At 61.5% G+C, this 454,360-nt stretch carries 421 protein-coding genes, 17 pseudogenes and 1 riboswitch (2 of these 439 only partly in view); of the genes and pseudogenes, 240 read left to right on the top strand and 198 right to left on the bottom strand.

The window, feature by feature from the left end; all coding sequences use genetic code 11:
* Together REH34_RS30420 and REH34_RS30415 are read right to left on the bottom strand one after the other, a co-directional pair.
* Positions 1 to 396: the 5' portion of a methyl-accepting chemotaxis protein gene (locus tag REH34_RS30420; RefSeq protein WP_409373354.1), read on the bottom strand. 360 nt of this gene lie to the left of the window's left edge; 396 of the gene's 756 nt are visible here — the first part of the coding sequence; its start codon is at positions 394 to 396; the stop codon falls past the left edge of the window.
* A 102-nt stretch (positions 397 to 498) separates the two neighbouring features.
* Positions 499 to 1,266, bottom strand: a pseudogene (locus tag REH34_RS30415) (MCP four helix bundle domain-containing protein); the annotation flags it as partial.
* Positions 1,267 to 1,551: 285 nt separating this feature from the next.
* Between REH34_RS30415 and REH34_RS27180 the strand changes: the two are divergent.
* Positions 1,552 to 2,898 carry a Fic family protein gene (locus REH34_RS27180; RefSeq protein ID WP_311969876.1) on the top strand — a complete coding sequence of 449 codons (1,347 nt, stop codon included), beginning with the start codon at positions 1,552 to 1,554 and terminating at the stop codon, positions 2,896 to 2,898.
* Positions 2,899 to 2,982: 84 nt separating this feature from the next.
* Here the strand turns inward: REH34_RS27180 and REH34_RS27175 are convergent, their stop codons facing one another.
* The 3 genes from REH34_RS27175 to REH34_RS27165 form a co-directional block, all read right to left on the bottom strand.
* Complete coding sequence (locus REH34_RS27175; protein ID WP_311972173.1) at positions 2,983 to 3,801, bottom strand: aldo/keto reductase; 819 nt, start codon at positions 3,799 to 3,801, stop codon at positions 2,983 to 2,985.
* Positions 3,802 to 4,339: 538 nt separating this feature from the next.
* Complete coding sequence (locus REH34_RS27170) at positions 4,340 to 4,651, bottom strand: cupin domain-containing protein (protein WP_311969875.1); 312 nt, start codon at positions 4,649 to 4,651, stop codon at positions 4,340 to 4,342.
* 36 nt (positions 4,652 to 4,687) lie between these two features.
* Positions 4,688 to 5,851 (bottom strand): MFS transporter, encoded by a 1,164-nt coding sequence (locus REH34_RS27165; RefSeq protein WP_311969874.1) that lies wholly within the window; start codon positions 5,849 to 5,851, stop codon positions 4,688 to 4,690.
* Positions 5,852 to 5,982: 131 nt separating this feature from the next.
* Here REH34_RS27165 and REH34_RS27160 point away from each other — a divergent pair, with 131 nt between their 5' ends.
* Entirely contained in the window at positions 5,983 to 6,201 is a 219-nt protein-coding gene (locus REH34_RS27160) for a hypothetical protein (protein ID WP_311969873.1), read from the top strand.
* A gap of 3 nt (positions 6,202 to 6,204) precedes the next feature.
* Here the strand turns inward: REH34_RS27160 and REH34_RS27155 are convergent, their stop codons facing one another.
* From REH34_RS27155 to REH34_RS27145, 3 genes are all read right to left on the bottom strand, one after another.
* A complete protein-coding gene (locus REH34_RS27155; protein ID WP_311969872.1) occupies positions 6,205 to 6,717 on the bottom strand; it encodes a GNAT family N-acetyltransferase in 513 nt (170 codons plus the stop codon).
* A 24-nt stretch (positions 6,718 to 6,741) separates the two neighbouring features.
* On the bottom strand, positions 6,742 to 8,124 hold the full coding sequence (locus REH34_RS27150; protein ID WP_311969871.1) for a PepSY-associated TM helix domain-containing protein: 1,383 nt from the start codon (positions 8,122 to 8,124) through the stop codon (positions 6,742 to 6,744).
* Positions 8,125 to 8,228: 104 nt separating this feature from the next.
* Positions 8,229 to 8,639, bottom strand: a complete 411-nt coding sequence (locus tag REH34_RS27145; RefSeq protein ID WP_311969870.1) for a DUF2946 family protein — start codon at positions 8,637 to 8,639, stop codon at positions 8,229 to 8,231.
* A 630-nt stretch (positions 8,640 to 9,269) separates the two neighbouring features.
* Between REH34_RS27145 and REH34_RS27140 the strand changes: the two genes are divergently transcribed.
* Entirely contained in the window at positions 9,270 to 9,761 is a 492-nt protein-coding gene (locus REH34_RS27140) for a MarR family transcriptional regulator (RefSeq protein ID WP_311969869.1), read from the top strand.
* Positions 9,762 to 9,808: 47 nt separating this feature from the next.
* Here the strand turns inward: REH34_RS27140 and REH34_RS27135 are convergent, their stop codons facing one another.
* The 8 genes from REH34_RS27135 to REH34_RS27100 all read right to left on the bottom strand — a co-directional run bounded on the left by REH34_RS27135 (position 9,809) and on the right by REH34_RS27100 (position 14,408).
* Positions 9,809 to 9,958, bottom strand: coding sequence for a hypothetical protein (locus REH34_RS27135; protein WP_226502176.1), 150 nt, complete (start codon positions 9,956 to 9,958; stop codon positions 9,809 to 9,811).
* Between the two features lie 40 nt (positions 9,959 to 9,998).
* Positions 9,999 to 10,175: a hypothetical protein gene (locus REH34_RS27130; protein ID WP_311969868.1), complete on the bottom strand. Its 177-nt coding sequence runs from the start codon at positions 10,173 to 10,175 to the stop codon at positions 9,999 to 10,001.
* 67 nt (positions 10,176 to 10,242) lie between these two features.
* Positions 10,243 to 10,989: a DUF72 domain-containing protein gene (locus REH34_RS27125; RefSeq protein ID WP_311969867.1), complete on the bottom strand. Its 747-nt coding sequence runs from the start codon at positions 10,987 to 10,989 to the stop codon at positions 10,243 to 10,245.
* A gap of 1 nt (position 10,990) precedes the next feature.
* A complete protein-coding gene (locus REH34_RS27120) occupies positions 10,991 to 11,146 on the bottom strand; it encodes a hypothetical protein (protein WP_226502173.1) in 156 nt (51 codons plus the stop codon).
* A gap of 86 nt (positions 11,147 to 11,232) precedes the next feature.
* Positions 11,233 to 12,018, bottom strand: a complete 786-nt coding sequence (locus REH34_RS27115; protein ID WP_311969866.1) for a hypothetical protein — start codon at positions 12,016 to 12,018, stop codon at positions 11,233 to 11,235.
* Positions 12,015 to 12,554 carry an RNA polymerase sigma factor gene (locus tag REH34_RS27110; RefSeq protein WP_226502171.1) on the bottom strand — a complete coding sequence of 180 codons (540 nt, stop codon included), beginning with the start codon at positions 12,552 to 12,554 and terminating at the stop codon, positions 12,015 to 12,017. Before REH34_RS27110 ends, REH34_RS27115 begins: the two co-directional genes overlap by 4 nt.
* Positions 12,555 to 12,619: 65 nt before the next feature.
* Positions 12,620 to 13,174, bottom strand: coding sequence for a cytochrome b (locus REH34_RS27105; RefSeq protein WP_311969865.1), 555 nt, complete (start codon positions 13,172 to 13,174; stop codon positions 12,620 to 12,622).
* Positions 13,175 to 13,364: 190 nt separating this feature from the next.
* Positions 13,365 to 14,408 (bottom strand): hypothetical protein, encoded by a 1,044-nt coding sequence (locus tag REH34_RS27100; protein WP_311969864.1) that lies wholly within the window; start codon positions 14,406 to 14,408, stop codon positions 13,365 to 13,367.
* A riboswitch (yybP-ykoY riboswitch) is annotated at positions 14,397 to 14,570 on the bottom strand. (Overlaps the previous gene by 12 nt.)
* Positions 14,571 to 15,311: 741 nt before the next feature.
* On the opposite strand from REH34_RS27100, the gene mgtA reads away from it, so the two are divergent.
* Positions 15,312 to 18,074: a magnesium-translocating P-type ATPase gene (gene mgtA, locus REH34_RS27095; protein ID WP_311969863.1), complete on the top strand. Its 2,763-nt coding sequence runs from the start codon at positions 15,312 to 15,314 to the stop codon at positions 18,072 to 18,074.
* A 51-nt stretch (positions 18,075 to 18,125) separates the two neighbouring features.
* Here mgtA and REH34_RS27090 read toward each other — a convergent pair whose 3' ends face one another.
* Positions 18,126 to 18,980 carry a LysR family transcriptional regulator gene (locus tag REH34_RS27090; protein ID WP_311969862.1) on the bottom strand — a complete coding sequence of 285 codons (855 nt, stop codon included), beginning with the start codon at positions 18,978 to 18,980 and terminating at the stop codon, positions 18,126 to 18,128.
* Positions 18,981 to 19,054: 74 nt separating this feature from the next.
* Between REH34_RS27090 and REH34_RS27085 the strand changes: the two genes are divergently transcribed.
* On the top strand, positions 19,055 to 19,981 hold the full coding sequence (locus REH34_RS27085) for a DMT family transporter (protein ID WP_311969861.1): 927 nt from the start codon (positions 19,055 to 19,057) through the stop codon (positions 19,979 to 19,981).
* Positions 19,982 to 20,218: 237 nt separating this feature from the next.
* On the opposite strand, the gene REH34_RS27080 is transcribed toward REH34_RS27085, so the two are convergent.
* Positions 20,219 to 21,166, bottom strand: a complete 948-nt coding sequence (locus tag REH34_RS27080) for a LysR family transcriptional regulator (protein ID WP_311969860.1) — start codon at positions 21,164 to 21,166, stop codon at positions 20,219 to 20,221.
* Positions 21,167 to 21,342: 176 nt separating this feature from the next.
* On the opposite strand from REH34_RS27080, the gene REH34_RS27075 reads away from it, so the two are divergent.
* Together REH34_RS27075 and REH34_RS27070 are read left to right on the top strand one after the other, a co-directional pair.
* Positions 21,343 to 22,662: an MFS transporter gene (locus REH34_RS27075; protein ID WP_311972172.1), complete on the top strand. Its 1,320-nt coding sequence runs from the start codon at positions 21,343 to 21,345 to the stop codon at positions 22,660 to 22,662.
* Between the two features lie 49 nt (positions 22,663 to 22,711).
* A complete protein-coding gene (locus tag REH34_RS27070) occupies positions 22,712 to 24,268 on the top strand; it encodes a UxaA family hydrolase (RefSeq protein ID WP_226502164.1) in 1,557 nt (518 codons plus the stop codon).
* A 52-nt stretch (positions 24,269 to 24,320) separates the two neighbouring features.
* Here the strand turns inward: REH34_RS27070 and REH34_RS27065 are convergent, their stop codons facing one another.
* Together REH34_RS27065 and REH34_RS27060 are read right to left on the bottom strand one after the other, a co-directional pair.
* Positions 24,321 to 25,259: an AraC family transcriptional regulator gene (locus REH34_RS27065; protein WP_311969859.1), complete on the bottom strand. Its 939-nt coding sequence runs from the start codon at positions 25,257 to 25,259 to the stop codon at positions 24,321 to 24,323.
* A 9-nt stretch (positions 25,260 to 25,268) separates the two neighbouring features.
* Complete coding sequence (locus REH34_RS27060; RefSeq protein WP_311969858.1) at positions 25,269 to 26,114, bottom strand: oxidoreductase; 846 nt, start codon at positions 26,112 to 26,114, stop codon at positions 25,269 to 25,271.
* A gap of 337 nt (positions 26,115 to 26,451) precedes the next feature.
* Between REH34_RS27060 and ssuD the strand changes: the two genes are divergently transcribed.
* The gene (ssuD, locus tag REH34_RS27055; protein ID WP_226502161.1) at positions 26,452 to 27,576 is read left to right on the top strand and encodes an FMNH2-dependent alkanesulfonate monooxygenase; all 1,125 of its coding nucleotides are present in this window, start codon (positions 26,452 to 26,454) and stop codon (positions 27,574 to 27,576) included.
* 17 nt (positions 27,577 to 27,593) lie between these two features.
* Here ssuD and adhP read toward each other — a convergent pair whose 3' ends face one another.
* The gene (gene adhP, locus REH34_RS27050; RefSeq protein ID WP_226502160.1) at positions 27,594 to 28,622 is read right to left on the bottom strand and encodes an alcohol dehydrogenase AdhP; all 1,029 of its coding nucleotides are present in this window, start codon (positions 28,620 to 28,622) and stop codon (positions 27,594 to 27,596) included.
* 274 nt (positions 28,623 to 28,896) lie between these two features.
* Here adhP and REH34_RS27045 point away from each other — a divergent pair, with 274 nt between their 5' ends.
* Positions 28,897 to 29,667, top strand: coding sequence for an alpha/beta hydrolase (locus REH34_RS27045; RefSeq protein ID WP_311969857.1), 771 nt, complete (start codon positions 28,897 to 28,899; stop codon positions 29,665 to 29,667).
* Positions 29,668 to 29,676: 9 nt separating this feature from the next.
* On the opposite strand, the gene REH34_RS27040 is transcribed toward REH34_RS27045, so the two are convergent.
* Together REH34_RS27040 and REH34_RS27035 are read right to left on the bottom strand one after the other, a co-directional pair.
* Positions 29,677 to 29,949 carry a hypothetical protein gene (locus REH34_RS27040; RefSeq protein WP_311969856.1) on the bottom strand — a complete coding sequence of 91 codons (273 nt, stop codon included), beginning with the start codon at positions 29,947 to 29,949 and terminating at the stop codon, positions 29,677 to 29,679.
* A gap of 96 nt (positions 29,950 to 30,045) precedes the next feature.
* Positions 30,046 to 30,360, bottom strand: coding sequence for an RcnB family protein (locus tag REH34_RS27035; RefSeq protein ID WP_311969855.1), 315 nt, complete (start codon positions 30,358 to 30,360; stop codon positions 30,046 to 30,048).
* A gap of 253 nt (positions 30,361 to 30,613) precedes the next feature.
* Between REH34_RS27035 and REH34_RS27030 the strand changes: the two genes are divergently transcribed.
* Positions 30,614 to 31,000 (top strand): low affinity iron permease family protein, encoded by a 387-nt coding sequence (locus REH34_RS27030; protein WP_226502156.1) that lies wholly within the window; start codon positions 30,614 to 30,616, stop codon positions 30,998 to 31,000.
* Positions 31,001 to 31,028: 28 nt separating this feature from the next.
* On the opposite strand, the gene REH34_RS27025 is transcribed toward REH34_RS27030, so the two are convergent.
* On the bottom strand, positions 31,029 to 31,289 hold the full coding sequence (locus REH34_RS27025) for a hypothetical protein (protein WP_311969854.1): 261 nt from the start codon (positions 31,287 to 31,289) through the stop codon (positions 31,029 to 31,031).
* A gap of 266 nt (positions 31,290 to 31,555) precedes the next feature.
* Between REH34_RS27025 and REH34_RS27020 the strand changes: the two genes are divergently transcribed.
* The 4 genes from REH34_RS27020 to REH34_RS27005 all read left to right on the top strand — a co-directional run bounded on the left by REH34_RS27020 (position 31,556) and on the right by REH34_RS27005 (position 36,494).
* Positions 31,556 to 31,690: a hypothetical protein gene (locus REH34_RS27020; RefSeq protein WP_260524621.1), complete on the top strand. Its 135-nt coding sequence runs from the start codon at positions 31,556 to 31,558 to the stop codon at positions 31,688 to 31,690.
* A gap of 114 nt (positions 31,691 to 31,804) precedes the next feature.
* The gene (locus tag REH34_RS27015; RefSeq protein ID WP_311969853.1) at positions 31,805 to 32,839 is read left to right on the top strand and encodes an FUSC family protein; all 1,035 of its coding nucleotides are present in this window, start codon (positions 31,805 to 31,807) and stop codon (positions 32,837 to 32,839) included.
* Positions 32,840 to 33,507: 668 nt separating this feature from the next.
* Positions 33,508 to 33,750 (top strand): hypothetical protein, encoded by a 243-nt coding sequence (locus REH34_RS27010; protein WP_226502820.1) that lies wholly within the window; start codon positions 33,508 to 33,510, stop codon positions 33,748 to 33,750.
* Complete coding sequence (locus REH34_RS27005; protein WP_311969851.1) at positions 33,747 to 36,494, top strand: glycoside hydrolase family 3 C-terminal domain-containing protein; 2,748 nt, start codon at positions 33,747 to 33,749, stop codon at positions 36,492 to 36,494. Before REH34_RS27010 ends, REH34_RS27005 begins: the two co-directional genes overlap by 4 nt.
* Before the next feature lie 27 nt (positions 36,495 to 36,521).
* On the opposite strand, the gene REH34_RS27000 is transcribed toward REH34_RS27005, so the two are convergent.
* Positions 36,522 to 37,169, bottom strand: coding sequence for a TetR/AcrR family transcriptional regulator (locus REH34_RS27000; protein ID WP_226502152.1), 648 nt, complete (start codon positions 37,167 to 37,169; stop codon positions 36,522 to 36,524).
* 61 nt (positions 37,170 to 37,230) lie between these two features.
* Entirely contained in the window at positions 37,231 to 38,586 is a 1,356-nt protein-coding gene (locus REH34_RS26995; RefSeq protein WP_311969850.1) for an MATE family efflux transporter, read from the bottom strand.
* A gap of 394 nt (positions 38,587 to 38,980) precedes the next feature.
* On the opposite strand from REH34_RS26995, the gene REH34_RS26990 reads away from it, so the two are divergent.
* Both REH34_RS26990 and REH34_RS26985 read left to right on the top strand, forming a co-directional pair.
* A complete protein-coding gene (locus REH34_RS26990; RefSeq protein ID WP_311969849.1) occupies positions 38,981 to 42,001 on the top strand; it encodes an ATP-binding protein in 3,021 nt (1,006 codons plus the stop codon).
* A complete protein-coding gene (locus REH34_RS26985; protein ID WP_226502149.1) occupies positions 41,998 to 42,390 on the top strand; it encodes a response regulator in 393 nt (130 codons plus the stop codon). Before REH34_RS26990 ends, REH34_RS26985 begins: the two co-directional genes overlap by 4 nt.
* Positions 42,391 to 42,471: 81 nt before the next feature.
* Here REH34_RS26985 and uvsE read toward each other — a convergent pair whose 3' ends face one another.
* Positions 42,472 to 43,497 (bottom strand): UV DNA damage repair endonuclease UvsE, encoded by a 1,026-nt coding sequence (gene uvsE, locus REH34_RS26980; RefSeq protein ID WP_311969848.1) that lies wholly within the window; start codon positions 43,495 to 43,497, stop codon positions 42,472 to 42,474.
* 87 nt (positions 43,498 to 43,584) lie between these two features.
* The gene (locus REH34_RS26975; RefSeq protein ID WP_226502147.1) at positions 43,585 to 44,967 is read right to left on the bottom strand and encodes an MFS transporter; all 1,383 of its coding nucleotides are present in this window, start codon (positions 44,965 to 44,967) and stop codon (positions 43,585 to 43,587) included.
* A 140-nt stretch (positions 44,968 to 45,107) separates the two neighbouring features.
* Between REH34_RS26975 and REH34_RS26970 the strand changes: the two genes are divergently transcribed.
* From REH34_RS26970 to REH34_RS26950, 5 genes are all read left to right on the top strand, one after another.
* The gene (locus tag REH34_RS26970) at positions 45,108 to 46,034 is read left to right on the top strand and encodes a LysR family transcriptional regulator (protein WP_311969846.1); all 927 of its coding nucleotides are present in this window, start codon (positions 45,108 to 45,110) and stop codon (positions 46,032 to 46,034) included.
* 166 nt (positions 46,035 to 46,200) lie between these two features.
* The gene (locus tag REH34_RS26965) at positions 46,201 to 47,106 is read left to right on the top strand and encodes a carbohydrate kinase (protein ID WP_311969844.1); all 906 of its coding nucleotides are present in this window, start codon (positions 46,201 to 46,203) and stop codon (positions 47,104 to 47,106) included.
* A 556-nt stretch (positions 47,107 to 47,662) separates the two neighbouring features.
* Positions 47,663 to 48,403 carry a gluconate 2-dehydrogenase subunit 3 family protein gene (locus REH34_RS26960; protein WP_311969843.1) on the top strand — a complete coding sequence of 247 codons (741 nt, stop codon included), beginning with the start codon at positions 47,663 to 47,665 and terminating at the stop codon, positions 48,401 to 48,403.
* A 2-nt stretch (positions 48,404 to 48,405) separates the two neighbouring features.
* Complete coding sequence (locus REH34_RS26955; protein WP_311972171.1) at positions 48,406 to 50,190, top strand: GMC family oxidoreductase; 1,785 nt, start codon at positions 48,406 to 48,408, stop codon at positions 50,188 to 50,190.
* Between the two features lie 12 nt (positions 50,191 to 50,202).
* Entirely contained in the window at positions 50,203 to 51,504 is a 1,302-nt protein-coding gene (locus tag REH34_RS26950; protein WP_311969842.1) for a cytochrome c, read from the top strand.
* A 113-nt stretch (positions 51,505 to 51,617) separates the two neighbouring features.
* On the opposite strand, the gene REH34_RS26945 is transcribed toward REH34_RS26950, so the two are convergent.
* The 7 genes from REH34_RS26945 to hppD form a co-directional block, all read right to left on the bottom strand.
* A complete protein-coding gene (locus tag REH34_RS26945; protein WP_311969841.1) occupies positions 51,618 to 52,016 on the bottom strand; it encodes a hypothetical protein in 399 nt (132 codons plus the stop codon).
* A gap of 266 nt (positions 52,017 to 52,282) precedes the next feature.
* Positions 52,283 to 52,588, bottom strand: coding sequence for a hypothetical protein (locus tag REH34_RS26940; RefSeq protein WP_311969840.1), 306 nt, complete (start codon positions 52,586 to 52,588; stop codon positions 52,283 to 52,285).
* On the bottom strand, positions 52,588 to 52,860 hold the full coding sequence (locus tag REH34_RS26935; protein WP_311969839.1) for a hypothetical protein: 273 nt from the start codon (positions 52,858 to 52,860) through the stop codon (positions 52,588 to 52,590). Before REH34_RS26935 ends, REH34_RS26940 begins: the two co-directional genes overlap by 1 nt.
* Positions 52,861 to 52,938: 78 nt before the next feature.
* Positions 52,939 to 53,556, bottom strand: coding sequence for a DUF2589 domain-containing protein (locus REH34_RS26930; protein WP_311969838.1), 618 nt, complete (start codon positions 53,554 to 53,556; stop codon positions 52,939 to 52,941).
* 18 nt (positions 53,557 to 53,574) lie between these two features.
* Complete coding sequence (locus REH34_RS26925) at positions 53,575 to 54,096, bottom strand: DUF2589 domain-containing protein (RefSeq protein WP_311969837.1); 522 nt, start codon at positions 54,094 to 54,096, stop codon at positions 53,575 to 53,577.
* A 107-nt stretch (positions 54,097 to 54,203) separates the two neighbouring features.
* Positions 54,204 to 55,283 (bottom strand): helix-turn-helix domain-containing protein, encoded by a 1,080-nt coding sequence (locus tag REH34_RS26920; RefSeq protein ID WP_311969836.1) that lies wholly within the window; start codon positions 55,281 to 55,283, stop codon positions 54,204 to 54,206.
* A 254-nt stretch (positions 55,284 to 55,537) separates the two neighbouring features.
* Complete coding sequence (gene hppD / locus REH34_RS26915; protein WP_311969835.1) at positions 55,538 to 56,614, bottom strand: 4-hydroxyphenylpyruvate dioxygenase; 1,077 nt, start codon at positions 56,612 to 56,614, stop codon at positions 55,538 to 55,540.
* A gap of 301 nt (positions 56,615 to 56,915) precedes the next feature.
* Here hppD and REH34_RS26910 point away from each other — a divergent pair, with 301 nt between their 5' ends.
* Positions 56,916 to 57,836, top strand: coding sequence for a LysR substrate-binding domain-containing protein (locus REH34_RS26910; protein ID WP_311969834.1), 921 nt, complete (start codon positions 56,916 to 56,918; stop codon positions 57,834 to 57,836).
* On the top strand, positions 57,833 to 58,906 hold the full coding sequence (locus tag REH34_RS26905) for a nitronate monooxygenase (RefSeq protein WP_311969833.1): 1,074 nt from the start codon (positions 57,833 to 57,835) through the stop codon (positions 58,904 to 58,906). Before REH34_RS26910 ends, REH34_RS26905 begins: the two co-directional genes overlap by 4 nt.
* A gap of 40 nt (positions 58,907 to 58,946) precedes the next feature.
* Here the strand turns inward: REH34_RS26905 and REH34_RS26900 are convergent, their stop codons facing one another.
* Positions 58,947 to 60,125: a GGDEF domain-containing protein gene (locus tag REH34_RS26900; RefSeq protein ID WP_226502133.1), complete on the bottom strand. Its 1,179-nt coding sequence runs from the start codon at positions 60,123 to 60,125 to the stop codon at positions 58,947 to 58,949.
* A gap of 226 nt (positions 60,126 to 60,351) precedes the next feature.
* Here REH34_RS26900 and REH34_RS26895 point away from each other — a divergent pair, with 226 nt between their 5' ends.
* The 6 genes and pseudogenes from REH34_RS26895 (at position 60,352) to REH34_RS26875 (ending at position 66,888) form a co-directional block, all read left to right on the top strand.
* Positions 60,352 to 61,125, top strand: coding sequence for a glucose 1-dehydrogenase (locus REH34_RS26895; RefSeq protein ID WP_226502132.1), 774 nt, complete (start codon positions 60,352 to 60,354; stop codon positions 61,123 to 61,125).
* Positions 61,126 to 61,155: 30 nt separating this feature from the next.
* Complete coding sequence (locus tag REH34_RS26890) at positions 61,156 to 62,208, top strand: L-idonate 5-dehydrogenase (RefSeq protein WP_311969832.1); 1,053 nt, start codon at positions 61,156 to 61,158, stop codon at positions 62,206 to 62,208.
* A gap of 195 nt (positions 62,209 to 62,403) precedes the next feature.
* Positions 62,404 to 63,186 (top strand): annotated as a pseudogene (locus tag REH34_RS30410) (MCP four helix bundle domain-containing protein); the annotation flags it as partial.
* Complete coding sequence (locus tag REH34_RS30405) at positions 63,181 to 64,044, top strand: methyl-accepting chemotaxis protein (RefSeq protein ID WP_409373353.1); 864 nt, start codon at positions 63,181 to 63,183, stop codon at positions 64,042 to 64,044. The pseudogene REH34_RS30410 and the gene REH34_RS30405, both read left to right, overlap by 6 nt.
* A gap of 89 nt (positions 64,045 to 64,133) precedes the next feature.
* Positions 64,134 to 65,081 carry a metallophosphoesterase gene (locus REH34_RS26880; protein WP_311969831.1) on the top strand — a complete coding sequence of 316 codons (948 nt, stop codon included), beginning with the start codon at positions 64,134 to 64,136 and terminating at the stop codon, positions 65,079 to 65,081.
* 112 nt (positions 65,082 to 65,193) lie between these two features.
* Positions 65,194 to 66,888 carry a bifunctional metallophosphatase/5'-nucleotidase gene (locus REH34_RS26875; RefSeq protein WP_311969830.1) on the top strand — a complete coding sequence of 565 codons (1,695 nt, stop codon included), beginning with the start codon at positions 65,194 to 65,196 and terminating at the stop codon, positions 66,886 to 66,888.
* A 48-nt stretch (positions 66,889 to 66,936) separates the two neighbouring features.
* Here the strand turns inward: REH34_RS26875 and REH34_RS26870 are convergent, their stop codons facing one another.
* Entirely contained in the window at positions 66,937 to 67,533 is a 597-nt protein-coding gene (locus REH34_RS26870; RefSeq protein WP_311969829.1) for a histidine phosphatase family protein, read from the bottom strand.
* A gap of 187 nt (positions 67,534 to 67,720) precedes the next feature.
* Here REH34_RS26870 and REH34_RS26865 point away from each other — a divergent pair, with 187 nt between their 5' ends.
* On the top strand, positions 67,721 to 68,527 hold the full coding sequence (locus REH34_RS26865) for a CHAD domain-containing protein (RefSeq protein ID WP_226502127.1): 807 nt from the start codon (positions 67,721 to 67,723) through the stop codon (positions 68,525 to 68,527).
* A 41-nt stretch (positions 68,528 to 68,568) separates the two neighbouring features.
* On the opposite strand, the gene REH34_RS26860 is transcribed toward REH34_RS26865, so the two are convergent.
* A complete protein-coding gene (locus REH34_RS26860; RefSeq protein WP_311969828.1) occupies positions 68,569 to 69,786 on the bottom strand; it encodes a diguanylate cyclase in 1,218 nt (405 codons plus the stop codon).
* A gap of 503 nt (positions 69,787 to 70,289) precedes the next feature.
* Here REH34_RS26860 and REH34_RS26855 point away from each other — a divergent pair.
* Positions 70,290 to 71,771: an aldehyde dehydrogenase family protein gene (locus tag REH34_RS26855; RefSeq protein WP_311969827.1), complete on the top strand. Its 1,482-nt coding sequence runs from the start codon at positions 70,290 to 70,292 to the stop codon at positions 71,769 to 71,771.
* Between the two features lie 10 nt (positions 71,772 to 71,781).
* Here REH34_RS26855 and REH34_RS26850 read toward each other — a convergent pair whose 3' ends face one another.
* Positions 71,782 to 72,678, bottom strand: a complete 897-nt coding sequence (locus tag REH34_RS26850) for a LysR family transcriptional regulator (protein ID WP_311969826.1) — start codon at positions 72,676 to 72,678, stop codon at positions 71,782 to 71,784.
* A 198-nt stretch (positions 72,679 to 72,876) separates the two neighbouring features.
* Here REH34_RS26850 and REH34_RS26845 point away from each other — a divergent pair, with 198 nt between their 5' ends.
* A complete protein-coding gene (locus REH34_RS26845; RefSeq protein ID WP_311969825.1) occupies positions 72,877 to 73,293 on the top strand; it encodes a nuclear transport factor 2 family protein in 417 nt (138 codons plus the stop codon).
* A 96-nt stretch (positions 73,294 to 73,389) separates the two neighbouring features.
* On the opposite strand, the gene REH34_RS26840 is transcribed toward REH34_RS26845, so the two are convergent.
* Positions 73,390 to 74,637: a D-amino acid dehydrogenase gene (locus tag REH34_RS26840; RefSeq protein WP_311969824.1), complete on the bottom strand. Its 1,248-nt coding sequence runs from the start codon at positions 74,635 to 74,637 to the stop codon at positions 73,390 to 73,392.
* A gap of 145 nt (positions 74,638 to 74,782) precedes the next feature.
* Between REH34_RS26840 and REH34_RS26835 the strand changes: the two genes are divergently transcribed.
* A complete protein-coding gene (locus REH34_RS26835; RefSeq protein WP_311969823.1) occupies positions 74,783 to 75,139 on the top strand; it encodes a RidA family protein in 357 nt (118 codons plus the stop codon).
* Here the strand turns inward: REH34_RS26835 and REH34_RS26830 are convergent.
* From REH34_RS26830 to REH34_RS26790, 9 genes are all read right to left on the bottom strand, one after another.
* A complete protein-coding gene (locus REH34_RS26830) occupies positions 75,136 to 76,584 on the bottom strand; it encodes a D-aminoacylase (protein WP_311969822.1) in 1,449 nt (482 codons plus the stop codon). The genes REH34_RS26835 and REH34_RS26830 overlap by 4 nt on opposite strands.
* Before the next feature lie 2 nt (positions 76,585 to 76,586).
* A complete protein-coding gene (locus tag REH34_RS26825; protein WP_311969821.1) occupies positions 76,587 to 78,230 on the bottom strand; it encodes an ABC transporter ATP-binding protein in 1,644 nt (547 codons plus the stop codon).
* Positions 78,227 to 79,102: an ABC transporter permease gene (locus REH34_RS26820; RefSeq protein WP_226502118.1), complete on the bottom strand. Its 876-nt coding sequence runs from the start codon at positions 79,100 to 79,102 to the stop codon at positions 78,227 to 78,229. Before REH34_RS26820 ends, REH34_RS26825 begins: the two co-directional genes overlap by 4 nt.
* A gap of 10 nt (positions 79,103 to 79,112) precedes the next feature.
* Positions 79,113 to 80,054, bottom strand: a complete 942-nt coding sequence (locus tag REH34_RS26815; protein WP_311969820.1) for an ABC transporter permease — start codon at positions 80,052 to 80,054, stop codon at positions 79,113 to 79,115.
* A 35-nt stretch (positions 80,055 to 80,089) separates the two neighbouring features.
* Positions 80,090 to 81,688, bottom strand: coding sequence for an ABC transporter substrate-binding protein (locus tag REH34_RS26810; RefSeq protein ID WP_311969819.1), 1,599 nt, complete (start codon positions 81,686 to 81,688; stop codon positions 80,090 to 80,092).
* A 115-nt stretch (positions 81,689 to 81,803) separates the two neighbouring features.
* Positions 81,804 to 82,658, bottom strand: coding sequence for a D-amino-acid transaminase (locus tag REH34_RS26805; RefSeq protein WP_311969818.1), 855 nt, complete (start codon positions 82,656 to 82,658; stop codon positions 81,804 to 81,806).
* A gap of 17 nt (positions 82,659 to 82,675) precedes the next feature.
* Positions 82,676 to 83,599: an N-carbamoyl-D-amino-acid hydrolase gene (locus REH34_RS26800; protein ID WP_226502114.1), complete on the bottom strand. Its 924-nt coding sequence runs from the start codon at positions 83,597 to 83,599 to the stop codon at positions 82,676 to 82,678.
* Positions 83,600 to 83,790: 191 nt separating this feature from the next.
* Positions 83,791 to 84,702 carry a LysR substrate-binding domain-containing protein gene (locus REH34_RS26795; RefSeq protein WP_311969817.1) on the bottom strand — a complete coding sequence of 304 codons (912 nt, stop codon included), beginning with the start codon at positions 84,700 to 84,702 and terminating at the stop codon, positions 83,791 to 83,793.
* Positions 84,703 to 84,898: 196 nt separating this feature from the next.
* A complete protein-coding gene (locus REH34_RS26790; protein ID WP_311969816.1) occupies positions 84,899 to 85,438 on the bottom strand; it encodes a DUF3833 domain-containing protein in 540 nt (179 codons plus the stop codon).
* A 217-nt stretch (positions 85,439 to 85,655) separates the two neighbouring features.
* On the opposite strand from REH34_RS26790, the gene REH34_RS26785 reads away from it, so the two are divergent.
* Positions 85,656 to 85,919 carry a hypothetical protein gene (locus REH34_RS26785; protein ID WP_226502111.1) on the top strand — a complete coding sequence of 88 codons (264 nt, stop codon included), beginning with the start codon at positions 85,656 to 85,658 and terminating at the stop codon, positions 85,917 to 85,919.
* On the opposite strand, the gene deoA is transcribed toward REH34_RS26785, so the two are convergent.
* From deoA to REH34_RS26765, 4 genes are read right to left on the bottom strand one after another with little or no spacing between them, the layout of a single operon-like run.
* Positions 85,909 to 87,231 (bottom strand): thymidine phosphorylase, encoded by a 1,323-nt coding sequence (deoA, locus tag REH34_RS26780; protein ID WP_311969815.1) that lies wholly within the window; start codon positions 87,229 to 87,231, stop codon positions 85,909 to 85,911. The two genes, REH34_RS26785 and deoA, sit on opposite strands and share 11 nt — an antisense overlap.
* An 18-nt stretch (positions 87,232 to 87,249) precedes the next feature.
* Complete coding sequence (locus tag REH34_RS26775) at positions 87,250 to 88,515, bottom strand: NupC/NupG family nucleoside CNT transporter (RefSeq protein WP_311969814.1); 1,266 nt, start codon at positions 88,513 to 88,515, stop codon at positions 87,250 to 87,252.
* A gap of 43 nt (positions 88,516 to 88,558) precedes the next feature.
* The gene (locus REH34_RS26770; protein WP_346015205.1) at positions 88,559 to 88,966 is read right to left on the bottom strand and encodes a cytidine deaminase; all 408 of its coding nucleotides are present in this window, start codon (positions 88,964 to 88,966) and stop codon (positions 88,559 to 88,561) included.
* A gap of 41 nt (positions 88,967 to 89,007) precedes the next feature.
* Positions 89,008 to 89,907 carry a nucleoside-specific channel-forming protein Tsx gene (locus tag REH34_RS26765; protein WP_311972170.1) on the bottom strand — a complete coding sequence of 300 codons (900 nt, stop codon included), beginning with the start codon at positions 89,905 to 89,907 and terminating at the stop codon, positions 89,008 to 89,010.
* 631 nt (positions 89,908 to 90,538) lie between these two features.
* Between REH34_RS26765 and REH34_RS26760 the strand changes: the two genes are divergently transcribed.
* Complete coding sequence (locus REH34_RS26760; protein WP_226502107.1) at positions 90,539 to 91,582, top strand: purine nucleoside permease; 1,044 nt, start codon at positions 90,539 to 90,541, stop codon at positions 91,580 to 91,582.
* Between the two features lie 123 nt (positions 91,583 to 91,705).
* On the opposite strand, the gene REH34_RS26755 is transcribed toward REH34_RS26760, so the two are convergent.
* The 4 genes from REH34_RS26755 to REH34_RS26740 form a co-directional block, all read right to left on the bottom strand.
* Positions 91,706 to 92,920 carry a DUF2252 family protein gene (locus tag REH34_RS26755; RefSeq protein WP_311969812.1) on the bottom strand — a complete coding sequence of 405 codons (1,215 nt, stop codon included), beginning with the start codon at positions 92,918 to 92,920 and terminating at the stop codon, positions 91,706 to 91,708.
* A gap of 70 nt (positions 92,921 to 92,990) precedes the next feature.
* A complete protein-coding gene (locus tag REH34_RS26750) occupies positions 92,991 to 93,800 on the bottom strand; it encodes a shikimate dehydrogenase (protein ID WP_226502105.1) in 810 nt (269 codons plus the stop codon).
* A gap of 55 nt (positions 93,801 to 93,855) precedes the next feature.
* Entirely contained in the window at positions 93,856 to 94,116 is a 261-nt protein-coding gene (locus REH34_RS26745; RefSeq protein WP_226502104.1) for a DUF1652 domain-containing protein, read from the bottom strand.
* An 85-nt stretch (positions 94,117 to 94,201) separates the two neighbouring features.
* On the bottom strand, positions 94,202 to 94,633 hold the full coding sequence (locus REH34_RS26740) for a DNA methylase (RefSeq protein WP_226502103.1): 432 nt from the start codon (positions 94,631 to 94,633) through the stop codon (positions 94,202 to 94,204).
* Positions 94,634 to 94,952: 319 nt separating this feature from the next.
* Here REH34_RS26740 and REH34_RS26735 point away from each other — a divergent pair, with 319 nt between their 5' ends.
* Complete coding sequence (locus REH34_RS26735; protein WP_311969811.1) at positions 94,953 to 96,257, top strand: MFS transporter; 1,305 nt, start codon at positions 94,953 to 94,955, stop codon at positions 96,255 to 96,257.
* A 649-nt stretch (positions 96,258 to 96,906) separates the two neighbouring features.
* On the opposite strand, the gene REH34_RS26730 is transcribed toward REH34_RS26735, so the two are convergent.
* From REH34_RS26730 to REH34_RS26705, 6 genes are all read right to left on the bottom strand, one after another.
* A complete protein-coding gene (locus tag REH34_RS26730) occupies positions 96,907 to 97,776 on the bottom strand; it encodes an oxaloacetate decarboxylase (RefSeq protein ID WP_226502101.1) in 870 nt (289 codons plus the stop codon).
* 12 nt (positions 97,777 to 97,788) lie between these two features.
* Positions 97,789 to 99,183, bottom strand: coding sequence for an MFS transporter (locus tag REH34_RS26725; RefSeq protein ID WP_311969810.1), 1,395 nt, complete (start codon positions 99,181 to 99,183; stop codon positions 97,789 to 97,791).
* 111 nt (positions 99,184 to 99,294) lie between these two features.
* A complete protein-coding gene (locus tag REH34_RS26720; protein ID WP_311969809.1) occupies positions 99,295 to 99,984 on the bottom strand; it encodes a GntR family transcriptional regulator in 690 nt (229 codons plus the stop codon).
* A gap of 149 nt (positions 99,985 to 100,133) precedes the next feature.
* Entirely contained in the window at positions 100,134 to 102,668 is a 2,535-nt protein-coding gene (locus REH34_RS26715; RefSeq protein WP_311969808.1) for a glycosyl hydrolase family 28-related protein, read from the bottom strand.
* 129 nt (positions 102,669 to 102,797) lie between these two features.
* Positions 102,798 to 104,141 carry a 2-hydroxycarboxylate transporter family protein gene (locus tag REH34_RS26710; RefSeq protein ID WP_311969807.1) on the bottom strand — a complete coding sequence of 448 codons (1,344 nt, stop codon included), beginning with the start codon at positions 104,139 to 104,141 and terminating at the stop codon, positions 102,798 to 102,800.
* Between the two features lie 41 nt (positions 104,142 to 104,182).
* Positions 104,183 to 105,046: a CoA ester lyase gene (locus REH34_RS26705; RefSeq protein ID WP_311969806.1), complete on the bottom strand. Its 864-nt coding sequence runs from the start codon at positions 105,044 to 105,046 to the stop codon at positions 104,183 to 104,185.
* A 193-nt stretch (positions 105,047 to 105,239) separates the two neighbouring features.
* On the opposite strand from REH34_RS26705, the gene REH34_RS26700 reads away from it, so the two are divergent.
* The 4 genes from REH34_RS26700 to REH34_RS26685 all read left to right on the top strand — a co-directional run bounded on the left by REH34_RS26700 (position 105,240) and on the right by REH34_RS26685 (position 109,742).
* Complete coding sequence (locus REH34_RS26700; RefSeq protein WP_311969805.1) at positions 105,240 to 106,115, top strand: LysR family transcriptional regulator; 876 nt, start codon at positions 105,240 to 105,242, stop codon at positions 106,113 to 106,115.
* 127 nt (positions 106,116 to 106,242) lie between these two features.
* Positions 106,243 to 107,436 (top strand): CoA transferase, encoded by a 1,194-nt coding sequence (locus REH34_RS26695; RefSeq protein ID WP_311969804.1) that lies wholly within the window; start codon positions 106,243 to 106,245, stop codon positions 107,434 to 107,436.
* Positions 107,437 to 107,517: 81 nt separating this feature from the next.
* On the top strand, positions 107,518 to 108,897 hold the full coding sequence (locus REH34_RS26690; protein ID WP_226502093.1) for a TIGR00366 family protein: 1,380 nt from the start codon (positions 107,518 to 107,520) through the stop codon (positions 108,895 to 108,897).
* Between the two features lie 23 nt (positions 108,898 to 108,920).
* A complete protein-coding gene (locus REH34_RS26685) occupies positions 108,921 to 109,742 on the top strand; it encodes an amidohydrolase (RefSeq protein WP_226502092.1) in 822 nt (273 codons plus the stop codon).
* Between the two features lie 26 nt (positions 109,743 to 109,768).
* Here the strand turns inward: REH34_RS26685 and REH34_RS26680 are convergent, their stop codons facing one another.
* Positions 109,769 to 110,503 carry an aspartate/glutamate racemase family protein gene (locus REH34_RS26680; RefSeq protein ID WP_311969803.1) on the bottom strand — a complete coding sequence of 245 codons (735 nt, stop codon included), beginning with the start codon at positions 110,501 to 110,503 and terminating at the stop codon, positions 109,769 to 109,771.
* Between the two features lie 19 nt (positions 110,504 to 110,522).
* Positions 110,523 to 111,236 (bottom strand): GntR family transcriptional regulator, encoded by a 714-nt coding sequence (locus REH34_RS26675; RefSeq protein ID WP_311969802.1) that lies wholly within the window; start codon positions 111,234 to 111,236, stop codon positions 110,523 to 110,525.
* Positions 111,237 to 111,522: 286 nt separating this feature from the next.
* Here REH34_RS26675 and REH34_RS26670 point away from each other — a divergent pair, with 286 nt between their 5' ends.
* The 12 genes from REH34_RS26670 (at position 111,523) to REH34_RS26615 (ending at position 125,136) form a co-directional block, all read left to right on the top strand.
* Positions 111,523 to 112,962 (top strand): NCS1 family nucleobase:cation symporter-1, encoded by a 1,440-nt coding sequence (locus REH34_RS26670; RefSeq protein ID WP_311969801.1) that lies wholly within the window; start codon positions 111,523 to 111,525, stop codon positions 112,960 to 112,962.
* Positions 112,963 to 113,164: 202 nt separating this feature from the next.
* Positions 113,165 to 114,118: a fatty acid desaturase gene (locus tag REH34_RS26665; protein WP_311969800.1), complete on the top strand. Its 954-nt coding sequence runs from the start codon at positions 113,165 to 113,167 to the stop codon at positions 114,116 to 114,118.
* Positions 114,118 to 114,918 (top strand): phosphate/phosphite/phosphonate ABC transporter substrate-binding protein, encoded by an 801-nt coding sequence (locus tag REH34_RS26660; protein ID WP_226502086.1) that lies wholly within the window; start codon positions 114,118 to 114,120, stop codon positions 114,916 to 114,918. Before REH34_RS26665 ends, REH34_RS26660 begins: the two co-directional genes overlap by 1 nt.
* Before the next feature lie 382 nt (positions 114,919 to 115,300).
* On the top strand, positions 115,301 to 116,731 hold the full coding sequence (locus REH34_RS26655; protein ID WP_409373187.1) for an amidase: 1,431 nt from the start codon (positions 115,301 to 115,303) through the stop codon (positions 116,729 to 116,731).
* 268 nt (positions 116,732 to 116,999) lie between these two features.
* Positions 117,000 to 117,758 (top strand): DeoR/GlpR family DNA-binding transcription regulator, encoded by a 759-nt coding sequence (locus tag REH34_RS26650; RefSeq protein WP_226502084.1) that lies wholly within the window; start codon positions 117,000 to 117,002, stop codon positions 117,756 to 117,758.
* Positions 117,736 to 119,016 (top strand): Zn-dependent hydrolase, encoded by a 1,281-nt coding sequence (locus REH34_RS26645; protein ID WP_311969799.1) that lies wholly within the window; start codon positions 117,736 to 117,738, stop codon positions 119,014 to 119,016. Before REH34_RS26650 ends, REH34_RS26645 begins: the two co-directional genes overlap by 23 nt.
* 9 nt (positions 119,017 to 119,025) lie before the next feature.
* The gene (locus REH34_RS26640) at positions 119,026 to 119,979 is read left to right on the top strand and encodes an aminoglycoside phosphotransferase family protein (RefSeq protein WP_311969798.1); all 954 of its coding nucleotides are present in this window, start codon (positions 119,026 to 119,028) and stop codon (positions 119,977 to 119,979) included.
* Complete coding sequence (locus REH34_RS26635) at positions 119,976 to 120,911, top strand: choline kinase family protein (protein WP_226502081.1); 936 nt, start codon at positions 119,976 to 119,978, stop codon at positions 120,909 to 120,911. Before REH34_RS26640 ends, REH34_RS26635 begins: the two co-directional genes overlap by 4 nt.
* Before the next feature lie 131 nt (positions 120,912 to 121,042).
* Positions 121,043 to 121,303 carry a hypothetical protein gene (locus REH34_RS26630; protein WP_311969797.1) on the top strand — a complete coding sequence of 87 codons (261 nt, stop codon included), beginning with the start codon at positions 121,043 to 121,045 and terminating at the stop codon, positions 121,301 to 121,303.
* A complete protein-coding gene (locus tag REH34_RS26625; protein WP_311969796.1) occupies positions 121,300 to 122,844 on the top strand; it encodes a sodium:solute symporter family protein in 1,545 nt (514 codons plus the stop codon). The genes REH34_RS26630 and REH34_RS26625 overlap by 4 nt, the downstream gene beginning before the upstream one ends.
* Positions 122,845 to 122,995: 151 nt before the next feature.
* On the top strand, positions 122,996 to 123,778 hold the full coding sequence (thiM, locus tag REH34_RS26620; protein WP_311969795.1) for a hydroxyethylthiazole kinase: 783 nt from the start codon (positions 122,996 to 122,998) through the stop codon (positions 123,776 to 123,778).
* 209 nt (positions 123,779 to 123,987) lie between these two features.
* On the top strand, positions 123,988 to 125,136 hold the full coding sequence (locus REH34_RS26615) for an alpha-hydroxy acid oxidase (RefSeq protein WP_311969794.1): 1,149 nt from the start codon (positions 123,988 to 123,990) through the stop codon (positions 125,134 to 125,136).
* Between the two features lie 159 nt (positions 125,137 to 125,295).
* Here the strand turns inward: REH34_RS26615 and REH34_RS26610 are convergent, their stop codons facing one another.
* The 5 genes from REH34_RS26610 to REH34_RS26590 all read right to left on the bottom strand — a co-directional run bounded on the left by REH34_RS26610 (position 125,296) and on the right by REH34_RS26590 (position 130,760).
* Positions 125,296 to 126,027 carry a class II aldolase and adducin N-terminal domain-containing protein gene (locus REH34_RS26610; protein WP_311969793.1) on the bottom strand — a complete coding sequence of 244 codons (732 nt, stop codon included), beginning with the start codon at positions 126,025 to 126,027 and terminating at the stop codon, positions 125,296 to 125,298.
* Positions 126,028 to 126,083: 56 nt separating this feature from the next.
* Entirely contained in the window at positions 126,084 to 126,917 is an 834-nt protein-coding gene (locus REH34_RS26605; protein WP_226502075.1) for an ABC transporter substrate-binding protein, read from the bottom strand.
* A gap of 28 nt (positions 126,918 to 126,945) precedes the next feature.
* The gene (locus REH34_RS26600; protein ID WP_226502074.1) at positions 126,946 to 127,818 is read right to left on the bottom strand and encodes a phytanoyl-CoA dioxygenase family protein; all 873 of its coding nucleotides are present in this window, start codon (positions 127,816 to 127,818) and stop codon (positions 126,946 to 126,948) included.
* Between the two features lie 49 nt (positions 127,819 to 127,867).
* Positions 127,868 to 129,391, bottom strand: a complete 1,524-nt coding sequence (locus tag REH34_RS26595) for an amino acid ABC transporter permease/ATP-binding protein (protein ID WP_311969792.1) — start codon at positions 129,389 to 129,391, stop codon at positions 127,868 to 127,870.
* A 391-nt stretch (positions 129,392 to 129,782) separates the two neighbouring features.
* The gene (locus tag REH34_RS26590; RefSeq protein ID WP_311969791.1) at positions 129,783 to 130,760 is read right to left on the bottom strand and encodes a LysR family transcriptional regulator; all 978 of its coding nucleotides are present in this window, start codon (positions 130,758 to 130,760) and stop codon (positions 129,783 to 129,785) included.
* Between the two features lie 345 nt (positions 130,761 to 131,105).
* Here REH34_RS26590 and REH34_RS26585 point away from each other — a divergent pair, with 345 nt between their 5' ends.
* A complete protein-coding gene (locus REH34_RS26585; protein ID WP_226502071.1) occupies positions 131,106 to 132,356 on the top strand; it encodes an NAD(P)/FAD-dependent oxidoreductase in 1,251 nt (416 codons plus the stop codon).
* A 94-nt stretch (positions 132,357 to 132,450) separates the two neighbouring features.
* On the opposite strand, the gene REH34_RS26580 is transcribed toward REH34_RS26585, so the two are convergent.
* Both REH34_RS26580 and REH34_RS26575 read right to left on the bottom strand, forming a co-directional pair.
* Positions 132,451 to 133,410 (bottom strand): PDR/VanB family oxidoreductase, encoded by a 960-nt coding sequence (locus tag REH34_RS26580; protein ID WP_311969790.1) that lies wholly within the window; start codon positions 133,408 to 133,410, stop codon positions 132,451 to 132,453.
* Between the two features lie 22 nt (positions 133,411 to 133,432).
* Positions 133,433 to 134,455, bottom strand: a complete 1,023-nt coding sequence (locus REH34_RS26575) for an alcohol dehydrogenase catalytic domain-containing protein (RefSeq protein ID WP_311969789.1) — start codon at positions 134,453 to 134,455, stop codon at positions 133,433 to 133,435.
* Positions 134,456 to 134,689: 234 nt separating this feature from the next.
* Between REH34_RS26575 and REH34_RS26570 the strand changes: the two genes are divergently transcribed.
* The 23 genes from REH34_RS26570 (at position 134,690) to argE (ending at position 156,349) form a co-directional block, all read left to right on the top strand.
* A complete protein-coding gene (locus tag REH34_RS26570; protein WP_311969788.1) occupies positions 134,690 to 135,349 on the top strand; it encodes a GntR family transcriptional regulator in 660 nt (219 codons plus the stop codon).
* 292 nt (positions 135,350 to 135,641) lie between these two features.
* Positions 135,642 to 137,147, top strand: a complete 1,506-nt coding sequence (locus REH34_RS26565) for an aldehyde dehydrogenase family protein (RefSeq protein WP_311969787.1) — start codon at positions 135,642 to 135,644, stop codon at positions 137,145 to 137,147.
* Between the two features lie 32 nt (positions 137,148 to 137,179).
* Positions 137,180 to 137,962, top strand: coding sequence for an ABC transporter ATP-binding protein (locus REH34_RS26560; RefSeq protein ID WP_226502066.1), 783 nt, complete (start codon positions 137,180 to 137,182; stop codon positions 137,960 to 137,962).
* Positions 137,959 to 138,720, top strand: coding sequence for an ABC transporter permease (locus tag REH34_RS26555; protein WP_311969786.1), 762 nt, complete (start codon positions 137,959 to 137,961; stop codon positions 138,718 to 138,720). The genes REH34_RS26560 and REH34_RS26555 overlap by 4 nt, the downstream gene beginning before the upstream one ends.
* A 31-nt stretch (positions 138,721 to 138,751) precedes the next feature.
* Complete coding sequence (locus REH34_RS26550; RefSeq protein WP_226502064.1) at positions 138,752 to 139,690, top strand: ABC transporter substrate-binding protein; 939 nt, start codon at positions 138,752 to 138,754, stop codon at positions 139,688 to 139,690.
* Positions 139,687 to 140,532, top strand: a complete 846-nt coding sequence (locus tag REH34_RS26545) for an alpha/beta hydrolase (RefSeq protein ID WP_311969785.1) — start codon at positions 139,687 to 139,689, stop codon at positions 140,530 to 140,532. Before REH34_RS26550 ends, REH34_RS26545 begins: the two co-directional genes overlap by 4 nt.
* A gap of 7 nt (positions 140,533 to 140,539) precedes the next feature.
* Positions 140,540 to 141,901, top strand: a complete 1,362-nt coding sequence (locus REH34_RS26540) for an amidohydrolase family protein (protein ID WP_311969784.1) — start codon at positions 140,540 to 140,542, stop codon at positions 141,899 to 141,901.
* Positions 141,902 to 141,931: 30 nt separating this feature from the next.
* Positions 141,932 to 143,191 (top strand): Rieske 2Fe-2S domain-containing protein, encoded by a 1,260-nt coding sequence (locus REH34_RS26535; RefSeq protein ID WP_311969783.1) that lies wholly within the window; start codon positions 141,932 to 141,934, stop codon positions 143,189 to 143,191.
* Positions 143,178 to 143,648: an aromatic-ring-hydroxylating dioxygenase subunit beta gene (locus REH34_RS26530; RefSeq protein ID WP_311969782.1), complete on the top strand. Its 471-nt coding sequence runs from the start codon at positions 143,178 to 143,180 to the stop codon at positions 143,646 to 143,648. Before REH34_RS26535 ends, REH34_RS26530 begins: the two co-directional genes overlap by 14 nt.
* 9 nt (positions 143,649 to 143,657) lie before the next feature.
* Positions 143,658 to 144,071 (top strand): RidA family protein, encoded by a 414-nt coding sequence (locus REH34_RS26525; RefSeq protein WP_311969781.1) that lies wholly within the window; start codon positions 143,658 to 143,660, stop codon positions 144,069 to 144,071.
* A gap of 4 nt (positions 144,072 to 144,075) precedes the next feature.
* Positions 144,076 to 144,897 carry an alpha/beta fold hydrolase gene (locus REH34_RS26520; RefSeq protein ID WP_311969780.1) on the top strand — a complete coding sequence of 274 codons (822 nt, stop codon included), beginning with the start codon at positions 144,076 to 144,078 and terminating at the stop codon, positions 144,895 to 144,897.
* A gap of 229 nt (positions 144,898 to 145,126) precedes the next feature.
* Positions 145,127 to 146,425 carry an OprD family porin gene (locus tag REH34_RS26515; RefSeq protein WP_311969779.1) on the top strand — a complete coding sequence of 433 codons (1,299 nt, stop codon included), beginning with the start codon at positions 145,127 to 145,129 and terminating at the stop codon, positions 146,423 to 146,425.
* A 186-nt stretch (positions 146,426 to 146,611) separates the two neighbouring features.
* The gene (locus REH34_RS26510) at positions 146,612 to 147,037 is read left to right on the top strand and encodes a RidA family protein (protein WP_226502056.1); all 426 of its coding nucleotides are present in this window, start codon (positions 146,612 to 146,614) and stop codon (positions 147,035 to 147,037) included.
* A gap of 29 nt (positions 147,038 to 147,066) precedes the next feature.
* Positions 147,067 to 148,212 (top strand): ABC transporter ATP-binding protein, encoded by a 1,146-nt coding sequence (locus tag REH34_RS26505; RefSeq protein WP_226502055.1) that lies wholly within the window; start codon positions 147,067 to 147,069, stop codon positions 148,210 to 148,212.
* Between the two features lie 218 nt (positions 148,213 to 148,430).
* Positions 148,431 to 149,426 carry an NAD(P)H-quinone oxidoreductase gene (locus REH34_RS26500; protein WP_311969778.1) on the top strand — a complete coding sequence of 332 codons (996 nt, stop codon included), beginning with the start codon at positions 148,431 to 148,433 and terminating at the stop codon, positions 149,424 to 149,426.
* Positions 149,427 to 149,468: 42 nt separating this feature from the next.
* Entirely contained in the window at positions 149,469 to 150,083 is a 615-nt protein-coding gene (locus tag REH34_RS26495) for a glutathione S-transferase (protein WP_311969777.1), read from the top strand.
* 16 nt (positions 150,084 to 150,099) lie between these two features.
* A complete protein-coding gene (locus REH34_RS26490) occupies positions 150,100 to 150,561 on the top strand; it encodes a type II 3-dehydroquinate dehydratase (RefSeq protein ID WP_311969776.1) in 462 nt (153 codons plus the stop codon).
* Positions 150,558 to 151,490, top strand: a complete 933-nt coding sequence (locus tag REH34_RS26485; RefSeq protein ID WP_311969775.1) for a glyoxylate/hydroxypyruvate reductase A — start codon at positions 150,558 to 150,560, stop codon at positions 151,488 to 151,490. The genes REH34_RS26490 and REH34_RS26485 overlap by 4 nt, the downstream gene beginning before the upstream one ends.
* A gap of 188 nt (positions 151,491 to 151,678) precedes the next feature.
* The gene (locus tag REH34_RS26480; protein WP_311969774.1) at positions 151,679 to 152,707 is read left to right on the top strand and encodes a polyamine ABC transporter substrate-binding protein; all 1,029 of its coding nucleotides are present in this window, start codon (positions 151,679 to 151,681) and stop codon (positions 152,705 to 152,707) included.
* Between the two features lie 103 nt (positions 152,708 to 152,810).
* The gene (locus tag REH34_RS26475; RefSeq protein WP_226502049.1) at positions 152,811 to 153,665 is read left to right on the top strand and encodes an ABC transporter permease; all 855 of its coding nucleotides are present in this window, start codon (positions 152,811 to 152,813) and stop codon (positions 153,663 to 153,665) included.
* Position 153,666: 1 nt separating this feature from the next.
* Positions 153,667 to 154,485, top strand: coding sequence for an ABC transporter permease (locus tag REH34_RS26470; protein WP_311969773.1), 819 nt, complete (start codon positions 153,667 to 153,669; stop codon positions 154,483 to 154,485).
* Positions 154,486 to 154,525: 40 nt separating this feature from the next.
* Positions 154,526 to 155,200 carry a DUF1028 domain-containing protein gene (locus tag REH34_RS26465; RefSeq protein WP_311969772.1) on the top strand — a complete coding sequence of 225 codons (675 nt, stop codon included), beginning with the start codon at positions 154,526 to 154,528 and terminating at the stop codon, positions 155,198 to 155,200.
* Positions 155,201 to 156,349 carry an acetylornithine deacetylase gene (gene argE / locus REH34_RS26460; RefSeq protein ID WP_311969771.1) on the top strand — a complete coding sequence of 383 codons (1,149 nt, stop codon included), beginning with the start codon at positions 155,201 to 155,203 and terminating at the stop codon, positions 156,347 to 156,349.
* A 104-nt stretch (positions 156,350 to 156,453) separates the two neighbouring features.
* On the opposite strand, the gene REH34_RS26455 is transcribed toward argE, so the two are convergent.
* A complete protein-coding gene (locus REH34_RS26455; protein WP_311969770.1) occupies positions 156,454 to 156,855 on the bottom strand; it encodes a lysozyme inhibitor LprI family protein in 402 nt (133 codons plus the stop codon).
* A gap of 282 nt (positions 156,856 to 157,137) precedes the next feature.
* Between REH34_RS26455 and REH34_RS26450 the strand changes: the two genes are divergently transcribed.
* The 3 genes from REH34_RS26450 to REH34_RS26440 all read left to right on the top strand — a co-directional run bounded on the left by REH34_RS26450 (position 157,138) and on the right by REH34_RS26440 (position 159,492).
* Positions 157,138 to 157,599: a PA2169 family four-helix-bundle protein gene (locus tag REH34_RS26450; protein ID WP_226502817.1), complete on the top strand. Its 462-nt coding sequence runs from the start codon at positions 157,138 to 157,140 to the stop codon at positions 157,597 to 157,599.
* Positions 157,600 to 157,968: 369 nt separating this feature from the next.
* A complete protein-coding gene (locus REH34_RS26445; protein WP_311969768.1) occupies positions 157,969 to 159,192 on the top strand; it encodes a zinc-dependent alcohol dehydrogenase in 1,224 nt (407 codons plus the stop codon).
* A gap of 27 nt (positions 159,193 to 159,219) precedes the next feature.
* Positions 159,220 to 159,492, top strand: coding sequence for a hypothetical protein (locus REH34_RS26440; RefSeq protein WP_311969767.1), 273 nt, complete (start codon positions 159,220 to 159,222; stop codon positions 159,490 to 159,492).
* A gap of 173 nt (positions 159,493 to 159,665) precedes the next feature.
* Here the strand turns inward: REH34_RS26440 and REH34_RS26430 are convergent.
* The 3 genes and pseudogenes from REH34_RS26430 to REH34_RS26425 form a co-directional block, all read right to left on the bottom strand.
* Positions 159,666 to 160,784, bottom strand: a pseudogene (locus REH34_RS26430) (methyl-accepting chemotaxis protein); the annotation flags it as partial.
* An 87-nt stretch (positions 160,785 to 160,871) separates the two neighbouring features.
* Positions 160,872 to 161,249: pseudogene (locus REH34_RS30400) on the bottom strand (methyl-accepting chemotaxis protein); the annotation flags it as partial.
* Positions 161,250 to 161,427: 178 nt separating this feature from the next.
* Positions 161,428 to 161,802, bottom strand: a complete 375-nt coding sequence (locus tag REH34_RS26425) for a type 1 fimbrial protein (protein WP_226502040.1) — start codon at positions 161,800 to 161,802, stop codon at positions 161,428 to 161,430.
* Positions 161,803 to 162,028: 226 nt separating this feature from the next.
* Here REH34_RS26425 and REH34_RS26420 point away from each other — a divergent pair, with 226 nt between their 5' ends.
* The 5 genes from REH34_RS26420 (at position 162,029) to REH34_RS26400 (ending at position 167,510) form a co-directional block, all read left to right on the top strand.
* Complete coding sequence (locus REH34_RS26420; protein WP_311969764.1) at positions 162,029 to 163,423, top strand: amidase; 1,395 nt, start codon at positions 162,029 to 162,031, stop codon at positions 163,421 to 163,423.
* A gap of 68 nt (positions 163,424 to 163,491) precedes the next feature.
* Entirely contained in the window at positions 163,492 to 164,811 is a 1,320-nt protein-coding gene (locus REH34_RS26415) for a citrate-proton symporter (protein ID WP_311969763.1), read from the top strand.
* 105 nt (positions 164,812 to 164,916) lie between these two features.
* Complete coding sequence (locus REH34_RS26410; protein WP_311969762.1) at positions 164,917 to 166,275, top strand: OprD family outer membrane porin; 1,359 nt, start codon at positions 164,917 to 164,919, stop codon at positions 166,273 to 166,275.
* Between the two features lie 135 nt (positions 166,276 to 166,410).
* Positions 166,411 to 166,626: a hypothetical protein gene (locus REH34_RS26405; RefSeq protein WP_311969761.1), complete on the top strand. Its 216-nt coding sequence runs from the start codon at positions 166,411 to 166,413 to the stop codon at positions 166,624 to 166,626.
* Between the two features lie 8 nt (positions 166,627 to 166,634).
* Positions 166,635 to 167,510 carry a hypothetical protein gene (locus REH34_RS26400; protein ID WP_311969760.1) on the top strand — a complete coding sequence of 292 codons (876 nt, stop codon included), beginning with the start codon at positions 166,635 to 166,637 and terminating at the stop codon, positions 167,508 to 167,510.
* A gap of 35 nt (positions 167,511 to 167,545) precedes the next feature.
* On the opposite strand, the gene REH34_RS26395 is transcribed toward REH34_RS26400, so the two are convergent.
* The gene (locus REH34_RS26395) at positions 167,546 to 168,451 is read right to left on the bottom strand and encodes a LysR family transcriptional regulator (protein ID WP_311969759.1); all 906 of its coding nucleotides are present in this window, start codon (positions 168,449 to 168,451) and stop codon (positions 167,546 to 167,548) included.
* Positions 168,452 to 168,562: 111 nt separating this feature from the next.
* A complete protein-coding gene (locus REH34_RS26390) occupies positions 168,563 to 168,697 on the bottom strand; it encodes a DUF2256 domain-containing protein (protein WP_311969758.1) in 135 nt (44 codons plus the stop codon).
* Positions 168,698 to 169,195: 498 nt separating this feature from the next.
* On the opposite strand from REH34_RS26390, the gene REH34_RS26385 reads away from it, so the two are divergent.
* On the top strand, positions 169,196 to 169,468 hold the full coding sequence (locus REH34_RS26385) for a DUF3077 domain-containing protein (protein WP_311969757.1): 273 nt from the start codon (positions 169,196 to 169,198) through the stop codon (positions 169,466 to 169,468).
* Positions 169,469 to 169,634: 166 nt separating this feature from the next.
* On the opposite strand, the gene REH34_RS26380 is transcribed toward REH34_RS26385, so the two are convergent.
* Both REH34_RS26380 and REH34_RS26375 read right to left on the bottom strand, forming a co-directional pair.
* Positions 169,635 to 170,666, bottom strand: a complete 1,032-nt coding sequence (locus tag REH34_RS26380; RefSeq protein ID WP_311969756.1) for a histone deacetylase family protein — start codon at positions 170,664 to 170,666, stop codon at positions 169,635 to 169,637.
* Positions 170,667 to 170,684: 18 nt separating this feature from the next.
* A complete protein-coding gene (locus REH34_RS26375) occupies positions 170,685 to 172,010 on the bottom strand; it encodes an MFS transporter (RefSeq protein WP_311969755.1) in 1,326 nt (441 codons plus the stop codon).
* A gap of 161 nt (positions 172,011 to 172,171) precedes the next feature.
* Here REH34_RS26375 and REH34_RS26370 point away from each other — a divergent pair, with 161 nt between their 5' ends.
* Positions 172,172 to 173,110, top strand: coding sequence for a LysR family transcriptional regulator (locus tag REH34_RS26370; protein WP_226502030.1), 939 nt, complete (start codon positions 172,172 to 172,174; stop codon positions 173,108 to 173,110).
* 36 nt (positions 173,111 to 173,146) lie between these two features.
* On the opposite strand, the gene REH34_RS26365 is transcribed toward REH34_RS26370, so the two are convergent.
* Positions 173,147 to 174,124, bottom strand: a complete 978-nt coding sequence (locus tag REH34_RS26365; RefSeq protein ID WP_226502029.1) for a LysR family transcriptional regulator — start codon at positions 174,122 to 174,124, stop codon at positions 173,147 to 173,149.
* 152 nt (positions 174,125 to 174,276) lie between these two features.
* On the opposite strand from REH34_RS26365, the gene REH34_RS26360 reads away from it, so the two are divergent.
* From REH34_RS26360 to REH34_RS26330, 7 genes are all read left to right on the top strand, one after another.
* Entirely contained in the window at positions 174,277 to 175,572 is a 1,296-nt protein-coding gene (locus REH34_RS26360) for an MFS transporter (RefSeq protein WP_311969754.1), read from the top strand.
* A gap of 13 nt (positions 175,573 to 175,585) precedes the next feature.
* Positions 175,586 to 176,341 carry a class II aldolase/adducin family protein gene (locus tag REH34_RS26355; RefSeq protein WP_226502027.1) on the top strand — a complete coding sequence of 252 codons (756 nt, stop codon included), beginning with the start codon at positions 175,586 to 175,588 and terminating at the stop codon, positions 176,339 to 176,341.
* Complete coding sequence (locus tag REH34_RS26350) at positions 176,338 to 177,267, top strand: glyoxylate/hydroxypyruvate reductase A (protein ID WP_311969753.1); 930 nt, start codon at positions 176,338 to 176,340, stop codon at positions 177,265 to 177,267. The genes REH34_RS26355 and REH34_RS26350 overlap by 4 nt, the downstream gene beginning before the upstream one ends.
* Before the next feature lie 21 nt (positions 177,268 to 177,288).
* Complete coding sequence (locus tag REH34_RS26345) at positions 177,289 to 178,518, top strand: Zn-dependent hydrolase (RefSeq protein ID WP_311969752.1); 1,230 nt, start codon at positions 177,289 to 177,291, stop codon at positions 178,516 to 178,518.
* Between the two features lie 156 nt (positions 178,519 to 178,674).
* Positions 178,675 to 180,009, top strand: a complete 1,335-nt coding sequence (locus REH34_RS26340; protein ID WP_226502024.1) for an MFS transporter — start codon at positions 178,675 to 178,677, stop codon at positions 180,007 to 180,009.
* A gap of 55 nt (positions 180,010 to 180,064) precedes the next feature.
* Positions 180,065 to 180,457 carry a RidA family protein gene (locus REH34_RS26335; RefSeq protein ID WP_311969751.1) on the top strand — a complete coding sequence of 131 codons (393 nt, stop codon included), beginning with the start codon at positions 180,065 to 180,067 and terminating at the stop codon, positions 180,455 to 180,457.
* Positions 180,454 to 181,065, top strand: coding sequence for an RraA family protein (locus REH34_RS26330; RefSeq protein ID WP_311969750.1), 612 nt, complete (start codon positions 180,454 to 180,456; stop codon positions 181,063 to 181,065). The genes REH34_RS26335 and REH34_RS26330 overlap by 4 nt, the downstream gene beginning before the upstream one ends.
* Positions 181,066 to 181,131: 66 nt before the next feature.
* On the opposite strand, the gene REH34_RS26325 is transcribed toward REH34_RS26330, so the two are convergent.
* Entirely contained in the window at positions 181,132 to 181,986 is an 855-nt protein-coding gene (locus REH34_RS26325; RefSeq protein ID WP_226502021.1) for a LysR substrate-binding domain-containing protein, read from the bottom strand.
* 112 nt (positions 181,987 to 182,098) lie between these two features.
* Here REH34_RS26325 and REH34_RS26320 point away from each other — a divergent pair, with 112 nt between their 5' ends.
* Complete coding sequence (locus REH34_RS26320; RefSeq protein ID WP_311969749.1) at positions 182,099 to 183,568, top strand: aldehyde dehydrogenase family protein; 1,470 nt, start codon at positions 182,099 to 182,101, stop codon at positions 183,566 to 183,568.
* Positions 183,569 to 183,704: 136 nt separating this feature from the next.
* On the opposite strand, the gene REH34_RS26315 is transcribed toward REH34_RS26320, so the two are convergent.
* Entirely contained in the window at positions 183,705 to 185,135 is a 1,431-nt protein-coding gene (locus REH34_RS26315; RefSeq protein ID WP_311969748.1) for an NAD-dependent succinate-semialdehyde dehydrogenase, read from the bottom strand.
* A 222-nt stretch (positions 185,136 to 185,357) separates the two neighbouring features.
* Between REH34_RS26315 and REH34_RS26310 the strand changes: the two genes are divergently transcribed.
* On the top strand, positions 185,358 to 185,849 hold the full coding sequence (locus REH34_RS26310) for a DUF2946 domain-containing protein (RefSeq protein WP_311969747.1): 492 nt from the start codon (positions 185,358 to 185,360) through the stop codon (positions 185,847 to 185,849).
* Positions 185,850 to 186,095: 246 nt separating this feature from the next.
* Positions 186,096 to 188,085 (top strand): annotated as a pseudogene (locus REH34_RS26305) (TonB-dependent receptor).
* A gap of 107 nt (positions 188,086 to 188,192) precedes the next feature.
* Here the strand turns inward: REH34_RS26305 and REH34_RS26300 are convergent.
* On the bottom strand, positions 188,193 to 189,137 hold the full coding sequence (locus tag REH34_RS26300) for an aldo/keto reductase (protein ID WP_311969746.1): 945 nt from the start codon (positions 189,135 to 189,137) through the stop codon (positions 188,193 to 188,195).
* 191 nt (positions 189,138 to 189,328) lie between these two features.
* Entirely contained in the window at positions 189,329 to 190,225 is an 897-nt protein-coding gene (locus REH34_RS26295) for a LysR family transcriptional regulator (RefSeq protein ID WP_311969745.1), read from the bottom strand.
* 99 nt (positions 190,226 to 190,324) lie between these two features.
* Here REH34_RS26295 and REH34_RS26290 point away from each other — a divergent pair, with 99 nt between their 5' ends.
* Positions 190,325 to 190,852 (top strand): heme-binding protein, encoded by a 528-nt coding sequence (locus REH34_RS26290; protein ID WP_311969744.1) that lies wholly within the window; start codon positions 190,325 to 190,327, stop codon positions 190,850 to 190,852.
* A 119-nt stretch (positions 190,853 to 190,971) separates the two neighbouring features.
* On the opposite strand, the pseudogene REH34_RS30395 reads toward REH34_RS26290, so the two are convergent.
* From REH34_RS30395 to REH34_RS26280, 3 genes and pseudogenes are all read right to left on the bottom strand, one after another.
* Positions 190,972 to 191,559, bottom strand: a pseudogene (locus REH34_RS30395) (methyl-accepting chemotaxis protein); the annotation flags it as partial.
* Between the two features lie 270 nt (positions 191,560 to 191,829).
* A pseudogene (locus tag REH34_RS30390) lies at positions 191,830 to 192,516 on the bottom strand (cache domain-containing protein); the annotation flags it as partial.
* Positions 192,517 to 192,790: 274 nt separating this feature from the next.
* The gene (locus tag REH34_RS26280; protein WP_311969742.1) at positions 192,791 to 193,753 is read right to left on the bottom strand and encodes a LysR substrate-binding domain-containing protein; all 963 of its coding nucleotides are present in this window, start codon (positions 193,751 to 193,753) and stop codon (positions 192,791 to 192,793) included.
* A 109-nt stretch (positions 193,754 to 193,862) separates the two neighbouring features.
* Between REH34_RS26280 and REH34_RS26275 the strand changes: the two genes are divergently transcribed.
* Complete coding sequence (locus REH34_RS26275; protein WP_311969741.1) at positions 193,863 to 195,047, top strand: MFS transporter; 1,185 nt, start codon at positions 193,863 to 193,865, stop codon at positions 195,045 to 195,047.
* Positions 195,048 to 195,064: 17 nt separating this feature from the next.
* Here the strand turns inward: REH34_RS26275 and REH34_RS26270 are convergent, their stop codons facing one another.
* Together REH34_RS26270 and REH34_RS26265 are read right to left on the bottom strand one after the other, a co-directional pair.
* Positions 195,065 to 196,000 carry a DNA-3-methyladenine glycosylase gene (locus REH34_RS26270; RefSeq protein ID WP_226502010.1) on the bottom strand — a complete coding sequence of 312 codons (936 nt, stop codon included), beginning with the start codon at positions 195,998 to 196,000 and terminating at the stop codon, positions 195,065 to 195,067.
* A 9-nt stretch (positions 196,001 to 196,009) separates the two neighbouring features.
* On the bottom strand, positions 196,010 to 196,588 hold the full coding sequence (locus REH34_RS26265; RefSeq protein ID WP_311969740.1) for a methylated-DNA--[protein]-cysteine S-methyltransferase: 579 nt from the start codon (positions 196,586 to 196,588) through the stop codon (positions 196,010 to 196,012).
* Between the two features lie 383 nt (positions 196,589 to 196,971).
* Between REH34_RS26265 and REH34_RS26260 the strand changes: the two genes are divergently transcribed.
* On the top strand, positions 196,972 to 197,271 hold the full coding sequence (locus REH34_RS26260; RefSeq protein WP_311969739.1) for a hypothetical protein: 300 nt from the start codon (positions 196,972 to 196,974) through the stop codon (positions 197,269 to 197,271).
* Positions 197,272 to 197,371: 100 nt separating this feature from the next.
* The gene (locus tag REH34_RS26255) at positions 197,372 to 197,587 is read left to right on the top strand and encodes a hypothetical protein (protein WP_226502008.1); all 216 of its coding nucleotides are present in this window, start codon (positions 197,372 to 197,374) and stop codon (positions 197,585 to 197,587) included.
* Between the two features lie 145 nt (positions 197,588 to 197,732).
* Here the strand turns inward: REH34_RS26255 and REH34_RS26250 are convergent.
* A pseudogene (locus REH34_RS26250) lies at positions 197,733 to 197,867 on the bottom strand (serine hydrolase); the annotation flags it as partial.
* 156 nt (positions 197,868 to 198,023) lie between these two features.
* Here REH34_RS26250 and REH34_RS26245 point away from each other — a divergent pair.
* The 5 genes and pseudogenes from REH34_RS26245 to REH34_RS26225 all read left to right on the top strand — a co-directional run bounded on the left by REH34_RS26245 (position 198,024) and on the right by REH34_RS26225 (position 203,948).
* Complete coding sequence (locus REH34_RS26245) at positions 198,024 to 198,947, top strand: TauD/TfdA family dioxygenase (protein WP_311969737.1); 924 nt, start codon at positions 198,024 to 198,026, stop codon at positions 198,945 to 198,947.
* A gap of 157 nt (positions 198,948 to 199,104) precedes the next feature.
* Positions 199,105 to 200,793: a molecular chaperone HscC gene (locus REH34_RS26240; protein WP_311969736.1), complete on the top strand. Its 1,689-nt coding sequence runs from the start codon at positions 199,105 to 199,107 to the stop codon at positions 200,791 to 200,793.
* A gap of 6 nt (positions 200,794 to 200,799) precedes the next feature.
* Complete coding sequence (locus tag REH34_RS26235) at positions 200,800 to 202,182, top strand: hypothetical protein (protein WP_311969735.1); 1,383 nt, start codon at positions 200,800 to 200,802, stop codon at positions 202,180 to 202,182.
* Between the two features lie 257 nt (positions 202,183 to 202,439).
* Positions 202,440 to 203,180: pseudogene (locus REH34_RS26230) on the top strand (ABC transporter permease subunit); the annotation flags it as partial.
* A gap of 3 nt (positions 203,181 to 203,183) precedes the next feature.
* The gene (locus REH34_RS26225) at positions 203,184 to 203,948 is read left to right on the top strand and encodes an ABC transporter ATP-binding protein (protein ID WP_311969734.1); all 765 of its coding nucleotides are present in this window, start codon (positions 203,184 to 203,186) and stop codon (positions 203,946 to 203,948) included.
* 37 nt (positions 203,949 to 203,985) lie between these two features.
* Here the strand turns inward: REH34_RS26225 and REH34_RS26220 are convergent, their stop codons facing one another.
* On the bottom strand, positions 203,986 to 204,648 hold the full coding sequence (locus REH34_RS26220; RefSeq protein ID WP_409373185.1) for an NADPH-dependent F420 reductase: 663 nt from the start codon (positions 204,646 to 204,648) through the stop codon (positions 203,986 to 203,988).
* Positions 204,649 to 204,752: 104 nt separating this feature from the next.
* Here REH34_RS26220 and REH34_RS26215 point away from each other — a divergent pair, with 104 nt between their 5' ends.
* Positions 204,753 to 205,646, top strand: a complete 894-nt coding sequence (locus REH34_RS26215; protein WP_311969733.1) for a LysR family transcriptional regulator — start codon at positions 204,753 to 204,755, stop codon at positions 205,644 to 205,646.
* On the opposite strand, the gene REH34_RS26210 is transcribed toward REH34_RS26215, so the two are convergent.
* The 3 genes from REH34_RS26210 to REH34_RS26200 all read right to left on the bottom strand — a co-directional run bounded on the left by REH34_RS26210 (position 205,647) and on the right by REH34_RS26200 (position 207,209).
* Positions 205,647 to 205,988: a DUF86 domain-containing protein gene (locus REH34_RS26210; RefSeq protein WP_311969732.1), complete on the bottom strand. Its 342-nt coding sequence runs from the start codon at positions 205,986 to 205,988 to the stop codon at positions 205,647 to 205,649.
* Entirely contained in the window at positions 205,985 to 206,275 is a 291-nt protein-coding gene (locus tag REH34_RS26205; protein ID WP_311969731.1) for a nucleotidyltransferase family protein, read from the bottom strand. The genes REH34_RS26210 and REH34_RS26205 overlap by 4 nt, the downstream gene beginning before the upstream one ends.
* 67 nt (positions 206,276 to 206,342) lie before the next feature.
* Complete coding sequence (locus tag REH34_RS26200; RefSeq protein WP_311969729.1) at positions 206,343 to 207,209, bottom strand: aldo/keto reductase family oxidoreductase; 867 nt, start codon at positions 207,207 to 207,209, stop codon at positions 206,343 to 206,345.
* Positions 207,210 to 207,318: 109 nt separating this feature from the next.
* On the opposite strand from REH34_RS26200, the gene REH34_RS26195 reads away from it, so the two are divergent.
* Entirely contained in the window at positions 207,319 to 208,224 is a 906-nt protein-coding gene (locus REH34_RS26195) for a LysR family transcriptional regulator (protein WP_311969728.1), read from the top strand.
* A gap of 58 nt (positions 208,225 to 208,282) precedes the next feature.
* Here REH34_RS26195 and REH34_RS26190 read toward each other — a convergent pair whose 3' ends face one another.
* A complete protein-coding gene (locus REH34_RS26190) occupies positions 208,283 to 210,655 on the bottom strand; it encodes a TonB-dependent siderophore receptor (RefSeq protein WP_311969727.1) in 2,373 nt (790 codons plus the stop codon).
* Between the two features lie 252 nt (positions 210,656 to 210,907).
* The gene (locus REH34_RS26185; protein ID WP_311969726.1) at positions 210,908 to 212,500 is read right to left on the bottom strand and encodes an IclR family transcriptional regulator C-terminal domain-containing protein; all 1,593 of its coding nucleotides are present in this window, start codon (positions 212,498 to 212,500) and stop codon (positions 210,908 to 210,910) included.
* Positions 212,501 to 212,678: 178 nt separating this feature from the next.
* On the opposite strand from REH34_RS26185, the gene REH34_RS26180 reads away from it, so the two are divergent.
* The 5 genes from REH34_RS26180 to REH34_RS26160 all read left to right on the top strand — a co-directional run bounded on the left by REH34_RS26180 (position 212,679) and on the right by REH34_RS26160 (position 216,849).
* Positions 212,679 to 213,485, top strand: a complete 807-nt coding sequence (locus tag REH34_RS26180) for a ribonuclease activity regulator RraA (RefSeq protein WP_311969725.1) — start codon at positions 212,679 to 212,681, stop codon at positions 213,483 to 213,485.
* 4 nt (positions 213,486 to 213,489) lie between these two features.
* Positions 213,490 to 213,939, top strand: a complete 450-nt coding sequence (locus REH34_RS26175) for a nuclear transport factor 2 family protein (RefSeq protein WP_311969723.1) — start codon at positions 213,490 to 213,492, stop codon at positions 213,937 to 213,939.
* Positions 213,936 to 214,229, top strand: a complete 294-nt coding sequence (locus tag REH34_RS26170) for a Dabb family protein (RefSeq protein ID WP_311969722.1) — start codon at positions 213,936 to 213,938, stop codon at positions 214,227 to 214,229. The genes REH34_RS26175 and REH34_RS26170 overlap by 4 nt, the downstream gene beginning before the upstream one ends.
* A gap of 82 nt (positions 214,230 to 214,311) precedes the next feature.
* Positions 214,312 to 215,724, top strand: coding sequence for an MFS transporter (locus REH34_RS26165; RefSeq protein ID WP_311969721.1), 1,413 nt, complete (start codon positions 214,312 to 214,314; stop codon positions 215,722 to 215,724).
* 39 nt (positions 215,725 to 215,763) lie between these two features.
* The gene (locus REH34_RS26160; RefSeq protein WP_311969720.1) at positions 215,764 to 216,849 is read left to right on the top strand and encodes a mannonate dehydratase; all 1,086 of its coding nucleotides are present in this window, start codon (positions 215,764 to 215,766) and stop codon (positions 216,847 to 216,849) included.
* 46 nt (positions 216,850 to 216,895) lie between these two features.
* Here the strand turns inward: REH34_RS26160 and REH34_RS26155 are convergent, their stop codons facing one another.
* The 3 genes from REH34_RS26155 to REH34_RS26145 form a co-directional block, all read right to left on the bottom strand.
* On the bottom strand, positions 216,896 to 218,437 hold the full coding sequence (locus REH34_RS26155) for an altronate dehydratase family protein (RefSeq protein ID WP_311969719.1): 1,542 nt from the start codon (positions 218,435 to 218,437) through the stop codon (positions 216,896 to 216,898).
* 96 nt (positions 218,438 to 218,533) lie between these two features.
* A complete protein-coding gene (locus tag REH34_RS26150; protein WP_409373183.1) occupies positions 218,534 to 219,721 on the bottom strand; it encodes an L-talarate/galactarate dehydratase in 1,188 nt (395 codons plus the stop codon).
* A 19-nt stretch (positions 219,722 to 219,740) separates the two neighbouring features.
* Positions 219,741 to 221,147: an MFS transporter gene (locus REH34_RS26145; protein WP_311969718.1), complete on the bottom strand. Its 1,407-nt coding sequence runs from the start codon at positions 221,145 to 221,147 to the stop codon at positions 219,741 to 219,743.
* Positions 221,148 to 221,434: 287 nt separating this feature from the next.
* Here REH34_RS26145 and REH34_RS26140 point away from each other — a divergent pair, with 287 nt between their 5' ends.
* Positions 221,435 to 222,463 (top strand): LacI family DNA-binding transcriptional regulator, encoded by a 1,029-nt coding sequence (locus REH34_RS26140; RefSeq protein WP_311969717.1) that lies wholly within the window; start codon positions 221,435 to 221,437, stop codon positions 222,461 to 222,463.
* A 132-nt stretch (positions 222,464 to 222,595) separates the two neighbouring features.
* Here REH34_RS26140 and REH34_RS26135 read toward each other — a convergent pair whose 3' ends face one another.
* Positions 222,596 to 223,936: a chloride channel protein gene (locus REH34_RS26135; protein WP_311969716.1), complete on the bottom strand. Its 1,341-nt coding sequence runs from the start codon at positions 223,934 to 223,936 to the stop codon at positions 222,596 to 222,598.
* Between the two features lie 166 nt (positions 223,937 to 224,102).
* On the opposite strand from REH34_RS26135, the gene REH34_RS26130 reads away from it, so the two are divergent.
* On the top strand, positions 224,103 to 227,477 hold the full coding sequence (locus REH34_RS26130) for an autotransporter outer membrane beta-barrel domain-containing protein (RefSeq protein ID WP_311969715.1): 3,375 nt from the start codon (positions 224,103 to 224,105) through the stop codon (positions 227,475 to 227,477).
* Positions 227,478 to 227,512: 35 nt separating this feature from the next.
* Here the strand turns inward: REH34_RS26130 and REH34_RS26125 are convergent, their stop codons facing one another.
* Positions 227,513 to 228,661 (bottom strand): diguanylate cyclase, encoded by a 1,149-nt coding sequence (locus REH34_RS26125; RefSeq protein ID WP_311969713.1) that lies wholly within the window; start codon positions 228,659 to 228,661, stop codon positions 227,513 to 227,515.
* Positions 228,662 to 228,802: 141 nt separating this feature from the next.
* Positions 228,803 to 229,828 (bottom strand): LacI family DNA-binding transcriptional regulator, encoded by a 1,026-nt coding sequence (locus tag REH34_RS26120; protein WP_311972166.1) that lies wholly within the window; start codon positions 229,826 to 229,828, stop codon positions 228,803 to 228,805.
* Positions 229,829 to 229,959: 131 nt separating this feature from the next.
* Here REH34_RS26120 and REH34_RS26115 point away from each other — a divergent pair, with 131 nt between their 5' ends.
* The gene (locus REH34_RS26115; protein WP_311969712.1) at positions 229,960 to 230,814 is read left to right on the top strand and encodes an SDR family oxidoreductase; all 855 of its coding nucleotides are present in this window, start codon (positions 229,960 to 229,962) and stop codon (positions 230,812 to 230,814) included.
* Positions 230,811 to 231,962 (top strand): phytanoyl-CoA dioxygenase family protein, encoded by a 1,152-nt coding sequence (locus tag REH34_RS26110; protein ID WP_311969711.1) that lies wholly within the window; start codon positions 230,811 to 230,813, stop codon positions 231,960 to 231,962. The genes REH34_RS26115 and REH34_RS26110 overlap by 4 nt, the downstream gene beginning before the upstream one ends.
* A gap of 48 nt (positions 231,963 to 232,010) precedes the next feature.
* On the opposite strand, the gene map is transcribed toward REH34_RS26110, so the two are convergent.
* The 3 genes from map to ykgO all read right to left on the bottom strand — a co-directional run bounded on the left by map (position 232,011) and on the right by ykgO (position 233,283).
* Complete coding sequence (gene map, locus REH34_RS26105) at positions 232,011 to 232,802, bottom strand: type I methionyl aminopeptidase (protein WP_311969710.1); 792 nt, start codon at positions 232,800 to 232,802, stop codon at positions 232,011 to 232,013.
* The gene (locus REH34_RS26100) at positions 232,799 to 233,053 is read right to left on the bottom strand and encodes a ParD-like family protein (RefSeq protein ID WP_226501991.1); all 255 of its coding nucleotides are present in this window, start codon (positions 233,051 to 233,053) and stop codon (positions 232,799 to 232,801) included. Before REH34_RS26100 ends, map begins: the two co-directional genes overlap by 4 nt.
* Positions 233,054 to 233,133: 80 nt before the next feature.
* Entirely contained in the window at positions 233,134 to 233,283 is a 150-nt protein-coding gene (gene ykgO, locus REH34_RS26095; protein ID WP_311969709.1) for a type B 50S ribosomal protein L36, read from the bottom strand.
* 432 nt (positions 233,284 to 233,715) lie between these two features.
* Between ykgO and REH34_RS26090 the strand changes: the two genes are divergently transcribed.
* The gene (locus REH34_RS26090; RefSeq protein WP_311969708.1) at positions 233,716 to 235,044 is read left to right on the top strand and encodes a DUF3100 domain-containing protein; all 1,329 of its coding nucleotides are present in this window, start codon (positions 233,716 to 233,718) and stop codon (positions 235,042 to 235,044) included.
* Between the two features lie 171 nt (positions 235,045 to 235,215).
* A complete protein-coding gene (locus REH34_RS26085; protein WP_311969707.1) occupies positions 235,216 to 236,112 on the top strand; it encodes a DMT family transporter in 897 nt (298 codons plus the stop codon).
* Positions 236,113 to 236,144: 32 nt separating this feature from the next.
* Here REH34_RS26085 and REH34_RS26080 read toward each other — a convergent pair whose 3' ends face one another.
* Positions 236,145 to 236,699, bottom strand: a complete 555-nt coding sequence (locus REH34_RS26080; RefSeq protein ID WP_311969706.1) for a DUF1003 domain-containing protein — start codon at positions 236,697 to 236,699, stop codon at positions 236,145 to 236,147.
* A gap of 149 nt (positions 236,700 to 236,848) precedes the next feature.
* On the bottom strand, positions 236,849 to 237,844 hold the full coding sequence (locus REH34_RS26075) for an aldo/keto reductase (protein ID WP_311969705.1): 996 nt from the start codon (positions 237,842 to 237,844) through the stop codon (positions 236,849 to 236,851).
* A gap of 112 nt (positions 237,845 to 237,956) precedes the next feature.
* Here REH34_RS26075 and REH34_RS26070 point away from each other — a divergent pair, with 112 nt between their 5' ends.
* Complete coding sequence (locus tag REH34_RS26070; protein WP_311969704.1) at positions 237,957 to 238,880, top strand: LysR family transcriptional regulator; 924 nt, start codon at positions 237,957 to 237,959, stop codon at positions 238,878 to 238,880.
* 33 nt (positions 238,881 to 238,913) lie between these two features.
* Here the strand turns inward: REH34_RS26070 and REH34_RS26065 are convergent, their stop codons facing one another.
* The 7 genes from REH34_RS26065 to REH34_RS26035 form a co-directional block, all read right to left on the bottom strand.
* Entirely contained in the window at positions 238,914 to 239,891 is a 978-nt protein-coding gene (locus REH34_RS26065; RefSeq protein WP_409373181.1) for a nucleoside hydrolase, read from the bottom strand.
* Between the two features lie 90 nt (positions 239,892 to 239,981).
* Positions 239,982 to 240,386 carry a D-ribose pyranase gene (rbsD, locus tag REH34_RS26060; RefSeq protein ID WP_311969703.1) on the bottom strand — a complete coding sequence of 135 codons (405 nt, stop codon included), beginning with the start codon at positions 240,384 to 240,386 and terminating at the stop codon, positions 239,982 to 239,984.
* Positions 240,383 to 241,300, bottom strand: coding sequence for a ribokinase (gene rbsK, locus REH34_RS26055; RefSeq protein WP_226501982.1), 918 nt, complete (start codon positions 241,298 to 241,300; stop codon positions 240,383 to 240,385). The genes rbsD and rbsK (REH34_RS26055) overlap by 4 nt, the downstream gene beginning before the upstream one ends.
* Before the next feature lie 40 nt (positions 241,301 to 241,340).
* Entirely contained in the window at positions 241,341 to 242,360 is a 1,020-nt protein-coding gene (locus tag REH34_RS26050) for a LacI family DNA-binding transcriptional regulator (protein ID WP_311969702.1), read from the bottom strand.
* A gap of 1 nt (position 242,361) precedes the next feature.
* Positions 242,362 to 243,372 carry an ABC transporter permease gene (locus REH34_RS26045; protein WP_226501980.1) on the bottom strand — a complete coding sequence of 337 codons (1,011 nt, stop codon included), beginning with the start codon at positions 243,370 to 243,372 and terminating at the stop codon, positions 242,362 to 242,364.
* Positions 243,369 to 244,922 (bottom strand): sugar ABC transporter ATP-binding protein, encoded by a 1,554-nt coding sequence (locus REH34_RS26040; RefSeq protein WP_311969701.1) that lies wholly within the window; start codon positions 244,920 to 244,922, stop codon positions 243,369 to 243,371. Before REH34_RS26040 ends, REH34_RS26045 begins: the two co-directional genes overlap by 4 nt.
* A 100-nt stretch (positions 244,923 to 245,022) precedes the next feature.
* Positions 245,023 to 245,979: a sugar ABC transporter substrate-binding protein gene (locus REH34_RS26035; RefSeq protein WP_311969700.1), complete on the bottom strand. Its 957-nt coding sequence runs from the start codon at positions 245,977 to 245,979 to the stop codon at positions 245,023 to 245,025.
* 234 nt (positions 245,980 to 246,213) lie between these two features.
* On the opposite strand from REH34_RS26035, the gene REH34_RS26030 reads away from it, so the two are divergent.
* The 3 genes and pseudogenes from REH34_RS26030 (at position 246,214) to REH34_RS26020 (ending at position 247,960) form a co-directional block, all read left to right on the top strand.
* On the top strand, positions 246,214 to 246,387 hold the full coding sequence (locus tag REH34_RS26030) for a YhfG family protein (RefSeq protein ID WP_311969699.1): 174 nt from the start codon (positions 246,214 to 246,216) through the stop codon (positions 246,385 to 246,387).
* A pseudogene (locus REH34_RS26025) lies at positions 246,380 to 246,978 on the top strand (putative adenosine monophosphate-protein transferase Fic). Before REH34_RS26030 ends, REH34_RS26025 begins: the two are co-directional and overlap by 8 nt.
* 397 nt (positions 246,979 to 247,375) lie before the next feature.
* Entirely contained in the window at positions 247,376 to 247,960 is a 585-nt protein-coding gene (locus REH34_RS26020; protein WP_409373180.1) for a nucleotidyltransferase family protein, read from the top strand.
* A 343-nt stretch (positions 247,961 to 248,303) separates the two neighbouring features.
* Here REH34_RS26020 and REH34_RS26015 read toward each other — a convergent pair whose 3' ends face one another.
* Positions 248,304 to 248,483, bottom strand: coding sequence for a CsbD family protein (locus tag REH34_RS26015; RefSeq protein WP_226501975.1), 180 nt, complete (start codon positions 248,481 to 248,483; stop codon positions 248,304 to 248,306).
* 350 nt (positions 248,484 to 248,833) lie between these two features.
* Between REH34_RS26015 and REH34_RS26010 the strand changes: the two genes are divergently transcribed.
* The gene (locus REH34_RS26010) at positions 248,834 to 250,240 is read left to right on the top strand and encodes an NtaA/DmoA family FMN-dependent monooxygenase (RefSeq protein WP_311969698.1); all 1,407 of its coding nucleotides are present in this window, start codon (positions 248,834 to 248,836) and stop codon (positions 250,238 to 250,240) included.
* Positions 250,241 to 250,247: 7 nt separating this feature from the next.
* Here REH34_RS26010 and REH34_RS26005 read toward each other — a convergent pair whose 3' ends face one another.
* Positions 250,248 to 250,616, bottom strand: coding sequence for a histone-like nucleoid-structuring protein, MvaT/MvaU family (locus tag REH34_RS26005; RefSeq protein ID WP_226501973.1), 369 nt, complete (start codon positions 250,614 to 250,616; stop codon positions 250,248 to 250,250).
* A 228-nt stretch (positions 250,617 to 250,844) separates the two neighbouring features.
* Here REH34_RS26005 and REH34_RS26000 point away from each other — a divergent pair, with 228 nt between their 5' ends.
* Positions 250,845 to 251,306: an SRPBCC family protein gene (locus tag REH34_RS26000; protein WP_311969696.1), complete on the top strand. Its 462-nt coding sequence runs from the start codon at positions 250,845 to 250,847 to the stop codon at positions 251,304 to 251,306.
* Here REH34_RS26000 and REH34_RS25995 read toward each other — a convergent pair.
* A complete protein-coding gene (locus REH34_RS25995; RefSeq protein WP_311969695.1) occupies positions 251,303 to 252,424 on the bottom strand; it encodes an MFS transporter in 1,122 nt (373 codons plus the stop codon). The genes REH34_RS26000 and REH34_RS25995 overlap by 4 nt on opposite strands.
* 133 nt (positions 252,425 to 252,557) lie before the next feature.
* Between REH34_RS25995 and REH34_RS25990 the strand changes: the two genes are divergently transcribed.
* Positions 252,558 to 253,133: a CGNR zinc finger domain-containing protein gene (locus REH34_RS25990; RefSeq protein ID WP_311969694.1), complete on the top strand. Its 576-nt coding sequence runs from the start codon at positions 252,558 to 252,560 to the stop codon at positions 253,131 to 253,133.
* 57 nt (positions 253,134 to 253,190) lie between these two features.
* On the opposite strand, the gene REH34_RS25985 is transcribed toward REH34_RS25990, so the two are convergent.
* From REH34_RS25985 to REH34_RS25970, 4 genes are all read right to left on the bottom strand, one after another.
* Positions 253,191 to 253,682 (bottom strand): DUF2269 domain-containing protein, encoded by a 492-nt coding sequence (locus REH34_RS25985; protein ID WP_311969693.1) that lies wholly within the window; start codon positions 253,680 to 253,682, stop codon positions 253,191 to 253,193.
* 53 nt (positions 253,683 to 253,735) lie between these two features.
* Positions 253,736 to 254,866: a saccharopine dehydrogenase NADP-binding domain-containing protein gene (locus REH34_RS25980; RefSeq protein ID WP_311969692.1), complete on the bottom strand. Its 1,131-nt coding sequence runs from the start codon at positions 254,864 to 254,866 to the stop codon at positions 253,736 to 253,738.
* Between the two features lie 105 nt (positions 254,867 to 254,971).
* A complete protein-coding gene (gene umuC / locus REH34_RS25975) occupies positions 254,972 to 256,252 on the bottom strand; it encodes a translesion error-prone DNA polymerase V subunit UmuC (RefSeq protein WP_311969691.1) in 1,281 nt (426 codons plus the stop codon).
* Positions 256,239 to 256,670: a LexA family transcriptional regulator gene (locus REH34_RS25970; protein ID WP_226506227.1), complete on the bottom strand. Its 432-nt coding sequence runs from the start codon at positions 256,668 to 256,670 to the stop codon at positions 256,239 to 256,241. Before REH34_RS25970 ends, umuC begins: the two co-directional genes overlap by 14 nt.
* A 99-nt stretch (positions 256,671 to 256,769) precedes the next feature.
* On the opposite strand from REH34_RS25970, the gene REH34_RS25965 reads away from it, so the two are divergent.
* Positions 256,770 to 257,459 carry an SOS response-associated peptidase family protein gene (locus REH34_RS25965; protein WP_311972162.1) on the top strand — a complete coding sequence of 230 codons (690 nt, stop codon included), beginning with the start codon at positions 256,770 to 256,772 and terminating at the stop codon, positions 257,457 to 257,459.
* Between the two features lie 641 nt (positions 257,460 to 258,100).
* On the opposite strand, the gene REH34_RS25960 is transcribed toward REH34_RS25965, so the two are convergent.
* The 6 genes from REH34_RS25960 to msrB form a co-directional block, all read right to left on the bottom strand.
* Positions 258,101 to 260,293 carry an OsmC domain/YcaO domain-containing protein gene (locus REH34_RS25960; protein ID WP_311969690.1) on the bottom strand — a complete coding sequence of 731 codons (2,193 nt, stop codon included), beginning with the start codon at positions 260,291 to 260,293 and terminating at the stop codon, positions 258,101 to 258,103.
* Positions 260,294 to 260,390: 97 nt separating this feature from the next.
* Positions 260,391 to 261,716 (bottom strand): MFS transporter, encoded by a 1,326-nt coding sequence (locus REH34_RS25955; protein ID WP_311969689.1) that lies wholly within the window; start codon positions 261,714 to 261,716, stop codon positions 260,391 to 260,393.
* 245 nt (positions 261,717 to 261,961) lie between these two features.
* The gene (locus REH34_RS25950; protein WP_226506224.1) at positions 261,962 to 262,387 is read right to left on the bottom strand and encodes a VOC family protein; all 426 of its coding nucleotides are present in this window, start codon (positions 262,385 to 262,387) and stop codon (positions 261,962 to 261,964) included.
* 169 nt (positions 262,388 to 262,556) lie between these two features.
* Positions 262,557 to 263,444 carry a LysR family transcriptional regulator gene (locus REH34_RS25945; protein ID WP_226506223.1) on the bottom strand — a complete coding sequence of 296 codons (888 nt, stop codon included), beginning with the start codon at positions 263,442 to 263,444 and terminating at the stop codon, positions 262,557 to 262,559.
* A 64-nt stretch (positions 263,445 to 263,508) separates the two neighbouring features.
* Positions 263,509 to 264,777 carry an aspartate carbamoyltransferase gene (locus tag REH34_RS25940; RefSeq protein ID WP_311969687.1) on the bottom strand — a complete coding sequence of 423 codons (1,269 nt, stop codon included), beginning with the start codon at positions 264,775 to 264,777 and terminating at the stop codon, positions 263,509 to 263,511.
* A 79-nt stretch (positions 264,778 to 264,856) separates the two neighbouring features.
* Positions 264,857 to 265,387, bottom strand: a complete 531-nt coding sequence (gene msrB / locus REH34_RS25935) for a peptide-methionine (R)-S-oxide reductase MsrB (RefSeq protein ID WP_311969686.1) — start codon at positions 265,385 to 265,387, stop codon at positions 264,857 to 264,859.
* Positions 265,388 to 265,758: 371 nt separating this feature from the next.
* On the opposite strand from msrB, the gene REH34_RS25930 reads away from it, so the two are divergent.
* The 3 genes from REH34_RS25930 to REH34_RS25920 all read left to right on the top strand — a co-directional run bounded on the left by REH34_RS25930 (position 265,759) and on the right by REH34_RS25920 (position 268,288).
* A complete protein-coding gene (locus tag REH34_RS25930) occupies positions 265,759 to 265,983 on the top strand; it encodes a YgdI/YgdR family lipoprotein (protein WP_226506220.1) in 225 nt (74 codons plus the stop codon).
* Positions 265,984 to 266,262: 279 nt separating this feature from the next.
* Positions 266,263 to 267,456 carry an MFS transporter gene (locus tag REH34_RS25925; protein ID WP_311969685.1) on the top strand — a complete coding sequence of 398 codons (1,194 nt, stop codon included), beginning with the start codon at positions 266,263 to 266,265 and terminating at the stop codon, positions 267,454 to 267,456.
* 61 nt (positions 267,457 to 267,517) lie between these two features.
* Entirely contained in the window at positions 267,518 to 268,288 is a 771-nt protein-coding gene (locus tag REH34_RS25920; protein ID WP_311969684.1) for an SDR family NAD(P)-dependent oxidoreductase, read from the top strand.
* A 50-nt stretch (positions 268,289 to 268,338) separates the two neighbouring features.
* On the opposite strand, the gene REH34_RS25915 is transcribed toward REH34_RS25920, so the two are convergent.
* The 4 genes from REH34_RS25915 to REH34_RS25900 all read right to left on the bottom strand — a co-directional run bounded on the left by REH34_RS25915 (position 268,339) and on the right by REH34_RS25900 (position 270,483).
* Complete coding sequence (locus tag REH34_RS25915; RefSeq protein ID WP_226506217.1) at positions 268,339 to 268,884, bottom strand: hypothetical protein; 546 nt, start codon at positions 268,882 to 268,884, stop codon at positions 268,339 to 268,341.
* Positions 268,881 to 269,399 (bottom strand): hypothetical protein, encoded by a 519-nt coding sequence (locus REH34_RS25910; protein ID WP_311969683.1) that lies wholly within the window; start codon positions 269,397 to 269,399, stop codon positions 268,881 to 268,883. The genes REH34_RS25915 and REH34_RS25910 overlap by 4 nt, the downstream gene beginning before the upstream one ends.
* Positions 269,396 to 270,031, bottom strand: coding sequence for a hypothetical protein (locus REH34_RS25905; protein ID WP_226506215.1), 636 nt, complete (start codon positions 270,029 to 270,031; stop codon positions 269,396 to 269,398). Before REH34_RS25905 ends, REH34_RS25910 begins: the two co-directional genes overlap by 4 nt.
* A gap of 203 nt (positions 270,032 to 270,234) precedes the next feature.
* Positions 270,235 to 270,483: a hypothetical protein gene (locus REH34_RS25900; protein ID WP_311969682.1), complete on the bottom strand. Its 249-nt coding sequence runs from the start codon at positions 270,481 to 270,483 to the stop codon at positions 270,235 to 270,237.
* A gap of 197 nt (positions 270,484 to 270,680) precedes the next feature.
* Between REH34_RS25900 and REH34_RS25895 the strand changes: the two genes are divergently transcribed.
* On the top strand, positions 270,681 to 273,077 hold the full coding sequence (locus REH34_RS25895) for a DUF3772 domain-containing protein (protein WP_311969681.1): 2,397 nt from the start codon (positions 270,681 to 270,683) through the stop codon (positions 273,075 to 273,077).
* Positions 273,078 to 273,224: 147 nt separating this feature from the next.
* Here the strand turns inward: REH34_RS25895 and REH34_RS25890 are convergent, their stop codons facing one another.
* The 3 genes from REH34_RS25890 to REH34_RS25880 are packed head-to-tail and all read right to left on the bottom strand — an operon-like array spanning position 273,225 to position 276,490.
* Positions 273,225 to 274,718 (bottom strand): FGGY-family carbohydrate kinase, encoded by a 1,494-nt coding sequence (locus tag REH34_RS25890; RefSeq protein ID WP_311969680.1) that lies wholly within the window; start codon positions 274,716 to 274,718, stop codon positions 273,225 to 273,227.
* Positions 274,719 to 274,728: 10 nt separating this feature from the next.
* Positions 274,729 to 275,664, bottom strand: a complete 936-nt coding sequence (locus REH34_RS25885; protein WP_226506211.1) for a transketolase family protein — start codon at positions 275,662 to 275,664, stop codon at positions 274,729 to 274,731.
* Positions 275,657 to 276,490, bottom strand: a complete 834-nt coding sequence (locus REH34_RS25880) for a transketolase (protein WP_311969679.1) — start codon at positions 276,488 to 276,490, stop codon at positions 275,657 to 275,659. Before REH34_RS25880 ends, REH34_RS25885 begins: the two co-directional genes overlap by 8 nt.
* A gap of 346 nt (positions 276,491 to 276,836) precedes the next feature.
* On the opposite strand from REH34_RS25880, the gene REH34_RS25875 reads away from it, so the two are divergent.
* The 9 genes and pseudogenes from REH34_RS25875 to REH34_RS25835 all read left to right on the top strand — a co-directional run bounded on the left by REH34_RS25875 (position 276,837) and on the right by REH34_RS25835 (position 285,327).
* Positions 276,837 to 277,781 (top strand): ABC transporter permease, encoded by a 945-nt coding sequence (locus REH34_RS25875; protein WP_226506235.1) that lies wholly within the window; start codon positions 276,837 to 276,839, stop codon positions 277,779 to 277,781.
* Positions 277,782 to 277,830: 49 nt separating this feature from the next.
* A complete protein-coding gene (locus REH34_RS25870; RefSeq protein ID WP_226506209.1) occupies positions 277,831 to 278,760 on the top strand; it encodes a sugar ABC transporter substrate-binding protein in 930 nt (309 codons plus the stop codon).
* 14 nt (positions 278,761 to 278,774) lie between these two features.
* Positions 278,775 to 280,298 carry a sugar ABC transporter ATP-binding protein gene (locus REH34_RS25865; RefSeq protein ID WP_311969678.1) on the top strand — a complete coding sequence of 508 codons (1,524 nt, stop codon included), beginning with the start codon at positions 278,775 to 278,777 and terminating at the stop codon, positions 280,296 to 280,298.
* A gap of 38 nt (positions 280,299 to 280,336) precedes the next feature.
* Positions 280,337 to 281,101 carry an SDR family oxidoreductase gene (locus REH34_RS25860; protein WP_311969677.1) on the top strand — a complete coding sequence of 255 codons (765 nt, stop codon included), beginning with the start codon at positions 280,337 to 280,339 and terminating at the stop codon, positions 281,099 to 281,101.
* A 22-nt stretch (positions 281,102 to 281,123) separates the two neighbouring features.
* On the top strand, positions 281,124 to 281,924 hold the full coding sequence (locus tag REH34_RS25855) for an SDR family oxidoreductase (protein WP_226506206.1): 801 nt from the start codon (positions 281,124 to 281,126) through the stop codon (positions 281,922 to 281,924).
* A gap of 63 nt (positions 281,925 to 281,987) precedes the next feature.
* The gene (locus REH34_RS25850; RefSeq protein ID WP_311969676.1) at positions 281,988 to 282,944 is read left to right on the top strand and encodes a sugar-binding transcriptional regulator; all 957 of its coding nucleotides are present in this window, start codon (positions 281,988 to 281,990) and stop codon (positions 282,942 to 282,944) included.
* 145 nt (positions 282,945 to 283,089) lie between these two features.
* Positions 283,090 to 284,346: a M20/M25/M40 family metallo-hydrolase gene (locus REH34_RS25845; protein ID WP_311969675.1), complete on the top strand. Its 1,257-nt coding sequence runs from the start codon at positions 283,090 to 283,092 to the stop codon at positions 284,344 to 284,346.
* A 121-nt stretch (positions 284,347 to 284,467) separates the two neighbouring features.
* A pseudogene (locus tag REH34_RS25840) lies at positions 284,468 to 284,736 on the top strand (type II toxin-antitoxin system RelE/ParE family toxin); the annotation flags it as partial.
* A gap of 189 nt (positions 284,737 to 284,925) precedes the next feature.
* Entirely contained in the window at positions 284,926 to 285,327 is a 402-nt protein-coding gene (locus REH34_RS25835; RefSeq protein WP_311969674.1) for a GFA family protein, read from the top strand.
* Positions 285,328 to 285,460: 133 nt separating this feature from the next.
* On the opposite strand, the gene REH34_RS25830 is transcribed toward REH34_RS25835, so the two are convergent.
* The 6 genes from REH34_RS25830 to REH34_RS25805 form a co-directional block, all read right to left on the bottom strand.
* Complete coding sequence (locus REH34_RS25830) at positions 285,461 to 286,783, bottom strand: allantoin permease (RefSeq protein ID WP_311969672.1); 1,323 nt, start codon at positions 286,781 to 286,783, stop codon at positions 285,461 to 285,463.
* A gap of 111 nt (positions 286,784 to 286,894) precedes the next feature.
* Positions 286,895 to 287,869 (bottom strand): biotin-dependent carboxyltransferase family protein, encoded by a 975-nt coding sequence (locus REH34_RS25825; protein ID WP_311969670.1) that lies wholly within the window; start codon positions 287,867 to 287,869, stop codon positions 286,895 to 286,897.
* Complete coding sequence (locus REH34_RS25820; protein WP_054598040.1) at positions 287,866 to 288,738, bottom strand: allophanate hydrolase subunit 1; 873 nt, start codon at positions 288,736 to 288,738, stop codon at positions 287,866 to 287,868. The genes REH34_RS25825 and REH34_RS25820 overlap by 4 nt, the downstream gene beginning before the upstream one ends.
* Positions 288,735 to 290,108: an acetyl-CoA carboxylase biotin carboxylase subunit gene (locus REH34_RS25815; RefSeq protein ID WP_311969668.1), complete on the bottom strand. Its 1,374-nt coding sequence runs from the start codon at positions 290,106 to 290,108 to the stop codon at positions 288,735 to 288,737. Before REH34_RS25815 ends, REH34_RS25820 begins: the two co-directional genes overlap by 4 nt.
* Before the next feature lie 10 nt (positions 290,109 to 290,118).
* Positions 290,119 to 290,364, bottom strand: a complete 246-nt coding sequence (locus REH34_RS25810; RefSeq protein WP_311969666.1) for an acetyl-CoA carboxylase — start codon at positions 290,362 to 290,364, stop codon at positions 290,119 to 290,121.
* 94 nt (positions 290,365 to 290,458) lie between these two features.
* Positions 290,459 to 291,217, bottom strand: a complete 759-nt coding sequence (locus REH34_RS25805) for a 5-oxoprolinase subunit PxpA (RefSeq protein WP_150653489.1) — start codon at positions 291,215 to 291,217, stop codon at positions 290,459 to 290,461.
* A 125-nt stretch (positions 291,218 to 291,342) separates the two neighbouring features.
* Here REH34_RS25805 and REH34_RS25800 point away from each other — a divergent pair, with 125 nt between their 5' ends.
* Together REH34_RS25800 and REH34_RS25795 are read left to right on the top strand one after the other, a co-directional pair.
* Positions 291,343 to 292,260 carry a LysR family transcriptional regulator gene (locus REH34_RS25800; protein ID WP_311969665.1) on the top strand — a complete coding sequence of 306 codons (918 nt, stop codon included), beginning with the start codon at positions 291,343 to 291,345 and terminating at the stop codon, positions 292,258 to 292,260.
* A gap of 225 nt (positions 292,261 to 292,485) precedes the next feature.
* On the top strand, positions 292,486 to 293,274 hold the full coding sequence (locus tag REH34_RS25795; RefSeq protein ID WP_311969664.1) for a nucleotidyltransferase domain-containing protein: 789 nt from the start codon (positions 292,486 to 292,488) through the stop codon (positions 293,272 to 293,274).
* A gap of 192 nt (positions 293,275 to 293,466) precedes the next feature.
* Here the strand turns inward: REH34_RS25795 and REH34_RS25790 are convergent, their stop codons facing one another.
* On the bottom strand, positions 293,467 to 293,865 hold the full coding sequence (locus REH34_RS25790) for a VOC family protein (RefSeq protein ID WP_311969663.1): 399 nt from the start codon (positions 293,863 to 293,865) through the stop codon (positions 293,467 to 293,469).
* Positions 293,866 to 294,325: 460 nt separating this feature from the next.
* On the opposite strand from REH34_RS25790, the gene REH34_RS25785 reads away from it, so the two are divergent.
* Both REH34_RS25785 and REH34_RS25780 read left to right on the top strand, forming a co-directional pair.
* The gene (locus REH34_RS25785) at positions 294,326 to 294,865 is read left to right on the top strand and encodes a hypothetical protein (protein WP_311969662.1); all 540 of its coding nucleotides are present in this window, start codon (positions 294,326 to 294,328) and stop codon (positions 294,863 to 294,865) included.
* A gap of 274 nt (positions 294,866 to 295,139) precedes the next feature.
* Positions 295,140 to 295,661 (top strand): hypothetical protein, encoded by a 522-nt coding sequence (locus tag REH34_RS25780; RefSeq protein ID WP_311969661.1) that lies wholly within the window; start codon positions 295,140 to 295,142, stop codon positions 295,659 to 295,661.
* A 102-nt stretch (positions 295,662 to 295,763) separates the two neighbouring features.
* On the opposite strand, the gene REH34_RS25775 is transcribed toward REH34_RS25780, so the two are convergent.
* Positions 295,764 to 296,078, bottom strand: a complete 315-nt coding sequence (locus REH34_RS25775; protein ID WP_311969660.1) for a hypothetical protein — start codon at positions 296,076 to 296,078, stop codon at positions 295,764 to 295,766.
* Between the two features lie 82 nt (positions 296,079 to 296,160).
* Here REH34_RS25775 and REH34_RS25770 point away from each other — a divergent pair, with 82 nt between their 5' ends.
* On the top strand, positions 296,161 to 296,598 hold the full coding sequence (locus REH34_RS25770; RefSeq protein ID WP_311969659.1) for a hypothetical protein: 438 nt from the start codon (positions 296,161 to 296,163) through the stop codon (positions 296,596 to 296,598).
* 77 nt (positions 296,599 to 296,675) lie between these two features.
* Here REH34_RS25770 and REH34_RS25765 read toward each other — a convergent pair whose 3' ends face one another.
* Both REH34_RS25765 and REH34_RS25760 read right to left on the bottom strand, forming a co-directional pair.
* Complete coding sequence (locus REH34_RS25765; RefSeq protein WP_226506203.1) at positions 296,676 to 297,440, bottom strand: hypothetical protein; 765 nt, start codon at positions 297,438 to 297,440, stop codon at positions 296,676 to 296,678.
* Between the two features lie 152 nt (positions 297,441 to 297,592).
* The gene (locus tag REH34_RS25760; RefSeq protein WP_311969658.1) at positions 297,593 to 298,060 is read right to left on the bottom strand and encodes a DUF1203 domain-containing protein; all 468 of its coding nucleotides are present in this window, start codon (positions 298,058 to 298,060) and stop codon (positions 297,593 to 297,595) included.
* Positions 298,061 to 298,220: 160 nt separating this feature from the next.
* On the opposite strand from REH34_RS25760, the gene REH34_RS25755 reads away from it, so the two are divergent.
* The 8 genes from REH34_RS25755 to REH34_RS25720 all read left to right on the top strand — a co-directional run bounded on the left by REH34_RS25755 (position 298,221) and on the right by REH34_RS25720 (position 306,027).
* Entirely contained in the window at positions 298,221 to 299,153 is a 933-nt protein-coding gene (locus REH34_RS25755; RefSeq protein ID WP_311969657.1) for a LysR substrate-binding domain-containing protein, read from the top strand.
* Positions 299,154 to 299,355: 202 nt separating this feature from the next.
* Positions 299,356 to 300,129 carry an ABC transporter substrate-binding protein gene (locus REH34_RS25750; protein ID WP_226506200.1) on the top strand — a complete coding sequence of 258 codons (774 nt, stop codon included), beginning with the start codon at positions 299,356 to 299,358 and terminating at the stop codon, positions 300,127 to 300,129.
* A 37-nt stretch (positions 300,130 to 300,166) separates the two neighbouring features.
* Positions 300,167 to 301,321 (top strand): DUF2817 domain-containing protein, encoded by a 1,155-nt coding sequence (locus REH34_RS25745; protein ID WP_311969656.1) that lies wholly within the window; start codon positions 300,167 to 300,169, stop codon positions 301,319 to 301,321.
* 5 nt (positions 301,322 to 301,326) lie between these two features.
* Entirely contained in the window at positions 301,327 to 302,391 is a 1,065-nt protein-coding gene (locus REH34_RS25740; RefSeq protein ID WP_311969655.1) for an aromatic ring-hydroxylating dioxygenase subunit alpha, read from the top strand.
* Positions 302,392 to 302,510: 119 nt separating this feature from the next.
* Positions 302,511 to 302,999: a hypothetical protein gene (locus REH34_RS25735; protein WP_311969654.1), complete on the top strand. Its 489-nt coding sequence runs from the start codon at positions 302,511 to 302,513 to the stop codon at positions 302,997 to 302,999.
* A gap of 122 nt (positions 303,000 to 303,121) precedes the next feature.
* Entirely contained in the window at positions 303,122 to 304,354 is a 1,233-nt protein-coding gene (locus tag REH34_RS25730; RefSeq protein WP_311969652.1) for an MFS transporter, read from the top strand.
* 175 nt (positions 304,355 to 304,529) lie between these two features.
* Positions 304,530 to 305,657, top strand: coding sequence for a metallophosphoesterase (locus REH34_RS25725; RefSeq protein WP_311969651.1), 1,128 nt, complete (start codon positions 304,530 to 304,532; stop codon positions 305,655 to 305,657).
* A 130-nt stretch (positions 305,658 to 305,787) separates the two neighbouring features.
* Positions 305,788 to 306,027, top strand: a complete 240-nt coding sequence (locus REH34_RS25720) for a hypothetical protein (protein ID WP_311969650.1) — start codon at positions 305,788 to 305,790, stop codon at positions 306,025 to 306,027.
* Positions 306,028 to 306,077: 50 nt separating this feature from the next.
* Here REH34_RS25720 and REH34_RS25715 read toward each other — a convergent pair whose 3' ends face one another.
* Positions 306,078 to 306,512 (bottom strand): GFA family protein, encoded by a 435-nt coding sequence (locus REH34_RS25715; protein WP_311969649.1) that lies wholly within the window; start codon positions 306,510 to 306,512, stop codon positions 306,078 to 306,080.
* Positions 306,513 to 306,869: 357 nt separating this feature from the next.
* Between REH34_RS25715 and REH34_RS25710 the strand changes: the two genes are divergently transcribed.
* From REH34_RS25710 to REH34_RS25610, 22 genes and pseudogenes are all read left to right on the top strand, one after another.
* Complete coding sequence (locus tag REH34_RS25710; protein ID WP_311969648.1) at positions 306,870 to 307,868, top strand: TRAP transporter substrate-binding protein; 999 nt, start codon at positions 306,870 to 306,872, stop codon at positions 307,866 to 307,868.
* 156 nt (positions 307,869 to 308,024) lie between these two features.
* Positions 308,025 to 308,657, top strand: coding sequence for a TRAP transporter small permease (locus REH34_RS25705; protein ID WP_311969647.1), 633 nt, complete (start codon positions 308,025 to 308,027; stop codon positions 308,655 to 308,657).
* On the top strand, positions 308,657 to 309,940 hold the full coding sequence (gene dctM, locus REH34_RS25700) for a C4-dicarboxylate TRAP transporter large permease protein DctM (protein ID WP_311969646.1): 1,284 nt from the start codon (positions 308,657 to 308,659) through the stop codon (positions 309,938 to 309,940). Before REH34_RS25705 ends, dctM begins: the two co-directional genes overlap by 1 nt.
* Before the next feature lie 119 nt (positions 309,941 to 310,059).
* Positions 310,060 to 310,818 (top strand): ABC transporter substrate-binding protein, encoded by a 759-nt coding sequence (locus REH34_RS25695; protein ID WP_311969645.1) that lies wholly within the window; start codon positions 310,060 to 310,062, stop codon positions 310,816 to 310,818.
* A 130-nt stretch (positions 310,819 to 310,948) separates the two neighbouring features.
* The gene (locus REH34_RS25690) at positions 310,949 to 312,292 is read left to right on the top strand and encodes an MFS transporter (RefSeq protein ID WP_311969644.1); all 1,344 of its coding nucleotides are present in this window, start codon (positions 310,949 to 310,951) and stop codon (positions 312,290 to 312,292) included.
* Positions 312,273 to 313,202 (top strand): 2-hydroxyacid dehydrogenase, encoded by a 930-nt coding sequence (locus REH34_RS25685; protein WP_311969643.1) that lies wholly within the window; start codon positions 312,273 to 312,275, stop codon positions 313,200 to 313,202. Before REH34_RS25690 ends, REH34_RS25685 begins: the two co-directional genes overlap by 20 nt.
* A gap of 317 nt (positions 313,203 to 313,519) precedes the next feature.
* Entirely contained in the window at positions 313,520 to 314,257 is a 738-nt protein-coding gene (locus tag REH34_RS25680; protein WP_311969642.1) for an FCD domain-containing protein, read from the top strand.
* The gene (locus tag REH34_RS25675) at positions 314,254 to 315,246 is read left to right on the top strand and encodes an ABC transporter ATP-binding protein (protein WP_311969641.1); all 993 of its coding nucleotides are present in this window, start codon (positions 314,254 to 314,256) and stop codon (positions 315,244 to 315,246) included. Before REH34_RS25680 ends, REH34_RS25675 begins: the two co-directional genes overlap by 4 nt.
* Positions 315,243 to 316,361 carry an ABC transporter ATP-binding protein gene (locus REH34_RS25670; protein ID WP_226506182.1) on the top strand — a complete coding sequence of 373 codons (1,119 nt, stop codon included), beginning with the start codon at positions 315,243 to 315,245 and terminating at the stop codon, positions 316,359 to 316,361. Before REH34_RS25675 ends, REH34_RS25670 begins: the two co-directional genes overlap by 4 nt.
* On the top strand, positions 316,358 to 317,857 hold the full coding sequence (locus REH34_RS25665; protein WP_311969640.1) for an ABC transporter substrate-binding protein: 1,500 nt from the start codon (positions 316,358 to 316,360) through the stop codon (positions 317,855 to 317,857). The genes REH34_RS25670 and REH34_RS25665 overlap by 4 nt, the downstream gene beginning before the upstream one ends.
* A gap of 25 nt (positions 317,858 to 317,882) precedes the next feature.
* A complete protein-coding gene (locus tag REH34_RS25660; protein ID WP_311969639.1) occupies positions 317,883 to 318,830 on the top strand; it encodes an ABC transporter permease in 948 nt (315 codons plus the stop codon).
* Positions 318,827 to 319,711: an ABC transporter permease gene (locus REH34_RS25655; protein WP_226506179.1), complete on the top strand. Its 885-nt coding sequence runs from the start codon at positions 318,827 to 318,829 to the stop codon at positions 319,709 to 319,711. The genes REH34_RS25660 and REH34_RS25655 overlap by 4 nt, the downstream gene beginning before the upstream one ends.
* Positions 319,712 to 319,762: 51 nt before the next feature.
* Positions 319,763 to 321,358 carry a gamma-glutamyltransferase family protein gene (locus tag REH34_RS25650; protein WP_311969638.1) on the top strand — a complete coding sequence of 532 codons (1,596 nt, stop codon included), beginning with the start codon at positions 319,763 to 319,765 and terminating at the stop codon, positions 321,356 to 321,358.
* Positions 321,359 to 321,708: 350 nt separating this feature from the next.
* Positions 321,709 to 322,968 (top strand): oxalate/formate MFS antiporter, encoded by a 1,260-nt coding sequence (gene oxlT / locus REH34_RS25645; protein WP_311969637.1) that lies wholly within the window; start codon positions 321,709 to 321,711, stop codon positions 322,966 to 322,968.
* 23 nt (positions 322,969 to 322,991) lie between these two features.
* Entirely contained in the window at positions 322,992 to 324,581 is a 1,590-nt protein-coding gene (locus REH34_RS25640) for a gamma-glutamyltransferase family protein (protein ID WP_311969636.1), read from the top strand.
* A 204-nt stretch (positions 324,582 to 324,785) separates the two neighbouring features.
* Positions 324,786 to 325,514, top strand: a pseudogene (locus tag REH34_RS30385) (methyl-accepting chemotaxis protein); the annotation flags it as partial.
* Between the two features lie 165 nt (positions 325,515 to 325,679).
* The gene (locus REH34_RS30380) at positions 325,680 to 326,447 is read left to right on the top strand and encodes a methyl-accepting chemotaxis protein (RefSeq protein ID WP_409373352.1); all 768 of its coding nucleotides are present in this window, start codon (positions 325,680 to 325,682) and stop codon (positions 326,445 to 326,447) included.
* A gap of 185 nt (positions 326,448 to 326,632) precedes the next feature.
* Positions 326,633 to 327,277, top strand: a pseudogene (locus REH34_RS25630) (IS30 family transposase); the annotation flags it as partial.
* Positions 327,278 to 328,278: 1,001 nt separating this feature from the next.
* Complete coding sequence (locus REH34_RS25625; protein WP_311969634.1) at positions 328,279 to 328,518, top strand: hypothetical protein; 240 nt, start codon at positions 328,279 to 328,281, stop codon at positions 328,516 to 328,518.
* Between the two features lie 125 nt (positions 328,519 to 328,643).
* On the top strand, positions 328,644 to 329,102 hold the full coding sequence (locus REH34_RS25620; protein WP_311969633.1) for a hypothetical protein: 459 nt from the start codon (positions 328,644 to 328,646) through the stop codon (positions 329,100 to 329,102).
* Positions 329,103 to 329,173: 71 nt separating this feature from the next.
* A complete protein-coding gene (locus REH34_RS25615) occupies positions 329,174 to 329,623 on the top strand; it encodes a hypothetical protein (RefSeq protein ID WP_311969632.1) in 450 nt (149 codons plus the stop codon).
* A 232-nt stretch (positions 329,624 to 329,855) separates the two neighbouring features.
* Positions 329,856 to 330,158: pseudogene (locus REH34_RS25610) on the top strand (hypothetical protein); the annotation flags it as partial.
* 75 nt (positions 330,159 to 330,233) lie between these two features.
* Here the strand turns inward: REH34_RS25610 and REH34_RS25605 are convergent.
* Positions 330,234 to 331,127 carry a LysR family transcriptional regulator gene (locus tag REH34_RS25605; protein ID WP_311969631.1) on the bottom strand — a complete coding sequence of 298 codons (894 nt, stop codon included), beginning with the start codon at positions 331,125 to 331,127 and terminating at the stop codon, positions 330,234 to 330,236.
* A gap of 151 nt (positions 331,128 to 331,278) precedes the next feature.
* Here REH34_RS25605 and REH34_RS25600 point away from each other — a divergent pair, with 151 nt between their 5' ends.
* The 8 genes and pseudogenes from REH34_RS25600 (at position 331,279) to REH34_RS25565 (ending at position 340,349) form a co-directional block, all read left to right on the top strand.
* Positions 331,279 to 332,664 carry an MFS transporter gene (locus REH34_RS25600; RefSeq protein WP_311969630.1) on the top strand — a complete coding sequence of 462 codons (1,386 nt, stop codon included), beginning with the start codon at positions 331,279 to 331,281 and terminating at the stop codon, positions 332,662 to 332,664.
* A 37-nt stretch (positions 332,665 to 332,701) separates the two neighbouring features.
* Positions 332,702 to 333,538, top strand: a complete 837-nt coding sequence (locus REH34_RS25595; protein ID WP_311969629.1) for an oxidoreductase — start codon at positions 332,702 to 332,704, stop codon at positions 333,536 to 333,538.
* A 3-nt stretch (positions 333,539 to 333,541) separates the two neighbouring features.
* Positions 333,542 to 334,144, top strand: coding sequence for a flavodoxin (locus REH34_RS25590; protein WP_311969628.1), 603 nt, complete (start codon positions 333,542 to 333,544; stop codon positions 334,142 to 334,144).
* A gap of 53 nt (positions 334,145 to 334,197) precedes the next feature.
* Positions 334,198 to 335,190 (top strand): aldo/keto reductase, encoded by a 993-nt coding sequence (locus REH34_RS25585; RefSeq protein ID WP_311969627.1) that lies wholly within the window; start codon positions 334,198 to 334,200, stop codon positions 335,188 to 335,190.
* A 67-nt stretch (positions 335,191 to 335,257) separates the two neighbouring features.
* Entirely contained in the window at positions 335,258 to 335,737 is a 480-nt protein-coding gene (locus REH34_RS25580) for a cupin domain-containing protein (protein ID WP_311969626.1), read from the top strand.
* A gap of 59 nt (positions 335,738 to 335,796) precedes the next feature.
* Positions 335,797 to 336,585 carry a carboxymuconolactone decarboxylase family protein gene (locus tag REH34_RS25575; RefSeq protein WP_311969624.1) on the top strand — a complete coding sequence of 263 codons (789 nt, stop codon included), beginning with the start codon at positions 335,797 to 335,799 and terminating at the stop codon, positions 336,583 to 336,585.
* A pseudogene (locus tag REH34_RS25570) lies at positions 336,582 to 337,660 on the top strand (alpha/beta hydrolase). The gene REH34_RS25575 and the pseudogene REH34_RS25570 overlap by 4 nt, the downstream one beginning before the upstream one ends.
* Positions 337,661 to 338,132: 472 nt before the next feature.
* A complete protein-coding gene (locus REH34_RS25565) occupies positions 338,133 to 340,349 on the top strand; it encodes a TonB-dependent siderophore receptor (RefSeq protein WP_311969623.1) in 2,217 nt (738 codons plus the stop codon).
* A gap of 629 nt (positions 340,350 to 340,978) precedes the next feature.
* Here the strand turns inward: REH34_RS25565 and REH34_RS25560 are convergent.
* Complete coding sequence (locus tag REH34_RS25560) at positions 340,979 to 341,848, bottom strand: NAD(P)-binding domain-containing protein (RefSeq protein ID WP_311969622.1); 870 nt, start codon at positions 341,846 to 341,848, stop codon at positions 340,979 to 340,981.
* A 15-nt stretch (positions 341,849 to 341,863) separates the two neighbouring features.
* The gene (locus REH34_RS25555; RefSeq protein ID WP_311969621.1) at positions 341,864 to 342,490 is read right to left on the bottom strand and encodes an RraA family protein; all 627 of its coding nucleotides are present in this window, start codon (positions 342,488 to 342,490) and stop codon (positions 341,864 to 341,866) included.
* A gap of 99 nt (positions 342,491 to 342,589) precedes the next feature.
* On the opposite strand from REH34_RS25555, the gene REH34_RS25550 reads away from it, so the two are divergent.
* Entirely contained in the window at positions 342,590 to 343,489 is a 900-nt protein-coding gene (locus REH34_RS25550; protein ID WP_311969620.1) for a LysR family transcriptional regulator, read from the top strand.
* 51 nt (positions 343,490 to 343,540) lie between these two features.
* Here REH34_RS25550 and REH34_RS25545 read toward each other — a convergent pair whose 3' ends face one another.
* From REH34_RS25545 to REH34_RS25535, 3 genes are all read right to left on the bottom strand, one after another.
* On the bottom strand, positions 343,541 to 344,887 hold the full coding sequence (locus tag REH34_RS25545; RefSeq protein ID WP_311969618.1) for an MFS transporter: 1,347 nt from the start codon (positions 344,885 to 344,887) through the stop codon (positions 343,541 to 343,543).
* A 135-nt stretch (positions 344,888 to 345,022) separates the two neighbouring features.
* On the bottom strand, positions 345,023 to 345,865 hold the full coding sequence (locus REH34_RS25540; RefSeq protein WP_311969616.1) for an amidohydrolase family protein: 843 nt from the start codon (positions 345,863 to 345,865) through the stop codon (positions 345,023 to 345,025).
* Between the two features lie 69 nt (positions 345,866 to 345,934).
* Positions 345,935 to 346,585, bottom strand: coding sequence for a GntR family transcriptional regulator (locus tag REH34_RS25535; protein WP_311969615.1), 651 nt, complete (start codon positions 346,583 to 346,585; stop codon positions 345,935 to 345,937).
* Between the two features lie 317 nt (positions 346,586 to 346,902).
* On the opposite strand from REH34_RS25535, the gene REH34_RS25530 reads away from it, so the two are divergent.
* Both REH34_RS25530 and ycaC read left to right on the top strand, forming a co-directional pair.
* A complete protein-coding gene (locus tag REH34_RS25530; RefSeq protein ID WP_311969614.1) occupies positions 346,903 to 348,597 on the top strand; it encodes an MFS transporter in 1,695 nt (564 codons plus the stop codon).
* Between the two features lie 234 nt (positions 348,598 to 348,831).
* Positions 348,832 to 349,458: an isochorismate family cysteine hydrolase YcaC gene (gene ycaC, locus REH34_RS25525; protein WP_311969613.1), complete on the top strand. Its 627-nt coding sequence runs from the start codon at positions 348,832 to 348,834 to the stop codon at positions 349,456 to 349,458.
* 166 nt (positions 349,459 to 349,624) lie between these two features.
* Here the strand turns inward: ycaC and REH34_RS25520 are convergent, their stop codons facing one another.
* Complete coding sequence (locus tag REH34_RS25520) at positions 349,625 to 350,365, bottom strand: GntR family transcriptional regulator (protein WP_311969612.1); 741 nt, start codon at positions 350,363 to 350,365, stop codon at positions 349,625 to 349,627.
* Between the two features lie 116 nt (positions 350,366 to 350,481).
* On the opposite strand from REH34_RS25520, the gene REH34_RS25515 reads away from it, so the two are divergent.
* On the top strand, positions 350,482 to 351,837 hold the full coding sequence (locus REH34_RS25515; protein WP_311969611.1) for an adenylosuccinate lyase family protein: 1,356 nt from the start codon (positions 350,482 to 350,484) through the stop codon (positions 351,835 to 351,837).
* A 73-nt stretch (positions 351,838 to 351,910) separates the two neighbouring features.
* The gene (locus REH34_RS25510; RefSeq protein ID WP_311969610.1) at positions 351,911 to 353,212 is read left to right on the top strand and encodes a cation:dicarboxylate symporter family transporter; all 1,302 of its coding nucleotides are present in this window, start codon (positions 351,911 to 351,913) and stop codon (positions 353,210 to 353,212) included.
* Between the two features lie 227 nt (positions 353,213 to 353,439).
* On the opposite strand, the gene REH34_RS25505 is transcribed toward REH34_RS25510, so the two are convergent.
* From REH34_RS25505 to REH34_RS25495, 3 genes are all read right to left on the bottom strand, one after another.
* Positions 353,440 to 354,600, bottom strand: coding sequence for an L-talarate/galactarate dehydratase (locus tag REH34_RS25505; RefSeq protein ID WP_311969609.1), 1,161 nt, complete (start codon positions 354,598 to 354,600; stop codon positions 353,440 to 353,442).
* A gap of 37 nt (positions 354,601 to 354,637) precedes the next feature.
* On the bottom strand, positions 354,638 to 355,948 hold the full coding sequence (locus REH34_RS25500) for an MFS transporter (RefSeq protein ID WP_311972161.1): 1,311 nt from the start codon (positions 355,946 to 355,948) through the stop codon (positions 354,638 to 354,640).
* A 251-nt stretch (positions 355,949 to 356,199) separates the two neighbouring features.
* Positions 356,200 to 357,252, bottom strand: a complete 1,053-nt coding sequence (locus REH34_RS25495; protein WP_311969608.1) for a LacI family DNA-binding transcriptional regulator — start codon at positions 357,250 to 357,252, stop codon at positions 356,200 to 356,202.
* Positions 357,253 to 357,546: 294 nt separating this feature from the next.
* Here REH34_RS25495 and REH34_RS25490 point away from each other — a divergent pair, with 294 nt between their 5' ends.
* Positions 357,547 to 358,026 (top strand): hypothetical protein, encoded by a 480-nt coding sequence (locus REH34_RS25490; RefSeq protein ID WP_311969607.1) that lies wholly within the window; start codon positions 357,547 to 357,549, stop codon positions 358,024 to 358,026.
* A 226-nt stretch (positions 358,027 to 358,252) separates the two neighbouring features.
* On the opposite strand, the gene REH34_RS25485 is transcribed toward REH34_RS25490, so the two are convergent.
* Positions 358,253 to 359,194, bottom strand: a complete 942-nt coding sequence (locus REH34_RS25485) for a LysR family transcriptional regulator (protein ID WP_311969606.1) — start codon at positions 359,192 to 359,194, stop codon at positions 358,253 to 358,255.
* A 157-nt stretch (positions 359,195 to 359,351) separates the two neighbouring features.
* On the opposite strand from REH34_RS25485, the gene REH34_RS25480 reads away from it, so the two are divergent.
* Positions 359,352 to 360,362 carry an NAD(P)-dependent alcohol dehydrogenase gene (locus REH34_RS25480; protein WP_311969605.1) on the top strand — a complete coding sequence of 337 codons (1,011 nt, stop codon included), beginning with the start codon at positions 359,352 to 359,354 and terminating at the stop codon, positions 360,360 to 360,362.
* 232 nt (positions 360,363 to 360,594) lie between these two features.
* Here the strand turns inward: REH34_RS25480 and REH34_RS25475 are convergent, their stop codons facing one another.
* The 5 genes from REH34_RS25475 to REH34_RS25455 form a co-directional block, all read right to left on the bottom strand.
* Positions 360,595 to 361,323, bottom strand: a complete 729-nt coding sequence (locus REH34_RS25475) for an SDR family oxidoreductase (RefSeq protein WP_311969604.1) — start codon at positions 361,321 to 361,323, stop codon at positions 360,595 to 360,597.
* 91 nt (positions 361,324 to 361,414) lie between these two features.
* Positions 361,415 to 361,849 carry a nuclear transport factor 2 family protein gene (locus REH34_RS25470; RefSeq protein ID WP_311969603.1) on the bottom strand — a complete coding sequence of 145 codons (435 nt, stop codon included), beginning with the start codon at positions 361,847 to 361,849 and terminating at the stop codon, positions 361,415 to 361,417.
* 25 nt (positions 361,850 to 361,874) lie between these two features.
* A protein-coding gene (locus tag REH34_RS25465; RefSeq protein WP_311970423.1) for an IS3 family transposase occupies positions 361,875 to 363,427 on the bottom strand; the annotation gives its coding sequence in 2 pieces (ribosomal slippage) (positions 361,875 to 362,965 and positions 362,965 to 363,427; 1,554 coding nt in all).
* Positions 363,428 to 363,721: 294 nt separating this feature from the next.
* Positions 363,722 to 365,128, bottom strand: coding sequence for an MFS transporter (locus REH34_RS25460; protein ID WP_311969602.1), 1,407 nt, complete (start codon positions 365,126 to 365,128; stop codon positions 363,722 to 363,724).
* Positions 365,129 to 365,185: 57 nt separating this feature from the next.
* Positions 365,186 to 365,926, bottom strand: a complete 741-nt coding sequence (locus REH34_RS25455) for an SDR family oxidoreductase (RefSeq protein ID WP_311969601.1) — start codon at positions 365,924 to 365,926, stop codon at positions 365,186 to 365,188.
* Between the two features lie 176 nt (positions 365,927 to 366,102).
* Between REH34_RS25455 and REH34_RS25450 the strand changes: the two genes are divergently transcribed.
* A complete protein-coding gene (locus REH34_RS25450) occupies positions 366,103 to 366,693 on the top strand; it encodes a TetR/AcrR family transcriptional regulator (protein ID WP_311969600.1) in 591 nt (196 codons plus the stop codon).
* A gap of 353 nt (positions 366,694 to 367,046) precedes the next feature.
* Here the strand turns inward: REH34_RS25450 and REH34_RS25445 are convergent, their stop codons facing one another.
* Positions 367,047 to 367,901 (bottom strand): LysR family transcriptional regulator, encoded by an 855-nt coding sequence (locus tag REH34_RS25445; RefSeq protein WP_311969599.1) that lies wholly within the window; start codon positions 367,899 to 367,901, stop codon positions 367,047 to 367,049.
* Between the two features lie 74 nt (positions 367,902 to 367,975).
* Here REH34_RS25445 and REH34_RS25440 point away from each other — a divergent pair, with 74 nt between their 5' ends.
* Positions 367,976 to 368,986 (top strand): DMT family transporter, encoded by a 1,011-nt coding sequence (locus REH34_RS25440; protein WP_311969598.1) that lies wholly within the window; start codon positions 367,976 to 367,978, stop codon positions 368,984 to 368,986.
* 85 nt (positions 368,987 to 369,071) lie between these two features.
* On the opposite strand, the gene REH34_RS25435 is transcribed toward REH34_RS25440, so the two are convergent.
* Positions 369,072 to 369,905, bottom strand: coding sequence for a helix-turn-helix transcriptional regulator (locus tag REH34_RS25435; protein WP_311969597.1), 834 nt, complete (start codon positions 369,903 to 369,905; stop codon positions 369,072 to 369,074).
* Positions 369,906 to 370,025: 120 nt separating this feature from the next.
* Between REH34_RS25435 and REH34_RS25430 the strand changes: the two genes are divergently transcribed.
* Positions 370,026 to 370,832: a sulfite exporter TauE/SafE family protein gene (locus REH34_RS25430; protein ID WP_311969596.1), complete on the top strand. Its 807-nt coding sequence runs from the start codon at positions 370,026 to 370,028 to the stop codon at positions 370,830 to 370,832.
* Between the two features lie 157 nt (positions 370,833 to 370,989).
* Here the strand turns inward: REH34_RS25430 and REH34_RS25425 are convergent, their stop codons facing one another.
* The gene (locus tag REH34_RS25425; protein WP_311969595.1) at positions 370,990 to 371,925 is read right to left on the bottom strand and encodes an alpha/beta hydrolase; all 936 of its coding nucleotides are present in this window, start codon (positions 371,923 to 371,925) and stop codon (positions 370,990 to 370,992) included.
* A gap of 118 nt (positions 371,926 to 372,043) precedes the next feature.
* Between REH34_RS25425 and REH34_RS25420 the strand changes: the two genes are divergently transcribed.
* The 3 genes and pseudogenes from REH34_RS25420 to REH34_RS25410 all read left to right on the top strand — a co-directional run bounded on the left by REH34_RS25420 (position 372,044) and on the right by REH34_RS25410 (position 375,741).
* Positions 372,044 to 372,940, top strand: coding sequence for a LysR family transcriptional regulator (locus REH34_RS25420; RefSeq protein ID WP_311969594.1), 897 nt, complete (start codon positions 372,044 to 372,046; stop codon positions 372,938 to 372,940).
* Between the two features lie 631 nt (positions 372,941 to 373,571).
* A pseudogene (locus REH34_RS25415) lies at positions 373,572 to 375,001 on the top strand (IS1182 family transposase).
* A gap of 281 nt (positions 375,002 to 375,282) precedes the next feature.
* Positions 375,283 to 375,741 (top strand): hypothetical protein, encoded by a 459-nt coding sequence (locus tag REH34_RS25410; protein WP_311969593.1) that lies wholly within the window; start codon positions 375,283 to 375,285, stop codon positions 375,739 to 375,741.
* A 424-nt stretch (positions 375,742 to 376,165) separates the two neighbouring features.
* Here REH34_RS25410 and REH34_RS25405 read toward each other — a convergent pair whose 3' ends face one another.
* Both REH34_RS25405 and REH34_RS25400 read right to left on the bottom strand, forming a co-directional pair.
* Entirely contained in the window at positions 376,166 to 376,978 is an 813-nt protein-coding gene (locus REH34_RS25405) for a DUF1206 domain-containing protein (protein ID WP_311969592.1), read from the bottom strand.
* Positions 376,979 to 377,172: 194 nt separating this feature from the next.
* The gene (locus tag REH34_RS25400) at positions 377,173 to 377,730 is read right to left on the bottom strand and encodes a DUF4174 domain-containing protein (protein WP_311969591.1); all 558 of its coding nucleotides are present in this window, start codon (positions 377,728 to 377,730) and stop codon (positions 377,173 to 377,175) included.
* Positions 377,731 to 377,732: 2 nt separating this feature from the next.
* Between REH34_RS25400 and REH34_RS25395 the strand changes: the two genes are divergently transcribed.
* Positions 377,733 to 377,996, top strand: a complete 264-nt coding sequence (locus REH34_RS25395; protein ID WP_311969590.1) for a hypothetical protein — start codon at positions 377,733 to 377,735, stop codon at positions 377,994 to 377,996.
* A 4-nt stretch (positions 377,997 to 378,000) separates the two neighbouring features.
* On the opposite strand, the gene REH34_RS25390 is transcribed toward REH34_RS25395, so the two are convergent.
* On the bottom strand, positions 378,001 to 379,488 hold the full coding sequence (locus tag REH34_RS25390) for a calcium-binding protein (RefSeq protein WP_311969589.1): 1,488 nt from the start codon (positions 379,486 to 379,488) through the stop codon (positions 378,001 to 378,003).
* A gap of 233 nt (positions 379,489 to 379,721) precedes the next feature.
* Between REH34_RS25390 and REH34_RS25385 the strand changes: the two genes are divergently transcribed.
* A complete protein-coding gene (locus REH34_RS25385; RefSeq protein WP_226506144.1) occupies positions 379,722 to 379,976 on the top strand; it encodes a hypothetical protein in 255 nt (84 codons plus the stop codon).
* Between the two features lie 82 nt (positions 379,977 to 380,058).
* Here REH34_RS25385 and REH34_RS25380 read toward each other — a convergent pair whose 3' ends face one another.
* Positions 380,059 to 380,808: a glucose 1-dehydrogenase gene (locus REH34_RS25380; RefSeq protein ID WP_311972160.1), complete on the bottom strand. Its 750-nt coding sequence runs from the start codon at positions 380,806 to 380,808 to the stop codon at positions 380,059 to 380,061.
* Positions 380,809 to 381,010: 202 nt separating this feature from the next.
* Between REH34_RS25380 and REH34_RS25375 the strand changes: the two genes are divergently transcribed.
* Entirely contained in the window at positions 381,011 to 381,886 is an 876-nt protein-coding gene (locus REH34_RS25375; RefSeq protein ID WP_311969588.1) for an AraC family transcriptional regulator, read from the top strand.
* Between the two features lie 18 nt (positions 381,887 to 381,904).
* Here REH34_RS25375 and fecE read toward each other — a convergent pair whose 3' ends face one another.
* From fecE to REH34_RS25335, 8 genes are all read right to left on the bottom strand, one after another.
* Positions 381,905 to 382,705 carry a Fe(3+) dicitrate ABC transporter ATP-binding protein FecE gene (gene fecE, locus REH34_RS25370; RefSeq protein ID WP_311969587.1) on the bottom strand — a complete coding sequence of 267 codons (801 nt, stop codon included), beginning with the start codon at positions 382,703 to 382,705 and terminating at the stop codon, positions 381,905 to 381,907.
* Between the two features lie 4 nt (positions 382,706 to 382,709).
* A complete protein-coding gene (locus tag REH34_RS25365; RefSeq protein WP_311969586.1) occupies positions 382,710 to 383,678 on the bottom strand; it encodes an iron chelate uptake ABC transporter family permease subunit in 969 nt (322 codons plus the stop codon).
* Positions 383,675 to 384,664 (bottom strand): iron-dicitrate ABC transporter permease FecC, encoded by a 990-nt coding sequence (fecC, locus tag REH34_RS25360; RefSeq protein WP_311969585.1) that lies wholly within the window; start codon positions 384,662 to 384,664, stop codon positions 383,675 to 383,677. Before fecC ends, REH34_RS25365 begins: the two co-directional genes overlap by 4 nt.
* A 2-nt stretch (positions 384,665 to 384,666) precedes the next feature.
* Complete coding sequence (locus REH34_RS25355) at positions 384,667 to 385,587, bottom strand: Fe(3+) dicitrate ABC transporter substrate-binding protein (RefSeq protein WP_311969584.1); 921 nt, start codon at positions 385,585 to 385,587, stop codon at positions 384,667 to 384,669.
* Between the two features lie 217 nt (positions 385,588 to 385,804).
* Positions 385,805 to 386,143 carry an AprI/Inh family metalloprotease inhibitor gene (locus REH34_RS25350; RefSeq protein ID WP_311972159.1) on the bottom strand — a complete coding sequence of 113 codons (339 nt, stop codon included), beginning with the start codon at positions 386,141 to 386,143 and terminating at the stop codon, positions 385,805 to 385,807.
* A 13-nt stretch (positions 386,144 to 386,156) separates the two neighbouring features.
* On the bottom strand, positions 386,157 to 387,551 hold the full coding sequence (locus REH34_RS25345; RefSeq protein WP_311969583.1) for a serralysin family metalloprotease: 1,395 nt from the start codon (positions 387,549 to 387,551) through the stop codon (positions 386,157 to 386,159).
* A 158-nt stretch (positions 387,552 to 387,709) separates the two neighbouring features.
* Positions 387,710 to 388,762 carry a DUF1615 domain-containing protein gene (locus REH34_RS25340; protein WP_226506137.1) on the bottom strand — a complete coding sequence of 351 codons (1,053 nt, stop codon included), beginning with the start codon at positions 388,760 to 388,762 and terminating at the stop codon, positions 387,710 to 387,712.
* Positions 388,763 to 388,913: 151 nt separating this feature from the next.
* A complete protein-coding gene (locus REH34_RS25335; protein ID WP_226506136.1) occupies positions 388,914 to 389,648 on the bottom strand; it encodes an SDR family NAD(P)-dependent oxidoreductase in 735 nt (244 codons plus the stop codon).
* 113 nt (positions 389,649 to 389,761) lie between these two features.
* Here REH34_RS25335 and REH34_RS25330 point away from each other — a divergent pair, with 113 nt between their 5' ends.
* The 5 genes from REH34_RS25330 to REH34_RS25310 all read left to right on the top strand — a co-directional run bounded on the left by REH34_RS25330 (position 389,762) and on the right by REH34_RS25310 (position 395,155).
* Positions 389,762 to 390,133 (top strand): helix-turn-helix domain-containing protein, encoded by a 372-nt coding sequence (locus REH34_RS25330; protein ID WP_226506135.1) that lies wholly within the window; start codon positions 389,762 to 389,764, stop codon positions 390,131 to 390,133.
* Positions 390,134 to 390,321: 188 nt separating this feature from the next.
* The gene (locus REH34_RS25325; RefSeq protein ID WP_311969582.1) at positions 390,322 to 391,548 is read left to right on the top strand and encodes an MFS transporter; all 1,227 of its coding nucleotides are present in this window, start codon (positions 390,322 to 390,324) and stop codon (positions 391,546 to 391,548) included.
* Between the two features lie 252 nt (positions 391,549 to 391,800).
* Entirely contained in the window at positions 391,801 to 392,733 is a 933-nt protein-coding gene (rbsK, locus tag REH34_RS25320; RefSeq protein WP_311969581.1) for a ribokinase, read from the top strand.
* 26 nt (positions 392,734 to 392,759) lie between these two features.
* Positions 392,760 to 394,091 (top strand): L-fucose:H+ symporter permease, encoded by a 1,332-nt coding sequence (gene fucP, locus REH34_RS25315; RefSeq protein ID WP_226506132.1) that lies wholly within the window; start codon positions 392,760 to 392,762, stop codon positions 394,089 to 394,091.
* Positions 394,088 to 395,155: an aldose 1-epimerase family protein gene (locus tag REH34_RS25310; protein WP_311969580.1), complete on the top strand. Its 1,068-nt coding sequence runs from the start codon at positions 394,088 to 394,090 to the stop codon at positions 395,153 to 395,155. The genes fucP and REH34_RS25310 overlap by 4 nt, the downstream gene beginning before the upstream one ends.
* Before the next feature lie 5 nt (positions 395,156 to 395,160).
* On the opposite strand, the gene deoR is transcribed toward REH34_RS25310, so the two are convergent.
* Positions 395,161 to 395,931: a DNA-binding transcriptional repressor DeoR gene (deoR, locus tag REH34_RS25305; protein WP_311969579.1), complete on the bottom strand. Its 771-nt coding sequence runs from the start codon at positions 395,929 to 395,931 to the stop codon at positions 395,161 to 395,163.
* Between the two features lie 102 nt (positions 395,932 to 396,033).
* Here deoR and deoC point away from each other — a divergent pair, with 102 nt between their 5' ends.
* Entirely contained in the window at positions 396,034 to 396,714 is a 681-nt protein-coding gene (gene deoC, locus REH34_RS25300; protein ID WP_311969578.1) for a deoxyribose-phosphate aldolase, read from the top strand.
* Between the two features lie 215 nt (positions 396,715 to 396,929).
* Here deoC and REH34_RS25295 read toward each other — a convergent pair whose 3' ends face one another.
* Positions 396,930 to 398,144, bottom strand: a complete 1,215-nt coding sequence (locus REH34_RS25295; RefSeq protein ID WP_311969577.1) for an aldose 1-epimerase family protein — start codon at positions 398,142 to 398,144, stop codon at positions 396,930 to 396,932.
* A 163-nt stretch (positions 398,145 to 398,307) separates the two neighbouring features.
* Entirely contained in the window at positions 398,308 to 400,167 is a 1,860-nt protein-coding gene (locus REH34_RS25290; RefSeq protein ID WP_311969576.1) for an ABC transporter ATP-binding protein, read from the bottom strand.
* A 214-nt stretch (positions 400,168 to 400,381) separates the two neighbouring features.
* Here REH34_RS25290 and msrA point away from each other — a divergent pair, with 214 nt between their 5' ends.
* The 3 genes from msrA (at position 400,382) to REH34_RS25275 (ending at position 402,933) form a co-directional block, all read left to right on the top strand.
* Positions 400,382 to 400,888, top strand: coding sequence for a peptide-methionine (S)-S-oxide reductase MsrA (gene msrA, locus REH34_RS25285; protein WP_226506126.1), 507 nt, complete (start codon positions 400,382 to 400,384; stop codon positions 400,886 to 400,888).
* Between the two features lie 222 nt (positions 400,889 to 401,110).
* Positions 401,111 to 401,365, top strand: a complete 255-nt coding sequence (locus REH34_RS25280; protein WP_226506125.1) for a hypothetical protein — start codon at positions 401,111 to 401,113, stop codon at positions 401,363 to 401,365.
* Between the two features lie 197 nt (positions 401,366 to 401,562).
* On the top strand, positions 401,563 to 402,933 hold the full coding sequence (locus REH34_RS25275) for a gluconate:H+ symporter (protein WP_311969575.1): 1,371 nt from the start codon (positions 401,563 to 401,565) through the stop codon (positions 402,931 to 402,933).
* Positions 402,934 to 402,949: 16 nt separating this feature from the next.
* Here the strand turns inward: REH34_RS25275 and REH34_RS25270 are convergent, their stop codons facing one another.
* Positions 402,950 to 403,744 (bottom strand): exodeoxyribonuclease III, encoded by a 795-nt coding sequence (locus REH34_RS25270; protein WP_311969574.1) that lies wholly within the window; start codon positions 403,742 to 403,744, stop codon positions 402,950 to 402,952.
* Between the two features lie 181 nt (positions 403,745 to 403,925).
* Here REH34_RS25270 and REH34_RS25265 point away from each other — a divergent pair, with 181 nt between their 5' ends.
* Positions 403,926 to 404,474 (top strand): YbhB/YbcL family Raf kinase inhibitor-like protein, encoded by a 549-nt coding sequence (locus tag REH34_RS25265; RefSeq protein ID WP_409373351.1) that lies wholly within the window; start codon positions 403,926 to 403,928, stop codon positions 404,472 to 404,474.
* 263 nt (positions 404,475 to 404,737) lie between these two features.
* Positions 404,738 to 406,450: a dipeptidase gene (locus REH34_RS25260; RefSeq protein WP_311969573.1), complete on the top strand. Its 1,713-nt coding sequence runs from the start codon at positions 404,738 to 404,740 to the stop codon at positions 406,448 to 406,450.
* A 48-nt stretch (positions 406,451 to 406,498) separates the two neighbouring features.
* On the opposite strand, the gene REH34_RS25255 is transcribed toward REH34_RS25260, so the two are convergent.
* Positions 406,499 to 407,476, bottom strand: coding sequence for a saccharopine dehydrogenase NADP-binding domain-containing protein (locus REH34_RS25255; protein ID WP_311969572.1), 978 nt, complete (start codon positions 407,474 to 407,476; stop codon positions 406,499 to 406,501).
* A 189-nt stretch (positions 407,477 to 407,665) separates the two neighbouring features.
* On the opposite strand from REH34_RS25255, the gene REH34_RS25250 reads away from it, so the two are divergent.
* Positions 407,666 to 407,827: a DUF2986 domain-containing protein gene (locus REH34_RS25250; protein WP_226506119.1), complete on the top strand. Its 162-nt coding sequence runs from the start codon at positions 407,666 to 407,668 to the stop codon at positions 407,825 to 407,827.
* An 82-nt stretch (positions 407,828 to 407,909) separates the two neighbouring features.
* On the opposite strand, the gene REH34_RS25245 is transcribed toward REH34_RS25250, so the two are convergent.
* The 3 genes from REH34_RS25245 to REH34_RS30375 form a co-directional block, all read right to left on the bottom strand.
* Positions 407,910 to 409,067: a TDT family transporter gene (locus REH34_RS25245; RefSeq protein WP_409373176.1), complete on the bottom strand. Its 1,158-nt coding sequence runs from the start codon at positions 409,065 to 409,067 to the stop codon at positions 407,910 to 407,912.
* Positions 409,068 to 409,246: 179 nt separating this feature from the next.
* Positions 409,247 to 409,414 carry a hypothetical protein gene (locus REH34_RS25240; protein ID WP_311969571.1) on the bottom strand — a complete coding sequence of 56 codons (168 nt, stop codon included), beginning with the start codon at positions 409,412 to 409,414 and terminating at the stop codon, positions 409,247 to 409,249.
* Complete coding sequence (locus REH34_RS30375; protein ID WP_409373175.1) at positions 409,369 to 409,812, bottom strand: LysE family translocator; 444 nt, start codon at positions 409,810 to 409,812, stop codon at positions 409,369 to 409,371. The genes REH34_RS25240 and REH34_RS30375 overlap by 46 nt, the downstream gene beginning before the upstream one ends.
* On the opposite strand from REH34_RS30375, the gene REH34_RS25235 reads away from it, so the two are divergent.
* Positions 409,706 to 410,809 carry a LysR substrate-binding domain-containing protein gene (locus tag REH34_RS25235; protein WP_311969570.1) on the top strand — a complete coding sequence of 368 codons (1,104 nt, stop codon included), beginning with the start codon at positions 409,706 to 409,708 and terminating at the stop codon, positions 410,807 to 410,809. The two genes, REH34_RS30375 and REH34_RS25235, sit on opposite strands and share 107 nt — an antisense overlap.
* Before the next feature lie 50 nt (positions 410,810 to 410,859).
* On the opposite strand, the gene REH34_RS25230 is transcribed toward REH34_RS25235, so the two are convergent.
* Complete coding sequence (locus REH34_RS25230; protein WP_311969569.1) at positions 410,860 to 411,603, bottom strand: SDR family oxidoreductase; 744 nt, start codon at positions 411,601 to 411,603, stop codon at positions 410,860 to 410,862.
* A gap of 139 nt (positions 411,604 to 411,742) precedes the next feature.
* Here REH34_RS25230 and REH34_RS25225 point away from each other — a divergent pair, with 139 nt between their 5' ends.
* The 4 genes from REH34_RS25225 to REH34_RS25210 all read left to right on the top strand — a co-directional run bounded on the left by REH34_RS25225 (position 411,743) and on the right by REH34_RS25210 (position 417,200).
* Positions 411,743 to 412,639, top strand: a complete 897-nt coding sequence (locus REH34_RS25225) for an AraC family transcriptional regulator (RefSeq protein WP_311969568.1) — start codon at positions 411,743 to 411,745, stop codon at positions 412,637 to 412,639.
* Positions 412,640 to 412,745: 106 nt separating this feature from the next.
* A complete protein-coding gene (locus tag REH34_RS25220) occupies positions 412,746 to 413,345 on the top strand; it encodes a helix-turn-helix domain-containing protein (RefSeq protein WP_311969567.1) in 600 nt (199 codons plus the stop codon).
* A 100-nt stretch (positions 413,346 to 413,445) separates the two neighbouring features.
* Entirely contained in the window at positions 413,446 to 414,609 is a 1,164-nt protein-coding gene (locus tag REH34_RS25215) for an MFS transporter (protein ID WP_311969566.1), read from the top strand.
* A 215-nt stretch (positions 414,610 to 414,824) separates the two neighbouring features.
* A complete protein-coding gene (locus REH34_RS25210) occupies positions 414,825 to 417,200 on the top strand; it encodes a PAS domain-containing protein (protein WP_311972157.1) in 2,376 nt (791 codons plus the stop codon).
* Between the two features lie 296 nt (positions 417,201 to 417,496).
* Here the strand turns inward: REH34_RS25210 and REH34_RS25205 are convergent, their stop codons facing one another.
* A complete protein-coding gene (locus tag REH34_RS25205; RefSeq protein WP_311969565.1) occupies positions 417,497 to 417,952 on the bottom strand; it encodes a GNAT family N-acetyltransferase in 456 nt (151 codons plus the stop codon).
* A gap of 125 nt (positions 417,953 to 418,077) precedes the next feature.
* On the opposite strand from REH34_RS25205, the gene REH34_RS25200 reads away from it, so the two are divergent.
* From REH34_RS25200 to proP, 7 genes are all read left to right on the top strand, one after another.
* Complete coding sequence (locus REH34_RS25200; RefSeq protein ID WP_311969564.1) at positions 418,078 to 418,341, top strand: hypothetical protein; 264 nt, start codon at positions 418,078 to 418,080, stop codon at positions 418,339 to 418,341.
* A 67-nt stretch (positions 418,342 to 418,408) separates the two neighbouring features.
* Positions 418,409 to 419,628, top strand: a protein-coding gene (locus REH34_RS25195; RefSeq protein WP_311969563.1) for an IS3 family transposase whose coding sequence is annotated in 2 segments (ribosomal slippage) — positions 418,409 to 418,754 and positions 418,754 to 419,628 — 1,221 coding nt in all. Because the reading frame shifts where the segments join, the coding sequence is not laid out codon by codon here.
* 280 nt (positions 419,629 to 419,908) lie between these two features.
* A complete protein-coding gene (locus tag REH34_RS25190) occupies positions 419,909 to 420,859 on the top strand; it encodes an ADP-ribose pyrophosphatase (RefSeq protein WP_311969562.1) in 951 nt (316 codons plus the stop codon).
* 109 nt (positions 420,860 to 420,968) lie between these two features.
* Positions 420,969 to 421,940, top strand: coding sequence for a ribonuclease Z (locus REH34_RS25185; protein WP_311969561.1), 972 nt, complete (start codon positions 420,969 to 420,971; stop codon positions 421,938 to 421,940).
* A gap of 146 nt (positions 421,941 to 422,086) precedes the next feature.
* The gene (locus tag REH34_RS25180; protein WP_311969560.1) at positions 422,087 to 422,989 is read left to right on the top strand and encodes a transporter substrate-binding domain-containing protein; all 903 of its coding nucleotides are present in this window, start codon (positions 422,087 to 422,089) and stop codon (positions 422,987 to 422,989) included.
* The gene (locus tag REH34_RS25175) at positions 422,937 to 423,131 is read left to right on the top strand and encodes a DUF1737 domain-containing protein (RefSeq protein WP_311972156.1); all 195 of its coding nucleotides are present in this window, start codon (positions 422,937 to 422,939) and stop codon (positions 423,129 to 423,131) included. The genes REH34_RS25180 and REH34_RS25175 overlap by 53 nt, the downstream gene beginning before the upstream one ends.
* A gap of 423 nt (positions 423,132 to 423,554) precedes the next feature.
* Positions 423,555 to 425,057 (top strand): glycine betaine/L-proline transporter ProP, encoded by a 1,503-nt coding sequence (proP, locus tag REH34_RS25165; RefSeq protein ID WP_226506103.1) that lies wholly within the window; start codon positions 423,555 to 423,557, stop codon positions 425,055 to 425,057.
* A 295-nt stretch (positions 425,058 to 425,352) separates the two neighbouring features.
* On the opposite strand, the gene REH34_RS25160 is transcribed toward proP, so the two are convergent.
* Positions 425,353 to 425,682 carry a hypothetical protein gene (locus REH34_RS25160; protein WP_311969559.1) on the bottom strand — a complete coding sequence of 110 codons (330 nt, stop codon included), beginning with the start codon at positions 425,680 to 425,682 and terminating at the stop codon, positions 425,353 to 425,355.
* Between REH34_RS25160 and REH34_RS25155 the strand changes: the two genes are divergently transcribed.
* Positions 425,681 to 426,964: a sugar MFS transporter gene (locus REH34_RS25155; protein WP_311969558.1), complete on the top strand. Its 1,284-nt coding sequence runs from the start codon at positions 425,681 to 425,683 to the stop codon at positions 426,962 to 426,964. The two genes, REH34_RS25160 and REH34_RS25155, sit on opposite strands and share 2 nt — an antisense overlap.
* Positions 426,965 to 427,154: 190 nt before the next feature.
* Positions 427,155 to 428,264 carry an aldose epimerase family protein gene (locus REH34_RS25150; protein ID WP_311969557.1) on the top strand — a complete coding sequence of 370 codons (1,110 nt, stop codon included), beginning with the start codon at positions 427,155 to 427,157 and terminating at the stop codon, positions 428,262 to 428,264.
* 99 nt (positions 428,265 to 428,363) lie between these two features.
* Here the strand turns inward: REH34_RS25150 and REH34_RS25145 are convergent, their stop codons facing one another.
* The 3 genes from REH34_RS25145 to REH34_RS25135 form a co-directional block, all read right to left on the bottom strand.
* A complete protein-coding gene (locus REH34_RS25145; RefSeq protein ID WP_311969556.1) occupies positions 428,364 to 428,927 on the bottom strand; it encodes a TetR/AcrR family transcriptional regulator in 564 nt (187 codons plus the stop codon).
* Positions 428,928 to 429,123: 196 nt separating this feature from the next.
* Entirely contained in the window at positions 429,124 to 429,825 is a 702-nt protein-coding gene (locus REH34_RS25140; protein ID WP_226506097.1) for a glutathione S-transferase family protein, read from the bottom strand.
* Positions 429,826 to 429,968: 143 nt separating this feature from the next.
* A complete protein-coding gene (locus REH34_RS25135; protein WP_311969555.1) occupies positions 429,969 to 430,448 on the bottom strand; it encodes a cysteine hydrolase family protein in 480 nt (159 codons plus the stop codon).
* Between the two features lie 192 nt (positions 430,449 to 430,640).
* On the opposite strand from REH34_RS25135, the gene REH34_RS25130 reads away from it, so the two are divergent.
* The 6 genes from REH34_RS25130 (at position 430,641) to REH34_RS25105 (ending at position 436,915) form a co-directional block, all read left to right on the top strand.
* Entirely contained in the window at positions 430,641 to 431,351 is a 711-nt protein-coding gene (locus REH34_RS25130; RefSeq protein WP_311969554.1) for a tRNA (adenine(22)-N(1))-methyltransferase TrmK, read from the top strand.
* Between the two features lie 23 nt (positions 431,352 to 431,374).
* Positions 431,375 to 432,238 (top strand): AraC family transcriptional regulator, encoded by an 864-nt coding sequence (locus REH34_RS25125; protein ID WP_311969553.1) that lies wholly within the window; start codon positions 431,375 to 431,377, stop codon positions 432,236 to 432,238.
* Positions 432,239 to 432,268: 30 nt separating this feature from the next.
* Complete coding sequence (locus tag REH34_RS25120) at positions 432,269 to 432,643, top strand: cupin domain-containing protein (RefSeq protein ID WP_226506094.1); 375 nt, start codon at positions 432,269 to 432,271, stop codon at positions 432,641 to 432,643.
* A gap of 180 nt (positions 432,644 to 432,823) precedes the next feature.
* Positions 432,824 to 433,291, top strand: coding sequence for a DUF2231 domain-containing protein (locus tag REH34_RS25115; protein WP_226506093.1), 468 nt, complete (start codon positions 432,824 to 432,826; stop codon positions 433,289 to 433,291).
* A complete protein-coding gene (locus REH34_RS25110; protein ID WP_226506092.1) occupies positions 433,288 to 434,580 on the top strand; it encodes a sorbosone dehydrogenase family protein in 1,293 nt (430 codons plus the stop codon). Before REH34_RS25115 ends, REH34_RS25110 begins: the two co-directional genes overlap by 4 nt.
* Positions 434,581 to 434,812: 232 nt before the next feature.
* Positions 434,813 to 436,915, top strand: coding sequence for a TonB-dependent siderophore receptor (locus tag REH34_RS25105; RefSeq protein ID WP_311969552.1), 2,103 nt, complete (start codon positions 434,813 to 434,815; stop codon positions 436,913 to 436,915).
* A 15-nt stretch (positions 436,916 to 436,930) separates the two neighbouring features.
* Here the strand turns inward: REH34_RS25105 and REH34_RS25100 are convergent, their stop codons facing one another.
* Complete coding sequence (locus REH34_RS25100; RefSeq protein WP_311969551.1) at positions 436,931 to 438,538, bottom strand: bifunctional diguanylate cyclase/phosphodiesterase; 1,608 nt, start codon at positions 438,536 to 438,538, stop codon at positions 436,931 to 436,933.
* A 225-nt stretch (positions 438,539 to 438,763) separates the two neighbouring features.
* Here REH34_RS25100 and REH34_RS25095 point away from each other — a divergent pair, with 225 nt between their 5' ends.
* Positions 438,764 to 439,540, top strand: a complete 777-nt coding sequence (locus REH34_RS25095; protein WP_311969550.1) for a 1-acylglycerol-3-phosphate O-acyltransferase — start codon at positions 438,764 to 438,766, stop codon at positions 439,538 to 439,540.
* 70 nt (positions 439,541 to 439,610) lie between these two features.
* Positions 439,611 to 440,627, top strand: coding sequence for a transporter (locus REH34_RS25090; RefSeq protein ID WP_226506089.1), 1,017 nt, complete (start codon positions 439,611 to 439,613; stop codon positions 440,625 to 440,627).
* 6 nt (positions 440,628 to 440,633) lie between these two features.
* Here the strand turns inward: REH34_RS25090 and REH34_RS25085 are convergent, their stop codons facing one another.
* On the bottom strand, positions 440,634 to 441,401 hold the full coding sequence (locus REH34_RS25085) for an SDR family oxidoreductase (RefSeq protein ID WP_311969549.1): 768 nt from the start codon (positions 441,399 to 441,401) through the stop codon (positions 440,634 to 440,636).
* A 119-nt stretch (positions 441,402 to 441,520) separates the two neighbouring features.
* Here REH34_RS25085 and REH34_RS25080 point away from each other — a divergent pair, with 119 nt between their 5' ends.
* The gene (locus REH34_RS25080) at positions 441,521 to 441,958 is read left to right on the top strand and encodes a helix-turn-helix domain-containing protein (RefSeq protein WP_311969548.1); all 438 of its coding nucleotides are present in this window, start codon (positions 441,521 to 441,523) and stop codon (positions 441,956 to 441,958) included.
* A gap of 28 nt (positions 441,959 to 441,986) precedes the next feature.
* Here REH34_RS25080 and aroE read toward each other — a convergent pair whose 3' ends face one another.
* The 5 genes and pseudogenes from aroE to REH34_RS25055 form a co-directional block, all read right to left on the bottom strand.
* Positions 441,987 to 442,805, bottom strand: coding sequence for a shikimate dehydrogenase (aroE, locus tag REH34_RS25075; protein ID WP_311969547.1), 819 nt, complete (start codon positions 442,803 to 442,805; stop codon positions 441,987 to 441,989).
* Positions 442,805 to 444,034: a CoA transferase gene (locus REH34_RS25070; protein WP_311969546.1), complete on the bottom strand. Its 1,230-nt coding sequence runs from the start codon at positions 444,032 to 444,034 to the stop codon at positions 442,805 to 442,807. The genes aroE and REH34_RS25070 overlap by 1 nt, the downstream gene beginning before the upstream one ends.
* Positions 444,031 to 444,495, bottom strand: coding sequence for a MaoC family dehydratase (locus REH34_RS25065; protein WP_311969545.1), 465 nt, complete (start codon positions 444,493 to 444,495; stop codon positions 444,031 to 444,033). The genes REH34_RS25070 and REH34_RS25065 overlap by 4 nt, the downstream gene beginning before the upstream one ends.
* Before the next feature lie 8 nt (positions 444,496 to 444,503).
* Positions 444,504 to 444,890, bottom strand: coding sequence for a VOC family protein (locus tag REH34_RS25060; RefSeq protein ID WP_311969544.1), 387 nt, complete (start codon positions 444,888 to 444,890; stop codon positions 444,504 to 444,506).
* 68 nt (positions 444,891 to 444,958) lie between these two features.
* Positions 444,959 to 445,897: pseudogene (locus REH34_RS25055) on the bottom strand (ketopantoate reductase family protein); the annotation flags it as partial.
* 93 nt (positions 445,898 to 445,990) lie between these two features.
* On the opposite strand from REH34_RS25055, the gene REH34_RS25050 reads away from it, so the two are divergent.
* From REH34_RS25050 to REH34_RS25020, 7 genes are all read left to right on the top strand, one after another.
* Positions 445,991 to 446,899 carry a LysR family transcriptional regulator gene (locus tag REH34_RS25050; protein WP_311969543.1) on the top strand — a complete coding sequence of 303 codons (909 nt, stop codon included), beginning with the start codon at positions 445,991 to 445,993 and terminating at the stop codon, positions 446,897 to 446,899.
* A 242-nt stretch (positions 446,900 to 447,141) separates the two neighbouring features.
* A complete protein-coding gene (locus tag REH34_RS25045; RefSeq protein ID WP_311969542.1) occupies positions 447,142 to 447,567 on the top strand; it encodes a DUF1810 domain-containing protein in 426 nt (141 codons plus the stop codon).
* 486 nt (positions 447,568 to 448,053) lie between these two features.
* Positions 448,054 to 448,266 carry a hypothetical protein gene (locus REH34_RS25040; protein ID WP_311969541.1) on the top strand — a complete coding sequence of 71 codons (213 nt, stop codon included), beginning with the start codon at positions 448,054 to 448,056 and terminating at the stop codon, positions 448,264 to 448,266.
* Between the two features lie 11 nt (positions 448,267 to 448,277).
* The gene (locus tag REH34_RS25035; RefSeq protein WP_311969540.1) at positions 448,278 to 451,622 is read left to right on the top strand and encodes a peptidoglycan-binding protein LysM; all 3,345 of its coding nucleotides are present in this window, start codon (positions 448,278 to 448,280) and stop codon (positions 451,620 to 451,622) included.
* 19 nt (positions 451,623 to 451,641) lie between these two features.
* On the top strand, positions 451,642 to 452,610 hold the full coding sequence (locus REH34_RS25030; protein WP_311969539.1) for a sel1 repeat family protein: 969 nt from the start codon (positions 451,642 to 451,644) through the stop codon (positions 452,608 to 452,610).
* A gap of 732 nt (positions 452,611 to 453,342) precedes the next feature.
* Positions 453,343 to 453,552, top strand: coding sequence for a hypothetical protein (locus REH34_RS25025; protein ID WP_311969538.1), 210 nt, complete (start codon positions 453,343 to 453,345; stop codon positions 453,550 to 453,552).
* A 283-nt stretch (positions 453,553 to 453,835) separates the two neighbouring features.
* Positions 453,836 to 454,360, top strand: the 5' portion of a protein-coding gene (locus REH34_RS25020; RefSeq protein WP_311969537.1) for a sel1 repeat family protein. The gene runs 480 nt beyond the window's last position; only the first 525 of its 1,005 coding nucleotides appear in the window; its start codon is at positions 453,836 to 453,838; its stop codon lies beyond the right edge, outside the window.

The following is a 454,360-nucleotide window of genomic DNA, read 5'->3' as shown; positions in this document are numbered from 1 at the left end:
CTGCTGGGTGCGATGGGCCAAGGCGCGGACTTCATCGGCCACCACGGCAAAGCCACGGCCCTGCTCCCCTGCCCTGGCTGCCTCGATCGCGGCGTTGAGGGCGAGCAGGTTGGTCTGCTCGGCGATGGCGCGGATCACCTCGACCACCTTGTTGATGCTCTGCGCCCGCGTCGACAGCGCCTGGATCTGATCGCCGGTATTGACGACGTTGCCGCTCAGGCTCTGGATCGACTTCAAGGTCTGCGCCACATGGGCCAGGCCGGTCTGGGTGAAGCCCTGGGTACGTTGCGATTCGTCAGAGGCCGACTCGGCGTTGCGGGCGACCTCGTCGACCGCCGCGCTCATTTGCGTCACCGCCGTGGCGGCCTGGTTGACCTCGTCGTTCTGGCTGACCATGCCACGGCTCGACTCTTCGGTGACGGCGGTCATTTCTTCTGCAGCCGAGGCCAACTGAGTCGATGATTCGGAGATCTGCAGGATGGTGTTGCGCAGGTTTTCCTGCATCTGCGCCAGGGCTTTGAGCAGGCGCCCGGCTTCGTCGCCGCCACTCACCAGCACCTCACGCGACAGGTCGCTGCCGGCGATGCGCTCTGCCACCGACAGCGCATCGGTGATGGGTGCGGTGATGCTACGGGTCAGCAGCACGGCCAGGCCGATGGTCAGCACCACCACCGCGGCGATCAGGCCGATGACAAAAGTCAGGCCGTTGCTGTACAGCTTGGCGGCCTCCTTGCCCGCTGCGGTAGCGCCGTCGTTGTTGTAGGCGATCAGCTTGCCGATCACCCCTTCCAGGTCATTGGTCAGGGGCTTGATGTTGGCGTTGATGAAGGCCAGCGACTGGGTGCTGTCGCCAGTTCGGATCAACGGTTCGAGCAGGTCCAGCTGGCGCGTATATTTCTCGAGACCATCCTTGAGCGACAGATAGATAGCGCGTTCACGATCATCGCTGACCAGTGGTTCGTATTGTTTGACCGCATCCAGCAGTTTCTCTCGAAAACCGGCCATATCGGCCAAGGTCTTGTCGCGTACCTGGGCATCCGTGCTGCTGCTGGCGCGCAGGCTTTCAAGGCGCATGCGCAACAGTCCGGCGTTGATCAGGCCACCTTGGCGAACACTGGCCATCCAGTTGGTTTCGACATCATTTTCGGCGTCCCGCAGTTCACCCATCTGGGTCACCGCAACGCCACCCAGGACGAATACCAAGGCAATGATCAAGGTGAAGAACAACGCTGCACGTGGAGCGAGGTTGAGATTTCTCAAGCGCATACAAGATCCCCTATCGGCCATTTTTATACAGGCACTGCCAGGCAGGCAAAATGCCCTATCAGGCTATCGGCGTGCGGAGCGGATCTTGAACCACGACAGACAAGTGGTAATGCGCTAAAGGGCCGGCAGCTAGCGCCCAACCGCAAACCTGTCGCACTGAGGAGGTGATGATAGGGATCTGGCGCGATTTCAATAATCGCACCATGAATCGCGCCAAAAACTGGCGCGATTCTTCAAATCGCGCCAGAATCGCGCCAAACCCACCTCGAATCGCGCCAACTGACCATGTCAAATGCCGAAGAATTGCAAAAAACCATCCTGCAAGCCCCGTCCGGCCTGACGTTGGCCGAGTTGCTTGCGCAGCATCCAAACCTGGCTCGGCGCACCGCGCAGCGCCTGCTGAGCCAAATGGCGGATGAAGGCGTGATCACGACACACGGCGAAGCCCGTGCGCGCCGTTACATGGTCCTCGGCCCTCGCACCCTGAGTGAACAGACCGACAGTTTTCCCAGGGCCATACCGCTTTCTGTGGATAGTACTGACATCCTCGATTACATCGACCAGCCTCTAGAATCCCGCAAACCCGTGGGTTACCAGCGCGAATTTCTCGACGCCTACATCCCCGGCAGCACTTGGTACCTGTCTGAACCGTTAAGGCGGCAGCTGCACAACATCGGGCGCACGTCCCGCACCGAGGCGCCCGCAGGAACCTATAGCCGGGCGATACTCAATCGGCTGCTGATCGACCTGTCTTGGGCTTCCAGCAATCTGGAAGGCAATACTTATTCACGACTGGACACGGTAGAACTCATCGAGCATGGCAGGGCAGCGCGAGGCAAGCCGCTGTTGGAAACGCAGATGATCCTGAATCATAAGGCCGCAATAGAACTGCTGGTCGAGAACATCGACACGGCCGAATTCAACCGCTATACGCTAATGAACTTGCACAGCGTCCTGGCGGAAAACCTGCTGCCGAATTCCGCTGATGAAGGGCGTATCCGTCAACATGCGGTGGATATCGGTAAAAGCGTCTACCGTCCGTTGTCGTCACCACAGCCAATCGATCAGTTGCTGGATGAATTATTGGCCAAGGCCAACCAGATTACCGACCCATTCGAGCAGTCGTTTTTCGTGATGGTCCACCTGCCCTACCTCCAGCCTTTCGCCGACATCAACAAACGCACCTCGCGGCTTGCGGCCAACCTGCCACTATTTCGCGCCAACCTGTGCCCGCTGACGTTTCTCGATGTACCCGAGATCGCATACAGCCGCGCCACCCTAGGCGTATATGAGCTGACCCGCGTGGAATTGCTGCGCGATCTCTACGTATGGGCCTACGAGCGCTCAGCACAAGAGTATCTGGTCATCCGCCAGGAGCTCGCCGAACCAGACCCTGTTCGGCTTGCCTGGCGAGACCTGATCAAGCGTACTATCCGCGAGATCGTGCTGAGCCCGGACCACGACCCATTAGGCATCATCCACCAATGCGTTGCGGAGCAAGTCCCAGTGCTGGAACAGGATAACGTGGAGGCAGTCATCATCGGTGAGTTGCGACGGCTGCACGAAGGTGTACTCGCCCGCTACCGGTTACGACCTTCGGAGCTGGCGATTTGGAGAAAAAGACAGGAGTAAAGCGGTGCCCTCCCCGTCGTGAAGGGGGCTTTTTGTAATGATTGAATTCAGCGCTCCGAATCGCGCCAACCTGCCCGTTGCTCCCTACCCCACCACCCCAACCAACGCCCTGCGCTGAGCCTCATCCAGTAATGGCCCAAACCCAGCGCCGGCATTCTCCGCCATATAACGCGGGTTACCGGTGCCCGGAATCACACACGTCACCGCTGGATGGGACACCAGAAATTTCAACGCCAACTGTGACCAGCTACTGACCTGCACCTCCTGCGCCCATCCCGGTAACGGCACGGAGCGCAACCGCGCAAGCAGCCCTCCGCCGCCAAACGGCCGGTTGCAGATCACCGCGACGCCGCGCTCCTGACAAAGTGGCAGCAGGCGATTTTCCACGGCGCGATCGTCCAGCGCATAGTTGATCTGTAAAAAATCCAGCGGTTCGGACCTTAACAGCGACTCGACCTCGGTATAGGCCGACGCAGTGTAATGGCTGATGCCGATGTAGCGGATGCGGCCCTGCCGTTTCCATTCGCGCAAGGTGGGCAGATGGCTTTGCCAATCCAGCAGGTTGTGGATCTGCATCAGGTCGATTCGCTCGGTCTGTAGCAGTTGGAACGACCTTTCCATCTGCGCTATCCCTTCAGCACGACCCCGGGTCCAGACCTTGGTGGCCAGGAATGGCGATGCCCGCACGCTGCGCGCCGTCAGCAATTCACCGGTGGTCTGCTCGGCTCGGCCATACATGGGCGAACTGTCGATCACCGAGCCGCTATTGTCGAACAGCGCGTCCAGCACCGCCGGCAGGTTGCGGTAGTTGCCATCCGCGGGCGCAACGTCGAAACCGCGATAGGTGCCCAGGCCGATCACCGGCAGCGGCTCCTGGGTGGCGGGAAGGGGACGGGTGAGCATGCGGCGGGCTCCTGAAGAAGTAGAGGGGTTTGCCAACGCCGAGCCCGCGAGCATGACACCGGCCAGTTTGATCAAGGCTCGGCGGGTGAAGGCTACTGAATGATCGCTGCGGCGCATGTTCTAGCCCTGAGTGAAACAGGTTGTGCACAGCATAGACCGCGCATGGCAGTGCAGTGGCTACCTGCGACAAGTGTGTGGCCAGGGGCGCTGCGTGGGAACTGTGGAGTGGTCCTTTGCTGCGGGCCTATGCGGCTCGCCCTCCCCATTGGCTCTTCGCCTAGGCTCAGGGTACCCGCGTTCCGGCACCTGAAGAGAGGGCCCATCGGGGCGTGCCCCTCGCCAGTGCGTCGAAGCGCGGGCACCCTGAGCCAAAGCGAAGGGCCAATGGCGGGGGCCGCAACCCCAAGGCCGGCTCGAAAGCAGGACCACCCTGATCCCCTAGCCAGCGACAAACCATCCCAGCAATACGTCTATCGGACGGTGGAACAATTGCACCAGCAACCCTGACGATTCAGCCTCTACGCTCGAAACAAGCCGCTCAGACACTCCCCTCGCTTTCCACCACCAACACCCTCGCCGGACCGAGCGGATGGGCGACGTGCGCGGTACCGACCGCGGCGTAAAAAATGTCGCCAACTTGCAGCAGTGTCGACCGCTCGACTCCCTGTTCCATGAAGCGCATTTCCACCTGCCCGTCGAGCACTACAAACACCTCTTGTCCATCGTTGACATGCCATTTGTACGGCTGGTCGGTCCAGTGCAAACGCGTGGTGATGCCGTTCATGTTGGCGATATCCAGCGCCGCCCAAGGCCGCTCGCCGGTGAAGTCTTTGCTACGAATGATCTTCACAGAAGATTACCTGCTTCAAGGTAAATGACGGGCCGATTACTCGACCGCTCGAACCGGCTGCAGCTGCATGCGAATCGCCCAGGCCAGCAGCACGAACACCCCCGCCAGGTAGCCGACATACTGGATACCGATATGGTCGGTCACCAGGCCGCCACACATCGCACCGAGCATGATACCGACGTTGATCGCCGCCACGTTCACCGAATTGACGATCTTGGCATCGGCCCCCGCCCGGCGGATCACGTCCATGCCGTTCATCATGCTCGCCCCGGCATGGCAAAACCCCGCCGCCGCCACGAACAACGGCACCAGCCACAGGCTCGCGCCAAACACCGAGACGCCGATAACGGCCACGGCCAGGGTCAACAACACCCGCTTGAACATCCCATCGAGCGGATTGGGCACACGTTTGGCCAGCAGCAGATTGCCGACGATATCCGCCACGCCATACAGCGCCAGCACCAACGTCACCTGCGCAGCAGGAAAGCCGGTGTGACGGGTCAGCAGCGTGGCGAGGAAACTGAAGACGGTCATGATGCCGGCGAACATCAGCAGATAACTCAGCAATGCCAAGGCGATGTCCCTTTTCCAGATCACGCTGAGGCGCCCGAGCAAGTTCTCTTGCGCCTGCGTGCGCTCACCCTCGGGCGGGCGCACCCAGCCGATCACCAGCACCAACGCCAAGGCGCTCAAGCCCGCCATCAGGCCCATGGCGTGCTCCCAGGTCCAGGCGTCACTCACCCACTTGCCCAGCGGCACCCCGACCACCGAAGCGATCGAAATGCCGATCAACACCCGGGAAATCGCCAGGCTCTGGGTATTGGCCGTGGACAACGCCGCGGCGGCCACGGTGGCGTTGGTCCAGAAGATCGCCACGCCGACACCGCCGAGCGCGCGACCGGCCAGCAGGATGGGGAAATTGTCGGTCATCGCGCAAACGGAGTTACCCAGAAACAGCGCCACGCAGGCCCAGATCAACAAGGCACGCATGCTGACTTTATGGGTGAAAGCGGCGATTAGCGGCGCGCTGATGCCCATGCCCAAAGCGAACGCCGTGACCAGCGCGCCGGCACTGCCGACGGTGATCTGCAGACTGGCGGCAATTTGCGGCAACAGGCCGGCGACGATGAACTCCGATGAGAGCATGACGAACGAGGTGAAGGTCAACACGTAAATGCGGGGGTTGAGCGAGTGATTCATAGGAAACTTAGCGTCCGGTGCCTGATCAAGATGCAAGAGAGAACGCAAGCCTACCTGACACGAGCCATCCTTGCAGATGGAATCGCCAGTGCTAGGCTAATGGAACAACAACAAACAAAGGACGCCACACGATGTACGCCCACAAGGATCTGCAAGATTGGCAAGCCGCCTGGACCATGTTCAATGAAGAAATCACCTGTTCCCAGTGCGCCGCACGACAGCCGAGCCGGCTCTCCAACACCGACTTCATTCATTCCCCCGCCTGCTCCCGCGCGGGCAAGGGTCAGCGGCCCTGGGAAGACCTGATGACCATGCTCATCGTGCCGCTGCCGCAAGCCGTGGGTGCATGACACTCATCCCTCCATCCTCAACACCAGACTCGGCGCCTGCCCTGGCACGTCGTCAAGCTCACCGTCGCGGTGCATACCGATCTTTTCCAGCACCCGCACGGACGCCAGATGTGCCGGTCTTACCACCGCGTAGATCCGCGGCACTCGCAGCTCGACGAACGCGAAATCGAGCGCCGCCTGGCTCAACTCCGTTGCATAGCCTTGACCCCAAGCCTCAAGCGCAAAACGGTAGCCCAGGTTCAAGCGCTCGACTAGCAGATAATCTCGCGCATCAATACCGCCAAAGCCGATCACCCGCTGGGGCTCGACCCGAAGGGCGATGGCCCACTGGCCGTAGCCTTTCTCGTCCCAGTGCTTCAGCCACCTGATCAACAATGCTCGCGCCTGCTCGATGTCCGTCAGCGGCCCGGCGGGATTGAAGGTATTAGTGGCCGGATCGCCATAGATCGCGAACAGCAGCTGCAGGTCATCCTCAGTGGGCGGGCGCAACACCAGTCGTGACGTCAACCTTTGCATGACTTTCTCCGATCCGGCCACCGTTCAGGCCTGCGCTTGCGACAATACGTTGGGTGATGCGCGCACACTCAACCACACATCCGCCAGCACGAAGCACACCAGGCTGACGCCCAGCACGGGCAGACAAATGCCTAACGCCAGCGCCACGGCGATTACCCCCAGCCGCGCCGCGGGCGCCAACTGCCGCCAGGCGTCAAAGAGCGTCAACTGCGGCGCAAGGGTCGGACGGCGTCGCCACCACATCAGGTAACCGAGCACCACCATCACCGCCAAGCCACTCGCAAACGCCACCAGCAACAGCTGATTGGCCAGGCCGAACAAGGCACCCATATGCGCATCGATGCCCCAACGAGTGAGCTTGGCTGGCAGCGAATATTGCTCGAAGCGCACCTGATCGATCACCTTCAAGCTCTGCGGATCGACCGCTACGGCGTCCACATGGGTCGGCCAGCGCCGATCGATCTCGTTCACCACCCAGGCTGTATCGGCGCTCTTGGCCGGGCGGATCTCCACCTTGGCCGCATCGATCCCGGCGCTGCGGGCACTGCTCAGCACGCTGTCGAACAATGCCGCATCCAAGGCACCCGGCGCGCCATGGGCGGCCATGTGCATATGATGTTCGGCGTGCTCGTCCATGGGCATTTTCATGCTCGCGGGCATGCTCGAGGCGTGGCCCAGCGACGTCGCCACACTGGGCGTCGACCAGCCATACCAGGCCCGCAGCACACCAATGTTATCGCCTGCGTACTGCGACCAGGTCAGCCCCGTGGCCGAGAAAAACAGCAGTCCCAGCGCCAGCCACAGCCCGGCGCTGGCATGCCAGCCACGCAGGCTACGCGCGCCGGGCCTGGCTCGCGCGCGGTTGACCGCCCACAACATCAGCCCACCCAGCACCGCCACCCACAGCCACGACGCCGCCAACTCGCTGTACAAGCGGCCAACATCACCCAGCAGCAAACCGCGGTGAAACTGATCGATCCAGGTGCGCAGCGGCAACACACCGCTGGTGCCATAGACAGTCATGTCACCGCGCACCGCGCCGCTGACCGGATCGATAAACACCGCGCGATTTTCGGATTCACCTAATGTCGGCGCGCTGAACATCACCCGCGTGGTATCCCCCGCCTTTGGCGCCGGGCGCACTGCAGCCACCGTCAAACGGGCATTACCGATCTGCGCCTGCGCGATGGCGACCTGCTCGGCCAGCGTCAGGTTCGGCCCGCGACTGCCGCTGTGCAGCGCATCGGCATAAAGATGTTCTTCGATCTGCGGTGTCAGGGCATACAGCACCCCGCTCAACGCCGCGACCAACAGAAAAGGCCCGACAAACAGGCCGACGTAAAAATGCAGCCGCTTGAGCAAGGCCACGACGGCCCCCGGCGCAGGGGAAGAGATTTGAGCAGACATAAGCACCCATCCAGCATAAAAAACAGCCGGCACGGCAGCGCACTGCCAGCCAGACACCATTGGTTTATCAAGCATGTACCCGCGCATTGACAGCGCGAGGGGGGCTAAGGCGCGCGGGGGTTGAGGGCGGGAAAGAACAACCGGAAGGACGACACCGGCCAACGCTCATGAAGCGCGGCGGGTGTTTGCCGCAAGCGAATCAGCCAGCCCAGGGCAGCAAAGACCACCATGGCCATGGCCAGAATGCCGGCGAAGGTACAGGCCCCGAACATGGATTTCAGGCTGTCATGGCTACTCCTTGTGGCAGGCTCCATGGCGGGCTGCATCGGCATCGACATGTCCATTTGCATCCCGGCATGGGCATCGACCGTGGACGCCGCCTCATCGTGCGGCGTGCTTTGCTCGGGCGCAGCGTCCATCCCCATCATCAGCCCATGGCCGATGCTGCAGGCGAGGCCGTTGAACAGGACGAAGGCAAACAGCATCCAGACAAGCGGCAGGCGGTGGGCGCGCAAGGAATTCATGGGCGCGAATGTAGCATTCTGACAATACGGCGCCTAGCAACGGATTGTTTGAAGGGCTTGCGGCAAAAGCATAAGCGTTGCCCTCTACGTTGTCTGGGCGGGCCTTTTCGCGGGCAAGCCTTGCTCCCACAGGTGTACCACTCGGGATCTGTGCCCACCGTGGGAGCAAATCTTTCACAGGTGTATGACTCAGGGACTGCTGGCACCTGTGGGAGCAAAGCTTGCTCGCGAAAGCGGTGTCGATGGCAGCGCCTACTTCGGATATGCGACACGCTTGATGGCGCGCTCGGTGCTGGCCTGCGCAGTCGACCTGTCGTCAACTCCCGCGCTGATGCGCCGCCTCAGTCTATAACCCTAGTTATAAATTCTTTTAAACAAGCGACAGGGCAAAAGCGCTAAAGTGCAAACACACCCATCGCCCAAAGGGTGTATCTGCTGGAACCCACAACGACCTATCCCAACTCCCCGCAAAACTCAACCTTCTGCGCGAAACTCACCATTGCATAAAAGGGTGATGATCGCTGCCCTTGTTCAAGGGACAATCCGGATCATATCTCGCACGCTCATGACAGTGACTTCAGTCTCGACGGCGTAACCTTTTTCCTGATTCCAGGCGGCGCAATGAACACTCATCATCTTGAAGCTTTCCAGCTGCTGGAAAAGGCCAGCAATATTCTCCATTGCCGCATTGCCTCGCAGTTGTTGCAATGGGAGCTGAGCGTCGTGCAATTTCAGACCTTGGAGTTGATCGTCTCGCGCAAGACCGTGACCCCCAGTCACTGCTCCCACGCGCTGAATATCTCCACGTCAGGTGTTACTCGGATACTGGACCAGTTGGAACGCCGATCACTGCTGCGTCGCGAGAAAGTCGGCCACGACCGCCGACTGGTGTACTTGCGACTCACCCAGTCGGGGCTGAAGATGTTCCAGCAGGCCTCGCAGACGTTGAACGATGGTTGCAAGGATATCGCCATGCGGTCCCCTCTGGCAGAACTGGCGGCGTTGAATGACGCGCTAAGAAAGCTTTCGCAAGCGATGCAAGCCCCGACCCTGAAGACCGCCCCGCAGCAGGTGCCAGAGCCCCGCCCAGTCAAGGCGCTGCGCGCGGGCTGATACGTGCACACGCAGCACCCGTCCCACTGACGCATAGCCGCATCAGGTTACTTCTTGTCCTCGCTATTGCCGTTTTGCATCTGCACTGACGCCTTGCTGGTGTCGGTATTGGCCTTGGTCTTGTTGTCGTCGTTCTGGAAGCATCCATGCAGCGCCAACAGGCTGCAGAACGTTATGCATGCATAGGTCTTTTTCATGACTGTCTCCTGCCTTATCGAGTGAACGCCAACCTGCCATTCACAGTTTAATGTGCTGTCGAAACGTCTGAAACCTGCCGATTGCAAACAAGTCGAGTGTCAACGCCGCACGGAACTGCTGGCGCGAAACAAAGGCCTGTTCGTCGAAACCTTCCAGACCGTGACGAAAATCCCCCATTGCGAATTTTGCCGCCATGGGTGTTTTGCGTATGTACATGGCAGGCCTCTTTCCTGACGTGGTACTCCTATGAAAATCGCCGGCCCGCAGTTGCACAGAATATCTTTCAATTCAATGACGAATGGTCGGTCAGCTCGGCCAATTCCAGCGCGTTGCCAACCGCCGCACCGCTGGCCGTGTTGTCGAAGATGCACCACGACTGGGCTCCTGCACGTGCGGCGGCAACCAGCTCGACCGCGAGCGACTGTATCTGCGACGTGTCGTAACTGTCGTGATAGATGCGCGGCGATCCATGCAGACGCCAGTAGCGCAATCCTGACCAGCCAGCGGGAGTCGAATCGCCGCTCAAGCGCGACGGGTCGACGGCGGCGCGCGCGATACGCTGAGCTTGCAGCAGTGGCTCGGCGGCCGCCCACGAGGCATGCCGCGGCTCCAGTACCACGCCGCCAGCGAACCGCTGACGAAGTGCGGCGAAAAAAGCCTCGGCCACCGCTTCATCGAACGTCAAGGAGGGCGGCAACTGCACCAGCAGACAGCCCAGCTTGGCCCCGAGGCCAGAGCACTGGGAGATAAACAGGTCGAGGAGTTGTTCGCAGCCCTGCAGGCGCTGACCGTGGGTGATCAACTTGGGCGCCTTGACGCTGAAGCGAAAATCATCAGGCACCGACTCGGCCCAGCGTACGTAGGTCTCGCGGCGATGGGGCCGGTAGAACGAGCTGTTGATTTCAACACCGCCCAAGCGTGCGCCGTAACGCTGCAGATGCGTGCCTTGCGCCGCAAAGTGCGCGGCGTACTGACGCGACAGGCTCCAGCCGGCGCAGCCGACTACTGCACTTGGGCGCTCGGACTGCACGTTACTCGGGCTCTTCGCTGCCATCTATCCCGGCGATATCTGGGTCGTCAGGGCTCGCTTCATCGGCATCGTCATTTTGCGGATGCTTGCCTGGATCGTTCACATAGGGCAGGCCATTCGGGCCCTTCTCTTCATTGCCTTCGGTTTCAGGGGTCATGGGCTTCTCCGTGATGCATCGATTGAGGGGATGCACTGCATTGGAAGAAGCCCGCGGCCAAACGTTCAGTCGGCGCGCAGGTGACGCTACCCCAGTGCCAGACGCGCTTGCTTGCTGCGCAGATCGGCCATGGGATTACGCCCGGCGAGCATCCAGGCGTGCTCCCCATCATTCCAATACAGCACGTTAAGACCGTTGCGAACCTCTTCGGCCGGGGCGTGCGGCGCGTCGGCAGATCGCACGAAACACAGCGCCAACGGCCCGTACTGCTGATCGAGGTACACCAGTTGCGCGATCAGGTCGACGTCGTAGCGCAGCACCTGGGCGCGGCGCAGGTGCGCCCCGGGCAGGCTGATCCACGCAGGTGTCAGAGCAATCCCCAACTGCTCGCCGACCCGAGCCAGTTGCGGCGCCTGAGTAGCGGCGCTGGGGTCGAGACCTTCCAGCGTCTGCTCGGTATAGAGCGCCATGTACTGGGCCACCGAGCCGCGCCAGCTGCCGTTGGCGACCCAGTGGGTGGATTGCCAGCCGTGCCAGGTGCGGTCCGCCACTACGCCAGCGACCACGCAGGCTGCCGCACCGGCCAGCAAGCGCCGCCGCGACCACGAACTCGCCACCGGCGTGGCCGCAGCGACAGGTGGCAGGCCGCCGAGCATGGCCTGCAAGTGCGCCAGCGGTGCGGCGTCGAGCAGCGGTGCAAAGCCTTCCGGGATGCCCACGCAGCCCTGTTCAAGGAAGGTCAGGCGTTGCGCGATGGCCGGTTCGCGCTCGCGCAAGGCCTCGATGCGCGCCGCGTCGCTGGCGTCCAGTTCGCCATCCAGAAACGCCACCAGCGTCGTATCCGAAGGGAGTTCAAGGCGTGTACGTGTCATGGTTGGCCACCCGAAAGGTGCTGTGCAAGGTTCATGTGTTCCGCCAGGCGTATGCGCGCGGCGGCCAGGCGGCTCATCACCGTGCCGATGGGAATCTGCTGGATATCGGCTGTTTCCCGATAGCTGAGCCCTTCCACATAGGCCAGGAACACCGTCTCGCGCTGGGCCTCGGGCAGTGCCTGAATCTGGCGCATGACCTGGCTGGCGAGAATCTGGTTTTCGACCGCCAGGCCCTCGTCACCGGCAGCCAGGCTGTCGCTGTCAACGAAACCCTGCCCGTGACGCACGCGCTGTGAGCGAACCTCGTTGAGCCAGATGGAATGCAGGATCGAAAACAGCCAGCGATCCAGGCGTGTACCGGGCCGATAATGCCCTGCCCGTTCAAGCGCCCGCACGCAAGTGGCCTGGACCAGGTCATCGGCGACATGGCGCTCGCGCGACAGCACCCAGGCGTAGCGCCACAGCCTGGCCAAGCAAGGGGAAAGGCCCTGGCGGACGTTGTCGGTACTGTAGGGCTCGGGCGGTTCGATCGGCACAGGGTCTATTCCACGCAGGCTTCAGGCAGGGCTCGGCACAACTATCAGCGATCGGCAATCAGCGATCAGCGCCCAGGCCACATCCGCACCAGCACGCCATCCTTGAACCAATAATGATGGGCCAGTGCCATGCAGGCATGCAGCCCCGCCAGGATGATCAGCGCCCAGGCGACATTTTCATGCAGCCCTCCCAGAGTGTGGCGCCAGTCCGGGTTGGGCGCCATCAGCGATGGCACGCTGAACACGCCAAAAAACTCGAACGCCTCACCCTGGGCCCAGCGGAACATGAACCCCAGCACGATCTGCGCCAGCAACAAGATATACAACAAAGCGTGCCCGGCCTTGGCTGCGAGCCCGGCCACCCCCGGCAGGTGAGACAGGCGGCGACCTTGGGTGAGGCGCCACAGCAGCCGCCCGATGATCGCTACGGCCAGCAGAATCCCCATGGAGATATGCAACGCTTGCAGGTTATGCCGCAACGGCGTGCCTTTGGCCAGGAACGACCAGATCTGCGCACTGGCGAACAAAGCGATCACCAGTACGGCAGTGACCCAATGGAAGAACATCGTGGCGTGATCATAACGTTCACGCGGGGTGAGCAAGGGCTTGGCGACGAGCATCAGGGGCGACCTTATGGAGGGGTGACCCGTAGTGAACACCTGGGGGCGGGACTTTATTCGTTCGCCACTAAAAAACTTTCCACCGCTGGCGGGAGTCAGCGGGCAACCGAGCCGCGACCACCGAGCCCGCAGCGGTCTCCCTGACCTCCTGCGGGCTGGGCCTGCATCAACGCACGATCGACGGCACGCCTCAGTGAAAGAAATACCAGCCGACATAGGCCGCAAAAGCGACGTACAGCAGGGCAATCGCCATCAGGTTGCGCGAATCGACTTCGCCCTTACGGAACATGAACCAAGTGATCGCTACCGAGAACGCTGTTACAACACCAGAGGCGAACAACGGTGTATCGAACAACCACGGCGTATAGAACAGACCCAACGCACTGGGAATCGTCGCCTGAATCATCATGGCGCCAGAGATATTAGCCAAGGCCAAGCGCTCTTTGCCTTGTTTGATCCAGATCAGCGCGTTCATGATTTCCGGCAATTCCGTAGCCACCGGGCTCAACAACAACGCCACGATATGCGGTGAAATACCGAAGAGAACGCCGATATGTTCCAACTGTGAAACGAAGATATGCGAGGCGGCGCCAATGACACACAAGGCAATGATCGATTGCAATGCCGCCCAGCCCATCGACGCGTTACCGGGGCGTATCTTCAGCGGTTCCAACTCTTCCTCTTCAGGAGCAGTATCGGCGCTGGTAATTTCTCGCCAGACATATAAGCCATAGGAGGCCAAGAACAATATGCCCAACCAGGGTTTGATAGCGAATGCCACCAGACCAAGGCCGACCTTGAACACGAAAATGACCAGAAACGCCAGCTGATCGTTGGCCAACGCCTTGCGATCGACGCGGACCAGAGTGTCGCCACGCGCGAGCTTGCGACGGTTGAGCCAGAGCGCAAAACCGACCACGGCATAGGCGATGGTCGCCAGCACCAAAGGGCCGCCCATGGCCGAGCCAACGCCAATGTCCTTCTGTTCAGGAGTGGTGCCGAAGGCAACTGCGGTGAAGGTCACGGCACTTTCCGGCAACGCCGTGCCAAAGGCCGCCAGTACAGTGCCCACCGCTGTGGCACCCAGTTTCATATGGCGGCCGCACCATTCAATGCCATTGACGAAGAATTCGCATGACAAGTAAATAATCGCAGCAGAGGCGAAGAACAGCACTAGGGTTGAAATCATCAGACGCACAGACCGGGCAAGCAGATTACCAATGGCACACGGCATGGCTTACCCGGTCGGTAAACACGCAGTGGCCAAAGGTCTCGCCGGGCATATTCAGACTTGACTGAATGTGCTGATCACGCCATGAAGCAAGGGGCTTCAATTATGTTGACGTGAACTCTTCAACCGGGCGGTTGAAGATAGCTACTCCCCAATGACAAGGGCGCGCATTATTCCAGCGAGCAGATGATATTGCAAGCGCATTAAACATTGATCGACTTGTCATATAAACGTCATCAAATTTCATTAAATAACACTCAATCGCATTTGCACTTGAGGCCGTTTAATACCGATCAGTGCCCTGCTCCGCCAGGTCGCGGCGGCGAAAATGAATTTTTCGTTAGTGGGTTGTCTGGGCGATTGCGCTGGGTATACTCCGCGCAGATTTTCAATACGGAGACCCTCAGTGGGCACTTGTTCGAGTGACAGACGTCAGCCGGTTCGCGGAACCGGAATCAGCTCAGCGATCTAGCCCGCAGGTCTCCTGCCGTCTTTCGCCGAGCGTGAAAGGCGGTACCTTCAGCGCATTGTCAATGCGCCTGTAGTCACCCCTTCTCTTCTGACTGCGCAGTCTTGCGACTGGCGGATCATTCATGGGCGCGCGTGTTTTGCGTCGCGTCGTCATGGACTCGCCTCAAGTGTCCGCCCAAGGTCTCTTTGCCCGCCCTCTGGTTGTTCGGGGAAATACCATGCGCCAAAACCGTCAAAAAGCCTGTTTCGCCTTTCTCCTGCATCCCCTGCGTTGGATGCAGGGCCGCTCGATGAGTGGCGAGGCCGTACCCGAACGATTACCCCATTCCAGTCAGCCATAAAGGCCCTTTGAAACCATGTCCGAAGACCCGTATTTGAGCCGGCCTGCGTGACCACCCCGTGTGGTCGCGTGGGCGCCACCTGGAGTTGATCACCATGAAATACGAACTGTTGAAAGAATTCTTCCAGAGCCTGCTGCGCTCTCGCCGTCAGGCCCAGCATTTTCGCCGCGGCACCATCCTGGAGAGCATGAGCGGCACCGGCGTGAGCCGTGAAGTACCCAAGACCCTGGCGAGCTCACTGGCCGAAGCGGCGCAGGCCGTTCCCGCCGAGCTGGTCGCGCGCATGGACGCCCATCAAGACGGCCTGACCGAGGCGCAGGCCACTGCGCTGCGGGCCATCCACGGTGCCAACGAAGTCCAGCACGACAAGCCGCTGACCTGGTATCGCCACCTCTGGGACTGCTACAAAAACCCGTTCAACATGCTCCTGACCTTGCTTGCTATCGTGTCCTTCGCCACCGAAGACATGAAGGCGACCGTGGTCATTTCGAGCATGGTGCTGCTGTCGACCTTCCTGCGCTTCTGGCAGGAGATCAAGTCCAACAAGGCCGCCGACGCGCTCAAGGCCATGGTCAGCAACACGGCCACGGTCTTGCGCCGGTCCTCGCCGTCCGCCGAACCGGACGCCGCGCAGGCGCCTGCGCCCAAAGCCATGGGCAAACCAGGGCGCATCGAGCTGCCGATCAGCCAGTTGGTGCCCGGCGACATGCTGGTGCTGTCGGCCGGCGACATGATCCCGGCCGATTGCCGCGTGCTGACCGCCAAGGACCTGTTCGTCAGCCAGGCGGCCATGACCGGTGAATCGATGCCGGTAGAGAAGTTCGTGGTGCAGCCCGGCGCTGCCTCGATCAACCCGCTGGAACTGGACAACATCCTGTTCATGGGCACCAATGTGGTGTCAGGCTCGGCCATCGCGCTGGTCCTGGCGACCGGTCAGCACACCTATTTCGGCGCCCTGGCGCAGCGGGTCAGTGCGGTGGACCGCGCACCGACGACGTTCCAGGCCGGCGTCAACAAAGTCAGCTGGCTGTTGATCCGCTTCATGTTCGTGATGGCGCCCTTGGTGATGTTCATCAACGGCTTCACCAAGGGTGACTGGACCGAAGCACTGCTGTTCGCGCTGTCCATCGCCGTCGGCCTGACCCCGGAAATGCTGCCGATGATCGTCACCTCGACGCTGGCCAAGGGCGCGGTGGTGCTGTCACGCCAGAAAGTCATCGTCAAACGTCTGGACGCGATCCAGAACTTCGGCGCCATGGATGTACTGTGCACCGACAAGACCGGCACCCTGACGCAGGACAAGATCTTCCTCGCCCGCCACGTCGATGTCTGGGGTGAAGAGTCCGACGCGGTGCTGGAAATGGCCTATCTCAACAGCTACTACCAGACCGGCCTGAAGAACCTGCTCGATGTCGCCGTGCTCGAGCACGCCGAAGTGCACAGCGAACTGCAGGTCAGTACCGCCTTCACCAAGGTCGATGAAGTGCCTTTCGACTTCGTGCGCCGGCGCATGTCGGTGGTGGTCGCCGAACATGAACATCACCAGCATCTGCTGATTTGCAAAGGCGCGGTCGAAGAAGTGCTGCAAGTCTGCACGCGCGTACGCCATGGCGAGATCGACGAGCCGTTGACCGAAGCACTCTTGAGCCGGATTCGCCAGGTCACCGCTTCGATCAACGAAGAGGGCCTGCGCGTGGTCGCCGTGGCGGCGCGTCATACCTCTCAGGCGCAAAGCGTCTACGGCCTGGCCGATGAACAGGAGCTCACCCTGATCGGTTATGTAGCGTTCCTCGATCCGCCCAAGGAAAGCACCGCACCGGCCATCAAGGCGCTGGCCGAACACGGCGTGGCGGTGAAGATCCTCACCGGCGACAACGAACTGGTCACCGCCAAGATCTGCCGCGAAGTGGGACTTGCCCAGCAAGGGCTGCTCAAGGGCGGCGATATCGAGGGCATGACCGACGCCCAGCTGGCCCAGGCCGTGGAGACCACCAACGTCTTCGCCAAGCTGACCCCCGCCCACAAGGAGCGGATCGTGCGAATGCTCAAGAGCAACGGCCATGTGGTCGGCTTCATGGGTGACGGCATCAACGACGCCCCGGCCTTGCGTGCGGCAGATATCGGCATCTCGGTGGACACCGCCGTGGACATCGCCAAGGAAGCCGCCGACATCATCCTTCTGGAAAAAAGCCTGATGGTCCTTGAAGAGGGCATCCTCGAAGGGCGCCGCACCTTCGCCAACATGCTCAAGTACATCAAGATGACCGCCAGCTCGAACTTCGGCAACGTGTTCTCGGTGCTGGTCGCCTCGGCATTCATCCCGTTCCTGCCGATGCTGCCCATGCACCTGCTGGTGCAGAACCTGCTTTACGATATCTCGCAGATCGCCATTCCGTTCGACAACGTCGATGAAGAGCAACTGCAGAAACCCCAGCGCTGGCAGCCCGGCGAGATTGGCCGTTTCATGGTGTTTTTCGGGCCGATCAGCTCGGTGTTCGACATCACCACCTTCCTCATGATGTGGTACGTGTTCGGGGCAAAGACTCCCGAGCATCAAACCCTGTTCCAGTCGGGCTGGTTCATCGTCGGCCTGCTGACCCAGACCCTGGTGGTGCACATGATTCGCACCGCCAAGGTGCCGTTCATTCAAAGCCGCGCGTCGATGCCGCTGATGATCATGACCGGGGTCATCATGGCGGTCGGGATCTTCCTGCCGATGGGCCCGCTGGCCGAGTACTTCAAGCTGCAGGCGTTGCCACCGCTGTACTTCGCCTTGCTGCCGTTCATCCTGATCGGCTACGTGGCACTGACCCAGGCGATGAAAGGCATCTACAGCCGTCGGTACGGCTGGCAATAAGGCTGCGTTCGAAGCGGGTACGGATCATAAGTCCGTACCCTGTTTTTATGCCTACAGCCGAAAGTGCTGGTGGAGACTCTGCGCCAGCAGCTCGATTGCCTCATCGTCCTTGGCCGAGGCCGAGCGCACCAGCACCACCTCGTGCTCGCCGATGTCAGGCATACCTTCGAGCACCGTCATGGCCGCCGTCACCGCCTCGCGGTCCATCAAGGCGACGGCCAGGCCGGCCTCGACACAAGCGCGAACCGCCTGGGTCGACGGGCTGTCGAGCACCACTCGCCAGCGTCGACCGGCGCGCTTCAGGGATTCGAGCATGGCCTGTCGATATGGGCAGTCAGCCGCGTACAGCGCTACCGGCAGCGGATCGGGCCAGGCGCTACTGGCCGAGGCCGCCGTCACCCATACCGGCGTCGTCACCGCCAGCACATGCGCCACCGGGCTACCTTGGCCGCGGGGTTGCGACATCAGTGCCAACTGCAATTTGCCGCGCTGGACCCACTGGTTGAGGGTGTAGCTGGGCGCCGTCTTGACCTCCAGCACGACGTTGGGCCAGGCCGCAGTGAAGATCGGCAGGATGTCGCGGATGACGTGGGCGGCGTATTCATCGGGCACCCCGAGGGTGATGCGCCCGGCCAGGCGCGTGCCCTGCAACTGCGCCAGCACGCGGTCATGGGTGTGCAAGAGTTCTGCTGTGGCGGCCAGCAGGCGCTTGCCCAGCGGCGTCAGCGCCACCGACTGGTTGTCGCGATCGAGCAGGCGCCCGCCGGCCACCGCCTCAAGTCGCTGGACGTGGACGCTGACGGCCGCAGGGCTCTTGTGCAACTGCTGGGCAGCGGCGCTGAATTTGCCCAGGCGCACCACGGCGTGAAAGGTGCGCAACAGCTCGATATCGAGGATGGCGTTCATGCTTCACCTAACGTGAACAACTGGTGCAAGTAATTTTGATTTATCAGACTACACCCCTTGGGTAGCCTGTGGCTATGAACTCGACCTCAGCACTGCCCTGCCCGCGTCCCCCGGTGAAGCTCCTCTATCGCCTGCCCTTGCCGCTGCTGGAGCTCGGCCTGGTGGTGAGCTGGAGTTCCGGTTTTATCGGCGCGCGCTTTTCCATCGACTACGCCCCCGCGCTGCTGGTGGTGTTCTGGCGCTGCGTGCTGGTCACCTTGGCGCTGCTGCCCTTCGTCATTGGCACGCTGAAAAGCACGCCGCTAGTGGTGTTGTTGAAAAACGCCGGCATCGGCTTGCTGGCCATGAGTGGTTATTTGCTGGGCGTAGTCCAGGGCGTTGCCTTGGGCGTGCCGGCCGGGCTTGCGGCGCTGCTGGCCGACCTGCTGCCGGTGGGCATGGCGCTGCTGGCTGCGGGCGTATTGGGCCAGCGACTGCACTGGAGCGTGTGGGCAGGCCTGGGCATTGGGCTAGTGGGCGTGGTGGTGGTCGCTCACGACGCCCTGGCGCTGGGCAACGCGCCGCTGTGGGCCTACGGCCTACCCTTGCTGGGCATGGCGTCACTGGCCGTGGCGACGCTGTGGCAGAAGCGCTTGCAGGCTCACGAATCGCTGGGGTTGCTGGGCAATCTGTGGTTGCAGTGCGCGGTATCCGCGGTCGCTTTCGGGGCAGTGGTGGCCAGCCAGGGCAGCCTGCTGCCACTGCCGACCACAGGGTTTGCCCTGAGCGTACTGTGGACCGCGACCCTCGCCACCCTCGGCGGCTATGGGCTCTACTGGCTGTGCGTCAAACGCTCCTCACCGACACGAGTCGCCAGCGTGCTGTACCTCAGCCCGGCGGTCACCCTGCTGTGGGCCTGGGCGGTGTTCGACGAGCCGCTGTCGTGGCTGATGCTGGTGGGCACGGCGGTGTCGGCGGTAGGCGTGTGGCTGGTGGTGCGCGGTGAGGCATCGGCGCGCTGACGTAGCGCTAAATACCTCGGCAAAAGCGCAGATTGATCGATTTTCGACCAAACCCGCCGAACGCTTGATCCCTATGGCTTACAGACAGTTATCCACAGACATACTCAAGTATTTCGTGGACAACATTGCCTCATAAAACAACTGTTTGCAGTGCCGTGCTCATCTCTTGCCGTGGTCCGCAGCGCCGTCAAACCGGGGGATCGTGTTCCGCCCCAAGTGCCCATTCAGCGCCCCGCGCTAGGGAGCATAAGCGGCGGAGTCAGAACGCCTGCCGGTGAGCTCTTCGATCAACAAGACCATCGACGCCGTGTACTCCACGTTGGCCCGAGTGACGATTTCAAAGGGTTCACTAGTGGACTGAATGGTCAGGGCCAGCTTGACCAACATGCCATGATCCAGCGCCATCTGCGCGACATCGATCGGCAGGACGGCCACCAGATTCTGATCGTTGAGCAACAGCGACAACGTGGTGAAGGTCGAAGAGGTTTCGATGGCATAGAGCGGAAAACTCAAGCCCGATTGGCGAAACTCACGTTCCAGCGTCAAGCGCATGGGCATATTGACCGGGAATACCACCCAGCGGCTGTCCATCAGGTCCGCCAGCTGCAATGCCGGTGCGCTGGCTTGCCGATGGCTCGGATTGGCCACGACCACCAGCGGTTCCTGTGCGCGAAAGCGGGTTTGATATGCCGTCGGGCGCGGGCTGATGCTGGTGCGACAGATGGCGACATCCAACCGTCCCTGGTCCAACAGACTCAGTAACCGCGAACTGGTGTCCTCGACGATGGCAATCGACAGCTCCGGCTGTTTGGCGCGAAGGCGCGCCAGGCTGTCCACCAGCGTCGGCACGGCGCCCATGATGGTGCCGACGGCCAGGCGGCCACCGTGGCCTTGGAGGATGCCGACCATTTCCTCGCGAAGGTGCTCAAGGTCGGTATGAATCAAACGCGCATAACGAATCACGCAGCGGCCCAGGTCGTTGGCTTCCAGGCCTTTGCTGGTGCGCTCGAAGAGGCTGGAACCAAAGGTCGTTTCGATCTCCTGCAACGCTTTGGTGGCGCCTGGTTGCGACAACGCCATGAGCTCGGCAGCCTTGCGCACCGAGCCATGCTCTTCGAGGGCAATCAAGAGACGCAGTTGTTTGAGCCTCAGGCGAGAAACGATGGACGAGAAGGACGGCAGCATGGGTATACCTGAAAGTTATCGCTCGGGTCGTAGCTCTCATTAGGCAGCAACAGCCTGGAAATTTAAAGTGGCCTTGACGATAACGATAAGTCGAATCCCCCCAGCGTCTGATCCACACCGCTGGCAGGCCTTCACGCAGGCACGCGTTTCATAATAATCATAAGAGTGAGATGAAAATGACCATTGGCAACGTTCAGGTCGTCAGCGCTAGTGCATCGACGACCGCGACAAGTGCTCGTCCAACCACCGTGCGCTGGAGGATTTTCTTGCTCCTGCTGCTGCTCTCGGCCATCAATTACATCGATCGGGCCTCGCTGTCGGTTGCACTGCCACTGATTTCTGCTGATTTCGACATGACGCCGGCGTTGGAAGGATTGATGCTGAGTGCGTTCTTCTGGTCGTACGCACTGATGCAGATCCCGGGCGGCATGCTGCTGGACCGTTTCCAGACCCGCAACATCATTGGCATTGCCACCATTGGCTGGGGTCTCTTTCAGACCTTGGCCGGCGGCGCGCACAACTGGATCACGTTGCTCATTACACGGATCGGCCTGGGTGTTGCCGAGTCGCCGATCATGCCCGCTGGAGCCAAGCTCAACGGCGCCTGGCTGACGCCCAACGAACGCGGCCGCGGTGCAACGCTCGTCGACGGCGGCGCGCCGCTGGGTACGGCACTGGGGGCCATCCTCATTGCCGGGTTGATCACCTGGCTGGGCTCCTGGCGGATCGCTTTCGTGATCGCGGGCGTTGGCACCATGGTCGTGGGGGTGTGGGCCTGGTGGTACATCAGAAACCACCCCAGTGAACATCCTAAAGTGAATGCGGCCGAGCTGGCTTATATCACTGACGCCAATGACGCGGCCAAACGCGCCTCGGGCGGGCGCAAGGCGATCCTGAAAGAACTGCTCAAGAGCCGCTCGGTACTGGCAATGTTCGCCGGCTACGCGTGCTACAACAGCGTGTTCTACGGCCTGCTGACCTGGATGCCGAGCTACTTGCACAAAGTCCATGACCTGGACATCAAGGCCATGGGCGGCGCTACCTTTCTGATCTTCATGTGCGGGTTCATCGGTGAGCTGTGCGGTGGCTGGCTGTCCGACAAATGGAAGGCGGCCGGCGGTCGACCCAACACCGTCATGCGCAGCATGTTCGCAGGCTCCGCCGCAGTCGCCGCGCTCTGTATTCTCGCTGTGGCTTACAGCGCGAATGCAGTCGTGGTCATCACACTGCTGTGTGTCGCGCTGTTTTTCATTCGCTGGTGCGGCATGTACTGGTGCTTGCCAGCCATCCTGGGCGGCCAGTCCAAAGCCGGAGTGTTGGGCGGAAGCATGAACTTGTGCGGCAACATGGTCGGGGTAATCGTACCTATCTTGATCGGCCTGATCGTTCAATACACCGGTTCATACTTCCTGGCGTTGATCTTCTTCGTCGTCATGGCTTCAGGACTGATGCTGTTCTCCAGCCTGATTGATTATCGCGAGCGTGGATTGGCCTGACGCGTCCGGCCCGACTCCATTGCTGCACCTGAAAACCGAGGGAACCGTCATGCAACTTATAACTACAACAGGCAGTGAAACCACCGCCAATGCCGTGATCAGACTCAACGTGCTGGACGATGTATTGATCGCGCGACAACCGCTCACCACCGGGCTGGAGCTCAAAGCCGAAGGCATTCAGGTGCAGGAACCGGTGCCCTCGGGCCACAAGGTCGCTGCGCGTCATATCGATGCGGGGCAACCGGTGCGCCGCTACGGCCAGATCATCGGCTTCGCGAGCCAGCCCATCGAGGCGGGGCAACACGTGCATGTGCACAACGTGGCGATGGGCGATTTTTCTCGGGATTATGCCTTCGGTGTCGATGCCAAGGGCCGCCCTGCGCCCACCGCGGAAACGTTCATGGGCATCGTGCGCGCGGATGGTCGCGTGGCGACTCGCAACTACATCGGCATTCTGACCTCCGTCAATTGTTCGGCCACAGTGGCGCGCGCCATTGCCGACTACTTCCGCCGCGACATTCACCCTGAAGCGCTGATCGAATACCCCAACGTCGATGGCGTCGTGGCACTCACCCATGGCGTCGGCTGCGCTGTGGATCCTGGGGGCGAGGCATTGGCCATGCTGCGCAGGACGCTGGGCGGTTATGCCATCCACCCCAACTTTGCTTCGGTGCTGATGATCGGGCTGGGCTGCGAGACCAACCAGATCTCCGAATTGCTGGCCGCTCAGGGCCTGAAAAGCAGCGATTCATTGCGCACCTTTACCATTCAGGGCACGGGCGGCACCTCAAAAACCATCGCCAGTGGCATTGCTCAAGTGAAGTCGCTGCTGGCCGAAGCCAACCAGGTCAAGCGTGAACCGGTCAGTGCCAGGCACCTGATCATCGGCCTGCAATGCGGCGGTTCGGACGGCTACTCGGGCATCACCGCCAACCCGGCGCTGGGCAATGCGGTCGATCGTCTGGTGGCCGCCGGCGGCACCGCGATTCTTTCGGAAACGCCAGAGGTCTATGGCGCAGAACACTTGCTGACGCGCCGCGCCGTGAGCCAGCAAGTCGGGGAAAAGTTGATCGCGCGTATCCATTGGTGGGAAGCGTACTGCAAGCGTATGGATGCCGAACTGAACAACAATCCATCAGCGGGCAACAAGGCCGGTGGCTTGACCACGATTCTGGAAAAATCCCTCGGCGCCGTGGCCAAAGCGGGCTCCACCGACCTGGTGGATGTCTACGAGTACGCGCAGACCGTCAAGGCCCATGGCTTGGTGTTCATGGACACTCCAGGCTATGACCCGATCTCCGCGACCGGTCAGGTCGCCGGCGGGGCCAACCTGATTGCCTTCACCACCGGTCGAGGTTCGGCGTATGGGTGTGCGCCCTCGCCCTCCATCAAGCTCGCCACCAACAACCGCCTGTGGGAAACCCAGGAAGAAGACATGGACGTCAACTGCGGCGGGATCGCCGATGGCACCATGACGATCGAGGAACGCGGCGAATATATCTTTCGCATGATGCTGCGCATCGCCTCGGGTGACAAAAGCAAAAGCGAACAGCACGGCTACGGTCAGAACGAATTCGTGCCGTGGCAGATCGGGGCGATCACTTGAGTGATGGGGTGTCGGGTCGATTGAAAATAACCCCGATCGAGGCTCACCTGACTCAGTGCGACGACACGTAGATCGAGGCCGTGGTCGGTGCCGGCAAGGCGTAAGTGGCCTTCATCCACTCGATCTCCGCTAGCGGTGTGCGGCCAAAAAAGCGCTTGAATTCGCGGCTGAACTGCGACGCGCTTTCATAGCCGACGTTGAACGCCGCCGAGGACGCGCTCATGTCGTGGCGCAGCATCAGCAAGCGCGCCTGATGCAGGCGCGTCGACTTCACGTATTGCATGGGCGAGGAGTCGGTGACACTGCGAAAGTGCAGGTGAAAGTTGGGTACGCTCATGCTCGCCTCCTGGGCCAGGGATTCGACGTCCAGGTGCTGCTGATAGCAGGTGTGGATCTTGCGGATGGCGCGGGTGACCTTGCCGAAGTGCCCTTGGCGATTGAGCGCTGCGCGCATCGACCCGCCCTGCTCGCCCGTGAGGATGCGGTAATAGATTTCCCGCACCAGCGCCGGCCCGAGAATCTGCGCATCCAGCGGCTCGCTCATGGCTTGCACAAAGCGCAGCGTCGAAGCCCGCAACGAGTCATCCATCGGCGAGGCGTACATCCCCTTGGGCGGCGCTGAGCTGGCACCCAGCGCCTCGTCGACCTGCAGCAGCAACTCGCTGGCAAGCTTGAAATCCAGACGCATGTACAACGCCAGCATCGGCTCGGCGGCACTGGCGTCGGTCTCCATGGTGAAAGGCACCGGCACCGACACCACCAGATAATGCTGAGCGTCGTAGATGTACACCTCTTCGCCCAGGTAGCCACGCTTGCGGCCTTGGCAGAGGATCACGATACCGGGGTCGTACAGCACTGGCGTGCGCGTCAGCGGCCGGTTGGAACGCAAAAAGCGCACATCGTCCAGCGCGCTGAGGTTGTAGCCTTCCAGCGGCGCGAGCTGCTCGAGCAAGCGCACCAGGGTCGTCGTGTACGGGTCATGCTCATTCATGGCGTGGCCTCAGGCTGACACTTGACCATCGGTGGAACGGGTCAGCGCTTCCCATTGATCGATTTCGCTGGCGGCGCGTTTGAGTTCGTCGCGCACCAGCCCCAGCGCGTCGCTGCCCAGCAGCAGATGGGCGGGCGGTGTCGGGCTGGCGATGATCTGCAACATGGCCTGCGCGGCCTTTTGCGGATCGCCCAATTGCTTGCCGCTCTTTGCTTCGCGTGCCTGGCGGATCGGGTCGAAGCTGGCATCGTAGTCGGCGATGCTGCGCGGTGTGCGCTGCATTGAACGGCCGGCCCAATCGGTGCGAAACGATCCCGGCGCCACCGCAGTGACGAAGATGTTGAACGGCCGCAACTCTTTGCTCAGGGTATCGGAGATGCCCTCCAGGGCAAACTTGCTGCCGCAATAATAGGCGATGCCGGGCATGGTGATGGTGCCGCCCATGGACGTGATATTGAGAATATGCCCGCCGCGGCGTTGGCGAAAATACGGCACGAAGGCCTTGGTGACCGCCACGGCGCCGAACACATTGACGTCGAACTGACGGCGCATCTCCTCCAGGGATGACTCTTCGAAGATCCCTTCATGGCCATAGCCTGCATTGTTGACCAGCACATCGACCGGGCCGTGGGTGGCTTCGACGTCAGCGACCACTGTATCGATGCGGGCGAAATCGGTGACGTCGAGGATCACGCCATACGCCAGCTCCGGGGACAAGGCCTGGAACGCTTGCAAGGCGGCGTCGTTGCGCACCGTACCGATGACGCGATGGCCGGCGGCGATGGCTTCTTGCGCCAGGGCATTGCCGAACCCGCTGCTGACGCCGGTGATGAACAGGGTTTTGTGATCGCTCATGGGGAGGCTCCAATCGGATGGGGTGGCGATCAGAGTAGTCAGGATCAGGGCGGGCAGAAATGCCGGTTTATCTATGAGGCTTGCCTATTTCTATCAGCGTAGGCGCTCGAGCGGCGGTATCGATTCGAGCCCACAACTGACCGCACAGCAACACCTGATCAGCAGCACTGCTTGCACAGCAACAGCAATGCGCTCCACAGTGCGCTATCCGCTTGATTCCAAAGGGCTTACTGACCGGCATAGGAATTGCTCCATGCAAGCCTGCACGTCTGCAGATCATCACACCTCCACCGCGCCCTGCCATCTGAGCATCCTGCGACTATCCAAGGATCACACAATGAGTCTCGACATCTTCTGGTTCCTGCCCACCTCCGGCGATACCCGCTATCTGGGCAATTCCGCCAGCGGCCGGCCGGCAACCAGTGGGTACATGCGCCAGATCGCCGTGGCGGCGGATCAATTGGGCTTCGACGGTTTGCTGATTCCGACGGGCGCCAGTTGCCTGGACCCGTGGGTCACGGCCGCCAGCCTGGTGCCAGTGACGCAACGCATCAAGCTGCTGGTGGCCTTGCGTACCTCGTTGGGCAACCCCACGGCGTCGGCGCGCCAGGTCGCCACGCTGGATCAGGCCAGCGGCGGTCGGCTGTTGCTCAATGTGGTGCCGGGCGGCGATCCGGTCGAGCTGGCGGCTGATGGCGTGTTCTATAGTCATGACGAGCGCTACGAGGCGTCCGACGAATACCTGCAGATCATCCGGCGTCTACTGCAAGGCGAGCGAGTGGACTTCGAGGGCAAGCACCTGAAGGTCCAGGGCGCGCGCAATTTCTTCGAGCCGGTGCAGCGCCCGCACCCGCCGCTGTATTTCGGTGGTTCGTCACCTGCGGCCCATGAACTGGCGGCCAAGCATGTCGACACCTACCTGACCTGGGGCGAGCCGCCGGCCGCCGTCGCCGAGAAGATTGCCGACGTACGCACCCGCGCCGCCGCCCATGGCCGCACCGTGCGTTTCGGCGTGCGCCTGCACATCATCGTGCGCGAGACCGACGCCAAGGCCTGGGCCGCCGCAGACGAGCTGATCAGCCATCTCGACCCGGCCAGCATCGCCGCAGCCCAGGCCAACTACGCCGGCATGGACTCCGAAGGCCAACGGCGCATGGCGGCATTGCACGGCGGGCGCCTGGATCAACTGGAGGTGTCGCCCAATTTATGGGCGGGCGTCGGCCTGGTTCGCGGCGGCGCCGGCACCGCGCTGGTGGGCGATCCTGAGACCGTGGTTGCGCGCCTTTTGGAATACGCTGCACTGGGCGTCGACAGCTTCGTGCTGTCGGGCTATCCGCATCTGGAAGAAGCCTATCGCGTGGCCGAGCTACTGTTCCCGTTGTTGCCCGGCAAGCAGAAGGTCACGGTGGATGGCGCCATGACCGGTGGTGCGTTCGATGTGCGGGCCGGGCGCAACGATTGACGCCCGGCGCGTGTCAGTCAGCTCTGCAGATCAATCACCACACGCCCTTCGATCTGCCCTTCGCGCATGCGATCGAACACGGCGTTGACGTTCTCGAGTTTTTCTGTCGACACCGTTGCCTTGACCTTGCCTTCACCGGCAAAATCGAGCGCCTCCTGCAGGTCCTGGCGGGTACCGACGATGGAGCCGCGCACAGTGGTGCCATTGAGCACCATGTCGAAGATCGAGATCGGGAAATCACCCGGTGGCAGGCCGTTGAGGGCGATGGTGCCGCCGCGACGGGTCATGCCGATGGCCTGTTTGAAAGCGATCGGCGATACCGCGGTGACCAGCGCACCATGGGCACCACCGATCTCTTTCTTGAGATAGGCGGCCGGGTCCTGCTCGCGCGCGTTGACGACCACCTCGGCGCCCAGGCGCTTGGCCAAGTGCAGCTTGCCGTCGTCGATGTCCACGGCGGCGACGTTGAGGCCCATGGCCTTGGCGTACTGCACGGCCATGTGGCCGAGGCCGCCGATACCGGAAATCACCACCCACTGCCCAGGCTTGGCCTCGGTCATCTTCAGGCCCTTGTACACGGTGACGCCTGCGCACAGGATCGGCGCGATCTCGATAAAGCCGACATTGTCCGGCAGGCGCCCGACATAGCCGGCATCGGCCAGGGCGTATTCGGCAAAGCCGCCATTGACTGAATAGCCGGTGTTTTCCTGCTTCTCGCAAAGGGTTTCCCATCCGCCCAGGCAGTGTTCGCAATGCCCGCAGGTGGAGTACAGCCAAGGCACACCGACACGGTCGCCTTCCTTGACATGGGTCACCCCTTGGCCGACCGCAACCACATGGCCGACGCCTTCGTGGCCCGGAATGAACGGCGGATTGGGTTTGACCGGCCAGTCGCCCTCAGCGGCGTGCAGGTCGGTGTGGCAGACGCCCGAGGCGGCGATCTTGACCAGCACCTGGCCGTAGGCGGGCGTAGGGACCGGGACTTCACGGATTTCCAGCGGTTTGCCGAAGGCGTGAACGACCGCAGCTTTCATGGTCTTTTGCATGGGTGGCATCCTTTTCTTGTGGTTATGAAGGGCGTGCGCCGATGACTATAGTCGGCAAAAATTGCCCCGCCCCCCCTACCTTTGGCTAACGACCCCATGCTCCAGGCAGCCATGGCGGTCCGATGAACCCACCGAAACCGGCGCGCCATAGCGCGAGTGGCCGAGCAAAAAACCGAACCGGGGCGTACGTCCCGCAGTCGCATGAACAAGAGCGGCCAAGACGTATCAGGGCCGAAATCGCGCCCTGCGCCGGACTGTCCCACTGGAGAAGCAAATGCTCGCCCACAGCCAACAAGGTCAAGGCTCCCCCGCCTTCGTGCTTCTGCATTTCCTCGGCGGATCGCATCGCACCTGGTTCCCCACCCTGCCCTATCTCGACGAGCACCACTACTGCGTTGCCTTGAACACCCCGGGCTTCGGCGACGCCGCCGAGGTACCGGGCTACAGTGTCAGCGCCATGGCCGACCAGGTCGACGCCACGATTCGTGCGTTGGGTCTGACTCAGTGCATTGTGGTGGGGCACTCGATGACCGGCAAAGTCGCACTGGTGCTCGCCTCGCGTCGTCCCGAGTATCTGGCCGGATTGATTCTGGTCGCGCCCTCGCCGCCTACCCCGCAGCCCATGAGCGATGCCGATCGCGACAGTCAGCGCGCCTATACCAAGACACGCTTCCAGGCTGAGGATTTTGTCGACCAGGCCAGCGCTCACCCTCTGCCGGAGGCTATCCGCGAGGTGGCCATCGCCGATGCCCAGCGGGTCAATCTGGTGGCCTGGCGCGCGTGGGTCGACCGCGGCAGCCGCGAGGACTGGAGCGAGCGCCTCGGCGTACTCGACTGCCCGACGCTGCTGATCTGTGGCGCCGATGACCAGCAGGTCCCAGGTGCGGATGAGCAGCGCCGCACGACCCTGGCGCACCTGCCCAATCATCGCGTCGAGATCATCCCCGGGGCCGGGCACTTGATGCCGTTGCAGACACCCCAGGCGTTGTCACGGCTAATGCTCGACTTTGCTCAGGAGATCGTGCAGGCCGCCCATGTGGATTGATCGCCAGCCTCAGGTTTGCGCCGCACGAGATGGGCGGCCGAGCAGCACTGCGGGCTGACTATCCAGGTGAGCCTGTGACTGGCGCCATTGCACCTGGGTGAGCAGGCCTTCGGACAGCACCCGCCACTCATCGATACACCGGGTCAGATACTGCTGGCGCTCCCTGAACAGCTGACCGGATATCTTCCCTTGGGATGACATATCCAACAGCCGTTCATGGGCGTATCGGACGTTCAGCTGCGCTTCGAGGCTGGCTGAACGGTATTGCTCGAGAGTGTACATAACGGTCCTGGCAGGGGATTGCGCGCAGCGTGCGCTTTATTGCCAGCGTTTGCATACCTTCGTATCAGCGATGGAGCAGTCTGGGGGGTCCAAAGGCTACTCGTGCACCGCCGACTTGTCGATCATCTGCTTGATGGTGCCGTTGGGAATATTCACCAGCACGTATTTGTCCTTGATCTCGACCCACTGCTCGTTCTCCCCCGGCGCGGCCAGATGGCGTTTCTTCCAGTCGCCCAGCGCCAACTCCTTGCGCTTGTATTCATCCGGGGCCTTGTCGCCCTCTTTGATCTCATGAGAGCCGACCCCAGGCCGATCCAGGGTGACGCTAGTGTCGGTTGCAGCAAAAGCGGGGACGCCCAGGCTGAACAGGGCCAGCAAGGCGAAAGGCGCGAAGTATCGTTTAACGGTCATGACAGAATTCCTTTGGCATCGGGGGTACAGCCACCACTGCGGCGGCCCGGTCGATTTCACGACTCTCCAGCTATCGACCCGTGCGCCGCGCAATATTTCCATCTATTTGCGTGCAATCGCCGAATTCCATGCACCGATATCGGTTCCATCAGGCCGCCGGATGAAGAATTTGTTATACGAATCAATGCCCCTACAGAGAAATTTTCGCTTGCCGCGCCGGTCTGAATTGTATTGGTCATTCAGAGTTGAACCCATGACATTCAGTAATTTTTCACAGGCCCTGGCCATCAAGTCAGGCAGCCCTCGCACTTTTGCCACCGCCATCGTGCTGATCGTGGTCTGGGCGGCCACGGGGCCGTACTTTCACTACAACGACACCTGGCAGCTGATCATCAACACCTCGACCACCATTATCACGTTCTTGATGGTGTTCCTGATTCAGAACACGCAAAACCGCGACAACGACATCTTGCACATCAAGATCGACGAATTGCTGCGAGCCACCAAGGAAGCGCAGAACGCCGTATTGAATCTGGACGAGCTGGACGAGAAGGCCCTCAAGACCATTCGCAAGGAATACCGCAAAGTCGGGGAAAACGAAACGATCGAGGTGAGCGAGTCCGAAACCCGGCTTGAATAGCGGACTGCGCCCATCGTCGACACTCACATCAAAGCGCTGGCTCCAGCACCCCCGCCGGTTGCGTCTGCAACTGACTGATCAACGCCTGCCCCGTGGCCACCGCCTGGATCACCTGCTCGCCGATGGAATTGGATTCCCAGCTGGCGCCGCGCAGCGGGTGGCCGACCAACGTCGCCAGGGTCGACGGCAACGCCTGGGGATCGAGCACATCGGGCCGCACCGGCACCTCCTTGCGCGTCTGCACCAGCACGCCACAGCCGAGCTGTGCCTCGCTGCCGATGATGTTCAAGCGAATCGGCGCGGTGTGGACTGGATCAGGCGCAAGGCACGATCCACGGCTGATCAGAGGAGGTCCGGATCGGCAGGGTATGGGAGAGAGAGGTGAAGGCAACGTGACGAATGTGTCATTCAGCGCGTTTGCGCAAGTGGGCCGGGGTATCTGCGGACATCGTGGTCGGGCGGCGGCGAATAAATAATGAATTTTCCAAAATCGCGCTAGGTCCAGATTTAGGTACACAGTTCGTTTGACCTGTAAAAAGCGACGAGGTAAGCGCCATGACTATCGAAGCAGAAACACTCGTGCAACTGACCGACACCCTCAAGCAGCGCGGCCTGATCCGGGTGTGCGATGTGCACTTCATCCGCGCGCCCTATCGGCATGATCATCGCTGGATCTGCAGCATAGAATAGGGCGTTGACTGCGTCGGATTGCGCCGCCGCTCTGCCGCGAGGGAGATCGGCATGGGGCCGGGAACACCCGCCACCGGCCCCGGTCGGATGACAGGAGTTCTCAAGGCAGTATTCATGGCATCCCTCCCTCCGTCTCGACAATGGCCGCTGGCACTGGCGTGCATGCCCGGTTTGATAGCGATCATGGTCACCGGCCTGTTGTCCGGCCAGCACCTGTCCGTGTGTTTGCTGGCACTCAGTGGCGCTTTTACAGTCGGCTTTGGCGCGTTCAAGAAGCTCACCGACTATCCCTTGGCGCCGATGCTGAGCGTCGCCGTGGGAATGGGCGCGGCCGCGTGGTTTGGTTCGCTGCTGGGTAACCACTTCTGGCTGTTGTGCCTGGCGGCGGCACTGATGGCAGCAATCTGTGCCCTGATGTCGGCGATCGACGACGCGCTGTGGTGGATCACCCTGCAGTGGTCGATCGCCTTGCTGGTGGCCGGCGCCTTCCCTGGCAATGTGCAGGCAGCTGATCATCGGGCGATGTTCATCCTGCTCGGCGCGGCGGTTGAAATCGCCACCTTCGTGCTCTGCGCCTGGTTTTTGTCAGCGACTCAGGGGCTGCTCGCCCATCACAGCTTGCGGGCCAATCTGGCCGAGCTGCGCACCAGCGTGCTCGGGCGTTTTCGCCTACAGCGCTATGGCGCGTATTGCGCCTCCGTGGTCGTCCTGTGCCTGTTGCTGGTCCACCACATGGGCCTGCAACACGGTTATTGGGCGCCGATGACCGCGCTGGTGGTACTCAAGGCGCACCCTACCGACACACTCAAACGCGGCGTGGCGCGAATGGTCGGCACACTAGGGGGATGCCTGCTCGCCGCCGGGCTGGGGGGTTGGGGGATCAGTGGCGCGGGCATGGGTGCCGTCGGCCTGCTCTGTGCATTCATGGCCTACGGCGTGCAGGGCGGGCGCTACAGCTTGTTCACCCTGTTCGTCACCGCCACGGTGATCACCACCGCAGCACTGGGTGGCGCGCCCGAGTGGCAGGCGGCGGTGGACCGGATGACCGCGACCTGCATCGGCGGCGGCCTGGCGATCGTATTGCTAAGCCTCGAAACCTGGCTGGGAGTGCATCTGGCACGGCAGCGAAATGAGCGCCAAGCTGCCTGACACCGCGTCCAGTGCGATCAGAAGAAGCTTGCGCACACGGTTGACGCAATAGTCCTCAGGCCGTTGCTTATTACCATGCCGTCACCTATATGCGATTGCCTGGGTATTGGCATCAGGCTGTTCAATGCAATTCAAAGCTGACGCGAAGCAACCGACTCAAGGGTGAACCTTTACCCGTTCAAGCCTGGCCTCCAATCATTCTTAAATATCATCGCCGCGAGCTATCGAGTTTTTCGCTTCATTATTTAATCAACTAAGCGACTACTAACCGCAGCAAATAGTCGCGAATCATCAATGGCTAAAATCATTGCAGCGCAAGCCTACCAGAACCTTAAACCTAATAGCAACTAGGTTTATGTATAGCAATAATATTCTGAATAACCCTATTTTATCGATTAGTAATTGCTATTTTTTTTGATTTTTTAGGTATTTTTAGCCAATACAGGCGACAAACTGACATCAAACCCTCTCCGTCATAGCCATCCACCCCCCTCGCCTTCGATTTTTTTCGCTGTATTTTTTCGTTGAACAAAAATATCTTTGCGAGCAATGAACTTTAAAGTGCATCATCGGGACTTAAGCTTCGACCTACTTCGGGACAACCCCTGCCCCAGGTCGACCTATTGAAGCCTCTTCCACTGATCGAGACAGTATCGATGATCCGTCCCATGCTGCCTGTAGTGGGCGCAATATTACTTTGCGCCCAAAGTTTCTCCGTGCTCGCTGCAGATTCAACTTCTGCATCCTCGACTTCCACTTCCGGACAGAATCTCCGAGAGCAGGTAGAGGCTCAACGCGATCAACTTTCGGGCGTATCCAAGATCACCCAGACCGCCCAGAAAAGCTCTGCAACTCTGCTGGATGCACCCGTGGCCACCGACGATGCCCCGACCCAGGTGCAACAGCCATGAACCCTGCGTGCCCTGCCCTTTCGTTCGCTGCACCTAAAAGGACCTATGCCGTGTCCGCTTTCAAACAGACCTTGGGCCTGAGCCTGCTGGCCTTCAGCATTGGCCAGGCCAATCTGGCGTTGGCCGAAGTCACGCCCGCCACCGGTAACGCCGTCGAGGCCCGCGTCAGCTCGATCCTCGACAACATGAGCCAGTCGGAAAAAATCAACTTCACCCGCGTCAACGACGGGCACATGATCCCGTCGCTGCTCAAGTGGGGCATCCAGGGCACGGTCGCCTATGACTCGTCCATGGGCGTGCACGTCAACAACGCCACCTTCGGCGCCGCGTACCCGTCGCAGTCGGCACTCGCGGCGACCTGGAGCATCAACCGCGCCAAAGAGTTCGGCCTGGCCATCGCCTACGAAACCCGTATCTCCGGCGGCCAGCAGATGCTCTCACCCGGCGCCAACCTGTACCGCACCCCGTACGGCGGTCGCTCGGCCGAGTACCTGAGCGGTGAAGATCCGTTCCTCGGCGCCGTCCTCGCCCCGGCAGTGGTCAACGCCATCCAGGCCCAAGGCATCCAGGCCAGCGGCAAGCACTACCTGGCCAACGAACAGGAAGCCAACCGCCAGGCGCTCAACGTCATCGTCGACGAACGCACCCTGCGCGAGCTGTACCTGCCGGGCTTCGAATCGATGGTCAAGAACGCCAACGTCGCTTCGATCATGTGCGGATTCAACAAGATCAACGGCGACTACGCCTGCGAAAACCACCACCTGATCACCGAGGTGCTCAAAGGTGAGTGGGGCTATCAAGGCATGGTGATCAGTGACTTCAACGCCATCCATGATGCCTTCAAGGGCGCCTGGGCCGGCACCGACATCGACATGCCGTCGGGCCTGCAATTCACCGAAGCCAACCTGATGCCGTACCTGTGGAGCGGACAGCTGACCCAGAACGTCATCGACGACAAGGTCAAGCGCAACCTGCGCGGGATCGTCAGCTACGACCTGCAGGAACACCCGAACACCGCACAGACCCTGGTGCACACCGAATACGGCGCCCGCGCGGCGCTGGATACCGCGCGCGAAGCCATCGTGCTGCTGCGCAACGAAAACACCAGCACCGGCAAGCCCCTGTTGCCATTGGCCAAATCCGCCAACATCGCGGTGATCGGTGACTGGGCCGCCCAGGCGCCGGCCTCACCGTTCGGCACCGCCAACTCGCCGCCCAACAGCTACGTCACCGAGCTGAGCGGCTTGCAGCAACTGGCCTCGAGCAGCGCGAACGTCACCTACCTGTCGGACCTGAGCCTCAACCCGCAGGCGTCGGTGTGGTACCAGCCGGCCACCGGCAGCAGCGGCATCAGCAACTCGGGCGTCAAGGCCGAGTACTACGCCAACACCAGCTTCTCGGGTGATCCGGCGCTGACCCGCGTCGAACCCGGCGTGAACTTCAACTGGACGACCAGCACCAACGTCACCAACGCCGGCACCACTGCGGTGTCTGGTTTCACCCCGACCGCCGGTGCCTTCTCGGCGCGCTTCACGGCCAAGATCAAGCCGACGGTTTCCGGCGTGCAGGTGTTCAAAGTCCGCGCCGACGGCCCCTACAAGGTCTGGGTCAACGACGAACTGGTGATCGACAGCGACGGCGTGCCGCACTCCGGCGACGTGGTCAACGCCATCGTCACGTCCGGCAAGACCGCCGCGCTGGTGGCGGGCAAACAGTACACGGTCAAGCTCGAATACCGTCGCTCTGCGGCCAACTTCACCCCGGCACTGGGCGGCCTGGCGGGCGTACAGATGAGCTGGGCAGCGTTGCGTCCACCCAAGGATCTGGCCAAATATGATGCCGTGGTCGTGGCCGTCGGCACCAACTACGAAAACGAAGGCGAAGGCTCCGACCATGGCTTCGATCTGCCCGATCAACAGGCCGAGCTGATCAGCTACGTGGCCAAGGCCAACCCCAACACCGTCGTGGTCATGCACGGCGGCGGCGTGGCGAACATGCAGCCGTGGGCGAAAAAAGTCGGCGCCTCCCTGCAAGCCTGGCTACCGGGCCAGCAAGGCGGTCAGGCACTGGCCGAGATCCTCTACGGCAAGGTCAATCCGTCGGGCAAGCTGCCGGTCACCATCGACAAGAACATCGAGGACAACGCCAGCTACGCCTCTTATCCGGACCCTGCGGCGTACCGCGGCGACAGCGCCCTGACCAGCATGACCTACAGCGAAGGCCTGTACCTGGGCTACCGCGCGTATGACAAGAACCACACCAAGCCCCTGTACCCGTTCGGCTTCGGTCTGTCGTACACCACGTTCGGCTACAGCGACCTGAAACTGTCGTCCAACGTGCTGACCCCTGGGGCCACGATCAACGCCAAGTTCACCCTGACCAACACCGGCGACAAGGCCGGCTACGAAGTCGCACAGCTGTACGTGCAACCGGTCAACGCGGCGGTCGATCGCCCGGAGAAAGAGCTCAAGGGTTTCACCAAGGTGTACCTCAAGCCTGGCGAGAGCAAGACGGTGAGCATTCCGCTCGACTCGCGCTCGCTGGCCTACTACGTGGAGAACACCGACAGCTGGAACGTCGATGCCGGCAAGTTCAAGATCCGCGTAGGTACCGACTCCGACGACCTGTCGCTGAGCCAGACCTTGACCACGCTCTATCCTGAGCAGTTGACCACTCGCGACAGCAACCCGCTGCCGATCCCGCTGCGCAAGGCAGTGCAGGTCAACACCGCGCAAACCTACTAAGGGTGTCAGGGCTCACGGACGAGCCCTTCAGCCGGCCTTGAGATCCCTGGCCAGGCGCTGCAGGTAGACGTCGAAGACCGCCATGACGTCGACACGCTTGCGGCCCCTGAGCCATTGGATCTGCAAGCCATCCATCATTGAAAAGATCTCCTGGGCCAAGGCTTTCACGTCGACGCCCGGGCGTATCTCCCCTGCTTCGACCAGCGATGCCAGGTGCGCCTGCGCATGGCCGTGGACGATCTCGAACTTTTCCTGATACCAGGCAAACGCCGGATGCTTGTCCGAGAGGCTTTCGGTATTGATCATCACCGAGGCTTGGCACTCGCGCGCGTCCTCGACGCTGAAGCTCATGCTCAGCTTGAGAAACTTCACGAACCCTTCCACTGTCGGCGCGGTATCCAGATCGCCGAAGCGCTCGACCACGCGTTCGTCGCGCCGATCAAGCATGGCGCGCAGCAGGGCAACCTTGTTGGGAAAGTGGTGCAGCAAACCGACGGTAGTGATCCCGGCAATATCGGCGACGTCGCGCATGGAAGCGCCCAGGTAGCCGTCGCGGGCGAACACTTCGGTGGCCGCGTCGAGCAAGGCCATACGGCGCATTTCGCCTTTTGGCGCGCGGCGGCGCTTTGGTGCGGGGGACGCTGGAGCGTCGTTTTGAGTATCCGTCACTGGCATTGAATTCCGTTAACTGTTGGCCGTACTGACTGCTCGCTCTGGCAGCGGCCCGATCTTAGGGTCAAGGGCGGCCGAGCACGGGCTCGCGCGCCTGAAAAAACCGCCGGGCCTGAACCGCAGCCGTCAGTATCGCCAACAGCGCCACCAGCGCGTTGCCGCACCACATCGCGACAAGTGCGCCGCTGGCGCCGTACCACTGGCTGCCCGCGTACACGAACGGCACGGTGCCCAAGGTACCGCGCAACCAGCCAAACGCCGGGACCCACCAGGCGCGGGACAGGGTCAGGAACATCGATTGGGCGACGAAGTCCAGCCCGTAAAGGATCCACAGCCCCGCCCCGAATCGCGTGAACGCTAAAAACATGGCGCGCCCGTCGTCCACCAGGTGGAAGTAATCGGCGATCCAGGGCCCGAACACTATCAGCAAAAGCCATATCGACAAACCATAGCCCACCACCAGCCTGCGGATCACCCGGATGGCGGTACGCACGCGCCCATCCAGCCCGGCCCCCAGGTTTTGCGCTAGCACCGGCACCAGGGCGCTGGGCAAGGCAAAGAATGCGCAATAGCCGAACTGCAGGATCCGATCGATCACCGCCATGCCCGCCAGGGCCGAAGCGCCAAGCCCCGTGAGCACCAGCATCAGATAGGTGATGCCTACCGGCATGGCGAGGTTGGCGAGCATGGCCGGCAATGCGATGGGCCAGGTCAGGCCAACATGCAGCTTGAGGTGTTTGAAACGCACGGCAGGCGACACGCCGATATGCCGCCGTACCAACGCCAGGCCGAGGGCCAGCGCCACCACAGTGGACACCCCGTAAGAAATCGCAGCCCCCTCCAGCCCGCAGCCGAACGCAAAGATGAACAACGGGTCGGCCACCGCCAAAGTGATCGCTCCTGCCAGCGGCACCAGCAATGCCGCACGCACATGGCCTTGGGCCCTGAGCATCTGCGCGCACATTTGCATGGCCGCCGCCAGCACGCTGCAGGGCAGCACGATGGCGATAAACTGCCGGGCGCGCTGATAGGTGTCGGCACCGGCCCCCAGCCACTGGCCCAGGTGCGCAACCGCCAACCACTCGATGACCGCGACCCCGGCAGCGACACCCAGCACCATCAGCAACAAGTGCGTGACCCACTGCGCCAGCGCCCGCGACGCATGCTTGCCGATACGCGCGGACAGCACCGCACCGGCTGCGGTGACCACCCCGGAGGCGAAGGCACTGTTGATGAACATCAGCATCTTGGCCAGGCCGACGGCCGCCAAGGCGACCTGATCGTCGAGCCTGGACACATAGATCAGGGTAAAAATATCGACCAGAAATACCGCGAGCAGGCTCACTGCGCTGGTACTGGCGGTCTCGATCAGATGGCCAGCAACAGAGCCCTGGGTAAATCTGGCGCGGGCAAGCGTCATTGTCGGTACTCGAACTGAAGAGGCTGGCAAGGCATTCACGGTGGCCGTTTTCGGGCCTGCGGGCCTTGCCGAACGCCCGCGCGGTGCGAACGATACGCCAGTGCCCGAACGGCGGCCAGCGCAGATCGACCAAAGACCATACGCAAGGCCCAATGTCCTGTTATGGTGACGCGTCCTCAGGCAGGCCACGCTGTCCGTACCCTCATCAAGCCGGCTTGCCATCCCCACGTCTTCACGCCGCACCTTCGCGGTAACCTCGCAGAGCCTTGCGCGTCCATCCGGGCCTCTGACTGCCCCTGCTTCACTGTGGCCGGCTGAAAACCTCACTGCATCGATCCGCCTGCCGATTGCAGCGCCCAGCCGTACCCACCTGAAAACCCTTGGAGTTCGCGCCATGCTCGAGCACACACCGCAGGTACGCAGCGCCCCCCCAATCGACGCCGCACTCGACGCCGCGCTGGCCGCCTGCGCCGACGAGCCCATTCGTGTACCCGGTGCCATACAGCCCCACGGCCTGTTGCTCAGCCTGGCCGGCCAGCCCCTGCGGATCCAGCAGGTCAGTGCCAATTGCGCTGGCGCATCAGGGCTCGACTGTGACGCGCTGCTGGGGATGCTCCTGTCGTCGTTGATACCGGCGCATCAGGCGCAATTGATCGAGCAGGCGTATGCCCAAGGGCCGAGCGCCGATGGCGACCCCCTCCGCGTCAGTTTTGGCGAGGCCGACTACAGCGCTGCGCTGCACCGCCATGAACACTTGCTGATCATCGAACTCGAGCCCTTCGTGCAGCCGGCGCAGGAGCAATCAAGGACCATCACCCGTGTGCTGCGCAACTTGCAGGCCGCCAGCACCCTGGAGACGCTGTTCGATATCAGCGTGCACGAGATTCAAGCGTTGACCGGTTATGACCGAGTCATCATCTATCGCTTCGAACCCGAGGGCCACGGCAAGGTGGTGGCCCAAGCGCTGACCGGCAGCCTGCCCAGCTACAGCGGGCTGAATTTCCCGGCCTCGGACATCCCCGCCCAGGCGCGGGCGCTGTATCGCCTGAACTGGATCCGGGTGATCCCCGATGCCACCTACGTGCCGGTGCCGCTGGTGCCTGTGCTGCGACCGGATACCGGACAACCGCTGGACTTGAGCTTCTCGACCCTGCGCAGCGTGTCGCCGGTGCACTGCGAATACCTGAAGAACATGGGCGTGCAGTCCGCGATGAGTATCTCGCTGCTGGAGGACGGCGAACTCTGGGGGCTGATCACCTGCAGTCACCCTGCCCCGTTGCTGGTACCGCGCGAATACCGCGACGCCTGCGCCCTGATCGGCCAACTGCTGTCGGTGAAGATCTGCGCCATCTTCGCCAGTCAGATACAGCAGGGTCGCGAAGGCAAGGTTCTGATGCTCGGGCAGTTGGCCGAAGCCATGGCCAGCGCCGACCGGGAAATCCTCGCCGGGCTGGCGACACGCGCCGACTTGCTGCAATCCCTGCCCCAGGCCACTGGCGTGGCGGTGCTGATCGACGATGACCTGCAGTTGTTCGGTAGTTGCCCGACGCCCGTGCAGGTCCGCGTCTTGCACCAGTGGATCCGCGATGTCGGCCTGACCCGCAAAAAGCTCAACGAGCGCACCCAGGGGCTGCAAGGCCTGGGCCTGTTCCATAGTGCCGCGCTGCAACAGGAACACCCGCCCGCTGCGGCTTACCGAGACGTGGCCAGCGGCGTCATCGCCTTCGTGCTGCCCAAGCCCGTGGACAACGCAGTGATATGGTTCCGCCCGCAACTCACCTCCAGCATGCAGTGGAGTGGCAATCCGGCCGACCACCTGCACCCTGGGTCTGTCGGCGCGGCGAGCCAGCGCCTGCATCCACGGCAATCGTTCGACATGTGGGAAGAACAAGTCGTCGGCATCGCCCAACCGTGGTCCCGAGGCGATCTGTATGCCGCCGAGGATATTCGCCGTTCGGCGCTTGAGCACGACCTGGAACGCCAAGTGCGGCGCGAGCAAGAGGCCGTGCGCATGCGCGACGAACTGGTGGCGGTGGTCTCCCATGACCTGCGCAACCCGATGTCGATCATCATCATGCAATGCGGGATGATGCAACGCTGGGCGGTCAGCGACAGCTCACTCGAAAACCGCCACATTCGCCGCGCCCTGGGCACCATCGAAAACGCCACGACGCGCATCAACAGCCTGCTCGAAGACCTGCTCGACACCGCCAGGATCGAAGCCGGCCGCTACCAGCTGTCCCGCCAGCCGCTGAGCGTCACCGGCCTGCTGGAAGAAACCTGCGCGTTGCTGGTGACCCTGACCAACGCCAAGCAGATCGAACTCAATTGCACCGCGGCCGACGGCCTGGTGATCGATGCCGATCCGGAGCGCATTTTCCAGGTGCTGTCCAACCTGGTCGGCAATGCGATCAAGTTCACGCCGCAGGGCGGTACCATCGATATCGATGTGATTGCCGACGGCGGTGATGTGCTGTTCAAGGTGGCCGACAACGGCATTGGCATCCCGGCGCAGAACCTGCCGTATATATTCCAGCGCTATTGGTCGGCCAAGGAAGGCAATCCGCGTGGCAATGGCCTGGGGCTGTATATCTCGCAAGGCATCGTCGCGGCCCACGGCGGTCGCCTGTGGGCCCATAGCGACCCCGGTTGCGGCAGCGTCTTCACCTTCAGCGTGCCCGCTCACTCAGGGCCGGTGACCGCTAACGAACGAGTGGTACTCAAGCAGAGCGGCACGACCGCGCGCCTGGCCCAGTCGATTTCGGGCAAACTCGAGCGCCAGCAACTGGAGAATCGCGCCACCCGCGCGGGGTTGCTCAACGAGCTCAATCATCGGGTGAAAAACACCTTGGCGACAGTGCAGGCGATTGCGTCCCTGACCGCCAGCAACTCCGATTCACTGGCGACGTTTCGGCAGAGTTTCGATGCCCGCCTCCTGGCCCTGAGCCAGGCCCACGATGCCCTTGCGCGGGCAGAGTGGCTGTCCAGCGAGCTGGAGGATTTGATTGCGCAACTGCAGCGAACCGACGGGGGCACCCGTCGGATCCTGTTGCTCGGCGACCCGGTCACGCTGGAACCCAGAACCTCGCTGTCGCTGTCGATGGTGTTTCACGAGCTGATGGCCAACGCCGTGCAGCATGGGGCGCTTTCGGCGCTGCACTCATCACCGGGTGGACACATCACCCTGACGGCCACCTTGAACGCCGCCACGAGCCCCCGCACCTTGAAACTTCACTGGCTTGAAGCCGACGGGCCGCCCGTCGCCGCAACCACCTTCGAAGGTTTCGGCTTTCGACTGATCCGCCGCAGTATCGAGCGCGAGCTCAACGGCACCGCCCAGGTGCGGTTCGCCGCCACAGGGCTGAGTTGGTGCATGACCCTGCCCTGGCTAGAAAAAGCGGACGGCGATTCATGAGCCTGTCGGTCAACGAGCAACTGCTGCGCCCCAAAGTGTTTATCGTCGAGGACGAGACCATGCTCGCAATGCTCATCGAGACCATGCTCGAAGAGCTCGGCTACGCGACCGCCCGCCATGCCAGCACCCTGAGCGAAGGGGTAGAATACGCCCGCACAGGGGATTATGACCTGGCGATTCTGGACATCAATATCATCGGCGGCACTTCGTTCCCGATCGCCGCCGAGATTGCCCATCGAGGCATCCCGTTCATCTTCTGTACCGGCTATGGCCGGCTAGGCATTCCTGAGACTTGGGCGGATCGCGACTGTGTGGCCAAGCCGTTCAGCATGGGGCAGCTGAGCGATGCGTTGAATGAACTGCTGCCGCCCGGCAGTGGCCATGGCTGAGCCTTGTGCAAACGGCATGCGCAGACCGAGTTCACGCCAACCATCCGCTGATGCGCGCACAACTCAACACTGGCCACACAATCAGGGACCCACCAGATACTCCTCATAAAACGCCAACGTCGCCAGGTTCTTGTCCTTGGCCTCGAACATGATGTCGAACCGTGGCAAGAACTGTAGCGCGTACTCATTGGTCCAGCGGTTCCACATGCGGTCGCTATGGGCGTAAAGGTCGCGCTTGTTCACCGCCTCGAGCAACGCCGGCATCTCGAGCTTGTGCTCGGCTGAAAATCCCAGCGCCTGCAGGTGCTCGGGCGGCTGCGAGTAGTGCATGGTCGGGCGTACGCCGCGCCAACTGTCGATGATGCGCTCGACGCGCGGATCGTCTACCGCGATGTAGTCGTTCTCGTTGATCCAGCAGTGGTGAATGTCGAGCACCACGGGCGCCAGGTCGGCCAATTGCAGACAGTCGTCGACGCCGTAGGTCTTTTCTTCGTTCTCGAAGGTGATGCAGTTGCGCGCCACCTCGGAGAGCTGCGACCAGATGCCCCGGATGCCTTCGGCCCCCAGGCGGCCGGCGATGTGCACGTTGCATTTGAGGTCCTGGAAACGCACGCCGTAGCCCATCATGCGGATCATGTCGGCGTGGTATTCGAATTCGGCGAGGCTGTTTTCGACCACCTCGGGCCGGTCCGAACCGAGCACGCAATATTGCCCGGGGTGGAACGACAGGCGGATCTGCGCCTGGCGCGCCAGCGCGCCGATGGCGGCGAAGCCTTCGCCGAGCCAGGCTTGAATGGCCGGTTGCCGATAGAAGTCGCGAACCTTGACGTGGCTGTAGAACGGCAGCAAATCGCTGCTCAGGCGCACCATGCGCAACGGCGCGGGCAGCTCGGCGGTGTAGGCCAGCAGGCGCAGTTGCGCCGCGAGGTTGTGGGTTACCACCTCGATCAGCTTGTCCTGGGCCACCTGCGGCGTCACGCTATCCATCCAGCGCAAGGTGGTGGTGCGCGGGTTGAAGGGAGTCTCTGCCAGTTTCAATTGGCTGGCCGACAGGTTCCGCTCAGGGTGGCGGTACATGCAGGCAAAGCCGATACGGGGGTAAGTCATCGAAGGTCCTGTGGCGCGCAGAGATAAAGTTCAGGTTCAGACAACCTGCGCGCCCAGAGTACTCATTCACGCTCGACAGCCAAAGTGTCAAGTCGCGCTTGCGACCTTGGGCCCATCAGCCGCCGGGGCAATTTCCACGCGCTCGAAACGTCCCGCGAGCACCACGTAGGCAAAGATACCGATCAGACCATGGGCGGCGACGAACCAGAGTGCCGAGTTGAACGAACCGGTCGCGGCCACGAAGAAGCCGATCACCACCGGCGTGACGATCCCGGCGATATTGCCGATGCCATTGAACACCCCGCCGCTCAAGCCGACCATGCCTTTGGGCGCGGTGTCGGACAGCACCGCCCAGCCCACCGCAGCCAGGCCCTTGCCGAAGAACGCCAGAGCCATCAAGGCGATGACCATCCAGTTGGCGTCGACGTAGTTGGCCGACACCAGGCTGCTCGCCAGCGCCATGCCGAAGACGAAGGGCGTCTTGCGTGCCCGTGACGGATGCATGCCCCGGCGAATCAGGTAGTCGGACACTACGCCGCCGAGCACGCCACCGGAAAACCCGCAGATCGCCGGCAACGCCGCCACCCAGCCGGCCTCCATGATGGTCATGCCGCGGCCTTTGATCAGGTAAATGGGAAACCAGGTGATGAAAAAGTACGTCAACGCGGTGATGCAGTACTGCCCCAGATAAATCGCCCACAGGGTGCGGTTGTTGAACAGCTGCATGACTTCAGCGGCTTTGAGTTTGGGCTTGATCGCCTTGCGATTGGCCTCCAGGTCCACCAGCGCGCCGCCTTCACGCATATAGGCCAGTTCCGACTCGCGCAGGTGCGGATCGCTCAGCGGTTCGCGGTACAGCACGAACCAGAACACCGTGGCCACCAGGCCCAGCACACCCATCCACAGGAACACGTGCTCCCAGCCCAAGGTGTGGGTCAACCATGCCATCAGCGGCGCGAACACCACCACCGCCATGTACTGCGCCGAGTTGAACAACGCCGACGCGGTACCGCGCTCGCTGGTCGGGAACCAGCACGAGACGATACGGTTGTTGGCCGGGAACGCCGGCGACTCTACCAGCCCGAGCATGAAGCGCATGCCGAACAAGGTGATGGCCGCCGTGGAGCCGACCAGCCCGATCCAGCCGACGGTGCCTTGCAGCATCGTGAACACGGACCATAGTGCCAAGCTGCAGCCATACACGCGCCGGGCGCCGAATTTGTCCAGCAGCCAACCGCCAGGGATCTGCCCCAGCGCATAGGCCCAGGCAAACGCCGAAAAGATCATCCCGAGCATGATCGGATCGAGCCCCAGGTCCTTGATCACGCCGGTACCGGCGATCGACATGGTGGCGCGGTCGGCGTAGTTGAGGACGGTGACGATAAAGATCAGCGAGAGGATGACGAAGCGGCGGCGGCCCACCTTGGCCTCGGCGATCGGCACCGCCAGGGAAGCGGTCTTGGCATTCATAGGGCTCTCCGGCCCCCTGCATGGAGGGCTGTGTTGTTATGACTGCGGGCGCGTAAAGCCCGCAGATTGCAGCCAGAGTAGGAAAAGTGGTGATGCGCGTCTAACATAGACACTGAATCGATCAATACAAGAATTGAATCATGGAACTTCATCAACTGCGTTGCTTCGTGATGGTCGCCGACGAGTTGCATTTCGGTCGCGCCGCGCGCCGCCTGTTCATGACCCAACCGCCCCTCAGCCGGCAGATCCAACTGCTCGAGCGTTCGCTAGGGGTGACCTTGCTCGAGCGCAGCAATCGCAGGGTCAAGCTGACCATTGCCGGGCAGCACTTTTTGCGCGATGCCCGCCACGTACTGGCCTATACCGAGCAGGCCGCCGACAGCGCGCGGCGCCTGGAGCGCGGCGAGGTCGGCCAGTTGCTGCTGGGCTTCACCGCCGTCAGCAGCTACCGCATGATCCCCGGCTTGCTGGAGTGCGCGGATACCGCGCTGCCGGATGTGCGTGTGGACTTGCGCGAGATGGTCTCCGGGGCGCAGATCCAGGCGCTGGAGGCGAACATGCTGGACATCGGTTTTGTGCGCTGGTCCAGCTCCGCAGCGGACTTCCATTATCAACTCATCAGCCAGGAACCGCTGCTGGTGGTCATGGCCAACGAGCATCCATTGGCGGCGCATGCCACGATCGCGATTGCGGACCTCGATGAACAGCCTTTCGTGATGTATTCGCCAGACGAAGGCCGTTATTTCCATGACTGCATCGCCGGCCTGTTCGCCATGGCCGGGGTCAGCCCGCGCTACCGCTACTACCTGGGCCAGACGCACTCGATCCTGGGGCTGGTGCGCGCGGGCCTGGGGGTCGCCATCGTCCCCGCTGCGGCCCGTCATCTATACCCCGGCCAGCTGCAATTTCGCCGCCTGCGCGATGCCGACCCAATGGCGCAGATCTACATGGTCTCGCGCCAGGACAACGACAACCCGGCGGTGGCGCCGTTTATCCAGATGGCCGGGGCGTATTTCGCTGGCGCGCAACGCATGACCGGCGAGCCGCACTTCCCCGAACCGGCGTGATCAGAAAAGTATCAGCGCGACGTCAACGCGATACTAGTCACATGCGGCAGTGGCCACGTATGGTTGGCGCTGCGCCAGACAGCCCCCATAGAAGCCGTACCGCGATAGAAAAGGTGCCCTTGAGCCCTTGCTGAGCAAACGCAACTCGAACCCAGGAGAACAAGAAATGGCATTGCCCCATGTAGTCGTCTTCGGTGAAGCCTTGACCGACATCGTTCAAGGCGCCCCCGGGCAGTGGCAGGGATACCCCGGCGGGGCGCCGTGGAACGTTGCCCGAGGCCTGAGCCAGCTAGGTGTGAGCAGCGCCTTTGCCGGCGCCATCAGCGGTGATTCGCTGGGTGATGAAATCGCGCGCCTGTCCCGTACGGCGGGGTTGGATATGGACTTCATCCAGCGCGTCGACAGCGATCCGCTGGTGGCCATCGTCGCCTCCAGCCACCCTCCCCGGTATTTTTTCGCCGGCGAATCGGACCTGCATTTCGACGGCGCCAAGCTGCCACAAGGCTGGCTCGAGGCCGCGCAACTCTGCCACTTCAGCTGCATCAGCCTGGCGCGTCAGCCGCTCGGCGACAAGCTGGTCGCCATCGCCCGGCAGGCGCACCAGGCCGGCAAGCAGATCAGCTACGACCCCAACTGGCGCAACCTGATGGACAGCGCCTACCGCGAGCAGACCTTCCCGACCATGGTTGCGCTGGCCACCATCATAAAACTCTCGGACGAAGACTTGCGCCAGATCTATCCCGGCCTTACCGAGCACCAGGCGCTGGCCGAACTGCGGGCACTGAACCCCAAGGCGCAGATCCTCTTCACCCGCGGCGAAAAGGGCATGGTGCTGCATACGCTAGAGGGCGAGTATGAACAGGCAGCCATCAAGGTCGAGGTGGTCGATACCGTGGGCGCCGGGGATGCCAGCATGGCCGGCTGGCTGGCCTCGGGGTTGCTGGGGATCAGTGATTATCAAGAGCGTCTGCGTTTTTCGGCGGCCTGCGCGTCGGTTTCGTGCAGCCAAGCCGGCGCGCATGCGCCGACTACGGCTGAGGTGAGAGCGTTGCTGGGCTCAATTGCCAGGTGAGGGTTGCGTTGCTGCTGGCGGCCTCTTCGCCGCCGAACGCACAACCTTGCTCTCACGGATGTACGACGTGGGAGATTCTAGGGTGCTGGGCAAGCAGGACCGGCCCCTTCGCGAGCAAGCTTTGCTCCTACGGGTGTACGGCGTGGGGGATTCTAGGGTGCTGGGCAAGCAGGACCGGCCCCTTCGCGAGCAAGCTTTGCTCCTACGGGTGTACGACGTGGGAGATTCTAGGGTGCTGGGCAAGCAGGACCGGCCCCTTCGCGAGCAAGCTTTGCTCCTACGGGTGTACGGCGCTGATGCGGCATGCACTTGTGGGAGCAAGGCTTGCCCGCGAAGGGGCCGGCAAGGCTTGCACCACTCCCCCAATCCAACAAGACACAGGCAAATTGAAACCGGTTTCAATTTGCCTCACAAATGGTTACATTTGCGCCCGACCGATTTCGCGGCTGATTGCCGCAGCCTTGGTTCCAAGTCCTTGCGCACGCCACTCTAATAATATCCCCATAAAAACATGCCAACGTCGCCGCATCGCCTGAACCGCTGATGAGGATCCACCATGTCCGATCGAGAAGACAACCCGCGCCGGGAGTTCCTGCGCAAGACCCTGACCCTGATCCCCGTTGTCACCGTCGCCAGCACCGGGCTGGGCATGGGCGCCCAATCGCTGCTCGCCGCCCCTGCCGCACCCGAGCACAAGGTGCCAGCCACTCCCCCTAAAGACGACTACCAACCCAGTTTCTTTACTGCCGAGGAGTGGGACTTCATCCAGGCCGCCGTGTCGCGCATCATCCCTGCCGACGAGCTTGGCCCTGGCGCCCTGGAAGCCGGCGTGCCGGAATTTATCGATCGCCAGATGAACACTCCGTTTGCCACTGGCGCACTGTGGTACATGCAAGGTCCGTTCGTCACCGATGCGCCCGCCGAGATGGGCTATCAACTGCAATTGGTGCCGCAACAGATCTATCGCCTCGGCATCAAAGCTGCGGAGGCCGCTTGCAAAGCGCAACACGGCAAAACATTTTCTGCACAAGACAGCGCTACCCGAGACCAGTTTCTCAGCAAGATCGAGTCCGGAGAGCTGCATTTCGACGAAGTGCCCGCAAAGGCATTCTTCAGCCTGCTGGTGCAGAACAGCCGCGAAGGCTTCTTCAGCGACCCGGTGCACGGCGGCAACAAAGGCATGGTCGGCTGGACCCAGATCGGCTTCCCTGGCGCACGCGCCGATTTCATGGATTGGGTGGAGCGCAACGAAGCGTATCCCTTCCCGGCCGTTTCCATTCGCGGCGAGAGGGCATGAGCGTGGCGACCGTATTGAAAAAAGTAGACGCAGTGATCGTCGGGTTCGGCTGGACTGGCGCCATCATGGCCAAGGAACTTACCGAGGCAGGCCTCAACGTGGTGGCGCTGGAGCGCGGCCCGATGCAGGACACCTATCCCGACGGCAACTACCCGCAAGTCATCGACGAGCTGACCTACAGCGTGCGCAAGAAGCTCTTCGTTGACGTGTCCAAAGAGACCGTCACCGTGCGCCACACCGTCAACGACGTGGCCTTGCCCAACCGCCAACTGGGCGCCTTCCTGCCCGGCAAGGGCGTCGGCGGCGCCGGCCTGCACTGGTCCGGCGTGCACTTTCGGGTCGACCCGATCGAACTGCGCATGCGCAGCCACTACGAAGAGCGCTACGGCAAGAAATTCATCCCTGAAGGCATGACCATCCAGGACTTCGGCGTCAGCTACGAAGAACTCGAGCCGTTCTTCGATTACGCCGAAAAAGTCTTCGGCACCTCGGGCCAGGCCTGGACCGTCAAAGGCCAATTGGTGGGCGACGGCAAGGGCGGCAACCCCTATGCGCCGGATCGCTCCAATCCCTTCCCGCTGGTCTCGCAGAAAAACACCTACTCGGCGCAGCTGTTCCAGAAAGCCGCCCACGACATCGGCCTCAAGCCCTACAACCTGCCGTCGGCGAACACCTCGGGGCCGTACACCAACCCCTATGGCGCGCAAATGGGCCCGTGCAACTTCTGCGGATTCTGCAGTGGCTACGTCTGCTACATGTACTCCAAGGCGTCGCCCAACGTGAACATCCTGCCGGCGCTGCGCCCGCTGCCCAACTTCGAGCTACGCACCAACGCCCACGTGCTGCGCGTCAACCTTGACAGCACCAAGAGCAAGGCCACCGGTGTCACCTACGTCGATGCCCAGGGCCGCGAAGTCGAGCAACCCGCAGACCTGGTGATCCTCGGTGCGTTCCAGTTCAACAACGTGCGCCTGATGCTGTTGTCCGGCATCGGCAAACCCTACGATCCAGTCACCAACGAAGGGGTGGTCGGGCGTAACTTCGCCTACCAGAACATGGGCACCGTGAAGGCGTTCTTCGACAAGGACACCCACACCAACAACTTCATCGGCGCAGGCGGCAATGGCGTGGCCATCGACGACTACAACGCCGACAATTTCGACCACGGGCCGCACGGCTTCGTCGGTGGCTCGCCGATGTGGGTCAACCAGGCCGGCAGTCGGCCGATCGCCGGTACGTCCAACCCGCCAGGCACCCCGGCCTGGGGCAGCGCCTGGAAGAAAACCACCGCCGAGTACTACACCCACCAGGTGTCGATGGACGCCCACGGTGCGCACCAGTCGTACCGCGCCAACTACCTCGACCTCGACCCGACCTACCGCGATGCCTACGGTCAGCCGCTGCTGCGCATGACCTTCGACTGGCAGGAAAACGACATCAAGATGAACCAGTTCATGGTCGACAAACTCAGCAAGGTCGCCCAGGCCATGAATCCCAAGTCCATCGCGCTGCTGGGCAAGAAGGTCAAGGAGCACTTCAACACCGCGGCCTACCAGACCACTCACCTCAACGGTGGCGCGATCATGGGCACCGATCCGAAAACCAGTGCGCTTAACCGCTACCTGCAGTGCTGGGACGTGCATAACGTGTTCGTCCCCGGCGCCTCGGCGTTCCCGCAAGGCCTGGGCTACAACCCTACCGGGCTGGTGGCCGCCCTCACCTACTGGTCGGCGCGGGCGATCCGCGAGCAGTACCTGAAAAACCCCGGCCCGCTGGTGCAGGCATAAGGAACGATGACCATGAAGAACCTGTTTATCGCCTCCCTGCTGTTGAGCGCCAGCCTGCCTTTGATGGCCGCCGAGAGCAACGACCCGCTGGTCAAGCAAGGTGAATACCTGGCCCGTGCGGGCGACTGCGTAGCCTGCCACACCGCCAAGGGCGGCAAGCCGTTCGCCGGTGGCCTGGGCATGGAAACGCCAATCGGCACGGTGTACTCCACCAACATCACCCCGGACGCCACCGGCATCGGCAGCTACAGCTTCGATGACTTCGATCAGGCCGTGCGCCATGGCATCGGCAAGAGCGGCAGCACGCTCTACCCGGCCATGCCCTTCCCCTCGTATGCCAGTGTCAGCGATGACGACATGAAGGCCCTGTACGCTTACTTCATGCACGGCGTCGAGCCGGTGGCGCAGGCGAACAAGGACACCGACATTCCGTGGCCGTTGAGCATGCGCTGGCCACTGGCGATCTGGCGCCAGATGTTCGCGCCAAAGGTCCAACCAACCCCTGCACCGGCAGGCAGCGACGCGGTGGTCAGCCGCGGCGCCTACCTGGTCGAAGGCCTTGGCCACTGTGGCGCTTGCCACACGCCGCGGGCCATCACTATGCAGGAAAAAGCCCTCAACCCCGCCGACGGCAGCCAGTTCCTGGCCGGCAGCGCGCCACTCGAAGGCTGGATCGCCAAGAGCCTGCGCGGTGACCACAAGGACGGCCTGGGCAGCTGGAGCGAAGATGAGCTGGTGCAGTTCCTCAAGACCGGCCGCAGTGACCGCACCGCGGTGTTCGGCGGCATGAGCGATGTGGTCGAGCACAGCATGCAGTACATGAGCGACGCCGACCTGACCGCCATCGCCCGCTACCTCAAGACCCTGCCGGCCAGTGATCCGAACGACAAGCCGCATGTCTACGATCCGAAGGCCGGCGACGCCTTGTGGAAAGGCGACGACAGCCAGCGCGGTGCCTCGGTGTACATCGACAACTGCGCGGCCTGCCACCGTACCGACGGCCATGGCTACAACCGGGTGTTCCCGGCACTGGCGGGCAATCCGGTACTGCAGGGCAGCGACCCGACCTCGCTGATCCATGTGGTGTTGGCCGGCGGCACCTTGCAAGCGACGCACACCGCGCCATCGACCTTCACCATGCCGGCGTTCGCCTGGCGCTTGAGCGATCAGGAAGTCGCTGACGTGGTGAGCTTCATTCGCGGCAGCTGGGGCAACCAAGGCGCGCCCGTCAGCGCGGCGGACGTTGCCAAACTGCGCACCAGCGACATGAAGCACACCTCTGGCGACGATCTGGGGCAAGTCACCCAGCATTGATCGCTGTAGCGAGGGGGCTTGCCCCCTCGCTACAGGTTTGGATCGTGATATCACCTCCTCCCCGCGTGATGCCCAGCAGGTCGTCACGACGCCATGCGAATCCGCACCCGTGGCTACGAGCTGACCGGCGTGAAGGGAATACTGTAAAGCGCAGGCGCACGGTTGGCCCGGTCGAACAGGGTAACAGCCAAGCCATCGTCATCGCGCTGAGTATGCAAATAGCCTGCGGTCAATACTGCGCAGCGTCCTGCCCCGGCGCCCTTGAGAAAGTACAGGCGCTGCTGCTCAGCCACTTGCGCGAGTTCGACTTCGAGCCCGCAGGCCCACGGCCCGCCGAACCGAATGGAGCCGGCAAGCGTGCCGGGCGCTGCGTCGGCGCGCAAATTGAGGACGACCGGGACAGGACGCGCCTTGTCTTCGAGCACGCCCTGGAAGTTTTCGGCTCCTGCGGACGCCGAGAACAGTGTCGCCAATGCCATAACGCCGATCAGGGTAGAAGTAAAAAGCCTCATGCAAACGTTCCTTGTCAGTGATGTTTGAGGTTCAAGGGATGGGCGCGTTGGCCGCCCATTGGATAAAATTGGCCGCCCATTGGATAGAAAGTGACGCCACTTCACCGCCCAGCCAAACGAGCAACACGAGGGTGAACAGCCAGAAGCCGCTCCTCATGCCTCTTCGTCGTGTCCGGGGCCGACAGATCGGCGCCACGTCCGTCGAGTCGATCAGGCCGCGCAACCGGCTGCTCTGCTCAGCCGACAGCACCAGCAATATCGAGTGGTCAGTGTGTGGGAGCATGACGAGCGCTCGCGTAGTGGCCGAACATCTCGCCGTTCAGGCGCACGGTGATAGCCGCCGCGTCGCTACCGGGCACTTCGATGCGCAGCTGATGCACCCGCTGCCTGACGCCTGGTACACGCCCGACCCGCAGCGCCAGGGTGCCGCAGGCATCGATGCACTCCACGGTCGCCGCCATCTCGACCTCCATCGCCGCGATCCGAGTGCCGGGCCATGTTCGGGCACAGTTGCGCTGCGCGCGGGTCAACTCGCCACCCAAGGCATGAGCCAGATCGTCCAGGGCCAGCATCAGGACTGCCCGCCATCATCGGGCAGCCAGTACGGTTTGCGCGCAAAACCGACGTGGTAGATCTGCGCCTGCAGCACGACCTGGTGCTCGCCAATGTTGAGCAGCGAAAAATTCTTCTCGATACCGATGATGCGCCCGCGCGGGGAATCGCTCAGGCAGCGGTTGAGCAAGGCAAGCTCATCTTCTACTTGGGCTTGCGAGCTGAGCTTCTCGGGATCGGTGCTGCCGACCACGATGCGCTTCACGTATCCTACGTCCGTCAAATCGAACATTGCGTGTCTCCTCCATGGCAGATAGCTGACCGTCAGCGCGATGCCGCCCAACGCTGGCGGTCAGGTCAACGATCGTGTTTATGCCGTTATCTGGGTGATGCTCCTTGGCGCTACCGACTGGGCGATCATGCCCATTACCCGCGCCAGCCCTTCGGGCATGCCGTTGTCGGCGGCATGCACCTGCACGTGATACTTGGCCGACTGGTCAGTGGATCGGGTGTTTTCCTTGTGCGAGGAAATCGAGCCCGAAATATTCACCTTGGCGCTGAAAGGGCCCCAGCCGATCTTGGCTTCAGCCGACATTGCTCCCTGAGTATCCGTCGCCTCTCGAAATTGCGACGCGTTTTTCACCTCCATATCGAAGCTCACATCGACCTTGTTGATCGACAGATTCGGTACCTTGACCACGGCGAGCAGCGGTACTTCCAGCTCGACCGTCTCCATCGGATTTTCCCCGTCGGCAGCGGGCACGCTCTGCGAGGGTCGGTCGAAGCGGAACATCACGTTACGCACCCCGCCCACCCCACTCGGATCCGCGCCATCGGACGCCGGCGGCAGGAAGCCCACCACCTTGATGAAATCCGCCGTGGCATTGGCCAGGCGCACCTGCGCATCACAGGCGGCCGTCAGCGGAGCGCCGATCAGGTCGCCCATCGGCAGACCACGGAATTGGTCACCCATTGAAAAGTCAGTCATTTAGCATCTCCTTGCTATTCAGATTAGTTGATCCAGGTTTTGCACCAGCCGAGCCATGCCTTCGGAACACGGCTGGGTCTCGACTCTGAGGGTGACGTGCGCAAGCGGCCCGCCTTCCCCATTTCGACGAACGCCGAGATCGACGTTCAAAGGTGTGTGCGCCGCGATTGGCCAGGCCGCAGCGCTTTCGTCCGTCGCGTTCTGATCAGTAGTGCTCTTGGCCACAGGCACCGCCGGCGAAGCGGAATCATCGCCACCGTTATCTGCGCAAAGGCCCACGTCGAACGAAATCTCCATGTCTTTGACTGCCAGCAACCGCGGGCCAATCAGTGACAGCAGTGGCACACGCACCAGCCGCTCTTCCCCCGGACACGCATCGGGCGACGACGACGGCAACCTGACTTCGATGCTCACCGGGCGGTTGTCGTCGTCGAAGTACTGGCGCACGGTGGACACCTGGACGCGCTGCATCTTGTCCTGCGCTTCGGCGACCGCGCCGGCGATGCTCTGGATGAGCAGGTGAAGAGCTTGATTGGCCACGGGTGACACTCCTTGTTGTCGAGTGCGTTCAGGATAGGCACAGGCCGCGGCACGGGCTTGGACGTGCGTCCCGCAAACTTGTACAGGCGTCCCGGATTGCCAGTTTTTCAACAGCTGCTCAGCTCGCGCACCCAATGCGCGAAGGGGCAGCGGTTGCCGGGGTTGACCTGCAGACCGGAAAACACCAACGGGTCACCGCGCTGCATGGCGGTACGCGCCGCCCGTGGCGACAAGCCGAAGGCCTTGCGAAACAGGCGGCTGAAATGGGCTTCATCGGCGAACCCGTGCTCACACGCCAGGTCGACGATATGCCGCCCGCTGTTGGCGACGTCGCACAGTGCCAACAGACATCGGCGCAGCCGGCGCTGGCGCAGGTAATGACACACGCCGCCAAGCCTCTCGAAGGCCCGATAGAGCTGGCTGCGCGACACCCCCAGCTCCTTGGCCAGCGTTACCGGTGCGAGGTCTTCGCGGTGCAGGTTCTGCTCGATATAGGCCCGCACCCGGCGGCCTAGGTCGACATGCAGGGTCGAGGGCGCCGGCGCTTGGCGAGCAGCGGTCTGGCCGAAGCAGGCCGCCACCAACTCGATGATCGGCCGCGTCAGCCTGAGCGCCTCATGCATGACCAGCCGCGGCGCCGCAGCGGCCAACGACACCAACAGCACAGACAAGAACTCGCCGGCGGCCGAGTCGCGGCGCAACACCCGGCCATGCAATTGCTCGGCGTCATGCAGCAGTGGCGCCAAAGCCGTGCGCGGAATCAACAGGCTCACGCCCTCGCTGGCGGTCGTACGGAAGTCGGCCGGCTGGGCCAGATCGAGCATCACCATATCCGAAGCGCGCACCCGCAGGCCGTTGCCTGCCACCAATCCGCGCTGCAGCGGCAGGTGCAACAGATAATGATCGAGGTCACACCAGCCCAGCCGCACACTGTCGCGGTAGTAGCGGGCCCCATCGAGGCGCCCGCGGCACAGCAGGAAACGGTTGAAATGGTAAACCGTCAGGCAGGCTGAAAACCCCTCCCCCTCGGCGGCGTTCGCTTCGAACAGCGCCTCGATGGTCAGCCGCCAGGCGCGCAGGCGCTGATCGCACGGCACATCGAGCGTCGTGCTGTGAAAGCTGGGAATGGCTGCGCTGCCGTGCGCGTTGTCGTGGCTGTTGCCTTGAGGAAAGAAATCGAAGTCCATCGTACCGGCTCATCTAAGGTCGAGTCGGCGGATTGATTCATGAAGAGCGGCGATGAAACATAGGAGCGCATTTCCCTATTGCACTGCACGCTGATACGCAGGCTCAGGTTCGGCATCGGCCAACGTCGGTCCACGGGTCGATGCTGAGCAGGCCGGCATGCAGGTCGTCGATGCCCGGTATAGCGCAAGCTACAGAATAGCGCTGGCAAGCAGGGACTGGCCGGGCCTCGAGTCGATACCCGCCCAGAAGGCCCTCAGGTCGCCGCCAATACCCCGCGGCGCACCTGATCGCGTTCGATGGATTCGAACAGCGCCTTGAAATTGCCCTCGCCAAAGCCATCATCGCCCTTGCGTTGAATGAACTCGAAAAACACCGGCCCCATGAGCGCTTCGGAGAATATCTGCAACAACAAGCGCGGTCGGCCGTCCTGCGAAGTGCCATCGAGCAGGATACCGCGCGACTGCAACGCGTCCTGCGACTCGCCGTGATCAGGCAGTCGCCCCTGCAGCATCTCGTAGTAAGTGGCGGGCGGCGCGGTCATGAAGCGCATACCCAGGGCCTTGAGCGCGTCCCAGGTCTTGATCAGGTCATCAGTGATAAAGGCCACGTGCTGGATGCCCTCGCCGTTGAACTGCATGAGGAATTCCTCGATCTGCCCGGCGCCCTTGGACGACTCCTCGTTCAACGGGATGCGGATCATGCCGTCGGGGGCGGTCATGGCCTTGGAGGTCAGGCCGGTGTATTCGCCCTTGATGTCGAAGTAGCGGATCTCGCGAAAGTTGAACAGGGTTTCGTAGAAGTTCGCCCAGTAGGCCATACGGCCGCGGTAGACGTTGTGGGTCAGGTGGTCGATCAGCTTCAGCCCGGCGCCTTGCGGGTGACGGTCGACGCCTTCGATGAATTCGAAATCGATGTCGTAGATCGAGGTGCCTTCGCCGAAGCGATCGATCAGGTACAGCGGCGCGCCACCGATCCCGCGGATAGCCGGCAAGCGCAGCTCCATGGGCCCGGTGGCGATCTCGACCGGCTGGGCGCCGAGCTCCAGCGCGCGTTTGTAGGCAAAATGGGCGTTGCGCACGCGAAAGGCCATGCCACACACCGAGGGGCCGTGCTCGGCGGCGAAATACGCGGCCGGGCTGCCAGGCTCGAGGTTGACGATGATATTGATCGCGCCCTGACGGTAGAGCGTCACCTGTTTGGAGCGATGCTGGGCGACTTTGCTGAAGCCCATGATCGCCAATACAGGCTCCAGGGTGTTGGCGGTGGGCGAGGCGAATTCGATGAATTCGAAGCCCATCAGGCCCATGGGGTTTTCATAAAGATCAGTCATGGTTGATTTCCGGTAGGCACAAGAAGAGTAGAAAGCGTTCCTATCTACCGATCTTCTGGCGGCGCACAGGGAATGCCCCGCACACTGCGCGCCAAAAAGTCACCATGGATCAACTGCAAACCTAGAACCTTCATGGATTCTTTTATCCTTATGGGCGTAATGAGCTTACGTCTGGGCAATGTCCGCCGTTTGCAGCGTGCTGTCAAACGAGTAGCTGGACGCCATCGGTCAGCGTACCTTGCGCCAATCAATCTTTTATTGAGATATTATAAATCTTATCAATCTGCTTAAGAGAACGTTAATGGACCTCGCCTCCCTGGAAATCTTCCAGATCGTCGCCGCTGAAATGAGCGTCACCAAGGCGGCCGTGCGCCTGGGGCGGGCACAATCCAATGTTTCAACGCGCATTCAGCAGTTGGAAGAATCACTGGGCGCCGCGCTGTTTTCGCGCGAAGGCAAGCGTATGGCGTTGACCGAACAAGGCCGGGTGTTAATGGACTATTCAATGCGCTTGCTGGCGTTGGCCGATGAAGCCCGGCAGGCCATGCACCCGACTCAGCCGAACGGCACCCTGCGCATCGGCGCCATGGAAAGTACTGCGGCCACGCGCCTGCCAGCGGTAGTCGGCGCGTTCCATCGACAATGGCCCGGCGTGGACCTCAAGGTAAGCACCGGCCACTCCCTGGGGCTGCTGCGCGCACTGGACGACGGCCTGATCGATTGCGCCTATATCGCCCTGCCCCCACACGAGCACGGCTCGGCGCAAACGCTGCTGGCAGCGCAAAACCTCGACGGGCGGGCGGTGTTTCGCGAGCAGATCATGCTGTTGATTTCAGCCGCGCGGCCCACTCTCGTAGCGCCAGGCGATGCCCCATTACGCCTGGCCGCGTTCAAGGCTGGCTGCACCTATCGAGCACTCGGGCAGCGCTGGATTGCAGACCAGTGGCCGGACGGCGCCCAGCGTCTGCACATCGAGGATGTGACCTCCTACGACGAAATGATCGCCCGTGTCGCCGCCGGGCAATGTGCGAGCTTCGTCCCCCAGAGCGTGCTTGAGCGTAACGGTCCCATGGCCGATATCCAGGCCACTCACGCGCTGGACGTGGACACATGGCTCGTCCACCGCAACGGTTACGCCACCCCGGCGTTCGCCCAGCTCAGCGCCCTGAGCGGGCAATCGCCAACATCCATCGCCTTGCCAGAAAAGGGAACCCTGCAATGAACACCCACGCCCTTCTCCAACAGCTGCACATCGATTACCCCATCATCCAGGCACCGATGGTCGGGGTCTCCACGCCGGAGCTGGCGGCGGCGGTGTCCAACGCCGGCGGTCTGGGCTCCATTGGCCTTGGGGCCAGCACTGCCGAGCTTGGCCGGGCGCTGATCGACAAGACGCGCGCCCTGACCGGGCAGCCGTTCAACGTCAACCTGTTCTGCCATGCGCCAGCGCGTTTCGACGACGCGCGCAATGCGGCCTGGCTGGCGCATCTGCGGCCACTGTTCGAAGCGCTGGGGGGCGAACCACCGACGAACCTGAAAGAAATCTACACTTCGTTCCTTGCCGACAGCGCCATGTTGCAGATGCTGATTGAAGAACGGCCCGCGGTGGTGAGCTTCCACTTCGGTGTGCCACCAGCGGAGTGGGTCCAGCAGTTGCAGGCGGCGGGCATTTTCACTCTCGGCTGCGCGACGACGCTGCACGAGGCGCAGGTCCTCGCCGATCATGGCGTCGATGCCATCGTCGCCCAAGGCGTCGAAGCCGGCGGCCACCGGGGCGTGTTCGATGATGCACCCGGCAAGGACGCGCAGTTGGGCCTGTTCGCGCTGTTGCGGCTGATTACCACGCACCTCGACCTGCCAGTGATCGCTGCCGGCGGCATCATGGACGGCGCCGGCATCGCGGCTGCCTTGCAGCTAGGCGCCAGTGCGGTGCAGTTGGGCACCGCGTTTATCCTCAGCCCGGAATCATCCGCCACGCCCGCGCACCGGGCTGCGTTAGGCAGCGCGCGGGCCAGCGACACGCGCATCACCAGCAGCGTCTCCGGGCGCCCTGCCCGGGGCCTGGTCAACCGGCTGTATCTTGAGCACTCGGCAACCCACCCGCCCCTGCATGCCGAATACCCACTCGCCTACGACGCCGGTAAAGCGCTGCACGCGTTGGCCGCGAGCCAAGGCAGCAACGACTTCGCCGCTGAATGGGCCGGGCAAGGCGCGCCGCTGGCCAGGGCGATGCCTGCCGGTGAGTTGGTGGCGGTGTTGATGAAGGAATATGCCGCTGCGACCGCTCGCTGAAGCCAGCATGCCAGTGACGCGATAGCCTCGCCGCGTGCCGTCAATCGGCGCCGAGCGGCCCGTCTGCGGCAACGGTGCGATCGACCAGACGGATACTGTCGCGCCCGCCGCGCTTGGATTCGTACAGCGCGGCATCGCCCTGCTCGATCAAAGCCGCCAGGCTGGCAGGCGGCTGGTCGAACAGACTGACGCCGATGCTCAAGGTCACGGCGGCGGGCGTCGCGAACGCCTGCGCTGCGGCCTGATGGAATCGCGCGCGCAGCGCACCGCCCAGCTCGACGACAGCGTCAAGGGAGGCGTTACCGAGCAACAGCACGAACTCGTCACCGCCCAGTCGTGCCGCCAGCGCACGTTCGGGCAGCAACCGGCGGATCATCTCGCTCAGCTCGACCAGCAGGCGGTCGCCGGCCGTATGGCCGTAGAGGTCGTTGACCAGCTTGAAGTTATCGATGTCGATTAGCAGCAACGCACCTGGGCGGCCCGTCCCGACCTCGGCGAACACCCGCGGCGCCCTGACTTCGAGGGCGCGGCGGTTATACAGGGCCGTCAACGGATCGCGGGCGGCCAACCGGGCGATGTGCCGCTCGCGCCGGTAGCGTTCGGTGCCGGTCATCGACAGCGCGATCAGCATGATCGCCATGACCCCCTCGACCAGGGAAATACGAATGATCTGCCCACCAAAAGTCGCCAGGTCGATCAACGTGCCGGGCAGCGCCGCCGTGATGGCTTTGACCAGATAGAAAACCCCATGCAACAGCAGGACGTAACGCAGCTGCACCGCTCCCACACTCAGTGACTTGCCGTGGGGCCGCAGGAGCAGGCTGGCCCGCAGCATCAACAGCGCCACCAGCGTGGAATTGACGATCAACATGACCGTCGACCAAAGCGGCCCACCCGGCAACAGCAGCATCGCCACCCAGAGCGCGAAGATCAGATACCAGCCCCGCCCCAGACGCGCCTGGGTGAAACGCGCCACCCCCAGCAAAAACAGCCAGTGAGCCGTGACCAGCAGGCCATTGGCGAACCAGATACCGATCAGCAACAGGCCGCTGCTGCGCAGCAAGGCCAGGGTCGAGCCCACGCTGATGAGGGCGAAGCCGGCGCTCCAGAGCAGTAGCGAACGCTCGCGTACGCTGCGCCATTCCACCGCCAGGTACAGCGCGGCAGCGGCTGCCAGGGCGATGGAGAGGGTCAACATGGTGAGGGGGTCGAGCGCCATTGCTGATCAGCCTGTCAGGACTACGATGGAGAGGTTCAAGTGTAAGGGGTTTGGCGCGCCTCCAGAACACCTGCGACATCAAGGCCGCTTTATCAAGCGCGGGCCCTATCAGCAATTCTGACACCCCCATCAGGAATGCAGATTGGACCTGGGCGCCACTCTGCGCTTTAGTAATAGTCGTCATACCTCTTGCCTGACAGAACCCTCTCTATGTAAGGGCCCTTAGATGCCAAATGTTCTTGATACCTTCCGCCTCGACGGCCGCCTCGCCTTGATCACCGGCTCCAGCGCCGGCATCGGCCTGGGCATTGCCCGTGGCCTGGCCCAGGCCGGCGCCCAGGTGGTGCTCAACGGGCGCAACCAAAGCACCTTGCGCGACAGTGCCGCGCTGTTGGCCGCAGAAGGCCTGAAGGTGCACACCCAAGCCTTCGATGTGACCGACAGCAGCGCCATCCAGGCCGCCGTGGCCGACATCGAAGCGCGCCTGGGGCCGCTGGAAATCCTCGTCAACAATGCCGGCATGCAGCGCCGCGGGCCTTTGGAGGATTACAGCGAGCAGCATTGGCGCGAACTGCTCAGCACCAACCTGGACAGCGCGTTTCTGGTGGGCCAGGCGGTGGCACGGGTGATGATCCCGCGCCAGCGCGGGCGCATCATCAATATCTGCTCGGTGCAAAGCGAACTCGGCCGCCCAGGCATCGCCCCGTATGCGGCCAGCAAAGGCGCGCTGAAAATGCTCACCAAGGGCATGGCCATCGATTGGGGGCCCCACGGCCTGACCATCAACGGCATCGGCCCCGGTTACTTCAAGACCGAACTCAACGCCAAACTGGTGGCCGACCCCGAGTTCAGCGACTGGCTGGTCAAGCGCACCCCCAGCCGCCGTTGGGGTGACGTCGCCGAACTGGCCGGCGCTGCGGTGTTTTTGGCCAGCGACGCGGCCAGCTTCGTCAACGGCCATATTCTTTATGTCGATGGCGGCATCACCGCTTCGCTGTGACGCTGAACACCAAAACAATCGGAGAGCCTCATGCACGCCATTGTCTGCCACGCCTCGAAAGACCTGCGGGTCGAACCTCAACCTCAACCTCAACCCCAGCCCCTGGCCCCCCACCAGCTTCGCGTGCGTATTGCCCGGGGCGGTATCTGCGGCTCTGATCTGCACTACTACCAGCACGGTGGTTTCGGCGCCGTGCGCCTGCGCGAGCCCATGGTGCTGGGCCATGAAGTCTCTGCGGTAATCGACGCCGTGGGCAGCGACGCCGGGCCGCTGCGGGTCGGCCAGCGGATTGCGGTATCGCCATCCCGGCCTTGTGGGGGGTGCCGCTTCTGCCAGCAGGGCCTGCCCAATCACTGTCTGCACATGCGCTTTTACGGCAGCGCCATGCCGTTCCCGCATATCCAGGGCGCGTTCCAGGAGTCACTGGTGATCGACACGCATCAGGCCCACGTGCTGGCCGATCATGTCAGCCTGGCCGAGGGTGCCATGGCCGAGCCGCTGTCCGTGGGCCTGCATGCCATCCAGCGCGCCGGGGCGATCTTCGGCAAGCGCGTGCTGGTGACCGGTTGCGGCCCCATCGGCAATCTGTTGATCGGCAGTCTGCGCGCCGCAGGTGCCGGGCAGATCGTCGCCGTCGACCTGGCCGCCGGGCCCCTGGTCTGCGCCGAAAAGATGGGCGCCAACCGCACCCACAACCTGGCCATCGAGCCCGATGCGTTGCAGCGCTACACCGCCGAAAAGGGCTATTTCGACGTGATGTTCGAAGTCTCCGGCAGCGCCCAGGCCCTGCGCAACGGCCTGGAGTGCGTCGCGCCGCGCGGCGTGGTGGTCACCGTCGGTCTGGGCGGCGATGTATCTGTGCCGTTGAATTTGCTGGTCAGCCGCGAAATCGATCTGCGCGGCACCTTTCGTTTTCATCCCGAATTCGCCCAGGCCGTGGACTTGCTCAACCGCAAGATCATCGACGTGCGTCCGGTGATCTCCCACACGGTGCCCTTCCAGCAAGCGGTCGAGGCGTTCGAGCTGGCCTCGGACAAGAGCCGGGCGATGAAAGTGGTGCTGGATTTTGGCGTGGAGGACTGACTGAGCAACTGAAAAATTCGACGCGCACTGCACGGGCGTGCACTCCTGAAGAAGACGGGTTGTCAAAGGGTGTAAATAGTTTCACCTGGCATTTCGTTCAGAACCCTCTCGCTCAGTCGATAGGCTAGTAGGTGATGTCACAATAATGTCATCGCCTTGCATTTTTCACCCCGATCAAAACGAGAGAATTGAAAAATGACCTTCCTGAACGACATCAAACTGGCGACCAAGCTACTCACGGCGTTTGTGCTTTGTGCGTGCATCACGCTCGGCGTTGGTTTCGTCGGGCATCTGGGCATCAGCTCGATCAGCGCCAATCTCAAGGATATTCTCACCAACAGCCTTGTTTCGATCGAATACACGAGTAATGCGCGGGCAAACGCCATCGCTCACTATCGTGACGTGCACAAGATCCTCCTGCTGAAGTTGACCCAAGGCACGCAAGCCGACATCGACGCAGCCATTGAGTCGATGAACAACAATCAGCAAGACGTCGAAAGCCAGTTCAAACAGTACCGCCAGACGCCCCTGGAAGATGACGAGCGCGTCGCCGGCGACCAGTTCGAAAAAGACTGGCCCGCCTATATAGCCCTGGCCAACCAGATGACTCGGGATGTCCAGAGCGGCAATATGGACGCCGCGCTTCGGACGTTCCAGACGCAGATAGAGCCTGCCTACACCAGCGTCAACAATGAGTTGAAACTGATCATCGCGTCCAACAAACGGCAAGGCACTGAAGCGGGCCAGGCTGCGCAGGCGACGGACGATCATGCGAACCTGATGCTTGCCCTGGGCGTGCTGATCGCGTTCGTGCTCGCGATCACTATCGGTTTGATCATCACTCGAGCCATTACCCGCCCCATCAATGGCGCACTGATAAGTGCCCGACGCATCGCCGAAGGTGATCTGACCTTCGCTATCGAGGGTGGCGGCAAAGACGAAATCGGCCTGCTACTCGGCGCGTTCGCCACGATGCAAGGAAACTTGAAGTCGACCATCCGCGAGATTGCCAATGCCTCGGATCAACTGGCCGCGGCCGCCGAAGAGTTGAGCGCGGTCACCACCGAAAGCTCCCAGGGCCTGACTCGCCAGAATGACGAAATCCAGCAAGCCGCCACAGCGGTCAATGAACTGACAGCCGCCGTGGAAGAAGTTGCCCGCAACGCGGTCAGCACTTCGGACGCCTCCGAGCAGACCAGCAAGGACGCGTTGACCGGCGGTACTCAAGTCAGGAAAACCATCCAGTCGATCAGCGTCATGGCCACCGGCATCGGCGACTCCACTCAGAAAGTCGAGCTGCTGGCCGGTCAAATCCGGGAGATCAGCAAGGTCCTGGATGTGATTCGCGCCATTGCAGAACAAACCAACCTGCTGGCCCTCAACGCGGCGATCGAAGCGGCGCGGGCCGGGGAACAAGGCCGGGGCTTCGCGGTGGTGGCGGATGAGGTGCGCGCCTTGGCACACCGTACCCAATCCTCGACCGGTGACATCGAGACCATGATCAACGCGGTCCGCACCGGCGCGGATGCGGCGGTGGTGGCCATGAGCAAAAGCCAGGTGCTGGCCGGCGAAACCCAGACCGAAGCCGCCGAAGCGGGCTATGCACTGGAGCGCATCACCGCCGGGGTTTCGCAGATCAACGAGCGCAACATGGTGATCGCCAGCGCGTCGGAGGAGCAAGCGCAGGTTGCGCGTGAAGTGGACCGCAATCTGGTGAATATCCAGGACCTGTCGACCCAGAGCTCAAGCGGTGCGCGCCAGACCAACGAGTCGACCCTGGAGCTTTCCCGCCTGGCCGTGTCGTTCAGGACGCTGGTGAGCAAGTTCAAGATCTGACGGGGTGTCCCCAGGCGGGTGCGACAGCCCTGTCGCGCTTTTACTCTGGGAGCCCTTACACTGTGCGGCATGATGAAAAGGAGATTTTCATGCTGGATTTGATCGGCGACATCCACGGCTATGCCGAGCGCCTCGAAGCATTGCTGCGAAAGCTCGGCTACCACAAGCGCGGGTCGGCCTGGCGCCACGCCGAGCGTCAGGCGGTGTTCCTTGGCGACTATGTCGACCGCGGCCCACAGCAACTGCACACCGTCAATATCGTTCGCGCCATGGTCGACGACGGCTCGGCGCAAGCGATCATGGGCAACCATGAATACAACGCGGTAGGCTTCGCCACCCTCGATGCCGAACGGCCCGGCGACTATCTGCGGCCCAGAAGCGAGAAGAACAGCCATCAGCATCAGGCCTTCATCCGTGAGGTGACGCTCGAGTCCAGGCAGCATAAAGAGCTGATCGCGTGGTTCAAGACCTTGCCGGTCTATCTGGACACCGGCGAGATTCGCGCGGTGCACGCCTGCTGGCATCAGGGCTATCTGGATGCGCTGGCGCCATACCTGAACGCCGATCACTCGATCAAGGACAGCGCCTGGCCGATCTTGCACGACAGCGATTCACTGGCCCATCGAGCCGTCGAAACCGTCCTCAAAGGCACCGAGGTCCAGTTGCCCGACGGCGTCTTCTACACCGACAAGGACGGCGTGCAGCGGGACACCACGCGTACGCGCTGGTGGGACCGCGCCGCGCAAACCTATGCCGGCGCGGCGATCGTCGACGAGCAATTGCGTTCGCTGCTACCGCAGCTGCCACTGCCCCAGACGCTGCTGTACAACTACGACGAGCTGCGCCCGGTGTTCATCGGCCATTACTGGGCCAGCGGTACGCCGCGCATTCACACGCCGCATATTGCCGTGCTGGATTACTCCATCGGCAAGGGCACGCCGGACGGCAAGCTGTGTGCTTATCGCTGGAGCGGTGAGGCGACGCTGTCCAATGACCATTTCGTCTGGGTGGATGGGCCGCCTGACGTGCATCGATAGCGCTTGCCGGCCGACTGGCGCAATCGTCAGTCGCCCACTAACGTACTGCTTGAGACCGTCAATCAGGGCCCCCACGCGAGGGCCTTTCTTTCGCCCGACAGGATGTTTTGCCATGGCAACCTTTCTCGCCGGTGGTCGCCGCCTGGCGACCACCGCGCTGCTCGTCGCCCTCGCCGCCTGCAGCCAGGCGCCGAGCACCGCGCCTGTTCAACCGGTGCAGGTCACTGTCGTCGCGATCAACGATCTGCATGGTTATCTGCAACCCAATCCCTGGACCTACAAGGACGCCGCTGGCACCGAGTACACGCTCGACGCCGGGGGTATCGCCACCTTGGGCGGCATGCTCGACCAACTGCGCGCGCAGGATCCGCAACTGTTGTTCGTCGGTGACGGCGATCTGATCGGTGCCAGCCCGGCGATCTCGGCCATGTGGGCCGATGAGCCGACCCTTGAAGCCTTGCATGGCATGGGGCTGCTGTTGAGCAGCGTCGGCAACCACGAACTCGACAACGGCAAGGCCGAGCTACTGCGCCAGATCAACGGTGGCTGTCAGTCCTCGCGACCACAAAAAGCCTGCAAGTTGCGCCCCGACTACCCCGGCAGCGGCTTTCCCTACATCGCCGCCAACCTGATCGACACCGCCACCGGCAAGCCGCTGCTTGCGCCCTACCGCATCGAAGAAAGCCATGGCGTCAAGGTCGCCTTTGTCGGCGCCGTGCTGCGCGACGTGGCGCAGATCGTCAGCCCCAAAGCCATGCAAGGCCTGCAAGCGACCGACGAGGCAGACGCCATCAACCGGGTGATTCCCGAGCTCCTGGCCCAAGGGGTGAATGCGATCATCGCGGTGATTCACCAGGGTGGCAGCACCCCGGAGCGCTTCGATCAAAGCGATTGCAGCCAGCTCAGCGGCGCTATCATCGACGTCGCCCAGCGCCTCGATCCTGCCGTCGACGCGCTGCTCAGCGGCCATTCCCATCAGGGCTATCTGTGCAAGGTCGGCCATCTTTCGGTCACTCAAGGCAGCTCCTACGGCCACCTGTTGACCCGTCTTACGCTGCAAGTCACGCCAGGCGCGCACCATGTCACGGCGGTGACCGCCAGCAACCTGCTGGCCGATCCGCAGCATTACACCCCGGATGCCAAGATGGCCGCCTTGCAGCACGAAGTCGAAGCGCGCAGCGATGCCATCCTCCTGCAACCGGCCGGCCGTATCGCTGTGCCCTTGGTGAGTCGCCGCCTGGACCGCAACGGTGAATCAGCGCTGGGCGATCTGGTCAGCGACTCGCAACTGGCCATGACCCGCCCCTGGGGCGCGCAGATCGCCTTCATGAACGTCGGTGGCATTCGTAACGATCTCGAACAGGCGCGAGGCAAGGGGCTCACCTATGCCCAGCTCGCCAGTGTGCAGCCGTTCGACAACACCCTGGTGCTCATGGACCTTACTGGCGAACAGCTAGTGGCGCTGCTCAACCAACCGTTCAGCGCCGCGGCCTTGCATCTGTTGCAGGTGTCCCAGGGGTTCAGCTATCGCTGGGACGCCAGGCGCCCGGCCGACAGCCGTGTGGTGCCGGGCAGCGTCATGCTGGATGGCAAGCCACTGGAGATGAAACGCAGCTATCGCGTGGTGTCCAATGCGTTTCTCGCCGCAGGTGGGGACCGGTTTTCGGTGTTCAAGCAAGGGACCAGGGTGGTGGACAGCAAACTAGTCGATCTGGAGGCAATGCTGCAGTACCTGCGGATCAACGAAGCGAAGCACGTTGCCGTGGGAGCGACGCACAGTGCCGGGCGGATTGTGCGGGTCGATTGAACCTTGCGGGGCAAGACGGCCGCAACTGGCTGGAAGCCGCCGTTGTAACTACCTTGGCAGCGACGCTTTCAAGACCGCGAGATCGAGCGCTGCAACCTTGATGTCGGTCAAGGCCAGCAACGATCCGTTGCAGAGCTGCCAGTCGTAAAAGTCGGCGAAGTCCGCTTTGGCCAGGGCGCGAATGACCTTCGCGACGAAGCCATGGGCTACTAGCAACACTGAACTGTGCGGGTATCGCGCAGCCAGTTCAATCAAGCCTTGCAATACCCGTTCCGCGACCTGCGCAATGGACTCCCCAGCAGTTGGTCCGATCTCCCAATGCCGAGTGATGTTCTGCGCCCAGAGCTGGGGGTATCGGGCTTCAGCTTCGCCCTGAGTCAGGCCCTCGAATACCCCGACATTACGCTCTTGGAAGCAATCCATGATATGGCACGGCAGATTCAACTGGCCATTGAGGATGGCGGCTGTTTCTCGCGCCCGCCTCCGTGGGGAAACGATCATCGTGTCGAGCACTTCGGGTAATTGCATCGCAAGGGCTTGAGCCTGCTGTCTGCCATGCTCGGTCAGTTCAGGATCAAGCGATCCAAGATATCGCCGCTCGGCGTTGGCCCAGGTTTCGCCGTGGCGTACGACGTATAAATTCATGAAATCCCTCTCGCGAATCAAAGAGCGAGAGTCTATCAAGGCCAACATCCACCGTAACAGCCTTCTCGCAGATTGCCTTTGGAGGCTGTCGATACTGACCGTGGGGCGCTCGTTCTTGCACCCCTTCTAATCTGTCACCATTCTCTGCTAGCCTCAGCCGCCAGATCAGCATGAACAGGTGGATCGAATGGCTTTCGTGAACGAGTACGTGAAGGAAATCATCGAGCTGGAAGTGGCGTTGTTTCATGCCCGAGCGCGGCTCGAGGCCACCGCCGATGACGAGGCGCTTCACGATTTGCGCATTTGCATCCGGCGTATTCGCAGCCTGCTCAGCCCGCTGCGCTCCATCGCGGCCACCAGCTCGTTGCGCGAAGCGGCGGCACAGGTGGGCCGGCTGACCACGCCGACGCGGGATCTGGAAGTCATGGCCATCGAGTTGCAGGCACGCGGTATGCCCGCTGAGGCCGCCGCGCGAAGAGCCCGGTTGCAGGCGGACTACAAGGCCATACTTGACGATGCCGCACTCAAGCGTCTGTTCGTCGCGCTGGACAACTGGCCGTCGCTGTTCCGCGCCGAAGACGCCGGGCGCGACTCTGCCAAGCTCAAGCGCCTGATCGGCAGGGCCCTGACCAAGCAGATCGACAAACTGCATGCAGCCTTGAACGACCCGCAGTTCGACCGCCATGAATTACGAATACTGGTAAAACGCTCGCGCTACCTGACCGAAGCCTTCCCGCATTTATCGCCCTTGTCGAAAAACGCCGCCAAATCGCTCAAGGCCGTGCAAGCCGCACTGGGCTCCTGGCATGACCATTTCCAATGGTGCCTGAAGGCCAAGGAGCAAGCCGACCTGCAACCGCTGGAGCAGATATGGCTGCAGGCTTCAGTACAAGAACTGGCGCAGGCCGAAGCCGAGATAAAACGCCTGCAACGGCTGCTGCCGGACATCCGCAAAAAACACCGAGCCGCCCCCGTCAGGCAGCCCGCTCGATAGCGTCCAGCAGCTCAACGAACGGCTGGGCACCGAATGGTGACCTAAGCCCCTACCGCTTCTGGCCGGGCGAAGCGCAAACAATCACGCCCCGCATGCTTGGCGGCATACAACGCGCTGTCTGCGCTGCCGATCAAGGCGTCGGCACTGATCTGCGGCGCAGTGGCAGCGGCAATGCCAAGGCTGATGGTGACGCGCGCACCCTCACCCAATGCCGGGTGCGGCATCTGCAGGGCTGCGACTGCCGCTTGCAAGGCTTCGGCCAGGACCCTGGCCTGGCTGGCATCCGCATCCACCAACAGCAGCAGAATTTCTTCTCCGCCGAACCGAAAGGCCAGCGCGCCAGCGTCCTCGGCCGTCTGCTGGACCGCTTCGCTGAGGCGCTTGAGGCACGCGTCGCCCTGCAAGTGGCCGTAGCTGTCGTTGTAGGCCTTGAAGTGATCGATATCGAGCAGAATGGTCGCCACGGGCGTGGGTGCGGCCTGGGCCTGTTCCCAAACATGCATCAGGACCTCGCCCTGGTAGCGCCGATTGAACAGTTGGGTCAGGGAATCGGTTCGCGCCAGACTCATCAACTGTTTTTGCAACAGCCGGCCACGCAAAGAGAATAGATAACTGAAGCGCTTGCCGCGCTCCATGAAGTAAGTGGCCATCACCAGCAGCGCGGCCGTCGAGACGAACAGCAACGCGTTGGACTGCCAGATGATGAAGTCCGCGAAGTGCGCCAGGTAAGTCGTCACCAACTGAATGACCACCATACACAGCATGGCCCAGGCGGCATAACGCAACGGCATCTGCTGGATCATGGTGCAGTAGACCATGATCAACACCATGCCCAATTGAAAATGCATGCGATAGGGGCTGTCGCTGTAGATCATCACCACCAGGGGCATCAATGACGACAATACCGTGCCCGTGGCCGCGACCGTTTCAAGAGCCCAGCGTGATTTCAGGCGCTGAAGCAATACCAGCAAGCCGATGATCATCGGCGTGATCAGGCACACCCGGCCCAGCGCCACGTACGCGAACATGTCGTGCAGCGTCAGCCAATCGCTGAGCATGAATACGTTGTAGACCAACCCACCGATGATGCCGATGGTGGTCAGAAACTGCAGCCGCTGTTGATGGGTGTCGGCTTCGTAACGATGCTCCAGCTCACTGTCGAAACGCAGTCTGCGGACACCCGATGCAATGGCTTGCTCGACCTGTGCAAGGAGGCGCGGATCGTCAGCAGTGGAATGATCAGGAACGCTGAAAGGCATGGGACACCGGGCAGGAAGCTATGAATCAGGGTACGACAGCCCGAATGATATCTTAGTGCCATCATTTGACAAGAATATGTCGATTAGAGGTCAGCCCAGGTTGTATCGGCTATGGCAGGCAGGACCCTTGCCGCCACCGGTCTCTATCAAGGCCCTGGGTCGAGATCCCCCACGGGGGCCGCGTGCGCAGCATTGGCGGGTGAACATCAATGCCCACTCAGACGGAAGATGGACGACGAGCTGCGCGTTGATCAGCCGACAGGCGGTATCCCGCTGGCAACCGTTGAGCCTCTACAGACGGACGTTATTCAACACCCCCACATCCGGCTGGTTCCCAGGCCACATACATCAGCCTTGCGATATACCAGCATTCAAAATCATGAATACGAACTGATGTTCCTCCCCGATTAAGCTTCCTAGGCCTGCGATAGCGGCCAGCACCTGGCCAGTCAGGCCGCCCCACACCCATCACAACAATACATCTGCCAACGTCAGGAATTGCCATGCCCCCCGCCCCCTCGCTTACACCCGCCACTGCCGGGAGTCACCCTACGAACACTCCCCACTACATCGCGGGCCAATGGGCCGCTGGTCAAGGCGACGAAGCCATCGTGGTCCATGACCCCAGCACCACCCGGCCCTTCGCCGAACTCCAGGGCGCCAGCCTGACGCAAGTGGATCAGGCCGTCGCCGCTGCACGCGCTGCCTTGCCTGCATGGCGCGCCTTGAGTGGCGCCGAGCGCGGCGGCTATCTGCGCCGCTTCGCCGAGCAGATCGAGCAACGGCGTGGCGAGCTGCTGGCGCTGCAGATGCGCAACAACGGCAAACCGGAACACGAAGCCAGTATCGATATCGACGACGCCGTGGCCACCTTTAACTACTACGCGGTGCTGGCCGAGCAGCTTGATGCCGGCCAAGACAGCGACGTGCCGCTGGCGGTGCCGGGCTTTGTCGCACAAACGCGGCGCGAGCCAGTCGGCGTGGTGGGCTTGATCGTGCCCTGGAACTTCCCGCTGGTGACCAGCGCCTGGAAGCTCGCCCCGGCGTTGGCCGCGGGCTGCACCCTGGTGCTCAAGCCGTCCGAAGTCACCCCGCTGATCGAACAAGCCTACGGGCAGATCAGCGACGCCATCGGGCTGCCGGCGGGCGTGTTGAATATCGTCATCGGCGCCCGCCAGGTAGGCGCAGCCCTGAGCAGTCATCCTGGCCTGGACAAGGTCTCCTTCACCGGCAGCAATGCGGTGGGCAGCCAAGTGATGCACGCCGCCGCCGAGCAGTGTCGGCCGCTGACCCTGGAGCTGGGCGGCAAGTCGGCCATCGTGGTATTCGACGATTGCGACCTCGACCAGGCGGTGGAATGGATCGTTGCCGGGATCTGCTGGAACGCCGGGCAGATGTGCTCGGCCACCTCCCGATTGGTGGTGCACGAACGCATCAGTGACGCTCTGCTGCAACGCCTGGCCACGGCTTTCGAGGCGCTCAAGGTGGGCGACCCGGCTCAGGGCGAGGTCGAGATGGGCCCACTGATCAGCCAGGCGCAATGGGCGAAGGTCAACGACTACTTCGCCCTCGCCCAGACCGAAGGCTTGCGCTGTCTGGCCGGCGCCAAGGCAATGGAACAACCCGGCTGGTTCGTACGCCCGACGCTGTATACCGACGTGCCAAGCGCCAGCCGCCTGTGGAACGAAGAGATCTTCGGGCCGGTGCTCTGCACCCAGCGCTTCAGCAGCGAGCAGCAGGCCATCGACATCGCCAACGACAGCCGCTTCGGCCTCGTTGCCACGGTGATCAGCAGCGATCTGCAGCGCGCACAACGCGTAGCGGCGGCGCTGGAGGTCGGTCACGTGTGGATCAACTCGGTCCAGGCGGTGTTCGTCGAAACCTCATGGGGCGGCACCAAGGCCAGCGGCATTGGCCGTGAACTGGGCCCCTGGGGTTTGTCGGCGTATCAGTCGGTCAAGCACGTGACCCGCTGCCTCGGCTAACGGCCACGCGCTAGGCGCGATGCACCGCCAGCAGATCATCGATAAAGGCCCGCACCGCTTCGCTCTGCGGGTGCCCGACATGGGTGATCAGGCGATGCTGCACGGCATAGCGCAGCGGCGTGTCGCCCAGCTCGCGCATCTGCCCGCTGGCGATCCACGGTTGAGCATAGTGCGCGGGCAGATAGCCCAAGTGCGTGCCCGCCAACACCCCATGCACCACCGCCTCCATATGATGCGCAGTCGCCGATGCACGCCGGGGCACTATCGGCAGCACCTGGCTGGCCGACACAAAACCGTGGCGGATCCAGTCGGCGTCCTGCAGTTGCGCGGTATCGGGCTGCGGGACCGCGAACAGCGGATGCAGACGACCGCAGAACACGCCGATCTCTTCGCTGTACAGGGCCTGGTAGTCGAGCGTCGGCAACTCCCGGCTGAAATATGACACCGCCATATCCAGTTGCCCATCGATCACCGCGCGCTCGAGCTCGGTGGGCGAATTGACGTGGATGTGCAGATGGGTATCGGGCTCGCGCTGGTAGAACCGCGCGATGGCCGCGTCGATGCGCGCGGTGGGCAGGGTCGCGATGTTATCGGCCACGCCCAAGTACAGATCGCCCACCAGACGCCCCGACAGCCCCTGAGCCTCATCGCGAAACGCATCCACGGCACCGAACAGCACCGCCGCCGCGTCGAGGATCCGCTGGCCCTTCTCGGTCACCCGAAAGCCACCCTTGCCGCGCTCGCACAGACGATAGCCCAGGCGTTTTTCCAGCCCGGAGATGTGCATGCTGATGTTGGACTGGCTCATGTTGAGCTCGGCCTGGGCGGCACTGAAGCCGCCGCACTTGACCACTACGGTAAAGATCCGCAGCAGGCGCAGGTCCATATCGGCGACGTTTCTCAACACGGTGTCTGACTCATTGACGATGACCACACGGGGGAGCGAGGCATTCAATGCCAGGGCCGGCAGCGTGTCAATTGCGCGTTCCAACGCGATTAGTTGATGAATCCCTGAAGTGATTATTTGCCCCCACCGATTTGCCCCGCCCGCGGTACTCGCCAGAATCCGCGCAGACAATCACAACAGCCATTACCGAGGCCCACCGTGCAGCAATCCTCCCATACGCAAGCCGCCCATACACACGAACAGGTACTCCAGGCCGCCGCCGATCTGGTCAGTGCCTTCGCCAGCAACGACACCGCGCGCTACTTCGCCAGCTTCAGCCCTGAGGCCACCTTCGTATTCCACACCCTGCCCCAGCCGCTGTATACCCGCGCCGAATATGAAGCCGTGTGGGCGCAATGGCAGGCTGAGGGTTTCGCCGTGCTGGAGTGCCAGTCGAGCAACGGCCATGTGAGCCTGCAGGGTGAGGTGGCGATCTTCATCCACGATGTATCGACGCGCCTGCGCGTTGCGGGTGAGGAGTTGCAGTGCGAGGAGCGCGAGACCATCGTTTTTCACTGTCGGGAGGGTCGCTGGCTGGCCTGTCACGAGCACCTGTCGGTGGTCAGCGCCACTTGATCGCAGGCGTACGGCTTCCCCAGCGAGCCCCAATGGTGATCGTGATTCGACCACCAGTGCAGTGCGGACAGGGTGCGTGACTAGCCCGGCGACCTTCTAGCGCAACTGAAACGGCGCCGCATCGATCGGCAAGGCATCACCGCTCATTTGTGCGGCCAATAGCTTTGCGCTGCCCAGTGCCAAGGTGAACCCGAGCGCCCCCTGCCCGACGTTCAGCCACAGGTTGTCGAACCCCTCGGCACGGCCGATGATCGGCTTGCTGTGCGCGGTACTGGGGCGCAGACCGGCCCAGGCCTGAGCATGCTCGAGGTCCAGTTGCGGGAAGGTCTCGGCGACCTGCTGCTTGAGCAAGGTGATGCGCGCCGGGTCGACATCTGCCCCGCTCACGCCCATGTCGACCATCGCCGCAATGCGCAGGCGCCTGCCCAGCGGCGCGTAGACTACCTTGCGCGCGGCGTCGGTCACGCTCAGGCGCGGTGCCCGCAGGGACGAGTCCAGCGGCACGCTCAGGCTGTAGCCGCGCAAGCCGTACAACGGCAGCGACAGCCCCAATGGCTTGAGCAACGGCACACTGAACATCCCGGCGGCGACCACCACGGCATCGGCCGCGATGTCCCCCTCGGCGGTGCGCACGGCGACCACTCGCGGCCCTTCGCGCACCAACCCCTGCACCTCGACGCCCAGGGCCAGGCGCACGTCAGGCCTCTGCGCCAACAAACTCTGCAGCCCCTGACAGAAGCGCAGGCAGTCGCCGGTCGCCTCGCCCGGCGTGTGAATGCCTCCGGCCAACTGGCTGCCGATCGCCGCGAGCGTCGGCTCCAGCGCGACGCATCCCGGGCCGTCCAGCAGGCGTTGATCGGCGCCGAGCGAACGTTGCCAGTCGACCATCGGCGTGGCTGCGGCCAGCGCCGCCGAGTCGCGATACACCACCAGCTTGCCGGTGCGCGTCAGATCGAAATCCAGCGGATGGGCGGCCAGCAGTTCATCCAGCGCATCGCGGCTCAGGTACGACAGGCTGAGCATCTCGCCGATGGTGCGGCGCACCTGTGCCTGTGTGCAGGCACGCAGAAACGCCAGGCACCAGCGCCACTGGGCCGGGTCCAGACGCGGCCTGAAACGCAACGGCGAGTCTGCGCCGAGCAACCATTGCGGCAGCTTGCCTATCACCCCCGGTTCCGCCAGAGGCGCCACGTAGCTGTAGCTCAACTGCCCGCCATTGGCGAAGCTGGTCTCTTGGGCGACCTCGGCGTGACGATCCACCAGCGTGACCTGCAGGCCCTTCTGCGCCAGATACCAGGCACTGGCCAGCCCCACCACACCTGCTCCTACCACCACTACTTGCACAGTCTTCTCCTTTGAATCACGTCTGAAGATGGGCGGCCTTAGCAAGGGGTTATGGCCGACAGTCGATTTAGTCATGGCAATATGAAGCGAGGGTGGTTAGCGTTGTCCGTCCACACCGCATCCCCACCCCGCATCAGGAGTTGCCATGAGCATCCAGAGAATTTCCGTCAATCCACGCCTCAGCGGCGCTATCCTCCACGGTGGACTGGCCTGGTTGTCAGGCCAGGTGCCAGACGACCGCACCGCCGATTGCGCTGGCCAGACCCGCCAGGTACTGGCCAAGATCGACGCCCTGCTCGCCCAATCGGGCAGCGACAAAACCCGCTTGCTGAGCGCGCAGATCTGGCTCAAGGACATAACCGCCGATTTCGCTGCCATGAATGAAGTCTGGTGCGAGTGGCTGCCCGAAGGCGCCGCGCCGGCCCGTGCGACTATCCAGGCCGACCTGGCCTCGCCGGACGTATTGGTCGAGATCATGCTGACCGCTGCCACCGGGGTCTAATCCGCCAACGCGACAGGCTGGCGCTTGAGCAAGCGCCCCTGGCGCCCCTGCACCCGGCCGTCTTCATAGCTGACCACGCCGTTGACCACCACCAGGTCGATGCCCGGCGCCTGGCGGCATGGATCGCTGTAAGTGGCGATGTCCTCGATGCGCTGCATGTCCACCAACGTCAAGTCGGCGAAGGCACCCTCGCGCAGCACGCCACGGTCTTGCAGGCGAAAGCGTGCGGCCGACAGCCCGGTCATCTTGCGCACCGCTTCGGCCAGATCGAACAGCTTCAGGTCCCGGCAATAGTGCGCCAGCACCCGAGGGAAAGTGCCCCACAAGCGCGGGTGCGGATTAGGGTCATTGGGCAAGCCGTCGGAGCCGACCATCGACAGCGGATGAGCGAGAATCCTGCGCACATCGTCTTCGCTCATCATGTGGTAGATGGCGCCGGCCGGGCGCAGCCGCTCGGTGGCCTGCCACTGCGATACGCCCCACTGCTCGGCGATGTCCTTGAGGGTCTGGCGGGCCATCTCCGGGTGCGGTTCGGACCAGGTGATGAGAATTTCCATCTGCCCGTCGACACGCCAGGCATCCAGCGTGGTCGAGCTGGCCGCATAGGGATAACAATCGCAGTTACAGGACTGTTGGCTGGCAGCCTTCTCCAGAGCGGCCAGGGCCAAAGGCGCCCGGCCCCAATTACCGGCGCCGGCGCATTTGAGGTGAGAAATCACCAGGTCCGCGCCCGCGTTGCGCGCCGTGGTGAAGGATTCCTGTAGCGAGTCGAGCAAGCCATCGTGCTCGTTGCGCATGTGCGTGGTATAGAGCGCACCGTGCGCACCGATGATATCCACCAGCGCCTGCATCTCCGCCATGGGCGCCTGTTTGGCGTTGGTGTAGGCCAGCCCGGAACTGAGCCCGATGGCCCCGGCATCCAGTGCCGCTTCGAGCGCCAGGCACATGGCGTGCAGCTCGTTGTCATACGCGGCTCGATCCAATTGCGCCATGACGTTGGAGCGCAGCGCGGTGTGGCCGATCAAGGCGGCGACATTGACGCTCGGCACGGCCTGTTCGACCGCATCGATGTAACTCTGGAAGGTCGGATAGACGAACGCCTCCCGATTGCCCAGCAGATTCATCGGGTCAGGTGGGGCACCGCGCAAGGTCACCGGGGAGGCGCTGATGCCGCAGTTGCCGACGATCACCGTGGTTACCCCCTGAGAGATCTTGGCGAGCATCTCGGGGGTGCGAATGACGTTGGTATCATCATGGGTGTGCACGTCGATAAAGCCCGGCATCAGGCAGCGTCCGTCGCCATCGATGATCCGTTGCGCGTGATAGCCGCTCAGATCGCCAAGGGCCACGATGCGATCACCCTGAGTGGCCAGGTCGGCGACATAGGGTGCGGCGCCAGTGCCGTCGACGATCGTCACGGCGCGAAACAGTAAATCGAAAGTCATGCTCAAATCCTCTGGCCTGCTGCAAAATCCCAGCCCTTGCCGGGCACCGCGTCCATCAACTGCTGGGTATAGGGCTGCTGCGGATCGCCGAGTACAGCCGCCGCCGGGCCGTACTCGATGACCTGCCCGCGGTGCATGACCAGCACGTCGTCACACAATTGCGCGGCAACGCGCAGGTCGTGGGTGATGAACAGAATGGCCACACCCATGCGCTGTTGAATGGCTTGCAGCAACTCCAGCACTTGCGCCTGCACCGAAACATCGAGCGCCGAAACGGCCTCGTCGGCGACGATCACGTCCGGCTCCATGGCCAGGGCGCGGGCAATAGCGATGCGCTGGCGCTGGCCACCGGAAAACTGATGTGGAAAGCGCTCGATGGCGTCGGTAGGCAGCCCCACCAGCTCCAGCAGTTCCTGAGCACGCGCCCAGGCCTGCGCGAAGGAGACACCATGGTTCATCGGCCCCTCGACCAGGCTCTTGCCGATGCTCAGGCGTGGATTGAGCGAGCGATTAGGGTCCTGGAAAATCATCTGGATGCGCTTGCGATGGGGCTTGAGGCTATGCGCCGACAACTCGGAAATATCCTTGCCGGTGACGCGGATTGCGCCATGGGTCGGTGCCAGCAGGCGCATCACGCAGCGCGCCACAGTGGATTTGCCCGAGCCGCTTTCGCCGACGATACCCAGGGTGCGGCCACGCTTGAGGGTGAAGGACACCTCATGCACCGCCCGAGTCCCTTCACGGGGCTTGCCGAACCAGCGCCACGCGCCCCCTGCTGGCGGATAGACCTTGCCCAGTTCGCTGACGTCGAGCACCACTTGCTGGCTGTTGACCGCGCTGCGCGCCGCACGCGGCGCCAGGCCCGGTACCGCCGCCAGCAGGGCTTTGGTGTAGTCCTCACGGGGCTTGGAGAGTACCTCTGCCACGCTGCCGGACTCGACGATACGGCCCTGGCGCATCACGCACACGCGGTCGGCGATGTCCACCACCACGCCCATGTCATGGGTGATGAACAGCACCGCCGTACCGTGTTTTTGCTGCAGCTCGCGGATCAGCTTGAGGATCTGCTGCTGCGTAGTGACGTCCAGCGCCGTGGTCGGCTCGTCGGCGATCAGCAAGCGTGGCTCGAGGACCAGTGCCATGGCGATCATGATCCGCTGGCGCTGGCCGCCACTGAGCTGGTGCGGATAGGCCGCGTAGATGCGCTCGATGTCCGGCAGGTGCACCTGGGTCAGCGCATTCATCACCTGCACGCGACGCTCGGCGGCGCCCAGCACGGTGTGGGTCTGCAGCACTTCGTCGATCTGCCGCCCCACGCTGAGGACCGGATTGAGGGCTGTCATCGGCTCCTGAAAGATCATCGCCATGCGGCTGCCGCGCAATGCCTTGAGCCGAGCATTGCTGACCTGCAGCACGTCTTCGCCGTCCAGCAGGATCCGCCCGCTGGCGGCGCTCAGCGCGCCCTTGGGCAACAGGCCGAGGGTCGTCAGTGACGTCACCGACTTGCCCGACCCGCTCTCGCCTACCAGACACAGGGTTTCCCCGGCACGGATATGGAACGAAATATCCTGCAGGATCGGCGTGCCGTCGGCGCTGTTCACGCAGAGGTTTTCGACCTGCAGGGTGTCGCTGAACTGATCGCTCATGCCTTGCCCCTTTGCTGCATACGGGGGTCGAGCGCATCGCGTGCGGCGTCGCCCAGCAGGTTGATCGACAGGATGCACAACGACAGCGCCAGTCCGGCCCACAGCACTAGTGACGGCTTGAGCTGGAAGTACACCCGACCCTCGGCAATGATGTTGCCCCAGGTGGGGATTTCGGTGCCGATGCCGGCGCCGAGGAACGACAGGATCGATTCCGTAAGGATCGCCGATGCGCAGATGTAAGTGCCCTGCACGATCAGCGGCGCCAAGGTGTTGGGCATCAGGTGGCGGGTGAGAATCTTGAACGTCGAGGTGCCCATCAACAGGGCGGCCTCGACGTAGGGTTCTTCGCGCGTCGACAGCACCCGCGCGCGCACCAGGCGCACCACCTGGGGGATTTCGGGCACCATGATGGCGATCATCACGGTCCAGATCCCGGCACTGCTGAGGGACACGATAGCGATCGCCAGCAAGATTCCGGGGATCGCCATCAGCCCGTCCATGATCCGCATCAACAGCGCGTCCAGGCCGCGGAAATAACCGGCGATCAGCCCCAGCGGCAAGCCGATAAGGATGCTCAGCACGGTGACGCCGACGCCCACGGTGAGCGAGATGCGCGCGCCATAGACGATGCGCGAAAACAGATCGCGGCCATAGGCGTCGGTACCCAGCCAGAACTCGGCACTGGGCGGCTTGAGGCGCATGGCCGGCGCCAAGGCGATGGGGTCGTGGTTGGCGATCCAGGGCGCAAAGACCGCCATGGCGATGATCAGCACCAGCACCACCAAGGCCAGCGCAGAAGTCCACGGCATGCGCGGCAAGGTGATCAGGCGACGCCTGGGTGCTGGCAGGCTCAGGGAAACGGGTTTGCTCATGACCTTGTCCTCAGTAACGGATGCGCGGATCGCTGACCGCGTACGACAGGTCGATCAGCAGATTGATGACGACATACACACCGCTGGTCAGCAGGATCATGCCTTGAATCACGGGATAGTCGCGGGCCAGCACGGCGTCGACGATCAGCCGGCCCAAGCCTGGAATGTTGAACACGCTTTCGGTGACCACCACCCCGGAAATCATCAGCGCAAAGCCGGTGCCGATGACCGTGAGGATCGGGATCATCGCGTTGCGCAGCGCGTGGCGAAACAACACGTGCACCTCGCTCAAGCCCTTGGCGCGGGCGGTGCGGATGTAATCTTCACCGAGCACTTCGAGCATGCTCGCGCGGGTCATGCGCGCCACCAGCGCCACGTAGACCGAGGACAGCGTCAGGGCCGGCAACACGATCCGTTGCGCGAACGGCACCAGGCCATCGCCCAGGCTGCGAAAGCCTTGTACCGGCAACCACTTGAGGTCCAGGGCGAACACTGTGATCAGCCCGTAGCCGATCACGAACACCGGAATCGAAAAGCCCAGCACCGAGGTCGACATCACCAGGTTGTCGATCCAGCTGCCGTGTTTCCACGCCGCCAGCACGCCCAGCGGCACCGAAATGAGAATGGTGAACAGGATCGACACCAACGCCAGGCTCAGGGTCGGCTCCAGGCGCTGACCGATCATGTTCAGCACTGCTGTATGGGCCATCAGCGAGGTGCTGAAATCACCGTGCAGTAGCTGCCAGATCCACACGAAAAACTGCCGGTACAGCGGCTGGTCGAGGCCGAGGTTCTGGCGAATGGCTGCCAGTTGCTCGGGGCTGGCCATGTCACCGGCGATGATCGCCGCAGGATCACCGGGCGACAGGCGCAGCAGCAGGAACACGAACAGTGCGACCACCAGCATCACCGGGACTGCCGCCAGCACACGTCGCAAAAAATAACCCAGCATCGAAGCCTCCGAACGCAACAAGCGTGATGCAGCAATCAGTCGGTTTTCTCGACGTTCCAGAACACCGTGGACGGCCCCGCCACCCAGTGGCTGACGTGGTTGTTCCAGGCGGCGACATCGTTGTACTGACCCAGCGGGATATAGCTCACCTGATCCATGGCGCGCTGCTGGATTTCGACGGCGATGGCCTTCTGTTTGGCCGGGTTGGTAGCGGTCACGAAATCGACCCGCAGCTGGTTCATCTGCGCATCGGTCGGCCAGCCGAACCACGCGCCCTTCTGCCCGCCACCGTCGAGCATTGGATTGACCACCGGGTTCCAGATGGTCTCGGCGTTCCAATAGGTGAAGAACAGGTTCCAGCCACCCTGGGCGGGCGGATTCTGGTTGGCGCGACGCGAGATCAACGTCTGCCAGTCCATGGGTTGCAGATCGACCACGAAGCCAGCCTTGCGCAACGCCTGGGCCGCGACCACCGGTTGTGGCGCCTGGCTCGGCACATCGGTGGGCTGCATGATCACCACGGGAGTGCCGTCGTAGCCGGCCTTTTTCAGCAGTGCGCGGGCCGCCTCAAGGTTGCCGCCGCTGGTCAGCGATTCGCCGCCCGCCTGGGTTTCCAGCGGGGTGCCGCAACCGAACACCGACGCGCACTGGCGGTAATACTCGGGGTTGCCGACCAGCGCATCGAGGACGTCCTTCTGGTTCAGCGCCAGCAAGGCCGCGCGCCGAATATCGGGGTTGTTGAACGGTGGATACAGGAAGTTCATTCGCCCGCCGGTCATGTTGCCCAACTTGCTCAGTACGCCGGTCTTGAGGTTCGGATCGGCCTGCACCATCGGCAGCAGATCGATGGGCAGCTGCTCGATGAAATCCACATCGCCGGACGACAGCGCGTTGATCGCGGTCATGCGGTCGGGCATGTTGATCCACTCGACGCGATCGACCTTGACCACCTTGCCGCCCGCCGTACCGCTGGCCGGTTCCTTGCGCGGCACGTACTGCTCGAATTTTTCGTAGACGACGCGGTTGCCGGGGTCGAACTCCTTGGCCACGAACTTATAGGGACCCGAGCCGGTGTAGTCGGTGATGGTCTGGCCATCCGGGATGTTGGCGACGCGCTCGGGCATCATGAACGCCGCCACGGACGATGGTTTGGCGAGCAACTGCAAGACATAACCGAAGGGTTTGGCGAGGGTCAGCGTAATGGTCTTGTCGTTGGTGGCGACGATGCTTGAGGTGTACTTCATCATCAATTGACCACCGACATCGAAGTGCGCCCAGCGCTTGAGCGAGGCCACGCAATCAGTGGCGGTCACCGCTTTGCCGTCGTGCCACAGCAGGCCGTCGCGCAGTGTGAAGGTGTACGTCAGGCCATCCGCCGAAACAGTCCAGTCGGCCATCTGCGGCTGCGGGGTGAAATGCTCGTCCATGCCGATCAAGGTGTCGTAGATCATGTAGGCGTGGTTGCGGGTGATCTGCGCCGTGGTGGCGATGGGATCGAGTACGCGCAAGGAGGAGGACATCACCACGTGCAGGGTTTTTTCTGCGGCCAGGACGAACGGCGCAGTGAGGGCGGCGGCCAGGCCGAGGGGTAACAACAGCTTGGCGATCAGGGGACGGGATTGACGTGCTTGCATGCTCAACATTCCTTGCAAAGGGCTAGGGTCGGTGTCGGCAGTCTTGCTGTGTGATGCACAAATCGGTGGCAAGGCCCGGCGTCTCTGTGCACGCCTGGGCGGTGGCGAACGATGATCAGGCGATCACCGCAAGCGCATGGTCGATGTACAGCTGGCGCAGGCGTTGCGTGAGCACGCCGGGTTTGCCATCGCCCACGGCGTGACCGTCGATGGTGACCACTGGGTAGACGAATGACGTGCTCGAGGTGATGAACGCCTCGGCGGCGTTTTGCGCCTCTTCAAGGGTGTAGGCGCGCTCTTCAAGGCGCAAGTCGTGCTCCTTGACCAGCGCGATCAGCGCGCCACGGGTGATGCCGGGCAACAAGGCGCGGGACAGCTCGCGCGTCACGACCGCGCCGTCGTGAGTAATGATAAAGGCGTTGTTGGAAGTGCCCTCCGTGACGAAGCCGTCTTTCACCAACCAGGCATCATCGGCGCCCTGGGCCTTGGCCTGCTCCTTGGCCATGCAGGCGTAGAGCAACTGCGTGGTCTTGATATCGCTGCGGCCCCAGCGCAAGTCAGGCAGGCCGATGATGTTCATGCCACGTTTGGCCAGGGGGCTTTCGAGCACCACTTTGGCCTGGGTATAAAGCACCACCGTCGGCGGGCTACCGGCGGGCGGATAAAGGAAGTTGCGGTCTTCGGTGCCACGGCTGACCTGCAGGTACACCAGGCCTTCGTGCAGGGCGTTGCGTTCGATCAGCTCGCGATGGATCGCCAGCAACTGCGCATTGTCGAGCGGCAACGCCAGCGCCATCTCAGCCAGTGACCGCGCCAGGCGCGCCAGATGCAGATCGAAGTCCACCAGCTTGCCGTGCAGCACTGCGGTCACTTCATAGATCGCATCGGCGAACATGAAGCCGCGGTCGAAGACCGAAATCTTCGCTTCGTCTTCGGGGACGAACGCCCCATTCAAGTACAGGCTGCGCATAGCGGGGTTTCTCCGGTTCAGGGGCGTTGCACGCCCGTCTGACGGGTAATGATGCCGTAGTGTTCGATGCGTCGGTGGCGGGCGAAATCGAAGATCGTGGTTTTGCCGAAGTTGCACAGGTCCATGTCACAGGCATGCACGATCAGTTCATCGCCCTGCCCTTGCGCTCTGGCCACCACGAAACCATTGGGGTCGACAATCACGCTGCCACCCATCAACGGAAAACCGTCCTCGACCCCGGCCTTGGCCACGCCGACCACCCAGGTCGCATTCTGGTAAGCCCCTGCCTGCATGCACAGCTCGGAATGGAACAGCCTGTGCTCTTCACCTTCGCCACGCTTTTGCGAATTGATCGACGGCGTGTTGTAGCCCAAAGTGATCAGCTCGACGCCTTGCAGGCCCATGACCCGATAGGTCTCCGGCCAGCGGCGGTCGTTGCAGATGCACATGCCCATCACGGCGCCTTGGCTTTCCCAGGTCGGGAAGCCCAGGTCGCCGGGCAGAAAATAGCGTTTTTCCAGATGCTGAAAATCCCGCGTGGTGTCGAATTCGACATGCCCAGGCAGGTGCACCTTGCGGTATTTGCCGACGATGTTGCCTTGCCGGTCGGTGATGATGGAGGTGTTGAAGTGCTGCCCTTCGGGGGTCAGCTCGGCATAGCCGAAGGAGATGGCGATGCCATGCTCACGGGAAAAATCGAACAGCGGGCGAGTCGTGTCGCTGGGCATCTGGGCTTCGAACCAGGTGTCGACTTGCGCCTGATCAGGCATGAACCAGCGCGGGAAAAACGTCGTCAGCGCCAGCTCCGGAAACACCACCAGTTCGCAGCCTTGTTGGCGCGCCTGCTCCAGCAGCACCAGCATACGCTGGACCACTGAGGCCCTGGAATCGGCCTTCTGGATGGCGCCCAGTTGAGCGCCGCCGATGATGATTTCGCGCATGTGGTATTTCCTCCCCCAAGACCGGCGCGGTGCCGGCGAACCGTGTTGCGATACGAGGGGCCCAGTGTGGGAGGATCGGTGCACGCTGTCGTATGCCAATACGTAGGCAGTGATTAACCTGTTGTTAATCACTGTTGTTAATAGCGCAGCTTCGCCGCCGACCCCGCAAGCCCGGGAGCCTGTGCCTGGGCTCAAAAGAGTTCGAACCCGCTGTCGCTCAGGGTACCGCGCAGCTGCTCCACGAAGGTCTGGGCCAGCTGCGCGAGGGGTTCGCGACGCAGATGCACCAGGCTGACCGTCAAGCGCTCGTCGATCAAAATGGGCAGCACGGCCATGCGCTCGGTGCCCGAGGCGCGCCAGGAAATCTCGTCGACCACCGCGAAACCGGCGCCGTTCTTGACCAGTGCGCAGGCGTGATGCGGCGAGTCGACGTCGATGTCCGGTCGGTAAGCCAGGCCCACACGCTCGAACGCCGGCTTGACGAAACTGAAGAATGGCGTGTCCGATGGATAGCCGACAAAGGGCGCGGCGGCCAGGGCCTGGGGCAGTTCGTCGGCCGGCACACGCGTCAGCTCATGGCCCGCCGGACAGACCATCAGCACGCGAATATCGCTCAGCGGCACGGCGCGCAGATTCGGATGATCGATGGGGAATAACGAGATGCCCAGGTCGGCCTGCTGATCGAGCAAGCGATCGCGCAGCAGCACATGGCGCAGGCATTCGAGGCTGACGCGGATATCGGTATTGCACCGGCGGAAGGCGGCGATGGCATCCGGGACCATTTGATGCCCCAGGCTGGGGCTGCTGGCGATACGCAGTACGCCGTGGCGTTGCTGGACCAGATCATGCAGCGTGGTGTTGACCCGCTGGATGTCGCGGTACACCGATTCGACGTCAGTGAACAACCGGCGCGCCTCGGGCGATGGGTACAGCCGCCCCTTGACCCGCTCGAACAACTGAAAGCCGATGCGCGCCTCGGTGTGCGAGAGCATGCGGCTGACTGCAGGTTGCGAGACCAGCAATAATTGCGCGGCGCCGTTGATGGAACCGGTGATCATCACCGCGCGGAACACTTCGATCTGGCGCAGGTTGAGCGACTGCATTGACCTCCCTCGATGACCTGACTGGCGCCTGGGGAATGGCTGACGCTTAACAGCAGGTTATGGGGTGGTTAGCAATTAGCAGGCCAGTGGACAGATCGGCATGATTCGCGGTCTTGCTGACACTGCAGATGATCTCGCGGACGCTCGGCCTGATGGCCTGGTCGCTACGTATGCGTTGACGGTCGATGCGCCGCCGCTAGCGCGCTGGCGCTGCGGTCGCCCGCGTAAAGAACAAACTGATCTGCCCCACCTCCACCCCGAACTTCGACATATACGAACGGTTGACCAGTGTGTTGTCATCCATCAAGAACATCCAGTCATCCAGCTGCACTGGATGCCGGGTGCCGTCGACTTCCAAGTCCAAGGTGTACTTCCAATGCAGGGTATTGCCGGACACCTGCCCTTCGGCGACACCGATCACATCGCCCGCTGTGCCCTGCCAGTGGCCATTACCGGTAGGCACCAGGGTCCAGGTACGTTGCTGTCTGGTGCCGTCGCTGTAGACGAAGCGCTCGTCGAGGATCAGGTTGGGGCCTTGCATGTGGCCGTTGATATCGACCCTGAAGCGCTTGGCCACCTCGCCGGAGCGTTTCTGAAAGATCCCGCTGGCTTGCAACTGGCCGGTGAAGAAGTGCGGCAGGTCGAGGCGTGGGGTTTCGTCGCGGTAGTGCTCAACCGGGACGTTGCCGCATGCGGATAAGAGCAAAACGACGACTGACAGCAGTAATGGGCGCATGGAAGGTAGTCTCGGCATCGCGCCGCGGCGGCGCTGTTCGGGTTGGGTAGCGGGAATCGGCACAGAGTCGTGGGAGCACGGGGGTTGTACGTCGGCTTACGCAAATCGGATGACAGACGGGAGGCCCTCTCATCTGAAAGCTGATAAAAGCCCCCCGACAGTGATTCTAAAACGCTATCATCGCAACCCCACAGGACCTTCGCGAACGTACCTTTCAATGAACACATACGACCAAAAGCATTTGGAACTGCTAGAGCTGATCCATTCTGGTCAATGGCAGAACATTCCCGACAAGGACGCGAACGAACTGCAGGTCCTGGTCGCGTGCAAATACGTGATCATCAACAGCAGCGCCCCCGGGCTAGCCCAGCTCACCCTCAACCCTGAGGGCCAGCGGTACCTGGAGCGTCTGAGCGGGATCAAGGCAATGAAGTTCCAATCCTCCAGGCCGGCCGAAGCGGTAGCGCACGTCAGGGCCTGAGGGCGACGATCCGCTCGGCCACCAGCGGCGTGCTGATTTGCGCCGCCGCGCCGATACGATAGGCCGCTTGCAGCGCTAGCGTGGCCCGCTCCACGGCGTCCGCTGTTTGCCCGTGGACCCAGCCCAGCGGCTGAGTGTCATCGACCTGTTCACCGATAAAACGCAGCTCGCTGAAACCCACCGCAGGGTCGACCTGGTCCTGCGGGCGACGCCGTCCGCCGCCCAGTTCGACCACCGCCATGCCGACGGCGCGAGTGTCGACAGCGCTCACCGTGCCGCTGTGCTCGGCCCACACCGGCCTGCTGAAGGCCGCCGCTGGCAGGTAGTGCTGGGGAGAGTGGATGAAGTCTTGCGGCCCGCCCAGTGCCGCGATCATTTGCCCAAAGCGCTGCAGCGCCGCGCCGCTGCGCCACACCTCTAGCAACTGTGCCCGCGCCTGCGCTTCGGTGGCCGCCAGCCCGGCCAGCATCAATGCCTGCTCGGCCAGGCTGAGGGTCAGCTCCCACAGCCGCGGGCTGCGCACCTCCCCTTGCAGCAACGCCACCGCCTCGGCGACTTCCAGGCCGTTACCGGCACTGCGCGCCAGCGGCTGGTTCATGTCGGTCACCAGCGCCGTGGTGCGCACGCCCGCGCCATTGGCCACGTCGGCAATGCTGCGAGCCAGCTTGGCAGCGTCCTCGGCCTGGGCCATGAACGCGCCGTTGCCGGTCTTGACGTCCATCACCAGCACGTCGAGGCCGGCGGCGAGTTTTTTCGAGAGGATCGACGCAGTGATCAAGTCCAGCGACTCGACCGTGCCGGTCATGTCGCGAATGGCGTACAGGCGCTTGTCGGCCGGTGCCAGGTCGGCGGTCTGGCCGATGATCGCGCAGCCCACCTCGGCAACGATCTGGCGAAAGCGCTCCAGGCTCGGCTGGCAGTCGTAACCGGGAATGCTCTCCAGTTTGTCGAGGGTGCCGCCGGTGTGCCCAAGCCCGCGTCCGGAAATCATCGGCACAAAACAGCCGCAGGCCGCCAGCAATGGCGCGAGCGGCAAGCTGATCATGTCGCCCACGCCGCCGGTGGAATGCTTGTCCACCACCGGCCCTGGCAGGTCCCAGTGCAGCACCTGGCCGGAGTCGCGCATTGCCGCAGTCAGGGCGATGCGCTCTTCGATGTTCATGCCTTTGAGCAGTACCGCCATGGCGAACGCAGCGACCTGGCCTTCGCTGAGGCTCGAGTCGCTGATGCCGGCGACGAAACGACGGATATCGTCGGCGTCGAGCACGCCCCCATCACGTTTGCGGCGAATCACTTCCTGAGCAAGCCACATGGCTGTCGACCTCCTGTCTTACAACGAAATGAAAAAGCCGACGATGGCCGCGCTCATCAAATTCGACAAGGTACCGCCGATCATCGCCCGCAACCCCAGGCGTGCCAGCTCGTGACGGCGCTGCGGGGCGATACCACTGAGGCCGGCCAGTTGAATGGCGATCGACGACAGATTGGCGAACCCGCACAGGGCAAAGGTGACGATGACCTGGGTGTGTACCGACAACACCGATACACCGGCAGCGCTGGCCTTTTCGGGGGTGAGGTAATTGGCCAGATCCGCATAGGCGACGAATTCGTTGAGGGTCAGCTTCTCGCCGATGAATCCACCCGCCAGTACCGCTTCGTGCCAGGGCACACCGATCAGAAAAGCCACCGGCGCGAGCAGGTAGCCGAGGATCAACTGCAAGGTCAATTGCGGGTAGCCCAACCAGCCGCCGGCCCAGCCCAGCAAGCCGTTGAGCAATGCGATCAAGCCGATGAAGGCGATCAGCATCGCTCCCACCGCCATGGCCAGGCGCAAGCCGACCTGTGCCCCTTCGGCGGCGGCGTCGACGATGTTGGCCGGGCGGTTTTCCGGGTCCTTGAGCTCTTCGAGCATCATGTCGTCGTTGACCACTTCGGTCTCCGGCTCCATCAGCTTGGCCATCAGCAAGGCCCCCGGTGCGGACATGAAGCACGCAGCGATCAGGTATTTGAGTTCAACCCCCATGCCCGCATAGCCCAACAGCACGGAGCCGGCCACGGCAGCAAAACCACCGACCATCACCGCGAACAATTCGGAGCGCGTCATCCTCGCGATAAAGGGCCGTACCACCAGCGGTACTTCGGACTGGCCGACGAAAATCGCCGAGGTCACCACCATCGATTCGACGCGGCTGGTGCCCAGCAACCAGCGCAGCACGCCACCCAACAGGCGGATTACCCAGCCCATCACGCCGATGTAGTACAGCACCGAGATGAAGCTGCCGAAGAACACCAGCATCGGCAGCACGCGGATGGCAAAGACGAAACCGCCGCTGCCGAACAGCTCGAACATGTGCGGCGAACCGAGGCCGCCGAACATGAAGGCGATGCCTTTGTCGGCGTACAGCTGCAAGGACGCCACCGCGCCCGACAACGAACCGAGCGCCTCTTGCCCCCAGGGCACGTACAGGGCAAAGGCGCCGATGAGTACCTGCAAGGCCAGGGCGACAGACACCGTGCGCCACTTGATGGCGCGACGCTGGGTGGACAACAGGATGGCGACGAGCACAAGGACCGCCATGCCGACAAGACTGATCATGCAGTTATCTCCGAACCCCCGAAGGGTGATTGCGTGGCGTGGCTCAGAAGGCGTCGAATGCGCCGGGCAGCAGTTGGTCGAGCGTCCAGACGCGGGTAGCCGCCGGATCACTGCCCGCGCAGATGATCACGGCGTCAGGCGCCATCAGCTCCAGCAACACCTGACGACAGGCACCGCAAGGGCTGATCAGCGCCACGTTGGGCGCATACACCGCCATCGCCTTGAAGCTGCGCGGCGGCAAACCATGGCTGATGGCCGCGAACAGCGCCGAGCGCTCGGCGCAGTTGGTCAGCCCGTAGGAGATGTTTTCGACGTTGCAGCCATGAATGATCGCGCCCTCGGCGGTCAGCAGCGCGGCGCCCACGGGGAACTTCGAATAGGGCGAATAGGTGTGTTGCGCGGCGGCCTTGGCCTCGGCCAACAGGTCGTCATGATCACAGGTTTCAGTCATCGGATTTATCATGTGCTCGTTAATAAGGGAGTGCCGCCAGTTCAGAACTGATAGCCAACGCCGAAATAGTAACCCCAACCGTTGGAACGTGCCTCAAACGGCCCATCACCAAAATCAAGTTGGCTGCCGTCTTTCCAGTTACCCCCATTATGGAAGTAGCGGCCAACTGCCATGAAGCGCATATGGGTAAATGAATAAAGCAGAACGTTAGTGGCCACTGTTGCATTGGCGGTGCGCGGCGAACCGGGCTCGTCGTGCAGGTCCGAACCGAAATCGAAGTTGGTGAAGCCTACATAGGTGAGCGACGCGCCGTTGGAATATTTGCCCAGAGGCAATATGTATTTCAGTTGCGCCCGATAGCCATCCCAGGAGTTTTCGTTGGACGCACCGTAGTTCTCCCACTGACGACGGGCATAGAAGTTGGCCGACAGATTGACCGGGCTGTGGGTGTCGATATCGGTACCCAGGCCGGTATACAGGGTGTTTGCCCGCCCGGCCTTGTTGTGGCCCATGTCGTAGATCCAGTCGAAGGCGATGTAGAACTCCTTGAACAGGCCGAAACCGAGCTTGCGACCGACCAACTCGTCGATGGAAATACGCGGCTCGTGCTCCATGAAGATCGGCGAGCCCTTGTCCCACGCGCCGCTGTCGTTGCTGTTGCCAATGCCGAGGATCTTTGGCGCGTCGATGTAGCCGTACAGTTCGAACGGGCCCTTGCGGCCGAAATACTCGTATTCAAGGTAGATGTCATCGGACGGTCGCGGGCCGTAACTGATGTCCTTGCTGCCGATCAGGGTGAAGTTCTGGTTATACCAAGGGGCTGCTTTCTGGTTGGTATTGGCCGGCGCGACTTCATAACTCAAGTCTTCGCCCTGAGCACTGTCGACGCCCTTTGCCGGCGCTGTGGCGGCCCAGCAGGAAACGCTGCCGGTCAGGCCCAAGGCAGCGATACCGAGGGTATTCGACACTATTGTTCGCCGACGTGAAACTGCATGACGCACTGCTCTGGTATTCACTATGAAGCTCCTTGGCACGCACTTGCCCGACCGCCTGCAGCGCCCGGGCACAGTTGTACCCTGACCTGTCTGGCCCGTCGGCGGATTGATCTATCGATTGCTCATTGTTCGAAGAGCAGCAGGGAGATATTCGACGTTGCGTCGAACTAATACATTATTCGCGGCATCAATCCGATCCTTTTCAGAAACTTCCTACAGATATTCACTCATTGAATACCGGCCCATTTAGCGGATGTCTCTAAAGCAGAATGCATGCCATTCATGGCTTGCCCAGTATTTGCGGGAGCTTGAGTGATCGGTCAGGTTTTTTCTGACCATTTGATCTACTTCGGAGCACCTGGTTTGTGCGGGGTGCGCGGTTTTGGCGCAATCGCAGGCATGGCACAATGCCGCTTCTGTAACCGGGTGTTGCAGATTCGCCAGCGTGGCCAATACTTGACGGCTCGGACAACTTGTTGGCCTGCATCCTGCTACGTCCGTAAGCCCTGCTAGCGACTGCGCTTTGCCCTTGTGCAGTCAGCATGCAGGTCATCCCATCATTTGGCATGGAGCTTCTATGTTCGTTTGTTCTCGTCTCGCGGCCACTATCGGCCTCACCGTCGCCGCCCTCGGCGCCAGCACCGCCTGGGCCGCCACAGCGCCCGCTGCCCCGGTAACCCCGAAAGTCATGCTGATCACCATGTTCGCCCCCGAGGCACAGAACTGGATCGATCGCCTCAAACTCACTCAGGAGATCAAGGTGCCGGGCCTGTCGGCCGAATATCCGGCGGTGCGCTGCAACGCGCAACAGGTGTGCCTGATGGTCACCGGCATGGGTCAGACCAACGCTGCGGCCTCCACCTTGGCGCTCGGCCTGTCCAGCCAATTCGACCTGCGCAAGACCTACTTCGTGGTCGCCGGCATCGCTGGCATCAACCCGCACCACGGCACGATCGGTACTGCGGCCTGGGCGCACTATCTGGTGGAATTCGGCACGCAGTGGGAAATCGATTCACGCGATGCGCCCAAGAACTGGCCGACCGGCTATATCGGCATCAACACCAAAGGCCCCAACGAGAAACCGCCGCTGGACTACAAGACCGAAGTCTTCGAGCTCAATCCGGTCCTGCAGGCCAAGGCCCTGGCGCTGTCCAAGGACGTGGTGTTGAGCGAGAGCAAGGAATCCAGCGCCTGGCGCCAGCACTACCCCTATGCACCGGCCAATCAGGCACCCAAGGTCACTCAGTGCGACACCCTGGCGGGCAACACCTGGTTTTCAGGCACGCGGCTGAGCGAGCGGGCCGAGGTGTGGACCAAGTTGCTGACCGATAACAAGGGCACGTACTGCACCACCCAGCAGGAAGACAACTCCACCTACGAGGCCCTGCTGCGCGCCAGTAGCGCCGGCAAGGTCGACATCTCGCGCTTGGCGGTGGTGCGCGCGGGCTCGGATTTCGATCGGCCGTATCCTGGGTACAGCGAAGTAGACAACCTGCTCAAGTACGCCGATCAGGGCGGCTTCGTGCCGGCGCTCGAGAACCTGTACCGCGCGGGCAATCCGCTGGTGCAGAACATCGTCGAGCATTGGGGCGAGTGGGAGAAAGGCGTGCCGGCCAGCTGAGTGCGACGCCGCAGCTTGTGATCGAGATCAACCGCTAAACCACCGTTGATCGACTATCCGGGCCCGATCAATCAGCAGACGCCGGGAGTGAAGCGTCTGCTGTTGGAGGGCGCGCTGTAGCGGTCATTTACGGGCGGCGCGAACAGCGTTGCGCTCCTGCTCCAGCGCATATCGACGGCAATGCTCTAGATAGCCCTTCTCGTGATCACCGACCAACTGCACCACGCTGGACCACAGCCATGAGGGTGCATCGAGTGTATGCGAACGGTTGAGCTGCAGGTCTTTTATCCATGACGAACGCGTGGCCAGGTCCATTTGCCGCGCGTGTGCCAGGCCGACCACGCGGGCGAGGTAGCCGGCGGCGGACATTGCCTCGCGCTGGCTCAGTTGATCGAGTTCAAGCTTCAAGTCCTGAGGCAACAATTCGCGAATGAAAAAGCCGTGGTCGAGCATGCGCGCGGCGATCATCCGGTCACCCAGCCCCGGCGATAAAGCGCGAGCGCCCTCCACCACCCGCTGACCGTTGTCACGTGGCATTTTCGCCCTCGGCACCCGCGGCGCTGCGGCGCGTACAGCTTCCTTGATATCCACCAGGCAGTAATCCACGTCGTCGCCCTTGCCCACAGCGAGCAGCGCCGCATACCGGAGCAGCCCCAGTGAACTGCAACCTTTGACCCAATAAGCAGCGTCGAGCAACTCGACGTCGTCATCCCGCGAGCGGCCCTTGAGGGCGGTCACCAGGCTGTGCATTTCAGACGTATCGCACAGCGTAGCCACGGCACTGCGCTCGGCCTTTGACAACGACCAGAAATGCTTGCCCAACGGAATCGTGGGCCGCGTGTCCTCGATACGTTCCTGGGCCAGGTGCTTCCAGGTCCGCGCCACTGCGCTACGCATGCCGGCCTTTACCTGGGCAGGTCTGGGCGGTTCGTCATCGCTATCGCCCTCGAAAGCCTGCTCGTAGCCGCGCATCATTTCTTCGAGCATCTGCGCGGTGGCGACGCCAGGAAGGTCCGATCCGCGGGCTGCGGTGGCGAGGGACAAGGCCAAGCGCACCAGGTCGTGGGCCGGGTTGCCGATGACCGTCTGATCGAGGTCGCGAATGTGAATGTCGGTTTTGCCTTTCAAGTCGCCGGTAGGGCCGAGGTTGCCGGCATGGCAGTCGCCACAGATCCACACGGCAGGGCCGCTGGGCAGACGGCGCCCGACTTGAGTGTGCAGCCACTCGTAGAACTGCACGGTGCTGCCGCGCACGTACGCATGTGCGGAACGAGCCATTTTGAGGTTACGCAGATTGTTGAGTACATCGAGACGCGCGGCGGGACGGGGCGTTTTCATTCAGGCAGTCTTAAAAGTGTGAGCGGTTGACCCACCGCCACGCGAATGTTTCAAAACATTTCAGATATCCTCAAATATCTGAAGGCGTAACCCCCATGAACGCCCCGAGGTTGCCCATTTGCGCGCGCGCCATCTGCGGGCCGGTCTGGATCAGCGCGCCACGTGCCTGCGCCTGCTGCAAGAATGGCGTGACCGCAGGTGAGGTCACCACATCGGCCACCAGGCACCCGGGCGTCAGCGTCTCGAGCATGGCGTCTGGCAGCGGCAGTTCGTCGGTGGCCCGCATGCCGAGCGGCGAGGCATTGGCGACCAGCGCAAAGCCTGCGAGCGAGCGGTATGCCAGGCCGATACGCACCGCCGGGAAGGCATTGTGCAGCACGTCGGCAAGGCCCCTGGCACGGCCGCTGTCGAGGTCGGTGAGCACCAATTCGCTGAGGCCTGCTTCGCACAGGGAGCAAGCGATCGCGCTGCCCACCCCACCCGCGCCAAGTACCAGGGCTCGCTGACCATGGGGCTCGAAGCCCTGTTGCCGCGCGGCAGTCAAAAACCCTTCGCCATCGACGTTGTCGCCCAGCAAGGTGCCGTCCGCCTCGCGCCTGATCACATTGACCGAGCGCAGCAGCGTGGCACGGGCGCTGAGGTGATCCAGATACTGAGTCACCACCTGCTTGTACGGAACGGTGATCACGCAACCACGCATGTTTTGCCAGCCGCGCAGGCAGTCGAGGAATGCGCGGATGGCGTCGGCGCGCACATCGATGGGGATCATGGTCAGATCCAGGCCGTTATCCTGGAACCAGGTATTGAAATTGACCGGGGATTTGACCTGGGCAATGGGCGAACCGACGATCGCCACCAGCTGCGTTGCGCCACCGACCATGGGGGCCTCCGACGTTGTTATTGATGTTATCGGGGTGGAGCGCCAGCTTCGGCCATCAGCGTCGATGACGCCGACGCTCCTGGAGCTCTTGAGGAATGCGCCGGTGTTGCTCTTTCAGCTCACCGATGAGGTTAGCAATGGCGCGGCTCGATGCCAGCTTGTTCGCCGCTATTTCACCCACCGTCAGATCGATCTTGCCGTTCCTGGGGTTGATGAAATGCACGGTCATGGTGCCTTTGGAGTCTATTTCGCACCTGCATTTGCTGGGCAGAAAGGCTGATTCCAGCAGGTGTCGCAGCTGTAGATGAGAAAGCATGATGTACCCCGAACGTCATGTGATTATTGTTGTTGACCTTGGCAGCCGTCGTTGCAGCATAGCGTGGAGATAGGCACACGGTGGCTCAATAGAGCACCTTGCCAGCCTCACGCATGAAGATTTCCACCGTCTTGGGCCCAATGCCCTTGAACGCTTGCAGGCGCTGCTCGAACTCATGACGGTCGGTGCTTTGCGCGTGGAGGGTGGTGACCTTGCCGCCATACTCGTCATGGAGTTTGTTGGCGAGCAGCACCAGGCGTTCGGCGGTGGATTCGTCATAACGTGAATACCGCGCCTCACCCAGCATCGCTACCAGTTCGCGGTGGCTGCAATGGGCCAATTTGCGCGGCGTATCGCGCTGATGCTTGACTACGATCACCCGATAAGCCTCGGCGGCGATGCTGGCGCTGATGCGTTTGCCCATGAGGAAACTGGCGAGCAGCCATTTGAACAGCCCGGCTTCATCGCCATGCTCGAGGGCAATATCGAGATCATGGGCAGTGATGGTTTTGCTCAAGGTGGTGCTCTCCCTGCGACCCAGGTCTGGTCAACATATGGAGACAAGCGCGAGCCCGAACGTTCAACCGAGGATGTTCGGGCGCCTTCCCTACCCCTAGACTGCCTCACCTATCGGCTGCGGCTTGTTGCGCCGCCCAGCGCAAATCCACCACAGCAGGCAGGTCAACAGCACCGAAGCGATCGCCGGTGCTCCGTATGGCGCGCCGATGTTCAACCAGCGATAAACAAAAGCGGCCGCTCCATCAGCCTTTCGTACCGAGCCTCAACGGCAAGCCCTTTAGGATGTCCTGCAATCACAACAAAAAAGGACATCCGCTATGCGCTTGGGTTGGTACTCGGCACTCACGCCGACGGAAAAACGCACCTACTGGGCGTGCTTCGGTGGCTTCACCCTCGATTCCATGGACTCGACCATCTACGCACTGATGATGCCGGTGTTGATGACCGTGCTTGCCCTGACCAAGTCGGATGCGGGGTTACTAGGATCGGTGTCGTTGATCGGCAGTGCCTTGGGCGGTTGGGGTGCAGGTTTGCTCGCCGACCGCTATGGGCGCATCAAGGTGATGCAGGGCACGGTGCTTTGGGTGGCGGCGTTTACCTGCCTGGCGGGCCTGTGCAGCAGCTTCTGGGAATTCCTGCCGGTGCGCTTCCTGCAGGGCATCGGTTACGGCGGTGAGGCCGTGGTCGGCGCGGTGCTGATCAGCGAAGCCATCACCCCGGCGCTGCGCGGTCGTGTGGCGGCATCGGTGCAGAGTGGCTATGCCGTCGGCTACGCGATTTCGCTCACGTTGATGCCCGTGGTTTTCGCCTGGCTGCCCGAACACATCGCCTGGCGCGCGTTCTTCGCCATCGGCCTGCTACCGGCTTTCCTGATCTGGTTCATCCGTCGCCTGGTGCCAGAGTCCGCAGCCTTCACCCAAGCCGCCAGTCAGCCACGCAAGAAACTCGACATCAAGGAAATATTCGGCGCGCAACATCGGCGGGTCACGCTGATCAGTACGGTGCTGGCCAGCGGTATCTTCGGTGGCGCCTACATCATGATCACCTGGCTGCCCACCTATATGCGCATGGTGCTCAACCTTCCGGTGGCCTCGACCTCCGGTTATCTCGCGGTGAATATCATCGGCTCGCTGCTGGGGCCGTTCGTGTATGGGCGTATCAGTGACCATATCAGCCGCGGCAAGGCGTTCCTGCTGTTTCTGCTTTGCCAGGCCTGCGTGGTTTCGGTCTATACGTTTGCGCCGATCAATATGACCGTCACCCTAGGCCTGGGGCTGTTGCTCGGTGCGTTTCAAGGTGGCTTGGCATCCGGGCTGCCAGTCGCGTTCGCTGAGCTCTACCCCACCCGCATCCGCGCCAATGGAGCAGGCTTTTGCACCAGCTTCGGCCGCGGTTTCGGCTCGATCATGCCGGCGGCGGTGGGCTTCGCTTCGACCGCAATGGGTTTGCCGACGGCCATGGGAGTGTTCGCGATCAGCTCCTATGCGATCGCATTCGTTGCGGCGCTGTGCCTGCCCGATGCGACCGGTGCGGATATGACTGAAGAGCATCCGCAGGGTGTCAGGCATGGCGGTGAGTCGGCGAATAGTTCGGCGGCAGGGCATGTTGGGCAAACGCCTTAGGATCGGCTCGGGTGTTTGCCTGCCTCTGCGGCCGCTGGTGCAAATGGGGCCTGAATGGGGGGTTGGTCGGTAAGCTGCGGTTGGGCACGTGTGGGCTGGAGATTGGGAGTGGCCCTTTGCTGCGGGCCTGTGCGGCTCGCCCTGCCCATTGGCCCTTCGCCTAGGCTCAGGGTACCCGCGTTCCGGCACCTGAAGAGAGGGCGCGGCGCAATGGGCCATCCCTGGCCCAACGCGCCTGACCCGGCATCCTGCCGGGATCGCCCTCTCTTCAGGTGCCGGAACGCGGCCTGCTGGAGGGGCGGCCGCACAGGCCCGCAGCAAAGGACCAGTCGAAATTTAAGTGCCCCCCAAAAAGAGCTTTTTTTGAGTAACAACACAAATATCACTGTTCTGCTTTCGAGCCGGCCTTGGGGTCGCGGCCCCCTTCCAGCAGGCCGCGTGGAGGTACGCTTGCGCAGGGATGGCCGGCATGGATGCCGGCCAAGCCCCGTTGGGCCATGGAAGGCCCATCGGGGCGTGCCCTGCGCAAGCGTGCCGGAGCGCGGGAACCCCGAGCGTCAGCGAGGGGCCAATGGCGGGGGGCAGCGACCCCAAGGCCGGCTCGAAAGCAGAACCCCCGCAATCCAATAGCCTCAAACTGACCACCCAATCACTGCGCATGCTTGCGATCAAACTCCCAAACCGCCGGAAACCCCATCAACTCGCACATCTTCTCGAACGAATAAAGCTCATCCAGATGCCCCACCGTCCCCTTGCGCGCACGCAATTCGCCATAGACTTCATGCAGCGCCTTCGCCACCGCCAGGAACCCCGACGCCGGATAAATGGCCAGCGAGAAACCCAGACGTTGCAGCTCGGCCGGCGGCAGTTGCGGTGTACGCCCGCCTTCCACCACATTGACCAGCAACGGCACATCGAAGCGTTTACCAATGGCTTCGAGCTCTTGCTCGGACTCCGGCGACTCGAGAAACAGCACATCGGCGCCTGCCTCCAAATACGCATCGCAGCGGCGCATCGCTTCGTCCAGACCCAATGAAGTGCGCGCATCGGTACGCGCGACGATCAACATGTCCGGGTCTTGCCGCGCTTCGACCGCGACGCGAATCTTCTGCACCATATCGCTCTGGGCGATCACTCGGCGCCCCGGCGTATGGCCGCATTTTTTCGGAAATTCCTGGTCCTCGAGCTGGATGCCCGCCGCCCCTGCCCGCTCATAGCCGCGTACGGTATGAGCGACGTTCAACAGCCCGCCATAACCGGTATCGGCATCGCAGATGATCGGCGTACGGCTGGCCGCGCAGAACGCCGTCACCCGGTTGAGCATGTCGGTGTAAGTGGCGAGGCCCGCATCGGCTTCGCCCAGATAGGACGCCACCGTGCCGAAGCCGGTCATGTACAGGCAGTCGAAGCCAAGGCTGTCGGCCATGCGCACCGAAATCAGATCGAACACGCCCGGTGCGACTACCAACTCGTCGCCGGCCAGCTTGGCTTTCAATTGCTTTCTCAAGGATGAACTCATGACAGATCTCACTCAGTGATGAAGGTCTTTGGTGACGCCCAGTGCGCGCTCGACGCGAGTCCGCTCAGGCACCTGCACCGCAATGTCTTCAAGGGATCGACGATTGGTTTCAACGCCGAAGAAAAACAGCACCACGGCCATGACCAGCAAGGCGCTGATGATCACCAGCAGCACGTTTTCGATATTGCCCAGCGCATACACGGCAACCACGATCTGCGGCGCCACGATGCCAGCAATACGCCCCGCCGCGCCGGCCACACCACTGCCGCGCATCCGATTTTCGGTGGCGAACAATTCCGGAATATAGGTGGCGATGCCCAACGCAACCAGCAGATAGGTCAAGGTGAACAGCACGAAGCCCAGACTCACGGCCATGCTGATACTGGTGGACTGGCCGTAGAACCAGCCCACCACCGCAGCCGCGATGGAGATGACGATGATGCCGTTCTTGCGCCCGATGCGATCGGCCAACAGCGCTCCGACCAAGGCGCCTGCCGGCCCACCCAAAGACATCAGCGCGGTGTAGCCCAGCGAGGCCTTGAGGTCGATACCCTGGTGCAGCAGGAAGGTCGGCACCCAGACGATAAAGCCATAGATGACGATATTGATCGCCACCTGAATGCAGATGGCGATCCAGGTCCGGCGCCGCAACGCCCGCCCGAACAACTCGCTCATCCGCGTCTTGCGCACTGGCGCGACATAGTTCTCGGTGATCGGCGGCAAGGCGCGACCCTGGGCCGTCTCGGCTTCTATCTCTTCGAGGATCGCGTTGGCCTCACTCAAGCGCCCCTTGGACTCCAGCCAGCGCGGCGACTCGGGCATCTTTTTGCGCAGCACCCAGATCACCAGCGCACCGATCCCGACGATAGCGAACATCGCGCGCCAACCGAGGGTCGGGATCAGCAGGAAACCAATGAAGGTCGAAAAGAACAGCCCCGCGTTAGTGATCAGCGACAGATACGCCGACCATTTACCCCGCACCGCCGGCGGGATGAACTCGCCGATCGAGCCGTAGCCGACGACAATCTCAGCGCCCAGCCCGAGGCCCATGATGAAGCGGCACGCGATCAACCACTCCATGTTCGGCGCGAAAGCACCGGCCAGGGACGCGAGGCCGAAAATCGCCAGGTTGAACTGATAGGTGAACTTGCGCCCTTTGGCGTCGCCCAGGATACCGGCGGCGATGGCACCGATCAGCATGCCGATGAAGGTCGACGACAAAAACGCCGCGTTGAGCAGCAACGACGACCACCCGCTGCGCGCCAGCTCGCCGAGCACCCCGCCCGCCAGATACAGATCGAAAGAGTCGAGGAACATGCCCCCACCGATCAACCAGAGAATGCGCCGATGGAAGCTCGACGTGGGTAGCCGATCCAGCCGCGCACCTGCATTTACCGTGCTTGTCATGATGCAGTCTCCTGCCGTTCTTATTGTTGTTGTGTCCCACTGAGGGGCAGCCGATGCCGGTCCTTTTCGGCGCAGTACTGATAGGCGATACAACCGCGCGCCCGCACGTTTTTAGTCAGGGGTCTGATCGATCAAAGCGTGGTCGAGTCTGGCCAACAGCGAGGTCTGCGCCGCGAGAATGTGACAGCGCATCGCCGCCTCGGCCCAGGCCGGATTTCTCGCCCTCACCGCCTGCACGATCTCGATGTGCTGCCCCGCACTGCGCTCGCGGTCGGTATCGCGGTAGCTGGCATAGGTCCACTTGATCAGCGGCACCTCCTTCATCGATTGCAGCGACTGCGCCAAGCGGCTGTTGCCTGCGGCGGCGGTGAGGATGTCGTGAAAGCGCTTGTTAGTGTCGAACCAGCTGTCGGTGGGCTCGGCATCCAGGCCCCGGCTGGCGATCACGCGGGTGCGCTCGGCCAGCTCATCGAGTTCGGCGATCTGCTCCGGCGTGACACGCAATGCGGCCTGGCCGACCAGGTAGGGTTCGATCAACAGGCGGGCTTCGAAAATTTCCTCGACATCGCGGGTCGACCAACGCCGGACCCTCGCGCCGCGGTTGGGCAAGACTTCAAGCCAGCCTTCGGCTTCGAGGCGGCGGATGGCTTCGCGCACCGGGGTGCGGCTGACGCCCAAGTCTTCGGCGATGCGCGATTCACGGAGGAATTCGCCGGGCACATAACGGGCGTCGCTGATGGCTTGCTTGATCAGAGAATAGGGATCATCGCTGGGAACGAGGGTAAGGTGCGAAGCAGGCATCGTATACAACCTTCCGGTTAAATCCGGTTTTTTATTGCTTTAGACGTGAATCAAACCATAGGTTGTATGCAACTTAAGGTCAAGGCAGCGAAATCGTTTCACCGCCCTGCGGATAAAAAACAGTGAGCACCATCAATGGACATGCTCATTCACGCCACGTCACCAACCCCGTGCGTCACCCCCAACAACTGCAACGGCTCGACCTGCGCCGCCTCAGCAAAGACAAAATTATCCGCCGTCAGATGCGCCTTCAAATCTCCCGCCAACCGCACCTCGAACAAGCGCCCCTGCCCATCCGCATCCAGATCGCGCAAAAACGTCCGGCCAGAGTCCTGCACCAATTTCAACGTCTCCCCATGCCCATCCCCCAGCCCGGTATAGCCCAACGCCGAGAAATCCAGCCGGTCGTTGTAAACCGAGAAGCCGTTGATGGTGTCGGCGAACACCGAGCTGCCCTGGCGAAAGCTGTCGCTGACGTTCGTATAGGCAAAGGTATCGTTGCCCGTGTCGCCGTTCATCACATCCGCGCCGCCACCGCCGACCAACGTATCGTCGCCGACGCCGCCGCTGAGCCGGTCATTGCCATCACCGCCGCGGATCCAGTTGTCGGTCGAATCGCCAATCAGGGTATCGGCGCCGCCAGTGCCGTAAACATTGTGATCGAGCCAGCTCGGCAGCACGCTGGGGGTGTTGCCCAAGGGCTGGGCGAAGAGAATGCTGTCCTGGGACAGCTCGAACTGATGATCCCCCGCCAGCAGTATCTCGAAATGCTTCCCCTGGGCATTTTGCTCCAGCGACTTGAGCACTGTCTGCTCGCCATCGGCACTGACGCTGACCTTGAGCGTATGCCCATGACCGTCGCTCAGACCGGTGAAGCCCAGCGCTGAAACGTCGAGCTGATCGCCCAGGCTGGCGTCAAAGTCCATCACCATGTCCCGCCCCGCAGTACCGCCGGCTGCATTCGATCGCAGGCTGTCGCTCAACTCGCGATAGACAAAAGTATCGGCCCCCGCGCCACCCTCCAGGCGGTCGCCACCGCCGTCGCCAAACAACCTGTCGTCGCCGCCCAGGCCGTACAGCGTGTCGCGTGCACCGCCGCCGTAGAGGGAGTCGGCGAGTGCCGAGCCGCTCAGCGAATCGGCTGCCGCCGTGCCTTCACCGAGCTGCTGCAGATTGGCCACGGTAAAGTCGCGGTGGTCGCCGAGCAGCACCGCCTCGAAACGATTGCCCGCCGCGTCCGCATCCAGATGCTTGAGGTAGGTACGATCCAGCGCCGCGTTGTAACTCAGCAGCAGCGTGTCGCCATGGCCGTTGCCCAACGTGCTGAAACCCAAGGCGCAGAGGTCCAGGCGATCGCTGGTGGCGTCAAAGTCAGTGATGCGGTCGGCGTAGCTATGGGCCGCATCGCGGTAGCTGTCGGCCAGGGTGTCGAAGCGCACCACATCGGCGCCAGCACCGGTGGTCAGCCGATCCACGCCGCCGCCGCCATCGAGCACATCGGCGCCCGCGCTGGCATTGAGCGTATCGTTGCCATCACCGGCGACGAGTTGGTCGCGTGCCACGCTGCCGTTCATGACGTCGGCGTGATCGGTGCCATACAGGCGCACGAACGCGACATTGTTGCTTTTGACGCTGTGCTCGCCGACCACCACGATCGGCAGGACCGTCTGGCTGACGATGTTGTCGGCGACGGTGTTGTAGTCGCCCGTGTCGATCCCCACGGTGATGCCGTAATAGCTGTTGTGCCCGCCCGTCACCACATTGTGGGTGGCCGACACGTTGTTCGCCGTGGTGGCGGGGCTGCCGGTCCAGCCGCTGATGTCGATTTCGGAATACGAAAACTCGTCGTAGTCGTTGCCGAACACGTGGTTCTGAGTGATGACCCCGTCGCTGCTGGCATCGCTGAGGATGCCGTTGTAGAGGTTGCTGTGCAGGTCCATCGCGCTGATCTGAAAACCATGGACCAGCACTGCGTCGACACCGTTACCGTTGTTGCCCGCGGCGCTGCCGCCATCGATCACGATACGGCTGGTGCCGGCACTGCTGCTGTCGCCTTCGCGCAGCACGAAGCCGTCGTTGCCATTGGTGAGGGCGTCGCTGTCGAGTACCGTCAGTTCACCGCCGAGGTCGAAGCCTGCGTCCCCGTTACTCTGGGCCAGCGAATCATGGATGTAGCTATTGGCCTGGCCGTCGGCGTGGAACCCGGCAATACCATTGAACCGCGCAACGCTGTCGCTCACGCTGAATTGATGCCCCACGCTGCGCAGGTTGAAACCATCGCCACTGGCGTTGACCACTTCTACGGCGCTCAGGGTGACGTCGTCGCTGGTGCCACTGACCCAACCCTGCACCGTACCGCTGTTGCCGGCCCGATTGCCGTCGATGGTCAAGCTGCTCGCGCCAATGGAATCACCGTCACCGCGCACCACCGAGGTCGCCCCGGTCGAGCCGTCGGCCAGTTTGAGCACCGTCTGGCCGATGCCGTCGCCGGTCAGCGAGGTGAAGTCCTTGAGCTGCAAGACACTGCCTGCGGCGGTGGAACTGAGCGTGTAGGTGCCGCTGGACAGATACACCTGCCCACCACCGTCTGCCGCCGCTGCATCGATGGCCGCCTGGATGGCCGCCGTGTCGTCGGTGCTGCCGTCGCCTTTGGCGCCGTAGTCTTTTACGTTGTAGATAGCCATGCGGGTCTCCTTCCCGCACGGTGCTCTGATAGGGGTGGAGGCGAACGGTGGGCGGGTGATTCAGGCTAGTTCAGTCTTGGGGTGTGCTGGGGATGGGGGCCCGCGATGTGATAGACGGTCTGCCCGACCTCACCCCACCGGCCCCATATTCGCCAAAATCAACAACGCCCCCATCACCGTGATCGCCCCCCCGATCCGCGTCGATATCTGCGCATACGGCAGCAGCTGCATCCGGTTCGCCGCCGTCAAAATCGCGATATCCCCCGTCCCGCCCAACCCGCTGTGGCAGCCATTCACAATCGCCGTATCGATCGGATACAGGTTCAACCGTCGCGCCACCACCAACCCCGTCAGCACCAAGGTCAACACCGTGGTCGCAATGGTCAGCACATTGCCGATATGCAGTGCGGCCGTCAGCTCGCTCCAGTGCGTCACGGCAATCGAGTTGGCGAACAGCAGCGGATAGGTCACGCACGTGGTGAAGAACTGAAACAACAACCGCGCACCGGTTTCCAGCCGTGCCGGAATCACGTTGGCCAGCTTCAGCAGCACCGCCAAAAACAACATGCACACCGGCCCCGGCAGGCCGAACAGCGCATGCAGCAGCACACCGGCCAGGTAGAGGGTGATGGCACACATGCCGGCGGCGATCACTTGGTTGATGGTCTGGCCGTCGAACTGGATTTTCACCGGTTGGTCGGCAACCGCGTCATCCGAGATCTCGGCCATCTGCAAGCGGCCGTTCCCGGTCAGCGAGGGATAGCGCTTGCCCAAAAGGTCCAGCGCACCGCAGGCGAGGATCGCACACAGGTTGCCGAGCAAAATGATCGGCAGCAACTGCGCGAGAATCTTGCCCGAGTCCATGCCGAGGATTTCGCCGTAGCCGACCGATAGCGGAATCGCGCCCTCGCCGAGCCCGCCACCCATGACCGGCACGATCACGAAAAACAATACCTGGCGCAACGGCAATCCACACAACAGCCCAACCGCGACACCGGCGATCAGGGCCAGCACCGAACCCAGCAGCAACGGCACGAAAATCTTCGCGAAGCCTTTGACGATGAGGTTGCGGTCCATGGTGAAAATGCTGCCCACCACCACCGCCGAGACGAACAGGTAGATGAAGTTGCTCTGTTTGGTAAAGGACGTTACCGGCGCGATGATCTCTTGCGGCACCCAGCCCAGGCTCACGAGGTATGAGGGCAGGAACGCCGAGACGATGGCCGCGCCGCCGATCTTGCCGATAAACGGCAGGCGCTTGCCGAGCTCGCCGCAGGTGGCGCCACCCAAGCCGATGATGGCGATCATGGTCGGCAGATCGGGCTTGAGTTCATGCTCGATCAGCAGACCGACCACCAGGGCGACTAGCACCAGGTAGACCGGCACCGGAATGAAGCTGATGCGGATATTCATCAGCCGCTCGAACAGCGACGCCTGCGGTGGCGCGGCGGCCAGGGTGTCGACGTTATGCATGGGAACCTCATCTTATTGTTGTAGAAGGTGTCGGCAGCGTTTCAGTGCGTCAGCAGCCCCGCCTGTCGCGCTTGGGCCAGGAGCATCTCGGCGCGGCGCACGAACGGCGCATCGACCATCTGGCCATCGACCTGGTAGGCCCCCACCCCCGCACGCGCAGCGTCACCCGCAGCGGCAACGATGCGCTGCGCCTTGGCGATTTCATCTCGATTGGGCACGAAGGCTTCATTGGCCAGGGCGATTTGTGAAGGATGAATGCACGACTTGCCGGCAAATCCCAGGCGTCGGGCGTAAACCGCTTCGTCGCGATAGCCCTCGGGGCGGTTGATGGCTGCATAGGCTGCGTCATAGGCAGCTACCCCGGCCTCACCGGCGGCCAGACGCACGCTGAGCTGGATCTGCTGAATGACGTTGACCGCATGCCGATCGATACCCAGCGGTTCCAGCAGATCAGCAAAGCCCAGTTGCAAGCCCATGACCCGCGGATGCGCGGCAGCGATGGCGGCGGCCTGGCGCAGGCCACGGGGCGATTCGATATTGGCCAGGATAGTCAGCGGTACCCGGCGCCCGGCGCGCTGTTCAAGCTGCTGCAAGGTGTCGGCCAGGCGCAGGATCTGCTCGGGGTCTTCGGCCTTGGGCAGATTGATGATCTGCACATGAGTGGCGACCAGCGCCTTGAGGTCGGCCAGGTAGTGGATCGAGTCTTGCGCGTTGATGCGTACCAGCAGTTGCTTGCTCGCACTCGGCGGCTGGCTCAGGTAGCTGGCCAGTTGCGCCCGAGCATCGGCCTTGGCGCTTTCGGCCACGGCGTCTTCGAGATCGAAGCTGATGCCATCGGCGGCCGAGGCCATGGCCTTGGGGAACAGCTCGGGGCGTGAGCCCGGGACGAACAATTTACTGCGCATGGGGCACCTGTGTTTTCGACGGTGCGGGCTGAAGCCAGCGTGCACCGCGCCTGGCGATGGGCATTGCGCTCCCATACCCGGCATTGTTATTGGAAACCCCGGAGGTGGCTCCGGTGGCAGGGGCCATAGTGCAAAAGGTTAAAAGTTAGTTAAAGTGCTTATCTCTAGGTTCAGAATCCAGAATTTATTCACTATGGACACACGCTATCTCGACAGCTTCCTGCACGTAGCGCAGCTCGGCTCCACCGCTGCCGCCGCGCGCAAGCTAAACCTCACCCCCACCGCGGTGGCCCAGCGCGTCAAGGCGCTGGAGCACGAAGTCGGGCAGACCTTGCTCAGCCGCGCCGGACGCACCATGCAGCTCACCGCCGCCGGCGCCGCGCTGCTCGGTCCGGCCGCCGACCTGCTGCAGCGCACCCGCGACCTGCGCGCCATCGCCGCGTTGGACAGCGTGGTCGGCGAGCTGCGCATTGGCTGCATCAGTTCGGCCATGGCCTATGTGGTGCCCGGCGTGCTGGCGAATCTGATCGACAACTACGAGCACCTGCACCCGCATGTCGAGCCTGCGGTCTCGACCGAGCTGTACCGCAAGGTGCTGGCGGGCGACATCGATATCGCCCTCTTGGTGCTGCCGCAATTCGACCTGCCCAAGGAGTTCATCTGGCGGCCGCTGCGCAATGAACCGTTCGTGGTGCTGGCCCCGCAGGCACTGGCGCAACAGGCCGCCCATGAGGTGCTGCGCAGCGAGCCGTTCATTCGTTATCACCGCAGTTCCTGGGGCGGGGTGATGGCCGACCGTTACCTGTTGCAGAACGGCATCCAGCCCCGCGAACGCTTCGAGATCGACACACTGGACGCCATTGCTGCCATGGTCCGCGGGCAACTGGGCGTGTCGCTGGTGCCGCAATGGCGGCCGCTGCATGGCCAGCTCGATGGTCTGGCACAGATCGCCCTGCCCGGCACTGGCCTGCATCGCCCGATCGGGCTGGTGTGGAAACGCAATTCAGCCAAGGAGCGCTTGATCGAGGTGTTCTGCGAGGTGCTGTTCGCCGAGTCAACGACAAAATAAGTCCATTTTTTATGGACTCTCAAACCACTAAAAAACGTTTTTAATTCCCTATTGCCCCTCACAGAATGAACCGACGTAGCGCCGCGACCACCCGTTGAAGCGCGGATAACAAGATCGGAGAATCTCCATGCCTTCTGCTGTTCAACCCGCATCCGGCCCTCTGGCCGGCATCACCGTTCTTGACCTCAGCGCCTACATCGCCGGCCCCTATGGCTGCTCGCTGCTGGCCGACCAAGGCGCCCGGGTGATCAAGGTCGAGCCGCCCAGTGGCGACAATCTGCGTAAATACCCGTCGACCCTGAGCAGCGAAAGCCGTGCCTTTTTGGGCGTCAACCGCAGCAAGGACGGCGTCGCGCTGGACCTCAAGACCGCCGGCGGTCTGCAGGCGTTGCTGACCCTGGTGCGCGAAGCCGACGTGCTGGTGCACAATTTTCGCCCCGGCGTGCCCCAGCGGCTAGGCATCGGTTATGCCGAGTTGCAGACCCTCAACCCACGGCTGATCTATTGCGCGGTCACCGGCTATGGCGAAAAAGGCCCGCTCAAGGCCAAGGCCGGCTACGACCAGGTGCTGCAGACCATGACCGGCATGTGCGTGGCCCAGGCCAAGCCTGGCGGCGCGCCCGAAGTGCTGTACGGCTCGGTGGTGGATTACTATGCGGCAGCGATGGTCGCCAGCGGCGTAGCCTCGGCCTTGTACGAGCGCGAGCGCACCGGGCTGGGCCAGGAAGTCGGCGTATCGTTACTGCGCAGTGCCTTGGCGATGCAATCGGCGCGGCTGGTGTGGGCCGACGACGAACCCCGCGAGCTCGACCGAGACATGCGCTCGGGGGGCATCACCGGTATTCATCCGACCCGCGAAGGCCACCTGTACCTGTCGGCCAACACGCCGCACTTCTGGAAGGCGCTGTGCGAGAAAACCGGCCTGGCGCACCTTGCGTCCGACGAGCGCTTCGACACGGTGCGCAAGCGTGCTGAACAGCATCAGGTGATCGTCCCGCAGTTGCACGAGGCTCTGCAGCAACACAGCGCCCTGGAATGGGAGCAGGTCTTCGGCGAGGCGGTACCCTGTGCCGCCGCGCGCCGGGTCGACGACATGTTCGACGACCCACAGTGCCTGGCCGAAGAGCTGATCGGCGAGTTCGAGCATCCGGTGGTGGGCCGTTATCGAGGCTTCACCCGGGCCATCGACTTCGGTCGCACCCCTGGGCCAAAGCCGTTTGCCGCGCCGGTGTTCGGCGCCGACTCGGATCGGGTGATGGCCGAATACGGCTTCAATGCCGAACAGATCGACGTGCTGCGGGCTAACGGCGCGCTGCTCTGATTCACCCCTCGTCCGATCCAATGCTGTCACCGCCAGGGCGACCTGGCTTGCCCTCACAAACACAATAAAAGGGATAACCCTATGCACAGCACCGCCCCCTTGGGCCTCTCTGGAGGCCATCGAACCTTGCGCACACGCTTTACCGAAAGCACCATCGCGCTGTTTGAGCGGACCATCCCCGACCCCTTCGTGCTTGCCATGTTCATCACCTTCGTGGTCGCCGCCGTGGCCTGGATGGTAGCGCCTAACTTCAGCCTCGATGCCCTGCTCAGCGGCTGGTACAAGGGCTTCTTCAACATCTTCACCTTTGCCCTGCAGATCACCCTGGTGCTGGTACTGGGCAACGCCATGGCCCATGCGCCGGTGGTGCAGCGCTTCTTCACTCGGGTGATTGCGTTTGCACGCACACCAGCACAGGCAGGGGCGATGATCTTCCTCTGTGTGGCCATCACCTCGTTCTTCAACTGGGGCTTCGGTCTGGTGCTCAGCGCCCTGCTCGCCCGGGAAATCGCCAAGCGCATGCGCGTCGACTTCGCCTGGCTGGTGGCGGCCGGGTTCTCCGGCTGGGTGGTCTGGGCAGGCGGCCTGTCGAGCTCCATCGTGCTGGCGCAAACCAGCCCCGGCAACCCGATGAACGTCGTGGAGAAGGTCAGCGGCCAGGTGCTGAGCATCAACGAGATGGTATTCACCGCGTTCAACATGGTGCCGACCCTGGCGCTGCTGGTGATCATGCCCTTCGTGCTCGCCGCCCTGCGCCCGCGTGACGAAGACGCTGTGGTGCTAGACACCAGCCGCTATCCCGACCCTGTCCCTAGCGTCAAACCCCAAGGGCCGCGCAGCTTCGCGCAGTTCCTCGAATACTCGCCACTGGGCAGCCTGCTCATGGGCGCGCTGGGCATCGGCGTGATCGCCGCGTCGTGGTTCGGCCATGTGCAGCTGTCGGGCGTCAATGGCGTGATCACCGTGATGTTCACCGCTGGCGTGCTGCTGCATGGCTACCCGCTGGCCTATGCCGACGCGGTCAAGGGCGCGGCGCGGCAAAGCGGCTCGATGCTCCTGCAATACCCGCTGTACGGCGGCATCATGGGCATGATGGAAGCCACCGGGCTGCCGGGGGTGATCGCCAAAGGCTTCGTGGCGATCTCCACCGCGCACACCCTGCCGTTCTGGAGCTACGTGTGCTCGTTGCTGGTGACTTTCTTGATCCCCAGCGGTGGCGGGCACTGGGCCGTGCAAGGGCCGTTCGCGATCCCGGCGGCCATGACCCTGCACGCCTCGTTGCCAGCCACTACCATGGCCGTGGCCATGGGCGAGCAGGTGTCGAACATGATGCAGCCGTTCTGGGCCGCGCCGGTGGTCGCCATGGCCGGGGTCGGCGTGCAGCGGGTGCTGGGCTTCACCTTCGTGACTTTTCTGGTGGCGGCGTTTGCCTATGGTGCAGCGTTACTGCTGTTGGTCTAAGGCTTTCAAACGGGAACACAGTGATGACCACGATCCACTGGCCAATGCCGGCAAACGCCTGCGACGCGCATCTGCATATCAACGATCCACGCTTTGCCCCGTCACCGACGGGCAGTGGCGGCCGCACCCTGGATGACTATCGCCGGGTGCAGCAGCATCTGGGTCTGCAACGAGCGGTCATCGTGCAGTCGAAACTCTACGGCACTGATAACCGCTGCCTGCTCGATGCCCTCCATCAGTTGACCGGCCAGGGCCGGGGTATCGCGGTGGTCGCGCCTTCGATCAGTGACGATGAGCTCCAGAGCCTGCACGAAGGCGGCGTGCGCGGCCTGCGCTTCAGCCTGTGGAAGGCGGCCGACCAGGTGGTGCACGTCGAGGATATCGCCGCGCTGGCAGCGCGCGTCGCCCAATGGGGCTGGCACATACAGATCCACATGGCCGCCGAGCAAATCCTCGACCAGCAGGCGTTACTGGCGAATCTTCCGGTGCCGATCGTGTTCGATCACCTCGGCCGCCTGCCGCCGGGCAGCGCCGCCAGCCATCCGGCATTCAGATTCATCGCCGGTTTGATCGAGGCTGATCGGGCCTGGGTCAAGCTCAGTGGCGCCTACCTGAATACCGCGATCGGCGGCCCGGATTATCCCGACGCCTCGCTGATCGCCAAGGCCTTTGCGCAGTGCGCGCCCCAGCGGCTCGTATGGGGCAGCGACTGGCCGCACGTGACCGAAGCCCATGCGCCGGATGATGCGCGCTTGCTGGAATTACTCGGGGAATGGACGGGCAGTGAAGCCGCGCGCGACGCCGTGCTGGTCGACAATCCAGCGCGGCTGTATGGCTTCGACTGATTGATCCGTGGCTGCGACTGACTTCGCTACAGACCAAAGTGACCAAAGCGCCCGGCGAAGCCTTTGGCCAGCGGATACGCCAGATCGCCATGTTTGCTGGTCCGCAACCCCAACTCGACCAACATCTCGGCCAATTTGACCGCAGCGGCCACGCCATCGATCACCGGTAATCCGACGCGCTCACTCACCCGCGCCGGCAGATCGGCCATGCCGCCGCAGCCCAGCACGATCGCCCCCGCCCCTTCTTGATCCCGCACCAGCAGGGCCTGTTCGGCAATGCGCTCGACCAGTAGGTCCTCGCCCAACGCTTCGAGTTCCAGCACCGCGATATCGACACAGCGCACCGACGTGCAGTGCTCGGTCATGCCGTAATTGCGCAGCAGGTGCTCGGCGATGATCCGCGTGCGCGTCAGGGTCGTCACCACGGCAAAGCGCGTGCAGATCAGGCTGGCGACATGGAACGCTGCTTCGGCGATGCCGATCACCGGGCCGCGCGCCAGCTCTCTGGCAGCCAACAGGCCGGGGTCGCCGAAGCAGGCGATCACGTGGGCATCGATACCCGCCGCCACGCCTTTGCGCACCTCCTCCAGCACGCCGACCGCAGCGATGGCTTCGTCGAAATGCCCTTCGATGGAGGCCGGGCCGTCTTGCGGGCAGCACGCGATGATTTCAGTTTCAGGCCGCGCCACGGCCATGGCGGCGCGGCCGATACTGGTGGTCATGCTGCGGCTGGTGTTGGGGTTGATGACCTGAATTTTCATGGGCGGCCCGAGCGGTGAGTCAACGTTTGAAAAGGCTTTTGAAATCCGGCTCGGCCGGGGTTTTCGGGTCGATGTGCAAGCTGGCGCGGATGCTGGTCAGGTGCTCACCCATCCACTGCGCCGCCGCGCTGGCGTCGCCGCGCTCCAGCAACTCGACCAGTTCCAGATGATCGCCACAGTCGCACCCGACGCTGCGCCGCGAGCCGTAGACGGCGATGATCAGGGACGAACGGGTGGTCAGGCTGGCGACCTGCTCGCTGAACACCTGATTGTCGGCCAGCGCCACCAGCTGCACATGAAAACGCGCCGACAACTGGATCGCCCGGCTTTGCAGCCCTTGGCGTTGCGCCTGGTGTTCCTCATCCACCAGCGCGCGCAGTTGCTTGAGTTGCGCGGCGTCGGCATTGGCGACCACGGCGGGCATCACCGCCGGCTCGATCAGCTGGCGTGCGGCAAACACATCCTGAGCCTCCTTGGCGCTGGGCTGCGCCACTTCTGCACCGCGATGCAGGCGCAGCGTCACCATGCGCTCCAGCGCCAGGCGTTGCAGCACCTTGCGAATGCCCGTGCGGCTGACGTTGAAGGCCTCGGCAAGGGCGTCTTCCGGCAGCCGCACACCGGGCAACAGGCGATGCTCGACGATGGCGTCGAGGATCTCCTGGTAGATGTGCTCGTCGCGGCTCTGGCTGCCACGGCTGGGGGCGGGATCGATGGGAAACAGATGGGCGTTCATAGGTTCACTGAGGCGTGCTGTTGCGCTGATCGTATACAACTTCAATCCTATTTGCCATCACTAGAATCCAGTGCACCAGCGCTGCGCGTGGGCGCACTTATACGGGGCGAAACCCTAGTTTCATGGAATAGCCAAGTGATATTAACCGACGAAAAAACCGTTCTGCATCAACCCTCGCACCGGCTCGCCTACAAATGGCACGCATCCTGCGTAAAGCATCGTATACAACAAAGCCTCCGTCCGTATGCAATGCGCGGGGCGGCATCCATCCAGGAGAGTGCGTACGATGAATCCACAGCTTCCCAAGGGCTACAGCCCGCGCTTGTACAACGAAGACCTCGGCCCGGTGCAGCAGGACTGGAACTGGTACAACATCTTCGCCTTCTGGATGAGTGACGTGCACAGCGTCGGCGGTTACGTATTCGCCGCCAGCCTGTTCGCCCTCGGCCTCGCCAGCTGGCAGGTACTGATCGCCCTGATCGCCGGCATCTGCATCATCCAGGTGGTCGCCAATCTGCTGGCCAAACCCAGCCAACAGGCTGCGGTGCCGTATCCGGTGATCTGCCGCCTTACGTTCGGCGTGCTCGGCGCCAATATCCCTGCGGTGATTCGCGGGCTGATCGCCGTGGCCTGGTACGGTGTGCAAACGTACCTGGCGTCCAGCGCGCTGATCATCGTGGTGCTGCGCTTCTTCCCTTCGATGCAGCAGTACGCCGAGGTGTCCTTTGCCGGGCTGTCGTACCTGGGCTGGATGGGCTTTCTGGTGCTCTGGGTGGTGCAGGCAGCGGTGTTCTGGACTGGGATGAACTCGATCCGCCGCTTTATCGACTGGGCTGGCCCGGTGGTCTACGCGGTCATGTTTCTGCTGGCGGGCTGGATCGTCTGGAAGGCCGGCTGGAGCCACATCAGCTTCACCCTCTCGGAAAAATCCCTGGGCGGTTGGGAAGCCTTCGGCCAAGTCATCATGGCTACCGCCCTGGTGGTCTCCTACTTCTCGGGCCCGACCCTCAACTTCGGCGACTTCAGCCGCTATGCCCGCAGCATGGCCGACGTCAAGCGCGGCAACTTCTGGGGCTTACCGGTGAACTTTTTGGCGTTCTCCCTGGTGACCGTAGTGATCGTCTCGGGCACCCTGCCGGTGTTCGGCGAAATGCTCCACGACCCTATCGCCACCGTCGCCCGGATCGATAACAGCGTCGCGGTGCTGCTCGGCGCCTTTGCTTTCGTCACCGCCACCATCGGCATCAACATCGTCGCCAACTTCGTCTCCCCGGCCTTCGACTTTGCCAACTGCGCGCCGAGCAAGATCAGCTGGCGCGCCGGCGGGATGATCGCGGCGGTGGCCTCGATCTTCATCACGCCCTGGAATCTGTTCAACAACCCCGAGGTGATCCACTACACCCTGGACGTGCTGGCGGCCTTTATCGGCCCGCTGTTCGGGATTCTGCTGGTGGACTATTACGTGGTGAAAAAACAGCAGATCGATGTGGATGCGCTGTTCGATGATTCGCCGACCGGGCGGTATTGGTACACCCAAGGCTTCAACCCGACGGCGATCAAGGCGCTGATCGCGGCGACGGTGATCGGGATTGTGTTTACGTTTATTCCGTGGTTCAAGCCGGTTGCCAATTTTGCCTGGTTTACCGGGTGCTTTTTGGGTGGGGCATTTTATTGGGTGTTGGCGCGTCGAGAGGTGAAGCCGGTAGCAGCGCCGGCCATGGCCTAGCTTGAACTTGCACGCATTGCGCCCCGGCAGCAGGATCTCGATCCGGCTCCCGGAGCGCGATCAGTTGCAGCGCGACTACCCTGCGGCCAATCACGACCAGCAGCTATAACCAAATTCCGATTCAGTCTAGGCGCACAAAAACTCATAGCCTTATGATCTAAGCCAGCCTTGTCCGGTAGCCTTTCCATAACGCAGTGCCGCCATGATCAATAACCACCGCCCCGCCCATCCCTCGCGCCTGTACCCCGGTGAATGGCCGACCTGGATCGTCGTCATCGCCGTCTACAGCGGCTGGACTGGCATCCTCCTGGCCTACCGCGCGCAGCTGTTGAACCTGCCGATCACCACCGTGCTGCTGGCCGTCTGGGTGGCGTGGTTCATGTCCCTGCAGCACGAGTTGATTCACGGCCACCCGACTCGCCAGGCATGGCTGAACGCGCTGTTCGGCTACGCGCCGCTGTCGGTGTGGTATCCGTACGCGCTGTACCGCGACTCGCACCTGCTGCACCACACCGATAGCAGCCTGACCCTGCCGGATATCGATCCGGAGAGTACCTATATTTCCCAGGCTCACTGGGCCCAGGCCGGGCCGTTCAAGCGCCGCCTGCTGCGCATTCGCAAGACCTTCCTCGGCCGCCTGCTGCTCGGCCCGCCGTGGGGCGTACTGGCGCTGCTGATCAGCGAATCACAGGCCATCATCGGCGGCAACTGGCGCCGCGCGCCCATGTGGTTGGGCCACGGATTGCTCTGCGTGGCCATGCTTTATGCCATCCAACGCTTCGCCGGCATCCCGGCCTGGTACTACCTGCTGGCGGTGACCTGGCCCGCGCTGGCGCTGGCTTCGGTGCGCTCGTTCTACGAACACCGAGCCCAACCCATGGTGCCCGAGCGCACGGTGATCAACGAGGGCGGCTGGTTCACCCGCCTGCTGTTCCTCAACAATAACTTGCATGCCGTGCACCACGCCCGCCCGGACGTGCCCTGGTATTCACTGCCGGCGTTTTATCGCGCGCAACGCGACACCTTCCTCAGCGCCAACGGCAACTTCCATGTGCCGGGCGGGTATCTGCAGTTGCTGCGCCAGTACGCGGTGCGTCCGGTGGATGACCCCGCGCACCCGGCGATGGAACAGCGCCCCGTAGAAGCAGCCGCCTGATGAGCAACTGGAAAGTTTCGCTGCCCATGTACAGGATCACGACGCCTTTGCACGAGGCAAACAGCGCCTTTCTCGAAGCTTTTTCAACGACACTCCAGGGACTGGGCTGGAACGAACCCATCACCCTCATCGAGCCCGATTTCAACCACATCGATGAGCATTGGCTGGACCCGCATCTGCTGTTGTCGCAAACCTGCGGCTATCCGCTGATGACACGCTTGCAGGGCAAGGTCAGCTTGCTGGCGCTGCCTTGCTACCGGGCCGAAGGCTTCAACGATGGCGAGTACAGCAGCCGGCTGATCGTCGCCGAACACAGCCCCTTCAAGACACTGGCCGACCTGCGTGGGAGCGTCGCGGTGATCAACGGCGAGGACTCCCACAGCGGCATGAACGCCTTGCGCCACGCCGTGGCGCCTTTGGCAGAAAACGGCGATTTCTTTCGGGAAATAGTGGTCTCAGGTGGGCACGTGAACAGCGTCGAGTTCGTGCGCGACGGCCGGGCCGATATCGCCGCGATAGACCCAGTGACCTGGGCGCATCTGGCTGACGAACATCCCGAGCGGCTCACACAGATCCGCACCCTCGGCTGGACGGCGTCGGCACCGGGATTGCCACTGATCGGCTCCCTCTCCTTGAGCACCGAACAGATCGTGCTGATCCGGGCGGCGCTGGCCACGACCCTGCAGAGCTCACCGCAGTTCTCCCACGTACTTCGCATCAAGGACTTCGCCGACGCGCAATGGCCGAGCTACCAGCGGATCATTGAGATGCAACGCCACGTCACTGGCCTGAGAGGCTGAAACGGTGCGAGGCAGGCGCCCGCAGCATCGCATAGCGTGCCCGCAACGCTATCGACTGGGCTGAGGCTTGGCGGGTACGCCTTGCTCCCACAGGTTGACGACTCAAGATCGGTCAACGCTGCGGGAGCCTAGCTTGCTCGCGAAGAGGCAGGTCCCGATGGCGCAAAACACTTGCAAATACTCCGCCCCATTCGAGGGCGCGACACCCTTTTTCGACAAGAACACCTGCTGTTCCTGCACCCTTCTGGCGCCAAAAAAAACAAATAACCACAAACCAAGCAAATCCAACAAAACCCACTTGACTCTTTTTTCTCCGCTGACTTTAATGCCTCGACGCCCAAGGATTCACTCGAGCATTCACCTAGAACTTGCGGAATAGCCAATGAATACGGATCAACACCCCTCATCCATGCCCAGCGTCATCGAAGCAGCCGCGCGCATTCGTGAGGGTCGGCTGACGCCCGTGCAGTTGGTCGAATCCAGTCTTCTGGCGATAGAAACCCACAATCCCACACTTAATGCCTTTGGCGACGTGTATGCCGACGCTGCCTTGGAGCAGGCCCGGGTCATGACCGCCGAAGCCCTTGCCGGCCATTCTCGCGGCCCGCTGCATGGCGTGCCCTTCGGCATCAAGGATCTGTTTTCCACCGCCGGATTGCGCACCACCAAGGGTTCGCTGACCGGCCTCGACAATGTGCCCGTGCAGGATGCGCCGATCATCCGGCGCCTCAAGGACGCCGGCGCGATCATCCTTGGCAAAACCGCCACTACCGAATTTGGCTGGACCGGCGCAAGCACCTCGCGGGTGTTCGGCAATGGTCGCAACCCGTGGGATCCACAACTCACCAGCGGCGGTTCAAGTTCCGGTTCGGCCATTGCCGTGACGGCGCGCATGGTGCCGGCGACACTGGGTTCGGATGGCGGCGGTTCGGTACGGATTCCCGGCGCCTTCTGCGGCGCCTTTGCACTAAAAGGCTCGTTGGGGCGGATTCCGACCTGGCCTTGGTCGGCCACCGAGATGCTCAGCCACGCGGGCCCCATCACCCGCACGGTGCGGGACAGCGCCTTGCTGTTCGATATTCTGTCCGGCCCCGACCCACTGGATCACCAGGCCCTGCCAGCCCCCACCGAATCCTATCTGGCGCGCTGCGAACAACCGTTACGGCCACTGCGCATCGCCTACTGCCCGACCTTGTTCGAGACGCCGGTCGACCCAGTGATCGCCTCGGCAGTCGAAGCCGCCGTGCAACAGATAGCGCAGGCGTTGCCCGTGACCATCACCACGCGCACCCTGGACTGGCAAGACCCGCTGGCCACCTTCGAAACCCTCTGGGTGGGCGGGCGTGGCATCGCCTATGGCAAAGCGCTGGTCAACCAGATGGATCAACTCGACCCAGGCTTCGCCGAGTTGATCAGACGCTCGGCCGATTACGACCTGGCCGGCTACCTCAACGCCGTGCAACAGCGCGCCGCCTTCGCCAATCAGGTCCACGCGCTGTTCAACACGTTCGACCTGCTGTTGCTGCCGACCCTGCCGATCCTGCCGTTCGCCGCCGATGACGTGGCCCCGGCGGGCCATGCCGGCCAGGACGGCGCGGTGCCATGGGCATGCTGGACGCCCTTTACCTACCCTTTCAACATCACCGGCAACCCGGCAGCCAGCGTGCCCTGCGGCTTCAGCCCGAGCGGCTTGCCCATCGGCCTGCAAGTGGTCGGCCGCCGTTTTACCGATGCCGATGTGCTGCAATTTTGCGCCGCCTTTGAAGCCATTGCCCCCTGGGATCAGCATTTGCCTCCGGTGCTGACCCGGTAAGTTTCAAGACTCGGAGCGGACTCGAACGAAGCCCGCCCGATGGTTTACCCCTTTGCTCATGACTGCCCTTTCACCACGATTCGAGTGAGAGGTACCTGTGTCCCGGTCAAGCATGGCGTCACCTTCCAGCACGCTCCCACGCTCGGCATCGGCCGAGCTGGCAGCTACGTGGGCGACGCTCCAGCGTTTACCGCGCCAAGCACGCACCCCGAGCCACAGCCGGCGCCGGTACACTGGCGGCTTCACTTTGCAGCGGAACCTTTGCCCCATGCTCAATCAGCCTCGCCTGGACGAAATCATGCGCCTGCTGGCGCAGCACCAACGCGTCAAAGCGTCGGACCTCGCTCAATCGATGTTCGTCTCCGAAGAGACCATCCGCCGGGACTTCAAGTATCTCGAGGAAGCCGGCAAGTTGCGGCGTATTCATGGCGGCGCCATCTTGCCGCGGCCCAATGAAGAACAGCCTCTGCAAGTGCGCACCCGCATCAAGACCCAGGCCAAGGCCAAGCTGGCCACGCGCGCCGTACAACTGGTCAGCGAAGGCATGGCGATCTTCCTCGACACCGGCACCTCGACCCTGGCCCTGGCGCAACAACTGACCCGCTTCAGCCAGTTGAAAATCATCACCAACTCGCTGGATATCGCCCAACTGATCACGCAGCACAGCGATAACGCGGTGCTGGTGGCCCCCGGGGATGTGCGTCGCAACGACAACGCCCTGATCGGCGCCCACACCCTGGAATTCGCCCGTCAGTTTCACTACGACATCGCCTTCATGGGAATTGGCGCGGTGGACCTGACACTCGGCTTCATGGATTACGAAGAGCCCGAAGCACTGCTGCGTCGCACCCTGGCCAAGCACTGCCTGCGCAGTGTGGTGCTGGCTGACGACGCCAAGTTCGGGCATCGGACCTTCATCAATACGCTGCCGTTTGCAGCGATTACGACCGTGGTCACCAATCGCCCGTTGTCGGACGATTTTGCGGCCCGCCTGGAGCAAGATAATGTCGAAATCCTTTACCCCTGAACCGCTGTTGCCGAGCGCAGCCGACCTCGCAGCATTCGAGGCGCTGTTTCGGCAGAGTTCAGCCATCGGCGCTACACCCGCCGGCGGCTTGCATCGACTCTCGGCCTCGGCCGAGGACGGTCAGGTACGTGACCTGTTCTGTGCCTGGTTGACCGCGCACGGTTTTGAAGTGCGCGTCGATGCAGTGGGTAATATTTTTGGCTTGATCACCTTCGACCCGGCGGCGCCTTTTATCCTCTGCGGCTCGCACCTGGACAGCCAGCCCAGTGCCGGACGTTTCGATGGCATCTACGGGGTGCTGGGCGGTGCAGTGGCCATCGCCAGCCTGGCGCGGCAGATGCGCGAACGCGGCGAGGCACCGGCCTGCAACCTGGCGGTGGTCAACTGGACCAATGAAGAAGGCGCTCGCTTCCAGCCCAGCCTGATCGGCAGCAGTGTGTTCACCGGCGCCATGGGCCTGGAACAAGCCTGGGCCTGCCGCGATGGTGACGGCGTGACACTGCAGGACGCCCTGCGCGCCATCGGCTATCTGGGCGACAACCTGGTCGACCTGCCCGTGGCCGGTTACGTCGAGATCCATGTCGAGCAAGGCCCCGAGCTTGAAAGCCAGGGCCTGGCTATCGGTGTGGTGCGCGAAACCTGGGCGGCATTGAAGAACCGCGTGCGCTTCGACGGCGAACAGAACCACACGGGCCCGACCCCGATGGCGGCCCGTCGCGATGCCCTGCTGGCCGCCGCCCACGCCATCACTGCCGTACGCGCCGAAGCCGAGCTGCATGGCCTGGCGATGCACAGCTCGGTCGGGCGCCTGGAAATCTATCCGAATTCGCCCAATGTGGTGCCCTCGAAGGTGTCGGCGCTGATCGAGTACCGCTCGCGGGACGTCGCCCTGCTGGCCGCTGCGGGTGAACGCCTGCAGGCTTTGCTGGAAGCCATCGCGCTCAAGACCAACACCGCCTTCGAAATCGAAAGCAGCGTGCTGCGTGAACCGGCACAACTGCACCCTGGCTTCGCCGAACTGGCCTATCGCGTCGGTCAGGAACTCGGCCTGCCGATCGGCAACAGCATCACCGTTTCCGGCCACGATGCCATCAGCCTGAACCGCAAATACCCCGCTTGCCTGGTGTTCATCCCCAGCAGCAACGGCGTGTCCCATAACGAAGCGGAGTACACCCGTGACGAGGATATGCGCAACGGCCTGCGTATGCTGACGGCGCTGCTGTACCGTGCCTGCTCTGCAACCGGATCATTCAGCTGAGGAGCGATCATGACCCATCAATCGTGCGAGTCGCGGCTGCTCGATGCACTGAGCGCAGCTGACTTTCCTGCCGATATCCAGATCGTCCCCGGTACGCCTGGGGTGGCTTCACCGATACGTCTGGCCACCGAATGGGCGGGTTTTCGGGTCAGCAGCGCCAAGGGCAACCACTACGCCAAGGTGCTGCACGCCGACATGGCCGAGCTGCTCGATATCGAGCGCAGCGCCCAGGCCAGCCGATGCGCCGCCGAAAGTGGTGCAACGCCGGCGTTGATCCTCGTCGACGCGGCCAACGGCGTGTTGCTGTTCGACGCCTTGCCCGCGCCAGAGTGGCGCTGGGCACGCCTTGATGAACTGACCTCGGCGCCGCGGCTACAGGCGCTGTGGGCCCTGAAGAAACGCGTGCATGGCGGCCCGGTGCCGGACTTCGAGCGTTCGCCGATGGCCGAGTTGCAAAAACTGCGACAGTTTTGTGTGCGTGACGGCGTATCGCTGCCGCCGGACCTGACCTGGATCGACACATGCATCGACCTCGCGTGGCAGGCGCTGCAACGCCTGCCTGGGGCGCGCGTGCCGCTGCATGGCGACGGCGTGGCCTGTAACGTGATGATCGGCCCCGGTGGCGCGTTGCAGCTCGTCGACTTCGATCAGGGGGGTTGTTTCGATCCCTGGTACGACGTGGCGATCACCCTCAACGAGCTGTATCCGTTCGAAAGCCAATGGCGTACCGGGATCACCGCCTGGGCCGGCCAGTGCCTCGAGGTGGATTACGCCCGCTGCCGCCTGTATGCCTTGATCGATGATTGGTACTGGACGTTATGGGGCCTGTGGGCCGGCACGACGTCGAGCCGCGGCCTGGAGTTTTCCAAGGTCGGACAGTGGACCTTGTTGCGCTGCCGCCAAGCCATTCAGGACCCGCGCTTCGAAAGCTGGCTGCGCCACGTTCAGGGGGATCAAGCATGAAAACACTGGGTCAAGCGGCCAACGCCGCAGAGCGCCAACTGGAGGTCGCGGTGCGCAGCGTCGGCGCCTGGAGTGGTCGGCAGATCGCTTACCAGCCAGTTAGCGGCGGCATTTCCAATACCAACTGGCGCGTCGAGGTCCAAGGCGCCGACACCGCGTACTTTTTCAAGGTGCCGGGGGTCGGCACCGAGATGTTCATCGACCGCCGCACCGCCCACGACGCCAGCGTCAAGGCCGCCCAGACCGGCTACGGCGCTCCGGTGTTCGCCTTTCTGGAAGAATGCGGCGTCGAAGTCTTCGAGTTCATGGAAGGCTGGCGCGCGTCCTCCAACCACGACTTTTTGCAACGCGATGTGCGCCACAACGCGCTGCATGCGCTCAAGGCGTTCAACCAGCAACCCCTGCTGATCCAGACCAAGACCGCCTTCGACATGATCACCGAACACCAGGGCCAGGTCGCCGAACTCCACGGCTGCACGCCGCCGGACCACGCCTGGCTGTGCCGCCAGTTCGAGCGCGCCTGGCAGGCGCTGCAAGCCTCTGGCATCGACCTGGTGCCGTGCATGAACGACACCCTGGCCGGCAACTTCATGCTCAACGACGCCCGACAGATCCGCCTGGTGGACTTCGAATACGCCTCCAACAACGACCGGCACTACGAACTGGCGCTGTGGTTCGGCGAAATGTTCTTCACCGACGACATGGAGCTGGCGCTGATCGAAGACTACTTCGGCGAGGTCACGGCCCAGACGTTGGCGCGGATCAAATTGAACAAGGCGCTGGCGGACCTCAAATGGTCGACCTGGGCCATGGTTCAGCATGCGGTGTCGCAGCTCGACTTCGACTTCTACAAGTACGGCGTCTGGAAGCACATGCGTGCACGCAGCGTATTCAACGACTCGCAATGGGAAACCTGGCTCAGACAGGCTTGAGCGAGCGTCCAGGGCACTGATGCCCGCTTATTCAATAAAAAAATAGCGGCGTGTTCCGCAGTCTTTTTTCACTGCTTGAGTTTTATCCGATCGCACAGCAACCAGATCCAGAATTCAAGGAGCACAACGTTATGCAAAGCAATCCCTCTCTGGCGCCGCCAAGACGTTTTAAGGCCCTGGTCTTCGGCATCTACTTCCTCGTGTTATTGCTGATGGCGCTGTTTCCGCCGTTCTACCTGAGCATCAGCGGCAGCGCGGTCATCGTGCTCGGCATTCCGCTGCCGATCTTCTACTGGATCGCCATCGCCACTCTGACCGGGCTCGGCTTGTGGGTGCTGTACATCGTCGAATCCGCGACGGGCGAGATACCTGAAGAGGGGGAACTGCAATGATCAGCACCGCCATCGGCTCCAACCTGTTCATCACCTTCGGCCTGATCGGCCTGTTTCTGGCCGGCATGATCGCGGTGCTGTACGCGACCAACCGCAAGAGCCACAGCTTCTCCGATTATGCCGTGGGCGGTCGCTCCTACGGGCCTTGGTACATCGCCATGTGCTACACCAACTCGTGGTGGCCGGGCGCAACCTTTACTGCGTTCTTCGCGCTGTCGGTGGGCGGTGCGCTGGGCTTCTACGGCATGGTCTACGCCACCCTCGGGGTCACGGCCATGTACCTGATGGCCAACCGCGCCTGGACCTGGGGCAAGCGCTTCAACCTGACCACCCAGCCGGACCTGCTGGGCATGCGTTTCGACAGCCCGGCGGTCAAGCGCATCGCCTCGATCATCGGCATCATCTCGGTGTTCCCGTGGGTCGTCATGGGCATCCAGGCGCTCGCCACGTTGTTCCAGTTCGCCAGTTTCGGGCGCTGGGGCGTGACCACCTGCCTGATGGTCGGTGTCGGCGTGGTGCTGGTGCGTCAGTACTGGACCGTGAGCATGGGCATGCGCGGGCTGATCATGACCGACATGTATCAGGGCCTGATCGCCTACGTGCTGTGCGCGGCCTTGTGCGTGTACCTGATGTTTGGCGGCTCCAGTGTTGGCGAGGCCGCGTCGTTTTCCCATCTTTCGCAATTGCCCGCCAGCATGCTGGTGATTCCCGGTGGCAGTGGCAGCACCTATGGACCGATGTACATGTTCAGCCTTATCTTCACCGGGGTCATCGGCTCGATGTGCTGGCCGATGAGCTTCCAGCGCATCTACACCGCCAGCGGCGTACGCGCCGTGAAAAAAGGCACGCTGGTCACCATCCTGCTGGTGGCGGGCTTCTACGGCATTCTCATGCTGTTCGCCGCCGCCATCAGCCAGGACCCTGCCGTGGCAGCGCACCCGCAGAATGGCTGGTTCCTGTCGTTGTTCGACATCGGCGGCCCCTGGTTGCTGGCGCTGGCTATCGTCATCGTGCTGGCGGCCAGCATCGGCCACGTCGATGGCTGCGTGCAGGTGTGCGGCACCCAGTTTGCCAACGACCTGGCGACCTGGAACACACCCCGCACTGACCGCGAGAAAACCGTGCTGGCCAAATCCGGGATGGTGGTGTTCATTGCCGCCGCTTCGCTGCTGGCTTACCTGACGTTCGACTACGCGCGGTTGCAGTTGCTGGCGCAGATCTCCTACCAAGGGATCATTCAGCTGGCGGTGCCGTTGTTTTTCGGAATCTTCAGTCGTCGCGGCAACAAGCAAGGGGCGATCGCCGGGATGCTGGTGGGTATCGTCATCGCCATCTTCCTGACCGTCATCTACCCGGATGACATCCCCGCCCTGGGCTCTTTGACCAGCGGCATCATCGGGGTGATCTTCAATGCCTTGGTGTTCGTCGCCTTCGCCTTCGCCATCAAGCCCAGCCAGGCCGAAATCGCTCGCGTGGACGATCTGTTCGCCAGCGTGTCGGCGCAGCGTGCTCCTCTCGGTGCAACGCCGATCATGAGCTGATCCATGGCGACCGCGCCGGCCTTGGGGCTGGTGCGGCGCCAGATCAGGTACCTCATTCTCTAGCATTGAGAGCCTGCGAAAAATTATTCGATTTACGAATCACCCTTCCCGGCAAATACTCGTGGTATTCCACCTAGCGTCGAGTGATTCCATGCAAGAGCTCTCATGGGCAACCCCCAGCGTTCGCCAGTCCTTGGCGGCGCTCAAAAAGGCCCCTCCCTTCGTCTACGGCCTGACCAACTACATCGCCGCCAACCTCAGCGCCAACCTGCTGCTGGCGGTCGGTGCCGGGCCAGCCATCGGCTCGGCGATGGACTGGCCACAGCGCTTCGCCACTGGCGCCAATGCCATGTGGCTCAACACCGCCGCACTGATGAGCAGCGGCCCCGAGGCGCTGTGGACTGCGGCCGACTCCGCCGACAAGGCGGGTACGCCGTGGGTGCTGGACCCGGTGGCGATGGGTGCCGGCGCGCCGCAATATGACGCGGCGGTGCGCAAACTGTTGGATTTCCACCCTACGGTGATCCGCGGCAACGCCAGCGAACTGATCGCCTTGGCGGGGGGAAGCGGCGGCGGCAAAGGGGTCGAGACCACCGCCAGCTCAGATGACGCGCTGGCCTTTATCAAGGACCTGGCGCAGCGCACCGGGGCCATTGTGGCGGTCAGCGGGCCGGTGGACTACATCACCAACGGCACCCAGGTATACGCGGTCAAGGGCGGTGACATTCGCCTGACCCAGGTCACTGGCGCCGGTTGCAGCCTGGGGGCGTTGATCGCGGCGTTGCTGGCCAATACCGACGACGCCTTGCTGGCCACCGCCGCCGCCCACGCGCTGTACAGCGTCGCAGCCGAACGCGCATCCGCCGCAATCGGTACCGCATCGTTCGCCACAGCGTTCGTCGATCAGTTGTCGCTGCTCGACCCCGCGGAATAACGCGCCTGAGCAATCCAACAGCATGGCCAAGCCACGCATGCACCTTGCCGCCTTCATGAACCCCGGCGCGCGAGGCCCGTTATGCCAAGGCCGATGGCATAAGGTTTTGCCTAACCATTGCCTGACGCAAATGCTGGTTTCGTGAACCGCTCAGCAGTGTGAAGCTCCTCACTCCACTCATTGCGGTACGTGCCGTCAGAAGGGGTTCCATGGCCCAGATTACTTGCATCGAAGACCTGCGCCTGCTCGCGCGCAAGCGAGTGCCGCGCATGTTCTATGACTATGTCGATGGCGGGTCGTGGACCGAGTACACCTACCGCGCCAACGAAGCGGATTTTCAGCGCATCGAATTGCGCCAGCGCGTGGCCTTCGACATCACCCGGCGCAGCACCGCCACCACCATGGTCGGCGTGCCGGTGAGCATGCCGGTGGCCATCGCGCCCACCGGTTTGACCGGCATGCAGCACGCCGACGGTGAGATTCTCGCGGCCCGTGCGGCCCGCACATTCGGCATCCCTTTCACGCTCTCGACCATGAGCATCTGTTCGATCGAAGCCGTGGCCCAGGCGACTCAGCGTCATCCGTTCTGGTTTCAGGTCTACGTGACCCGGGACCGCAGTTTCGTCGAAGACCTGATCGAGCGCGCCCGCGCCGTCAACTGTTCGGCGCTGGTGGTGACTATGGATCTGCAGGTGTTCGGCCAGCGTCACAAGGACAAGCGTAACGGCCTGTCGATCCCGCCCAAACCGACCCTGCGCAATCTTGCCAACCTGGCCAGCAAACCGCGCTGGTGCCTGAACATGCTGCGCACGCGCAATCGCCAGTTCGGCAACATCGTCGGCCACGCCAAGGGCGTCGACAACATCGGCTCGCTGGTGGACTGGACCCGCGAGCAGTTCGACCCGCGCCTGTCGTGGCAGGACGTGGCGTGGATCAAGCAACGCTGGGGCGGCAAGCTGATCGTCAAGGGCATCCAGGACCCGGACGACGCGCGTCTGGCGGTAGAGCACGGCGCCGATGCGGTGATCGTTTCCAACCACGGCGGCCGCCAGCTCGATGGCGCCGGGTCCTCGATCTCGGCGTTGCCGGCGATCGTCGAGGCCATCGGCCAATACGCTGAAGTGCATCTGGATGGCGGGATTCGTTCGGGCCAGGATGTGCTCAAAGCGGTCGCCCTGGGTGCCAAGGGTACCTACATCGGCCGCGCCATGCTTTATGGGCTGGGGGCGATGGGCGAGCTGGGGGTGAGTACGGCGTTGGAGGTGATCAGGAACGAGTTGGACTTGTCGATGGCGTTCTGTGGCCGCACGGATATTCGGGATGTGGATCGCGGGATTTTGCTGCCGCGCAGGGATTGAATGCAAGGGGCCGTTGATGGCCCCTTCGCGGGCAAGCCTTGCTCCCACAGAGCACAGTGACCTTGAGTCATACACCTGTGGGAGCAAGGCTTGCCCCGCGAAAGGGCCGGCATGAAGGGCGAAGATCCATCGCCGTACCCGCCTACAGCCTGGCGAATATCAATCAAGTACAGACGGATCCGCTTCGATCATCAGCTCTTTCATCTCTTCAAAATGCCGCCGCGAAAAGTCAGTGATGCCTTCCCAGCCTTTGGCAGTCTTCTCGGCGACTTCGTCAGACAGCACCCGCAGCGGCTGGCCGGTGGACCACGCGGTCACCAGGATCTGGCAGGCGCGCTCCAGGGTCCAGATATCGTCGAACGCTTCGCCGATGTTCGGCGCGATCACCATCACTCCATGGTTGCCCATCAACAGGCGAGTCTTGCCGTCCAACAGCCCAGCCAATCGTGCGCCTTCAGCCTCGGTTTCAGCCATGCCGCCGTACATCTCGTCCACTGCGATACGGTTGAAATATCGCGCGGTGTTCTGGTCGATCGGCAGCACCTGCGGCGTGGCCATGCAGGCCACGGCGGTGGTGTAGACCGGGTGCAGGTGCAGCACCGCGCGGGCTTGCGGCAAGCGCTGGTGAATCTGCCCGTGGATGGCCCAGGCCGTTGCGTCGACGTCCGGGTGCTGGGCGTTGTCAGCGTTGTCGGCGTCGAGCAGCAACAGATCGCTCGCACGGATGCGCGAGAAGTGCTTCCACTTCGGGTTGATCAGAAATTGCTTGCCATCCGGCGAGACGGCCGCGCTGAAGTGGTTGGCCACCGCTTCGTGCATCCCCAAGTGAGCGACGATACGAAAGGTCGCCGCCAGGTCGATGCGTGCTTGTTCTTCCAGGGTCAAAGCCATGGCTCGTTCTCCATGCAACGCGGCCGGCTTGAGGACGGCCGCGTCATAGGTGGGTATCAGGGTTTAGGCATCAGCTCGGCGATGTCGGCGTCGGTCGGTGCGACGAAGCTGTATTTCTTCAGCAGTGCGGTGTATTCCGGGGTGGTGCGGTATTTGGCCAGCGCATCGACCAGGGCCTTCTTGACCTCGTCGTTGCCCTTCTTCACGCCCCAGCCGTTGAGCACCGGGTAGATCAGCGCATCGGAAGAAATCACCACGCGACCGCCCAGCTTGTCGACCACGCCATGGGCCACGGCGGCGTCGGTGATTTGCGCTTCGACCGCGTGTGCCAGCAGCGCCTGCGTGGTCTGCGGATCGGTGGCGTATTCGCTGATGGCGATCGGCGGCAAGTTGTTCTTCACGCAGTAGTCATCGGACAGCTTGTGCATCTGCGCCAGCCAGGAGGTGGCGGCCATGGAGCCGATCTTGTGGCCACAGAATTCTTCCGGCTTTTTGGGCTGAAACGCACCGCCCTTGAGCGCCAGGATCGATTCGCCGCTTTTCAGGTACGGGATCATGTCGATGACCTTGACCCGCTCGGCGGTGATGTACATCGACGAGTTGGTGACATCGAAGCGCCCGCCCTGCAGGCCGGTGATCAGGTTGGGGAAGCGCGTGTCGACGGTTTCGACCTTGCGCCCCATGACCTTGCCCAGGCCATCGAGGAACTCGATGTCGAAGCCTGCCGGCTTGTTGTTGTCCATGTACTCGTACGGGAAGAAGGTCACGTCGGAGCCGGCGACGATCTTGCCATCCTGTTGAAAGGCCGAGGCCGCCAACGAGGTCATTGCAACCGCTGCGCCAACCAGGCTCAGGGCGATAGGGCGAACAATCTTGTGCAACGCTGTCATGGTAGATCCCTAAAAGGTGTGAAGGAGGTTAGGCAGTGGCTTGGTCAAGACCGGCCTGTTGCACAAAGAAAGAGGCGCCACGGGGCTTCTGCGGCAAGCGCAACTGATTGGCCGTGGAGCGCACGAGGCCGCTTTCCTCACCGGCCACCATCTGGCCGGAATGCTGGCTGGGCAAAGGGTTTTCGCCGAATGGCAGCGCGTCTTCAGCGGCATAGACGCTGATGAACAGCGTGCGCGGCAGTTCGGTCTCGTTAGGGCTTGAAGCGTGCAGCAAACGGGTATGCATGAAACACACGGAACCGGCCGGGCCGAAGCAAGCGACCGGCGCCTGGCACTGCTCGGCCACCACCTCGTCGGCGACCGCGCCGGTGAAGCGCTGGTCGTGCCAGTGCGACCACAGCGGGCCTTTGTGGCTGGCAGGGATGACATTGAGCGGGCCGTTTTCCGGGGTCACTTCGCTGATCATCAGCAATGCGGTGACGAGGTCGTCGTTGCTGTGCGGGGTAAACGGGAAATCCTGGTGCCATTTGACCTGGGTCGCGGTGTGCGGCAGCTTGGAGTTGATCTTGCTGTGATGAAAGCGCGTGCCCGTGCCGCCGATCAACTGCGCGGAGATCTGCGCCATGCGCGACTGCATCGCCACATGCAGGTAGGCCGGCGAAATCTCGGTGGGCGAGCTCACCCGACGCAGCGAAGGATGATCGGCGCGATGGTCGCCTTCCAGGTCGAAGCGCGCGCGTCCGTCGATCGTTTCACCCCAGCCCTCAGCGTGGCTGCGGCTTTCCTCGACCCACTGGTCGAAGTCGTGCTGCAACGCCGCGACCTCGTCAGCGCTCAAAACCCCTTCCACCACCAGAAAACCATCGCGGTGGAACTGTTCGACGTGCCATTGCTCGATCATTTTTATCCTTCCTGCGGTTGAACGTAAAAGCGCTTGAACGCTAAAGGGATCACGCCAGCGAAACATCCTTGAGGAACGCTTCGACGCGTGGGTTGTGGCCGCTGCGCAGCGCCTGGGGCTTGTCGTCGCAGACGATGCGGCCCTTTTCCATGAAGACGATGCGGTCGGACATCTTGAAGGCAAAATTCATTTCGTGCGTGACGATCACCATGGTGATGCCCTCTTTGGCCAGGGCTTCGATGACCTGCAGCACCTCGTTGACTTTTTCGGGGTCCAGGGCCGACGTCGGCTCGTCGAACAACATGATCTGCGGGCGCATCATCAAGGCCCGAGCAATCGCCACGCGCTGCTGCTGCCCTCCGGACAACTGGTGCGGGTACTTCCAGGCGTGATCGAGCATGCCGACCTTGTGCAGTAAGGCGTAAGCCTGTTGCTTGAGTTCAGTGGCAGCGTCGAGGCGGTGGTAACGCGGCGCCATCAACAGGTTGTCGAGCACGGTCAGGTGCGGGAACAGGTTGAAGCTCTGGAACACCATGCCGATGTTCAGGCGGTGCTCGGCATGCTCCACGTATTGCGGTTTCTGTGCGCCTTGCTTGTCGAGGTGGATAAACGGCTGGCCATTGATCTGGATGTCACCGTTGTCGATCTGCTCCAGCCCGTTGAGCAAGCGAATCAGGGTGGTCTTGCCCGAACCGGACGGGCCGATCACCGACACCACTTCACCGGGCTGGATCTGCAAGCTCACGGCGCCGAGCACCTCGACATCGTTGAAGGCCTTGTGCAAGCGGGTGGCCTGCAGCGCGGGAGTACCGGGGGCGGCATTGACAGCGCGCTGGACCACTGCGCTTTGCTGAGTGGCCAGCGCCAGCACTTCGGCGTCAGGCACACGGGAGACGTTGCGCAGGTTGACGTCGAGGAAGCGCTCGAGGCGCTTGAGCAGGAAGTCGAACACCGTGACGATCAGCACGTAATAGAACGCCACCGCCGCCATGGTTTCCATCACCAGAAAATTCTGCGAATACAGGCGCTGGCCGACCATGAGGATTTCGGTCAGCGAGATCACTGACACCAGCGAGCTGAGCTTGACGATGGAGATGTATTCGTTGGCCAGCGACGGCAAGGCCACCCGCAGCGCCTGGGGAATGATCACCCGCCATTGGGTGCCGAGAAACTTCAACCCCAGAGCCCGCGCCGCTTCGGCCTGGCCCTTGTGAATCGACAGCAGGCCGCCGCGATGGATCTCGGCGACATAGGCGGTTTCGCACAGCACCATGGCCAGCAGGCCGGCCCAGAACGGGTCGCCCAGCACCACCGATGCGGCGGGGAACGCCTGGGGGATGTTGTAGACGAAAATCAGCAGCACCAGCAGCGGCAAGCTGCGGAACAGCCAGATGTAGGCACGCGCCGGAGCGCTCAGCAGTGGCTGTTTGGACTGCTTGGCCAAGGCCACGAAAAAGCCCAGGGCGATACTGACGACCCAGGTCACGAAACTCAGCTTGATAACGGTCCAGGTCGCTCGCCAGAACTCGGCATCGAACAGCAAGCCAAACATGTAATTCCAGTCAAATGTCATCGTCGCTGCGCTCAACAAATAAATCAGAATGTGCAACCGGGCGCCTCGTTCGAACGCGCCTCAGGGTATGCACCGATGAAACGAGATTCGTGGAGAGAGGCACGTGCGGTCAATTAGGATTAACCGGACCAGTGAGTAGGCAGATCCGATGCAGACCTTCAGCCACCCCATTGCGCCGTGGGAGTGCGCACCAAAATAAATCACGGCAGCGTGCAGGCTGGGTCTTGCCGCCCCCTATTGGTGCGCTGCATTCAGGATCATCCCGGAGCTCATCCATTGCTATACGCCTGCGGGCTGCGGCCCCTCGTATCGATTGGCGCCTGGTTTACTCCGGCGCCGGGAAAGTCCGAAGCAGCCGTCAAGCGCTCTATGGTCAAGAGTGGTGCAGCCGTCACTCGTTCGGCGCATCGAGCGCCCGCACGGCATGGGGATCGAAGAAGCTCGGCGCCGCCATGCCGGGGATGTACTGGTCGGAAACGAACATGCGGCAGCGCTCGGTGAACGCCGACACCACACGGGACAATTGCGCGTTGGTGGCCGTGGCATAGCCCAGTTGCAACGGGTGCAAGCCGCCAGCCAGGCGAATACGGATCAGGCGCTTGCCGTCCTGGGACAAGTTGCCCTTGGGGCGGGCGTTGGCGATGGTGTAGCCGACGCCGTTGCCGACCATGGCCCGTACCGTCTCCAGATTGCTGGAGCGCATGACGATGTTCGGCGTGATGCCAGCCTGGATGAACAGGCTGAGGAAGTAGTCGCGGCTCCAGGGGATATCCAGCAGCACGAAGGGATAGGCCTCCAGATCCTGAATGCTCACGGCGGGCAGGTGGGCCAAGGGGTGGTAATCGCCGACCATCACGTAAGGCGGCAGCTTGGCCAGGGGCTGGAAGTCGATGTCGGCGCTGCTGGCCAGGTCGTAGGTCAGGGCGATATCGATCTCGGCGCTGCGCAATTTTTCGAGCAACTGTTCGTGATCGCCTTCGACCTGGGTGATGCGCACACCGGGGAAGGCGCGCCCGAAGCCGAACACCAGCTCGGGGGTGATCATCGGCGCCAGCGAGTGCAGACAGCCCACGCGCAGCGGCCCACGCACGGTGTTGAGCGACTCGGAGGCGATCGTGTACAGGTTGCTCATCTGCTCGAGAATCAGCTTGGCTTCCTGCATCACCTGACGCCCGACCGCCGTCAACGATACCCCCTGGGCGTGATGACGAATGAACAGCTGAATCCCCAGCTCGGCCTCCATATGGGTGATCGCTGCCGAGATGGATGGCGATGACACGTGAATACGCTCCGAGGCGGCGCTGATACTGCCGGCCTCCCCGGAAGCGACAAAGTATTCCAGCTGGCGCTGAGTGATACGACTGAGCATTACGCCCTCCACAACTAAAACGAACGAGCGAGCTACCGCTGATCAAAACCAGCACAACCCTATGAATGGCGACGTTGCACGGTTCATGCCGAGACCCGCGCGAACTGCCGGGGGTGCGACAAGGCGCCATCATCCGCTGAGGCCCCTCATCGCGGGGTTCGGTTTTTCCTAAGCTCTACGTTCAAAAAGCAGAATTCCTATAAGACCGGCGCTTGATCACACTGGGGACGTGGATAAATGAAGTCTGCAAGGCGCCTGTGCCTTCCCGACGTGCTGGCGGTGCCTCGGCATCGACACAACCGATCAAGGTCGATTCTCTTTAGGTTCTCTTTCCAGGAAGCTCATATGTCAGTTGAAACAATCAACACCTTGGTGGTCGGCGCGGGCCAGGCGGGTGTCGCGATGAGCGAGCATCTTTCACTTATGGGTGTGCCGCACATCGTGCTGGAGCGCAGCCGTATCGCCGAGCGCTGGCGCTCCGAACGCTGGGATTCGCTGGTCGCCAACGGCCCGGCCTGGCACGATCGCTTCCCGAGCCTGAAATTCAGCAATATCTCGCCCGAGGCCTTCCCGCCCAAAGAGCGCATGGCCGACTATTTCGAAGAATACGTCGCCATGCTCAAGGCACCGGTGCGCACCGGCGTCGAAGTGCTCAAGGTCGAACGCCATGTCGGCCGTCCGGGCTTCAAGGTGACCACCTCGGACGGCATCATCGAAGCCGCCAACGTGGTCGCCGCGACCGGGCCGTTCCAGCGCCCGGCGGTACCGAATATCGTCGCCGAACACGTCAAGGTCGAGCAGCTGCACTCCTCGACCTACAAGAACCCTGGCCAACTGGCCGAAGGCGCCGTGCTGGTCGTCGGCGCTGGCGCTTCGGGTTCGCAGATCGCCGAAGAGCTGCAAAAGGCCGGCAAGAAAGTCTACCTCTCGGTGGGTGAGCACTACCGCCCTCCCCGCGCCTACCGCGGCCGCGATTACTGCTGGTGGCTGGGTGCACTGGGCCTGTGGGACGAAGTGCGCATCACCCCGAAAAAGAAGCACGTAGCCTTTGCGGTCAGCGGCTATGAAGGCGGCAAGACCGTGGACTTCCGCCGGCTCGCCCACCAAGGCATCACCCTGGTGGGCCTGACCGAGTCCTGCACCGACGGCGTCATGACGTTCCAGCCGGGCCTGGCAGACAACATCGCCGAAGGCGACCGGGCCTACTTCGACGTGCTGCGTGATGCCGACGCCTATATCGAGGCGAACGGCCTGCCATTCCCGGCAGAACCCGCAGCTTGGGAGCTATTGCCCGATCCAGAGTGCCTGAGCCAGCCGCTGCTGAGCCTGGATCTGGCAGAGGCCGGCATCACCACCATCCTGTGGGCGACCGGTTTCAAGTTCGACTTCAGCTGGCTGCAGGTCAATGCCTTCGATGACAAGGGCGAGCCCTTCCACAAGCGCGGGATCTGCGCGGAGAGCGGCATCTACTTCCTCGGGCTGCCGAATCTGGTCAACCGCGCCTCGTCGTTCATCTATGGCGTGTGGCACGACGCGAAGTACATCGCCGATCACATCACGTTGCAGAACGAGTACAAGGCGTACGAGCGGTCGTAACACCCTTTAGCGAGAGGGCTTGCCCCCGACCATCGAATTAGCGACCCTTCTTTGCCGATACTTCGAATCGGGGGCAAGCCCCCTCGCTACACCGCTACAGGTCCAGCACCAGCCGCCCACCGCAGGACCGCGACACGCACACCATCATGACTTTGTTCGACTCGCGCTGAGCCCTGCTCAATACGCTGTCATAGTGCTCGACTTCCCCTTCCAGCACCCGCGTCTCACAGGCGCCGCAGATCCCTTCGCAGCAGCTGTATTCAACCTCTACTCCGGCATCGAGCAGCGCATCCAGCAACGACCGTCCAGGGGGCACCAGCAGTGTCTGCGCCGATGCGCTCAGCACCACTTCGTAACCTTGCAGGGGCTTGGCTTCGGCAATCTCGGGGGCGGCGATCGCGGCAAACCGCTCGATGTGTACATGGCCATGCCCCAGAGCTTCAGTAGCCTGCTCGAAGGCCGTGAGCATAGGCGCCGGCCCACAGCAATAGAAATGCGCATCGGCCGGGCGACCGCGCAGCAACGCGAGCAAATCGGGCGCCGCACCCTGTTCGTCATCGAAGTGATACGTCGCCCTGAGGCCGAGTTGCGCCAAGGCATCGAGGAGCGCGGCCTCGTGACGCGAGCGTACACAGTAGATCAGCTCCACCGACTTGCCCAGTGCCAGCAGCCTCAGGCACATGCTGTACAACGGCGTGATGCCGATACCGCCGGCCACCAGCACGCTGTGGGCAGCGCTTTCGTCGAGGGGAAAGTTATTGCGCGGCACTGAAATCGACAGCGGCGCAGCCACCTTCAACTGCTCGTGCAACCAGCGCGAGCCTCCGCGGCTGTTGCGGTCGTTGAGCACTGCCACTACATAGCGGTTGCGTTCGCTTGAGCAATTCATCAGCGAATAGCTGCGCACCAGCCCGCCGGGCAAATGCAGATCAATGTGCGAGCCCGCGGTGAACGGCGCAAAGTCGGCGGCGTCAGCCGGCCACAATTCGACGCTGAGCACGCCTTCAGCTTCGTGGCGCAGGGTCTTGACGCGGGCAGATTGAGTAACGGACATGACGACTACCTTTTGACAGTGTTCAATCGAAACGGATGACGATACGGCCTTGGGCATGGCCTTCTTCCAGTGTGTGCAGGCCCTGCTCGAAATCTTCCAGCGCAATGCTGTGATCGACGAGCGAGCGGATAACACCACGACTGACCAGATCGACGATGTCGTGGGCATCCTGCAGGGTCGAGCCGACCGAGCCCATGACCTGAATCTCGCGCACGATCAGGTCAATAGGGTGAACCTGCAGCACATCGGCGCTGTAGCCGACCAGCACATAACGGCCGCGGCGGCGCAGCATCTGCAGCGAGGCACGCAGGGTCGCCTCGCGCCCGACCAGTTCGAACACCACGTCGGCGCCGCCCGTGAGGGCCATGACCGCTGCCGCCACATCGACCTGCGCAGTGGCATCGATGACATGCTCGGCACCCAGGGTCGAGGCCAGCTCCAGGCGTTTGGCGCTGCGATCGATGGCGATCACCCGCCCGCCCACGTGCCGCGCATATTGCAGCAGTGCCAGGCCGACACCGCCGGTGCCATGGATCACCACCCAATCGCCGGGCCGGATGCGGGCCATCTTGCCGGCATGCACGGCGGTGGTACCGGCGCACGCCATGGGCGCGATCTCCTCCAGGCTGACATGCGCAGGGACCACTACACAGTTGGTGGCGCGCACCACCATATAGTCGGCGTAGCCACCGTCGCTGGAAAACCCCGGCTGCGCCTTGACCGCCGGGCACAGCTGTTCGTCACCCGTGCGGCAGTATTCACAGTGGCCGCAGCCTTCGTAGTAGTAGACCAGCACCCGCTCACCCAGCCGGGCCGGATCGACACCTGCACCCAAGGCCTCGATCTCGCCCGCGATTTCATGGCCCATGGTCACGTCGCGGCAACCTAGGTCGAGCAGCCCGTCACGAAAGTGCAATTCGGTGTGGCACATGCCGCAGGCCTTGAGCTTGATACGCACCTGCCCGGCGGCGGGCTCGGGACGCGGTATCGATTGCAGGCAAAACGGCTGGCCGGGGCCCAGATATCTGACGGCGCGCATGTGCATGGTGAAGGCTTCCTAAGGGATCACGATGCGGGCTGTGCATACAAGAAGGGTGCCATCTCGATAAATGGCCTTGCCACAGCGATGTGCGAAACTCGGCAAACCCCAGCAATCATTGGAATTTAGCCAGAATACTTGAGAGATAGCGATATTTCCGTGTGTACTCAGCGCAAAGCCCTTTGCCGCGCACGCAACAGCTATTAGGCTAGCGCCATCCTCCTTTGCGGCCCTGTACAGATGAAACGACGCGTCCCTACCCTCGCCAGCAAGATCCAGAGCCTGGTGCTTGATGAAATCCGCCAAGGCCAACTGGTACCGGGTATGCACCTGGAAGAACTCGAACTCGCCGAGCGCTATCAAGTGTCACGTACGCCGGTGCGCGAGGCGCTGCGCCAGCTCGATGCCTTGGGGGTGGTCAAGATCACACCGCGCCAGGGCGCCATCGTGGTCGACCACTCCACCGCCGATCATCAACGCGAAACGCTGGAGGTGATCGCCGACCTTGAAGCGAGCGCCGCCCGCTACGCCGCCAGCCGCCGCACCCCGGCGCAACGCAGCGAATTGCTCAAGCTCTCCGAACGTGCGCGACACATCCTGGCGACCGACGACCACGCCGCGTTCGATGCCCTCAACCTGGAGCTGCACCAACTGATCCATATGGCCGCCGCCAACGCTCTGTTGACCGAGACCATTGCCAACATGCGTCTGCGCATCGTGCCGTACACCCGTGCTGAACTCATGAGCAGCCGCGACTCGCTGGAAATCTCCTATCGCGAGCATGAAATGTTCCTTAATGCCGTGCTGCGCGGCGACACCGAGCTGGCCTATCACTCGATGCGCGCCCATGTATTGCGCACAGGGGTAATGGACGAAGATTTACTCGACGAAATGGGGTGAGCCCCGCTCTATGTATACTCAAAGCAGCAAATAGGTCCTCCCATGTATTTTTTATATGTCTTCCAAAGCGCTTTTTTTGCTCACAAAAGCATCCGTCCGCACCTTTATAGATCATTCATACTTGCTTAAAACCCGCGCCTAAGCGGGCAAAACCCAAATGTTCAGGTGAAGTCGCTCCGTATCCGCCCCGCGCATGCACAGGATTGGAAAATTCGCCGAGTGGCACAGCTATTGCTAACTCCGTGTATACACAGAGACTTCCCTCTCTGTTTCTACTCCCCGGAGCCAAGCGATGATTCAGACCTTGTTGAGCAAGCCGGTTGTATCGGCCACCGTAGCCGCTTTTGCTGCCCGTGAGCAGCGGATGCTCATTGGCGGGCAATGGTGCGATGCCTTGGGCGGCGACCCCATAGCCGTGCTCGACGCTGCCACTGGCGAGGTCATCGCCCACGTCCCCAACGGCATGCAGGCTGACGTCGACGTCGCCGTGGCGGCGGCTCGCAACGCGTTTGAAAAAGGCGCCTGGGCGTTGATGGGTGGCGCCGAGCGGGCGCGCCTGATGATGAAACTCGCCGACCTGATCGACGCCCATGCTGAAGAACTCGCCGAGCTGGAAGCCTACGACACCGGCCGGCCGATCTACGAAACGCGCATGGTGGACATCCCTGGCTCATCGCTGATGCTGCGCTACATGGCCGGCTACGCCACCAAGATCACCGGCGAAACCCTGGCGACCTCCACGCCTTGGGAAATGTTCGCCTACAGCCTGCGCCAGCCCATCGGCGTCGCCGCCATTATCGTGCCCTGGAACTACCCGTTCGAACTGGCGGTATGGCGCATGGCGCCGGCCCTGGCCGCCGGCTGCACAGTGATCATCAAGCCCGCCGAGCAGACCCCGCTCAGCACCTTGCGCCTCGGCGAACTGGCCGAACTGGCCGGCTTCCCCCCGGGCGTGATCAACGTGGTCACCGGCTACGGCGAAACCGCCGGCGCTGCGCTGTGCAACCACCGGGATGTCGACAAGGTGTCGTTCACCGGTTCCACCGAGACCGGCAAACGTATCGTGCAGGCCAGCGCCGCCAGCAACCTTAAAAAACTCACCCTCGAACTGGGTGGCAAGAATCCCGCCGTGGTGTTCGCCGACGCTGATCTGGAGCAAGCCATTGCCGGTATCGCCAGCGGCATCTTCTTCAGTTCAGGCCAGGTCTGTACCGCCAGCTCGCGGGTGCTGATCCACCGCAAGGTCTACGACCAAGTGGTCGACGGCCTCGTCGAGCGTGCCCGCAACATGCGCCTGGGCCATGGCCTCAACCCCCACACCGAACTGGGCCCCTTGGTCAGCGCCGAGCAATTGCAGCGGGTGGCGGGCTACCTCAAGGCCGGCGCCGAAGCCGGTGCCGAAAACCTGGTGGGCGGCGAGGTCGTCGGCGACCGGGGTTACTTCATGACCCCCTGCGTGCTCACCCATGTCAGTGCGCAGATGAGCGTGTACCGCGAGGAAATCTTCGGGCCGGTGCTCTGTGCCATGCCCTTCGACAGCGACGACCTGGACGAAATCGCCGCACTGGCCAACGACAGCGATTTCGGCCTGGCGTCCAGCGTCTGGACCCGCGACCTCGCCACCGCCCACCGCATGGCCAAGAAGATCAAGGCCGGCAATGTCTGGATCAACATCCACAACTGCTTCGACCCGGCCCTGCCCATGGGCGGCTACAAGCAGTCGGGATGGGGCCGCGCCGCCAGCTTCGCGGCCGTCGAGGACTACACCGAACTCAAGGGCGTCGCGGCTCGCTTGTAATTCCGTCTACCGGTTTGAAGAGGAACCACCCTGTGAATGCAATCACCCAACAGCCGCTGCCGGCTGTGGCCAATCCTGCTGTCGGCACAACGCCTCCAGGCATCGTGGTCAAGGACTTGGCCCTGCGTTACGGCCAGCAGACCATTTTCGAGCATATGAACCTGGAGATCCGCAGCGGCGAGTTCATCGCCCTGCTTGGCGCCAGCGGCGTGGGCAAGAGCAGCCTGCTGAAGATCATTGCCGGCCTGGCCACGCCCAGCGCCGGCAGCGTGATGGGCAGCGATGGCCTGCCCCTGGCCGGGCGCATCGCCTACATGGGCCAGCAAGACCTGCTCTACCCCTGGCTCAATGTGCGCCAGAACGTCACCCTTGGCGCGCGTCTGCGCCGCGAAAAAACCGATGACGCCTGGGCCGACCACTTGCTTGAGCAAGTCGGCCTGGCCGGGCGCGACAAGCTGCTGCCCGCTGCGCTGTCCGGCGGCATGCGCCAACGCGCGGCCATCGCCCGCACTCTGTATGAGCGTCGGCCCATCGTGCTGATGGACGAGCCCTTCTCGGCACTCGACGCCCTCACCCGCGCCAAGGTCCAGGACCTCGCCGCCGAATTGCTGACCAACTGTACGGCCCTGCTGATCACCCACGATCCGCTCGAGGCCTGCCGCCTGGGCCGCCATTTGATCGTGCTGGCCGGTCATCCCGCCACCCTTGGCGAGCCCATCACCCTGGACGGCTTGCCGCCCCGCGCCCCCGACAACCCGCAAGTGCTGCAGAGCCAGGGTCGCCTGCTGCGAATTCTCACGGAGCTGCATCAATGAATCGCCTGCAACGCGGCGTGCGGCCGCTGATCATTTTCGTCGGCCTGTTGCTGATCTGGTATGCGGTGACCCTCACCGGTATTCCGAGCTACATGCTGCCGACCCCGTTCGCCGTCGCCAAGGCGCTGTGGAGCGGGCGCGAATCCCTCAGCCACCACTTTCTGGTGACGTTGTCGGAGATTGCCCTGGGGCTGTTGTGCGGCTTGGCGCTGGGCATGGTGCTGGCCCTGACCATGATGTTCTCGCCACGCCTGCAGCAGTGGTTGATGCCGGTGCTGATCATCAGCCAGGCGATCCCGGTGTTCGCCCTGGCGCCATTGCTGGTGCTGTGGTTGGGCTTCGGCATGGCGTCGAAGATCGTCATGGCCACGCTGATCATCTTCTTCCCGGTCACGGCTTCGTTTTTCGACGGCCTGAGGCGCACCGAGCCCGGCTGGCTGGAGCTGGCGAAAACCATGAATGCCGACGGCCTGGCCGAACTGCGCCACGTGCGCCTGATGGCCGCCCTGCCCTCGTTCGGTTCCGGCTTGCGGGTGGCCGCAGCGGTGGCCCCGATCGGCGCCATCATCGGCGAATGGGTCGGCTCGTCCAGCGGCCTGGGCTACGTGATGCTCAACGCCAACGCCCGGGTGCAGACCGAAGTGTGCTTCGCCGCGTTGTTCCTCCTCGCCCTGATGGCCGTCGTGCTGGTGCAACTGGTGGATATCAGCGTGCGCAAGCTTTTGTACTGGGTACCCGATTCCAGCAACACCCATTGATTTGCCAACCGCCTCTTTCAAGGGAAACATCATGATCAAGAAGTTCGCCTTCGCTGCACTGATGACGCTCGGCACCGCGTCGGCCCAGGCCGATGAACACATCAAGCTGCTGCTGGACTGGTTCGTCAATCCCAATCACGCCTCGATCTTCGCTGCCGAGTACAGCGGCGCGTTCAAGCGCGCCGGGCTGGACGTCGAAATCATCCCACCGGCCGACCCGAGCGTGCCGCCACGCCTGCTCGCCGCCGGCCAGGCCGATCTTGCCCTGAGCTATCAGCCGCAGCTGTACATGCTCGTCGACAAGGGCCTGCCGGTCGAACGCGTGGGCACCATCATCAACTCGCCTCTCAACACCATCGCTGCCGTCGAAGGTGGCCCGATCAAGACCATGAAAGACTTCAAGGGCCGCAAGATCGGCTACTCGGTGGGCGGCCTTGAAGACGTCACCATCCGCAACATGCTCAAGTTCAATGGCGTCGATCCCAAGGATGTCGATCTGGTCGCGGTCAATTTTCAGGTGATCCCGGCACTGCTGACCCATCAGGTCGATGGCGCGATTGCCGTGTTCCGCAACTTCGAGACCACCGAACTCAAGGAAAAGGGTGTCACCCCGATCATCTTCAAGCCTGAAGAAAACGGCGTGCCGGCCTACGACGAACTGATCGTGCTGGCCAACAAGGCGCATGCCCATGACGCCAAGATCGTGAAGTTCATGGCAGCGCTGGCCGAAGGCACTGCCTACCTCAAGGCCCACCCTGACGACACCTGGACGGCATTCGCCAAGGCCTATCCCGACCTGAACAACGACCTCAACAAGACTGCCTGGAAAGACACCTTGCCGTTCATTGCCAGCAACCCGCTGACCTTTGATCGCACCCGCTACCAGGCCTTCGCCGAGTACATGAAGAAGAATGATCTGATCGATTCGGTCAAGCCGCTTGACGACTACGGCTATGAGCCCAAGCCATGAACACCACGACGCCCGAACCCATAGGCTGGACCCGCCATATCGACTGGGTCGAGGATATCGAAGCGGTGTCCTGGAGCGCTGGCGCGGGCCGCCCGATCGTCCTGATCCATGGCATCGGCCCGGGCACCTGCGGCCTGGCCAACTTCGAGCCGGTCCTTGATGCGCTGCTGGAACACGGTCAGGTGCACCTGCTGGACCTGATCGGCTTCGGCGCCTCGGGGCGCAAACACAGCGCGCCGCTGTTTGACGTCGAGCTGTGGCAGCGGCAACTGCGCACCGTGCTGCAACGCATCGGCACGCCGGCGACCTTGATCGGTAACTCCATCGGCGGCGCCCTCGCGTTTCGCTGCGCCGCCAGTGAGCCCTCTATCGTCGCCGTGCTGTCGATCGGCGCGCCGTTGTGCGCCAGCCCGCCTACCCAGGCGCTGCGCGACTTCTGGACGGTGCCGCAGACGCCCGCGGCGCTGGCCAAGGCCATGGCACCGATGACTGCCGCCGGCATCAAGCCCTCGGCGCAACGGGTCGCCGCACGCTTCGCGCCCTTCGCCGACTCTGCCTTTGCAGCGTATTTCGCCGAGTTGCTAGGCGATCCACAGCAAGCGTTGGCGGATGTCGCTCTGGACCTCGCGACGGCCCAGCGCATCACCTGCCCCATGACCCTGGTGCATGGTTGGCAAGATCGCGCCTGTCTGCTGGAACCTACGGCGCTGGCGTTCAACCGCCTGCGACCGGATGCCGACGCGGTGCTGTTAGGCCAATGCGGGCACAACGTGACCTGGGAAAGAACGGCCGATCTGTGCCGAGTGTTGACTGCGTTCCTGCAACGCACCGAGCTGGAGTAATTGCACCATGAGCAAGACATTCATCCGCTGCGGCCTGCTGTTCACGGCCACCGACAGTCAGGCCTTGAGCGACCAGACGCTGATCATCGACAATGGCCGCATCACCCATGTCGGCCCCACCCACGGCGCACCGGCGCCTGATGCCAGCGACCGCGTCGTCGACCACAGCGAGCGCTTCGTCATGCCCGGCATGGTCGATACCCACACGCACCTGAGTTACGGCTGCGCGGCCTCTGAAGAAGAAGTCGACCTGTACGCTACCCTTGAATTTCGTACCCTGCGCGCGCTGCACGCGGCGCAAAGCATGCTGCGCGCCGGCTTCACCTCGGTGCTCGACCCCGCGTGCTCGGGGATGGTCTCGCCGGCCGTGCGCGATGCCATCGATTGCGGCCTGTATCGTGGCCCCCGCCTGACCACCGCCGGCCCCGCCCTGACCACCCATCAAGGCCTGTACGACTATTACCCCAGTTGGATCGGCTCGCCGGACGTCTCCAGCGGCATTCTGGTCAAATCCCGCGATGAAGCTATCCAACTGATTCGCAAACAGGCCAAGGACGGCGTGGACATGATCAAGATCGCCATGGACGGCACCATGGGCGACCGTGAGCGTGGCCTCTACGCGGCCTTCGATCAGGACGAGATCAGCGCCATGGTCCGTGAGGCCCATCGCCTCGGCCGCAAGGTCGGCGTGCACGCGCGGGGCACTGAAGGTGCCCTGTATTCCGCCCGCGCGGGGGTCGACGTGATCTACCACGGCTCGCGTATCTGTGAAGAAGGCATCCGCGCGGCACTGGACAACGGCACCGCCATCAGCCCGTCATTGCTGATGCTGGTCAACAATATTCAATTCGCCCAGCCCCTGGATCCCTCCTACGCCTGGTGGCCGAATATCCAGCGCAAGGAACTGGCTGCGGCCAGGCGCTGTATCGCCGCCGCATTCGAAGCCGGCGTGCCGCTGCTCAACGGCTCGGAAAGCGGCTTCGCCATCACCTTGTACGGCGATTGGGCGGCCAAGGAGCTGGAAATCACCACCGATCTGCTCGGCCTGAGCCCGGCCGAAGCGCTGCACACCGCTACCCGGGTACCGGCCAGACTCTTGCGCGACAACCGAATCGGCACCCTCGAGCCTGGCCAGGCGGCCGACTTGCTGGTACTCAGCGACAACCCGCTGAGCAACATCAAGTGCCTACAGGATCGAGGCGCCCTTCAAGAGGTGTGGATAGCCGGCGAAACCTACGACCTGACACCGCCACCGCCTGCCCGCCGGCACATGAGCGAGGACTCGCAGGGTATGTGGAATCGGCGCTATACCCGCGACGTGGTCAGTCAGTTGGTCCCCCAGTCATTGGACCTGCACCCGGCATCCTGAATTGCTTTTGTTCACCGTGAAGAGGTCAACATGAACCCGCAAGACTACCATTGGCCAAAGGCCGACTGCACCCGCATACCCTACGGCATGTATCGCGACCCCGATGTCTACACCCTGGAACAGGAAAAGATCTTCCAGGGCCCGGTGTGGAACTACCTCGCCCTGGAGGCGGAAATCCCCAATGTCGGCGACTTCCGTACCATCGAGGTCGGCGACATTCCAGTGATCGTCAACCGCGCCCGCGACGGCAAGGTACACGCCTTCGTCAACCGTTGTGCCCATCGTGGCGCCACGGTGCAGCGCCTGATCCATGGCAACGCCAAATCCCACGTGTGCTGCTATCACCACTGGGGCTACAACCTGGAAGGCAACCTGGTAGGGGTACCCTTCGCCCGTGGCGTCGAAGGCAAGGGCGGGCTGCCCGAAGACTTCGACAAGAGCGAACATTGCCTGCGCAAGCTGCGCGTCGAAACCCTCAACGGGGCGATCTTCGGCACCTTCGCCGCCGAGCTCGAGCCGCTGAAGGACTACCTCGATACCACCTTCGTCAACCAGCTGAAACGCCTGTTCAACCGTCCGATCAAGATCCTCGGCTATCAGCGCCAGCGTATCCATGGCAACTGGAAGCTCTATACCGACAACCTGCGCGACCCTAATCACGGGGGTCTGCTGCACATGTTCCAGATCACCTTCGGCATCGCCCGCCTCAACCAGACTGGCGGCGCCAAGGTAGACAAGAAGGCCCGCCACAACATGTCGTGGGCCGCCCAGGACATGGGCAAGAACAACAGCGATACCGAGTACTCGACGCCCCGCGAGAACAATAACCTGACCCTCAAGGACGGCAGTCTGCTGCAATACCGCAAGGAATTCCCGGACGACTACAACCTGACCATCGCCTCGATCTTCCCCAACTGTATCTTCCAGCAGATCGGCAACACCCTGGCGGTACGGCAGATCCGCACCAAGTCAGTGGGGGAATTCGAGATCTTCTGGACCTTCTACGGCTATCAGGACGACGACAGCTCCATGGACCAGCACCGCCTGCGCATGTCCAACCTGGTCGGCCCCGGCGGGCTGGTGTCGATGGAAGACGGCGAAGCGATCGAGATCGTCCACCGCGCCATCGCCGCTGACGAAAACCGCCACGCCTTCGTCGAGTTCGGTGGCCGCGGCCCGGTCGGCGACCAGGACAACCTGGTGACCGAGGCGCCGATGCGCGGTTTCTGGATGCACTACTGCGACCTGATGGGCATCACCCTGGGAGAAGCCGCACATGCCGACGCCTGACGATTACTTTCAACTGCAGCGGCTGCTGGACCTGTATGCACGGCTGATCGATGAAGACCGCCTGGAGGAATGGGTCGAACTGTTCAGCCCCGAGGGCCGCTACGAGATCATTTCCCGGGAGAACCTGGCTCAGGGATTCGCCCTGCCCTTGATGCTCTGCGAAAACCGCAACCAGATCGCCGACCGGGTGATGTCGTTGCGCAAGGCCAACATCTACAACATCCACACCGATCGCCACATCATTTCCCAGCTGCATGTGGAGCGCAGCGCCGAGGGCTGGTGCGTGGGCGCCAACTTCGCGTTGTTCCAGACCAACCAGGAAGGCGTCAGCAGCCTTTACAGCGTCGGCCGCTATGACGATCTGGTGCGTCCCGTGGACGGCCGCCTGATGTTCATCAGCAAGCGCGTGATCGTCGACACCGGTGCGGTGCCTTCGCTGCTTGCCACGCCTATCTGAGGACCTGACATGACCGCCACGAAACACGAAATCTTCGTCCCCGGCATGGGCCCACCGCTCAGTCATTACTGCGACGCTGTAGCGATCGGCGAGCTGCTGTTCGTCTCCGGCATCCTGCCCCTGGACGACCAGTCGCAACTGGTCGGCGGCGACGATGCCCAAGCCCAGGCCGAGCAGGTGTTCGCCCGCCTTGAACAGGTGCTGGCCGCGGTCGGTGCGCAATACGCCGACATCGTCAAGGTGACGCTGTTTCTCACCGACGTGAACGACCGCGCCGCGATCAACGGGGTGCGCAAGCGCTACTTCGCCCAGAGCCGCCCCGCCAGCACCTTGGTCGAAGTCAGCGGCCTGATCACCCCTGGCGCGCGCCTTGAGGTGGAGGCCATCGCCCGCCTGCCGCGCCCCGCACCTTATGGAGTTTGAAGCTATGCAGACTATTCAATACCCGTTGCTTGTCGAGACTACCTTGACCCGCGTAATCGAAGCCGGCAGCGGCCCCGCCGTGGTGTTCGTGCATGGCCTCGGCGCCCGTTGCGACCGCTGGAGCGGTACCGTGGCGCGCATCGCCGATGCGGGCTACCGTGCCGTCACCTTTGATTTGCCAGGCCACGGCCTGGCGACCAAAGGCGCAGCCGATGCACCCGCCGATGTGCCGGCGTTGGCGCGTTATCTGGTGACGTTACTGGATCTGCTGGGCATCGAGCAGGCAGTACTGGTGGGCACCTCACTGGGCGGTCACATCTGCGCCTACGCCGCCACGCTGATTCCCGAGCGGGTACCGGGCATCATGCTAGTCGGCGCCCTCGGCATCGCCCCGCTGAGCCGCGAAGCCGCCGAGGGCATCCAGCGCAGCGTCAAGGCGACCTCTCTGGAGGAAATCCGCGGCAAGCTCAATTATGTCATCGCCGACCCCACGCTGGTCACCGAGGGCCTGGTGCATGAAGAGTGGCGCATCAACAATTCCCCCGGCGCCAACGCCAGTTTCGTGCGCATGGGCAACTATGTGGTCGATGGCCTGGAGCGCGACTATGTCGCCAGCGAAGTCGCGGCGCTGTATCCGCCGGATAAAATCCGCCTGGTCTGGGGCGCTGCCGACAAGGCAGTGCCAGTCAGCATCGGCGAGCAATGCCGTGATTTGCTGGGCGGTGCGCCGCTGCTGCTGATCGAAGGCGCGGGCCATGCGCCCTACTTTGAAAAACCAGCGGCTTTCGATCCGCCGTTGCTGGAATTCCTCGCCGCGCTGTATTGAGGACCCCCGCGCCCTTGTGCGCGGTACCGCGACAGTCATTGCCTGATCGTTGTTTGCAACATGCTTTCCCGCCGGTGGGCCGCCATTGATTGCGTAGCCCGCCGGTGGCGAAGCCGCGCGCCCGTCATTACAACAACCTGCAACTCTTATAACAATAAGCCTCTTTGGCAATTTCAATTCTGCTGCTGCCCCTCACCTTAATACTTATAAAGTTACAGGAGCTGTTTGCATGCGTGCAATAAAGTGGATCACCTTCTCGTTGGCAACTACCGCCGCCACCACCGGGCAATGGGCCATGGCCAGCGAGCAATCTGAAGCCTCGGGTTTTCTTGAAGGTAGCAAGCTCGACTTGCTCGACCGCAACTTCTATATCAACCGCGACTTTCGCAGCGGCAACTCGCCGGTGGGCAACAAGGGGCAACGTACACCCTACGGCGAGATCTGGGCCAACGGCCTGCGCGGCTTTTTTTCCTCGGGATACACCCAAGGCACAGTCGGTTTCGGCCTGGATGCCATCGGCTTCATGGGCGTAACGCTGGACAGTGGGGCGGGTCGGATTGGCGGCGTGTATACCGTGCCGGTGCGGGATAACGGCAAACCAGTGAACGAATTTTCGTCGCTCGGCCTGGCAGGCAAGATGCGCATTTCCAACACCGTGCTCAAGGTCGGCGACCAGGTCACTACCTTGCCGGTATTCGCTACGGACGACACCCGTATCGCTCCGGAGACCGCGCGCGGCATGCTGCTGACCAGCAAGGAAATCGACGGCCTGACCCTGCACGCAGGCAAGTTCGACGCCATCAAGGGCCAACAATATGCAAGCCATGACAGCGTTGGCCTCAAGGATGCCAAATTTGCCGGCGGCACCTATAACTTCAGTTCAGCCCTGACGGGAGCCTTGTATTATTCCAACCTCGACGATGTTTTCCGCAAATACTATGGCGGCCTCGATTATACGCTGCCGATAGATGCCAATAATGCACTGTCTACCAGTTTCAATCTGTATCGGACTAAATATGATTCAAACTATACCGGCACTGGCAGTGACGAAGACAACTCCATTTGGAGCGCAGCGATCGCCTATAGCTTGGGCGCTCATAAGTTGAGCCTTTCCTATCAAAAGTCTAACGGCGGCTATATCAGCCCGACCGGGCGCCCGGTGGGTTATGTCTATGGGCCGGACGGCGGCGGTTCGATCTTCCTCGCCAACTCGATCCAATATTCGGACTTCAACAACAAGGATGAAGGCTCCTGGCAAGTAGCCTACAGCGTCAACTTCGCCACGCTGGGGGCACCGGGCCTGACGTTCGGGGCGCGTTTCGTCGACGGCCAGAACATCGACATGGGCAATGGCGCCGAGGCCGGCGAGCGGGAAACCGATCTGGACCTCAAATACGTGATCCAGAGCGGTACGGCCAAGGATCTCTCGCTGCGGATGCGCCAGGCGTTCTACCGCTCGCCGGACGTGCTCAACGGCGACGTCAACGACTTCCGTGTGATCGTCGAGTATCCGCTGAGCATCCTCTGACAGCCCGTAACGACAGGGCTTGCCCGGGCCCTGTCGCCGTGCTCCCGCCCGCACTGGCAAAGGCCATCGAGTCTGCCTCGCCCAGGCTTCGGTTTTTCCTAAGCAATGCCCAGCGCAAATGCTGGTTTCGCCAAATCAGGCACGATGTGAAGCTGGGACCATTCACCTCTCGCAGAGACACCAGACATGCCTACCCATACCCGCATCCGCATGTTCAACACCAAAGAAACCTACCCCAACCAATCCCTCGATAACGACCTGTGCCAGGCCGTGCGCGCCGGCAACACGGTGTATGTCCGGGGCCAGATCGGCACCGATTTCGACGGCAATCTGGTTGGCCTGGGCGACCCGCGGGCCCAAGCCGAGCAGGCGATGAAAAACGTCAAGCAACTGCTTGAAGAGGCCGGCTCGGATCTCTCCCACATCGTCAAGACCACCACCTACATCATCGACCCGCGCTATCGCGAACCGGTGTATCAAGTGGTCGGCAAGTGGCTCAAGGGTGTATTCCCGATCTCCACCGGCTTGGTGATTTCTGGCCTGGGCCAGCCTGAATGGTTGATGGAGATCGACGTTATCGCGGTCATCCCGGACGACTGGACCGCTGCCTGATCCACATGCCTTCAGCTAACGGAGCGGCCATGGCCACTGCATCGATCAAGCCCCTCGAACCCTGCATGGCGAGCCTCGCCGCCACGCCGGGGATCAATATCGCGGTGCAACTGGACAAGGTGCTCAAGCGCTTCGGCGACTCGATTGCGCTGCACGAGGTGTCACTGAAAATCCAGGAAGGCGAGTTCGTCACGCTGCTCGGTCCCTCGGGCTGCGGCAAGACCACGCTGCTCAACCTGATGGCCGGCTTTGCCGAGGCGGATAACGGCGAGATCTTCATCGACGGCCAACTGGTCACCGAGACCCCACCCTATCAACGGGAAATCGGCATCGTGTTCCAGAACTACGCGCTGTTCCCGCACATGAGCGTGGCCAAGAACATTGGCTACGGTTTGCGCATGCGCGGCGTCGCCAAGGTCGAGATCGCCGAGCGCGTCGAGCAAGCGCTGGCGCTGGTCAAGCTGCAGGGCTACGGCGAGCGCAAGCCGCGCGAGCTTTCCGGTGGCCAGCAGCAGCGTGTGGCGCTGGCGCGAGCGCTGGTGATCCGCCCCAAGGTGCTGCTGCTCGACGAGCCGTTCTCGGCGCTGGACAAGAACCTGCGCCTGTCGATGCAGATCGAGCTCAAGGACATCCAGCGCAAGCTCGGTGTGACCACGGTGTTCGTCACCCACGACCAGAGCGAAGCCCTGAGCATGAGCGACCGCGTGGTGGTGATGTCCGCCGGCCACGTACGGCAGATCGGTACCCCGGACGCGATCTATCGCCACCCGCAGGATCCGTTCGTGGCCAGCTTCGTCGGTGACGTCAATATCCTGCCCGGTCGCTACCTGAGCCGCGACGAGCTGGCCACCCTGGCGTTGGGCGATAGCAGCTTGCGCGTAGCGGCCGAACGGGTGCATGCCGATATCGGCGAGCGCCTGGACATCTACGTGCGCCCGGAGAACATCCGCCTGGGCGCGCTGGGTGCGGACACGCTGCTCAGCGCCACGGTGATCACCCATGTGTTTCAGGGGGACCATGTGGATATTCATCTGGACGTTCCGGCGCTGGGCCACAACCGTTTGTTCGTGCGCCAATCCGGCCTCGACGCCCTGACCCGTTGGCCGGTCGGCGCGGCGGCGGGTTTGAGCTTCGATGCCGAGGGCGTCTGCGCCTTTGCCGCGGGGGCGGTGTGAGGATGCGGCAGATGATTATTCATCAACAGTGCGGGCTTCTTCGCGAGCAAGCTTTGCTCCCACCGGTGTACGGCTCAGGTCCGCCTGCACGGCGGGCGCGAGGTGGCGCGTTCGGCGGCGAAGAGGCCAATGCATAAACCGCCGTTCTGAGCACCGTCTCACCCACTTATTGAATCAGAGCACTCCATGACCGCTAACCATTACACCGAGCAACCCGCATGAGCCTGCTGCCAGACACCATCACCGCCGTCATCGCCCACGAACCCGGCGGGCCCGAAGTGCTGCGCAGCGTTGAGCGGCCAATGCCGCTGCCTCAAGCCGACGAAGTACTGATCCGCATCGCCGCCGCGGGCGTCAACCGCCCGGACCTGATGCAGCGCAACGGCATGCCGCTCCCGCCCGGTGTCACTGACGTGCTCGGCCTTGAAGCCGCCGGTACCGTGGTGGCCGTGGGCAGCGCGGTCAGCGACTTTGTACCCGGCGACCGTGTCATGGCCCTGCTCAATGGCGGTGGTTACGCCCAGTACTGCGTCGCCTTGGCCGGGCATTGCCTGCCCGTGCCCGCCGAGCTGGCGCTGGAGGATGCCGCGGGCGTCCCGGAAGCGGCCTTTACGGTATGGCACAACCTGTTCGAACTGGGGCGCCTGAAAGCGGGTGACACGGTGCTGATCCACGGCGCTGCGAGCGGCGTCGGCAGCCTCGCCGTGCAGTGCGCCCATGCTGCGGGTGCGCGGGTCATCGCCACCGCTGGTGGTGCCGAAAAAGTCGCCCTGCTGGAGGCGCTGGGGGTGTGGCGCGCGGTGGATCGGCATACCGAGGACTTCGTTGCGGTAGTCGCCGAGTGCACCGAAGGGCGCGGCGTCGATGTAGTTCTCGACAACGTCGGCGGCCCCTACGTAGTGCGCAATCTGGAGGCCATGGCGGCTGGCGGACGCCACGTCAGCCTGTCGTTTCTGCAAGGGGCCAGGATCGAACTCGACCTGCAGCTGTTGATGCGCAAAAGCCTGAGCCTCACCTCCTCGACGCTGCGCCCGAAAAGCATCGAAGAGAAGACCCGGCTGGCCAACTACATTCGCGCCAACCTGCTGCCGTGGTTGGCGTCGGGCCAGGTCCGGCCGCTTATTCATGCGCGCCTTGCTTTGAGTCAGGCTGCCGATGCCCATCGCCTGCTGGAGAGCAACGCCAATCTGGGCAAGGTGTTGCTGATTCCCTGAGTCACCTCGCTACAGGTCCTTCACTCATCCGGACGATTGCCAATGTTCAAACTGTATTACGCCCCGACGTCCCCCTACGTGCGCAAGGTCATGATCACCGCCCATTGCCTGGGGCTTGCCGAACAGATCGAACAACTCGCCTCGGCTGCCCACCCGATCAACCGCGACGAACGCATCGCCACCTTCAATCCGTTGGCCAAGGTGCCGGCGCTACAGACCGCCGAGGGCCTGACGCTGTACGACAGCCGGGTGATCTGCGAATACCTCGACAGCTATGCCGGTGGCTCACTGTTCCCGCGCGAAGGCCTACCTCGCTGGACCAGCCTGACGCGTCAGGCCTTGGGCGATGGTCTGTTGGACGCCGCGATGCTGATGCGCTACGAAGCCGTGGCGCGCCCGGCCGACAAGCAATGGGACGCCTGGACCGACGGCCAACTGACCAAGGTCCGCGCCGCCCTGGCAGACATCGAGCGCCAGGTCGTGTCGTTCAGCACGGTGCCCGACGACATCGGCCTGATCACCCTCGGCTGCGGCCTCGGCTACCTGGATTTCCGCTTCGCCGACCTCGACTGGCGCGCCGACCACCCCGCCACCGCCGCCTGGTTCGCCGTATTCGAGCAGCACCCGGCCATGCTCGCCACCCGCCCTTTTGAATAACGCCTTGGAGTCCGCCATGCCCCATACCGTGTTTTTCCTCAACGGCCCCAACGCCAATCTCTACGGGCTGGACACCCAGGGCACCTACGGCAGCGAAAGCTTCGCCAGCATCGAGGCCCGCTGCCAGCGCCACGCTACCGCTTTGGGCCTGCAGCTGGAGTTTCGCCAGAGCAACCACGAAGGCGTGCTGGTGGACTGGATTCAGGAAGCGCGCCTGCGGGCCGACGCGGTGATCATCAATGCCGCCGGGCTGAGCTACAGCTCGGTGCCGATCCTCGATGCGCTGCTGGCGTTCGACGGGCCGATCATCGAAGCGCACATGAGCAATATCTGGAAGCGCGAGAGTTTTCGTCATCACTCCTACGTGTCCAAGGCCGCCACCGGCGTGATCGCCGGCCTCGGCGCGCTGGGCTATCGACTGGCGCTGAACGCGGTGGCGGAACTGCTGGACGACACACCAGAGGAGCCTCAGCCATGACCTCGACCCTGGTGTTCTACAGCCAGTTCGACAGTTTCGAAGAATGGCGAGACTTGCTCGCGCCGCAACTGCCCGGCGTGCACATCTGCCAGGAGCAGGACATCGACGACCCGGACAACGTCCACTATGTGCTGGGCTGGAAGCCGCCGCAGGGCTTCTTCGCGCGCTTTCGCAATCTCAAGCTGCTGGTCAACCTGGGGGCCGGGGTCGATCAACTGGTCGGCCGCGATGATTTGCCAAAAGTGCCCATCACTCGGGTTTCCGATCCCGATATGGGCCGCATGATGGCCAGCTACGTGCTGTTTGCCGTGCTGCGTTACGCCCGCGACATTCCAGCGTTCGAACGTGCCCAGCGCGAGCGGCGCTGGCACTACCTGCACCCGCGCGTGCCGGCGAGCATCCGCGTCGGTGTGCTGGGCCTGGGCGAGTTGGGCGCTTATGCAGCGCTGGAGTTGGCGCGCCAGGGCTTCGACGTGCGCGGTTGGTCACGCTCTGCCAAACAGCTGGACAACGTCACCTGTGTCAACGGCATGGACAATCTGAACGGTTTTATCGCCAGCAGTGACATCCTCGTGGTGATGCTGCCACTGACTCTGCAGACCCGCGGCCTGCTGAACGCCGAGCGCCTGGCGCTGCTGCCCGAGGGGGCTTGCTTCATCAACGTCTCTCGTGGCGCAGTGGTCGACCAGGCGGCGCTGACAGCGGCGCTGACCAGCGGGCAGATCGCAGAGGCGACCCTGGATGTGTTCGACCGCGAACCGCTGCCCCCTGTGGATCCGCTCTGGGCCTTGGACAACGTGCTGATCACCCCGCACATGGCCTCCATCGCCATTCCGGCCTCGGCAGCGCAGCAGATCGCCGACAACATTCAGCGCCTGGGCCGTGGCGAGCCGGTGTTGCACGAGATCGATCCACAGCGCGGCTATTGAGCACAGGCCTGCATCGCAAATCCTGAGGCACAGGTACAGCAAAGGTTGTTTTACCGATTTCATAGATCAACCTCATGATCGCTCAAAGCTGCCAGGGCGCAGCCCTGCCCCACAAGGTAGGCGGCGCCACCGCCTTGTGCGGGTGCTGCCCACGAATTTTTTCATCCACCGCCCAGAAGGAAAAGAACATGCTGCGTAACGCCATTGCCTTGACCCTGTTGAGCGCCAGCCTGCTGGCCGCCACGCACGCCAATGCCGCCGACAAGCTGATCGTCAGCACCTGGGGCGGCAGCTTCAAGGACCTGATCGACGAAGCCATCGGCCAGCAGTTCACCCAGCAAACCGGCGTCGAGGTCGAGTACGTGACCGGCGGCACTATCGACCGCCTCAACAAGGCCAAGCTGGCCGGCACCGCCGAGACCGACCTGACCTTCACCACCTCGCACGTGGGCTGGCTGTACACCCACGACAAGCTGTTCGAAACCCTGGACATGAGCAAGATCCCCAACGCCGCCAACCTGGTCAAGCAGGCCAGGCTGAGCCCGTCGCACATCGGCGTGTGGGGCTACGTCTACACCATCGGCTATCGTCCCGACCTGGTGCCCAAGGGCGAGACCTTCAGCAGCTGGGAAGACCTCTGGAAGCCCGAGCTCAAAGGCACCCTGGCCTTGCCCGACTGGGACCCGAGCCACATCATCGCGATCTCCGCCAAGCTCTCTGGCAGCGACGCCGAGCACTGGGAAAAGGGCCAGGACAAGCTCAAGGCGCTGATCCCTAACATCAAGGCGTTCTACACCAACGATGCCAACAGCCAGCAGTTGATTGCCACCGGCGAAACTCCGGTGCAGGTCATGCTGTCGATGAACGCCTATCACATGATGGACGAAGGCGTGAACATCAAGCTGGCCATCCCCAAGGAAGGCGCGGTGCTGGGCGTCGACGCCATGGGCATCAACACCGGCAGCAAGCACGCCGACCTGGCCTATAAGTTCATGAACATCGCCTTGTCGCCTGAGGTGCAGGCCAGGATCGCCAAGATCAACCGCGGCAGCCCGGTGGTGACCAATGCCCATGTCGACCCTGAAATCGCCAAGCTGCCCGGCATGCTGACCACCCCGGCGCAGTGGGACGCGACCTTGAACATCGATCCCGAACTGCGCGCCGAGAAGTCCGCCGAGTGGCGCAAGTGGTTTTCGGAAAACATCATGGCGCACTAAGCGTTGCTTGATCGTTTTTGCTTCAACGGCCTTGTCTGCAAGGCCGGTTGCCGAACCGCGGCGGGCATTTCAGGGCAAGCCCCATCGCTACAGGAAACACCTCATGACCCGAAAACCTGCGTTCGTGCTGTGGTTCGTACTGCCCGCAGCAGTGACCGCCATCGGCCTGACCCTCGCGCTGCTGACCGTGCTGCAATACAGCGTGCGGGCTTTTATTCCCGGCTCGCTGGAGGTCGGCGGTTTCACGCTCGGCAACTTCCACGACCTGTTCAAGAGCCTCTATGCCGAGGCGTTCCTGAACACCGTGGCGCTGAGTTTCAAGACCGCGCTGTTCGGCCTGCTGCTCAGCTATCCGCTGGCCTATGCACTAGTGCGTACCCGCGCTGGCTGGTTGAAATCGAGCATTCTGATCATCGCCATCACCCCGTTGTTTCTCGGCGAAGTGGTGCGTACCTATTCATGGATCATCGTGCTGGGCAGCAGCGGCTTTCTCAACAGCCTGCTGCTGGGCATGGGCGTGATCGACACGCCGCTGCAGTTGATGTTCACCCAGACCGGCGTGGTCCTGGCGTTGGTCCACGTGACCATGCCGATCATGGTGCTGATGCTCGCCACCGGGCTGTCGCACATCGACCCGGCCTACGAGAAGGCCGCCACCAGCCTGGGCGCCGGGCCGATCCGCGCCTTTCTTACCGTGACCCTGCCACTGTCGCTGCCCGGTATCGTCGCCAGCCTGACCACGGCCTTCGCCTGGACCTTCAGCGCCTTCGCCACGCCGCAGCTGATCGGTGGCGGCAAGGTCAGCACCATCGCCACGCTGGTGTACCAGCTGGGTTTTTCGTCGCTGAACTTCCCCTTCGCGGCAGCCCTGAGCGTCGCCGGCCTGGTGCTGACCGTGCTGCTGCTGGCCGCGCTCAAGCGCATGACCCGTTCCCTGCACAGCGTTGGAGATCACTGACATGACCCGTTCCCATCGCGACAAATGGCTGGGGTATGCCGGCCGCTTGCTGGTGACGCTGATTTTGCTGTTCGTGCTGCTGCCGACCCTTGTGGTGGTCATCTCCTCGTTCAGCAGTACCGCTGTGTTGTTCTTCCCGCCCAAAGGCTGGTCGTTGCGCTGGTTCCAGCGAGCGCTGAGCTACGATGATTTTCGTACCGGCTTTTACGCCGGGTTGATCATCACCGCCTGGGCTTCGAGCCTCGCGGTGGTGATCGGCACCACCCTGGCAATCGCCATTCACCGCTATGAGTTTCGTTGCAAGCGCGTGCTCGAAGGCGTGCTGCTGTCGCCGCTGTTCATCCCCCACTTCACCATCGGCCTCGGCTTGCTGATGCTGGTGGCGCAGTTCAATCTGGGCCGTGGCTATGCACTGGTGATTTTCTGCCACGTGATTCTGGTGTTGCCGTTCGTGCTGCGCAGCCTGTATGTGTCGCTGCACAACCTCGAGCAGCGGGTCGAGCTGGCTGCGGCGAGCCTGGGCGCTTCGCCGTTGCGCGTGGTGTGGACCATCACCGTGCCGCTGATGATCCCCGGGCTGTTCGGGGGTTGGCTGTTTGCCGCTATTCTTTCCTTCAACGAATTCACCGCGTCGCTGTTCGTCACCACCCAGGCGACGCAGACCTTGCCCGTGGCCATGTACAACTACGTGCGCGAGTTTGCCGACCCGACCCTGGCGGCGCTGTCGGTGATGTACATCGCCGCCACCGCGACCTTGCTGACCCTGGCCAATCGCTTCCTCGGCCTGGGCCGCGTGCTCAACGTCGAAGGCGCGCGCTGACGCGGCCGTTCAATCACTTAGCTGAACAGGATCTATCACCATGACCTTTTCCATCATCGGCCGCTGCGCCGAAACCGGCCAACTGGGCATCGCCGTCAGCTCGTCGAGCATCGCCGTGGGCGCCCGCTGCGCCTGGTTGCGTGCCGGCGTGGGTGCGGTGTCGACGCAGAACATCACCCTGCCCGCTATCGGCACCTACGTGCTGGATGCGCTCGAAGCCGGCGTGCTGCCCGAGCAGGCGCTGGCCTCCGTGCCGGCGTACGACCGCTACAGCCAATTCCGCCAGGTGACCAGCATTGATCACCTGGGTAACACCGCGTTTTTCAGCGGCAGCCAGACCCTCGGTATTTACCATGCCGCGGCCGGTGAGCAGTGCGTGGGCGCCGGCAACATGCTGGCCGACGTCAGCGTGATCGACGTGCTGGTGCAGACCTTCGAGACCGCCGGCGGGCAACTGGCCGATCGCTTGATCGCGGCCATGCAAGCCGCATTGGCCGCCGGTGGCGAGGCCGGCCCGGTGCACTCCGCAGCGCTTAAAGTGGTGGGCGACGTGAGTTGGCCGATCATCGACCTGCGCGTCGACTGGGCCGATCAGGATCCGGTCGGCGCGCTGGCTCGGCTGTGGGCCGATTACAGCCCGCAAATGCAGGACTACCTGACCCGCGCCCTGGACCCGACCCAGGCACCGAGCTATGGCGTACCCGGAGACGAATGAATGAACAGCAAGGCACTGTTGAGCACGCTGATCGGCTTCGACACCACCAGCCGCGAATCCAACCTGCAGTTGATCGCCTTTGTGCGTGATTACCTCAACGCGCACCAGGTGCCCTGCGAACTGATCTTCAATGAAGAACGCAGCAAGGCCAATCTGTTCGCCACGATCGGCGTCGACGATCGCCCTGGCGTGGTGTTGTCCGGCCACACCGATGTGGTGCCGGTTGATGGCCAGCCCTGGACCGTACCGCCCTTCGAGCTGACCGAGCAGCACGGCAAGCTGTACGGCCGCGGCACTGCCGACATGAAGGGCTACATTGCCTGTGTGCTCGCCGCCGTGCCGGCGCTGCTGGCCGAGCCGCTGCGCATGCCGGTGCACATTGCCCTGTCGTACGACGAAGAAGTCGGCTGCCTGGGGGTGCGCAGCCTGCTCGCCGAGCTGGAACACCGCCCGCACAAACCGGCGCTGTGCATCATCGGCGAACCTACCGAGCTCAAACCGGTGCTCGGCCACAAAGGCAAACTGGCGATGCGCTGCGATGTGCATGGCGCTGCCTGCCACTCGGCCTATGCGCCGCAGGGGGTCAACGCGATCGAGTACGCCGCTGAGTTGATCGGCGAACTGGGCCGCATCGGCTCGACACTGCGAGCCGCCCATCTGCAGGACCCGCGCTTCGACCCGCCCTTCTCCACCGTACAGACCGGCGTGATCGGCGGCGGCAAAGCGCTTAACATCGTCCCGGCCGATTGCCGCTTCGATTTCGAGATCCGCAGCTTGCCCGACCAGGACGCCCACGCCGTTGCCCAGCAGTTGCAGGCCTACGCCCGCGAGCACGTCGTGCCGAAGATGCAGGCGGTGAATGCAGGTACCGGGATTCGTTTTTCCGAGTTGTCGTCCTATCCGGGGCTGGCGACCGATGCCCACAGCGAAGCGGCGAAGCTGATTGCCGAGTGCTGTGGCTCCAGCGAATTCACCACGGTGGCCTTCGGTACCGAGGGCGGGCTGTTCGATGCCATCGGTATCCCGACCGTGGTGTGCGGGCCGGGGAGCATGGATCAGGGGCACAAGCCGGACGAATATGTCAGCGTTGCACAGCTGGCGGGGTGTGATCGGATGCTGGAGCGATTGGTTGAGACGTTGCGCGCGTAGCGTTGGCCGGTAGTTTTGGACGGGCAGCACCCTGGAATCTCCCACAGGTGTACGGCGCGGTTCGGCGGCGCAGCGCTCTGTTGCACCGCCACTCCACCACTCACCTACTGTGCCGGCACCGGACAGCCCATGTCCCCTTCCTGGCACTTGAGATATTGCTTCAGTGCCTGAGTGCGCGATGTCGTTTGCGCCGTCAGGCAATTGAGGCGGATCAGCGGATAGACGCTACCACCGCTGACCCCTGAGGCGGCGAACTCGCACTCGGCATCGCGGAAAGTCACCCAGGATCGCTGAGCACCCACCAGCAGTTTCTTAGTGTCGGCATCGGCTTTCAAGCGCTGGGTGATCTGCTGGTAAACACTGTTGAGTGCTTTATCGGCCGCCTGATATTGGCGACCCGCACAGGCATTCATGTCGCCTTGAGTGGTGGCGTTGTCACAGTCGTCGGCATAAGCCAACGGGGTGAGCAGGCATGCCGTCAACGGCAGGAGGCAGAGCAATTTCATGTTGTGTCTCATCTTCAATTCGAACAGGGCCAACACACGGAATTTCATCGGCAATGCACATTGTCGATCAACCAACCGGAAAAAACCGGGCGCGAGAATCCATGGCATTGGCGGTTCTTGATAGCGTTGCGAAGCTCGCTAGCGCATTACGTGCTAACGAATGGGTACCGAAACTTGGAACCTTCAGCCGCCCGAGGCTACCTAATCTCTGCGTGCGCATCTAGCGCATCACCATGGCTGCCTCTTGGGCCTGAGCCGGGCCGTCCAATCGGAGATGTTGAAATGACCGACGTTCATAAAGAAACCATCAAGGTACTCAATGACCTGATCGAGACCTCGAAGGATGGGGAAGCGGGCTTCAAGGATCTGGCTGAACACACCAAAAACGAACACCTGCGCAGCGTATTCACCAGCCGCGCGGCGGATACTGCGAGCGGCGCTGCCGAGCTGCAAAGCCTGGTAAGAGGCCTTGGCGGTGATCCAGAGACCACCACCAGCGTGAGTGCCGACCTGCATCGCCGCTGGGTCGATCTGAAATCGGCAATCACCGGCAAAGATGACGCCGCCCTTCTCAATGAAGCCGAACGCGGTGAAGACGTCGCCAAGAAGAGCTACAGCAAGGCGCTGGAAAATCAGGATCTGACTCCGGACATCCGCGCAGTCATTCAAAAGCAGTATGACGGCGTGCTGCGTAATCACGACCAGATCAAAGCGCTGCGTGATCAGGCCCGCGCTCAGAAATAAATGGATGGCCCGGGCAACCTCAGGTTGCCTGGGCCGCTGTCATACCCGTACGTTTTCATCACCTCCTTGACCGTGCCGCTGGCGTTGCTTGCCGCGCAGATGATCTTCGCAGACATGCTTTTCGCAATATCCGCCCTCCCCCCGCCGCTGTATGCGCTTGAACCCGCCTCGCCTCGATCCACCAGCTTAAACGCCCTTTCCAGAGCCTTCGATCGTACTTATCCGACTCAAGACCAATCTCTACGCACTGTTCTGGCTGATTAAGGCAGCGGTGAAGGCCAGCCCTGAGCGGCCACCGGGAAGTCCGCTTGAACTTCCCGCCAACCCGCCTGCTCACTAGATCACCACTCATAAAAAGGCAGACCGGTCATGAGAGCACTCACCTACCACGGCGCTCACAATGTCAAAGTAGACACCGTTCCCGATCCAGTGCTGGAGCAGCCGGATGACATCATCCTGCGGGTGACGGCCACGGCGATTTGTGGTTCGGATCTGCATCTGTACCGAGGCAAGATTCCCGCAACCGAGCATGGCGACATTTTCGGGCACGAGTTCATGGGCATCGTCGAAGAGGTCGGCGCCGGTGTCACTGCGGTGAGCCGTGGCGATCGAGTGGTCATTCCCTTTGTTATCGCGTGTGGCAGTTGTTTCTTCTGCCAGCTGGATCAGTTTGCGGCGTGCGAAACGACCAATACCGGGCGTGGCGCGATCCTCAACAAGAAAGCCATCCCGCCAGGCGCTGCTCTGTTCGGATTCAGCCATCTGTACGGCGGCATTCCGGGTGGCCAGGCTGAATACGTGCGTGTGCCTCAAGCCAACACGGGGCCATTCAAGGTCCCTGGGGCCTTGGCCGATGAGAAGGTGCTGTTTCTTTCGGACATCCTGCCCACCGCCTTCCAGGCAGTGAAGAATACCGAGATTGGCCAGGGCTCGAGCATCGCGATCTATGGCGCGGGGCCGGTGGGCCTGCTGTGTGCTGCAGTTGCCAGGATGCTCGGCGCTGAACGGATATTCATGGTCGATCACCATGCTTACCGTCTGGCGTATGCCCAGCAAACCTACGGGGTGATCCCCATCAATTTCGATGACGATGATGACCCTGCCGATACCATTATTCGCCAGACCCCGGGTAACCGAGGTGTAGACGGCGTGGTCGACGCCGTAGGCTTCGAGGCTAAAGGCAGCACCACCGAAACCATACTGGCCACGCTCAAGCTCGAAGGCAGTAGCGGCAAGGCACTGCGCCAATGCATCGCTGCGGTCAGGCGCGGTGGCGTGGTGAGCGTTCCGGGCGTCTACGCCGGCTTCATACACGGTTTTCTGTTCGGTGACGCCTTCGACAAGGGCCTGACCTTCCGGATGGGCCAGACGCACGTGCAACGCTACCTGCCTGAGCTGCTCGAGCACATTGAAGCCGGCCGCCTGGCCCCGGAAGCGATCATCACTCACCGTATGTCGCTCGAACAGGCCGCCGAGGGCTACAAGATCTTCGACAAGAAGGAAGAAGAGTGCAGAAAGGTCATTCTGACGCCTGGCAGTACGGTCAGCGACTTACCCGTAAGCGATGTCATTAGCAGTGCGCCGACGGCTTGAGTCAGGGGAGAGATGGATTTCAGGGCTATGGATTTCGTTGAATTGCTGCAATGGCCAGCCATGGCTATCACCGTGCTGGCGGCATGGTTCATGGGTTCGTTGCGCGCGAAGCGCCGGGTAGTCGCATTCTGGTGCTTCACGGCCGGCAACGTCATGTGGGTCGTCTGGGGCTTGGGTCATCACGCCTATGGCTTGATCACACTGGAAGTCATGATGGCGCTGATGAACATGAGAGGCTTGATGAAAAACCTCGGGTTAAGAAAGGCGTCAGCGCACGGATTGTCGGTGCCTCCAAGGTGAGTCAGCTGGACGATGCGATTACCGCGCTGGAGTTGTCGTTGAGCGCTGGAGAAATCAACTGCCTTGAAGCGCGTTATGTGTCGCATGCCGTGACCGGATTTGCCTGAATACCCGGGCGCCAGCTCACTGTGACAGCTGCCTGAGCCAGGCAGCTGCCGCAATGGCCCGGTATTTCAGAGCTTGAAGCTACCCACCAACCCCTGCAGATGAACACCCAGGCGCGCCAGTTCGACACTGGACGAGGCCGTCTCTTCGCTGGCTGCCGAGGTCTGCTCGGAGATGTCGCGCACGTTCAAGACGCTGCGGTTGATCTCCTCGGCGACTGCCGCCTGCTGCTCGGCTGCGGCAGCGATCTGTTGGTTCATGGACTCGATGGAAGACACCGAGCGGCTGATATTCATCAGCGAAGCGCCTGCCCGGCGGGTCAGCTCGACGCTGCTGTCGGTCAGCGTGCGGCTGTTTTCCAACGTGGTGGACACCTGCTGGGTACCTTTTTGCAGGCCGTCGATCAGGCCTTCGATCTCTTCAGTGGAGGCCTGGGTACGCTGCGCCAGGCTGCGCACTTCATCGGCGACCACGGCAAAGCCGCGGCCCGCCTCGCCTGCCCGTGCGGCTTCGATGGCGGCGTTGAGCGCCAGCAGGTTGGTCTGCTGAGCGACGGCCTTGATCACGTCCAGCACGGTGCCGATCTTGTCGCTTTCGCGCTTGAGCTCGGTCATCGCTGTGGTGGAATGCCCTACTTCGGCGGCCAGGCGCTCGATCTGGGTCATGGCCTGGGCCACCACCTCATCACTGTCTCGGGCATCGTTGCTGGCTGTCACGGCCGCCTGCGAAGCTTGTTCGGCGTTGCGTGCGACTTCCTGCACGGTGGCCGCCATCTCGTTCATGGCCGTAGCCACCTGGTCGGTTTCGACCTTCTGACTGTTGACCCCGGCGCTGGTTTGCTCGGTGACCGCCGAGAGCTCTTCGGCCGCGCTGGCGATTTGCACCACGCCATCGCGAATACCACCGATCAGGCCGCGCAAGTTCACCGTCATACTCTGCATGCTGCTTTGCAGCTGCCCCAGTTCGTCACGGCGAGTGACGATCAAGTCCTGGCCCAGATCACCACGGGCAACACGTTCTGCGGCCTCAAGGGTGACCCGCAGCGGGACGACGATCAGGCGAGTGATCAGCCAGGCGGCAAGGATGCCGAATACCAGCGCCAAGGCAGACGCAGCACCCAGCCACAGGTTGGCTTGATTGACGTCGTGGTCGCGTTTGGCAGTCTGCCCCGCCGACAACGCTTTGCTGGCTTGCAGCAAGGCGCCGATGTCGACGTTCAAGGCGTCCTGGGCCTGGCGAGACTTATCTTCGTTCTGCGTTTGCACGGCCTGGGTGAAGTCGCCGAAGTGGGTGCGGTACTGGTCCAGCGCCCGATCGGCCTGATCAACCAGGCGCAGGCTTTCGGGTGTCTCCAATTGGGTACGGATATCGTCGATCTGGCGATCCAGAGTGTCAGCAGCCTTGAGCACCGCCGCAGCGTGCTCGCTGTCGGGCTTCAGCGTGTAGGACAACCGCGCAATGCGCATGTCCCGTGCCTGCTCGTTGAGCTTGGTGATCTCGATCAGCTTGTCGCCGCGCTCACTCAGGGCTGCGAGGCCGCGCCACCCGGTCAAGGCGATCAGCACGGTCAGTACCAATACCAGCGCAAAACCCAGCGTCAGTTTTGCGCGAACGCTGATGTTTCCCAACCCTTTTGCTATCGATCCAAACATCACGCTATCTCTGCTATTGAGTGTCATTGAGCGCGGCGGTCACGCAGTCGTCTGCGGCCCTTCATGCTGGCGTGTAGTGAAACGCCAGCATCGCGATATCAAAATGACACCATGCAAATAGCGTGGTTCCTTTGACGTCAAATTTATTGGGGTCCTTCCCGCTGTGCGGCAAAGATCATCAAGGCGAAGTGACGGTCACCACGTACATGCCGGAGGTAATCGTTCTGCCCGCCTTGTCGACCAGCACATAGTTCTGGTTGTAGTACCGACTGTCGCCTCGGGACTCCTCGATCAGCCGAGCGGTGATCTGGGCATCCTCGACGTTGCCCTGCACTGGGCCGACGCTTTTTACCTGGAAGGTGCTGCCCTGACTGGCGGAGGGACAACGGCTGAGTTCGATGACCGATTGCGCCGAGACAGCTGTGTTGCAACCGACCTCGACGATGCTGCCTTCAAAATGAATGACGCCCTGAGTCGGGAGCGACGCGGCGCTGCAGGCCCCGGCCATCACGAGGCACACAACTGCGGGGAAAGACTGGCGTTTGATATTCATTGGCATGCTCCATGGGGGGTAACCATGGTGTCGCCGGTTTGCTGGAGAACTTGAGGGGTGGTTACAAAGTCATCGGCGGCCTGGGGCTGGGTTACACGGGAGGGCAGCGACATCCCCAAGTGTCACGCTTTTGTGAGCACTGCCCCGCCTTTATTGTGCTAGTCCCCCGCCGCGCAACTTCCTATAGTCAATCCATACCCCGCCGCCGCTTACAAGGATGCGTTCGATGACTGACTTGCACGATCTCTCGGCCTCGCAACTGCTGGCCCTGTACGCCAGCCGGCAGCTGTCGCCGCTCGATTATTACGATCACCTGATCAGCCACGTGCAGCGCTGGGAACCGCAGATCAACGCGCTGTTCGCCTTCGATCCGCACAGCGTGCATGCCCAGGCCCGCGCGGCCACCGAGCGTTGGCACAAGGGCGAGCCCAATGGCCCGCTGGATGGGGTGCCGGTCACCATCAAGGAGCTGATCGCCAGTCAGGGCACCTCGGTTGCGCTGGGTACCGCGGCCACCAGGCTCAAGCCTAGCCTGGTCGATGCACCGCCCGCAGCACGGATGCGCGAGGCCGGGGCGATCCTCTTTGCCAAGACCACGGTGCCGGATTTCGGCATGCTGTCCTCCGGGCTGTCGAGCCTGCACGGCGTGACCCGCAACCCTTGGAACACCGCCAACAACACCGGCGGATCAAGCTCTGGCGCGGCCGCAGCAGCCGCGGCCGGCTACGGGCCCTTGCACATCGGCACCGACATCGGCGGCTCGGTGCGCCTGCCCGCTGCGTGGTGCGGGCTGGTGGGCTTCAAGCCGACCTTGGGACGCATCCCCATCGACCCCTATTACACCGGCCGTTGCGCCGGGCCCATGACCCGCACCGTAGACGACTGCGTGCTGATGATGGAGTACCTGGCCCGCCCGGACCGCCGCGACGCCACCGGGCTGCCGCCGCTGAGCACGCCATGGCGCAACGATCCGCTAAGCGTCAAGGGCCTGAAGATCGGCCTGATGCTCGAACCCGGCGCAGGCCTGCAACCAGAGGGGTTTGTCTGCGAGGCGGTGGAACAGGCCGCGCGGCTGTTCGAAGCCCACGGCGCCAGCGTGCGGATGATCGCGCCGATCATGGACCGCGCGCAGCTCGACGGCCTCGACCGTTTCTGGCAGGCGCGCCAATGGGCCGAACTGTCGGCGCTGAGCCCGCAGCAGTTCGAGCAGGTGCTGCCGTATATCCGCGAATGGGCCGCACCCGGCGAGCAGTTGACTGCCGTGCAAGCGGTGCAAGGCTTCAACCAGACCTTCGAGATGCGTCGCCGCACGACCCAGGTGTTCGAAGACGTCGACCTGATCCTTTCGCCCACCAATCAGGTCAATGCCTTCCCCGCCGAGTGGCCGTCACCGACGCGCAATCCGCGCCAGCCGTTCGAACACATCGTCTTCACCGTGCCGTGGAACATGGGCGAGCAGCCGGCGCTGTCGATCAACTGCGGTTTCGCCGCCGATGGTATGCCCATCGGCCTGCAGATGGTCGCGCCGCGCTTCAATGACCAATGGCTGCTGCAAGTGGCCAAGACCTATGAGAGCTGGCGTGGCGCAATCCACCGCTGGCCGACACCTGCATCCCTCTGACACTGCCCAACCAGACCCGCCGCCCCGCAACGCGACGGGTACCTACGCATGACTTTCAAGGGGCACGTATGCACAGCCAGTCAACGTCTCATGGCACTGCCAGCGGCAAAAGCATCTTTGCCGTGGTGCTGGGCAATGCCGTGGAGTTTTTCGATTTCGGGGTGTACGCCACCTTCGCCGTGATGATCGGCCACACCTTCTTCCCCAGCGACAACGCCTTTCTCAGCCTGATGCTGACGGTCACCGCCTTTGGCATCGGCTTTGTGGTACGCCCGCTCGGCGCGGTGCTGATCGGTTCTTACGCCGACCGCGTCGGACGCAAACCTGCGATGCTGTTGACCCTGGTGATGATGGCCGTGGGCACCGGCAGCATCGCCATCCTGCCGGGCTACGACAGCATCGGCGTCGCCGCGCCGATTTTGCTGGTGCTGACCCGGCTGATTCAGGGCCTGGCCTGGGGCGGAGAAGCCGGCCCGGCCACCACCTATATCCTTGAGGCCGCCCCCGAGCACAAGCGCGGCACCTATGCCTGCTGGCAAGTGGTCGCCCAAGGCGTCGCGGCGATGGTCGCCGGCCTGGTGGGCTACACCCTGACCCGCGTGCTGTCCCCCGAGGACCTCAACAGCTGGGGCTGGCGCGTGCCCTTCGTGTTCGGCCTGCTGGTGCTGCCGATCGGCATCTACATCCGCCGCAACCTGGCCGAGACTTTCCACGGTCAAGGCGAGAGCGCCAGCACTGCCGCCTTGGTGCGCGAAGTCCTCGGCCAGCATCGCCGCGCCCTGGTGCTGGGTTTGCTGATCCTTTCGGGCAGCACCATCACCCAGTACTTCCTCAACTACATGACCACCTTCGCCATCACCGAACTGCACCTGCCCACCGGCATCTCGATGCTCTCCACCCTGGTGGCTGGCGCGGCCATGGCAGTGTGCGCGGTGGCGGGCGGCATGCTCTGCGACCGTTATGGCCGAAAGCGCATTCTGATGATCCCGCGCATTATCCTGCTGCTGGTGCTGTTCCCGGCCCTGCAGTTGATGACCGCGCACCCCAGCCCGAGCACCTTCCTGATCACTTTGGCAGTGCTCTCCGGCCTGCACGGTATGAGCGGCGCGGCGTTGATCGTGCTGCTGGTCGAGAGCTTCCCCAAGGCGGTGCGTTCCACCGGATTCTCGATCGTCTATGCCTTCGGCGTCGCGGCCTTCGGCGGCACCGCACAGATCATCATCACCTGGCTGATCGGCACCACCGGCGATCCGATGTCGCCGGTCTGGTACCTGCTGGTGGCCAATCTGGTGTGCCTAACCTCGGCCTGGTTCGCCCACGAAACACGTCCTACTCAGGCTGCGCAGACAGCCCTTGCGCCAAAGCTCCGAGAAGCCGGCGTACGCTGAACATCCCTCTTTAGCTAGCTGCCCCAACCACTTTTCACGACCGATCCCGGCTGCCCATACAGCAGCCGGGGCGGCCGTCTGACGTCTTCGATTTGGGGGTTCATCATGTTCCAACGGCTTCTGTTCACCGCCACCCTGGCCTGCGGCACCAGCGTGCTGACCGAGACCGCCAGCGCCGACAACGCTCAGGCCCAAGCGACGGGGTTTATCGAGGGCAGCGCGCTGGACCTCAATCTGCGCCATTACTACTCCAGCCAGCACACCAAACGCTCCACCCACCTGGTCATCCAAAAACCCGGCGGCAACCAGCCTACCCGCACTCGCGAGACCTGGGTGCAGACCAGCATGCTCAAATACAGCTCGGGCTACACCCAGGGCCTGATCGGCTTCGGCGTCGACGCCAGCCTGTTCAGCGCCGTGACCCTGGACCGCGGCCACGGCGACGTCGCCAACGGTGGCGACCGCGTGCTGGTCAACGGCAACGGTGACGCACTGCCGACCTGGAGCCGCCTCGGCGTCGGCGACATTCGCCTGCGGGTGTCCGGCACCGAACTCAAGGCCGGCCGCCTGATGACCGAAAACCCCATGCTGCGCTACAAGGACAACCGCGCCCTGCCCTCCAGCTTTCAGGGTGTAGCCCTCTACAGCAACGAATGGGACCGCCTCGCCCTGCAAGCCGGCACCTTCGAGCGCGCCATCCCACGCACCGGCACTGGCGCCGAACGCCTGACCACCACCTTCGGCAACCGCGCCTATACCGGCGAGCGCATCAGCTACATCGGCGGCACCCTCAAGCCCGGCTACGGCCTGGAAGCCAGCCTCTACGCCTCGCGCTTCGAAAATATGTGGGACCAGACTTATCTCGGCATCACCCAGCGCAGCGGCGACAAAGCCAAGGTCGCCCTCAAGACCGCCTTCAACTACTACCACACCCGCGACCAAGGCGATCAGCGCCTGGGCTACATAGACAACAACGCCTACAGCCTGGCCGTGACCGGCACCCACCTGGCCCACAGCGTGACCCTGGCCTGGCAGCAGATCTTCGGCGATGAGTACTTCGACTACGTCTGGGAATCCACCGGCAACTACATGGCCAACTCGCTGTACTCGGACTACAACGGCCCCAACGAAAAATCCTGGCAACTGCGCTACGACCTCGACCTGGCCGCCTACGGCCTCCCCGGCCTGACCGCCACCCTGTGGCACGCCAAGGGCTGGAATATCGATGGCACCCATTACGACGGCGACCGTAATGGCCGCAACACCGGCTACAACGTGCGCGGGCTGGATGGCGCCAAGCATGACGAGAACGGGTTGATGGTGGCGTACACCGTTCAGTCGGGGCGGCTGAAGAATGCGGTGTTGCGTACCATCGTTTACAACCATCGGGCCAGCGGCGGGCAGATTGATGGGAGCTATGACGAGTTTCGGTTGGTGGGGAATGTGCCGATCAATATTTTTTAGGGGGTGAGGCCGTAGCTGCGCATAGCTGCGGCTAGCAATTCCTGGCATAAGATGTGGCCCGTAGTGCGCTTGGGGGTAGCTGTGCTAAGGTGGTGCGCATATGATTTGCACTACTGGCTTAAGCAGGTAACGACCATGAGTAACGGTTTCTGGCACTCGGTTCTGTCTTCATTGACCCCGGCTCCGTCGAAGGAGCTACAAGCGGTGGCCGATCGTCTCAATCGCATGGAAGGTTCGGTTCGGGTGAGCTCCAAAGGCGCGATTCGCGTACAGACCGATGCGATTCTAGAAGATCCCGACTTCATCAAGGCCTGCGCAGAAGCACAATCCGTTATCCGCAAGTCGGCATAACGTTCCGGATGGGTTTTCTTCTCGTCCTTCCCATCTTGATCAGCGGTTTCATCTACTGCCGATATAACTTTTACGACCGCGCGCTAATTTCCAAATTTGAAGGTCAGACGTTATACCTTCACATCGCCATGCGCGGCATTATCATCGCGCTGCCAACCGTCGCGATTTCGTTTCTTGCTGAATACCTGAGCAATGGATTTTTTGGGTTCTCCGATTTCCTGGCTAAACGCGGGATCACCAAAGTCGAAGAAAAAGACCTGTTCACAACTGTTCTATGTTGCGTATGTGTATCACCGCTAGTTGCCTATCTCTCAGCTCGGCTTAGATTCCAGTTCACCAAAATTCGCTATGGCATCAAAACGAACTACCTGGCTGAACTGTTCATCCTGGAGACGATGCTGCCCCTCAATACTCATCAGGCTCTGCTGCTGAAGTCTCTCACCAGCCGTCACCTTTACATGTTCAGCATGGAAGATCGCAAAGTCTACATAGGCTGTGTTTCCGGTATCGGCAGCCAACAGGATCGGGAATCCGACTTCGACGAAGGCTTTTCAATTATTCCGGTTTCAAGTGGATACAGAGACAAAGACTCGCTGACGGTTCGTTTCACTACCCACTACGATAAAGTCCTGCACGCCATCAAAAAAGCGCGCATGCCCGCATCAGCGATCGCTGAAGGTACTGAAGACGCCCCCCTCAAGACCGAAGAGCAACTCGACGAGCTTGGTAGCGTATTTTCAATCAGCCTCCTGCAGAAGAACATCGTGTCCATGACCCGGTTCGAGCACGACGTCTGGAACCAGTTCAAGCAACATGAACTCAATAATCCGCCGTCAACGAGCCTTGAAAATGCAAAGCTGGACGCGTTGGAGTCTGCAGATTGAGCCATCACGCTGTATGACTTTCAGCCGCACGGACTCTACCGTGCAAGTCCGTAGCTGCGCATGGCTGCGGCCAGCATCTCCTGGCACTTGAGCGAGGCGCTGGACTGCGGGCGGTTGCGGTATACGCACAAGTCGATGCGCACGCGGCCCAGGTCGTCATCGGCGATCGGCACGGCTATGAGGCCATCGCTCAGGTCCCGTGCTTCGGCGTCTATCTGGGGCAGGATCAGCACCGCCGAGCCAAGGCGCGCCAGGCTTTTCTGGGTTTCCAACGAGCTGGTGGTGAACACGGGCGTGAAGCTGACGCCACGCTTTTTCGCCGCCAATTCCAGCGCCTGACGCACACCATAGGCGGCATCGGGGATCGCCAACGGTTGACCCTGCAATTCGGCCAATTCGATGCTGTCGCGGCTGGCGAAGGGGTGTTCGGCGCTGACCAACACGCGGTGCCAGAGCTCGCATTGCGCGGTGACTTCGACATCGGCGCGCTCGGGTAAATAGAAGGCCAGGCCCAGATCGGCCTCGCCGCTACACAGCGCGTCGACCGTGGCTGAAGCACTGGCGATGACGATATTGAAGGTGACCTTGGGGTGGGCGCGGGACAGCGCTGCGAGGACTGGCGCCAGCATGGTCGAGACGATGCTTTCCGAGACAAAGATGCTGATGTTGCCGGCGATCTGACTCTGGCGGCTGCTGATGACTTCGCGCACCTGCTCCATCCCCCGCAGGGTGATCGCGACTTGCTCGGCCAGGCATTGGCCGTCGGCAGTGAGGCGGATGCCGCGAGCACCACGTTCGATCAGGGTTGCACCGAAGAAGTGCTCCAGGTGCTCGATTTGTCGGCTGACGGCAGTGGGGGTGACATAGAGGCGCTCAGCGGCTTTGCGCAGGGAGGCGCAGCGGGCGACTTCGTGGAAGTAGCGTAGGGCTCGGAGTTGCATGGTGGGGTCCGCTTTTAGGGGCGCAATTGCATTTGCCTTGCAAGATGCGTCCCGAAGTTGGCGTCGGTGCCCTTGGCCAAGCAGTTCGCCACTCATTCCCGCGATAGCCCCCTAGGCAGACTTCTGACGTTTGCAGCGCTCAGAGCAATAACGAACTTCATCCCAGCAGCGCGCCCATTTCTTGCGCCACGAAAAAGGACGGCCGCAAGTAGCGCAATTCTTGGAGGGCAATTCACTTTTCTTCACGGAGACTCTTACCTCTTGACCACGATCCCACATTCCTGGATTTACACGCCTGCGTTTCCGGTCTGCATGGCGTCCCCAGGAATTGTATGCTTCGGTACGTTGCCTTGCATGACGGCCTTGATAGCAGGCCGCCAATACCTAAACCGCCTGACCTTGCGCCGACGTCCATCGCGCGGTGCAACGCGCATTTTTGTCACCCCGAGGGCAGCCCTGGCCTTGAACGCTTGTGGTCGAGCGGCGAGAGGGTTAACCTCTCGGCCGTCGCTGCACATCAGCGATCTGGGCTTGGCGGCCTGGTATACACGGCGCAAAAGCGCCCATCCCCGTAATGCAGGCGCATTTTTTTCGTCTGCATTACGGTGCTATGGCGAATTGCGCAGGGACCTCTTCGGAGGTGCCGGTTTCCGTGTACCGGTCCGCCAACCTTGTGCAATTCGCCACCCAATCCTGCTTGGCGGCAGAAGGTGGTGATCCTTTTTCTACACGGATACTTACCTAATGACTCAAGCGAATCTCCATCTCCACACCGCTGGCACCACCCCTTTCGGCCGCTCCCTTGACGGCCACAAGCTGTTCACTGTCAACCCTGACATCCCCGCCATCGACGCGCTGGAACACGCCTCCATCCTGCAGGACTGCGCCAACAAACTGATGACCGAAGCCGCGTTTGGCGATCCTACCGGGCATGCAGCCTTGTCCGCCGTTTACCTGAACGAAATGGGCAAGGCGCTGATGGATGATGTTGCTCAAGCGATGGCGGCAGCGGTCTGATCTGCTTCTCCCGCGCCAATCTGATGTACAGGCGAGACTCTGCGCGGGCCTGACCGGGCGCTGAAATTGTCCAACAGGGTGTTGGACAATTCCTCGGGGGCATATCCAGTGCTGCTTGCCAAGCTGAACGCCCCACAGCAGCACCGCGCCTGCGCTAAAACGGCCGTTAAGCCGCTGGCTGCCAGGCTTGCGGCCCCACAAAAAACGCCCGTGCATTATCCTCGAGCGATTCCAGGTGATAGCCACCCTCCTGAACAATCACGCACGCCAACCCGAGGCTGCGCACCCGCTCGCCCAAACGCGCAAAGCCCTCGGTCGTCACTGCCACCTTGCTCTGCGGATCGAGCTCGTAGATATCAAAGCCCAACGACAACACCAACACTTCGGCTCCGAACGCCCGAACCGCCTCAAGCGCCTGCTCCAGCTTGTCCATGAACACCGCTTCAGACGAACCATGAGGCATCGGCAAGTTGACGTTGCACCCTTCCCCCGCGCCGCTGCCGCGCTCGTCCTCGAAGCCCGCCACACCCGGATAGAAGTTGGTCGGATCGCCATGAATCGACACATACAACACATCATCCCGATCGTAGAAGATCTCCTGAATCCCCTGCCCGTGGTGCATGTCGCTGTCCAGCACCGCAACCTTGCCATAACGCGCCCGCAACGCCTGGGCTGCCACCGCCGCACCATTCACATAGCAAAACCCACCCGCGGCTTCGGCGCGGGCATGGTGCCCCGGCGGCCGACACAACGCATAGGCAGCGGGTTCACCATCGATCACCGCCTGCGCCGCTGCCACGGCACATTGCGCCGACCAATAGGCCGCGCGCCAAGTGTGCTCCCCTACGGGGCAGCTGCCATCCGCCAGGTAGCGGCCGGCCTGGGCGAGAATGCCGCGCAACGCATTGGGCTCACGGACGAAGATGTTAGACATGACTTCATCACCCCAATCCTCGGGCACCTCTTTCCAGCGCTGGTGGGCTTCCTCCAAAAATGTCAGATAGGCAGCACTGTGCACCGCTAGCAGCGGCGCCAATCCAAAGTCAGCCGGTTGCTCGACGACGAACCCCAACGACTCAGCCGCCTTGACCAGGTTCAACGCCCGCTCAGGCACTTCCTGAGGCGTGCGCATCTGCCCCCGCGAGTAATAACTGCGCGGATGGTGAAGCAGTTGTTCCGGATGAAAGAAACTACGCATGACATTTACCTCCAAGAATTAGTGTGCAGCGGCCATTTCAAGCCCGTGAGCCAACGCATGCCGACGCGCCAGCGCCAACACGCAAATCAGCGAAGTCCCGGCAATCAAGGTGTAGAACACCGCCATTGGCCACCACTGGCCCGGGTAGGAATGGGCCAGCCAGGTGCCGATCAACGGCGTCAAACCACCCGCCACCGCACCGCACACCTGATACGCCAGGGAGATCGCGGTGTAGCGCACGCGGGTCGCAAACATCCCACTGACGAACCCGGCGATCACCGCATAGAACGACGCCATGCACACCACCGCCAAGGCGATGCCGACAATGATCTTGCTTGGCTGACCACTGCTCACCAGCACGAACATCGGGTACGGCGAGGCCATCGCCAAGGTCGCCATCACCGCCAAAAACCGTGTGGCGCCCACCTTCTCGGCAATCCACGCAGCAGCCGGCTGAATGCAGAACTGAATGATCGAGACCACGAACAGGCATTCCAGAATCAGCGAGCGCGGCAGCCCGAGTTGCTGGGTGCTGTAGGCGATCATGAAGGTATTGGTGAAGTACACCCCAGCGATACCGAGAGTGTTGGCGCCGATGCACAACAGCAATGGCCGCCAGGCCGTTTTCAGCACCTCGACCACGGGCGCCTGCTCGGTGTGGCCAACCAGGCTGCGGGCTTGTTCAGCCTTGGCCTTGCCGTCGAGGAACTCCGGCGATTCATTGACCCCAAGGCGAATCACCAGCCCCACGATCAGCAACAACGAACTGGCCAGGAATGGCAGGCGCCAACCCCAGCTCATCAGGTCGGCTTCCGGCAAGCGGGTGATGGCGCTGAATGCCAGCAGCGAGAGAATCAAACCGGCCGGGCTGCCCAGTTGCGCGAAGGACGCGAAGAAATTGCGCCGGCCTTTGGGAGCGTGCTCGCCGGCCATCAGCACCGCGCCGCCCCACTCGCCGCCGACGGCGATGCCTTGCACCACCCGCAGCAGGATCAACAGCACGGGCGCGGCGACGCCGATCTGTGCATAGCTGGGCAGCAAGCCGACGCACACGGTGACCACGCCCATCATCAGTAAGGTGATGATCAAGGACTTTTTGCGCCCGATGCGATCACCCACATGGCCAAAGATGATGCCGCCCAGCGGCCGCGCGAAGAAGCCCACGGCGAAGGTGCCGAAGGCGGCCATTGTGCTGAACAGTGGGTCGCTGGAGGGGAAGAACAGTTGGCCGAACACCAGAGCGGCGGCCGTGGCGTAGATGTAAAAGTCGTACCACTCGATCATGGTGCCGATAAATGCGGCGGCCGCAGCTCTGCGTGGCTGCGACTGAGCAGGACGGTTCATGGAATTGACTCCCTTGGGGTTGTTTTTTTGGCAGGAGAAAGGCGAGCAACACCGGCGCTCTGATGGCGCTTGGCGGATTGATTTTTTGGCCGGGGGCTATGATTAGTCAATGTTCTATTTATTATGCATATTATAAATGTGAATTATGATCGGAAATTTCAATGGAAGATGTACGCCGCGAGTTGCCCCTGCTCAACGATCGTCTGGACTGGAACCTGCTGCGCACCTTCAGGGTGATCGGCCAGGAGCTGAGCATCAGCCGTGCAGCAGCGCGCCTGCATCTGACGCAGCCTGCGGTAAGTCAGGCCTTGAAGCGGCTGGAGGAGCAGCTCGGGTATCAATTGATCGCCCGCCGCGGGCCGCGTTTTGATCTCACCGAAGCCGGGCACAAGATCTTCGCCATGGCAGGCGAGATGTATGGCCAGGTGTCGCAGATGAGCCATACGCTGGAGCAGCCGGGGGATGACGTGGTGGGCAAGGTGCGCATCCTGATGGTCAGCCGCATCGTCAATGCGCGTTTCGATAACTACCTCGCCACGTTTCACCGCCAGCACCCGCGGGTGGATTTCGAGATCGATGTGATGCGCAGTTCGGATATCGTCAGTGCGCTGCTGGAGAAGACGGCGAGCCTGGGCATCAGCCTCAATCGGCGGCCGCAGCCGAGGCTCGAACAGCAGCTGTTTCAGCGTCAACGCTATAGTTTTTACTGCGGCCAGCAGCATCGGTTGTTTGGTCAAGCCGGGCTGACGCTGGAGCAGTTGCAGGCGGAGAATTTCGTCAGTTTTACCAGTGATCAGATCGGCGGGATGCTGTCGCCGTTGACCATTTTCCGTGATCAGCAGGGGTTCAGCGGGCGGATCGTGGCGTCATCGCCGAGCCTGGAGGAAATACGCCGCCTGGTGATCGCCGGAATGGGCTTGGGGTGTTTGCCGGAGCATGTGGTGGCCGAGGATCTACGCAATGGATTGCTGTGGCAGGTGCCGCCGTACGAAGGGGTGGCTGATGTGGATATCCATCTGCTGTGGAATCGGGATCAGCGCCGCACGCGGGCGGAAACGGTGTTTATCGAGGGAGTGGTGCGCTGCATGGCGGACGCGTGACGCCCACGCCTCTTGCAGCGCGGGGGTGTGGGGGTATCAGACTACATCAGCTGGCGAGCCTTCGATCACCTGCTGGAACGCCTCCAGAAACACCGTCTCCGCCCGGCTCATCCGTTGCTCGCGGTTCCACATCAAAAACACGTCCACATCCACCACCCCTTCCGCGGGCGGCAAGCGCCAGATCAACCCGTTGTGCAGATCGATATCCACGAGGTGCTCCGGCAGGCACCCCACGCCATACCCCGCGATGATCAACCGGCGAATCTCCTCGAAGCTCGACGATGAAGCGACGATCTTCCCGGTAAAACCCTGCTGATCGCGAAACATGGTCAGCGGCGACAGATTCCCGCCCACCTGGTCACTGGTAAAACTCACAAAATTCTCGCTCTGCAATGCTTCCAGCGGCAGCTTGCGCTGGCCAAACAACCGATGTCGCTTGCCGCAGAAAAAAGCATAGCGCTGACGCAACAGCCGCACCCGCTCCAGCTTGGTCTGCGGAAACCGGCAAAGCCCCAGCCCGACAGTGGCGGTGCGCTGGCTCAAGGCGCTCTGGATGTCGGAGCTGCGCATCACCTCGACCTCCAGTTCGACGCGCGGATGGTCACGATGAAACTGCACCAGAAAATCGTCGTACAGCGCCGACTGGACCCGGCTGATGGTGAGGATGCGCACCTTGCCGACCACGTCATCCTCGGGGTTCTTGAGGGTTGCCGACAGCCGAGCGACATTGCCGTAGATCTCCTCGGCGATGCGCAGCACTTCTTCGCCGGCCGGCGACACATCGAATCGCGGCCCACGGCGCAGGATCAATTTGCACTCCAACTGCTCCTCCAGTCGCTTCAACGACTGGCTGACCGCCGATTGAGTCAGAAACAGCCGCGCCGCCGCCCGGCTGATGCTCTTCTCCTGGCCGATGACCAGGAAGGCCCGTAGCAGATTCCAGTCCAGGCGATCGCTCAAAAACCGCCGGCTCTGCCAGTTCTTGAGGCCCGCTTCCACGTCCTGATCGCTCATCGCCCACCATCAGTAGTATGGCTAATAGTTAGATTAAGTATTAGCAAATTGATTAAAGATGCAGGGTAAGGGATAAAGACTGCAAGCGCCACAGAGCGCAACGTGATCAGCCTCGACACCCTGCCAGAACACTAAAAACCAAAGGGCCTTGCATGCAGACTTCATCGACCCAGCCCCGTCGCGCGGCGGCTGCAGCCTTCGTCGGCACCACCATCGAATTCTATGATTTCTATATCTACGCTACGGCCGCAGCGCTGATTCTCGGCCAAGTGTTTTTCCCTAGCAGCGACCCGACCGTAAATACCCTGGCGGCGTTCGGCACCTTTGCCGTCGGCTTTATCGCCCGGCCCCTGGCGGGTATGGTATTCGGCCACTTGGGCGACCGCCTCGGTCGCAAAAAGATGCTGCTGCTGACCATCGTGTTGATGGGCCTGGCGACCACCGGCATCGGCCTGTTGCCCAGCTATGCCAGCGCGGGCATCTGGGCGCCGATCGGCCTGGTGGCGCTGCGTATCATCCAGGGCATCTCGGTGGGCGGCGAATGGGGCGGCGCGGTGCTGATGGCCAGCGAGCACGCACCGGCCAGGCGCAAGACCTTCTACGCCTCGTTTGCGCAACTGGGCAGCCCGGCCGGCCTGCTGCTGGCACTGATCGCGTTTCGTCTGGTGACCTCGCTCGAACCCGCGCAATTCGCCGACTGGGGCTGGCGCCTGCCGTTTCTGGCCAGTGGCGTGCTGATGCTGATCGGCCTGGTGATTCGCTTCGGTGTCGATGAATCGCCCGAGTTCAAAGAGGTCGCCAAGCGTGGCGCAACCGCCCAGTACCCGGTCGCGCAAGTGATTCGCACCTGCTGGCGGCAGATCCTGTTCGCCGCCTGCGCGGTGACCATTGGCTCGGCGGGCTTCTTCTTCACCAACACCTTCATGATCACCTACGTCACCCAATACCAAGGCATCTCCCGAGCGACCATCCTCGACTGTCTGTTCGTGGTGACCCTTTTGCAGTTCATCTCGCAACCGTTGAGCGCGCTGCTGGCCGAGCGCATGGGTGAAGGGCGCTTCCTGATGCTCACCGCGCTGCTGTCGATGGTGATGCCCTATCCGATGTTCGTGCTGGTCGGCACCCAGAACATCGTGCTGATGACCCTCGGCATCGCGATGGCGGTAGTGACGTTGTCCGGCCTGTACGCGGTGATCGCCGGCTACATGGCCCAGGCCTTCCCGACGCATTTGCGCTACAGCGGCATCTCGCTCGCTTACCAGCTGATCTGCGCGATTGCCGGCGGCACCACACCGATCATCGGCACCCTGCTCGCTTCCCATTTTGCTGGCCAGTGGTTGCCACTGGCCCTGTTTTTCACCCTGCTGTCCGCCGTGTCGCTGTTCGGCGTGTGTGGTCTGGCGCGCCTGCGTGGCGAGCACAGCGCACTGCCGCAGCCGGCGATCTGACAAGGAGCTCCCCATGCATCAACCCGAGCACATCGACCCCGTGGAATGGCAGGCGCGCTGCGAACTCGCCGCACTGTACCGACTGGTCGCGCACTTTCGCATGACCGACCTGATCGACACGCATATCACCCTGCGTATCCCCGGCCCCGAGCATCACTTTTTGATCAACCGTTACGGGGTGATCTTCGAGCGCATGAAAGCCAGCGATCTGGTGCGCATCGACCAGCACGGCAATGTGGTCAACGGCGATCTGGCCACCAGCCGCGTCAATGCCGCAGGCTTCGTGATCCACTCGGCCATCCACATGGCACGCCCGGACCTGGCCTGCGTGATTCACACCCACACCGCCGCCGGCATGGCCGTCGCCGCGCAGGAGCAAGGCTTGTTGCCGATCAGCCAGCATGCGCTGCGCTACTACGGCAACCTGGCGTACCACACCTATGAAGGCATCGCCTTGTCGCTGAGCGAGCGCGAGCGCCTGGTGGCCGACCTCGGCCCGCACAAGGCGATGATCCTGCGCAACCACGGCCTGCTGGCCGCGGGCACCAGCGTCGGCCATGCCTTTCAGGAGATCCACTTTTTGGAGCGTGCCTGCCAGGCGCAAGTCCAGGCCTTGTCTGGCAATAGCAAGCTGGTCTATCCCAGCGAAGAAGTCTGCCGCTTGACTGCAGAACAATTTGCCCGCGATGAAGCCGATGAAATCACCCACCTCAGTTGGCTCGCCACTCTGAGCCTGATCGAAGACCAACGCGAGTCCTACTGCTCATGACCACTGTGGTGCTGCTCAGCAAAGACGAGCGCCTGCTGCAACAACTGCAGGCTGCCTTCGCCACCCACGCGCCTCATCTGCGTGCGGTACTCGCCGACGATCCGGCGGCCAACGATGCCGTTGCGGCAGCGTGCTGGTATCCGCCCGCAGGCAGCCTCGGGCGCCTGCCAAATGTGCGCCTGGTGCACTCGGTCGCAGCCGGGGTTGACCATTTGCGCACCGACCGCAGCGGCGCCGACCTCCCCATCTGTCGGGTGGTCGACCCTGATCACCGACGTGGCATGACCGAGTACGTGCGCTGGGCCGTGCTGCACTATCACCGCGATTTCGACCGGGTCATCGCCCAGCAGCGGAACAGCCAGTGGCAGCGTCATCCGCAACGCGCGGCCGGGCAGTTCAAGGTCGGGGTCATGGGCCTTGGCTCGCTGGGCGCGGCCATTGCCGGGGACCTGGCCGGTGCCGGCTACGACGTGCGCGGTTGGGCGCGCAGCGAGCGGCAACTGACCGGCGTGGCCTGCTATCACGGCGATGAGCAGTTCGCCTCCTTTCTCGATGGCCTCGACCTGCTGGTCAATCTGCTGCCCCTGACCGATGCCACGCGCGGCATTCTCAACGTCAGCACCTTCGAAAAACTCGCCCGCGGCGCAGCCATCGTCAACGGCGGTCGCGGTCAGCACCTGCTCATCGACGATCTGCAACAGGCCCTCGCCAGCGGCCAGTTGCGCGGCGCGGTGCTGGATGTGTTCGAGCACGAACCGCTGGCCGCCGATCACCCACTGTGGCAGATGCCCGGCGTGGTGGTGACGCCGCACATGGCCTCGGCCGCCGCCCACGATTGCATCGTGCGCCAGGTCGCGGAGAACACCCGGCGGCTGCTCGGCGGCGAAGCCTTGAACAACCTGGTCGACCCTTCATTGGGTTACTGAAGCAGCGGCAGGAGAGACTTTATGAACGTATTGAAATGCAACGGCGAACGCTTGTGGAGCAGCCTGATGGACATGGCCAAGCTCGGCGCCACCGACAAAGGCGGCAACTGCCGGTTGGCCCTGTCCCAGGAAGACAAACTCGGCCGCGAGCTGTTCATCGGCTGGTGCACCGAGGCCGGCATGAGCACCGCCTTCGACGCCATCGGCAACCTGTTCGCGCGCCTGCCGGGCCTCGACGACAGCTTGGCGCCGGTGGTGATGGGCAGCCACCTCGACACCCAGCCCAAGGGCGGGCGTTTTGACGGTATCTATGGCGTGCTTGCCGGGCTTGAAGTGGTGCGCAGCCTCCAGGATCAAGGCTTGCGCAACAAGCGTCCGATCGAGATTGCGGTGTGGACCAACGAAGAAGGCGCGCGCTTCACACCGGCCATGTTCGGCTCGGCGGTGTTCACCGGCAGCTTGGCGCTGGACACCGCGTTGAATGCCCAGGACAGTGCAGGCATGAGCGTGCGGGATGCTTTGAATGAAATCGGCCATGCCGGTGCCTCGCCATTGCAGCGGCCCTTCGATGCCTATTTCGAAGCGCATATCGAGCAAGGCCCGATTCTCGAAGACAACGGCCTGCCCGTGGGCGTGGTCACCGGTGGTCAGGCGATCTGCTGGCTCGACGTGCAGGTGCAGGGCCAGAGCGCCCACGCCGGCACCACGCCCATGGCGTTGCGCAAGGATGCGCTGTTCGGTGTCGCCGAGATGGCCGCGCAACTGGAAGCGCTGGCGCTGGACTTCAGCCCCAAGGGCCTCGTCACTATCGGCCAGGTCGCGATCGCCAAGTCGTCGCGCAATACCATCGCCGGCAACGTGAGCTTTACCGTGGATCTGCGCCATCACCAGGACGCGCAGATCGCGATCATGGAACAGGGCGTGTTCGAGCGCTTCCAGGCGATCGCCGACGCGCGCGGCCTGAGGTTGAACATCGAGCGCCACTGGCTGAGCCCGGCAACCCCCTTCGACAGCGATTGCGTCGACGCCGTACGCCGCGCCGTCGAGGCACTGGATTATCCCCATATGGACATCGTCAGCGGTGCCGGCCACGACGCCATCCTGCTGGCCCGCCACTGCCCCACCACCATGGTGTTCATCCCGTGCGTGGGCGGCCTGAGCCACAACGAAGCCGAGGCGATATTTCCCGAGGACGCGCGCAAGGGCTGCGACGTGCTGCTCAACGCGGTGACCGAACGGGTACAACGCTGAACTGAACCACAGCAAAGCCGCAAGGGCCCGGCGAGGCCCTGCTCCCCAATAAAAGCTTCACTGCACCAGCGCCCGGACGCGGGCGCCGCACTACTCGCACTCTGCCAATCAAAAACACTATCCGTTGAGCATCGGCTCATTTTGGAGACATAAGGCATGAACAGTTCTGCGCGCATACCCGACCAGGTGCTGACCCAGGCAGCCCCGGTCAACATGAAAAAAGTCGCGGTGGCCAGCGTCATCGGCACCACCGTCGAGTGGTACGACTTGTTCGTCTTCGCCACGGCATCCGCCCTGGTGTTCAACAAGATCTTCTTTCCGGCGTTCGATGCGCTGGTGGGCACCTTGCTGGCCTTCGGCACCTTCGCCTCGGCGTATGGCGCGCGGATCGTCGGTGCGGCGTTGTTCGGCCACTTCGGCGACAAGCTCGGGCGCAAGTCGATGCTGTTGATTTCGCTGCTGGTGATGGGTGCGGCGACCTTCGCCATCGGCCTGTTGCCCGACTACGCCGCCATCGGCGTGTGGGCGCCGATCCTGCTGCTGAGCCTGCGCATCATCCAGGGCCTGGCGCTGGGCGGGGAATGGGGCGGCGCGGTGTTGATGGCGGTGGAGCATGCGCCGGCTCACCAGCGCGGCTTGTATGGCTCGTGGGTGCAGATCGGAGTACCGGCCGGCACCATGATCGCCAACCTGGCCTTCCTCGCCATCGCCACCTCGCTGTCGCCCGAAGACCTGCTGGCCTGGGGCTGGCGCATCCCCTTCCTCGGCAGCGCCTTGCTGATCGCGGTGGGCTTGTACATCCGCCTGACCATCACCGAGACCCCCGCCTTCAACCAGGCCAAACAGACCGAACCTGCGGTCAAGGTGCCCCTGGCCGAGATCTGCCGCAAGTACTGGAAGCAGGTGCTGCTGGGCGGTATCGCGACCATGTCGACCGGCTCGTCATTCAACATCATCGTCGCCTTCGGCCTGACCTACGGCACGCAGACGTTGGGCTTCACCCGCCCGGTGATGCTCAGCGTGGTGCTGGCCTCGTGCGCGCTGTGCGTGTTCATGCTGCCGGCCTTCGGCGCGTTGTCCGATCGCTGGGGTCGCAAGCCGGTGATCATCGGTGGCATCGTCGCCGAAGCGCTGGTGGCCTTTCCGATGTTCTGGCTGATGGACACCCGCGAGCTGCCGTTGGTGTTCCTCGGTTACATGCTGCTGATGACCGCGTTTGCCGCCAACTACGGCCCGATCGCGACCTTTCTGGCCGAGCTGTTCGGCACCAAGGTGCGCTACTCCGGACTGTCGGTGGCCTACATGCTCTCCGGCCTGCTGGGCAGCGCCGCGACGCCCATGGTCACCACCGCGCTGCTGAACTGGACCGGCAAGGGCTCGTCGGTGGCCTGGTACATGATCGGCACCGCCCTGCTGTCACTGATTGCGTTGTTGCTGCTGACCGAGACCTTCAAGCGCGACCTGACCGCCACCGCTGCCAAGCCGGCCTGAACACCATAACCCGGCGGCCGCAAGGCAGCCGGGCCCTGCATTGATGAGGTATGACATGAAGCGCATTACCGCCGCCCCCGGCACCATCGGCCCGGTCGGGCCCTACTCGCAGGCCGTGATCAGCGGCCATCTGGTGTTCACCGCCGGGCAGATACCCGCCAGCGAAAGCCTGGATTCGCAACCCGAGACCTTTGAAGAACAAGTGCGCCAGACACTGCGTAATCTGGAAGCCATCCTGATCGCCGCCGGCTCCGACTTCGACCATGTGATCAAGGTCAACGGCTACCTCACCGACCCGGCGCAACTCGAACCCTTCAACCGTGTGTACACCGAGGTCCTCGGGCATGCCCCGCCGGCCCGCACCACCGTGTGCGTGTCGCTGTGGGGCGTGAGCCTGGAAATCGACTGCGTGGCCGAACTGATCAATCACCCTGGGGTGCAAGCATGAGCGTTGAACTGGAAGCAAAACTGCAGCGGGTGAGCTTCGCGACCTTGGGGCATTTTCTCGAGGACGGGTTTGTCAGCCATCTCGTTCGCTCACAACTGACCGGGGTGAAAGTGGTCGGACGTGCCCGCACGTTGCGGTTGGTCAACGCCGATGCGTTCGCGGTGAATCACGCACTGGTCAGCCTGTTGCCTGGCGAGGTGCTGGTGATCGACATGCAGGGCGACCATCACCACGCTTGCGTCGGTACGGTGACGGCCTGCGCGGCTACGGCCAAGGGCGCCCGCGCGATTGTGGTCGACGGTGTGGTCACCGATATCGTGGAACTGCGCGCCGCCGGGCTGCCGATCTTCGCGCGTGGGACCAGTTTGTTGACCACTAAACTACGCAGCGATCCTGCCAGCGCGCAGAACGTCGAGATTCAGTGTGGTGGCGTGACTGTCGTGCCTGGCGCTTGGGTCCTGGGCGACGACAACGGCCTGTTGATCACCTCGACCGAGGCGCTCGAAGCGGTGATCGATATCGCCCTGGCCAGTGATGCGGCGGAGCCGGCGTTGCTGGAGCGGATGCAGGATGGCGAGGCGATCGAGACGGTGTTGCGGATGGTTTGAATCTGACATCTGGCGTTTGCATGACGTATCACGCTCGAACGCCTCGACAACTTGCTCAGCGCCAGCTCACTGCCCCTCCAACAGGCCCAGCAAGCGCTGCGCATTGCGCGTCAAATGCCCGCTGCGCCAGATAAAATACAAGCTCGAGCGCCCCGCCTCACCCAACGAATGCACCCGCACTGCCGTACGCCCCGGCAAGGTCTCGAGCATCGCCCGCGGGATCCAGGCCGCGCCAGCGCCTGCGCTCACGCAGGCCAGCATGGTGTGGTACGACTCCATCTCGATCAGTTGCAATGCCTCGCCGCCCGAAGCCTCCAGCCAGCGATCCAGGCGCAGACGGAACGAGCAATTCTGCCTGAAGCCGTAGATTTCACGGCAGTTCAGATCAGACGCGAGCACGACCCGCGGATGGGCCTTTTCGGTGATCAGCACCAAGTCGTCGGCAAAGGCATAGCAACTGTCCAGCGCCGGGGACTGCACCGGGCCATCGGTGAGGGCGATGTCGAGATTGCCCTCGGCAACCTGGCTCATCAGCACCTCGGACACATCGCAGCGGATATCCATGCTCACCAGCGGATGGTGCTGACGAAAGCGCCCCACCAGTTGCGGCATGAACGCCACCAGGCCGACGTCCAGCGCGCCCACGGTCAGGTGCCCGCCCACTTCCTCCTCGCGGATCAACGCCTTGGCGCTGTCGCTGAGCTCGACGATTTGCCTGGCCCGCGGCAGAAAGGCGCGGCCTGCCGGCGACAGCGTCAGGCGCTGGCGTTCGCGCACGAACAGCTGGCACTCCAGATCGGCTTCAAGCTGCTGGATGCGCAAGGTCACGCCAGATGGCACCCGGTGCAGTTCCTTGGCGGCGGCGGTGACCGAGCCGGTTGTGGCGACGGCGCAAAAGGCGCGCAGTTGTGAAAGCTGCATTAGCTGTTCTCTTTTTCGAAAAACCCGGCTCAATATATTTCAATTTCCACAACAGATGTAAACGCCTAGGGTGGGCTCATCGACTTTCAACTGCCTCCAGGAGAGCTCCCCCATGTACGAAGACCTGATCCAGGCCCTGCTACCTCGTGAACCCGCCCACTACATCGGCGGCCAATGGCAGCCAAGCATCGAGGCCAGCGAAGTGCTAAACCCGGCCACCGAAGCGCGCATCGGCCAGGTCGCCGAAGGTGACGCCAAGACCGCCGAGCAAGCCGTCGCCGCCGCCGCCAAGGCGCAAAAGGGCTGGGCCCGCCTGGGCCTGGCGGCACGCGCCGACCACCTGCAACGCCTGCTCGAACAGGTGCAGGAAAACAGCGAAGCCCTGGCGCGCCTGCTGGTGACCGAACAAGGCAAGCCGATCAAGGAAGCCCGCGCCGAAGTGCAAATGGCCTTGACCATGCTGCGTTACCACGCCGGCCTGGGCTTCCGCCAGACCGGTCAGGTGATGGCGAGCGGCACACCGGGGCGCACCATCAGCATCCGCGAAGAACCCTATGGCGTGGTCGCGGCGATCATTCCGTGGAATTTCCCGCTGGCGATGTTCCTGCGCAAAGTGGCGCCGGCGATCGTCGCGGGCAACGCCATCATGGTCAAACCCAGCGAGAACACCCCGCTGTCGTCCCTGGCGATGGCCACCCTGTGCCAGCGCGCCGGCATCCCCGCCGGTGTGGTCAACGTGGTCACCGGGCCGGGCAAATCCCTCGGTGATGCGCTGGTTCGCCATGCACAAACCCACCTGGTAACCATGACCGGTTCGACCCGCGCCGGCATGCAGATCCTCCACGCCGCCGCCGACAAGATCGTCCCGGTGTCACTGGAACTGGGCGGCAAGGCGCCGTTCATCGTCATGGCCGACGCCGACATCGAACGCGCCGCCAAGGACGCCGTGGCCTCGCGCATGACCAACTGCGGCCAGGTGTGCATCGCCAACGAGCGCACCTACGTGCACAGCAGCGTGCATGATCGCTTCGTCGACGCCGTGGTCCGTGAGGTCAAGCAACTGCAATTGGGCGACCCGCAGGCCGAAGGCACCGATATCGGCCCTAAAGTCAGCGCCGCCGAGCGTGACAGCGTCAACCAGCACCTGAAACGCGCCCTCGAACAAGGCGCCCATGTCGCCTTCGGTGGCCCGCAAGCCCTGCCGGCTGGATTGAACCAGGGCTATTGGGTCGCGCCCACGGTGTTGACTGGCGTCGCCAGCGATGCGGATATCCTCGCGGCAGAAGTGTTCGGTCCGATCCTGCCGATCGTCGCGTTCGAGTCCGAGCAACAGGTGATCGACCTGGCCAATGCCAGCGAGTACGGCTTGAGCGCCTATGTGTACACCCGCGACCTGGGCACGGCCAATCGCATGGTCGACGAGTTGGAGAGCGGCGAGGTCTACGTCAACCGCATCGGCCCGGAAGAAATCAACGGCTTCCATGCTGGGTGGAAACGCTCCGGTCTGGGCGGTGATGACGGTGAACAAGGCTACCGCACCTATGTGCGTACCAAGGTCACTTATCTGGATTACAACCAGTAAGCTCACCTGAGTCCGCCAGCCCGCAGCGACGATCCTGGCACGGCTGCCCTTGGCAGCCATTGCCGTGGCCCTGAAGATCGCCAATGAAAAGCCGCCGAGGCATGCACCTCGGCGGCTTCTTCGTGACTGCAACTGCTTAGTTGAACTGCGTCACCAGCTTGGTGTTCAGATACGCCTCGATCGCTTCCGTCCCGCCTTCCGAACCATAGCCCGAATCCTTGACCCCACCGAACGGAATTTCCGGCAGGCCGATGCCCTGGTGGTTGATGGACAGCATGCCCGCTTCGATCCCGTAGCTCAGCGCGTGAGCGGTGCGGGTCGAGGTGGTGAAGGCATAGGAGGCCAGGCCGTAGGGTACGCGGTTGGACTCGGCAATGGCCTCTTCGACCGTGTCGAATGGCACCATGAGCGCTACCGGGCCGAAGGGCTCGTCGTTCATGATGGTCATGTCCGGGGTCAGGTTGGACAGCACCGTCGGCGCAAAGAAATTGCCCAGGCCTTCATCCGCCTTGCCGCCCAGTTCGACCTTGGCGCCCTGCGCTACGGCCTCGCCGACCAGCTTCGTCAAGGCCGTCACGCGCCGATCATTGGCCAGCGGGCCCATGGTCACACCATCGCTCAAGCCGCCACCGACCTTGATCTGCCCGGCCAGCGCGACGAACTTCTCGACGAACTGCGCGTACACCCCACGCTGCACCAGAAACCGCGTGGGCGACACACAGACTTGCCCGGCATTGCGGAACTTGGTGCCGACCAGCACCTTGACGGCATTGTCGATATCCGCGTCGGCGAACACGATGGCCGGCGCATGGCCGCCCAGCTCCATGGTCGCGCGCTTCATGTGCTGACCGGCCAGTGCCGCCAGTTGCTTGCCCACTGGCGTGGAGCCGGTAAAAGTGACCTTCTTGATCACCGGGTGGGCGATCAGATAGCTCGACACCTGCGCCGGATCACCGTAGACCAAACCGATGACGCCCGCGGGTACGCCGGCGTCGGCGAAGGCGCGGATCAACTCGGCCGGCGATGCCGGGGTTTCCTCGGGGGCCTTGATGATGATCGAGCAGCCCGCCGCCAGTGCCGCAGATAACTTGCGCACCACCTGGTTGATCGGGAAGTTCCACGGCGTGAATGCGGCCACCGGGCCGACCGGCTCGCGGATCACCTTTTGTTCGACGTTGGGGCTGCGCCCTGGAACGATACGCCCATAGGCACGGCGGCCTTCTTCGGCCATCCAGTCAATGATGTCCGCCGCCGAGGCGACCTCGGTCAGGGATTCAGCCAGCGGCTTGCCCTGCTCCTGAGTCATCAGGTTGGCGATGGCCGGCTGGCGCTCGCGCAGCAGCTGCGCGGCCTTGCGCATGATCTTGTAACGGTCGAAGGCACCGACCCGACGCCAGGCGGCGAAGCCTGCTTCAGCCGCGGCGAGGGCCTCGTCCAGATCGGCGATATCGGCATGGGCGACCGTGCCGATGGCCTCGTTGTTCTCGGGGTTGAGGACGCGGATGCTGCGCCCGTCCTTGCTGTCTCGCCAGGTGCCATTGATGAACAGCTGTACGTTGGGATACATCGCTACCTCGACTTGGCTCGCCATCAGCCATGGGATGAGTGTTCAAGCTGGCCCGACATAATAGGGGTATATACCCACATTATCCAGCCCCTCGAGTCGGTGGAGGGTAACGCTTGCAACGGTGCGGATAAAGCGCGCGCCTGACGAAAGATAATTACCTGGCGCGCATTAATTTGAGGCACGTTCAATCGTCTTTGCTGGATCGTCGCGCACGATTGCTGGATGATGGCGACGCGCTATTCCAGCCCCTTGATCGGCAGTACCGTGGCTCACTCCTCATTCCATCCCACTCGCAGCAGGTCCACTGGCGCCCGACACGGCGCCTGGCTCGGCCTGTTCGCGATGTGGATGATCTTTGTCGGGCCGCTGATCTCGCAGACCCTGCCAAGCATGGCAGCGCCCGCCATGACCATGTCGATGTCGATGCCTATGGGCGTGTCGATGTCCATGGGCAGCAGCCTGCAAGCGTCTGCGGATTCGTCTCACGACCATGATCATGGCCAGCAAGGGGAACTGCACGCGCTGTGGGAAAAGTGCGGTTATTGCAGCTTGCTGTTCCACTCTCCTGCGGCTGGCCACACCTCGCCGACCTCGCTGTTTACCGCACTGGCTCCGGCCACCGCTGCGGTGCCGCGCTCCCTGCGCGGCCATCGCCAGCCCCTCGCCCTGTTTATCGCCGGGCCCCGCGCCCCGCCCGCCCTGTACCTGGGTTGAATCACGGCGAGGCGCCGCCCGGTTGGGCCGTACTTGCCATCTGACTTCTACTTGAAGCGCGCTCCAGCGGCCTTGTTCATGCCGCGCGGGAGAATCACGCTCACCCGCGCCTGGCCAGTCGACCCGACCCGCCGGCGCGGCGGCGTACGCGCTTGCGTTCAGGGATATCGCACCATGTTTCAACGCTTTTCACGCCACACCCTGCGGGCCTCGGCGCTGTTCACCTTGCTGCCGCTAGAGCTTGCCATGGCCGACACCGCGCCGGCCGCCGGCTCGACACTCACCTTGGGCACCGTCAATTTGGCTACCGTCAACGTCTCCGGCAGCGCGAGCGGCCCGTTAGCGACCAGCAGCGTCTTGAGCTCCGTCGATATCCTCGGCGGCGACCTGATCGAAAAAATGCCGGTCGCCTATAGCTGGGAGCTGTTTCGCCGCACGCCTGGGGTGACCCTCACCGAGTTCAACCAGGGCACTACTTCAGGCAAGATCTCCTTTCGTGGCTTCAACGGCGAAGGCGAAGTCAACGCCGTCAAAGTCCTGATCGATGGCATCCCCAGCAACAGCAACGACGGCAATATGCCGTTCATGGACATGATCTTCCCGCTCGACATCGACCACATCGAAGTGGTCCGCGGCACCAGCGACCCGCGTTATGGGCTCAACAACATCGCTGGCAACGTCAATATCTACACGCGCCTGGGCGGCGACTACACCAAGGCGCGAGTCCGGGTGGGCAACTACAACACCCAGGAGCTGCAACTGGCCAAGGGCATCGAAACCAGCAACTGGACGCAGAATTACTTCTTCGCCTACCAGAAGAGTGACGGCTATCGCGATCACGCCGATGCCGACAAATTTTCACTCGGCGGCAAGTGGTTCTACACCCCCTGATGACGGCAGCTACCGTGTGGGCCTCATCGCTCGTCACTACGAAGCCGAGGCGCAAGAGCCGGGCTACCTCACCGAACAGAACGCCCACGACCACCCGCGCATGACCAATACCTACAACGACAGCGACCAGGGCACCCGGCGCATGAACCAGCTCAGCCTGCACCTGGATACCGATCTCACCGAGCAACTGGCCTGGGGCGCCAAGACCTACGTCAACACCTTCGACGACCGCCGCTGGACCCAATACTGGCGCACCACCGCGCAGCAGGAGCGCGACGCCTATGAAACCCAATACGGCGCCATCACCACCCTGACCTGGCGGCCTGTGGTCCGCTGGCTGAACGACTTTGCCCTGGAAGGCGGCCTGGACGTGCAGAAGCAGGACAACCAAAGCGAGCGCTACCGTACGGTCGAGCGCGTGCGTCAGGCGCAGACCCGCGATCAGCAGTTCGATTTCGACACCTATGGCGGCTACGTGCAGGCGGTGATCCAGCCCGTCGAATCGTTGAAGATCATCCCCGCCTACCGGGTTGATCGCGTCGCGGGCGACTTCACCAACCGCCTGACCGGGCAGCACTACGACATCAACGATTACGGGCTGATCAAGCAGCCGAAAATCAGCGTGGTCTACTCGCCCTGGCAACAGGCAAGCCTGTACGCCAACTGGGGGCGCACCTTTCAGGTCGCTACCGGTTCGGCGGCGTACAAGGTGCCGCCGAACAACGACGATCTGGCGCCATCGCTCAACGACGGCTGGGAAACCGGGATCAAGTTCACCTCTGCGCAGTGGATAGACGGGCGCGTCGCCTATTGGCAACAACAAGCGTCCGGCGAGTTCAGCCGCCGCCTCAACGACCCCACCGGTGCCTCCGACAACGTCGGCAAGACCCGGCGCTGGGGCTACGACGCGCAGGTCAACCTGCACCCCGATACCCGCACCGATGTGTGGCTGGCCTACTCCTGGCAGTACTCGAAAATTCTCGAGCCGGGGGGTACTTACCCCGACAGTAAAGGCCGCGAGATCGACCACGTGCCGCACCACCTGTACAGCGCCGGCGCCAACTATCAACTGAGCAAGAAGTTGCAGCTGTCGGCGTGGATGAACGGCCAAAGCAATTACTATCTGGAGAAGAACAACACCCAGGGGACCTACGGCGCATACGTGCTGATGAACCTTGGCGCGAGCTACAGGGTGAGCGACTCGGTGAGCGTGGATGTACAGCTGAAGAACGTTGCCAACCGCTACTACGAATATGTGTGGTATGACCCCGATGGCGCTGTGGCGGCGCTGCACTCGCCGGGGGATGGCCGAGCGCTTTATACCGGCGTGACGTTCGATTTTTGAGCTGATCTCAAGGGCCTCTTCGCGGGCAAGCCTCGCTCCCACAGGTGTACGACGTTGGAACAGTTCCATCAGCTGTGGGGCAAGGGTGCGCGTTCGGCGGCGGAAATTCAGGCCTCGCTCAACGCCTTCACTTGCGCAGCGCTGAGCTTCAGCGTTGCCGCCCTGGCGAAACTCTCCACCTGAGCCACGCTGGTGGCACTGGCGATGGGCGCGGTCACACCTTCGCGGGCGATCAGCCAGGCCAGGGCCACTTCCGCGGGCTTGGCGCCATGATCGGCCGCGACGCCGTCCAACACGTCGAGCAGCGCCAGGCCGCGTTGGTCCAGGTACTTGCCGACTTTCTCGCCGCGCTTGCTCTGGCTCAGGTCGGCCTTGCTGCGGTACTTGCCCGACAGAAACCCCGACGCCAGGCTGTAGTAGGTGACCACGCCGATAGTGTTGGCGATGCAGGTCTCGCGCAGCGCGCCATCGAAGCTGGCGCGGTCGTACAGGTTGTACTCCGGTTGCAGCACCTGATAGGCGGGCAAGCCCTGTTCCTTGGCCACCTTCAGCGATTCCTGCAACTGCGCGGCGTCCAGATTGGACGCGCCCACCGAGCGGATCTTGCCGGCCTTGAGCGCGGCGTCATAGGCACTCAGGGTTTCGGCATAGGGCGTCTGCGGATCGGGCCAGTGGGAGAAATACAGGTCGATATGATCGGTGCCCAAGCGTGCCAGCGAAGCGTCGAGCGCCTTGGGAATATAGGCACCGGACAGGCCCTTGTTGCCCTCGCCCATGTCGGCACCGACCTTGGTGAAGATCGCCACCTTCTCACGTGCACCAGGGCGCGCCTTGAGCCAGCGACCGATAATGGTTTCGGATTCACCCCCCTTGTTGCCGTCGGCCCAGGCCGAGTAGACATCGGCGGTATCGATGGCGTTGAAGCCATGATCGACGAAGGCATCGAGCACGGCGAAACTGGTCTTTTCATCGATGGTCCAGCCAAACACATTGCCGCCGAACACCAGCGGGACGATATCGATACCGGTATTGCCAAGTGGACGCTTGTGCATTTCGCTCTCCTTGAACGAGGGATGGAAACCAGAAGGTATGAAAGCTGACGCCATCTTGCGCCTTTGGTTCGCACTGGCTGGATGAAATCTGCTTTCAGCTTCGGCTCAGGTGACACCTGTGCGAGCAAAGCATGCTCGCGAAAGGGCCGCCAGCATCGCCGCAGACGTCACTGGCAAAATCACCACCCCATTCAACCACTGAACCCCACAAACCACTGACTCAGCGCCTCGATGAACAACCCCACCTTGCGCGACTGCGCGGAGCGCACCGGGTGTATCCCGTAAAACGACACCGGCTCCGGTTCGTACGTGTCGAGCACGGTGCACAGGCGGCCGTCGGCAACCTGGGCCGCCACTTCCCACCAGGACTTCTGGGTCAGGCCCAGGCCCTGTAACGCCCAGTCGATGGGCAGCTCGGAGTTGCTCGCCACCAGCGCGCCCTCGACCCGCAAGGTCTGCGCCTGTGCCCCCCGGCCGAAGCGCCAGTCGGCGTGAAAGTGCCCCTCGTGATTGAACAGCAGGCAACGGTGTCGATGCAGATCCGCAGGCGTCACGGGCGTACCGGCCGCGCGCAGATAAGCAGGGCTGGCCACCACCACTCGGCGTGTGTCGAACAACTGGCGACCGGTGAACTGGCTGTCGATCAGCGGGCCGCCGCGCACGGCGATATCGAAGCCCTCGCCGACGATGTCGCTGAAGCGATCGTCGAGGGTCAAGTGCACCTGAATCTGCGGATGCGCCTGGCAGAACGCGCCGACCAAGGGCGCGATATGCCGCCGACCTAGCGGGCCCGGCGCCGTCACCCGCAGCGGGCCGCGCGGCGCCACGCTGGCCTCCAGCACCAAGGACTCCAGCGCGGCGATGTCGGCGACGATGTCCCGCGCCCGCTCGAGGTAGAGCTGCCCGCTCTCGGTAAGCATCTGGCTGCGGGTGGTGCGGTGCAGCAGCTTCACACCCAGGCGGCTTTCCAGGGCCTTGACCCGATCGCTGACCACCGAGCTGGCCAGGCCCAGGCTACGCCCCGCCGCTGAGAATCCACCTTGGCGGGCCACCTCGACGAATACCGCCATATCGGAGATTTCATGCATGGCAATTGTCCGGTTTTTCGGAAAGACATTCCGAGAATATCCGGTTTCTGCCATGGGCGCTGTTGCCGATACTGGAGCTTTCCCACAGGAGATTGCCCTATGGCCCTGAATCGCCGCTTCGCTTTGCCGCTGTTGACCCTCACTGTAGTGCTGGCCGCCAACGCCGCCAACGCCGCTCCGCCTGCGTTGATCACCACGCAAAAATTGCCCTGGCAGACCGCTGAACAGCTAGCCAGCAAGGCGGTGCAGATCTGCGCGGCGCGTGGCTATTCGGTGACGGCCGCGGTGGTCGATCCATCCGGGCACGAACAGGCGGTGATCAAGGGCGATACGGTGCCGTTGCAGTCGTTGTCGGTGTCTTATCGCAAGGCCTATACGGCGTTTTCCTATGGCCAGGCGTTCGACAAGAACAGCACCAGCGAGCTGATCGCCGCGCATCTGGACGGCCCCACCAACGGCGCGCTGAATACCGTGCCTGAGGTGTTGTTCATTCCCGGTGGCGTGACCTTGCGCCGTGCCGATCATCAGGTGATCGGCGGTCTGGGGGTTTCCGGGGCGCCGGGTGGCGACAAGGATGAAGCCTGCGCCAGCGAGGCGGTGAAGGCGTTTCAGGCTTCTTTCCAGTAAGCACTGACGACCTTGAATGTAGCGAGGGTGCTCGCCCCAAGTTCAAGATCCGCTCAGAGAGCAGATGTGGGGCGAATCCCTGTCGCGGCGCCCCCTCGCTATTGTTCCAGCAGTGACGGTCACACCTTGAACTGCCTCAACAACCCATTCAACTGCTCACTCAAGCCCTTGAGCTGCAAGCTCGCCACGTTCGATTGCTCCGCCGCCAGCGCCGCCTGGCGAGACAATTGCGCGGCCTGGGTGACGTTCTGATTGATGTCCTCTACCACATGGGACTGCTGCAAGGTCGCACTGGCGATCGACGCATTCAGCCCGTTGATATTGCCTAACGCATTGCGAATCGACGTCAGGCTATTACCCGCCAGCTCCGCTTGCTCGATGGTCAACTGCGAGGCGCGACTGCTGTCGCCGATCACTTTCACGGCGGCATCGGAATGGCTCTGCAGGCGCTCGATCATGCTGTGGATTTCAGCGGTGGATTTCTGCGTACGCTGGGCCAGCAGGCGCACCTCGTCTGCCACCACCGCAAAGCCACGGCCCTGATCCCCGGCCCGCGCTGCCTCGATGGCGGCGTTGAGGGCCAGCAGGTTGGTCTGCTCGGCGATCGAGCTGATCACTTCCAGCACGCTGCCGATCTGCGTGCTCTCGCTGGCCAGGGTGCGGATCACCCCGACAGCTTGATCGATGGTGCCGGACAACGCGCCGATCTGGCGCAGGCTGCTGTCGATATTCGCTTGCCCTTGCTGCGCCTGGGATTGCGCGTCGCGCATCTCGCTGGCGGCATGCTCGGCGTTCTTGGCCACATCCTGCACGCCATAAGTGACCTCGTTGACCGCCGTTGCCACCAGCTCCATCTGCTCGGATTGCTGCTGGCTGCGCGCTTGCGCCTGATCGGCGTTGCTGCCCAGTTCCAGCGATGCCTGGCCAAGGCCAGTGGCCGATTGCTGCAGCTCGCCGACCACCCGGCGCAGCTTGGCGGTGAAGCCATTGAAGTGCCGGGCCAATTGGGTGACCTCGTCATTGCCATCGGTGGACAGGCTGCGCGTCAGGTCGCTTTCGCCGCTGGCGATATTGGCCATGGCCTGCACGGTGGTATTGAGCGGGCCGAGAATGCTGCGCGAGATCATCACCAGCAGCGCCATCATCACCACAATGATCGCCAGACTGATCGACGAGGCTTTCCAGACCTGATGCACGAACTCGGCCTGCACGTCGTCGACATACACCCCCGAGCCGATGATCCAGCCCCAGGGCGCGAACAGGCTCACGTAGGAGGTCTTGGCCACTGGCTCACTGGCGCCCGGTTTGGGCCAGCGGTAGTTGATCATCCCCGCGCCCTTGGTCTTGGCCACGGTGACCATCTCGTTGAACACCTGGAAACCGTCCGGGTCCTTGATGCCCGACAGATCCTGGCCCACCAACTTGGGGCTGGTCGGGTGCATGATCATCACGGGGCGCAAGTCGTTGATCCAGAAGTAATCGGTCTGGTTGTAGCGCAGCGCGCGAATGGCTTCGATGGCCTGTTGCTGGGCCTGTTCACGGGTCAGGGTGCCGGCCTTTTCGAGGCCCTGGAAATACTCCAGCACGCCATTGGCGGTCTGCACCACGTGCATGGTTTTCAGTGCCTTGGCGTCGTAGAGGTCATCGTGAATCTGCTTGAGCATGGCCCCGGACATCACCACTAGCATCAGCACCGCGACAACCAGAATGAGCCAAAGCCGTCGACTGATGGAAAGACTGCGCATATTCATGACCCTCGATGGAGTTATTGCTTTTGTTATAGGCATAGCAGGTCGGCGCACGAATGCGCTGTTACTTCCAAGGCTGTCGGCGTCTTTCGATTAAACATTAGCGCAGCGCCCCACTGTGCTGGATTACGGCAGAAGCGTCGTGACCCAGTGGTGGGCCGTACAGCCAGTCGATTCGGGGCAAGCCCCTTCACTGCACTGCCCGCGGTGCAAGCCCGAGCCCGGTCGCGAGAGGGTTGGCCCCCGAAGGCGTCAGGCACTCGGCAAGCATATCCAGCAGTGCCCGCACCTTGGGCTGCATCTCGCGGCTCTTGAGCCACACCAAATTCATCTGCAAGCCATCGGTGGCCAGGTGCGGCAGCACTTCCACGACACTGCCGTCCTGCAAATACCGCGACGCCAGCCAGGTGGGCAGCTGCGCGATGCCCTGCCCGGCCTGCACCGCCATCAACTGCCCCTCGCCGTCACCGACCGCGATGCGCGCGGGCATGACGCGCCGCTCCATCTCACCCGGTTGCGCGCCGGCGAAATACCAGGGATTGGCCATGCCGTTGCCATCGCCGTAGACCACGCAGCTGTGCTGTTCGAGGTCGCGTTCGTCGAGCGGCTCGCCATGGGCCTGCAGGTACTGCGGCGAAGCGCAGAATATCAAGCGCTGCGCACCCAGATAGCGATGCCCGAGGGCGGCCGGCCAGGCGTCAGGGCCGCCAATGCGCACGACGATATCGATGCCCTCTTCCACCGGCTGGACGAAGCGATCGGAGAACGAGATGTGCGGCAGCAACAGTGGGTGGTCGGCGACGAAGCGCAGAATGGCCGGCAATACATGCAGCCTGCCGTATGAGGCCGGCAGGTCGATACGCACTCGCCCACGGGGTTCGGTGTTCTCGATGTCCAGCGCCAGCTCGGCCTCTTCGAGATCGGCCAGCACCTGAGTGCAGGTGCGATAAAAGGTTGTGCCGGCATCGGTCAGCGCCAGTCGCCGGGTGGTGCGCTGGAACAGACGAGTGCCCAGGCGATTCTCGAGGCGCGCAATGCCCTTGCTGACCGCCGAGCTGCTGAGATTGAGGCGCTCGGCGGCAGCGGTAAAGCTGCCTTGGTCGGCTACGCAGACAAACACATCGATGCCCTTGAGGCGTTCTGAAGCAAACATGGCGAGCCCTATTGATGAATCTGATTCAGGCCATTCGAGCATATATAGCCAAGATCCGCGCTTAATTCTTCAATAGACTCGCGCAAATTTCTTTTCGAGTGTGATTGCGATGCCAACCTCTTCCACGGCGCAAGCCCCTGCCCTGCCGCACGCAGGCAGTGGCCTGCAGATTCTGATCATGGCCGTTGCCGCGTTCATTATCGTCACCACTGAGTTCCTGATCGTCGGCCTGCTGCCGGCGCTGGCGCGTGACATGAACATCTCCGTCGCCCTGGCCGGCCAGGTGGTCACCCTGTTCGCCTTCACCGTGATGCTGTTCGGGCCGTTCCTGACCGCGCGCCTGGCTCATCTGGATCGCAAGAAGCTGTTCATCGGCATCCTGCTGGTGTTCGCCGCGTCCAACGCGCTGGCGGCGCTGTCGACCAATATCTGGGTGCTGGCTCTGGCGCGCTTCATTCCGGCGCTGGGCTTGCCGGTGTTCTGGGGCACCGCCAGTGAGACCGCCGGGCAATTGGCCGGGCCGGGCAACGAAGGCAAAGGCGTGTCCAAGGTGTACCTGGGCATCAGCGCGGCGCTGGTGTTCGGCGTGCCGCTGGGCACCCTGGCGGCGGACACGGTGGGTTGGCGCGGCAGTTTCTGGATTCTGGTGGCGCTGTCGCTGCTGATCGCGGCGTTGTTGCAACTGTGCATGCCGACATTGCCGGCCTCGCCGGTCAAGGCAGCCGGTGAAAAGCAGACGGCGATCCTCAAGGAACCGCGTTTTCTGGCCCACGTACTGCTGTCGATTCTGGCCTTCACGGCGATGTTCACCGCCTACACCTATCTGGCCGACATCCTCGAACGCCTGGCGCACGTGCCGGCTGGCCAGGTCGGCTGGTGGCTGATGGGCTTCGGTGCGGTGGGCATGATCGGCAACCAGATCGGCGGGCGGCTGGTGGACCGTACACCGTTGGGGGCGATGGTGCTGTTTCTGTTGGTCCTCGCTGCCGGGATGCTGGCGACCGTGCCCCTGGCGGACAATCGTGTTGGCCTGGTGCTGGCGCTGATCGCCTGGGGTGTCGCTTACACGGCGCTGTTCCCGATCTGCCAGGTGCGCGTGATGCAGGCCGGGGCCAAGGCTCAGGCGCTGGCGGCAACCATGAACATCTCCGCTGCCAACGCCGGGATCGGCCTGGGCGCGATCTTCGGTGGCATCGGGATTGGACACTTCGGTTTGCAATCGCTGGGGGTGATCGCCAGCGCGATTGCGGCGGTGGGTGTGGTGCTGGCAGTGTTGATGATGCGTCGTAGATAAGCGCCGGGCGTATCGGCCTAACCGCCGCGCTGTGTACCTGCTTGATCGGCAATCTCGTTCCACAGGTGCATGGCGGCATAGGCCCGCCAGGGTCGCCATCCTTCACTGCATACTGCCTGCTGCGCGGGCTTGAGCAACGTCGGGTGTTGACGGGCAATGGCCTGCATCAGTACCAGGTCGCTGCCGGGCCAGGCGTCGGTATCGCGCCACGCGCGCATGGCCACGTACTCCACAGTCCAGGGGCCGATGCCCGGCAACCCCAGCAAGGCTTTGCGCAGCGCCGCAATGTCGCTGGCCCCGGTCGCGAGGGCAGGAGCGTCGATGGGCAAACCGTCAGCCACGGCCTGGGCAAAATTCTGCAGAGCCGCAACACGCTTGGTCGGCATGCCGATCAGGTTTAAATCCGCCGCTGCCAAGGCGGCCGGCGTCGGGAACTGCCACGCCGCACCCTCATGGCTGGGACCCTCAGCCGGTCGCCCTGCCCGCGCTACCAGGCGCCCGGTGATGGTGGTCGCGGCCTTGACGCTGACCTGCTGGCCTACAATGGTGCGCACCACCAGTTCAAAGGCCGACCATGCGCCAGGAATCCGCAGCCCCGGCGCCTGGCGGGTCAAGCGCTGCAACCAGGGATCCCGACTCAGGCCCTCGCGCACCTGGGCCGGGTCGGTGTACAGGTCGAACATGTGCATCAGCTTGCCCTCCAGCGCCGCCAGATGGCGACTGGCCGGGCCTTCGAGTCGCGCAATCAGGCACGGTCGATGTGAATCCTGGCGCACTCGCAGCAGGCCGCTGTCACCCTGCCAATCCAGGGTCCTGATATAGCAGCCATCCTCTACCGTCTCGACCCCGGCGCTGGAGCGCCCGCCGTAGAATCGCAGCATGCGTTGCCAATCGAAGGGCGCGCGCAATGGCAGTTCGATCTCGTCCACGGGCATGCCCGCTACCTGCTTCATACGCTGCCCTCAGAAATCCAGTGACTGCTGCATCTTCGCCTGCTCGGCAGTGACCCACTTGCTGCGCCTGCCCGGCGTACCGGTGCCGAGCGCTAAGGCCCCCGCACCAAACTCGATCTTCAACAGCACCTGCTTGGCCAACAAGCCACCGGCGAACCCGGTCAGTTCCCCCGATGCACCGATCACCCGATGGCAGGGCGCGACGATCGAAATGGGGTTGCGCCCGTTGGCGGCGCCCACCGCGCGCACGGCAGTGGGATGGCCGATCTGCGCGGCGATCTGCGAATAGGTGCGGGTCTGGCCGAAGGGAATGGTCAACAGCGCCTGCCAGACTTTCTGCTGGAAGGCCGTGCCGACGAAAGCCAGTGGCAGCTCGAAGCGCTGCCGCTGACCGGCGAAGTACTCATCCAGCTGCCGCGCGGTTTCATCCAGCACTACGTGGCTGTCGACCGGCATCATCTCGCCCAGGCGCACGCGATTGGGGCGCTCGACCTCCCAGAGGATGGCGGTCAGGCCGCTGTCACTGGCCACCAGAGTGAGCACGCCGACGGGGGATGGCAGGGGCTTGCAGTAGTAGGCCGTGGCCAAGGGAGATCTCCTGAGGGGCTGCAATGTTGGCGACTATAGCTCAATCGTCGAGGTACAGAACCTGCCGCGCCGGCGTTCAGGGGGCCGGCGAGTGCCCGCGCAATGACCTGGAACTTGCGCCTCCACGACCCCGCCGCGTTATCGGTAAAGTACTCACTTCAGAGAACTTGCAAACGGATAGGCGATACGCACTGCCCAATACGCGAGCAACCACGAACGCAACTACAAATCAATGTGGGTCCCACTCAAGTTGTATTTATGTGGACTCAGTCTCAATAGCCAAGGCACCTACAGAATATGTAAATGATATCTGTTTTCAACTGTTGCAGCCGTCTAGTCTTTTTGCTAGATTGCGCGCCACGAAAATTCATCAAGGACGTGGAATGTTTTTTATCGTATGGCAAGGATGGGGCTTTCTGGCAGTGGCGATCCCGGTCGTCTGCACGCTGCTCTTCCCCAAACTCCCGTTTGGCATGGGCCTTGGTTTATTGGTAGGTGCTGCCCTCAGCGCGTATATCGGCCACCGCTTGAATAATCAAGCGGGTAATTCCTACATCGACAAAGATACCGGCAACGAAGTGGTGTTTCGCAAGAAGCACACGCTGTTCTGGGTGCCGATGCAGTATATCTCCGTAGTGTGGGTGGTGATGGCTATCTATCTAATGGTGGTTAGCCCGCACTGAAGCGGTAGAAGATTGATATAAGTTCTACCATTTCAAAAACATCACCGCGACGCTCGGCCTCCACGACGGAGGTCTATATCGTTTTTTACAGGGATCCGTCATGAAAGACTTCGTTATCAGCGTCAACAACACCGTCCTCTACATTGCCTTGGGCGTGATCTGGCTCACGGCAATCGTCATGGTCTTCCACAGCTTTCTGGCGGGCGTGGGCACCTTCGTGGTCGGCACGCTCAGCTGGTGCATCGTATCGGGCTTCTGGTTCGTGCAGTCCGCGACCTATGAAGAGCTGCGCAAGCTGAACGCTAAGAGCAACTGAAACAATCAGGCCGCTGAGACCCGTGCTGGCTTTCTACGCTCGCTGGGTCAATGGCTGACGCTATTTACCTTGGCATCACGCTTGCCCTCGACCCGAACGGACAATCGCTCACCCACTCAGCCCCCCGATCCAGCGCAATCTGCGCCTACACCGCATCCCGCAACTCAGCCACAAAACGCCCCGACATCCCCTCGTACAGCGTATTGGTGAACGTCACCACGCTCAGGTCCTGCGCAGCGTCCATCCACCACGAATGCTCATAGGCCCCGCCCCAGCGCAGGCTGCGCACCGACTCGGGCACTACGTTCATTGGCCACGCTCCCGGCCGCCAATAGATACAAAACGCAGCGGCCTATAGCGCAACGTTATTTTTGCCGACACTGGCGCTCGGCATAACCTCGTGCGCTATTTCCGTCGTCTGCCGCAGGTGTCCCGCATGTCGCATCCGCTCCATATCGAACCACTGGCCTTGAACATCGGGGCACTGATCAGCGGCGTCGACTTGCGCGAGCCGTTGCCCGCCGAACAGGTCGCGGCGATTCGCCAGGCGCTGATCCAGTGGAAGGTGATTTTCTTCCGCGACCAGCCCCTCAGCCACGAGCAACACATAGGTTTTGCCCGGCAGTTCGGCGAACTCACCGTCGGCCACCCGGTATTCGGTTCGGTGGAGGGCTACCCCGAGGTGTATTCGGTGAGCAAGACGCGCTTTGGCAAGCGCTTCGAAGGCCCCAAGCTGATCCGCCCCTGGACCGGCTGGCACACCGACGTAACTGCGGCGATCAATCCCCCGGCGGCCTCGATCCTACGCGGCGTGACCATCCCGCCCTTCGGTGGCGACACCCAGTGGACCAACCTTGAAGCCGCCTACGACGCCTTGTCGCCGACCCTGCGCGGCTTCCTTGAAACCCTGCGCGGCGAGCACCGCTTCACTGCCCCCGAAGGCATGGCCGGCAAGCGCGAGTTCCATGACAAGGTGGCCGCGCGCGAACTGGTCAGCCTGCATCCGCTGGTACGCGTGCATCCCGAAAGCGGGCGCAGGAGCCTGTACGTGAGCCCGGGGTTTCTCAAGCGCATCGACGGTCTCACCCCGCGCGAAAGCGAGCAGTTGCTGGCGCTGCTGTTCGAGCACGTGATCCAGCCGGAATTCACCGTGCGCTTCAAATGGAGCGAAGGCGCCATCGCCTTCTGGGATAACCGTTCCACCGCGCATCTGGCGCCCAGGGAACTCACCGAATTGAATCACGACCGCCAGCTCTACCGCATTACCCTGGTCGGCGATATTCCTGTCGGCGTGAATGGTTTGCACTCCGAGGTGCTGGCGGGCGAACCAGTGCTGGCCTATGCCGCCGCGCAGGGCTGACGTGACCCCTTGCACACCCCTGCGTGCCCGGTAAAACGTTGCCTGGCACACACCCCGACATCCTGCTCTTTACTCAGACCGCGCGCGCCGTTCTAATAGCCGGCTTCGCGCCGGGGCCGACTCCAGAGCCCTGCGCTGCACACAAGGAAGCGTGGTCATGATTATCGGCATCGACCTGGGCACCACCAACAGCCTGGTCGCCGCCTGGGATGGCGAACAGGCGCGCCTGCTGCCCAATGCCCTGGGCAACTTGCTCACCCCCAGCGTCGTCGGCCTCGACGACCAGGGCCAACTGGTGGCCGGCGACATCGCCCGCGAACGCCTGCAGACACACCCTCATTTGACCACCGCGCTGTTCAAGCGGCACATGGGCAGCGCCCAGGAAACCCGCCTGGGTACCAAGGCCTATCGCCCCGAAGAGCTCTCGGCGATGCTGCTCGGCAGCCTCAAGGCCGACGCCGAGCGCGCCTTGGGCCAACCGGTCACCGAGGCAGTGATCAGCGTGCCGGCGTACTTCAGCGACGCCCAGCGCAAGGCCACGCGTATCGCGGGCGAGCTGGCCGGGCTGAAGGTCGAAAAGCTCATCAACGAACCCACCGCCGCCGCCCTCGCCTACGGTTTGCACCAGAAGGACGAGACCACTTTTCTGGTCTTCGACCTGGGGGGCGGCACCTTCGACGTGTCGGTGCTGGAGCTGTTCGAAGGGGTGATGGAGGTGCGTGCCAGCGCTGGCGACAACTTCCTCGGCGGTGAGGATTTCGATGATCGCCTGGTGGCCCACTTCATCGCCAAGCTCGGTACCGCCTTGCCGGATACCACTCGCCCCGGCATCAACCAACGCCTGCGCCGCGAAGCACAACGCGTGCGCCACGCTCTGGGCACCACCCAGCAGGCGCGATTTACCCTGCGCGCCGATGATCAGGAATGGCACCTGGACCTGACCCAGGATGATCTGTTCGAGATCGTCCAGCCGTTGCTCGATCGCCTGCGTGCGCCCATCGAGCGCGCCCTGCGCGATGCGCGGATCAAAGCCGCGGACCTCGACGAAGTGCTGCTGGTCGGCGGCACCACGCGCATGCCTCTGGTGCGCAAGCTGGTCGCCACCCTGTTCGGCCGCATCCCGGCGATGCAGCTCAATCCGGATGAAGTCGTGGCCCAGGGCGCGGCCATTCAGGCAGCGCTCAAGGCCCGCGACGCCTCGCTCGAAGAAGTGGTCATGACCGATGTCTGCCCTTATACCTTGGGTATCGAGACCTCGGTGCGCCAAGGTCAAGGCTATCAGGCGGGTCACTACCTGCCGATCATCGAACGCAACAGCGTGGTGCCGATCAGTCGCTCGCAAACCGTCTCCACCCTGCGCGACGAGCAGAGCGCGGTCATCGTCAGGATCTACCAAGGCGAAAGCCGGCTGGTGAAGAACAACATCTACCTCGGCGAACTGGAAATCCCCGTGCCGCCGCGCAAGGCTGGCGAGGTCGACCTCGAGGTGCGCTTTACCTACGACAACAACGGTTTGCTCGAAGCCCAGGTGCATTTGCCGATCAATGGTGAAACCCGCCTGCTGGTGATCGAGAACAACCCCGGCGTGCTCGCCAAGGAAGAGATCGCCCAACGCCTGGCCGCCCTGCAGGCGCTCAAGGTGCACCCGCGCGACCAGCAGACCAACACCCTGCTGCTGGCCCGCCTCGACCGTCTCTACCAGGAAAACCTCGGCGACCGCCGCCAGTACATGGCGCACCTGGCCGGGCAGTTTCAGCAGTTGCTGGACACTCAGGACGAACGCCAGATCCGCGAGGCGCACAGCGATATCATGGCGCGCCTCGTGCAATTCGAGCTCGAGGGGTAGGCGGCCATGGGGCACTGGCAACTCCTGCAACTGGAACCCGAAGCCGACGAGCGCAGCATCAAGCGCGCCTATGCGCGGCTGCTCAAGATCCATCGCCCGGACGAAGACGCTGCGGCCTTTCAGCGCTTGCGCGAGGCCTACGATGCAGCGCTGCAAGAGGCACGCTGGCGCGCCGACGTGTACGCGCAAGAACCGATTGAATCAGCGCCCAGCCCGGCGTTGACACCGGCGCCCGAGGTTGCGCCGCAGATGGCGCCGACGCTCGAACCGCTGGCGACCCCGGCGCCAACCGTGCCACCGCGGCAACTGTCCCCCACCCAGGTCAACCCTGCGCCTTTCGAGTTCATATCCAGCGCCAGCGCCCCGGATGTCTCCCTGGCGCAGATGCGTGAATGGCTGGCCGAGGGGCATGAACGTCCGGTGTTCGAAGCCTTGCAGCTGTGGCTCGCCAGCGATTGGCTGCTGCCGTTCGATCGTCGCCAACAGTTCGAACAGGACGTCCTCGAATGGCTCGAAGGTGCACCACGCTGGTCGCCGGCGTTTTTCGAGCGTGTGTCTCAAGCGATGGGCTGGGATGAGGAGCGCGGTGATCTGCCGTGCAACCACTGGCGCTGGGGCGCGTTGATCCGCCGCTGCGAAGCGGCCGCCTGGGCCGATACCCTGCAGCGTGAGCTGCAACAGGACCCCCCCAAGCAAGCGCGTGAGCGGGCTGCGGCGTTTCTGCTCAAGCCCATGAGTGACGCCCGCCGCCGCGCCATGGCGGACCGTTTCAAGGCCGAAGACTGGCAAGCCTGCGAAGCGCTGAGCGACGCCCTCGCCTACCAGTACCCAGAGGTAGCGCAGCACCTTGGCATGCCGTTGCTGGAAAACTGGCGGGACTGGCAAAGCGCCCCAGTCAATAACGCGATCTACTTCTATCTCTGGCTGGCTATTGCGCTGGTGATGGCCTGCGCCAACGTGCTGGCACCGACAGGTGACAAACCGGGCGATCTCGGTGCCACACTGGTGGTCGACTCGGTGGTCATGGTGCCGCTGCTGCTGTTCGCCGGTACCGCGCTGCACTGGCTCTGGCGCCAACTGGCCATAAAGATGAGCCGCCTGGATATCTGGCTGACCCGCAAGATGCTGCCGCAACACTGGTATTGCCAAGGCACGCGGCTGCTGGTGTTGCGTCATTTGTTGCCCTGCTGGGTATTGGCGGACTTCGCCGCCGACCGTACTGCGGTCGTCCCGGGGTTCTATTGGCCGACCTTCGCGCTGATATTCGCAGGGGGTGCACTGCTGACCCGCCTGTCCCAGCGCGGTCAGGTGCGCATACCCTGGGCCAGGATAGGCTTCTTCCTGGTGATGATAGTGCTGTACATCGTGGGCAAGATGCTGGGTCACTGACCAGGCATATTATAAATATTACGAATCTCATCAAGTCCCGTTATTAAAATAGATCATCTGGAAAGATCTGAGGTTATTCACAAATAAACTTTCACTGGCGTTTTTAATACCCCTAGGATGGGCCGGCCAATCGCTATTTCGGACGCCCCATGACTACTTCCCAGCGCTCTGCGTCGGCCACGCTGATCATCGATAAACCGGCCGCCGCAGTGGCGCGAGCCGCAGCACGAAAACCCCGGCTGCCTGCTTGGGTGATTCGCTGCATCAGCCCGCTGGCGATACTGCTGCTCTGGCAACTGAGCTCGCAGCTTGGCTGGCTGCCCTCGCGTGTCATCGCCGCGCCCTCGCAGATCGGCGATACGCTGTGGGCGATGATCCTCTCCGGCGAGCTGGCGAAAAACCTGCTGGTGTCGCTGCAACGGGCGGTGGCGGGGCTGGTGATCGGCGTCAGTATCGGCGTGGTTGCCGCATTGATCAGTGGCCTGTCCAAGCGCGGCGAGGTGATCCTCGATTCACCCATGCAAATGCTGCGCACCATCCCCTCCTTGGCGCTGGTGCCGCTGTTCATCCTCTGGTTCGGCATCGGCGAGTTCACCAAGGTCGCCCTGATCGTACTGGGCACCACCTTCCCGGTGTACCTGAACCTTTTTTCCGGTATTCGCAACATCGACCCCAAACTCATCGAGGCGGCCAACACCCTGGGCCTCAATCGCGCCGAGTTGATCTGGCACGTGATCCTGCCGGGCGCCCTGCCGTCGTTCTTCGTCGGCCTGCGTTACGCCTTGGGTGTGTCGTGGCTGGCATTGGTGTTCGTCGAGCAGATCAACACCACGGCCGGCATCGGTTTTCTCGCAAGCGACGCGCGGGACTTCATGCGCACCGATGTGATCGTCATCTGCTTGCTGATCTATAGCGTGCTGGGGTTGTTGATCGATGGCCTGATTCGCACCCTGGAACGTTTCGCGCTGGCCTGGCGCCCCACTTTTACAAGGACTTGACGCATGGCAATCGCTGACGCTTCCGGGAGCCAGAACGCGCCGGTGCAGTTGCACAATCTGGTGCGCCAGTTCGGCGACCAACGCGTGCTCGACGGCCTGGACCTGAACATCGCTGCGGGTGAATTCGTCGCCTTGCTGGGTGCCAGCGGCTCAGGCAAGACCACCTTGCTGCGCACTCTCGCGGGCCTGGACAGCATCGACAGCGGTCGCTTGCGCGTGCCCAAGGCGCGCGCGGCGGTGTTTCAGGAACCGCGGTTGATGCCCTGGAAGCGCGCCTGGAAAAACGTCGTGCTGGGTTTGCACGTCGACAACGCCAAGGCACGCGCCATCGAGGCACTGACCGAGGTCGGCCTGGCCCATCGCCTCAATGCCTACCCGGCGACCTTGTCCGGCGGCGAGGCGCAGCGCGTGGCCCTGGCCCGCGGCCTGGTGCGTGAACCGGAACTGCTGTTGCTCGACGAACCCTTTGCGGCGCTGGATGCACTGACGCGGATCCGCATGCACGAGTTGATCATCGAGCTGTGGCGCAAACACAACCCTGCGGTGCTGCTGGTGACCCACGACGTGGATGAAGCCATCCTGCTGGCCGACCGAGTGATCGTGCTGGCCGACGGGCGTATTGCCGAGCAGTTGCAGATCGATCTGCCGCGCGCACGCCACACCGGTCAGCACGGCTTTCAGGCGTTGCGGGCGAAGTTGCTGGGCCAGTTGGGTGTGCAGTCGCAGGCCGAGCCGGTGCCCGAGGCAGCGCGCTATGCGCACGGGTGAATCGTCGCAATTGGATGTCTAGGAAGGGCCCCTACGCTCAGTGCCGCCAAGAGCCATGGGGCAGTTCCACCTGCCGCTCTGCCGCAGCCAGCGCTTGCTTGAGGCCGGCCTGGTCAAACGGTCTGCAATAGGCCGGCTTGGCCCGTTCGAAGCGCCAGCTGTCATCCAGATTGCCGGCATCCACTGCGTCGAAACCGAGCTCATCGAGCAACTTGATGACCTGCTGCGCGGCCTGCGCATCATCCGCTGCGATGGGCAGCGCGCGGCGGTCGGCGGCGCCGCGGGGGCGGCCGTCCTGCAACAGGTCCTGGGCCAGGATCGCGTTGAACACCTTGACCACCCTCGCCCCGCACAGATGTTCGGCGAGCAGGCGGCTGGTGGTGGTTTCGAAGCGATCCAGCGCGGCGATGTGGCCGTCGCGTTCCGGGTAATAATTGTTGGCATCCAGCACCGTCTTGCCCTCCAGCCACCGGGCCGCGATGCTGCGGTAATGCTCGAAGGGGATGGCCAGCAATACCAAATCGCCAAACTGCGCCGCCTGCTCGACGGTACCCACCTGACTGCCCGGCAGATTACTCATCACACTGCTCAGACTCTTGGGCCCGCGAGAATTGCTGAGCATTACTTCATGCCCCGCCGCGAGGGCCAGCTGCGCGACACTGCGGCCAATGAAACCTGCACCGATGATTCCGATTTTCATGTGAATACTCTGCTGTTGAACAAGACAAGGTCTATGATGATTCGCCATCAGGCGTAGATAAATCGCCATTGCCGACTTAGTCTCGTTACCAGGAGTAGTGAATCATGGACCGCCTGACCAGCATGGGCGCTTTCGTCATGGCTGCGGAATTCGGCTCTTATGCCAGCGCTGCCGAGCGCTTGGGCCTGTCGGCGCAAATGGTCGCCAAACATGTCGCGGCGCTTGAACGACACTTGGGCGCGCGCCTGCTCAACCGCACCACTCGCCGGCAGAGCCTGACCGAGCTGGGCAGTGCCTATTACGAGCGCTGCAAGCACATTCTGAGCGAAGCCGAGGCCGCCGATTCGCTGGCGCAGATCATGAACGACACCCCACGCGGCAAACTCAGGATCACCGCGCCGGTAGCCTTTGGCTCCTACGTGCTGATGCCGTTCATCACGCAATTTCTACGGCAGCATCCCGAGGTCGAGATCGACCTGCACCTGACCGATCGCTTCATCGATATCGTTGAAGAGGGTTACGAAGTGGCCTTTCGCATCGGCCCGCTGAACAACTCCAGTCTGACCGCGCGGCCGCTGGCACCCTACCGACTGGCGGCCTGCGCGGCGCCGCGGTATCTGGCCGAGCGCGGCACACCACGCACCCCCGCCGACCTGCAGGCGCACGAATGCCTGAGCTACACCTACTGGGCACGCCCCGCCGAGCGCGAATGGCAATTCAGCCAAGGGGCTGAGCACTATAGCGTGCGGGTCAACAGCCGCTTGCAGGTCAACGAAAGCAAGGCCCTGCTCACCGCCGCGCTGGACGGCTTCGGCATTGTGCTGGGGCCTGTGGACTTTCTCCAACCGGCGCTGCAGAGCGGCGAACTGGTGCAACTGCTCACCGACTACGCGGCGCCGAGCCGCGAGATGCATCTGCTGTACACCGCCAATCGCCAGCGCACGGCGAAGCTGAGGCGGTTTATCGAAGCGGTGCTGGTGAGGTTTGGGCGCGGGTGACTATTCGGTCCCGGGAAGAATCACAAGCAATTCAGGAAGCGCCAATTTCAAAGTGTCCCAGACGATATCCAGGTTGATATCGAAGTAACCATGGGCAATTCGATTACGCATATTGCGCATGCTTCGCCATGGGACCTGAGGATGACCTGCAGTGAATTCAGGGTATCGATCCATGATCTTGGTCGAAGCCTCGCCCAGAATAATCAAGCTCATGATTACCGCCTGCTGGGTCCGTTTGTCGTCCAGGAAGTCGTCTTTATCGAAGCCATCGACAAAGATCAGCGCATCCTGCGCCGCCTGACGAATATGCTCTAAGTAATCACCCAGTCGCTGTTCGGTCATACCGGACGGGCCTGTTCGACTACCTGAGCCCGGAACTTGATCGGCAAATCGCCAGGAGTGAGCACGTCGACCGTCACGCCTAGAAGATCTTCCAGCTCAGCCTGCAGCCCCCCTAGGTCGAACAAGGTAGCGCCAGGGAGCGCGTCTACCAGCAGATCCAGATCGCTGCCGTCTTGATCTGTACCCGCCAATACCGAACCGAAGATCCTTGGATTGGCAGTCCGAAAACGCCCGACGACTTCACGGATCGCGGCTTCTTTGTTATGCAGGGCGGCTGAGGGGCGCATGGCTAATCCTGTTGGACATCGGCTTGCGTAGTCTATCAGAGCGCGCCCTGACGGCTAGCCACCGTCTCTAAACCCCCGCCCCACCTATCCCGTCCAGCTCGCCCAGCACCTCGCTCGGCAGCACCAGCTCGGCCGCAGCCAGATTCTCGCGCAGGTGAGCGACCGAGGAGGTGCCGGGGATCAGCAGGATGTTCGGCGCGCGTTGCAGCAGCCAGGCCAGTGCGACCTGCATCGGTGTGGCCTGCAAACGCTGTGCGACCTGATTCAGCGCCTCGGATTGCAGCGGGCTGAAGCCGCCCAGCGGGAAGAACGGCACATAGGCGACGCCCTGAGCGGCCAGCTCGTCGACCAGTGCGTCATCGCCGCGTTGCGAGAGGTTGTAGAAGTTCTGCACGCAGACCACCTTGGCGATGCCTTGCGCCTGCTTGACCTGCGCGGCCGTGACGTTGCTCACGCCCAGATGGCGGATCAGGCCTTGCTGCTGCAACTGGGCCAGCGCCGAGAACTGCGCCTCGAGTGACTCTTCCTTGGGCTCGTGCATATTGCCCCAGGCGCGGAAATTCACCACGTCCAGAGCCTCGAGGCCGAGGTTGCGCAGGTTGTCGTGCACCGCCTGCACCAGCTCGGCCGGGCTTTGCGCCGGGTTCCAGGAGCCATCGCTGCCGCGCATGGCGCCGACCTTGGTGACCAGCGTCAGGTCCTGCGGGTAAGGCGCCAGCGCTTCGCGGATCAGCTGATTGGTGATGTGCGGACCGTAGAAATCGCTGGTGTCGATGTGATTGACGCCTGCCGCAACGGCCTCGCGCAACACGGTGAGCGCCGCCTGGCGATCCTTGGGCGGACCGAACACCTGGGGGCCGGCCAGTTGCATGGCGCCGTAGCCGACGCGGTTGACCTGACGGTCGCCAAGCTGGAAGTGCAGTGCATGAGGCATATGAGTCTCCTGGGGTAAACGCTGGATATGAGCACCCAGGCACTATAGGCGTTGACCCCCTGCGTGATAATGGAGTGAAATCGGCACGGGTTGTACGGGAGAGCGAACAATGAAAACCGATCTGCAAGACCTGCTGGCCTTGCGCGCCGTGGTGCAAGCCGGGGGCTTTCGGGAAGGTGCGCGGCTCAGTGGCAAGTCCGCCTCGAGCCTCAGCGACGCCGTGCGCCGGGTCGAAGCCCACCTGGGCGTGCGCCTGCTCAACCGCAGCACCCGCAGCGTCGCCCCTACCGAAGCCGGCAGCCGCCTGCTGGAGCGGCTGGTACCGGCGCTGGACGAGGTCGAGGCAGCGCTGGATGTGGTCAATCACTTTCGCGACCGCCCCGCTGGCACCTTGCGCCTCAACGTGCCGGTCAGTGCCGCGCGCCTGGTGCTGCCGGCAATCATTACGCCGTTCCTCCAGGCCTACCCGAATATCCGCCTCGAGGTGGTCGCCGAGGAAAGCTTCGTCGACATGCTCGCCGCCGGCTTCGATGCGGGCATCCGCTACGACGAGCGCCTGGAGCAGGACATGATCGCCGTGCCCATCGGCCCCCGCGTGCAGCGCTTCGCAGCAGCCGCCGCGCCGGCTTACCTGGACCGCGCCGGCCGCCCCGCGCACCCCCGCGAGTTGCTCGATCACGCGTGCCTGCGCGGCAAGTTCCCCAGCGGCAACGTACCGGTCTGGGAGTTCGAGCGCGGCGAAGACAGCCTGCGCGTCGACCCTACCGGGCCGCTGCAGGTGAGCATCGGCGGCGCCGTCGACCTGGCGGTCGATGCCGCCGTGCGCGGCCTGGGCGTGGTGTATCTGTTCGAAGACTGGCTGCGGCCGTACCTGGACAGCGGTGCACTGGAGCCGGTACTCGAAGAGTGGTGGCCGGCGTTCAGCGGGCCGTTCCTCTACTACCCCGGACGCAAGCATCTGCCCGCGCCACTGCGGGCGTTCGTGGACTTCATCAAGGAGCGCAACGAACCCTGAGCAGAAATGATAAACCCCGCGTGTGCGGGGTTTATCGGCAGCGTTCAAGCGCGAGGGATCAGAGCGTCCACTTGAGCGAGAACATCAGGTTGCGTGGGTCGCCGTACTGGCCGGCGCCGCCGGATTTCGGGATCCCTTGCCAGTAGCGCGTATTGAAGACGTTGTTGAAGTTCACACGGCCATCCCAATGGTCGTCGAACTTGTAGCCGGTCATCAGGCCGACGATGCCATAGGCCTTCTGATCGGCAGTGCCCGTCCCGACCCGGTTGAACGTCGCACTCTGCGCGAACAGATCCGCACCCACCCGCCATTTGTTCAACTCACCCGGCAAGTTGTAGTTGGTCGCCAGTTTGAACAGGTGCTTGGGCTGTTCAGGTGCGAACAGCTTGCCTTCGTTGCTCTTGGTAGCGTCCTCGACGTACTGGCTGAGCACGTAGGTATAGGAGGCGGAGAACTGCCAATCGGGTGTGAGGGCCCCCGTCAACTCGGCATCGATACCCTGGCTGCGGACCTTGCCTGCAGCGGCGTAGCACGCCTGGGGATAGGATGGGCAATTGATCTGCGGGTCCTGAACCGCGTAGGCGCGGTCTTTCTGAACCATATCGAATAATGCCACCGAGGCGTTCAGGGTCTTGTCGAAATACTCGCCCTTGAGGCCGATCTCGTAGTTTTCACCCGACATCGGATCCAGCACGGTCTTATTGACGTCCAACTGGCTCTGCGGCTTGAAGATCTGCGTGTAGCTGGCATACAGCGAATAGGTGTCGTTGAGGTCGTAGATGACACCGGCGTACGGTGTCACCTCCTGACTCACGTTGTAGTCACCCGTCCCCGACCGGTCGTCGTAGTCGTACCAGCTGATACGGCTGCCGATGATGACGTGCAGCGGATCGATCGGATTGAAACGGGCGACCGCATAGGCGGCCTTTTCGGTGGCCGTATTTCGCAACTGCCATTTAGTCATGTCGACGCTGGGCTTGGCGATCGCGCTGTGATCCAAGTGATAGATGTCGATCGGCGTGCCGTCGGTCCAGCCACCGTATTGGTCGAACTTCTCGCGCCGATAGCTCGCCCCCACCGCCAGTTCGTGCTCGCGTCCGAACAATTGAAACGGCCCCGAGAGAGAAGCATCCAGGTTGGTCTGATCATCACTGTCGATGTACTTGCCCGAATACTGGCTCCAGCCGGTGGCGGAGCTGTAGCCCGGATAGCTGGAAAAGGTGTCCGCATCGGCCCAGATCTTGGCGGCAGCCAGTTTGCCGGTCCAACCGTTATCGAAACGGTGGGTGACATCGGTGAAGACACTGACGTTGTCCTTGTCCCAGTACGACCAGTCGTTGCTCAGAAAGGTCGAGCGCGCCAGGTGCAGGTCTTCACCGTTCGGCCCGCTGGGCAAGCCGCCCCAGTCCGAGGTGTTGTCGTCCCGCTGCTTGGAGGCGCCCAGGGTCCAGGTGGTGCTATCGCTGAGGTCGGCTTCGAGAATGCCGTAGAACGTCTGGCGCTGGTTCTCGCGCACGTCGGCGAAGCTGTGCTGGTCCTGATAGGCCGCGACCACGCGACCGCGCAGAGTGCCCGAGTCGTTGAGCTTGTTGGAGGCATCCACCTCGGTGCGATAGCGATCCCAGCTACCCGCGCTGGTAGTGACGCTGACCTGCGGCGTGGCGGTCGGACGCTTGCGCACCAGGTTGAGAGTAGCCGCCGGGCTGCCGGCGCCGGTCATCAAGCCGGTCGCCCCGCGCACCACCTCGACGCGGTCGTAGATGCTCAAGTCCGCCGACGAGATCACGTCTTGGGTGTAGGTGCTGATGCTGGTCGGCAGCCCGTCGTACATGATGTTGTCGATCTTGAAGCCGCGCGCCAGAAACTCCTGCCGATCGGAGGCGGTCTTGTGCAAGGTCACCCCTGGCGCGAACTTGACCACATCGTTCAGGTCATTCATGCCCTGATCTTCCATGCGCTGACGAGTGATCACGCTCACCGACTGCGGCGTCTCGCGAATCGACAGATTGAGCTTGGTCGCGGTGTTCATTGAACCGGTGGTGTAGGACTTCGTACCTTCGGTGGTGGCGACACCGGCGAGGCTGGTGTCTGCGTTAGCGTTGATGTTGACACCGTCCAGGGTCACCGCTCCCGACGCCTGCTGCACGACGCGTACCGAATGGCCCTCGACGCTTGAGGTCAGCCCGCTGCCCGCCAGCAACTGTTGCAACGCCTGTGCCGGCTCCAGATCGCCCCGCAGCGCTTGCGCGTGTTTGCCGGCCACGGTTTGCGGATCGAACGTCACCTGCAGGCCGCTGGCCTTGCCAAGCTGACTCAGAGAAGTCGCCAATGGCTGGGCTGGCAGATCCAGGTGAACAGGCGCTGCCGATGCAGCAGTGGACAGCCCGATCGCAATGGCTGCGGTCAGGGCGGACAGAACGGGACGGAGCATCTTGTGGTTCCTGAGCTAGGCAAAATGCACGTTGCTCCTTGGTGGAAACCGGCGCGCTAGACGTGCAGGTAGATGGCCAAGGGCTACGTGCGGGAGCGCAAATGTAACAAAATACTCAGGCTTGTAAATGGTAATTAGTCGCAAATGTTAAGATTTCTGGTTATTGATCTTGCATCCTCGATACAAAATATCGGGTCGAGCCCAGCATTGCGCAAGACAGCAAGCGAGAGGCGAGAGGCGGGAAACAAATCATCAACGCCCACCCGCAGGCTCGACGATATCCGCCGGTCGCAACGACAGCAGATAACCCGAAGCCGGCGCGTTGACCAAGGTCTCGCGGTTCAGTGATTGGCGCGAGGTGGTGATCCACAGCTGGTCACCCTCCACGCCACCCAGACACAGGTCGGTGGGACATGGCACCGGCAGGCCGATCATGCGATCGAGGCTGCCATCCTCACTGAAACGCACCAGGCTCCAGCCGTCGCTGAGGGTCGTCCAGATACCGCCCTGGCCGTCGATGGCCAGCCCCCCGAGGCTGCCCGCGCCCTTGGCCAGCGTTGCCAGGCGGCGCAAGCTCTGGGTGCCTTTTTGCACGCGATAGATGCTGCCGCTCTGCGGCGCACTGGCGTACAGCTGGGTGCCGCTGGCGTCCCAACGCAAGGCGGCGATGGGCTCGGCGACGCTCAGCGGATCGCGCAACTGGCCGCCGCTCAACTCACCCAACCTGCAACCGCCCGCCGTGGCGATACAGGCCCAGGGCGAGCCATCCGGGTGCAGCGCCAGGCACAGCAGGCCCTTGCCTGGCCAATCCTGCAACGGCCGCTCGACGCCGTCGAAATCGACCCGACTCCAGCCGTTGCCATGGCTGACCAGCAAGCCATCTGTCAATAGTTCGAGGCCGCTGATGGGCGAATCGAAGCGCACCAGCACACGCTCCTCCCCCTGCTCCAGCACGTGGATCGCCGGCGCCAGGGTGTCGGCCCAATACAGGCACTGGCGCGCTGCCGACCACCGCGGAAAGGAGCCAAAAAACGACCAGTTGCCACCCACCGTCCGGATGGTGCCATCCGCCGCCCCGGCCTGGGCCACCCGCAGTTGCGCACCCACCCGCCGCGCTGCCTCGGCCAGCTCCGGACCCAGCAGTTCGAGGCGGCTGCGCGGCAGGCGATAGGCCGGACCGGCGACGCTGAGGGCGCCCTGCACCACGCCGTTGTCATCGACGATCGGCGCCGCCACACAGCGGACGCCGAGCACAATCTCCTCGTCATCGATGGCATAGCCACGGGCACCGGTGACCTGCAGCTCGATCTGCAGCTGACGTCGGTCGGTGAGGGTTTTCGGGGTCAGTTCGATGAGCGGCAGGCCCTTGAGAATTTGCTCGCGCTCGGCCTCTTTCATGGCGCTGAGGATGGCCTTGCCCTGCCCGGTGCAATACACCGGCTTGCTGCGCCCCAACGCCGCCGCCGAACGTGTGGTGTGGGCACCGTCGCAGCGCTCCAGGGACATCACCTGATTGCCATCGAGCACCGCCAGGTAGGAGGTCTCCCCCGTCAGGTCGCGCAGCGCCCGCAGCTCGACGCTGGCTGCCGCCACCAGATCAGGCTTGAGATAAGCGTTGCGCACCAGTTCCAGATAGCGAAAACCCAGGCGGTATACCTTGCGCAACGGGTCGCGGCGGACCATGCCACGTTCCACCAGACTGCCCAATATGCGGTACAGCGTGGTACGTGGCAGCTGCACCTGTTCGGCCAACTGCAGCTGGTTCAGGCCCTGCGCCGCCGAGCCAATGGCCTCCAGTACATCCAGCGCTTTCTCCACGGCCGCCGTGCCATCTGTTGATTTCATCGCTAATCCCACCTGTTGGAACTGAGCCAACAGCGTACCCCCTTTGGCTATTTCCATCGATAACCCGGGCGCCTAGGATCGATATGAACATCAGGGTCTCCCTTCTCGCAGTCCCAGCATGCGGGAATTGTGCCCGCCGAAAGACTACCGAGCCCGCCCCGCCGACAGGAGAACAACAATGACGATTCACCAATACGCTGACCATTACGACAACAGCGCCAATCGCCAGGTAGAGGTCAGCGACGAAACCCTCGCCAAACTCGCCCGTTGCAGCAGTGGCTCGCTGACCACTCAACTGTTCAAGCGTGGCTACCGCCAGCCGGCCTTCGTCGGCCTGCGCGCCATCAGCGGCCCGAAGACCAAGGCCTTCGCCGGCCGCGCCTTCACCATGCGGTTTATCCCGGCCCGTGAAGACATCGACACCTACGGCACCATGACCACCAAGCCCAATGGCGACAATTTGCAATGGCAGGGCGTCGAGCAGATCAAGCCAGGTGACGTGCTGGTGATCGACAGCCGCAACGACCCCGCTGCCGCTTCGGCCGGCAATATCCTGGTGACCCGCCTGCTGGCCCGTGGCGCCCGCGCCATCGTCACCGATGGTGCCCTGCGCGACGGCAGCGAAATCGCCGCTTTGCCGCTGCCCGCCTATGCCCGGGAAATCACCGCGACCACGCGTATTTCTTATCACCACGTGGCGGACTTGCAGGTGCCTATCGGCTGCGCGGGCCTGGCGGTCTATCCCGGTGACGTGATCGTCGGCGACGTCGACGGCCTCACGCTGGTGCCCGCCCACCTGGCTGCGGAGCTAGCCGAAGTGTGCCTTGAACAGGACGACATCGAAGGCTACCTGGCCATGCGCATCGCGTCCGGCGAGCCGCTGTGGGGTGTCTATCCACCGAGCCCGGAATCGGTCGCGGCGTATCACGACTGGGTCGTCTCGGGCCGTCCGTCCATCGCCAGCATCGTTCACCAAAAGGATTAAGCCCATGGCCGAGCACCAACACGCCCAGACCATCCGCCGCTACTTCGCGGCCTGCAACGAAGCCGACTACGACAAGCTGGTGTCGTGCTTCACTGCGGACGCCGTGCACTACTTCCCCGACGGCCTGCCGGACATCCCGTGGCGCAGCGCCGACACCATCGCCCGCAAATGGCAGTGGTGCGTGGCAAACCTTGGCTCACAGTGGACCATCGAGAAAATTCTCATCAGCCACGACAGCGACGAGGCGGTGATCGAGTGGACCCACTGGAAAGGCAAGCTTGGCACCGCCTTGCGCGGCGACGAGTGGTACATCTTCGATGCCGACAGCGGCCTGATCAAAGAAATCCGCGCCTATTACGCTTCACCCGCCGACCAGCAGGTCGCAATCAACCAACTGGTGGATTTCGACTATAGCGGCCGTGGTTACCACCTTGAGCCAGGCGGTGCAGCATGATGCGCCATGTGGTGATGTTCCGACGGCTTCCCGACGTAGCCCATCAGCCCGCGCTCGAAGCCGAGTTGGTGCAAGGCATGGTCGACCTTGAACGGCAGATCGATTTCGTCCGTGCCTGGCGCGTGGCCGCCAACGAACTGGACCGTCCGATCTGCTGGGATTATTTGCTGGACGCCAGCTTCGATGACGCCAGCGGTGTCGAGCGCTACCTGCCCCACCCCGCCCATCAGGCGTTGGTCGCCAGACTCAAGCCTTACTTCGAATGGGTGGCGGTGGACTATACGGAGTAATACGCCGATCGACCCTATGAGCGCCTGCGGCCAACCCCGCAGGCAACCTCGCTGCACACAAGAATAATTAGCCGAGGCAACCATGAGCACTAACAAACCCTATGCACTGGCGGGGATGACGCCCCAGTCCGATCCGCAACTGGCGGCGGCCACCGGCGATGCCGTGCAGTCCAACGCCGCGACACTGCGCAAGAGCCGCTATCGCTTTGTGATACTCGCCCTGATCACCGTCGTGCTGGCCCTGAGCACCGGCGACCGCGCCGCGCTGTCGGTGGCTGGCGCCGACATGGGCAAGGAGCTAGGCATCAGCTCGGTGGAGATGGGCTACCTGTTCTCGGCCTTCAGCTGGGCCTATGTGATCTTCCTGATTCCGTCCGGCTGGCTGACTGACCGCATCGGCTCGAAACGCTCGATGATGCTCGCAGTCACGGTATGGTCGTGCTTTACGGTGATGATGGGTCTGGTGCACTTCATCGGCATGATCGTGCCGCTGCTGCTGGCCTTGCGCTTTTTGCTTGGCGCCGCCGAATCGCCGGTCGGCCCGGCCTCCGGGCGGATCATCGCCGCGTGGTTCCCATCCTCCGAACGCGGGATCGCCGGAGCGATCTTCAACAGCGCGCAGTACCTGTCGCTGGCGCTGTTCACGCCAATCATGGGCTGGCTGTGCTTTACCTATGGCTGGGAATACGTGTTCATCATCATGGGTGCCATCGGCCTGGTGATCGGTGCACTGTGGTGGAAGCTGTATTACCTGCCGATCAACCATCCGAAAATCAACGAAGCGGAGCTCGAATATATCCGCGCAGGTGATGGCCTGGTCGATCTGGAAAGCATCAAGACCAAGGCAGACAACAACGGCAAGGGCATGAAGCTGAGTGAAATCGGCCAGCTGTTTCGCAGCCGGATGCTGGTGGGCATCTTCCTGGCCCAGTACTGCATCACCTCGATTACCTGGTTCTTCATGACCTGGTTCCCGATTTACCTGGTCAAGGAGCGCGGCTTCGACATCCTCCAGGCCGGCTTCATCGCCGCCATTCCGGCGCTGTGCGGTCTGGTGGGCGGCGTCTCCAGCGGCTTCATTTCCGACCTGATACTGAAGAAAAGCGGCAACCTGAGCCTGGCGCGCAAGATCCCCATCACCGTCGGCCTGCTGCTGAGCGCCTGCATCATCTTGTGCAACTACGCCAACAGCGCGACCTGGGTGGTGGTGCTGATGAGCCTGGCCTTCTTCGGCAAAGGCTTCGGCTCGATGGGCTGGACGGTGGTGGCCGACACCGCGCCCAAGGAGCTGATCGGCACCACGGGCGGGGTGTTCAACGCCTTCGGCAACACCGCGGGGATCATCACCCCGGTGGTGATCGGCTACATCCTGCAAACCACCGGTTCGTTTGATGGCGCCCTGCTTTATGTCGGCGCTCACGGGCTGATCGCGGTGGCCTGCTACTGGTTGGTGGTCGGGCGCATCCAGCGCTTCGAGTTGAACAAACAGCATTGATGCTCCCTTACTTATAAGAAGCGAAACGAGGCACCAGACATGAAAATGATTTTTCGTTGGCACGGTCCTAAAGACCCGATCAGCCTGCAGTACATCAACCAGATCCCCGGCCTCTACGGCATCGTCTCGTCGCTGTACGACACCCCGCTGGGCGAGGTCTGGCCGGTGCAGAGCATCGCTGCCCTGCGCGATGCCGCGGCGGTGTACGGCCTGAAGATGGACGTGGTCGACAGCTTCCGGGTGCACGAAGACATCAAGCTAGGCAAGCCCAACCGCGAAGCGCTGCTGCCGCAATATATCCAGACCCTCAAGAACCTCGCCGCCAGCGGTATCAAGATCGTCTGCTACAACTTCATGCCAGTGTTCGACTGGACCCGCACGCAGATGGAATATCAACTGCCGGATGGCTCCAACACCCTGTCGTTCGAGGCCTCGCTGGTCGATCGTCTGGACGTCTCCAAGGGCGTCATTCCGCTGCCGGGGATCGGCACCAAGTACCCGCCGGCAAAGCTTCAGGCGATGCTCGAAGAGTACAAGGACGTCAGCACCGAACAGATGTGGGCCAACCTGGAGTGGTTCCTCGCCAAGCTGGTGCCAGTGGCCGAGCAACTGGGCCTGAAACTGGCACTGCATGCCGATGATCCACCCCGCTCGGTGTTCGGCCTGCCGCGCATCATCAAGAACATCGAGGACCACCGCCGGGTGCTGAGCATCATCGACTCGCCTGCTAACGGCCTGACCTTGTGCAGCGGCACCCTGGGCTCGGATCTCAACAACGATGTGCCGTCGTTCATCAACGAGTTCGCCGCCCGCCAGCGTGTGCATTACGTGCACCTGCGCAACGTCAAGGTGTTCGATAACGGTGATTTCTACGAAAGCGCTCACCCGACGCAGTGCGGCTCGCTGGACATGGCCGAGATTCTCAAGGCGCTGCATGATGCCGACTTCACCGGCTACGCGCGCCCTGACCACGGGCGGATGATCTGGGGCGAAACCGGGGTGCCGGGTTACGGGCTCTATGATCGCGCGCTGGGGATCATGTACCTGCAAGGCCTGTGGGAAGGCATCGGCAAAGAGAAATCCAGGGCCCTGGCGGTCAAGGCGGGGTTGACTGCAGTCGCTTGAATCGGCTCTGGCGCAGGCGTTTCGACACGCCTGCGCCGGAAATCGCTTACGCCAGCACGCCTATCTGCCATGGGCAGAATTCATCCTCCCCAAGGCCATTGAGCTCGCTCTTGGTCTTGTCCCCCGAAGCATGGGCCAGCAGCCTTTCGAAGATCTCCTGGCCCATGTCGCCGATGTTTTTATCGCCATCGATGATCTGCCCGCAGTTGATGTCCATGTCATCGCTCATGCGCTGGTACATGGGCGAGTTGCTGGCGAGCTTGAAGGTCGGCGCCGGCACCGAGCCGAAGCACGAACCGCGGCCGGTGGTGAAGGCGATCATGTTGGCGCCGCCGGCGATCTGGCCGGTAGCGGACACCGGGTCATAGCCGGGGGTGTCCATGAACACCAGGCCGTGGGTGGTCACCGGGTAGGCGTATTCATACACATCCATCAGCGGCGCATTGCCGCCTTTCTTCGCCCCACCGAGGGATTTTTCCAGCACGTTGGCCAGGCCCCCGGCATTGTTGCCGGGGCTGACGCGGCCGTTGATCTGCGTGTCGCGACCCTTGTTGTACTCGAGCCACCAGTCGATTCGATCGATGAGCTTGCGACCCACCGCCGGGGTCACCGCACGGGCGGTCAGGGTGTGCTCGACGCCGAAAATTTCCGAGGTTTCCGAGAGGATCGCAGTGCCGCCGTGGCGCACCAGAATGTCCACTGCAGCGCCCAGTGCCGGGTTGGCCGAGAGCCCGGAAAAACCGTCGGAGCCCCCGCACTGCATACCGATCACCAAGTGCTCGGCCGACACCGCTTCGCGCTGCACGCGGTTGGCCTCAGGCAGCATACCCTCGATCATCTTGATGCCCTGCTCGACGGCGGACTTGACCCCGCCTACCTCCTGGATCACCAGGGTCTTGAGCATCTCACCCAGTTGCAGCTGCTCCTGATCGATAAATCCGTGGATGTTGTTGCGCTCGCAGCCCAGGGCGATCAGCAGGCCGCCGGCGGTGTTGGCGTGGCGCACATGGCCGGCGATGGTGCGACGCAGCAGGTCCATGGGCTCGCCGGTCATCTCCATGCCGCAGCCGATCTCGTGCACGAAGGGCACCACGCCGTCGATGTTGGGGTAAGCGGCCAGGCGCTCGGCGTCGAAGTGGTTGGCGATCTTGCGCGCCACCGTGGCACCGCAGTTGCCCACCACGAACACGCCCAGGTAGTTGCGGGTGGCGACTCGACCATCGGTACGGACGATACCCTGGAAGGTGGCGCGCTGTTCGGCCGGCAACAGCTCGGTGGGCACGTAGTCGAGGCCGTAGCGATAGTCACGATCGGTTTCGCCGAACGCGATGTTGTGGCTGTGCATCCAGGTACCGGCCGGCAGGTCTTCGCTGGCGTAGCCGATCACGGTGTTGTACTTGAGCACGGGCTGACCTTTCTCGATCATCCGTGCGGCGATCTTGTGCCCCAGGGGCACGTCCTGCAGGGTGGTCACGCCTTCGCTGGAGACAGGCGTGCCGGCGGCGATTTCGACGCGCGCCACCACCACATTGTCGGCCTTGTCAAGGCGGATGACGGGGCTGACTTCGCGGCTGTTCGGGGTAGTCATAGGGTTCACCAGGGGTTCATCAGGTCAGGTGGAGGGGCAGGTCTTGCATGCCTGCGAGGGCGGCCCCGTTGCCGTGGCCGCCTGGGTCGGATCAGTTCAAGGTCGCTTGCCGAACTCGGCGCGATCGACCGTCCAGGCCTGCGCCTGATCGCTCAGGCTGAAACCTAGCCCTGGGCGATTGGGTACCTGCATGCGGCCGTTGCGCAGCACCAGGCGCTCGTTGAACAACGGCTCGAGCCATTCGAAGTGCTCCAGCCACGGCTCCTGCGGGAATGCCGCAGCCAGGTGCAGGTGGATCTCCATGGCAAAGTGCGGCGCCAGGTTGAGGCCCTTGAAGCTGGCCAGGTTCATGATCTGCAAAAACGGCGTGATGCCGCCGACCCGAGGGGCATCGGGCTGGACGAAATCGCAGGCGCGGGCGCTGATCAGTTGCGCGTGCTCGCCAAAGCTGGTGAGCATCTCGCCGGTGGCGATAGCGGTATCCAGCGAGGAGGCCAAGGCCGCGTGGCCTTCGGTGTCGTAGGCGTCCAGCGGCTCTTCGATCCAGGTCAGGTCGAACTGCTCCAATTGGCGGCCGAAGCGCTGGGCGGTGATGCGGTCCCATTGCTGGTTGGCATCGACCATCAACGGGAAGCCCTCGCCGAGGCGCTCGCGCACGGCCTTGACGCGTTTGAAGTCGATGCTGGTGTCGGGTTGGCCGACCTTGATCTTGATCCCGCCGATGCCGTTCTCGCGCGACTGCACGACGTTATCGAGCACCGCTTCGAGTGGCGTCGACAAATAGCCTCCGGAGGTGTTGTAGCACTGCACTGAATCGCGATGGGCGCCCAGCAGCTTGGCCAGTGGCAGCTTGGCGCGCTTGGCCTTGAGGTCCCAGAGGGCGATGTCGAACGGCGCGATGGCCTGGGTGGTAAGACCGCTGCGGCCCATGGAGGCACCGGCCCACAGCAGCTTGTTGAACAGCCGGGCGATGTCGTTAGGGTCCTCGCCCAGCAGTACCGGGGCGATCTCCTTGGCATGGGCATACAGGCCCGGGCCACCCGCGCGCTTGGAGTAGCCGAAGCCGATGCCTTCATGGCCTTCGCGGGTGCGGATCTCAGCGAACACGAAGGCGATCTCGGTCAGCGGCTTTTGCCGGCCGGTCAACACCTTGGCGTCGCTGATGGGCGCAGCAAGGGGCAGGATGGTCAGCGACAGCTTGATCCATTCGATGCGATCGGTGCTGGCCTCGCCAACCTCCATGGACGCGATCTTGGGGTCGATGTACACGTTGCTTTCGATCATGGGGTGCCTCCAGGCAGAGTTAACGTGAAAGGGGATTGACGGTCAGGTCGGACAGCTGCAAACGCTGGATGCGACCGACAATGAATAGATAGGAAAAAGCCGCCAGCAGGCCGTGGGCGCCGACATACAGCAGGGCACTGTTGAACGAGCCGCTGGAATGCAGCAGATAGCCGATCACCACCGGCGTGACGATGCCGGCGATATTGCCCATGGCGTTGAACACGCCGCCGGTCATGCCGACCATCTCCCGTGGCGCGGTGTCGGCGACCACGCTGAAGCCCAGGTTGCCGAAACCCTTGCCGAAGAACGCCAGGCTCATCACCGCGATCACCAGCACCTGGGAGTCGACGTAGTTGCACAGCATCATGCTCGAGCTCAGCAGCACGCCGGTGACGATCGGGGTCTTGCGGGCGATGCTCAGCGATTGCGTACGGCGCACCAGCCAGTCGGAAAAGAACCCCGAGGACACCGCACCGACCAGTCCGCACAGCGCCGGGATCGAGGCCACCAGCCCGGCCTGGAGAATGTCGAAACCGCGCTCCTTGACCAGGTAGATGGGGAACCAGGTCACATAGAACCAGGTGATGGCGCTCACGCAGTACTGACTGATGAACATGCCCACCAGCATGCGGCTCTTGAACAACAGGCCGACCTCAGCCAGCTGCGAGCGGCCTTTGAACGCATCGCCGGGAGCCGCCTGACGGCTTTCGAGATCGACCAGACCCTCGCCCGTGCGGATGTAGTCCAGCTCGGCGCTGTTCATGCGCGGATGCTTGACCGGCAGGTAGTAGAGCTTCCACCACACCAGCGCGATGACCAGCCCCACCAAGCCCATGACGATGAACACGTATTCCCAGCCGAAACGGAAACACAACCAGCCCATCAGCGGCGTGAAGAACGCCAGCGAGATGTACTGGGCGCTGTTGAAGATCGCCCCGGCCATGCCCCGCTCCGAAGACGGGAACCACGAGGCGATGACCCGTGTGCAGCCCGGCCCTACCGGCGACTCCGCGACCCCGAGCATAAAGCGCAGCGCCAGCAGCAGCGGTACCACCATGCCGATGAAGTGCACCAGGCCCATGGCGACGGTGAACACCGACCACAGGGCGATCGCCGCGGTGAGGGTTTTTTTCGAGCCAAAACGGTCGCTCAGCCAGCCGGCGGGAATCAGGAACACTACATAGGCCCAGCTGAACGCGGAGAACAGATAGCCCATCTCCACCGAGCTGATGCCCAGCTCCTTGCTCATGTCCGAGCCCGCCACCGAGATGGCCGCGCGATCGCCGCTGCTCAAGGCCAGGACGATGGTGATCAGGGTCAGAATCAGGTAGCGGTAGCGCGTCGCCGTGCGTGCCGCCGTCTGACTGTCGACCGAGCCGATCGGCGCGGCGGCCTCACCCGGCAGATGGATGCTGCGTTGGTTCATGGAGAGCCTCGTTATTGTTGTTGGCTTTCTGGGTGAACAGCGCGATCGGCTGCCATTGACTCCAGCCCTGTGGCGCCTCATGGGCCGCAGAAAAAGCGTCGATCGCCGAATGACAGCGCTAACAAAATGACAGCGCTGTCAGCAATTTTATGCCTGGATGCCTTGCGGCTGCAAACCGCCTCAAGGCAAAAAATCCCAGTGGATGGGAATCGCTCGTCAGTCATTCAATGCTGAGTATTTTGCCGCTACACTCGGACCTGTTCCCGCACCCTTGGCAGACCCAGCCCATGCTCGAATCCAGTCTCAAGCCCCCTGCCCTGCGCAGCGCCCCCGTCACCCTCGATGACGTCGCGCGCCTGGCGCAGGTGTCGGCGATCACCGTGTCGCGGGTCATCAACCGCCCCGGCATGGTGTCCGAGCGCACCGCCAAACGCGTCCGCAAAGCCATCGACAAGATCGGCTACGTGCCCAATCTGGCGGCCGGCAGCCTGGTCTCGCAGCGCAGCCGGCTGGTGATCGTGGTGATGCCGAGCATCGCCAACCACGTGTTCGTCGAGACCATCCGCCACCTGTCGCAGGCACTGGCCAAAGAGCGCTACCAGTTGATGCTGTGCCAGTCCGGCTACAGCGAGCAAAGCGAAATCGAGCTGGTCGACACCCTGCTGTCACGGCGCCCCGACGGCCTGGTGCTGACCACCGCGCTGAGCAACGAGAGCGCCCGGCAACGCCTGATCAACCGCGACCTGCCCGTGGTCGAGGCATGGGAACTGAAGGACCAGCCCATCGATGCGGTGGTGGGTTTCTCTCACGCCGCCGCTGGCGCAGCCATGGCCGCACACATGCTGGCCAAGGGTTATCGACGCTTCGGCCTGGTGTGGAGCAACGATGCCCGCGCCGCCTCGCGCTTGCACGCTTGCCGCGCCACCTTGCTGGCGGCCGGTGCGACGGTGCTCGAAACGGTACTGGTGGAGGTGCCGGTGAGTGTCGGTTACGGGCGCAGCGGCCTGACGCAGATTCTCGATCATCACAGTGATATCGACGCGGTGATCTGCAGCATCGACCTGCTCGCCCAAGGCGTGCTTGCCGAAGCTCAGGCCCGAGGCTTGCGCGTGCCGGAGCAACTGGGGGTGATGGGCTTTGGCGATCTGGATTTTGCCGCGCACATCCAACCGCCGCTGACCACGGTAAGGGCGGATGGCGCGCGGATCGGGCAGTTGGCGGCGCAGTTCCTGTTGCAGCGCATCGAGGGCCGGGTGGGCCGTGGGGAGCTGGTCGAGGATGTGGGGTTCGAGATTGTCGAGCGGGGGACGGCTTAGGCTCTAGATCCCGAACCGATCCCGCAGCGCGTAATACCCTGCCCCCAGCGCCGTCAAAGGCACCTGGAAGCGCCGCCCGCCCAACATCGGCATATGCGGCAAGGTTCCAGGTTCCGCTTTCGGGGCCTATTTTTATTGCGCCTTCGCCGGCTCCGTGGCGCTGACGGCGTCCGTCTGCTGGCGCTGCCTCCTGCGCCAATACCCCAACGCCAACTGCTGATACAACTCCGGTCCCAGCCGCGAGCTCACCGCCTTGGCGATCAGGGCCACGGCCATCAGGCTGATGACCATGCCGTGGCTGTCGATCATTTCCATGACGATGATCGCCGAGGTGATCGGCGATTGGGTCACCGCGGCCAGAAAGCCAGCCATGCACAGCGCAATGATCGGTTGCGCTGCCAGATCGAACAGCTGCGCGACATTGCCGCCCAGCGCTGCGCCGACGGCGAGCGACGGCGCGAAGATGCCGCCGGGGATGCCGGAGAAGTAGGTCGCGAGCGTGGCCAGGAAACGCGCCGGCGCCGAATACCAGGGGATGCTTTGGCCGTGATTGATGATGTCGTTGGTGACCCCGTAGCCGCTGCCGAACGACAGGCCGCCGGTGGCCCAGCCCAGGCTCGCCACCAGCAAGCCACAGATGCCCGCGAACCACACCGGGTGGCTGCTGCGCCAGCGCCAGACCGCATGCTGGCCATTACGCTGGGGCATCAGCAGCAAGCGACTGAACAGCCCGCCGAGCACGCCGCACAGCAGCCCCAGGCAGAGCACCGGGAGGATGATCGCGCGGCTGTCGGCAACAGCGTTGAGGCGACCGAAATAGTTGTAATCGCCCTGCACGCCGATGGCGATCATGCCCGACAGGATGATGGTGCTGAGCAGCACGCCGCTGGTGCGGGTCTCGAGTTTGCGTCCGAGTTCTTCGACGGCGAAGGCAATACCGGCCAGCGGCGTGTTGAACGCGGCGGCAATGCCCGCGGCGCCGCCGGCGAGAATCATGTCCTGCACGCGGATGACCCGGCTGTTGGGCAAAAAGCGGTGCGCAGCGTGCATCAGCGAAGCGGCAACCTGCACGGAAGGGCCTTCGCGGCCGGCGGAAAAACCACCCGTCAAGGCCAAGGTCCCTAGGCCGATCTTGCCCAGCACGATGCGCAACGACACCAGGCCACTGACCGGCTTGCCCGCTGCGCTCAGACGCGTTGCGGCGATCACCTGCGGGATACCGCTGCCCTCGCTGCCGGGAAACAAACGCCGGGTGAGGAACACCACCAGCATGCCCAGCGCCGGCGTCAGCAGTAACGCCAGCCAGCTGCAGCCGCTGGTGATCTGGGCGAACAATGCGAGGGCCAGATCGGCCAGCCGGGCGAACATCACGACACACAAGCCGGCGACGGTGGCGGCGATCCACAGCGTCAGGCGCGTACGCCAGCGCGCCGAGGTAAAACGCCGGCGCAGAGGCGCGAAGAGCTGTTTCATGCGGACGGCCTTGTACAGGGGCGGGAGGCGGCAAAGTCTGCGGCGCAGGGCTTGAGGTGTCAAATGACACTGGCATTTGGTCGCAAAGTCGCCGCGTCACTTTGACGACCCCCGATCCCGGGCCTATACCAACACCTCCCTTCGCAAGAACAACAACAGGTGGTTTATGGAAAACCTCACACCTGGTCGTTCTCTGCCTCGCAGCCGCCCTGCATTCGACTCCTGTGCATCCACGACCTTCGGCAACTGCTCGCTCTCGCCATTCACCGCGCTACTGGTTCTGTCGCTGGGCAGTCTGCTCAGCGATCAGGTGGAGGCCGCCGACAGTTGTCGGCGTGGCACCACGGTGATCAACGGGCCGGTGAGCCTCGGCTGCAGCCTGCAAGACCACGACGCACTGACGCTCACCCCGACCGGCAGCATCGACGTCGCCAGTGGTGCGGCGGTCATCATCAGCGATGCCGCGGCGCGCCAGGTGCTCAACCAGGGCCGCCTCGCCGGCACCCTCGGCATCGCCATCGATGGCAGTGACGGCGTCGGCAAGATTTCCAACAGCGGTACCATCAGTGGCAGCGTCACGGCCGTGCAGATCACCGACAGCCGGCTCAGCGGCGCCTTGATCAATTCCGGGACACTGCAATCACCCAGCGACGGCTATGGCGACACCATCGTCAAGCTCGATCGCGTGGTACTCGAACGCGGCTTCGCCAATAGCGGCACCATCGACGCGCGCGCGGCCGAGGTCGGCGTAGCCATCCTCGACAGCGCCGTCACTGGCAACGTCGACAACAGTGGCCTGGTATACGGCGGCTCCCAGGCGGTGCTCATCCAGGGCAGCCGGATCAACGGCTCGGTACGCAACACCGGGACCCTCGATACCGCGCTGGGCAACAGCCTGCAGATAGAGGGTTCGCACATCACCGGCGACGTCTTCAACAGTGGCTCGATTGCCGGCTACACCTTCCTCGCGCAAAGCACCGTCGAGGGGCGCTTCATCAACGCCGGGCAGTTGCGCGACGGTATCAATGCCTTCGATATCTACCAGTCGACGGTGAGCGGCGGCGTTTACAACAGCGGCTGGATCTACTCCGGCGAGGGCGTGCAGATACGGGACTCGGTGCTCAAGCGCTTTGAAAACACCGGGGTATTCTCAATGAGCGAGGACGACCTGAGCTTCGACCGCACGACGATCCAGGGTGATCTGGTCAACCGCGGCAGCATCGCGCCCAGCTCCGACGGGTTCGGCGGGCTGGCGGTGTACGGTGGGGATATCCAGGGCAACCTGATCAACAGCGGGACCATCGAAGGCGGTGTGTTCGGGCCCGCGTTGCGCACGGATCTGCAGGCGCGGATTGCCGGCAGCCTGATCAACAGCGGACGCTTGATCGGCGGTTACGGGGTCGACATGACCAGCAGTACGATCGGCGGCGATTTCATCAACCGCGGCAGTATCATCGGCAACTTCCAGCCGGACGAGCATCACGGCAGCGGCTTGCTGCTCAAGGACAGCAACCTCGGCGGCAGCCTGCTCAATACCGGCCTCATCAGCGGCCTGGAGCAAGGCGCGGCCTTGAGCAATGTGCAACTGGCGGGGGACTTCACTAACCGCGGGCGCATCATCGCGGCCCGGGAAGCGTTGAACCTGACCGATACCACCGTGACTGGGCGCTGGAGGAACTACGGGTATATCGGGGTCGATCCTGACGCCGATGTCGTCGACCTGTCCGCCGACGCCAACGGCATCACTGTCAGCGGCTCGACCTTGCAGGGCCGCGTTACCAACCTCGGCACCGTCCGAGGCAGTGCCATTGGCCTGAATGTGATCGACAGCCAGTTCAGCGATGGCCTGGTCAACGCCGCAATCATACGCGGCAGCAACTATTCGCTGTATGTGGACGACAGCAGTCGGCTCGACAATCTGTATATCGCAGGCAACGGTACAGCGCGATTCCAGGGCACGGTATATGCGCCCGCCACCACCGCGACGCTCTATTCCGATGCGCGCTACCGTCTTGAGGCCGGCGATGTGTGGCAGGTCAAGAGCCTGGTCAACCGCGGCACTCTCGAGCTGGCGGCCCCGGCGCTGACGGGTGGCGCTTCCGCCACGCTGGCGGGTGACTACGTGCAAAAACCCGGTGCGGTGTTGCGCACGCAGGTGCAGGATAACGCCCACTATGGAAGCCTGGCGGTCTACGGCACGGCCACCCTACCCAGCCAGGCGCGCATCGATGTCGATGTCACTCAGGCCCGACAGCCGTTCACGACCAGCAGCCTGAACTATGTGCTGACGGCCACCCAGTTGGTTTCGGACGGCACCTTCGCGGTCACCAGCAATTCGGCGCTGTTCAACTTCGGCGCGCGCAAGGTCGATAACCGGGTCGACCTGTTGCTCACGCCCAAAGCCAGCAACGGCGTGGCCAGCGCCGCACGTGAGGCGGGGATGTCGGCATCGACCCAAGGGGCGGCGCGGGTCCTTGATCGGCAGCTGGCATTGGGCAGCGCCAGCACCTTGGCGCCCTACTTCGTCAGCGCCACCAGCACCGCGCAAGTGGCAAGCAATCTGAACCAGGCACTACCGCAGGACAACGCTGCACTGCGGGCCAGTCAGGCCACCCTGGCGTCGATCGGTTATGCGGTGAAAAACCGTCTGGACGATGTCACCGGACTGAGCACGCTGGGCGTCGCGTCAGGGCAGAATCCACCGAGTAAAGCCATCAATGGCTTCTGGAGCCAGCCGTTCAGCTATAGCTCGGGCATGGGCAACAGCACGGTCGAGGGCGCCACCGGCACGGTCATCGGCTTCGACCTGCGCACCTCTGCGCAGCAACGCAGCGGCTGGGCGTTCGCCTATGCCAATGGCGGCACTGGCTCGCTGCAGCCGAACGGCCAGCAACGCTCGCGCCTGGACCTGTGGCAGTTCCTCGGTTACAGCAGCTACACCGTCGCGCCGGGGACCGAGCTGATGGTGTATGGCGGTGCCGGACGCAACAGTGTGGATGCCGATCGGCGCCTGGCCATTTCCGGGGTCAGCGGCAGTGCCAAGGCCGAGTACGACAGCTTGATGGCCACCCTGGGCACAAGCATCGGCCATGCCCTGCAGTTGAGCGACAGCACGCGGCTGATCCCCTCTGCGCGGCTGGACTACAACCATATCCGCGACGCTGCGTACAGCGAGCGCGGCAGCAGCAGCCTGGCGCCGTTGCTGCTCAATGTGGCGGCGCGCGAGACCGATCAGTTGATCGCCGGGTTCGATACCAAGCTGGAACATAACGTCACCGCCAGCACGCGGTTGCGGGTGAATATGGGGGTGGGCTACGACCTGATCAACCGCCCGGCCAGCACCACGGCAGCGTTTGCCGGCGCAGCAGATCAGCGCTTTCAGGTGACGGGCGAGGCTACCAGCCCGTGGTTGATGCGCGGCGGCCTGGGCGTGGCCACTCGCTGGCGCAACGGCGCCGAACTGTCGCTGGACTACGACGCGCAAACGCGCATGGACTTTACCGATCAGGTGGCATCGGTGCGCGCGAGTGTGCCGTTCTGAGATGCGCACCTGTAGCGAGGCGGCTCGCCCCCTCGCTACAGGAGGGCGGCGCCCAGTCCTTCGGCCACGCACACCCGATTGCGCCCCTGCGCCTTGGCGCGGTACAGCGCTTGATCAGCGCGGTGCAGCAAGCCGTGCAGGTCCAGGTCATCGCCATCGGACGCCGCCACCCCGAGGCTGGCGGTGATGCCGCGGGCGCGTTCGATCTGCAGTCCGCTCAAGGCTGATATCAGCCTCTGACTCATGGCCAGCGCATCGGCCAGCGAAGTGTCCGGCAAAAGCACGGCAAACTCCTCGCCACCGAGCCGGCCATGCACGTCGGCGGTACGAAACGACTGGATGATCACCTTGCCCGTCTGCCGCAGCACTTCGTCGCCGACCTGATGACCGTAGGTGTCGTTGATCAGCTTGAAGTGATCCATGTCGAGCATCACCGCGCACAGCGGGCGTTGCTGGGCCTGGCATTGGGTATAGAGCTGCTGGGCGCGCTCGAAGAACGCCCGGCGGTTGTTCAGGCCGGTGAGTTCGTCGATGCGCGCCGCCTGCGCCGACAGCCGGTGGGCCCATTCCATTTCGCGGGTCACACGAAAGGCCCTTTCCAGCGCATCGGCCAGGCTCATGGTGGCGTTGATCACAAAGATGGAAAACACCAGCACCGCCACGGCGATGCTCAGTTGCATTGTCGAGGGCTGCTGCAACATCCACAGCGCGCACGGCAGCAAAACCAGGCCGATGGCGGTCAAGGTCATGTAGCGATAGGGGGAATAGCACGATACCGCGCTCACCGACATGCCCACCGTGAACAGCACCACCAGGACTTGGGTCAGCAGATCGTGGGCGGGCATCAGCGCCAGCGCACCGCCCCCCCAGATGCCTGCCGACAGCACCAGCGTGACCCAGTAGGTGCACTCCCAGCGTTGCGGCGTGCGCTCGCTTTCGGGGGTTCTGAAGTACACCACGAACATGGCGATGCGCAGCAGCGCCGACGCGCCGAGCAGCCCGATCCAGAGGATCGCGACCTGATGATCGAAGCGTTCCCAGCACAACCAGCACAGCATCAACGCGGCGACAAAACTGCCAAAGACGGCCAATACCGACTGCCGGAACAACTGTTGCAGTCGATCCGTTCGCACCATTTGCGCAATGTAGCCAGCCTGCGCGTGCTTGAGTTCGAAGCAATCCATCTGATGCGCCCGGCCTTGATGGGGAGACGGGCGCTATTGTGGCACCTTGCCATTGTTGCAAACAACTGCGTATTGGAGGCGATCGCCCTGCAAAACGAAGTTATTGGCAGATATTGAGCGTTTACGGTGGGCTTGTCGGCCTCAGCGCGGCAGATTGAACGGCGTGACGATGTGCACCTCGGCGCTCGGAATCGGCCCGGCCTTCCACAACCGATGAAACTGCAGAATGTGCATCAACAGGTGCCGCGCATCGATGTCCAGGTGATGGGCGATCACCGCAGCCATCTTTTCTTCGGCCAGCAGTTGGCGGTTTTCGGCGTCCAGGTCGTGCCCGATAAACACCTCCAGCGCCCGGCCCTGAGCTGCGAAGGCGTCGACGATGGCGCGGTTGCCGCCGCCCACGCAGTACACCGCCTTGAGCTGCGGGTGCTCCTTGAGTGCCTGGCTGACGCGCGCGAAGGTCGGCTCGTACACGCCCGCACCGCCGCTGATATCGAGCACGCGCAGATGCGGCGCACGCCCGCGCAGCCAGGCGCGAAAGCCCATCTCGCGCTCTTCTTCGCCACGAAACAGCTCGCTGCCAATGACCACCGCCACGGTTTGCGGCGCCGGGTCGAGCCAGCGCGACAGCAGATAGGCGGCGGTCTGCCCGGCGGTGCGGTTGTCCATCCCGACATAAGCCAGTCGCTCGCTGCGAGGCAGATCGGTGACCAGGGTCACCACCGGTATACCGGTTGCTGTGACCTGATTGACCGCCTGGATGATCGCGGGCTCATCGGCGGCCTTGAGCACGATGCCCTGAGTGCCTTTGGCGGCGCAGCGGCGGATCAACTCGGCCATGCGTTTGCTGTCGATGTCCTCGAAAAAATGAAAGCGCGGGAAGATCCGCAGTGGCGCCAGGCCGCCCAGTTGCGAGGTAATCGCTGCCTGCACGGCGCTGCTGAAGCGCTGCGGGGTGTGCATGATCACATCCACATGCACGGTGCGGCCCACCGCCAGGCCGGTCTGCTCTTGGGCATCGAGTTCGTCGAGGGCCTGCTCGATGCGCCGCTGGGTCTGGTAGTGGACGCTGCCGCGCTGGTGCAGGACGCGGTCTACCGTAGCCTTGCTGACCCCGGCCTGGGCGGCGATCTGTTTGATGGAATGGTGCTTGGCACGTTCGAGCAAGGACATCGCAGCGCCTTCATTGAGGTTTTATTGATGTTTTTTCGGGCTTTTATGCGGCACAGGCAATGCTAGTCTCAGATTCAGTCGCAGGCTAGCCCTGGCGCCCATAACAACAACAGCAGGAGAACCTCATGTCGGCAGCGTCCCTATCCCATCCGTTCAAACAGCAATTTTTCGTGGTCACCGGCAGCACCCAGGGCCTTGGCGCCGCCGTGGCGCATACCCTGGCGCAGCGCGGTGCCGCCGGGCTGATCATTTGTGGGCGCAGCCGCAGCAAAGGCGAAGCGCAGGTCAAGCAACTGGCAGCGCTCGACTGCCAGGCGATTTTCGTCGAAGCCGACCTCGAGAACGTCGACGATTGCCGGCGCATCATCGCCGCTGCCGACCAGCATTTCGGCCGTCTGCACGGGCTGGTCAACTGCGCCGGGATGTCCGATCGCGGCACCATTCTCGATACTTCACCGCAGCTCTTCGACCAGCTGTTCGCGGTCAATGTGCGGGCGCCGTTCTTTCTCATCCAGGAAGCGTTGAAGCTGATGATCCGCGACGGCGTCGAGGGCTCGATCGTCAATATCCAGAGCGTCAGCGGCCATGGCGGGCAATCGTTCCTGTCGGCCTACTCGACCACCAAGGGTGCGTTGGCGATCCTCACCAAAAACGTCGCGTTCAGCGTGTTGCGCAACCGTATCCGGGTCAACGGCCTGAACATCGGCTGGATGGACACGCCCCACGAAGATGAAATCCAGCGTCAGTATCACGGTGCCCAGGACGGCTGGTTGCAGGCCAGCGAGCAGGCGCAGCCGTTCGGCCGCTTGCTCAAACCGCAAGAGGTGGCGCAAAGCGTGGCGTTTTTGTTGTCCGCCGAATCGGGGATGATGACCGGCACGGTGATCGACCTCGACCAAGGCGTGCAGGGCTGCGGCGACAGCAGCACGCCCCGCCCGGACGCCGCCTTGCAGTGGCCGGAGGGTGGGAGCCTGTCATGAGCGGCTTCGTCAGCCTGGCGGATGTGTCGCTGCCGGCCTTCGCCGCACTGTGCGAGCAGGACACCCGCGCCGAGGATTTCCCCCATTGCCGCGAGGTTCTCCACAAGGTGCTGATCTACCAGGCCAGCACCTTGCGGGACGCCCTGGCCAGCGACCCGCGGCCCTTGCTGAGCGAGCTGCACCGGGCCTTTCGCCAAGGCCCTGGAGTGCTGGTGGTCAAGCAGGCGTTTACCGACGGCGCGCTGGTCGACCGCCACAGCGAAGTGTTCAACCGCATCCTCGCCGACGAAGCTCAAGGTGGCAGCGGTGGGGATCATTTCGCCAAGGCCGGGGCCAACGGGCGAATCTGGAATGCCCTGCAAAAGGCCGCGATCCAGGCGCCGGAATCCTTTATCGAGTACTACAGCAATCCGCTGCTGGGTATGCTCGCCGAGGCCTGGCTGGGGCCGCATTATCAGGTCACTGCGCAGGTCAACGTGGTGCGCCCGGGCGGTCAGGCGCAGCAGCCGCACCGTGATTATCACCTGGGGTTTCAGACGGTCGAGGTGCTGGAGCAGTACCCACTGGACGTGCAGGTGATGAGTCAGTACCTGACCTTGCAGGGCGCCGTGGCTCATACCGACATGCCGCTGGACACCGGCCCGACGCAACTGCTGCCTTACTCCCAGCAATACGACCTGGGCTTCATGGCCTGGCGCGATCCGGCCTTTATCGAATATTTCCAGGCCCACGCCGTACAGTTGCCGCTGCACAAGGGCGACCTGTTGTTCTTCAACCCGGCGCTGTTCCACGCCGCGGGCACCAACCGCACCCCGGACCAGCACCGCATGGCCAATCTGCTGCAGATCTCTTCGGCGTTCGGCAAGCCCATGGAGGCGCTGGACCACGACCGCATGATGCTGGCGCTGTACCCGGTGATGCTCGACCGCGTTGAACATCAGGAGCTCGATGCGCACGGTTTGCACGCGGTGATCGCCACGGCAGCCCAAGGCTATTCATTCCCGACCAACCTGGACAGCGACCCGCCACTCAAGGGGCTGGCCCCGCAGACCGGGCAGCAGTTACTGCATCAGGCGCTGGCCGAGCGCTGGACGCTGGCGGCGTTTGCGCAAGAGGTGGAGCGGATGCGGCTGCGGCGACGGGCGTGAATCAGAGCGGGTCAGCGGCGCTTGATCGAGCCTCTTCGCGCCGCAAACTCACAGCGGCGGCGCATAGCCCTCAAGCGCATCAGGCCATAGCGTCAGCACCTCGCAGCCTTCGTCCGTTACCGCCACCATGTGTTCCCACTGTGCCGACAGCGACTGGTCCTTGGTGACCACGGTCCAGCCGTCGGCCAGGGTTTTGACGTGCCGTTTACCGGCGTTGAGCATGGGCTCGATGGTGAAGATCATTCCGGCCTTGAGCGTCATACCCTGCCCCGGATAGCCGTAATGGAGGATCTGCGGCTCGTCGTGGTAGACCTTGCCGATGCCGTGGCCGCAGTACTCGCGCACTACGCTGTAACCGGCGCCTTCGGCCACCGACTGGATGGCGTGGCCGATATCGCCCAGGGTAGCGCCTGGGCGCACGGTGCGGATGCCCGCGCACATGGCATCGTAGGTGGTGTGCATCAAGCGCAGCGCCTGCTCGTCGGGCTGCCCCACCCAGTACATGCGGCTGGTGTCACCGAACCAGCCATCCTTGACCACCGCCACGTCGATATTGACGATGTCGCCCTCCTTGAGCACCCGCCCCGATGGAATGCCGTGGCACACCACTTCGTTGACCGAGATGCAGACCGTCTTGGTGAAGCCGTGATAGCCGACGTTGCCGGGCACGGCCTTCTGCACCTGGACGATGTAGTCGTGGCAGATCTGGTCCAGGGCTTCAGTGGTCACGCCGACAACCACATGAGGGGTGATCATCGCCAGTACCTGGGCGGCCAGTTGGCCGGCGGCTTTGGACTGAGCGATTTGCGCGGCGGTGTTGATGACGACGGGCGTTCTCATTGTTGGCCACCTGCTGCCAGCAGCGCCGGGCTTTGTTCGAGGTCGCACAGCTGCGCCAGGTCGAGGCCGCCGGCCAGTTCGGCGCGCACGAGCATACGGTTCAGGGCGCGGTGATCGAGGTCGGGGAAGAATTCGGCGAGCATGCCGATGCGCATCCAGTGCTCGGCCTGCGCGTTGATGGAGCGACTCAGTGCGTTGCTGGCGATCCGCAGTTTTTCATGCAGGTCGTCGGAGATTTTAACGATGCCCATGGAGGGGATATCCAATACGAAATATATACAAAACGTATATTACGTTCACCGGACATCCCTTGGCAATACCGCCGATGGTTTCAGCCCTTGTTGGGGTTCTTCGCCCTGCCCTGGCGGGCCTTGAAGCGCGGGTTGGATTTGCAGATCACGTAGATACGCCCCCGGCGCTTGACGATCTGGCAGTCGCGGTGACGGTTCTTGGCTTCTTTGAGAGACGAAAGGACTTTCATGGCGGAGCTCCAGTTAATATGTAATAACATAACATTATCCACAAACATAGCTGTACTGCAAGCGCGGCCTCAAGCGTTGCCCGGCCTCGACCGATCACGCTGATTTTCGCGCCTTGGATACCGCTTGGGTTGCCCTTCTCAGTGTTCTGTTTTAGGCAACGATAAACATAAATTCCAGTATTGGAGTGCGCTCCAGGGCATGCGCATACTGGCCATGCACCAGATAAAACGCGGCCTCGGGCACTTGTTCAGCGACGATCCACTCATCGCCACGAACACCACCGCTGGCACGCCATAAAAAGATTCAGCCCGCACGCCGGGCTTCCATGTCCGCATGGATTTGCACACTGCCCCGGGCGCCAACACGCCCCCTGATAAACACAACAACTATTGATACGGCCGACAGGTCATTCAGCAGGCTAGGGGATCAACATGCAGCACGCACACGCCGTTACGCTGGATAACAGCCAGGCTGTTTCCGCGACCGTAAAACTGTACATCTGGGCGGCGATCATCCTGATCGTGGCCGAATCCCTTGGCGCGGTCAGCATTCCCCTCGGGCCCGGCAAGGTGGTGTTGCTACCGATGGTCTGGGCTCTGCTGCTGGGCGCCGCCGTGGGTATCGCCAGCAAGCGGCTGCCGGGCACGATCGGTATCGACAAGCGCGCCCAGTTGCGCGCTGCCTCGATCCTGCAACCGGCGCTGCTGATCTTCATCGCCAAACTCGGTCTGGTGGTCGGCGGTTCGTTGCCGGTGGTGTTCGCCTCCGGTTGGGCGTTGGTGTTCCAGGAGTTCGGCCACTTTGTCGGCACGGTGATCCTCGGCCTGCCGGTGGCCTTGCTGCTGGGCATCAAACGCGAAGCGGTCGGCGCGACCTTTTCGGTGGGCCGCGAACCCAGCCTGGCGATCATCGGCGAGCGCTATGGCATGGACTCTCCTGAAGGCCGCGGCGTACTGGCTGAATACCTCACCGGGACGCTGTTCGGCGCGCTGTTCATCGCCATTGTCGCGGGTTTCGTCACCAGCCTGGGGATCTTCCATCCCGCCTCGCTGGCCATGGGCTCGGGCATCGGCTCAGGCAGCATGATGGCTGCCGCTGCCGGGGCCATCGCCGCCCAGCAGACGCCGGAAATGGCCAAGCAGGTGATGACCCTCGCCGCCGCCTCCAACCTGATCACCACCACCTTGGGCACGTACTTCACTTTGTTTATCTCCTTGCCGCTGGCGGTCTGGGGCTACCGCGTGCTCGAGCCGCTGATCGGCCGCACCACCAAGGCCTCGGCGACCACTGACGGCCCGGACGCCAACGACGTCGCCGTTGAAATCAGCGAGCTCGGCTGGGCCGGCAAGGTCAGCGCCTGGCTGGCCGCTGCGGCCCTGGCGTTGATTGCCAACTACGTAGGCTACAAGACGCTGTCGGCCGATGCCTTCGCCGGCATGGGCGTGATGATCTTCGCGGTGTTCGTCGGCGAGCTGCTGTGCACCCTGATCCGCCGCAAGGTGCCAGCGGTGTGCACCGTTTCGATCGTCGCGATGTTCCTGACCTCGCCGCTGTGCCCTTGGGCCGCGCAGATCGCCCGGATGACCAACAGCATCAACATGCTGGCGGTGATCACGCCGATGCTGACCTTCGCTGGCCTGTCGATCGCCAAGGACATCCCGGCCTTTCGCCGCCTGGGCTGGAGGATCGTGCTGGTGTCGTTCCTGGCCAACTTCGGCACTTTTATCGGTGCGGTGATGATCGCTGAATTCTTCCACTGATCCGCGCGGTAAACAGTCGCGTGCTTTGGTGGCTGCGTTTGCCCGCAAAGAGGCCCTCGGCTTCACCACGTCAAGGAAAGTGTACGGCCCACTCTTCCCCTCGCTGTAACGCTCCTGCCCTTGGGTTTTATGGATAAATAGGCACCCGATAAAAACAACCGGCGAGCCCTTATGAACTCCCGCGACAACACCGGCATGGCCCTGGGCCTGCTCGGCGTGATCATCTTCAGCCTGACCCTGCCCATGACCCGCATCGTGGTGCAGGAAGTCGATCCCTTGCTCAACGGCCTCGGCCGCGCGCTGCTGGCAGCCATCCCCGCCGCAGCGTTGCTGCTGTGGCGCCGCGAGCGCTGGCCCAGCCGGCGTCAGTGCAAGGCACTGTGCTTCGTCATCCTGGGGGTCATCCTCGGTTTCCCGGTGCTCTCGGCCTGGGCGATGAAAACCCTGCCCTCCTCCCACGGCGCGCTGGTCAACGGCCTGCAACCGCTGGTGGTGGCGATGTACGCCGCGTGGTTGTCGCACGAACGGCCGTCCAAGGCGTTCTGGGCCTGCGCCGCGCTGGGCAGCGCGCTGGTGCTGGTGTATGCGTTGATTCAGGGCGCCGGCAGCGTCAGCAGCGGCGACCTGTTGATGCTCGCCGCCATCGCCTTGGGTGGCCTGGGCTATGCCGAAGGTGGCCGCCTGGCGCGGGAAATGGGCGGCTGGCAGGTGATCTGCTGGGCGCTGGTGCTGGCCTTCCCGCTGCTGCTGGGCCCCGTGCTGTATCTGGCGGCGCAGCATCACGGACCGATCAGCGCCCCGACCCTGTGGGCGTTTGCCTACGTCACGCTGTTCTCGCAGTTCATCGGCTTTTTTGCCTGGTACGCCGGGCTGTCCATGGGCGGCATCGCCCGTGTCGGGCAGGTACAACTGCTGCAGATCTTCTTCACCATCGCTTTTTCAGCGCTGTGGTTTGGCGAGCATATCGAACCCGTCACCTGGCTGTTCGCGGCGGGGGTAGTGGGCACGGTGATACTCGGGCGGCGCACGGCGGTGAAGGCTGCGCCGGTGCTCAAGGTGCAGCCTTAGGCTCGTGGGCAAGCTGCACTGGCCTCTTCCTCTCAATGCTTAGGCACCACCTGCCCGTGCATTTCCAGAGTAAGGCTTTCGATACGCTCGGCCAGTTGCTGGGTCAGCTCGGTCAACCGAGTGTTCTGCTCCAGCAGCATCAGCAAGCGTTCGGCGTTTTGCTCGGCCAGCACCTGGCGCTGCTCACTGGCCACGGCTAGCGCTTCGCGGTGCTGGGCATCCGCTTCGGACTGCGCCTTGTCGCGCGCCGCCTGACGGGTCTGCGCCAGCAAAATCAGGGGCGCGGCATAGGCTGACTGCAAGCTGAAGGCCAGGTTGAGCAGGATAAAGGGATAGACATCGAAGTGGCTGAAGCCCAGCGCGTTGACCGCCACCCACAGGATCACGATCAGGGTTTGTGCACCGAGGAAGGTCGGCGTGCCGAAGAAGCGCGCGAACGCCTCGGCCTTGAGGGCAAAATTATCGTTGCCAAAGACACTGGCCAGGTGGGCGTGGGGCCGATGAAAGCGCAAGGCATCGTGCCTGGGTTTCGAGCTGCTGGTATCAGGGGCATTCACTGGAGGGGAATCGTCGACGGGCTGGTTCATTGCGAGCTCTATAGACCATGTAATGCCCATCCTTGAGTGGATGCGTGGGCGCGAAGTCCCAGTATGGTCGAGTATGGCTCGCGCGTTGGTGACGATCGCGACAGGAAAGAACCGGGCATCACGCCCGGTTTTTCCGGCTATATGCCTGATCAGCCGTTGAGAAACTTCATCACGTCGCTGCTGTAGCGCTCGCCAGCCACTGCACCTTCACCTGCGAAAATGGCATCCAGCTGCTGGCGTTCAGCACCGCTCAAGCTCACCGAGGCCGCCGCGACGTTGCTCTCCAGGTACTTGCGCTGCTTGGTGCCGGGGATCGGGATGATGGTATCGCCTTGGGCCAGTACCCAGGCCAGCGCCAACTGCGACGCGCTGATCCCTTTGGCAGTCGCCAGGGCCTGGACTCGCTCGACCAGCGCCAGGTTACGGTCAAAGTTATCGCCCTGAAAACGCGGATTGAAGCGCCGGTAATCATCGGCGGCGAAATCCTCGAACGTGCGCAGCTCGCCGGTCAGAAACCCCCGGCCCAGCGGGCTGTAGGCAACAAAAGCGATGCCCAGCCGCTGGCAGGTGGCGAGCACGTCGTTATGTTCAGGATCGCGGGACCATAGTGAATATTCGCTCTGCACTGCCGCCAGCGGATGCACCTTGTGCGCGCGCTCGATGGTCGCCGCGCTGGCTTCGGAAATACCGATATGGCGGACCTTGCCGGCTTTGACCAACTCGGCCATGGCGCCAATGGTCTCTTCGATCGGCACCTGGGGGTCGATACGGTGCTGGTAATAGAGGTCCAGGTAGTCGGTGTCCAGGCGCTTGAGGCTGCCGTCGATGGAGGCGCGCACATAGTCGGGACGGCCATTGACGCCGCGGGCGTGGGGGTCGTCGCTGCGCACGATGCCGAATTTGCTGGCCAGGATAATCCCCTCGCGCTTGCCTTGCAGCGCGCGGCCAAGCAACTCTTCGTTACGGTGCGGGCCGTAGCAGTCGGCAGTGTCGAGGAAGGTGACGCCTAGCTCCAGCGCGCGATGCAGCGTGGCAATGGATTCCTGTTCGTTGGCGCCGGTGGTATAGAAGTCCGACATGCCCATGCAGCCCAGGCCGATGGCAGAAACGTGCGGGCCATTACGGCCGAGTCGACGAGTGATCACGTGTGAGTTCCTTGACGGTTGAAGACTCAGCCAGTGTCGGCCCTATGCTTTTCTGGATAAACCCTGATTTTTTGGTTTAACTATTCGTCTGATCTAAACAATCGAGGCGAAGATGGATCGTTTACAAGCCATGCAGGTATTCACCCGCATCGTCGAACTGGGCGGCTTCGGCAAGGCGGCCGACGCCCTCGGGCTGCCACGCGCCAGTGTCACCCTGGCGATCCAGCAGCTTGAGGCGCACCTCGGCGTGCAGCTGTTGCAGCGCACCACCCGGCAAGTGCGCCCGACCCTTGATGGCGACGCTTATTACCACCGCTGCCAGTTGCTGCTCGACGACCTCGATGACCTCGAAAGCTCACTCTCGGCCCAGCGCGGTAAACCTCGGGGGACCCTGCGGGTCGACATGCCGGCGGCCTTCGGGTGTATCTGGATCGTGCCGCGGCTGGCGGACTTCTATCGTCGCTACCCCGATCTGCAACTGGATATCGGCTTTCATGATCGTCAGGTGCACTTGCAGCGCGAAGGGGTCGATTGCGCCATTCGCGCCGGCACGATCAGCGACCTGTCACTGGTGGCACGCCCGCTGGTGCGCATCCCGCAGCTCACCTGTGCCAGCGCCGAATACCTGGCGACCTGGGGCACGCCCCGGCGGCTGGAAGATCTGGCGGAGCACCGGGCGATCAATTTTCCGGCGAGCAGCGGGCGGTTCTTTCCGTTCGAGCTGGAGGTGGCCGGGGAAATACGCGAGATACCGATGCCGGCGGTGCTCACCGTCAACAGTGCGGACGCCTATATCGGCGCCTGCGAGGCGGGGTTCGGGTTGATTCAGGCGCCGCGTTATCACCTGACCCGGCAATTGGCGGCGGGCAGCCTGGTGCAGGTGCTGGAGCAATACCCGGTGCCTGCGTGGCCGATTTCGGCGGTGTATCCGCCGCACCGGCAATTGTCACCGCGGGTGCGGGTGTTCGTCGATTGGGTGATGGAGCAGTTGCATGGGGTGGCGGATGTCAGTCCGCAACTGATGGTGCGCCTCTGACAACACCCCCCTCGCTACAGGGTCTGAGCAGATCTAGTCGAGGCGCGCCAACCGCTCGGTCAACAAATCAAAGAATCCCTGCGCATCGCCGTCATCGATCCAGAACACATTGCTGTCCTGCTTCAACTTTCCATACCAATCGGCGACGGTCTGCCCCAGGCCGACGCCTTCGCGGTTATCGATCGCCACATGGATCGCCTTGCCGCTGAACAGTTCGGGCTTGAGCAGCCAGGCAATCACGCTGGCGTCGTGTATCGGGCCGCCCGGCAGGCCGTAATGGAGCATGTCGGCCTTGACGTAAGCATTCAGAATCGCCCCCACCAACGTCCCGGCGTGATTGTTCAGGGCCTCGATCTGCCGCAGCCGTGCCTCGCTGGTGAGGATCTTGTGGGTCACGTCCAGCGGCACGTAGGTCAGCTTGACGCCGCTGGCGAGCACCACTTTGGCGGCGTCAGGGTCGACGTAGACATTGAACTCCGCCACCGGGGTGATATTGCCGCCATTGAAGTGCGCCCCGGCCATCACCACCACTTCCTTGATGCCCTGGACGATGTCCGGCTGCTGGATCAGCGCCAGTGCCAGGTTGGTCTGCGGCCCGAGCATGGCAATGGTGATGCTGTGCGGCTCGGCCTTGCTCAGGGTCTCGATCAGGTACTGCACCGCGCTACCGTCCGCAAGCCCTTTGCCGGGTTCATGTACCGCAACACCCGGCAGCCCTTCGTTGCCATGGATGTGCTCGGCATAGATCGGCGGGCGCACCAGCGGCTTGCCGGCACCGGCGTACACCGGCACCTCTTCGCGTCCTGCCCACTCGCGGGCCAGGCAGGCATTGCGCGAGGTCTTGTCGATGCGCACATTGCCGGCCACCGTGGTGATCGCCAGCAGGTTCAATTGCTCGGGCGACGCCATGGCCAGCAGCAAGGCCACGACGTCATCGGCGCCCGGGTCGGTGTCGATGATCAGGTTGCGTTTTTCGGCTGCCTGAGCGGCAGTGGCGGCGAGAAGGGTCAAGGCCGATAAGCTCCAGAGCGGTCGGGAAAGAGCGACAGGTTTGCACAGGCAATGGCCTATTCCAAGAATTACCTGCCGCCTGCGGTCGTGTCAGAACACCACACCTGCCACCAGGGCGATATTGCTGTAGGGCTGGCATTCGCCGGTCCGCACGATGGCTTTGGCGCTGCGGCTGAGCACTTTCAGCTCATCGTGGCTGAGCTGCCGCCGCGCCCCCAAAGCACCGCTGGCGTGCAGCGCTTCAAGGGCCGCAAGCGCCGGGGGCTGCTTGGCGAACATCTCATCGGCCAGCACGTGGCCTTCGACCTGCATTTCCGTGAGCACCGTCTCCAGCACCGTGGTGAAATCCGGCACGCCACGGGTCAGCGCCAGGTCGATCAGCTCCACGCCAGGCGGCACCGGCATGCCGGCATCGACGATCATCAGCACGTCGCCGTGGCCCAAGGAGGCCACTAGCCGGGACAGCGCGATGTTGAGCAGAGGGGTCTTTTTCATGGTGCAAATCCTTGGACGTCAACAAGTGTCGGAATGGACGGCTGCGCCCCGGCCCGGGTGACCGACAGCGCAGCGGCGATCTGCCCGAAGACGATGGCCTGCCCCTCGGTCTTGCCCTCGGCCAATGCGGCGGCAAAGCCACCGACGAAGGTATCCCCCGCCGCCGTGGTATCGACCGCCTGCACCGCTGGCGCCGGGAAATGCTGGGACTGCGCGTGGGTGGCGAACAGCGAGCCTTGCGAACCCAGGGTGACGATCACCTTGCCGGCGCCGGCCTTGATCAATGCACTGGCGGCGATATCGGCGCTGGTCACCGAATCCACCGCCAGCCCGCTGAGCACGCTGGCTTCACTCTCGTTGGGGATCAGATAGTCGATCAACGGGTACCAGTCAGCCGACAGCGGCGCAGTGGCCGGCGCCGGATTGAGGATGACGATCTTGCCCAACGCGCGTGCGCGCTTGAGCACGTGGCCGACGCTGGCCAAGGGTACTTCCAGCTGGCAGATGATCACTTCGGCGTGGTTGAGCAGCGCCTCGAAACTGTCGATCAGCGTGGTCGTCAACTGGCCGTTGGCACCCGCCACGATCACGATCGCGTTCTGGCTGTGGTCATCCACCAGGATGGTCGCCACGCCGCTGGGCTGGTCGTCGATCACCGTCACCCCTGAGCAGTCGATGCCTTCGGCCAGCAAGCCGTCGCGCAACTGCTGGCCGTAGGCATCGGCGCCGACGCAACCGATCATCGCCACGCGGGCCCCCAGGCGCGCAGCCGCCACCGCCTGGTTGGCGCCCTTGCCGCCCGGCACGGTCACGAACGACTGCCCGGCCAGCGTCTCGCCCGGGCGCGGCAGACGCGGCAGACGGGTGACCAGGTCCATATTGAGGCTGCCTACTATCACTACCTTTGCTTGCATGAGGTTTACTCTTCTAGCCGCCGTGCACTTCAAAAAAGGATCAGCGAAATTGATCAAAAGCGCGGCTCGGCGCCGCCGTGGATTCGCGTAGCACCATACTCGGAGCCACCACCCATTGCTCGACCGGCGTGCCCGGTGCAGCGATACGCCGCAGCAGCACCTGCGCCGCCCGCTCGCCGAGTTGCAGAATCGACTGGCCGACCGTGGTCAGCGCCGGGTATACGTAACGGCTCATCTGAATATCATCGAAACCGATGACCGACAACTCGCCGGGCACGCGAATATTGCGCTCGGCCGCCGCCCGCAGCACGCCGAAACCGACCATGTCGTTGGCGGCGAAAATCGCGCTCGGCCGTCCCTCGTCGAGCAATTGCACCGCCGCCGCATAGCCGCTGGGGCTGGTGAAATCGCTCTCCTTGATCCACCGCGTCGGCACCTCGATATTGGCCGCCGCCATGGCCCGTCGATAACCGGCCAGGCGCATGCGGGCCACGCTGGTCGCAGTGGGCCCGCAGATACAGGCGATGTGCCGATGGCCGAGTTCGAGCAAGTGCTCGGTCGCCAGGTAAGCGCCCAGTTCGTGGTCGATGCGGATCAAGTCAGCCGGCAGATTTTCCAGATCGCGGTCGACGATCACCATCGGCGTGCGTACTGCGGCGAGGCCCTGCACCAGGCCGTTGTCGCCGCCTACCGACGACACGATCAGGCCGTCGACGCGTTTCTCCTGCAACACCCGCAGATAGTTGCGCTGTTTGTCCGGATCGTCGTCCGAATTGCACAGAATCACGCAAAAGCCGTTGCGCTCGCAGTAGTCCTCGATGCCCCGCGCCAGCTCGGCGAAATACGGGTTGATACCGTTAGGGATCAACAAACCGATGGTCGAGGTGGCCTGGGCCTTGAGCGAGCGCGCCACGGCGCTGGGCACGTAGCCGAGCTGCACGATGGCGGCCTCGACCTTGAGCCGCACCTCATCGCTTACTGGTCGCGAGCTGTTCACCACATGGGACACTGTGGTGTAGGAAATCCCTGCCAGTGCCGCCACGTCCTTGATGGTCGCCATATCAGCCGCGCCGCTTGGCGCGGTTGCTGCGATAGGTATCGAGTACCACCGCCACCACGATCACCAGGCCAGTGATGATGCGTTTGGTCGGCTCGGTGGCGCCGATCTGCGCCAGCCCCGCCGCCAGCACCGAGATGATCAGCACGCCGAAGAAGGTGCTGATTACCGAGCCACGGCCGCCCATCAAGCTGGTGCCGCCGATCACCACCGCGGCGATGACCTGCAACTCCAGACCCGAACCGGCATTCGGATCGGCCGCTTCCAGCCGCGAGATCTGGAACAACGCCGCTACGCCCGCCAGCAGGCCCATCAGCGAGAACACCAGGATCTTGTAGGGCTTGGGGTTGATGCCGGCCAGGCGCACGGCCTCTTCGTTGGTGCCGATGCCGATCAGGTAGCGGCCGAACACGGTGCGCGTGAGCACAGCCTGAGCGACGAAGATCACCACCAGTGCGATCACGAACGACGGCGAGATGCCGAAGGCAAACGGGTTGGATAGCCAGGCGTATGAGTCACCGATGTAGGCAGTGCGCGAGTCGGTCAATTGATAGGCCACGCCACGGGCCATTTCCAGCACACCCAGGGAGACGATGAACGACGGTATGCGCCAGGCCACGGTGATCGACCCGGTGATGGTCCCGGCTACTGTCGCGCAAGCGATGCCCAGCAGTGCCGCCGGCAGCACGCCCCAGCCCCACCCGAGCATCGCCACGCTGACCGCCGACGCCGCCAGCGCCAGCACCGAGCCCACCGACAGATCGATGCCGCCGATGATCAAGATGAACGTCATGCCCACTGCCAGCACCATCAAGTCGGGGATCTGGTTGGCCAGGGTGCTGAAGGTCTCGTACGAGAGAAAATGATCGCTGAGCAGCGAGAACAGCACGATCATCGCCAGCAAGGCACCGGCCAGCCCGAGGTAGGTGCCGAGGCCGAAATAATTGCCGCTGCGCTTGCCGGGGGATGGCAGCGTGGCAGGGGTTGCTACGCCTTTGGAGAGAGAGGTTTTCATGCGTCGATCCTGGGCGCCGCGTCGGACAGCAGCGCATCACGTTTCTGGTAGCCGGCAAACGCGGCGGCGAGCAATTGATCCTGGGTCCAGCTGTCACGCTCGAAGGTGTCGATCAGGCGCCCGGCCGAGAGCACGCCGATGCGGTCACAGATCAGCATCAGCTCGCGCAGGTCGCTGGACACCACCACCAGCGCGCGGCCCTGGCGCGTCAGCTCGCCCAGCAAGGTGTAGATGTCGAACTTGGCGCCCACGTCGATGCCACGGGTCGGCTCGTCGAACAGCATCACCGGGCAATCGCGCTCCAACCAACGGCCGATCACCACTTTCTGCTGGTTGCCACCGGACAGCTCCGAGACCAGCTGCGTGGGGCTCGAACTGCGGATGCGCATGGCGTCCACCTGACGCTGGGCCAGGCTCATCTCGGCGCGGCCATCGACCACGCCGCTGCGGGAGATCGCCGCCATGTTGCCCAAGGCGATATTGGCGCTGATGGATTGCGACAACAGCAAGCCCTCACCCTTGCGATCCTCGGTGATCAGGGCGATGCCATGGCCGACGGCGTCGACCGGCGAGCGCACGCTGACGACGTGCAACGGGCTGCCGACGGCGATGCTGCCGCTGTCGGCGATGTCGGCGCCGTAGATAAGCCGCAGCAACTCGGTACGCCCGGCCCCGATCAGGCCGCTGATGCCGAAAATCTCGCCGGCGCGCACCTCGAAGGACACATCGCGAACCTTGTCCGCGCGGCTCAGCCCCTTCACCGCCAGCGCCACGTCGCCGATCTGCCGCGGGCCCAGGTCGATCTGTTCGCCCAGCTCGCGACCGACCATCAGGGTCACCAGTTGCTCGCTGTTGTAGTGGGCCATGGCATCGACGCACACCAGCTTGCCGTCGCGCAGCACGGCGATGCGCTGCGCGACCCGGGCCAGTTCCTCGAGGCGATGGGAGATGTACACGATCGACACGCCGCGCGCCTGCAGGCGGGTGATCTGCTCGAAGAGCATCTCCACTTCGCGGGCGGTCAACATGGCGGTAGGCTCGTCGAGGATCAACACGTGGCAGTCGCCGATCAGGTTGCGGGCGATCTCGACCATCTGCTGATGGCCGATACCCAGCTCGCTGATCAGCGTGTCGGGGTCGATGGCTTCCAGGCCGACCTGGGCCATGGCCTTGATCGCCTCGCTGCGCAGGCGCTTGCGATCGATCCAGCCAGCACGGCTGGGCAGGTTGTCGAGGAACAGGTTCTCGGCCACCGACAAGGTCGGCAGCAAGTTGAGTTCTTGCATGACCATGCGCACGCCGAGCTTTTCGGCCTGCGCGCGGCTGGCGGGTTGGTAGGGTTGCCCCTGGAATTCCATGGCGCCGGTGGTGGCCGTGACCAGGCCGCCGATGATCTTCGACAAGGTGCTTTTGCCCGCGCCGTTTTCGCCGGTCAGGGCCAGGACTTCGCCGCGCATGAGCGTCAGGTCGATGTCACCGAGCACCGGTTGGGCATAGGTCTTGCCGATGCCGCGCACGGACAGCACGGCGGCTTGAGCGGATACAGACATGAGGCTCCCCACGCGCCGGCTTGAATGGCAAGGCCGGCGCAGTTGGTGTTTGAGGTTCAGGGGTTTGTGTTGGCTGGGCCGGCCTCTAAACCCGACAGGCTTACGGCTTGGTCACCAACTCGACTGGCGTCTCGATCACCCCGTCCTTGATATCCAGCTTCTCGCCCTTGACCATCTTCAGCGCCGTATCAATCCCGAACACCGCCTGCTTGGCCGCAAACTGGTCCGCCGTCGCCAGCACGCGACCGTCCTTGAGCATCGGTTTGATGGCATTGATGTTGTCATAGCCCACCACCTGTACTTTCCCGACCTTGCCCGCCGCCCGCACTGCCGATACCGCGCCCAGCGCCATGCTGTCGTTACCGGCCAGCAGCGCTTTGAGGTTCGGGTATTCGTTGAGCATGGCCGCGGCCTCCGCGTTGCCCTTGTCGATTTCCCAGTTACCCGATTGCGTCGAGACGATCTTCATCTGCGCGCCATCCATCGCGTCCTTGAAACCCGCGGTGCGCTGCTGCGCGTTGGTGGTGGTCGGTACCCCTTCGATGATCCCTACTTGATCGCCCGCGCTCAGCTGCTTGGCCAGGTAATCGCCCACCAGCTTGGCGCCCTTGCGGTTATTGGGGCCTACGAACGGCACCTCCATGCCCTTGCTCTTGAGCACATCGACATCGAGCTGGTTGTCGATATTGACCACCTTGATGCCGGCATCCATGGCCTTCTTCAGCACGGCGGCCAAGGCCTTGGAATCGGCCGGCGCGATCACCAGCGCGTCGACCTTCTTGACGATCATCTGGTTGACGATATCGATCTGCGCGGCGGTGTCGGATTCGTTCTTGATGCCGTTGGAGATCAGGTCGAAGTCAGCGGAATGTTCTTTCTGATAGACCTTGGCGCCGTCTTCCATGGTCAGGAAGAACTCGTTGGCCAAGGACTTCATCACCAGCGCCACGGTGGGCTTGTGGGCGTCGGCGGCTTGGGCGGATGAGAGGGGTAATACGAAAGCCGTGGCGGTGAGCATGGCGACGGCGAGCAGGCGTGCAGCAAAGGGCAGCTTCATGGGGTGACTCCGGCGATATGATTATTTTTATTAGGCAAAGTCAGCGCCTGGGGGAAGGCGCAAACGTTTGCGTGAGGGAAATATGAGCAGGATTAGCGGATTTGTCAAACGGGAGATGGACGAATGGTGTGCGGGATGGGGCTAGCGTTCGCAGGCCTTTACGCAGTTGGGCGAGCTGGGCTGATCCAGCGGTTCAGCTATAATCACGCACTGAACGCCAGCGAGGTCCTGCTAATGTCCATCACACTTGAAACCAAGAAAGCCTATGCGGCCAAGACCCGCAAATCCAACTATGCGGCGAGCCTGCGCCTTGAAGGCTACAAGATGAACCCGGCAGACGGTGATCGCGACCTTCCTACCCATGAAGAAATTCTGAAAGCTTTCACCAAGATCGAGCGTAATGTCTGATAAGTACGGGGTCGGCCAAGACCCCTACTGTTATCCTGGCTCAGATGTCCTGCGTAACAAGCTCGATATACGTGATGATCCGACCCTTAGCGAGGCTGAATATCAGCTCTCTGCCGTTGCAGCCGAACATCTGGATTTCAGCCTCCGCCTTATGATTTGACCTATCTCCAAAATATTCATCGTGCCCTGTTTTCGGATCTGTACGACTGGGCTGGATCTTTGAGAACGGTGGGCATATCCAAGCAAACGACACGCTTTTGCCAACCGCAGTACATGGCAAAAGAGTCGGCCAAGATTTTTCAGATTATGGCAACAGCCAATTGGTTCGAGGGAATGGATCGCCGATGGCTAATTGTTGCACTCGCCGAAACATACTCCGATCTTAATGTCGTCCACCCCTTTCGGGAGGGTAATGGCCGGACGCAGCGTGTCCTGTTTGAACATCTGATCATGAACGCCGGATTTGAAATCAGCTGGTGGGGAGTTGACCCTGATCAATGGAGCCACGCGAACATCGCTGCTTTCAACTATGATCTCGGCCCCATGGAGGACGTTTTCGAGAGATGCATTGGCCGGCCGATTCAAGCTTGAACGCTTCTTGCGAGGCTGTCGAACTCATACATTCCTGCTACAAGGCGACATCACGGCACTATTGTGATGTCGACAGTCGCGTAGGCCGCACACGACGTGGCTAGCCCTGTTGGGACCCGTCAGCTATCAACCCCCTTCCTGCCCCGAAACACTACAAACACAACCACGGTCAACGCCACGATGGTCGCGAAGGCAATACTGCAAAACCCTTTCATGCTGGGGGACATCTGATCTATAAAGGGGAACCACTCAGCCAAAGTTGTCACAACGCCTCCCGGCATCTGCACGTCATAAATTGAGCGCAATCATACGCGATCGCAGCCAGGTCGTGACCTCCCGAACCATGGCGCACGATAGATGGGGGCTCGAAAAAACGCTCGGCAAGGAGCCCATCCGCATGCCCGTCGAACAATTGCTCAGTATCGCCATGACCAATCCCCTCAACGCCGAAATCACCGCCCGCCTGCCCTCTCTGGGCCTCGATCAGTGCATGCTCACCGCAGGCTGTCTGTTCCAGGCGGTGTGGAATCATCAGTCCAACCTGCCTCCCGAGTGGGGCGTGAAAGATTATGACGTTTTCTATTTCGACGAGGATGTGTCCTGGGAGGCCGAGAACGAAGTGATCAATCGAGCCCGGTCGGTGTTTCAAGACTTGGGTGTCGATATCGAATTCAAGAACCAGGCCCGCGTCCATCTCTGGTACGGCCAGCGCTTCGGTCGCCCTTACCCGCCGTTGCAGTCGGCGAAAGACGGCATCGACCGTTACCTCGTGGCCGGGACCTGTATCGGGCTGGATGTTTGCACTCGCGAAGTCTATGCCCCCTACGGCCTCGACGATCTGCAGCAGGGCTTGTTGCGTATCAACCCGGCAAATCCGGAACCGGACCTGTTCATTCAAAAGGCCAGGAGTTATCAGGCGCGCTGGCCTTGGCTGACGATTCTAGATTACGAGAGTCATGCTGATGTTTGCACTGACCGCTAGAGAGGTAGGCCAGCTGCTGCGCGAAGTGGTCTTCGAGCGTCGGATAATGCTCGTTGCACGTAGCCCGGCGGGAGATCAGCCTCAGGCGTGGCGCACTGTCGTGGAAATCGATGGATGGCTCGTCACGTTACACAACGATGGCGGTGAGCTTGATTACTGCGAGGGATGCGTTTGCCCGGACGGTCGGCACTGGACGTTCGACTCTGGGGATCGATATGGGACTGACCCGGTGGCGCTCCTGTCGACATGGGAACACCAAAAACTGAATGATCTTCTAAAAGCAGCACGCAACCCGCATTAAGGCGATGCCCGGGCATCTCGGTTGCCCGGGCCAAACTATCCGTCAGTGTTTTTTCACTGCGTCTTTGACCTTGCCAATGGCCTGCTGAGCTTCACCCTTCTTCTCCTGAATAGTGCCTTTGACTTCAAGTTCGGTGTTACCGGTGGCCTTGCCTACACTTTGCTTGACGTTGCCAATCGCTTCGTTCGCTACGCCTTTGATCTTGTCAGAAGTGCTGCTCATGATTTAACTCCGTTCGGCAGTGATGTCAAAGTTGACGCCTCTGTTGACTGCGAAAGCGCGCAAGGAGTTTCGCTTCCTATCGTAATTTTCATGAAACGATGTGCCGAACATTCCCATGGCGGACGATTTCAGCGTGCCGTGAAGCTCAGCAGCACCCCCGATGCCAAAGAACTATTTGGCAGCATGTTATGCCTTTAAATACGCACGCCACGTAGAGCACCTTGCCTATAATCCGATGCTGCTCATATATACCTGTCGTCTGGCCAGATCACTGGATGCTCCGCAAAGTCCCCGCCTCGGGTCGCGCCATACAGTGCGCCAGTGTGACCTGGCACTTTCTCGAGACTGTTATGACCACAACACCGCGAACGACCAAGACCCTGAAGTTAGGCGCCGTGCTCATTGGCGTGGGCGACTCGTCGGCCAGTGAACTATGGCGCGATGACGCCGTGCCACTGGACGCCAGTGTCAACCTGCAATGGTATGTGCAACAGGCTAAAGAGGCCGAGGCGGCTAGGTTCGACTTTCTGTTCATCGTCGATAGCCAATACATCACGAGCGCCTATCCACACCATCACTTGAACCGTTTCGAGCCGCTGACCCTGTTGTCTGCACTGGCGACCGTCACCCAGCGGATCGGCTTGATCGCGACGGTCAGCACGACCTACGGTGAGCCATTTGAAACCGCGCGGCGCCTGGCCTCGCTCGACCTGATCAGCGATGGCCGGGCCGGCTGGAACATTGTCACCAGCCAGGATGCAGGCACCGCCAGCAACTTCAGCCGCATCGAACACGGCGACTATCAAACCCGCTACCGCCGCGCCGCCGAGGCCGTCGATGTGGTCACCGGCCTGTGGAATTCCTACGAGAGCGGCGCTTTCGCGACAAGCCGGCAGGCGCCGGCATTCCTAGACAAGCACAAACTTCACGCACTGGATCACCAAGGCGAATTCTTCAGCGTCAAGGGCCCACTGAACATCGCTCGCTCGCGACAAGGGCAACCGCCCCTGGTCCAGGCGGGTACTTCACCGGAGGGCCGGGACTTGAGCGCGCGGGTCGCCGACGTTGTGTTCAGCTTCGCCAGAACCCCAGGCGAATCGCTGGAATTGGCAGCGGATGTGCGACGCCGAGCCCGTGAGTATCAGCGCAACGTGGACGAAATTCTGTTCATGCCGGCCCTGAACGTCGTCATTGCCGACACCTTGGAGGAAGCGGCCAGGATCGAAGCGTCGCGCTCTGCGGCCCTTAGCCTGGAGAAAATGCACGAGGCGCTGTCGCGGCAATTCAACGGGCGAGATTTTCGTCACTGCCCGCTGGACGAGCCTTTCCCGGTGATCGATGGCGCCGATGCGTCCTCTTCGGGACTCACTCAATTTCGCGACGAGATCGAACAAGGACGCCAGCGAGGGCAGACCCTTCGGCAAGTGCTGTATTCATTGCAGACGCCGTGGCTGCGGCTGGTGGGCACGCCCGAAAGCATCACCGACGAGATCGAACGCTGGCACGCCAGCGGCGCGGCTGATGGCTTCAACGTGTTCGTGCATCACCCGCAGGACTGGGCGCGCTTTCGCGAGCAGGTGGTACCCCTGCTGAGGCAGCGCGGCCTGGTGGACGATGATTATCAGGGCGTGACGCTGCGCGAGCATCTAGGCATCAGCGTGCCTGATCACAGACACGCTGGCCTGCACCCTGAGGCACCGGTCGAGGCTGCCGGCGCGCCTGCGGTCGAAACTGCCCGCGAAGCACTGCCGGGCTAACGGACGGCTACGACCGCTTGACCCATGACTCGACCTCTTCGTGCCCGAACTGAGCCTTCCAGGCCCCCAGCAGCTTGTTGTTGCCACCTTTGCTCTCGACAATCTCGCCAGTCAGTGGGTTACGGTACACCTTGATCTGTCGCGCCCGTCGGGTGCGCTTTTCAGGTGTGGCGCGCACCACCTGCTTCGCGGTGCCCGGCTCGATGATCGCGATCACGTCCTGCAGACCCTTCCCGTAGTGAGCCAGGAGGTCGTGCAGCTTGGTTTCAAACTCTATCTCCGTGCTCAACTCAGGATCATTCTTCAGCACTGCAAGTTGATCTCGATGGCGAGCGATCTGCTGTTCGAGTTTGCGGAATTCGGCGAGGCGGGACATGTTTTCTCCTAGGCTCTTACTCTGTCAGGTTATGACAGCAGGTCAGCGGCAAAATCCGCTCTCTGGCAACTAATTTTCATGGAGTCGGAAAATAGCGCCGGGCAGCGCGCAATTGCTCTCTGACACGCGGCTGTAATGGATCGCTACCATGAGTTTCATAATTCCAGCCGAACTTCTCGCCGATACACTTTATCGAATGAACAAGCCCAGGAAAGAAGGATGGATCCCGTGACCACAATCAATCACACCGCCCTGATCAGCGTCGACCCCGAAGCCGTTTGGCATCTGCTACGCCAGTTTGGCGTCATCGATGCCTGGCACCCTCAAATCGATTCGTGCGTCATTGAAGGGGGCAAGTACTCTGGAGACGGCGGATCGATCAGAACGTTGCACTTGCTCGGCAGCAAGGTCGTCCATGAGCGTCTGCTCGCTATTGATAACGATCGCATGACCATGACCTACGGCCTGACCGATTCAGGTATCCCCCTCGATCATTTTTGCGCAACGGTCGGCGTCAGCCCCGCAGGAGATGGCGTACAGAGCACGGTCAGCTGGACAGCCCGCTTCGAGGCCCGTGACTCAACGGTCGCTGCCGAGTATGAATCGCTTATCGGCGAGTTCATTCTCAATGGCCTCGACGGCTTGGCTGACCATCTTGGCGCGCCCATGGAACTGGAGACTTGCGTTTAGCGAACTGACGGCAACCGAACCAGGCGCTTGCCACCCAGCAGCGTGATCGACAGCAAAAATCCAGTCAGCCCGACACCGCCCAGCGCCCACCAGGTCTCAACTACGCTACGGTTCAAGATCAGCCAGCTACCGACGTAATAACCGGCCCCGCCGCCCAAGGCCCCCGCAGCGCTCAACACGCCAAAAAACGCGCCTTGGCAGCCCTGCGGCGCCAGCGACGCGGTCATGGTTTCAAACGCTGGCAACAGAATGGTTTCGATCACCGTATAAACAACGATAAACACCAGAAACCCTCCAATACCCTGCACCATCGACACGCTGGCAAACGCCACTGCCGCCGCCAGGTAAGCACCGACAACCAGCAACGCCGGGGCAGCACTCACCCACCAGCGCTTGGACAACGACAGGAAAATCAGCCCGACCAAACCGTTTACTACATAGATCGCAGAGACGGCATACGGCCCTGCCAACTTGCCCCCATGCATCGGGAACGCCACATACAACTGCGGAAAAAGAAAGAACCAGGGCAGCGATACCAGTATCAATCGCCATAACCCTGGATGCCTGACGGCAGCGTTCAAACTCTTGAGTGTAGACTGGCGCTCGAAAGCAACAGGGGCGCCCGCATCGCTACGCGCCGACACAATCCCCAAGACCGTGAATACCAAGGCGCTAAGTCCAAAAGCGATTCGCGGATCGATCAAGCCGGCCAGGCCACCGATGATCGGCCCGACTGCGGCGCCTATGTTCAACATCTGGTTGTTGGCGGCAAACACCCGTGCCAGAGAGGCCTTCGGCTGTCGACCAAACAACGCATAGAGGCCGCCCTCATAGCAGGCGACACCGGTGCCGGCCAACATCGCTGCCCCCACCCAGGCCGCCACGTCGTCGAACGCGCAAAAGCCCAAAAAGCCTACGCCTCTGAGCCACAGCCCCACCGTGATCAATCGATGCGAGCCCATGCGATCAGCGATGGCCCCGGCCGCCACCGGTAATACTTGCGCGCACAGCAGGTTTGCCGACATCACAGAGGCCAGCGCCGCCGCACCGAACTGCAGGTGAGCCGACATATACAGCGCCAACAAAGGAATCGTCATGAAATGCGAGGCGTTCATCATCCCCTGCATCCACAGCAATCGTCGTATCGTCGCAGGCCAAGCGAAGTCTTCCCTGATCATGTTGCAGCACCGTAACCAGCAATGATATTTTGATGGTTACTCACATTCAGCACTTTTGCAACCGAGGGATACGATGCCAGCCCACAATCAGACAGCGCCCGGCGAGCTTGAAGACGTGCGGCGATTCGTCAACTCCTGGTCCATCCCCAACCAGACGCGGATCGAAACGGACCAACTGCCCCAGTGGGCGAGCGATCCGCAAGCGTGGACACGCGAGCTGTCGCGCTGTCCGCTCCACCCTGAAGATCAACTCGATACATTGCTTGAACTACGGCTGGCGCTGCGAGAATCCTGCGCCAACCATGATCACGACAGCGAGGCGTTGAATACCTGGTTCGACAAGGTGCCGTTGTCAGCCTTTATCGAATCCATCGAAAGCGTGGCACGCTTGCGGTTGAAACCGCTGCAATCTACTTACCGCGGTCATATTCTTGCGCTTGTTGCGAATGCCATTGCATCGGGAGAATGGTCGCGGCTCAAGACGTGTGGCGACTGCCAGTGGGCTTTCTACGATCACACCCGCAATGGCAACAAGCGCTGGTGCGGCATGAGCAAAGGCGGGCCAGACGGCCGAGCCTGCGGGACTATCGCCAAGGTGACTGCGTTCCGGCTGCGCGCGGCGGACAAGGCTCGCAAGGCAGCGGAATAAACGGCTAGACCATCTGCCGAACACCCCCGCAGCTAAAACGTGACGGGCAAATGCCGCTCACGTGAGCAGCGCCGCCCACTGCCACACCGTCATTTTGCTGACCATCATCAGCACGATCACGAACATGCCCGCAAACCCGGCAACGCCCATCCAGAACCAGGCGCGGTAGATCGGGCGGTAGCTCTGCGGCAGTGCCCCGCCAGTGGCGACGGCTTGATCGGCCAACCGCTCCAGGCGCTTTTGCAGCACCAGCACAGGCAACCACAGCGCCCCCACGCAAACAAAGATCACCAACGAATTCAGCACCCAACCGGTCCACATCGACAAGCCGGTCAGGCGCATCAGTCCATAACCGCTGAGCACCTGGATAAAACCAGCCGGCGTAGTGATCCAGGTGTCGAAGCGCACCACCATGCGCGCTACGTGGGCGATCACCTGGGGATTGGCGCTACGGCTGGCGGCGATCAGGTACAGGTAAGAGCCCATGCCGAAGCCGAACAGAAAAACCGCGGCGATCACATGGACGTATTTCAAGGCTAGATACAGCATGATGCTCAGGCCCTCTTCGCGAGCAAACTTTGCGCCCCCACAAGCGTGCGACGCTATCCGGCCTTCCCAGCCGAAAACTGCACGTCCAGCGAGATGTTCGTCGGCTCGTCGATCGCCGCCAGATACTCAGCCACGCTGATCTCGCCCACGCAGGCCCGGGCGCCGGGCTCAGGCCGGTAGCCGAGTGCCATCTTGGCGGCCAGGGCGACTGCGGCGCAGCTGGGGATTTGCGGCCCGGTGTCGTTCAGCGCCGTCAGTAGCGCCTGCATCTGCAGCGGCTGGTCGTTGTGGTCAACGCCATTGACCTCGATATACATCGCACTCTTGCGATCACCCAAGCCTTCAAAGCGGGTGCCCAGTCGATGCAGCCGAGTGGCCCATGGCGTCGGATCCTTCACCCAACCCCGGCGCACCGTCCAGGCCAGCAGATAGTTGGCGATCACCCCCAGCTTCAACCCGGAGCCGGCCTTGAAGCGCAGCGTCCGGGCCTCATACCGCGACGCGAACACGTCGATATCCGGCGCGTCGACGTTGGCCAGCAACCGCGTGCCCATGCCGGGTATCTTGCGCAGCGTCAGGTCCATCCAGCCCGGCACTTCATGCACTTTGCCCGCCTTTAACTGCTTGATCGGCCGCCCCGCATAGGCCAGCACGCCGAGCACCGTGGACAGCCCCGGCATCTTTGCCGCAGACGAAATACCGTGCTCGATCGAGTCGATCCGCCGGAAGCGCGCGCGGTGCTCATCGATTATCGCCGCCGACAGACTCGGCACCGAACTGCAGCCACTCAACACGCTCACCCCCGCTTCCCGTGCGCTGGCGTCGAGGCTGGCGATGCCGCTGACGAAGGTGCGGCAGTCCGACAGATCGCAGTAGTTCACACCGGCGTCGATGCAATGACGCGCCACGGCATAGGATTGCTGCTGGAACGGCCCGCCGGTGTGGATCACCAACTGAACGTCCAGGGCACGCAGCGCTTCGCTCACGCCTTCTTGCATCACATCCACGCACCAGCTCTGGCATGTCTTGCCGCTCAGCGTCCGCAGCTCGGCGACCTTGCGCGCCAACTTGCCGCTGTCGCGCCCGGAAACCACCAGCTCGACGCCCTGATTCAACACCAGGTGGTTGCAGATCAGACTGCCGAAATTACCATAACCACCAATGACCACTACCCGGAATGCCATTTACCGTCCTTGATTCGATGAAGGTCGAGCGCGCCTCGGGAGGCGAGGCAGTGGGGGATTTTACCCGGATATGAGCGCAGGATTTCAAGGATCCTGCGAATTGCCCTACCGGCTATACGCCATAAACAACTGATCAAGCCGCGTCGTGTAACTCGCGCTCATCAAATCCCGGCGCATCGCCCACTCCGGCTGCGCCGGCACACTCGCCGCCCTTAATGTGCCGCGCCCCCAGCGGCCGTTAATTTCATCCAGCACGCCCATCACCTTCCCCGCCGCCGCTGGCTGCTCGGGGGCGAACAGATCGCCAGAGAACTCCCCTGACTGGCGCAGATCCATCAGCAGCACCTCGGCCTTGCTGTATTTGAAGCCGGGACGGAACAGGCGATCGATGGCTTCGGTCGCCGCTTTGGTCATCAGCCGCACGTCATTGGTAAAGTAAGGCAACTCCACCAAGGCAGCATTGGCGTATTTGGCTTCGTCCGGGTTGAACATGCCGGTGCGGATGCTGACGCGGATCTTCTTGCAAAAGGAATTTTGCGCGCGCAGCTTTTCGCCCGCGCGCTGGGTGTAGGTGGCGACGGCCTCCTTGATCGGCTCGATAGCCGTGAGGCGCGCGCCGAACATGCGGCTGCAGCAGATTTCCTGCTTGGGCGGGTCCGCTTCGCCCAATTCCAGGCAAGGAGTGCCAGCGAGCTCGCGGGCGGTCTTTTCGATCACCACGCTGAATTTCTCCCGCAATGTTCTGGGATCGGCCTGGGCCAGGTCCATGGCGGTCTTGATGCCCATGCCCGCCAGGTGCGCGGTCATGCGCCGGCCGATGCCCCAGACTTCACCAACATCCGTGTTGCGTAGCGTCCAGTCGCGCTTGAAGGGGTCGCAGATATCTACCACTCCGCCAGTCTTGGCCAGCAGGCGCTTGGCGGTATGGTTGGCCAGCTTGGCGAGGGTCTTGGTGCGCGCGATGCCGACTCCGACCGGAATGCCGGTGCGCTTGTAGATAGTGGCGCGGATGCTGCGCCCGAAGGCCGTCAAATCGCCAGGCAGGCCTGTCAAATCGGCAAAGGCCTCGTCGATGCTGTAGACCTCGACGGCCGGCACCATGGACTCGATGATGGTCATCACCCGCTCGCTCATGTCGCCGTACAGCGCATAGTTGCTGCTGAACGCCATCACGCCATGGCGGCGCAGGTCGTCCTTGATCTGAAAATACGGCGCGGCCATTTTCACGAAGGGTTTGGCATCATAACTGCGGGCGATCACACAGCCGTCGTTGTTCGACAGCACCACGATCGGCGTCTTGGCTAGGTCCGGCCTAAACACTCGCTCGCAACTGGCGTAAAAACTATTGCAGTCGATCAGGGCAAAAGTCGGTTCATGCTCTGGCATGGTCGCGCACGCTGTATTTCACTACGCCCCAGATCACCAGTTCGTCACCTTCCATCACATAACGCGGCGGATATTTGGTGTTCTCGGACTTGAGCATGACGTCGTTGCCCAACATGTGCAGGCGCTTGCACACCGGCTCGCTGTTGAGCGCGGCGATGACGATGTCGCCGTGCTCGGCGTACACACTGCGGTCGACGATGACCAGGTCGCCACAATAGATGCCCGCGCCCTGCATGCTGTCGCCCTCGATCTTGACCAGGTAGACGTGGGGGGCGCGGATGTCGAACAGTTCGTCCAGCGAGATATGCTTTTCGATGTGATCCGCCGCCGGCGAAGGGAACCCCGCAGGCACATGGAAAGAATAAAGCGGCAGCGGATCGCCGCCGGTCAGTGCGGGGCCGAGGATAGTGACACTCATGATGCATGCCTTGTGCGGATAAGCTGTATGTATATACAGTTAACGTTTTTGGCCGCGTGCGGTCAATCTCCTATGAGAAACATTTCGACGGGTGACACCATGTGCGGACGCTACTCGATCTACGAATCCATGGACCACTACCTCAAGGCCCTGGCGCCAGAGCAGTTGGTCATCAATGGCTACGACCTGTGGCCGGTCGCGCGTTACAACGTCGCGCCGACGACCCGTGTGCAAGTGATTCGCGCGGCAGAAGGCGGCTTGAACATCGACAAGGTCAAGTGGGGTTGGTGCCCCTCCTGGGCGAAGGACAAGCGACCGGCGCCCATCAATGCCCGCGTCGAGACAGCGATGACCGGCCGGTTTTTCAAGGAGCTGTGGCCTCACGGGCGGATGCTTGCACCGGCCAACGGCTGGTTCGAATGGGTGAAGGACCCGCTCGATCCGAAAAAGAAACAACCGTATTTCATCCGCCTGAAAACCGCGGAGCCGATGTTCTTCGCGGCGCTGGGCCAAGTGCGGCCAGGATTGGAGCCCCACGAGGGCGATGGCTTCGTGATCATTACCGCGGCCAGCGATAGCGGGATGGTGGATATCCACGATCGCCGGCCATTGGTGCTGGCGCCTGAGATGGCCCGGGAATGGCTGGACCCGGAGCTGCCGGCGGCCAGGGCAGCGGAAATCGCCCGAGAAGGCAGTCGGCCGACGGGGGAATTCGAGTGGTTCAAGGTCAGCAAGGATGTGGGCAATGTGCGTAACGAGGGGGCGTATCTGATCGAGTTGGCGGCTTGACAGTGTCTGGCTCTGAAATAGGGTTGCGTTGTTGGGGGGTTGGGATTGGGGTGGTTCTGCTTTCGAGCCGGCCTTGGGGTTGCGGCCCCCGCCATTGGCCCTTCGCTTTAGCTCAGGGTGCCCGCGCTTCGACGCACTGGCGAGGGGCACGCCCCGATGGGCCTTCCGTGGCCCAACGGGGCTTAGCCGGCATCCATGCCGGCTATCCCCTCGCCAGTGCGTCGAAGCGCGGCCTGCTGAAAGGGGGCCGCGACCCCAAAGCCGACTCGAAAGCAGAACAGTGACATTGGTGGTGTCTGCTCTTTCATGAAATCGCTCAAATCTCGGCTGGTCCTTTGCTGCGGGCCTGTGCGGCTCGCCCCTCCAGCAGGCCGCGTGGAGGTGCCTGAAGAGAGGGCGATCCCGGCAGGATGCCGGGTCAGGCGCGTTAGGCCATGGATGGCCTATTGCGCCGTGCCCTCTCTTCAGGTGCCGGAACGCGGGTACCCTGAGCCTAAGCGAAGGGCCAATGGACAGGGCGAGCCGCACAGGCCCGCAGCAAAGGGCCACTCGCCAATCTCCCACCCCCACATGCCAAACCACAAAGCCAAACCACAAAACCGAATCGCAGTCGCCAACTAGATGAGCGCACTACAACCCCTTCAAACCTCCCCGCCCCGCGCCGCGTGCAGTTTTTTATAACTGTCGATCAATCGCAAATGCCGATCCAGTCCTTCCAACTTCAAACTGGTGGGCGTCAAACCGTAAAACCGCACGCTGCCATCCACCGAACCCAACACCGCGTCCATCCGCGGATTACCGAACATCCGGCGGAAGTTGACCTCGTAATCGGCCAACTCCAACTCGTCGTCCATGCGTACTTCCAACACCGCATTCAGGGCCTGATAAAACAATCCGCGCTCGGCAGTGTTGTCATTGAATTGCAGGAAGGCCTCGACCAGCTCCTTGGCGTCATCGAACTTCTTCACAGCCAGATAGATCAGCAGTTTCAATTCCAGAATCGTCAACTGCCCCCACGCCGTGTTGTCGTCGAACTCGATGCCGATCAAGGTCTTGATGTCGGTGTAATCGTCCAGTTCGCTCTCCTCCAGACGCTTGGCCAGCGCCCTGAGAGCCCGGTTGTCGAGGCTGTGCAAGTTGAGGATGTCAGCGCGGAAAAACAGCGCCTTGTTGGTGTTGTCCCAGATCAGATCCTCTATCGGATAGATCTCCGAATAGTCCGGCACCAGAATGCGGCAGGCTTTTGCGCCGATATGCTCGTACACCGCCATGTACACTTCCTTGCCCATGTCTTCGAGGATGCCGAACAGCGTCGCCGCTTCCTGAGCGTTGGAGTCTTGCCCCTCACCGGAAAAATCCCACTCGACGAAGTCGACATCGGCCTTGGCACTGAAAAAGCGCCACGACACCACGCCGCTGGAATCAATGAAATGCTCGACGAAGTTGTTCGGTTCGGTCAACGCGTGGCTTTCAAAGGTCGGCTGCGGCAGATCGTTGAGGCCCTCGAAGCTGCGGCCTTGCAGCAATTCGGTCAGGCTGCGCTCCAGCGCCACCTCAAAGCTTGGGTGCGCACCGAACGAGGCAAATACACCGCCAGTACGCGGGTTCATCAACGTCACGCACATCACCGGATACTGGCCGCCAAGTGAAGCGTCCTTGACCAATACCGGGAAGCCCTGCGTCTCCAGTGCCTCGATGCCAGCGAGGATGCCGGGGTATTTCGCCAGCACGTCTTGCGGCACATCCGGCAGGGCAATTTCACCTTCGAGAATCTCCCGCTTGACCGCGCGCTCGAAGATCTCCGACAAACACTGCACCTGCGCTTCAACCAGCGTGTTGCCGGCACTCATGCCATTACTGAGGTACAGGTTTTCGATCAGGTTGGAGGGAAAGTAGACCTCCTCGCCATCCGACTGACGCACAAACGGCAGCGAGCAGATACCGCGCTCTACGTTGCCCGAGTTGGTGTCATACAAGTGCGAACCCCGCAGCTCGCCGTCGGGGTTGTAGATCTCCAGGCAATACTCGTCGAGGATCTCCTTGGGCAGCGCATCTTTAGCGCCTGGCTTGAACCAGCGCTCGTTCGGGTAATGCACGAACGCTGCGTTGGCGATGTCCTCACCCCAGAACTGATCGTTATAGAAGAAGTTGCAATTGAGCCGCTCGATAAATTCGCCCAATGCCGACGCCAAGGCGCCCTCCTTGGTCGCGCCCTTGCCGTTGGTGAAACACATCGGCGATTGCGCATCGCGGATATGCAGCGACCACACGTTGGGCACGATATTGCGCCACGAAGCGATTTCGATCTTCATGCCCAGGCCGGCCAGGATCCCGGACATATCGGCGATGGTCTGCTCCAGCGGCAGATCTTTACCGGCAATAAAGGTGCCCGCGCCGTCAGTGGAACCGGGGATCAGCAACGCCTGGGCATCGGCGTCGAGATTTTCGACTTCTTCAATGATGAAGTCAGGCCCGGTCTGCACCACCTTCTTGACCGTGCAACGCTCGATGGAACGCAAGATGCCTTGGCGATCCTTGGCGCTGATATCCGCCGGCAACTCGACCTGGATCTTGAAAATCTGCTTGTAGCGGTCCTCGGGGTCGACAATATTGTTTTGCGACAGGCGGATGTTATCGGTAGGGATATTGCGCGTGTTGCAATACAACTTGACGAAGTAAGCCGCACACAACGCCGACGAAGCCAGGAAGTAATCGAACGGACCGGGGGCCGAGCCATCGCCCTTGTAGCGAATAGGCTGATCGGCCACCACCGTGAAGTCGTCGAACTTGGCTTCAAGTCGAAGGTTGTCGAGAAAATTGACTTTGATTTCCATGCGGAATTACCAGAATGACGAGCAGATAAATGGCCGCCATTATCCGTTTTTTCCGCAGGAAGTCACTGACCGCTGGTGCCACCTCCCTCCCCCAGGCTCAATCGTGGGTGTTCGCGCGCGCATACAGGCGCGGCGCAATGCCCCAAAGAATCAGCACCACCGCCAGCACGCTCACCGCGCACAAGGCAAACAGCGCCGGGGTCGCGGTGCCGGTCAGGTCCTTGATACGCCCCACCATGAACGGCGCGATGATCCCGCCCAACTGCCCCAGCGAGTTGATCAGCGCGATACCCGCTGCCGCGGCCAGGCCGGTAAGAAAACGCGGAGGAATGGTCCAGAAGATTGGCATCCAGGCAATGATGCCGGTCATGATCATGGTCATGCCGATCATCAGCGCCAACAATTGCGCGGGAAACAACGCGCACACCAGATAGCCCGCGGCGGTGAGGCTGGCGCAGCCCGCCATGTGCCAGCGGCGTTCGCCATGGCGGTCGGAGCTGGCGCCGATCAGCAGATTGCCGATCACCGCACCCACGTAAGGAATCACCGTCAGCAGGCCGATATTGACGGTGTCCAGTACGCCCGCGCTCTTGATCAACTGCGGCATCCAGAACAGCAAGCCGGTCAGCGCCATCACCAGACATAGGTAAATGGCCGACATCACGTAAGTGGCAGGCTCCTTCCAGACGTCCTTAAGGGTCTGCGGCGTCTGCGGTTGGGCCTCCTTGGCCATGCGGTCGAGCACCACCTGTTTTTCCTGAGCGTTGAGCCAGGTGACATCCTCGATACGGTCCTTGACCCGCCACAACACCACGGCGCCCAACAACACCGACGGGATGCCCTCAAGCAGAAACAACCAGCGCCACCCGGCCAGGCCCATGGCACCGTCGAAGTGCGCGAGGATCAGCCCGGCAATCGGCCCGCCGACGATGCCACATAGGCAAATCGAACTCTTGAAATAGGAATTGACCCGTGCCCGTCGCGTATTCGGGTACCACTGAGTGAAGAAATACAGCACACCAGGGACAAACCCCGCCTCCATCACGCCGATCAGGAACCGCAGCGTGTAGAACCAGAATTCAGTCTGCACGAACATCATGCACGCCGAGGCAATGCCCCAGGACACCATGATCCGCGCGATCCAGATGCGCGCGCCGATCTTGTGCAGAAGGATGTTGCTGGGCACCTCGAACAGGAAGTAACCAACGAAGAACAGGCTGGCGCCCAGGCCATAGACCGTCTCGCTGAACCCCAGGTCGCTGGCCATCTGCAGCTTGGCGAAGCTGATATTTACGCGATCCAGATAGGCGAACAGAAAACACGCGATGAACAGCGGCACGATGCGCCAGCTGACCCGGCGGTAGATGCTGTCTTCCAGCGAATCGGCGTCGACTTGAGCGACCGGGATAGCGGTAGCGGTCATGGTGCGCACCTCGATTATTTTTATGGGGTGAGGCTGTTGCTGCTCGAGTGGCTAGCGCACAGGCGCTGCCATTCGAAGCACATAACCAACTATATAGTAATACTATTTACCCTTACAATTCATTTTATGGATCTATAAAACGACATGAAACCTATTTAGTAAGACAATATAGGAAAATTTCTGGCCCTCGTCGAAGTAACTCGCCGTCGCGCTGCTGGCGACGGCCGTTCAGAGGTTACCGGGCGTTACTTGGCAAACAACAGGCTCATGTCCTTGAACGCCTTGAATTCCAGGGCATTGCCGCACGGATCGAACAAAAACATCGTCGCCTGCTCGCCGACCTGGCCCTTGAACCGCACATAGGGTTCGATCACGAACTGGGTTTCCCGGGCCCGCAGGCGCTCGGCCAAAGCTTCCCACTGATCCCACTGCAGGATGATGCCGAAATGCGGCACCGGCACATCGTGGCCGTCGACCGCATTGGAGTGCACCGATTCCTGCGAGACGGTTTTCGGATGCTCATGGATCACCAGTTGATGACCGTAGAAATCGAAGTCGACCCACTGTTCGCTTGAGCGTCCTTCGGACAGGCCGAACACGTCGCCATAGAAGTGGCGCGCGGCGGCGAGGTCATACACGGGAATGGCGAGGTGAAAAGGAGAAAGGCTCACGGTGGGTACCCTGTCGGTGTTTTTCGTGAGCCGATTCTTGATGAGATAGCGCCGCCAGGAAAGCGGATATCTTGCGTTCTGAGCAACGATATTTTTGATCAATCAAGGGTTCAAGGCGGTTAGTTACACCCATAAAGCTCGGCAATGCGCCAGGACCGGGCGCGCCGCATTACCCACCTTTTGCCGCCTGACGCGCCATGGCGTCTACCACGCAGTTGCGAAACAACGAAAACAGCGCCCCATGGCGTTGATGGTATTTGGCCAACAGCACGATCTCGCGGTAGAACGTCAACTTGCCCAGGTCGATCACCCGCACGTCAGAGGCATGTTCCAGCCACAGCCCGGCCATCGGCACCAGTGCCACGCCAAGCCCACTGCGGACCATCTTGGCGATGGCATCCAGCTCGTCGAGCTCCAGCGCGTGCTGGACATTGAGCTTGTGCTCACGCAAGAACTGCGTCACCAACCGCCCCCCGAACGAGCCGCGGTCGTAGCGGATCAGCGGCTGCTCGCGCAGGATCTGCAGCGGGTCGCCTTTCTTCAGCGCTTTAGGGGTGATCAGCACGAAGGGCTCGCGAGCGATGACCTCGGCATGCAGATCCTTGGGCAGCGCGAAGGGAGGATTGATCAGCATGGCGAGGTCGACTTCGCCGGCATCCACCTGACTGAGCAGGTTCAGGGACACGCCCGGCACCAGTGTCGCTTCAATGAACGGCGCCTTGGCTTTAAGGGCCACCAGCACCTGCGGCAGGATGCCGGTCTGCACAGTGCCGATGGCGCCGATGCGCAGCGCGCCGCGGTAGTCGTTGGCGCTGTCCGGTGCGCCCATGCGCAGGAACGTCTGAAGGATCTCCTCGGCCAGCGGCACCGCGCGCAGGCCCGCCGAATTGAGCGTCGCCGCGCGCCCGGTGCGATCGAACAGCTTGACGCCCAAGGCTTCCTCGAGATTCCTGATCTGCGCGCTGACGGCCGACTGCGTCAGCCCGACCTCCTGCCCCGCCGCCGCGAACGTGCCGCGCCGGGCGACGCTGATGAAGGTTTTCAGCTCTCGTATCATCACTGGGCCTGATTGAATGGCGAGGGCGAAGTATGGAATAGCGTGTGGCGATTAGCGATAGCGCTTATTGATCGCTGTACGGCACTTCATCCTCCGGCGCCAGATACACCGGCACCCGCCAGCCCACTTCCCGCAACGAGTGAGGCACTTGATCCTGAACCCCCAGCAGCGTGGCAAATATGGCCATGCGTACTGCCACGCCATTGTCCGTCTGCTTGAAGATCGCCAAGCGTGAATCGCGATTCAAGTCGACGCTCAGGTCATTGGCGCCCGGCCGAGAATCCCTTGGCAGCGGGTGCATGATCAGGGTGTCAGCGCCGCAGTAACGGTTGACCACGGCCGAGTTGATCTGGAAGTCGGCGCTATAGCCTTCCAGTGTTTCTTCCTGCGCGAAGCGTTCCTTCTGGATGCGCGTGGCGTATACCACGTCCGCCCCGGCCAGTGCCTGGGCCAGGTCCTGGGTCTGCTCGATATGATGGCCCTGGCCGGCGAGTTTCTCGATCAAGGCGCTGGGCATCATCAGCGACCCGGGCGACACGAACGTCAGGCGCAGGTTGCGGTACAGCGCCAGCAGTTTGCTCAACGAGTGCACGGTGCGACCGTATTTCAGGTCGCCGACGAAGACGATCCTGGCGCCATCGATCAACTTGCTGAAACGCGAGAATTCCCGTTGGATGGTGTAGAGATCCAGCAGCGCCTGGCTGGGATGCTCGCCCGGGCCATCGCCGGCATTGATGACCGGCACATGGGTGGCCTGGGCGAACTCGGCCACGGCGCCCAGCTCGGGATGGCACACGACGATGGCATCGGCGTAACCGCTGATGACCCGACTGGTGTCCTGGATCGACTCGCCCTTGGCCATCGACGAGAACGTGAAGCCGGTGGTATCGCATACCGAGCCACCCAGGCGAGCGAAGGCCGCGCTGAAGCTCAAGCGAGTACGGGTGCTGGCCTCGAAAAACAGGTTCGCCAGCACCGCACCGTCCAGCACCCGTGTGGTTTTCTGCCGGCGGGCGATCGGCTGCATGATATCGGCGACGCGCAGCAGGTCTTCGACCGAATCGCGGGTGTAGCCGTCCACCGATAACAGGTGATGAGCCCGTTCGGAGTTGGCGGGCTGCTGCTCTACGCTCTGCGGGGCAGGTGCCAAGCCCTTCAGGAGTTCGAGGATGAAGCGCCTGGCGATGTCCGGCATCTTGCGCATTTCCGCCGAATGATCCGGCAGCATCCAGCTATCCAGGGCGCGACGCGTGACACCCAGGCGCTGTGAAAGCCCATCGCGGGTGAGATTCAAACGACGCATGGCGTCGCGGAGGATGACTTGCTGAGGCATGCTAAACCCAACCTGATATACACGCTGCGTATTCTGTTCGGGTTTACCCAACAGTTCAAGTGTATATGCAGCCGGCAAATCAGGCGGCCTTCGCCTCGAACTTCATCGCCAGGCCATTCATGCAGTAGCGCAGGCCCGTGGGCCTCGGCCCGTCGTCGAAAACGTGGCCCAAGTGGCCACCACACCGGGCGCAATGCACCTCTTGGCGCAACACGCCGAAGGACCGGTCGTCACTCACGCCCACAGCCTTGTCCAGCGGTGTCCAGAAGCTGGGCCAGCCAGTGTGACTGTCGAATTTGCTCGCCGAGGAGAACAACGCCAGCTCGCAGCCCGCGCAGGCGAAGGTGCCATCGCGGTGCTCGTCGTTCAGCGGGCTGGTGTAGGGGCGCTCGGTGTCCGCTTCGCGCAGCACCTTGTATTGCTCGGGGCTGAGGATCGCGTGCCACTGCTCGGTGGTGTGGGTCACTTCGAATACCTGCGCGGCGTCGGCCTGGCTGACCAGCCCGGCGCCGCTGGAAAATAGCCGTGGGAACCCGCCGCTCAGGGCCAGCGCCCCCAACCCGCCGCCAACCACCATGCTGCCTAGCAGAAAATTACGCCGTGAGTACATGGTCTTTTCCCCTGTGTGGATACCCGCTGAGACACATAGAGTAGGACCATGGGGATCGCCAAATCCTCCTTGAGAGTTAAACGATCTGTGATAACTCTGGCTGCCCTTGGTGAGGATTGCTGGCGAAGTTGCGCGCACTGGATCAAAGGGGTTGAGTGGCGCTGGCGAAGCTGGCCCGATGCCCATAGCCCCCTGACCTACCGTCTGTCGCATAAATAGCAATATGCCATCACCCAGGGAGAACCAAAGATCAGCCGTTGTCGTAGATAGGGTTAGCGGGCCGCGATTACACGGAAACACTCGGTCAGTACACCTAATGATTAGGAGGCACCCGCTCAGCGCTATTTCTCCCCCACATTAAGGTACGACCCATGAAAATCGCAATGTTCTGTTCGGCAGCCATCCTCTCTCTCCTCGCTGGCTGCGCCTCCAACCCCGCCGGCTCTGTCGGCGCCGTGTTCCACACCGCTTCCGGGCAGCACATCACCGCCGCTACAGCACCTGAATACAAAAATGGCCGCTACCAGTTCGTCGACGCTGCGGGCACGAAGCAATCGCTCTACCTCTCGCAGGTGACGTCCGTTTCCCATCGCTGATTGCCGGTGACGATAGCCGATGCCGACAGCTGCTCGGCACCGGCATCGGCACGGCAGCAGGCCAGAAGCGAACCTGGCAAATGACCGCCCCCGTTGCGAACGTGCCGCCTGGCACGACAGGCAGCGTCGATGTAGTGCAGACAGAGCGTAACCCCAGCCGCCTCGGCCAGGCCGCGCAGCCAGAGACGACCTGCAATTTCCTCCCCCGCTACACGGTTGCCACCTTCGCCCCGTAATGCTACAACCCGCTGGCCCTCCTCCCCTCTGCCCGGCCCCTTGATGAAACCCATACGCGATTACGCAGGCTACGTCGTTGTCATAGCGCCGCTGATCAACAGCGTATCGGGCATCGCCATCGACCTGTTCGCGCCCAGCATGCCGGCCATCGCCGCGCAGATGCAGGTCAGCGACTCGGTCATGCAGAGCAGCATCTCCATCACGCTGGTGGCCTACGCGCTGGGTCAGCTGATTTTCGGGCTGATTGCCGACAGTCACGGCCGCCTGAACGCTTTGCTGCCGGGGATGGCGATGTTCGTGCTGGCCAGCCTGCTGGCGATGGTCGCCACCGATATCCAGACCTTTTTGCTGGCCAGGGCGCTGCAAGGCTTTGCCATCGGCGGTAGCCAGGTCGCCTCGCGGGCCATGCTGGTGGACACCGTCAAGGGCGAGCGATTCATGAACGCGGTGGTGTACATGAGCCTGGCATGGGGGTTGGGGCCGGTGCTGGCGCCCTTTATCGGTGGGCTGATCGAGCAGTACGCGAGCTGGCGCTGGAACTTCGCACTGTATGCGGCCTATAGCGGGGTGCTATTGATCGCAAGCCTGCGGTTGCGTGAGTCGCTGGCCTCCGAGCACCGGCGCAGCATGAAAAAGTCCGTCGCCGGCTACGGCCTGATTCTTGGCCACCGGGGTTTCCAATGCGCGGTGCTGGCCATGGGCAGCAGCCAGGCGATGTTTCTGGTCTGGAACATCGTCGGCCCGTTTCTGGTGCAACAAGATTTGCATCGCGGGCCAGGGTTCTTCGGGCTGACGGCGCTTGCGGCGGGCCTTGCCTATTTGCTGGGCACACTGACCAATCGCTGGCTCATGCGCGCCTGCAGTGTCGGCCGGCGCATGGTCGCAGGCCTGGCGATTTCCGCGACCGGTATCCTGCTGATGGCAGTGACGCCGCTGTCGTTGAATGTGCCCTTGATATTGTCCGGCATTCTGGTGGTCAACTACGGCCAAGGGCTGCTGTATTCCAACATCGTTGCGAAAACGCTCATGCTGTTTCCGGATCGCGCCGCCACCACCTCCAGCCTCATGGGGTGCACGATGATGCTCTGCGGCGCCGCCGGGGCGATGCTGACCGGTTACCTGGATTTCGACCGTAATCTCACTGCCTTGATGCTGTTTGGTGCACTGATGGCCGTGCAGATTTTGGGGGTGATCCCGCTGCGCCAGCCAGTGCCCGTCGCTGCGCCCCACACCTGAACCTGGTGGCCTGACCTGCTGTCGTATCACCACTCCCGTCATGCTGGCGTATAGGTACTCCATGAGTCTGCTCCCCGCACTGCACGACGACGCTCACGTTATGGTATGTGGGGCCAGTCAAGGTATCGGCTTGGCCCTCTGCGCGGCGCTGCTTGCTCGCGATGACGTCGCTCAGGTATGGGCCGTATCGCGCGCAGCCACTACCTCCGGAACGCTGGCAACGCTGGCTGATCAATATGGCCATCGTCTGAAGCGAGTCGACTGCGACGCACGCAGCGAACAATCGTTGCAAGCACTCGCCAGCGAAGTTATCGAATCATGCGAACATCTGCACCTGGTGATCAGTACGCTGGGCATCCTTCATCAGGACGGCGCCACAGCAGAAAAGGGCCTGGCGCAACTGACGCTGGCAGGCCTGCAGGCGAGTTTTGCGACCAACACCTTTGCCCCCGTGCTACTGCTTAAACACCTGCTCCCGTTACTGCGCAAACAGCCTTCAACCTTCGTGGCGCTCTCCGCGAGGGTGGGTTCTATCGGCGATAACCGGTTGGGCGGCTGGTACAGCTACCGGGCCAGCAAAGCGGCGCTCAACCAACTGCTGCATACCGCCAGTATCGAATTGAAGCGCCTCAACGCTGCGTCTACCGTGCTGGCGATACACCCGGGCACCACGGACACGAACTTGTCGCTGCCCTTTCAAGCGAACGTACCAGATGGCCAGCTCTTTGAACCGGCGTTCTCGGCAGATAGGATTATCGAATTGGTGAGTGCACATGGACCGTCCGATAGCGGAAGCTTCTGGGCCTGGGATGACCAGGCCATCGTCTGGTGAAGCATTCGGTCGCCGACATCAAGCTGAGCATTGATCTGTGCTGATCATCTTCAGCGAGTGGTAAAACCTCTAGCACCTGCCGCCTGCGCAGGTGCGAAAGGCACCACCCGATCTCGCTCCATGTCCCGCAGCAAATCCCCAAGCATCTCGCGCCGATTGACTGTGACACTTGACGGAACGTACCAGGCCATCACGCTCGACCCGTCACGGACGTAGGTGTAGTGCTTGAGCAGGTGACCATCTTTACGGATGTCGCCTGAAAGGCCGTCGTGGTAGTGATACGGCAACGGCAGCGTGAACAGCGTCAAAACCCCGAGGAAAACCTCCGCTATGTTGGCCGGCACATGGCTTTCGCTGATTTCCAGGCTATAGCCGTTGGGGTTGTAGCCGCCATCCAGAAACGAGAACGCTCCTGTGCCCTTGAGCGCGCTGACCAGTTGGGCCTGGTCGTCTTCCTGAATCCGAAGATACACAGGCGGTAACACCAGGTTCATGGGCACGTACTGTTCCTGAGCCTTGTAGTCGAGTGTGCCCAGATTGGTCTCGCAGCCACCTAACATCAGCACTAGGGGCGCAACGATCAGCAGGCGCTTCATTGGGTATACCCCACGCTCGGCAGCAGGTGGTCGCGCTGCACATCGGCGGCGAATGCCTGGCTGATGCGGTCCAGGTTCTGCCCTTGCATTTCGCTACCCTGGTCCAGCAACCAGGTGTATTTGCGCGTGACATTTCGGTAATGGTATTGCTTCAAGGCCACATCGTCGTGCATCAGGGTGTAGTCGATTTGCGTGTCATACGTCTGGGGTATGGGGATCAGAAACAAGGTGGCAACGGAGAGGAAAAGCAGCGGTGTGGAAATGTCACGAGTGCTGTCAAGGCGCGCGCGCACGCTGTAGCCGCCAGGCGCCGCCGCTCCCGCTTCCACGGTTCGGAACACACCGGTTTCACGCAAGCTGTTGCGCACATTGGCCGCATCGAGGGGCGAATCGACCATGACGTGGATAGGTGCCAGGTAGTCCTGGCCGTCGGGCGCAGGGCGCTCGGGCAAGGTATTGGTCACCGCGCAGCCAGCCAACAGGGTCGATCCCAGAGCAATCAGAATGTATTTCATGGCATTACCCGCGCGGCCGGAAGAATGTAAGGTCGGGCGTTGTCGAGGTTCAACGGCAGGGCTTGCAGGCTCGGCAGGCCCGGGACCTGGAGCTGGGCAATGGCTTGATCGCGGCGACGTTGGTCACGCCACAGGTAAGTGCAACCGGACGAGGCAACGCAGTAAGAACGAAATTCGCCCAGGTAGTACGCCTTGCCAGCTGCCAGGCGCAGCGGCAGGTTGAATTTTTCACGCGGTGCCTGCGACCGCGACAGCGTGCCTACCCCGGAGACAGACTCCAGTGTCGAGAACCGTGCGTCATAGAGTTCGTAATCGCCGGGCTTGAGTGCCAGCACGAAAACACTGGCGCTGCCGCTGTCCTTGACGTCCTGGGGCGTAAACCTGTCGAGCTGCCGGTGCCAGACCGCTGCCGCTCCATATTCGGAGCCGCGCTTGCGCAATAGCAGTTGCTGATCTTGCCAGGTAGCACTGGCAGCGTTGAGCGGGCCAATGGCACCCACGAGGTAGACCACCGGCTCACCGGGCTTGGGTTGCAACGGCTCGCTGACCACCGAAGCAGGTTGCGTGATGCACCCGCTCAACGTGGCGGCCAGTACAGAAAGTGCGCAAAGCGCCAAAGGACGGAACAACATGATAATTCCTGGCAGAGGGACAACGCGGCCAGGAATCAACACCAAGGGCTCCCTGCCACGGCTTGGACGGTGCAAGCGGGAAGCAGAGTAATTGCATAGATGGCATAGCGCCACTAACTTTACGTTCAGGTTTCAGATCGGCCGTCCCATGCACGACGAACGAGGCCAAGGGTGCGAGTCACACCAGACGAGCCGCCAAGTACTCACTCCGGATCGATCGGGCCTGTCATCGCCGTGAACTGGCTCTGCTTGTGCTGAACCTTGTCGAGCACTTCAGGCGGGGTCGACTCGCGGAACACCACCATGTGGCCGACTTCCTTGCCGCCCTCGGTCACCCGGTCGATCTCGTTGATCATCCACGTTGTCAGTTCATCGGCGGTAATGCCCAACTTTTCAGCCACGCGCTGGTGGAGGCGCTCGGCGTCGCGATGGTTGGAAGGGTCGTGGTTCATTGTGCTTGCTCCTTCAGGGGTGGTTAAGTTCAGTCCACACCGGGGCTCGACAGTTCAGTTGCGGTTCAATCCGCAACCCGGCAACTTAAAGGCGATGCAGGCGCGAGATATCCGCTTTGCTGTACCCTTGCGCACCAGGGTGCCACCGGATGGTCTCTTTACCCGCCATCGCGCTCAACGCCGAAGAGAGAATCAGCATGTTCAACCGTTTATCATCCGGGCTGCTCGCCCTGATGTTGCTCTGCATTACCCTGCCAGTCTGTGCTCAAGCTGCTAGCCCGGCGCCTGCGGCCAGCAGCGCTGCCAGTGTCAGCGACTCTGCGGACCAGGCCGAGGCACCGACCCTGGACGCGCTCAGCGATCAGCTGGATCAGATTCGCCAGAAAGTCACGGTCAGCGCCAATGACGACCTGCTCTCGACCCTACGCCAAGGCGCGCTGCAGGTGCAGAAGCAAGTCGATGATCTGTCTTCCCAGCAGGCCACGGAGCTGGAGCACCTGCAAGACCAGCTGAAGATCCTCGGCCCGGTACAGCCCGATGAAACTCCAGCGTTCAGCGCTCAGCGCAGAACCTTGACGGCGCAGCAGACCGCGCTGGTCAAGGACCAAACCCAGACCACCGCCCTCGGCCAGTCAGCCCGCGACCTGGCGACCCAGATCGTCAGTCTGCGGCGCAGCCTGTTCGACTCGCAGATCAGTACCCGTTCGGCCAGCCCGTTGAGCTCGGCGTTCTGGTCCAGCCTGATCCGCCCGACCGACGACGACCTGGGCCGCATCCAAGGGCTGATGGACGATGTCCGCGGCGTGTTCGCCACGGCGCTGGCGCCCGGCAAGCGGATGTTCTTCGGCACGGTGGTGATTGCTGCGCTCGTATTGTGGGTGGCGGGCCGGCGCTTGCTCGAGCGGTTGCTCATCTGGGCCATGATCCGCTGGCTGCCCGAAGGCCGCCTGCGCCGCAGCGCGCTGGCGCTGGCCGTGGGCCTGTCGACCATCGTCACCATTGCCGCGGCCACCTCCCTGTTGCGCTGGGGCATTACCAGCAACGCGGTGCTGAGCGCCGATGTCGTCAACCTGCTCGGCCAATTGCAGACGCTGGTGATCTTCTGCGCCTTCATCGTCGGCCTGGGCCGCGCGCTGTTGATGGTCGCGTACCCGTCGTGGCGCTTGCCGCACATCCCTGATCCGATCGCCGCCGCGCTGGGCTACTTCCCCACCGTGCTGGCACTGGCGCTGGTGATCATCGGCACTCAGGAGCGGATCAACAGCGTGATCGCCAGCACCTTGGCGCTCACGGTGGCGGTCAACGGCCTGACAGCGCTGGCCATCGCGCTGGTGTATATCTTCGGCCTGCTGCGCTATCGCCGCACCCGCCGCCGCCACGAGCTGGCGCGTCCCGCTGGCGTGACCGGATTGCTGCCTTTCATCGCGGCCGTATGGGTGGGATTCAGCCTGCTGGCGCTGTTGGGCGGCTACCTGACACTGGCCTACTTTCTGGCGGTCAAGCTGCTGTGGATGAGCGCCGTGGCAGCCACGGCCTATCTGCTGATCGCCTTCTTTGGCGACCTCTGTGAAACCCTGCTGTCGCCGAAGTTGCCGGGCGGCCTGGCACTGGGTTCGGTGCTGGGCTTGTCCGAGCGCCACCAGGCCCAGGCCAGCACGCTGCTGGCAGGTATCGGGCGCACGTTGCTGCTGGCCACCGCGCTATTGCTGGCGTTCCTGCCATCGGGTTCGAGCCCTGGCGAGTTGCTCGAAGGCTTGACCCAGGTCGGCCTCAGCGACAAACCGTTGGGCAACCTCAACATCCTGCCCGGCGACATCCTGCTGGCCCTGGTACTGCTGGCCGCCGGCCTGCTGAGCCTGCGCGTGCTCAAGGAATGGCTGGGCGAAAGCCTGCTGCCAGAAACCAACCTGGACGCCGGCATGCGCGCCTCGCTGGTGACGCTGGTGGGCTACGTGGGCATGGTGTTGCTGGCGGGCGTGGTGATGTCGACCTTGCATATCAGCCTCACCAACCTGACCTGGGTGGTCAGTGCGCTGTCGGTCGGGATAGGCTTTGGCCTGCAGGCGATCGTGCAGAACTTCATCTCCGGGCTGATCCTGCTCACCGAACGGCCGGTCAAGGTGGGCGACTGGGTCAGCCTGGCCGGGGTCGAAGGCGACATTCGCCGGATCAACGTGCGCGCCACCGAAATCCAGATGTCGGACCGCTCCACGGTGATCGTGCCCAACTCGCAGTTCATCACCCAGAACGTGCGCAACGTGACCATGGGCAACGCCCTCGGGGTCGTCGGCATCACCCTGACCCTGCCGCTCGACACCGATGTCATGCAGATCCGCGAGTTGCTGCTCAGCGCCTTTACCGAGCATGAAGCGGTGCTCGACACGCCAGCGCCCTCGGTCTCCTTCAAGGACCTGACTACCACCGGGCTGATCATCAGCGTGAGCGGCTACGTCAACAGCCCCCGCTCCGTTGGCGGTACTCGTAGCGACCTGCTGTTCACCGTGCTGGGCCGCTTGCGCGATGTCGGCGTGGCCCTGTCGACCCCGCAAAGCATGGTGCTGATCAGTGATGACCCGAACAAGACGGCGGTGTGACAGGGAATGGCGGGCGCCAAGGCCTGGACTTTGGCGCCAGTCGCAGGCGCTACTGCCGGTCGAATGGCAGCCTCGCGGCTTAGGCTTCCAGGGCGTTGAAACAGACCGCTTTCGGCCAGTTCGCCTCCGGGCGGCGGCGCGTAATCGCTACACCACCAACGCCCGCCGCAACGCCTGTTGCCACGCTTCGTACTGCCCTTGCAACGCCCGATGCGGGTTAGGCTCGAAGCGTTCGCGGGGGCGGTCCAGCGCCAGCAGCGCATCCTGATCAGTCCAAAGGCCCAAGGCCTTGCCCGCGAGGTGCGCAGCGCCTAACGCCGAAACTTCCGGTGAAAGGCTGCGGATGACCGGACGACTCAGCAGGTCAGCGAGAAACTGCATCAGCCAGCGGTTGCGCGTAGCACCGCCATCGACCCAGATCTCCCTGAGCGGCTCGCCGATATCATGTTCCATGGCCTCGAACACGTCCCGTATCTGGTAGCCGATCGACTCCAGTGAAGCGCGCACGATATGGGCTCGCGAACTGGCTTCGGTCAGGCCGCAGATCACTCCACGAGCATGCGCCTGCCAATGCGGCGCACCGAGCCCGGACAGCGCCGGGACAAAGTACACACCGCCGTTGTCAGGTAACGCGGCGGCCTGCTCGGTCAGCGCGTCCAACGACTCGGCGCCGGGTGCGTCACTGGCTAGCAGCTTTGCCGCCCACTGCACGGCCGCGCCGGTGTGGACGATATTGCCCTCCAAGGCAAAGGTGGGCGTGCTGCCATCGTGCCAAGCCAGCGTGGTCGACAGGCCGTGGGCTGAGGCCAGCGGCCCCGCCATGGGCGTCATCAATGACGAGCCGGTGCCCAGCGTGGCCTTGACCCGCCCGGGGACAAAACCGCCCTGCCCATACAGCGCGGCATGGGAGTCACCGATCATCGACAGCACGGCCAGCCCGGCTGGCAGCGTGCCCAACGCCACGGTCTCGGCAAAAAAACCCGCGCTCGGTAAAATTTTCGCCAGCGCCTGACGAGGGATGCCGAACAGCGCCAGCAACTCGTCGTCCCAATCACCGGTGTGCAGGTTGTAGAGCTGCGTACGCGCCGCGTTGGACGGGTCGGTGGCAAAGACTTGGCCGCCGCTCAATTTCCACAGCAGCCAGCTGTCCACGGTGCCCAGGCAGATCTCGCCTGCGGCGGCGCGGGCATGGCCATCGGGCAACTGGTCGAGCAGCCAGCGCATTTTGCCAGCCGAAAACATCGGGTCCAGGGTCAGGCCGGTCTTGGCGAGCACACCGGCTTCGTGGCCTTGCGCATGCAACTCGGTGCACAAGGGCAGCGAGCGTCGGCATTGCCAGCTGACGCAGGGGGCCAGGGCGGCGCCTGTATGCCGGCTCCAGGCCAATACCGATTCACGCTGATTGCTGATGGCCAGGGCATCGACGGGGCACGCCACCTGGGCCAGGCATTCCTCGATGCTGGCCAGGGTGCTGGTCCAGATCTCTTCTGGGTCCTGCTCGGAAAAACCCGGCTGCGGGTGGCTGAGTCCCAGGGGCCTGGAGGCCCGCGCGACCACTTGGCCATGCAGGTTGACCAGCACCGCCTTGGCGTTGCTGGTGCCTTCATCAATAGCCAGAATCAAGGGCGTGCGATCGCTCATTTCATGGCCCTCAGCACAACCGCAACGCGGCGGCAGCAATACCGGCGGCATCGATGCAATGCAAGGCCCGGGTGGCCTCGCGCCCCCCTGCGGCGGCGTACTCGCCGTCGGCGATACCCAAGCGAATCAGCGGCACGCCCAGCCCGGCCTCGGCCAGCACTTCAGCGACCACGCTGCCGACGCCGCCATTGATGTTGTGCTCTTCTACTGTCACCACCCCGCCCTTGCCGGTGAGCGCTTCAAGCAGTGCTTCCCGGTTCAGCGGCCGAATCGAGGACAGGTTGACGACCTGCGCGGCCACGCCCTTGTCGGCGAGCAGACCGGCGGCGTCGACAGCCTCATGCACCACCGAACCAAGGGCAACGATCGTCACGTCGGCGCCTTGGCGCAGCACGTCGACCTGACCCGCAACGAATCGGTAATCGCTGCTGTGCAACGACGGCAGCGGCTTGCCATCCAGGCGGATATACACCGGGCCCACATGGCGCAACGCGTAATCGGCAATTTGCCGGCATTCCAGGGGATCGGCCGGGGCAAAAATCTGCACGTTGCCAAAGCCGCGCATCACCGAAATATCGTCGATGCTGTGGTGGGTGCTGGCCAACGGGCCGTAGCTGGCACCGGCATTCAGGCCGAACATCTTGACGTTGGCCTGGTTGTAGCACACGTCTACCTTGATCTGTTCATTCGCGCGGGAAATCAGAAAGGGCGCGGCGTTGCAGGTAGCCGCCACCTTGCCGCCCAAGGCCAGACCGGCGGCCACGCCCACCAACGTCTGTTCGGCGATACCAACGTTGATCAGGCGCTCGGGGAAACGCTTGACGAAGGGGCTGATCTTGGCCGTCGAGGTGGAATCGCTGACCACGGGCACCAGGTCGATGCCGGCGTCCACGGCGGCGATAAAGGCATCGGTCATGATGGTTGCGAAATGCTCGGCTTCAGACATGGCTCAGTTCCTCCAGCGCAGCGGCGATTTCATCGCCTTTGGGCACCCGGTGGTGCCATTCGGGACGCGCTTCGATGAACGAAACACCCTTGCCCTTGACGGTATGAGCAATCAATACCTGCGGCGCACCACTGCGCCCCTGCATGGCCTCCAAGTGCTCGATCAACTGCGCCGGATCATTGCCGTCACACTCACTGACGGTGAACCCGAACGCCGCCCATTTCACGTCCAGCGGGTCGAGCGGCATGATATCGGCGGTCAAGCCCGCGAGTTGCAGTTTGTTTTTGTCGACGATCACGAAGAGATTGTCGAGCTTGTATTTGGCCGCACACATGGCCGCTTCCCAGTTGGAGCCTTCGGCCAACTCGCCATCCCCCGTCAACACATAGATGCGCCGTTGGCTGCCGGACATCTTAGCCGCCAGCGCAAGCCCCACAGCGACCGGCAAGCCGTGGCCCAGAGCACCGGTGTTGAGCTCGATGCCAGGGGTTTTCTGGCGGACCGGGTGGCCTGGCAGGTGTGAATTGAAGTGCTGGTAGGTCGCCAGCCAGTCAAGTGGGATGTAGCCCGCCTCCGCCAGGGTGCAATACAAACCGCCGACGCCGTGGCCTTTGCTCTGGATATAGATATCGCGCTCAGGGTCCTGGGTGCGTTCAGGCGCCACGTCGAGTATCCGAAAGTACAAGGTGGCGAGGATGTCCGCTTCCGAAAGGTCAGCACCGGTGTGACCACCGGCTGGGGAGTTGGCATTGAGGTGGATGATGTGCTGCCGGATCAACCGGGCTCTTTCGCGAATCTGCGTGGCGTCGTACCGGAAACCATTCATGAACTGTCCCTCGTGAGCTGCCTCGCGGGGGCGGCAGCAGGATCGCTTTATTGAATATTTATTCAGTTGTGCAAATATATTTAGGCCCTTTTTTTTCCGACGGTCAAGAGGTGGCTCGGATAATTAAATTGCTTGACAATCATCCACCGCAGGCCGAACCTGAATTGAAATTCAGCCACGCATATTTATTCAGTGCTGACAAAGCCGCAGGTTTTACTGTGCGGCGGGCATGTCAGAACCTGTACTCCAAAAAAAATAATCAGGAGAACACCCCGTGGACGGTAACGTTTCGGTTCCTAATTCCGGCACCTCTGAATCGGCCGGCAAACGCGCCAGCCGCTCACGTCTGGTCAAACTGCTTCCCAACAACATCGGCGGGCCGCTTATTGGCCTGGCATTGCTGGTGCTGGTCTTCTCCTTCAGTTCCGACTACTTCTTCTCGGTCCGCAACGGCCTCAACATCCTCGACCAAGTCACCGTGCTGGGCATTCTCGCCCTAGGCATGACAGCGGTGATCGTGATTGGCGGCATCGACCTGTCGGTCGGTTCGGTACTGGCGTTTTCGATGATGATGCTCGGTTGGCTATATCAGGACGTCGGCGTGCCGCTAGGCCTGGCCATCGTGCTGGCAATTGGCACCGGCATGCTGGCAGGGCTGGTGTCCGGGCTGATGATTTCCTATGCCCGCCTGCCCGCCTTCATCGCCACCCTGACGATGATGTCCGTGGCGCGCGGGCTGGCCAATATCCTCACCGAGGGCCGGCAGATTGTCGGGTTTCCGGACTGGTTCACCGCGTTGGCCACGGTGCGGCATTTCGGCTTTCTGTCCGCCACTGTTGGCCTGTTTCTGCTGCTCTCTGCCGGTGCCTGGGTGTACCTGCGCTACCGCGCCGGAGGGCGCAACCTCTATGCCATCGGCGGCAGCGCCGAGGTAGCGCGTCTGTCGGGCATCAAGGTGCGCAAGATTACGCTTTGGGTCTACGCCCTGAGCGGCGCCCTGGCCGGTATCGCTGCGGTGACCATGGCCGCGCGCCTCGACTCCTCGCAGCCCAGCGCGGGCCTGACCATGGAGCTGGACGCGATTGCTGCCGTGGTCATTGGCGGCGCCAGCCTGAGCGGTGGTGTGGGTGGCATCGGCGGCACCCTGGTCGGCGTATTGATTATCGGCGTGCTGCGCAACGGTCTGAATCTGCTAGGCGTTTCGCCATTCATTCAGCAAGTCGTGATCGGTGTGGTGATCGCCCTGGCCGTCACGCTCGACACCCTGCGCCGCCGTAACGATCGTGCATAGCACTCGCCCCATACCCGTAGCACCACAATAAAAACCAGGAGTCATTGCCATGTTCAAGACCCGTAAACTGCTGCTCGCCTGCGCTCTCTGTGCTGCCACCGTTGCCGCCGGCACCGCCCAGGCCAAGGACCTGACCATTGGCCTGGCGGTCGCCAACCTGCAGGCCGACTTTTTCAACCAGATCAAACAATCGGTAGAAGCCGAAGGCAAGGCCAAGGGGGTGAAAGTCATCACGGTCGATGCCCAGGGCAACTCCGCCACCCAGGTTAGCCAGATCGAAGACCTGATCACCCGCCAGATCGACGTGCTGATCTATATTCCGGCCGGCGCCACCGCCGCCGGTGTGCCGGTGAAAGCAGCCAAGGCGGCGGGTATCCCGGTGATCGCCGTCGATCGCAACGCGCCGGACGCACCGGGCGACACCTTTATCGCCAGCGACAGCGTGGCCGGCGCCAAGGCCCTGGCCGAATACGTGGGCAAGGTCACCCAAGGCAAAGGCCGCGTAGCCATTTTGCAAGGGCAGATCGGCACCACCCCGGAAAACGACCGCGCCAAGGGTTTTGATGAAGGCCTCAAAGCCTTTCCCGACCTCAAGGTGGTTGCCCAGCAGCCGGCCGAGTGGGCTCAGGACAAAGGCTTCGCCGTGGCCCAGGACATGCTTCAACGCGACCCCAACATCACCGTGTTCTTCGGACGTGCCGATGCCATGGCATTGGGCGCCGCCCAGGCCGTCAAGGTCGGCAACCTCGACCACCCGGTGACCATTGTCGGTTTCGACGGTGACGCTGCTGCGCTCAAGGCCGTTGCCAGTGGCGTGCTGCAAGCCACCATGACCCAGCAGACCCAAGCCATGGGTCGCCTGGCGGTGAGTTCGGCCATTGACTTCAAGGCCGGCAAGCCCGTACCCAAAGAGCAATTGCTGCCCGCCGTGCTGACCACCAAGGACAACGTCGAGCCCTTCATCAAACAGCACCCTTGAGCCGGACGGTGACCATGCACGCCCTCACAGCAGACGTTACTGAATCATCGACGACCGGCGAAGCCGCCCTGTGCCTGCGCAATATCGGCAAAAACTACGCTGGCGTGCAGGTGCTGGCGGGGATCGACGCCGACATCCGCCCCGGCGAAGTCCTGGCCCTGCTGGGTGAGAACGGCGCCGGCAAGTCGACCTTGTCATCGATCATCGCCGGCGTAGTGCAGCCCGATGCGGGCGGCAGCATGACCTGGCTCGGACAGCCCTATGCCCCAGCCACTCCTGGGGCCGCACTGGATGCCGGGATCGGCCTCATTCATCAGGAGATTCGCCTGCTGCCCGAGCTATCGATCGCCGAAAATATGTTCGTTGGCCGACTGCCCATGCGCAACGGGCGGGTCGACCGCGAATACATCGAGGCGCAAGCCGACAAGCAACTGCAACGCCTTGGCCTGAATGTGCCGGCGTCGCGCAAGGTCGCCGGGCTGAGCGTCGCCGCCCAGCAACTGGTGGAGATCGCCAAGGCCCTGACTCTCAAGGCGCGCCTGCTGATTCTCGACGAACCCACCGCAGCGCTCGGTGGCGAGGAGACCGAGTTGCTGTTCAAGCAGGTCGAGCGGCTCAAGGCTGAAGGCGTTTCGTTCATCTACATCAGCCATCGCCTGGAAGAAATCGCCCGCATCGCCGACCGCGTGCTGGTGTTGCGCGACGGCCGGCAGATTTCCGTGCATGCCACGGCCCAGTTGCCAGTGCGCCAGTTGGTCGAGGAAATGGTGGGGCGCAGCCTGGAGCGGATTTTCCCGAAGATGACCGAGCCGTCCGCGCGGGTAGTGCTGCAGATCAAGGACCTGACCTGCCGTGAATTCGCCCTGCACGGTATCGAGTTCAGCGTGCGAGCCGGCGAAGTGTTCGGCATCGCCGGGGTGGTCGGCGCCGGGCGTACCGAGCTGGTACGGGCCATTGCCGGAGCAGCCCAGAACATCCAGGGCCACCTGCAGCTCGAAGGCCAGGACCGGCATTTTGCCAACCCTTATGAGGCGATCCAGGCCGGCGTGGTGCTGGTGCCCGAGGATCGTAAACAGCAAGGCGTGATCGTCAGCCACCGCATCGAAGACAACCTCGCCTATGGCAACACCGATCTGATCGAGGGCAAGGGCTGGGTGATGCCGGCCAGCCTGCGCGATTTCGCCCTCAAGGCCGTTGCCCGGCTAGGCGTCAAGGGCCAACCTGAACAGGCGGTGTCGAACCTTTCGGGCGGTAACCAGCAGAAGGTCGTCATCGCCAAGTGGCTGGCGCGCAACCCCAAGGTATTCATTCTCGATGAGCCGACCCGCGGCATCGACGTCGGCGCCCGCGCAGCCATCTACGAGGTGATCGCACAGCTGGCGGCCACCGGCATGGCGGTGATCGTGGTCAGCTCCGACCTCGACGAAGTACTCGGCCTGTCGCATCGGGTGATGGTCATGAGTCGCGGCCGGCAGATGGGCATTCTTGAGCGCGGGCAGGCCACGCCGGTGACCGTCATGGAGCTGGCCACGGCCTGAGCCCTCCCCCTACAAAACCAAAAAATAACGGAGCCTGTATGCAAATTTTTCGACTCGATGGGCAAACCGCATTCGTCACGGGTGCCGGTAGCGGCATTGGCCAGGCCATTGCCGTGGGCCTGGCCCAGGCGGGCGCCGACGTGGCGTGCTTCGACCTGCCCGGCAGTGCCGGCATTGGCCAGACCGTAGAACGTATCCAGGCGCTGGGCCGTCGTGCCTTGGCCTTGAGCGGCACCGTCACCGACAAGGCCAGTCTGGAAACCGCCGTGGCCAGCTGTGAAAGCCAACTGGGCGAGCTGAGCGTCGCGGTCAACTGCGCAGGCATCGCCAATGCCCAAGCCGCCGAAGAGCTGACGCTGCAGCGCTGGCAGAGCATGCTCGACGTCAACCTGACGGGCGTCTTCCTCAGTTGCCAAGCACAGGCGGCGGTGATGCTGCCGCGCGGCAAAGGCGCCATCGTCAACATTGCCTCGATGTCCGGCAGCATCGTCAACCGCGGGCTGCTGCAGGCCCACTACAACACGTCCAAGGCCGGGGTCATCCATCTCAGCAAAAGCCTGGCCATGGAGTGGGCCGACCAGGGCCTGCGTGTCAACTGCATCAGCCCGGGCTACACCGCTACGCCCATGAACTCGCGCCCGGAAGTCGCCGAGCAGGTAAAAATCTTCGAGCAAACCACGCCGATGGGACGCATGGCCGCCGTCGAGGAGATCGTCGGCCCGGCGATCTTTCTGGCCAGTCAGGCCGCGTCCTTCTGCACCGGCGTCGACCTGATCGTCGACGGTGGCTTCGTCTGCTGGTAAGCCCACCTCAGGAGTGCATGACATGTCGCAACGATTCACTGGCAAGACCATCGTCATCACCGGCGCCTGCCGCGGCATCGGTGCCGGCATCGCCGAGCGCTTCGCCCGGGAAGGGGCGAATCTGGTCATGGCGTCCAACGACTTGGCTCGTGTGACCGCCACGGCCGAGCAGATCGCCGGCAGGCATGGCGCACAGATTTTGGCGCTGGGCGTCGACGTCACCGATGAAGCACAGGTGGTGCAGATGTACGCTGCCGCATTCGAGCGCTTCGCCAGCATCGACGTGTCGGTGCAGAACGCGGGCATCATCACCATCGACCACTTCGACAGCATGCCCCGCAGCGACTTCGACAAGGTGCTGCAGGTCAACACCACCGCCGTCTGGCTTTGCTGCCGAGAAGCTGCCAAGTACATGGTCAAACAGGGCAGCGGCCGGCTGATCAACACCTCCTCCGGCCAGGGCCGCCAGGGCTTTGTCTACACCCCGCATTATGCGGCGAGCAAGATGGGCGTGATCGGCATCACCCAGAGCCTGTCGCTGGAACTCGCGCGCCATGGCATCACCGTCAACGCCTTCTGCCCAGGCATCATCGAAAGCGAGATGTGGGAGTACAACGACCGTGTATGGGGGCAGATCCTCAGCACCGAGCACAAGCAATACGCCAAAGGCGAGCTGATGGCTGAATGGGTCGGCAATATCCCCATGCGCCGCGCCGGCAAACCCGAAGACGTGGCAGGCTTGGTGGCGTTCCTGGCGAGCGACGACGCCGCCTACCTGACTGGCCAGGCGATCAATATCGACGGCGGCTTGATCATGTCCTGATTTGTTATGATGCAGGCGGTAGTGAACTGATTGTTACTGTACAAGCCCGTCATCGAGAGAGTCATGAGCCAGATCGAAGAACTGCGTCTGATTACCAAAATTGCCAGCCTCTATTACGAGGAAGGCTTGAAGCAGTCGCAGATCTCGGCACAGCTCGACCTCTCGCAGTCCTTCATCAGCCGCGCCTTGCAACGCGCGCTGCAGGACGGCGTGGTGAAGATTACCGTGATGCGCCCCCAGGGGCTGCATCTGGAACTTGAACGCGAACTGCAGCAACGCTACGGCGTGCGCCGGGTGATCGTGGTCGAAGCGACAGTGCCTGACGACGAAGAAAGCATCAAGCAGGCGATTGGCTCGGCCGCCGCTCATTATCTGGAAACCACCTTGAACGCCGATGACAGCATCGGTATTTCATCCTGGAGTTCCACGATTCGTGCCATGGTCGGGCACCTGCACAGCCTGCCGGGCCGCCAGGCCGCCCGCGAAGTGGTGCAACTGCTAGGCGGGGTCGGCAACAAGGGTGCCTTCGAAGCCACCCTGCTGACCCAGCGCCTGGCCACGCTGCTCAACTGCCCCGCCTACTTGCTGCCCTCGCAGAGTATCGAGCAGTCCGTGCAAAGCCGCGAACGCATCATGCAGATGGACGAAGTGCGCGAAGTCATCGAGCGCTTCGACAGCGTCACCCTGGCCATTGTCGGCGTCGGTGAACTGGAGCCGTCGCAACTGCTACGCAACAGCGGCAACTACTACACCGAGGAAATGTTGCGGGTGCTCGCCGAGCGCGGCGCGGTGGGAGACATCTGCCTGCGCTACTTCGACGCCAACGGCAAGCCCGTGCTCGGCGAAGACGAGGAGTTCGTCGTGTCAATGGCATTGCCCAAGCTGCACAGCGTGCCACGCGTGCTGGCCTTGGCGGGCGGGAGCCGCAAGGTTCAGGCAATTCGTGGCGCGCTCAAGGGCGGCTTCGTGGATGTGCTGGTGACGGATTTGAATACGGCGCAGGGGTTGCGGGAGGAGTAGGCAAACGAGCCCGCATTACTGGCGCTACACCACATTCTCAGTGGACGCAATCTTACGGTTAAAGCCGCAACTTCAAGCCACGGCGCATCTGCGTTTGGAATCGCCGAGATCTTTTGATAAATCCGTCACACTCAAGGAACGACCCATGCCGTTAATGCTTTCGCGCTCTGCCATTGCCTGTGCTTTGGCGCTTGCTGTCACTTTTGGTGGCGGCTCCCTCGCTCAGGCGGCGACGCCCGACAAACTGGTTCAGGCTGGCGCCGAGCAAGCCAAGGAGCCTGCGCTGAAGCTGTTGGAGCAATTGGTCAATATCGATTCCGGCTCCGGTTACGAGCCGGGGCTGAGCAAGGTGAGCGCCATGGTCGTCGATGAATTGAAAAAGCTCGGAGCGACCATTGAGACCTTCCCCAATACGCCCCCTGACAAAAGCAACCATGTGATCGCCACGCTCAAGGGCACGGGCAAAGCGAAGATCTTGCTCATGGCGCACATGGACACGGTGTTCAAGGAAGGCTCGGCCGCCGCCCGGCCTTTCCACATCAAGGATGGACGCGCTTATGGTCCCGGGGTGATGGACGACAAGGGCGGCATTGTCGCCGGGATTTACGCGCTGCAGATTCTGAAAAACCTGAAGTTTACCGACTACGCGCAGATCACCTTCCTGCTGGACGCCAGCGAGGAAACCGGTTCGGACGCTGCGACCGACCTGATCAAGAAAACCGCCAGGCAGCACGATGTGACGCTGAACCTGGAGCCGGGTCGCCCCGCTGACGGCCTGGTTGTCTGGCGTAAAGGCAGTGCGACAGCAGTGGTCGACGTGAAGGGCAAGGCGTCCCATGCGGGCGTTGCACCGGAGCTGGGCCGTAACGCGGCGATGGAAGCGGCACACCAGATTCTGCAACTAGGGAAACTGGGCGATGCCGAGAAGAAGACCACCATCAACTTTACTGTGATCAATGCCGGTGACCGCACCAATGTCATCCCTGATCGAGCCAGCGCCAAGGCCGATGTGCGCGTAGCCGTGCCGGAAGAGTTCGACCGGATCGAAAAGGATCTCGCGCGAGTATCGGCTGACAAACTGATCCCGGAAACCGAAGTGTCGACCCAGCTGATTCGTGGCCTGCCACCCATGCCGCAAACCGCCGAAACCGACAAGTTGGTGGCTGTCGCTCAAGGCATCTACGGCGAACTGGGCCGTACGCTGACCCTCGAAGGCAGCGGCGGCGCAGCCGATGCAAGCCTGGCCGCCAGTGTTGGCGTGCCGACGCTGGACGGTTTTGGCATCGTCGGCGGCAACATCCATACCCCCGAAGAATACGCCGAAGTCGAAAGCGTCTCGCCACGGATTTACCTGCTGACGCGCATGATCATGGAGCTTTCTAAAGGCACAGCTAAACAGTGAGTGCGCGGTGGCTGCGTCCTCTTCCAAAGTCGACGCCGCCCAAGCGTTCGCGCGACAGGCGCGCATCGGACAGGTGTGGCCACTAGGCCACTTTTGACGCATGACCGAAAACGATAAACCCATGTACGCAATCGATACCACGCCAGAATTACTGGTTGGCTGGGCGGGATCAAAAACGTCCAAGGAAAATCAGCCGTAACCGTCAGGATGTTGCAGGCACAAAACGGAAACTTTGGTGATACAGAGCCCGTCGGCAACGGTCTGAGTGAAGTGCGTGCTTTCGTGGGTCCTGGCTACCGGGTGCATCACGTCCGATCAGGCCAGACAAGCTGTCTGATGCTTTACGGTAGCAATAAGACGGATCAAAAACGGGACATCAAACACGCCAAAGGAGCCACGTTAATGATGTTGCGAGACAAATTGGGTGGCTGCATAGACTGTGGATGCCTATCCCTGGCTGCTTGCCCGCTTCGAAAAGATTGCTGATCTGATAGTCGATCGCACTCGGTCAAAGGCGGTCTTTCTGCGGATTGAGTTCGGGGCGGTTACACTAGTTGTTTTGACCGCATGGAGAAACAAATGCCAGGGGCATATCAAGGAAGCTGCCTTTGCGCAGAGGTCGGTTATGAGTTGCTCGTCCCTCCCAAAGCAGTAAGCCATTGTCATTGCAGCCAGTGCCGCAAGGCTCACGGAGCAGCGTTTGCATCGTATGGCAGCGTTCCGCGTAGCGCGCTAAGAATTCTTCGCGGCGCCAACAACCTCAAGACCTATGCATCCTCGCAGACGGTGTTGCGCGAGTTCTGTGCAGAGTGCGGTTCGACCCTGTTCTGGTCACGTTGTGAGGGTGAATTTGCCGACTGGATTTCGGTAGCGCTAGGCACGCTTGATACGCCATTCCAGCCCCACAAACAAAAGCACGTCCACGTCGATTCCGCAGCCCTCTGGGACAAGTCATCTGGCTGTCGCTCAAAATCTGACTGACCGCTTTGGGTTGTAGATTCAACCGGTGGACGCAACGCTCTAAAGGTAACCCATCAGCGAATTCGTAATGAGCCTCCATTGCCCGCTCTACCTTGTTAGAGCAGGCGGGTACGGGATGAGTGATTGCAAAACTCTAGTCTGCCAACCGTAACCGCAACCGGCTTCGATGGGATAAGCCTGCTTGCAAGGCAAATGCAACTATCACGGTAGATGGTGCGGAAAAGCTGCTCAGGCCGCCGCCGGAAAACATCAACACAAGACCCCATGCGGTGGCGCCAAACCAGGCCGTCAAGCCCACCGGGTTAAACGCGACCGCCCGTTCGAGCGCTGCCACGTCACTGCGTCCGTAGACAATCTGCGCTAACGCCACACCCACCCAGGCCACCACGAAAATCCCCTGATAGGCCAGCGCCTTGAGGATGTAGGCAAACACGTCCGCGAGCATCAAGCCGTAGACGATCACCCCCACCGCCACTGCCCACATCAGGTAAGAACCGCGAAGGCCAAATCGACCAAAGAATGCCTGCATGTTCAGGGTCGCCAAGTAGTAGTTGGCAGTATTGATCCTGGTTTGCGTTGCCCAGACAAAAAGCAAACCCCACAGGCCCATCAACTGCAAAACCGCCATCACCACCGAGACTTCGTTCAGCGCCCCTTCGTGGGGAATGCTGCTGACCAGGTAAATGCCCGCCGCGCCGTTGAGCAGAAATGTCACCGCGTAGAACGGCATGCCGAAGTTCCAGCGACCGTGATACTCGGCGTCTTCAGGTTTGCCGAAACGCGCATAGTCGAAGGTGAACAGCATCAACACCCAGACGCCCATGTAGGCGACAAAACAATCCCACCAGCCGAATGCACTGGGCGTTGCCGGGCCGAAATCCAGCCATTGCGGCTGGTAGCCGTAACGGCTGATCGATAGCCCCACCGCCACCAGCAAACCACCGAGGTACACGGGCAGCAACACGCCGTTGAGCTTGTCCAGCCAGTGCTGCACGCTGCCCAGGATCATCGGCACGCTGTAGAGCACCACCGCCAATGCCGCCAGCGGATAGACCAGTTCCGGGTACAGGTGATTGAGTGCGACGGCGATCACCGAACCTTCGAACACCGCGTAATAGATCGCGGTCGAGAAGAAAATCAACGTCGCCAGGCACGCCCCGGTGCTGCCGAACAATAGCCGTGAAAACAACGCCACCGACAAGCCGCTGCGAATCGCAAAACGGCTGAGCACGCTGTTGACCAGTCCATAACTGATCACCGACAGGACCATGCCGATCAGCGCATTGCGCGCACCGAACGACAACGCCAATGAAGCACCCACCACGATGTAAAACATCGCGCTGCACACCGCCCACCAAGCCATGGTCAGGGACAGACGGCCCATGCGCGCTTCGGTGGAGACAGGATGATGCGCCGGGTCTTCCCCGGTTTGACTCGATTGCGATAAAGCAGCCATATGCGTGAACTCCAAAGCCAGTCAAAGGTTGAAGCGCGGGCAGCCGTCACCGCGCCGAAGCGCGGCGTTGGCGTACCGTTTGGCATGGCCCGCGCTAGGCGGCGGGCAGAATCAGGAAGGAAACAGCTTGCTCAGGCAGCTGAGTTTTTTCTTATGGGAACGTCGCGCTTCCAGCGCCCCTTCGAGGGTTACCGCGACAAAGCGGGCCTTCTGGTTGGGTTGCATTTGGCCGATCAAATCGAGGTCAGCGCTGATCACCGTGCCAATCATCGCGTAGCCGCCACCGGACACCGCATCACGGTGCAGCACGATGGGTTCGAGCCCGGCGGGCACCTGGATCGAGCCGATCGGGTAGCAACTGTCGACGATGTTCGACGGATCGGAACCGGCGCCGAACGGCTGCTCCCGCGGCTGAAAGCTCAGCGCGCTGCCGCCCTTGAAGCGATAGCCGATGCGGTCGGCTTCCGAACCCACCGTCCACGGCTCGGCGAAAAAGCTCTTCGCAGCCGATTCAGTCAAGCGGTGGTAGTACAAACCGGGCACCACCCGCAGGGTGATTTCGCCACCCAATGATTGCCGTAACACCATGGGCAAACTGGCCCCGGCGCGGCTCTTGCCACTGGCGATGCCCACCGGCAATTCGTCGCCTGCAACCAGGCTTCGCCCCTTGAAACCGCCGAGCGCGCCCAGCGCATAGGTGGCGCGACTGCCGAGCACCATCGGCACATCAATACCGCCGGCCACCGCGATATAAGCGCGGGCACCAGCCTTGGGAAAGTCAAAGCGCAGCACTTGCCCGGCCTTCACAGTGAACGCGGTGTCATGGTGCATTTCCACGCCATCGACCCGTGGCGTCATGTGCGCGCCGCTGACCGCCACCAATGCATCCTGCTGAAACTCCAACTCAGGCCCGAGCAGCGTGCATTCCAGCGCCGCCAGACCTGCCGGGTTGCCGACCAATTGATTGGCCGCGCTCAAGGCGTATTGATCAAGCGCGCCGGACGGCGGAATGCCCAAGTGGTAATACCCTTCGCGGCCCAGGTCTTGTACCGAAGTGGCGAGGCCGGGTTTGAGGACCTTGATCATGCCAACACCTCCTGCAACGACTTGGGATAGCCAACGGGATCGGCGAGGAACGCGTCCAGTGAAAACTCCACCGGCCGAATCCGCAGATCAAAGCAACCGGCTTCCACTTCGGCCACCGCTCGGTCATAGGCTTCACGGTCCATCGGTTTGAACTGCACGATGTCGCCTGGACGGAAAAACACCATGTGTTCTTTCAGGTACGCGAGGTTCTGTTGCGGGTCGTAGATCGGCGCGGGCGTGACACCAAACATCTGATAACCGCCGGCGCCGCGCACTGAGTAGATGCAACCAAAGCAACCGCCGTGACCAAGGGTCAATTTCGGTGTGTCGGTGCGCGGGCGCAGGTACTTGGGCACCTGCAACTGACGCTCGCGCTCGACCATCTGGAACATGAATGGCAACCCGGCAACGAAGCCGACCATCGAGACAAACCACGGCGCACCACTGTGGGCCGCGATGAATGCATCGACGTCGGCCAGACCGTTGATTCGTGCGGCGTATTCCAGGTCCGTGGCGCTCGGGTCTTGATGGCGATCGCGAAAACGCATCAGGGTTTCGTGGGTCCAAGGGTCGTTGTAAAGCACGGGAATCTCGATGATGCGCGTGTGCAACGTGCGCTCGGCGACGGCCCCGGCCTCGGCGATTTTTACCGCTTCGAGCAAGGTGTGAGGGGCGATGCGATCCGGGTCGAAACGAATCTGGAATGACGCGTTAGCCAGGCAGATATCGAGCACGCCATCCAGCGCCAGGCGTTCCACGGCGCGGGTGACGGCCAGACCTTTGAAGAAAGCGTCCAGGGACATGCTGTCGCTGACTTCGGCAAACAAATGCTCGTCGGCGCCAAAGCTGTAGCGGATAGGAGTACTCATGCATCACCTGCGTTGCAGCGCTCGGCCAGCCAGGTTTCCAGGGTGCCGGTGTGAAAGTCGGCGCTGTGCAGCCACGGTTGTTCCAGCAGTTCACCGTGCAAGGCCAAAGTGCTGGCCATGCCGGTAAGCGTGGTCCGCCTTACCGCAACCCGAGCACGGGCCAAGGCTTCGGCGCGATCCGCGCCGTGAACAATCAGCTTCGCCAGCAGCGAGTCATAGTACGGCGGCACGCGGTAGCCTTGATACAGATGTGTGTCGACGCGGATGCCCTCGCCCTGCGGCCAGGTCAGTTCCTCGACCACGCCTGGGCTGGGGAAGAAATCCCGCGCCGGGTCTTCGGCGTTCAGGCGCATTTGCAGGGCGGCGCCGTTGAGTCGGATGTCGCTTTGCTTGAAACCCAGCGGCTCGCCGCGAGCGATGCGCAACATGGCCTGGACCAGGTCGATGCCCGTGATCAGTTCGCTGACCGGGTGCTCCACCTGAATCCGCGTGTTCATCTCGATAAAGAAGAACTCACCGGTGGCATCGTCATACAGGTATTCCAGGGTGCCGGCGCCCTTGTAGCCCAGGGATTCGGTCAGGCGAACGGCGCTGGCGCACAGCGTTTCCCGTTGCTGCCGGCTGAGGACTGGCGACGGCGCTTCTTCGAAGATTTTCTGCCGGCGCCGTTGCAGCGAACACTCGCGTTCAAACAAATGCACGGCGTGCTGACCGTCGCCCAGCACCTGCACTTCAATATGCCGGGCCCGGCTGATAAATCGCTCCAGGTACACCGCTCCATTGCCAAACGCCGCTTGGGCTTCGCGCTGGGAACGGGGGAATTCTTCGCTCAGTTGCTCGGCGTTTTCCGCCAGCCGAATACCGCGCCCGCCGCCACCGGCCGAAGCTTTGATCAACAGCGGGAAGCCAACGGATTCGGCAGCCTTGAGCGCCGATTCAACGTCGAACAGTTCACCCGGCGAACCCGGCACCACCGGCACGCCAGCGGCTTGCGCCGTGCGCCGCGCCTCGGCTTTATCGCCCATGCGCCGGATCGTCTCCGCGCTCGGGCCGACGAAAATGGCGCCGGCAGCCACTACTGCTTCGGCGAAATCGGCGTTCTCCGACAGAAAGCCGTAACCGGGATGGACTGCGTTGGCGCCCGTGGTTTTCAACGCGCCGAGCAAGGCCTCGATGTTCAGGTAACTTTTGTCGGCACGGGCCGGGCCGAGAATGTGCACCACATCGGCCATGCGCGCAGCCTGGGAATCAACGTCCGCCTCACTGCACGCAGCAACGGTGGGTATCCCCAATTCTTTGGCGGCGCGGATAATCCGTACGGCGATCTCGCCACGGTTCGCGATCAGTAATTTATGAATGGCTTGCGTCATGATCGCACCCTCACTCGTCGTCGAGGGTTGCGACGACTTGACCCGGTTCCACCGGATCACCGTCTTCTACCAGAAAGGCACTGAGGCGACCGGCCGTCCCGGCGGACAGTTCGGAGAACTGCTTCATAACCTCGATCAGACCAATCACCGTGTCGGCGCTGACCTGCGCACCAACCTCGACGAAGTTCGTCGATTCCGGGGTGGCTTTGCGATAGAAGGTTCCCGGCAACGGGGTGATAACAGTGTGTTCGGCCATGTCTGTTCCTCTTGGAATAGTTGTAGAAAGGCAGGCAAAAAATGAATCAGAGTGCAAACCCTGGCATCTGTGTGCCAAGTGTTTTCGATTGGTCTCAGCGCGGTGCTCGTACCTCTATGCCCGCGCCATCAAGTGCCTTGCGCGTGGCTTCGACCAACGCCAGGGCGCCCGGTGTGTCGCTGTGCAAGCAGATGGAATCGAACTCAATCGCCAGGTCTTCGCCCTCGACGGTGCGCACCACGCCTTGTTGGCAAGCACGCAGCACTCGCTCGGCGACGTGGGCCGGGTCGTAAGCCCGCACGTTGCGGGTGAAGACGATGGAGCCGCTGAGGTCGTATTCGCGGTCGGCGTAGAACTCGCGGATCACCGGTTGGCCGAGTTCCGTGGCAACCCGCCAGATCACAGAATCGGGCATGCAATACAGCAGCAACTCCGGTTCCAGACGTTGGAGGTTCTCCACCAGCAAGCGGGCGGCCTCTTCGTCTCGGGCCAGGTGCATGTAGAGCGCGCCGTGGGGTTTGATGTGTTGCAGGGCCACGCCTTGGACCCGGGCGAGTTCACGCAAGGCGCCCAACTGATAGAGCATATCGTCGACCAGTTCCTGGGCCGGCGCATTGATGTGCCGACGGCCAAAACCAACCAAGTCGCGAAACCCCGGATGCGCGCCGATGGCCACGCCCAGGCGCTTGGCCTGCTCGACGGTACGACGCATGGTGCTGGGGTCGCCGGCATGAAATCCGGTGGCGATGTTGGCCGAACTGATGAAGCCCATCAGCTCATTGTCGACGCCATCGCCGATGGTCCAAGGGCCAAAGCCTTCGCCCATGTCAGAGTTGAAATCTACTGCCTGCATCACGCTTGCTCCCGACGCTTGTGACTTCATGCAGGTCAAGTTAGATTCCTGTTAACCCCTTGGGAAGATCTATTATCAGATGAGATATCTTCTGAAAAACAGATACCTCGTCACCCGGAGTGCTCATGTCCCTGACCCTGCGCCAAGTCCGTTATTTCGTCGCCACCGCCGAGATCGGGCAAATCTCTCAGGCCGCGATTCATTTGAATATTTCCCAGTCGGCGGTTACCACGGCGATCAAGGAACTGGAAAGCATCCTTGGCACGCTGTTGTTCCAGCGCTCGGCCCAGGGCATGAGCCTGACCGACGCCGGGCGGCACTTTTTGAATCGGGCCTACGTGATTTTGCGCAGCGTCGATGACGCGTTGAACAGCCCGTTGCCGGACATCCGCGCCAGTGGTGTATTGCGCTTGGCAGCGAGCTATACGGTGATCGGTTACTTTCTGCCGCACCACCTGCAACGGCTTGAACACTGGCATCCGGACGTGGCCATCGAAGTCCACGAACAAGAGCGGACGGCCATCGAGCAGGGTCTGCTGGAAGGTCGATTCGACATGGCAGTGGTGCTCACCGCAAACCTCACTCACCCGGACATCGTCTCGGAGATTCTCTTCAACTCCGAGCGCCGGTTATGGCTGCCCAGCCGCCATCCCCTGTGTGAGCGTTCGGCAGTCAGCCTCGCCGACGTTGCGAAGGAACCTTACGTTCTGCTGACCGTTGACGAAGCCGAACAAAGTGCCATGCGCTACTGGGAACATGCGCGACAGCAGCCAAACGTGCGGGTGCGGACCAGTTCAGTCGAAGCGGTGCGCAGCATGGTCGCCAATGGCAGCGGCGTGGCAATCCTCTCGGACTTGGTGCACCGCCCCTGGTCACTGGAAGGAAAACGCATCGAAACCCTGACAGTCACCGACAAGGTGACGCCGATGAGTGTCGGACTGGCGTGGCATCGCGAGCGCGAATTCAGCCCGGCGATGCAGGCGTTTCGTAACTATTTCCACGATGCATTTTTGGCGCCGCAACAGCTGTCTGCGCGACGCTGAAAACAGCGAAAATCATGCCCTTCTTTTGTAAATTTACGATGAGCGCCTTGGGCCATTTCCGGTGTGTTGTGATGGGAAGATTTTGGCGGTTTTCTGCCCGTCACGAATGACCGGTTTGGGATAGCGATCGGTCGCGAACAGTTGCATCGGCCAGATGCGACCACTGGACAGTCCGCCTCCGAATGAGTAGCGTGCAATCGAATATCATCTAGTTAGAGTTAGCTCATGGTTTCTATGGCTGTTCAGGAAGAGGTTCGAAGCCGCCTACGACGCGCGGAGGACGAGCATGATGTAAAAATTCTTTTAGCGGTTGAGTCTGGCAGTCGCGCCTGGGGATTTGCATCTCCCAACAGTGACTACGACGCGCGCTTCATCTACGTAAATAAACCTGAGTGGTATCTCTCGGTCGGCCTTGAAGAGCAACGCGACGTCATCGAGTATCCGATCATTGACGACATGGACATCAATGGCTGGGATCTAAGAAAAGCGCTTAGGCTATTCTGGAAATCAAACCCAGGCTTTGTGGAGTGGGTACAGTCGACCATCATTTACGAACACTCTGGATCCCTTCATGAGCGAGCTAAAGAGTTACTACCGCACGTGTATTCGGTAGAGAGTGGCATCTACCATTATCGCAGCATGGCCAAAACCAACTATAGGGGGTATTTGCAGAGCCCTCAGGTACCGCTGAAAAAATACTTTTACGTATTGCGCCCCTTGTTATCGGTGCGTTGGCTGGAACAGTTTGATACGCCCGCCCCCATAGAGTTTGACAAGCTACGCGGTAGTATCGAAAGAGAGCCCGAGCTTCAGCAAGCTATTGATGACTTACTTGCGATTAAGCGCGCGTCTCCGGAGATGGGCCTATCGCCCCAGATCATCCCCATCCAGCAATTTATTGAGCGTGAACTGCATCGACTTGAAACCATCAAGCCGATCCGTAGCGAACGCAAAGAAGTTGAGCCATTGCTTTCCGAACTGTTTCGCTCTGTGTTGAAAGAAACTTGGGGGTGAAGGGTTGCGTCGGAACGCTCTTTAGTAGTCAGGCACATCTGGCTACCTACTCAGATGCCGATGTCAGCCTTCGTATCAAAATTATGTCCACTATGGGAGCCGTCAGTCGCGGCCACGTGCTTTCACTCAGACCGTATGAGCGCACGCTGACGCCGCTCCGTTGAATGCAACATGGCCATCATGAGCTATCTATTAAACTGATACTGCATCGTGGCAGCAGATACAAATCTTGTTGCCGTCCGGGTCTCGAAAGTAGGCGCCATAGTAGTCAGGGTGGTAGTGGGGCCTCAACCCGGGCTCTCCTTCACAGATTCCACCTGTCGCTAGAGCTGTTGAGTAGCTCTTTCTGACTGCTTCTCGATCTGGTGCAAGGAGAGCCACCATGTGACCGTTTCCCGGATCGCTCGCGTTATCGTCAAAGGGTCTGCCTATGACAAAGACTGGACGGGGCGAGTCTTTAGCGATCCAGCCTGCCCAAGGTTTACTCGCATCGCAAAACTTGAGTTTGAGGCCGAGTTCGGCCATTAGCCTGGAGTAAAAGCTATAGGCGCGATCAAAATCACCGATACCTAAAAAAATGTGAGAGATCATGTTGGTTCCTTTAGCGGATATGACCCTGAGAAATCGGCAGCAGTACATTTCGCTCGTTCATCGGCGCAGAGCGCTTGCTGGCCAATCGATTTGCAAGCTTAGATCTATTCCCGGAAATTGTGCTAGTCGATCTAGTCGGCCGCATGCTGAGCGTGGCGGTAACCGCTTTTTGCCGATTACTGCCTATCGCGACGGGCAGAAAACGACCCGAAGCAGACAGAACCTTAGATGGATAAATGACGTCCAACCACTGACAGCGTATGCACTGCGAGCCAAGAAACGCCGGCTTGGGTCGATAGCTCCCTTTTAAAGGATCTAAACTAAGTGTTTCGTTTTGCCATTTGCTTCCCTGGCTTTCCCCAGTCCCGCACCAGCGTGGGGTTCTGTAATTGACTCCAGCGAGCATGGGTGGATACCGTGAGCGTTATTACGGACCGCCCCCATTGACAGGACGCCTCAAGTGAACCGCCAATTACTTACCGCCCTCATCGCCACATCGCTGGCCTGGTCTAGCGCGCACGCTGGCTACTGGAAAGACGCAAAAGGAAATCCCACCCCCGACACTGAATCACGACGAACCGTTGATGAGTTTGGTGGGTCGCTGTTGCTCACTGCCGATCTAGATTGGGAGGAAAAGTGGAATACATCGCCTGAAACGGTGCCCCACTTCCAGGCAACAAGCGTTGTGACCCAAGGGCAAAAGCTATTCACGTTGATTTTCCTGGCCAATCCGAAGTTGAACGCAAACCAGGAAGCCAACGTAACCTGCGATTTGAAGGTGACCAAGCCGGACGGTTCGCTGGCGGTGGATCAAAAAGCAGTGGTCTGTCTTCAACAGCGGCTGCTGGGAAAGCCCAATAACCTCTATCTCGCAGCGCCAGTGATCGCGTTCAGTGGGGAGACCGACGACCCTAGAGGGGTCTGGAAGGTGGAAGTGAGCCTCAAGGATAACGTCCGGAATGTTGTGCTGCCGTTGAAGGCTGCGTTTACGCTGAAGTAGTGGCCTGCGCACGTTGAAAGTGGGGTGTTGGTGAACGCGCAGACCTGATTGCACAGCGGGGCGATGCCACCGGCATTGGCTGTATCGATGCGATGGCCGGGCTAGGGTGCAGTTGATGGCCAGCGGCGCTTGGCGGCAGCAGGTACGGTATAGGAGAGGGACTGACCACCATACGGCGAGCGCAATCTGTTGCAACTGGAAGCTCCCTGCCAAAAGCAGCCGTAACGGCGTTTATGTAGTATCTGCCACTCTTCCCACCTGTATGAGATACCCGATGTCTGGCCGCTACTCCCCGTCCCCAGCAAGGGCTGTACAAGACCTTCAAAACGCACGCTCGCTTTTGGGAAAGCGCCTGAGCAAGCTGCTGCACGACCAGTATTACTTCAACGACGAGAAAGAACTGAGAGACATAGGTGCTCTAGAGTGGCATTTTGGCGAGCGAGAAGTTTTATCAATGTATCTCTTGAGTGACGGCGAGAGAGTAGGCGCGGACTTGTTGCCGTCGGATACGCCGACAGCTTTCGAGATAGAGCCGAACGCGGCCTGCTCTTGGAAAAGGGAAAATCTGCTCGCAGGTTTATCAGCAACGCACCTTGGGAACACTAAAATTTGCGCAGTCGAGGGAATTCTTGACTCTTTCAGCGGACACGAGTCTTGGCTGGCCGGATTCAGAGTTACGTTCGAGACTGGTGACTTCTTGATTTACCTTAACCAGGGCGACGATGCCGTCGTGTTGATTAATGCGCTACCGCCAGTAAACGTGGGCCTCGAAACGCGCTTCGTTACCTCAATTTGATGAAAGCTTTGGGTTGAATCCACAACCCAAAGCGGCCTGTCAGCGGCTAGCAGCTGAAATCCGCTGATAGGAAGCTAGAGAACATCCGTCATCAAGCTGTTTTCAATATGCCTCGCCTTCGTCACCTTCAACACTGGCTCCGAGAGCTCTCGCAATTTCCTTGGCCTTTATGATTGCCGCATCACTGTAGACGAAGGAAATCATCCCCCTCCGATAATCGAAGAGATACTGTTGCTGTGTTAGTGGAGACGTCCACGCTGCTAAATTTTTCCCGCTGGAAACAATGGTTTCACCTGTAAAGGAATTTCTGCGAGCCAACTCGTTTTCTAGCTTCAGTGACGGATCACTTGCGCAAAGTAATTGCCATTCTTCAAGAGCTATTTCCATCGATCTGACAATGTGGATTTCGTAGGCCATAGGTGTGCCGTTTCCTGACTTTTGGATGTACGTGAGACACCTGAATGTCGGTGACGGCTGAGGCTAGCTACTGACGGCATAGGTGTCCAGTGACTCCTTTCGGCCGATTCTGCTGAAAAAAACGGCCATGGTTTCCGCAGCAGAACAGTACGGGGCTGAGCTTGAAATCTTTGCTGTGAGCAGAGGGTTCCCGGTTCAGATTTCGCGTACATGTGCGCAAAAAAGGCATTTTAGCACTCAGTACATACGCAGGCCTCTTGGCCTAAAGCATTACCAAATTCATCGAATAGATAATTCGCCTTGGCTAGCAGAGCTTGAGCAGAGAAACGCCATTCATCCGCAGCACGATAAACAGCGGTTTCCAGAAGATGCCATCCATTATGTCTTTACGTTTCAGGACTCTACCCTGGAATGCATCGTAATTGAGGGGCAGTTCTGGCATCCAAAAGTACAAGTCTTAACCTCGGAGCAGACAGCAAGGGATGTCTGGCGCGAACTGATAAATGCTGTGGGCACCTGATCCCAATAGTCACGAGAGGATGAGCGCTGTGGGCCAGAAGTCGCCTGTCATAGGCGGCAGCCATCAACCAGGATCACTCAACGCCTGTCCAGCACCCTCGCCAACAAAAACGTCGCCAGCACCGCCAGCATCACCGCAGCGGCAATGGCCGCGAGCCCTCCCCATTGCACCAGCCCCCCTTTCAGAACCAGATAGAACCCCAGAACGCCCACACCGCCAATGGCGTTGCCCCTGATGATCTTGCTCATTTCCTGCCTACCGCCCTGAACGTGAGCGAATACCGTCAACGGCCAGGCAATGACCGGAATCGGCGCCAGCATCCCGCTGGCGACAGGCCCGAGCCACGCGGCGCTGGCGGTGATCGCCAGCAGCAGCAATGTCGCTGTCAGCATGCGCATCGGGATCACCCAGCTTGGCACCGGCACCAACAGCGCAGCGGTCGTGCGTACCTGTCGCGAAGTGACGAGGATGATCGAGGCGATCAGGATCAGCGTCACGATGACCGGCACCATCAGGCTTTCCAAACGGCTCATCAGGGCAGCCATCGCGGCATACGTTGCCAAGGCCGCCATGCACGCGACGGGGACGCGAACACGTCGTGCCACGACGACATAGCACAGGTAGGTCGCCTGGACTGCAGTCAGCCCAGCCAATGCCCCGGGAATCGCCCTCAGCGCGAATTCGCTGCCTTGTTCGAGGGTGAGAAACAGCATGATCAGCGCTGAAGTGACGGGCAATCCAGAGAGAAGGCCCGCGAGGCGGGTTCCCCAGCGATGGCCCGCCAGCGAAATGGCGAGCATCAAAGCGGGCGTAATGAATAATTTCAGGTAGAAGGCAGTCATGGGCGAACAGGCAAATTAATGGTTCTGCAGGTGCCCTACGCGTCGTGCACGCAGGGCTTGGGGTCGCCATGCTAGTTGAACCGGACTGGCGAGAGGAAGATTTTATCTGCGCTCGACACACCCGGCGCAGATCGCAGACAAGTGATGCGCCGTCACACCCGATCTATCCGCGCCGCATAACACCCTCGCTTGGCATGATGCACATGAATATAGCTGACCTGCGGATCGGCGAACATTCGTGCAATCACGGCTTCTATGTCTGTCCCTGCGACGACATCGGCGTCGATCATCATCCCGCTGTCGGCGTAAGCACGCAGCGACAGCAGGCGGATACGCATGGCCTCAGGCACCTGTCCCACGGCGTCATAAACCTGCGTGGCGCCTTCACGCACGAAGATCGCGTGCGAGGCCCGGTATGGCGTATCGGCTGGCTGGCAAACATGGTTGAGCAACAGCACGCTTTGGCCTATCTGGGCGTCTTTCAACTCGATGCGGTCAGGAAAACCAGGGTCGCTGTCGACCTGATAGCGTTTGACGCCGAGCGCTGCCAGCGCCTGATCGGGCAGGCCAAACAACGCCTGAAAGGGTTCGGGGGAAAGTCCGGAAATACGAAAAGTCATGGGCGTCTCCTGTCATGTAGAGACGCATGAGAGCGGATGCATGACCGGCTGCGCTATCCGCTTCTTGCTCATTGCGTGCCCTCAAGAAACACGTGGCGCTTCACAGCGACCAGCATCCGTCCAATAATCCAGGCATCACCCACTTCCCCACGGACACTGCATGGATAATTTGCCGCCCCTGAGAGCCCTGCAGATCTTCAATATCGTCGGTCGCTGCGGCGGCATTGCCGAGGCGGCGCGTCGCCTCGGGATTTCGACCGGCGCGGTCAGTCAGCAGATGAAAATCCTCGAGGACAGCCTCGGGATGAGCCTCACGGTAAAGGATGGCAAGCGCATCCGCCTGACTGCCGTGGGCGAGCGTTATCACCGCAATTGCGCCGCCGCTTTCGAGAGTTTGCAGGTAGGTAGAGCCGAAGTGGAACTGGCGAAAAACACCAGCAACCTGCGCGTCAGCGGGTTGCCTTCGCTGATGTCCAAATGGCTGGTCCCGCAGGTATACACCTGGCAGGATCGATTCCCCCACGTCGATCTGTTTCTAGAGGCCCGCCACGCCGAGCCCGCCACCGATGGCTACGCGATCGACTTTCGCATCACTTACGGTGACGGGGTGCCGGACACGGGCAATGCAATCGAATTGTTCCGCGACTGCATCGTGCCGGTCTGCAGCCCGGGTCTGCTCGACAAACAAGCGCCGATCATCCATGCAGAGCAGCTCCTCGAGTACCCGCTGCTGTCGGTGGACTGGCTACCCAGCTTCGCCTCACCGCCCTCCTGGCGCGACTGGTTCGACGCCCAGCAGGTCGATTGCGCGACGTTGAACGATGGTCATCGCGTGTTTTCACTGTCATCCATGGCCATACAGGCCGCCATTGAAAACCGAGGGTTCGTTCTCGCGCAGTACGCCATGGTGTGCGCGGACCTCGAGGCCGGGCACCTGGTCATGCCACTGGCTCGCCCGCTGTTCCTGCCCTCCTCCTACTATCTGATCTGGAGCAACAGCGCCTTCGAGAAACCCTGGGGTCGGGACTTCCATCGGTGGCTGGTCGCGCGTGGCAAAGACCAACATGAGGCAAACCAACGGCTTTATGTTTAGTTTTTCTAAACCATTGACCAGTTTTACTGAGCTGTTCTCTACACTTAAAGTCGGCTATGTTGACGCCATGAGTTGCCCATAATAATTAGCCTGAACACCGTTGCTTTTCCGTTTTGCTGCCAATCACCACAGGTCGACCTTGCGCGCATTGCCGCGCTGCCTGTCGCCCTGTGCCGCATATGTCCAGTCGGAAAACGCGCACATGAAAAGACTCATCGCCACCGTTCTACTCGCCATCGCCTCGACCACTGCCTTCAGCAAAGACCTCACCACGATTCGATTCGGCGTGGACCCGACGTTCGCCCCCTTTGAATCCAAAACGGCAGATAACACACTCCAAGGCTTCGACATCGATCTGGGCAACGCCATCTGTGCGCAACTGAAAGCCAAATGCGTGTGGGTGGAAACCGGCTTCGACAGCATCATCCCGGCGCTCAAGGCGCACAAATTCGATGCGATCCTGTCGGCGATGAGCATCAACGAAACCCGCGCCAGGCAGGTGGCGTTCAGCGACAAGCTGTATCTGTCCCCGAGCCGAATGATCGCCAAAGCCGGCAGTACGCTGCAGCCTACCCCTGAGTCGCTGGCCGGCAAGACCATCGGCGTTGCCCAAGGCACCACTCAGGAGGCCTACGCAAAAGCCAAATGGGCCTCTAAAGGGGTCAACGTGGTGAGCTACGCCAACCAGGAGCTCATCTACCCCGAGCTGCTCAATGGCCGCATCGACGCCACGTTCACTGATTCGGTGGTCGGCGACATGGGCTTTTTGAAGACCGCCCAAGGCGCGGGCTATGCCTTCGCCGGCGAGCCAGTCAAAGACGTCGCCTTTCTGGGTGAAGGCGTGGGTATCGGCATCGAAAAATCCAACAAGGCGCTGATCGACGCGATCAACTCGGCGTTGCGCGCGATGCACGAAAACGGCACCTACGACGCCATCCAGAAAAAATACTTCAGCTTCGATATCTATAACGGCTGAGCACCCCCCGTGCGGCCCAGTGTTGCGAGTCATAGTCATGCCTGATGCTTTCCCGAATCACCCCAGCTATTGCGGCTTGCGCGAGCGTTTCGTGCACGCCGCCACCCAAGCCGGGGCGTCCCTGTCGCGCTACGATCACCCACTGCCGGGCCCGTTCGGCGAGTCACTGAGCACCGACGTCGCCTGGCTGGGCAACCCGAGGGCCGAACGGGTGCTGGTGACACTTAGTGGCACCCACGGCGTCGAGGGCTACTACGGCTCGGACTGCCAGAGCCAATGGCTCGAAACCTACGGCACCCGCGAACTGCCGGACGACGTCGCGATCCTGATGATCCACCTGATCAACCCCTGGGGCACCGCCTGGATGCGCCGGGTCAACGAAGACAATATCGACCTCAACCGCAACTACATCGACTTCACCCAGCCACTGCCCGACAACGCCGCGTATGCGGCAATCCACGATGTCTACACCTGCACCGATCTCGAGGGCCCGTCGCGCGCGCAGGCCGATGCGCGGTTCAACGCGCTGGTGGAGGAGCATGGCTGGGCGCAACTGATGGCGATCGTCGGTGCCGGGCAATATCAGTTTGCCGACGGTCTGTTCTTCGGTGGCCACGCCCCGAGCTGGTCCAATCAGACACTCCGGCAGATCCTCGCGACACACCTGGGCAGCGCCAAAGTGGCCATGACCTTCGACCTGCACACCGGCGCGGGTGAATACGGTCATCCGATGCTGATGACCATCGTCCAATCGGCCTACCCGGCACTGCCGGATGCGCAGTCGCTGTTCGGCCCGTGGTTGTACACCCTGATCACCGCAGCCAATACATTGAGCGATACCGGGGTGGCCGCCACGTCTACCGGCTACACCTCGCAGGCATTGCTCGACGCGCTGCCCGAGGTCCAGCTGATGCCGTTCGTGATCGAGTGCGGCACCTGGCCAGGGCCACCGATGCATGCCCAATTGCGTGCCGATCACTGGCTGCACTTGCACGGTGATCCGCTGAGCGAGCAAGGCCAGATGATCAAGCGCGGGCTGTTGGAGCAATTCTATCCTGACGACAGCGACTGGCAGGCGCTGGTCGGGCTGCGCACCCGGCAAATCTGGGAGCGCGCGCTGACCGCGCTGATCCATCAGGATTACACCCCGAAAACGCCACGCGCAGACTTGTCAACTTCGCCGCAGGAGTAACCCGAATGTACTTACGCAACGCCTGGTACGTGGCTGCCAGCGAGAATGAAATCGGTGACGGCCTGTTCCCGACTACCTTGCTGAGCGAGCCCGTGGTGCTGTTTCGCAAAGCCGATGGGCAAATCAAAGCACTCGAAGACGCCTGTCCGCACCGCAAGCTGCCGTTGTCGATGGGGCGCCTGGACGGCGACCAGGTCGAGTGTGGCTATCACGGCCTCACCTTCGACAGCGAGGGCACCTGCACCCGTGCGCCCACCAGCGCCAGAATCCCGGCCAGGGCCAAGGTTCACAGCTATCCGCTGCAGGTGCGCTACGGCCTCGTCTGGCTGTGGATGGGCGACCCGGCATTGGCAGACCCGGCCAGCCTGTGCGAGGTACCCGAATGGGGTGATCCGTTATGGGGGCTCAGCTGCGGGGCCAGCATGACCGTGCCGTGCAACTACCTGTACATGACCGACAACCTGCTCGACCCGTCCCATGTCGCGTGGGTGCATCAATCGTCCTTCGGCAATGCGGCCTGTGCGTCGGAGCCGGTCACCGTGACCGAAACAGCCAATGGTGTGATCGTCTCGCGCTGGATGCGCAACGTCGAGGTGGCGCCGTTCTACGCCCAGTTCGTGACCTTCGCCGGGCCGTGCGACCGACTGCAGCATTACGAAGTCCAGTTCCCCTGCCAGGCCATCATCAAGGCGGTGTTTACCCCCGCCGGCACCGGGCACGATGACGCGCCGATGCACGAAGAGGTGTTCTTGATGAACTCCTACAACTTCATGACGCCGGTCGACGCGCACACCACCCGCTATTACTGGTTCCAGATGCGCAACTTTGACCCCGACAACGAGGCTGTATCACGTCGATTCGATGAAGATGTCCAGCATGCCTTTGCCGAAGACCGCGCGGTGCTGGCGGCCGTACACAAAGGCATGCTCAACCCCCGCACAGCGCCGATAAACCTGCCCAGCGACGCAGGGCCGATCAAGTTTCGGCGCGAACTGGCGAGGCGCATCGCCTTGCAAAGCGCTGAAGATCGGCACGCCTCTGAAAGCTTGATCGCCAGTACAGCGACCTGAACTTCGATTGATCGCCGCCCGCATCTGCCAAATAAATCTGCCCGCCAACGCCGACGAACCCCGCAAGACTGAATACAATACGGGCCTGATTATCCTGTCCCGACCAAGGAACACGCCTCATGGCTTCCCCCGACAAACAGCAAAAACGTGCCCAGCGGGCCAAAGCCAAGGCCAAGCAAAATCGTTCGAGCAAACCTAAAGCCAACGTCGTCCATCCACTGCTGGCCAACCCGTTGATCAATGAGCCCTTCGATGACGTTGAAATCGATCTGAGCACCTTCGACTTCAAGGATATCGAAGAGAACGGCTTCGACCCGGCCCAGTTCGACGATCTTTTCCAGGCAATGAAAGTCGGCGAAGGCATCAGCCTGTTGGCGATGTGTCTGATATTCCTGCAGTACCCGGTGTTGGAGCTGGTCGTCGCCGAGGAAGCGCCGGAGCCGGCGACCGATTTCATGATGGGGCTGCTGATCGTCTATCGTCAGATCTTTTACGGCGAAGACGAAGACGCTGCGGTGACCTGGATCAGCAGCGACGCCTTTCAGCGTGACTACAACGAAGCATCGACGATCCTGCAGAAAAAGAACGCTCGCGACATTCGCGCTTGAAGGGGGCGCTCAAGGGCCTCGACAGCGACCAGGCCGCAAATCGCTGACAAGGGTTCTTTATCCGGCGCTTTTCCCCCATGATTGGCGGCCCGCTTTGCGTACATTTCAGCCCGAGCCCATCGATGACCTCCGACGTTACCGCTTTGACGCCCTTCAGCCGCTATCAAAAATTCGTCGTCGGCCTGCTGGCCACCCTGCAGTTCGCAGTCATTATCGATTTCATGCTCATGGCCCCGCTGGGTGCGATGATCATGCCGGCGCTGAGCATGTCCGCCAGCCAGTTCAGCCTGGTGGTCAGTTCGTACGCGTTCGCTGCCGGGCTGAGCGGCTTGATCACCGCAGGCTTTGCCGATCGCTTCGATCGCAAGAAACTGCTGCTGTTTTTCTACGGCGGATTCGTCCTGGGCACGCTGTGGTGTGGTCTGGCTGCCAGCTTCGAGACCTTGTTGCTGGCGCGCGTGGTCACCGGCATCTTCGCCGGGGTGATCGGCTCGATCGTGCTGGCCATCGCCGCCGACCTGTTCGCCCCGCAATCGCGGGGCCGGGTCATGGGAGTGCTGCAGACTGCATTCGCCGCCAGCCAGGTGCTCGGCCTGCCCGTGGGCCTGTACCTGGCCAACCATTGGGGCTGGCACGCGCCCTTCCTGCTGCTGGCCGCCATGGGCGCGGCCGGCGGGCTGGTGATTGGGCTGGTGATGCGGCCCGTCGCCGACCACCTCAAAGCCCCGCAGGAGCACAGCGCCTTTCGGCATCTGTTCAACACCCTGACGGCCCCGCAGCACTGGGCCGCCTTCGCCGCCACCGGGCTGCTGACCACCGGCGGCTACATGCTGATGCCATTCAGCAGCGCCTTCACCGTTAACAACCTGGGCATCGACATCACCAGCCTGCCCACCGTCTACCTGCTCACCGGGCTGTGCACCATCGTCGCGGGGCCCTTGATCGGCCGCGCCAGCGATACCGTCGGCAAGCTCCCGGTGTTCTACCTCGGCAGCGCACTGACCATCGTCATGGTCACGCTTTACACACACCTGTCCAACGTGCCGTTGCCTTGGGTCATCCTGATCAACGCGGCGCTGTTCGTGGGGATCTTCTCGCGGCTGATCCCCTTCCAGGCCATGGTCGCTGGCGTCCCTGCGCCCTCCCATCGCGGCGCGTTCAACGCCGTCAGCTCGGCTATCCAGCAGTTGTCTGGCGGCTTTGCCTCGCTGTTGGCCGGGCATATCGTCATGATCGGCGCGGACGGCAAGGTGCTGCACTTCGACGTGGTGGGCTATTGCCTGGTCGCCACCACGGTGGTTGCGGTCTATCTGGTGCGGCGGGTGCAGCGCGGGCTGCTGGTGGCTAAAGCCTGACAGTTGTCGATCCGGGCGTTACAGCAGCCCCTCCTCGCTCAACGCCTGCTGCACCGAAAAATCCCCGCTCGATATGAACGTATCGCCCTGGCAATTGATCTCAACCTCTCTGGCAAAGCCCTTTCAAAGCCTTTTCGCCATGCGCGCCGACCATCAGGGTCGCAGGAGCAACTTGATGTTTCACGTTATGTTCAGCACCCCTTGCCTGTATGTGATCGTTCGGTTCATCTGGCCCATGCCATGGCCCTTGCCCGTCAGGTTGGCCAGTGCGCTGGTGCTGCTGCTCGCTTCGCAGTACCACCTGTATGCCAGGTTCTCGTCCGGCAGCGTGTTCTCGCCGGAGTTTCCGCGCGCTGTGCTGATGTTTTTTAACTGGGCGTTCGGCGCGATATTGCTGATCGCGGTGCTGCAGATTGTCGTCGACCTGGGCACGCTGCTGACGATGCTGGTGCGCCGCCAATGGCTGACCATACCCGCCACGCTGCGCTATGCCTTGGGGACCGCGGCGCTGATACTGGCAGCCGTTGGCGTACAGCAAGCGGTGCGCGTGCCGCCGGTGAAAGATATCGAAGTGGCGATCAAAGATCTCCCCCCGCAGTTCGACGGCTACACGCTGTTGCAACTGACCGACATGCACATCACTCGGCTGTTCAACGAGCCGTGGGCGCGCGCGGTGGTGGAGCGCTCGAACGCGCTGGGGGTCAACCTGATCGTAATCACTGGCGACCTGATCGACGGCCCGCTCAGCGCGCGCACGCGGGACGTCGAGCCGCTGCGGGACCTGCACGCGGCCGATGGGGTGTATGTGATCCCCGGCAACCACGAGTACTTCTTCGACAACGAGGAGTGGATGCAGTATTTCGTCTCGCTGGGCATGAAGCGCCTGACCAACAGCCACTCGGTAATCCAACGCAACGGTGCGCAATTGGTCATCGCCGGGGTCACCGACCTGAGCGCGCCGCGCGCCGGCTTGCCGGGGCCAGACCTGCAACAGGCTCTGGCCGGAGCCCCCGCCGATGCGCCGATCATTCTGCTCGACCACCAACCGCGCAACGCCCGGCAAGCCGCCCGCCAAGGCGTGGCGCTGCAGTTGTCGGGCCATACCCACGGCGGCATGATCCGCCCACTCGACCTGATCATCGCCCGCGCCAACGAGGGCTTCGTGTCCGGGTTCTATGATGTCGATGGCATGCAGCTGTACGTCAACAACGGCACGGCCCTCTGGCCTGGTTTTGCCATACGCCTGGGCGTGCCTTCGGAGCTGACGCGCATTACCCTCAGGCGCGCGGTGGCGCCGGGCTGAAGGTGCGGCCAGGCGATGCAGCGTTGAGCGCGCTTGGCGTCACCGCTGAACAATGTCATTGAGCCCGCGACACAATCCAATAATTAGCGCACCGTGTGCGCATAACGAATCACTTTTATCTGGACGTTACATGACACCCAACGCAGAACACTACAACCCTTCCACGGAATATGCCGACAAGCTGATTTCGCGCATTGGGCAGACACCCTCATGGATCGCCAAGCGCATCGGTGTGACTGACAAGCGCATTCGCTACATCCTAGAGGGTGAACGGACCGTGAAGGGCGAAACCACGCCGATTCAGATGACGTATACCGAGCAGTTTGCGCTTGAGTGTCTGGCTGCAGAGGCTAAAGCGCTGAAGCCGTAATGTTCGCCAGCGTCGCGGAGCGGTCCGCAATACCGCTCCACCTCAGCCCCTCAACCCTCAACCCGCAAAGCCCTGATCAGCGACTCCAGCGATTCCACCGCAGCCTCAAAAACATGCCCGGACCGCACTGTATCCCACGGCATCGCATCCCCTACGCAATAATCCCCCACACATGCCATGGCGCTGCTCTGCGCTGCCAACAACCCCAATGGCACCCACACATAACGCGAGCCCCGCAAGGCATTGGGCACCGTCGAACCGCATTGTCTGCAGAAGTCGTTCCGATAGCCGCTGGATTTGACCCAGCTGTTTATTGCGCCCTCCTCTGCCTGCCACTTGAAACTGGATTCAGTGACGATCGTCGCGCAGTTATAACCCGTGCCAGTTTGTCGGCGGCACAGCGAGCAGTGGCACCGATAGAAATAAAGCGGCTCTGTGCTCAGGGAGAAAGCCACTGCCCCGCACAGGCACTGTCCTGTCAGCATTTCTGTATGTCCTTGTTCAAGGGGCTACCGCGTTTGATGGGCGCAATACTGTGGCCCGCACAGGGCAGTGAAGTCAAAGCGCGGGTATGTACCAAGAGCCGTGCGGATGACTGATACGCGATAAAACCATGACCACCCGCTCTCGTGCATTCTGGACCAGACCCTTCGGGTGGCGATGCCTGGCCTCATGACTACTCGATAGCGCCAGCGTTCGTGTGCAACGAACGCTGGGTTATCGAAAAGCTAATTCTCAACACGCAACGGATTGACCCATCTTAGGCCGATACTGATCGCTGGTTGGTTGGATAAAGAGGCCCATAGAGGCTTCTCATACAACAATAAAAAAGGAGCATTCCAATGCTGAAGTTGACCAAGGCGCTGTTCTGCGCCGCCGCGCTGTCCATGACCGCCCTCGCGCAGGCAGCCGACCCTATCGTTATCAAGTTCGCCCATGTGGTCGCGGAAAACACTCCCAAAGGTCAAGGCGCGCTGATGTTCCAGAAGCGGGTCGCCGATGATGCGCTGCTCAAGGACAGGGTCAAGATCGAGGTGTATCCAAACTCCTCGCTGTTCGGCGATGGCAAGGAAATGGAGGCACTGCTATTAGGGGATGTACAACTCCTGGCGCCGTCGCTGGCCAAGTTCGAGCAATACACCAAGCAGCTGCAGATTTACGACCTGCCCTTCCTCTTCGATGACCTGGCAGCGGTCGACCGCTTTCAGCAAGGCCCGCAAGGCAAGGCGTTGCTGACGGCAATGGACGACAAGGGCATCCACGGCCTGGCCTATTGGCACAACGGCCTCAAGCAGCTTTCGGCCAACAAGAAGGTCATCGTGCCCAAGGATGCGCGCGGCCTGAAGTTCCGCGTGCAGGCTTCAAGCGTGCTCGAAGCGCAATTCGTTGCCATTCATGCCAATCCGCGCAAAATGAGTTTCGCCGAGGTCTATCAGGGCCTGCAGACCGGCACCGTGAATGGCACCGAGAACACCTGGTCCAACTACGAGAGCCAGAAGGTCAACGAAGTGCAGCCCTTCTTCACCGAAACCAACCATGGCCTGATCGACTACATGGTCATCACCAACGCGAAGTTCTGGAACGGCCTGCCGGAAGATATCCGCACCGAACTGCAAAAGATCATGGACCAGGTGACCGTCGAGGTGAACAAGCAGGCTGAGGCCCTGAACAATACCGCCAGGCAGAAGATCATCGACGCCAAGACCAGCGAAATCGACCCGCTCACCGCCGAGCAACGCCAGCAATGGCGCGAAGCGATGCGCCCGGTGTGGGACAAGTTCTCCGATGAAATTGGCGCCGATCTGATCAAAGCTGCGGACGACTCGAACAAGGCGCCGTAAGGTCGGGCCCCTTCGCGGGCAAGCCTCGCTCCCACAGGGAACTGTTTGCACTGTGGGAGCGAGGCTTGCCCGCGATAGGGCCCTCCAGTCATGCCTTATCAGCCCCTGTTTGCGCGTCCTCACCGGCCCTGCACATGCCCTGATCGGAGAACACCGATGCAATCACTCAGACGAATCTGGGAGCGCTTCGAGGAAGGCATGATCGCCTTCCTGCTGGCCGCCATGACCCTGGTAACCTTCACCTACGTGGCGCTGAACAACCTCTACACGCTGTTCTACACCCTGAGCGACAAGGTCCCATTCGCCAGCGATGCGCTGGCCAGCGTCGGCGATCATCTGATGAGCTACGCCCAGGGGATGACCTGGAGCGTGGCCCTGACCAAGGCGTTGTTCGGCTGGCTGATCTTTTTCGGCATCAGCTACGGCGTGCGTACTGCCGGCCACCTGGGCGTCGACGTGCTGGTGAAAAAGACCAGCAAACCGGTGCAGCGTTTGCTGTCGATGCTCGCCTGTGCCTGTTGCATGGCCTACGCCGGACTATTGCTGGCGGCGAGCTACAAATGGGTGTCGGCGTTGTTGGTGGCAGGGGTCGGTGCTGAAGACCTGGACCGCTACGGGGTCAAGGTCGGCTACATCACCGCCATCGTGCCCTTCGGCTTTGCCCTGATCATTGCCCGTTATCTGGAAATCTTCTATCGCCTCTACACCGGTCGCCAGACCGGCCTGGGCCTGGCGGACGAAGCTCGCGAGGCGACGAAGCTGGCCAACCCGAGCGAGGAGCAACACTGATGACGGTGATCTGCCTGTTTTTGCTGCTCTTCGTGTTCATGTTCCTGGGCGTGCCGATCGCAATCTCGCTGGGGCTGTCGGGGGCGGTATCGATTCTGCTGTTCAGCCACGACTCCCTGAGCTCGCTGGCGATAAAGCTGTTCGAGACCTCCGACAGCTACACCTTTCTGGCCATACCGTTCTTTTTGCTGTCTGGCGCATTCATGACCACCGGTGGCGTGGCCAAGCGCCTGATCGACTTTGCCAACGCCTGCGTCGGCCATATCCGTGGCGGCCTGGCCATTGCGGCGGTGCTGGCGTGCATGCTGTTCGCAGCGCTGTCCGGCTCCTCGCCGGCCACCGTGGCGGCCGTCGGTTCGATCGCAGTCGCTGGCATGGTGCGCTCGGGCTACCCCAAGGAATTCGGCGCGGGAATCATCTGCAACGCCGGTACGCTGGGCATCCTCATTCCGCCGTCGATCGTGATGGTGGTGTATTCGGCCGCGACCGAAACCTCGGTCGGCAAGCTGTTCATGGCCGGGGTGGTACCCGGCATCCTGCTGGGCGTGGTGCTGATGGTGGTGATCTATATCGTCGCCCGCATCAAGAAGCTCCCAGCCCAACCGCGCGTGAGTATTGGCGAGTGGCTAGCCACCGCACGCCGGGCCTTCTGGGGCCTGCTGTTGCTGGTAATCATCCTCGGCGGCATCTACAGCGGCCTGTTCACGCCCACGGAAGCGGCAGCGGTGGCGGCGGTGTACTCGGCCTTTATCGCGCTGTTCGTGTACAAGGACATGCGCTTGCGCGACTGCCCCAAAGTGCTGCTCGAATCGGGCCGGCTGACCATCATGCTGTTGTTCATCATCGCCAATGCGATGCTGTTCGCCCACGTGCTGACCACCGAGCAGATTCCACAGCAGATCACCAACTGGGTGGTGTCCGAGGGACTGACGCCGATCGGTTTTCTGATCATGGTCAACATCGTCTTGCTGGTGGCCGGCAGCTTCATGGAGCCGTCGGCGATCATCCTGATCCTGGCGCCGATCTTTTTCCCGATCGCGACGAAACTGGGCATCGACCCGATCCATCTGGGCATTGTCATGGTGGTCAACATGGAGATCGGCCTGGTGCATCCGCCGGTGGGCCTGAACCTGTTCGTGACCTCGGCGGTCACGGGCCTGACGTTGGGGCAGACGATCCGCGCGGCGCTGCCGTGGCTGTCGATCCTGTTGATGTTCCTGATCCTGATCACCTATGTGCCGATCATCTCGCTGGCGCTGCCCAAGTGGCTGGGGATGCCATAAACGCTCCTGCGCAGCGGCTGTCGCGGATTTCGTGTGTCTGGCAACGTCTGTACCTATACTCACGTGGTCGCTGGATTCACATCCAGTTTGAACTCCGCACAGCCCATCAGGCAGGACACGTGAAACGGTCGATACCCATTCTAGCGCTGTTGTGCATGTTGCTCGGTATCCCTGGCTCCCCCGCCAGAGCCGATGACTACCAAATCGTTACTGAAGAATGGGCACCTTATAACTATCAGGAGAACGGCCAGCTCACTGGCATGACCACGGAGATCGTGCGAGCCATCATGGCGCTCACCGGGGATCACTTCGAGATTGCCCTGGTGCCCAGTATGCGCACTACCTACCTATTGAATTCCCGCCCGAAAACGATCCTGTACTCACTGTTCCGCACCCCTGAGCGCGAGCCGTTGTACAAATGGGTCGGGCCGATTGTGGAAGAGTCCATCTACCCCTATCAGTTGGCCGATGCGCAGCAGCCGGTCAACACCCTCGAAGAGCTGCATCAAGCCCCACAGATCACCACGCGCAAAGCCGGCCTGATACCGGATCTGCTGCAGGCGCAAGGCTTCAACAACCTCGACAGAAGCGCGAGCGTCAACCAGCAGCTGTACCGCATGCTGCTGGCCAAGCGCACCGACCTCATCGTCGGCGATACCGCAGCGGGCGTGGCGTACAACAGCCGCCAACTGAATATCCCTGCCGGTACCTTGCGTCAGATACCGGTCGAGCTCTACCACTCCTCGCTGTACATCGCCTTCAGCCGCGACGCCGATGACAAGGTGGTCAATGCCTGGTCCAGCGCGCTGGACAGGTTGCGTCACACGGGGGCCTTGGAGCGGATCATGCGAAAGTACGATCACCCGGTCAGGCCGTAGCATCTGGACCCCAACCCATAAAATCCCTAAATATGGGACCGCAAATCATATATTGAGCTATTAACCAATCTCGTCTATGGTGGGCCTACATCCCCGTTGCTTACTCTCATAACAACAATAGAGAGGCCACATGCACCAGCCATCCATGGACTCGGGCCTGCACGCCAGCACCATGAAGCGTCTCAACCTCAAGTTGATCCCCTTCCTGATGTTGCTGTACATGGTCGCCTACATCGACAAATCGAACATCTCCGTCGCCGCCCTGCAGATGAACGCGGAGCTAGGCCTGACCGCGCAGATGTACGGCTTGGGCGTCGGTCTGTTCTTCCTCACCTACATCCTCCTGGAAGTGCCCAGCAGTGTGATTCTGACCAAGGTCGGTGCACGCCGTTGGATTGCGCGCATCATGATTACCTGGGGCATCGTCGCCGCGGGCATGAGCCTGGTGCAGAGCGCCAACCAACTGTATGGCATGCGCCTGCTGCTGGGCGCCGCCGAGGCCGGGTTCACGCCGGGGATCATCTATTACCTGTCGCAGTGGTATCCGCGCAGCGATCGGGCCAAGGCCATGTCGTTCTTCTACATCGGCGCAGCGCTGGCCTCGGTGATCGGCCTGCCGCTGTCGGGCGCGTTTCTGCACCTGGATGGCTACTTCGGGGTCAGCGGCTGGCGCTGGCTGTTCCTGATGGAAGGCCTGCCGGCGGTAGTGCTGGGGATCGTGGTACTGCGCTACCTGCCCGATACCCCGCAAAGCACCCACTGGCTGCAGCCCGAGCAAAAGGACTGGCTGAGCCGCACCATTGCCAGCGAGCAGGCCAAAACACCCATTTCCCATCATGCCGCCTGGCAGACGGCCTTTCGCAGCCGCCAGGTGTGGTTGCTGAGCCTGTTCTGGTTGCTGCAGGCGTTCGGCACCATCGGCATCACGCTGTTCCTGCCCTTGATCGTCAAGTCGGTGTCGGGCCAGGAATCCTTTACCGTCAGCGTGCTGTCGGCAGTGCCCTTCCTGTTCGCTTGCGTGTTCATGTATCTCAACGGCACCCACTCGGATCGCAAGCGTGAGCGTGGCTGGCATCTGTGCGTGCCGCTGGTACTGGCCGGCGTGCTGCTGGCGCTGGCGGTGGCGACCAGTAACCCGTGGCTGGCCTATGGGTTGCTGGTGGTCGCCGTCGGTTTGAACTGGGCGGCGACGCCGGTGTTCTGGGCGACCACCACCGAGTACCTCTCCGGCGCCGCGGCGGCTGCCTCGATTGCGCTGATCAACTCCATCGCCAATATCGCCGGCCTCGGCCTGCCGCCGGTCATGGGCCTGATCAAGGACGTCACCCACAGCTACGACTATGCCCTGCTGCTGGTGGCCACGGCGCTGCTGGCAGGTGGCGTGCTGGGTCTGTATCTGGGCCGTCCACGCCGTGCGGCACCTCCTTTACCCGTCAACCCTTCGCGAGGTTTCGATGAAGCCAAGAGTCCTTAAGATCGCCAAACTGCCGCCCATGCTGGATGAAGCCCTGCACGCCACCTACGAGGTGGTCGAGGCGCACCAGGATGGTACCGGCGTGAACGCAGCGACGGCTGATATTCGCGCGCTGGTCGCCAACGGTGAATCCACGGTCACCCGGCAATTGCTGGAGCAACTGCCGGCCTTGGAGGTCATCGCCGTGCTCGGCGTGGGCTACGACGGCGTCGACGTCGTGGCGGCCCGCGAGCGTGGCATTCAGGTCTCCCACACGCCCGATGTACTGACCGACGACGTCGCCGACTTCGCCATGGCGCTGCTGCTTGGCATCGCCCGCAACACTCGAGTGGCTGACCAGTTCACGCGCTCGGGCGCCTGGGCGAACGGGCCTTTCGCGTTCAGTCGCAAAGTCAGCGGTGCACGCCTGGGCATCATCGGCCTGGGTCGCATCGGCAAGGCCATCGCGCGCCGCGCCCAGGCCTTCGACATGTCGATCGCCTACACCGGACGCCAGCCGCAAGCGGTCGATCACGCTTATTTCAGCACTGCGGTCGAACTGGCTGCGGCGGTAGATTTTCTGGTGGTGGCGGTTGGCGGCGGTGCTGCCAGCTATCACCTGGTGGATGAGCAGGTGCTGCAGGCGCTGGGGCCGCAGGGCTATTTGATCAACGTCGGGCGCGGCAGCGTGGTCGATGAGCAAGCGCTCGCACAGGCGTTGGCCGAGGGTCGGCTGGCGGGGGCGGCGCTGGATGTCTACGAAAACGAGCCGCGCCCGCACCCAGGTTTGCTTGGGCTGGAGAATGTGTTGCTGACCCCGCACATGGCCAGCGCCACCCCCGATACCCGCCGGGCGATGTCCGATCTGGTAATGGCCAATTTGCAGGCCTGGCAGAACAACACCGCACTGCCGACGCCTGTACCTCAGTAACTTCAGAACACAGCGCCTCACAGGCTGACGCCACGCACACTAACGATGCGCCCGCCTCAACATCGCCCATCCGCAACCCAGGGCAGAAAAATTGGTTCGCTTATCGGCGAACCAATTCAAGCAGTACCGCGAACCAAGCCTTGAACCAATACGGCATTGGCCCGCTCCCCTCTCGTTCTTCCGCTGAAGTCTTCCTGAACACCGTCCGCAAGCCCGAACCAATTTTCATTGGCATCGCTATTGCAACCGCCTAACTATCGTCAGCCCCGCCCTGAACGGCAGCGACCGTCCTTTTGAGCTTGTCAGGAGAAACCATCATGGAACGTTTCGACACTGACGCAGCCCACGATAACGCTTCAAAGTTGGCCCTCGACGCGCTGCGGCAGACGGTGGCCCAGCATGCGGCGTTCCCCCAGCGAGCGCTGCCTACCGAGCGAGAATTGGCGGTGCTGTTCGGCGTGAGCCGCCGGGCGATTCGGCGGGCACTGGCGGTGCTCGAAGCCGAAGGGCAGATCTGGCGCCGCCAGGGCAAAGGCACCTTTGTGGGCCCGACGCCGCCCAGCGCGTCCATGAGTTTCGCAAGATTATCGAGCCGGACCAATTTCAGTGAGGTCATGGAAGCGCGGTTGCATCTGGAGCCGGCGCTGGCGTCCCTCGCGGCGGTCCGCGCCAGCGGCGAGCAGATGGCGATACTGCGCCGCCTCACCGAACGCACCACCCGCCAGCAAGGCGCCGAGCAAGTGGACGCCGAGGGCCTGGAGTTGTGGGACAGCGCCCTGCACCGCGGCATTGCCGAGGCGGCGGGCAACCGGTTGATGCTGGATATCTTCGAAATGCTCGACGCCATCCGCCTCGATCCAGCCTGGCGCGACCTGCGCCAGCGCGCGCGCAACACTGATCGCCTGAGCACCTACAGCCACGACCACGATGACATCGTCGACGCCATCGAGCGCCGCGACCCGGTCAAGGCGGCCACGGCCATGCGCGGTCATCTGCGCGCCCTGCAACAGGCACTCGACAACGTCATTCACCAAGACCTCGAGGCGAGTTCATGAATCCGCAAGCCCCGGTATTAAGCGTCGACAACCTCAGCGTGCGTTTCAAGGGCGCGCCGGCCAATGTGGTCGATGGTGTGTCCTTTGCCGTGATGCCCGGCAAGACCCTGGCCATCGTCGGCGAGTCCGGCTGCGGCAAGAGCGTCACCTCCATGGCCCTGATGGGGCTGTTGCCCGATACCGCCACGGTCGGCGCCAACGCCTCCAGCCTGTTGGCCGAACCCTTGCTGGGCATGCCCGCCGAGCGCTTGCTCAACGTGCGCGGCAATCGCATGGCGATGATTTTCCAGGAGCCCATGACGTCGCTGAATCCGGTGTTCACCCTCGGCGACCAGATCGGCGAAAGCGTGATGCGTCATCAAGGCCTATCGCGCAAAGAAGCCCGCCAGCGGGCGCTGCAGATGCTCGAAAAAGTCCGCGTGCCTGACGCCGTGCAGCGCCTGGACGCCTATCCACACGAGTTGTCCGGCGGCATGCGCCAACGGGCGATGATTGCCATGGCGCTGGCCAACGACCCGGCGCTGATCATCGCCGACGAGCCCACCACCGCGCTGGACGTGACCATTCAGGCGCAGATCCTCGCACTGGTGGCCAACCTGCAGGCCGAAACCGGCACCTCAATGATCCTCATCACCCATGACCTGGGCGTGGTCGCCGAAGTGGCCGACGAGGTGCTGGTGATGTACGCCGGGCAGGTGGTAGAGAGCGGCTCGGTCAAGACCCTGTTCGACGACCCACAACACCCGTACACCATCGGGCTGATGGGCTCGATGCCGTCGATCGGCCCTCGCGAAGGGCGCCTGGCAACCATCAACGGCCGTGTGCCGACACCGGTAGAGATGCCCAGCGGTTGCCGCTTTGCCGGGCGTTGCCCGTTCGTTATCGGCGCCTGTCGCCAGGCCCGTCCGCCGTTGGTGGAGGTCTCGCCCGGGCACTTCGCCGCGTGCATTCGCGTGCCGCTGGAACAGCATGTGGGAGTCATTGCATGAAGCCGGAACCTGATCCAGCGTTGCGCCCCGACACTGACAAGCCGATCCTCGAAAGCGTCGCCGTCAGCAAGCACTTCAGCAGTGAAACCGGCCTGCTGCAGCGCAAAAAGCCCCCCGTGCAGGCGGTCAACGAAGTATCGCTGGCCGTGCGCAGGGGCGAGACCCTGGCGCTGGTGGGGGAATCCGGCTCCGGCAAATCGACATTGGGTCGGGTGCTGCTCAACCTGCTCAAACCCACCGCCGGCGACGTGATCTACGAAGGCCGCAACCTGGCCAATCTGGCCCCGGACAAGCTGCGCCAGGTACGTCGCGACTTGCAGATCATCTTCCAGGACCCGTTCGCCTCGCTGAACCCGCGCATGAGCGTTGAAGCCATCGTCGGCGAGCCGATCTGGCTGCACCGCGATGACAGCCGCAGCGCGCGCCAGGACAAGGTCGCCGAACTGCTGCGCACCGTCGGCCTGGCGCCTGAACACGGCAGCCGCTACCCCCATGAGTTTTCCGGCGGCCAGCGCCAGCGCATCGGTATCGCTCGCGCGCTGGCCTCCGAACCGCGGTTGATTCTCGGCGACGAGCCGGTGTCGGCGCTGGACGTTTCGGTCCAGGCGCAAGTGGTCAACCTGCTCGAAGACCTCAAGCATCAGTTCGGCCTGACCTTGGTCATCGTCGCCCACGGCCTCGCGGTGATTCGCCACATGAGCGATCGCGTGGCGGTGATGTACCTGGGCGAAATCGTCGAACTGGCACCCGTCGATGCCCTGTTCGAAACGCCACTGCACCCTTACACCCAAGCGCTGATGGCCGCAGTACCGGTCAGCCACCCCGACCTGCGTCACCCGCGCGCCGTGCTCGGCGGCGACATGCCCAGCCCCAGCAAGCCGCCGTCGGGCTGTCGTTTTCACACCCGCTGCCCGCATGTTCGACCGCTGTGCCGCGAGCTCAAACCGCTGTTCGAAAGCGTCGAGGGCGAGCGTCAGGTCGCCTGCCATTACTGGCGCGAAATCGCCAATGCAGGGGCCGGCTCCTTGATCGTCCCTACACCCAGCGCGGCCTATACCCGACGCCTGGATCTATTCAAAAGCCATCAGGCCTTATCTCTGGAGAGTCAGCAATGAAGTTCGCACAGCTCATGACCGGCACCCTGCTACTGCTCGCTGCCAACGCTGCCTTTGCCGAAACGACGCTGCGCATCGGCATTCAGGATGACCCTGACGTGCTCGACCCGCATCGCTCGCGCACCTACTCCGGCAGGCTGGTCTACACCGCCCTGTGCGACAAGCTGGTGGACATCAACCCGCAGCTCAACTACGTGCCGCAACTGGCCACCGCCTGGCACTGGAGCGAGGACGGCAAGACGCTGACCATGACCCTGCGCGACGGCGTGACCTTCCACGACGGCGAAGTGTTCGACGCGGCCGCCGTGAAGTTCAACCTGGACCGCGCTCGCACCCTGCCCGACTCGCTGCGCAAGAGCGAACTGTCGTCGGTAGAGAGCGTTGAGGTAATCGACGCAAAAACCGTCGCCATCAAGGTCAAGCAACCCGATGCCACGTTGATTTCGCAGCTCTCCGATCGCGCCGGCATGATGCTCGCGCCCAAGGCATCGGCCACCGAGGTCGGCGCCAAGCCGATCTGCTCGGGGCCCTACAAGTTCGTCCAGCGCGTGCAGCAGGATCGCATCGTGCTGGAGCGCTTCGACAACTACTGGAACAAGCAGGCCTACCACTTCGACAAGGTGATTTTCCTGCCGATCCCGGACACCTCGGTGCGCCTGGCCAACCTGCGTTCCGGCGACCTGGACATCATCGAGCGCGTGGCACCCACCGACGTGAAAACCGCCAGGGCCGACAGCAAACTGCAGGTGTTCAACACTCCGGGGCTGGGCTACATGCAGCTGATGTACAACACCAGCAATGGCGAGCGCGCGAAAACCCCGATCGGCCAGGACAAGCGCGTGCGCCAGGCCTTCGAGCTGGCCATCGACCGGGACGCGATCAATCAGGTGGTGTTTGAAGGCTTGTACGCACCCAGTGCCCAGCCTTTCCCGACCAGTAGTCCGTACTACGACAAGAGCCTGCCGATCCCGGCGCGCGACGTGGAGCAAAGCAAAAAACTGCTGGCCGAAGCCGGGGTGAAATTGCCGCTTGAAGTCGAGCTCAAAGTCGCCAACAACCCCATCGCCCAGCAGGTCGGGCAGATCGTTCAGGCCATGGCCGATGAGGCCGGCTTCAAGGTCAATCTGGTCGCCACCGAGTACGCCACGCTGCTCAGCGAGCAACAGGCGGGCAACTTCCAGATCGGCATGACGGCCTGGTCCGGGCGGCCTGATCCGGATGGCAACATCCATCAATTCGTCACCTGCAAGGGCGGGCAGAACGACGGCCATTTCTGCGATCCCAAGCTCGACGATCTGCTCAACAAGGCGCGCACCACCAACGACCAAACCCAGCGCCAGGCGCTGTACGCCGCAGCCCTGCGCTTGATGGCAGTCGATGTGCCGGGCACCTACCTGTATTTCGACCCGCGCATCATTGCCATGAGCAACAAACTGAGCGGCTTCGTGCCAAGCCCGGACGGCTTGATCCGCCTGACCGACGTCGCCTTCAAATGATCTGGGCACCTGCCGAGGAGCGCGCATGCTGACGTTCATCTTCAGACGCCTGCTCAGCGCCATTCCGACGCTGATCCTGGTGTCGCTGTTCGTCTTCACCCTGCAGAAACTGCTGCCGGGTGATCCGGTGCTGGCCATGGCCGGCGAAGAGCGCGACCCTGCGGTGATGGCGTACCTGCGCGATAAATACCGGCTCAACGATCCGGTGCCGCTGCAGTACCTGCACTGGGTCGGCAACGTGCTGCAAGGCGACTTCGGCACCTCGCTGCGCACCGAGCAGCCGGTGACCGTCCTGCTGGCGTCCAAGCTGCCGGTGACCCTGGAACTGGCAGTGCTGGCGTTGCTCATCGCGCTGCTGATCGGCATTCCCACCGGGGTGATCTCTGCGGTGCGCAAAGGCACGGCGGTGGATTACGGCGCGAATATCTTTGCCCTGTCGGGCATCTCGATTCCGCACTTCTGGCTGGGGATTGTGCTGATCATGATCTTCGCCGTGAAGCTGCAATGGCTACCCGCCTCGGGCTTCGTGCCGCTGGGTGAGGACGTTGGGCAGAACCTCAAGACCCTGATTCTGCCGGCCTTCGTGCTCGGCGCCGGGCTGTCCGGGGTGCTGATGCGCCACACCCGCAGCGCCATGCTCGAAGTGCTGCGCGCCGACTATGTGCGCACCGCAAGAGCCAAGGGCTTGTTGCCGCGCACGGTGATCCTCAAGCACGCCCTGCGCAACGCCCTGATGCCGATCGTGACCCTGACCACCCTGCTGTTCGGCGAGCTGCTGGGCGGGGCGGTGCTCACTGAGCAGGTGTTCAGCATTCCGGGGTTCGGCAAGATGATTGTGGACGCCGTGTTCAATCGCGATTACGCGGTGGTGCAAGGCGTGGTGCTGTGCGTCGCCATCGGTTTCCTGCTGCTCAACCTGCTGGCCGATGTGCTCTATCGCCTGATCAATCCACGCTTGAGGACTGCCTCATGAGCTTCGTCGCTGCGACCGATTCAGCCTCGACCGACCTCACCCTCACGCCGCGCAGCCGCTCGCCGTTCGTGCGTAAATTCCTCGCCAACAAAGGCGCGGTCATCGGCTCCGGGGTGCTGTTGCTGTTCATTCTGGCCGCGCTGCTGGCGCCGTGGATCGCGCCGTACGACCCGCTCAAAGCCAACTTCCTGCTGGTGCGCAAAGCGCCGTCGATGTTGCATTGGCTGGGCACCGACGAACTGGGCCGCGATCTGTTTTCGCGCTTGCTGTGGGGTGCGCGCAGCTCGTTGCTGGCGGGCGGTGTGTCGGTGGCGATCGCCATGCTCATCGGCGTGCCCCTGGGGCTGATCGCTGGCTACTTTGGCGGTAAGCTCGACGCGATCATCTCGCGCATCATGGAGGCGCTGCTATCGTGTCCGTTCCTGGTGCTGGCGATTGCCTTGGGAGCCTTTTTAGGCCCAAGCCTGACCAACGCGATGATCGCCATCGGGCTGTCGGCGATGCCGATTTTCTGCCGCCTGACGCGCGGTCAGGTATTAGCGATCCGCCACGAGGATTACCTCGAAGGCGCCCGCGCCATCGGCCTGCCCGACCGCTGGATCATCCTGCGCTATGTACTGCCCAACGTGCTGTCGCCACTGGTGGTGCAAGCGACGCTGACCATCGCGTCGGCTATTCTCGCCGAAGCCAGTTTGTCGTTCCTCGGGCTGGGCCAGCAACCGCCCTCGCCGTCCTGGGGTTCGATGCTCAACACCGCGAAGAATTTCATGGAACAGGCGCCGTGGATGTCGATCGCGCCGGGCGTGGCGATCTACATCACGGTGCTGTGTTTCAACCTGCTGGGCGATGGCCTGCGCGATGCCCTCGACCCGAAAAGCTGATCACGCCTCTAGTATCCATCCTTAAGCATCACTGCCAAAGAGACCGCCTTCATGCACGATGATCTGGACTACAGCCAACCCTACACCTCCGCCCGCTCGCCCGTGATGGGTAGCAACATGGTCGCTTGCTCTCAGCCGCTGGCCGCCCAGGCCGGGCTCGACATGCTGCGCAAAGGCGGCAATGCGGTGGACGCCGCCATCGCCGCCGCCATGGTGCTCACCGTGGTCGAGCCCACTGGTTGCGGCATCGGCAGCGACGCGTTCGCCATCGTCTGGGACGGTAAAAAGCTGCAAGGTCTCAATGCCTCCGGGCGCTCGCCAAAGGCCTGGACGCCGGAGTATTTCGCTGGGCAAACCGAAATGCCGCAACGCGGCTGGGGCGCCGTGACCGTGCCGGGCGCGGTGTCGGCCTGGGTGGCGTTGTCCGAGCGCTACGGCAAGCTGCCGTTCGCCACCCTCGCCGAGCCCGCCATCGGCTATGCCCAAGACGGTTATCAAGTCACGCCGATCATTGCCGAGTTGTGGCGTCGTGGCGCGCATTTGCTCAAGGACCAGCCAGGCTTCTCCGAGTGCTTCCTGCAGGGTGGCAAGGCGCCCAAGGCTGGCGAGAAAATCACCCTCAAGGATCATGCGAAAACCCTGCAGGCCATCGCTGCCAGCAAGGGCGAATCGTTCTACCGTGGCGAGCTGGCGCAGGCCATCATTGCGCATGCCAATGCCAACGGCAGTGTCATGAGCCTGGAAGACCTGGCCACCCACAGCGTCGACTGGATCGACACCCTGTCGGTACCCTATGCCGGCGCCGTGGTTCACGAACTGCCGCCCAACGGCCAGGGCATCGCGACTTTGTCGGGCTTGACCCTGCTCGAGGCTTTAGGCGTGGGCGAGCATCCGGTAGACAGCGTCGAGACCGTGCACCCGGTGCTGGAGGCGATGAAGCTGGCGCTGGCCGATCTCGACGAGCATGTCGCGGACGAAAGCCACATGCGCCTGCGCTCGGCGCAATTGCTCGACCCGGCCTACTTGATGGACCGCGCGTCGCTGGTCGGCGACCAGGCGGCCAATCCGGGCCACGGCTCGCCAAAAGCGGGCGGCACGGTGTACCTGTCGGCGGCCGACGAGAGCGGCATGATGATCTCGTTCATCCAGTCCAACTACATGGGCTTCGGCTCGGGCGTGGTGGTGCCGGGCACCGGTATCAGCCTGCAGAACCGCGGCGCGGGCTTTACCCTCGATCCCGATCACGTCAACACCGTGGCCCCCGGCAAACGGCCGTTCCACACCATCATCCCGGGCTTCGTGATGAACGCCGACGGCACGCCGCTGATGTCTTTCGGCTTGATGGGTGGGCCAATGCAGGCACAAGGGCACTTGCAGATGATGATGCGCATCCTGCGCTACAAGCAAAACCCGCAAGCCGCCGCCGACGCACCGCGCTGGCGCCTGGAGGCCGGCTTGAAAGTGGCCGTCGAGCGCTCTTTCGACCCGCAGGTCGTGGCGGCGCTCAAGGCCAAGGGGCACGACATCGAGGTCGAGGACCCCAGCGGCGTGTTCGCCTTTGGTGGCGCGCAGATCATTCAGCGCACTGCCCACGGCTATGTGGGCGGGACCGATCCACGCAAGGATGGATTGGTGGCGGCGTACTGAGGTAAGGCTGCCCCTGCTCAGGGGGCAGCCACCTGAGGCGCATGCCCGGGCACCGTCCGGGTGCACCCTGCACCATTAGTGGCACCGAGCGCACTGCGGCGAGCTGCATCGTGTCCGTTTGACGATACATAATGGGCGACTGGCGACAGACTGCGTATTGCCAAAGGCGTAGATTAATTCCCTGTTAATTATATAGTTCTATTCGTTATATTTTGCTCTAAGGCAAAAGCTTAGTGTGTGGGCGACTTTTGGATGGCCCTGATCTTTATATCTTTAAATTTAATTAAATAACGTTAATGGCACACCCCTTGCTCAGGTTGGTTACATCGATAACCGTCTGAGTCGAGCCCATGAAAAGCGCACCTGCAAGCCTCGAAACATCCGTCCCCAAAGTTCTTGGCGCGCGCTGGCAACAGTTGATCGCGGGCCTAATCTGCATGATGGCTATTTCTAGTCCGCAATATGTATGGACACTCTTCACCGGTCCCCTGAGCGCCAAACTCGGTGGCTCGCTGGCACAGATTCAGGTCACCTTTTCGCTATTGATCATCCTGCAAACGTTCTTCTCGCCCGTGCAGGGTTATCTGGTCGATCGCTTCGGCATCAAGCAGTTAATCGCCACCGGCTGCGGGCTCTCCGGGCTCAGTTGGATACTCGCCAGCCAGGCCTCGTCCCTGACCGAGCTGTATCTGAGCTACGGCGTGGTGGGCGGTCTGGGTACCGGCATCGTCTATGTCGGCATCGTCGGCCTGATGGTGCGCTGGTTCCCGGATCGCCGCGGGCTGGCCGCCGGAGCCGTGGCCGCGGGCTACGGCATGGGGGCCATGGTCACCACCTTTCCGATCAGCAACGCGCTGGCCAGTGTCGGCATGGAAACCACCCTGTTGATCTTCGGTGCCGCGCTGGGGCTGGTGGGGCTGCTGGCTTCGCAGTTTCTGCGCCAGCCGCCCGAGCAGTACGCAGCGGCACAAGTGCAGGTGGGCAAGAGCGTCGTCGACGTACCGCCCAAACAGATGCTCAAGACGCCGCTGTTCTGGCTGATGTTCATCATGTTCACGATGATGTCCACGTCAGGCCTGATGGTCACTTCACAAATGGCCAGCTTCGCCAAAGACTTCGGCATGACCCAGGTCATGGTATTCGGAATGAACGCCCTGCCGCTGGCCCTGACCATCGACCGCATCTGCAACGGCCTCACGCGGCCGCTGTTTGGCTGGATCTCGGACCACTGGGGCCGGGAGAACACCATGGCGCTGGCCTTTTGCTTCGAAGGCATCGCGATGACGCTGTGGTTGTCGACCAGCGACAACCCGGTGCTGTTCGTGCTGCTATCGGGGGTGGTATTCCTGGGCTGGGGTGAAATCTTCTCGCTGTTTCCATCGACCCTCACGGACACCTTCGGCACCCGGCACGCGACCACCATCCTGTACATGGCTCAAGGCATCGGCTCGATTTTCGGCGGCCCGGTCGCGGCACTGCTGCACCAATACACCGAGAGCTGGATCCCGGTCTTCGCCGTGGCCATCAGCTTCGACCTGATCACCGCAGCGCTGGCATTTTTCGTCCTCAAGCGCCTGCGTGCCAGTTGGCTGGCCAAGCACGCCCTTTAAACTGCCCCACGAGGATTGCAACGATGTTGAACACCACACTCGCCGCCCGCGGCATCGCTGTCGCTCCCCACAGCCTTGCGGCGCAGTCGGCATTGGCCGTCCTGCGCGACGGCGGCAACGCGATCGAAGCCATGGTCGCGGCGGCAGCGACCATCGCCGTGGTCTACCCGCACATGAACAGCCTGGGGGGCGACGGCTTCTGGCTGATCATGCCGGCCCACGGCGAGCCGGTGGCAATCGATGCGAGCGGCCCGGCCGGGAGCCTGGCGACACTTGAGCGCTATGCTGGCATGAGCCGCATCCCCACCCGCGGCGTCGATGCGGCGCTGACCGTCGCCGGCACGGTGGGCGGCTGGCAACTGGCACTGGAGCTGTCCCGCCAGTGGGGTGGGCAAACAGCGCTGCCACGGCTGCTCGAAGACGCCATTCATTACGCCAGCGCGGGGATCCCCACCACCCCTTCGCAGCACGCGGCGACCACCAGCAAACTGGCCGAGCTGCACGCTATCCCCGGCTTTGCCGAGACCTTTTTGCACGATGACCAGCCGCCGCAAGCGGGCAGCCTGTTCCAGCAACCTCGCCTGGCTGCCACTCTGCGCACCCTGGCCGAGGAAGGCCTGGACGGTTTCTACCGCGGCCGCTTGGGAGACTCCATCGCCCGTGACCTGGCCGCGCTGGGCTCGCCCGTCACCCGCGCAGACCTGGCCAACTATCGCGCTACCCAAGTGCGCCCGCTGCAACTGGCCCACAGCGCCGGCACCGTGTACAACCTCACGCCACCCAGCCAGGGGCTGGTCTCGCAGTTGATTCTGGGGATCGCTGACCACGCTGGGCTGGGCCAACACACGGCCGATTCGGCCGAGCATATCCATATTCTGGTCGAGGCCACCAAGCTCGCCTTCGCGGTGCGCGATGCGCATATCACCGACCCCACGCACATGACCATCGACCCGCAAGCCTGCTTGACCGAGGAATACCTCAAGGCCCTGGCGGCGCGTATCGACCTGCACCACGCCGAGCCCTGGGGCCAGGGCAAAGGCCCGGGCGACACCATCTGGATGGGCGTTATCGACAACGACGGCATGGCCGTGTCGTTTATCCAGAGCATCTACCACGAGTTCGGCAGCGGCGTGGTACTGCCCGCGTCCGGCCTCAACTGGCAGAACCGCGGCGCCTCGTTCAGCCTCGACCCCGAGCACGTGCTGACACTGCTGCCCGGCAAAAAACCCTTTCACACCCTCAACCCCGCCGCGGCCCGCCTGCACGATGGCCGCGCCCTGGTGTACGGGACCATGGGCGGCGATGGCCAGCCGCAAACCCAGGCAGCGGTGTTCAGCCGCTATGCGGTGTTCGGTCAGCCTTTGCAGCAGGCGGTGACTGCACCCCGCTGGCTGCTGGGGCGCACGTGGGGCGAAAGTACCGACAGCTTGAAAGTCGAATCGCGCATACCCGCCGAGGTGTTGGAGCAACTGCGCCAACTGGGCCACGATGTAGAGGTGCTGGACGCGTTTACCGAAACCATGGGCCATGCCGGCGCTGCGGTGCGCTTGGGCAATGGCACATACGAGGGGGCGTTCGATCCTCGCAGCAATGGCGCTGCTGCGGGGTATTGAGGGACCGCCTCAAGAACGCGCGAGCACAGTCATGGAGGCGCTCATTCATCGATGAGCGCCTTTTTTGTGATCGCACCAACCACCCGGCTGGGTTGATGATTGGCGCTTAAAGAATCTTCCAGCGGAGCCGACTCAAGCAGTAGCAGCCCTGTTTCTGAGCTGCGTTGTGCACAGTCAGGGATACGACGAGCAAGCACCTTTCGGATGCATTCCGAGCACCGTACGCCCCCTGATGAGAGTCCCCACATGTTCAAATCCCTGAGACTGCAGATTCTGGCACTGCTCGGCGGCAGCCTGGTACTGGTGCTGCTGATCGCGCTGGCGTGCTTCCAATTTCTGTCCAGCAACGTTCACGCCTATCGCGGGCTGCTGGACGGCCCTCTGCACGCTTCGCAACTGGTCGATCAGGCCAATTTGCAATTCAAGATTCAGGTGCAGGAATGGAAAAACGTGCTGCTGCGTGGCAAACAGCCTGCGGATCGCGACAAGTTCTGGGGCCAATTCGAAGATCAGGAGCGCCAGGTTCAGGACACCCTGGGCCGTTTGAGCGCCATGAGCGATTTGGATGCGGCGACCCGCGCCCAGGTCGACAAGTTGCGTGAAGAGCACCGCGCACTGGGGGTGGCGTATCGCAAAGGGCGCGACGCATTCGTGGCCGCCGGCGGCGATCCGGTAGCCGGCGACCAAGCAGTCAAGGGTGTCGATCGCCCTGCCAGCGATCAAATGAGCGAGCTGGTGATCAGCCTGCGCACGTTGAGCGATGAGCGATCGCAAACCATCAGCGCTGCCGCCGACAGGACCATCCTCATCGGTACGCTGGTGATGCTCGCCTCTGCCCTGCTGGTGGGGCTGCTGACGCTGTGGGTGGTCAACCGCAACATCGTCGGGCCGATCACCATGCTCATCGAATACGTCGCGCAATTGAGTCAAGGGCGCTTCAGCGATCGGGTCGCGGTCACGCGTCAGGATGAACTGGGCCGACTGGCGATTGCGGCCAACACGCTGCGCGACTTTCTGGCCGACACGTTCACCCGCCTCAAACGCAGCACCACCGACCTGGACAGCGCCGGCGGTGAGCTGAAGGCCATCGCGGCATTGATGGCCCAGGGCACCCACGAGCAGTTCGAGCGTACCGATCAGGTCGCCACTGCGATGATCGAGATGTCTGCCACCGCCCAGGAAGTGGCGCGCCATGCCGCTCAGGCAGCGCATGCCGCCGATGAAGCCGACCAGAGTTCTCAGGAAGGCGGCCGGGTCATGAGTGCCACCGTAAAGGCGATCAACCAGATGCGCGTCGAGATCAGCAATACGGCCGATGTCATTCGTCGCCTGGAAAGCGACAGCGGCCGGATCGGCAAGGTGCTGGAAGTGATTCGCAGCATCGCCGATCAGACCAACCTGCTGGCCCTCAACGCGGCGATCGAAGCTGCACGCGCTGGGGATGCGGGTCGCGGTTTTGCAGTGGTGGCCGATGAGGTCCGCACCCTGGCTCAGCGCACGGCCTCTTCGACGGCAGAAATCAACCAGATCATCAACTCGGTGCAAACCGGGGCCATCGATGCCGCACACGCCATCGAAAGTGGTCAGGCACGCAGTCAGGAAAGTGTCGATCAAGTCGCCTTGGCGGGCTCTTCGCTGGCTCGCATTACCACGGCGGTGGAAGCCATCCGTGACATGAATCGGCAGATCGCGACGGCGGCGGAAGAGCAGACTTCGGTGGCCGACGATATCTCGCGCAATCTTACGGAAATCACCGCGATTGCCACCACCAACCAAAGCAATGTGCTGCGCACCCAGAGTGCGAGCGAGAACCTGCATACGTTGTCAGTGGGGCTCAATGACGTGATCGCGCGGCTGGAGGCCTGAGACACCCCAGCCGGCCATCGATGACCCCATCGAAGGTCATCCGCTTCACTGGCAATAAACGGCATCAGGACGCGGCGGTGGATTCTTCACCGCCCGGCCAGTCCTTGACTGGAATATCCTCCAGGGTGCCGTCCTTTACACCGTCGATGCCGTAACGCTCGATCCCGTCGCCCAGCACCTGAGCGAAAACGATCTATCGAACTCTCTATATTCAGGCCCGCAGGCTCTCAAGAAGGAGCTTTTGGCGCACCTGAGGCGTTCCCGAGCTATGCGTAGATCGAGGCATCACACGCAAAAAACGAATAATCACGGCAAGATAATCGACACCGTTTCGATCAGTGAGCGTCCCGATCGCAGACCGGGCGGTGCTTGGGCATTGGGAAGGTGATCTGCTGTTTGGTAGCATGAACAGCCGGATCGCAACGCTAGTTGAACAGCAAACGCGCTACGTTATGCTGATTGAAGTCGCCAGCAAAGACACGGTCTCAGTCGTAGGCGCGATGATCGAAAATGCCCGTCTGCTCCCTCACGAACTCTATAAAACATTGACTTGGGACAGAGGGAAAGAGATGGCGGCAGATGCTCTTTTTACGCTGGCCACAGATATCCAGGTGTACATCTGCGACCCTCAAAACCCTTGGCAACGAGGGACCAATGAGAATACCAATGGCCTGCTGAGACAGTATTTTCCGAAAGGCATCGATATCTCAATCTACTCTCAGGAGCGGCTCAACGAAGTAGCCCGGATGCTGAATCAACGTCCACGAAAGACACTAAACTATGAGACGCCAGCTCAGAGATTCAGCCAATGTGTTGCGTGCACCGGTTGAATCCACAGTTGAGAGTCGCCACTAAATGCCGCCTACGATCGGCTCGTTCAGCCAACAAAATTACCAAGTCCAGCGCTAACGCCATTGATAAGATACAGCGTTCACGAGTTGCCGCCGCGCCTGCTTGGGAAACCATGGGAAATCTGACTTGAGGCGAGCGTCTGCGACTAAGCGACTAGCTTCAAGGTCGTTGCTCATCCGCCAGCTTGGTACTCGATTGCTGCAATCCATATGGTGTACAACATCTCACGCGCATCAGGATCCAGATAGGGGGATGCTGACAAGACCTCATAAAAAAGCGCCAAGGCTGTTCCCAACTCTCGAATTTTTTCATTTCCAAGACCCATGTTCGGTGCACTCCCATGGCAATAATTTTAGTTCGATTGCAACCCAAAGAGGAACGGGATAAGTGAGTTTAGATCTATACCTTGAAGCTGATAATGCGCTCACAACCTCGACGCTTGGGCAAGCCTAAAAAATGCGGGGGCGTCGGAAGTCAACATGCTGGACGGTGGTCTGGAAGCTGCTTTTATCTCGGGCCTCAAATTGACTGCCGATGGAGTAACCACAGACTCTATGATTTACGCTGAGGATACGAAGGGAATGGACTTCCGCGTCGCTACTCGCTGTTTCATTAGAATCAAAGGCCCTGAACCGGAAGGGCACTCGACCATGGACGATCTAGGCAAAATTGCCTAATCCATTGCTGAGACGTGTTTACCCCTTTTCCTGATAACCTTCCAGTTCGAGGAAACCTTGTATTGGCGGGACTTCACCGGCCTACATCGCATTTGATACGATAATCTCCACTTAAAAATTTCTGGGGGGCTGACAATCTGCTACGGGTCGTTCGCTGCCACCTTCAACCGGCAATTCTTGACCCATAACGGATCGCCGAGTCGTTCTAAAGCAGCCAAAGGGGGGCTTGGACTTGGCGTTTGCTCTACCAGGCCTATAAGCTGCAATCTTCAATCCCGATTACCCTCCCCAAGAGGCAACCTTTGTCTACAGATCCGCTATGTCTCGTTTTTATTCCGCCGCTGGTATGCCTGCTTAAAGCGGCGGAGGATCGCAAAGGCACACCACTTAGCGAGGTTGAGGTGCTTGAGATTCGAGATCATGCAACCGCGACAGCAGTGCCTTTCAGTGCCGCTTTTGCATTGGAGAAAGAACGGGGTTACAGAGACATCGTTCCGGAAGAGTGCTGGAAGGAATGGCAGCGGATACGTTCATTCCTCTGAGTAACCTTGGGCTACGCCATAGCACTGGGAGCCAAGAGACTGGCTATTGAGAGGCCTTTTTCGATGGGCAGCAATCGGCCAGAAGTCTTCGAAAATAAGGTAGTGCGGTGAAGAGAAAAATCAGAATGACAGCACTTCTGATCAGTAACGCAGCAACCCAGCTTGGGGCTGGGATGTTTGAGCCTGATCGAATGACCCGAATTGCTGATTGCCATTCGATCATCGACGTACTTAGCCACATCAAGCACAGTGGGCCGGAGTGGGCGCACCGTAGCGTCTACATATACTTTCCCACCCCATCAAATGCTTGGGTTCTGGTGTACCCGCTTCAGAATGCCAGTGCCCCATACTTTGATTTCATGTACACCCGCAAAGAGCCGCCTCAGGAAGCGCTGTCCGCACTGGTAGGGAAGTATCCACAGTGCTCCGTCATCGACTGGTCACCCGGACGATTGGCCTGCATCGAAGCTCATGAAACTGATGTTGAGACGCTCGCTGAAATTATCCGGGATCTCGCTGAAGTTGCTTGGGATGAGCACATCACGTTCGTCGATGCTTCGTACGAGGAAATGGGCAAAGCCTGATCTTCCCAAACGTGTTCGCAACGGCGTTTTACGTCACAATATCAGCCAAAATGTTAAGCGATGGAGCCACAATGCGTATAGTGCAAGATACCCGTTCAGACGAAATCCTCAGGCTTGAGCATCTCTTGTACGGATTCAATTATGCCGTCTGGATAAACACCTATGGACCTTTTGGCCTAAGCAAAACACTTGAGGCGCAGCTGTTCCATGCCGTTGGCAATGACGTAATCATTGGTAGCAAGTCTTGCGTAACGGCAAGCGAAGCTCGCAGGGAGATCACAGAGCACATGCTGCATTTGGGTGATGGTGGTTATGGTCCAATAGATCTAGCGGAGAAACGCTCAGAAATTCTCATCCTGTTAGAGACGCTATTCGCCTATGTGAACATTGACCAAGCCAGCGCCATCACTTCATTTTGGCTAACAAAAGGCCATCCTGCGTATCCAGTGTTTTGGGAATTCTCGTTCGATATTACTGCCCATGGTAAACGATGGATTCTGATGGGTAGCAGCAGCGACTAGACTAAAGGGGCCTGGCTTTTCAAACACCGTTTTAGCCAAGTTCAACCTGCTACCAATGGCTGCTATTGGTCGATTGCTGCCTATCACCACCGGCTGCAACCCGTCAGAAGCAACCAGTCGACAACCTGGCTTATTGTCTGACAGAGTAACGTCTCCCCGGACAGCATTTGCAAAGGATGCATGCGATGGAATGCCAGCCCACACTCTTCACTAGCCGCCTGATCCTCTCTTCCTCGTGGCAGGGGGAGTTGCCCTTCTCTGTTCAGTCGTGGGTGGCGCGTGCTGGAATCAGGCGAGCCGACTTCTGCCGCTGGCGCTCAGCGGGCAGGTGCTTGTGATCGAGACGCTGGCGGCGCTGGTGTTTGGTTTTCTATGGGAACAGCGGTTACCCGATACCTATGAAATGGCGCCCATCGCACTCCTGGTAACAGGGGTTGTCTGGTGTTTGAGTTGCCATCGTCGTCCACAGCACTCTCAAGCTGCTCAGCTCATGTACCGAGTCTGGACGCGAGCTTCACCGGCAGCAATCGGCTGAAGCGGACGCTGGCGTCACTTCCTTCAGGCTGTGAAATGCGGACTGCTGCTGTCGCCCTTGCCAGATCCACGAGACTCACTCGAGATAACGCAAAGTCTCAACCAGCAGAGTGAAGGCTGAGGATGCATTACGACGACTAGGGTAATAGAGGTGATAGCCCGGGAATGGCTCGCACCAATCCTCCATAACCCGAACCAGCCGCCCGGCGTCGAGATCCGCAAGCACCTGATCTTCTGGAAGATAGGCAAGACCTAATCCATCCAGGGCTGAGTTCAGACGAAGGCTGATGTTGTTGAATACGAGTTGTCCTTCAACGCGCACGTTGAATTCATGGCCATCTTTGTCGAGTGACCAAGGAGGAATGCCGCCATACGTTGGCAACCGGATCCCGATGCAATTGTGCGTCGTAAGGTCCTGGGGTGTTCGCGGGACCCCGTAACGAGAAAAGTATTCTGGGGCGCCGACAATGGCCATGCGTAGATCGGGGCCGATACGTACCGCAATCATGTCCTTGGCCACTTGGTTGCCCATTCGCACTCCCGCGTCAAAGCCCTGAGCCACGATATCGGTGAGCCCATAGTCGACGATGATCTCCACCCGAAGGTCTGGGTTATCTGGCACAAGCTTGCGTAGCGCTGGCTGAAGAACCGAAATGGCCGGGTGTTCGCCCGCATTGATGCGGATGGTCCCTGACGGCTTGTCGCGCAGCAGACTCAGGGAGGCGAGTTCCTGAGCAATCTCCTCGAAACGCGGCGCAAGGGTGTCGAACAAGCGCGTCCCCGCCTCAGTTGGCGCTACGCTTCGGGTCGTGCGGGTGAGCAGCCGCAGTCCGAGTCTCTCTTCAAGCCCCCTCACCGTCTGACTCAGTGCCGACTGCGAAACACTCAGCTTCGCCGCAGCTCGGGTAAAGCTGCGCTCTCGGGCGACCATGACGAACGCCGCCAACTCGTTGTAATTTTCGTTCGCCATTGATTAGCCTGACTTATAAGAGCATTCGGATTATGGCATCTTATCGCACTCGGGAACCGAGCTTATAGTGGTCTGAACTCCTTCACCGGACTTCGGAAATACCATGAGCTTGTACTCAAGCCCTCCCCAGGCCACTCACAGGGGCGCCATCTTGGCGATCATCCTGATCAGCTATGTGATGATCGTGCTCGACATATCCGTGGTGCTGACCGGCCTTCCCAAGATTCATCAACAGTTGGGTTTCAGCGAAGCCAATCTCGCGTGGGTACAGAGCGCTTACACCTTGACGTTCGGTGGTTTTATGCTGCTGGGCGCCCGTGCCGGGGACATTCTGGGACGCCGACGGATGTTCGTCTCTGGCCTTGCGGTGTTCGTCGTAGCTTCGCTGGCCATCGCCGCTTCCCACTCAGCTATATGGATGCTGTCATGGCGTGCAATTCAAGGCATTGGCGCAGCCGTACTTGCGCCATCGACCCTCGCGCTGTTGCAGATCCATTTCGCTGAAGGTCACGAACGTAACCGAGCGGTTTCCTACTACGCCGCAGCCGCAGGCGCGTCAGCGACCGTGGGCTTGATCGTAGGTGGCGTACTGGCGCAGTGGGTGTCCTGGCGCGCAGGTTTCTACATCAATTTTCCGGTGGGTATCGGCCTGATCGTTGCGGCCTACCGCTACATTGACGAGACGCCAAAACATACCGGCAAATTCGATCTGCTGGGCGCGATTACTTCCACCTTGGGTATAGGTGGACTGGTATTCGGTTTCATCCGCTCAGCCCAGAATGGATGGTGGGATCTGGCAACCATCGTTTCTTTGATTGGAGCAGCCATCCTGCTCGGCTTGTTCGTGATGATAGAGCGCCGGGCGGTCAAGCCGATTCTGCCGCTTCATTTGTTTTCCAGCAGGATCAGGTCAGGCGCCTACGCCACTCGCGTTCTGTACCTGGGCGCGATGGTTGGTTTTTTCTTTTTCTCCACGCTCTACCTGCAAGAGGTCAAGGGCTATGGGCCAGCGGCCAGTGGCCTTGCCTTCATACCCGCCACCATTTTGCATGTGCCGTTTGCCATTGCCGTGCCGAGCCTGCTCAGGTATGTCAGCGCCAACCGTTTGATGGTTGTCGGGATCATATTCGGCATCCTGGGCATGGCCTGGCTCAGCTTGGCGTCGAGCGGGTCGCCTTACATCACCGCTGTCGCACTTCCCATGCTTTTAATCGGTATCAGCCAAGGATTGACCCTGAGTCCGCTGACTTCGGCGGGTGTCGCAGGCGTCAAGCATGAACATGCTGGAGCCGCGTCAGGGGCAGTGAACGTGGCACACCAATTAGGCAGCTCGGTGGGCTTGAGTGTGCTGGTTGCGGTAGCGGGCACAGCGAGCGCCGGACTGTTGGGCAATGCGCTGTCGATCGCCCGCATACACGCCGCGTTCCATACGGGAACCGTGATGCTGGTAGTGGCGCTGGCAGTCGTACTCACAACCATCGCTCGCCCCGTGCCGGTACAGGCTATCAACACAGCGGACGCCACTGACGCGGCGTGAATTATGCAAAACAAACACTGAGTCGGAGGAAAGACACATGACTACCTGGCTTATCACCGGTTGTTCTTCGGGCCTTGGCCATGCCATTGCTACGGCCGTGCTCGATGCAGGCTTCAATGCAATCGTCACCGCCCGCAGTGTCGACAAGGTAAAAGCGTTCGAACTGGCCTACCCTGAACGCGCCCTTGCTGTTGCGCTCGACCTGACAGACCAGGCTTCCATTGCGCAGACCGTTGCCCTGGCTGAGGAGCACTTCGGTCCGATTGATGTGTTGATCAACAATGCGGGCTATGGCTATCGCGCTGCCGTTGAGGAAGGTGACGAACAAGATGTCGCCAACTTGTTCGCCACTCATGTGTTCGGCCCCATAGCGCTGATCAAAGCGGTACTGCCGGTCATGCGTGAACGGCGCTCGGGCACCATTGTCAATTTCTCTTCGATTGGCGCGCAGTTCTGGAATCCGGGCTCGGCTTATTACTCAGCCGCAAAGATGGCCCTCGAAGGCATCACCCTGACGCTCAAGACCGAGGTCGAGCCGCTGGGCATCCGCGTGCTGGTCATCGAGCCTGGAGCGTTTCGCACCGACTTTGCGGGGCGTTCACTGACAGGGGCCAAGATTGAGATTGCCGACTACGCCGCGACAGTAGGCCCGCGCCGCCCCGAGAACGACCGCATGCACGGCACCCAACCCGGTGATCCGACGCGGGCCGCTCGCTTGATCGTGGATACGCTGAGCAAGGATCAGTTGCCGCAACGTCTGCTGCTGGGCAGCGACGCGGTGAAGATTGTCTCGCAAGCGCTGAATCGCCAATTGGCTGAGATCGCGGCATGGGAGACCGCCAGTACCAGCACCGACTTTCGGGAAGAGATCTGATTAATGAAATCGCATCCCATCGCCCGCCGCACGGTGTTGAGCAGCGCACTCGCTGCACTGGCCAGCGCACCGCTTATGGCGCTCGGCAATACGCAAGAAGGCGCTAGCGAACGATCTGATTCGGGATCTCGCATCCTGGTGGTGTACTTCTCCCGTTCCGGCAACACCCGCGTCATCGCCGGACTTATTCAGAGGGGGCTTCAAGCGGACCTTTTTGAAATCAGCCCGTCAACGCCCTACCCCGAGGATTATCTGGAAACTGTGGAACAGGCCAGAAAGGAGCGTGATAGCGGCTTCGAGCCTGCGCTGCAAACCAGGATTGGCGATCTGGCGGATTACGACACCGTGTACCTGGGGTTCCCCATCTGGGGCGAAACCGCGCCGCCGGTGGTGCGCTCGTTTCTGAAAACACACGACCTGACGGGCAAAACCCTTATTCCTTTCATCACCCACGGCGGTTACGGGTTAGGCGATAGCCACTGCGTTCTCAAAACACATGCGCCCCGCGCAAAGCTTGCAGATGGTTTCGTGATGGAGGGAGAGCAGGAACGCAAAACCATGGAGCGCGTGACTGCCTGGCTTGGTGAAAGCCACGTTCCAAGCTGACGAGGGCAGGCTCAATCAGTGCCATAACCATTTTTCTTGAATTGGAGTCACCGATGAAAACTCGCACGCTGGGCAACGGCTTGGAAGTGTCCGCGCTGGGCCTTGGATGCATGAGCATGACCTCGGCCTACGGGCCAGCCGCTGATAAACAGAACATGATCTGGTTGATACGCAACGCCCATGAGAAAGGGGTAACCCTCTTCGACACCGCTGAAGCCTACGGCCCTTTCAGCAATGAGGAGTTGCTGGGTGAAGCCCTACAACCCATCCGCGATCAGGTCGTCATCGCAACCAAATTCGGCTTCGATATCGATCTGGTTTCCGGTCAGCGCGGCGCCGGCACCAACAGCCGCCCCGAGCATATCCGCGCCGTAGCAGAGGCTTCCCTCAAGCGCCTGCGCACTGATCGCATCGATCTGTTCTACCAGCATCGCGTCGATCCCAACGTACCCATCGAGGATGTCGCGGGTACTGTCAAAGACCTGATCGCCGAGGGCAAGGTCAAGCACTTCGGCTTGTCCGAGGCAGGCGTTCAAACCATACGTCGCGCCCATGCGATTCAACAGGTGACAGCGGTGCAGAGCGAATACTCGTTGTTCTGGCGCGGCCCCGAGCACGAGCTGTTGCCCGCGTTGAAAGAACTGGGCATTGGCTTTGTCCCCTTCAGCCCGCTTGGCGCCGGTTTTCTAACCGGCCAGATCGACGAGAACACGCAATTTGACGCCTCAGACTTCCGTAACTTCGTGCCTCGCTTCTCTCCCGAAGCGCGCAAGGCAAACATGGCGCTGGTCGAAATCGTCAAGGCCGTCGCGCAGCGCAAAAACGCAACGCCGGCGCAGGTAGCGTTGGCCTGGTTGCTGGCGCAACAGCCGTGGATTGTTCCAATACCGGGGACCACGAAGCAGCATCGTCTGGAAGAGAACCTGGGTGCTGTCGAGATGGACTTGAGCGATGCAGACCTGTGCTTGATCAATGACCAGATGTCCCTCATCCAGGTGCAGGGTGATCGGCTGCCTGAGTCTGCGATGAAGATGACCGGACTCTAACGCCCACCCCCGCCGCTCGTCGCGAGGGCAATTGCGCCCAAGCCGACAGCATGAAGGATCATCTCTGATGAAACCATTGATTGCTCCCCTTGTGGCCTTATCGCTTCTGGCCGGTGAAGCCTGCGCTGAGCCCGCCAACGAAATCCGAATCAGCAGTGCAGGCTCTCAACCTTCGGCGAGAGGGCCTGAGGAATACTTCACAGGCTCGGTTCGGGTGGATGGCCTGTTCAAGGGCGATCTCCCTGCGCGTGTCGGCGGCGGCACGGTAACCTTTGAGCCTGGCGCTCGCACAGCGTGGCATACCCATCCACTTGGGCAAACGCTCATTGTCACCGCAGGCGTCGGCTACGTGCAGCAAGAAGGCGGGCCACGTCAGGAGATTCGCCCAGGGGACGTCGTGTGGATTCCACCGCATACACGCCACTGGCATGGGGCGACTGCCACAAATGGCATGACCCATATCGCGATTGCTGAAGCCGAAAATGGCACAACCGTCACCTGGATGGACAAGGTTTCAGACGCACAGTACGGCGGGGAAACGCCTTAGAGCAACCTGTAAAAACTAGCCGGATGTGCTCGGCAATGAAGCGCAAAGGATGACCACTCATGCCAATTACTCATCACGCCATCAAAACTCGTGCGCCCGTCGCCCTGGCTTTGGCCATTATCCTGTGTCCGGGGCTTGGATTCGCACCATTGCCCCAAACAGCCTTGGCGTCACAAACACTGAGCGGAACACAACCGGCAGCGGCTGGGCTTTCAGCCAAGCAACAAGCCATTCCGTTAATAGCGGCCTTCATGGCCACGAGTGACATGCCCAGGCTAAATCTCGCGCTTAATCAAGGCCTGGATGCAGGCCTTACGATAAGCGAGGAGAAGGAAATCCTGACGCAGCTTTACGCCTACGCCGGCTTCCCGCGCAGCCTCAATGCGCTGAATGAATTGATGACGGTGGTCCAACTGCGCAAACAGCGTGGCATCCAGGACGCGCCCGGACGTGAACCCAGCCGTACCATACCCACGGGCGAGGCCTTGGTAGCCGTAGGTACGGCTAATCAGACACGGATTTCGGGCGGTCCGGTAAAGGGACCCGTGTTCGATTTCGCCCCTGTCATCAATCAGTTCCTAAAAGCCCATCTGTTCGGCGACATATTCGAGCGCGACAACCTTGATTGGCAGAGCCGCGAGCTGGCGACTGTTGGGGCTTTGGCCGCAACGTCCGGCGTGGAGTCGCAGTTGTTGTCGCATATGCGAGCGAGCCTGCGGGTGGGGCTGAGCGCAGCACAATTGCGCGAACTGACAGAAGTTTTGTCGACGCAAGCAGATGAGCACTCCGGCAAACGTGCAAGGACCGCCCTCACACAAGCACTCGCAACGTCAGAAGGTGAAGCATGAGTACTGGAAGATACCTAATGGCCGCTGCTCTGCTGAGCCTGCTTACCGCCTGCGCCAGCCATTCAAAAGAATCGAGTGCTCTCGCGCCGCTGATGATTCAGCAGCAAGGCAGCTTCACGGCTGGCGGGACGATGACGACGGCTCCAGGCATCTTCAACCCACGCAAACCCATGACGCCCGATGGCCAGACCTACCATGGCGACCATGCGTACACGTTTTACCAGATCCCCGTGAATGCGCGAAAACTGCCCATCGTCATGTGGCACGGCGCGGGCCAGTTCTCGAAAACCTGGGAAACCACGGCTGACGGCCGTGAAGGTTTCCAGACTCTCTTTCTGCGCCGTCAGTTCGGTGTGTACCTGATCGATCAACCGCGTCGAGGCAATGCTGGGCGCAGCATGGTCGAGGCGACGGTCAAGCCTACACCTGACGAGCAGCTCTGGTTCAACCAGTTCCGTATCGGCCTGTGGCCTGACTACTTCAAAGGGGTACAGGTCGCTCAGGACGCGCAAACCCGCGAGCAGTTCTTCCGCGCCATGACACCGAACACCGGACCGTTCGACATGGCCGTAGTTTCTGATGGCGTGTCAGCAATATTCGACAAGGTCGGCCCCGGCATTTTGTTCACCCACTCCCAGGGTGGTGGGCCTGGATGGCTGACCGCGATCAAGAACAACAAGGTCAAAGCGATTGTTGCTTTTGAGCCGGGAAGCAGCTTCGTCTTCCCGGAAACTGAAGTACCCACGCCGATTCCCAGTGCATTCGATACGGTTCAGGGGATGGCAGTTTCGATGGTGCTGTTCACTGCTCTAACGCGAATTCCAATCCTGGTCATCTATGGCGACAACATCCCGGAAAACGCCGTCGATCTGCCAGCCCAGGATAGCTGGCGTGCCCGACTGGAGATGGCTCGGCTATGGCGCGATACCGTCAATAAACACGGGGGAGACGTGACGTTGATTCACTTGCCGGAAATCGGAATCAAGGGCAACACCCACTTCCCTATGTCTGATTTGAACAACGTGCAGATCGCAGACTGGTATCCAGATTCTTGGCAACAAAACGTCTGGATTGAATTGAGTGGCTTACGATCTCTGTATAAAAATGACAGGTTTGGATGAAAACTGCACTGGGCATTGGTAAGTGTCATGGCTTGGGCTGACCGAAGACCAGCAGCCATCGCAGACCGATAGTCAGATCCGTGGGATCAACCGAACCCCCCTGCCACCAGCAGTTTGACTGTCTCTTGAACGCCCGGAACGTCCGCTTTGGGTTTCGGTCGGTCACGACAGGCAGAAATCGGCTAGGAGCAGACACGCGCTGCCACGAAAAAAGAGCCAAAGTGCTGGCTCCTTGTGGCCGATTTTTATCCCCCCGAACGGCCACTACGGATCGAACCTAACCTCAGGACTTCGCGTCAGCTGCTGAAGGCACCGCGGCGCACTGCATTTAAATCGTTCCTACGCATTTTCATACGTTCAATTTGATTAAAATCAATTACTATTGCGAATTATTCGTACTATCAATTGTTTTAAGGATGAACGACCATGGCGGTTTCGGTTTTCCCCTCGACCCTTTCGATTCTGGCCCAGTGCTTGCGCCGCCCCATGCAAATGGCCGGAGTCGGCATGGTACTGGCCAGTTCGCCAGCCTGGGTGATGGCGGCCGACGCCAGCACTGGTCGATCTGCCGATGCCGACCTGACCCTGGACAACATCGAAATTAAGGCGGCCCTGCAGGTTGAAACCGGCGACGGCCCGGTCAAGGGTTACGTGGCCAAGCGCACCACCACCGGCACCAAGACCGATACCCCGATCAACGAAATTCCGCAGACCATCTCGGTGATTACCCGCGACGAAATGGACCAGCGCGGCGTTCAGGACTTCAACAGCGCCGTGGCCTATACCCCCGGCATTCGCGCCATCGACTATGCCGGGGGCCAGGGCGCGCCCGACATCTTCCTGCGTGGCTTCCGCGCCTTCAACCTGTTCGGCATCTACCAGGACGGCCTGCGCACTGGCTTCAACCAGTACGACACCAATTTCGAAACTTTTGGCCTGGAGCGCATCGATGTGGTCAAAGGCCCGGCGTCGGTACTCTACGGACAGATGTCGCCCGGTGGCGTGGTCAACCTGACCAGCAAGCGGCCCCAGGACGAAGCGATCCATCACGTTGAGTACCAGGCCGGCAGCCATGGTCGCCAGCAGTTCGGCATCGACCTCAACGATCGGCTAACGGACGACGGCAGCCTCACCGGCCGCCTGGTCATGCTGCGCCGCGACAGCGGCACCCAGGTCGATCACTCGCCAGACAACCGCACCTACATCGCCCCGTCGATCACCTGGAAGCCCAATGACAGTGACACCGTGACGGTTCTGGCGGCCTACAACAAGACCGTGACCGGCGGTTCGGAACAGAGCTTTCCGTACATCGGCACGGTCCAGCGCAGCCCCAGCGGCCACATCGACTCCGACACCAACCTGGGCTGGCTGGGCAGCTACTACCACGTCGAAACCACCTCGATCGGCTCGATCTACGCGCACGATTTCGACAATGGCTGGAAATTCCAACAGAACCTGCGCTACATGCACTCGGTGGCGGGCTTCCTCTCCAGCGGCCCGGACGTGGTGCTCAACCCCGATGGCCGCACCCAGGACATCGGCCTGCAATACCGGCCGAAAAGTAGCAATACCTTCCTGATGGACAACAACATCCAGGGCAGCTTCAACACCGGAGCGATCCGCCACACGCTGATCACCGGGCTCGATTATTCCCATTACAAGGCCGAGGAAACCCGGCTCAACGGCGACCCTGAAGACGCTTTCAACAACCTCGACCTGTACAACCCGGTCTATGGCGGTGCGCCGGTATGGTTCGACTCGCTGCAACGTGACACCCGCTCGAAAATGCAGCAGGTGGGCATCTACGTGCAGGACCAGATGAAACTCGATCGATGGGCGCTGACCATCGGCGGCCGCCAGGATTACGCCCGTGACCACGAAGAGGATGCGGTCAGCCAGTCCAGTGGTACCCAGAACGACCATAAATTCACCGGCCGCATCGGCCTGGCTTACCTGTTCGACAACGGCGTGACCCCGTACGTCAGCTACAGCACCTCGTTCCAGCCGAACCCGGACACCGACATCAACAACAACTTGTTCAAACCCACCACCGGCAAGCAATTCGAAGTGGGGGTGAAGTACCAGCCCGAGGGCTACAACGCCTCGGTCACGCTGTCGGCTTTCGACCTGACCCAACGCAACGTCTCCACCGCCGACCCGGTCAACACGGGCTTTTCGGTGCAGACCGGGGAAATCGAGTCCAAGGGCCTGGAACTCGAAGGCAAGGCCAGCCTGAACGAAAATCTCAACATGATCGCGTCCTACGCCTACACCCACACCGAGATCACCAAGGACAACACCTACGAGGGCAACACCCCACGCAACATCCCGCGCCATACCGCCAGCTTGTGGCTCGACTACAGCGTTCGCAGCGGCCCGCTGGACGGCCTGGGCATAGGCGCCGGCGAGCGCTATGTCGGCTCCTCGCAGAACCAGCAGAACACCTTGCGTACCCCGCAGTACTTCCTCACCGACGCGACCCTGCGCTACGACCTGGGCAAACTCGGGCTGACCGGAACGAAAATCTCGGTGACCGCCAATAACCTGTTCGACAAGCACTACTTTGAACCGGGCTACTACGAGGATTCGGTGTTCTACGGCAACCGCCGCAATGTGATCGCAACCCTGGGTTACGATTTCTGATTTGCCGCCCCCCTGGAAAAGCCTGCGCCGGATTACCGGCCCGGGCTTTTTTACGCTGTCACGCGCTCGCTCGGAACACCGCCGCCACCGCCTCGCCGATCACCTCCCGCGCCGCATTCGCCTCCTCCACGATCAGCCCCATGCGCAGGAAGTCATGGGTCATGCCGGGACAGTCGTGCAACTGCACCGCTACTCCCACTTAGCGCAAATGCGCGACATAGGCCACCCCCAAAGTCAGTCCGCGGTCTTCACTCGCGCTGTCGTACACGACATGAATCCCCAGGCTGCCATTAGCGCGCCTCGATGGCTGCTAGGACGCACATGGGGACAGTCTTCCGACAGCTCGAAGCGAGAGGGGCGGTTTGCGCGAATCACCGTACAGGCGTTACGAGCGCGCGGTCATGACGTAGACATGCAGGATGATTTCGACGACGTATGCAGGCATGCCGGCTGTGAATAAGACCCCCGACGGAAGTCTGGAAGGCGGTTCAGCCCCACGTTCTGATAGGGCTGTTGCAGCGTTTTAGCATTCTCCCCGGAAGATCCACCCGACCGGTCAGTCGCCTGGCTTCCATTGACCGGCAGCCATCGGCTGTGGATTCAACCGGTGCTGCGCACGCCATCGCTGATCAACGGCTGATCCCATTGGCCTTGAACAGCCACTCGAATGCCTCCTTTAGACTCGGTGCGCTAGCGTCTGGCGGATTGGCGACGATTTGGTCGGTTGTCCGCTGGAACAGCGCTTTGACACCGGGCAATACGGACACCGGCATGTCGGCGGCACGGAGTTGGCGTTCGGCCTCTTCGACTTCCTTCAGGCGACGGGGCGCATGGACAACATGGGTGCGAATCAGGGCGCCGAGGAAATCGCGCAGGCTGGCCTCATCGATGTCGCTCAAAGCGTCGTGCAATTTATCAGTCACGCCCTGCTTTTCGGCGGCCATAAAGCACTCGATCGTCAGGGCTTCCATGCCTTTGGTGAAGACGCTGCGCAGGATTTTCAGCGCTGCCGCGTCACCCGCCACGCCGCCGTCCACGACCTTGAGCGGCGCCCCCACTGAGGTGAACAGGCTGATTACTCGCTCAATGCCGACCCCTGCGCCGAGCAGGTTGGTTTTCTCGTGGGTCAGGGCGATAGCGCCGAGAATGGCGACGTCGACGTAAGCCACGCCCAACTCTGCAGCGTGCGCCGCCGCGATTCTGATCTGACTTGGATCGGCGGTGGTCATGTCCACGAACAGCGTGCTCCTGTTCATGCTGCGCAGCGCCTGTTCAGCCACCGCAAGAGAGACAGTACCAAAAACGCAGGACACGACCACGTCGCATGCCGGTACGACCTCGGTAATGACGGTGGAAACGCTCAGTCCCAACTCCGCCGCGAACGCTTGGGCGCGGGGCGACGGTTTCAGATCGCACAGCACGATGTCATGCCCGGCCACCGACCACGGCCGCGCATACGTGAGGCCGACTTCACCCGCTCCGATAATTCCGATTTTCATTATTCTGGTTTCCGTTCAGTGGGATGCGTAGGCGCCTTTGTATGTGCCAGCGGCGATCTGCGCCAGCATCTCTGCTTCTTTAGCTTCGGTGGCCAGGCACTGTTGCAGCAGGCTTGCAGCTTGCGATGCAGGGAACGCCACAATACCGTCGTGGTCACCCACAACGAAATCGCCAGGAGACACAACCATGCCAGCGATGCTGACCGGTACGTTGATTTCGCCGGGGCCGTTTTTGTAAGGGCCGCGATGGAATCCTGCGCGGGCGAACATCGGGAATGCTCCTTTGCCGATGGTCGCCAGGTCACGAATCGCACCGTCCACCACAACGCCGGCCGCGCCGCGTTTTTCTGCGATTGCGGCCATGATATCGCCCATCAACGCGCGGCTGATATCGCCCCCGCCATCGACCACCAGCACCTGCCCACGCGCCAGGATTTCCAACGCCTGATGAATCGCACGGTTATCGCCATGGGGGACCTTCACGGTCAAGGCGATACCGGCCATGGTGCCTTCGATGCGGTGGAACGGCTTGAGCCGCGCCCCCGGAAGACGATCGAGGCAATCGCTAATGATGGAGGTTGAAGTGCGGGTGTACGCCGCCAACAGGGCGCTGACGTCTGACGGTGAGGCGATGGCGTTCATAGGTGTTCCTCAGATGGCTGATGTCTCTGAGAATAAAGGCGTCGTCAAATAGAAAAAGCGATATTAATCTATGTCAGTACATGCCCATAAGGAATGAAAGTGATCACACTACGACAGCTCACGGCACTGCACTGGATCGAACGCCTCGGCACATTCGAGCGCGCAGCCGAACACCTTCATACCACACAGTCAGCTATCTCCAAGCGAGTGCAGGAGTTGGAGTCGACCACCGGGCTGCAACTGTTCGACCGTTCGCAACGCGGCGCACGGCTCACCGCCGCTGGCGAAGAGCTGCTGATCATTGCGCGTGAAATGCTCAGCCTTGCCGATCAAATCACCTCATTGAAAGACGGCACTCAGGTCATTACCCGACGCTTGAGGCTGGGTGTGACAGAGCTCACCGCACTGACCTGGCTGCCGCGCCTGATTTCACGGCTGGTGAAAGACTTTCCGGGGCTGACCGTGGAGCCAGAAGTCGACATGAGCCGCAGCCTCCACGAAAAGCTCATGGACGATCTGGTAGACCTCATCATCATCCCCGACACCTTCACTGCACCCGAGGTGACCGCCGTGCCGCTGGCCATCGTGGAGAACGCCTGGATGGCCGCGCCGGGGCTGATCGGGCAGTCAGGTGTGGTGGGGCTGGCGGACCTGGCCAAATACCCGGTGCTGGTGCAGGGCAAACGCTCGGGGTCCGGTTTGTTCGTCAACAAGTGGCTGAGCGCGCTGGGCATTGAACTACCCAAGACCCTTTCCTCCGACAGCCTCACCGCGATGCTCGGCCTGACCGCCGCCGGGCTGGGCGTGACTTATCTGCCGCTGGAATGCTTTCGCCCGCTCGTGGACGAAGGGAAGCTGACGATCATCAGGACAGACCCCGAATTGCCGCCGGTGCCGTACATGGCGATGTACCGAAATGACCGGCCCTCGGCGTTCGTCACTGAAGTTGCGTCCCGGGCGGTGGAGCTGTGCGATTTCTCGCGACAACTGCAAAGCTGACAAGGCGCACGGGAAGATGCCCGTGCGCCTTGGATCAGGCAGGGAGGACATTTACCCGGCCGTCTTCTGCTCGCTGAGGTCGGCGGGTTCATGAATGGTCAGCACGAAGACCAATGCCGCAAGTGAGCAGGCCCCCAGGAACAGGAACACCGCCGTCCAGCTGTAGCTGTCCAGTAGCATGCCGGTGATCAACGGCGCCATCGCCCCGCCTGCCTGCCCTGCACTGTTCACCAGCGAGGCTGCGACCGGGTATGTGGTGCGTGTGGTGACGCCCATCGAATACACGGAAAACGATGAGTAGCCGATGTTCAGCAAAAAACCGGTGCCGAACAAAAGCAGGCTGACGGACAGCAGGTCATTGGGCGCGTAGACCAGCGCGACCATCATCAGGCACGTGGCCACGGCGCTGATCATCATGGTCGGCTTTCTGCGACGGTCCAGAACGGTGTCCGACAGCCAGCCCCCTGCGATGTTACCCAACACGCCACCGGCGAACGGCAGCGAGGCGACAAAGCCAATCTGCATCAGCTCGAAATGCTTCACTTCTCCCAGGTACTTCGGCAGCCACGCGAGCAGCACGTTGACGACGCCCGTCATCAGCAAATAGCCCAGCCCGCAGCCCCAGATGTTCCAGGACCTGAACACCGAACGCGAAGTGCTCAGCGGCATTGTGTGCTTGTACCGCAGCAGTTTATCCAGAGCGCCGAAGTTCTTATGAGCGCGCTCAGCACCGGTTTCGCGCTGGGTCTGATCCTCGATGTAGGTGGCCTCGGCCTCGTTGACCCGCTGCCCCAAGCGCGGATCATTGGGCACCAGCCACCACCAGATCAACGCCATCAACAGCCCCGGAATAGCAAAGGCGAAGAACATCGTGCGCCAACCATCGAGCATGATCAGCGCAGCGCCGATAGGCGGCGCGATCACCGCACCCATCTTCGCAGCGGACAGAAAAGCCCCCGTGGCCAGCCCCTTCTCCCGCGCCGGAAACCAGCGGTTGATGGTGCTGAGCATCGACAACGGCAGTGCCGCTTCAGCGATTCCGAGGGCTGACCGGTAGATCTTCAACAGCCCGAAGTTATGCGCCGTGCCAATGAGCACCGTGACCAGGGACGTCAGACCAATGGACACCGGCGCGACCAGACGCACGCTCACGCGGCTGAGCAAGAAACCCGCGGGAATCTGCCCGAGGGAATAGAACAGGAAGAATGCACTGACCAGCAGCCCTGCCTGGGCGTTAGTGGCGCCGAACTCCTTCTGGATATAGGGCAGCGCGATACCGATGTTGGCCCGGTCGGCGGCGGCCAGCATGTAGACGACGACGATGACCGACAGGACTACCCAGCGATACTTTGACCTTGCCGTCTGCACGGCGATTTCCGTGGTGGCGATTGCAGTCATGGCCTCTCCCCTTTTTTATGCTTATTGGAGTGGCCATCGTCGGCATTCTGCAAGGGTAGAAAAAGCGATAAATTAGAAACCCTATTAATTCCTTAAAGGAATCAACCGCCCGCTACGGCACTCTGTGTCCTATCGCTATTCATCAAAATGATAAAGCGCAGCAGGGTTGCGGCAGAAGATCGCCCGCTCCGCTGCCGAGTCTTCGGCCAGCAAACGCTGCAAGCGGTTCAGGAGCTGCGCATCGTCGGGCTTGCTGGTTTCCGTCACATGAGGCCAATCGGAACCCCACACCAACCGATCGACATGCCCGCGAACCAGTCTTTGGGTGAACTCGAATAATTGACTGAACGCCGGGTCATCTGGACGCGAGGCAAGGTATGGGGCGGAGAGTTTCAGCCAGGTATTGCCCGTGGCCATCAGGCGAATCAACGTCAGCCAGGTTTCATCGATCAGTTCGGGAGACGCGCACAGCCGGGCATAGTGGTCGAGCACTATCGGCACCTTTGCAGCGGCCAGACGCGGCGCCTGCCGTATCAACTCCGATGGCATCAAATGCAATTGAACGTGCCAGCCCAGTTCATTCACACGGGGGGCAAGCGCGTCGAACATCTCCATGGTTGTCGCACCTTGCTGCACCTGATTGAAGCGGATTCCCACCACACCCGCGCGGTCCAGCGCTGCAAGCTCGGCGTCACTCACCGCGCTGTCGACCACTGCCACGCCTCGGGCGGTCGAGGGCGTAGTCGAAAGCGTCTGCATCAGCAGACGGTTGTCAGTGCCATACGCGGAAGGTTGCACGAGCACATGACGTTGCAGGCCCAAGGTCTGCTGGACGACAGCGTAATCCGCCAGTGACGCCGGAGGTGAACCAAGCGTAGCGGTGGCCGCGATCGGATAGGCATCACTGAAAACATGCATGTGGCAGTCACATGCCAGATCGGGCAAGGCTGCGCTGTGTCCAACGGTCGAAGGGATCATCGCCATTCCTGATATGTATTGTCGTTGTGGCAACCCTACCCTAAATTGTTTTGTTTTTGTATTAAGCGCTCAACGAAGAGGGGCGTTGCTGCGATGCGCCATGAAGCGGAGATACGCCATTCGGATATGCGTTTGCATGGCCTGTTTCGCCAGTTCGCCATCTCTTAGCTCAATGGCGTACGTGATATCCAGATGCTGCTGCAGGCTGCGATCAAAATCCCCCGGCTTGTAAAGAAAGAACGAGCGCGTGATGACAGGCATGTCGATGAGCGTGGCGAGCATGGACTTCAGCCTTTGCGAGCGGGACATCTCAAGCACGTGGCCATGGAACGCCCGGTTAGCGGCCTGGACCTTCAAGGTGACATCGCTGCCCTTGTGCGCAATAGCCGATGCCATCTGACCGTTGATCTTGTGCAGTTCAACAACGTCAGCCTCGGTGGCGCGCTGCGCGGCAAGCATCGCCGCATGGGGCTCAAGCAGCTCCCGAAAACTGAACATCTCCTCGATGTCCCACTGAGTCCACCTTGCGACGAACACGCCTCGATTGGCTTCAATGACGACTAGCCCGTCATCCACCAGCTTCTTGAGAGCCGTCCGGACCGGCGTTCGACTAAGCCCGAACTCCTTGCCGAGTGGTTCTTCCTTGAGTTGAGTACCTGGTCCGTACTGACCAGCGATGATGCGATTTCGAAGAGCCTCGTAGATGAGATCGTTGGCCATTTTCCGCTTCTGCTTTCAAGAACTGCTGGGGTTCTACCTCTGATCAACGAGGCACGCAAGCACCTGCGCAGCCCCGACTTCATCTGCTTGTGCTCCCGATGAGCGGGTTGCCGCCAATCCGTCTTGTACAAAAATAGTTTGCCAAAGCCTAAATTGTACTTTAATTGTACTATCGCTTGTCTTGTGATGACCTGAAAGATCGAGCACAGGAAAAGCCAGTCTGACCCGTTCCCAACCGGCCAGACCGCCGTACGTTCACTGAAAGAAATTTCCTCAAAATAAAAAGTGACGCACCTCGTCACCCTAAAGGAAAACCAATGAACACTATCGATCAGCAGACTGCTGTGTCACCTCGCCAGCAGCGAAAAGTCGTCGCAGCCGCTTCTATGGGGACGTTGTTCGAGTGGTATGACTTCTACCTTTACGGCTCCCTGTCCACGGTCATTGCTCACCAGTTTTTTTCGGGCGTGAACCCCACCGCAGCGTACATCTTTGCCCTTCTCGCATTTGCGGCAGGCTTTGTCGTTCGCCCGTTCGGATCACTGGTGTTCGGGCGGCTCGGCGACATGGCGGGCCGCAAGTACACATTTCTGATCACCATTGTGCTCATGGGCGTTCCAACGTTCATTGTCGGCCTGCTTCCGTCCTACGAGAGTGTCGGTATTCTCGCGCCTTGTGTGCTGATTGTTCTGCGCCTGCTTCAAGGCCTAGCGGTCGGTGGCGAATATGGCGGGGCGGTCACTTACGTGGCGGAGCACTCGTCGCGCTCTAACCGAGGCTTTCATACTTCCTGGTTGCAAACCACCGGCACCTTGGGGTTGCTGTTGTCGCTATTCGTCATCCTGGGCTGTCGATCGGCGCTGGGCGACGACTGGTTCAACGACTGGGGCTGGCGCCTGCCGTTTCTGTTTTCCATCGTCCTGTTGGCGATCTCCGTCTGGATCCGGCTCAAGCTGCACGAGAGCCCTGAATTCCTGAAGATGAAAGATGAAGGCAAACAATCCAAGGCCCCCATTCGGGATACGTTTGCCAACCGCAAGTATTCGCTGCGGGTGCTCTTTGCGCTGCTTGGGTGTACGGCAGGTCTGGGGGTGGTGGCTTACACCAGCCAGTTCTACATCCAGTTCTTCCTGCTGCAAACGCTTAAAGTCGACATTTTAGTCGTGACAGAACTGCTGACCGCCGCACTGGTGATCGCCCTTCCGTTCTACATATTTTTTGGCTGGCTCGCCGACCGGATCGGGCGCAAGAAAGTGATTCTGTGCGGCTGCCTGCTCGCATCGCTTACCTACTTTCCGATCTACAAGTCGATTACGCATTACGCCAACCCGGCGCTCGAAATGGCGCTGAAAACATCACCCGTCACGCTGCACGCAAACCCGGCAGACTGCTCATTTCAATTCAACCCGACCGGCACGGCATCGTTTCTGACGGCGTGCGACACAGCCAAGGCGCTGCTCATTCGACACTCTGTTCCGTACAGCACGGTGGATGAGGCCGTCGCAGGTGCGTCCATTCACGTAGGCAGTACCGTCATCGATTCAGTCAACGGTGTAGGGCTTTCCACCGACGTGCTGGAAACACAACGCACAGCCATGGACAAACAGCTCACTGAGAAACTCGCCAGCCAGGGCTACCCGCTCAAGGCGGACCCCGCCGCGATCAACAAGCCAATGGTGGTGTTGCTGATGGTGGTTCTGGTGATTTACCTGACCATGGTGTACAGCCCGGCGGCTGCGTGGCTGGTCGAGCTGTTCCCGCCGCAGATTCGCTACACCGCGACCTCCCTCCCCTACAATATCGGCAACGGCTGGTTCGGCGGCTTCATGCCGGCCACTGCGTTCGCGATGGTCGCCTCGACCGGCGATATCTATTATGGGCTGTGGTATCCGGTGGTAGTGGCGGGCTGCACGTTTGTGATCGGCTTATTCTGCCTGCCTGAAACCCGATTCGGTCAGGACGAGACAGCCACCGAGATAAAGCCCACCCGCGTGGTTACTACCGCCAAGTAAATACGGAGAAACCACGGCCATCCCCTAATCGATGTGCCGTGGTTCAGTCGCGCTCCAGCCATACGCATTGGCCAGCACGGCAGAGCGTGCAGCTCCAAAGCAGCGAGCTGTATTGTCTCCTTTCAGTTGACAGTAAAACGCCAATCACGTGGTTTTTCGTTTTTTAGCCGATGGGTAATCTGGCCACACATTGCAGCGCAGCCCTTACCCACTCAGCCTAAAAAGGATTTCACCATGACTAAGAATACCTACAACCGCCTGAACAAAGACGATGCCATTGTCCTGCTGGTCGATCACCAGACCGGCTTGATTTCCCTGGTCCAGGACTTCTCGCCCAATGAGTTCAAGAACAACGTACTGGCGCTGGCCGACCTCGCTCGGTTCTTCAACTTGCCGACCATCCTCACCACCAGCTTCGAACAAGGCCCTAACGGCCCGTTGGTACCGGAGCTCAAAGAGATGTTCCCCGACGCGCCCTACATCGCCCGCCCTGGCCAGATAAACGCCTGGGACAACGAAGACTTCGTCAAGGCGATCAAGGCCACCGGCCGCAAACAGATCATCATCGCCGGCGTAGTGACCGACGTTTGTGTGGCCTTCCCGACGCTGTCGGCACTGGCCGAAGGCTTTGACGTGTTCGTGGTCACCGATGCCTCCGGCACCTTCAACACCACGGTCCAACAGGCCGCCTGGGCCCGCATGAGCGCCGCCGGCGCACAACTGATGAACTGGTTCTCGGTAGCCTGCGAGCTGCATCGCGACTGGCGCAACGATATCGAAGGGTTGGGTAATCTGCTGTCGCAGCGTATCCCTAACTACCGCAACCTGATGAACAGCTATTCGGCGTTGACGGCTAAGTAATTGGTGGGGATTGAGTAGACCCAGCAGGTGAGCCTGCTGGTTTTTTTTGTTGTGTGTGCTGGGGGTTGGAAGCGGTGTTGGGTGTTATCGACGGAGGTTCAGGTTGACGCTTTCGGGTCGCAAGACATCAACGTGACAGGCTGCTTACGGCCAGAAGCAGTCATTACTAAGAGGTCAGATTCTTTTCTCTGCGCATCTGGGTGACTAGCGTAAATCTATCTTGAGGATGGGTTGTTTCAGACACCACCATCACAGCCCCCTCCTCGTCACGATACTGACGGAGGATGTTCAAACCCGGAGAACCGGCTTCCGCATTGAGGCTCTTCGAAATCTCGGGTGACAGCAATACCGCGCGTACTTGCTGATCAACCACATCAATGTGTCGACCAAAATGCCGCTCGATCAAAGCGGCAATCAGTTCGTCAGGATGCTGCTCGGCCAGTGCAATGACCTCTGAGTAAATGTCGTGGGCATAAACGTCCGTCCAACATAGCGGTGCCCGCAGGTTCTCCTGATCGACCCGAATGCTCGAGACACAAAAGTAATGCTCGCCAGGCTCCAACCCTAGTCGCTTGGCCAGCGTGACGTCCGCCACAAAATGCCTCACACCCTGAATACTGCGCACTTGGGTTTCGGCCAGATGAACCAAGTCTGACACCGACGCCAGCGACTGCGAATAACCCCCCTTGGGCGTGGTGGATTCGACCCGCGTACCCACCCGCTTGCGGCGTGACACTATCCCCTGATTCTGTAGCTGGGTGATGGCAGCACGCACGGTGTGGCGGCTCACGTCATACAACTCGCACAACTCGAATTCCGTGGGCAACAACGTCCCGACCGGAAAGCGTCCGCTGGAAATCCCCTCCATCAGATCTTTTGCAACGACCGCATAGCGCGTCTGGTTCATACCTTTCATCAGTCCCGAGCGTTCAGAGAGTTGACAGTGTATCAGTGAGGACGTAAGAATTATGTACGTACATATACATTATGTCCGATCAATAACAAACATATCAGGATTACCCCATGTCCAGCACTGTCTTCGACTCCGCCCTCTTTCGCGACATGTTCGGCACCGCAGAGATGCGCGGTGTGTTCTCCGACAAAGCCCTGATCGAACGCTACATTGAAGTGGAAGTGGCCCTGGCTCGCGCTGAAGCACGCTGTGGCGTAATCCCAAGTCAGGCCGCTGAACAGATAGCCGAACTGGCGACCTATGCCTCGCTCGATTTGGCTCAGATGCAGCACGAAACCGAGATCGTCGGATACCCGATCCTGCCGTTGGTTGAACAGCTTTCAAAAACCTGTGGCGAAGCAGGTCGCTATGTTCACTGGGGCGCCACCACCCAAGACATCATGGACACCGCCGTCGTGCTGCAAGTGCGTGCAGCATTGGCATTGGTCGAGCGAGACATTCAGGCTGTTCGCGGTTTGCTGGCGGAATTGGCCCAGCGTTATCGGGATACACCAATGGCTGGCCGCACTCACCTGCAACATGCGTTGCCCATCACCTTTGGCTACAAATGCGCCGTGTGGCTGAGCATGTTCGACCGTCACGCCGAGCGACTGGTCGAGTTGCGCCCACGGGTGGAGATCGGTCAATTCGCCGGCGCGGCGGGTACCTTGGCGTCACTCGGTGATAAAGGCCTGGAGGTTCAGGAAGCCTTGATGGCAGAACTGGGTCTGGGTGTGCCGCAAGCCACATGGCACGTCGCCCGCGACGGTCTGGCCGAAACCCTGAACTTCCTCGGACTGGTGACCGGCTCTTTGGGCAAAGTCGCATTGGACGTCATGATGATGATGACCAGCGAGTTGGGTGAAGTGTACGAACCCTTCGTCAAAGGTCGTGGTGCGAGCAGCACTATGCCGCAGAAGCGCAACCCGATCTCTTGCGAGTTGATGTACGCCGCCGCCAAAGGTGTACGTCAGCATGCGGGCCTGATGCTTGATGCAATGATCCAGGACTTCGAGCGTTCGACTGGCCCATGGCAAGCCGAATGGATCGCCATCCCCGAAGCCTTTGCCTTGAGCGCCGCGTCGCTGGGCCAAGCGAAATTCATGCTCGCCGGCCTAGAGGTACGCACTGAGCGCATGCGCAAGAACCTCGACATGACTCAAGGTCTGATCGTCGCCGAAGCAGTGATGATGGGCTTGGCCCCCGCGTTGGGTCGTCAGGTGGCACATGACGTGGTCTATGCCGCCTGCCGCATGGCCAACGATGAAGGCACCAGTCTGCTCGATGCCTTGCTCGCTCAGGGCGAAGCCACAGCGCAACTGGATATCGACGAACTCAAGCGCCTGACCGACCCGTCTAACTATTTGGGCCTTGCTCCCCAAATGGTGGATATCGCGCTGTCTCGTGAGGGTTCTGTTAAGCGCTAATTTTACGGGGCTCGGCCATGACCGGGCCCCTTTCTGCACTTTGCTCGCCAATAAAAACAACGAGATCGCAGACATGACTACTATCAACAAAAAGCCGTTCTACAAAGACCTGACCTTCCAGGTCATCGCTGCCATGGTGCTGGGTATTGCCTTTGGCTTCTTGGCGCCGGAACTGGCCGCCGAATTCAAGATCCTCGGCGATATCTTTCTCAAGCTGATCAAAACCGCCGTTGCACCTCTGGTGTTCTTCACCGTCGTCCATGGCATTGCTTCGGCAGGCGATATCAAGCGGGTCGGCAAGGTCGGCTTGCGTGCACTGATCTACTTCGAAATCGTCTCGACCATTGCCCTGGCTATCGGCCTGCTGTGGGGCAATCTGCTGAACATCGGCTCGGGCATGCACGATGCCCATCCGAGCAGCGCTACAGCGGCAGCGGCTAGTGCAGCGGTTGCTAGAGGCCACGCTCCAGCCTCAACGATGGACTTTATCTACGGGATCTTCCCGGATAACTTCGTCGGCGCTTTCGCGGGTGGACAACTGTTGCAGGTGCTGGTGATCTCGGTGCTGTTCGGTTTTGCGCTGCTCGCTCTGAAACCCGAACGACGCAGTGTCATCGAAGATGGCTTGAGCCGAATCTCCGAATGCTTCTTCGAGTTCATCAACCTGATCATGAAGTTCGCACCGCTCGGCGCCTTTGGTTCGGTGGCCTACGCGGTAGGCAGCAATGGCAGTGCTGTGCTGATGTCGCTGGCAAACTTGGTGCTGATGTTCTACGTCTGCATCGCTTTCTTCATTTTCGTGGTGTTAGGCGCGGTCTGCCGTATTTCAGGCTTCAGCCTGTGGCGATTCCTGAACTACATCAAAGATGAGATATTCATTGTGCTCGGTACCGCTTCCTCGGAGAGCGCCCTCCCACGTCTGCTGCAAAAACTGGAGAGATTCGGTTGCTCCAAGCAGAGCGTAGGCCTGGTCTTGCCGACCGGTTACGCCTTCAACCTTGATGGTACATCCATCTACATGTCGCTCTGCGTACTGTTCATCGCCAATGCTTACGGCGTACCCATGAGTTGGGAACAACAGTTGGACACCGTCGCTATCATGCTGGTGACGTCCAAAGGTGCAGCCGCAGTGTCCGGTGGAAGTTTCGTGGTCTTTGCCGCCACAGTGACAGCCATTGGCGTATTGCCGGTGGAGGGTCTCGCCCTTTTGTTTGGCGTGTACCGTTTCATGTCCATGGCCATTGCCACCTGCAACACCATCGGCAATAGCGTAGCGACGGTGGTGGTGTCGAAATGGTCGGGGGAATTCACTGAACAGACTGCCCAGGCCGAATATCACCGAGTGCTCGGGCGTAATCTAAAGGCAGCGCTTTAACCGATCGAATGGCCTATCGCCAGGAAGTGAACGCTCCCTGGAATGACTGAATTTCTGTCGCTGTAAAGGGCCCTTGAGAGGCCCTTTTTTTTGCTTAAAAAATTTTGCTGGCACTGAAGACATTCTTGGGCAAAAGATGTTCGTTCTCGGCCAATTGTATTGCTTAGCGACGGGCAGCTGTCGATTGCCGCCTCCCGCCGCCCTGGTCATGTCAAATGATCGACGAACTATGGACGATGACCGACTTCAGCCACTTGTGCGGTCCAGGGCACAACGTGTTCGCTCAGAGAAAGGCCAAGGCCAGGGCGTGTCGGTACCAGCATACGGCCTTCGCGCGTTTCGAGACGTTCGTTGAACAGCGGTTCGAGCCATTCGAAATGCTCGACCCACGGCTCGGTGGGATACGCCGCCGCCAAGTGCACATGCAGTTCCATGGCGAAATGTGGGGCCAGCATCACGCCCGCCTGTTCGGCCATTGCTGCGACTTTCAGATACGGAGTAATACCACCTACACGTGGGGCATCAGGCATCAGGAAGTCAGCGCCTCGCAACCTGATGAATTCTGCATGCTCGGCGACGCTGGTCAACATCTCACCCGTAGCGATCGGGGTGTCGAACTGTTGTGCCAGAGCGGCATGGCCTTCAGCGTCGTAGCAGTCCAGCGGCTCCTCGATCCAAATCAGGTTGAATTCTTCGAACCGCCGGCACATGCGCTGGGCGGTCGGACGATCCCACTGCTGATTGGCATCGACCATCAACGGGAAGTTGTCGCCCAGGTGCCTGCGCACGGTGCTGACTCGCTCGATATCGATGGCGCAATCGGGTTGGCCAACCTTCAATTTGATGCCGCCGATGCCCTTTTCCCGGGAGATGTCAGTGTTCTTTAGAAGCTGGTCGAGCGGCGTGTGTAGAAAGCCGCCCGAGGTGTTGTAGCAGCGGACCGAATCACGCTGGGCTCCTAACAGACGAGCCAGGGAAAGATTGGCGCGCTTGGCCTTGAGGTCCCACAGCGCGACATCGAATGCACCGATGGCCTGAGTCGACAGACCACTGCGCCCGACCGAGGCGCCGGCCCAGCACAGCTTGGTCCAGAGCTTGGAAATGTCGCTGGGGTTTTCACCGATCAGCGCCGGCGCGATCTCCTTCGCATGGGCAAACTGACCCGGGCCGCCCGCCCGTTTCGAGTAGCTGAAGCCCAAGCCCTTATGGCCATCGACGGTTTCGATTTCGGCGAACAGAATGGCGATTTCCGTCATGGGCTTCTGCCGTCCAGTGAGCACTTTGGCGTCGCTGATCGGGTTGGCCAAGGGCAGAAAGACCGAGGAGACCTTGACGTAGGCGATACGGTCATCGTCGGCAGATTTTTGGCTTTGTTCTTGTCCGAGCATGGTGCTCTCCCTAGGTGGAAAGATAGGTGATGCGTTATCAGGAGCGTGGATTGGTCAGTTCGGCCTTCAGCGGCCCAGGTGCCGGCGTGGGCGAGTCGTTCAGCTCATCGATGTCCATACGCTTAAGCGGGCCCACGATGAACAGGTAGGCGAAAGCACCCAGCAGCCCCATCGCGCCCACATACATCAGCGCCGCGTCGAAAGAGCCCAATTGATTGACCAGCACGCCGATCGCAATTGGGGTGACGATGCTGGCTATGTTGCCGCAGAAGTTGAACATTGCGCCGCTGATACCCATGGCGCGCTTGGGCGAGACGTCGCCGACGATGCACCAGCCAAGGTTGCCGACGCCCTTGGCGAAAAACGCTATGGACATCACCAGGATGACCAAGGGCACGGACTGGGTGTAGTTGGCAACAACGATGCTGCTCGACAGCAGCAAACCGCAGATGATCGGTGTCTTGCGGGCGGTGGTCAGGCTGTAACCCTTCTTGAGCATCCAGTCGGACCACACACCGCCGATCATGCCGCCCAGGCAACCGGCGATCGGTGGAATGGCCGCGACCAGGCCGACCTTGAGCATGGTCATGCCTTTGGCTTCGATCAGGTAGGTGGGGAACCAGGTCAGGAAGAACCAGGTGATGGAGGTCAGGCAGAATTGGCCCAGGTAAATGCCCAGCATCATGCGATTGCCGCCGATGGCCCGAACATTCTTCCAACTGAACGGCGTCTTGGTGTCGCCGATACCTGGTAAGCCGCCACCTGCTTCGATGTAGTCAATCTCTGCCTGATTGGCGCGCTTGTCTTTGCGAGGTTCGTGGACCATTTTGAACCACAGCAGGCCGATGAGTATCCCTACCCCGCCGGTCCAGAAGAACACGTGCTGCCAGCCAAAACTATTGAGCAGTAACACCATCAGTGGGGTGAAGGCTGCCAACGCGAAGTATTGCGCTGATTGGAAAATCGCCGTAGCCAGACCACGCTCGTGGCGCGGAAACCACATGACCGTCAGCCGATTGTTGGCTGGGAACGCAGGAGACTCGGCAACGCCCATCAGAAAGCGCAGCACGAAAAGTGCCAGGAATGCGGAGCTGAACAGGTCCACGTACCCTTGCAGGAAGGTCAGTGTCGACCAGAGGATCAGACTGATGCCCAGCGTCATCCGCGAGCCGAAACGATCAAGCACGATGCCGCCCGGGATCTGCATGCTCGTATAGGCCCAGCCGAAAGCCGAAAAAGCGATACCCATGGTAATCGCATCGAACCCCAGATCAGCGCGCATCGCAGGCGCAGCAATAGACAAGGTGGCACGGTCGACGTAGTTGAACACCGTAACGATAAAAATCATCGCAAGGATGAGATAGCGGACGTTGGTCTTCGCGACCGGGTATGCGGGTGTCTTCACTTTTATTGTCCTTATTGTGTTTTAGCGCTTTGCAACCTTGGGATCAAAATTTCCGATCGAGCATATGATTGCGCAATCATATCCAACTCAAAAAAAGCCATCCCCTGCGATCCCGGGATGGCCGTCGTAGCGATCCTACACTGATTGCGCAATCATTCAAGCGTGCGTTGGTAGGTTTTTCAGCTGGAACCGGTTCAAGTGCTTTGCCGATCAACGAGAGTAAATCCGGTATCGATTCGCACGGGATCAGCGCTGACCGCCGGGTATTGGAAGCGATCCAGCAGAGCCTTGGCGATTTGGTCACCAATGCGCTTGCCGTCCACGCGCACCGTCGACAACGCGGGATAGACATGGGCCGCGCTGCTCAGGTCGCCAAAGCCCATCACCGCCAGGTCTGCAGGTACCTGTAGACCACGGCTGGCGGCTTCAGCAAGCACACCTTGGGCGATGGTGTCGGAACTGCATACAATCACCTCGGGTATCGCGCCCTGTTCGAACAGCTGGCGCAGACCCTCACGACCGACTTCCAGCGTGGCAGGCGGTGTCATGATCTGCATTGGAACGTCAACCACACCCTGATGCTGCAACTCGGCAATCATACTTTTGCAGCGGCGAAGACCGCGAGGGTCGCTGATGGTGACCACGGCAAAGCGCTTGTAGCCTTTAGCAAGCAGGTGGCGAGCTGTGGCCTCCCCTACCCCTTCATGGGAAAAGCCTACCAGCATGTCCAAAGGATCTTCGCTCAAATCCCACGCTTCAACCACCGGGATGCCCGACTGCGCCAAGCGTAGACGGCTGGACTCCGTGTGCAGGGTCCCAGTCAGGACGATGCCGTCAGGCCGGCGGCCGAGGACGGCCTCGAGAAGTTTTTCTTCCTGTTCGGCGGAGTAGCCCGTCAGGCCCAGCAAGGTTTGATAGCCGGCTTCCGTGAGACGGTCCATCAACGCTTGCACCGTGTCGGCGAAGATAGAGTTAGCGATGGTGGGCAGGAAGATCGCCACTAGCCGCGATTTGTTGCTCGCCAAGCCGCCGGCCAACATGTTGGATACGTAACCCGTAATGCGCACCGCTTCGAGCACTTTTTCCCGAGCTTCCTTGCTGACCACTTCGGGGCGATGTAGAGCACGGGAAACCGTGATAGGCGAAACGCCGGCAACCTTGGCGACATCGATCAAGGTCAAGCTTGACGTTTTCTTGAGCGGCGAAACGTCGGGGGTGCCGTGCTTTCTGCCGGGTTTCTTTGCCATTGGGTTTCCGTGTTCGAGAGGTATGACATAAGGTCGATGACGCGTGCGCTGCGGATTGACCCTATTCCCAGCGTATCGCGTTTGACTTGGCGGAGCATCCTATACGCCGGTCATGAAAGACGCTACGGCCAAGATTCCCTCGGGCCCCTTTTGAGAATAGGTATTCCAATCCGGTGATCTTCGCCGGCGAGGGACTGCTTTCGGCGAGAAGTGGTCGGTCGCTATCAGAAAGGTTTGACGTCAACAAGTCGCTCTCGCACTCTGTCTAAACCCATTCATTCATCAGGTTCCCGCATGTCATTAGCCACCGTCGTGCTGCTCGACTCCTGGCCACAGCCAAGTACGTCGCCTGAACCAGTGGTGTTCGCCACGGACACGCAGCTATGTTTACGGTATTACACAACTGGGGAAGAAATAGCTGTGGTTCATTTTCCGCTAGTAAAGAAAATCCAGTTCGGTTCGCCAAACGACGAGGCTTTGGGCGGCCATCCGCTCATTGGACTTGGCCTAAAGCGTTACCAAATTCATCGAATAGATAATTCGCCTTGGTTAGCGGAGCTTGAGCAGAGGAACGCCATTCATCCTCGACACGATAAACAGCGGTTCATGAAAGATGCTATCCACTATGTCTTTACGTTTCAGGACTCTACCTTCGAATGCATCGTAATTGAGGGGGCGTTCTGGCATCCTAAAGTGCAAGTCTTTACCTCGGAGCATGAGGCAAAGGATGGCTGGCGCACTCTGGTGAATGACGTGGGTGCAGTAACCCAATAGTCGGGAGCGAATGGCTGCTATGGGTTGTGCTGAAAAAGTCGGTCCTTCCAGACTGCGCATGCACTGACTATTGCAAAATGCTTCTTTTGCGGGCATTTATGCGAAATCTGAATCTGAAGCCCTCTGTCCAAAGCAAAGATTTCAAGCTCAGACGCGTACTTTTCTGCAGTGGAAACCATGGTCGACTTTTTCAACAGAATCGGTTGAAAGCAGCCTCTTGGCACATTCACCTCCGCGAAACCGGATTACCTGTCTGATCCTCTAGCCACCGTCCATAGAGTTGGGGGAATTGCTCGTGCACCCAATCAACGAACACCTCAACCTGCGGCGCCAGATGCGCACGGCTGGGGTATAACACGGATACCGGCCTTGGATGCGGGCGATAGGAACGCAGTACCTCAACCAACGTTCCGTCCGAAAGATAACGATCCAACGTAATTCCAGGCGCCTGAAGGATGCCGAAGCCCGCGACCCCGCACGCTACATAGGCGTTGGACTCGTTGACGGTGATGCCTTGGCGACTCACATGCGATTGCTCGCGCCCGTCATCCATAAATCGCCACGCCTGCGGGCGCTGATTGTGCCCGGATAAAAAAGTGACTCCTCGATGAGTGTTCAAATCCTCCAGGCTTGTGGGCTCGCCATGTTCCTCCAGGTATCGCGGTGCCGCGCAGGTGACCATGGTCGCCATACCGATGCGCCGGGCTACGAGGCTTGAACTCGGTAACTCACCGATACGCAGCGCGCAGTCCACTCCTTCTGCAACCAGATCTACCGTCCGATCAGTGACCCCCAATGCAAGCTCGACTGCCGGGAAGCTCGTGGTAAATGTGCGCAAACTTTCGATCAGGCCAGGTTCAGAAAAAGCGGTAGGGATATCGACTCGCAGTCGCCCGCCTACGGTTGAGCGCGGGGAGGAAAACATCGCTGTTGCATTCGCAACCTGGCCCAGAATCGACTGCACGCGCTCGTAGAACTGCTCCCCTTCCGAGGTCAGCCTCACGGATCGGGTAGTACGCTGAAACAAACGCACGCCGAGCGAAGCCTCTAACTCCTGTATCGCTCGCGTGACTTGAGGGCGACCGATCTGGATCACGTCTGCGGCGCGGGTGAAGCTGCCTAGTTCAGCCAATCGGGCAAATACCTGCATGGACTGGAGCAATTCCATTGTGTCGTCTCGCTTGTCTTTTGTTGCGCATTGAACTCATGGACTTACTCTGATTGTTATCTCAAAAAATAACAATCCTGTGTCTGGCCGGGCATTTATCGGGCAAGCATGCTTGAGGACAATGCCGACGACAGATCACTCCACAGGAGAAAGACACATGAAAGCATGGCTTCTAAACGACTTCGGTCTCGATAATCTGGTTTTCGGCGAAGCGGCTACGCCTGTACCCAAAGCCGGCGAACTGCTGGTGAAGGTAGGCGCGGTTTCGTTGAATTTTCGCGACAAGGCCATCATCGATGGTTTCTACGAACCCCACCTAGTGCCGAAGCCACTGATCCCGGTCAGCGACGCTTCAGGGACTGTCGTCGCTGTTGGCGAGGGCGTCAGCCGGTTCAGCGCGGGCGACCGGGTAAACTCGCACCTCTACTCACGCTGGATTGACGGAGAGCCAGGGCCGAACGAACCCGACTACTGCTTTGGCATGCCCTTACCCGGTGGTTTGGCCGAGTACATGATCATTCACGAAGACAGCGCTGTAGGTGCTCCCGCCAACATGTCCGACGAACAAGCCTCGACGCTTCCCATCGCAGCCCTGACAGCATGGTTCTCGCTAGTGGACTATGGCCAGATCCAGCCGGGCCAGACCGTACTGGTGCAAGGCACCGGCGGGGTATCGATTTTCGCTGTACAACTCGCAACCGCACTTGGGGCCAAGGTGATCGTCACCTCCAGCGACGACGCTAACCTCGAAGCAGCTAAAGAGCTTGGCGCAGTGGCTGGCATCAACTATCGAACCTGTCCGCGCTGGGAAGAGGAAGCCCTAAAACTCACCGATGGCAAAGGCGTGGATCTTCTGCTGGACGTGGCGGGTGGCGAAGGCTTGAACCAGTCGATTTTGGCAACCAAGGCTGCTGGCAAGATCGCTCAGATCGGTTTCCTCACCGGGCAGGCGACAACGTTGAGCCTGATGCCGCTGATCTTCCGTCAGACCACCATCCGGGGCATCGCAGTGGCACCGCGCTCGTCGTTCGAGCGCATGAATGCATTCCTGAATGAACACTCGATCCGCCCGGTGATCGATCAGACTTATGCGTTCGAAGACGCCCACAAGGCCTTTGAACATCTGGCAAAAGGCGCGTTTGGCAAAGTGGTGATCAAAGTTTCCTGATTCGTTGCGTAGAGCGACAGCGGCAACCCGCCGCTCGGTTGTTGGCTGAACTGCAACTGGGCAATGGCGGGCGGCTGCCCATAACCGTATGAGCTGTGACCGAGCTTTTCTGATGGCAAGCAGTTGTCTGATGCAGGCACATCTTCACAATCCAGAGGCAGCTGTCGGCCAGAAGCAGCCGCTGTCGGGTGCTTTCGGTGAGGTGGCGTTACCTACTTGCCGCCGTCCTCGCTCACCAAGGTTGGCGGCCATGACTTCCAAAAAAGCCGCCCGTTGGCCCTTCTGGTCCAAGCAATGCCATTTTGATCGCCGTTGCTGCGCCCTCTTCAGGCGTTAACACGCCTGAATTCCCATTGAGATCAGTACGCACATGCCCGGGTTCGACTGCGTTCACCTTGATTCCCAGCGGCTCTAGCTCTTTTGCGAAAGAAACCATAACAGCGTTCAGCGCCACCTTGGACGAGGTGTAGTCGAGAAGGTTGACGGTCGAGTAGATCGAAGTCGGATCAGTTATTAAAGTCAGTGAACCCACCCCGCTGCTCATCATCACGATCCGTGCCTGGTTGGCGGCCTTGAGCAAAGGAAGGAAGGCCTGGGTAACGCGTACTGGACCGAAGAGGTTGACCTCGAAAACCGCTTTCATATCCTTCATCTGGACTTCGCTAGGAGGCTTAGTCATATCAACGGCAATGCCAGCATTGTTGATTAGAACATCGAGCGAGGTAATTTGAGAGGTTAAGGTAGCAGTGGCGCGATGCACGCTGGCTTCGTCTGCGACGTCCAGCTCAATCAATCCCACATCGAGTCCGTGTCCACGTAAATCTGCAACGGCAAGCTCGCCACGCGCACTGTCCCGAGCGCCAATCCAGACGAAAAAGCCAGCCTCTGCGAGGCCTCTGGCTATAGCCAGACCGATGCCTTTATTGGCGCCAGTGACAAGCGCCTGTGGTTTGTTATTCATGTTTTTGTCCCGTTGGTTCGCAGGTTTCGCCACATGATCAAGTCATCAGAACTGTCTGACTCAAGCCTGACATGAAGACGGAATTTTGCTTTCAGACTGTCTGCGCCACCGCTTCGCTTTGTGCACCTTGAACGTGATGCCGAAGGTCGCCAGCAAAGCGCAATGTCACTTCACGGCGACTGAACCGCCACTCACCGTCATGACATTCAAACTGATCAAGATATTTGCCGGCGCAGATAGGCTGTAAGGGGAAGCCATCAAGTTGCTGGTGTACGGTGTAATAGCTTTCAGCACTCGCCCTATCGCCCGATGGAGCTACGTCGATCAGCACGTTGGTGATGGAATGCCAAGTGCGCGGGGTTCCATCTGAATGGACTTGAAGGCCGGCCTGAAAGAACTCCAGTAGTCCCTCCAGCGTGGACGCTTCATTCCCAAGTACATGAATCACGGCATGCTGAAGCACGTCTGCCACGCCAGGAAAATCACCGCTGTCCAAGCGATGAATGTAGGTGGCGGCGTTTTTCAAGGTAGTTGTCGCGTCCACCGTCTTGCTACGCGACCTTAACCACCACAGTCAGCTCCCTTTCAGGATTCAGATACACTGTCCCTATCGGGTTCCAGTTGCGTGTTTCGCCCGTCCATCGTTCCGGTCTTTTTTCTTTAGCCTGCTCATAGACCGCGTCGCGCCGAGCCAGGATCTCCCGGTCTTTCCCCTCGTGACGTTGGGCCGGTGTCACGAAGCGGATTTGGCTATGGCGATGCGCGGTGTTGTACCAGACCATAAAATCCCGCACCCAGATACGCGCATCATCCAGACTGCTAAATCCATCTTGCGGCCACTGCGGGCAGTATTTCAGCGTCCTGAACAGTGACTCCGAGTAAGGGTTGTCGTTACTGACACGCGGTCGGCCACGAGAGGGCGTGATACCCAGGTCGTACATCTTGGTCAGCAGCGTCACCGATTTCATCGGCGCACCGTTATCCGAGTGAAGTACCAGCGGCTGGTGCCAGCACTTCTCCTGAGTCACGCTTCGTTGCAGTAACGCAGCAGCCTTTTCACCACTTTCTGCTTCGTAAACTTCCCAACCCACAGCCTTGCGGCTGTAGATATCCTCGATCAAATAGAGGTAGTAAAACTTCCCTCGAACCGGTGACGGCAGGTAGGTGATGTCCCACGACCACACCTGATTAGCGGCTTTCGCCGCATAGGTGGTAGGTGCCTCATGACGATGCGGGCGCTTGGCGCGCGAGCGATGATGCTGCTGACCTGCGGCATGCAACACACGATAAAAAGTCGCTTCAGACGCTATGTAACGGCCCTCATCAGCCAGCTGTGGCACGATCTGGCTCGGAGGCAGATGCGCGTATGACTTACTGTTGCACAGCGCCAGGATAGCCTGACGCTCAAACTCACTAAGTGCGTTTATGGGCGTCGGCCTGACTGTCGTGGTACGTCCATCGGCAAGCATTTCTTCGGGCAAACTCCAGCGTTGTAGCGTGCGAAGCGAAATGCCAACTTCCAGACAAGCAGGCGCCCTGCGGGCGCCCGCACTGATGGCTTCATTGAGCCAACCAACGAGTAAATGCCGTTCTGGCAACAAGGTCAGGTGCCCTCGTCGTCGCTTCCCCAGTAGGCGTTGAGCTTTTTTCGCAGCACTAGCAATGCCGCTGTCTCAGCCAATGCGGCATCCTTGCGGCGCAGTTCGCGCTCAAGCTCACGGATACGATTCTTATCATCCCGTGACTGCCCGGAACTCACGTTTTTAGCAGTTGACCGCTTCGTGCTGCTGGCAATAAACGCATTGCGCCAGTCGGTGATCTGCTCAGGGTAAATGCCTTTACGTCGGCAGTATTCACCCATTTCCAGTTCCGACAGGGCGGCTGTTTCCATGATGATCGCCATCTTGGATTCAGCTGACCAACTCTCGGAGGGTTGCTTGGTGTCGGACAATTGCGTTCCTTTGGAAGCAGCTTGCTTGCGCCAATTATGGAGAGACATATCGCTGCAACCTTCGCGGCGCGCAACCTCCGACGCCGATAGGCTCAAAGGTGGCAACATCATTTTCAGCAGTGCAGCTTTGCGTTCTTCTGAGTAGAAAGGCATGACGATACTCTTGCCGCCCCCGGAATGCTTTTTTAAAAAGCAGGGGACACGACAACTACCCTGACACCGGGGGGTGGCGTGAAGTCGATGGATCGCACTCTCGGCGGCGAGGCGTATGACGATATCCAGGTTGTTGCTCATGCTTGCTCTCCTGGGCACTAGCCCGGTAGGTATGAAATCCAGGATCGGATATGAGGTTTCGTGAACGCGACAAGGGGCCTTGGTTAACATCCAAAGGCGTACCGAGAAGCAGTTTTGTCAGGTGATTCGTTCGCTATCCAATGACCACTCGGGTCATTTCGATACTCCTCGCTTGAGGATCAGAATCAGGGTTGTGCAGGCAGCGACGAAGGAGAAAACCGCTGCCACACTGAAGGCCGTTGGCAGTCCAGATGCGAAGTTGCCGGGCACCGCTGCCGCAGCGAATACCGACGTCACTGCGGCGATACCCAATGCGCCGCCAATCTGCTGGTCCATCTGCAACAGCCCAGATACGGCGCCGGAATGCTCGGCTGGGACACCGTCCATAGTCAGGACCGTGCCGGGAGTAAAGACAAAAGCGATACCAAGGCTATGAATCAGCATTGGCCCCAAAATCGCCCCTATATAATGGTCATCATTCCCTATGAAGGAGAAGCCGACGAAGCTTGCAGACACGAGAAGGCATCCGACAAATTGAAGCCGGGCTGCGCCGAATCGCGTCATCAAGCCAGGCATGAAATGCGTCACCACTAAGACCGTAGCCGTCACCGGCAAATAGGCCAGACCTGCTTCCAGAGGGCCAAAGCCTAATACCCGCTGAAAGAACTGCACCACCAAAAACAACATTGAGAAGTGCATGCCTACAATGATCGCCATCACGGCCAACGCGGTTACTCGGGTCTGATTACGCAGCAGGTCTAGATTGAGTAGTGGGGCCCGTGCCTTCCCCTCTATGAGCCAGAATGCGGCCAACAGAAAAACCGCAGCGGCGAAAGCCGGCAATGTGAACGGGTGGGTCCATCCATGCTCGGCAGCGTTGATAAAGCCAAAGACTAATGCGATTGAACCTGCCGTCGCTGCAAGTGCTCCACTGATATCAAACCCAGAGGGCTGCCGGTCTGTCTCGGCCACTACCCTGCTCACCATCATCAGGATCCACACACCCACTGGGACATTGATCAGCAACGACCACCGCCAGGAGAGGTATTGCGTCAGCGCACCTCCCAGAACCAGGCCCGCCGAGGCACCGACCGACGAAACTGTGATGAAGAGAGCAAGCCCGCGATTACGTTCTGCCTCATTGCGCGCAATATTGGTCACCAACGCCAGCACACTGGGCGCCGCAATGGCTGCGCCAATGCCTTGCAGTACTCGGGCAGCAATTAACATGAGCGGGCTCTGAGCCAGCCCGCCCAGCAAAGAAGCCAGTACGAACAAGGCAATACCAGTTTTGAATGCCCTTACCCGTCCATAGGCATCCCCCAACCGACCGCCAAGCAATAGCAGGCCGCCAAGGGCCAATGCGAAGGCATTTGGCACCCACGACAACGTTGCCGCTGAAAAGCCCAGGTCGATCTGGATCTGCGGCAATGCCACCATCACGATCAAAAAGTCCATTTGGAGCATAAGCTGCGCGCCAAGGATGATGGCCAGGGCCAGGCCTCGGCGGCAATAGCCTTGAGATGCAGTTGTAGCGAATGCTCGCGACGAATGGGGCATGGTCTTTTCCTGCACGGATGGGTGGCAACCGAAAGATGTTCGAAGAAGCTTATGGCGTCAGACCTGGGAAGCCCCTCCATCAGCGAACAGCTCAACGCCATTGATATAGCTGGAGGCATCACTGGCCAGAAAAGCTACCGCCTTACCGATTTCATGCGCCTGGCCTATGCGCCCGATGGTGCTTTTTTCGCTGAGCGACTTGATGACGGCTTCTGCGTGTTCGGCAAGCATATTGCGCAGCGAATCGGTATCGACGGGGCCGGGGCTCAGCAGATTGATCCGTACCCCGCGACCTTTGATATCGAGAACCCAGCTCCTCACCAGCGTTCGCAACGCTGCCTTGGTCGCGCCATAGACGCTCAAGCCTGGGCCGGGATCGATTGAAGCAGTGGAACCAATGATGACGATACTGCTGCCCTTGCTCATGAGCGGCATTGCGCCCTGAACGGTGAACGTCACGCCTTTCACATTGGTGTTGAACGCTCGATCAAAATGCGCCTCGGTAATGCTGCCTAGCGGAGCAAGCTCCCCCACTCCCGCGTTAGCCACGAGCACGTCGATCCGCCCATGACGTGATTCAATTTCGCCGAACAACCTACTGAGGTCGGCGCTGCTTGAAACATCCGCCACCACGGCGCTAGCGCGGCTGCCAAGGCTGGATAACGCGTCATCCAGCTGCTGCTGACGCCGCCCGGTAACAACCACATGAGCACCCTGCTCTGCTAGCTCCTTGGCGATGGCGAGCCCCAAGCCCGATGATCCGCCGGTGACTAATGCGACTTTGTCCTGGAATTGCATGGCGATGTACCCCTGTCTGCGCTGAAGATTGATCAAGATATATAGTGAACACTACATAGGCGCACAGAGAGATGCAAGATATTTAGTGACTGCTACATAAGCGACACGTGCGGTGGCAGGTATTTGATCTCGGATATAGTGGTCGCTACACTATTGATCCCATTGACGAGGTTCCCATGAACGACAAGGTCCGCCAGCGCCGTCCCGCTTTCGATAGAGAAGCGGGGGTAGCCATCGCCCAGGCACTGTTCCATGAACGTGGCTTCGATGCGGTGAGCCTTACGGATCTGGTCGAAGCCATGGATATCAAGCCTCCCAGTTTCTACGCCGCTTATGGCAGCAAGGCGGAGCTGTTTGAGCGAGCGATGCTCAGATATGCCAGCGTGAATGCCCTGCCCATGGAAAAATTACTTGCGCCTGATCGGCCTCCCGGCGAAGCGCTGGTGGCGCTGCTGGTCGCTGCGGCGAAGCAATATGGCAAGGACAGTGTCTTGCGCGGCTGCATGGTCACCGAGGGCATGCGCGCGGACGACGAAATTGCCCGCAAGATGGCAGAAAGTTTGGCCAGTGGGGGCTTGATGGCTATTCGCAGCTATCTGGATAACGTGCATCCGCATCATGCCGACACGCTCGCGGACTATATTTCGGTCACACTGCGCGGCCTGTCGGCAGCAGCGTGTAATGGCATGCCCCGCAAACGTCTGATCGAAGTAGCGCAGATCGCTGGCAGGTTTATCGCGTACGAACTGGAAAAACCGCAGACTTGAAACCACAGCCAGAGGCCGTAGCGACCAGACTCAATCAGTACACCCAGACCACCTCATAGCCAACTGTGGGCAGCGGCCTCAATCATCAGGTGCGGTAGGGTAGCGAACCTCGGGTTTGATTTAATTTCTTCAGCACATCAGGCAACTATCGGCCTAAAGCTGCCTAGCGTGATCGACTGAAATCAGCTAAAAGCCGCCGCCAAGCTTATTCTCTTCCAGCCAAAGATCATCAGCCAGAATCCTATCGCGAAAGGTTTCTTACGCGTCTGCTCTGGGGCCAAATTGGTGCCCACATGGAAGCGTAAAACCCTTGCTGACGACCAGCGGCGTCGATAGCTGATGCGCACGGCCGCCTACAATCGAAACGAGCGTTGCATTGCCCGCGCCAGCAGTTCAACAGCCTCATCGCCACGTGATGCAGCGCTGCGCACCAGCACGATGTCGTAGTCCGGAACAACCGGCATTGCTTCGAGGATCTGCATACGCTTGGTGACCTTGCCGTGGTCGATCAGGCTAACGGCCAGTCCCGCCTCCACACATGCTTTTACCGCTTGGGTGGAGTGGGTTTCGAGCACGATGCGCGAGCGCCGACCTGCCATCCTGAGGGACTCGATCATGGCCGCGCGATAACAGCATTGCACGGTGTGGACGGCCAACGGCAATGGATCATCCAACGCTACGGTCGTGCTCGTCGGACCCACCCAGACCGGCGTGGTGGACATCAGTACCTGAGTGTCCGGACCGATGTCCTCCTTGAGCTGAGTCATGACGGCCACCTGCAATGTTCCGCGTTCCATCCACTCTCGCAGTACCGGGCTCGGCGCCGTTTTGAGTTCAAGCACCACATTCGGCCAAGCGGAGGTGAAAGTCGGCAGAATTTCCCGGATGACATGGGTCACATACTCATCAGGGACCCCCAACGCAATGCGCCCGGCGAGATGAGTACCATGCAGATCAGACAACGCCTGATCGTGAGTGCGTAACAACGGCGCGGTCGACGTCAGCAGCCGCTTGCCCAGTTCAGTGAGGGAAAGTGACTGATTATCGCGATTGAGCAGGCGCCCGCCCGCCACCCCCTCGAGACGCTGAATGTGAACGCTTACCGCCGCCGGACTTTTATGCAAGTGTTCGGCTGCCGCTCTGAATTTTCCGATACGCACGACCGCATGAAAGGTACGCAGCAGGTCGATGTCTAAAATGGCGGACATAATTCAATCCTGTTGAACGAGTAATCAATGACATATTGATTTATTAGATTACGCCTCTTCAGTAGGCTTTGGGAATGAACCAGACTACTGAGCTTCACCGCAACGGCATACCGCGCCGCCCATGGCACCAGTCCCTGCCGCTGCTGTTGCTCGAAGCCGGTCTGTTGCTGACCTGGAGTTCGGGATTTATCGGCGCGCGCTTGTCCATCGATTACGCACCGGCATTGCTGGTGGCATTATGGCGTTGCGTAATGATTTGCCTTCTGCTGCTGCCCTTCGTCTGGAGACCGCTACGAGAAGCCCCTTTTCACGTTCTGCTCAGACACGCAGGGATCGGACTGCTGGCAATGGCGGGGTACCTGACCGGGTTGACGCTAGGGATCACCCTCGGGGTACCGGCTGGGCTCGCTGCTTTATGTGCGGATCTATTGCCGCTTGGGACGGCGCTGCTGGCGGCGGCATTTTTGGGCGAGCGGTTGGCGCGCCAGATCTGGAGCGGGTTGCTCATCGGACTGATGGGCGTGATGTGGGTTAGCCATAGTGCGTTGGGGCTGGGCAACGCGCCACTCTGGGCCTGCGCCTTGCCCTTGGCGGGCATGCTCTCGCTCGCGGTAGCGACGTTGTGGCAGAAACGCATCAGCGCCTCAGAATCCATGGGGCTCCTGCCAAATCTCTGGTTGCAATGCATCGTCTCAAGCTTTGCCTTTGCCGCTATAGAATGCAGTCAAGGGAGCCTGGCGCCGATTCCTTCTACCGGCTTCGCTTTGAGCGTGCTATGGACTGGCGTGTCCACCATCGGCGGTTATGGGCTGTATTGGCTCTGCCTGCGCCGCAGCACCGAGACTCGTGTTACCAGCGTGCTCTATTTGAGCCCGCCGATCACCTTGCTCTGGGCCTGGGCAATGTTCGATGAACCCCTGTCCTGGCAGATGGCGGCCGGGATGGCGGTTTGCGCAATAGGCATCTGGTTGGTAATGCGTGCCGATGCCCGCAATGCCCCCGCGGCGTCATGCAATTCAGTTTCGACGGCTACTTTTGATGGTTCGAGGAGGGGACGAGCTGTTGTCCGTAACTCCATATCGTGAACGCCAATTGGGATTGTATCCGTTCCCGACCGACGCCTATCGCCCAGAAGCGCTCAGTGGCTCGTCAAAAAGCGCTGCTGAGTAGTCACGATGGTGCTCCTCCTACGCCACTATCGAAGTAGTGGCCGCTACCGCCTGGAGGTCGACTGCCGGCCTGGTTGGACAGATAGAACGAGGGTGGCCGGCCCAGTACTCTTCGGAACATGGTGGCGAACGCAGCGGGGCTGTCATAGCCCATCTCCAGGGCTATGGTCGTCACACTCTGGCCTTCGGCTAGCCGGGCAAGCGCCAACACCACGCAGGCCCGTTGCCGCCACTGCCCAAAACTCAAGCCGGTTTGCTCTCGAAAGAGACGATTGAACGTGCGCAAGCTGATAAACAGCGAATCAGCCCAGCCACTGGGTGACAGGTTGATATCTGGTGTCAGCAGGAAGGCTTTGCAGATAGCCAACAATCGGTCGTGTGTCGGCATGGGGATATGGAGCGCGAGCTGATTCGCCCGCTGTATTTCATGGAGCAGAAGCTGGATCAGGGTGCCGTCTCGGCCTTCTTCCTCGTACTCCAAAGGCATATCCACCGCCTCCTGAAGTAGATTGCGCATCAACGGGTTTACGTCGATCACCCGGCAACGTTCCTCCGTGCCCACTGAGCCAACAGGTTCGATGTACAAACTGTGGGTGGTTACGCCCAGGAACAACACCTCATGGGGGACTTGTGGAGGTATCCATACCGATCGTTGTGGAGGCACTACCCAGGTTCCGAGACTTGTCGTCACCTGCATCACCCCCTTTGATCCGTACAGCAACTGGCAGCGCCTGTGAGTATGCATCGGCAGACAATGGCCATATTCATACTCCGTGCAGATAGCAACGACCGCGCGTGGGGTGGCGTCGAGACCAGAAATAGTGGTGTTGTGCATCGTCAAGTTCCATGCAGCTTGGCCGGAACGAAAACACGTTAGGCTCGTTCGCGAAAGTCTATCCAGTACCGCGCGATTAAGATGCCCGCTCAACGAACATTGAGCAATGGATATTACTGAATGAGCCTTTTGATGTTGGCAGTACTGGGTTGCATGACTGGCGTCACCACAGTTGTATTTGGCTTCGGTGGCGGCTTTGTCGTAGTCCCCTTGGTTTATCACTTGCTGATTTCCAGCCATTCACCCGGTGAGGCGGGTCATGATGCGGCGATGCAGATCGCGGTTGGCACGTCTACGGCAGTCATGGTGATTACCGCGTCGCTGGCAACGTTCAAACAACGCAATGCGGGAAAACTTGTCACTGGTTATATCTGGCCGCTGGCGGGCTACATCGCACTTGGCGCAGTGGGCGGGGCGATGCTGGGTAGCGTAATGAGCAGTGACGCTGTCCGGGTAGCCTTTATCGCTTATCTGGGCCTGACCATAGCTGACTGCCTGTTGCGGGAGGGATTTCTGCGGACCGCTGGGCAAAACAAGGGCCGACTTCATGCTGCGCCCTTCAAAGGTATTGGTATAGGCATCGTCGCGACTATGCTGGGCGTCGGCGGCAGCGTCATGACGGTTCCACTGCTGCGCAGGTCAGGCTTGAGCATGGCTCAATCGTCAGCCTTGGCCAACCCTCTCAGCATTCCGGTGGCATTAACGGGATCGTTGATGTACGGGATCACAGGGCAACTCGAAACTCAGGGCATATCCAGCGGTTTCCTGGGCTACATTTACCTTCCCGCGTTCGCGCTGCTCAGCGTCGGTTCACTGATAGGCGTGCGGCTGGCACTACCGCTCGCAGGCAGGATGCCTGACAGGCTGCATGCACGTATTTACATCTTGCTGCTAGTGCTGGTGGGGCTGGCCCTGGCTTTCAAGTAAGCGTGATATTCAAGGCTACACATGACGCGGGCTTCGATCAAAATGGTCCGAAGGGACGCTTGATGTTGCTCCGCGCATTCATGACACAGCCCAAGAGCTGCCTGGGCAGACTAGCCCTTTTGACTTGAAAGCGGCGCTCGAAATCCTACGTGAAGCCTCAGTCAGGCTGACTATCTCGTATCGCGTGATCCAGAAACACCGCCACATTTTTTACTGCCTGCATCCCTTCCGGCAAAATGGCCGCAAACAGATGCCAGACGTGAAACATCCCTGGCCACACTTCTAGGGAGACACGTACTCGGTTTTCCCCCAGATGGGTGGCGAGGCGCATCGCGTCGCTGAGCATCACTTCGTTTTCCCCGATCTGCACCAGGATGGGCGGCAATCCTCGGACATCAGCGAAGACGGGCGATGCATCCGGATCGGTAGGTAGCGCGCCATTGAGAAACGCTTTGGCGAGCAACGTCAGGCCCAGACGCGATGCTTGAGGATCGAGACCATCGCGATTGTCTATAGATGCGCCGGTATGTTCCAGGTTTGCCCAGGGAGACAACGCTGCTCCACCTGCTGGTAACGGCAAGCCTGCGTTGTGGGCTTTGACCATCACCGAAACAACCATCGCGCCACCGGCCGAGTCTCCCGAGAATACGATGGACTTGGGATCATTGCCCTGATCGAGCAGCCATCGATAGGATTGAAGTGTGTCATCAATAGGGGCCGGGAACGGATGCTCCGGGGCAAGGCGATAGTCTGGCAGATAGACCTTCGCGCCTAGCAGCGTAGCGAGGTGACCTGCCAGGCCGAGATAACCCCTCGCGCTGCCGCCTACATAACCGCCGCCATGGATGTACAGAAGAACACGGCCTTCCGTGAATTTATCAGGCACTACCAGCATGCCCGACACACCGCCCATATCGACATCACGACAGGTAACACCGGGCGGAATGGGATGTGTCGCCAGCACCTGCTCGTAAGCCTGGCGCTGCTCATTAAGCGTTGTGCTCGTTTCCTGGCCCAGCAGGAAGGGTCCAAAATCGGCAGCCGATGCAACCCAGGCGTCGAGTCGGGTCTGAACAAGTGGAGAGAAAGCCATGCGCGTGTTCCTCGTAGGGCATCCCAAAGCAATAGAATGGGATTGGGGATCGAGGGTCCAGTATATTCATTTCATTGACGAATAGATTTCCCCTCTGTGAAGCCGGTTGGAGTTACGCATGAGTCGTTTGAATCTGGATGAGATGGGCACTTTCGTCGCAGTCGTAGATAGCGGAAGTTTCATTGCTGGGGGCCGTTTGCTCGGGCTGACACGCTCAGCAGCAGGAAAGGCAATCACTCGCTTGGAAGCCCATCTAGGCGTGCGGCTACTCAATCGCACGACGCGAAACATGAGCCTCACGGACGACGGTCAAGTGTTCTACCTGCATTGCATTAAAATTTTCAGCGATCTGGAAGACGCCCAAACGAGTGTCGGCCAGCAAACAGGGATACCGAGAGGCAATTTGCGCATTAGCCTGCCCGATGCACTCGGGCGATTGCTGGTGCTTCCTTTACTGGCCGAGTATCAACGGCTTTGGCCCCAGGTTCAGGTTGACGCGAGCTTCACGGACAGGATGGTCGATATCGTTGACGAAGGCTTCGACCTTGCCGTGCGTATCGGCAACCATTTCAGTGATAACAGCCTTGTGTCCCGCACAGTGGCGCGCCATCGCGCCGTCGTATGCGCTACGCCTGCGTACCTGCAAGCTCATGGGGTCCCCCAGACAATCGATGACCTTCGCAATCACCAATGCCTGGTATTCAGCAGTCGCTTGAAGCGCCAACCGTGGCGGCTGAAGCAAACGACGGGCGAGTGGGTGAAGATCAGTCCGAATAGTCGGCTACGCCTCGACAGCGGCGAGGCCCTTCGAGATGCCGCACTGTTGGGATTGGGCATCGCTTATCTGCCCACCTTTCTGACGAATGAATACATTGACGCTGGACGCCTGATACCACTGCTGCCGTCGTATGACACCGAAGAAGTGCCCGTACATGCGATCTATCCGAGCAAGCGTCATCTAACACCGAAGGTGCGCTGCTTCATTGACCTCATGGTTGACCGCTGGAAGCGTTAGTACAAAGAGCGAAAGCCGAGCGGCTGGTATCGGCCCTGAGTATGTAAAAACGCTAAGGGGTTCACTTTTAGGTTCTTCACCTGCCGGAAATCTATAAGTCTCGTGTCCTCGCACTCATACCGTATTGACGTTAACAGTTGCGTCGATAGTGCCTCCGGAAACAGATACGATGTAGTCGGCCGCTCTTTGGCAGAGTGTGGTGTGCGATGAACGGATTACGAGGGTAAGAGGCATGAGCGAGAGCGGGTCAATGTCGATACGTTCTCCTGATGTGCCGCGAAGCGACAATGTCAGTTCCGTCCATTGGCGATCATCTGAACCTGCGCAGTCACCGTCAGAGTCAACATCACATCCGGTTCCCCATAGATGTTCGGCAATGCAATAGAAGGCAGGCAATGGTCTTTCAGGCGTGATTTGAATGGAATAGCAAGTAGACATGATTTGTTGGCCGCGCCTATCTGTCAGGAGGAGAAAGGGTATCTCGGAGCCTGAGGCTGAGCAATCAGAGTCGCTGCCTTCAAACCGTCTATATAAAGGCATCCATTGGTGTCTACGATTGCCCCGGCGTATGTAGAAACGACTCCGTGATCCCTTGCTATGATTGCTGAGGATTTTATCGCGGGGATTGCCTATGAAGCGCTTTATCCAAGGTGAACACCGAGGCCAAGGCACCTTACTTCCCGAAAGCCCCGACGACTACGTCATCGATACCAACCCGGTACGCGTAGTTGACGTTTTCGTTGATGAACTCAACTTGGTCAATCTAGGTTTTGAAGGTGCCACTCCAGCCGATACTGAACGGCCGGCTTACCACCCCGCGATCCTGCTAAAGATCTACATCTACGGCTATCTCAACCGCATTCAGTCGAGCCGGCGGCTGGAACGAAAAGCTCAACGCAACGTCGAGCTTATGTGGTTGACCGGGCGTTTGATGCCAGATTTCAAGACCATCGCCCACTTCCGAAAAGACAACAGCAAGTTTATCCGAGGCGTCTGTCGCCAGTCCGTTATGCTGTGTCAGCAGTTGGGACTGTTTAGAGACCATCTGGTCGCCATTGATGGTAGTGAATTCAAAGCAGTCAACAACCGCGACCGCAACTTCACCAGCGCCAAACTGAAGCGGCGCATGGAAGAAATTGAATCGCGTATCAACCGTGACCTGGTGGCACTCGATGCTTCCGATCGGCAAGAAACCACAGCTTCGGAGCCCTGTACCGTGCGGCTGGAAGAGAAAATCGCCAAGCTCAAAACTCGAATGAATGAGCTTCAAGCGATCGAAATCCAGCTCAATGAATCACCGGATAAACAGGTCTCACTGACCGATCCAGACGCCCGTTCCATGATGACGCGCGGCACTGGAATCGTCGGTTACAACATGCAGACAGCAGTCGATACCCAGCACCATTTGATCGTTGCCCATGAGGTTACCAACGTCGGTTCCGACCGCGATCAACTTAGCTCGATGGCCAAGCAGGCCCGCGAGGCTATGGCGTCAGGTACCCTGTCGGTAGTGGCTGACCGAGGTTACTTCAAAAGCGAACAAATCCTGGCTTGCCACGATGCTGATATCACCGCCTATGTGCCAAAGCCGATGACCTCTGGAGCCAAGGCTGACGGGCGTTTCAATAACGATGCCTTCCTCTATGACGCGGTAAAAACGAACACATTTGTCCCGCTGGAGAGACGTTGATCTGGCGCTTTTCCAGCGTTGAAAAAGGCCTGAAGTTCCACCGTTACTGGAGTTCTAGTTGCCAGGGATGCGTGCTGAAATCGAAGTGCACACCGAGCAAGCAACGGCGAGTTCGACGCTGGGAGCATGAAGCCGTATTGGAGGAGATGCAGCTTCGGCTGAGCAAAGCACCAGAGATGATGCGAGTCCGAAAACGGACGGTTGAGCATCCCTTCGGGACGCTCAAGCAATGGATGGGTGCGACGCACTTCCTGACCCGAAAGCTGACCGGGGTGAGCGCGGAGATGAGCTTGAATGTGCTCGCCTACAACTTGAAGCGGGTCATGAAAATTATCGGTATCAGCAGTTTAATGAAGGCACTGTCGGCCTGAAGAGGTCTTTATTTTGACCACCCAGCAAGGTAGAAGCGACGCAGCGGGCTCCCACGCCCAAGTGATGATCCGCAGGACTTGTTGTGAGCAATTACTCAGCTAACAGCCTCCGGCGCTTCGAGCCGACAGTGTACAAATGCGTTTTTACACACTCTGGGCCAGAAGCAGCCTTTTCATTCGAGTGCCCTGGCTTCAACCACACCCTGTAGCCGCAGCCTGCGGCAGCGGCTACAGTGGTGGTCGCATAGCTACAGGTCGCGGCCCGGAATCAGGAGGCAGCGTTGAAGAATCGTCGAATCATCTTGATCATGCCCTGTTGCGCAGCTGACGCGTTTGACGCTTTTCACGATCATCGTGTGCGCAGCCAATGGGACACCCTGCTTTCCCACGCTTCGGTAGAAGGCGGCGGCAGTCACCCCTATGTTGGTGCAATCACCGTCAATGCGGGCCGCGGATGGAAGCGTCTTTTCGCGATGCGCACCCGTTTCGTCAATTACCGACCTGGGCAAGTCGCAGCAGCAGTCCTGGTAGAGCCCATGGGATGTTTTCAATGGTGGGCAGCATCCATGCGGCATCGCGATATTGATGCCGCATCATCGGAATTGATTTATACCTTTACCCTGCGGCTGCGACCGAAATGGCTGGGGCGCGTCCTTGACCCCTTGGTCAACCGGCTATTTGAGTGGGAAACACGTAATCGCTTTGCAGCCATGGCGGTTTATTTGCGGGCGCGGGCTTAAAACAGAGCGATCTGGATGTATTGGTGACTGGGAAGTGAGGTACTTGCGGTCGACTGATCTTCCGGGAACGATCAATGGATGGCCAGTGCAGCTAACCTTGACCATCCGCTTCGGCCAGAAGGAGTCGTTCACCACGAATTGCTCGAGGGATTAACCTTCGGCCCCGATACTGTCCTCAGATTAATAATGCGTGCTGACTCGATCCGTAACCCAGAGCCCATCCATGCGCAAAACCTACCCCAACGTCGCTCTCATTTCGGTAACTCTTGACGGATGTTGATGAACTTATACGCCCCCACACCTACCGACGCAGGTACGGTATGCGACTACAATCATCACAGCAGACGCAGATCGTAGGTCACAGCCCTTCGGGCGCCTCTTGCCTTCCAGGTTCACTTCGCAACCAGCGCTACCCTGCTTAGCATTACGCTCTCGCCACCCCGGGAATTTCCATATTTATCTTGCGCCAGAAGGCTTCAGAGAAGCTGTAAGCCGAGAAAGCAATCAATCCAAAGGCCATCACCATCAACACCAGCCATCCCGCCGGCAAATTCTGGAGCGCGTTGAGGGCCTCCTTCATACCGGGCGGATCCATGGCTTGATAGGCAGAGCCGCTAACGGCCAACAGCAATGCAATCTCTATAAAAACGATGCCACGGGCAATCAGGCCAAACCGAGACACCGGGCGGACGTAACGCATTACGTCTTCGTCGGCCTCGAAGTATTTCTCAAACGACGCCTTCCATCCCTTGATGATGTGAGCAATCCCGACACCCAGCGGAATGAGAGCGATCAGGTAGACCAATACGTTGGAATGCTCCCAGGACAAAAGATGCGCCAGCCAGTCTTTGGCTTGCCCTCCTGAATTGCCCGAGCCGCCCATTGTGCTCATGAGTAGGCCTAACGCAAAAAACGCCAAAGCACCATTAACCACCCCTCCTGCAAACAGACCGGTGCGAATGACCAAACCTTTGAGACTTTTGCCGTGATGGTCGACATCACGCGTAGCTTGCAGGACACGCCAAGCCGCGAATACGAGCAGCCCTGCCACCACGACTCCGACTAGCAAATAGCCAAACGGCTGGCCTAACAAGGCTTCCAGGCTTTTGTGGCTGTCTTTTGGTTTTGTCGAATCCTTTGCCGCAAGCAGTGCGAAGACACCGATGATCAGGTAAAGCACGCCTCGAGCGGCGTACCCTCCACGTGCAAGGACAATAAGGCTGTGCTGCGCTGACATAGCTGCTTTCCCGAAAGTAATACAGGAACAGACTCGTCCGACTGGAAGGGGTTCTATCATTAAATCCAAGTGCACTGGCCTTCGGAATGCGTGGGGTAGTCGCTTTCCTGTGCTTCCTGTCCTCGGAATAATCTGAGCGTGCATCGATGTGGGTGGCGACAGGCAGGCCCCGGCCAAAAGCAACCATCACTGCCTCAATCATCCAGCCCCGCAGGCGGCGCATCCTCTGCAGGCGCAGCTTTACCCGCCTTGGCGCCCTTCGCCCCTTTACCCGGCGTAGCTGCCTTGGCTGGCAACGGCGCCGGCGCGCTCGCTTCCTTCTCAGCCATAGGCATTGCATCAATGGTGGCAAAGATCTTCTTGAGATCCACATCGCCCTTATCAACGATCTTCTTCTCCCCATCCAACCCCACCAGAATGAACCGCATGGCATCGCTGACACCTGGATTCAGCTCGCGGATCATGCCCATGGTGGTCTGCGTCTCAAGGTATTTGCCGTCGCGCTGGCCCAGCGTGCCGATGACGGTATAGAGCACCATCTTGCGGTCCTGGAAGGCTTTGTGGGTGGCTGGGTCAGCGAGGTCTTTCTGTAGCGCCACCAGGGAGGGATCGGAAGACGTCCGGGCGATCACGATCAGTGGCCGGAATTGGCCCCTGTCCTTGGCCAATGCCGAATCGGGTTCGGCGGCCATGACAGGGGCAAGCGCCATTGAGAGCATCAGGGTGGTGAGGGTGAAAAGCCGCCGGAACATGCGTGTCTCCTTTCAGATTCGTGCCTATAGGATTGTTCATATTTGCAAAAAATCCACCTCCAAGGCACAACCCCTCAGGGCCGATTCGCGAAACCATGGGCATCCACCCCGAAGTCGAACGCATGCAATGGCTGTTCACCACGACCTCCGTGCCGATGCCGGTCGGCTTGCCTTTGTTCGGCGGGCCCAACTCCGTGGTGCCCCGCGCGCAGTTCGTCGGCGCCGGACGGAACCGCCAGGCGTCGCGGGTCTGGCGGCTGGCGTGAGCCGTCAAACAGGCGCGTGTCCAGTTGGGTCGACACCGATGATTTCGATCGGTGCCTGGTCGACGTACAGGCCGTCCAGCGCGATCGATACATCGGTGTGCTTGCCCGCCAGGGTGACTTGAAAGAAGCGGCCCTGATCATCGGCGGTCAGGGCGTGCAGGTAGGTTTGATCCTTGGCAGCGTCGTAGTCGAGCTTCAGGGTGTCCGCGCTGCCGTCGCCGATCTTGCTGAAGCCCAGGTCCAACGCGAACAGGTGATCGCCAGCGGCATAGTCGGTGATCAGGTCTGAATGGTCTTCTGTGGCCGTGCGATAGCTCTCGCCGATGCTGTAGAACACGAAATCATCGTTGCCCACCCCGCCGGTCAGGGTATCGGCACCCAGTCCACCTGCCATGGCGTCGTTGCCAGCGCCACCGACCAAGGTGTCGTCCCCGGCAAATCCGAGAATCTGGTCGTGGGCCGCGCCGCCCGTCAAGTGATCGGCCTTGTCGGTGCCCAGGATGTCCTGATCGTCGCGGGTCAGGCTGGTGATGACTTTGTCAGCGCTGGTGTTGCCGAAAATCACCGTGTCGCGGTTCAACTCAGCGCGCAGGTCGCCACTGAAGTAGATCTCGAAACGATTGCCATCGGCGTCGGTTTCCAGCGATTGCAGTGCAGTTTTGTCCCCGGCGGCATTGACTGTGACCTTCATGGTGCCGTCCAGGCCATTGCCGAACCCGGTGAACCCCAAGGTGGACAGATCGACCAGGTCGGCATCGGCCTCGGAAAAGTCGGTAATCAAATCGCGGCCGCGTGCGCCCTGTGCGTCATCGTTCTGGACGCTATCAGCGCGGCTGCTGAACACGAAATCATCGGCCCCTGCCCCACCGGTCAAGGTGTCGCCGCCCGACCCGCCGTCTAGGCGCTGCTGACCTGCGGCGCCCGTGAGGGTGTCGCGGCCGGCATAGCCCATCAGCGTTTCGGAGCCGCTCGCAGTGGTCTGCAAATGGTCATTGAAGCCGGTGCCGGCGGTGAGGGTCTGAAAGTTCGCATCGGTCAACGAACTGCTGTAATCGCCCTTGAACACCAACTCGAAACGCTGGCCGTCGGCGTTAGTGTCAAAGCTCTTGAGATAGGTAAGACCTTGGGCCGCGTTGTAGAGCAGCTTCAGGCTGTCGCCATGGCCGTCGCCAAGCCCGCTGAAGCCCAGTGCCGCGACGTCGATCGTGTCCTGCGTCACATCGAAACTTTCAATCAGGTCTGCGTGGGAGTGCGTGGCATCCCGATAGCTGTCAGTCAGCAGTGAATATCGCAGGGTGTTCTGATGGCTGACCGCGTCGATCTGATCCCGGCCTTCGCCGCCGACAAACACCGTGGTACTGGTGTCGATAATGCCGCCCCTGAGGCTGTCATTGCCCTTGCCTGCGTAGATCAGGTCGTTGCGCCCGTAGAAATCGTCGATGTCGTCGTCTTTGTCTGTGCCGTACCAATCTACTCGGGGGTCGGTGCTCATCGTTTTCTTCCTTTGCATGAAGCCCTGACAGTCAGCCAAAGCGGGGCCATCGGGCGGCAACATTGCCTACCTGTGGAATGCGACTCTCGAATCAGGTGAATCACGCAGGCATCTGGCAATTACCGACCGGCGGCCATCGAAAAAATTTGAACCGCTTTTGCGCACATTCACCTAATGATCAGCCTGTGAATAATTTCATGGGCAATATTGCCAATTAAGGCAGAATCCGAGAGGTGGTTGACGTGGCTAAAGACGACAAGAAAAGCAAAAGTGATGCGCCGAAAGCCAGCAAGGAATTGAAAGACAAAAAATCATCACCCGCCAAGAAATCAGCCGCGGCGTCGGCACTGTCGAAATCTTCCGAGAAGAAAGACAAGAAAAAAGAACCCGAGCTGAAGAAATCCGCGAAAAAAGCGGATAGCAAGCCCGAAAAGGACAAGAAGTCCGAAAAGTCAGACAAGAAAGAAAAGACCGCAAAAAAGAAGTGACCGTTGCTGTCTGCTAGGGCGTTACGCCCTAGCTTCCTGAGCACCGCTTTTTTCTAGAATGCCCTCGACTTACCCATCCGCATCAGTACCCAACGCCACGCACGCCACCGGCCGCTCTGATCGACTCGCCTGTTACCCAATGTGAATCCTCGCAAGCCAAAAACACGGCCAAGGGCGCGATGTCTTCTGGTTCGCCAAAGCGGCCCAGCGGCGTGCCTGCAAGAATCTTCTCGCCCAGTTCACCAGCAAAATGGCCTTGCGTTGCCGGGGTGTTGGTGTGGCCGGGGAGGATGGAATTGACCCGAATGCCCCGCGGCCCCAGCTCCCGCGCCAATGCGAAGGTCAAGGTGTCGACGGCGCCCTTGGTCGCCGAATAGACACTCGATGCCAGGTACGGGTCGGTGCTGAGGATGGAGCTGATATTGATGATACTGCCCTTGGGCCCCAGCAGTTTTACAGCCTCTCGGACCGCCAGAAGGTAGCCAAGCACATTGAGGTTGAATTGTGTGTGGAACGCTTCCTCGGTGAGATCCTCGATCATCTGGAACACCGCAACGCCCGCGTTATTGACCAGCACATCCAGGGTGCCGTGTCTCGTGCGCACCGTATCAAACAAGCGCACCACATCAGCCGCCTGGCTCATGTCTGCCTGTACGGCAAAGGCCGAGCCACCCTGCTCGCTGATGTGCGCGACCACTGCATCGGCATCGGCCTTGCTGGAGGCATAGTTGACTATTACGGTGGCGCCCTGCGCGCCCAGTGCTTTGGCAATCCCGGCGCCTATGCCCTTCGACGCGCCGGTGACAACTGCGATCTTTCCTGCGAGTTTCATAAAAATGACCTTCTGCAATTCAGCGATAAGAGGTCGCGTTGCTGTCGAGCCTTGAACAACGAAGCAACGAACCGCGTGCCACCAGTATTGCGACATCGGTGCGGCGGACGTTTGCCGGTTAATCGCACATCCTTGCCTATTCCTCTCACCTGGCTTGCCATGCCCAGGAATATGGCCCACGGTGGGCAGCATGGAAAACGCCATGGCAGAACTGCGCCGCATCGTGATGCGCGCACAAGACAAGTGGACGCCAACCGGGTTGCCCCGTGTGGCGATGGTCCGGGCTGAGGCCTGTGCGGATCAGGTGTATCAACCGATGCTGCATCTGGTGCTGCAGGGCACCAAAACCCTGTCGATAGGAGAGGATGTTTCGCGCTACACGGCGGGCAGCTATTTTCTGGTGCCTGTGGATGTGCCGGCGACCGGGCAAATTCACGCCAGCGCCGCAGACCTCCCTTACCTCGCGGTCAGCTTGACCCTTGATCCGGAGGCGATCGCGACGTTGCTGATGGACGAGGGCAAACCGCCGAGGGAGCCACAGAGCACGTGCTTCGAGGCCGTGGCCGCGCCACCTGAAATGATCGATGCGTGGCTACGCATGATGCGGCTCATCGACCGTCCGCACGAGTCAGCGGTGTTGGCGCCCATGATCGAACGCGAGATCCTGTTCCGCGCCTTGCAGGGGCCGCTGGGCGGTATTCTGCGTGATGTCGCCCGCCCGGATGGCCGGATGACCCAGATCCGTCGAGCGACGCAGTGGATTCGCGAGCACTTCACCGAGCCGTTCCGCGTCGAACCTCTGGCAGCCATGTCAGACATGAGCGTTGCGGCTTTCTATCGGCATTTCAAATCCGTGACCGCCATGACGCCGATTCAATACCAGAAGCGTTTGCGTTTGCTGCGGGCGCGCTGGTTGCTGCTGTTCGATACCCTGGACGCGACGTCCATCGCCTACAACGTGGGGTATGAAAGCGCCTCGCAATTCAGCCGTGAGTACGCTCGTCTGTTTGGGCTGCCACCCACTCAGGACGCGGCGAGATTCAAAACGCCCTCCCCCCATGGAGAGTGGCAATCCTGAACAGCCTCGGAACGCGCTCTAACCCGCGCCAGTGCCCCCTCGCGTGCTGCGCTCCACCACGCACATCGGCGTCCCCGCCACCGGCTCGCGCAGGATCTGCACCTGCACATCGAACACCTGGCGGACCCGCTCGGCAGTGATCACCGCCTCCGGCGCGCCATCGGCCACCAGCTTGCCGCTGTGCATGATCGCCAGGTGATCGGCGTAACGGCAGGCCTGGTTGATGTCGTGCAGCACGGTGATGACCGTCTTGCCCTGCGCCGCCAATTCACGCATCAAATCCAGCAGCTCGACCTGATGGCTGATGTCCAGATAGGTGGTGGGCTCGTCCAGCAGCACCACGTCGGCATCCTGGGCCAGCACCATCGCCAGCCACACGCGCTGGCGCTGGCCGCCCGACAGATCGGCCAAGGCTCGATCCGCCAGACCGTCCAGTTCCATACGCTGCATCGCCGCGGCGACCTGCGATTGATCAGCACCGCTCAGCCGCCCCCATAACGAGTTGTGCGGGCTGCGCCCGTAAGCCACCAGTTGCCGCACGCTGACGCCTTCGGGGATCGGCAGCACCTGCGGCAGGAAGGCGACCTTGCGCGCCAGATCCCGCGCTGACAGCCCGGCATAGTCCTGGCCGTCGAGGGTCAACTGGCCCTTGGCCGGTTTGAGAATGCGCGCGAAGGTCTTGAGCAACGTCGACTTGCCACAGCCGTTGGGCCCGATCAGTGCGGTCACTTGCCCGGCCGGCGGCGCAAACGAAAGCCCTTGGATGATGGGCGTGGCGCCGTAGCCGATATCAAGCAGTCGTGCCTGGATAATGCTCATGTGATCAACCCTTGAACCTGGCCAGCAACCAGAGAAAATACGGCGCACCAATCACCGCGGTGAGGATGCCAGCGGGAATTTCGCTGGGTGCAATCAGGGTGCGGCCCAGGGTGTCGGCCAGCACCAGCAGCAAGGCGCCGATCAACATCGCGCCCGGCAGCAGAAACTGATGGTGCCCGCCCACCAACCGACGCGCCATGTGCGGCGCGACCAGGCCGATAAAACCGATGGGGCCGATGATGCCAACGCCCAGGCTGGTCAACAGCACCGCGCACACCATCGCTGCCAGGCGCGTAGGGCCCAGCGTGGTACCCAGACTGTGCGCCGACTCATCGCCGAGGGCGATCAGGTTCAGCGGTTTGGCCAGGCACAGGCCGGCCGGTATCAACAGCAGAAACGGCAATGCCAGGGCCACGTGATGCCAGCTGCGGCTCCACAGGCTGCCGGTCAGGGCTAGCAACGCGGTGTTGATGTCCAGCGGATGCGAGAGAATCAAAAACTCGGTCACGCTGGACAGGGTGACGGCGATCGCCACACCGGAGAGCGCAAACCGCGCGCCAGAAAAACTCAGCCCGGTGTTGTAAAGGGCGAGCAGCAGCGCACCCGCGGCGCCGCCCAGGCAGGCGATCCATGGCACGCCGGCCAGCGGCAGTTGCGGCCAGGTGATGATCGCCACGGTCAGCGCCAGCCCCGCGCCTTGCGTCACACCGAGGATTTCCGGCGAGGCCAGCGGGTTGCGGATCACGCCCTGCACGATAGCCCCCGCCAGGCCGAATGCACTGCCTACCAACAGGGCGATCAGGCTGCGCGGTAGTCGGTGGTTCCAGACCTCGAAATCCAGCGCGTCGTGGGCCAGCAGCCGCTGCAGCACTGTACCGGGAGCCAACCAGGACGTTCCGGCACTGAGGCTCAGCCACGTCGCCAGCAGTACCAGCGCCAGTAACAGCACTAATCGAATACGGGGCTGGGTCATAGCGCGCGCCTGGCCAGAAACAGGAAAAACGGCGCACCGATCAAGGCCGTCACCACGCCAGCCGGCGTTTCCACCGGAAAGGCCACGGCACGGCTGATCAGGTCGGCAGCCAGCACGATGACCGCACCGAGGATCGCGCTCAAGGGGACCAACCAGCGATAGTCGTTGCCCAGCCCTTGGCGCGCAATATTCGGTGCGATCAAGCCGACGAAACCAATGGGGCCGACCGCGCAGACACTGGCGCCGATCAGCAACAGGCTGACCACGAACACCTGCAGGCGCAGACGGGTGATGCCCACCCCCAGCGAGCGCGCGGCGTCTTCACCCAGGTTGATGAGGTTGAGTTTTGGCGAGCAGTAAAATGCCCATGCAGCGCCGATCAAGGTGCACGGCCAGAGCAGCTGCAACTGCGCCTGGCCGACGTTGGCCAACGATCCGGCTAGCCAATTGAGCACGCTCTGCGCCTGGGCTTCTACCAGAATGACCGTCAGGCGCGTCAACGCGGCGCACAAGGCCGCCACTGCGACACCCGCGAGCACCAGCCGCCCTTGAGCGTTGGCCGACGACCAGGCACCGCCCAGGCTGAACACCGTCACCCAGGCCAGTGCACCGCCAAGGCAGGTCATGAGCAACGCGCCACCGGCAAACGGCAGTGCCACCAGTCCGGTGGAAAACAATGCCAGCCCCAACGCAGCGCCAGCGGTGACGCCAAACAGTGACGGCGACGCCAGGCGGTTGCGGGTAATGCCCTGCATCAACGCCCCGGCCAGCCCCAGGCAGCCCCCCACCAGCGCCGCGCACAGGGCACGGGGCACGCGCAGTTGCGCGACGATGTAGGCCATGTTGCCGCCCACTTTGCCCTGGTGCACCAGGCCATTCCAGGCGTCTGCGTGACTGATGGGGAACGGCGACCAACTGGAGAGCGACAGCCAGAACAACGCCGCGCCGATCAGCACGGCCAGCGCGGTCCAATACACTCGTCGCATGCTTACTGGCTCTGCACGGCTTTGCCGCCCTTGAGGATCGCCAGGGTGTCTTCCGCGATCTGCTCGGAGGCCATGACGCCACGGTTGCGCGCCCAGGTGTCGCCATCCACTTCAGCGACCTGCTGGTGCTGCACCGCGCTCAAGACCTGCCACAGGGGCTGCTTGCTCCAGCCATCGACGATGCTCGGATGCCGGTAATGCCCCACCAATAGCCAGGCCGGGTTGAGGGCCAGGAGCTGCTCGAGGCTGACGAACTCGGTAGGTGCCGCATTGGCGCGTACTTCTGGGACCTTCAGGCCGATTGCCTGCAGCACACTGCCGGCGTAGGAATGCGGCCCGTGCACCGAGAAGCTGTCTTCCCGTGCAACGCCGAACAGCACCACGGCGCCGCCGGGAATCTGCTGGGCGATTTCCTTGAGATGCGCGCGGTTCTGGGCGATTCGCGCCGCCATCTGCTCTGGCTTGCCCAGCGCTTTACCGATCAACTCGGCAGAGGCAAGACTGCCTGCATAATCCTCGCCCCGAGACGGCAGCAACAGGGTCGGCGCAATGCTCGACAAGTCCTTGTACAGGGCTTGATGGCGGTTCAGGTCGGCGATGATCAGGTCAGGCTTGAGCCGCGCGATCTCTTCAATGCTGGGTTGCGAGCGCAGCCCCACCGAACGCCACTGCCCGATGGCCTCGCGTACCCGCGGCAGCACGCGCTTGGCATCGCCATCGTCGGCCGCCCCCACTGGCGTGACGCCTACTGCGGCCAGGCTGTCGAGAAATGAAAACTCCAGCACCACCACACGCTGTGGCGCCGCCGGCAAATGGACGCTGTGCTGACCGTCATTGATGTCGATGGGTGCAGCGCGCAGAACGGTAGAACACGCGATGAGCAGACAAGCCATCAGGCCCTGAGTGAGACGGGAAATACACATGACATGACCCCAGCGTTGGAAGGCCCGAACTAGCCGGGCGCGCAAAAACGGCGGGTACTATTTCATAGTGTGACTGGATGATCAAAAATCATTCTCGATAAGATCCGGTCGGCATGCGCTATGGCCACCTCGTCTCGAGCCCAATGCAGGTGGAGACAGAGGAAATAGCCCGAGACGAACGGCTCAACCGCTCAGGTTTACGCCGATCGTTCGGAACTCAGTAATCGCCACGCTCGATCCACAGCGTAACGCCCGCTTTACTCCGGGCACTGTAGCGACCGGCATCGCGGCGGCTGAACAGCATCGGCATCGCCAGGCCTGCGCCGGCTATCACGATGCCGTCAGGCTGCACCAGCCAGGAGTTAGCGACAAAGCCCAGGATCGATGTCAGGCAGTGCTGCGGGTCGAGCACTGCACGATCTTTTTCCTGCAGCTCAAACGAACAATTCGCCCCTGCTTGAGATTTGGCCTGCCAGCGCCCGGCCACCTCCGAGGCTCTGGGTAGCACCTGCGAATCCGCCATCGCCACGCCGCTGACCCCAAAAGCCAACAGCATCGCGGCCACAGGCCTAGACAAGAAAATCCCCCTGGTGCGCCTGACCGATGATGCGGATTTCGAAATCGGCAGTGCGATCGCCGTTCAAATCCACCGTCAGGTTGGTGCCATAGCTGGCTTCGCGCAGGCGCATGGCGCCGTCGTCACCGTTGAATGCCCGCACGAAGTGCAAGTGATCATCGGCGCCCAGTGGCAAACCGGACAGGTCGATGCGATCCTGGCCACTGACGAAATCCATCAGGCGATCCGCTGCGCCGACCGTGGAATCACCGGCAGCGAAATACACGAAAGTATCCGCACCCGCCCCGCCCCACAGTTTATCGGCACCGCCGCCGCCGGTGATCAGGTCGTCGCCGGCATTGCCGCGCAGATCATTGATCAGCGCGTTGCCGACGATCAGGTCGGAGCCTGCGCCGCCGATGGCTTTTTCGATATCCACGCCCTGGGCGATGGAAACGTTGCCCACCAGGCCACAGACATCGGAGAAGCTGCCCTGGTTGAGGTTGATGTGTTGCTCGGCGCTGTAGCCCGAGAAGTCCAGGGTATCGTTCCCGCCGGCGTCCCAGATGCTGAAGATCAACGATGTGTGCGCGTCCGTTGCAGTCATTTCTTCGCGGTGGCTGTTGGAATTGAAGCCATAGATGGTGCCGCCGCTACGGGTCGATTCGTTGGCGCCGTAGAGCAGCTGGATGGCGGCGATGTCGTCCATCAAGGGCGCGGAGGCGTAGTTGCCGCCGTCGTATTGATCGGTGTTGAGTTCGCTCCAGTAGCTCATCACGCTGTAGCCGCGTGAGTCCTCGGCGTACACGGCGTTGTCCTGATAACTGGGCACGCCGTTCCAGGCGCTATAGTCGCTGGGGTGCGCCAGGCCCAGGTTGTGGCCGATCTCGTGGACCAGCGTCTGGCGGCCGTAGCTGTTGAGGGACGGGTCGGCGTTTTCGCGATAGGCGTCGCTCACCCAATACCAGGACTGCCCGCCATAGGGGTAATAGGCAAACGCTGCCTCGCCGTGGGAGACCGAATAACTGGCCATCGACAGGTGCCCTTCGGCGGCCTTGCTGGACTCGGTGAAGGTCAGGTTGGCGACGTCGGACCAGGACTGCAACGCCAGACGCGTCTGGGCTTGCTGCTGCGTGTTGAAGGCAATGAAGTCGCCCCATCTGGGGTCGAAGTTCGCAGGCGCGGCCTGGAGGAAGCTGTAGGTCAGCGAGACCTTGCCGTCATGGTTGGTGTCGAGGAAGGCCAGATCGTAGCGATCGATCTGGGCGGCCGCCTCATCGACGGTGTAGGACGGATGGCCGTCGACAGCACCCTCGCCGCGATCGTATAGATGGCGGAAGGCGTCAAGGCGGGTATAGGCGTCGCTGGGTGCGGACAGATCTGTGGCGGTGGCGAGCAGGCTGGACATCTATGAATCCCTCGTGGATACAAATACAGCCTCGACAGGTTCCTGACCGGGGATACATGGCGTGTCGAGGCAAACTCAGCTGTGCCTAGTCTAGAGGGCCGCGCGGGCAACGCGTGATGGCAACCGATGAGTGGGTACTGGCTACCCTCCCAGCGCCCTCAATAGCGGGCAACACATCGCACCCGCCGCTCGTCCACACGTTGCGCAAACCAGGCGGTGGTCAGGTGCCGGGTGATCTTAGGGCTCTCCAACGTGATGCCCGGTAATATCGCCCGCGGCAGCTGCTGGCCGGCCACCTGATCCGCCAGCTCGAACACGCGGCGATAGAGGTCGGTGTCTTCGAAGTCCAGTTGCTCGCCCTTCTTCAACGCCAGATAGATCTGGTTGTTGCTCATGTTCAGCCGCGAGCCCAGCGAGCGCACTGCCAGTTCGGTCTGGCCAGGAGTGGTGGAGTCGTAGTTGACGAGATCGCCATCCAGCGCCAGCCGAGCCTTCACCAGCCGGTTGAGGGCGGCCTGGAAAGCGGCATTGCGACTCGCGTAGTGACCGGCATTGAAATCGGCGAAACGGTACAAGGATTGCGGGTAATGGGTCGGGTAGCCGAGCAGGTGCATGCTGCCGTAATAGACCCCGCCGCGGCGGCTGAACACTTCCTGGCGAATCGTGCCGTCATGGGGGTACGGGTAGCCACTGGCATTCTGCTCAGCAAAGGCGACTGCTACCTGCATCGGGCCGCCGGTGTGCACTGGATTGAAGTTGCCGAACAGCTGCTGGCCCAGCGGCGCCATGCCGATGAAGTCATCGAAGACATCGCTCAACTCGCGCTCGGAGCGCACGCTGTCGATGCGTTGCGCATAGGTCTTGCCGGTGCGTGACTTGAGACCCAGGGCGGCATCGACCACGAAGCCTGGCACGTGCAGGCGCCCGGCGCGGCGGTCGATTTCCTCGCGGGCGATACGGCCCAGGCCCGGCACTTGCGGGTCGGCCTGGAAGTTGGATTCCTGTTCGATGATCGCAATGACCGAGCAGAGGTTTTCGGTGGTAGGCGCCAGCGCCTGGGTTTCGAATGCTGTCTGGATGTCTGCGGCCCAGCCTTGACGGTTGGTGGCCGAGGGCGGCAGCAGCTTCGCAACGTTGGCGCGCACCTGCTCCGGGGTGGGGCCGGATGGCTGCGGTTGGTAACTACAGGCGGCGAGTGTCAGAAGGGCCATCCATAGCGCGATGCGTTTCAGCTCGGTCAATCGGGTGCCTCGGTGAGTGGGTGCGCTTACGGGACGAGGCAAGATCGCTCAGGGATCAGAGCGTGACTGGGGCTTGGCAGTTCCGTTGGCGCGGCGTTGTATTCAGCGTCGGACCAGCCAATCAGATCTGCGCGATACCCCCGTCAACAGCAACCTCGCTGGCAGTCATGAAACTGCTGTCCGACGACGCCAGAAACGCCGCCACCGCGCCGATTTCATCAGGCTCGGCCATGCGCTGCAGCGGGTTCATTGCGGCGAAAACCTTCATGCCCTCCTCCCCTAGCGCTGCCTTTGCAAGGTCGGTCGCCGTCGGGCCTGGGGACAGCACATTGACCCGGATGCCGGTGCCCTTGAGGTCCTCCGCCCAGGAGCGCACCAAATTGCGCACAGCGGCCTTGCTCGCACTGTAGGTGCTGAAGGCAGGAGCGCCCGTGGTGCCGGCGCTCGAGCCGGTGAGGATGATCGAACCGCCCGCGCCCATCAGCGGCAGCGCTTTCTGAACCGTGAAAATGGTGCCCTTGACATTGGTGTCGAAGGTTTCGTCGATGTGCTCGGCGGTGATCTGGCCTAGCGCCAGCGGACCGCCCGCGCCAGCATTGGCGAAGACGATATCGAGGGTGCCGCGCTCGGTCTTCACTGCCGCAAAGAGTCGGTCGAGGTCGGCCTGATCCGAGACCGAGCCATTCACCGCGCGGGCATTGGCCCCGAGTTCGGCCAGCGCGGCGTCGAGCGCTGCCTGGCGGCGGCCGAAGATGAACACGAACGCGCCTTCCTCGATGAAGCGCTTGGCGGCGGCGAGGCCGATGCCGGTTGCGCCGCCGGTGATCACTGCAGTCTTGCCATTGAGTCTGGTCATGAAGTGCATCCTTCGTTGGGGTCTGTGCAAACAGGGAATTGCTTGCTTGAGGCCCAGCATGCGCTTCTGATAACCTATCGACCAGTATGCACCTTTTGGTAAGTATGAATAAAATGACCGAACCAACTCAAACCTGCGGTACCGGCGGCTTCTCTTGCGGCCTCGACGCCACGCTGCGCATCATCTCGGGCAAGTGGAAACCGCTGGTCCTGTTTTTCCTGCACGACGGCCCGCGCCGCTATGGCGAGCTCAAGCGTTTGATCCCTGGCGTCAGCGACAAGGTGCTGATCCAGGCGTTAAAGGATCTGGAGGCCGATCGCGTGCTGGCGCGCACCGATTACAAAGAGGTGCCGCCGCGCGTCGATTACACCCTGACCCCGCTCGGCCGCAGCCTGGCCGTGGCGATCGTGCCGTTGTGCACCTGGGGAACCGAGCACATGGCCGAAATGACCCGTATCTTTGCCGAGCGCAAGACGTTGTCTTAGTCTGTCGCGACGATCCGCCGTCGGCGCGCCGCGGGCGCTCTGCTCAGGGTGTCTTATCGATTGCACTGATGATTACTATCGAAACGCCCGCCTCTCTGGTTGCCAAAGCTGACTCCTATAATCATCTGCGATTTATCCCCGCTTTCCTCACCTGCCTCAGGCGACAGTCCCCCTTGGAATCCAACACCATGCCAAGCGCAAGCCAGGCCCCCAGCGGCCTTCCCGAACATAATCAACAGAGCGTCAAACAGCAGTGGCTGGCGATTCTCTCGGTCGCCGTAGGTGCCTTCGCCCTGGTGACCAGTGAATTTCTGCCGGTGGGCGTGCTCAACGATGTGGCCAGTGACCTGGGCATCAGTGCAGGCCACGCCGGCTTGATGGTGACCCTGCCAGGCATCATGGCCGCCCTCGCCGCGCCGTTGCTGTCGGTGGGCATCGGCGCCATGGACCGTCGCTATCTGCTGATCGGCCTGACGCTGATCATGATCATCGCCAACACGGTCGTGGCCTACGCCAGCGACTTCAACCTGCTGCTGTTCGGCCGCGTGCTACTGGGCATCAGCATCGGCGGTTTCTGGGCGACGGCCATTGCGCTGAGCAGCCGCCTGGCCCCGAAGGGCGTGGGTGTGGCTCAGGCGACCTCGATCATCATGGTCGGCGTGACCCTGGCCACCGTGCTGGGCGTGCCCGTCGGCACCTGGCTGAGCGGCCTGATGGGCTGGCGCATGACGTTTCTGGTGACCGCACTGGTGGGCATACCGGTACTGGTGGCGCAGATCTTCCTGCTGCCGCGGCTCAACCCCGACAAAGCCATTCGCATCAGCGACCTGCCGGCCTTGTTCATCAATCCGCAAGCGCGGGTGGGCTTGATCGCGGTATTGCTGATCGGCCTGGCGCACTTTGCGGCATACACCTATGTGGCGCCGTTCTTCAAACACAGTGCCGGCTTCGATGGGCCGACGATCAGCTCGCTGCTGCTGCTCTATGGCGTGGCCGGGGTCGCAGGCAATATTTTCGCCGGATTCGCCGCCAATCGCAGCGTGCGTCACACCCTGTTGCTGGTGGCGGCGATGATCGGCGCCAGCACCCTGCTGTTCCCCTACTTCGCCACTGGCATGACCGGCGCGGCGATGCTGATCGCGCTGTGGGGCTTCGCCTTCGGCGCCTTCCCGGCATGCTCCAGTATCTGGATGTTCGTTGTGGCGCCCAAGGATGTCGAACGCGGTATGCCGATGTTCGTCGGCTTGTTTCAGGTGATCATTGCGCTGGGCTCGTTCTTTGGCGGGCAGATCGTCGACCGCCTGGGCACCTCGGTATTGATGAGCCTGGCCACGGCCCTGGTGGGCTGCGGGTTTGTCACGGTGCTGGTGCTGGGGCGCAATGTCAGCAATCGCCTGGTGGCTCAAGCTGGCTAAGCAGCACGATCTGAAAAATTGACCTCAGGCCTGCAACAGGCCGAATGGCGGCGGTCTGACTTCAGGCCGCCTCACCCGCCTAGCCAACTCCCCGCGCACAGATCGATTCACACCTATTGAGGGCGCCCCTCCGTCGGTCTGGCAAATGCACGCTCGGAAAATAAAGATTGAATCCTCACACAAAATGTTATTTAAATAACATAAATAAACGCCGCCGATGCTTCCGTCGGCGCGGGTGAGGTCAAAATAAAAATGAGCAAGATTGCAGTCATCGGCAGCAACATGGTCGACCTGATCACTTACATCGAACGCATGCCTGCCCAGGGCGAAACCCTCGAAGCGCCGCGTTTCGCCATGGGCTGCGGCGGCAAGGGCGCCAACCAGGCGGCCGCAGCGGCGTTGCTGGGCGCCGACGTGCTGATGCTCAGCAAGGTCGGCGACGATGCCTTTGCCGACGCCACGCTGGCCAACTTCCAGCGGTTGGGCATCGACACGCGTTTCGTCGACCGGGTGCCAGGCGTGTCCAGCGGCGTGGCGCCGATCTTCGTTCAGGCGAACTCCCATAACAGCATCCTCATCGTCAAAGGCGCCAATGCGCACCTGTGCCCGGCCGACATCGACCGCGCCCAGGCGCAGCTGCGCGATTGCGCCTTGATCGTGTTGCAACTGGAGATCGAGCTGGCGACCGTCTACCACGCCATCGAGTTCGCTCGCCGGCACGGCATCGCGGTGTTGCTCAACCCGGCACCGGCCTTGGCCGGCCTGAGCCGCGAGCACCTGGCGCAATTGGACTTTCTGATCCCCAACGAGAGCGAGCTGGCCCTCATCAGCGGCCTGCCTGTGACCTCTGCCGAAGAGGCGGCGCAGGCCGCGCGTCAGTTGGTCACGCAGGGCGTGCGCCACGTCATCGTCACGCTCGGCGAGCAAGGTGCGCTGTACGTCGGCAGCGAGGGCGAGTGGCGGGTGCCTGGGGTCAAGGTCCAGGCGCGCGACACCACGGGCGCCGGTGACGCGTTCATTGGCTGCTTCGCTCGGCACTGGAGCCAGGACGGCGATATCCGCCACGCCATGCACCAGGCGGTAGCCTATTCAGCCTGTTCGGTCACCGGCCTGGGCACGCAATCTTCCTACCCCGATGCGCCAACGTTTGCACGATTCCTCGACGCTTCGGCCAGCCGCCACTGACACCTGCTTTTTCGCGGAGAACAATAATGAACAAGCCTGCGCTGCAACACACCCCGGACGGGTTCTACCTGAACCGCACGCCGTGGTTCGCCTTCCTCCTGCTCTGCAGCATATTCGCCCTGTGGGCGGCGGCGGCGAGCATGAACGATGTGCTGATCGCCCACTTCAAGAAGGCCTTCCTGCTCAGCGACTTCCAGACCGCCTTCGTGCAGTCGGCGTTCTATCTGGGCTATTTTTTCGTCGCCATTCCGGCAGCACTGGTGGTGCGGCGCTTCAGCTACAAGACCACCATCCTCATCGGCCTGATGCTTTACCTGTTCGGCTGCGCGTTGTTTTTCCCGGCGGCATCCACTGCCAAATACGGCATGTTCTTGATGGCGCTGTTCGTCATCGCTGCCGGGCTGTCGTTTCTCGAGACGGCGTGTAACACCTATTCGACCCTGATGGGGCCGCGGGAGACCGGCACGCGACGCTTGAATATCTCGCAGACCTTCCACCCGTTCGGCGCGATGACCGGGGTGTACGTCGGCAGCTTCGTGATGTTCAAGGACACCGACGCCACCCGCGAGCAGTTGACCCACATGAGCGCCAGCGATGCGGCGGTGCAGCAATTGCAGATGATCCAATCGACGCTGCTGCCGTACAAATGGATGATCGCGGTGCTCATCCTGATGTTCATTCTGATCGCCCTCACCCGCTTCCCCGCTTGCAAGGGCAACCGCACCGTGAGTGAACCGCGGGCCAGCATCGGCCAGAGCCTCGGCCGCCTGCGACGCAATCCGCGCTTCTGCTTCGGCGTGCTGGCGCAATTCCTGTACGTGGGCGCGCAGGTCGGGGTGTGGAGCTTCACTATTCGCCTGGCCATGCAAATGGGCGGCATGAACGAGCGCAGCGCATCGTGGTTCCTGCTGACCACCTTCGCCGCCTACTTTATCGGCAAGATGATCGCCAACCTGCTGATGCGCAAGATGCATCCCGCCAAAGTGCTCGCCCTGTATGGCGTGCTGTGCATCGTGCTGCTGGCCTACACCATCCTGGTGCCGAACATCACGGCGGTGTACGCGGCCGTGGGGGTCAGTGTGTTCCTGGGGCCGTGCTGGCCGACCATCTATGGCCTGACCATCGACGGCCTCGGCGAAGACACTGGCGTCGGTGGCTCATTGCTGGTGATGAGCATCGTCGGCGGCGGCGTGATGCCGATCTTCCAGGGCCTGCTCAGCGATGCCAACGGCGGCAACATGCAGATCGCCTACAGCGTGCCGTTGCTGTGCTTCGTGGCCATCGTGCTGTACGCCGTGCGCTGCATGCGTCAGCCGCAACCGGTCCTGGCGAGCTCAGCCGCGGCGGTCGCGCAATGAGTGCCAAACCGGTGCGCCTGCCTTTGTACCCGCAGCTCTGGGACCATTCCAGCCGACCGCTGCTCGAGTCAGCGCAGTTCAACGTGCGCGCCTGGACCTACGCCAGCGGGGTCAAGGCGCTGTCGCTGGAAAACAGCCGCGGCAAGCTGGTGATTCTGCCCTGGCAAGGTCAGATGATCTGGTCGGCCGAGTTCGATGGCGTCGATCTGACCATGCACAACATGTTCACCCAGCCCCGGCCCAGTGCCAGCGTGATCGGCACCTACGGTTGTTTCATGTTCCACAGCGGCCTGCTGCGCAACGGTTGCCCGGCGCCCGAGGATGATCACGCGCTGCACGGCGAAATGCCCTGCGCGCCGATGGACGATGCCTGGCTTGAAGTGGGCGAGGACGAGCGCGGCGCTTATCTGCGCCTGGGCGGCAACTACGAATACGTGCAAGGCTTCGGCGACCACTACCGGGCCAGCCCGAGTGTGACTCTGCGCCCGGCCAGCGGCCTGTTCGAGATCGCCATGGCCGTGGTCAACCTGGCCGGCAAGGCCATGGACCTGATGTACATGGCGCACATGAACTATGCCTACGTCGACGGCGGCCGCCTGACCCAGCCGCTGGGTTGCGAGCGCACGCGGGTAAGGGCCAGTGTGCCGGCGCACGTCCGACCCACGCCGGCCTGGAGCACCTACATCGCCGAACTCAGCCAGGACCCGGCCAGCCTCAAGGTGCTCGACTCGCCTGCGCTGTATGACCCGGAGATCGTCTGCTTTTTTGATGACGTGCGCAGCGACGCCCAGGGCCAGGCGCACTTCTTCCTCGAACACCCCGGCGGTGCGGCGTTCTACACCCGCTACCGCCCGGAGCAATTCGATCACGCTGCGCGCTGGATCCTGCACAACCCTGACCAGCAAGTAGCGGCCTTTGTTTTGCCGGCCACCTGCGAACCGGAGGGCTACCGCGCCGAACTCGCCAAGGGCAACGTGCGCAGCCTCGCGCCCGGTGCCAGCGCCCACTTCAACTTGACCACCGGCTACCTCAGCGCGCCTGAACGCAAGGCGCTGCAGCCATGATGCCGTTACAACACCAACTGCGCTCCGCTGGCCTCGATGGCCTCGCGGTAGCTGCGTGGGATCTTCTTGTCGCTGACCACGCAGTGGAAGTCGCTCAAGGCGCCGAAGTGCGCCGTACGCACGGCGTCGAACTTGGAGTGGTCAGCCAGCAGCAAGCACTGCCGGGCCTGGCGCATGACTTTCTGCTTGACCTCCACTTCGTGGAAATTGAAGCAGGTGACACCGCAGTCAAGGCTGACCCCGGCCGCCGAGACAAACGCCCAGGTCAGGCGCACGCCATCGAGGATGCTGGCTTCGGCATGGCTCTCGAAGACCTGGTTCTTGCGGTGGAAGGTGCCGCCACAGAGGACGATGCTGCAGTGGGGTTTTTGCTGCAGCTTGAGCAGCACGTTGAGCGAGTTGCACACCGCGGTGAACTCCAGATCGTCGGGGATGAAGTCGACCACGAAGGGGATCGTCGTGCCACAGTCGAAGAACACCGTGTCGCCCGGCTGGATAAAGGCGGCGGCCAGCTTGCCGATGCGGCGCTTTTCCTCGACGTGCCGCGTGTCCTGCTCGCTGACCCGGTAATCCGCCGGTTCCGGGTCGTCGTGGGCGCGGGTGATGTAGCCGCCCAGCAACCGAAATTGCTCGGGGTGTCGACTCAGGTCGCGGCGCAAGGTCATTTCGGACACTTCAAGCAGCGCTGCCATCTCGCGCAGATGGATAGCTTTCTGATCTTGCAGGGCCTGTTGGATCTGTTTGATTCGGTCGGTTTTCTTGACGTCCACGGGCATTCCGGCAATCCGTTGGTGGTGTCGCTACAGTAACACCAAGTGTTAATTTTATAACTTACGGGTATCAACCCGAGATTTTTTACCGATGACAGGAATCGTTCGATGAATTTGCTAGAACCCGCTGCACTGGCCCAAGCCATCGATCACACGTTGCTGGCGGCGGATGCCAGCCGAGAGCAGATTGCCACACTTTGCGCCGAAGCCCGAGAGCATGGTTTCTACTCGGTGTGCGTGAACTCGGGACAGGTGCCTTTTGCCGCACAACGCCTGGCGGGCTCTGGCGTCAAGGTCTGCGCCGTAGTGGGCTTTCCGCTGGGTGCCGGGCTGAGTGCGAGCAAGGCGTCGGAAGCCGCTCTGACGATCGCCGCCGGCGCGCAGGAAATCGACATGGTGCTGAACATCGGCTGGCTCAAAGATGGCCTGTTCGATGAAGTGCGCGACGACATCGCTGCCGTGCTGCAGGCCTGTGGCAAGGTGCCGCTGAAAGTGATTCTGGAAACCTGCCTGCTCGATGAAGCGCAAAAGGTGCGCGCCTGCGAAATCTGCCGCGACCTGGGCGTGGCGTTCGTCAAGACCTCCACCGGTTTTAGCCGCAGCGGCGCGACGCTTGAGGATGTGGCGCTGATGCGCCGCGTGGTGGGGCCGGACATCGGCGTCAAGGCGTCCGGTGGCGTGCGGGATGTGGCTACGGCAAGAGCGATGATCGAAGCCGGTGCGACGCGGCTGGGGACCAGTTCGGGGATTGCAATCGTGACGGGGGCAGGTACAGGGGCGGGCTACTGACTGCGCCTGTCAGATTGATCGCCTGCGCAGCCTTTCGCGGGCCTTCAGGTTTGATTGGCTGTTATCAGTCAGGAGCAGCTCCAGCCGGAACACCTGCAGATAATCAAGCCAACCAAAAATGTCCAACTCTGCGATGAACCACATCACTTTCTGTACGTTGAAAGATGAGCGTGGTCCCCGCATTGAAGCACCCGCCGACACTGCTCCAGCGGGGATTACTCTTTAGTCAGATCAACCAACGGCGTCTGCCGCACCTCCGTTGCCCGCCCACCCTGAATCTCGCTCACCTGCTTCAGGGCCTTGTCCACCGCCACTTTGTCAGCCAACAAGCTGTAAATGATGTGAAACTGCTTGTGCTCCTTAGGGCCAATGGTCGGTACCAGGTTCAGAGGCCGCTGATAACGACGGTTGTAGGAAAAACTCGTGCCCGGCTCCAGCCCCGTGACATAGCCCTGGCCTTGGGTATCGGTGTTTTTCCATAGGGAGAACACGGGCAGTGTCTGAGTATTGAAACCCAGCGATACACCCAGGCTGCCGGCCTTGTTGTGCAACACGGTTAACGTATCGCCCTTGGCGTCGGCATACGGCACCACGTTGTAAACCGTTTCGTCGTAGTCCTTGGTGGGTGCGCGGTAGGTTTGCCAGTCGGGCAGATCGCCCTTGGCCTTGTCGTTGAACGGCGACACCTGTTTCACCGGCGCGGCGAAACGAGCGCCCTGCTCCAGGAACGGGGTGCTGAAGTTGCTGTGATACAGCGCCTGGTATTCCTTCGGATAGTCGCCGTTGTTGGTCAGGGTGTCGTTGAGGGCGAACGCTACGCTGCCGGGTTCGGTGACCAGTTCGGTGGCGACGGAGAAGTCGACCTTCTTGAACGCCTGCTCTTTGAGCTCGCCGCGCAGGGTGATGGCGTAGGGTGGTTTTTCATCGATATGCAGGGTCACTTTGCTCGCAGGAATGTTGGCGGCCCGGCCGTGCAGGGTCAGCAGTTCGCCATTGTCGATGCCCGGGTGGCCGACCCATTCGTAGCCGCAGCGCGCGACCAGCTCATTGAAGCCTTCCAGCCAGCCCAGACCGCCGCGGCCATTGAGTTCGATGAAGGACGGATTGACCACGTCCTTGACCGGCGAATCCCAGCCCATGCGCACATTACCAACCGAGGCCTGCAAGACGTTCATTCCGCGAGTCGGCACAACCGAAAGTTTCATCATGCCGTTATCGATGTCGACGATGCTGACCCCCTCCTGCCGACCGCCGTGCAAGGTGCGCAGGGTGACGCTGAAGGGTTTGGCGGTTTTTGCGCCGAGTTGCTGACTGGTGATCTGCCAGTTCTGGGCGGCTTTGTCAGTGTCGAGCAGAACATAATCCCAGGCCATGGCGTGGGAAGCAGCGGACAGCGCGCTGAGGGCAACAACGAGTTTGAGCGGGGTCATGATTGCAGCCTTTCTTGGAGTTGTGCCCTTTTTATAGACTCGAAGAAACGTTTCAGCAAGCATAACGAGCGGTCCCACCCGCAAATACCCAACGACGATCGTGTCAAGAAACGCCCCGGGCTGTTATGCGCGCAGGGGCGCTGGGCTTAGACGATTTCTCCACTCACGCCTGCTCCCGATCCTCCGCCACCCCCTGGTCCTCACCCAGAAACCCGCCGCTCTGATGCTGCCATAGCCGCGCATAAATGCCGTTCTTTCCGAGCAACTCGGCGTGAGTCCCCTGTTCGACAATCCGCCCGTCATCCATCACTACGAGCCGGTCCATGGCCGCGATCGTGGACAGCCGATGCGCGATGGCGATCACGGTCTTGCCCTGCATCATTTCATCGAGGCTTTCCTGGATAGCCACTTCGACTTCCGAATCCAGTGCGCTGGTGGCCTCGTCGAGGAGCAGGATCGGGGCATTCTTGAGCATCACCCGGGCGATCGCGACGCGTTGACGCTGGCCGCCCGACAGCTTGATGCCGCGCTCGCCCACCAGGGTGTCGTAGCCGGTATGGCCCTGCCGGTCGCTGAGTTGACTGATGAAGCCATCGGCCTGGGCGTTGATTGCAGCGGTGCGGATCTGCGCGTCGGTGGCGTCGGGGCGGCCGTAGGCGATGTTGTCGCGGATCGAGCGGTGCAGCAGGGAGGTGTCCTGAGTGACCATGCCGATGGCGCTGCGCAGGCTGTCCTGGGTCACGTGCGCAATGTCTTGCCCGTCGATGTGAATCTTCCCGCTGTCGACGTCGTAGAAGCGCAGCAGCAGGTTGATCAGCGTGGATTTGCCTGCGCCGGAGCGGCCGACCAGACCGATCTTTTCACCCGGGCGGATGCTCAGGCTCAGGCCATCGAGTACCTGGCGTTCGCCGTTGTAGTTGAAGCCCACGTTGTCGAACGTAACGGCGCCGCCAGCGGTCACCAGCTCGCTCGCGTCTGGCGCGTCCTGCACTTTGGCGCCGCGAGTCAGGGTTTGCATGCCGTCCTGCACGGTACCGACGTTCTCGAACAGCGAGGTCATCTGCCACATGATCCAGTGCGACATGCCATTGATCCGCAGCGCCATCGCGGTGATCGCGGCCACGGCACCCGTGCCGATTTCGCCCAGGTGCCATAGCCACAGGGCATAGCCTCCGGCGGCCATGAGCAACGCGACGACCAACGCCTGATTGACGATCTCGAACTGACTCACCAGGCGCATCTGGCGGAAGCCGGTTTGCTTGAAATCTTCCATCGCCGCGCGCGCAAAATGCGCTTCACGGTTGGAGTGGGAGAACAGCTTTACCGTGGTGATATTGGTGTACGCATCGGAGATGCGCCCGGTCATCGACGACCGCGCGTTCGCTTGTTCCTGCCCGACCTCGCCCAGGCGGGGCACGAAGTAGCGCATGGCGAGCCCGAACAAGACGATCCAGGCAATGAACGGCAGCATCAGCTTGAGCGCGAAGCCGCCGGCCAGGGCGATGATCGCGACGAAATACACGCCGATCCCGGGGATGATTTCGATCAGGGTGAACAGGATGTCGCGCACGGCCAGCGCCGTCTGCATCACCTTGGTGGTGACCCGGCCGGAAAATTCATCGGAAAAGAACGACAGGCTTTGCCGCAGCATCAGCCGGTGGAAGTCCCAGCGCAGCCGCAACGGCAGGTTGATCGCCAATATTTGATGCTGGACCATGGTGCGCAACGTTACCAGCCCGACGCTGGCGACCATGACGATGGCCATGCCCCACAGCACGTGACTCTCCCGCCCTGCCCCATCGCCGCCTGCCTGCCAGGTCGTGAGCAGGTCGACGACCTGCCCCAGGAAGGAAAACAGCCAGGCTTCGTAAATCGACACCGCGGCACTGAGCAGCGCCAGCGCGAGGATATAGCCGCGGGCGCCCCGCGAGCAGGCCCACAGGAAGCGTGCCAAACCGTCGGGTGGCGGGGGTACCTCGTCAGGCGGAAAAGGGTCGAGCCTTCGTTCAAATGCGCGAAGCATAAGGGTCTCCAAAACGATCAAGTCGGGAGATTCTGCCACTTAACAGTGGCTTTGAGGGGATTCACCCACGCGCGCATTGCCAACAGTGGATCAGCCCGAGCCTTTCAGGCGACTACCCGCAAATTACCAAATTTAACCCGCTCGACCTTGGAATCAGGCAACGTGCCCTCATAACTGTGGCTATATTCAACGTCCCTGAAGGGAAGGACAGACCATGACCAGCCAAACCGAAACCGCCATCCTTGCAGGCGGCTGCTTCTGGGGCATGCAGGACCTGATACGGCGCTATCCCGGCGTGCTGACCACGCGGGTCGGCTACACCGGCGGCGACGTGCCGAATGCCACGTATCGCAATCACGGCACCCATGCGGAAGCCATCGAGATCGTCTTCGATCCTGCCGTCATCAGCTACCGGCAGATCCTCGAGTTCTTCTTCCAGATCCACGACCCGAGCACACCCAACCGCCAGGGCAACGACATGGGCCCCAGCTATCGCTCGGCGATCTACTACCTTAGCGAAGCGCAACGAGACATCGCCGAAGACACGGCTGCCGACGTCGACGCCTCGAAACTGTGGCCAGGCCGCGTAGTGACCGAAATCGAACCGGCCGGGCCGTTCTGGGAAGCGGAACCTGAGCACCAGGATTACCTGGAGCGCCTGCCTAACGGCTACACCTGCCACTTCATCCGGCCGAACTGGAAGTTGCCCAAGCGCGCGTAACTCGCGGCACTCTCTGCATCGTTGCGTGACGCGGCTTTCGCCGCGTTGCGCATGGCGGGGTTCTCAAAAAATCCGAGCAACATCACTCGCAACATCCCGTCGATTTTTCCCTGCCGAATTCATCCAATGTCACTACGCTCGAGCCTTCCACCTGCCGCATAATCCGCGCCCCACGCTTGGCCATATGCCTAGTGCCGCCGTGATTTGCACACAGGAATTGGAATGTTCAGAATTGCACCTCGAAGGGCCCTGCCCATCCTCATCGCCCTGCCCTTTTTACTGCTGGCAGGCTGCTCCAGCGTATCGGGCTCCAAATGCTACGCGAAGGCACTCCCCACCAGCGGCGAAGGGAGCCTGGCCTGGGACAACGATTTGACCACCGCGCGTGTGAAATCCGTGGCGGACTGCAGACGCTATGCCGCTCGCTCCGGGGGTTCGCCTGAAACGTGCAAGGTCATTGTGGCGAAGTGTAAATAACCTCCGGCGTGTAAGTACCACCGGACCCGTGGTCATCTGAACCATCGGTGGCCACCGCCACAGTCGCCACTACCAGCAACAGCCTTCTTTATCTGTCCAGCGGACCTCGCAATGCTCACCCCAGAGCCTTTACGGTATGCTGGCGGGGATTTGTAATATCTTGTTACAGACCCCTATAAAGATAAGGAGTACCCCCGGTGGATGTATCCGCTGTCGCCTGGGTGTCCCATGACACCCGCTTGATTGTCTGTTGCCTGGCTGCCATCGCGGCGATCATCGTGCTGATCAGCGCGACCAAGCTGCCGCCCTTCCTGTCCATTCTGATCGGCACCTTCATCGCAGGCGTCGGCGCAGGGCTGCCCCCCGAGGATGTGGCCAAGGCCTTCGGCAAAGGCGCGGGGGCGATCCTGGGGGAGGCCGGGATCATCATCGCCCTGGGCTCGATGCTTGGCGCCTTGATGGCCGAATCTGGCGCCGCCGACCGCATCGCCTCGACATTGCTGGGCCTGGGCAAGGGCAAGTCGCTGCCCTGGGTGATGGCGCTGGTGGCGATGGTCATCGGCCTGCCGCTGTTCTTCGAGGTCGGGCTGGTGATGATGGTGCCGATCATTTTCGTCATGGCGCGGCGCTCCAATCTGCCGCTGCTCAAGATCGCCATACCAGCGCTGGCTGGCATGACCACCCTGCACGCCCTGATGCCCCCGCATCCAGGGCCGCTGATCGCCGTCAGCGCGCTGCACGCCGACCTGGGCCTGACCATGCTGCTGGGCGTGTGCATCGCCGTGCCGGCGGTGATCCTCGCCGGTCCTTTGTACGGTAACTGGCTGTCGAAACGCCTGCACATCGAACCACCGGCCGAAATGGACGCCCTGTTCAATCAACGCGACGAACATGCCCGGCAACCCGGCTTCGGCATCTCGTTGCTGATTATTCTGCTGCCGGTGATATTGATGCTCGGCAGCACCCTGGCGAAGGTCAGCATGGCGCCCGAGAGCGGCGTGGCGCAAACCCTGAAATTTCTTGGCGAACCCTTGATTGCCCTGGGCCTGGCGGTCATCGCCGCTGTGGTGTTTCTGGGCTGGGGCAACGGCATGGCCCGCGATCAGGTCGGCGGCGTGTTGCGCAAGGCCATCGCGCCGGTCGCGGTACTGCTGCTGACCATCGGCGCCGGTGGCGGCCTCAAGCAGACACTGCTCGACGCGGGCGTCAGCCATACCATCAGCAAGGCTGCAGAAGGCGCGCATCTGCCTTACATTCTGCTGGCCTGGCTGATTGCCGTGGCGTTGCGCCAGGCCACCGGTTCAGCCACCGTGGCGACCACGACCACAGCGGGTATTCTGGCGCCAATGATGGCAGGCCTCGCCGCCACGCAGAGCTCGCTGGTGGCACTGGCCATCGGTGCCGGGTCGGTGTTTTTCTGCCACGTCAATGATGCGGGTTTCTGGATGGTGCGCGAATATTTCGGCCTGCAACTCAAGGAAACGATCTGGGTGTGGTCGGTGCTGCAGACCATCGTTTCGGTGGTGGGCCTGGCAGGCACTTTGCTGTTGTGGCACTTTTTGACCTGACCCACTATCGGGTGCACTACGCCTTGCCCCGTCCCCCCAGCTGTATCCACGTCGGCGCATGGTCGCTGGCGTGGTCCTCATTGCGTACCCAGGCATCGACGCCAGCGTTCTTGAGGAACCGCGACGCTGCGGGGTTGAGCAGCAGGTGATCGATGCGCAAGCCGGAATTCTTCTGCCAGTGCTGGCGAAAGTAATCCCAGAAGGTAAACACCTGCTCATCCGGATATAGATGACGCAGGGCATCGGTCCAGCCTTGGGTCAGCAAGCGAGCGAAACACTCGCGGCTCTCGGGCTGCAGCAAGGCATCCTTTTGCCACGAGCGCGGGCTGTAGATATCGAAATCCGTGGGCACCACATTGAAGTCCCCCGCCAGCACTACCGGATGCTCACTGTCGTGCAGCGTGTGCGCGTGCCTGATCAGGGCCTCGAACCAGGCCAGTTTGTAGTCGAACTTGGGGCCGGGCTGCGGATTGCCATTGGGCAGATAGAGGCAAGCGACCACGGTACCCTGCACCGCCGCCTCCAGGTAGCGCGCCTGGGGGTCTGCCTCCATGCCCGGCAGGCCCTTGCGAATGGCCAGCGGCTCGCTGTCGCGGGCCAATATCGCCACACCGTTCCATGACGCCTGGCCCAGGTGCAGGCAACCATATCCGGCGGCCTCCAGCTCGGCAGCCGGGAAGGCACTGTCGGGCGCCTTGAGTTCCTGCAGGCACACCACGTCGGGGCGTTCACGCTCCAGCCACACCAGCAGGTTGGGGAGCCGGGCACGAATGCCGTTGATGTTGAAGGTGGCGATCTTGAGGCGTTTCATCGGGGCGATCCTGCCTGGATTTGCCGGTGCGAACACTCAGCGGGGACAAACCATGGGACTGGGGGATATCGGCAGGGTTTCATTGTTTGCAGGGCAACCCAGGCCGGCGCATCGCACCAAACGGCAAGCGACCGGTCCTAGCAGGTGACGATCCCGTCCCCGGAGACCTGCCGACATGAAAATCAACCTGCGTCTATGCGCGGCCACTGCGTTGTTGTCACTGGCTGCGGCCACGAGTGCTCAGGCCGCGTCGCTGTCGATCGCCTCGACGTCCCTCGCCGATGGCAAGCCGATACCATTGACTTTTATCGGCGCCGAGGCCAACTGCGGCAGTGGCAAGGCCAGCACCCCGCAAGTCAGCTGGACCAATGTGCCCACGGGCACCCGCTCGATCGCAGCGCTGCTGTTCGATCCGGACGGCGCCAAGGGTTTGGGCGTTGCCCACTGGGTGGTCTACAACGTCGACCCTGCGCGGGGGCAGATTCGCCAAGGCGAAGCCGCCAGCAGCCTCGATGGCATCACCGTGGGCAACAACGTCGCCGGCGCAGCGGCCTACAAGGGGCTTTGCCCACCGGCCGGTGACAACCCTCATCACTACGTGCTCACGGTCATTGCCACCGATCTCGCGCCGGGCGCGTTGCCTGCCGGTCTCAGCCGCGAAGAGTTGCTGCTGCGGCTCAAGGGACATGGTTTGGCGGGCCAGAGCATCGTCGGGACTTACGGGCACTGATTGACTCAGCGCGCAAGGTGGGCTGCCGATTCGCCGGGTAAGCAGGCGCGCGCCCTATCTTGCTGACTCGTAATAACGGTTACCTGGATCGCCCTGAAGCACTTGCATCGAGTTTTCAAATCTGCGCCGCTTTTGCATTTCGGCGCGACAGATCTCACGGCAAGGGTTCCCCGGGTCGACACGGCAGTGTTAGTTTGCAAAACGTTTCTGATCAAAAGGTCAGTTACTTTCTCAAACCGCCCTGCAAAGGAATGCCTTTCACAATGGACTTTTCATTCAAGCACCTGGCCGCGACGACTCTGGTGCTCGCCAGCCTGTCGAGCTTTACTACTGCTGCTCAAGCCAACATCACGGCACAACAAAGTCAGGAAATCCTGAAGACGTTTACCGACGTACCGGTCACGGATTTCAGGCAATTTCTGGATCGACTGGCAAAAAGCGCAGCAATCAGTGCCTTTCTCGATAAAAAGACGCTGTCCGCCGAACAGCAAAACGAAATCGATCGCTTGCTGGGCATCTATACGCGGATCAAATACGCCAGCGCGGCGACCGAAACCCTGCGTGAACTGGTGGCCATCCCAACCTTCCGTGTCGATGGCGTCGCCCAGCATGAAAACCCCGAGTTCATCAAGTTCGCCGACAAGATCAAGAGCCTCGCCCAGAGCTTCAATCTCGACTTTCGCAACATCGACAACCGGGTCTATGAAATATCCCTCCAAGGCGCCGGTAATGAAGTGGTGGGCATTCACGCCCATGCCGATGTAGTGCCAGTAACGCCTGAAAACTGGGTACTTGAAGACGGCACTCGGCTGGACCCGTTCAAGGTCACGCAGATCGGCGACCGCATGTATGGCCGCGGCACCGAAGACGACAAGAACGGCATCGTGGTTGCCCTCTACGCCATGAAAACAATCAAGGAAGAGAAACTGCCGCTGGCCAGGAACTTCAAGTTGTTGATAGACACCACCGAAGAAACCACCGGCGACGCCATCCCTTACTACTTCGCGCGCAACCCCACCCCGCAATACAACCTGGCGCTGGATGGCGGTTACCCGGTGGTGATCGCCGAAAAAGGCTATGGCACCGTCATGGCCACGTTCGCGCGGCGTGACGCCGAGGGCAAGGGCGCGGAAATTACGGCTGTCACGGGTGGTCGAGCCACCAATCAGATCCCATCGAAATCGGTCGCCACGCTGCTGACGGACAAGCCGGCTGAACTGGCGGCCAGCCTGCAAAAGGCCGGCACCGCTTATGCGAAGCACAATGGTGGCAACTTCGAAGTAACTGCCGAGGTGGTCGGCAAGGACGTCAAACTGACGGTCACCGGTGTTTCCGCTCACTCCTCCGAGCCCCAGGCTGGGGTCAACCCGGTGGCGAGGATGCTGGATTTCATCAACAGCCTGCAGGGCAATATCGCGCTCAAGCACAATGAAATCACCGACGCCGCACGCTACGCCGCCGACAACTGGGGCTTGGACTATCTCGGTGGAAAGTTGGGCGTTGGTTTTTCAGATGCGTTCATGGGCCCGCTCACTGCTTCGCTGACCTATGTCGCCCAGGACGATAAATCTTTCAAACTTGCGGTCAACCTGCGTATTCCAAAGGGCAAGTCTCCAGAAGTACTGAAATCGCAAATCGCTGACAAGTTGGCGGCCTGGAGCAAGAAAACCCACATTGCACCCGCCTTCGACTATTCCGTTGCCGAGCCGATGTATCGCAACCCTGAAGGTGAATGGGTCAAGGCCTTGTTGGCCGTGGCCACTGAAAACCTGGGCATGGCGCATAAGTTCGGGACTTCAGCCGGCGTCACATCAGTGCATGAACTGCCCAATGGCGTGCAGTTCGGCCTCGCCAGACCTGAAGTCAAATACACCGGCCACACCGACAACGAGTTCAAGACGACAGAGCAGTTCCTGCTGGACTTGCAGATCGTGACCGAAATGATGGGGCGCATCGGGCAGTTGCCCAAGCTTTGAGCTTTGATCCTAGCCTGCACCTGCAGTGCAGGCTAGGCTGCCCAGGGCTCAGAGATCAGTCACCGTCGTCCCCGCGATGCTCTGCGCAAATCCACCCCCGAACACCCGCGCCGGGGTCGCAAAACCGAGCTGCCGCTCTCCCGCCAGTACGCGGCGCGCGGCTTCGATAGCGGCCAGTGGCGTGTAGGAATAACCATTCACTGTTTCGATCACCGATCGGGCGACCGTGCCTTGCGCCCCAGTGACTTCGACCACTGCGCGCGCCCGGTGCGTGTCCCTTTCTTGCGCCGTAGGACCATCAGGTAGCTGCGATAGATCGCCTTGAGGAAATGCATCACCGGCGATATGCACGAACATCGCAATGTTGGGGATCCCGGTCGAATGCCAGGCGGTCACCAGATCGCCGAATGACAGCGGTACGCACAGCACCGGCCCTTCGCCGAAATCAAAGTGCCGAGGCGCCGCATCAGGGGTCGCAATCAGTTCGCCCTGCACCCTGGCGAGCACCCCTGCGCCGATGATTTCGCTGACGCTTTTGGCCGACCCTCGGGACATGGAACCAGGGACCTGAAGCGCGATCTGCAACGCCACCGGATGGTCCACCCGCTGCGCTACATGCACTGCCAGGCTGTCGGTCGGCACCACGTCCCAGCCGACGCCCGGCAAGAGCATCACACCGGACTCAGCCGCTTGCGCACCCAATCGCTCGGCCAGGCGGTACATGTTGATCTCGGCGGTAATGTCCAGATAATCGACACCCGCCTTGATACAAGCGCACATCAACGCGTCTGCCGTTTGCGCGAATGGCCCGGCGAAGTTCAGCAACACCGAGATGCCCGATAGCGATGCTGACGCCTGCAAATCGGTAGCGAACACCCGAAAAGGAACGCCCAGTACCTCGGCGAATGCGGCCAAGCTCGGGCGATCACGCCCAGCGATTTCGAAGTCGAGCCCTAGTGCCTTGGCGTGTTGTGCGGCCATACGCCCTGTATAACCGGTGGCGCCGTAAATCAGCAGTGTGCTCATGGGATGTGGTGCTCCGTGGTGGTTGAAACAGGCCCCCACAGTACTCGCCGGCCTGCACGCAAACGCAGCCGTTCCTGCGTCATACCTGCCCGTTTCTGCTTTTCGCTTGCGCGATGCCTCCTCCTGCCATCAACATCCACCTTCTGATGACCCGTCGTCTCAACAAATGACCAGCCGAGCACCAACGCCATGAATCGCCAAAAAAAGTTAAAGCAGTTGTTCAAGGCCAAGGCCAAAAAGGCCAGCGCCAAACTGGCACCGGCGAACAAGAATACCTACATCAGCAAGGCGGATCGGCTGAAGCTGGCTGCCGAGGCTGATCAAGCACCCGTCGCGCCCCCCGAGAGCTGATCGGTGCCGCCCCAAGCCCGGACGCCCTTCTGCGCGCAATCCGAAACGCTGGGCTTGATCGGGCGCACCGGCCCGCCGCGCTTCAGCCGCACAAAGACGCAATGCAGGGCGACACAAACAAGTTGCCTCGATAGGCACCCTTGGCCGTTTTAGCGGCGACCACCGCCCACATCGCTGCCAACATCACGACGAAAATCACCCCAAGGACATCAAACAACGCCAGGTGCAGCATGGCCCCCAGCTTGAGCGTGGTCACTGCGTACACTCCTAGCGGGAAGGTAAAGCCCCACCACCCCAGGTTGAACGGAATACCGGCTTTGGCATATCGCGCGGTGATCAGCGCGGCCAGCAGCATCCACCACAGGCCCAGGCCCCAGAACAGGATGCCGGCGATCATCCCGATGCCGGCCGCGACCTCACCGATACCGGCCATGCCGTGCGCGGCGAAAATCGTCGGTGCATCGTGACCCAAGAGCAACATGCCCAAGGCGCCCGTGCCGATCGGCCCCAGCGACAACCAGCTCGACGCTGCCATGTTGGCAGGCGGCAATTTATGCAAGGCCAGACGCAGCACGAGGATCACCAGAATGCTCAGCGCCACTGGCACCGAATACGCCCACAACACGTAGCTGGTAATCAGCATATTGAATTGCGCACTAGCGTCACTCAGATGCGGCGCAATGACGCCACCACTCGCGGCGGCCACTTCCGCCGCCACGACCGGCAACAGCCACACCGCAGTCATCTGGTCGATGCTGTGCTCCTGACGCGTGAACATCATGAACGGGATCAGCACGCCGCACGCCAGCGCCAGGGCCACATCCAGCCACCAAAGCGCGTGTGCCCAGGCGATGACGGGCAGCCCCCACTGTGGCAGACCATACTGCACCAGGCCGTTGACAAGGGTTGCCAGGCCCATCGGAATGGTGCCGAAAAACATCGAAACGGTGGAATGCCCGAAAATCTGCTTGGCCTCGTTGAAAAACAGGATCCAGCGGGCGGTGTACAGCGCGGCAAAGACCACGAACAGCACGATATTGAATAACCAAAGGGCCTTGCCGAGCTGCGTCAACGCCTCGAACTGCCCGGGCAACTGACCCAGCGCCAGTGCCAGGATGCCCGTGCCCATGGTGGCCGCGAACCAATTGGGCGTAAATTGCCTGATGGCCTCTTTCGGATTCGAAAGTGCCGCCAGCGGTTGGCCGCCGTGCATGCTCCTGGCCAAGCTTGGGTCGCGCATAGTGCCTCCTGGATCGGTCCGATGGTTCGGTGGTCGCAGCATAGGCACGGGTTATTAATAGGTAAAACGGGTAGTATTTCTATCGCTTATCCATTTAGCAGATATAGCTCGACGGCAATCGCCCGAATACCGCGACAACTCGACAGACACCCGATGTCGCCAACGCCGTTCGCCCGCAATCACCGCCAGGTTGGAATGATGGACAGCACCAGCAGCGCCGCCATGGACAGGTTGAACCAGCGCCAATGGCGCGGAGTGCGGAGCATGCGCGCAAGCAAAACGCCCAGCGCACACCACAGGGTCAACGATACCGAGGCGGCGATGCCGAACGACAACCCCAGCAGCACCGCCAGCGCACCTGGCTACCGGCCAAAGGGGTGAAGGCTGCGGCAGCGCTGACCGCCATGGCCCAGCTTTTGGGATTCAACAGCAGCAGCGGTATGGCCCTGAACAGCCCTAGCGGCTGGCCCAATTGCGCGCCCGAAGCCGGCGCGCCGCTTCGCGCGATACGCCAGGCCAGCCACAGTAGATAGCCAGACCCGAGCGACTTGACCACAACCTGCAGACTTGGCCGCTGCGCAATCAGATTGCCGAGCCCCAATGCAGCGATCCCCGCAACGAATGCCAGGCTCACGGCGATGCCGAAGATCAACGGCAAGGATCGACCCAAGCCAAATCTCGCGCCCGACGCCGTGGCCAGAGAGGTTGCGCCTCCGGGTGAAAAGGTCGAGGCGACCACAAACATAAACAGCGGTAGAAATATCATCGGCGCTCTATCCAGGCAGGCAATACCGGGCAAAGTACCGATGGTCTCTGGATTAGAAAATCGAATATATTTAATCCTTGGCATTACATACCCTAATTCGAACATGAACCGAAACCTCGATCTCGGCCTCATCCGCACCTTCGTGGCCGTCGCCGACCACGGCAGCATGACAGCCGCTGCCAACCTGCTTTTCATGACGCAGGGCGCCGTGAGCCAGCAGATAAAGCGACTCGAGGACGTTCTTGGGTGGCAGCTGCTCATTCGCAAACCACGCCAGCTGGAGTTATCCCAGCAAGGCGAAGTGTTTCTGGTCAAGGCACGTCAGCTGCTGGAGCTCAACGACGAAATTTGGGCGGATACCGTTGATGGGCCGGTACGCGGACACTTGCGGCTCGGCGCGCCTCCCGACCTGATCACCTCGCTGGCACCGGCCATGAAGGCCTTCTGTGAGGCCTATCCTCAGGTCGAACTGTCGCTGAGCTGCGCGCCGTCTCCGGAACTTGACGAAGCTGTCGACCAAGGTCATTTGGATGTCGCGCTCATCGAGTACCTGGCCAGTAACGCGCGCGGGACCGTCATCCGGATCGACCCCTTGGTCTGGGTGGGCAGCCCCACCAGCGATGTATGGAAAACCCGGCCGCTCCCGCTGTCGCTGGTAGATGAGCGCTGCGCTTTTCGCCCATTGGTGCTGGGGGCTTTAGCGAAAGAAGGGATTGCGTGGCGAACGGTGTTCGAGAATGGCAGTTTCGACGCCACCGCCTCGACCGTTCGGGTTGGGCTCGCGGTCACCGCCTGGCTGGCGTCGACTGTGCCCGATGACCTGGAAATGCTCTCGGCCCGGGCGGGGCTTCCTGCGCTCCCGACCTTTGCCATCTGCCTGCGATTACCCGCCACCGTGCAGCCCGTAGTCGAGGCATTTACTCAGTATTTGCTGCAGACAATGGCCCCTGATACGGCGGTGTCGATCAACGCGTAAAGCGGGTGATATCGCTCACCGCAAGAACATGATGCAGCATCACCCCCCGCTCAAACGAGGTAGCCGCCCGCCACTTCGATGCTCTGCCCATTGATCCAGGCGCCCTCTTGCGACAGCAGCATGGCGATGACCCGCGCCACGTCCTCTGGCTCACCGACTCGGCCCAGTGCGGTCTGCCCCGCCAGCATTGCCTCGAACTCGTCGTTGAGGCCCCCGCCCAACTCGGTCCGAATCGCGCCCGGAGACACCGCATTGGCGCGAATACGCCGCTCACCAAACTCCTTGGCCATGTAGCGTGTGAGCACTTCCAGGCCGCCCTTGAATGCCGCGTAAGGCGCCACTCCGGCGGTGGCCACTCGGGTAGTGGCGCTGGTCAGGTTGACGATACTGGCGTTTTCACTCAGCAGTGGCAGCAGTGTTTGAGTGAGGAAGAACGGCCCCTTGAGGTGCACCCCGAACAGCCCGTCGAACTGCGCCTCGCTGACCGACGCCAAGGGCTCGAACAATCCGTAGCCCGCATTGTTGACCAGCCCGGCGAGATGGCTGACGCCCCAGGTTTGCTGCAGGGTCGATACCACCGATTCGCGAAAGGCGGCAAAGCTGCCGACGTCGGCGACATCGAGTTTGAGCGCCACCGCCCTGCCGCCCGCTTGCTCGATGCGCTCTACCACGGTGGCGGCGGCGTCTGGCTGCGCCTTGTAAGTCAGGATGACGCCCATGCCGCGCCGGGCAATATGCTCCGCTGCGCTTGCGCCGATGCCTCGGCTGCCGCCAGTAATAACGATAACGCCCATAACCAGACTCCACTGTCGATCGAATGAGTGTCCACAGTAGTCATCCGCACCACCAGGGGCGCAGCCATTACTGCTGCAAATCTGCCCGTTTCTGCTTTTCGCTTGCATTGCACCTGATGGCGCCGCCAGGATGCTTGCCATGAACGATCAACTGAACGAACTGCGCACCCTGGCCGCCAAGGCCGAAAACCGCCGCACCGAGACGGGGATCCCGCGCGTCGCCATGGTCCAGGGCAAGATTCCCGCGCACCTGCTGGCGGCAGTCTACGAGCCGATGATCAACCTGATCCTGCAGGGCAGCAAAACCATGACCGTGGGCGATCGCACGCTGCGGTACGATCCGGCGACCTATTTCGTCATGTCCATCGAGCTGCCGGCGGTGGGCACCGTGCACCCGGCGGCGACCGGCGAGCCGTATCTGGCCGTCAGCCTGACGCTCGATCCCACCGTGCTGACCACCTTGCTGGCGGACCTGCCCAAACCTGCCGGGCGGTACGACAACGACCCCGGCTTTTCGGTCGCTGCGGTCACACCCGAGTTGATGGATGCCTGGGTGCGCATGCTGCGCTTGATGAACGATCCCCAAGCCATCACCGCCCTCGCGCCGGTGTACGAGCGCGAGATCCTCTATCGCGTGCTGCAAGGCCCGCATGGCTGGATGCTGCGCGAAATCGCCGCGCCGGATACCACCATGGCGCGGGTCAACCTGGCCATTCAGTGGATCCGCCGCGACTTTGCCGAAACCTTGCGCGTCGAGGCGCTGGCGCAGCGGGCGGCGATGAGCGTCTCGGCATTTCATCGTCACTTCAAAGCGGTGACCACGCTGAGCCCGCTGCAGTATCAGAAGCGCGTGCGCTTGCTCCAGGCGCGGACACTGATGGTGGCCAGCGCCAAGAGCGTCACGGCGGCGGCGTTCGAGGTGGGCTATGAAAGCGCTACCCAATTCAGCCGCGATTACGCGAGGGTATTCGGGCTGCCGCCGTCAAAGGATGCCGGAAGAATCCTCGGCGAAATGACTGCGCCCAGAACCCGCTGATCGCCCCCGACATTTGCCACCCACTGCCTGAGCAGGCAACATTACTCGCCAGTACTTTTCGTATTTCCCGTATCGACAGCAACGGCAACAAGGCTCAGGTAACCCCATGCAAAAACAACAACAAGAATCCATCCAACCGATGACCAAGGGTGAAAAGACCCACCTGCGCCTGCGCGCCATCGCTGCGTCGGAGTTTGCCCAGCGGGGGTTTCACAACACCAAGGTCAGCGACATCGTGTTCGCCAGCGGGCTCAGCCAGCCGACCTTCTACAACTACTTCGAGAGCAAGGAAGCAGCCTACGAAGAACTGGTGGGCGAGTTTCGCAGGCGCCTCGAAGCCCTGACCAAAACGCTGCTGATCGAAACCTCCATGAGCCAGCAGGACCTGCTGGAAAGCGTCGGTGCCAGCTTTCTGAAGTTTCTGGATTTCCTCGCCGAGGACGCCGACCTGACTCAGATCGGCTTCTTCCAACCGCCGGGCTGCACCGCGACCAAAGCCGGGCTGGCGTCCTGGATCGCCCGCAATATCGCCAAGGAGCAAGCCATCGGGCTGTTTCGCGCGGACATCTCCTCCACCCAGATCGGCAAGTGTTTCGTCGGCATGATCGACCAGATGGCGAGGGATCCAATGACGCCACAAGAGCGTGCAGCCGTCGCCCGAGGCTGCGCCCTGCTGCTCTGCGATGGCCTGTGGCTGCGTGCTTGAGCGGTTTGCGACGCTTGAAATCTGAGTTAAAAGCCATTTGAAAACTGGGTTACTGACGAGTACCCTGACAGCAATAACTTACTCGTCAATAGGTTTTAGGATGAAATCACAACTGCTCGCCCTGTCGGCGGGAGCCTTTGCCATCGGCGTCACCGAGTTCGCGCCCATGGGCCTGCTGCCCTCGATCGCCCAAGGCGTGGACGCGTCCATTCCGGCCACCGGCATGCTGATCAGCGCTTACGCGCTCGGTGTCATGATTGGCGCACCTTTGATTACCCTGCTGCTCAGTTCCGCACGCCGACGCTCGGCACTGGTGGGGCTGATGGTGTTGTTTACCGTGGGCAACTTGCTGTCGGCCATCGCGCCGGGCTATTACACCTTGCTGGCCGCCCGGGTGGTCACCAGCCTGTCCCACGGCGCCTTCTTCGGCCTCGGCGCCATCGTCGCCGCGAGCCTGGTACCGAAGGAAAAACGCGCCTCCGCCGTGTCGATCATGTTCATGGGGCTCACCGTGGCCAATATCGGCGGCGTACCAGCGGCCACCTGGCTGGGCCATGCCATCGGTTGGCGGATGGCGTTCGTGGCGATTTCGGTGCTGGGCCTGATCGCCGGGCTTTCGCTGTTCCTGACCCTGCCCCGTGGCGAGTCCCATCCGCGCCCGCACGTGGGCAACGAGCTGCGCGTGCTGGTCAAGCCAGCGGTGCTTAACGCCTTGATGACCACGGCATTCGCTGCAGGCTCGATGTTCACCCTGTACACCTACGTCGCCGCGGTGCTGCAAAACATCACCCACGCCACCCCCGCCTTCGTCACCGCGATGCTGGTGACCATCGGCATCGGCTTTACCCTGGGCAACGCCATCAGCGGCAAGCTGGCGGACCGCTCGCTCAAGGGCACGCTGATTGGTTTCCTCAGCCTGCTGGCCGTGATCAGCTTTATCTTTCCGCTGGTCGCCACCACCGGCCCAGGCGCGACCATCGCTCTGTTGCTATGGGGCGCTGCCACTTTCGGCGTGTCGGCGCCGGTGCAGACGCGGGTCATGCAAGAAGCCCACGACGCACCGGCACTGGCCTCGTCGGTCAATATCGGCGCGTTCAACCTGGGCAATGCCCTGGGCGCGGCGGCAGGCGGTGCGGCCCTCAGCCTGGGCCTGGGCTACACCGCGATCGCGCCGGTCGGTGGCGTCATGGCGTTGCTGGCTTTGGCGCTGGTGCTGATGTCCAAACGTTCAGCGTCGAGCGAAGCGGTACAACTGGCGAGCTGACCCAGCACGTTCACCCGGCCCACCGGTGATATCCCTGCTCGGCAAGGCGCGAGCGGGGTTCTCTATCTGACCAATGGCTGATCGCCATGAATCGTTTCCGTAGAGATGTCCCTCCCTACCTGAGATGATGCGGCCTGTTTTTTCGCGATAGGTCGGATGCTGGCGATGGTTCTGTCATGAGTACAAGCGTAGATCTGCCCGTGGGCGGCGGCGTGATGGGTCACAAGATCCGTCACGCCGATTGGTCCGAGACCTCTCTAGGCCCGCGCGCAGCGTGGCCGTTGACGCTCAAGACGACACTTGGCTTGCTTCTCAATTCGCCAGAGCCGATGTACCTGGTGTGGGGCGCTGATCAGCTGTTTTTCTGTAACGACGCCTACCGCGCCTTGTTTGCGGCCATCGCTGATACGGGTCTGGGGCAGCCGATGTCCTCGGTCTGGGGGGCGGTCTGGAGCGAGCTTTCCGGCTGGGTCGAAAAAGCCCTTCAGGGCGAAGGCAGTCGCGTCGAACGCCATCCCGTACGCCTGCTTCGCGAAGGCGTGATGACCCCCACCTTCTGGACATTCTCCCTCTCACCGATACACGGCGAGAGTGGCCACGTGGATGGCATTGTCTGCCAGGTCAAAGAAACCACGCAGGAAATCCTGACCCTCAAGCGCCTGGATGATAACGAGGCGTTCACCGACCGCGTCCTGGCCAGCATCAATGACTGCATCAAGGTGCTGGATCTTGACGGTCGACTGACCTTCATGAGCGAGGGTGGCCAGCGGATCATGGAAGTCAGTGACTTCAACGCGATCAAAGGCTGCCCTTGGCCGGACTTTTGGCAGGACGAAGGCCATCACGAGGCCAAGGCTGCGGTGCAGCAGGCCTTGGCGGGCGGCCACGCCAGCTTCATGGGTAGTGCACACACCCTGGCCGGCAACCTCAAATGGTGGCATGTGCAGGTCAGCCCTATTCTGGGCCGCGACGGCAAGCCTGAAAAACTGCTGAGCGTCTCCCGCGACATGACCCAGCTGCGCGACGCGGAGGACGCACTGCGTGAGATCAACGAGGCGCTCGAACGTGACGTGATCGAACGCACCAAAGACCGAGATCGGATCTGGCGACTGTCGGCGGATCTCATGCTTGTCGCGCGAATTGACGGCACCATCTCGGCAGTGAACCCCGCTTGGGGGCCAGTGCTGGGGCTGAACGAAGAAGAGCTTCTGGGCGAAGGGCTGCTGTCGCTCGTCCACCCGGATGATATTGCAGAGACGGCCCGCGCCATCGCCGAGCTGAGCAAGGGCCATAGTGTTCCTTCGTTCAAGAATCGCTTCCGACATACCGACGGTCACTACAAGCTGATCTCCTGGACCGCTGTGCCGGATGAGGAATTCATTCATGCGGTCGGGCGCGACATGCAATCTGAAGAGGAAGCCAATGCGGCGCTCAGAGCTTCAGAGGAAGCTCTTCGCCAATCGCAGAAACTCGAAGCCATCGGCCAACTCACCGGCGGCGTTGCCCACGACTTCAACAACCTGCTGACTGTCATCAAGTCGTGCGCTGACCTGCTCAAGACCTCTTCCTTGCCTGACGCTCGGCGCAGCAAATATGTAGCGGCGATTTCAGACACGGTAGATCGCGCCGCCAAGCTCACCAATCAGTTGCTGGCATTCGCCCGCCGCCAATCGCTGAAGCCAGAAGTGTTCGACGTGGGCAAAAGTGTCGCCCGAGTCGGCGAAATGCTCGATGCCTTGACCGGCTCCCGTATCCAGGTAGACATCGATGCCCCCATGGATGCGTGCTTCATCAACGCCGACGAGAGCCAGTTCGACACCGCGATCGTGAACCTGGTGGTCAATGCACGTGATGCCATGAACGGCGTTGGCAATTTGGCGATACAGGTGAGCCGCACCTCATCCATACCCTCTGTCCGCGCCCATGCTCAGCGTACGGGTGACTTCGTGGTCGTCTCCATCACTGATTCCGGCAGCGGCATCAGTCCAGAGGATCTGGGCCGAATCTTTGAACCCTTCTACACCACCAAAGGCATTGGCAAGGGCACAGGGCTGGGGCTGTCGCAGGTTTTCGGCTTTGCCAAGCAATCTGGCGGTGAGGTCTTGGTCCAAAGCACGCTGGGGAGCGGGTCGAGCTTCAGTATCTACCTCCCTGAAACGCAACGTCACGAGCAGGTCGCGGAGCATGACGACGAAGCGGCTCACGCGCTAGGCCATGGCCTTTGCGTCCTGGTGGTGGAGGATCACGAGGAAATCGGGCGGTTCACGGAACAGACCCTCAAAGACTTCGGTTATGAGGTGCTTTGGGTTTCGAATGCCGAGGAGGCACTCGGCGTGCTCGCGACCAACCCTGCGAATTTCCACGTGGTGTTTTCGGACATCTCCATGCCGGGCATGAGTGGAATCGCCTTGTATGGAACAATCGAAAAGCTCTACCCGTGGTTGCCGGTCGTGCTCACCACCGGCTATAGCCAGGAGTTTGCCGACCTGTCGCAGACGACTGCCGGGCAATTCGACCTGTTGCAGAAACCCTACTCCATCGATGCGCTTTCAAGACTGCTTCAGAAAGTCGCTACTCGACACTTGCAATGACCGCGGTTGGTGTTCAGGGCGTCACATCGTGTGCTGCTCTTTTCACAACGCCTCCCTGAGTTCCCATGACCCGCTCGTTTGAAATAGAAATAGCGCAAAACACGGACATCCCCGAGCTGCTCGACTTCGTGTTCAACGCTCGGCAAAAGATGTTCCCCAAACTTCATGGCACTGGCTGTATTTTAATCACAAACTTCCCAGTCTGGCGTTGATACCCGCCCGGCGGGCTAGTTCAATCCTATCCCGTATCGGGCCAGCTAACGTTCATATCGTTGTTTGATCCAGTTCACGCGCCGCTACTTCCCGAGTTGAAGCTGCATGATGACCGTGCGCTCGGCGCCATGAAATTCATCGCGTATTGCCACGAAGCCTAACGAGGCATAAAAGTCTTGCGCGGTGATCGATGACGGTACACGCAAGACGTCCACACCTGCACTTGCAGCACTCGATTGAATAACCGCCATGAGCTGGCGGCCAATACCGATTCGCTGATGCTTTGGTTCCACGAAGACGCTACGTACAACATCGTCATCCAAACTGGCCGTTGCGATAACGCTGAGGCCCACAGTCCCTACATAGACCTGGCGTTGGGTCATCAACGAACGAATGGCTTGCACGGTAAAACCGCGCTCGACTGCGGCGATCACATCGGCGGGGTAATCCTTTGAGTTGGATTCACGCAAAGCAGCGATAATGACACGATTGATAGCTACGGCGTCCTCGTCTGTTGCGAGGCGAATCTGGCACTGCATAGAGCGTCCTCAACCTGATGGTCCAATTACAATAGACGACAGGACATCCGCTGAAGCCCAACTGCCGTGCTCCCTGTTTGACGGTCAATCCCAGCCCCACCCCACGTGGGATTCAGAAAACGCTGATGCAGCCGTTACAGAGAAGCGTCTCAACAACGCTGCATTCTCCTATCGAATCAACCGCGCTATACCAGACCATGATCGATCTACTAGGTGCTCTCCTCGAATTTTTAGGCCTTCTGGACTCCGCCGCTCAAAAAGACGGACCACCGACCTGGGTGCGGCGTCATCGCAAGCTTATCCGGATGGTGTACAACGTTGCCCTGTTCGCGGTGTGCCTGATGGGCTTTTTGGCGTTGCTCTATTGGATCAGCGGGCTAGGCACCTGAACGAGCCCCATGAAAGACAGGACACCGTTCCCCCCTTAAGATAAGGGATAGGCAAACGGGTATGTATATGACTAACAGCAACGATAAGGGTGGCGAGTTGCTCGGCCAGGAACGCCGGCGCCGCTGGAGTACCGAGCAGAAGTTGGCCATGGTTCGCGAGAGCCTTGAACCCGGACAAAGTGTGTCCGTGGTGGCTCGACGCAACGGCATCAACGCCAACCAGCTGTTCCTGTGGCGCAAGCTGTATCAGGACGGAAGCTTGTCGGCGGTCAGTGCTGGCGAGGCCGTTGTACCTGCGTCGGAACTGACCGACGCGCTCAAGCAGATCCGCGAATTACAACGGATGCTGGGCAAGAAGACGATGGAAGCCGAAGTCCTCAAAGAGGCCGTGGAGATCGCCCGGTCGCGAAAATGGATTGCGCACTCACCCTTGTTGCCGGGGGACGACCAGTGAAACTGGTCAGCGAATGTCTCGGTGTGTCGCGCTCGCAATTAACGGTTCGGATCAAGCAATCGGTATCGCCCAAAGTACGGCGACGTCGGCTCGTGAACGATACGGAGTTGGTCGCTGAGGTTAAGCGGCAAGTCAGCGAGTTGCCGAGCTATGGCTACCGTCGTGTTTGGGGGTTGCTGCGCCGCGAGCGTGAAGCCCAGTCACTGGCCCCGATCAATGTGAAGCGGGTTTACCGCGTCATGCGCGATCACAATCTGCTGCTGGAACGCCGCATCAAACAGCCAGGCGTGCAGCGCCGGCATGAAGGCAGGATTGCCGTTACGACCAGCGATACGCGCTGGTGCTCGGACGGCTTCGAGTTTCGCTGCGACGACGGTGCGAAGTTGAGCGTGACTTTTGCCCTGGACTGCTGTGACCGCGAAGCCATCAGCTGGGTCGCCAGCCCGACGGGCTACAGCGGTGACGACATCCGAGACTTGATGCTGGAAAGCGTGGAGAAGCGATTTGGCGATCAACTACCGAGCACGTCCGTCCAATGGTTGAGCGATAACGGTTCGGCCTATATCGCCGAGCAGACGCGTCTGTTTGCTCGCCAGATCGGCTTGCAGCCGGTGACCACACCGGTACGCAGCCCGCAAAGTAACGGCATGGCAGAGAGCTTCGTGAAGACGATCAAGCGTGATTACGTGGCGCACATGCCCAAGCCGGATCGAGAAACAGCGCTGCGCAATCTGACGATTGCCTTCGAGCATTACAACGAGCAGCATCCGCACAGCGCTTTGAAATATCGGTCGCCGCGAGAATTTAGGCGTTTGGCAGCAGCATCAATTTAACGGGGAGTTGGTGTCCGGTCTGGTAGGGGCAAGTCCAGCACCACAGGCCGTTGGGTGGTAATTGCGATAGTGGGTATACAACTGGCCGGTTTGTTCGCGCTTTTGAGCCAAAGGGGTAAGGGGTAAGGGGTAAGGGGTAAGGGCGTGTATCACGATCGTGCGCTCGGCGCCAAGAAGCGTTTCATTGTTTGATACTCTTCGATACTGATCCCCCCCTCCCGGTAATCACTGCACCGACGACGAAGCGCGTGCACGACATCAAATCAAGGAGCCCCCACCCATGACCAAGGCAAGTGTTCGAATCATCGAGCAACATCTGCTTTCGGATAACTGGTACGTGCTGAAAAAGATCGAATTCGAGCAGCAGCGCAAGGACGGTACTTGGCAGACACAAACCCGTGAAGTGTACGACCGGGGCAATGGCGCCACGATCGGGCTCTACAACCTGGCGAAGCGCACCGTCATTCTTACCCGGCAGTTTCGCCTCCCCGCCTTCGTCAACGACCACGACGGTTACTTGATCGAAACCGCAGCCGGGTTGCTCGACAACGCCAGCCCCGAAGAGCGAATCCGGCTCGAGGCCGAGGAAGAAACCGGCTATCGAGTCAAATCCGTGCGCAAGGTGTATGAGGCGTTCATGAGCCCCGGCTCGGTCACTGAGCGCCTGCATTTTTTTATCGGGGAATACCATCCCGAAGACCGTATCAGCGCGGGCGGTGGCCTGGCCGAAGAAGGCGAGGACATCGAGGTGCTGGAGTTGCCCTTCGAGCAAGCGCTGGCGATGATCGATGACGGGCGGATCATGGACGGCAAAACCATCATCCTCCTGCAACATCTCAAACTACTCATGCCACCCTCGCGTCCTCTGATAATCCTGGTGGCCGGCCCCTGCCCCTTTCACCCCGGTGATGATCCCGCTGCAATGGCCGTCAATCTGCAGGCCATGCAACGCTGCGCCCAAGCCCTCTTGCAGGCGGGCCACCTGCCGGTCGTTGCCCAGTGGCTGGCATTACCCTCGGAGCAACTGGCGGGGTCCCGTGAGGTAGGCGATGAGGTGTATCAGGCGCATTTTCAGGAGTACGCGAAAATGCTTTTACAGCGTTGCGACGGAGTATTGCGTGTGGAGGGCCCGTCCGAGGACGCGGACTCGATAGTAGAACTGGCCCGGCAGCGGGGGGTGGCAGTCTATCGCGATCTGAACGAGATTCCCGCTGTTCACGAGCGCCAATAGGGATGATCGCCAATAGCAGCAATCTCAAGATAACGATGGCAATGCATTCGACGCTCTACAGCCATTGGTCGAAGTACACTAGCCTTTTTGCCAGCGAGGCCCCTTCCCCATGGACCTGCAGTTCCTAGGTACTTCATCCGGCGTCCCCACCAGGGCCCGCAACGTCAGTGCCACAGCAGTCATCGAAGCGTCCGGCAAGGTCTGGTACCTGGTGGATTGCGGCGAAGGCACGCAACATCAGCTACTGCGTACCTCACTTTCGGTACGCGACCTGCGCGCGATTTTCATTACTCATGTCCACGGCGACCACTGTTTCGGACTGCCCGGTTTGTTAGCCAGTGCCGGCATGTCCGGGCGCAGCGAGCCGCTGGACCTGATCATGCCGATCGCCCTGCACGCCTGGGTGCAGCAGAGCCTGGCGGTGAGCGAGAGCTACCTGCCCTTCGAATTGCGCCTGCATGCGCTGGAAACCCTCGACACGTGGAGCAGCGGTACGGTCGAAGTCAGCACCGTCGAGTTGTCGCACCGGGTGCCCAGCTACGGCTACGTGTTCGCCGAAATCAACCCCGATCCACGGCTGGATCTGGAGCGTCTTCAGGCCGATGGCATCGCACGCGGACCGCTATGGGGCGAGCTGGCACAGGGGCGCAACGTGGAGCACGGCGGCCGCCTGATCAACGCGAAGGACTACCTTCGCCCCTCGCGTCCGGGGCGCCGCGTGATCGTCTGCGGCGACAATGATCGTCCGCAGTTGTTGGCCGCCGTGGCGCAAGGCGCGGATGTACTGGTGCATGAAGCCACCTTCACCGAACCGGTGCTTGAGCGCGCCTCGACTAACTATGGCCACAGCACCGCTGCGGCAGTGGCACAGTTCGCCGAAGCCGCCGGGATACCGAATCTGGTGCTGACCCACTTCAGCGCCCGCTATCAAAACAATCCGCAGCGAAGCCCTTCCATCGACGATGTCCGCGCAGAGGCGGCGACGTATTACAGCGGTCGACTGACATTAGCGGCAGACCTTCAGCGTTATCACCTTGGCCGGGACGGTGATCTGCAGCCGGTGGACAGTTTGCGTGTGTAACGAGCTTCGTGGCCAGGATCGGCGGTGTCGGTTCTGCGCGGCCCCTTGGAAACAGATCCGCAGTTTCAGCGAGCACGCCATAGCATTTGCGCCTATTCTCCTGTGATCCAGAAGTGGGCAACCACTCGATTTGTTGAGTGTTTTTTATGGGTCATTTGACCAAGCCAATTCGCTACACCCGCAAAGGATTGCGCCTGTACTGCGCAGCATGGTTCGTCACGCTGGCGGGGCCGGCCTGCGCCGGGGGCCTTCCAGCCGTCGATCTGTACCTCTCCCAGTCGCCCCCCCTGACAGTACTCGAACCCGCCGATCAGGATGGCAATAACGGCATCACGGGCATCGTCGGCGAGGTGACCGTCAAGGCGGCTACCCTGGCCGGCTACGATTTGCGCCCGCAGGCATTGCCCTGGGCCCGCTCGCAGCGCATCGTCCAGTCAGGCAGAAACCAACTGATCATCCCGTTGAGCCGCACGCCGGCCCGAGAAAACCAATACACCTGGATAGCACCGGTGATGACCATGGACCGAGCGTTTTTCAGTCTCGACAAACAGGTTGAGACCTTCGAGCAGGCGCGCCAGACCTATGAGCGAGTCGCCGTCGGCATGGGCAGCGCCCAAGAGCAGATGTTGCGCGATGAGGGTTTCAGCAATGCGCAGATCTACTCGCTGAAAATCGGTGAAAACCCGGCCCAGATGTTGCTGCTCGGTCGCGTCGATGCCTGGTTCAACGGCGTTCCGGAAACCCGTTATTTCTGGCCGCAAGTCTCGGATCGGCCGTTGCGGATGAGCCCTGCACTGATGAAGTCGGACCTGTACCTGGCCTGCTCGAAAATCTGCGACCCGACAATGGTCGATGATCTGAGAAAGGCCATCGAAACACTGCGCAGCGACGGTACGATCAAGCGCATCACCGATGCCTACCTTGCCAAGACCGCAGCGCAGGTCTCAAAGTCACTGCAATCCGCCCCCCAGCAGTCAGCTCCCAAGGACTCCCATCATCAGCCAGCCCCCCGACAACCTGCAGATCTACCGCGTACTCACCGGCCCTGACGACGCAGCCTTTTGCCAGCGTGTCAGTGCTGCCCTGAACATGGGCTACGCACTGCACGGTTCGCCGGCACTGACCTTCAATGGGCAGCAGGTGATCGTTGCCCAGGCGGTCATCTGGGCGGGTCAGGTCAAGGCGTATTGATCGGCCTTATGCCCCATTCCCACAATGAGTTTCCCTGCGGCGCCTCGATGCTGCATCGTCGGCGGCCGCTTTCGCCAGCGCATCAAGCGACGCGGGTATCAGCTGCAACGTGATTGCCGCCTGTTACCACGACCCTATATTCGTCAGTCGCGAGGATGCCGATCGTGCCATGCGAGTGCTTTGGAACCTGTCGGACAACGGCGCATAGCGCGGCACCAGGCCCCACGCCTATCCGCGGTCAACAGGTTTGCTGGAGCTTGGGCGATAGGAAAACGTTCCTTGCAGTGAATTATTTTGCGCACTCATATCTCTGATGCACGAGAGCTCGGAGCAGTGCGCCACTGGCACGCACCGAGCGACGGATGCTCGCCCCCTCCCGGGCATGGGGCAAGCGGCGGTCTATCAAGGTCCTGAGTGAACGGCATGAAACTTGGAAAAAAACGCGCAAAACCCTTCGGCTTGAAGGACATCACCATTGTCGACGACGCCAAGATGCGCAAGGCGATCACCGCCGCCGCGCTGGGCAACGCCATGGAGTGGTTCGACTTTGGCGTCTATGGTTTCGTCGCCTATGTGCTGGGCAAGGTGTTCTTCCCCAGTGCCGACCCCAGCGTGCAGATGATCGCCGCACTGGCGACGTTCTCGGTGCCCTTCCTGATTCGTCCGCTGGGTGGGCTGTTCTTCGGTGCACTGGGCGACCGCTACGGGCGACAGAAAGTGTTGGCGGCGACCATCGTCATCATGTCGTTGAGCACCTTCGCCATCGGCCTGATCCCCTCCTACGCCTCGATTGGTATCTGGGCGCCGGTACTGCTGTTGCTGGCCAAGATGGCCCAGGGCTTTTCGGTAGGCGGTGAATACACCGGCGCCTCGATCTTCGTTGCCGAATACGCTCCAGACCGCAAACGCGGCTTTCTCGGCAGCTGGCTGGATTTCGGCTCGATCGCCGGCTTCGTCTTCGGCGCGGGTCTGGTGGTGGCGATCTCCGCCGTGCTGGGCGAAGACAAATTCCAGGAATGGGGCTGGCGTCTGCCGTTCTTCCTCGCCCTGCCGCTCGGCTTGCTGGGGCTGTATCTGCGTAACGCGCTGGAAGAGACTCCGGCCTTCCAGCAGCACGTCGAGAAGCTTGAGCAAGGCGATCGCGAAGGCTTGGCGAGCGGCCCTCAGGTGTCGTTCAAGGAAGTGGTCACCAAACACTGGCGCAGCCTGATGACGTGCGTCGGCGTGGTCGTCGCCACCAACGTCACCTACTACATGCTGCTCACCTACATGCCGAGCTACCTGTCGCATAACTTGCATTACAGCGAGAACCGCGGCGTATTGATCATCATCGCGATCATGGTCGGCATGCTGTTCGTGCAACCCCTGATCGGGCGCTTGAGCGACAGGTTCGGGCGTCGACCATTCATCATCTGCGGCAGCATCGGCTTGTTCTGCCTGGCCATTCCAGCCTTCATGCTGATCATCAGTGGCAAGGTCGGGTTGATCTTCACCGGTTTGCTGATACTGGCGGTGGTGCTCAACTTCTTTATCGGTGTCATGGCCTCGACGTTGCCGGCCATGTTCCCCACGCACATCCGTTACAGCGCCCTGGCCAGTGCGTTCAATATCTCGGTCTTGATCGCTGGCGTGACCCCGACCCTGGCCGCGTGGCTGGTCGAAACCACCCAGAACCTGTACATGCCGGCCTACTACCTGATGGTGGTGGCGGTCATCGGCCTGGCCACCGGGTTGACGATGAAGGAGACCGCCAACAAGCCGTTGCGCGGTGCGGCGCCGACCGCCTCCGATCTGGATGAGGCGAAGGAACTGCTGCAGGAGCATCACGACCACATCGAAGATAAAATCGAAGACATCGACGCGAAAATCGCCGAGTTGCAGGCCAAGCGTGAGGAGTTGGTGCAGCAGCATCCGCGCATTGACTGACGCGCTCAGGCCCCGGCCTCGATCATTTGCGCTTGACTACATGCCGGCGATGGCCTCCAGCGTCCGCGCCACTCACACCATGGCCAGGCACCGTGACCAGCGGCGCGGGGCTGGGGTGCGCTTGGACGTAGCGACATGCAGCGAGTAGCCCTCGGCACGCAATTCGCTCAATGCCTGTTCGATGCCGGCATGGGGATGAAAGCATGGCCAAGCTGGCGTATCGCGTGGGTCAAGCTCTGGATGATGCCGGGGGCAGAGTGCAGGACAGTACCATCAAGATCAAAGATCGCGGTTTTCAAGGTGTCTTCACGTACTGCGATGATCGCCGCAAATAGTATCCGATCAAGGCAATCGCACCCGTCATCTCAGTCAGCCCGCCAATAAGTGCCTTATGCCTTCCGGTCAGCGTCACAGACGATCTGTGATCGCCAACACTGCACTTTAGTCGCAAAGCTGCGATCCAGAGCCGTTTCTTCACCTTGGTGTCTGAACTTTCCTGCTTCCTGGGTTTCAGTTCATCCTGAGATGTTTCGGCCTTGGCATGAAAATGCCAGCAGTGACCGTGACAGACGTCGAGACACAACAATGAACCAATACCCCCGACAGAGAACAGGACCGTGGCCATGACGGATAACACCGTTGCAGCATCCTTAGAACAAAACCAACCACCCATTGCCAACGTCCAGCGACTGAGCCTGTTCGTTTTCGCGCTGTTTTTCATTTTTGGCGGCATCACCAGCCTCAATGACATCCTGATCCCCAAACTCAAAAGCCTGTTCAGCCTCAGCTATGCCGAGGCGATGCTGGTGCAGTCGGCGTTCTTCCTTGCCTATGCGCTGGCGTCCATCCCCGCCAGCCTGCTGATCAGCCGCATCGGCTACATGCGGGCGGCGGCTATCGGCCTGGTGACCATGGCCGTGGGTTGCGCGTTGTTCATTCCTGCCGCGCTGGTGGGGCTGTTCGGCGCCTTTTTGATCGCGCTGTTCGTGCTGGCGATCGGCGTCACCGTGGTGCAGGTGGTTTCCAACCCGCTGATCTCGCTGCTGGGCCCGCAACAGACCTCCCACAGCCGCGTGACCTTCGCCCAGGCGTTCAACTCGCTGGGCACCACCGTCGCGCCGTACCTGGGCGCCATGCTGATCCTAGGCTCGCTGAGCCAGGTCGACCCAGCTACCTTGAGCGGCTCCGCCCTGGCGACTTACTTGGCCGAAGAAGCCAAGGTCATCAGTAACACCTACGCGGGCCTTGCGGTGGCGCTGATCGTGGTGGCTTTGCTGGTCTGGCAACAACGCAAGCATCTGCCCTCCTCGCTCACCAGTGGCAACGCCAACCCGCTCTCGGCCTTGAGCCTGCTCAAGCAACCGCGCTTCGCCTTCGGTGCGGCCTGCATTTTTTGCTACGTCGGGGCGGAAGTGTCCATCGGCAGCCTGCTGACCAACTTCCTGATGCAGGACTCGACTTTCGGCTTCAACGCCGAAGTGGCCGGCAAGCACGTGGCCTACTACTGGGGCGGCGCGATGATCGGCCGCTTCATCGGTGCCGGCCTGCTGCGCGCGTTCGCACCGGGCAAGGTGCTGGCCTGTGCCGCCGTGGTCGCCATCGCGCTGATCGCCAGCGCCGCCACCAACCACGGTGCCGTGGCCGGCTGGTCGATCCTGGCCATCGGCTTGTTCAACTCGGTGATGTTCCCGACCATCTTCGCCCTGGCGTGTGAAGGGCTGGGCAAACGCGCCGCCGAGGGCTCGGGGCTGATCTGCTGCGCCATCGTCGGCGGCGCCATCGTGCCGCCACTCACCGGCCTGGCCGCCGACCTCAGCACCCTGGGCCTGTCGCTGGCGGTGCCGGCAGTGTGCTACGCGGTGATCGCGTCGTATGGCTGGTATGCGCGCCGTTCCGCGCTGGCCTGATAGCTGCCCGGACCGCGTCTGTCACCAGCAGGCGCGACTCCCCTCACCCCCAAAGCCGCCGAACAGCGGCTTTTTTTTCGCCCCAAGTCGCCTAATGCTAACGCTGTCACTCTTGTCAGAGCGGACCGCCCCACCTGCGCTACGCTGGTACCTGCCTCCATCTGCCGCCGTTCAACGCAAGGATTGATCCATGAGCACCTCTGCATCGCCTGCCAAGGTATCCGCCCTCACCCAGCACAAAAGCCCTTTCGGCACCCTTACCGACGGCACGCCCATCGACAAATACACCCTGAGCAATAGCGCCGGCATGCAGGTCAGCGTGATCACCTACGGGGCGATATTGCAGGCAGTGATCGTACCCGACCGCCATGGCCACAGCGACGACGTACTGCTCGGTTTCGATGATGCCCAGAGCTACCAGACCCACGCCGATCCGCATTTCGGCGCCACCATCGGCCGCTATGGCAATCGCATCGCCGACGGCCAGTTTGTGCTTGATGGCGTCAGCTACCGCATCCCGCTCAACGACGCGACGAACGCCATTCACGGCGGTCCGAAGGGCTTCGACAGCCACGTCTGGCAAGCCGAACCCATCCAGGAAGACGGCTCGGTGGGCGTCACACTCAGCTACACCAGTGCGGATGGCGAGATGGGCTTTCCCGGCGAGCTGCAAACTCAGGTCACCTACCGCCTCAACGAGCGTAACGAATTGCGCATTCAGTACCATGCCACCACCAGCAAACCCACGGTGGTCAATCTGACCAACCACGGTTATTACAACCTGGCCGGCGCTGGCAACGGCACCATCCTCGATCACCTCGCCACCCTGCATGCCAGCCACTACACCCCGGTGTCGGCGAAGCTGATCCCGACCGGCGAGATTGCCCCCGTTGCCGGCACGCCGATGGACTTCCTCTCCCCCACGGCCTTCGGCGCGCACATTCAAGACGACCACCCACAACTCAAATTCGTCGAGCCCAAGCAGGGCGGCTTCGACTTCAACTACGTGCTGGATACCGGTGGTGACCTGAGCAGGCCGGCCGTTGAAGTGCATGACCCAAAGTCGGGGCGTCGCCTGCAACTGTTCACCACCCAACCGGCGGTGCAGCTGTACACCTCGAACCTGCTCGACGGCACGATCACCGGCAAAGGTGGCAGGGTTTATCTGCACTGGGGCGCCTTTGCCCTGGAAGCCGAGCATTACCCCGACTCACCCAATCAGCCGACCTTTCCCAGTACCCGCCTGGAGCCTGGGGCGGTGTATGCGCACACCACAGTGCTGAAATTCAGCCACGACTGAGGCTTCAGGCGGCAGCCACTAGCTTTGGCGGCTTTCGGTGGCCGAAGGCCCAACATCGCAGCGGCGGCCCTAGCGCCGTGATCAAGCTGAGCGCCTTAATCAGGCTGGCAAGGGTCCCCAGGCCCGATAGGTGTCTATCAGCGTGTCGAACAAGGCGATGTCCGCGCGGCTTCTGGCCATGAGCTGAGCGCCGACCACGGCGGAAAAGATCGCCCTTGCCCGCATGCCGCTTTGCGCAGGCGCACACACCTCGGCAGCCACCAGCAGCTGGCTGAGCCAGGCGATATTGACCTCGGCGAACCGTTGGATTTCCTGGGTCATTTCAGCGGGCAAGTTGTCGGTCTCGGCGCCCACGAAGCTGGCCAGGCACAGACGATTATCGGCTTCGAGCGAGCGCCGGAATATCTCGGGGAAACGCCGCAAGGCTTCCAGCGGTTTCGGGCTCTGCGCGCTGATATCCTCGAGCGCGGCCGCCCCGTCCTGCCAGTAGCGCTGGGCCACCGCGACGCCGAGGTCGGCCTTGCTCGGGAAGTGGTAGTAGATGCTGGCCGCCTTGATACCGACCGCTGCGGCCAGATCGCGAAAATTCAGGCCGTTGTAGCCTTGGGACTGAGCGATGTTTCTGGCAGCCAGGAGGATCGCTTCGCGGGCATTGATGGTCATGGGGGGTGCCTGTCACCCGATGGGCGATCGCTGGAAAAAAGTGCCGCTATGCTAAATCAAAAGCCTGCCTTTTGTTAGGTAGAGCCGCCTTGGGCTCATGCCTGCGTCGACGGGCAATGCCATGTCAATCTCGATGGCTTGCGTCGAGCCCGCCACGTCATGGCGGTCCCGACGATGATGCACTCACCATTCAACTTCAAGCGGCAGGCGAGTCCAGTTCAGGGATGCCGCTGCTGCGATCGGCGTAGGCCGCCTGGAAACCTGGGCGTGCCTGCCAGCGTTTCCAGTAATAGTCGAGAAACTCGAAACGCTCGTCCAGCGGCGTGGCGTTGACCGGAAATTTGGAGAACGCGATCGCGGTTGCCAGGGTGATATCGGCAAAGGTCGGCTCCGCGCCACCCAGCAGCCAGTCGCGGCCGTCGGCCAAATGACCATTGACCAGTGCCGCGTGGCTCAGCGCTTCCTTGCGACAGTGCTCGCCCCAGGCCTCGTTCTTGGTCAGTTCGAGCTTGAAACCCAGCCCGGTGTGCAGCACGTGGAACGCCGTGACGATGCGATACAGGATGTGCACCCACACGCGGTTGTCCCACATGTTGTCGAGACCTTGTTCCAGCGGCGTTTCGCCCATGATCTTGCGGCCGGGGTATGACTGGTCGAGGTAGCGAACGATGGCCGGCGTCTCGGAAATAAAACTGCCGTCTGCCAGCTGGAGGGTAGGCGTTTCGCCCCACGGGTTCATGTTGAGATGGCGCCAGCCGCGCTGTTCGCCGCCGGGGGCCATGTCGTAGACGGTCTCGTCGAACTGATCGGCGATGCCTTTTTCATGCATGAACAGGCGCAGGCGCTGGGGATTGGGAAATGCCGAGGGGGAAGTGAACAGCTGCAGTTTAGTGGTCATTGTCGGGTCCATAGAGGGGTGGGATCAGCCACCTAACAATCGTTAGGTAGGCTTACCGTAAACCCCCAAAGAGCGCACGTCAACCCCTACCTAACATTTGTTAGGCTAATCACCCATCCCGCGCCCTTGGCTGGGCTGCGACTTTATAAACCTAACTCGGCAATCACCTCCGCCCGCGTGGTGACCTGGCGAAAGTGATGCGTCCACAGCTCGATCCCCAACTTGCCGGACCTGTCCAGAGACGAGCCCACCGTCAGGTCGGTGACCAACGTCGGGCTCAGCCCGGCATCGAACAGCGCAAAGCCGGCGGCGAGCACGCAGGTTTCGGTCTGCATGCCACACACCAGCACTCGCTCGACGCCGAGTTGCTTGATGTAGGCGATGGTTTCGACGGTGGGGCCGTAGCCGTGCTTGATAAACACCTTGTCGGCCTCGACCAGGCTCTCGTCCTCGGCCGCCGGATGCCAGCCGAGCTGTTTGTCGAACGGCGTGACCTGCTCGTCATGCAGCTCGACGGAGGCGACGGTCGGAATCATCGCCGAGAACGCCCGTGCGCCATCGACCAGCCATTCGGGTGGGCTGAACGTGGATTGAATATCGACTATGAGCAACACCTGGCGCATGGGCTTGTCCGAAAGGCAACTGGAGGGCGCGGAGTATACCGGGCCCGCTAATGGCTGCGGCCGCCGGGCCGTCATCAGGCACGCAGAGGCCTGGCTCTGGTCGCAAAAATTTGAAATGCACCGCATAGCTCGCCAGAATCGCGGTCCGATCCGGCCTCGTGGTCGGGTGTGTGAAGCAAACAGGGGTTAGCGTTGAACGAACACACATTGTCCATGCGCCTGGAGCGCGTGGCGGCGCAAGTGCCCGCTGGCGCTCGGCTGGCCGATATCGGCTCGGACCACGGCTATCTGCCCGTGGCATTGATGCACCGCGGCACCATCGTCGCCGCCGTAGCTGGCGAGGTAGCACTGACGCCGTTCCATGCCGCTCAACGTACCGTGCGCGACAATGGCCTGGAACCCCACATCACCGTGCGCCAGGCCAACGGCCTGGCGGCGATCGAAGCGCAAGACGCCATCACCGCGATCAGCCTGTGCGGCATGGGTGGCGAGACCATCCGCGACATCCTCGACAGCGGCAAAGCTCGCCTTCACGGCCTCGAGCGCCTGATCTTGCAACCCAATGGCGGCGAGCAACCGCTGCGCCAGTGGCTGATGGAAAACGGCTATCGGATTGTTTACGAAGAAGTGCTGCGAGAAAACCGTTTCGACTACGAAATCATCGTCGCCGAGCGCAATGGCCCGCGGCAGTATTCTCCCGAGGAGCTGTATTTCGGTCCGCTGCTGCTGAAGACGCGCAGCCCGGCGTTTCTAGCCAAGTGGCAGCGCCGATTGCGCGAAAGGCAGCGCACCATGAGCCAGCTCTCGCGAGCGCAGCAGGCGTTGACCCAGGAGAAGTTGCAAGATATCGCCCGGCAGATTTGCTGGATTACCGAGATGCTGGACAGTACCGAGCGCTCATAACCGATCTATCGGACAGCGAATTCATGGAACGAAGCAAGCACCCGACGCCCCCCGACTGGGTCATCCACAACTCGCCACCCGGCCAGATCGAGCGTATCGAAGCCTGGTTCGGCGGCCATGGCTACGACCCGCACCGCCACGACACCTACTCCATCGGCCGCACGCTGTCAGGCGTACAGAGCTTCCACTACAAAGGCAGCCTGCGCCATGGCATGCCCGGCAATACGCTGGTGCTGCATCCCGATGAAGTACACGATGGCATGGCCGGCACCGAGTCGGGCTTTCGCTATCGCATGGCCTATATCGATCCGGCCTTGATTCAGCAAGTGCTCGGCGGCGAGCCATTACCGTTCATTGGCGCCGGGCTTTCGAGCGATCGGCGTTTATACTGGGCCAGCGAGCCCTTCGTGCAGGCCATGGATCACCCGCTCGATGCCCTCGAAGAACAGGACGCTGTGTTTGATCTGGCCATGGCATTGCGCGCCGTCGCCGGCAAACCGCGCGGGCGCAAGCGCCTGGATTATCGCGCCACCGAGCGAGCGCGAGAATTCATCCTCGCGCACCTGCACACGACCATCACCCTGGAGATGCTCGAGCACGCCAGCGGCCGTGAGCGCTGGAGCCTGTCGCGGGATTTTCGGGTGCTGTACGGCACCAGCCCTTATCGGTTCGTGACCCTGCGCCGCCTCGACCAATTGCGCCGGCTGCTGCTCGATGGCTTCTCGCTGGTGGACGCCGCGCTGGCGGCCGGCTTTCATGACCAGAGCCACATGACCCGACACTTCACCCGTTGTTATGGCGTGCCGCCGTCGCGCTGGCTGGAGCGGCTGTTGGCGCAGCGCACACTTGCAGGATTGTACAAGAGCCGTCCGCCCACCCTCCGTTAGGCTCACGCTTCCATTGAGAGAGGAAGCGTCATGAACGAACTGAGCCTGCACCCCGTCAATTTGCTGCACAAAGCGTCGAGCATCGACACACAATGGAGCCCGCGCATCGTCGCCGAGATGAACGACTACCAATTCAAGGTCGTGCGTATAGAAGGTGAATTCATCTGGCACTCCCACCCCGAAACGGACGAAGCCTTCCTGGTATTGGCGGGGGAACTGCGTATCGACCTGCCCCACGGCCAGGTGTTCGTCAGGCCCGGTGAATTGTATGTAGTGCCACGGGGCATCAAGCACCGGACCGCATCGGCAAGTGAAGCCAAACTGATGATGATCGAGCCCCGGGGGATATTGAATACGGGACATGAAGGAGGTGAGCGCACGGCGCAAAACGACCTGTGGATCTAGATAGCAGCGCTACCGTGTCGCACAGACCGACACGGCCCAAACTACCTGCACACCCAATATCTTTGAACTAACAGTCCGCCAGCATGATCGTTTTCTATGCGCAGTGAGCGCGGCCCGGGCAGGCCGGTGTATCCACACCGAGCCCAACGCCCGGGTCGCTGAACGACATAAGGAGCCGCCATGACCGCCACCACCCTCCCCGACTACCGCTACCGGCCTGGGCCGCTGCACGCGATCCTGCTGGCCGGCAGCGTGCCGCTGTTTCTGGGCGCCCTGCTCAGTGACCTCGCCTACTACCTGACCTACCAACCGCAGTGGAGCAACTTCGCCGCCTGGCTGTTGTTCGGTGCAGCGCTGTTTAGCGGTTTGGCACTGCTGTTCGCGTTGGTCAACCTGATCCGCGCCAGGCCAAAGGCCGGACGCCCGACGCGGTACTTCCTGTTGTTGCTGATCAGCTGGGCGCTTGCGGTACTCAACTCCTTCGAGCATGGCAAGGATGCGTTTGCGGTCATGCCCTCGGGCCTGGTGCTGTCGGTCGTCGCCGCGCCGTTGATCCTGATCGCCGCCTGGATCGGGCTGAGCAACCTGCGCGCTGACTACGTGCCTGTAGTCAGAGCCTCCTCCCGCGAAACTGGAGGTGTTGTATGAAACATTCGAGTGCACTGACTGCGCTGAGCATTGCCCTGCTGCTCAGCGGCTGCAATGGCGCGGGTGACGCCACCGAAACCCATGGCGCCGACCCGAAACTGCCGACGCAAGAGCGCGGCCTGCTACCGACCATGAAGATCGCCGAGCCGACAGCGTGGGGCGATCAAAAGCCCAGGGTGCCCGAGGGCTACAGCATCACGGCGATTGCCAATGACCTGAAGATCCCGCGCCAGACCCTGGTGCTGCCCAACGGCGATATCCTCGTGTCCGAAGGCAAAGGCGGCACCGAGGCGCAGCTCAAGCCCAAGGACGTCATCGCCGCCCTGGTCAAGGCGCGCGGTACCACGCCGGTCAAAGGTGGCAACCGCCTGACCTTGCTGCGCGATGCGGACGGCGATGGCGTATATGAACTGAAAACGGTGTTCGCCGAAAACCTCAACGCGCCCTATGGCCTGGCCTTCGCCAACGGCAAGATCTACGTCGCCAACCAGGATGCGCTGGTGAGTTTCGACTACACCGACGGTCAGACCAAAGCCAGCGGCGCGCCCACCACGATCACCGACCTGCCCGCGCGGATCAACCACCACTGGACCAAATCGCTGGCGGCCAGCCCCGATGGCAAGTGGCTGTATGTGGGCATCGGTTCGAACAGCAACATCACCGAACGCGGCATGGAGGTCGAGCAGAACCGCGCGCGGGTCTGGCAGATCGACGCCACCACCGGTGCCCACCGCCCCTACGCCACCGGCATTCGCAACCCGACGTCATTGACGATCCAGCCGGGCACCGGGCAATTGTGGGCAGTGGCCAACGAGCGTGACGAGCTGGGCCCGGACCTGGTCCCGGATTACCTGACGTCGGTGCGCGATGGCGCCTTCTACGGCTGGCCCTACAGCTATTGGGGACAGAACGTCGACACCCGCGCACAGCCGCAAAATCCGGAGCGCGTCGCCGCGGCGATCAAACCGGATTACGCCTTGGGCTCCCACGTTGCGGCCCTGGGCGTGACCTTTTCGATTGCGGCGCTGGGCGACAAATTCGCCGACGGTGCCTTCGTCGGCGAGCACGGCAGCTGGAACCGCGAGAATCCGGTGGGCTACAAGGTGGTCTTCGTGCCGTTCAGCAACGGCAAGCCCAGTGGCGAGCCGATCGACTTCGCCACCGGCTTCCGTGGCGAAGACGGCAAGACCCGTGGTCGCCCAGTGGGTGTGACCGTCGACCCGAAAGGCGCGCTGATCATTGCCGACGACCTGTCGAACACCGTTTGGAGGGTGACGCGCAATCGTTGAGCCATTAATCCCGGGTGGCCCGCACGATCGGGCCGCTCGTTTTTCCCCGCTGCAAACCCTTCTCCATACCCTGCCTGCCCCCCCTCCAGACGTATCAGGCCTGACACTGAAAAAAATGTGAAATACGAATCAATATTTGGTTACTATTCGCTCCGATTCGTATCTGAGTGTGTTTCTCATTTGCAATCGCACCCAATATTGACGTAAATCCATCAACATCAGGAATCACCTCTTGAATCGTCGCCTCTCCGCCAGCTTGCTGCTGGTCAGCGCCTGCAGCGCCCTGCCCCTCGCCCACGCCGCCGATGAGGTGGTGCTGCCATCCACGCAGATTGAGGACAGCGCCGTTCGCGGCGACGAACCCAGTGTGGGCTATCAGGGCAAGCCGGCGTCCAGTACCACCAAGCTGGGGCTGACGGACAAGGAAACGCCGCAGGCGATTACTACCATCACCCGCAAGCAGATGGATGATTTCCACATGAACGGCATCAAGGATGCGCTGCGTTCAGCGCCCTCGGTGACCGTAGAGCAAAGCGAAACCGACCGTACCGAGTTCACCTCGCGGGGGTTCGAGATCGGCTCCTTCGAGTACGACGGCATGGGCATGCCGTTCGCGCAGACCACCCTGATCGGCGATCAGGACATGGCCGAATTCGAGCAGATCGACGTGCTGCATGGCGCTAATGGCCTGATGAGCGGCACCGGAAACCCGTCGGCGACGGTCAACTTCGTGCGCAAGCGGCCTACCGACACCTTCCAGGCGCAGATAGGCACCAGCGTGGGCTCGTGGGACAGCCGCCGCGTCGACGTCGATGTGTCCGGGCCGCTGACCCCCACCGGCAATGTGCGCGGACGCTTCATCTATGCGCACGACAAGGGCAACTCGTGGATGGATCGTTACAGCCACGAAAAAAACGTCGCCGCCGGCCTGTTGGCATTCGACGTGTCCGACGCTGACACCCTGACCGTAGGATTCACGCAGCACAACAGCGACTCCAATGGCAGTACCTGGGGCAACCTGCCGCTGATCGATGGAAATGGCAATCGTATCCACTACAGCAGCCGCAGCGCCAACGTCGGCCAGCCGTGGACCTACTGGAACATGCACACTCAGCGCGCCTTCGCCGAGCTCAAGCATGATTTCGGCAATGGCTGGAACGCCACGGTGACTGCCACGGCGATCAACGAGAAACAAGACACCAACATGTTCTACGTCGACAGTGTCACTGACGGTACGGCGAGAGCCTTTACTGCCCATACCACCAGCGAAGCCCACGAGATGATCGGCGAAGCAAAAGCCTCGGGGCCGTTCAGCCTGTTCGGGCGCGAGCATCAACTGACGGTGGGGACTACCTACGGCCGCACTCATCAGAAGGCCCGCGAATGGGATCCCGAGCCCGGCGGCTACTACGAACTGCCATTTGCCGGCGTGCTGCCTGGCGCAGTCGCAGAGCCGGACTTCACGCAAACCAGCGACGGCAATACACAAAACTTCGTCGACCGACAAAAAAGCCTTTTCGCCGGCGCCCGCTTCAGCCTGGCGGACGACCTGCACTGGATCGCCGGCGCGCGCATGATGAGCATGGACAGCTCGGGTGCCAGCTATGGCTCCGATCACTCCCAGCGCGAGCACGGCAAGGTCACGCCCTACACCGGCCTGGTCTACGACCTGACCCCGCAGTGGAGCGTCTACACCAGCTGGACCAAAATCTACAACCCGCAGTACGGCTACAACGGCCTCGACGGTAAACCTCTGGCACCGCTGGAGGGCAAGAGCCTGGAGGCCGGCCTCAAAGGCAGCGTACTGGACAACCGCCTGGACCTCACCGCTGCCGTGTTCAAGACCCAGCAAAGCAACGCCATGGGCAGCTACATTCAGTCTGGCTCCCAGTACCTGTATCAAACCACCGACTACAAAAGCCATGGCATCGAGCTGCAAGCCTCAGGCGAAGCCCTGCCCGGCCTGGACCTGATGGGTGGCTACACCTACGTGCGCATCGACGATGAAGATGGCGACAAGACCCGCCGGTACGTACCGACCCACAGCTTCCATGGCATGGCCAGCTATCGCCTGCCGGGCATGCCCAAAGCCACCGTCGGCACCCGTGTGAGTTGGCAGAGCGGCATCCAGAGCGATGCCACCAGTGTGGTTCGCCAGAACGCCTATGGCCTGGTCGATTTGATGGCCAGCTATGACATCGATAGCCACTGGAACACGGCGCTGAACTTCAACAACATCACCGACCGCAAATACCTGCTATCGATGTACAGCCAGACCGCGTCGAGCTACGGCGCCCCACGCAACCTCACCGCCTCGGTCACCTGGAAGTACTGATCCCACCACTGTCACTCACCGTGAGCCCTGCAGAGCGCTCACGGCGAGTGCCCCAGAGGGCCGATTGCAAGTGGACGCAAGGGCCTGGGCACTCGCTTGCGGGCGACCAAACAGATACCCCTGCGCGAAATGGCAGCCGTTGCGCGCCAGCCATTCCGGCAGATGGGGCAGATGAAATTCCTCGATCCCTTCCGCAGTGACCTGCATGTTCAAGCTACGGGCCATGCCCAATATGGCCTCGACCATCGGCAGATGATTGATCGCGCCGGGCTCGAAGAACGAGCGGTCGATCTTGATCTTGTCGATGGCCAGCCGGGTCAGGTGATAGAGCCCCGAGTAACCGGTGCCGAAATCATCCAGCGATACGGTGATCCCATGGGCTTGCAGCTTGCTCAGGTTGCGCCGGGCAGCATCCAGGTTGCCGACCAGGGCCTCCTCGGTGATTTCCAGCTCCAGTCGACTGCACGGAAAATCCAGCTGTTGCAACTGCGCCAACAGGGCATTCGGAAAGCACTCGTCGATGATCATCGCCGCGCTGATATTGAGCGACAGGCGATAGTCGCCCCGCCACTGCCGCGAGGCGGCGCAAGCCTGGGCGAGCAACGACCGAGTGACGGCCGCCAGCAGGCCCAGATCCTCAAGCACCGGTATGAAATCCCCGGGCATGACCACACTGCCGTCGGCCTTGATCCAGCGCGCGAGAATCTCGAAGCCCACCACTTGTTTACCCGGCAGCGCCACGATCGGCTGGTAGAACGGCACGATCTCTTGCCGTTCGACGGCCAGCGTCAGCGCGAACTGCAGATCGGACAACGCCCGCCGCTCAAGCTCGTACTGCGGATCATAGAAGTTGTAGGTGGAGCGACCGCTCTGCTTGCCGCGGTACATGGCCGTGTCGGCAAAATGCAGCAAGGTCGAGGCATCGGTGGCGTCGACCGTCGAACGGGAAATGCCCACCGTGGCACCCAGACCCGAGGGTTTGACGATTTCGGGCATCGGCGCGCTCAGATTGGCGATGACGGTTTCGGCGATCTGCGCCAGCATCGACACCTCGTGATCCGCCTGCAACAGCAGGCAAAACTCGTCGCCGCCCAAGCGGGCCGCTATCGCGCCATATTCCAGGGCGATGTCCTCAAGACGACTCGCCACCTCGCAAATGACGCTGTCGCCGACCGAATGGCCGTGGTTGTCGTTGACCGGCTTGAAGTGATCCAGATCGATCAAGAAGATCACCACCGGCTGGGACGCCGCCAGCCACTCGGTGAGCAGATCCATGAACTTGCGCCGGTTGATCAGGCCGCTGAGCGAGTCGTAATAGGCCAGGGTCTGCGTTTGCGAATGGGCCCATTGCATACGCCGATAGCTCTGGCGCGTATTGCTGACCAAGCGCTTGAGCACCAGAATGGGCAAGATCAACGACATGAAAGAGAACGCCGTCGAGGTCAAAACGAAACGCCAACGCTCGGCATTTTCGAAATCGCTCTCGTAGGGCAGGCCAAACAAGTGCATGGTCCATGCTTCCAGCCGAAACTCCCAGAGAATCGATATGCCACCCATCGTCAGGACCGCCAGCAACACAATCAGGGTCAAGCGCAGGGGGCTGTATTGGTAGAGGTCGGACATGGGCAGTACCGCGAAGGAAAAGGCGCATAGATATCATATAGCCATCACTGCCCCGCGTGTACAACCGTCGGTCTTGATGCGCGCGTTACAGTCATCCTGTAAAGCACGGTTTTAAAGGCGATACGCCGCTGTAGAGCCTGTCCCAGGCATGGCCACGTGGGGACAATTGATCCGTTCAGTGCACATCTGTACACTCAGTTATCTTCTTGATCGCTGGGCCTTCCCATGCTTTATCTTCTGCGCATGCTGCTACTGGCCATCCACTTCCTCTCGGTGGGCCTCATCGGGTTGATCATCGGCGTGCTTCGTCCCTTTGATATCAACAACACCCGCCTGTTCGCGAACCTCTACGGCCTGGCTGCCGAAAGCATCCTCGGGATGCGCATCGAGGCGCAGATCGAGACTCTGTTCGCCCAGCCGCCGGGCTTCGTGATCATTGCCAATCACCAATCCAACTTCGATCTATTCGTCATGGGCCGTTTCCTTGCTCCGCGCACCGTTAGCGTCGGCAAGAAGAGCCTCAAGTGGCTGCCGCTGTTCGGCCAGCTATTCTGGTTGGGCGGCAACGTGTTGATCGATCGCGGCAACCCGTACCAAGCGCGCCGCTCGCTAGAGGCGACATCCCGGGCATTGCGCGACGAGCAGACGTCGATCTGGGTGTTTCCCGAAGGCACACGCAATCCGCAGCCGACCCTGCGCCCGTTCAAGAAAGGCGCGTTCCAGATGGCAGTGGATGCCGGCGTGCCCATAGTGCCGGTGTGCATCAGCCGTTATGCCGGCCGCCTGCGCCTGGGCCAATGGCGCAGTGCGCGGATCGTGATCAGGGCGCTGCCGGCGATCGGCACCCATGGACTGACACGCAAGGACATTGGTGATCTGGCGCTTGAATGCCAGGCGCTCATGCAGGGCTGCCTCGACCAAATAGCTATCGAGGGGGGCGATGATGATGCTCCTGTCAACCATCGTAACAACAAGCAACAAACTGCCACAAAACTGAAATAACAGCTTGTCATGCTCTGCGCTTGTTTCAGTACGCCAAGGACGGCGGCCCCTTCTCGTCGCGCGAGCCTCCATGAATCAAAGCATTGTGCATAACCAACAGGACTCCGACCTTTTCGGCCTGCTCTATGGCTTCCGCTTTCGCCCAGGGGAGCGCGGCCAGGAAATCGATTCGGTGGCGGCACTGGGCTGTTTGAACGGCCCCGAGGTGCCGGAAGAGTTCGTCTGGCTGCATCTGAGCCTGGCCCACGCCTCGTGCGAGCGCTGGATGAAAGCCAACCTGGACATGCCTGAAGAGTTTTTCGAGGCCCTGCACGAGGGCTCGCGCTCGACCCGCATCGAACACATCGACTCGGCGTTGCTGGCCGTGGTCAACGATGTGGTGTTCGATTTCAATATGCTTTCCACCGATATCTCCACCCTGGTGGTGTGCGCCCGCGGCCACCTGTTGATCACCGCGCGCGTGCAACCCTTGCGCTCGGTGGACAAACTGCGCTCGTCGGTCAAACGCGGCGAACTGTTCCGCTCGCCGCTGGAATTGCTGGTGCATCTGTTGCGCGATCAGGGCGAGGTGCTGACCCAGTTTTTGCGCCAGACCAGCATCAGCGTCGACCATATCGAAGACCAGTTGCTGTCCCAACGGCTGAGCAGCAATCGGGCCGAGTTGGGCGCCATGCGCCGCGTGCTGGTGCGCCTGCAACGTTTGCTGGCCCTGGAACCGGGCTCGTTGATGCGCCTGCTGCACAAGCCGCCGACCTGGTTGCTGGAAGAAGACGTGCAGGAGCTGCGCCAGTCCACCGAAGAATCCGCGCTGGTGATCAGCGATCTGACGGCCCTGGTCGAACGCATCAAGCTGTTGCAGGAAGAAATCGCGGCCAACCTCAACGAACAGAGCAACCGCACCCTGTACACCTTGACCGTGGTGACGGTGCTGGCGCTGCCCATCAACATCGTCGCCGGTTTTTTCGGCATGAACGTCGGTGGCATTCCCTTGGCCGCCAACGAGCACGGCTTCTGGGTGCTGGTGGCGGTGGTGGCCACCTTCACCTTGATCACCGCGCGCTGGGCGTTTCGCAAGCGCTCGGACTGATCCCGCCTATTCGCCGGCCCGCGCTGCTGCCATCTGGTCGTTGAACTGCTTGAAGAAGCCGGCGTAGTTGCCGTTCGCTTCGGCGAAGCGCAACGGCTTGACGCGCTCGACGAGGATTTCTTCGGCCTCTGGCGAATGCTCGAAAATCCCCATCACCTCGGCAATGAATTCCTTGAGCGGCATGGCGTGCGGGTCATTGGCCTGGCGCTCGCCCATCAGCCCGGTCTGCACATAGGGCGGCGCCAGTTCGTGGACTTTCACCGCCGTGTCCTTGAGTTGGTAGCGCAACGACTGGCTGTAGGAATGCACCGCCGCCTTGGTTGCGCAGTAGCTGGGCGTCAGGGCCAGCGGCAGGAAGGCCAGGCCGGACGACACCGTGACGATGGCCGCATGGGGCTGCTGGAGAAAGTGCGGGAGCAACGCGCGATCCAGACGCAGCGGGCCCAGCAGATTGGTGGCCACGGTGTCATCGAGCGCCGAGTCGCCGGCCAGCAGGTTCTCGCTGCGCATGATGCCCGCGCTGTGGACTACCGCATTGAGGCGCGGGTAGCGGGCAATCAGCTCGGCAGCAACGCGCTGGACGTCTGCCGCATCGGCGATATCCAGTACCACGTAGTGCAAGCCCGGGTTGGCTGCAGTGACCTGCTTGAGCACCGACTCGCGGCGCCCGGCGATGATCACTTCGTTGCCCAAAGCGAGGAAGGCTTCGGCCAGCGCGCGGCCGATACCGCTGCCGCCGCCAGTGACCAAAAGGGTGTTGGCTGTGCTGTGCATAGTGAACTCCAAGGGTGCGGTGCCCCGTGCGGGGCGACCTGAGCTACGATAGGAGCATACGGCGCGATCGGGAAGTAGGCGCCGCAAAGTGCATTACTTACCCAAAGGAAACCATGGCGATGAATCACCCTCTGCAACCTGCCACCCTCCCCCCGCAGTGGCCCCATGGCGAGGACGCCAATGACCCCGCGCTCGACGCGCTGGTACGGGAAATCATCGGCCGGGTCGCCGACAAATGGACCATGCTGGTGATCGAGGCGTTGGCCGAGCACGGTTGCCTGCGCTTCACCCAACTGGCGGCGCAGGTGGGTGATGTCAGCCAGAAGATGCTGACCAAGACGGTACGGCAGATGGAAGCCGATGGCCTGTTGATCAGGACGGTGTACCCGGTAGTGCCGCCCAAGGTCGAATACCAGTTGACACAGATGGGCATGGGGCTGGGCGCGGCGTTTTGTGGCGTGTGGCTGTGGGCGCAGGAACACCGCGAAACCATCGAGGCCTCGCGCCGCGACTATCAGGCGCGCAACGAGGCCAGTGAGGAGCGGAATGCCAGCTGAAAGGCATCCCGCAGGGTCTTGATCGCAGTCACTCCAGCGGCACGGTCAGCCGATCGATCACCGGACGCGTCTGCGGGCGCACGCCCCGCCACCACTCGAAAGCTTCGGCCGCTTGTTCCACCAGCATGCCGACACCGTCGGCAATCCGCGGGACGCCAGCATCCTGGGCCAGACGCAGGAATGGCGTGAGGCCCTTGCCGTAGGCCAGCTCATAGGCCAGCAGCGCTTGCGTGAACACCGCCACACCGATGGGCGGCAGCTCGCCAGTGAGGCTGGCCGAAGTAGCGTTGATGACCAGATCGAAGTGCTGGCCGGCAAGGTCCTCATAGGCGCTGACCCACAGCCGCTCATGATTGACTTCCTTGGCCAGCGTGCGCGCCTTGTTCAGGTCGCGATTGGCGATCACCAACCGCGCCGGCCCCGCTGCCAGAAACGGCAGCAGCGCACCGCGTACCGCCCCGCCGGCACCGAGCACCAGCACCTGGAGGCCGGCCAACGGCGTCTGCAAGTTGTGCTCGATGTCGCGCAGCAGGCCGATACCGTCGAAGTTCTCGGCGTAGATCTTGCCGTTTTCGAACTTCAGCGCATTGGACGCCTTGGCCAGGCTGGCCCGCTCGCTGCGCGCATCGGCCAGCTCGAAGGCCTGCAGCTTGAAGGGCGCGGTGATGTTCATGCCACGCCCGCCCTCATCACGAAAGCCGCGAACCTGAGCGGCAAAGCCGTCCAGCGAGCCTTCGATGGAGCCGTAGGTCAGGTCCTGATCGGTGACCTCGGCGAACAGGCCATGGATCAACGGCGATTTGGTGTGGCTGATCGGCCGGCCGATCACGCTGTAACGGTCTGTCATCACACACCTCCGTGGGCAAACAGGACGCCATCGGCTTGCATCGCGGCGATCTCGTCGGCGCTGAAGCCCAGCTCGGAGGCCACCTGGGCGTTGTGCTCGCCCAGGTCCGGCGCTACCTGATGGACAGTGGTATCGCAATCGGAAAAACGGAACGGCAGATTGGGCATGCGCAAGGTGCCGTAACGCGGGTGCTCTTGCTCGACGATCATGTTGCGCGCCTTGATCTGCGGGTCGTTGATGACCTCATCGATGCGCTGCACCTTGGCGCTCGGCACGTCGATCTCGTCCAGCAGTGAGAGGACGCGCGCTACCGGATTGGCCGCGACCCAGCGCTTGACCACGTCGAGAATTTCCACGCGATGAGTGTTGCGCCCTTTGAGACTATGGAAACGGCTGTCGGTCCCAAAGCCGGCAGGGCCGCCGTTGGCTTGCAACATCACTGCGAAGCGCTTCCAGGCATCGTCCACTTGCGCGGCGATCACCAGGTCGCCGTCGGCGGCGCGGAACACGCCGTAGAGGGTTGAGGTGGGCATGTCGTGACCGGTCTGCTCGGGCACCACTTCGCCGTTGGACAGGGTGTAGCACTGCACCGCGTATTCGTGCATCGACACCAGGGTGTCGTAGAGCGCCATATCGATGTGCTGACCGCGACCGCTGTTGACCCGGCCGAGCAGCGCCGCGTTGATCGCCGCCACCGCGTGGATGCCGGTGTACATGTCGCCTAGCGAGATACGCAACAGCGGCGGCGCTTCGCCGGGGTTGCCGACCATCTGCATGATGCCGCTCTTGGCCTCGGCGATCAGGCCGAAACCGGCGCGATGGGCATCGGGGCCGGTGTGGCCGTACGCCGAGATCGAGCAGTACACCAGCTTGGGGTTGCGCGCCGCCAGCTCGGCGTAACCGAGGCCGAGCTTGTCCAGCGCACCGGGGCGGTAGTTTTCAATGAACACGTCCGCCGAATCGCAGAGCTTCTGCATGAAGGCCTTGCCGCGCGGGTCCTTCATGTTGACGCTGACGCCGCGCTTGCCCATGTTCAGTTGCAGGAAGTAGCCGCTTTGCTGCTCGTCGAGAGTAAAGGCATGCTGGCGTCCGGCATCACCGCTGCCGGGGCGCTCGACCTTGATCACTTCAGCGCCCAGGGCGGCGAGACAGCGGCCCACATAGGGACCCGCCAGGAAGTGGCTGTAGTCGATGACGCGGATGCCTTTGAGTGGCAGTGGCTGGCTCATGCTTGTGGTCTCCGCGGGATCATCAGACGATGTTCGCCGCGCTGGACCACCTCGCCATGCTGGTTGATCAGTTCCGATGGCAGCACGACGATGCCCCAACCCGGTTTGCTCTTGCTGGCGCGCATGCTGCCCACGCGAAATTTGACGTGGAGCACGTCGTTGACCTTGATCGGCAACGCGAAGTCCCAGGTCCAGCCCAGCGACATGCCCGGCAGGAAGCGGTAGTCGCTTTGGGTCTTGAGGCCGTCGGCGATGCTCAACCCGAACAGGCCGTGGGCCACCAGGCAGCCGAAGTGGCTGGCGTTGGCATACGCCTCGTCGACATGCACCGGGGTGTGGTCACCGGTGAGGTCGGCGTAGGCGAGAATGCGTTCCTTGGTGACGGTGTACGCAGGGCTGATGCATTCATCGCCCTCTTGTGCATCGTCCCAGTATTTTTCCTGGACAGTCTGAATAGTCATAAGGCAGCTCACACGCGAGGGTTGATGGCCAGGATCTGCGCCACGCTGGCGGCAGGCGAGGCTTGAATGAACTCGACGGCCAGGCCATCGGGCAGGCGCAGCCAGTTGCGGCCTTGAGGCATTTGCGTGACGTCGAACGTCCAGGCGGCGGCGAGTGCCGCCTCCATGTCCTCGCACATCACGCCCAGGTGCCCGAGGCGGCCTTCGGGGCCGGCGAAATCGGGCGCGCTCATGAACTGCATGCCGCCCAGGTTCCAGTACTGGATGGGCTCCTCGACCGTGCCCTGGACTTCGCGCAGGGTCATGCCGAACACCTCGTGGAAGAAACGGATATGCCAGTGGATGTCTTTGACCCACACGGCGACATGCTCGACGTAGGCTTTAGGGATGCTCACGATTTGGCTTCCTCTTGTTGGTTGACGGCGGGATGGTTACCGGCAGATTGGCGATCGGCCTGGAGCTGATCGGCCTCTTGATGGTCGGCCATGGCTCGCTCGATGCCTTTCATGCAGGCGACCAGGGTGGCGTTGACCGGGGTGGGTACGCCGTGGCGCAGGCCCCAGCGCACGACGGAACCGTTGATGAAATCGACCTCGGTGATCGAGCCCTTCTCGAGGCTCTGCAACATAGAAGTCTTGAAGGATGCCGGCAGCCCCTCGCTGGCCAGGTTCCAGGCGGCGCCGGGTTTGGTCAGGCTCAACTGCACCCCCGCGGCGGTGGCCACGGCAATCGCCTCGGCCACCGCGTCCAGGGCCGTGGCCTTGAGCAGCGGCTCGCTGTAGAGCTGGCCGTAGGTGAGCATGGTGATGCCGGTGAGTGCACCGGTGGCGACGTTGATCAGCAGTTTGTCCCACATGGTGCCGACGATGTTGTCGCTCACCGTGGTGGCCAGGCCGGCGCCTTTGAAGGCCTCGGCGATGGCTTGCACGCGGGGGGTGATCTTGCCGTCGAGTTCGCCGATGTAGGTGTGCTTGCCGACCACGCCGGCGCGGATGCTGCCCGGCGCCAACATCACGCCGCCGACGTAGGTCTTGCCGGCCAATACCTGAGAGCGCCCTACGGCCTCGGCGAGGATGTCCTCGTGCCCCAGGCCGTTCTGCAGCGACAGCACCAAGGTGTGCGCACCCACCAATGCCAAGGCACCGGCGATCGCTTCGGCGGTGTGGAAGGATTTGACCAGCACCACCACCAGATCGACCGGGCCGATATCGGCGGCCGAGGTGCTGGCGTTGATCCTGACCGCGCGTTCACCGCGCTCGTCGATTACCTTGAGCCCGTCACGGTTGATGGCCTGGACGTGCTCGGCATTGCGGTTCAGCAGCCAGGTGTCGTGCCCGGCTTCACTGAGCGTTGCGCCGATGGCGCACCCAAGGGCGCCAGCGCCAAGAATGCATATCTTCAAGTTGTGGCCCTCTCTTTTTGTCAGGCCACAATAGATAGACGCTGCACGTTGAGCTATACAATGAACGCAATACCACTATTTAAAATTTTAATAATGAAAAACTCCGACGGCTTGCCCGAACCCAAATTGCTGCAACTCTTCGACGTGCTCTACGACACCCGCAGCGTCACGCGCTGCGCCGAGCAGCTGGGCCAGAGCCAGCCGACCATCAGCATCTGGCTGGCCCGCCTGCGCGAGCAACTGCACGATCCGCTTTTCGTGCGCACGCCCGTCGGCATGGCGCCGACGCCCCGCGCCGATGCCCTGATCGGCCCCTGCCGGGAGGTGCTCGAGTCCTTGCGGCGGCTGACCACCCACGAGCCGGATTTCGACCCCGCCACCGCGCTGCGACGTTTTCGTTTGTGCGTCAGCGACGCCAGCCACATCACCCTGCTGCCACAGGTGCTCGAACACTTGCGCAAGGTGGCGCCGGGCATTCGCCTGGAGGCAGCGCGCATCGATGGCAACACCGAGCGCGCGCTGGAATCCGGCGAAGCCGATCTAGCGGTAGGATTTGTGCCATGGCTGGGCGGCGGCATGTACCAGCAGGTGCTGTTTGCTCAGGACTGGGTGTGCCTGAGCAGCCTCGACCACCCGCGGATCGCCGGCCCGTTGAGCCTGGAACGCTACTGTACCGAGGGGCATGTGCTGATCACCGCCGGCACAGGGCAGAAGCTCCTGGAAGCGGCCATGACCCGCCAGGCCATCGAGCGCCGAATCATCCTTGAACTGCCAGGGTTTCTAGGCCTGGGCGCCATCATCGGCACCACCGACCTGATCGCCACCCTGCCCCGCCATATCGGCGAAACCCTGGCCCGCATGCATCAGTTGACCGTGCACGACTGCCCGGTGCCGATCGAGGCGTTTTCAGTGAAGCAGCATTGGCATGCGCGCTATCACCTGGACAGCGGCAATCGCTGGTTGCGCGGGGTGATCCTTGAACTCTTCAAGCGCGATGGTTGAAGCGCGCTCTATCACCGTTGCCAGCGCCTTGCCTAGGAGCTCCAGGCCGAGGCCGATCTCCTCCGGGCGGACCGTCAACGGCGGGGCATTTCGGGACACGCCGCCCATGTCCGGCAGTTGCACGATATTCATAGTCTGGCCCAGATCCACGTGCTTTCGATGAAACTGCAGAGTTGCACCCTCTGTCGAAAGGGTTCGGGGCAGATAAGCGTGCGCCTGTGACCCGCCAAGGGAGTGAATTCATGAGTGATACCTTTGATCTGCATCGTTTCGTCGAGGCCCAACTGCCGGTGTTCGACCGCGCTCTGCACGAGCTGCGGGCAGGCCGCAAGACCACTCACTGGATCTGGTTCGTGTTCCCGCAACTGCGCGGGCTGGGGCGCAGCGAGATGGCCGAACGCTTTGGGCTGTCGGGTGCCGCTGAAGCGCAGGGCTATCTACAGCACCCGGTGTTGGGGCCGCGGCTGCTGGAAAGCGTCACGACCTTGCTGCAGCACCGCGACAAGAGCGCCTTGGACATTCTCGGGCATCCTGATGATCTGAAGCTGCGTTCTTGTCTGACGTTGTTTGCTGCTATCGCGCCGGACGATGCGGTGTTCCAAGAGGCGCTCGAGTGGTTCTTCGGCGGGGAGGCGGATGCCAGGACGGTGTTGTTGTTGGGGGAGTGAGACGCGGGCTCGAAGCAGCTCTTCATGTACGGCCGCGGCAAGTGGCCGTACATCACTGCCGGGGGACTGATCCCTCAATTTATCGCTTGCGTCCATATCATCCATGTGCGCTCTGCCGATCTCGAGCTATCCAAAATAGGGACCAATAGCCATGCGCCATGATGCGCAACTTCTTGCCACCTAAAATCCCGAAAAGCACTCTAAATCCTCTACAAACCCCGTAGTCCGGGACCTCGCGCCACATGGCAACTTCTTGCACAGTGGTGTGCAAGAAGTTGCGCACTTTCCAGAATCAATAGATCAAAAAATCACCAATAATTCCAATATAGATATTCAAACCATTGATTTAAATGGCCAAATATTAGTTGGCACGACAATTGATTGCTCGAACGCACCTGGACAACCCCGTCCAGCCCAGGCATTGACTGTACTGGCTAGATGAGCACTTTTCAGCCTATGACAACCCCGCTAAAGTGCGGGTCCCATTTGATCATCGCCCCCCTTGCTCTGCTGGCTGACGCCGGGATCATCAAAGGTACGCACCTGCTCGAGATGGGCCAACTTACGGCCACAGCACCTTTCGAAAGCCAGCCTCAGATCATGGCCATATTGCACACCACGAACGACGCCTTGATCAACGTAGAGCAACTGCTGAAATGGACGCTGCTCACGGTCGATAACAAGAAAACAACACTATGAATGGAAGCACCATGGAAACTGCCAAAGCGCCTGCCACCAGCACTGACCTCCCAGCGAATGTCCTTTCGTTAGGGCCGGGCAAAGACCTTTCCGAAACCTGTACCGTTTCTTTCGAGCCAAAGGCGCCGCCCTGCTCCCAGACCTACGAAACCGTCATCTACGCCACGGAAGAACAGGAGTTCTGGTTGCTGCCCAGGCGGGCGGCAGAATCCATGAACGAAGCCATCTACATCTTGGAAAAACAGATCGCGCCCAGCAAGTCCCAGGACGAAAGACTGAAAGGGCTGGATGACAGCGGCCTGCTGGAGTATTTCCTCGAGCCCAAGCTCAGTAACTTCCTCGAAGGTACGAACAAGGCCCGAATGCAAGAGATCGAGGCCGAGGTGCCTGATATCGCTCTGGGTACGCCGGCCGTCTTGACCGCCAAGTACGCCAAGGCCGAGGCTGAGAAAGAAGCGCTTCCCAAAGCCACAGCCGAAGCCAAGACAGGAAAAGAACTGTCTATCGAGCGGATGAAGCAATACAGCCAAGAACAGGACCTGCGCGAGGATCAGCGTAACCAGACGATCTCGATGAACGCGATCTACAACGAGTGGAAAGCACTCAAGGACATCGCGGTCGCCAAAGCCAGGACCGAAGGCTATACCTACGAGAACGGCAGCCTGTTTACGCCCCAAGCCATGGAAGCACGCAAGCGCGTCCAGACCTATCTCGAAAAGCGCAAACCACTGCTCAAGAGCGGCAAAACCTATAGCGCTGACGAAATCGCGTCCCTGTTGGCCGAAGACAAAAAGCGCTACGAAGACCTGCGCAACTGCATGTCGACTTGTAACGCGGCCATGTCCAACTACGGAGCGTGGAAGGCTGAACAGGCTGGCAAATTCAACTACGCTGCCTATACAGATGCCATCATCAAGGTCGCCGAGTACGGCATTGCTGTGCCGGAGTACGCACTGATCGACGGCGATCTGGCCAGCGGTATCCAACAGTTCAATAGCTACCTGGCCACTGAAAAATCCCAGTTGGAGGTCAACGAGCGCTTGCGCGCCAAGTACAAAAGCTGGATCGAGGCCAGCGGCCAGAATGCCCAGGCGCCCGCCGGACTGGTTGCGGCAGAACGCGCCGAATGGGAGCGCCTGCAAGCCATCAAGCAGGCACTCAAGGAAAAAGCCGAACAGAACATCGCCGCCGCGCCGGTACGTCGTCACCTGTTGTGGGACCCCGAACAGTTTCAGCCACAACCCGCCGACCGCTTGGTCAAGGCCGGCTTCCCGCTGCGCGAAGTCAGCACCTTGGGCGCCAAGAAAAAAACGCTTAGCTGGTTGAGCATTCTCAACCTGCGAGACGCCAAGAGCATCATCGCCAGCGACTTGAAAAAAGCCGGCAAAAAAGTCCCCGAAGCCTTCAAGACCCTGCCCACCAATGGCGATGGTGGCGCCTCCAAGGACGCCGCACTCAGCGTCTTTGGCCAATGGCTCACCAGCCACGGCGCCATGCGCATCGACGACCAGGCCGGCGACTGGTTCGATCATGACGGGTGGTTCGACATCGAGAAATTCCACACCTTCCTGCAGAGCAAGGGCTGCAAGGTGGTCAAACTGCAGAGCGCCAGTGACCGCCTCGAATGGGGCGAGCGCTTGAAGCAGGTCGTGTTCAAGGAAAGCATCCGCAGCGACGTGCGGCTATTCGATAAAAGCCCCCAGGCACAGTTCGTACGGTGCCTCACGCCGCCTCAAGACAGCATCCATCACGAGTTCAAAGGCAAAGGTCCTTCGTTTTCCGTCTCCGACGGCCTCGCGATGTCCGGCAATGTGGCGCTGAGCATCGATCTGGCTCGTGGCGAGGTCGAGTTGTTGAAAGTCGATCTGCCAGACCGCAACAAGGCCAAGGACGTAAGCATCACCTATTACGTGGGCGACGCACGGACGCCAAAAACAATGAGTTTGGGCCGGTTCTCCATGCACTTTGGCGCACGTGCCTGGGGTTACGCCGGCGCCTCGCTGATGTTGGCGGGCAGCATCGGGATCGGCCGCGACAACGTCAAGTACGGGGTCAACCTGGACCCGATCAAACCGGCCCAACGCGAAGATGACGCCGCCAAGCAGGAACGCAGCGCTTATGAGGCCGAGGAGAAAAGCAAAAAGGAGGCTGGCCCTACCCTTCCCAGCGATCCCCTGAAGCACGAATCGAAAGCCGCCACGGCGGTGTCCAACAATACCTCTGAAACAAAGCTCAAAGGCTACGCCGCCAATGTCCAGATCGATCAAGGCGCCAAGGCCAGCTTCAACTTGTTCGCTGGCATGCAGGCGGGTATCGAACTGACCGGCGCCATGAACTGGGCTCCGCCCAAGGACCTGGCGGCCTTGAAGGCCGCTCCAACCCTCGGCATCAGCAACAGTGCGGAGGCCAAAAGCGAGAGCCCTTGGTTGACCCTGGCCAAACTGAGCGGCAGCATAGGCGGCGCTTTCGGCGCGGGGATAAAAGCGGATGCGCAAGTATCCGTGGACAAGGGCAAGTTCATCCTCAACATGAAAGCTGCGGTAGTGCTCGGGCCTGGGGCCACGGGCAGCTTTGCGTTTGAGGTGGGTTATGAGGCGGTGGTGGACCTCATCAACCTGTTCCGGCGGGAGTTGCACAAGAATGAGGGGCAGCGGGTTACTTGGATGTCGGAGGAAGCGGCGGATCTGGCGTCCAGGTTGAACTTGCTGGGGGCTGTCGGGTTGGATGTGGATATGATGTATTTGATGGGTGTTGATGCGGTGATGAGTTTGTATGAGGCGTTGACGAGTGGCGGGCGTGGGGGGGCGATTGCCCATACGATTATGACGTATAACAAGCCGGCGGAGCTGGAGGAATGGTTTGTTAATGCAACGCCTGCAGCACTTGGCCCGATGTTTATGACCCTAACATCTGAACCGAAGGCATTTGAGGTTTCCGAACCTCGCGATGGTATAGACGCAACAATCGCGCCCAAAATTACCAGTTACTCGAAGGCGGAAGCCTACCTACTACAACAACAGTCAATAGAATTAATCATCCGCTGGATCATGAACAATGCAAGAAGAACAGGCGGTTTACCTGAAGCACAGCGGCAATTCGAAGATGCTTGTAAACGCATGAATACATTTGGAACGCTACCTGAGGGATCGGGACAAGCATACTGTCAATCGCGCTATAAAATGGACAGCTTTATGAAGGAAGCAGTTTTAAGACTAAACAGCATAAACAACGACAGCATGAGAAGAGAGTATTTTAAAAACTCAAAAGTACTGGGCGGAAATCTAGACACCCACTGCTCGACCATAAAATCATACGATACATTCTACCGAGGCACCTTGACTACTTACAAAGAATAGCCTATCAGGAAATATACAAATGCAAATTACGAAAGTAGTATCCTTAGCCATCCTACTAACTTCCAGCGGGAATATCTTCGCAAATCTCACAAGTGATCAAGCCGCAGCAAAAGACAAAGGCATAGAGTTATACAACCAATACAAAGTAGCCGAGCCGGAGCTACGAATTGCAGCAACTGCTGGCGACAGCGAGGCACAATACTACCTTGCGAACGAAATCAAAAACAGCAAGCAGTACATAACCCCCGAAGCCTACGAATGGTATGAGAAGTCTGCAAACCAAGGAAATTTTTATGCCATGTTCCAACTAGCACGAGGTGATAATCTTTGTAAAGCAATGACGAAATGTGAAAGTGGTAGCAAAACACCTAGAGACTGGTTGAATAAACTAATTAGTACAGCAACTCCGTTTGCTTTGCAGGGCAACGGGGAGGCAATGGAAATGCTGTACTACGCGACGGGAAAGCTGGAGTGGCTTGAAAAGGCAGCCGCAGTAAACTACGCCCCCGCCCAGAGGATTCTAGCTAATTATTACGAGGACGGTAACGGCTACTTCATCATACCCGGCAGCCGAAAAAAAACTATCAACGCACTGCTAAAGTCTTCTGCCGAAAATGGCAATCCTAAGGCTATGATGAGCTATTTCGCCGAACTGAGGGCTCAGAACTCATTAGTAGAAGCAGGACATTGGCTAGAAAAAGCTGCAGAAACTGGCTATGAAGAAGCCGTATTCAATTATGGATACTTCTTAGCAGTTGAGCCGAAGACAGTCGGGATCGACAAAGACATAGTAAAAGGATACGCACTTATATCCCTATTAAAGGAGCTTAATGGTGGAGGAGATGTTCAGACTTATGTCGACAGAACTCTACCAGAAATTTTATCTCAAATGACAGAAGACCAAATAGTCAAAGGTGACGAAATGGCGAAAAACTGGAAATCATCCCACCCTCCACTGTCTTTTTTTCCTGAAAAACTAGGGTACTGAATTATTATGGGGAAGCCGAAGCGCGTCAGAGATGCGCCGATTAACTTGTCGCGCGGCGATGGCAAACCGTGATTAGCGAAGCGCACGGCGCTATTCCCTAAAAACGCCCTAATGCAGTCTCCGGCGGGAGCGTTTTTCGCCCGGTTCTCGTGTTAGGCGCGACTCACCCATACCCATCAGTCGTTTTCGAGCCATCCACAGGTTCGACAGGGCGAATAGATTGGTTCGATCATGACGGGTGGTTCGACATCGAGAAATTCCACACCTTCCTGCAGAGCAAGGGCTGCAAGGTGGTCAAACTGCAGAGCGCCAGTGACCGCCTCGAATGGGGCGAGCGCTTGAAGCAGGTCGTGTTCAAGGAAAGCATCCGCGGCGACGTGCGGCTATTCGATAAAAGCCCCCAGGCACAGTTCGTGCGTTGCCTCACGCCGCCTCAAGACAGCATCCATCACGAGTTCAAAGGCGCAGGTCCTTCGTTTTCCGTCTCCGGCGGCCTGGCGAGTTGCACAAGAATGAGGGGCAGCGGGTTACTTGGATGTCGGAGGAAGCGGCGGATCTGGCGTCCAGATTGAACTTGCTGGGGGCTGTCGGGTAGGATGTGAATATGATGTATTTGATGGGTGTTGATGCCATTATGAACTTGTATGAGGCGTTGACAAGTGCCGGGCGTGGGGGGCTATTGCGCATACTATTATGACGTATAGCAAACCGGCGGAACTTGAGGAATGGTTCGTGAATGCTACTCCAGCGGCACTCGGACCGATATTTATGACATTAATTTCTGAACCAGAATCATTTGAAATTTCAGAGACCAGGGAATTGTCCGGAGAAACGAAATCTTCCAAAGCCAAATACACCAAAGATAAAGCACACTTGCTACAGCAACAAGCCCTAGAGATAGTCCTCCGTTGGATTGTGAGCAATGCAAAAAAAAATGGGTGACTTCAGAATGCGCGACAACAGTTTGAGGACGCTTGCAAACGCATGCACAAATTTGGTTCCATGCCACAGAATTCTGGACAAGCATACTGCGAGAGCAGATACAAACTAGATAGTTTTATGGCAGAAGCGGTACTAAGGCTATTCGACGCCAGAAGTGACTCAGGACGAAACTCCTACAAAAACAATTCCAAACTACTCGGCGCAAACCTTGATTAACACTGCCAAGCATTTAAGTCATATGACACATTTTATCGCAACACAACAATAAGCTATAAAGAATAATATGGAATTCAAAAGAGAAAAAACATTGAAAATTAGAAGGCTTGCAGTTTCGGTAATCTCGACATTTTTTTTATTTGCCTCAATGCCATCTATAGCTCAGCTAACAGCGGATCAGGAGAAAGCAAAAACAGAAGGGATAACACTCTACAATCAATACAAGCCTGCAGAGTCTCAGTTATCAGTCGCAGCGGAAGCTGGAGACAGAGAGGCCCAATTCTATCTAGCCAGCGCAATTAAAAATGATAAACAATATATGACCTCTGAAGCTTTCAAGTGGTACGAGGCTTCAGCAGAACAGGGCGACTATTACGCAATGCTACAACTTTCACAATCAGATGAAGATCTATGCACTGTCATGAAAAACTGCAAAGCAGGCGCTACATCTTCGGATGAATGGTTCACAAAGTTGATAAATACCGCGAAACCAAACGCAGAAAATGGCGACGCTGAAGCTATGGCTGTATTATACGAAGCGACAGGAAAGATAGAGTGGCTAGAGAAAGCTAGCAATGCTGGCTATCCACAA

It is taken from the genome of Pseudomonas baltica (genome assembly GCF_031880315.1).
In the GTDB taxonomy this organism is placed as follows: domain Bacteria; phylum Pseudomonadota; class Gammaproteobacteria; order Pseudomonadales; family Pseudomonadaceae; genus Aquipseudomonas.
This window is presented reverse-complemented; position numbering and strand designations above follow the sequence as displayed.

What these genes read in the sequence shown, in the direction of transcription:
- REH34_RS26450 (WP_226502817.1), top strand. Translation starts at nt 157,138, where the DNA reads ATGACCGACGTTCATAAAGAAACCATCAAGGTACTCAATGACCTGATC.
- REH34_RS26905 (WP_311969833.1), top strand. Translation starts at nt 57,833, where the DNA reads ATGAACACCCACGCCCTTCTCCAACAGCTGCACATCGATTACCCCATC.
- REH34_RS26880 (WP_311969831.1), top strand. Translation starts at nt 64,134, where the DNA reads ATGCTGGATTTGATCGGCGACATCCACGGCTATGCCGAGCGCCTCGAA.
- REH34_RS26870 (WP_311969829.1), bottom strand. Translation starts at nt 67,533, where the DNA reads ATGAATTTATACGTCGTACGCCACGGCGAAACCTGGGCCAACGCCGAG.
- REH34_RS26380 (WP_311969756.1), bottom strand. Translation starts at nt 170,666, where the DNA reads ATGCGTAGTTTCTTTCATCCGGAACAACTGCTTCACCATCCGCGCAGT.
- REH34_RS26035 (WP_311969700.1), bottom strand. Translation starts at nt 245,979, where the DNA reads ATGAAGCTGCCCTTTGCTGCACGCCTGCTCGCCGTCGCCATGCTCACC.
- REH34_RS25820 (WP_054598040.1), bottom strand. Translation starts at nt 288,738, where the DNA reads ATGAGTACTCCTATCCGCTACAGCTTTGGCGCCGACGAGCATTTGTTT.
- REH34_RS25210 (WP_311972157.1), top strand. Translation starts at nt 414,825, where the DNA reads ATGGGTCACAAGATCCGTCACGCCGATTGGTCCGAGACCTCTCTAGGC.
- REH34_RS26030 (WP_311969699.1), top strand. Translation starts at nt 246,214, where the DNA reads ATGTCCATCACACTTGAAACCAAGAAAGCCTATGCGGCCAAGACCCGC.
- REH34_RS25730 (WP_311969652.1), top strand. Translation starts at nt 303,122, where the DNA reads ATGACCTCCGACGTTACCGCTTTGACGCCCTTCAGCCGCTATCAAAAA.
- REH34_RS25540 (WP_311969616.1), bottom strand. Translation starts at nt 345,865, where the DNA reads ATGATCCCTTCGACCGTTGGACACAGCGCAGCCTTGCCCGATCTGGCA.
- REH34_RS27015 (WP_311969853.1), top strand. Translation starts at nt 31,805, where the DNA reads ATGGCATCCCTCCCTCCGTCTCGACAATGGCCGCTGGCACTGGCGTGC.
- fecC (WP_311969585.1), bottom strand. Translation starts at nt 384,664, where the DNA reads ATGCGACGAGTGTATTGGACCGCGCTGGCCGTGCTGATCGGCGCGGCG.
- mgtA (WP_311969863.1), top strand. Translation starts at nt 15,312, where the DNA reads ATGAAATACGAACTGTTGAAAGAATTCTTCCAGAGCCTGCTGCGCTCT.
- REH34_RS26875 (WP_311969830.1), top strand. Translation starts at nt 65,194, where the DNA reads ATGGCAACCTTTCTCGCCGGTGGTCGCCGCCTGGCGACCACCGCGCTG.
- REH34_RS26185 (WP_311969726.1), bottom strand. Translation starts at nt 212,500, where the DNA reads ATGAAATCAACAGATGGCACGGCGGCCGTGGAGAAAGCGCTGGATGTA.
- REH34_RS25985 (WP_311969693.1), bottom strand. Translation starts at nt 253,682, where the DNA reads ATGCTGTATCTAGCCTTGAAATACGTCCATGTGATCGCCGCGGTTTTT.
- REH34_RS26730 (WP_226502101.1), bottom strand. Translation starts at nt 97,776, where the DNA reads ATGAGTTCATCCTTGAGAAAGCAATTGAAAGCCAAGCTGGCCGGCGAC.
- REH34_RS26815 (WP_311969820.1), bottom strand. Translation starts at nt 80,054, where the DNA reads ATGCTGGGTTATTTTTTGCGACGTGTGCTGGCGGCAGTCCCGGTGATG.
- REH34_RS27005 (WP_311969851.1), top strand. Translation starts at nt 33,747, where the DNA reads ATGAACCCTGCGTGCCCTGCCCTTTCGTTCGCTGCACCTAAAAGGACC.
- REH34_RS26395 (WP_311969759.1), bottom strand. Translation starts at nt 168,451, where the DNA reads ATGCAACTCCGAGCCCTACGCTACTTCCACGAAGTCGCCCGCTGCGCC.
- REH34_RS25670 (WP_226506182.1), top strand. Translation starts at nt 315,243, where the DNA reads ATGAAGCCGGAACCTGATCCAGCGTTGCGCCCCGACACTGACAAGCCG.
- REH34_RS26825 (WP_311969821.1), bottom strand. Translation starts at nt 78,230, where the DNA reads ATGAGCGATCAGTTCAGCGACACCCTGCAGGTCGAAAACCTCTGCGTG.
- REH34_RS25405 (WP_311969592.1), bottom strand. Translation starts at nt 376,978, where the DNA reads ATGTCAGCGCAGCACAGCCTTATTGTCCTTGCACGTGGAGGGTACGCC.
- deoC (WP_311969578.1), top strand. Translation starts at nt 396,034, where the DNA reads ATGAATTTGCTAGAACCCGCTGCACTGGCCCAAGCCATCGATCACACG.
- REH34_RS25085 (WP_311969549.1), bottom strand. Translation starts at nt 441,401, where the DNA reads ATGCACAGCACAGCCAACACCCTTTTGGTCACTGGCGGCGGCAGCGGT.
- REH34_RS26990 (WP_311969849.1), top strand. Translation starts at nt 38,981, where the DNA reads ATGCTCGAGCACACACCGCAGGTACGCAGCGCCCCCCCAATCGACGCC.
- REH34_RS27130 (WP_311969868.1), bottom strand. Translation starts at nt 10,175, where the DNA reads ATGTACATACGCAAAACACCCATGGCGGCAAAATTCGCAATGGGGGAT.
- REH34_RS27085 (WP_311969861.1), top strand. Translation starts at nt 19,055, where the DNA reads ATGAACTCGACCTCAGCACTGCCCTGCCCGCGTCCCCCGGTGAAGCTC.
- REH34_RS25545 (WP_311969618.1), bottom strand. Translation starts at nt 344,887, where the DNA reads ATGACTGCAATCGCCACCACGGAAATCGCCGTGCAGACGGCAAGGTCA.
- REH34_RS26685 (WP_226502092.1), top strand. Translation starts at nt 108,921, where the DNA reads ATGACCACGATCCACTGGCCAATGCCGGCAAACGCCTGCGACGCGCAT.
- REH34_RS25710 (WP_311969648.1), top strand. Translation starts at nt 306,870, where the DNA reads ATGCTGAAGTTGACCAAGGCGCTGTTCTGCGCCGCCGCGCTGTCCATG.
- REH34_RS26610 (WP_311969793.1), bottom strand. Translation starts at nt 126,027, where the DNA reads ATGGCTTTGACCCTGGAAGAACAAGCACGCATCGACCTGGCGGCGACC.
- REH34_RS26180 (WP_311969725.1), top strand. Translation starts at nt 212,679, where the DNA reads ATGACGATTCACCAATACGCTGACCATTACGACAACAGCGCCAATCGC.
- REH34_RS26860 (WP_311969828.1), bottom strand. Translation starts at nt 69,786, where the DNA reads ATGCCTTTCAGCGTTCCTGATCATTCCACTGCTGACGATCCGCGCCTC.
- REH34_RS30405 (WP_409373353.1), top strand. Translation starts at nt 63,181, where the DNA reads ATGCAAGGAAACTTGAAGTCGACCATCCGCGAGATTGCCAATGCCTCG.
- REH34_RS26705 (WP_311969806.1), bottom strand. Translation starts at nt 105,046, where the DNA reads ATGCGCAGTAAATTGTTCGTCCCGGGCTCACGCCCCGAGCTGTTCCCC.
- REH34_RS26160 (WP_311969720.1), top strand. Translation starts at nt 215,764, where the DNA reads ATGAAAATGATTTTTCGTTGGCACGGTCCTAAAGACCCGATCAGCCTG.
- REH34_RS25750 (WP_226506200.1), top strand. Translation starts at nt 299,356, where the DNA reads ATGAAAAGACTCATCGCCACCGTTCTACTCGCCATCGCCTCGACCACT.
- REH34_RS26205 (WP_311969731.1), bottom strand. Translation starts at nt 206,275, where the DNA reads ATGCGCCCCTCAGCCGCCCTGCATAACAAAGAAGCCGCGATCCGTGAA.
- REH34_RS26725 (WP_311969810.1), bottom strand. Translation starts at nt 99,183, where the DNA reads ATGACAAGCACGGTAAATGCAGGTGCGCGGCTGGATCGGCTACCCACG.
- REH34_RS26995 (WP_311969850.1), bottom strand. Translation starts at nt 38,586, where the DNA reads ATGACGCTTGCCCGCGCCAGATTTACCCAGGGCTCTGTTGCTGGCCAT.
- REH34_RS27140 (WP_311969869.1), top strand. Translation starts at nt 9,270, where the DNA reads ATGAACACTCATCATCTTGAAGCTTTCCAGCTGCTGGAAAAGGCCAGC.
- REH34_RS25100 (WP_311969551.1), bottom strand. Translation starts at nt 438,538, where the DNA reads ATGTCCGACCTCTACCAATACAGCCCCCTGCGCTTGACCCTGATTGTG.
- REH34_RS25160 (WP_311969559.1), bottom strand. Translation starts at nt 425,682, where the DNA reads ATGGCCACGGTCCTGTTCTCTGTCGGGGGTATTGGTTCATTGTTGTGT.
- ssuD (WP_226502161.1), top strand. Translation starts at nt 26,452, where the DNA reads ATGAGTCTCGACATCTTCTGGTTCCTGCCCACCTCCGGCGATACCCGC.
- REH34_RS25290 (WP_311969576.1), bottom strand. Translation starts at nt 400,167, where the DNA reads ATGCTTCGCGCATTTGAACGAAGGCTCGACCCTTTTCCGCCTGACGAG.
- REH34_RS25515 (WP_311969611.1), top strand. Translation starts at nt 350,482, where the DNA reads ATGTCCAGCACTGTCTTCGACTCCGCCCTCTTTCGCGACATGTTCGGC.
- REH34_RS25520 (WP_311969612.1), bottom strand. Translation starts at nt 350,365, where the DNA reads ATGAACCAGACGCGCTATGCGGTCGTTGCAAAAGATCTGATGGAGGGG.
- REH34_RS25350 (WP_311972159.1), bottom strand. Translation starts at nt 386,143, where the DNA reads ATGCTGTTGGCTTTTGGGGTCAGCGGCGTGGCGATGGCGGATTCGCAG.
- REH34_RS25565 (WP_311969623.1), top strand. Translation starts at nt 338,133, where the DNA reads ATGGCGGTTTCGGTTTTCCCCTCGACCCTTTCGATTCTGGCCCAGTGC.
- REH34_RS26070 (WP_311969704.1), top strand. Translation starts at nt 237,957, where the DNA reads ATGGATCGTTTACAAGCCATGCAGGTATTCACCCGCATCGTCGAACTG.
- REH34_RS26970 (WP_311969846.1), top strand. Translation starts at nt 45,108, where the DNA reads ATGGAACTTCATCAACTGCGTTGCTTCGTGATGGTCGCCGACGAGTTG.
- REH34_RS25260 (WP_311969573.1), top strand. Translation starts at nt 404,738, where the DNA reads ATGGACTTTTCATTCAAGCACCTGGCCGCGACGACTCTGGTGCTCGCC.
- REH34_RS25690 (WP_311969644.1), top strand. Translation starts at nt 310,949, where the DNA reads ATGCACCAGCCATCCATGGACTCGGGCCTGCACGCCAGCACCATGAAG.
- REH34_RS27010 (WP_226502820.1), top strand. Translation starts at nt 33,508, where the DNA reads ATGCTGCCTGTAGTGGGCGCAATATTACTTTGCGCCCAAAGTTTCTCC.
- REH34_RS27070 (WP_226502164.1), top strand. Translation starts at nt 22,712, where the DNA reads ATGCAACTTATAACTACAACAGGCAGTGAAACCACCGCCAATGCCGTG.
- REH34_RS25870 (WP_226506209.1), top strand. Translation starts at nt 277,831, where the DNA reads ATGTTCAAGACCCGTAAACTGCTGCTCGCCTGCGCTCTCTGTGCTGCC.
- REH34_RS25030 (WP_311969539.1), top strand. Translation starts at nt 451,642, where the DNA reads ATGCAAATTACGAAAGTAGTATCCTTAGCCATCCTACTAACTTCCAGC.
- REH34_RS26830 (WP_311969822.1), bottom strand. Translation starts at nt 76,584, where the DNA reads ATGACTTTCGATTTACTGTTTCGCGCCGTGACGATCGTCGACGGCACT.
- REH34_RS25925 (WP_311969685.1), top strand. Translation starts at nt 266,263, where the DNA reads ATGAAACCCATACGCGATTACGCAGGCTACGTCGTTGTCATAGCGCCG.
- REH34_RS25425 (WP_311969595.1), bottom strand. Translation starts at nt 371,925, where the DNA reads ATGGCTTTCTCTCCACTTGTTCAGACCCGACTCGACGCCTGGGTTGCA.
- REH34_RS26115 (WP_311969712.1), top strand. Translation starts at nt 229,960, where the DNA reads ATGTCGGCAGCGTCCCTATCCCATCCGTTCAAACAGCAATTTTTCGTG.
- fucP (WP_226506132.1), top strand. Translation starts at nt 392,760, where the DNA reads ATGAACAAGCCTGCGCTGCAACACACCCCGGACGGGTTCTACCTGAAC.
- REH34_RS26525 (WP_311969781.1), top strand. Translation starts at nt 143,658, where the DNA reads ATGACCGCCACGAAACACGAAATCTTCGTCCCCGGCATGGGCCCACCG.
- REH34_RS26665 (WP_311969800.1), top strand. Translation starts at nt 113,165, where the DNA reads ATGATCAATAACCACCGCCCCGCCCATCCCTCGCGCCTGTACCCCGGT.
- REH34_RS26125 (WP_311969713.1), bottom strand. Translation starts at nt 228,661, where the DNA reads ATGGATTGCTTCGAACTCAAGCACGCGCAGGCTGGCTACATTGCGCAA.
- REH34_RS25045 (WP_311969542.1), top strand. Translation starts at nt 447,142, where the DNA reads ATGAGTGATACCTTTGATCTGCATCGTTTCGTCGAGGCCCAACTGCCG.
- REH34_RS25575 (WP_311969624.1), top strand. Translation starts at nt 335,797, where the DNA reads ATGCCAATTACTCATCACGCCATCAAAACTCGTGCGCCCGTCGCCCTG.
- REH34_RS26545 (WP_311969785.1), top strand. Translation starts at nt 139,687, where the DNA reads ATGAACACCACGACGCCCGAACCCATAGGCTGGACCCGCCATATCGAC.
- REH34_RS27045 (WP_311969857.1), top strand. Translation starts at nt 28,897, where the DNA reads ATGCTCGCCCACAGCCAACAAGGTCAAGGCTCCCCCGCCTTCGTGCTT.
- REH34_RS26490 (WP_311969776.1), top strand. Translation starts at nt 150,100, where the DNA reads ATGCCCCATACCGTGTTTTTCCTCAACGGCCCCAACGCCAATCTCTAC.
- REH34_RS26270 (WP_226502010.1), bottom strand. Translation starts at nt 196,000, where the DNA reads ATGAAGCAGGTAGCGGGCATGCCCGTGGACGAGATCGAACTGCCATTG.
- REH34_RS26530 (WP_311969782.1), top strand. Translation starts at nt 143,178, where the DNA reads ATGCCGACGCCTGACGATTACTTTCAACTGCAGCGGCTGCTGGACCTG.
- REH34_RS25955 (WP_311969689.1), bottom strand. Translation starts at nt 261,716, where the DNA reads ATGACCGCTACCGCTATCCCGGTCGCTCAAGTCGACGCCGATTCGCTG.
- REH34_RS26680 (WP_311969803.1), bottom strand. Translation starts at nt 110,503, where the DNA reads ATGAAAATTCAGGTCATCAACCCCAACACCAGCCGCAGCATGACCACC.
- REH34_RS25990 (WP_311969694.1), top strand. Translation starts at nt 252,558, where the DNA reads ATGCCAGCCCACAATCAGACAGCGCCCGGCGAGCTTGAAGACGTGCGG.
- oxlT (WP_311969637.1), top strand. Translation starts at nt 321,709, where the DNA reads ATGAAAAGCGCACCTGCAAGCCTCGAAACATCCGTCCCCAAAGTTCTT.
- REH34_RS26820 (WP_226502118.1), bottom strand. Translation starts at nt 79,102, where the DNA reads ATGAGCAAACCCGTTTCCCTGAGCCTGCCAGCACCCAGGCGTCGCCTG.
- REH34_RS26085 (WP_311969707.1), top strand. Translation starts at nt 235,216, where the DNA reads ATGAACTCCCGCGACAACACCGGCATGGCCCTGGGCCTGCTCGGCGTG.
- REH34_RS25205 (WP_311969565.1), bottom strand. Translation starts at nt 417,952, where the DNA reads ATGCAGTGCCAGATTCGCCTCGCAACAGACGAGGACGCCGTAGCTATC.
- REH34_RS27100 (WP_311969864.1), bottom strand. Translation starts at nt 14,408, where the DNA reads ATGCCGTGTGCCATTGGTAATCTGCTTGCCCGGTCTGTGCGTCTGATG.
- REH34_RS25655 (WP_226506179.1), top strand. Translation starts at nt 318,827, where the DNA reads ATGAGCTTCGTCGCTGCGACCGATTCAGCCTCGACCGACCTCACCCTC.
- REH34_RS26790 (WP_311969816.1), bottom strand. Translation starts at nt 85,438, where the DNA reads ATGCGCCCATTACTGCTGTCAGTCGTCGTTTTGCTCTTATCCGCATGC.
- REH34_RS25720 (WP_311969650.1), top strand. Translation starts at nt 305,788, where the DNA reads ATGACACCCAACGCAGAACACTACAACCCTTCCACGGAATATGCCGAC.
- REH34_RS25945 (WP_226506223.1), bottom strand. Translation starts at nt 263,444, where the DNA reads ATGATACGAGAGCTGAAAACCTTCATCAGCGTCGCCCGGCGCGGCACG.
- REH34_RS26335 (WP_311969751.1), top strand. Translation starts at nt 180,065, where the DNA reads ATGAAGCGCATTACCGCCGCCCCCGGCACCATCGGCCCGGTCGGGCCC.
- REH34_RS26605 (WP_226502075.1), bottom strand. Translation starts at nt 126,917, where the DNA reads ATGACAGCGTTGCACAAGATTGTTCGCCCTATCGCCCTGAGCCTGGTT.
- REH34_RS25740 (WP_311969655.1), top strand. Translation starts at nt 301,327, where the DNA reads ATGTACTTACGCAACGCCTGGTACGTGGCTGCCAGCGAGAATGAAATC.
- REH34_RS26145 (WP_311969718.1), bottom strand. Translation starts at nt 221,147, where the DNA reads ATGAACCAACGCAGCATCCATCTGCCGGGTGAGGCCGCCGCGCCGATC.
- REH34_RS26770 (WP_346015205.1), bottom strand. Translation starts at nt 88,966, where the DNA reads ATGACTGAAACCTGTGATCATGACGACCTGTTGGCCGAGGCCAAGGCC.
- REH34_RS27175 (WP_311972173.1), bottom strand. Translation starts at nt 3,801, where the DNA reads ATGCTCACCCGTCCCCTTCCCGCCACCCAGGAGCCGCTGCCGGTGATC.
- REH34_RS25310 (WP_311969580.1), top strand. Translation starts at nt 394,088, where the DNA reads ATGAGTGCCAAACCGGTGCGCCTGCCTTTGTACCCGCAGCTCTGGGAC.
- REH34_RS25850 (WP_311969676.1), top strand. Translation starts at nt 281,988, where the DNA reads ATGAGCCAGATCGAAGAACTGCGTCTGATTACCAAAATTGCCAGCCTC.
- REH34_RS25490 (WP_311969607.1), top strand. Translation starts at nt 357,547, where the DNA reads ATGTCATTAGCCACCGTCGTGCTGCTCGACTCCTGGCCACAGCCAAGT.
- REH34_RS25560 (WP_311969622.1), bottom strand. Translation starts at nt 341,848, where the DNA reads ATGAAAATCGGAATTATCGGAGCGGGTGAAGTCGGCCTCACGTATGCG.
- REH34_RS26755 (WP_311969812.1), bottom strand. Translation starts at nt 92,920, where the DNA reads ATGAAAACGCCCCGTCCCGCCGCGCGTCTCGATGTACTCAACAATCTG.
- REH34_RS26470 (WP_311969773.1), top strand. Translation starts at nt 153,667, where the DNA reads ATGACCCGTTCCCATCGCGACAAATGGCTGGGGTATGCCGGCCGCTTG.
- REH34_RS26865 (WP_226502127.1), top strand. Translation starts at nt 67,721, where the DNA reads ATGGCTTTCGTGAACGAGTACGTGAAGGAAATCATCGAGCTGGAAGTG.
- REH34_RS25800 (WP_311969665.1), top strand. Translation starts at nt 291,343, where the DNA reads ATGTCCCTGACCCTGCGCCAAGTCCGTTATTTCGTCGCCACCGCCGAG.
- REH34_RS26175 (WP_311969723.1), top strand. Translation starts at nt 213,490, where the DNA reads ATGGCCGAGCACCAACACGCCCAGACCATCCGCCGCTACTTCGCGGCC.
- REH34_RS26950 (WP_311969842.1), top strand. Translation starts at nt 50,203, where the DNA reads ATGAAGAACCTGTTTATCGCCTCCCTGCTGTTGAGCGCCAGCCTGCCT.
- REH34_RS25795 (WP_311969664.1), top strand. Translation starts at nt 292,486, where the DNA reads ATGGTTTCTATGGCTGTTCAGGAAGAGGTTCGAAGCCGCCTACGACGC.
- REH34_RS26785 (WP_226502111.1), top strand. Translation starts at nt 85,656, where the DNA reads ATGAACACATACGACCAAAAGCATTTGGAACTGCTAGAGCTGATCCAT.
- REH34_RS27115 (WP_311969866.1), bottom strand. Translation starts at nt 12,018, where the DNA reads ATGACACGTACACGCCTTGAACTCCCTTCGGATACGACGCTGGTGGCG.
- REH34_RS26640 (WP_311969798.1), top strand. Translation starts at nt 119,026, where the DNA reads ATGACCCATCAATCGTGCGAGTCGCGGCTGCTCGATGCACTGAGCGCA.
- REH34_RS25270 (WP_311969574.1), bottom strand. Translation starts at nt 403,744, where the DNA reads ATGAAACGCCTCAAGATCGCCACCTTCAACATCAACGGCATTCGTGCC.
- REH34_RS25110 (WP_226506092.1), top strand. Translation starts at nt 433,288, where the DNA reads ATGAAACATTCGAGTGCACTGACTGCGCTGAGCATTGCCCTGCTGCTC.
- REH34_RS26370 (WP_226502030.1), top strand. Translation starts at nt 172,172, where the DNA reads ATGGAAGATGTACGCCGCGAGTTGCCCCTGCTCAACGATCGTCTGGAC.
- REH34_RS25500 (WP_311972161.1), bottom strand. Translation starts at nt 355,948, where the DNA reads ATGATTTTTATCGTTACGGTGTTCAACTACGTCGACCGTGCCACCTTG.
- REH34_RS26660 (WP_226502086.1), top strand. Translation starts at nt 114,118, where the DNA reads ATGAGCAACTGGAAAGTTTCGCTGCCCATGTACAGGATCACGACGCCT.
- REH34_RS27000 (WP_226502152.1), bottom strand. Translation starts at nt 37,169, where the DNA reads ATGCCAGTGACGGATACTCAAAACGACGCTCCAGCGTCCCCCGCACCA.
- REH34_RS26040 (WP_311969701.1), bottom strand. Translation starts at nt 244,922, where the DNA reads ATGTCTGTATCCGCTCAAGCCGCCGTGCTGTCCGTGCGCGGCATCGGC.
- REH34_RS25430 (WP_311969596.1), top strand. Translation starts at nt 370,026, where the DNA reads ATGAGCCTTTTGATGTTGGCAGTACTGGGTTGCATGACTGGCGTCACC.
- REH34_RS26170 (WP_311969722.1), top strand. Translation starts at nt 213,936, where the DNA reads ATGATGCGCCATGTGGTGATGTTCCGACGGCTTCCCGACGTAGCCCAT.
- REH34_RS26550 (WP_226502064.1), top strand. Translation starts at nt 138,752, where the DNA reads ATGATCAAGAAGTTCGCCTTCGCTGCACTGATGACGCTCGGCACCGCG.
- REH34_RS26425 (WP_226502040.1), bottom strand. Translation starts at nt 161,802, where the DNA reads ATGAATATCAAACGCCAGTCTTTCCCCGCAGTTGTGTGCCTCGTGATG.
- REH34_RS25340 (WP_226506137.1), bottom strand. Translation starts at nt 388,762, where the DNA reads ATGGCCCTTCTGACACTCGCCGCCTGTAGTTACCAACCGCAGCCATCC.
- REH34_RS25065 (WP_311969545.1), bottom strand. Translation starts at nt 444,495, where the DNA reads ATGACTATTCAGACTGTCCAGGAAAAATACTGGGACGATGCACAAGAG.
- deoA (WP_311969815.1), bottom strand. Translation starts at nt 87,231, where the DNA reads ATGTGGCTTGCTCAGGAAGTGATTCGCCGCAAACGTGATGGGGGCGTG.
- REH34_RS25835 (WP_311969674.1), top strand. Translation starts at nt 284,926, where the DNA reads ATGCCAGGGGCATATCAAGGAAGCTGCCTTTGCGCAGAGGTCGGTTAT.
- REH34_RS25345 (WP_311969583.1), bottom strand. Translation starts at nt 387,551, where the DNA reads ATGTCCAGCCTGCTCGCCACCGCCACAGATCTGTCCGCACCCAGCGAC.
- REH34_RS25590 (WP_311969628.1), top strand. Translation starts at nt 333,542, where the DNA reads ATGAAATCGCATCCCATCGCCCGCCGCACGGTGTTGAGCAGCGCACTC.
- REH34_RS26190 (WP_311969727.1), bottom strand. Translation starts at nt 210,655, where the DNA reads ATGCTCCGTCCCGTTCTGTCCGCCCTGACCGCAGCCATTGCGATCGGG.
- REH34_RS27120 (WP_226502173.1), bottom strand. Translation starts at nt 11,146, where the DNA reads ATGACCCCTGAAACCGAAGGCAATGAAGAGAAGGGCCCGAATGGCCTG.
- REH34_RS25640 (WP_311969636.1), top strand. Translation starts at nt 322,992, where the DNA reads ATGTTGAACACCACACTCGCCGCCCGCGGCATCGCTGTCGCTCCCCAC.
- REH34_RS25495 (WP_311969608.1), bottom strand. Translation starts at nt 357,252, where the DNA reads ATGGCAAAGAAACCCGGCAGAAAGCACGGCACCCCCGACGTTTCGCCG.
- REH34_RS26090 (WP_311969708.1), top strand. Translation starts at nt 233,716, where the DNA reads ATGCAGCACGCACACGCCGTTACGCTGGATAACAGCCAGGCTGTTTCC.
- REH34_RS26920 (WP_311969836.1), bottom strand. Translation starts at nt 55,283, where the DNA reads ATGGACTTCGATTTCTTTCCTCAAGGCAACAGCCACGACAACGCGCAC.
- REH34_RS25830 (WP_311969672.1), bottom strand. Translation starts at nt 286,783, where the DNA reads ATGGCTGCTTTATCGCAATCGAGTCAAACCGGGGAAGACCCGGCGCAT.
- msrB (WP_311969686.1), bottom strand. Translation starts at nt 265,387, where the DNA reads ATGTACTCACGGCGTAATTTTCTGCTAGGCAGCATGGTGGTTGGCGGC.
- REH34_RS26050 (WP_311969702.1), bottom strand. Translation starts at nt 242,360, where the DNA reads ATGGCGACCATCAAGGACGTGGCGGCACTGGCAGGGATTTCCTACACC.
- REH34_RS25380 (WP_311972160.1), bottom strand. Translation starts at nt 380,808, where the DNA reads ATGAAACTCGCAGGAAAGATCGCAGTTGTCACCGGCGCGTCGAAGGGC.
- REH34_RS25815 (WP_311969668.1), bottom strand. Translation starts at nt 290,108, where the DNA reads ATGACGCAAGCCATTCATAAATTACTGATCGCGAACCGTGGCGAGATC.
- REH34_RS25970 (WP_226506227.1), bottom strand. Translation starts at nt 256,670, where the DNA reads ATGAGTGTCACTATCCTCGGCCCCGCACTGACCGGCGGCGATCCGCTG.
- REH34_RS27020 (WP_260524621.1), top strand. Translation starts at nt 31,556, where the DNA reads ATGACTATCGAAGCAGAAACACTCGTGCAACTGACCGACACCCTCAAG.
- REH34_RS25475 (WP_311969604.1), bottom strand. Translation starts at nt 361,323, where the DNA reads ATGAATAACAAACCACAGGCGCTTGTCACTGGCGCCAATAAAGGCATC.
- REH34_RS25255 (WP_311969572.1), bottom strand. Translation starts at nt 407,476, where the DNA reads ATGAGCACACTGCTGATTTACGGCGCCACCGGTTATACAGGGCGTATG.
- REH34_RS25605 (WP_311969631.1), bottom strand. Translation starts at nt 331,127, where the DNA reads ATGGCGAACGAAAATTACAACGAGTTGGCGGCGTTCGTCATGGTCGCC.
- REH34_RS26565 (WP_311969787.1), top strand. Translation starts at nt 135,642, where the DNA reads ATGATTCAGACCTTGTTGAGCAAGCCGGTTGTATCGGCCACCGTAGCC.
- REH34_RS27065 (WP_311969859.1), bottom strand. Translation starts at nt 25,259, where the DNA reads ATGAATGAGCATGACCCGTACACGACGACCCTGGTGCGCTTGCTCGAG.
- REH34_RS26595 (WP_311969792.1), bottom strand. Translation starts at nt 129,391, where the DNA reads ATGACATTTGACTGGAATTACATGTTTGGCTTGCTGTTCGATGCCGAG.
- REH34_RS26260 (WP_311969739.1), top strand. Translation starts at nt 196,972, where the DNA reads ATGTTTTTTATCGTATGGCAAGGATGGGGCTTTCTGGCAGTGGCGATC.
- hppD (WP_311969835.1), bottom strand. Translation starts at nt 56,614, where the DNA reads ATGACTGATCTTTATGAAAACCCCATGGGCCTGATGGGCTTCGAATTC.
- REH34_RS26800 (WP_226502114.1), bottom strand. Translation starts at nt 83,599, where the DNA reads ATGCGCGAAATCATCATCGGCGGCGCTCAACTGGGCGCCATCCAGAAG.
- REH34_RS26280 (WP_311969742.1), bottom strand. Translation starts at nt 193,753, where the DNA reads ATGTTTGCTTCAGAACGCCTCAAGGGCATCGATGTGTTTGTCTGCGTA.
- uvsE (WP_311969848.1), bottom strand. Translation starts at nt 43,497, where the DNA reads ATGACTTACCCCCGTATCGGCTTTGCCTGCATGTACCGCCACCCTGAG.
- dctM (WP_311969646.1), top strand. Translation starts at nt 308,657, where the DNA reads ATGACGGTGATCTGCCTGTTTTTGCTGCTCTTCGTGTTCATGTTCCTG.
- REH34_RS25745 (WP_311969656.1), top strand. Translation starts at nt 300,167, where the DNA reads ATGCCTGATGCTTTCCCGAATCACCCCAGCTATTGCGGCTTGCGCGAG.
- REH34_RS26615 (WP_311969794.1), top strand. Translation starts at nt 123,988, where the DNA reads ATGGCCCAGATTACTTGCATCGAAGACCTGCGCCTGCTCGCGCGCAAG.
- REH34_RS25895 (WP_311969681.1), top strand. Translation starts at nt 270,681, where the DNA reads ATGTTCAACCGTTTATCATCCGGGCTGCTCGCCCTGATGTTGCTCTGC.
- REH34_RS25185 (WP_311969561.1), top strand. Translation starts at nt 420,969, where the DNA reads ATGGACCTGCAGTTCCTAGGTACTTCATCCGGCGTCCCCACCAGGGCC.
- REH34_RS25035 (WP_311969540.1), top strand. Translation starts at nt 448,278, where the DNA reads ATGGAAACTGCCAAAGCGCCTGCCACCAGCACTGACCTCCCAGCGAAT.
- REH34_RS25885 (WP_226506211.1), bottom strand. Translation starts at nt 275,664, where the DNA reads ATGTCTGAAGCCGAGCATTTCGCAACCATCATGACCGATGCCTTTATC.
- REH34_RS25095 (WP_311969550.1), top strand. Translation starts at nt 438,764, where the DNA reads ATGCTTTATCTTCTGCGCATGCTGCTACTGGCCATCCACTTCCTCTCG.
- REH34_RS25190 (WP_311969562.1), top strand. Translation starts at nt 419,909, where the DNA reads ATGACCAAGGCAAGTGTTCGAATCATCGAGCAACATCTGCTTTCGGAT.
- REH34_RS26480 (WP_311969774.1), top strand. Translation starts at nt 151,679, where the DNA reads ATGCTGCGTAACGCCATTGCCTTGACCCTGTTGAGCGCCAGCCTGCTG.
- REH34_RS25420 (WP_311969594.1), top strand. Translation starts at nt 372,044, where the DNA reads ATGAGTCGTTTGAATCTGGATGAGATGGGCACTTTCGTCGCAGTCGTA.
- REH34_RS26810 (WP_311969819.1), bottom strand. Translation starts at nt 81,688, where the DNA reads ATGCAAGCACGTCAATCCCGTCCCCTGATCGCCAAGCTGTTGTTACCC.
- REH34_RS26585 (WP_226502071.1), top strand. Translation starts at nt 131,106, where the DNA reads ATGTCAGTTGAAACAATCAACACCTTGGTGGTCGGCGCGGGCCAGGCG.
- REH34_RS26045 (WP_226501980.1), bottom strand. Translation starts at nt 243,372, where the DNA reads ATGAAAACCTCTCTCTCCAAAGGCGTAGCAACCCCTGCCACGCTGCCA.
- REH34_RS26330 (WP_311969750.1), top strand. Translation starts at nt 180,454, where the DNA reads ATGAGCGTTGAACTGGAAGCAAAACTGCAGCGGGTGAGCTTCGCGACC.
- REH34_RS25940 (WP_311969687.1), bottom strand. Translation starts at nt 264,777, where the DNA reads ATGCCTCAGCAAGTCATCCTCCGCGACGCCATGCGTCGTTTGAATCTC.
- REH34_RS26625 (WP_311969796.1), top strand. Translation starts at nt 121,300, where the DNA reads ATGATCAGCACCGCCATCGGCTCCAACCTGTTCATCACCTTCGGCCTG.
- REH34_RS25665 (WP_311969640.1), top strand. Translation starts at nt 316,358, where the DNA reads ATGAAGTTCGCACAGCTCATGACCGGCACCCTGCTACTGCTCGCTGCC.
- REH34_RS25115 (WP_226506093.1), top strand. Translation starts at nt 432,824, where the DNA reads ATGACCGCCACCACCCTCCCCGACTACCGCTACCGGCCTGGGCCGCTG.
- REH34_RS25775 (WP_311969660.1), bottom strand. Translation starts at nt 296,078, where the DNA reads ATGGCCTACGAAATCCACATTGTCAGATCGATGGAAATAGCTCTTGAA.
- REH34_RS26300 (WP_311969746.1), bottom strand. Translation starts at nt 189,137, where the DNA reads ATGCACAAGCGTCCACTTGGCAATACCGGTATCGATATCGTCCCGCTG.
- REH34_RS26345 (WP_311969752.1), top strand. Translation starts at nt 177,289, where the DNA reads ATGAACGTATTGAAATGCAACGGCGAACGCTTGTGGAGCAGCCTGATG.
- REH34_RS26510 (WP_226502056.1), top strand. Translation starts at nt 146,612, where the DNA reads ATGCCTACCCATACCCGCATCCGCATGTTCAACACCAAAGAAACCTAC.
- REH34_RS26890 (WP_311969832.1), top strand. Translation starts at nt 61,156, where the DNA reads ATGCACGCCATTGTCTGCCACGCCTCGAAAGACCTGCGGGTCGAACCT.
- REH34_RS26805 (WP_311969818.1), bottom strand. Translation starts at nt 82,658, where the DNA reads ATGCGCAGCCTGTACTTGAATGGGGCGTTCGTCCCCGAAGACGAAGCG.
- REH34_RS25905 (WP_226506215.1), bottom strand. Translation starts at nt 270,031, where the DNA reads ATGTTGTTCCGTCCTTTGGCGCTTTGCGCACTTTCTGTACTGGCCGCC.
- REH34_RS25220 (WP_311969567.1), top strand. Translation starts at nt 412,746, where the DNA reads ATGCAAAAACAACAACAAGAATCCATCCAACCGATGACCAAGGGTGAA.
- REH34_RS26255 (WP_226502008.1), top strand. Translation starts at nt 197,372, where the DNA reads ATGAAAGACTTCGTTATCAGCGTCAACAACACCGTCCTCTACATTGCC.
- REH34_RS26835 (WP_311969823.1), top strand. Translation starts at nt 74,783, where the DNA reads ATGAGCATCCAGAGAATTTCCGTCAATCCACGCCTCAGCGGCGCTATC.
- REH34_RS26010 (WP_311969698.1), top strand. Translation starts at nt 248,834, where the DNA reads ATGACCACAACACCGCGAACGACCAAGACCCTGAAGTTAGGCGCCGTG.
- REH34_RS26715 (WP_311969808.1), bottom strand. Translation starts at nt 102,668, where the DNA reads ATGGCTATCTACAACGTAAAAGACTACGGCGCCAAAGGCGACGGCAGC.
- rbsK (WP_311969581.1), top strand. Translation starts at nt 391,801, where the DNA reads ATGAGCAAGATTGCAGTCATCGGCAGCAACATGGTCGACCTGATCACT.
- REH34_RS26690 (WP_226502093.1), top strand. Translation starts at nt 107,518, where the DNA reads ATGCACAGCACCGCCCCCTTGGGCCTCTCTGGAGGCCATCGAACCTTG.
- REH34_RS26015 (WP_226501975.1), bottom strand. Translation starts at nt 248,483, where the DNA reads ATGAGCAGCACTTCTGACAAGATCAAAGGCGTAGCGAACGAAGCGATT.
- REH34_RS26360 (WP_311969754.1), top strand. Translation starts at nt 174,277, where the DNA reads ATGCAGACTTCATCGACCCAGCCCCGTCGCGCGGCGGCTGCAGCCTTC.
- REH34_RS27035 (WP_311969855.1), bottom strand. Translation starts at nt 30,360, where the DNA reads ATGACCGTTAAACGATACTTCGCGCCTTTCGCCTTGCTGGCCCTGTTC.
- REH34_RS25755 (WP_311969657.1), top strand. Translation starts at nt 298,221, where the DNA reads ATGGATAATTTGCCGCCCCTGAGAGCCCTGCAGATCTTCAATATCGTC.
- REH34_RS25765 (WP_226506203.1), bottom strand. Translation starts at nt 297,440, where the DNA reads ATGACTGCCTTCTACCTGAAATTATTCATTACGCCCGCTTTGATGCTC.
- REH34_RS26410 (WP_311969762.1), top strand. Translation starts at nt 164,917, where the DNA reads ATGTTCCAACGGCTTCTGTTCACCGCCACCCTGGCCTGCGGCACCAGC.
- REH34_RS25225 (WP_311969568.1), top strand. Translation starts at nt 411,743, where the DNA reads ATGAACGATCAACTGAACGAACTGCGCACCCTGGCCGCCAAGGCCGAA.
- REH34_RS30375 (WP_409373175.1), bottom strand. Translation starts at nt 409,812, where the DNA reads ATGTTTGTGGTCGCCTCGACCTTTTCACCCGGAGGCGCAACCTCTCTG.
- REH34_RS25375 (WP_311969588.1), top strand. Translation starts at nt 381,011, where the DNA reads ATGGCAGAACTGCGCCGCATCGTGATGCGCGCACAAGACAAGTGGACG.
- REH34_RS25725 (WP_311969651.1), top strand. Translation starts at nt 304,530, where the DNA reads ATGTTTCACGTTATGTTCAGCACCCCTTGCCTGTATGTGATCGTTCGG.
- REH34_RS26200 (WP_311969729.1), bottom strand. Translation starts at nt 207,209, where the DNA reads ATGCCTCATGCACTGCACTTCCAGCTTGGCGACCGTCAGGTCAACCGC.
- REH34_RS25705 (WP_311969647.1), top strand. Translation starts at nt 308,025, where the DNA reads ATGCAATCACTCAGACGAATCTGGGAGCGCTTCGAGGAAGGCATGATC.
- REH34_RS27080 (WP_311969860.1), bottom strand. Translation starts at nt 21,166, where the DNA reads ATGCTGCCGTCCTTCTCGTCCATCGTTTCTCGCCTGAGGCTCAAACAA.
- REH34_RS26405 (WP_311969761.1), top strand. Translation starts at nt 166,411, where the DNA reads ATGAGTAACGGTTTCTGGCACTCGGTTCTGTCTTCATTGACCCCGGCT.
- REH34_RS26325 (WP_226502021.1), bottom strand. Translation starts at nt 181,986, where the DNA reads ATGCAGCTTTCACAACTGCGCGCCTTTTGCGCCGTCGCCACAACCGGC.
- REH34_RS26910 (WP_311969834.1), top strand. Translation starts at nt 56,916, where the DNA reads ATGGACCTCGCCTCCCTGGAAATCTTCCAGATCGTCGCCGCTGAAATG.
- REH34_RS25235 (WP_311969570.1), top strand. Translation starts at nt 409,706, where the DNA reads ATGCCGAAGATCAACGGCAAGGATCGACCCAAGCCAAATCTCGCGCCC.
- REH34_RS26245 (WP_311969737.1), top strand. Translation starts at nt 198,024, where the DNA reads ATGTCGCATCCGCTCCATATCGAACCACTGGCCTTGAACATCGGGGCA.
- REH34_RS25620 (WP_311969633.1), top strand. Translation starts at nt 328,644, where the DNA reads ATGACAGCACTTCTGATCAGTAACGCAGCAACCCAGCTTGGGGCTGGG.
- REH34_RS26295 (WP_311969745.1), bottom strand. Translation starts at nt 190,225, where the DNA reads ATGCATGAAATCTCCGATATGGCGGTATTCGTCGAGGTGGCCCGCCAA.
- REH34_RS25125 (WP_311969553.1), top strand. Translation starts at nt 431,375, where the DNA reads ATGGAACGAAGCAAGCACCCGACGCCCCCCGACTGGGTCATCCACAAC.
- REH34_RS26855 (WP_311969827.1), top strand. Translation starts at nt 70,290, where the DNA reads ATGCCCCCCGCCCCCTCGCTTACACCCGCCACTGCCGGGAGTCACCCT.
- ykgO (WP_311969709.1), bottom strand. Translation starts at nt 233,283, where the DNA reads ATGAAAGTCCTTTCGTCTCTCAAAGAAGCCAAGAACCGTCACCGCGAC.
- REH34_RS25150 (WP_311969557.1), top strand. Translation starts at nt 427,155, where the DNA reads ATGAGCACCTCTGCATCGCCTGCCAAGGTATCCGCCCTCACCCAGCAC.
- REH34_RS26645 (WP_311969799.1), top strand. Translation starts at nt 117,736, where the DNA reads ATGTCGAAATCCTTTACCCCTGAACCGCTGTTGCCGAGCGCAGCCGAC.
- REH34_RS25535 (WP_311969615.1), bottom strand. Translation starts at nt 346,585, where the DNA reads ATGGCCAACGATCTCATCTACGAGGCTCTTCGAAATCGCATCATCGCT.
- REH34_RS25685 (WP_311969643.1), top strand. Translation starts at nt 312,273, where the DNA reads ATGAAGCCAAGAGTCCTTAAGATCGCCAAACTGCCGCCCATGCTGGAT.
- aroE (WP_311969547.1), bottom strand. Translation starts at nt 442,805, where the DNA reads ATGACAGACCGTTACAGCGTGATCGGCCGGCCGATCAGCCACACCAAA.
- REH34_RS25810 (WP_311969666.1), bottom strand. Translation starts at nt 290,364, where the DNA reads ATGGCCGAACACACTGTTATCACCCCGTTGCCGGGAACCTTCTATCGC.
- REH34_RS26350 (WP_311969753.1), top strand. Translation starts at nt 176,338, where the DNA reads ATGACCACTGTGGTGCTGCTCAGCAAAGACGAGCGCCTGCTGCAACAA.
- REH34_RS26455 (WP_311969770.1), bottom strand. Translation starts at nt 156,855, where the DNA reads ATGAAATTGCTCTGCCTCCTGCCGTTGACGGCATGCCTGCTCACCCCG.
- REH34_RS26485 (WP_311969775.1), top strand. Translation starts at nt 150,558, where the DNA reads ATGACCTCGACCCTGGTGTTCTACAGCCAGTTCGACAGTTTCGAAGAA.
- REH34_RS25440 (WP_311969598.1), top strand. Translation starts at nt 367,976, where the DNA reads ATGAACCAGACTACTGAGCTTCACCGCAACGGCATACCGCGCCGCCCA.
- REH34_RS26225 (WP_311969734.1), top strand. Translation starts at nt 203,184, where the DNA reads ATGGCAATCGCTGACGCTTCCGGGAGCCAGAACGCGCCGGTGCAGTTG.
- REH34_RS26340 (WP_226502024.1), top strand. Translation starts at nt 178,675, where the DNA reads ATGAACAGTTCTGCGCGCATACCCGACCAGGTGCTGACCCAGGCAGCC.
- REH34_RS25135 (WP_311969555.1), bottom strand. Translation starts at nt 430,448, where the DNA reads ATGCGCCAGGTGTTGCTCATAGTCGATATTCAATCCACGTTCAGCCCA.
- REH34_RS26165 (WP_311969721.1), top strand. Translation starts at nt 214,312, where the DNA reads ATGAGCACTAACAAACCCTATGCACTGGCGGGGATGACGCCCCAGTCC.
- REH34_RS26675 (WP_311969802.1), bottom strand. Translation starts at nt 111,236, where the DNA reads ATGAACGCCCATCTGTTTCCCATCGATCCCGCCCCCAGCCGTGGCAGC.
- REH34_RS26945 (WP_311969841.1), bottom strand. Translation starts at nt 52,016, where the DNA reads ATGAGGCTTTTTACTTCTACCCTGATCGGCGTTATGGCATTGGCGACA.
- REH34_RS26135 (WP_311969716.1), bottom strand. Translation starts at nt 223,936, where the DNA reads ATGAAACAGCTCTTCGCGCCTCTGCGCCGGCGTTTTACCTCGGCGCGC.
- REH34_RS26745 (WP_226502104.1), bottom strand. Translation starts at nt 94,116, where the DNA reads ATGCTTTCTCATCTACAGCTGCGACACCTGCTGGAATCAGCCTTTCTG.
- REH34_RS25790 (WP_311969663.1), bottom strand. Translation starts at nt 293,865, where the DNA reads ATGATCTCTCACATTTTTTTAGGTATCGGTGATTTTGATCGCGCCTAT.
- REH34_RS26985 (WP_226502149.1), top strand. Translation starts at nt 41,998, where the DNA reads ATGAGCCTGTCGGTCAACGAGCAACTGCTGCGCCCCAAAGTGTTTATC.
- REH34_RS25965 (WP_311972162.1), top strand. Translation starts at nt 256,770, where the DNA reads ATGTGCGGACGCTACTCGATCTACGAATCCATGGACCACTACCTCAAG.
- REH34_RS26315 (WP_311969748.1), bottom strand. Translation starts at nt 185,135, where the DNA reads ATGTATCCCAACGTACAGCTGTTCATCAATGGCACCTGGCGAGACAGC.
- rbsD (WP_311969703.1), bottom strand. Translation starts at nt 240,386, where the DNA reads ATGAAAAAGACCCCTCTGCTCAACATCGCGCTGTCCCGGCTAGTGGCC.
- REH34_RS26650 (WP_226502084.1), top strand. Translation starts at nt 117,000, where the DNA reads ATGCTCAATCAGCCTCGCCTGGACGAAATCATGCGCCTGCTGGCGCAG.
- REH34_RS27160 (WP_311969873.1), top strand. Translation starts at nt 5,983, where the DNA reads ATGTACGCCCACAAGGATCTGCAAGATTGGCAAGCCGCCTGGACCATG.
- REH34_RS25585 (WP_311969627.1), top strand. Translation starts at nt 334,198, where the DNA reads ATGAAAACTCGCACGCTGGGCAACGGCTTGGAAGTGTCCGCGCTGGGC.
- REH34_RS26935 (WP_311969839.1), bottom strand. Translation starts at nt 52,860, where the DNA reads ATGTTCGATTTGACGGACGTAGGATACGTGAAGCGCATCGTGGTCGGC.
- REH34_RS25435 (WP_311969597.1), bottom strand. Translation starts at nt 369,905, where the DNA reads ATGCACAACACCACTATTTCTGGTCTCGACGCCACCCCACGCGCGGTC.
- REH34_RS25365 (WP_311969586.1), bottom strand. Translation starts at nt 383,678, where the DNA reads ATGACCCAGCCCCGTATTCGATTAGTGCTGTTACTGGCGCTGGTACTG.
- fecE (WP_311969587.1), bottom strand. Translation starts at nt 382,705, where the DNA reads ATGAGCATTATCCAGGCACGACTGCTTGATATCGGCTACGGCGCCACG.
- REH34_RS25230 (WP_311969569.1), bottom strand. Translation starts at nt 411,603, where the DNA reads ATGGGCGTTATCGTTATTACTGGCGGCAGCCGAGGCATCGGCGCAAGC.
- REH34_RS25930 (WP_226506220.1), top strand. Translation starts at nt 265,759, where the DNA reads ATGAAAATCGCAATGTTCTGTTCGGCAGCCATCCTCTCTCTCCTCGCT.
- REH34_RS27090 (WP_311969862.1), bottom strand. Translation starts at nt 18,980, where the DNA reads ATGAACGCCATCCTCGATATCGAGCTGTTGCGCACCTTTCACGCCGTG.
- REH34_RS26320 (WP_311969749.1), top strand. Translation starts at nt 182,099, where the DNA reads ATGTACGAAGACCTGATCCAGGCCCTGCTACCTCGTGAACCCGCCCAC.
- REH34_RS25155 (WP_311969558.1), top strand. Translation starts at nt 425,681, where the DNA reads ATGACGGATAACACCGTTGCAGCATCCTTAGAACAAAACCAACCACCC.
- REH34_RS26235 (WP_311969735.1), top strand. Translation starts at nt 200,800, where the DNA reads ATGGGGCACTGGCAACTCCTGCAACTGGAACCCGAAGCCGACGAGCGC.
- REH34_RS26005 (WP_226501973.1), bottom strand. Translation starts at nt 250,616, where the DNA reads ATGTCCCGCCTCGCCGAATTCCGCAAACTCGAACAGCAGATCGCTCGC.
- REH34_RS25505 (WP_311969609.1), bottom strand. Translation starts at nt 354,600, where the DNA reads ATGCTCGGACAAGAACAAAGCCAAAAATCTGCCGACGATGACCGTATC.
- REH34_RS26355 (WP_226502027.1), top strand. Translation starts at nt 175,586, where the DNA reads ATGCATCAACCCGAGCACATCGACCCCGTGGAATGGCAGGCGCGCTGC.
- REH34_RS25180 (WP_311969560.1), top strand. Translation starts at nt 422,087, where the DNA reads ATGGGTCATTTGACCAAGCCAATTCGCTACACCCGCAAAGGATTGCGC.
- REH34_RS26670 (WP_311969801.1), top strand. Translation starts at nt 111,523, where the DNA reads ATGAATCCACAGCTTCCCAAGGGCTACAGCCCGCGCTTGTACAACGAA.
- REH34_RS25400 (WP_311969591.1), bottom strand. Translation starts at nt 377,730, where the DNA reads ATGTTCCGGCGGCTTTTCACCCTCACCACCCTGATGCTCTCAATGGCG.
- REH34_RS25890 (WP_311969680.1), bottom strand. Translation starts at nt 274,718, where the DNA reads ATGAGCGATCGCACGCCCTTGATTCTGGCTATTGATGAAGGCACCAGC.
- REH34_RS26500 (WP_311969778.1), top strand. Translation starts at nt 148,431, where the DNA reads ATGAGCCTGCTGCCAGACACCATCACCGCCGTCATCGCCCACGAACCC.
- REH34_RS25120 (WP_226506094.1), top strand. Translation starts at nt 432,269, where the DNA reads ATGAACGAACTGAGCCTGCACCCCGTCAATTTGCTGCACAAAGCGTCG.
- REH34_RS25855 (WP_226506206.1), top strand. Translation starts at nt 281,124, where the DNA reads ATGTCGCAACGATTCACTGGCAAGACCATCGTCATCACCGGCGCCTGC.
- REH34_RS25845 (WP_311969675.1), top strand. Translation starts at nt 283,090, where the DNA reads ATGCCGTTAATGCTTTCGCGCTCTGCCATTGCCTGTGCTTTGGCGCTT.
- REH34_RS26155 (WP_311969719.1), bottom strand. Translation starts at nt 218,437, where the DNA reads ATGACTACCCCGAACAGCCGCGAAGTCAGCCCCGTCATCCGCCTTGAC.
- adhP (WP_226502160.1), bottom strand. Translation starts at nt 28,622, where the DNA reads ATGCAAAAGACCATGAAAGCTGCGGTCGTTCACGCCTTCGGCAAACCG.
- REH34_RS25805 (WP_150653489.1), bottom strand. Translation starts at nt 291,217, where the DNA reads ATGCAGGCAGTAGATTTCAACTCTGACATGGGCGAAGGCTTTGGCCCT.
- REH34_RS25280 (WP_226506125.1), top strand. Translation starts at nt 401,111, where the DNA reads ATGTTCAGAATTGCACCTCGAAGGGCCCTGCCCATCCTCATCGCCCTG.
- REH34_RS26140 (WP_311969717.1), top strand. Translation starts at nt 221,435, where the DNA reads ATGCTCGAATCCAGTCTCAAGCCCCCTGCCCTGCGCAGCGCCCCCGTC.
- REH34_RS25090 (WP_226506089.1), top strand. Translation starts at nt 439,611, where the DNA reads ATGAATCAAAGCATTGTGCATAACCAACAGGACTCCGACCTTTTCGGC.
- REH34_RS26310 (WP_311969747.1), top strand. Translation starts at nt 185,358, where the DNA reads ATGATGGCGACGCGCTATTCCAGCCCCTTGATCGGCAGTACCGTGGCT.
- REH34_RS26365 (WP_226502029.1), bottom strand. Translation starts at nt 174,124, where the DNA reads ATGAGCGATCAGGACGTGGAAGCGGGCCTCAAGAACTGGCAGAGCCGG.
- REH34_RS26150 (WP_409373183.1), bottom strand. Translation starts at nt 219,721, where the DNA reads ATGATCGAAAGCAACGTGTACATCGACCCCAAGATCGCGTCCATGGAG.
- REH34_RS26100 (WP_226501991.1), bottom strand. Translation starts at nt 233,053, where the DNA reads ATGGGCATCGTTAAAATCTCCGACGACCTGCATGAAAAACTGCGGATC.
- REH34_RS25660 (WP_311969639.1), top strand. Translation starts at nt 317,883, where the DNA reads ATGCTGACGTTCATCTTCAGACGCCTGCTCAGCGCCATTCCGACGCTG.
- REH34_RS26720 (WP_311969809.1), bottom strand. Translation starts at nt 99,984, where the DNA reads ATGCCTGCTTCGCACCTTACCCTCGTTCCCAGCGATGATCCCTATTCT.
- REH34_RS26795 (WP_311969817.1), bottom strand. Translation starts at nt 84,702, where the DNA reads ATGCAGTCGCTCAACCTGCGCCAGATCGAAGTGTTCCGCGCGGTGATG.
- REH34_RS25450 (WP_311969600.1), top strand. Translation starts at nt 366,103, where the DNA reads ATGAACGACAAGGTCCGCCAGCGCCGTCCCGCTTTCGATAGAGAAGCG.
- REH34_RS26385 (WP_311969757.1), top strand. Translation starts at nt 169,196, where the DNA reads ATGACTCAAGCGAATCTCCATCTCCACACCGCTGGCACCACCCCTTTC.
- REH34_RS25675 (WP_311969641.1), top strand. Translation starts at nt 314,254, where the DNA reads ATGAATCCGCAAGCCCCGGTATTAAGCGTCGACAACCTCAGCGTGCGT.
- rbsK (WP_226501982.1), bottom strand. Translation starts at nt 241,300, where the DNA reads ATGCAAGCAAAGGTAGTGATAGTAGGCAGCCTCAATATGGACCTGGTC.
- REH34_RS25880 (WP_311969679.1), bottom strand. Translation starts at nt 276,490, where the DNA reads ATGAATGGTTTCCGGTACGACGCCACGCAGATTCGCGAAAGAGCCCGG.
- REH34_RS27150 (WP_311969871.1), bottom strand. Translation starts at nt 8,124, where the DNA reads ATGTCTGCTCAAATCTCTTCCCCTGCGCCGGGGGCCGTCGTGGCCTTG.
- REH34_RS26775 (WP_311969814.1), bottom strand. Translation starts at nt 88,515, where the DNA reads ATGATCAGTCTTGTCGGCATGGCGGTCCTTGTGCTCGTCGCCATCCTG.
- REH34_RS25480 (WP_311969605.1), top strand. Translation starts at nt 359,352, where the DNA reads ATGAAAGCATGGCTTCTAAACGACTTCGGTCTCGATAATCTGGTTTTC.
- REH34_RS25595 (WP_311969629.1), top strand. Translation starts at nt 332,702, where the DNA reads ATGACTACCTGGCTTATCACCGGTTGTTCTTCGGGCCTTGGCCATGCC.
- REH34_RS25455 (WP_311969601.1), bottom strand. Translation starts at nt 365,926, where the DNA reads ATGCAATTCCAGGACAAAGTCGCATTAGTCACCGGCGGATCATCGGGC.
- REH34_RS25445 (WP_311969599.1), bottom strand. Translation starts at nt 367,901, where the DNA reads ATGTCCGCCATTTTAGACATCGACCTGCTGCGTACCTTTCATGCGGTC.
- REH34_RS25760 (WP_311969658.1), bottom strand. Translation starts at nt 298,060, where the DNA reads ATGACTTTTCGTATTTCCGGACTTTCCCCCGAACCCTTTCAGGCGTTG.
- thiM (WP_311969795.1), top strand. Translation starts at nt 122,996, where the DNA reads ATGCAAGAGCTCTCATGGGCAACCCCCAGCGTTCGCCAGTCCTTGGCG.
- umuC (WP_311969691.1), bottom strand. Translation starts at nt 256,252, where the DNA reads ATGCCAGAGCATGAACCGACTTTTGCCCTGATCGACTGCAATAGTTTT.
- REH34_RS26020 (WP_409373180.1), top strand. Translation starts at nt 247,376, where the DNA reads ATGCCCGTCGAACAATTGCTCAGTATCGCCATGACCAATCCCCTCAAC.
- REH34_RS27165 (WP_311969874.1), bottom strand. Translation starts at nt 5,851, where the DNA reads ATGAATCACTCGCTCAACCCCCGCATTTACGTGTTGACCTTCACCTCG.
- REH34_RS26710 (WP_311969807.1), bottom strand. Translation starts at nt 104,141, where the DNA reads ATGCATAACGTCGACACCCTGGCCGCCGCGCCACCGCAGGCGTCGCTG.
- REH34_RS25390 (WP_311969589.1), bottom strand. Translation starts at nt 379,488, where the DNA reads ATGAGCACCGACCCCCGAGTAGATTGGTACGGCACAGACAAAGACGAC.
- REH34_RS26630 (WP_311969797.1), top strand. Translation starts at nt 121,043, where the DNA reads ATGCAAAGCAATCCCTCTCTGGCGCCGCCAAGACGTTTTAAGGCCCTG.
- REH34_RS25335 (WP_226506136.1), bottom strand. Translation starts at nt 389,648, where the DNA reads ATGACCAGACTCAATGGCAAGACTGCAGTGATCACCGGCGGCGCAACC.
- REH34_RS25915 (WP_226506217.1), bottom strand. Translation starts at nt 268,884, where the DNA reads ATGAAGCGCCTGCTGATCGTTGCGCCCCTAGTGCTGATGTTAGGTGGC.
- REH34_RS25900 (WP_311969682.1), bottom strand. Translation starts at nt 270,483, where the DNA reads ATGAACCACGACCCTTCCAACCATCGCGACGCCGAGCGCCTCCACCAG.
- REH34_RS26215 (WP_311969733.1), top strand. Translation starts at nt 204,753, where the DNA reads ATGGACCGCCTGACCAGCATGGGCGCTTTCGTCATGGCTGCGGAATTC.
- REH34_RS26895 (WP_226502132.1), top strand. Translation starts at nt 60,352, where the DNA reads ATGCCAAATGTTCTTGATACCTTCCGCCTCGACGGCCGCCTCGCCTTG.
- REH34_RS26080 (WP_311969706.1), bottom strand. Translation starts at nt 236,699, where the DNA reads ATGAACCAGCCCGTCGACGATTCCCCTCCAGTGAATGCCCCTGATACC.
- REH34_RS26400 (WP_311969760.1), top strand. Translation starts at nt 166,635, where the DNA reads ATGGGTTTTCTTCTCGTCCTTCCCATCTTGATCAGCGGTTTCATCTAC.
- REH34_RS26900 (WP_226502133.1), bottom strand. Translation starts at nt 60,125, where the DNA reads ATGGCGCTCGACCCCCTCACCATGTTGACCCTCTCCATCGCCCTGGCA.
- REH34_RS26275 (WP_311969741.1), top strand. Translation starts at nt 193,863, where the DNA reads ATGCCAACCTCTTCCACGGCGCAAGCCCCTGCCCTGCCGCACGCAGGC.
- REH34_RS26110 (WP_311969711.1), top strand. Translation starts at nt 230,811, where the DNA reads ATGAGCGGCTTCGTCAGCCTGGCGGATGTGTCGCTGCCGGCCTTCGCC.
- REH34_RS27040 (WP_311969856.1), bottom strand. Translation starts at nt 29,949, where the DNA reads ATGTACACTCTCGAGCAATACCGTTCAGCCAGCCTCGAAGCGCAGCTG.
- REH34_RS25615 (WP_311969632.1), top strand. Translation starts at nt 329,174, where the DNA reads ATGCGTATAGTGCAAGATACCCGTTCAGACGAAATCCTCAGGCTTGAG.
- REH34_RS30380 (WP_409373352.1), top strand. Translation starts at nt 325,680, where the DNA reads ATGGCCCAGGGCACCCACGAGCAGTTCGAGCGTACCGATCAGGTCGCC.
- REH34_RS26575 (WP_311969789.1), bottom strand. Translation starts at nt 134,455, where the DNA reads ATGCACATGCGCGCCGTCAGATATCTGGGCCCCGGCCAGCCGTTTTGC.
- REH34_RS26195 (WP_311969728.1), top strand. Translation starts at nt 207,319, where the DNA reads ATGAAAACCGATCTGCAAGACCTGCTGGCCTTGCGCGCCGTGGTGCAA.
- REH34_RS27075 (WP_311972172.1), top strand. Translation starts at nt 21,343, where the DNA reads ATGACCATTGGCAACGTTCAGGTCGTCAGCGCTAGTGCATCGACGACC.
- REH34_RS25780 (WP_311969661.1), top strand. Translation starts at nt 295,140, where the DNA reads ATGTCTGGCCGCTACTCCCCGTCCCCAGCAAGGGCTGTACAAGACCTT.
- REH34_RS25460 (WP_311969602.1), bottom strand. Translation starts at nt 365,128, where the DNA reads ATGCCCCATTCGTCGCGAGCATTCGCTACAACTGCATCTCAAGGCTAT.
- REH34_RS25215 (WP_311969566.1), top strand. Translation starts at nt 413,446, where the DNA reads ATGAAATCACAACTGCTCGCCCTGTCGGCGGGAGCCTTTGCCATCGGC.
- REH34_RS26760 (WP_226502107.1), top strand. Translation starts at nt 90,539, where the DNA reads ATGTTCGTTTGTTCTCGTCTCGCGGCCACTATCGGCCTCACCGTCGCC.
- REH34_RS25910 (WP_311969683.1), bottom strand. Translation starts at nt 269,399, where the DNA reads ATGAAATACATTCTGATTGCTCTGGGATCGACCCTGTTGGCTGGCTGC.
- REH34_RS25330 (WP_226506135.1), top strand. Translation starts at nt 389,762, where the DNA reads ATGACCGAACCAACTCAAACCTGCGGTACCGGCGGCTTCTCTTGCGGC.
- REH34_RS26570 (WP_311969788.1), top strand. Translation starts at nt 134,690, where the DNA reads ATGAAACGACGCGTCCCTACCCTCGCCAGCAAGATCCAGAGCCTGGTG.
- REH34_RS26505 (WP_226502055.1), top strand. Translation starts at nt 147,067, where the DNA reads ATGGCCACTGCATCGATCAAGCCCCTCGAACCCTGCATGGCGAGCCTC.
- REH34_RS26735 (WP_311969811.1), top strand. Translation starts at nt 94,953, where the DNA reads ATGCGCTTGGGTTGGTACTCGGCACTCACGCCGACGGAAAAACGCACC.
- REH34_RS26635 (WP_226502081.1), top strand. Translation starts at nt 119,976, where the DNA reads ATGAAAACACTGGGTCAAGCGGCCAACGCCGCAGAGCGCCAACTGGAG.
- REH34_RS26130 (WP_311969715.1), top strand. Translation starts at nt 224,103, where the DNA reads ATGGAAAACCTCACACCTGGTCGTTCTCTGCCTCGCAGCCGCCCTGCA.
- REH34_RS25200 (WP_311969564.1), top strand. Translation starts at nt 418,078, where the DNA reads ATGCAGCCGTTACAGAGAAGCGTCTCAACAACGCTGCATTCTCCTATC.
- REH34_RS25530 (WP_311969614.1), top strand. Translation starts at nt 346,903, where the DNA reads ATGAACACTATCGATCAGCAGACTGCTGTGTCACCTCGCCAGCAGCGA.
- REH34_RS25250 (WP_226506119.1), top strand. Translation starts at nt 407,666, where the DNA reads ATGAATCGCCAAAAAAAGTTAAAGCAGTTGTTCAAGGCCAAGGCCAAA.
- REH34_RS25650 (WP_311969638.1), top strand. Translation starts at nt 319,763, where the DNA reads ATGCACGATGATCTGGACTACAGCCAACCCTACACCTCCGCCCGCTCG.
- REH34_RS26375 (WP_311969755.1), bottom strand. Translation starts at nt 172,010, where the DNA reads ATGAACCGTCCTGCTCAGTCGCAGCCACGCAGAGCTGCGGCCGCCGCA.
- REH34_RS26940 (WP_311969840.1), bottom strand. Translation starts at nt 52,588, where the DNA reads ATGCTGGCCCTGGACGATCTGGCTCATGCCTTGGGTGGCGAGTTGACC.
- REH34_RS25140 (WP_226506097.1), bottom strand. Translation starts at nt 429,825, where the DNA reads ATGACCACTAAACTGCAGCTGTTCACTTCCCCCTCGGCATTTCCCAAT.
- REH34_RS25295 (WP_311969577.1), bottom strand. Translation starts at nt 398,144, where the DNA reads ATGACCCCGCTCAAACTCGTTGTTGCCCTCAGCGCGCTGTCCGCTGCT.
- REH34_RS27105 (WP_311969865.1), bottom strand. Translation starts at nt 13,174, where the DNA reads ATGCTCGTCGCCAAGCCCTTGCTCACCCCGCGTGAACGTTATGATCAC.
- REH34_RS25080 (WP_311969548.1), top strand. Translation starts at nt 441,521, where the DNA reads ATGAATCACCCTCTGCAACCTGCCACCCTCCCCCCGCAGTGGCCCCAT.
- REH34_RS25245 (WP_409373176.1), bottom strand. Translation starts at nt 409,067, where the DNA reads ATGCGCGACCCAAGCTTGGCCAGGAGCATGCACGGCGGCCAACCGCTG.
- REH34_RS26465 (WP_311969772.1), top strand. Translation starts at nt 154,526, where the DNA reads ATGACCTTTTCCATCATCGGCCGCTGCGCCGAAACCGGCCAACTGGGC.
- REH34_RS26700 (WP_311969805.1), top strand. Translation starts at nt 105,240, where the DNA reads ATGGACACACGCTATCTCGACAGCTTCCTGCACGTAGCGCAGCTCGGC.
- REH34_RS26555 (WP_311969786.1), top strand. Translation starts at nt 137,959, where the DNA reads ATGAATCGCCTGCAACGCGGCGTGCGGCCGCTGATCATTTTCGTCGGC.
- REH34_RS25735 (WP_311969654.1), top strand. Translation starts at nt 302,511, where the DNA reads ATGGCTTCCCCCGACAAACAGCAAAAACGTGCCCAGCGGGCCAAAGCC.
- REH34_RS26240 (WP_311969736.1), top strand. Translation starts at nt 199,105, where the DNA reads ATGATTATCGGCATCGACCTGGGCACCACCAACAGCCTGGTCGCCGCC.
- REH34_RS26960 (WP_311969843.1), top strand. Translation starts at nt 47,663, where the DNA reads ATGTCCGATCGAGAAGACAACCCGCGCCGGGAGTTCCTGCGCAAGACC.
- REH34_RS27135 (WP_226502176.1), bottom strand. Translation starts at nt 9,958, where the DNA reads ATGAAAAAGACCTATGCATGCATAACGTTCTGCAGCCTGTTGGCGCTG.
- REH34_RS26975 (WP_226502147.1), bottom strand. Translation starts at nt 44,967, where the DNA reads ATGAATGCCAAGACCGCTTCCCTGGCGGTGCCGATCGCCGAGGCCAAG.
- REH34_RS26495 (WP_311969777.1), top strand. Translation starts at nt 149,469, where the DNA reads ATGTTCAAACTGTATTACGCCCCGACGTCCCCCTACGTGCGCAAGGTC.
- REH34_RS26540 (WP_311969784.1), top strand. Translation starts at nt 140,540, where the DNA reads ATGAGCAAGACATTCATCCGCTGCGGCCTGCTGTTCACGGCCACCGAC.
- REH34_RS26580 (WP_311969790.1), bottom strand. Translation starts at nt 133,410, where the DNA reads ATGTCCGTTACTCAATCTGCCCGCGTCAAGACCCTGCGCCACGAAGCT.
- REH34_RS25865 (WP_311969678.1), top strand. Translation starts at nt 278,775, where the DNA reads ATGCACGCCCTCACAGCAGACGTTACTGAATCATCGACGACCGGCGAA.
- REH34_RS26930 (WP_311969838.1), bottom strand. Translation starts at nt 53,556, where the DNA reads ATGACTGACTTTTCAATGGGTGACCAATTCCGTGGTCTGCCGATGGGC.
- map (WP_311969710.1), bottom strand. Translation starts at nt 232,802, where the DNA reads ATGAGAACGCCCGTCGTCATCAACACCGCCGCGCAAATCGCTCAGTCC.
- REH34_RS26600 (WP_226502074.1), bottom strand. Translation starts at nt 127,818, where the DNA reads ATGATCGAGCAATGGCACGTCGAACAGTTCCACCGCGATGGTTTTCTG.
- deoR (WP_311969579.1), bottom strand. Translation starts at nt 395,931, where the DNA reads ATGCCCGTGGACGTCAAGAAAACCGACCGAATCAAACAGATCCAACAG.
- REH34_RS25510 (WP_311969610.1), top strand. Translation starts at nt 351,911, where the DNA reads ATGACTACTATCAACAAAAAGCCGTTCTACAAAGACCTGACCTTCCAG.
- REH34_RS25920 (WP_311969684.1), top strand. Translation starts at nt 267,518, where the DNA reads ATGAGTCTGCTCCCCGCACTGCACGACGACGCTCACGTTATGGTATGT.
- REH34_RS25355 (WP_311969584.1), bottom strand. Translation starts at nt 385,587, where the DNA reads ATGTGTATTTCCCGTCTCACTCAGGGCCTGATGGCTTGTCTGCTCATC.
- REH34_RS26475 (WP_226502049.1), top strand. Translation starts at nt 152,811, where the DNA reads ATGACCCGAAAACCTGCGTTCGTGCTGTGGTTCGTACTGCCCGCAGCA.
- REH34_RS26290 (WP_311969744.1), top strand. Translation starts at nt 190,325, where the DNA reads ATGGCCCTGAATCGCCGCTTCGCTTTGCCGCTGTTGACCCTCACTGTA.
- proP (WP_226506103.1), top strand. Translation starts at nt 423,555, where the DNA reads ATGAAACTTGGAAAAAAACGCGCAAAACCCTTCGGCTTGAAGGACATC.
- REH34_RS26535 (WP_311969783.1), top strand. Translation starts at nt 141,932, where the DNA reads ATGAACCCGCAAGACTACCATTGGCCAAAGGCCGACTGCACCCGCATA.
- REH34_RS26520 (WP_311969780.1), top strand. Translation starts at nt 144,076, where the DNA reads ATGCAGACTATTCAATACCCGTTGCTTGTCGAGACTACCTTGACCCGC.
- REH34_RS25485 (WP_311969606.1), bottom strand. Translation starts at nt 359,194, where the DNA reads ATGGAATTGCTCCAGTCCATGCAGGTATTTGCCCGATTGGCTGAACTA.
- REH34_RS26420 (WP_311969764.1), top strand. Translation starts at nt 162,029, where the DNA reads ATGACTGACTTGCACGATCTCTCGGCCTCGCAACTGCTGGCCCTGTAC.
- msrA (WP_226506126.1), top strand. Translation starts at nt 400,382, where the DNA reads ATGACCAGCCAAACCGAAACCGCCATCCTTGCAGGCGGCTGCTTCTGG.
- REH34_RS25555 (WP_311969621.1), bottom strand. Translation starts at nt 342,490, where the DNA reads ATGAACGCCATCGCCTCACCGTCAGACGTCAGCGCCCTGTTGGCGGCG.
- REH34_RS25995 (WP_311969695.1), bottom strand. Translation starts at nt 252,424, where the DNA reads ATGATGAACGCCTCGCATTTCATGACGATTCCTTTGTTGGCGCTGTAT.
- REH34_RS25145 (WP_311969556.1), bottom strand. Translation starts at nt 428,927, where the DNA reads ATGACCATCAATGCCCGCGAAGCGATCCTCCTGGCTGCCAGAAACATC.
- REH34_RS25715 (WP_311969649.1), bottom strand. Translation starts at nt 306,512, where the DNA reads ATGCTGACAGGACAGTGCCTGTGCGGGGCAGTGGCTTTCTCCCTGAGC.
- REH34_RS25860 (WP_311969677.1), top strand. Translation starts at nt 280,337, where the DNA reads ATGCAAATTTTTCGACTCGATGGGCAAACCGCATTCGTCACGGGTGCC.
- REH34_RS25325 (WP_311969582.1), top strand. Translation starts at nt 390,322, where the DNA reads ATGCCAAGCGCAAGCCAGGCCCCCAGCGGCCTTCCCGAACATAATCAA.
- REH34_RS26445 (WP_311969768.1), top strand. Translation starts at nt 157,969, where the DNA reads ATGAGAGCACTCACCTACCACGGCGCTCACAATGTCAAAGTAGACACC.
- REH34_RS26220 (WP_409373185.1), bottom strand. Translation starts at nt 204,648, where the DNA reads ATGAAAATCGGAATCATCGGTGCAGGTTTCATTGGCCGCAGTGTCGCG.
- REH34_RS26750 (WP_226502105.1), bottom strand. Translation starts at nt 93,800, where the DNA reads ATGGTCGGTGGCGCAACGCAGCTGGTGGCGATCGTCGGTTCGCCCATT.
- REH34_RS27155 (WP_311969872.1), bottom strand. Translation starts at nt 6,717, where the DNA reads ATGCAAAGGTTGACGTCACGACTGGTGTTGCGCCCGCCCACTGAGGAT.
- REH34_RS25680 (WP_311969642.1), top strand. Translation starts at nt 313,520, where the DNA reads ATGGAACGTTTCGACACTGACGCAGCCCACGATAACGCTTCAAAGTTG.
- REH34_RS25580 (WP_311969626.1), top strand. Translation starts at nt 335,258, where the DNA reads ATGAAACCATTGATTGCTCCCCTTGTGGCCTTATCGCTTCTGGCCGGT.
- REH34_RS26415 (WP_311969763.1), top strand. Translation starts at nt 163,492, where the DNA reads ATGCACAGCCAGTCAACGTCTCATGGCACTGCCAGCGGCAAAAGCATC.
- REH34_RS26695 (WP_311969804.1), top strand. Translation starts at nt 106,243, where the DNA reads ATGCCTTCTGCTGTTCAACCCGCATCCGGCCCTCTGGCCGGCATCACC.
- REH34_RS25980 (WP_311969692.1), bottom strand. Translation starts at nt 254,866, where the DNA reads ATGGCATTCCGGGTAGTGGTCATTGGTGGTTATGGTAATTTCGGCAGT.
- REH34_RS27030 (WP_226502156.1), top strand. Translation starts at nt 30,614, where the DNA reads ATGACATTCAGTAATTTTTCACAGGCCCTGGCCATCAAGTCAGGCAGC.
- REH34_RS25825 (WP_311969670.1), bottom strand. Translation starts at nt 287,869, where the DNA reads ATGATCAAGGTCCTCAAACCCGGCCTCGCCACTTCGGTACAAGACCTG.
- REH34_RS26655 (WP_409373187.1), top strand. Translation starts at nt 115,301, where the DNA reads ATGAATACGGATCAACACCCCTCATCCATGCCCAGCGTCATCGAAGCA.
- REH34_RS26440 (WP_311969767.1), top strand. Translation starts at nt 159,220, where the DNA reads ATGGATTTCGTTGAATTGCTGCAATGGCCAGCCATGGCTATCACCGTG.
- REH34_RS26965 (WP_311969844.1), top strand. Translation starts at nt 46,201, where the DNA reads ATGGCATTGCCCCATGTAGTCGTCTTCGGTGAAGCCTTGACCGACATC.
- argE (WP_311969771.1), top strand. Translation starts at nt 155,201, where the DNA reads ATGAACAGCAAGGCACTGTTGAGCACGCTGATCGGCTTCGACACCACC.
- REH34_RS26210 (WP_311969732.1), bottom strand. Translation starts at nt 205,988, where the DNA reads ATGACCGAACAGCGACTGGGTGATTACTTAGAGCATATTCGTCAGGCG.
- REH34_RS25960 (WP_311969690.1), bottom strand. Translation starts at nt 260,293, where the DNA reads ATGGAAATCAAAGTCAATTTTCTCGACAACCTTCGACTTGAAGCCAAG.
- REH34_RS27060 (WP_311969858.1), bottom strand. Translation starts at nt 26,114, where the DNA reads ATGAGCGATCACAAAACCCTGTTCATCACCGGCGTCAGCAGCGGGTTC.
- REH34_RS26590 (WP_311969791.1), bottom strand. Translation starts at nt 130,760, where the DNA reads ATGCTCAGTCGTATCACTCAGCGCCAGCTGGAATACTTTGTCGCTTCC.
- ycaC (WP_311969613.1), top strand. Translation starts at nt 348,832, where the DNA reads ATGACTAAGAATACCTACAACCGCCTGAACAAAGACGATGCCATTGTC.
- REH34_RS26515 (WP_311969779.1), top strand. Translation starts at nt 145,127, where the DNA reads ATGCGTGCAATAAAGTGGATCACCTTCTCGTTGGCAACTACCGCCGCC.
- REH34_RS25050 (WP_311969543.1), top strand. Translation starts at nt 445,991, where the DNA reads ATGAAAAACTCCGACGGCTTGCCCGAACCCAAATTGCTGCAACTCTTC.
- REH34_RS27180 (WP_311969876.1), top strand. Translation starts at nt 1,552, where the DNA reads ATGTCAAATGCCGAAGAATTGCAAAAAACCATCCTGCAAGCCCCGTCC.
- REH34_RS25070 (WP_311969546.1), bottom strand. Translation starts at nt 444,034, where the DNA reads ATGAGCCAGCCACTGCCACTCAAAGGCATCCGCGTCATCGACTACAGC.